The organism is Pseudomonas sp. H11T01, from assembly GCF_048515765.1.
GTDB lineage: Bacteria > Pseudomonadota > Gammaproteobacteria > Pseudomonadales > Pseudomonadaceae > Aquipseudomonas.
Window position 1 is genome coordinate 56,981 of sequence record NZ_JBLYED010000001.1, and the last position, 454,375, is coordinate 511,355.

Consider the following 454,375-nt stretch of genomic DNA (forward strand, 5'->3'; position numbering starts at 1 on the left):
CTTCAAGCTGCTGGAGCGCTGGTTGCGCGTCGATGCCTGTCAGGGACGCTGATCTGCCGCCGGTGCTTACGGGCGCGCAACTGCTCGCCCGTTTCAAGGCACTGGATGCGTTTCTGATCGAGCATCAGGCGTTGTGGCGACCGCGTCCTTTCACCCATTGGCAACTGCCGTGGGAAGCGCACTATCCCGAGTTGGCCCAGTGGCTACGGCAACGTTCACTGGACGACGCTGAAGCGAATCACAACCATCCGCAACGCCTTCACGCCCCCGCACCGTTTTCAGAGCTGGCAGCCACGTCCACAGCTCTCAGCGCTGTCGGCGAACTGCCCAGCCATCCGCTTGAGCCTGCCGCTCGACGCTTGAACGTCGATGTCCCCGGACGCAAATGGCAACAGATCGAGGCTTTCGCCGGCTGCCTGGAATTTGCCGAAGATCCCAGACATTGGCTCGACTGGTGCTCGGGTAAAGGTCATTTAGGACGTCGCCTGCTCCAGGCAGGGCAGCAATTGACCTGCCTCGAGTACGACCCTGCGCTGATCAATGCAGGTGAACAACTCAGCCAGCGTCATCAGCTACCCGTGACCCATGTCCAACAAGACGTCCTGGCCGCAGGCGCTGCTGCTCGTCTGACCACCGAACACACTCCGGTCGCCCTGCACGCCTGCGGCGATCTGCACGTGCGCCTGATTCAACTGGCCAGCGCAACGGGCTGCAAGCAACTGGCAATCGCGCCTTGCTGCTACAACCGCATCCAGAGCAGCGAGTACCAAGCACTTTCCGTCGCGGCCAAGGTATCCGACCTACAGCTATCGCTCGATGATCTGGCACTCCCTCTCAGCGAAACCGTCACCGCTGGCGCCCGTGTCCGACGCCAGCGCGATACATCGATGGCCAGGCGCCTGGCTTTCGATCTGCTGCAACGGCAACTGCGCGGGCGCGACGAATACCTGCCGACCCCTTCACTGCCCAGCGCCTGGCTGGACAAGCCGTTTGCCGACTATTGCCGTGATCTCGCCGCACTCAAAGACTTATCCACAGACGAGCAGGATTGGTCGGCACTGGAAGCTGCTGGCTGGAAAAGACTGGCACACGTACGCAATCTGGAGCTGGTGCGCGGCCTGTTTCGTCGTCCGCTGGAACTTTGGCTGGTACTTGATCGCGCGCTTTTTCTCGAAGAACAAGGCTACGACGTGCGCCTCGGATTATTCTGCGAAACCCCGCTGACACCCCGCAACTTGATGCTCCTGGCCGAACGCAATTAGCCATCCTTTTAACGCCACCGCCTGTGGATAACTCTGTTGATGAAACTTGCGCGGATCCAATCCCAACGCTGTTTCAGAGCTGAAACAGCAACTGTTCAATTTTCGTTCACTCAATAAAAAATCGAAAAAACAGTCAGTTGCGGAGTGATGAGATTGGATCCAAAAAATCACTTATTAATCACCAATGGGTCTAGCCCATTGTGCATAAGCATTCAAGCCAAAGAACATAAACGGTCCCGAAAAAGCTGAGCTATTGTCTTCAAACGCCAGAATGGTCTGGCGCAAGGACAGCAAGGAGCTGGAACACCATGAGCACAGTGAACAGTGCACAGGAAGCTGTAGATGCCGTTGCCGACCAAGCCATTCTCGCCGCCATTCAGCAAACCTTCGCTGTCGGCGGCGCCATCATCAATAACGCGACCGGCGAAGTCATCGTCGCGATGCACAACAACGTACTGATGCCCTTCCTGGGCAACACCACCACCTACTTCTTACCTCACGACCCGACTGCCCACGGCGAGCGACAGCTGGTCGACTGGTATTACGAGAACGTAGCGGCGCTGAACCTTCCTACACCCAGCCAACTGACCGTCGTCACCACCCTGGACCCTTGCGCCATGTGCGCAGGCTCCCTGCTCACCGCCGGTTTCAACGTTGCCGTCAGCGCGATCGATACCTATGCCGGGATCAACTACAACAGCCAGTTCAATTTCCCGTCCCTGCCGCCACAGATTCGTCAGCAGGCGCAAAACACCTGGGCCTATTACGCCATCGCAGCTCCCGTCAGCCGTCCTTATCAGGGCTCAATGAGACCGGTATTTGGCGGCCAGGGCATCGACTCATCGGCCTACTACCTCACCGCTTCGATCTTCGACGCCAGCGTCAATACGGTGCGCGAAGCGAGCAACAACAGTGGCCTGGACCCGTCGCAGCTGAAGAACCCTGCAACACTCCCGGCCAACAGCCCGGTGCGCAAGGCACTCACCAAGCTGAGCCCGTACGCCCTGACCGTCTGCTCGCCCAACCCGCGAGACCCGGGTGCGGAGCTGGCTCCGCCTCTGCTGCAGACCGCGCAGAAAGCCGCGCAGAAGACCGAGGTTTTCAACTCCGTGGCCTTGCTCGACCCCTTTGGCAACCTGCTGGTGTGTCTGGGCGGAGTGGAGAACGAATCACCGATCAAAACCGCCTTCATGGAAACCACCCGTGGCTATGCGGTGATGCGTTGGACCTTGATGAACGACCCGGACCCAGCCGTTCGTGCACAAGCCGAGCAATACCTGACGCACCCAAAATACGGCACCTTCGTGTTCCTCTACGCCCCCGACCCGACCACCCCGCAAGCCGTGATGACCTTCGGCGCCTACGGCTCGACCATGGAAGGCCCGGTTCCGCAGAGTTACCCGTCGAACCTGCAATATGTGCTGCTGCCGGGTAACACCACGCCTCAGACGCTGTCGACACTGGCCCAGAACCTGCCACCCTTCTATACCCAAAGCGTCCAGGTAGCTCCGGCTCAAGTCCTGAGCCAGGACCTGATCAACGCGGTCAAGAAAGGCGTGTAGCCCACCGAAGTAACCTGAAAGGCCAGGCCCGTTGAATGATCAACGGGCCTGCTGCTCCGCCCCCGTATTTGGCCGCTACGCCACCACACTTTGTGCCAGAAGCTAGCTAAACTCCGACATCGGGCCTGCAAGACAGGCACTGAAGTGATCGGCGTGCGCGCCACCTTCCCAACGCTGTTCGGACTATCAGGAAAAGACTGTGACGTTCATTTCTTACGCACAAAATTTCGAAGATATAAGGCTGTGGCGCGCGCTGAAGTACTTCGAAAACGGCTTCTACATCGACGTCGGCGCCAATGATCCAACCTCGGATTCGGTCACCCGGGCCTTCTACGACCGCGGCTGGAACGGCATCAACATCGAGCCAATCCAGAACTACTATGACGCCCTGTGCCAGCAACGGCCCAAGGACATAAACCTGCAATGCGTGGCCGGGGAATCCGCCCAAGACCTCACCTTCTATGCAATCGCCGGCACTGGGCTGTCGACCCTGGATACAAACCTCGCCCAGCAACACAAAGACGCCGGCATGGACGTGCGCAGCCAAACCGTCCAGTCGCGGACCCTGGCCTCAATCTGCGAAGAACACGTCAAAGGCCCGATCCACTTTCTGAAAATCGACGTCGAAGGCCATGAAGAAACAGTCCTGAACGGCATGGACTTCAGCAAATGGCGGCCCTGGATCATCCTCATCGAAACCCCATGGAACCGCGACCAGACCTGGGAAAAAATCGTCACCGACGCCGGCTACCACCCCGTGCAGTTCGACGGCATCAACACCTTCTACCTGGCCGAAGAACACCTGGACCTCAAACCGGCTTTCGACATCCCGCCGTGCAACCTGGATGAATTCCAGTTCTGCTACGGCCATAAATTCAGCCACCCCGTTTCCAACGTCGAAAAGGAGCTGATCGCCGCACAGCAACGAGCCGACCAGGCCGAGGCAGAACTGCGCGCCATGAGGAACAGCCGATCATGGCGAGCCATTCAAAAACTCAAGAATGTGCTGGTTCGCAGCCGAGCTTGAGCCTTACGTCGCAATCCGTTGTGCATAAGTCCTGAAGCGAAAGGGCATAACGACCATTCAGAGACGACGCCTTGGGCTGCGCTCTTCCAGTCTCATTGAGTGGTCGTAGACAGAACCGATCACGTCGCTTTGGTGCAGATGAATCAAAGGCAGCGTGGCAAGCTGCATGTTATGCCCTGAAGAGGTGCGGCAAAGACCGCACCGGGCCCAACAAGATACCCGCCCAGGGTGCCTGGCCAACGGCCTGAAAATGCCACGATACCGTGACGTGGTGTGAGTGCCGCAGCCGACACTTTCGGACAACCGACAACCGCCTGGTTTGTCCGTGACCGTGAGGAATGCCGTATGCCTGATGAGATGTTGCACCTGCCTATGGTCAACAGCCTGCTGGAGCGCCATAAGGGCTCCCCCGGCGCACTGTTGCCGATCCTTCATGAGATTCAGGAGGGCATCGGCTACATCCCCGATGCCGCCATCCCCGAGATTGCCCACGCCCTCAACCTGAGTCAGGCCGAGGTTCGCGGGGTGATCAGCTTCTACCATGACTTCCGCACCGCGCCTCCGGCCCGGCATATCCTGCGTCTGTGCCGGGCCGAGTCCTGCCAGAGCCGCGGCGCCGAGCAGCTCGCAGCGCAGTTGCGTGAACGCCTGCAACTGGACGACCACGGCAGCAGCGCCGACGGCAACATCAGTCTGCGCCCGGTGTATTGCCTCGGCGCCTGCGCTTGCTCGCCAGCCCTGGAGCTGGATGGCCAGGTGCATGCGCGGCTCAGCGCCGAGCGCCTGGATGCCCTGCTTGACGCTTGCCAGGAGGACGCATGATGCCGAGCCTCTATTTGCCCTGTGATTCTCTTGCCCGTGCCGTGGGCGCCGATGAGGTGGCCGTGGCCCTTGCCACGGGGGCACAGGAACGCAATCTACCGCTGGACCTGCAACGCACCAGCTCTCGCGGCCTGTACTGGCTGGAACCGCTGCTGGAAGTGGACAGCCCGCAAGGCCGAATCGGTTTCGGCCCGCTGACCGCTGCCGATGTGCCGTCCGTGCTCGATGCGCTGCAAGGCGAGCCGTCCGCCCATCCACTGGCCTTGGGCTTGGTTGCGCAGTTGCCTTATCTAAAGACTCAACAACGCCTGCTGTTCGCCCGCGCCGGCATTACCCGGCCGCTGTCCCTGGAGGATTACCGGGCTCACGGCGGCTTCGAGGGCTTGACCCAGGCCATCGCTTTGGGCGGCGAACAGACCGCGACCGCCGTGTTCGATTCGGGTTTGCGTGGCCGTGGCGGCGCGGCCTTCCCGGCCGGGATCAAATGGCGCACGGTGCGCGGCACCCAGGCTGCGCAGAAATACATTGTGTGCAACGCCGACGAAGGCGACTCCGGCACCTTCGCCGACCGCATGTTGATGGAAGGCGACCCCTTCCTGCTGATCGAAGGCATGGCCATTGCCGGTCTCACCGTCGGGGCCAGCTACGGCTACATCTATGTACGCTCGGAATATCCACAGGCCGTGGCCACACTGCGCGAGGCGCTGGAAATCGCCCGGTCCGCCGGTTACCTCGGCGCCAATGTCGGCGGCAGCGGCCAGGCCTTCGATATGGAAGTGCGAGTCGGTGCCGGCGCTTACATCTGCGGTGAGGAAACCGCACTGCTGGACTCTCTTGAAGGCAAGCGCGGGATCGTCCGCGCCAAGCCACCCATCCCCGCCTTGCAGGGCCTGTTCGGCCTGCCGACCCTGGTGCACAACGTGCTGACCCTGGCTTCGGTGCCGCTGATTCTGGCCAAGGGTGCGCAGTTCTATCGCGATTACGGCATGGGTCGCTCCCTGGGCACCATGCCCTTCCAGTTGGCGGGCAATATTCGTCACGGCGGCCTGGTGGAACGGGCCTTTGGCCTGACCCTGCGCGAACTGGTGGAAGACTACGGCGGTGGTACCGCCAGTGGCCGGCCGCTGAAGGCCGCCCAGGTTGGCGGCCCCCTCGGCGCCTGGGTGCCACCAGAGCAATTCGACACGCCGCTGGATTACGAAGCCTTCGCTGCTATCGGCGCCATGCTCGGTCACGGTGGTGTGGTGGTGGCTGACGACAGCCTGGACATGGCCCGCATGGCGCGCTTCGCCCTGCAGTTCTGCGCCGAGGAATCCTGTGGCAAATGCACCCCATGCCGCATCGGCTCGACCCGGGGCGTGGAGGTGATCGACCGCCTGCTGGCTGCGCCTGACCAGAGCGGTCGTGATGAACAGGTGATCATCCTCAAGGACCTGTGCGACACCCTGCAATACGGTTCGCTGTGCGCATTGGGCGGCATGGTCTCCTATCCGGTAGCCAGCGCCCTCAAGCACTTCCCCGCCGACTTCGGTCTGCAGCCCTCGGAGGCCGACCAATGATCACTCTCTTCGACCCGAACACCGATATCGACCTCGGCACCCCGGCCCGCGACAGCCAGGTGCAGGTCACCCTGAACATCGACGGCCGCAGCATCAGCGTGCCCGAAGGTACCTCGGTGATGCGCGCCGCCGCGCTGCTGGGCACCACCATTCCCAAACTGTGTGCCACCGACAGCCTGGAAGCCTTCGGCTCCTGCCGCATGTGCCTGGTGGAGATCGACGGCATGCGCGGCTACCCGGCGTCCTGCACCACGCCGGTCAGCGAAGGCATGAGCGTGCACACCCAGACGCCGAAGCTCGCGACCCTGCGCCGCAACGTCATGGAACTGTACATCTCCGATCACCCGCTGGACTGCCTGACCTGCTCGGCCAATGGCAACTGCGAGCTGCAAACCGTCGCCGGCCAGGTCGGCCTGCGGGAGGTGCGTTACGGCTATGAAGGTGACAACCATCTGGCCGACCTGAAGGACACCTCCAACCCTTACTTCGACTACGACCCGAGCAAGTGCATCGTTTGCAACCGCTGCGTGCGCGCCTGCGAAGAAACCCAGGGCACCTTTGCCCTGACCATTACCGGGCGCGGTTTCGAATCCCGGGTCGCGGCCGCCGGTGGCGAGAACTTCCTCGACTCGGAATGCGTGTCCTGCGGCGCCTGTGTACAAGCCTGCCCCACCGCGACCCTGATGGAAAAAAGCGTGGTCGAACTGGGTCAGCCCGAACGCAGCGTGATCACCACCTGTGCCTATTGCGGCGTGGGCTGCTCGTTCCGCGCCGAGATGAAAGGCGACCAGCTGGTGCGCATGGTTCCAGACAAAAACGGCCAGGCCAACCACGGCCACTCCTGCGTCAAAGGGCGCTTTGCCTGGGGCTACGCCACCCACCCGGATCGCATCACCAAGCCGATGATCCGCCAGCACATCAACGACCCTTGGCAGGAAGTCAGCTGGGATGAAGCGGTGACCTACGCCGCCAGCGAATTCCGCCGGCTGCAGCAAAAATACGGCCGCGACTCCATTGGTGGCATCACCTCCAGCCGCTGCACCAACGAAGAAACCTACCTGGTGCAAAAACTGGTGCGCGCCGCCTTCGGCAACAACAACGTCGACACCTGTGCGCGGGTCTGCCACTCGCCGACCGGCTATGGCCTGAAACAAACCCTGGGCGAGTCCGCCGGCACCCAGAGTTTCGACTCGGTGATGCAGGCCGACGTGATCCTCGTGATGGGCGCCAACCCCAGCGACGCCCACCCGGTGTTCGCCTCCCAGCTCAAACGCCGCCTGCGCGAAGGCGCGCGGCTGATCGTCATCGATCCACGCCGCATTGATCTGGTGGACTCGGTGCATGCCCGCGCCGAAGTGCACCTGGCCCTGCGCCCGGGCACCAACGTCGCCATGCTCAACGCCCTGGCCCACGTCATCGTCACCGAAGGCCTGCTCAACCAGGCCTTTATCGACGCCCGTTGCGAGGCCAGCGATTTCGCCCACTGGAGCGAATTCGTCAGCCGCGCGGAAAACTCGCCGGAAGTCCTTGGCGCCATCTGCGGTGTAGCCGCTGCCGACATCCGTGCCGCCGCCCGTCTGTATGCCACCGGCGGCAATGCGGCGATCTACTACGGCCTGGGCGTCACCGAACACAGCCAGGGCAGCACCTCGGTCATGGGCATCGCCAACCTGGCCATGGCCACCGGCAACATCGGCCGCGAAGGCGTGGGCGTGAATCCGCTGCGTGGGCAGAACAACGTTCAGGGCTCCTGCGACATGGGCTCCTTCCCCCACGAGCTGCCCGGCTATCGGCACATCTCCAACGAGGTGGTACGGGCGCAATTCGAACAGGCCTGGAACGTCACCCTGCAACCCGACCCGGGCCTGCGCATTCCCAACATGTTCGAGGCAGCCCTGGGCGGCAGCTTCAAGGGCCTGTATTGCCAGGGCGAAGACATCGCCCAGAGCGACCCCAATACCCAGCACGTCACCGCGGCGCTGTCGGCCATGGAATGCATAGTGGTGCAGGACATTTTCCTCAACGAAACCGCCAAGTTCGCCCACGTGTTCCTGCCGGGCTGCTCGTTCCTGGAAAAAGACGGCACCTTCACCAACGCCGAGCGGCGCATCTCCCGGGTGCGCAAGGTCATGGAGCCTCTGGGCGGCAAGGCCGACTGGGAAGGCACAGTGGCCTTGGCCAACGCCCTGGGTTACCCCATGAACTACCAGCACCCGTCAGAAATCATGGATGAAATCGCCAGCCTGACGCCGACCTTCACCAACGTCAGCTACGCCTCACTGGATCGCCACGGCAGCCTGCAATGGCCGTGCAACGCTGCGGCACCGGACGGCACGCCAACCATGCACATCGAGGAATTCGTGCGCGGCAAGGGACGCTTCATGCTCACCGGCTACGTGCCCACCGAGGAAAAGGTCAACAATCGCTATCCCCTTCTGCTGACCACCGGGCGCATCCTCAGCCAGTACAACGTCGGCGCCCAGACCCGGCGTACCGACAACGTCGCCTGGCACGACGAAGACCGCCTGGAAATCCACCCGACCGACGCCGAGAGCCGTGGCATCAACGAAGGTGACTGGGTCGGCATCGGCAGCCGCGCCGGACAGACCGTACTGCGTGCGCGGGTCTCCGATCGGGTAGCCCCGGGAGTGGTGTACACCACCTTCCACTTCCCTGAATCGGGGGCCAACGTCATCACCACCGACAACTCCGACTGGGCCACCAACTGTCCGGAGTACAAGGTCACCGCCGTGGAAGTCAGCCGCGTCTACCACCCTTCCGAATGGCAAAAACGCTACCAGGAGTTCAGCGACGAACAACAACGCCTGCTCGACGAACGCCGCCAGGCACGCACCGCTGGAACAAAAGCCGAGGTACGCCGATGAGCACTGAAAATCTGATCAAAATGGCCAACCAGATTGCCCAGTACTTCGCCGGCGAACCGGACCAGCAACAGGCCGTGCTCGGCGTGCGTAATCACCTACAGATGTACTGGACGCCCGGCATGCGCAAGGAGTTGCTGGCCTGGCAGTCGGAGCATCAGGGGGCGGACTTGCACCCACTGGCGCAGGCGGCGGTCAGTGGGGCGGGCTGGGAGGCTTAGAATCCCTTGGGATTGTCCTTGGCCTGTGAAGACAGGCCAAGGGGCGTTCCAGAGGCTTTTAAAGTCGACCAATCGAGGCCGCGCAGACCCTATACACACCCAAGCGCAAAGCGTCAGCACGCTCCACGCAAAAATAGTCTGTTTTCAGGGGTTTACAGAACCAAACCAATCGCTATAATCGTCGCCCAACACGCCGGTATAGCTCAGTTGGTAGAGCAACTGACTTGTAATCAGTAGGTCCCGGGTTCGACTCCTGGTGCCGGCACCACATTAGGCTCCATTGCATTCCACCGAATGCTCTGGAAGCCCCGAAAACCCGCCCTTTGGCGGGTTTTTTCGTTCCAGGACCCTCTGTCGGGATCCAACAAAATCCCCCTTCCCCGAGGGTATGTTAGGGGTACTGCGATTTCCCGGTCAGGAGCGCGTACCCCTATGCCACGTCTGGCGATCCCCCTCAGCGACCTGCAATGCCGCACGGCCAAAACCCGCGAACGCGCCTACAAACTGTTCGACGGCGGCGGCATGTACCTTTTCGTCAAACCCAATGGCGTGAAGACCTGGCGCTTGAAGTACACCAAGCCCAACGGCAAGGAAGGTACGCTCATCATCGGCAATTACCCCATAGTTACCCTTTCAGTCGCACGGCGTAAGCGAGACGAAGCCAAGGCATTACTGCTCGACAACCTCGACCCAATGGAAGAAAAGAAGAAGGCCAAGATCGTAGCCCAGCGGGCGGCACTGCTTTTCGAAACCGTTGCCCTGGAGTGGCACGCTGATATGTCCCGCCGCTGGACCGAAGGCCACGCAAAAACCGTAATGAGCCGACTGCGCACCCACGTCTTCCCGCTGATCGGCCAACGACCCATCGCTGAACTCGATACCCATGACCTGCTAGAGATCACCCAGCGCATCAAGGAACGCGGCACCATGGATGTGGCGTTAAGGGTACAGAACTACTTATCCACCATCATGCGCGGAGCCAAAAGGGCTCGGCAGATCACCATGAATCCTGCACTAGATCTGGCAGGCTCGATTCACGCGCCGCGCACAGTCCATCGCCCGGCTCTCTCCCTCAACCGCCTACCCGAACTGCTACACCGTATCGACAACTACAACGGCCGCGAACTGACGCGCCTTGCCGTCCTGCTCACGCTGCATGTATTCGTCCGCTCCAGCGAACTGCGCTTCGCGCGATGGAGTGAGTTCGACCTCCAACGCGCCATGTGGGAAATCCCCGATACCCGCGCGTCGATTGAAGGGGTACGCAACTCCACACGCGGGACCAAGATGAACGGCGACATTCAAATGGTTCCGTTATCGCCGCAGGTCATCGAAATACTGGAGCGCCTGCGCAGCCTCAGTCGCTTTTCAGAGTTGGTGCTACCGGGCGACCACAAGTACTGGAAGCCCATGTCCGAGAACACGGTGAACACCATGCTCCGCAACGTCGGCTATGACACCAGCAAGCAGGTGTGCGGCCACGGCTTCAGGACCATGGCCTGTAGCGCCCTACTGGAGTCCGGGTTATGGACCGACGCAGCCATCGAAAGACAAATGAGCCATAAGGAACGCAACCGCGTGCGCGCCGCATATATCCACAAAGCTGAATTTCTGGAACAGCGCCGGCTGATCATGGCGTGGTGGAGCAACTACATCGATGCCAACCGTAGCGGACATGTAACGCCTCACGAATTCGCTCACCCGGTCGGCGACAACATTACCGCCCTACAAAATAGCCGTGGCGCATCCAAACGTGGGTAAGCCAATAAGATCACCGCAGTCCGCCCTTCCACGCGGGTCCATCCAAGCGGGGCTGCAAAGCCGCCCTGCTTGGATGGACCTCATTTAAAAAATCTAAAGCCCACGCAAATTGTCTGTGGAAAACCATAGATTTCCACCGGTGGATAATTTCATCCACAGCCGCAGAACTCCGGAAAATTCGAGCCTTGACCCGAATTATCCACAGGCGTAGAAAAGATCGGGCAAAGCGCTGTCGTTGACAGCAACCCAGGTAGCCAGAACCTTTAAGGCTACGCCACACCGTGGTGGTTCTCCCAAAGTGCGATTAGCGTCCGGCGGCTCGCACGGTCACTCACCGAGTGATGGATGCCTACTTCAGATCGTTGCCATTGCGGCAAATACATACCCCTACCCAGCTGCCCTGCAGCAACCTTTCCGCTTGGCCATTTCACTGCGCCAACCTGCGCCCGTCTCTTTCTCCCGGAAAGAGACGGGCGCTCCTACCGCTGCTGCAGCCCAACTCGTACAAGGCTTTGCGGCATTTCCCCTCGTGATAATCGGCGGGACAAACACCGAAGTCACCAGCAACAGCGATGCAGATGATGGTGCCGCAGCCCAAGGAATGGACTGCACCTGACTGACAGTCAGGCATGCCCCGGTCATCGCATTACTGCCTTCACGTGACTCAGGATCTCGCGGTGCCGGTCTCGTCAACCGGCGCAGCCTCCACCCGCCCACTTCTTTGGAAGTGTCCAGGAGGCCAGATCATGAGGTGCCCAAGCTCCCGGTCGTAAAGAGCCGCCAGTCCCGCGTTAGTGGACAACCCTCACAGGCCGCAGGGGCCTTGATCCCTGATAACACTCAACATTCGTGGCGGGATGACGTGAGGAAAGTTTCAAAAGTTTTGGCTTCGAGAGGAGTTTGATCATGGCATTGGTAGGTAGGCGGGATGGGCGCAATTTTGGCTATGGCCGGCAATTGAGCTATGCCGGGCCGCAGGCATTGCGCGATCTATTTGGCGGCGGGCATTACGGCACCGTCAAGGCACACAGTGATCGCTGGCAGGCGTTTGTACGCTGGTGTCGCTCGGAAGATGGGCCGGGGTTTAACGATGCCCGGCAAATTGATCGGCAGACCTTGTTGGACTACGCCGGACATCTGCGGCAGCAAGTTGAGCAAGGCGAGCTCGCCATCTCCACCGCGCAAAACCGACTGTCCAGCGTGAACCGAACCATGGCCGCGCTTCGCGGTGATCAGTATGTGAAAGTGCCGAGTCCGAGCAGGGCGCTGGGAATGCGGCGCACCAGTGTTCGTCGCTCGGTGCCACAAGGCCAAGACCGCGAACACGTGAAACGGATCGTCGACGCCCTCTGCGGACATCAGCAGCCACGTGCCGCCGCCATCGCGCAGTTGGCGCGAGCTACCGGGATGCGCCTGCGCGAGGCTATTTTGGCCGATCTACCAAGGCTGCAGCGTGAAGCCAATCAGCTCGGAAAGATGAACATTCAGGACGGAACGAAGGGTGGTCGCTCAGGGGCAACAGCCCCGCGCTGGATCACCGTGAATGATCAGATACGTGCCGCGCTAAAATTCGCCCAAGGCGTATCACCCAATGGAAGCCACAACCTTCTCGCTCTGGAGGAGAATTATGTCGACTTTTTACGCGAGGTCGTACGGCCAACTCGAGACGTTCTACATGAGCATGGACTGAAAGGCTTTCACGAACTGCGCGCGGCATATGCCTGTGAGCGCTATGAGCAGATTACTGGCCACTCGGCGCCAATCAACAGTGGCGATTACTACCGACAGGATCGCAGACTCGATCAGGATGCCCGTCAGCAGGTTAGCCATGAGCTCGGGCATGGCCGGATTGATGTCGTCTCGGCCTACATTGGGGGAAGAGCATGAGCCCCCCCTTCGATATGGACCTCTTTTTAACCGGTTGCCTGAGCGGCTCCCCGGCAACCAGGCGTCGACACCTCAAACAAGCGAGAATTATGCTCACGGCCATCATGAGTCGCTGGCAGTGTGATACGCCCTGGTGCTGGCAGCGTAAGCACGTTGCCTGGTTTCTAAACTATTACCTGCGGGGCCATGCTCGTACGACTCGATACTACTATTGGCTCACGGCACGCCTAATTTTTGAGCGTATTGGGAGAAGCTTAGGTATTGTGGTTTCGCCTACGGGCCTTATACGGCACTCCTGAGACTGCTTTTACAATTCGGAGTGACCAAATACCGCCCACCGGGAAGCGCATAGCTAGCGCTAGCGGAAAGATTTACACGATGCATGGGAAAGGGCCGAACGTCTGTCGCTACCAAGCCCCCAAAATGAGGCAGAGTCGTGGTGAGATTTTCTAGCGACGACAAAGCCGAGCAAATATACTCTGCCAAATGTTTCCTGACCAATCAGTAAAGGGATTTTTATGGTTATGCAAGTCGACGCCAACCCAGCAAAGCGCTTCTTTGTAGAGATGCTGACGAAAGATATTGATCTGAAAGATTCAATATTAGACTTGCTGGACAATTGTGTGGACGGAGTGATGCGGGAACGGCAAGCTGATTTAAATACAGATCAGCCATACAAGGGCTATCAAGCTCATATAAATTTTTGCAAAGATTTCTTTGAAATATCAGACAACTGCGGCGGCATCCCGCGCGAAGTCGCGCTCGAGCGTGCTTTCCGAATGGGACGTCCAGACAAAACCATTGACAAAGATCTACCGACTGTTGGCGTGTACGGCATAGGCATGAAGCGCGCTATATTTAAAATGGGACAAAATTCAGTAGTCGAATCTCATGCAAAAGACGCTTCGTATGAGGTAAAGATAACTACTGATTGGCTGGAAGATGATAAAAACTGGATGTTACCCATAGCTGAGGTCGAACCCAAAAGCGAGCGAGGCACGAAAATTTTAGTTGAAGATTTATATCCTGGCATCGCTCGCCTTTTTTCAGATGCGACCGGTTTCGTATCCGACCTAACCAGGTCAATTTCCGCCTATTATGGAAACATCATCCTTAAAGGATTTGAAGTATTCGTCAACGGCAACAAAATACCTCCTTTGAGTTCCTCTTTCATCTTAAGTAAAAGCTCCTTAGAATCCGGGCAAGGTGTAGCACCCTACGTTTATACGGGTGTTTTCCAAGGCGTAACCATTGAGTTAGCGGTAGGGCTTTACCGAAACCTACCTACTGATGAGGAGCAGGAAGAATCTTTAGCTGGCCGGCCGTCCACAGAAAAAGCCGGATGGACGATAATCTGTAATGATCGTGTTGTCCTATATGCGGACAAAACAAAAGTTACGGGCTGGGGCGAAGCCGGGGTTCCTCAATATCACACACAATTTGTATCAGTAGCAGGGGTGGTAAACTTCAAATCAAACGACGCCTCCCTTCTCCCCGTAACAACAACAAAAAGAGGAATAGACGGCAACTCCGACTTGTATCTTTCTGTTAAAGAATTTATGCGTGAAGGCATGAAATTATTCACAGATTATACTAACAAATGGAAAGGCCAAGAAAGACCAGAACTAGAGGAAAGTGCCACATCAGTATCGCCTAAAGATATTGCCGCGATGATCCCTAGTGATAACTGGTCTCAAGATCGTAAAAGTGTTATTCAAGGTAGCAAATTTAAGCCCTCCCTCCCAATGCCAGAACGCTCCAAAGAGTTCAGATTTCTCAGATTCTCAAGACCACTGGGAGATATCAAAAAGCTCGGAGAGCATTTCTTTGATAATCCAGATTATGCCCCCGGTGAGATCGGAGGTTTGTGTTTTGACGAAATCCTCAAGGGGATAAAATAATGAGTGCAGGAGGAAATATTCCGTATCACCTGCGCCAGAACAAAGCAATCGAACGAAACTTATTCGTAGATATGCTCACCAGAGTAGGACGCTACTGCAATATATCGGATTTTAGATACATTGGGTTTGGCGGACCATTCCTAGAGGACTTTAAACATCTCCATTCAGCACTTCGAATTTCAGATATGATCTCGCTGGAAATGGACACCAATGTATATCGCCGCCAGCAATTCAACCGCCCGATTTCGTGTATTGAATTGAGAAACGAATCCAGCGACGAATTTTTGAGCAACTATGAGTTCGACTCAAACAAAAATGCAATCGTATGGTTCGACTATGCAACAACCCAAATTGGCTCTCAGCTAGCAGAGCTTCAACAATTAGTCGAAAAGCTTGCGCACGGTGACATCTTTAAAATAACGGTGAATGCATCTCCCGTAAGTTTAGGCTGCTCAAACGCAGGAGCGAAAATACTGGAGCAAAGGGCAGCGGTAGCAGTAAACCGGTTCGGAGAATATGGCCCAGGCGATATTTTACCCGACGATGTTTCCACTAAAAAATATCCGTCGCTTTTGCTGAGGGCTCTAATAAATTCAGCTAAGAAAGGTCTGTCCGGTGACTCGGGTGTGGTTTTGTATCCCCTATCGGCGTTCTCATATAGCGACGGACAACAAATGCTAACTTTTTCTGGAATTCTGCTCCATGAAGATGAGATCGGAGTATTCGAAGATCAGACTAGACTTCGATCATGGCCTTTTTTCAATGAGTGCAATGAAGATCCAAAGTCAATAAGCGTACCTGCTCTTTCCGCCAAAGAACGCGTATATGTAGAGTCTTTACTTCCAGGGGCTACAGCTGACCAAATTCTTCATGACCTTGATTATTATGTTGGGGCAGATCAAAACGTGGCCAAGGCCGAAATGAGTAATTTCATTAGTTTTTACAGACTTTTCCCATGGTACTCGCGGATCGTACTCTAGCAAGCACGGCCATAGGCCTAAAATGCTAGGGGCTCCATTAGCCCGATGCGAAAAGGGGCTAGAGATGCTAAGCTCCCGGCCCCTTGCGACCCCCAAGGCCTTCCTGGCTTGGTGTAGCTTATTTTGCTCAATGGTTTTCCGATGCCAACACTACTTGACCTCTTCAGCGGTTGCGGAGGCCTGACACTGGGCTCCCACAATGCCGGCTACACAACGGCGCTGGCGGTTGACGTCGACCCTATACTTTCGAGCTCCTTTGGTCTGAATTTCCCTTCTACACCTTTCCTTAACGCAGACGTGACATCGCTGAAGCAACCTATCCTTAAAAGCTTGCTTCCGGACAGCGTAGATGGCGTGGTTGGCGGTCCACCATGCCAAGGATTTAGCGGTATGGGAAAAAGTCTGCCTGACGATCCTCGTCGAACGTTGCTCGGCGAATTTTTCCGTATCGTATCAATTGTAAAACCCGCATTCTTTGTTATGGAAAACGTCCCTGGTCTAATGTTTCCTAACAATAAGCATGTCCTAGACGCTGCTATATTATCTCTTGGTAGTCGGTGGGAAATTGTTGGCCCTATAATTTTAGATGCCTCGGATTTTGGTGCTCCCACTAAACGACGCCGAGTTTTTGTCTTTGGCTTCGATAAAAGGAAAATGCGAGTTCCTACACTTAAAGATGTAATAGCTTGTGACGCTACTTCAGTATCGGTGCACGATGCAATTGGGGACCTGAAAACGACTTTCCGAAACAGCGATGATATAGACCGTTGGCATTACGGGCCATCCTCAAGTATCTCTGAGTATGCATCCAAGCTTAGAACACCCTCTGGAGTTTTTACGGGGAACCAGCTCACAGAGCATCGCCCAGAAACCATTACCCGCTTTGCTTCTGTCCCTCAAGGAGGCGTAGATCCTGTTGGAAAATACAAACGATTGAGCTGGGATGGACTGTGTCCAACATTGAGAGCTGGCACCGGTAGCGATAAAGGCTCCTATCAAGCGGTTAGGCCACTGCATCCAGTAGAGAATCGCGTGATCACTCCTCGTGAAGCCGCACGACTACAGGGGTTCCCTGATAGTTTTGTATTTCACTCCACTGTATGGCATAGCTGCCGAATGATTGGAAATAGCGTGTCCCCTATCATCGCTGAGAAATTGCTTTCCAACATCCGCAATTTTTTGTAGTGAAATACACGCCAAACCAGAAGATACCCAAGAGCTAATCTCAGATAGATATTTAATAATTTTTATCTGAGAGAAAACTCTTAATTTTTTCGATCAGTAACTCAGGTGCTCGAATCTCGCACTGCCATATTATTGAAACTTGCCAACCCTGCGCTTCAAGAGCTGCGACATTTCTCTTATCCCTCTCTCTATTTCTTATAAATTTATCACTCCAAAATTCAATATTTGTCTTAGGGAGCTTCGCATAGCGACAATTTAAATGTCCATGCCAATAACACCCATTAACAAATATCACCTTCTTTTTACCAGAAAATACTATATCAGGGCAACCAGGCAACTTTTTTACATGCAGACGATAACGATAGCCCAATGCATATATTAGCTGCCGGACTTTTATTTCAGGCTTGGTGTTTTTTGCTTTAATCCGACTCATTAGCCAGCTACGACGCGCGGGTGCCAGCGTATCCATAATCAATCACCTACCTGCAACATATTGTGATGCTGAAGCTGTTTTCGCCAATTTATAATAGACAATTATGCGACAAAGAAATTCAATCTCCATCGGTTGAACTTGGTATCGTCGGGAAGCCAAAGCGCAATCTTTGTGGTCCCCGCAATCGAACGAGATTATTTTATTTAAACAACACCGACAATCGGGCCAGTCATTTTTCGTACGCTCAGAGTTAAAAAATCGCCTCCCCCATTATTCAATAGACTATCTAGTTTCGCCAAAAGCTCCCGCTCGTTTGGCACCGCGCAATATAGCTAGAGCAATAAAGCCACAACATCATTTTAGTTTCTTACACAAACTGCATAGCCCAGCAGTTAGCCCAACCATATAGAAAGCCAAAATAATTGACAAAATAGAAACAAAACAATAGGCAGTCCGCACTGCATCATAAGAGTACGTATCACGAGTATCGGCAGAGCTAAGAGACACAAACGATTCAATCGTAATTCTTATTGCATCTGGAAGAAATATTAAAGCAATTAAAGCTGCCATTACTGCAACCGGCAAAGCCTTGCCATATAAAACATTTTTAACAAGCCTATAATTACTTACATTATCCTCCTTAAATTTGGCGGGTAGTACATCAAGAGCCTTTGATATTTCGGAATACCAAAGACTAAATAGAATGGCGGCTATTGCCAACAACAGACTGGAGGCGGATAGTAGATCGCTCATTGGTTAGGTTGAACCGATAATCTTGTGCAAAGCCTGGTATACGAAGACGCCGTCATCTCATATGTAGAAACGCTGCCTTTCTTCTTGGTCACAGGCGTAAGGCCACCATCGATCTCACCCAGAATTTTATTCAACTCATTTATAACATTTTGGCTATTTATTGGAACATAGTATGGCCCTACTCCACTGTCTCTAGAAGCAGATATCAACACAGACTGAAGAGTTGCTTCAATATAATTCTTAAGCTGATACTGATACTTTGAAATAACAGAGCGTATCAAAGATCGGCTTTCAGTTAGGCTTGTCTGAAATAGACTACTAACGGTGTTTTCATCAGGAATGCGCCCTCCGAAGGTAGACTCAATTAAAAGAAACAGTCGATATTCAAGCATATCAGTACCTCGCTTGAAAACCTTTTGCCCACGAATCATGGTCAAATACTCTTTAATTGAAGCAGCCAAGCATTGATTTAACCGCATATTTAAGTCGCCAACTGAGCAACCTAAAATCGCGGCAACTTCCATTTCGTCATCAGCATCAAAGTTTACTGTGGTAGTAAGCTGCATTTTATATCTCCATAAATGATAGCCAGATCCGCTTCGGTTTCAGCCACACAGTATTGCCCATAGACTTTCTCTCAGATCGCCTCGACGACGTTAGCATTATGCCATCACAGCCGTCTACCAGATGGATTTGCGCTGGTATCGCCACTATCGAATACAACTTGGGCTTGATAAGCAGCGTTCAGACACTCTAGGTAAGGTGCCTAACTCCGCTCTGAAGGACTTCCGGGTTCGATTCCACTTAGAGCTATAACTAGCTAATTTATTTATAGTTATTGGTGGGGGTACGCCAAATTTTCCACCGCTTTCCAGACCCGCAGAAAACCTAGCTCCGCAGAAAGCTACCGTTCGTCTGGTGCCCGATCCACCGAAAGCTCTGGAAGCCCCAAAAATTCGCCCTTTGGCGGTTTTTTTTCAGACCCCTCCTTCGGGGTCCAACAAAATCCTCTTCCCCGAGGGTATGTTAGGCGTATTGCGATTTTCCAGGCAGGAGCTCGTCCCCCTATGCCACGTCTATCAATCCCCTCACCGACCTGCAATGCCGCACGGCCAAACTCTGCGAACGCGCCTATAAACTTTTCGATGACAGCGGCATGTACCTTTTCGTCAAACCCAACGGCGTGAAGACCTGGCACTTGAAGTACTGCATGCCCAACGGCACGGAAGGCACGCTCATTATTGGCAACGAGTCCATGCCATCGAGTCAATATTTCTGAGTCTGCACTCCATAGGGAGCGCCCCGATAAGGGCTATGTGGTGATTTAATTTAGATGAATCACTACGACCCCTTTAGCCGGATTTTCCGCGGATACCGGAGGCGGTATGAAAATGTTATTTCTCATTCGCCATGCCAAGTCGAGTTGGGATGACGTTGCGCAGCCCGACAAAGACCGCCCATTGAACGATCGCGGCAGACGCGACGCGCCCAAGATCGGTGAGCGTTTGGCCAATCGCGATCTGAAGCCTGATCTGATCCTGTCGAGCCCGGCCGTGCGTGCGCTCGAGACAGCGAAGATCATCGCCAGGAAGCTCGATTACCGACGCAAGGACATAGTCGTGGACGATCGGCTGTATGCCGCTGAGGCGAATGACCTGCTCGAGGTCATCCGCACGCTGGGCGACCGGCTGAAGTCAGTGATGATCTTTGGCCATAACCCCGCGTTGGTCGAACTCGCGCAGCGGCTCTCCAGCGAGATCACCGACATGCCAACGTGCGCCGTCGCCGAGTTCAGGTTCGATGCGAAGTCTTGGTCAGAAATCGGCGAGATCGAGCCCGCACACGTGGCGCTCGACTATCCAAAAAAATCCTAGGGAAATTCTGGAAAAGTCCACTTCTCAGAGGTTTTCTCAGAGGTCATTGTTCCCGGATGCCGCTCCCGCCTGGGGCTCTTTGCCGAGAAAGGGGGCAGTTTCCACTTCCAGCATCAGCAACACCATTTCCGTCAACTCGGCGTCGGACTTCTGTCCCGCATAGATGTCATGGAGTGCTTTGGCGAAGGGAATGCGCAGGTCTTGGTTTTCTTCGCGGGCGGTATCGCTGTATTGCATGAGTTCGCTGATGGTTCGCAGCACAGCCGCTTGCCACCGAGCGGTGGTCCTCGGACCATCGCTGGTGATTGCAATCAACTTATCCTTCGTCAGCTGGCGAAGGGCAGGTTCGCGCAACGGCTTAAGCGGCTTTGGGTTGCGAGTGATCTTTGACATACCGGACGATACTCAGCGTTTCCTGCCGGAACTGCTCGTAGTCGATCTGCTGGGCGTTAATGAAGGTACTGCCCATCATGGTCAGCGCGCCCATAAAGCTGGCTTCGGAAATTTCCTCGTCGCTCGCGCCAAACAAGCGCGCGGCTTCGGTATGGAACAGGGCGCAATACTTACAACGGGTCGCCCCGGACACCGCCAGACCTATCAACTCCTTGTACTTATTAGGAATCTTGGTATCCGCCAGCCAGAAGTCCCGGGCCACGCCCCAGAATCCGCTTGCTCCGCCTTCCGGCATCTGCTTAATCCACTCCGGTACCAAGCCTAGAGTCTGTTCAATTTCTCGATAGGTATCTTGAATTGCCATTTGACACCTCCTTGCCTCTTTGGAGACATCTGCTTCAGACACACAACTAGTTTAGTTCGCTGGCGGCCATACCAGAGCCGGCAGCAGGACGACTCCAGCAATGAATTCTTAAACACCGTAGAAACAACAGGATGGATTTAGATTTTTTTGGCGCAATGACGTACCACTAGGTACCTGGAGTTATCAAACTTGGCGAGTTGGCTTAGAGACAATACAGGAAGCCCGGCACTTGGCCGGGCTCAGAGAGAACGCAATGGGCAGCACGTTGCATCGATCAGTTGGCGAAATTCTCGATCTTTACCTGACCATCAGGAAAGGTCGCGATTATCTCCAGCTCGCCGCCCATGGCGCGGATGTAGTTGCGCAAGGTGCTGATGTACATGTCCGTGCGCCGCTCCATCTTGGAGATCGCCGCTTGGTTGACATGCAGCGCTTTGGCCAACGTGTCTTGGCTCAGCTCCTGCGCCTGACGTAGTTCGTGCAGCGGCATTTCGGCACGCAACTTTTGATAGATGGCATCGACACGCTCGAGAGACTCAGGCGAGCGGCGCGCCATCAGGTCAGTGAATTTTTTAGCCATTGTCGTAGCCCTCTTTCTTCAAGGTTTCCAAGTGTTCGCCATACAGGCATGGCAGTGGCTTGCACCGAGTCCTACTCAGCTCACTGAGGCAATCCCACCGGTCTCTAAAATCGTCGGTGTATTCGATTGTCCATCTTACGGGCAAAATATTCCATAGAAGGAATATAACCCCCAAGGAATACTTTCATGAACTTCAGTGGCCCCACCGGGGCATAGCTACGAGGCATCAACGTGTCGCTGTTTTTAACTTTTTGCGACACGTCTTGAGAACATGTCGCTGCCGACGACACGTTGGCAATACGTGTTCCCGAAATCGAATTTTTGCGACATATCACCGCAACCAGCACTTCGCCACACTTGCGGCCCCGCCCCCCCACACGCTAACCTTCGGGCGTCGCTGCCAAATCAGCGATCGGGCGTAGGAACCCGAGTAAATCAAGGCGCAACAGCGCCCAATAAACTATTGCAGGCGCTTTTTTTGTGCTCGCGATAACGTTTTATGGTGGCTGTGCGCGGGACACCTTCGGGTGTGCCGGGTGCCTTGATTCCCGGTATTCCTACCCTGCGTACAGCCGCCACCCAATCCCGTAGGAAGGACGGCAGCGGCTCCCCAAGTCAAGGAGCTAGACCATGCACACCATAAATCCGTCCGAAATCTGCATCACCCTCATCCGCTATCTCCCATCCCCCGGAGATGCCCAATGACCAATCCCCAAGACCTCAAAACCATCGGCCTCACGCCTTTCTCCATCCATTCGGACCAAGCCCTGTTCCGCGTCAACAGCGGTGTACCGATTCGAGAAGCCCTGTCCCATGTGTCCGATTTGCTCCACATCGCGAAGATGCTGGCAGAGGATGCAGCGATGGAGCGGCGTTCGGACCGTTATGCCTGGGCGTCGCATTATTTGCAGGAGATGAGTAAGGCGGTGATTGATGATGTGGTGAAGGTGCTCAGTGCTCCGCACAACGCAGGTTGAACAGCGTGTAGCGTCTCTACTGATCGCAAACAACAAAGGCCCGCAGCAATGCGGGCCTTTGTTGTTTGCGGGTTTAAACCGGAAATCCCCGCCATCGGCGCCAACCACCGTATGCCCCGCCGCCAGCGCCGCTTGCGAAAAGGCCAGACCCAAGCCTGAACTGACGCCGGTGATCAGGAAAACCTTGTGTACGTGAGTGTTCATGTTGCGCGCCCCAATACTGCAGCGCCGTCGACGTTGATCGATGACGCTGCGCACAGGTCTTAGTGACCGGCGCTCTGACCGCCATCGACGTGCAGGATTTCGCCAGTGACGAACCCGGCAGAGTCCAGATACACAACGGCCTGGGCGATGTCGCTGATCTCACCCATGTGCCCGACCGGGTGCAAATTCCCCAGCGCTTCATGGGTTTCTTCGCCGTGCATCGGAGTTTTGATGATGCCGGGGCTGACCGCGTTCACACGGATACCACGCTTGGCGTATTCGATGGCCAGGGATTTGGTCGCCGCGTTGAGGCCCCCTTTGGTCAACGACGCCAGTACCGAAGGCACGCCGTCGATGGCGTGGTCCACCAGGCTGGTGGTGATGCTGACGACGTGGCCGCTGCCTTGTTTTTCCATCTCGGCGATGGCGAGTTGGGTGATGTAGAAGAAACCATTCAGGTTCACCGACAGCACAGCGGCGTAGTCGTCGTGGGTATAGGCGGTGAACGGCTTGGCGACGAAGATCCCGGCGTTGTTGACCAGGGTGTCGACACGGCCAAAACGTGCGATCGCTTCACGAATCACGCGCTCGGCAATCGCCGGGTCGCCGATGTCGCCCGCCACGGTGAGGATGTCCGGGTCGGTGGACGGTTTGATCGAACGCGAGGTGGCAACCACCTGGTAATCGAGATCACGGAAGGCCTTGACCATACCTGCGCCGAGACCTTGGGATGCGCCCGTAATAACAATAACTTTTTTCGAATTGCTCATGATGAACCTCTACTAAATTTTGGGGTTTGAAAAGTGATCAATCAGGCTTCGGCAGGTGCCTGCACCATTTGCCTCAGCATCTGTTCGTAGTACTCGACCGATTGCGAACCGGACACCAGCTGACGACCGTTGAGGATCATGGCCGGTACCGAATTGATGCCGCGCTCGCGGTAAAAAACTTCAAGCTCACGCACCTCGTTGGCGAACGCTCCGGACGCCAGCACCTCTCGCGCACGGGCCGCATCCAGCCCCGCTTCCACCGCCAGACGCACCAGCGTCTCGCGATCGCTCGGGTTCTGACCGTCGGTGAAGTAAGCGCGCAGCAAGACTTTCTTGAGTGCGATCTGCCGCCCTTCCTGCGACGCCCAGAACAACAGTCGGTGAGCATCAAAGGTGTTGTAGAAGTGGCTGCGTTTTTCCAGATCGAACTTGAAACCGATGGCTTGACCGCGAGCGATCTGCATCGCTTTGCCTGCGGCGATTTCCTCGGCGCTGCGCCCGTATTTGCGCATCAAGTGCTTGACCGCGTTCTCGCCTTCAGCCGGCATGTCCGGGTTCAACTCGAAGGGCTTGAAAGTCAGCTCAACCGAGACTTCATCGGCCAGGTTTTCGATCGCTTGCTCCAGTGCCGTCGCGCCCAAGGCGCACCACGGGCACACCACATCGGAGATGAAATCGATGGTGACGGACAGAGTCATGACTGCCCCTCCCCCTCAGCCAGCTGCTTTCGGTACTGGGTGGTGGTCATCCCGGCATAGCCCCAGTTATCGGTGTCGACTTCTTCGATCACGATGTGGGTCAGGTCCGGGCGTTTGTTGAGGACGCGTTCCAGGGTTTCAGTGATTTCGGCGATCACCTGAGCTTTCTGCTCTGAGGTAACGCCATCGCGGGTGATGCGTACGCTGACAAAAGGCATGACAACTCTCCTGTGACCTCCCCCTCGACATGATGGGTAGGTAAGTGGAGGTCACTGTAGGACGTTGGTCTGGAGGGATAAAGATAGGTAAAAGCACATCATTTGTGACGTGATGTAATGAGTTCGACCGGTTCAACCGATCCGGTTTAGCGAGGAAAACACCCTGCCGTTAAAAAGCAGGGTGGGTAGGCTTTGGATCTTGACGCAGGACCGGCTAACGGGTGTCCCTTGTTCTCAGTTCGCGCCGAACAGCATCGTCCAATAGACGCCCTCGTCGCTACGCGAGTTCGCGGCATAGGCCGCGCCAACCTGGGTAAACATCGGGTTCATCAGGTTGGCGCAATGCCCGGGGCTGGCCAGCCAGCCCTCCATAGCCTTGCCCGGCGAACTCTGTCCGGCGGCGATGTTCTCGCCGATCTGCCGGCCACGGTAGCCGGCGGCTCTCGCCCGGTCCGCCGGCATATCACCGTCGGGGTCCTGATGCGCGAAATAATTGTCGTTAGCCATCGCCCGGCTGTGCCCCTGCGCCGCGGCCCCCAGGGCGGCATTCCAGGTCAGCGGGCGTGCTGCGGCGAAGCGCTGGCGACCACACAGGCGCGGCCTCGCCCGTGCCGCGTTGACCTGTGCCAGCAACGTCTTGCCTGCCACTCGCGGATCGTCCAGATGCCCATCGAGCAAGGGCCGCGCCAGCACCACCTGCCATTCACTGTCGGCGCGACGCACGCCGATATCGGCGTACTGGGTATCGAGCAGGGCCCCGCAATAGCGGCTCTGGAGCATGTCAAAGGCCTCCTCGGCATCTTGCGCGCCGACCAGACGGATAGTGCGCACCGACACCGCCCGATAACCGGAATCCTTCAAGGTCTCCCGCGAAACGCCGCCATAGCCGATCGGCAAGCCCAGGCTCGATTTCAGAGCCAGCGGCGTCAAGGCTCGGACCGTGCGCCCCGCGCAGCGCTGCGGCTGGGCGCGGTAGTCGTTGATGTCCTCAACCAATTGCCTTTCCCCGCCGGCATGGGCGGGAGTGGCGAGCAGGGGGAGCAAAGGAATAAGGCAGAGCGAGAAAACGCGGGAGGAGCGGACGGTCTGGCGCATTAGGCGAGCAGCTCTGGGATGACGACGGGCGATAGTGGGGCTGAGGAATGACCGCGGAGCGCTTAGCTGTATTCGCTCGCAAGTGGATTCCAAGGCTGGGCTAAGACTGCGGGCCTCAACACAAGTTTCACGAGCAAAGGGGGGGAATTTATTGTTGTCGCGGATGAGTAGCTACATCAGTTTCGGAAGGTTTTACCGATGCACGCCTGCTCGCAGAAGAACGGCGGCAAGATGGCAGGCGTTTCCACTCAGTAGCATCCGCGCTGAACTGCGCACAGCTTCTCTGACGACCGCGAATACAAAGGTTCGCAGCAATGCGGGCCTTTGTTGTTTCCTTGCTGACCGTAAATTTAAAACGGATTACAATCTTTTACAAAGTGCTCAGCCCTGAAGGGACGATGCTGTGACATGCCCTCAAGACAAATAATAATTCAAACCATCTGCGCGTAATCAGGTCGGTATGACGAGGAAATGGGGACCAACAATGGACTCAACACCCGAAACAGCCGTTCGCGCCCAATCACCCTGCATCATCAGCGGCTTTGAGAAATGCAGAAACATTGAGCACGGCGCAGTATTCATTATCGCGTCCGGCAACTCCGCCAAGAACTTCCCGATTGAACAGTTCGCCGACATTCCCATGATCACGGTGAACGGTGCTATCTCAATGTTCATCGGGACTGACATTAAACCTTTCTTCTATACCTGCACCGACACCAGCTTTTCCAAACAACAGCCTGAGCTTTTTTCCTACGCAATGCGCAATAGTCAACGAGTCGCCTTGTGGAGCAGTCATGCCCGGCAAATGGACGTTGACCCGCCGAGTGAGCTTTTTTTGCTGCAAAAAGCACCGAAGCAGACCTTGGTGGAATGGGTGTTCAGTAGAAACAAGGACTTGATTCGTAGTCGTGTTATTTGGGGGAGCCGAAACCGAAGCATTGGCTTCAGCAAAAACCTGGCGCATGGATTTTTTGATGCGCGCACCGTCGCGTATTTGGCGCTACAAATTGCCTACCATGTGGGTTTCACACAGGTATTTTTAGTCGGGGTGGACCTGGATCCATCCGCTGGACGCTTCTACGAAACCAATGAGTCCTCTATTTCCCCGTGCGGGCTCGACCAACATTTCCAGTCAAGAATACTTCCATCGTTAAAACTCATGTCTGAAGAGGTCGTCGGCAGTGAGTTTTCTGTTTACAACCTCTCTACTTCCTCACGAATCCCACCCAGTGTTATTCCCACCGCAACGATCGATGAGATTAAAGCGTTAATCAAAAGCGCTTAAATGCAGCCGCTGGGTTTACGCCCGCCTGTGCACAACCATCCAGACCACAGGCCTGAATGCTCGATGAAGACTCGACCGTCGCAGTGCCGACCGACTCGCTCAGCCAAGTGACGAAGGCTTCAGGTTTGCCGAGCCAAGGGCCGATGTCGATCAGCGTGAACTGGCCTTCCTGCTCCAACACCAGCGTTGGAAAACCCTGGCCGCCGACCTGCGCCAACAGTGCGCGACTTTCTTTAATATGGTTCTGGGTTGCGCTGTTAGCGGCCGCCTCAAACGCTTCATTGAAGCCTTGAGGTTCGAGACCGATCGTCCCGGCGAGTTCCAGCAATACATTTTTATCGGCGATGCGTCGGCCTTCCACGTAATGCGCCGTTTGCAAACGCCCCAACAACTCAAGACCACGCCCCGCCAGTTGCTCGGCAGCAAGAATGGCCGCAATCGGCGGTGCCGAATCGAAGACCGCCGAGTGATCGCGCAGCAAGCCTTCAAAATACGCCTCACCGAACGGCTGTCCGGTGTATTCGGCGATCCGTCGGTCATGGGGCATCACGTAATCGCGCAGCTGTGGCGAAACGCTCTGACGATTATTGCCGGTCATCATGCCGCCGCCATGGGCGATGACTGGCAGAACAGCCTGCGCCGCTTGCACCAGGGGTTTGGCGCCATAGCACCAGCCGCACAGAGGATCGTAGATGTAGTGAAGGGTCGCAACGGACATGGTGGGCTCCAGCAAAAGTCGTGAAAATTCGATGTCGGCAGCCTAATCCTCTGCTCGCCAGTGAAAAACGCTGGAATGACTTTTAGTCTGTTTCGCGAATCGGTCGAATGCTGGCGAAGGGGCAAACCCTAATGTCCAAAAATTAAGGCGCAGGACCTGTGTGAGCGCGGCTTGCCCGCGAAGAACGATGACGCGCAATGCCTGAAAGAACGCAGTGTTCGCTTCGCGGGCAAGTCGGATCGCCGCACCGCCGCTCCCACAGGTTTATTGGTTTCTAAAACACCAAGCAAAAAAAAAGCGCTGCCATCCGGGCAGCGCTTTTACCAATCCTTTGCTTTCTTATCCTTCCATCACATCCCACAACGCTTCCAGTTCTGCCTCGCTGAATAAACCAGCGGGGTAGCGCTCGATCATCGTCCGGCGCGGATCAGTGTCTCTGATCTGACGCGTTCCATTGGACTTCAACCAGTGCGCCAGAACCTGGAGCGATTCGCTATTCATTGCCAAGGGATGTGATGCCCGCTCGCTGACCATGTTCATTTCGGCGTTCATTTCAGCGCTCTCTCCCGGTTCGTGAGCGGCTAACTTATCCAAGGTTTATGACAGAACATCGCAGTTCTACACGTCCGTGAATTACACCCAAACAGATACAAGAGCTGTGCCAATGTGTTCGATTGTTTGAACGCAGGTACAAAAAAGCCCGCAGTCCTGACGGGCTGCGGGCTTGAGGCGAATCTTGCGACTGGATAAATCGCTGATGTCGTCTATAAAGCGACACCAGCTGTTACAACCTCACTCAACCTTTGTGCGGCGCAGGCTGTTGTTGGGTAAGGCAATGGATATTGCCGCCGCCCAGTAACAGTTCCCGGCCAGGCACCATCACCACTTCGTGCTGTGGGAACAGGCTCTGGAGAATCTCCTTGGCCTGGTTATCCAGCGGATCGTCGAAACTCGGCGCAATGATGCCGCCGTTGACGATCAGGAAGTTGACGTAGGAACCCGCCAGGCGTACCGAAGGATTGCGCTCTTGAGTGCCGTCTACTGGATCGACGCCGGCGCACTCTTCTTCGGTCGCGTAGAGCGGCCCCGGAATCGGCATTTTGTGCACCGTAAAGGTGCGCCCTTTGGCGTCGCGGCTACTTTCCAGCACCTTCATCGCCGCCTGGCAACGCGGGTAGTTCGGGTCTTGTGGATCATCAGTCCAGGCCAACAGCACTTCGCCCGGGCGCACGTAGCAACAAAAGTTATCCACATGGCCGTCGGTTTCGTCGTTGTACAAACCGTCCGGCAGCCAGATGATTTTATCCACAGCCAACTGCTCGCTGAGTACCGCTTCGATCTCGGCACGGTTCATGTGCGAGTTACGATTGCGGTTGAGCAGGCATTCTTCCGTGGTGATCAGCGTGCCTTCGCCGTCGACGTGAATCGAACCGCCTTCGAGCACGAAGCCTTCGGTGCAGTAACGCGGGCAGCGCTCGATCTCCAGGATTTTGCCGGCAACCTGCTCGTCACGGTTCCACGGCGAATACAGACCACCGTCGAAACCGCCCCAAGAGTTGAAACCCCAGTCGACACCACGGACTTCACCGATGTTGTTGATGACAAAGGTCGGGCCCGTATCACGGACCCAAGCGTCGTCGCTGGACATCTCTACCAAGCGAATATTCGGCACATCCAGACGTGCGCGAGCGTTTTCGTACTGCGCAGCGGACACCGCCACGGTAACGGGTTCGAAACGCGCGATGGCCTTGGCTACGGCCGCATGTGCGGCCTGCGCCGGCTTGCCACCCAGGCGCCAATTGTCCGGGCGCTCGGGCCAGATCATCCAGGTCTGGGTCTGCGGTGCCCACTCGGCCGGCATGTAAAAGCCATCGGCGCGAGGCGTGCTGTGCAAAGTGGTCATGGCGATCAGGACTCCAGCGAACCGTCGAGGGTCTTGATCGCGCCGTACAGGTTCGGGCGACGGTCACGGAACGAACCCCAGGCACTGCGGGTGTGCTCCAGTTCGTCGAGGTCGAAGCTGTGGACCAACACGCCTTCTTCGGTTTCGTTGAGTTCCTGGACTTTCTCGCCGAACTGGTTAGCGATGAACGACGAGCCGTAGAAGGTGATGTCGTAGCCGTCTTGCTCTTCGTTGCCGATGCGGTTGCTGGCGATCAGCGGCATCAGGTTGGCGCCGGCATGGCCTTGCTGCACGCGCTGCCAGTGGTCGCGGGACGAGATAGTCTTGTCGTGCGGCTCGCTGCCGATGGCGGTCGGGTAGAACAGGATTTCCGCGCCTTGCAACGCCATGCTGCGGGCGCATTCCGGGAACCACTGGTCCCAGCAGATGCCGACACCGATCTTCGCGTAACGGGTGTTCCAGACTTTGAAGCCGGTATCGCCCGGGTTGAAGTAGTACTTTTCGTGGTAGCCAGGGCCATCCGGGATGTGGCTTTTACGATAAGTCCCGAGGTTGCTGCCATCGGCATCAATGATCGCGATGCTGTTGAAGCGTGCACGGCCAGCCAGTTCGAAGAAGCTGATGGGCAGAACAACTTGCAGCTCTTTGGCGACTTTCTGGAAGTGTGCGATGGCGACGTTGGTCTCGACCGGAGTGGCCAACTGCAGGTAATCCGGATTCGGCTTCTGGCAGAAATATGGGCTTTCGAACAATTCCTGGATCAGGATGATCTGCGCGCCCTTGGCAGCGGCCTCACGGACCAGCTTCTCAGCGGTCTCGATGTTGGCTTCAAGGTCCCAGGAACAGGCCATCTGGGTAGCGGCGACAGTAACGATACGGCTCATGAATCATCTCCTGGGCGAGTACAAAGGGTCGATATTGGCATCGACCGATGACAGAAATGGGAACGGCAAGGCGCGGGTTGTCCACGCTTTGGGTTATGGCGACTTTATAGCCGATAAAAATCGGCTTTAAAAGCATTTACATCTCCACCCATCGAAAATATTTCAGTTAAACCCGATAACAATCGAATTTAACGTCGAGTTATCGTTGATCGTTCCCACGCTCTGCGTGGGAATGCAGCCCGTGACGCTCCGCGTCACAAAAGCGGACGCAGAGCGTCCATAGAGGCATTCCCACGCGGGAGCGTGGGAACGATCTTTCGTGCTTGATTCAGCGTTTAAAGCCCCTCATCCAACACTTTCGACAAGGTATCGACAAAGAAATCCACACTTTGCCGCGTGGTGCACATCGGCGGTTTGATCTTGAGGATGTTCAGGTAGTCGCCGGTCGGCTGCATGAAGATTCCCAGTTCGCGCAAGCGATCGCACAGCGCGGTGGTTTCTTCGGTGGCCGGTTCCAGGGTTTCACGGTTGCGGATCAGTTCCACCCCTAGGTAGAACCCGGAGCCGTGGACAGCACCGACCAGCGGATGACGGTCGATCAGCGCTTCAAGGCGTTCCTTGAAATGCCCGCCAACAATCTGCGCGTTTTCCCATAGCTTCTCTTCTTCCATCACGTCCAGCACCGCCATGCCGATCCGGCAACTGACCGGGCTGCCGCCAGCCGACGAGAAGAAGTAACCCTCGGCCTCCAGCGCTTCAGCGATTTCCCGGCGAGTGATCACCGCGCCCAACGGCTGACCGTTGCCCATGCCTTTGGCCATGGTGATGATGTCCGGCACCACGCCCTGCTCTTCGAAACCCCAGAAGAATTTGCCCATCCGGCCATAACCGACCTGCACTTCGTCGGCGATGCACACACCGCCCTGCGCGCGAACCCGTGCGTACACCTGTTGCAAATAGCCCGGCGGCAGCGAAATACCACCGGCATTGCCGTACACCGGCTCGCAGATAAAACCGGCCAGTTGGCGATTCTGCTCGACCAGTTTGGCCAGATTGTGCTCGACGCTGCGCACGTAATCCGGTGCGCTGTCCAGGCCACGGAACTCACCGCGATAGGTGTTCGGCGCGGTTACCGGATGCACCCAGTCCGGACGGGTACTTAGGGCTTTCGGGTTGTCGGCGATCGAGGTGGAAATCGCATCGGTGGCCACCGACCAGCCGTGATAAGCCTCGAGCACGCTGAGCACGTCACGCCCGCCGCTGTAGGCCCAGGCCAGACGGATAGCCAGGTCATTGGCCTCGGTGCCGCTGTTGACCAGGAACACCCGGTCCATGGAGTCCGGCGCCAGCGCCAGCAAACGTTCGGAGAACTCGGCAATCGCCGCGTAGTGGAAACGCGAGTTGGTGTTAAGCAGCGACCACTGCCGGCTGGCCTCAGCGGCCATGCGCGGATGACCGTGACCGAGCACCGCGACATTGTTGAGCATGTCCAGATAGGAGCGGCCCTGCATGTCGATCAAGTGATTGCGCCAGCCACGCTCGATACGCGGCGGGTCGACGTAATAGTGTTTTTGCGAACGGGCGAAACTGGCGTCGCGACGGGCCAGCAGGGTTTTTGGGTCGAGTTCCGGCTCAGCATCGCAAGCAAGCCCCAACAGCGCCGCCGGTGACGGGCACAACGCCTGCCAGGCGGGCGCTTGTGAAGGCGTGCAGAACAACGGAGGGTTGAGTTCCAGACCTCGGCACAACTGCACCCGCAACGCACCGTCGACCTCGCCCAACACCTGGCCTTTGACCAGAGCAGCGCCCGCATGCAGCGAAGGGCTGACACCCCACAGGCGAACGCTCAACTGCGCGCTGTCCAGCCGTAAGGCCCCATCGGCCGCCACGTGCAAAACACCGGCAAACGGTGCCTCCACTGTAGTGCCTCGCGGTACCTGCAATTGCACATGCAACGGGCAGGTGTCCGGCTCAGTGGCACTGTCCGGACGCGTCCTGGACAATCGGTATTGCCCATAACGACTGGCCGCCAAATGATGGGCTGAGGCAGCTTGGGCCAGCAAGCGCTCGTCGATACCCTCCTGCTCCCAGTTGCCAGCCTCGAAATGCGGGCTGAGCACACCGAGATCAATCAGCGCAAACTGACGCCCCACCAGGCCCGGCAGCAACGGTGCAAAGCCTTCGCTGGCAATCGGCGGCAGCGAATGCCCCACCGCAGTGAGGATCGCCGCTTCCATCAGTTCGAACGGCACCGAGGTGGCGACTCGGAAAATTTCCCACTCGTGGGTAAGGTTGTCGCGACTGTACTGATTCTGCGGATCGATGCTGACCTGCTGCTCCCCGCTGAGTACCAGCACCGCCGCACGCGCGACAATCAGCGGCCAGAGCGCCAGTAACTCTTCGTGCTGCAACGGATTGACTGCGTGATAAGCCTGGATCGCCGGAAGAATGCAGAACGGATCACCGTCGGCATGGTGCAGCAGCGCAGCGCACGTCACCGACAGATCGGTAATGCGCCAGGTGCGAATCAGGTCGCCGAAATCGATAACGCCCTGTAACTGCCATTGGCGCTGCTGATCCCGCATCCAGACCACGTTGTCATCGGTGATGTCCATGTGGATCGCCTGTACCGGCAGCTTCGCCACCAGCGGTTGCAAACGGCGTTCAGCGTGCAGCGCGGCGTTGGCAATCAACGCTCGCTGGCGTTCATCGGTGATCACCGGCAAGAGATGGCTGATCAGCGCGTTGGCGTGTCGGGCATCCCATTGCAGCGCGCGTTCCAGTCCTGGGTGCTGGAAGTTGGCGAGGGCCAGGTCCATCTCTCCACAGAGTCGTCCCAAGCCGGCCACCAGCTCATGGCCCAGGTGCTTGAGGTGGGTCAGCGACTGGCCTTCGATGTAATCGAGCAACCGCACGTGCACCGCCTGTCCGGCCACTTCCAGGGAGAGCAGGTCTTCACCGTTGTTTGCCGCAATCACCCGTGGCACGTGCAACTCGGGGTGCGCGTCCAGATGATTGAGGGCCGCGTGCTGGGCCTCAAGCTCAATCCCCGCGTAGTCGCCGCGACAGATTTTCAGGACGAAACAGCCCTGGTCGCTGTCTAGCCGGTAGTTGAGATCCTGCTGGCTGCCCAGCGAGTGCAGTGTTCCGCTCAGGCCGTAATGCGCTTGCAGCAGCTCTAGCGCTTGCTGCGCATTGACCTGCGGACCCGGCAAACTGGCGCGATGAATCAACGTGGCGAGCGACATACAACGACCTCTGTAATTTTTATCAGGCGTCTATATCGCCACTGCGACCGCCGATGCGCAACCCCCTTGATGCAGGCCGGTCATCGGCGACAGATGAGTGTTTAAACGCAACAGCGTTTCAAAGACCTTTCCTACGCAATGCGTCGAGTGGCAGGAATGTTCGGCTTTTATCCCTGCCCATAGGCTGACTTCCTCGGACAGGGAAGCCAGTCACTCATGCCAGAACGCTCATACCCACTGACCTACAAAGATCAACTGCGCCGCCGCATCCTGACGCCGCAGCCGTCGCCAAACCTATATCCGCCCATCGCTGACGTCTTCGAAAAAACGCCCTCTGAGCCTCAGCCCGTAACGCCACTGGGCTGCGTCTTCGCCAAGTCCTGCAAGCTGCCGGACGGCATCATCAACTACGCCAATCCTTCCGGATTCGTCCCGCTGGATTCGTTGAAGGATTACGGAAACTTCGCATTACTGGGCGGGCGAGAGGCCGACAGCTCCGGCGCCGTCCCACTCAAGAAAATCAGTGGCAGTGCATTGCCCTTGGGGTTGGGTGGCCTCGCTCTTGGCGGATCATCGGTCAGCGGTGTCACAGCAGCAGCCGGCGGCACCGTCGCCGCCGGCCTGCTGACCGGTCTGGTCGCCCTGCTCTGGCCCTCCGAACTCGACGACAGCGCTCTCTATAGCGAAGAACAGCTGCGCTCGCTCAAGCGAGCCAATTCCCGGGTGCGCCTGCGCGTCGAGCAACAAGCCGATGGCACGCTCAAGGGCTACGGCTTCTACACCGGCAAAAACGCTGACTGGCAAATGATCGACGTCATCCAGTTCCAGCCTCGCGGCAGCCAACAAGTAGCGGTGTTCGGCGACGGCCTGGAACTGATCTGGACCCCAGCCCTCAACCCCGCCGACACCCTCGGCATCCCGGCCCTCGAAGCCGCACCGCAAGCACCGACCATCTGGGTCTATCCTCCAACCGAGGCCAGCAACGACATATTGGTCAACCCGATCTACCCGCCGGAATATCAGGATTTCATCCTGGTGTTTCCGGCGGATTCGGGGGTTAGGCCGCTTTATGTGGTGGTAAGTGGACAGTGGAAGGGTCGTCAAAACCCTGACCACGATTACTTTTCAGCACCACGAACCAGTGAAATAACCGGTTTCCCTGGCCTGATCGAGCAAAAGAGAAAGACCCCAAGACAGGGTGGAGGTGGATTGCGTGAGCGCTGGAAGGACGCCAAAGGCAGAACACTTTACGAATGGGACTCCAAAAAAGCAGAGTTAGAAGCCTATAGGGAAAGCGACCTTAGCCATCTCGGCGCTTTTGACCCCTACACCGGCGAGCGACGAGGGCCGCCGAAAAAAAATCGACGTATTAATAGATGATATTGAGGGAACCAACATGGGTATAAAAGTAAGGCTGGAGTGGTATGACAAAAGAACTGAAGCATTAAACGCAGATGAGTACTCAATAGATTTTGGCGACGACGACGGCATCCTTCACGCCCTTGGGTTGATGGATGAATTCCAGATATTTGATGGCGGATATAACGTTCTTCCAACGTGGATACCGATCCTTCAGAAATACTTCGAGCATCAGATCGATCCAACTCTTTACGACTACCAAGTATCTTTTCGTTACCGTGACCATTGGTAATTCTCAAGATAGAGAAGTCCTACTCACTCATAGGACCCAAGGGGTTAGAACCCTTGCTAATCAGTTACAACTGATCACGACCAATTTACTCACTTAATAAGCCCTACTTATGCGCCGACTTGAACTCCGAGAAAAAAAGCTTCGTAACATCCCTAGACGGTTAAGAGCGTTGACTCGATGGGCCACAGAGTTTGATGGTTTTTTTCCAGATGAAGAATCTTTGCGTCGTGGCTATTACAACGACAAAATCCCTGTACACGAATCTCTAGTGGAAGGTAAACAAGCCAGCTTGACGATTCGAAGTGAATGCGCCCAACAACTGATCAACGCAGCCCACAACCTGCTCCAAGCCAGACCCAAAGACACCATCAACTGCCGAATAGTCGCCTCAATCTTCACCCCCGACATGTTCTCCAGTGAAATCTGTATTTACACCGACATGAGCCGCTATCGCGGCCACGTATTGCCGTTCGACTACGAATATTTCTGTCAGACCCGCATCACCGACAAAAGCCTCGCCGCAGACTGGGGTTTAACCCTTCCTGCCGGAATGAATGAAGTAGGGTTCCACTTTGTTCATGAGGATGAGGACGGGCAACGGTTTGAATCCGAGCACTGGTACTTTGGCGAGGTCGATGAAGCCGATGATGGCTCCGAGGAAGAGCGCTGGAGATTCAAAACCTTCAAGACTTTTCGCGCAGAAAATCCAACGCTCTTCAGCTAACACAGCAAATCAAAGAATGGTGGTGGCTATTCCGCCCTCTTCGCGGGCAAACCTCGCTCCCACAAGGGCGGCAGAGTACCTGTGGGAGCGGGCTTGCCCGCGAAAGCGTCCTCCCTAACGACCTCAATCCCGGATCATTTCCAAAATCTGACCAACGCCCCTATTGCACCGCCCCTCACCTGCCGACAAGCTACTATCCATTCGCTTTACGCTCGTCTTAGGAAGAAGGCTACCAACATGCGCATTCTCATTACCGGCGGCGCCGGTTTCATTGGTTCGGCCCTGATCCGCCATCTGATTCAGCACACCGAACACGAAGTGCTCAACCTGGACAAGCTGACCTACGCCGGCAATCTGGAGTCGCTGACCAGCATCGCGACCGATACCCGCTATGAGTTCGTGCAGGCCGATATCGTCGATCAAGCCACCGTCAGCGCAGTGCTCGCGCGGTTCCAGCCCCATGCCATCATGCATTTGGCGGCGGAGTCCCATGTCGACCGCTCCATCGACGGCCCGTCGGATTTCATCCAGACCAACATCGTCGGCACTTATAGCCTGCTGGAGGCCGCTCGCGCCTATTGGCAGACGTTGGCCGAGCCCGAGAAAAGCGCCTTCCGTTTTCACCATATCTCCACCGACGAGGTCTACGGCGACCTGCATGGCGTCGATGACCTGTTCACCGAAACCACGCCTTACGCACCGAGTTCTCCGTATTCGGCCAGTAAAGCCGCGTCCGACCACCTGGTTCGCGCCTGGCAGCGCACCTACGGTCTGCCTGTGTTGCTGACTAACTGCTCGAACAACTACGGGCCGTTCCATTTCCCCGAGAAGCTGATTCCACTGGTGATCCTCAACGCGCTGGCCGGGAAACCGCTGCCGGTGTATGGCAACGGTCTACAAGTACGCGACTGGCTGTTCGTCGAAGACCACGCCCGCGCGCTGCTCAAAGTGGTAACCGAAGGTGTGGTTGGCGAGACCTACAACATCGGCGGCCACAACGAGCAGAAGAACATCGACGTAGTGCGCGGCATTTGCAACCTGCTGGAAGAGTTGGCGCCGCAGCGCCCGGCCGGTGTTGCGAAATTTGCCGACCTGATCACCTTCGTCAAGGACCGCCCGGGCCACGACCTGCGGTACGCTATCGATGCCAGTAAGATCGAGCGCGAACTCGGCTGGGTTCCCGAGGAAACCTTTGAAACCGGCCTGCGCAAAACCGTGCAGTGGTATCTGGATAACCTGGAGTGGTGCCAACGGGTCCAGGACGGCAGCTATCAAGGCGAACGCCTGGGCAACAGTGACTTCAAGGATCTAATCGCATGATGAAGGGCGCAAACGTCTACAGGAGGCCGATCTGTTCCCATGAGCGCTCCACTGAGAATTCTCATCAGCGGTCAGCACGGGCAGGTTTCCCGTGAGTTGCAACTGCGCCTCAAAGGGCTCGGTGAGCTGATCGTGCTGGGGCGCGACCAGCTCGATCTGACCCGGCCCGAGCAGATTCGCCAGCAGGTACGCAGCGCCTGCTGCAAGAAAAACCTGAACTGCGCATCTTCGCCGACCAGATCGGCGCACCGACCTGGGCCGGGACTATCGCCAACAGTACCCGCGCGCTGATCGAACGCTGGCAAGCGGGGCAGGCCCGCTCACTGAACTCGCGTCTGGATTGCACTCGCCTGCAACAGCAATGGAGCATCACTCAGCCGGACTGGCACACCGCTTTACGCGAGTGTCTTGCGCAGCAAGGCTAGGCATAATGCGCCTGTACCCACAGGCGCCTGACACCCATGACTCCAACCCTTCCCCGCAGACCTCGCTGGCGCAGCCTGGCGCTGCTCGCCTTGTGTCTGGCGCCGTTGCTGTGGCCGCTGGAGCACCTGGCCGAACGTTACTACGGCAGCGAATTGGTAGGGCAGAACCGACAGACCCTCGATCTGTACGTCGCCAACCTGCTGGGCACGCTGCATCGCTACGAAGTGCTGCCGCAAATCCTCGGTGATCTGCCGGCCCTGCGTGCCGCCCTCGCTGCGCCAGGCCAGAGCGTCAGCCAGGACAACGCCAACCGTCTGCTCAAAAACATCTGCGCCCAGACCGGTGCCGAAGTCATGTACCTGATGGACTCCACCGGCAAAACCCTGGCGGCGTCCAACTGGGACAAGAAAGACAGTTTCGTCGGCCGTAATTTTTCTTTCCGGCCGTATTTCAGCGAAGCCATGGCAGGGCGTCAGGGGCGCTTTTTCGGCTTGGGTACGACATCAGCCAAACGCGGTTATTTCTTTGCTGGCGCCGTACGCGATGGCGAGAAAATCATCGGCGTGCTGGTGGTCAAGGTCGACCTCGATCTCACCGAAAGCCTGTGGGGTAAAACCCCCGAACAATTGCTGGTGACCGACCATAACGGCGTGGTGATTCTCACCTCGCGACCAGAATGGCGCTTTCGCGCGACCCGCCCGCAGACCGACGAAGAGCGCAAGGCGATTAGCGCGGTTCAGCCCTACCCGACCCTTGATCCGCAGCCGCTGGAGCTCAATCCCAACGCCTGGTTGACCCAGACCCGGCAAATCGAGGAAACCGGCTGGAGCGTCAGTATCCTCGCCCCGCGTACCCTGATCGACCGCCCGGTGCGCACCGTGGAGGCTATCGGCGGCGCGACGCTGTTGGTGTTGATGCTGCTGCTCGGCCTGATGATGCAGCGCCGACGCCATTATCTGGACCGCATCGCCTTCGAAGCCAAGGCCCGGCGTGAGCTGGAGATGCGCGTTGTCGAACGCACCAGCGACCTCGAAGGCCTCAACCGTCGCCTCAAACAGGAAGTGCTGGAGCGCGAGCATGCCCAGCAAGAGCTGGTCCGCGCTCAGGATGATCTGGTGCAGGCCGGCAAACTGTCGGCGCTGGGCACCATGTCGGCGAGCATCAGCCATGAACTCAATCAACCGCTGGCGGCGATTCGCAGCTACGCGGAAAACGCCGAAGTGCTGCTTGATCACCAACGCACCGACGACGCTCGTGGCAACCTGAAACTGATCAGCGAACTGACCGAGCGCATGGCCTCGATCATCGCCCACCTGCGGGCCTTTGCCCGCCGCGACCGTCACGCGCCGGAAAGCGTCGCCCTGCAACCAGCACTGGACGACGCGCTGGCCCTGCTGGCCAAGCGCAGGCGCGCCATGGAAGTCGAATTGATCCGCGATCTGCCGGCCGCCACCCTGTGGGTCGAGGCCGGAGAAACCCGCCTGCGCCAGGTGCTCGGCAACCTGCTGGCCAACGCCCTCGACGCGCTGACCGAAAAAGGCCCACCGCGCAAACTCTGGCTGAGTGCCGAATCCACCGCCGAGGGCGTCAATCTGTACATTCGCGACAACGGCCCGGGGTTTTGCATGGAAGCCCTTGGCCGCGCCAGCGAGCCTTTCTACACAACCAAGACCCGTACCCAGGGGCTCGGGCTGGGATTGGCGATCTGCGACACCCTGATGCGCGCCTTCGGTGGTGAACTGTCGTTCGCCAACCACCGCGATGGCGGCGCCCTGCTAACCCTGCGACTGCGCGCCGGTGCGCCAGGAGTCAATCTGCAACCCTCCGAGGACCGTAGCGCATGAGCAACGCAATCGACAACCGCATCCAGGTGGTGTTGATCGACGACGATCCCCATTTGCGTCAGGCCCTGAGCCAGACCCTTGACCTCGCCGGGCTGAAAATCCTGCCGCTGGCTGAGGCAAAAGGCCTGGCCGGGCGTCTTGAACGTGACTGGCCGGGGGTGGTGGTTAGTGACATCCGTATGCCCGGCATGGATGGCCTCGAACTGCTGACCGAGCTGCACGAGCAAGACCCGGAGCTACCGGTGCTGCTGATCACCGGTCACGGCGACGTGCCGCTGGCGGTGCAAGCGATGCGCGCCGGGGCCTATGACTTTTTGGAGAAGCCCTTCGCCAGCGACGCCCTGCTCGACAGCGTACGCCGTGCCCTGGCCTTGCGCCGACTGGTGCTGGACAACCGCAGCCTGCGCCTGGCCCTGAGCGACCGTAACGAACTCAGCACGCGGCTGGTGGGACAGTCCGCGCCGATGCTGCGCTTGCGCGAACAAATCGGCGCTCTGGCAGCGACCAAAGCCGATGTGCTGATCCTCGGCGAGACCGGTGCCGGCAAGGAAGTGGTGGCCCGCGCGCTGCACGACCTTTCGAACCGTCGCAACGGGCCGTTTGTTGCGATCAATGCTGGCGCCCTGGCGGAATCGGTGGTGGAAAGCGAGCTGTTTGGCCACGAACCGGGCGCCTTCACCGGTGCGCAAAAACGTCGCATCGGCAAGTTCGAATTCGCCAACGGTGGCACGCTGTTCCTCGATGAAATAGAAAGCATGAGCCTGGATGTGCAGGTCAAACTGCTGCGCTTGCTGCAAGAACGGGTAGTCGAGCGCCTGGGCGGCAATCAACAGATCCCACTGGATATCCGCATCATCGCCGCGACCAAGGAAGACCTGCGTCAAGCGGCGGATCAGGGCCGCTTTCGCGCTGACTTGTATTACCGCCTGAACGTCGCACCGCTGCGCATCCCACCGCTGCGCGAACGCGGCGAAGATGCGTTGATGCTGTTCCAGCACTACGCCGACGAAGCCAGCGCCCGCCACGGCCTGCCACCCCACGAACTGCAACCGGGGCAACGGGCATTGCTGTTGCGCCATAACTGGCCGGGTAATGTACGCGAACTGCAGAACGCCGCTGAACGCTTTGCCCTCGGACTGGAACTGGCCCTGGACAACAGCACCCCGGATGGCAGCTCCGCACCCATCACCGCAAACATCAGCGGTGGCTTGAGCGAGCAAGTGGAAAACTTCGAGAAAACCTTGATCGCCGCCGAGCTGGCACGCTCCCACAGCTCGCTGCGCAGCCTCGCTGAAGCCCTGGGCATTCCACGCAAAACCCTGCATGACAAACTGCGCAAACACGGTCTGAGCTTTGCCGATGGCGGCACTCACAGCAGCGCCGACGAACTCGATTGAGCCACGCCGACCAATCTTCGAAATAGCATTCTGAAATAAGAGGCCCGTGCATGAACCGCGACAGTCGTCACCTGGAATCAATCCTCCATCACGACATCCCCCTCACGCGGGACATGGGCCTCAAAGTGCTTGGCTGGCAGGCCCATCAGCTGTGTCTGCATCTGCCGCTGGAAGCCAACGTCAATCACAAAAGCACCATGTTTGGCGGCAGCCTGTACTGCGGTGCAGTATTGGCCGGCTGGGGCTGGCTGCATTTGCGATTGCGTGAAGAAGGTATCGAAGACGGGCACATCGTGATTCAGGAGGGGCACATCATCTATCCGTTGCCCGTCACCACCGATGCGGTGGCGATTTGCGATGCGCCGAGTGCGGCAGTATGGAAGAAGTTTCTGGCGGTGTACCAGCGTTACGGACGGGGCCGGCTGACGCTGCATTCACGCATCGTCAATACCGGCAGTGATGAGGATGCAGTGCGGTTTACCGGGCAGTATGTGTTGCACCGGTAGGCCCGAAAAGATCGCAGGCTACGCCAGCTCCTACGCCGACCGCGTCACCTGTAGCTGCCGCAGCCTGCGATCTTTTGATCTTCAGGACCGCGCCAACACCAACAACTTCTCCCGCCACGCGGCGTTGGCCGGCAATGCCAGGAAGAATGTGTTCAGCAGAGATTCGCGCGCCGGATAACTGAATGGCTCGCCGTTCAAATTCAGCACCTCGCCACCCGCCCCTTCCAGCACGCCTTGCGCGGCGGCGGTGTCCCATTGGGATGTCGGCGCCAGGCGTGGATAACAATCGGCAGCCCCTTCCGCCAACAGACAGAACTTCAATGAGCTGCCGATATTCGCCAACTGCAGCTCACCCAGACTGTCACTCAGCCCGGCCAGTAACCGCTCTTGCTCAGGACTCGAATGCCGACGGCTAGCGACTACAGTGAATGCCTCCCCAGCGGCCGGAGTTTCACGCACATGGATTGGCGTGGGTTCGGCGTTTCTGTCCGCACGCCAGGCACCCAGGCCAGCACCGCCGAAATAGCAGCGGCCGTTGGTCGGCATCGATACCACACCGAACACTACGCGACCTTGTTCGATCAGCGCGATGTTGACGGTGAATTCCTCACTGCCGGAAATGAATTCCTTCGTCCCATCCAGCGGATCCACCAGCCACCACCGCTGCCAACCGGCACGCACACTCAGCGGGATGTCGGCGTCTTCTTCCGAGAGCACCGGAATGCTTGGGTCCAACGCCGTCAGGCCCGCAAGGATCAGATGATGGGCCGCCATGTCAGCCGCGGTCACCGGCGAATCGTCGAGTTTAGCGGTGACTGCTACACCGGAGCGCCAGAACGGCAAAATGGCTTCACCGGCCTGAAGTGCCAGTTCGATGACCGGGGCCAATAACGGATGGGGAAAATTCATGGAAGGCACACTCATGGTTGAAACACCCCGCGCTCGGTCAGCAGATCACGGGCCAGGTACAACGCCGCCAAGGCACGACCTTCGGTGAATTGCGGGTTCTGCGCCAAAGCAGACAATTCCCGCAGGTTGACGCGATCCACGCGCATCGGCTCGGGCTCGTCGCCCTCAAGTCGTTCTTCGTAAAGGTCGGTCGCCAAAACCACTTGAATCTTCTGGCTCATGTAACCGGGCGATAACGACAACTCCGTCAGATGCTCAAGCTGACGTGCGCCAAATCCGGCCTCTTCCTTGAGCTCTCGCTCGGCCGCCGCCAACACATCTTCGCCCGGCTCGATCAAGCCCTTGGGCAAAGACAGTTCGTATTCGCCAGTGCCGCCGCAATACTCTTCGATCAATACCGCATGGTCGTCATCAACCATTGCCACGATCATCACTGCACCATAACCGGCACCCTTGCTGACCAATCGCTCATAGGTGCGTTCGACGCCATTGGAAAAGCGCAACTGCAACGCTTCGACGCAGAACAAACGGCTGGTGGCGACGATCTCGCGGGCGAGTATGGTGGGTTTTTGGCGCATGACAGGCTCCTTGGCGATAGCGGGTTACTATACCGTGGCTTTCTTGATTGTTTATGTCGGATATCTTTTTACCGCTGGAGAACCTTTCAATGCCCCTACTGCCCTGGTGCGACATCGATACCGTTCTGCTGGACATGGACGGCACGCTGCTGGACCTGCATTACGACAACCATTTCTGGATGGAGCACCTGCCCCAGCGCTACGCCGAGTTGCATGGCGTAAGCCGGGCCATGGCCGAGCTTGAGTTGCAGCCGCTGTTCGAGCGCAATGCTGGTCAGTTGCAGTGGTATTGCCTGGACTTCTGGAGTGCGGAACTGAAGCTGCCGGTGCGCGAATTGAAACTGGAAACCGCTCATCTAATCGCCCTGCGCCCGGACGCTGATACCTTTCTGGAAGCGATCAAACAGGCCGGCAAGCGTGTGGTGCTGATCACCAACGCCCACCGCGATTCGCTGTCATTGAAGCTGGAGAAAGTCGAACTGGCGCCGTATTTCGAGCGTTTGATCAGCTCCCACGATTACGGCTTCGCCAAGGAAAATCCGCAATTCTGGGATGCCTTGCAAGCCGATATCGGCTTCGACCCGGCCCGTAGTCTGTTTATCGACGATACCTTGCCGATCCTGCGTAGCGCCCGCGACTTCGGGGTTGCTCATCTGCTGGCAGTCAGCCAGCCGGACAGTCGAAAAGAACCGAAAGACACCGCCGAGTTTGCGGCAGTGGGGGATTATCGGGAGTTGATTGAAGGGCTCTGACGTAGGGCCTCACGTTATTTGGGAATACGCAGCGACTGCCCCGGGTAAATTCTGTTCACATCCTTGAGCAGCGGCTTGTTGGCCTCAAAGATCTTTTGATACTTGTTGGCGTCGCCATACTCAATTTTGGCAATCGCACTGAGGGTGTCGCCCTTCTTCACGACGACGAAACGCGCCGCGCGTTAGAATCCCCAGCCTGACAGCGCCCTGGAGCGAAGATGGACATTAAACAGCTGAAATTTCTCATCGCTCTCGACGAAACCCGTCACTTCGGTCAGGCCGCTGCGCGCTGTCACATCACCCAGCCGACCTTGTCCATGCGCCTGCGCAGTCTCGAAGAAGAGCTCGAGCTGCAGTTGGTCAATCGCGGTCAGCGTTTCGAAAGTTTTACCGCCCCTGGCGAGCGTGTGCTGGCCTGGGCTCGCACCGTGCTGGCGGCCTACGACGGTCTGCAAGCCGAGGCTGCAGCCTGTCGCGGCAACCTGGTCGGGACCTTGCGTCTGGGCGTGGTGCCGCTCTCGAGCTTCGACCCACTGCCGCTGATGCAACGCCTGCACAAAGAACACCCAAGCTTGCGCTTCGAACTCTCGGCACTGAGTTCCGAAGAGATTCTTGAGCAACTGGCGAGCAATCGCCTCGACCTCGGCGTTTCGTACCTGGAACGTCTGGACAACGAACGCTTCGACTCGCTGGCGTTTAGCGAAACCCGCATGGGTCTGCTCTACGACCATCGCTTCTTCAGCTTCGGCGAAAAACCCTTGAGCTGGGAGGCGCTGATCGAGCTGCCGCTGGGTATGCTCACCAGCGGCATGCACTTTCGCCAATCCATCGACCACAACTTCCACAGCCGTGGCCTCAACCCGCAACCACTGCTGCAAACCGACGCGGTCCATCAGCTTGTGCAAATGGTTCACGGCGGCTTGTGCTGTGCTGTGATGCCTCTGGAAGGAGGCCTTGAAACGATGACCGACGACCTGCGCCTGCAACCGATTGAAAACGCCCGAACCCTCGCCCGCCTAGGCCTTATCATGCGCCGCAGTGCGCCACGCTCAGCCTTGGCCGAGGTCTGTTTTGCGCTGTATCAGAAATCGCTGGCAGAGTCTTGATCGACACCATCTATCGGCAGATCAGTATTAGCGATTAGACGCGACACTTTGACGCGCTTAGTCTTATCAGTAGTCAATACGACCTGAAACTGCCGGTAATACTCATGAACGCCAAGCGCCCGACCCGCGCGGCGCCTGCCCTTGAAACGCCCGCGCCCGCCGCCAGTCAAAACTACCGCTACTGCAACCTTGAGCAAACCGAATCGGCCAGCACAGCGCTCGCTGAGGAAGTTGCATTGGCGATTGCCTACAACGGCATCAGCCAGGCGGTGATGCTGGTCACCCCGAGCGACCTTGAAGACTTCATCGTCGGCTTTAGCCTGGGCAGCGGCATCATTACCGACGTCGCCGAGATCTACGACCTGCAACTCAGCGGATCCGGCTCGGCGCAGTACGCGCAAGTGCAGATCGCCAGCCGCGCGTTCTGGAACCTCAAACAGCAACGCCGCCAACTGGCCGGCACCAGCGGTTGCGGGCTCTGCGGCGTAGAAGCGGTTGAACAGGCATTGCCCGAACTGAACGTATTGCCCGGCGCGCCTTTGCCGCCGGCCGAGTGGCTCGACGGGTTGCGTGAGCGCATCAGTGCTTTCCAGCCATTGGGTCAGTACAGCGGCGCGGTGCATGCGGCGGTGTTTATGAACAACCAGGGTGAATTGCTGTTGGGCCGCGAAGACATTGGTCGGCACAACGCCCTCGACAAGCTGATCGGCGCGCTGATCAGGCAAAACATCCCCACTGCGGGCGGCCTGGCCATTGTCACCAGCCGTTGCAGTCTGGAATTGATCCAGAAGGTCTTGCGCGCAGGCATCCAGACCCTCGTCAGCCTGTCGTCGCCCACCGGCCTGGCGCTGCAATGGGCGCGCCGGCACAACCTCAATCTCATTCACCTGCCGCAAAAAAGTGCGCCGCGGGTCTATAGCCCTGCGATGGAGAATCAAGCGTGAGCCCTCAGCATCAAGCCGACCAAAAGCCAACCCCGCGCTACAAGCGCTACAAGCCCTACAAAGGCGCGGCCGGCGGTTGGGGCGCACTGATCAGCGTCGCTCAAGCCTGGTTGACCAGCGACAACGCACTGAAAAACATCCGCATGATGCTCAAGACCAACCAGAACGGCGGCTTTGACTGCCCAGGTTGCGCTTGGGGCGACTCGCCGGAAAGCGGCATGGTCAAGTTCTGCGAAAACGGTGCCAAAGCGGTCAACTGGGAAGCCACCAAGCGCCGTGTCGACGGCGCCTTCTTCGCCAAGCACAGCGTCAGCTCGCTGCTGGAACAGAGCGACTACTGGCTCGAATACCAGGGCCGTCTGACCGAGCCAATGAGCTACGACGCTGAAACCGACCGCTACACCCCCATCAGCTGGGAAGCGGCGTTCGCGCTGATCGGCAAACACCTGCTTAACCTCAACAGCCCCAATCAGGCCGAGTTCTACACCTCCGGGCGGGCCAGCAACGAAGCGGCGTACCTCTATCAGCTGTTCGTGCGCGCCTTTGGTACCAACAACTTCCCCGACTGCTCGAACATGTGCCATGAGGCCAGTGGTGTGGCCATGGCGCAAAGCGTCGGTGTGGGCAAAGGCACGGTGACCTTCGACGATTTCGAACACGCCGATGCGATTTTTGTTTTGGGGCAGAACCCTGGCACCAACCACCCGCGGATGCTCGAACCCCTGCGCGAAGCCGTAAAACGCGGCGCTCAAGTGGTGTGCGTCAACCCACTCAAAGAGCGCGGGCTGGAACGCTTCCAACACCCGCAACACCCTATAGAGATGCTCACCAACGGTGACCGGCCGACCAACACCGCCTATTTCCGACCCGCACTGGGTGGCGACATGGCGTTGCTGCGAGGCATGGCCAAGTTCCTGCTTCAATGGGAGCGCGAAGCGCAACTGACGTATGAGCCGGCGGTGTTTGACCACGACTTCCTCAACGAACACACCGATGGTGTGCTCGATTACCTGGCCGCCGTCGACGAAACCCCATGGGAACAGATCGTCGAGCAGTCCGGGCTACCCCTGAGCGATATCGAACAAGCAGCACGCATGTATGCCAAGGCGAAGAACGTGATCATGTGCTGGGCGATGGGCATCACCCAGCATCGCCATTCTGTACCGACCATCCAGGAAATCGCCAACCTGATGCTGCTGCGCGGCAACCTCGGCCGGCCGGGTGCAGGCCTGTGTCCGGTGCGTGGCCACAGTAATGTGCAGGGCGACCGCACCATGGGCATCAACGAGCGCCCACCGGCGTTCTTCCTTGATGCACTGGAACAGCGCTTCCAGTTCAAAGTACCGCGCGAAAACGGTCACAACGTCGTCGAGGCCATCCACGCGATGCTCGACGGACGCTCGAAAGTCTTTATCGGCCTGGGCGGCAACTTCGCCCAAGCCACCCCGGACAGCCCGCGGACTTTCCAGGCGCTGAGCAACTGTGACCTCACCGTGCAAATCAGCACCAAGCTCAACCGCAGCCATCTGGCCCACGGTAAAGAAGCGTTGATCCTGCCGTGCCTGGGCCGTACCGACATCGACGTGCAAACCGAAGGCCCGCAAGCGGTGACCGTGGAAGACTCGTTCAGCATGGTCCACGCCTCTAACGGCCAGTTGCAGCCACTGTCGAAACAGATGCGTTCAGAGCCGTCAGTCATTGCCGGCATCGCCGCCGCGACATTGGGCACACACCCGGTGGACTGGAACTGGATGGTGGCCGACTACCGCCGCATCCGCGACCTGATCGCCGACACCATTCCTGGCTTCGATGACTTCAACCAGCGGCTGGAGCATCCGGGGGGGTTCTACCTGGGTAACGCTGCCGGTGCACGGCGCTGGGACACCCCGTCAGGCCGCGCAAACTTTCGCGCGAACATCCTGCCGCTCGATCTGGTGCACGAGCGCACCCGCGCCACTGGCGTGCTGCCAGACCTGATCATGCAATCGATGCGTTCCCACGATCAGTACAACACCACCATTTATGGCCTCGATGACCGTTATCGCGGCGTGAAGGGTCAGCGTGATGTGCTGTTCGTCAACGAAGCCGACATCATTCGCCTGGGCTTCAAGCCAGGGCAGAAGGCTGACATCGTGTCGATCTGGGACGATGGTCGCGAACGTCGGGTCAAAGGCTTCACCTTGCTGGCATTCGATATCCCGGCCGGACAAGCTGCCGCTTACTACCCTGAAGTGAATCCTCTGGTGCCGCTGGAAAGCACTGGGGACGGTAGCCATACGCCGACCTCGAAGTTCGTCGCGATCCGGTTGGAAGCAGCGAGTGACAACGGGTTGATTATGGCGAAGTCGGCGTAAAGCAAGATCGCGTCGCCGCTGATCAAAACTTTCCAAACGCCCACAAAAAAGGCCGCTTTCCCATGAAAGCGGCCTTTTACCAGTAGCAAAAGACCGGCGAAAAACACTTAAGTTCCGCCCAAAAAACAGTAACTTATAGAATTGTGCACAAGTCGTGTTACTCGTCGGATTTCGATTGTAAGCATATCTACACAGCCTCAGGATCGCGCCGTCATCCCCTTGAGGTTCCTCTAATGAAGTACTCCTCGATTCTCTTGTTGTCCCTTAGCCTCGTCAGCGGCATTGCTTCTGCCGGCGGCACCGCCGAAGCAGGCGTGGGCGGCGCATTGGGCGGGGTTCTAGGCTCGGTCGTCGGTCAGTCGTTAGGCGGCAGCACCGGTTCTACCATTGGCGCAGCCCTGGGCGGCGCAGGCGGTAGTGCGGTCGGTGCGGACAGGCACAGCCGTGGCCAAGCGGCCATTGGCGGTGCACTGGGTGCCGCAGGCGGCAACGTGGTTGGTCGCAGCATGGGCGGCACCTCCGGCAGCCTGATCGGCTCAGCAGCCGGCGGCGGCTTGGGCGGTGCGCTGGGTAACCATATGGGCAACAGCAGCTATGACGACGACCGTGGCCGCGACGGGCGCGGGCGCGGTGATCGCCGCTACTACCGTGATGACGATGACCACGACCGCGGCCATCACTATGGGCATCGCAAGCATCACCGGCACTGGCGCGACTAGCTAGCAGCAGCGCGCTCCCGTAGCCGCTGCCGAAGACTGCGATCGTTCGGCTAACGGTCACAGTCTTAAGACTTGAATCCCCTGCAGGCTTTATCGCAGCCTGCAGAAGCGGCTAAAGAGAGATCATCTTTATAGTCACGGGCCTCACACCAACAACCGCTCCAACGCCCCGCGTAATTCGGCAGGAATCGCCACCGGCTGATTCGAGGCCCGATCCACAAACACATGCACGAACCGCCCCGCCGCACAGGCGTCTTCTTCCCCCGCCTTAAACACTGCCAATTCGTACTGCACCGAACTGTTGCCCAGTTTGCCCACCCGCAAGCCGATCTCAATGCGCTCGGGGAAAGCAATCGAGGCGAAGTAATCGCAGGCCGAACTCACCACAAAACCCACCACCTCGCCGTCATGAATATCCAGTCCACCGACTTCGATCAGGTAGGTGTTCACCGCCGTGTCGAAAAAACTGTAGTAGGTGACGTTGTTCACATGGCCGTAGACATCGTTGTCGTGCCACCGGGTGGTGATCGGCTGGAAGTGACAGTAATCAGCGCGAAGCGGCATGCGGTCGGTCATTGAGTGATCTCTAAGAGAATGAGCAAGCAGTGTAATGCTGTAATCGCTGCAGTCAGGCGCGACTGCAATTCATTCGCGGACAAACCCGTGAAGCCTTGGCTTAAAGATTCGCCTCAGCCCACTCCCTCACCTCGGCATACGGGTAATCCTCCAACGCCGCAAACCCCGGAATCCCCCGGGCCTTGAGCTTGGTGAACAGCGGCACGCTGATTCCGCACAAAAACCGTGTAAGCCGCTCCGCGCCCGGCAGGCTGCCGCTGTACTGCTCATGCCTGTGGATAAAGTCGCCGCACAGTGCCTGAAAATTTTTATTCACAAGTGCCGGCAAAACCGGAGGCTCAGGCAAACGGGCGACCTGGCCATGGCACACCGAACAATGCCCGCACTGCTGCGGCGCGTTTTCATCGCCAAAGTACTGCGCCAGTCGATAGCCGAGGCAATGCTCGGTGGCGAACAAATCCAGCATCGCGTGGATTCGTGCGATCTCGGTGCGTTCATGCTGTGTGAAATACCCATGTAATTCGGCGCTCAGTGTCTGCGCATCGAAATCCGTCATCAGCAGGCTGTAGACCTCGGTCATCTGCTTGCTCTCAAGCTCGACCCAGCCCTTCTCCTGGAAATAATCCAGCGCCTTCACCACGCGGTTTCGTTCGGCTTGATGCTGTAGATAAAGCGCGTCGAAATTCACCGTGGCCCAGGTTCGGGCGCGGCTGGAGGTCTGGATAATCGCCGAGACAAAGTCCCGCCGCTCGCCCTCGAAACGCGCCAGCAAGGCTTCGGGCTCGACCAAAAACTTGAAGCGGTATTCGGCAAAATAGGCATAACGCGGTGCGATCAAGCCACGCAGTTCCAGCTGCACCAATAAGGTCTTGAGCGGCAACTGGCGAATATTGCTCTGATCCGCCAACGGCCCTAGAAGAAACTCCCACTGCCCATCCGGGCTGGCCGCTTGCAGTTCGTCCAACACACAGCGAATGCCGTCCAGCTCCGGCGTGTCGCCGTATACGAAATTTTCCAGCACATTCAGGCTGTCGCGGTTGGCCAGCACCAGGCAGTCGGACGGCTGCCCATCACGCCCGGCGCGGCCGATTTCCTGGCTGTAGTTTTCGATGGATTTCGGCAAATCGAAATGCACCACATTGCGGATGTCGCTCTTGTCGATCCCCATGCCAAACGCGATGGTGGCGACGATGCAATTGGACTGTCCGCCCATGAACCGCCGCTGAATCGCTTCGCGTTGCTCATGGGGCAAACCGGCGTGATAAGCCTCAGCCTGAATGCCGTGCTGACTCAAATGCTGAGCAATCTGTTCGGCAGTTTTCTGCAAGGTGACGTAGACGATGCTCGGCTGCCCGGCGCGCTGCCCCATCCACTCCACCAAACGCCGACGCTTGTCCTGGCCGCGTACTGGCTCCACCAGCAAATTGAGGTTGGGTCGATAGAAACCGGTGGTCACCACATCATCCGGTGCAATAGCGAATTTCGCCTGCATATCGGCGATCACCTTCGGCGTCGCAGTGGCGGTCAGCAGCAACGCCAAGGGAATGTTGAACTGGCGCTGATAGGCCGGTAGTTTCAAATAGTCCGGACGGAAGTTATGCCCCCACTCCGAAATACAGTGCGCCTCATCCACCACCAGCAACGAAATCGGCACCTGCTGCAAAAAGTTACGGAAGCGCTCGTTCTTCAGGCGCTCCACAGAGATCATCAAAATCTTCAATTCGCCGGAGCGGGCGCGCGCCATCACCTCATTGGCGTCATCGCGGCTCTGTGCCGAATCGATGCTCGCCGCCGCAATGCCATGACGCTGCAAGAACCCCAACTGGTCCTGCATCAACGCCAGCAACGGCGACACCACCAACGTCAGGTGCGGCAGCAACAATGCTGACAATTGATAACACAACGATTTGCCGGACCCTGTGGGGAAAATCGCCGCCGCTGACCGCCCGGCCAACACCGCACTGACCGCCGCCTCCTGGCCGGGTCGAAACTGTGGATAACCAAAGACCTGTTCAAGGGTGTTGTGCATAAGCTGTCACTCCGTTGACCGCTGAGATGCCTGAAGCCTAGCCGGCATATTCAGCGGTTCGAGAAAAGGTCGGGCGCAAAAAGGATACGCGATGATACAGGCTGAACCGCGAGGCCCAAGGATCTCTTGCAGCCGCAAGCATCTCAAGAACTGACCCTCGTCCCAGAGACGGCCGGCCCCGATCGGTTGAACTACAATGGGGTCTTGCACGGTGAGGCAAATGTGATGAGTAAACTGACGTTTGAGCAAAAGCAGAATCATTACGACAAGATCCGCCGGTCAAACTATTTGGCGAGTCTGCGTCTGGAAGGCTTTGGCACAACACCTGCCGACGCCGATAAGTCGCTCCCCTCCCGGGAAGCCGTACTGCGCAAATACCTCAAGAGCCCAAGCTAATGCCGGGTAAATATGGGGGCGGCCAGGATCCCTATCGCTATCCAGATAGCGGAGTCCTGCGCAACCTTCTCAATATTCACGACGAAAACCTCCTTCAGGAAGCTGAACGAGAACTCTCCGAAATCGCCGCTTGCACACTTCGTCTACTCCCACCGCCCTATGACCTGAGCTTTTTTCAGCTGATTCATAAAACGCTATTTTCGGATGTCTACGAATGGGCCGGAGAGCTGAGAACCGTCAATATCCAGAAGGACGATACCCTGTTCTGCACCGCCGAACGGATCGTCCCGGAGGCCGAGAAAATATTTCGCGTCATGGAAAAAGCCTCCTGGTTCACCGGTGTATCTAAAGCCGATCTGGTTGTTAACATTGCCGAAGCTTACGGCGATCTCAATGTCATTCACCCTTTCCGGGATGGCAACGGTCGAGCCCAACGCATCCTGTTCGAGCACATCATCATCAATGCCGGTTTTTCCGTCGATTGGTGGCTGGTCGACATTGCCGATTGGGTTCCGGCCAACATAGACGCCGTAGCCTGCGACTACCGGGGGCTGGAGGCCATATTTAGACGGTGTATCGGCAAACCGTCGCGCTAGATGATGATCGTTTAGCTTTACACTCCCGTCAGCTCCCGCAATCCCCAACCGGACTGTTAACCATGAAACTCGCCATCGGCTTCCCCGACGATCAAGCGATGCGACTCCTCATGCAGCTGTTGCACGAAGAACTCGGCCTGCCTGAACGCAAAACCATCAGTTTGCAAACCTCGATCAACTTCGACCTCGGCTGCGACGGCGCAGACGCGGAGCACTTGATGGAGGCGCTGAACGAGCAATTCACCATCGACTTCATCGACTACGATGCCTACCGCTACTTCCAGCCCGAAGGTTACGACGTGTTCCTCAAACGCAGAGCCAAGGGTCGCGGCGACAAAGTCCCGCTGACCCTCGGCATGCTCTACCAGGCCATCAAGGCCCAACGCTGGGACACTCAGGCGCTGGAAGAGCTTTAGGGTTTCAAGGTGTATCTATAAGGTCATAGCGTGGACATATTGATGGGCAGCTGAAGCTCCCAATTCATAACGCACAAAAAAGCCGCCCTCAAAGGGCGGCTTTTTCTTTACCTCAAACCACTACCCGATAATTACAACTTCGGACCAGCAGCCTTGATCGCGTCGCTCACGTCGAACTTCTTGAAGTTCTCAACGAACAAGCTGGCCAATGCTTTGGCAGCTTCGTCGTAAGCAGCTTTGTCAGCCCAGGTGTTGCGTGGGTTCAACAGGCCAGTCTCAACGCCCGGTACGGCCAGTGGCACGTCGAGGTTGACGGTGTCGAGGTGTTCGGTTTCTACACCGATCAGCGCGCCGCTCTGGATGGCTGCGATGACGCCACGGGTGGTCGGGATATTGAAGCGTTTGCCGACGCCGTAGCCACCACCGGTCCAGCCAGTGTTGACCAGGTAGACCTTGGAGCCGAAGCCGCGGATGCGTTTGATCAGCAGTTCAGCGTATTCGCCAGCCGGACGCGGGAAGAACGGTGCGCCGAAGCAGGTGGAGAAGGTCGATTTGATGCCGCTGCCGGAACCCATTTCGGTCGAGCCCACCAGAGCGGTGTAGCCGGACAGGAAGTGGTAGGCCGCTTGTTCTTCGCTGAGGATCGAGACTGGTGGCAGTACGCCGGTCAGGTCGCAGGTCAGGAAGATCACAGCGTTTGGCTCGCCGCCGAGGTTTTTCGGAGCGCGTTTTTCGATCAGTTCGCGCGGGTAAGCGGCGCGGCTGTTCTGGGTCAGGCTGTCGTCGGCGTAGTCGGCTTTCTTGGTGACTGGGTCGAGTACGACGTTTTCCAGTACGGCGCCGTGCTGGATGGCTTTCCAGATAACAGGCTCGTTCTTCTCGGAGAGGTCGATGCACTTGGCATAGCAACCGCCTTCGATGTTGAACACTACGCCAACGCCCCAGCCGTGTTCGTCGTCGCCGATCAGGTAGCGGCTTTCGTCAGCGGACAGGGTGGTTTTACCCGTGCCGGACAGGCCGAAGAACAATGTTACGTCGCCCTCTTCGCCCATGTTGGCCGCGCAGTGCATCGGCAGAACGTCGACTGCTGGTAGCAGGAAGTTTTGTACCGAGAACAGGGCTTTTTTCATTTCGCCGGCGTAACGCATGCCAGCGATCAGGACTTTTTTGGCCGCGAAGTTGATGATCACGGTGCCGTCGGAGTTGGTGCCGTCACGCTCAGGTTCGCAGACGAACGCTGGGGCGTTGAGGATCTGCCACTCGGTTTTCTCGGCTGGGTTGTACTGTTCAGGGTTGATGAACAGGCAACGGCCGAACAGGTTGTGCCAGGCAGTCTCGGTGGTCATTTTGACGGCGAGGTAGTGCGCAGGATCAGAACCTACGTGGACGTGGGAAACAAAACGCTCGCGCTCGCCCAGGTAGGCTTCAACGCGGTTCCACAGGGCATCGAACTTGTCGGCCGGAAACTTGCGGTTGATCGGGCCCCAGGCAATTGCGTCCTGGGTGGAAGGCTCTTCAACGATGAAACGGTCGACTGGCGAGCGGCCGGTGCGGTGACCGGTTCGCACTACCAGAGCGCCGGTATCGGACAGCTCGCCTTCACCGCGGTTCAGGGCTTCTTTAACCAGATCGTCAACACTCAGATCGGTGTACACGGCGTTATTGGCTTGCGTCATGAGGTTCCCCGTCGGCCAGTGGCCGAGTGCTCCAAACGTTTTGTAGTAGAAAGTTGTGCACTACTACCGCGAAAAAAGTGGGCCGGATTATGCCAGAAAAGACCAAAAAAAGTAGGGCCCTCCTGTCAGACCGGCGTTAATCTGACGTTCGCTAGGTGATTTACCTGCACTGAATCGTTTTAGTGACGAGTATCTGACGGGGCATCAACACCTGCTCCGGCGAACAATTGAGCCACATCGGCGGCATCGAACAGGTAGCGCTCGTTGCAGAACTGGCAGTCGATCTCGACGCTGCCACCGTTTTCGATGACCAGTTGTTCAGCGTCTTCCTGGCCCAGGCTCACCAGTGCGTTGCCCGAGCGATCGCGCGAGCAGCTGCAGCGAAAGCGTAGTGACTGAATGTCAAACATGCGTACCGCCTCATCATGGTAGAGGCGGTGCAGCACGGTTTCGTTGTCCAGACTTAGCAGTTCATCAGCGGTCAGGGTGCTGGCCAGGGTAGTGATGTGCTGCCAGCTGGCGGCGCGTTCTTCGTCGTCCTTGATGCGATCGGCCGGCAATTGCTGCAGCAGCAGACCACGGGCGCGGCGACCATCGGCGTTGAGCCAAAAACGCGTGCCGACTTGCTGGGACATGACGAAATAGTTGGTGAAGCATTCCGACAGATCGGCGCCGTCGAGGTCGACAATGCCCTGGTAACGCTGACCATGGGTTGGGTCGACGGTCAGCGCCAGGACACCTGCGGGCATCAAGTCGGCGAGGGTGGCGTCAGGGGCGATCTGCTCCGCGTGATAACGAGCCAGGCCACGGATTTCACGCTTGCTGGAACACTCGATCATCAACAAAGGCACCGGGCCCTCAGAACGAGCCTGGAGGATCAGCAAGCCATCGAATTTCAAGGTGCCAACCAGCAACGCCGCCGCTGCCATCAGTTCGCCGAGCAGCTGCGCGACCGGCTCCGGGTAAGGGTGTTTAGCGAGGACTTCGGCGTAACTACGCTCCAACGCAACCAGCTCGCCGCGGGCGTCGCTCTCATCGAAGATGAAGCGTTGGGTGTAGTCGTTATCCGGTAGATCGGTCATAGGTCTGGGTATCTGAAGTGATAACAAAAGGGTTACAGGGGTTGAAACTTGCGCCTTGGCACCATTTTGGTGCGCGACTATTCAGCCATGGAAATCATTTTATGAACAATCCCGGGTTGTTCCAAGCAAGGCGGAACCCTGGCGGGTTGGCTGTGTGTAATTTACTCCCTCTCGCACGGCAGCCCTACTCCCCATCATTCCCACCATGAAACTTGAACAGATCGCGCCGCTGTTTCTTGGTCGGCTTGCCGTCGGTGCTGACGCCCAGGGCGCCGGCCTTTCGCATGGCTGCAGCATTTTCGCGTTTAGCGATGCTGGCTTCAGTTTCGGCGTACAGGGCCTGGGCTTCCGGCGCGCCCCGCCGCACGGCCGATAACGCCAGGACCGTCACGGTGCGCTCATCGAAACCGGCACGGATCTGAAACTCATCACCTATTCTCGGCTCTTTGCCTGGCTTGCAACGTTCGCCCCGGCAATGCACTTTGCCGCTTTCAATCGCCGCTTTGGCCAGCGCGCGGGTTTTATAAAAACGCGCGGCCCATAACCACTTATCCAGACGGACTTTATCGTCCTCTTCGGTTTTTTGTGCCATGGGATTTCCTCATCCTGAAATATTTCTGAACTGTACTACCGTTTCTGTTGTGCCATGAATTACACCGGCTCAGTTTAGAATGCGCGCCTCTCCAGAGCCTCGTTCGAGGGCTGGAAATCCGGGCCGTAGATATCTGTCGCCTTTTACCCATTATTCTGCGTGAATACCGCGAATTCGGCCGCTTGCGGCGCGAGCAGGTTTCTCACCGGTTGAGCACATTTGAAGACTTTTGACCATTTGACCGTTGTCGGTCTACGCGAGTGGGTGGCGCTTCCAGACTTGGGAGTGGCAGGCCTGCGGGCGAAGATCGACACCGGCGCCAGCACCTCCAGCCTGCATGCCACCGAGATCGAGCCGTTCGAGCGCGACGGGGAAAAGTGGGTGCGCTTCAATGCCCACCTGGGCACGGTTGTGCAGCTGCGCCATCGGCACTGTGAAGCGCCGCTGGTGGCGATGAAAACCATTAAAAGCTCCAACGGCCAAGCACAGGTGCGTTACGTGATTAGAACCACCCTTGCACTGGGCGATCGGGTCTGGCGGGTGGAATTCACTCTGGCCTGCCGCAAGGCGATGCGTTATCGCTTGTTACTCGGTTCCAAAGCCCTGATCGACGGCCAGTTGGTGGTCAATCCGGGGATTAAATACGTTCAAGACAAGCCGGCATTCCCGGCATCCACTACCTCTGCCACAGGTGTTGCATGAAGATCGCTGTGCTGTCGCGTAACCCGCGTCTGTATTCCACTCGTCGTCTGGTTGAGGCCGGCACCGAGCGTGGCCATGAAATGGTGGTGATCGATACCCTGCGCGCCTATATGAACATTGCCAGTCATAAGCCGCAGATCCACTATCGCGGCAAACCACTTGAAGGCTTCGATGCGGTGATCCCGCGGATCGGCGCTTCGGTGACGTTTTATGGCTGCGCAGTGTTGCGCCAGTTTGAAATGATGGGTGTGTTCCCGCTCAACGAGTCGGTGGCGATCGCCCGCTCGCGAGATAAATTGCGTTCACTGCAATTGCTTTCGCGACGCGGTATCGGCTTGCCGGTGACCGGTTTTGCCCACTCACCGGACGATATTCCCGACCTGATCGAGATGGTCAACGGCGCGCCGTTGGTGATCAAGGTGCTGGAAGGTACCCAGGGTATCGGCGTGGTGATGTGTGAAACGGCGACGGCAGCGGAGTCGGTGATCGAGGCGTTCATGGGCCTCAAGCAGAACATCATGGTCCAGGAGTACATCAAAGAAGCCGGTGGTGCAGATATCCGCTGCTTCGTGGTGGGCGACAAGGTGATCGCGGCAATGAAGCGTCAGGCCAAGCCCGGCGAGTTCCGCTCCAACCTGCACCGTGGCGGCAGCGCCAGCCTGATCAAGATCACCCCCGAAGAGCGCATGACCGCTCTGCGCGCGGCCAAGGTCATGGGTTTGAGCGTGGCGGGTGTGGATATCTTGCGTTCCAACCACGGGCCGCTGGTGATGGAGGTTAATTCCTCGCCAGGGCTGGAAGGAATTGAAACCACCACCTGCAAGGATGTGGCGGGGATTATCATTGAGCATCTGGAGAAGAATAGCGGACCGAATTTGACGCGGACCAAAGGGAAAGGCTAAGGCTCTGTTCGGATCCATTGTGGCGAGGCAGCTTGCTCCCGCTGGGGCGCGCAGCGGCCCCAAAACCGGAAACCGCATTGCGTCAGGGAAAACGCATCTGCTGGATTTACGACCGCTGCGCGGCCGAGCGGGAGCAAGCTCCCTCGCCACAGGGGACCGCGTCCACCTGCTACACCGCATCCCTGGGCAACATCAGCCCTAACGGCAAGCGCACTCGCGCTTCCAGCCCGCCGCCTGCGCGGTTGCGCAGTTCTACGTTGCCACCGTGCATGGAGGCGATTCGTTTGACGATGGCCAGACCTAGCCCGGTGCCTTTGCCGCCACGGGCGCGGTCACCGCGAGTGAAGGGGTTGAAGATCGCTTCCAGCTCCGATTGATCGATACCGGCCCCGCGATCCATCACACTCAACACCACGTAAGGTGCACTGGTGTCACCTGACACATACGCAGCCACTTCGACCCCGGTGCCGGCGTGATGCAAGGCGTTACCAATCAGGTTGTTCAACAGACGCTTCATCGAAACCCGGCGCAACGGAAACGGCTGGATCGGCTCCAGACGCAGGCGAACCCGCTCCTCGTTCTGGTTGTAAGGCGCCGCGACTTCACGCACCAGATCGCTGAGGTCGACCTCTTCGACCGTCTCATCACGTCCATCGCGAATGAACGCCAGGAACTGGTCGAGAATTGCGTCCATGTCTTCAATGTCACGCACCATGTCATCGGTCAGGTCGCTGTGGTCGCCCATCAGCTCCAGGGACAGCCGCAAGCGGGTCAACGGCGTGCGCAGGTCATGGGACACACCGGCCAGCATCAGCTCACGCTCACGTCCGGCCTGTTCGACATCCTCGGCCATCTGGTTGAAGGCGCGATACACCTCGGCCATTTCACTTGGGGTGTCGCTGATCGGTAGACGCACGCTACGCCCCTGACCTAATTGGCGCGCGGCATACACGAGACGCTTGAGGGGTTGGTTGAGCTGGCTAACAAAGATCCACGCCGAGGCTGTGGATAACAAACCTATCGCCAGGAACCAACCCAGCACGCTCCAGATTTTCTGGCCACGTAGCGGGTGTGGGTACAACGGCACTTTCAGCCAGCCATCACCCAGGCTCGGTGCACGCACCCAAAGGGCGGGGGGCGCGTGCATGCGCAAGCGCACTTCGGTGTCGGCGCCCAGTTCGGCCTGCATTTGTCGTTGGTAGATTTCGCTGTACGGCCAGTGCTGTTCACCTTCTGGTACACCCGCCCCGACCACGCGAATCAGAGTGGCGGCTTCAGCGATTTTTTCGCGATTCGCTTCGTCCGCAGCCCAATAAGACCGCAAAGTCAGTGCGACGCCGTGGCTGTATTGGCGGTCCACCAGCACATCCTCGTTCATCAACAGATAAACCAGGGTCAGCGCTTTGGAGAACAGCACCACGATCAGCACCAGCCAGAGGGTGCGGGAGAAGAAACTTTGGGGGAACCACACGGGGGTTTTCATAAACAGCAACTACACACTTTGCAGGAGCGAGCGGCGCTCGCAGAATTGCGGATTGCGAGCCGCCCGAGTCGCTGTCATGTGACAAAGCGCCCGAGAAACCCGCTCCTACAAATCACCGATCACTTGGTCGCGGTGCCGTCCGGTACAAACACATAACCCACGCCCCAGACTGTCTGGATATAGCGCGGCTTGGACGGGTCGGGTTCGATCATCCGGCGCAGGCGGGAGATCTGGACGTCGATGGAACGCTCCAGGGCATCCCACTCGCGGCCACGGGCCAGGTTCATCAGCTTGTCGCGGGTCAACGGCTGACGAGCATTCATTACCAGCGCCTTGAGCACGGCGAATTCACCGGTGGTGAGCATGTGTACTTCGTCGCCACGCTTGAGTTCGCGGGTGGCCAGGGACAGTTCGTAGTCGCCGAAGGTCACGCTTTCGTCTTCGCTGCCCGGAGCACCCGGCACCGGTGCCGATTGACGACGCAGGACCGCTTTGACGCGGGCCATCAATTCGTCCGGGTTGAACGGTTTGGCCAGGTAATCATCGGCGCCCAGTTCGAGGCCGTTGATGCGGCTCAGTTCGTCGCCCTTGGCGGTGAGCATGATGATCGGGATCTGGTTCTTCGCCATGCGCAGGCGCTTGAGGGCGCTCAGGCCGTCTTCGCCGGGCATCATCAGATCGAGCACCACCAGGTGGAAAACCTCACGGCCCAGCAGACGGTCCATTTGTTCGGTGTTCGGCACCGCGCGGGCGCGGTAGCCCTTGCTGACGAAAAAACGTTCCAGCAGGCTGCTGAGCCCCGGATCGTCATCAACGATGAGAATTTTTTCGCCTTCAGCAATTTGTGCAGTGCTGCTCATTGGATGCTCCTTTGATCTCGGCGCGCATTATGGCGTAGCCATCGTTATACGCACCGTGTGCATTGTTAGCAGATTTTTCCTCGACTGCCAGAAAACCCGCCATTGTGCCTGCATGGCACGATGCCCCGAAGGACCGAACGCTGGTTATAATGCGCCGCCTTTTGTGTAGGGCAACGTCTGATTGTTACTGTGAGTGGCCGCTCATTATTTTTCATGGCCGCGCAGTAATTTTTCGATTTCACGGGTCAACAGGCTGCCTTTTGATCCAGGTAGCGGCGCCGGCCAGGCCGCTCAACCAGACTCGCCAAGCCTTCTAAACAGAGCCTGCGAGCCTGCTTTCACAATTTGTCAGGTGGTTTTATGGACAGCATCAACAGCCGCATCGCCGAGGAACTCGGTGTACGCCCGCAACAGGTCGAAGCGGCCGTCGCTCTACTGGATGAAGGCTCCACGGTGCCCTTCATCGCCCGTTACCGGAAAGAAGTGACCGGCAGCCTCGATGATATCCAGTTGCGTCACCTGGAGGAGCGCCTGCGCTACCTGCGAGAACTCGACGAACGGCGCCTCAGCATCCTCGCCAGCATCGAAGAGCAAGGCAAGCTGACCCCGGAGTTGGCCCGCGACATCAAACTCGCCGACACCAAGACCCGCCTCGAAGATTTGTACCTGCCCTACAAACAAAAGCGCCGCACCAAGGGCCAGATCGCCCTGGAAGCCGGCCTCGGCGAGCTGGCCGACGGCCTGTTCAACGACCCGACGCTGACCCCGGACACCGAAGCCGTGCGCTTTATTAACGCCGAAAAAGGCGTTGCCGATGTCAAATCGGCCCTCGAAGGTGCCAAATACATCCTCATGGAGCGCTTCGCCGAAGACGCCAACCTGCTGGAAAAGCTGCGCAGCTACCTCAAGCAGGAAGCCACTCTCAGCGCCCGCGTAATCGCCGGCAAAGAAGAGGAAGGCGCCAAGTTCCGCGACTATTTCGAACACGACGAACCCCTGAAAAGCATGCCGTCGCACCGTGCGCTGGCAATTTTCCGTGGCCGCAATGAAGGCATTCTCAGCTCCTCCCTGAAAGTCGGCGAAGAGCTGCCGGGCGCCATGCACCCGTGCGAAATCATGATTGGTGAGCGTTTCGGTGTGCAAAACCAGAATCGCCCAGCCGATAAGTGGCTGAGCGAAGTGGTGCGCTGGACGTGGAAGGTCAAGCTCTACACCCACCTGGAAACCGACTTGCTGGGCGAGCTGCGCGACGGCGCGGAAACCGAGGCGATCAACGTGTTCGCCCACAACCTGCACGACTTGCTGCTGGCCGCACCGGCCGGCCCCCGCGCGACCCTGGGCCTCGACCCGGGCCTGCGTACCGGTTGCAAAGTCGCGGTGGTCGATGCCACCGGCAAGCTGCTGGACTACGCCACCGTTTACCCCCACGTGCCGAAAAATCAGTGGGACCAGACCATCGCGGTGCTGGCCGCCCTGTGCGCCAAGCACTCGGTGGACCTGATCGCCATCGGTAACGGCACTGCCAGCAGGGAAACCGACAAGCTGGCCGCTGAACTGATCAAAAAATACCCAGCCATGAAAATGACCAAGGTCATGGTCTCCGAGGCTGGCGCTTCGGTGTACTCGGCGTCGGAACTGGCTTCCAAGGAATTCCCGGACCTCGACGTGTCGATCCGCGGCGCAGTGTCGATTGCCCGCCGCTTGCAGGATCCGCTGGCTGAACTGGTGAAAATCGATCCGAAATCCATCGGTGTCGGCCAGTACCAGCACGACGTGTCGCAGCTGAAACTGGCGCGCGGCCTGGACGCGGTGGTTGAGGACTGCGTGAACGCCGTTGGCGTCGACGTGAACACCGCCTCGGTGGCGCTGCTGGCGCGGATTTCCGGCCTCAACGCGACACTGGCGCAGAACATCGTGAATCATCGTGATGAAAACGGCGCGTTCAAGACTCGCGCTGCGCTGAAGAAAGTCGCTCGTCTGGGCGAAAAAACCTTCGAGCAGGCCGCAGGCTTCCTGCGCGTGATGAACGGCGACAATCCACTGGACTCGTCCGCGGTTCACCCGGAAGCCTATCCGTTGGTACAGCGCATCGCCGCTGAAACCGACCGCGATATCCGCTCGCTGATCGGTGACGCGAGCTTCCTCAAGCGCCTCGATCCGAAGAAGTACACCGACGAAACCTTCGGCCTGCCGACAGTGACCGACATTCTTCAAGAGCTGGAAAAGCCAGGTCGCGACCCGCGTCCCGAGTTCAAGACTGCCGAGTTTCAGGACGGCGTCGAAGACCTCAAGGACCTCGAACTGGGGATGATCCTCGAAGGCGTAGTCACCAACGTGACCAACTTCGGTGCTTTCGTCGATATTGGTGTGCATCAGGACGGCTTGGTGCACATTTCCGCCTTGTCGGAGAAATTCATCAAGGATCCGCGTGAAGCGGTGAAAGCCGGTGATGTGGTCAAGGTGAAGGTCATGGAAGTCGACATCCCGCGCAAACGCGTCGGCCTGTCGATGCGCATGAGCGACACCCCGGGCGAGAAGATCGATGGTGCCCGTGGCGCCCGCCCTGGCTCGGCTCCACGCCAGTCGCAAAATACTGCACCGCGTAAAGAAACCACGGCGCCAGCTCCGAGCAATAACGCCATGGCTTCGCTGTTCGCCAACGCCAAGCAGTTGAAGAAACGTTGATGGAAATCCCCGCTGGCCTCACTCAGAGTGCTTTCAGCGAGTTGATCGGCTGCCGCTTGCAGCGTCTGGACATCGGCATTGCCGAAGTTGCCCTGACGCTGACGCCGCCGCTGCGCAACCGCAGTGGCAAGCTGCACGGCGGGGCGTTGTTCAGTCTGGTGGATATTGCCATGGGGCTGGCCTGTTCCAGCTCCCATGGTTTCGATCAGCAGAGCGCGACCATCGAGTGCAAGATCAACTACATGCGTGCCGTTTCTGACGGCGACGTGGTGTGCGTCGCCAAGGTGATCCACCCTGGCCGGCGCACGCTGGTGGTCGAAGCGGATGTGATGCAAGGCGACAAACTCGTCGCAAAAGCACAAGGCACGTTCGCTGTCCTATAGCTCCCTGCCATCAATTTGAGTTAATTTCGGCGCTGCGAATCCTGTGGGAGCGAGCTTGCTCGCGATGGCGGCGTGTCAGACGACATTAATGTTGACTGACCCCCCCTCATCGCGAGCAAGCTCGCTCCTACAAAACCAGGCGACCACGCCAGTTTTCACTTCACCCTTGTAGACCGTCTTGCCCACCCCCATATTGGGGCGACTGACGCGTGAAGGAATCTAACTTGAGCGAACTTCTCAACCGCCGCCTGGCTTTGCTTGGCGAGCGCGCTAACCTCTCTCTGCTTGAGCAGTGCCTGCATGGCATCGAGCGCGAATGCCTGCGCGTCACGGATGTTGGCCGTCTGGCGCAGACGCCGCATCCCGAAGAGCTGGGATCTGCACTGACCAACGAACTGATCACCACCGACTATTCCGAGTCGCTGCTGGAGTTCATCACTCCGGCCCTGCCTGACCCGGCGGATACGTTGAGCAGCCTCGACAAGATCCATCGCTTTGCCTACAGCAAACTCGGCAACGAGTACCTGTGGAGTCCATCGATGCCGTGCCCGTTGCCGGCCGAGGAAGATATCCCGATCGCCTATTACGGCACCTCCAACATCGGTAAGCTCAAGTATGTGTACCGCAAGGGCCTGGCCCTGCGTTACGGCAAGACCATGCAATGCATTGCCGGGATTCACTACAACTTCTCCCTGCCGGAAAAACTCTGGCCGCTGCTCAAGCAGGCCGAAGGTTTTGTCGGCACCGACCGCGACTATCAGTCGGTAGCCTATATCGCGCTTATCCGTAACTTCCGTCGCTATAGCTGGCTGCTGATGTACTTGTTCGGCGCTTCGCCGGCACTGGATGCTGGTTTCCTGCGCGGTCGCTCACATCAGCTGGAGCAACTGGATCCCGACACGCTGTACCTGCCTTACGCCACCAGCCTGCGCATGAGCGATCTGGGTTACCAGAGTAACGCTCAGGCCGGGCTGACGCCGTGCTACAACGATCTGGACAGCTATACCAACAGCCTGCGCAAGGCGGTGGCCACACCTTATGCACCGTACGTCGAGATCGGCACCCATCAGGACGGTGAGTGGGTTCAGCTCAACACCAACATCCTGCAGATCGAAAACGAGTACTACTCCAACATCCGCCCAAAACGCGTGACCTACACTGGTGAACGACCGATCCAGGCGCTGGTGGCCCGTGGCATTCAGTACGTCGAAGCGCGTTGCCTGGACATCAACCCGTTCCTGCCGATGGGTATCGATCTGCAAGAGTCGCGTTTCCTCGACGCTTTCCTGCTGTATTGCGCACTGAATGAAAGCCCGCTGCTTGAAAACATCGAATGCGGCAACTGCACCTCGAACTTTCTCACCGTGGTCAAGGAAGGTCGTCGCCCGGGCCTGCAATTGCAGCGCAACGGTCAGCCGGTGGACTTGAAAGAGTGGGCCAGCGAGTTGCTGGAGAAGATTGCGCCATTGGCCGCGCTGCTCGATCAAAGTCACGGCGGCGATGCCCACGGCAAAGCCCTGGACGCGCAACGGGCAAAGGTCAAGGATCCGTCCCTAACCCCGTCCGCTCAGGTGCTGGCGGCCATGCATGAGCATAAGGAGAGCTTCACCCAGTTCTCCCTGCGTCAGAGCCAGGCTCACGCGGAGTATTTCCGTAGCGAACCGCTGAGTGGCGAAGACCAGGCTCGTTTCGAAGAACTGGCGCGAAATTCGTTGGCGCAACAGGCTGAGCTGGAGCAGAACGAAGTCGGCGATTTCGATGTGTTTGTCGGGTCGTATCAGGCGAGTATTTTGGCAATCAGTAATTAAATCTGAAGGTCCTTCGGACCTTATCGCGAGCAGGCTCGCTCCCACATACAGGTGATCCATGTGGGAGCAGCCGGTCGACGCTCGACTGCTCGCGATGACCGCGCAGCGGTCGGTCTTAGAATTTTCCGCTCATATGCTAATTCTAAAAAGTTATTTATTTTCTAATTCTTAGATCATTTAGTCTCCTTGTCAGCCGACCCTCGGCCGTCTGACAAGGAGCTTCTCAATGAAAACGTATTTTCCCCTTCGCCTCCTGGCGGCCGCGTCTCTGGCTGCAGCGAGCTTCTTTGCCCAGGCGGCTGACCTTACCGTCGCCTACCAGACCACCGTTGACCCAGCGAAAGTCGCCCAGGCCGACGGCGCTTATGAAAAGGCCACTAACGCCAAAATCGACTGGCGCAAATTCGATAACGGTGCCGACATCATTGCCGCGATCGCTTCGGGCGATGTGCAGATTGGCTACCTCGGCTCCAGCCCGTTGACGGCGGCGATTACCCGCAAAGTCCCGGTGCAAACCTTCCTTATCGCGACCCAGATCGGCGCTGCCGAAGCCCTGGTAGCCCGCGACGGTTCCGGGATCAAAACCCCGCAGGACCTGATCGGCAAGAAAGTAGCCGTGCCCTTCGTTTCCACCGGCCACTACAGCCTGTTGGCAGCGCTGAAGCACTGGAAGATCGACCCGTCGAAAGTACAGATTCTCAACCTCGCGCCACCAGCGATCGTTGCTGCATGGAAACGCGGTGATATCGACGCGACTTACGTTTGGGACCCGGCACTGGGTGTGGCCAAGGAAAACGGCAAAGTGCTGATCACCTCGGGCGAACTGGCCAAGTTCGGTGCGCCGACCTTCGACGCCTGGATCGTGCGTAAAGACTTTGCCGAGAAGCACCCGGAAATCGTCACCGCCTTCGCCAAAGTCACCCTGGACGCCTACGCCAATTACCGCAAAGACCCACAAGCCTGGCTGGCAGACAAAGGCAACGTCGACAAACTGGTGAAACTCTCCGGGGCCAAGGCCAGCGACATTCCATTGCTGCTGCAAGGCAACGTTTACCCGCTGGCGGCTGATCAAGTGATCACCCTCGGCGCGCCGACCACCAAGGCCATCACCGACACCGCCGCGTTCCTCAAGGAACAAGGCAAGGTCGAAGCCGTACTGCCGGACTACGCACCGTACGTCAGCGCCAAGTTCATTACTAACTGATCGGGAGCAACAGCGATGGCCTTGTTAGAACTGGAGCGCGTCAGCGCACAGTACCCCGGCGCGGCCGAGCCGGTGCTGGCGGATATTTCCCTGAGCCTTGGGCCACAGCAACTGCTGGTCGCCCTCGGTCCTTCCGGCAGTGGCAAGACCTCGCTGTTGAACCTGATTGCCGGCTTTGTTGAACCCAGCGCCGGGCGCATCACCCTCGATGGTGTCCCGGTCAAAGGCCCGAGCGCCGAGCGCGGCGTAGTGTTTCAGGATGACGCGCTGCTGCCGTGGCAGGACGTGTTGGCCAACGTCGGTTTCGGTCTGGAACTGGCGGGTACTCCCAAGCCGCAACGGGAAATCCATGCCCGGGAAATGCTCGCGCTGGTGGACCTGGCCGGCTTCGATCAGCGCCGCATTTGGCAACTGTCTGGTGGCCAGAAGCAGCGCGTCGGCCTGGCCCGCGCCCTCGCCGCCAACCCGCGCGTGTTGCTGATGGACGAACCCTTCGGCGCCCTCGACGCCTTCACCCGCGAGCAGATGCAGGAACTGCTGCTGCAAGTCTGGAAGCGTACCGCCAAACCGGTGTTCCTGATTACCCACGATATTGAAGAGGCGGTGTTCCTCGCCACGGACCTGATTCTGTTGGCACCGAACCCTGGGCAAATAGTCGAGCGTCTGAGCCTGGACTTCGGCCAGCGTTACGCCGCCGGGGAATCGGCCCGGGCGATCAAGTCCGACCCGCGTTTTATCGAAACCCGCGAACACGTGCTAGCCCGAGTGTTCTCCCAACGCAGCGCCGTCCAGCGCCAGGAGCACGCATGAGCAGCTACGGATTACCGGCCACAGCCACTAAACCTGCCGCCAGCCAATCGGCGGTGATTGCTGTTCGTCGTAGCCTGAGCACTCGCTGGATCAGCGTGCTGACCTTGATCACGCTGCTTGCCATCTGGTGGGCTGTGACCGCCAGTGGATTGATTGATCCACTGTTCCTGCCGCCACCCTCGGCGGTGCTGCAAAAAGGCTGGTTGCTGGCGACCACCGGCTATATGGATTCGACGCTGTGGCAGCATCTGGGCGCCAGCCTCAGTCGCATCGGGCTGGGTCTGGGTTTTGCCGTGTTGACCGCTGTCCCGGTCGGTATTGCCATCGGTCATAACCGCATCGCTCGCGGCATTCTCGACCCGCTGATCGAGTTCTACCGCCCTATTCCACCACTGGCTTACCTGCCGCTGATCGTCATCTGGTGCGGCATTGGTGAGCTGTCCAAAGTCTTGCTGATTTACCTGGCGATCTTCGCCCCGATTGCCATCGCCACCGCCACCGGCGTGCGTACCGTCGACCCGGCCAAACTGCGCGCTGCACAATCGTTGGGTGCGACCCGGGCACAGCTGATTCGCCATGTGATTGTGCCCAGCGCCTTACCGGACATTCTCACCGGTGTGCGTATTGGGCTGGGGGTCGGTTGGTCGACCCTGGTTGCCGCTGAATTGATCGCTGCCACCAGTGGCTTGGGCTTTATGGTCCAGTCGGCCGCGCAATTTCTGGTCACTGATGTGGTGGTGCTGGGGATTCTGGTGATCGCGCTGATCGCCTTCGTCATGGAAATGGGCCTGCGCGCCCTGCAACGCAAGCTAGTGCCGTGGCACGGCCAGGCGCATTGAGACCCACTGAAACACTGACTACGCCGACATTTCGGCGCCGAATTCGAGAAGAATCATGAGCCTGACCATCACTCCCCTCAGCTGCGCACTCGGCGCCCAGATCAGTGGCGTCGACATCACCCAGCCGCTGAATGTCGAACAGCGCGACGCCATCGAGCAGGCGCTGTTAAAACATCAGGTACTGTTCTTCCGCGAACAGCCGTTGAACCCCCAACAACAGGCGCGTTTCGCCGCCAATTTCGGCGACCTGCATATCCACCCGATCTACCCGAATGTACCGGAGCAGCCTGAAGTGCTGATCCTCGACACCGCCGTGACCGACGTCCGTGATAACGCCGTCTGGCACACCGATGTGACCTTTCTGCCGACTCCGGCGCTGGGCGCGGTACTCAGCGCCAAGCTGTTGCCAGCGTTTGGTGGCGATACCTTATGGGCCAGCGGCATCGCGGCGTATGAGGCGTTGTCGGCACCGATGCAAACCCTGCTGCAAGGACTGACCGCAACCCACGACTTCACCAAATCGTTCCCGCTGGAACGCTTCGGCACCACAGCCGAAGACCTGGCGCGCTGGGAAGAAGCCCGCAAGAAAAACCCGCCGCTGTCGCACCCGGTAATCCGCACCCACCCGGTGAGTGGGCGCAAGTCGCTGTTCGTCAACGACGGCTTCACCACCCACATCAACGAGCTGGAACCGGCGGAAAGCGAAGCCATCCTCAAATTGCTGTTCGCCCACGCCATCCGCCCGGATTTCACCATTCGCTGGCGCTGGCAGGAAAACGACGTGGCCTTCTGGGACAATCGCGTGACGCAACATTACGCGGTGGATGACTATCGCCCGCAGCGGCGCGTTATGCACCGGGCGACGATAGTGGGGGATGTGCCGTTTTAACAGACCAATGATTGTTCCCGGAGTGTTGGAACGATCAAATCTAAATCCCTGCGACGCGACTCAAACCATCGCCGAAAAACTCGCCCGAAACTGCTGTGGCGTCACCCCAAGTCTGCGGTTGAACACGCTGCGCATGTGCTGGGCATCGCGAAACCCGCATTGGTAGGCGACGGTCTTGAGCGGCGCGCTGCCGCTTTCCAGCATCACCCTTGCGGCATCCACCCTCGCCTGTTCGACGAATTCGGCCGGGGTGATTTTTGCTTCTTTGGCAAACACCCGGGAGAAATTCCGCGCACTCATATTGGCGGCTTTGGCCAGGTCAGCAATGGTCAGATCGCCCGTCAGGTTGGCCAACACGTAGTGCTGAACCATCGCCACCGGCGAGGTCGCTTCGGCGTGGGGTGTGAGGAACGGACTGAACTGCGATTGCCCGCCCGAGCGCTGCGTGAACACCACCAGCCTTTTGGCCACGCTCAATGCGACTTCCGACCCATGGTCCCTGGCCAGCAGGTACAACGACAAGTCGATCCCCGCCGTCACCCCCGCCGAGGTGTAGAGCTCGCCATCCTGCACGTAGAGCCGATCTGCCTCGACCTGAGTCGATGGGCACAGCGCCGCCAGCGCAGCGGCATCGCTCCAGTGAGTAGTGACAGTACGCCCCTCGAGCAGCCCGGCGCGGGCCAGCATGAATGCGCCATTACAGATCGAACCGAAGCGCTTCGAGCGAGTGCTCGCCTCCCGCAGCCATGTATGAAACCCCACACCGAAATCCAGATACGGCAACTGTGGTCCGCCAGCGACCAGCAGCAAGTCATAGGCCTGGAGTGCTTCGCTGAAATGCCGATGGGCCTGCAGCGCCAGGCCGTTCGAGCAGGGCATCACCCCGCGCTCCACGCCGATCACTTCCAACCGATAATGGTCTTCGGCTGCAAGAAAGCGGTTGGCTTCGGAAAACACATCCATGGGCCCCGTGACATCCAGCGATTGAACCCCGGAAAAAACCACGATGGCAACGGTTCTGCTCATGGGGCGATTTACCTTCTATGGCCATCAGGAGTCGAGGAAACAGCAGGCTAACCCTAGCGAAACACCGACCAAGAATCGAATTGGCGTGATATGCGCGCTGATTGGCCGGGATCGCAGCCTCGTGTCGATTGTCCGCTCCCAGGCGTGGGAACAGACTGAATTCATCAGCGCCGCCACGGCGTTCCCCACGAGACAACTGCCATGAGTAGCACCATCGCCGGTATCAAAATCCCTGACAGCGCCCTTGCCAGAGCGACCACAGAATACATTCGGGATATCGAGTCCGACCTGCTGTATCACCACTCGCGCCGGGTGTTTCTGTTCGGCGCCTTGAGCGGTGAACGTCAGCAACTGGCTTATAACCCGGAGCTGCTGTACGTCGGCGCGATGTTCCATGACCTGGGTCTGGTGGAAGGTCATCGCAGCGATGACGAGCGCTTCGAAGTGGATGGCGCGAATGCAGCCAAGGCCTTCCTCAAACCTTACGGGTTGAGCGATGACGATATCGAACAGGTCTGGCTGTCCATCGCCCTGCATACGACACCGGGTGTGCCCAAGCACTTGCGTCCGACCGTGGCGCTGGTAACCGCCGGGGTGGAAATGGATGTGCTGGGGATGGATTACGCAGCATTTTCCACCGTGCAGCGTGAAGCGGTGGTGCATGCACATCCACGGAGTGATGGCTTCAAGGAGTGCATCATCTGCGCGTTTGCCAATGGCTTGCGGCATCGCCCGCAGACCACCTTCGGCAATGTGAAAACCGATGTGCTGGTGGATCAGGAACCGGGGTTCAAACCGATGAATTTTGTGGAGGTCATCCGTCAATCGCCCTGGGTGGCATGAGACCACAGATCGTTCCCACGCTCTGCGTGGGAATGCAGCCAGTGACGCTCCGCGTCACATATAGAGCGGACGCAGAGCGTCCAGTGAGGCATTCCTTTGCTGCGCGTGGGAACGATCATCATCTAGCGTTTAAGCCGCTTCCGGTGCCTGGGCGCGGCGTATGTCAGGTTGTTTCCACGAGTCGGCAGCGCTTTCGTCGATGGCAAGCTGAATGGCGCGTTTGCGGAGTTCTTCAGCACGACGGCTGAAGTACCAGACCAGGAAGGTCACCAGCGACACCACCAGCAGGATCAGGCTGGCCACGGCGTTGATCTCGGGTTTCACGCCCAGACGTACCGCCGAGAAGACTTCCATCGGCAACGTGGTCGAACCTGGACCCGACACGAAGCTGGCCAACACCAGGTCATCCAGCGACAGGGCGAAGGACATCATGCCGCCGGCGCCCAGCGATGGCGCGATCATCGGGATGGTGATCAGGAAGAACACCTTCCACGGCCGCGCACCGAGGTCCATGGCCGCTTCTTCGATGGACAGATCCAGCTCACGCAAGCGCGCCGAAACCACCACCGCCACATAGGCCGCACAGAACGTCGTGTGAGCGATCCAGATGGTGACGAGGCCACGTTCCTGAGGCCAGCCGATCATCTGCGCCATGGCCACGAATAGCAGCAACAGCGACAGACCGGTAATCACTTCGGGCATCACCAACGGCGCGGTGACCAGGCCACCGAACAGCGTGCGGCCCTTGAAGCGAGTGATGCGGGTCAGGACGAACGCTGCCAGGGTGCCGAGCACCACCGCCGCAATGGCGGTGTAGCAAGCGATCTCCAGCGAGCGCACCACCGAGCCCATCAGCTGCGTGTTATCCAGTAAGCCCACGTACCACTTGATCGACCAGCCACCCCATACCGTCACCAGTTTCGAGGCGTTGAACGAGTAGATCACCAGGATCAGCATCGGCGCGTAGATGAACACCAGCCCGAATATCAGCATCAGGCTTGAAAAACCGAAGCGCTTCATTCTTTGCCCTCCATTTCTTTAGCCTGACTACGGTTGAAGAGGATGATTGGCACAATCAGGATCGCCAGCATCACCACGGCCAAAGCAGACGCCACCGGCCAGTCACGGTTGTTGAAGAACTCTTGCCAGAGCACTTTACCGATCATCAGGGTTTCCGGACCACCCAGCAGTTCCGGAATAACGAACTCACCCACCACCGGAATAAACACCAGCATGCAGCCGGCGATGATGCCGTTCTTGGACAGCGGCACGGTGATTTTCCAGAAGCTGTTGAAGGTGCTCGAACCCAAGTCCGACGCGGCTTCCAGCAGACTGTTGTCGTGCTTCACGAGGTTGGCGTAGAGCGGCAGAATCATGAACGGCAAATACGAGTACACAACCCCTATATAGACCGCCAGGTTGGTGTTGAGGATCTGCAGCGGTTCGTTGATCCAGCCCATCGACATCAGGAAGCCGTTGAGCAGCCCGTTGTTGCTGAGAATACCCATCCACGCGTAAACGCGGATCAGAATCGCCGTCCAGGTCGGCATCATGATCAGCAGGATCAGCACGGTTTGCATTTCCTTGCGTGCACTGGCGATGGCATAGGCCATCGGATACCCGATCAGCAGGCAGAGGATGGTGCTGAAAAACGCCATCTTCAGCGAGCCGAGGTAAGCGGCGATGTACAACTCGTCGTCGCCCAGCATCGCGTAGTTGCCGAGGTTGAGCAGCAATTGCACCTTCTGCTCGACGTAGCTGTAGATCTCGGTATAAGGCGGAATAGCCACGTCGGCTTCAGCGAAGCTGATCTTCAGAACGATGAAGAACGGCAGCATGAAGAACATGAACAGCCAAAGGAACGGTACTCCGATGACCAATTGACGGCCACCGGGTGTTATTCGCTGTAGCTGGCGCTTGAGTTTTTTTATGTTCATGAGCGAAGTACCACGCCGCTGTCGTCTTCCCACCAGACGTAAACCTGGTCGCCCCAGGTCGGCCGTGCGCCACGGCGTTCGGCGTTGGCCACGAACGACTGGACCAGTTTTCCGTTTGGCAATTCGACGTAGAACACCGAGTGACCACCCAGGTAGGCGATGTCATGCACTTTGCCGCTCGACCAGTTGTATTCGCAGGTCGGCATCTCGGAGGTGACCAGCAGTTTTTCCGGGCGAATCGCGTAAGTGATGGACTTGTCCTGAACCGAGGTGCTGACGCCGTGACCCACGTAAATGTTGCGATCCAGGTCCTTGCAGGTAATGAGCGCATGGCCCTCGGCGTCGTCCACCACTTCACCTTCGAAGATGTTGACGTTACCGATGAATTCGCAGACCAGACGGCTGGTCGGAGTTTCGTAAATGTCGATCGGGCTGCCGATCTGAGCGATCCAGCCCAGGTGCATGATCGCAATGCGTTCAGCCATAGTCATGGCTTCTTCCTGGTCGTGGGTCACCATCACGCAGGTCACGCCGACCCGCTCGATGATCTCGACCAGCTCAAGCTGCATTTGCGAGCGCAGCTTTTTATCCAGCGCACCCATCGGTTCGTCGAGCAGCAACAGCTTCGGCCGTTTGGCCAGGGAGCGCGCCAGCGCCACCCGCTGACGCTGCCCACCGGACAGTTGATGCGGCTTGCGCTTGGCGTACTGGCTCATCTGCACCAGCTTGAGCATTTCAGCCACGCGGGCATCGACTTCAGAGGAGGGAATCTTGTCCTGCTTGAGGCCGAAGGCGATGTTCTGCGCAACCGTCATGTGCGGGAACAAGGCGTACGACTGGAACATCATGTTGATCGGCCGCTCGTACGGCGGCATTTCGGTGATATCCACACCATCGAGAAAAATGCGCCCCTCCGTTGGCCGCTCGAAGCCTGCGAGCATCCGCAGCAAGGTGGATTTGCCCGATCCCGAGCCGCCGAGCAAAGCGAAAATCTCGCCTTTCTTGATTTCCAGGGACACATCGTCCACCGCAATCGTCTCGTCGAACTTCTTCGTGACCCGGTCGATTTTGACCAACACCTGTTTAGGTGATTGGTCGCCCTCGAGGGCTTTCTTATAGGCGCCGGAGGCAACAGCCATTTACGAAACTCCCAACAAAATTTGCAGTTCGCCCAAAACAGTCGAACCTTGGATAGTTTGAGCCTTTGAAGCTATTTACCCGACTTGACCTTGGTCCAGCTGCGGGTCATTAAACGTTGAATGTTCGGTGGTAGCTCGATAGACACGTAGGTCTTGTCGAGGACTGCTTGCGGTGGATAAACCGCTTCGTCGGTGCGTATGGACTGTTCCATCAGTGTGTCCGACCCAGGGTTAGGGTTGGCGTAGCCGACGTGATCACTGACCTGAGCGATCACTTCAGGTTTCAGCAAATAGTTGATGAAGGCATGGGCTTCCTTGACGTTGGCCGAATCCTTCGGAATCGCCAGCATGTCGAACCAGAGTGCGCCGCCCTCTTTCGGAATCGCGTAGGCGATATTCACACCTTTACCGGCTTCGCCCGCACGGGCCTTGGCCTGGAAGATGTCGCCGGAGAAACCGACCGCGACGCAGATATCGCCATTGGCCAGATCCGAGATGTACTTGGAAGAGTGGAAGTAAGTTACATAAGGCCGCACCGCCAGCAACTTGGCTTCAGCCTTTTTGTAATCTTCAGGGTTGGTGCTGTTGGCGTTCAGGCCCATGTAGTTGAGGACCGTAGGCATCATTTCATCGGCGGAGTCGAGGAACGCTACGCCACAGCTGTGGAGCTTCTTGATGTTCTCAGGCTCGAACAGCATGGCCCAGGAGTCGATCTTGTCGACACCGAGCACAGCCTTGACCTTGTCGACGTTGTAACCGATGCCGTTGGTGCCCCACAGATACGGCACGGCGTACTGATTACCCGGGTCATTCATTTCCAGGCGTTTGAGCAATACCGGATCGAGGTTCGAATAGTTCGGCAGCTTCGACTTGTCGATTTTCTGAAACGCCCCGGCCTTGATCTGCTTGCCCAGGAAGTGGTTGGACGGCACGACCACGTCATAACCGGTACGCCCGGCCAGCAACTTGCCTTCCAGGGTTTCATTGGAATCGAAGACGTCATACACCGGCTTGATGCCAGTGGTTTTTTCAAAGTCAGCCAGGGTCGTCTGACCGATATAGTCCGACCAGTTATAAATATGCACAGTGGGTGCCGCTTGAGCGCTGACTGCCAGCGTCAGGCAAGTACCCACCAGCATGGCGTTGCGAAAAAAAGAAATAAACAAGTGGAGGTCCTCTCAAATAGTTGGGCCGCAGTTGTGCCCGCGTCACATGACAGCCATGGCTGCCCGGCAACAAAACCGGCGCGCAACTTACCCTCGATAAACCGATCCAGCAAAACTTTCTGTCATTTAGTTGTTCCTGTTGCCGCCAACCAGGCGCCGGCGGCAACAGGCCGTTGCTTCAAATCGGCTTATTTACCGGATTTGATCTTGGTCCAGCTGCGGGTCAGCTCACGCTGGGTGGCGGCTGGCAAATCGGCGATCGCATAAAGCTTGGCCTGCACGTCGGCTGGCGGGTAGATGCCCGGATCCGAAGTGATTTCTTTGTTCACGTACTGAGTTGCTTCAGCATTACCGTTAGGGAAACGTACGCTGTTGGTGATTTCAGCCATCACTTTCGGCTGCAACAGGTAGTTCATGAACTTGTAGGCACCCTCGACGTTTTCCGCATCTTTAGGGATAGCGACCATGTCGTAGAAGCTGCCGGCACCTTCTTTCGGAATGGCGTAGCTGACTTTCACCTTGTCACCGGCTTCGGCGGCACGGGATTTGGCCTGCTGGACGTCACCCGAATAGCCGATGGCTACGCAGATGTTGCCGTTGGCCAGGTCCGAGATGTACTTGGACGAGTGGAAGTAGGTGATCGAAGGACGGACTTTCAGGAACAGCTCTTCCGCTTTCTTCAGATCTTCCTTTTTCTGGCTGTCGGTCGGCAGACCCAGGTAATGCAGGGCTACCGGAAGCATCTCGGTAGGCGAGTCGAGGACACTCACGCCACAACCCTTGAGCTTGGCAATGTTCTCTGGCTTGAGCAGGATATCCCAGGAGTCGATTTTGTCGACGCCCAGCGCGGCCTTGACCTTCTCGGGGTTATATCCGATGCCGATCGAGCCCCACATGTAAGGGAAGGCGTGTTTGTTATCCGGGTCGCTGACGGAAACCGCTTTGAGCAGCGACGGGTTGAGATTCTTGTAGTTGGACAGCTTGGACTTGTCCAACTCCTGGTAAACGCCGGCCTTGATCTGCTTGGCCAGGAAGTTGTTGGACGGTACGACAATGTCATAACCGGACTTGCCTGCCAGCAACTTGGCTTCCAGGGTTTCGTTGCTGTCAAAAACGTCATACACCACCTTGATCCCGGACTCTTTCTCGAAGTTCGCGATGGTGTCCGGTGCGATGTAATCGGACCAGTTGTACACGTGCAGTACCTTGTCATCGGCCTGGGCTGCGCCAGCTATCACACCCATCAGAGACAAGGCGAGGAGGGTCTTGCCGGCTTTATTGAAACCTGATGCCTTCATGCGTAATGCTCCAATTATTCTTTTTGATCACATGTTCAGTGGCCGATTCCCGGGCGACTGGAACAGCGGGTAGTCTGGCAAGATCCAACACGGGCTTTCAAGGAAAGACCCATCCTTTGTTTGCACCGAGCGGAGTACCAAACTTGGCACCCCGCTCAGAGCCTAGCACTCAGCCTTGCAACGCACTCAATGTCAGGTCCAGACACTTGCGAGCTTTAGTAACCAGTTCGTCGATCTCGGCATGGCTGATCACCAGTGGCGGAGCAATGATCATGGTGTCGCCCACGGCGCGCATGATCAGGCCGTTGTCGAAGCAGAATTGCCGGCAGATCATGCCGACGCCTTTCCCGACATACCGCGCACGGGTGGCCTTGTCTTTGACCAACTCAACGGCCCCCAACAGACCGACACCCCGAACCTCTCCCACCAACGGATGATCGTTCAGTTCCCGTAGACGCTTTTGCAAATAAGGTGCCGTTTCTGCGTGAACGCGCTCGATAATTTTCTCGTCGCGCAGGATGCGGATGTTTTCCAGTGCGACCGCAGCCGCTACCGGGTGCCCGGAGTAAGTGAATCCGTGGTTGAAATCGCCACCTTCGTTAAGCACCTCAACCACTTCGTCACGCACGATCAGCCCACCCATTGGGATGTAGCCGGAGGTCAGGCCCTTGGCGATGGTCATCATGTCCGGCTTGAGGCCGTAGAAATCGCTACCGAACCACTCACCGGTACGGCCGAACCCACAGATCACTTCGTCGGCAACGAACAAGATGTCGTACTTGGCGAGGATTTCCTTGATGCGCGGCCAGTAGCTGTCTGGCGGCACGATCACGCCGCCTGCGCCCTGGATCGGCTCGGCAATAAAGGCACCGACATTGTCGACGCCGATTTCGAGAATCTTTTTCTCCAACTGATCGGCAGCCCAGATACCGAATTCTGCAGGCGTCATGTCGCCGCCTTCACCGAACCAGTACGGTTGCGGGATGTGCACGATGCCCGGAATCGGCAAATCGCCCTGTTCGTGCATATACGTCATGCCGCCCAGGCTCGCGCCGGCCACGGTCGAACCGTGGTAGCCATTGATGCGGCTGATGATGACTTTCTTCTTCGGCTGGCCTTTGATCGCCCAGTAGTGGCGGACCATACGCAGCATGGTGTCGTTGCCTTCAGAGCCGGAACCGGTGAAGAACACGTGGTTCATGCCTTCAGGCGCGATGTCGGCGATAGCCTTGGCCAGTTCCAGCACCGGCGGGTGAGCGGTCTGGAAGAACAGGTTGTAATAAGGCAGTTCGCGCATTTGTTTGCTGGCGGCATCGGCCAGTTCATCACGACCGTAACCGATAGCCACACACCAGAGGCCGGCCATACCGTCGAGGATCTTGTTGCCTTCGCTGTCCCAGAGGTAAACGCCTTTGGCGTTAGTGATGATCCGCGGGCCTTTCACTTTCAGCTGTTTAAAGTCGCTGAAAGGGGCCAGGTGGTGATCATTGCTCAGGGCTTGCCATTCACGGGTTTGCGGGTTGTTGCTGGTCATGCGAATTCTCCTAAGATTTCAGTGAGGGCGTCGCCTGGAGCAGCGGCGCCCGGCGCATCAGACGGCGAAGAGCAGGAATTCCCGCTCCCACGAACTGATCACGCGCTTGAAGTTTTCATGCTCGGCCCGCTTTACCGCGACGTAGCCAGTAATGAATTTCTTGCCCAGGTATTTCTCGATGGTGGCGCTGTGTTCCATTCGCTCCAGTGCATCTTCGATGGTCAGCGGCAGACGCAGATTGCGTCGTTCATAACCACGTCCGACCACGGGCGCACTCGGGTTGAGAGCCTCGACCATGCCGATGAACCCGCAGAGCAGGCTCGCGGCGATGGCCAGGTACGGGTTGGCGTCAGCACCCGGCAGGCGGTTTTCCACCCGACGGTTTTGCGGACCCGCATCCGGCACGCGCAAGCCGACGGTGCGGTTCTCTTCGCCCCACTCCACGTTCACCGGCGCCGAAGTGTCCGGCAGGAAGCGGCGGAATGAGTTGACGTTCGGTGCAAACAACGGCAACAGCTCGGGGATGAACTTCTGCAAGCCACCGATGTGATGCAGGAACAGCTCGCTCATGGTCCCGTCTTCATTGGAAAAGACGTTTTTACCGGTCTCGATGTCGATGATGCTCTGGTGCAAGTGCATGGCACTGCCCGGCTCACCGGTCATCGGCTTGGCCATGAAGGTCGCGGCCACGTTGTGCTTGAGCGCCGCTTCGCGCATGGTCCGTTTGAACACCAGAATCTGGTCGGCCAGGGACAGGGCATCACCGTGACGGAAGTTGATTTCCATCTGCGCCGTGCCGTCTTCGTGGATCAGCGTGTCGAGATCCAGCTCCTGCAGTTCGCACCAGTCGTACACATCTTCGAACAACGGGTCGAATTCGTTGGCCGCTTCTATAGAGAAGGACTGGCGACCAGTTTCCGGGCGCCCGGAGCGGCCAATCGGTGGCTGCAACGGGAAATCCGGATCTTCGCAGCGCTTGGTCAGGTAAAACTCCATTTCTGGCGCCACGATCGGCTGCCAGCCTCTATCGGAATAGAGTTTCAGGACCTTCTTGAGCACGTTGCGCGGCGACAACTCGATCGGGTTGCCCTGCTTGTCGTAGGTGTCGTGAATCACCTGGGCCGTAGGCTCGATGGCCCAGGGCACGAGAAATACCGCGTTCTGATCGGGACGGCAGATCATGTCGATGTCTGCCGGATCGAGGAGTTCGTAATAGATGTCGTCTTCGACATAGTCGCCCGTCACTGTTTGCAACAGCACACTCTCGGGCAGGCGCATGCCTTTCTCGGCGATGAACTTGTTGGTCGGCGAAATCTTGCCACGGGTAATCCCGGTAAGATCGCCAATCATGCATTCGACTTCTGTGATCTTGTGGTCTTTCAACCAATCGGTGAGCTGGTCGAGGTTGTTACTCATAAATGCCTCTAGGCTGAGTTTCCTGACTTTTATAAGTCAGGCGTTAGTTGACGCATCCGCGTCGCGTTGTATTGCCCGCTTTCGGCAGGCATCGCCAAATGCCTGGAAGATGGCAAGGTAATGGGGATTGGAGCTGACTTGCCATTCAGGGTGCCACTGCACACCTAAAGCAAAAGCCTTGCCTCCCTCGATTCCGCCCTTCTCGACAGACAGGGCTTCAATCAACCCATCCGGAGCCCTGGCCTCAACGCGCAGGCCCGGCGCCAGACGTTCAACGCCCTGACCATGAATCGAATTGACGGAAATTTCGCTCGGCAGGCCCAGGCCCGCCAGTACGCCACCCGGTTCAATGTGCATCGGATGGCTGGGCGCGTATTGCACCTCAAGCGGGTCGTTGTCGTCCTCACGGTGGTCCATGAATATGCCAACCTCATGAACCTTCTGATGCAGACTGCCGCCGAACGCCACGTTCATTTCCTGGAAACCGCGACAAATCCCAAGCACCGGAACGCCCGCCGCAACAGCGGCACGAATCAACGGGAGGGTGGTGCGATCGCGTGCAGGATCATGAGCAGTCCCCGGCGCGCTGGCAGGTCCGCTATAGTGAAAGGGTTCGACGTTGGAAGGAGAGCCGGTAAAAAGAATGCCGTCCAGACCGTCAAGAATATCGGTCGGATCGAGCAGTTCCGCCAGGGACGGAAGAATCAATGGCAGGCCCTTGGCAGCAACAGCGACTGCGCGGACGTACTTATCGCCACTGATGTGATAAGCATGCAAACCGATCTGCTTAGAGCAGGCGGTGACGCCGATTAACGGCAGGCGTGACATGAAGCACCCCGGTATTATTGCTGTTATGGGTTTGAATCGAGCTTAGCCTTGTTCATTTTTTTACACAACACCCCCGTAAAAAATACAACACGGCCCGCTCAAGCCTGCGGACGCCAAAGACCCCGAAGGCATAAAAACGCCCTAAATTGCCCCAAAAGTGCCCTTCGAGCGCTTTTTGAGGGCAAAAAAGGCCTCGCTTGACTTCGGCATGCCGTTCGGGTTGACTGAATCCCGAAGAGATCAATGATTGATATTTTTAACAACAAAGGTGTTGCATCATGTCGGTACCCCCGCGTGCCGTTCAGCTTAACGAAGCGAACGCGTTCCTTAAGGAACATCCTGAGGTTCTGTACGTTGACCTTCTGATTGCGGATATGAATGGTGTGGTGCGCGGTAAGCGCATTGAACGCACCAGTCTCCACAAGGTTTACGAGAAAGGCATCAACCTGCCGGCCTCTCTATTTGCTCTGGATATCAATGGCTCGACGGTGGAAAGCACCGGTCTGGGTCTGGACATCGGTGATGCTGACCGAATCTGTTATCCAATCCCCGACACCCTGTGCAATGAACCCTGGCAGAAGCGCCCGACCGCGCAACTGTTAATGACCATGCACGAAATCGAAGGTGAACCTTTCTTCGCCGATCCTCGCGAAGTCCTGCGCCAGGTCGTCAGCAAGTTCGACGACATGGGTTTGACCATCTGCGCCGCATTCGAGCTGGAGTTCTACCTGATTGACCAGGAGAACGTGAATGGCCGGCCACAACCTCCTCGCTCGCCGATCTCCGGCAAGCGCCCGCATTCGACACAGGTCTACCTGATCGACGACCTCGACGAATACGTCGACTGCCTCCAGGACATTCTGGAAGGTGCGAAAGAGCAAGGCATCCCGGCCGACGCCATCGTCAAGGAAAGTGCTCCGGCGCAGTTCGAAGTGAACCTGCACCACGTGGCCGACCCGATCAAAGCCTGCGATTACGCGGTACTGCTCAAACGTCTGATCAAAAACATTGCCTACGACCATGAGATGGACACCACCTTCATGGCCAAGCCTTACCCGGGCCAGGCAGGTAACGGTCTGCACGTACACATTTCGATCCTTGATAAAGAAGGCAAGAACATCTTTGCCAGTGAGGATCCCGAGCAGAACGCCGCACTGCGTCACGCGATCGGCGGTGTGCTCGAGACCCTACCGGCGCAGATGGCCTTCCTCTGCCCGAACGTCAACTCGTACCGTCGTTTCGGCGCACAGTTCTACGTGCCGAACTCGCCGTGCTGGGGCCTGGATAACCGTACCGTTGCATTGCGCGTACCGACCGGTTCCGCCGATGCGGTACGTCTGGAGCACCGCGTTGCCGGCGCCGACGCCAACCCGTATCTGTTGATGGCTTCGGTTCTGGCAGGCGTGCACCACGGTCTGACCAACAAAATCGAACCTGGCGCTCCGGTCGAAGGTAACTCCTACGAGCAGAACGAGCAGAGCCTGCCGAACAACTTGCGTGATGCACTGCGCGAGCTGGACGACAGCGAAGTCATGGCCCGTTATATCGACCCGAAATACATCGATATCTTCGTCGCCTGTAAAGAGAGCGAGCTGGAGGAGTTCGAACACTCCATCTCCGACCTCGAGTACAACTGGTACCTGCATACCGTGTAAGCGGTTGCAGTAAAAACAACGCCGCCGGCCGAAAAGCCTGCGGCGTTTTTTTGTGGATTCATTCAGTTGGACCGAGGTGGATTCATCGCGAGCAGGCTCGCTCCCACATTGACCAGTGTGGAACTCAGATTTTCTATACGCAGGAGATCCCCTGTGGGAGCGAGCCTGCTCGCGATGGCGCCCGACAAGACAACATCGAACCCTGCTCGTACAATGCCCGCTGCCCTGCAGGAGACTCAAATGATGCGCCCCGCCACTATCCGCAAACCCCGCGCACGCAGCCAGGCCCGGATCGATTCGATACTCGACGCCGCCCGCACGCTGCTTGCCGCCGAGGGCGTGGCCAGCCTGTCGATCTATAGCGTGGCTGCCGGTGCACAGATTCCGCCGTCGTCGGTCTATCACTTCTTCGCCAGCGTCCCTGCCCTGCTCGAAGCCTTGACCGCCGATGTCCACGCGGCCTTTCGCGCCTGCCTGCAAGCGCCCATCGATCATGGCTCCCTCAGTGGCTGGCGCGACCTGTCGCGACTGATGGAACAGCGCATGCTGAGCATCTACAGCGAAGATGCCGCCGCCCGCCAACTGATCCTCGCCCAGCACGGCCTGACCGAAGTCACCCAGGCCGACCGCCAGCACGACATTGAGCTTGGCGATCTGATGCACAAACTGTTCGATCACCATTTCGAACTGCCGGTACTGCCCAAAGATGTCGACGTCTTCGCCCTGGCCATGGAGCTGGGCGACCGCGTCTACGCCCGTTCGGTGCAACAGCACGGCCAAATCACCCCGCGCATGGCCGAAGAAGGCATGCGAGTATTCGATGCCTATCTGGGGTTGTATCTGCCGCCCTATTTGCCCAAACGCGGCGCGTAACACAGGGAGTCTCAAATGCAGCAGGTTCCGCAGAGTTATCTTGGCGTATGGCAGCGGCGCTTGATCCAGCACAGCTCGGGGCGTTCGGACAGCGAAACGGCTGTGTATTGGCTACAAACTCCGCGACTGTTTGCCGACCTGCGAATCCCGCCCAACTCGCTTCCAGGTCTGGCGCTCGAAGCACTCAGCCATGCTCAACGTCTGGCGTTGTGCGAACAGAAAGGCTTCGCCGGGGTGACCCAGGTCGACGCGGACATTTGCCAATGGCATCGCAAAATGGACTATCAGCCGGTCAGCGGCGAAGAAGACATTGGTCGCATGCAGTTTGAAACCAGCGAACGCCTGCTCGAGACCGCTCTGGACGATAGTTACTACGAAATATGGGAGCGCTTGCCCGATTCCCTCGGCGTGTGTCGTGGCCAATGGTTGCAAGCCATGGATGACCCATCGCGTCAGGGCTGTCTGCTACTGGCCGGGGATTATTTCCTGTTCGCCGCCAGTCGCCCTACACCGCTGACACCCGGCGGTCATTTGCGCGAAAAGATCAGCCCCCAAAACTCAACCGCCCTCTTGGCCTGTGAACTGTCTTTCGGCCGGCATCACGCCGGAAGAGCCCCGTGGCAAATCGAGTGTTCAACCCTGCCCGCCAACGCCGGCCAATGTCTGTTGCCCTCATCGATAGACCCGTTTGCCGCAGACCTTTTCGCCGATGAAACCGTCATGCCTTCACTCGGGAGTGTTGCTCCCGCTCAAGGTTGGCGCTGCATGCCTGATCCCCGACAACAAACCTGAAAAACCCCGAAGGGCTGAAACCATTCGGGGTTGTCGTTGCGCACTGATTACAACTTGGCGATCGATACCTCGGTGGATTTCACGAAGGCAATCACTTCACTGCCGACCACCAGTTCCAACTCTTTGACCGAACGTGTGGTGATCACCGAAGTGACCACGCCGGAAGCGGTCTGCACGTCAATTTCCGACAGAACATCCCCTTCGACGATTTCCTTGATGGTGCCTTTGAACTGGTTACGGACGTTGATGGCTTTAATAGTCATGAGCGGTATTCCTGTTTGGGTAAGAGATTTTTTGCAGTTGAGTTACTGGGCCCAACGCAATTGCGTGGGCAAGGGTGAAACGGGTTCCGGCTCAGGTGGCGAACCGGGGAGCGACAACACGCGGTTAAGAACTTCGGTTTCCAGCGCTGCAAGCCGATGGGAACCACGAACCCGAGGACGCGGCAGTTCCACCTGCAGGTCGAGGCCGATTTCGCCCTCTTCGATCAGGATCACCCGATCAGCAATTGCCACGGCTTCACTGACATCGTGGGTCACCAGCAGCACGGTGAATCCGTGCTTCTGCCACAGGCGTTCGATCAATTGCTGCATCTCGATTCGAGTCAGGGCATCCAGTGCGCCCAGCGGTTCGTCGAGCAACAGCAACCGAGGTTGATGAATCAAGGCGCGGGCCAGTGCGACACGCTGCTTCTGCCCACCGGACAATGCTGCGGGCCATTCATTGGCGCGATCCGCCAGGCCGACGGCTTCTAGCGCATCCAGTGCTTGCGGCCGCCAGTTGCCCTTGAGCCCGAGCCCAACGTTGTCGATAACCTTTTTCCAGGGCAGCAAACGCGCTTCCTGAAACATTAAACGGGTGTCTTCTATCGCTTCACTCAGCGGCGCTGAACCGGCGAGCAATTCACCACCCGTGGGTTTATCGAGACCGGCGAGCAAGCGCAGCAAGGTGCTTTTGCCGCAACCGCTGCGACCGACCACGGCAACGAACTGGCCGGCAGGAATATGCAGATCGATCTCACGCAGCACCTGGCGTTGACCAAACGTTTTTCGCAGCTTGCGCACCGCCAGCGGAATCCCGCGCAGCAGGCGAGGTGGTTGTTGAGCCGTCATACGGCACCGCCTTTAGCCACTTGATAGGCCGGGTGCCAGCGCAACCAGACACGTTCCAGACCACGGGCCGCGAGGTCGGCCAATTTGCCGAGCACCGCGTACAACAGGATCGCCAACACCACCACATCAGTCTGCAAAAACTCCCGGGCATTCATCGCCAGATAGCCGATGCCCGAGCTGGCGGAGATGGTTTCGGCGACGATCAAGGTCAGCCACATAAAGCCCAGCGCGAAGCGCACACCCACCAGAATCGAAGGCAGCGCTCCCGGCAGAATCACCTGACGGAACAAACCGAAACCGGACAAACCATAACTGCGGGACATTTCCACCAGCGCCGGGTCAACGTTGCGAATGCCGTGATAGGTGTTGAGATAGATCGGGAACACAGTGCCCAACGCCACCAGAAAAACCTTCGCCGACTCATCGATGCCGAACCACAGAATCACCAACGGAATCAGTGCCAGATGCGGCACGTTGCGGATCATCTGCACCGAAGTGTCGAGGAGACGTTCGCCCCATTTCGACAACCCGGTGATAAAGCCCAGGGCCAGACCGATGCTGCCACCGATCAAAAAACCGACTGCCGCACGCCAGCCGCTGATTGCCAGATGAGTCCAGATTTCGCCGCTACGGACCAGGCTCACACCGGCCTCGATCACCGCGCTCGGTGCCGGCAGAATCCGTGTCGACAACCAGCCCGCCGATACGGACAACTGCCACACCGCGAGCAACAACACCGGCAAGGCCCACGGCGAGAGGCTGTGGATAATTTTGTGGGTCTTCATGGTCGCGCCTCAGCTCTGGGACGCAGCTTTAGGAAGAATGGGCAGGAACCAGAAAATAGCGAGGCTCATGGAGTTGTCTCCTAAGGAATTCGAATTACGGCGCATTGGCAACGGTCGCAGGTGGCGTCCAGATCACGTCTTTGATGCTCAGTGGTTTCGGGATCAGTTTGAGTTGGTAAAAGCTGTCGGCGATCTTTTGCTGAGCGGCGACCACTTTCGGGGTAAGAAACAGTGCGCCGTAGCCCTGACGTTTCACTGAGGTGAGGGTGATGTCCGCGGGCAGACCGAGCAGTGGCGAAACCTGTTTGGTCACATCTTCGGGATTGGCCTTGGACCACTCGCCGACTGCGCGCACTTCTTCCACCAGCGCCTTGATCACTTGCGGGTGTTTTTCGGCGTAGGGCTTGGTTGCCAGATAGAACTGATGGTTGTCGACGATGCCGCTGCCATCACGCAGGGTGCGCGCTTGCAGTTGCTGTTCGGCGGCGGCCTGGTACGGGTCCCAGATCACCCAGGCGTCGACGCTGCCGCGTTCGAACGCAGCACGGGCATCGGCCGGAGGCAGGAATACGGTCTGGATGTCGGTGTATTTGAGGCCGGCGTCTTCGAGGGCACGGACCAGCAGGTAATGAACGTTGGAGCCTTTGTTGAGGACGACCTTCTTGCCCTTGAGGTCCTTCACCGATTTGATCGGCGAGTCTTTCGGGACGAGGATCGCTTCGCTGGTCGGCGCTGGTGGCTCATAAGCCACGTAGAGCAAATCGGCACCGGCCGCCTGAGCGAACACCGGAGGCGTTTCGCCGGTCACACCAAAGTCAATGGAACCGACGTTCAGCCCTTCAAGCAGCTGCGGGCCGCCAGGGAACTCAGTCCATTGCACGTCGACACCTTGAGCGGCGAGACGTTTTTCCAGCGAGCCTTTGGCCTTGAGCAGCACCAGAGTGCCGTATTTCTGATAGCCGATGCGCAAGCTCTCGGCTTGGGCTTGAGTAATAACGCCGAAGGACACAGCCGCAGCAAACAGAGCGACCAGACCACGACGCAAAATGACAGTGCGCATAGCGCTCTCCTTTTTGCTGTTGGGTTTTGGCTGCACCTGCTTGCCCGTTAGCGGGCGAGTAAGGCGAGTACATCAAATTCCGGCAGGGCTTAAATGCTCCAGCGAGCACTCAATAAACGTTCGTTCAACAGATTCGGATCAATCGGCTTGGGCCGCCGCGCCATCGCGCTGTAGAACTGCTCCAATGCCTCGTCCAAGCGTCGCTCCAGTATCGGCACCAACTGCGCCTGGGCGCTGCCTTCGCCATAAGCGATCTGGCTGTCTTCGGCGAAAATCCCATGGAGCATTTCCTGAGCCTTCAATGCCGACAACACCGGTTTGAGCGCGTAATCCACTGCCAGCATGTGAGCGATGCTGCCGCCGGTGGCCATGGGCAATACCACCTTGTGGCTCAGTGCACGCTCCGGCAGCAGATCGAGCACGGTCTTCAGTGCGCCGGAGAACGACGCTTTGTAAACCGGCGTGGCGATCAGCAGGCCATCGGCGTTTTCAATCTGTTGCAGCAGGTTAAGCACCATGGGGCTGTCGAAGCGTGCGTGAAGCAAGTCTTCGGCCGGGAAGTCCCGTACCTGAAAACTCACCACCTCCACGCCTTGCTGCTGTAACCAGCGTTTGGAATGGTCCAGCAACACCCCGGAACGGGAGCGCTGGCTGGGACTTCCACCAAGTGAGACGACCAGCATGCAAATAATTCCTTAGGCGGTTGTTGGCGATTCGCTCACTGCGATCTCGCTAAGATGAACAGACCATAACAGGTGATTTATATATCCATAAATCTTATTTATTCATTTGTTTATTCCCTAAACGAATATGCGAAAGAGATTTCTCCAGACAAAAAAACAGGCCGTCGAAACGGCCTGAAACCCTTGCTTTGTGGATACCCTTTTGACGTTAACGATTAGGCTGCGGTGTCAATCGCAGATACGGTTTCACCGCGCGGTAGCCTTTCGGGAAGCGTTTCTTGATCTCGTCTTCATCCTTGAGCGATGGAACGATCACCACCTCGTCACCGTCCTGCCAGTTGGCCGGCGTGGCCACTTTGTAGTGGTCGGTAAGTTGCAGCGAATCAATCACCCGCAAAATTTCATGGAAGTTACGCCCGGTACTGGCCGGATAAGTAATGGTCAGACGCACCTTTTTGTTCGGATCGATAACGAACAGCGAACGCACGGTCAGGGTGTCGTTGGCATTGGGATGAATGAGGTCGTAGAGGTCACAGACTTTGCGATCAGCGTCCGCGAGGATCGGGAAATTGACGAGGGTGCTTTGGGTTTCGTTGATGTCTTCGATCCACCTGTGGTGCGAGTCCACCGGGTCGACCGACAAGGCAATGGCCTTGACGCCGCGCTTGGCGAATTCGTCTTTGAGCTTGGCGGTGAAACCGAGCTCCGTGGTGCACACTGGGGTGAAGTCCGCCGGATGGGAAAACAGCACGCCCCAGCTATCGCCAAGCCACTCGTGAAAACGAATCGTGCCGGCGCTGGAGTCCTGTTCGAAATCGGGGGCGATGTCGCGAAGTCTGAGGCTCATGATGCTGCTCCTTGTGAGTGCTTATTGAGCCCACTCTGCCTGCATCGATTATTATTTAAAAAGAATAAATACTGATCTATTTAGATCAAAAATGAATATTAAACAACTCTTCATTGGACGCACAGGCACGCGAAGACCACCCTGCTCGCCGAGGTTCGAGAAGGCCTTGAGGAGCTGTAAAAAGGGATTCGATGATGGCTTGCGAGGGGTAAGCCTGACTTGAAAAAACACCCGGCCCGGCGTTGCGCCGGGCGGGGTTTTTCATGCGTGAATTACAACAACGGGATCGAGTAGCTGACGATCAGACGGTTTTCGTCCTGATCGCGCTGACCCGGGATGTCGTTGCGCCACATGGCGTTTTTCCAGGTCACACCGACGTTTTTCAGCGGGCCTTCCGGTACAACGTAGGCTAAAGCAATGTCGCGTTCCCACTCGCTGGTGCCAGTGCCCAGCGTAGAGGTTTGGGCAGCGCCGACTTTACCGACGGTATCAATGCTGTCACCACGCAGATAAATGATACCGGCGGTCAGGCCTGGCAGGCCAACCTTGGCGAAGTCATAGGCGTAGCGAGCTTGCCAAGTACGTTCGCCGGCATGGGCGAACTTCTGGATCTGCATGTCGGTGATGGTGTAGTTGGACGAGCCATCACCCTGGTTCAGCCAAGGGAAATCACTGTCGCCACTGCTGAGCTGGTAGCCGCCACCGAAGGTGTGACCGGCAACCGAGTACAGGAACAGGCCGCTGTACAGGTTGTTGTCGACTCTGCCTTTAGTAGTTGTACCGCCGTAGTAGCCGGAAGTGAAGAAGCCCGCATCATGGCCATTGGCGCCATCGTCTTTGCTGTTGAAGTAACGGAAATCAGACTTCAGTACGCCCGGGCCGATTGACCAGTTGTGAACCAGACCCAGGAAGTGCTGCTTGTAGAAGTCTTCCAGGTTGCCGTAGTAGTACGAGGCCGTCAGATCTTTGGTGAGCTTGTAGTCGGCACCTGCGTAGTAGAACTTGTTGCTGAGCTTGGCTTTGGAGTAGTCGGAACCGCCGTTGGCACCTGCAATGGACAGGCCCTTTTCGTCGGTGGAGTTACGCCCTTTGGCGTGCTCGAGCTGACCTGCGGTCAGGGTCAGGTCCTTGATATCGTTCGACTGGATCTGGCCGCCCTGGAACGTCTGAGTGACCAGACGACTGTCGTTGGTCACGACCACAGGGTTTTTAGGCGTCAAGGTGCCGAGGCGCAGTTCGGTTTGCGCAACCTTGGCTTTGGCGGTCAGGCCCAGGCTGGAGAAATCGTCAACCGCTTCGTTACCTTGGGTTGGGAAGACGTTGCCGCCAGAGAGAGCACCCGTCGGGTTGCCGTGCTTGGCTTCACTGGAATCCAGCTTGACGCCCAACAGGCCGATGGCGTCAACGCCGAAACCAACGGTGCCCTGGGTGAAGCCGGACGTGAATCGCAGGTCGAAGCCTTGGCCCCACTCGGATTGGTAGTTCTGTGCTTTTGCGGCCTTGGTGTCCGAATCGCGGTTATCGTTGTTGATGTAGAAGTTGCGCAGCCCCAGGGTGGCCTTGCTGTCTTCGATGAAACCTGCGGCGCCTGCCTGCTGCGCCAAAACCCCTACGGCCACAGCCAGGGCCAACGTGGACTTGTTCATTATTTCGCTCCTCTCGTTCTAATTTCTAATTCTTGTGTTCTTTGGTCCTGGGTCTAACGCCCTGGATCCGCAGTAGCGCGATTAGCACCGTACCGTGACTGACAAGTCAATCGTAACCATGCGTGTCTACGACCATGGTCTAACCGCCGTAATTTGGTCCGTGCAGGGTAATGACTTTTCCATAAACCCAAAAAGAATTATTTCATTCTTTTTCATGCTATTCAGGAATAACGCTTTGTGTGACTCACTGAACCGAGCCAGAAGGCATCGGTTCACAAGCTAATTCCTGAATGGTGTTTTTTTGCCGCTATTTAGATCGTTTAGCTCTGATGTATTCATCAAACGTCAACCACGATCAAAAAGGCGACGCCATAATGGCCAAACGCGCATCATCCAGTCAAATTGTTACAGTTTGTATATCGCTCGAATTTCTTCCAGCCCGCAGAAATAGCCGCGGCCTGGAAGCGAGGTGTTGAGACGGTGCGGGTGGATTATGATGAGTACTTACAAGGTTTTTTCGAAGATCTTCGAATTACGCTGGTAGTTGTACAGCGAGGCCCGAGCCGAGGGCAGGCGCTCGACGCTGCTTGGCACGAAGCCACGCTCACGGAACCAGTGAGCGGTACGCGTGGTCAGCACGAACAAGGTTTTGAGCCCCTGATCGCGAGCACGGGTTTCGATCCGTTCCAGCAATTCATCACCACGACCGCCATGGCGATATTCCGGGTTCACCGCCAGGCAAGCCAACTCCCCTGCATCAGAATCGGCAATCTGATACAGCGCCGCACAGGCGATGATCATACCTTCGCGCTCGACCACGCTGAACTGTTCGATCTCACGCTCCAGCACCTCGCGGGAACGGCGAACCAGGATGCCCTGCTCTTCCAGCGGACTGATCAAATCCAGCAAACCGCCGACGTCTTCAATGGCCGCTTCACGGACCAATTCGAACTGCTCTTGCGCGACCAGCGTACCGCCACCGTCGCGGGTGAAGAGTTCGGTCAGCAACGCGCCGTTTTCTACATAACTGACGATATGGCTACGACCTACACCGCCTCGACAGGCTTCAGCCGCCGCATCCAGCAATTCCGCCTGGTAGTTACCGCCCAGACGCTGCAAATGCGCCGGCACCTGTTGCGGACGCAACTCGCGCACTAGCCTGCCGTTTTCGTCGATCAGGCCGAGGTCGGCACCAAACAGCAGCAGTTTGTCGGCACCCAGGTCGATGGCGGCGCGGGTCGCGACGTCTTCGCAGGCCAGGTTGAAGATTTCCCCGGTCGGCGAGTAGCCCAACGGCGAGAGCAGAACGATCGAACGTTCATCCAGCAGACGGTTGATGCCTTTGCGGTCGACCCGGCGCACTTCACCGGTGTGGTGATAGTCGACACCTTCAAGCACGCCAATCGGCCGTGCAGTCACCAGATTGCCGCCCGCCACCCGCAGGCGCGAACCCTGCATCGGCGAGGAGGCCATGTCCATGGACAGGCGCGCTTCGATGGCAATCCGCAGTTGGCCCACCGCGTCGATCACGCATTCCAGCGTCGCCGCATCGGTGATGCGCATGCCATGGTGGTAATGCGGGGTCAGGCCTCGAGCAGCGAGACGGGTTTCAATTTGCGGACGGGAACCATGAACCAGCACCAGTCGCACGCCCAGGCTGTGCAACAGCACCAGGTCGTGGACGATATTGCCGAAGTTTGGGTGCTCGATCCCGTCGCCAGGAAGCATGACGACAAAGGTGCAATCGCGGTGGGCATTGATGTAGGGAGAAGCGTGACGAAGCCAATTGACGTATTCGGGCATAAAACCAGCGCCTGTAATAAAAAGCAGCCGAAAAAAGGACGAAACAGAAAACGCACAGCGGGCTGTTGGTTATCGTCGGAACAGGCTTGGCGACACGCGAGCTCTCCTTATAGATACGGGCTTGATCATCGGCGATTTAACTGAGGTCAGGCCGGCGTCAGGCAATAATGTTCGATCAATTGACGTAGTAGATGCACGGTAGGCTGCAAACGTGACATTTCGAGGTATTCCCCCGGTTGGTGAGCGCAGGCAATGTCGCCCGGGCCGAGCACCAGTGTCTCGCAGCCGAGGCGCTGAAGATAAGGCGCTTCAGTGCCAAACGCTACTGCTTCGGCGAGATGGCCGGTGAGTCTTTCCGCGAGCCGGACCAATTCGCAGTCTTCAGCCTGCTCGAAGGGCGGTACTTCGGGGAACAACGGCGCGTAATCAATCTTCACCTTATGCCACTCGGCTATAGGCTCAAGCTTCTGCCGGATCGCTGCGCGCAAGACGCTCGGGTCCATGCCCGGCAAGGGACGCAGGTCGAATTCCAGCGAGCACTGGCCGCAGATCCGGTTCGGGTTGTCGCCACCGTGGATGCAGCCAAAATTCAGGGTCGGTTGCGGCACGCTGAACTGCGGATTGCGGTACTCACGCTGCCACGCCAGACGCAACCCGCGCAGTTCGCCGATGGCATCGTGCATGGCTTCGAGGGCGCTGTGGCCCAGACGCGGGTCCGATGAGTGGCCGCTTTGTCCGAGAATATCGATGCGCTCCATCATCACGCCTTTGTGCAGACGAATCGGCTTGAGCCCGGTCGGCTCGCCGATCACCGCGGCACGTCCCAGTGGCCGACCGGCTGCGGCCAGCGCACGGGCACCCGCCATGGAGCTTTCTTCGTCGCAGGTGGCGAGAATCAGTAACGGCTGTTTGAACGGCTTGTCCAGCAGCGGCAGGACGGCTTCGATGGCCAGCGCAAAAAAGCCCTTCATGTCGCAACTGCCGAGGCCAACCCAACGACCGTCGACTTCGGTCAATTTCAACGGATCGGTCTGCCACAGCGCACCGTCGAACGGCACCGTATCGCTGTGTCCGGCCAGCACCAGGCCACCGGGGCCAGAGCCGAAGCTGGCGAGCAGGTTGAACTTGCCGGGGCTGACTTGCTGGATGTCGCAGGCGAAACCCAGATCGCCGAGCCAGGTCGCCAGCAGGTCGATCACCGCACGATTGGATTGATCCAGACTCGGCTGGGTACAGCTGACCGACGGCGCAGCAATCAGCGCAGCGAACTGATCTTTCATGGATGGCAAAGGCATGCGCTGACTCCTGACTCCCTAGAAGAGCTTCATCATAGGGCCTTCTGTGTCATGGAATAAACCGCCGCGGCACGTCGAGTCGGCGAGTCCTGTACACTGCACGGCCTTGGCAGCCACACATTCCCCCGGCTGCGCTCCCGATCCTGGATTTTCCGGCCATGCAGAAAGAAACCGAAATCAAACTCCGCGTCAGCCGCGAAACCCTCGCCGCCCTGCGCGAGCATCCGTTACTGAAAAAACGCAACAAAAGTGGCTGGGAACGCCGTGAACTGATGAACCAGTACTTCGACACGCCGGAGCGCGACTTGGCCAAGGCCAAGGTTGCCCTGCGCCTGCGCCGTGATGGCGAAGAAGTGATCCAGACCCTCAAGACCCGTGGTCAAAGCATCGCCGGTCTGTCCGAGCGTAACGAGTACGACTGGAACCTGCCCAAAGCCAAGCTCGACGTGAAAAAGCTCGACGGCGAATGCTGGCCGGAGCAACTGGCCGAGCTGGACAAAAAGACCCTCAAGCCGATCTTCACCACCGATTTCGTCCGCGAACGCGCCGAAATCGCCTGGGGCCGTGGCAAGGCCAAAGTGGTCATCGAAGCCGCGCTGGACCTGGGCCATGTGATCGTTGGCAAGCAGAAAGAAGAAATCTGCGAACTGGAACTGGAATTGCGCGAAGGCGAACCAGCTGCCCTGCTGGAGCTCGCCGCTGAACTGGCCGCCACTTTGGCGCTGATGCCATGCGACATCAGCAAGGCCGAGCGTGGCTATCGCCTGTTCGATGCCAACAGCTATTCGTTGAGCCTGCCCGCTCCGCAGATAACTGCTGAACTGCCGCTGGACGACGCGTTCGCTGCATTGAGCTGGCACTTGCTGAGTAGCAGCCAGCGTCTGGCCGAACAATACCGTTTCAATGGTCACTGGCGTCTGCTGCAGGATTGGGTAGAGAACCTCGCCGAACTACGCGCGCTGATCGGCAGCCTCGGCCAGGCCGCGCCGCGCCAATCGACCCACGACCTGCGGGCCTCGCTCGATGCGTTGCTGGAAGACTGGCGTCCACTGGTGCAAGCCGGTCAGGACGACGAAGACGTGCGCAAAGCCGCGCCGGAACAGTTCGCTGAAGAACTGGAAGACGTGCGCTGGGGCCTGTTCTCGTTGAACACCTCGCGCTGGTTGCTGGCCCGCACCTGGGCAGCCGACCGCAATACCCGTGGCAATCGCCAGGGCGCTGCGCAATTGGGCAACTGGTTGCCGCGTCTGTTGGCTGACGAAGCCGTCGCCCTGCAACTGCAGCGCTACCAGCAACAACCGGAAGACCTGGCCGAGCAACTGCCGCGCATCGAACGCATCCTGGCTTGGTTGCATCACGCCCGTGGCGTGCTGGAGATCCCGGAAACGGATCGCCTCTACGGTGAGCTGAAACAGCTGCAGCAACTGGCCAACGAGCCGATCACCGACGAAGCGCTCGATGCCCGCAAGCAGCAGGCGATTGCGGTCTACCAGAACCGTGCCTGGAAGACTTTGCTGCGTCTGTAAGATCGCTTTCGCGGGCAAGCCCACTCCCACAGGGTCACCACCAAACCTGTGGGAGCCGGGCTTGCCCGCGAAGACGTCAGACGATTCAACGCAAGACTTACTGCTACACCGGCAAACTCGTCGTGGATTTGATTTCGGACAAAGCCACGATCGAGTTGACCTCCTGAATCCCCGGCACCATCGACAGCTTCTCGAAGAAAAACCGTTCGTAGGCCTCGATATCCGCCGTCACGATGCGCAGTAAAAAGTCCACTGAACCCATCAGCACATAACACTCCAGCACTTCTGGAAAGCCGCGAATCGCCTCGGTGAATTCAGTGAAGTTGGAGCGACCGTGAGCGTTGAGTTTGATCTCGGCAAAGATCTGCGTGTTGAGACCGATCTTCTTGCGATCCAGCAACGTCACTTGCCCGCGAATCACACCCTCTTCCTTGAGACGTTGAATCCGTCGCCAGCACGGCGACTGCGAGAGCCCGACCTGCTCGGCGATCTGCGCACTGGAGAGCGAGGCGTCCTCTTGGAGGAGTGCCAGAATTCGTCGATCGTAAGCGTCCAGCTCGCTATGCATAAAAAATCCCTAAAATACTGTTATGGCGAATTAATTAATTCAATTTATGTTCAATTAGTTCAATCATAGATAAGAAATACCCGCAGCAGCATGTAAAAATTTCTCCAGTGATTTTGGAGAACGAGCATGCCCCCTCTCGAAACTGTCAGCACCACCCCAACCCGCGCCGATGTCTGGAACGTCAACAACACCCATTGCCGCGTGCGCTATCAGTTGCTCGCCGAAGCTGAACCGGATCTGCTGTGTCGGGTGCTTAACCATTTCGCTTTGCAATTTCTGATTCCACAGCAGGTCAACGTGCTGCAACAGGACGATTTGCTGTCGATCGATGTGGTGCTCGACGGGCTGAGCTGGCACCGCGCCCAAGTGATCACTGAAAAACTCCGTAACTTGATCAGTGTTTGCTCAGTGGACTTGCAGCCGGCTGATGCTTCATGGGCTCAGCCCGCACAAGCAACCGGCTGAGGCCCGTCAGCAAAAACTCGCAATGCTTGGTTTGGCAATGGCCGAACGGTCGGCTCATCCGCGGACTATTCTTGGCAATCTGTGGTCAGAGACGCACACGTCTAAACCGCTAGTTACAGGATTGTTCAAAAGGAGCCCGCATGTCCGTTTCCCTCCTCACTCAGGACCGCTGGCTGGATCTCAATGATCTGCTGCGTGAACTGGTCGCCCAAGGCTTTATCAGCCAGGATTCGGCCGAACACGCGCTGAGCACACGACGCAATGCCACCAATAGTCAGCTCCACCCGCTGGAGTTCCTCGCCAGCCAAAACCTCGATGACCTCAGCCGCCCAGGCAAACGGCTCGACCTGGAGAGCCTGACCCTATGGCTCGCGCAGCAGGCCGGTCAGCCTTATTTGCGCATCGACCCACTGAAAATCAACGTCGCGGGTATTACCCCGCTGATGTCCTATGCCTTCGCCCAGCGCCATAAAATCCTCGCGGTTTCGATCGACCGCGATGCGGTGACCGTGGCCAGCGCGCAACCCTACGTCACCGCTTGGGAAGCCGACCTGACCCACGTCCTGAAGCTGCCGATCAAACGCGTGGTGGCCAACCCGGCGGACATCCAGCGCTTTACCGTGGAGTTTTTCCGGCTGGCCAAGTCGGTCAGCGGCGCCAACAACTCTGATCAAAAAATGAACACTCTGGGCAACTTCGAGCAGTTGCTCAACCTCGGCGCCAGTGATCAGGAGCCGGATGCCAACGACGCGCACATCGTCAATATTGTCGACTGGCTGTTCCAGTACGCCTTCCAGCAGCGCGCCAGTGATATCCACATCGAACCCCGTCGCGAGCAAGGCACCGTGCGTTTTCGCATCGACGGCGTGCTGCACAACGTCTACCAATTCCCACCCCAGGTGACCATGGCGATTGTCAGTCGCCTGAAAAGCCTGGGCCGGATGAATGTCGCGGAAAAGCGCAAACCCCAGGACGGTCGGGTCAAGACCAAAACCCCGGACGGTGGCGAAGTCGAGTTGCGGCTGTCGACGTTACCGACGGCCTTTGGCGAAAAAATGGTCATGCGGATTTTCGACCCGGAAGTGCTGCTCAAGGATTTCGACCAGCTGGGTTTCTCTGCCGAAGACCTGCGCCGCTGGCAAGACATGACCCGCCAGCCCAACGGCATCATTCTGGTCACCGGCCCCACCGGTTCGGGCAAAACCACCACGCTCTACACCACGCTGAAGAAACTGGCGACGCCCGAGGTCAACCTCTGCACCATCGAAGACCCGATCGAGATGGTCGAACCGGCGTTCAACCAGATGCAGGTCCAGCACAACATCGACCTGACCTTTGCCAGCGGCGTGCGGGCGCTGATGCGGCAAGACCCGGACATCATCATGATCGGCGAAATACGTGATCTGGAAACCGCGGAAATGGCGATCCAGGCCGCACTGACCGGACACTTGGTCCTGTCGACGTTGCACACCAACGACGCCCCCAGCGCCATCAGCCGGCTGCTGGAACTCGGCGTGCCGCATTACCTGATCAAGGCCACCGTACTCGGCGTTATGGCCCAACGCCTGGTGCGCACCCTTTGCCCACACTGCAAAGCGCCACTGAGTCTAAGTGAAGACGACTGGCAGACCCTGACCAAGCCCTGGCAAGCGCCATTACCGACCAACGCCCAACGGGCAATCGGCTGCCTGGAATGCCGCGATACAGGTTATCGAGGACGGGCCGGGGTCTACGAAATCATGTTGCTGAGCGACAACGTCAAAGCGCTTATCCACCCTGACACCGATCTGCTGGCCGTGCGTCACCAGGCGTTCAAGGAAGGCATGCGCAGCTTGCGACTATCGGGTGCGCAGAAAGTCGCCGCCGGATTGACCACGATTGAGGAGGTGCTGCGCGTAACACCGCAGAGTGAGCAGAAGTAACGGCGGGGTTTCCAGCCGGACACAACAGTCGGCTCGCGTGTTCGGGTGATCGCCCAGGAAGGGGTCATCATCCAGGTAGAACGTATCGATTGAGGGTCACGGAACTCAGTAGGGCTATTAGCATCAAAGGCGCCAGATAACCCAAAGTCGGAGTCACCCATGCGTCTCAAATTAGCTGTCGCCACCCTGGCCTTGCTGTCCTTTCCTGTCGGCTCGGCAATGGCGGAGGACACCTTCTGGCGTAACGTCCTTACCTCAGGTGCAACCACTGGTTCCACCTACCTGACCTCCAGGGATCACAAGCTGGTCATCGCCGCTCAAGACGACGCCAGCAGCTTCGTTGCCAGCGATGGCGGTATTCGCGGCCCGTATCTGGAAGCCGCGATGCAGAAAGTCCGCGCCGACAACCCGGGTTTGCAGGCCACCGATATGGAACTGGCTAACGCAATTCTCGCGAAGAATGCCGTTGCACAGCAGTGATCTGCCGCTCTGTTGAATAAAAAATGCCGCTCCCGGGAGCGGCATTTTTTTGCCCTGTACACCCATAGGTTCAGCGATAGGCATCCACCGGCACGCAGGCACAGAAAAGATTTCGATCGCCATAGACATTATCGACGCGGTTCACCGTCGGCCAGTACTTATGGGCCTTGGTGTGAGCCGTGGGCGTCACCGCCTGATCGATGCTGTATGGCCGTTCCCAGACGCCGGTGATATCCGCCAGCGTATGGGGCGAGCGTTTCAACGGGTTGTCTTCGCCGGGCCATGTGCCGTTCTGCACCAGGGATATTTCGGCGCGGATGCTCAGCATCGCTTCGATGAAACGATCCAGCTCAGCCTTGGACTCGCTTTCAGTCGGCTCGACCATCAGCGTGCCCGGCACCGGAAACGACATGGTCGGCGCATGGAAGCCGTAGTCCATCAAGCGCTTGGCGACATCTTCCTCACTGATTCCGGTTAGCGCCTTGAGCGGCCGCAAATCGAGGATGCATTCGTGGGCCACCCGGCCGTTTCGCCCGGTGTAGAGCACTGGGAAGGCGCCGCTCAAATGCTCGGCCAGGTAGTTCGCCGCGAGGATAGCCACTTCGCTGGCATCGGCCAGTTGCGGCCCCATCAGCGCGATGTACATCCAACTGATCGGCAGAATACTCGCACTGCCCCAAGGCGCCGCACTGACCGCGCCGTTCTCTGGCTGCGGACCTTCGATCGGCACCACCGGGTGATTGGCAACGAACGGCGCCAGGTGCGCCCGCACGCCGATTGGCCCCATGCCGGGGCCACCACCGCCATGGGGAATGCAGAACGTCTTGTGCAAATTCATGTGGGAAACGTCGGCGCCGATATCCGCCGGCCGCGCCAGCCCAACCTGAGCGTTGAGGTTAGCCCCGTCCATGTACACCTGGCCGCCGTGGCTGTGGATAACTTCACAGATCTCGCTGATGCCCTCTTCGTACACGCCATGGGTCGACGGATAGGTCGCCATCAGGCACGACAACTTGTCGTCTGCAGCCTGGGCCTTGGCTTTCAGGTCGTCCAGATCGACGTTGCCGGCATCGTCGCACTCGACGATCACTACCTGCATCCCTGCCATCTGTGCTGAAGCAGGGTTGGTCCCGTGGGCGGAAGCAGGAATCAGGCAGATGTTGCGCGCGCCCTGATGGCGACTTTCATGGTATTTGCGGATTGCCAGCAATCCGGCGTATTCGCCTTGAGCGCCAGAGTTGGGTTGCATGCAAATGGCGTCGAAACCGGTGATTGCGCAGAGCCAGCTCTCCAGCTCGCTGATCATCAGTGAATAGCCAACCGCCTGCTCTTTCGGTGCGAACGGATGCAGATTGGCGAAACCCGGCCAAGTAATCGGGATCATCTCGCTGCTGGCATTGAGTTTCATGGTGCAGGAACCCAAGGGGATCATCGACTGGTTGAGTGCCAGGTCCTTGTTCTCCAGCTGTTTGAGGTAGCGCAGCATCTCGGTTTCGCTGTGATGGGCACTGAATACCGGATGGCTCAGATAAGGGGAGCTGCGCAGCAATTCATTCGGAATGCCGGAGGCCAATGCCTCGGCATCCAGCTGAGCGACATCCAGACCGTGATCGGCACCGAGGAAGACATCGAACAAACGCGCCACGGTGGTCTCATCACAGGTTTCGTCGAGGCTCAGGCCCAACTGCCCACGCCCAAGGATTCGCAGATTGATTTGCGCGTCCTTGGCACTTTCGATGATCGCCGTCTGGCTGCCGCCGACCTCCAGTGTCAGGGTGTCGAAGAACTGCTTGTTGAGGCGGGTAATGCCGTTGCGCTCCAGACCGGCTGCCAGAATGCAGGTCAGTCGGTGAACCCGTTGGGCAATGCGTTTGAGCCCCTCCGGGCCGTGATAAACCGCATAGAAGCTGGCGATATTGGCCAGCAAAACCTGGGCTGTGCAGATGTTCGAATTGGCCTTCTCGCGGCGGATATGCTGCTCGCGAGTTTGCAGCGCCATACGCAGGGCCACATTGCCACGTGCGTCTTTCGAGACGCCGATGATCCGCCCGGGAATCGCCCGTTTGTATTCATCGCGACTGGCAAAAAACGCCGCGTGGGGACCGCCATACCCCATGGGTACGCCAAAACGCTGGGACGAGCCGAACACCACATCGGCGCCCAACTCTCCTGGCGGGGTCAACAGCAACAGGCTCAGCAGATCAGCAGATACGCAGGCCAGTGCCTGTTGCGCGTGCAGATGGTCGATAAGCGGGCGCAAATTGCGGATGTCACCGTGGGTGTCCGGGTACTGCAGCAGCGCGCCGAACACCTGATGCCTGGCGAGGTTGTCCACAGCATCAATGATCAGTTCAAAGCCGAACCCTTCGGCCCGGGTCTGCACCACTGAAATGGTCTGTGGGTGGCAGTTTTCGTCGACGAAGAACAGATTGCTTCTGGATTTGGCCACGCGCTTGGCCAAGGCCATGGCTTCTGCTGCGGCCGTGGCTTCATCCAGCAGCGAAGCGTTGGCCAGTTCCAGGCCCGTGAGATCGATGGTCAGTTGCTGGAAATTCAGCAACGCTTCGAGCCGACCTTGGGCAATCTCAGGCTGATAGGGCGTGTAGGCGGTGTACCAGCCTGGATTTTCCAGCACGTTACGCAAGATCACCGCAGGCAGAAGGGTGCCGTGATAGCCCATGCCAATCAGGCTGGTCCAGACCTGGTTCTGCTCGGCATATCCTTTGAGTTTGGCCAGTGCTGCCTCTTCGTCGAGTGCCGGAGGCAAGTCCAGAATCCGGTTGAAGCGAATCCCTGGCGGCACCGTCTGCTCGATCAACTCGACCCGACTGCCGAGCCCGAGGCTGTCGAGCATGGCCTGCTGCTCGCTGGCATCAGGCCCCAGATGGCGCCGCAGGAAGGCATTGGGGTCTCGCAACTGGCTCAAGGACGGCAACTGGGACATGACGGGCTCTCTCTTGAATGGCGCTCGGCGTCTATGCAACACGGTCACAGCAGCATAGCAGTCGATTCTGAGGGTCGACGGCATGGCATCTTTGAGCAATCGGTACCATCATGTTCAGCCTCAGGGAGAGCCCTGATCTACGTTTTTACCGTCCGCTTAACGGGTACCAATATCGTCATGAGCCAACTACCTTTTCTACCGTTTTCAAAACCCACCATCGATGAAGCCACGATTGCCTCAGTTGGTGATGTTCTGCGCTCGGGCTGGATCACCAGCGGCCCCAAGGTGCAGGCCTTCGAAGCCCAACTGTCGGAATATTTTGGCGGCCGTCCGGTGCGCACTTTCAATTCCGGTACCTGCACCATGGAGATCGCTTTGCGCATCGCCGGGATCGGCGCTGGCGATGAAGTCATTACCACGCCCATCTCCTGGGTTGCCACGGCCAATGTGATTCTTGAGGTCGGCGCCACACCCGTGTTCGCTGACATCGACCCGGTCACCCGCAATATCGATCTGGCGCAGGTCGAAGCTGCCATCACCCCACGCACCAAAGCGATCCTCCCAGTGTTCCTGGCAGGTTTGCCGGTGGACATGGAGCGCTTGTACGCGCTAGCCAAGAAACATGGCCTGCGAGTGCTGGAAGATGCCGCGCAAGCCTTGGGCTCCAGCTGGAACGGCCAACGCATCGGCGCGACAGGTGATTTTGTTTCGTTCAGTTTTCAGGCGAACAAGAACGTCACCTCTTCGGAAGGCGGCTGCCTGGTGCTGAACACTGCCGAAGAAGTACGTCTGGCAGAGAAGTACCGGCTTCAGGGCGTCACCCGCAACGGTTTCGACGGTCTGGATGTCGATGTGTTGGGCGGCAAATTCAACATGACCGATGTTGCGGCCGCCATTGGCCTTGGGCAGTTTGCGCACATTGACGCGATCACCGCCCATCGCCGTGAATTGGCCAAGCATTACTTTGCCTGTTTCGGCAGCGACTTCGAAGCGCAATACGGAGCTCAGCTACCACCTGCCGACTTCACGAACAGCAACTGGCACTTGTTCCAACTGGTGTTACCGGAGCGTAAGGACGGAAAACCGGCGCGCGCCACGTTCATGGAGCAAATGCAGGAACAGGGTATCGGTATCGGCTATCACTACCCGCCGATCCATCTGCTGAGCTTGTACCGCGAACGCGGCTTCAAGGAAGGCATGTTCCCGGTCGCGGAACGTGTGGGTCGTTTGATCGTTTCACTGCCGATGTTCTCAGCCATGAGCAAAAGCGATGTCGAGCGCTCGGTGGCTGCAGTTAAGGCTGTGCTGCAAAACGCTTAACGCCCGCCCATGAAAAAGCCTCGACAAGTCGAGGCTTTTTCAATTGCGTAACGAGTTACTCGCCGATAGCAGCCTTGTAGGCGGCAGCGTCGAGCAACTTGTCCAGTTCAGAGGTATCGCTTGGCTCGAGTTTGAAGAACCAGCTGTCGTATGGCGCGCTGTTGACCAGTTCCGGGTTGTTGGCCAACTCTTCGTTAATAGCGATGACTGTACCGGAGACCGGCGAGTAGATATCCGAAGCGGCCTTGACCGACTCGACCACACCCGCGGCCTCACCGGCGGCGAACACCTTGCCGATTTCCGGCAACTCGACGAACACTACATCACCCAAGGCTTCCTGAGCATGGTCTGAAATACCCACTTTCACACCACCATCCTCATCCAGACGGGCCCATTCGTGACTTTCGGCAAAACGCAGGTCGACAGGGATTTCGCTCATATTCTGTGTCCTCAAGAAGAAATGTCAGCGGTTGATTGCCCGCCAGAAAAAGTTAGATCAAGGCTTTGCCATGACGCACAAAGGTCGGTTTTACCACCCGAACCGGGTACCACTTGCCACGGATTTCCACTTCTGCACGGTCAGCGGTTGCCATGGGCACCCGCGCCAGTGCGATCGACTTGCTAAGCGTAGGAGAGAAACTACCACTGGTGATCTCTCCTTCGCCAATATCGGCGATGCGAACCACTTGATGAGCGCGCAAAACACCACGCTCTTCCAGCACCAGACCGACCAGTTTTTGCTTCACTCCGCCTGCCCGCTCGGCTTCCAGAGCAGCCCGACCGATGAAGTCGCGAGTCGCAGGCGCCCAGGCAATACTCCAGGCCATATTGGCGGCCAGCGGTGAGACATCCTGATGAATGTCCTGTCCATAGAGATTCATGCCGGCTTCAAGGCGCAAGGTATCGCGGGCGCCAAGGCCGATCGGGGAAATGCCCGCGCCGACCAGATCGTTGAAGAACGCCGGTGCCTGATCGGCCGGCAGGACGATTTCCAGTCCATCTTCGCCGGTGTATCCGGTGCGCGCGATGAACCAGTCACCTTCGGCCTGACCTTCAAAGGGTTTTAGCTGCCGGATCAGCGTGCCGCGGGCCTGGGTAACCAGTTCGGCAATCTTGTCCCGGGCCTGCGGGCCTTGAATCGCCAGCATCGCCAACTCTGGGCGCTCATGCAGTTGCACCTCAAAGTTGCGGAGCTGAGCCTGCATCCAGGCCATGTCCTGATCACGAGTGGCGGCATTCACCACCAGACGGTAACCGGCCTCGGTGCGGTAGACGATCATGTCGTCGACCACCCCGCCGCGCTCATTGAGCATGGCGCTGTACAGGGCACGGCCGGTACTGTGCAGACGTTCGACATCATTGGCCAGCAAATGCTGAAGCCAGGCCTCGGCCTGAGGGCCGCTGACGTCGATCACGGTCATGTGGGATACATCAAAAACCCCGCAATCGCGTCGCACCTGATGGTGCTCTTCGACTTGCGAGCCGTAATGCAAAGGCATATCCCAACCGCCAAAATCGACCATCTTCGCGCCGAGAGCGAGATGAAGGTCATACAGAGGCGTACGCTGTCCCATGGGTTTCTCCTTCCGGGCGTGGCGAAGGTGCGGACAGGCACTGGGCTGGCTGAAAGCCTTTGACAATGCGGCTTTCAGCAGTTCTCAGTGACCCGACCCGAAGGGTGGACCGCACCGAATGCCGCGCATTGTAGCCGCAAGGTGTAGGACTGGCACCTACCCGATTCGATGAGCGGAACGCCGGATCAATCCGATGACCGGTAACAGCCCAACCAAAACCAGTGTCAGCGCCGGCAGGGACGCCCGCGACCACTCGCCTTCGCTGGTCATCTCGAAGATGCGAACGGCCAGCGTGTCCCAGCCGAACGGACGCATCAGCAAGGTGGCGGGCATTTCCTTGAGCACATCGACGAACACCAGCAGCGCGGCGCTCAAGCTGCCTGGCAGCAACAGCGGCAGATACACTTTGAAAAACAGTCGTGGCCCACTGACGCCCAAACTTCGTCCTGCTTCGGGTAACGAAGGCCGGATCCGCGCCAGGCTACTTTCCAGCGGCCCATAGGCCACCGCAATGAAACGCACCAGATACGCCAGCAACAACGCCGACAGGCTGCCAAGCAACAAGGGTTTACCCGCGCCGCCCAGCCAGGACGACAGCGGAATCACCAGCTCGCGGTCCAGATAGCTGAAAGCGAGCATGATCGACACCGCGAGCACCGAACCCGGCAAGGCGTAACCCAGATTGGCCAGACTGACACTGGAACGAATTGCCCGGGTCGGCGCCAGTCGTCGGGCAAATGCCAGCAGTAAGGCCACGCTCACCGTGATCAACGCCGCCATGGCACCCAGATAGAGCGTGTGCACGATCAGCCCGGCATAACGCTCATCGAGGTCGAACCGTCCGCGCTGCCAGAACCAGACCACCAGTTGCAGGATGGGGATCACAAACGCACAGGCGAACACCAGACTGCACCAGCCACTCGCGGCCAAGGCCTTGAACCCGTGCAGATGATAGAGCGCCTTGCTTCGGGGTCGTTCGTTTCCCGCTCGATTGGCACCCCGAGCCCGGCGTTCGCCGTACAACACCAACATCACTGCCAGCAGCAACAGGCTGGCCAGTTGCGCCGCGCTGGAGAGGCTGAAAAAACCGTACCAGGTCTTGTAGATGGCCGTGGTGAAGGTATCGAAGTTGAACACAGACACCGCGCCAAAATCCGCCAGCGTCTCCATCAGCGCCAATGCCACACCAGCACCAATGGCCGGACGCGCCATGGGCAGCGCCACGCGCCAGAAGGCTTGCCACGGTGATTGACCGAGCACCCGCGCCGCTTCCATCAAGCCTTTGCCCTGAGCGAGAAAGGCAGTGCGCGCCAACAGGTACACATACGGATAGAACACCAGCACCAGAACCAGGATCACGCCACCCGTGGAACGCACCCGAGGTAGGCGCAGGCCCGTGCCAAACCATTCGCGTAACAGGGTTTGCACCGGGCCGGAAAAATCCAGCAGTCCGACGAAGACGAACGCCAGCACATAGGCCGGAATCGCAAACGGTAGCATCAGCGCCCAATCCAGCCAGCGCCGGCCAGGAAACTCGCAGAGGCTGGTCAGCCAGGCCAGGCTGACGCCCAGCAGCGTTACGCCCACTCCAACACCCAGCACCAGTGTCAGCGTGTTGCCGAGCAAGCGCGGCATCTGGGTTTCCCACAGGTGCGACCAGATCTGCTGGTCGATCGATTGCCACGACAGCAGCAACACGCTCAGCGGCAACAGAACCAACGCGGCAACGACAAAGACCAGCGGATACCAACGACGTTGGGCGGGATGGGCCACGAAAAGCTCTCTATCAATTGATTGTGCCCACGCTCTGCGTGGGGACACGACCTGTGACGCTCCGAGTCACCTCTGAAGCGGACGCAGAGCGTCCATGGCTGCATTCCCACGCAGAGCGTGGGAACGATCAAACGTGTCATGAAGATCAAGGGCCGCTTCGCAGCCCAGCGGGAGCAAACGGAACGCCGCCCGGCCCCTCGCCACAACTCAGTTCCAGCCAGCACGGTCCATCAAGCGAATGGCTTCGGCCTGACGCTTGCCAGCCACTTCCACCGGCAGGGTGTCGGGAACGAACTTGCCCCAGCTTGCCACTTCGGCAGACGGCGGCACGCTCGGGTTGGCCGGGAATTCCTGGTTGATGTCGGCGAAGATTTTCTGCGCTTCCGGCGTGGTCATCCACTCCACCAGCGCCTTGGCCGCTTCCGGGTGCGGTGCGTATTTGGTCAGGCCGATGCCGGACAGATTGACGTGCACACCGCGATCGCCCTGGTTCGGCCAGAACAGTTTCACCGCAAGGGCAGGCTTCTGTTTGTGCAGACGGCCGTAGTAGTAGGTGTTGACGATACCGACATCGCACTGCCCGGCGTTAATCGCCTCAAGCACGGCGATGTCATCGGAGAACACGTCGGTGGACAGGTTGTTGACCCAGCCTTTGACGATTTCTTCGGTCTTTTCTGCACCATGAGTTTCGATCAAGGTCGCAGTCAGCGACTGGTTGTAGACCTTCTTCGCTGTGCGCAGGCACAAACGGCCTTCCCACTGCTTGCCGGCCAAGGCTTCGTAGGTGCTCAGGTCAGCCGGTTTTACCCGTTCAGTGGAATAGGCGAGGGTCCGCGCCCGCAGGCTCAAACCGGTCCACTGATGGGCGGACGAACGGTATTGAAGCGGAATATTGGCGTCGATTACTTTGGAGGTAAACGGCTGAAGAATGCCCATCTGCTCTGCCTGCCAGAGGTTACCGGCATCGACTGTGAGCAGCAGGTCGGCGGTGGCGTTCTCGCCTTCGGCCTTGATCCGCTGCATCAGCGGCGCTTCCTTGTCGGTGATGAACTTCACCTGGACGCCGGTTTTCTTGGTATAGGCATCGAACACCGGCTTGATCAGCTCGTCGATCCGCGAGGAGTAGACCACCACTTCATCGGCCGCGTGAGCGGTGCTGCCGATCAGTGTGAGTGCCAGGGCGGTCAGTAGACGCTTCGGTGCCAACATAGGAGCGGTCTCTCGAAATCAAATTGAGGCGAAATGATAGTGACTCACATTTAGCATCTCAACCGAACACTCCCCGGAGGAGTTACGAGATGTTGCACGACTGAAAAATCGCTTTCGCGGGCAAGCCCGCTCCCACAGGAAAAATGCGATACCCGTGGGAGCGTGGCTTGCCCGCGAAGGGGCCATCAGCGACACCGAAGATTCAGGCCTTCGCCAACTCTGGCAAATCCCCGGTCAGGCCAAGCGCCTGGCGCACAAACAACGCCTTGGCCTCAGGCATTTGATCGATCATCTTCAAACCGGTATTACGCAACCAGCGCAGCGGCAAAGGATCGGCCTGGAACAATCGCTCGAAGCCTTCCATTGCCGCCATCAGCGCCAGGTTGTGAGGCATGCGCCGACGCTCGTAACGGCTGAGCACTTTCACGTCCGCCAGGCGCTCGCCGCGACTGGCCGCCTGCAACAGCACCTCAGCCAGCACAGCGGCGTCGAGGAAACCGAGATTGACGCCCTGCCCGGCCAACGGGTGAATGGTGTGGGCGGCGTCGCCGATCAGCGCCAGGCCTTCAGCTACATAGCGCTTGGCATGCCGCTGACGCAGCGGTACGCAGAGTCGCGGGTCAGCGCTCAGTACCGTGCCCAGACGTCCTTCGAAGGCTCGTTCCAGCTCACGACAGAAGGCTTCGTCGTCCAGTGCCATGAGGTGTTCAGCCTCACTCGGAGTGGTCGACCAGACGATTGAGCACCAGTCCTGCTGACCGTCCCGCTCCAGCGGCAAAAAGGCCAGCGGACCGTTGTCGGTAAAACGCTGCCAAGCGGTCATTTGATGGGGTTTTGCACTGCGTACGCTGGTGACGATGGCTGAATGCAGATAATCCCACTCGCGAGTCGCACAACCGGTCAGGCGGCGCACCGCCGAGTTGGCACCGTCCGCCGCGATCACCAAAGGCGCACGTAGTACGCGGCCATCGGCCAGGGTCAGCAACCAGTCATCGCCGGAGCGGCGCATCTGCTCCAGACGCGCATTGGCCAGCAGCCCCATATCGCAGTCGTGCAAGCGCTCGAGCAACGCATCCTGAACCACGCGGTTCTCGACGATATGCCCCAGCGCATCGGCGTGCACACTGGCTGCCGAGAAGTGGATCTGCCCGGTACCGCTGCCGTCCCAGACCTGCATTTCGGCGTAGGGGCTGGTGCGTCGGTTGACGATGCCCTCCCAGACGCCCAGACGCTCAAGAATTCGCTGGCTGGCCGCCGACAAGGCACTCACACGAGGTTCGAACGGCGCCTGCGAATCGAAGGGTTTGACGCTCAACGGGCTGCCGTCGAGCAGCAAAACCTCCAGCCCGCTGTCCTGTAACGCCAGCGCCAAAGCGCTCCCGACCATTCCGGCCCCGACAATCAGCAGATCTGCGCGCATTTCCATGCTTTAAGCCTGTCTCGCTTGCGGCTTGAGCCGCACGTAAAGGGGGTTATCGACCCGCGCCACCGGCGTGCCGCTGCCGTCATGAGTCTCGAAACGTTGGGTCATTCGGGACGCGTGCCCAGACCCATGGCCTGCCTGGCGAACCAACGCTTGGCCGGCGGTAGCAGATCGAGGCCAAGCAGGCCGATGTTGCGACCCAGCGAGACCAACGGCTGGGTGCTGCCAAACAAACGGGTGACCTGATCGGAGAAGCCGACGGTCAGTTGCTGATCCAGTCGTTGCCGTTCCTGATAGGCCTGCAAGGTGGCGAAATCGCCCGGCACGCTCTCGCTGGCCAGCAACGCATCGGCCAGCGCCTGTGCATCGCGCAGGGACAGGTTGAAACCCTGGCCGGCAATCGGATGCAGGCTGTGGGCTGCATTACCCAACACGGTCAGATGGGGACGAACCTGTTCTTCGGCCTCCACCAACGTCAGCGGATAAAGATGCCGCGCGCCGACTTGCTTGAGGGCGCCGAGGCGATAACCGAAGACGCCCTGCAACTCGCTGAGAAAACTGCGCTCATCGAGGCTCGCCAGACGCTGAGCATCCATGCCCAGGCGGGTCCAGACCAGCGCGCAGCGGTTATCCGGCAGCGGCAGCAAGGCCATTGGACCGTCATCGGTAAAGCGTTCGAAGGCCATACCGTTATGGGCTTCGCTCGGGGTGATGTTGGCGATCAGTGCGCTCTGGTTGTACGGACGCTTTTTGACGCCGATACCCAATTGCTCGCGCAGGCCGGAACGACCGCCATCGGCCAGCACCGCCAAGTCGCACTCCAGGGTGGTTTCATCGTTGAGCGTCAGGAGATAGCCGTCTTCAAGCGGCTCCATGCGCGTAACTTCGGCCGGACAGCGCCAACTGATTACGTCCTTGTCCAGTCCTTGCCAGAGGCATTGACCGAGCCAGGCGTTTTCCACCACATAACCGAGCGCCGGAACGCCCTCTTCCATGGCCGACAATCGCGCGGTGGAAAACCGCCCGCGATCGGAAACATGGATCTGCTTGATCGGCTCGGCGCGACGGGAAATCTCCTGCCACACACCCAACCGCTGATAAATTTGCCGGGCGCCGAAGGACAGCGCCGAGGAGCGGGCGTCATAACTCGGTTGATAGGTGTCGCCGGGGGCGAAAGGCTCGATCAGCACGATCTTCCAGCCGCGAGCCTTGGCCCCCGCCTGCAAGGCCAACGCCAGACTGGCGCCCACCAGACCGCCACCAATGATTGCCAGATTGACGCGGCTCATGCCGCTTGAGTCCGGGCAGCCGCCATCAGCGCCTCGATCTCGGCCACCGTTTTCGGTGCGCCGTTGGTCAGAATTTCACAACCCTGCTTGGTCACTACCACGTCATCCTCGATGCGCACGCCAATGCCGCGCCATTTCTTCGCCACGTTCTGATTGTCCGGTGCGATGTAGATGCCCGGCTCGACCGTCAGCGCCATGCCGACCTCCAGCACCCGCCATTCGCCGCCAACCTTGTACTCGCCGACGTCATGCACATCCATCCCGAGCCAGTGACCGGCGCGATGCATGTAAAAAGCTTTGTAGGCTTCGCTGGCGATCAGTTCATTGACGTTGCCCTGCAACAAGCCAAGCTCTACCAACCCCGCGGTGATTACCCGAACCGTAGCTTCGTGCGCCTGGTTCCAGTGCTTGTTCGGCGCAATTTGGGCAAACGCCGCTTCCTGAGAAGCCAGCACCAACTCATAGATAGCCTTCTGTTCAGGGGAGAACTTGCCGCTGACCGGCCAGGTCCGGGTGATGTCGCTGGCGTAGCAGTCAATCTCGCAACCCGCATCAATCAGCACCAGATCACCGTCCTTGAGCACCGCGTCATTCTGCTGGTAATGCAGGATGCAGCTGTTGCGCCCAGAGGCGACGATCGAGCCGTAAGCTGGCATTTTCGCCCCGCCTTTACGGAACTCGTAATCCAGCTCCGCCTCCAGGCTGAACTCATGCAAACCGGCACGGCTGGCCTGCATGGCGCGAACATGGGCCTGCGAGGAAATTCGCGCGGCTTCGCGCATCACTTTTACTTCTGCCGCCGATTTATACAGGCGCATGTCGTGCAGCAGATGATCCAGAGCAACGAATTCGTTCGGTGGCTGGGCGCCGAGGTGCGCTTTAGAGCGGATCACATTGATCCAGTCCATCAGGTGACGGTCGAATTCCGGGTTGCTGCCCATGGCCGAATAGACCCGGTCGCGACCTTCGATCAGGCCCGGCAGGATGTCGTCGATGTCAGTGATCGGGAAGGCATCATCGGCGCCAAAGTCGCGGATCGCGCCTTCTTGCCCGGCGCGCAAACCGTCCCACAATTCCCGCTCGGCGTTGCGTTCACGGCAGAACAGTACATATTCGCCATGCTCACGACCGGGCATCAGGACCAGCACCGCCTGGGGCTCGGGAAAACCGCTGAGGTACTGAAAATCGCTGTCCTGACGGTAGACGTGCTCGACATCACGATTGCGGATCGCCACGGCGGCGGCAGGCAGAATCGCGATGCTGTTGGGTTCCATCTGCGCCATCAGCGCCTTGCGGCGACGGGTGTATTCCGATTTCGGGATATGAATCATGGGCAGATGGATTTCCCTATCAAACAATTAATGCAGCGAAGGCTTTGCAGCAGGTTCAGCCGGTTTTTTGGTCTCGGTGAACAGCAGCAATGGCGCGACCCGCAGGTACTCCATGACTTCCATGTAGTCATTTTCGCCATCGTCGGACTCTTCCAGGGCATCTTGCACCTGGGCAATGGCCGCGAGGTCTTGCAGGACTTCGGTGGCTTCAGCGCTCAGAGCGTTGTCGCGGTAGGTCAGACCGAAGCCGGCGAGGAAACCCTGGCACCACTGGCCCAAGGCCTCGGCACGCTCGGTCAGCGGCGCATCATCGGACGGCAACAGCAGGACAACGGTCATGTCGTCACTGGTCAGTTCGCCTTTGACCATTTCCTGCAGGCCGATCAAGGCATTGCGGACGTTGTCTTCAGCAGGGCTGCCAAGCAGTTCGGCAGCATCAACCAACCAGCTGTCGGCTTCGAAACCGGCGCCGGCGCAACTGCGCCCCAGCAACAGGCCATGCAGTTCGGCAGGCGAGACAGGATGGCCGCTGGTATTGAGCAGGGTGGCGAACGCGTGATACGGAGAATTCTGAATGGGCATGGGCTGCTAGGCGCCAAGCGGCGCAATGTCTAGAATGAAGGCCTTGTATCGTAGCATCGGCAGACGCGCCAAGACTATCGAGGCCGCCAACTCGTTTGCCCAGCCAGTGCCATTCATCAGACAAATCCAGTGGAACCCAATGGAAGACACCGACCTGCAAGCACTGATGGCCAGACTCGAACTGCTAATTACCAGGGTCGAGCAACTAAAGAGCCAAAATGGACTCTTATTAGCTCAGGAAAAAACCTGGCGCGAAGAACGCGCGCACCTCATTGAAAAGAACGAAATAGCCCGGCGTAAGGTCGAATCCATGATTTCGCGCCTGAAGGCCCTGGAGCAAGACTCATGAGTTCAAGCAATAGCGTTACCGTGCAGATCCTCGACAAAGAATATTCGATCATCTGCCCCCAGGAAGAGCGCAGCAACCTGGTGAGTGCCGCCCGCTACCTGGACGGCAAGATGCGCGAAATCCGCAGCAGCGGCAAAGTCATTGGTGCTGATCGCATTGCCGTGATGGCCGCGCTGAACATCACCCATGACATGTTGCATAACCAGCAGCGCCCTGAAGTGCAGGCCAGCGGCTCGACCCGTGAGCAGGTTCGCGATCTGCTCGATCGCGTCGATCTGGTGCTCGCCACCGATCCGGATGTCAGCAAGGGCTGATTCCTGAAGGTGGTTGCGGTATACTCGCGCCACTCCCTGGGGTGCTTGCCAGTTGGCGATGTCCCTGAGCCGATTCGCACTACCCTGGAGGTTGCACGTTGGGCCGGTGTGCATGTCCGCTAGACGGAAAGCCTTAAGGCCTACTGCATCTTCCACCTTGAACTTTCGGGTTCAAGGGCTAAGTCGACAGCGGTTCATCCGGGGAGCCTGAATTCCAGTCCAAAGCCAGTTTTTTCAAGCTGGCTTTGGCTTTTTATGAGTACGCCATCCTGCCGCGCTCAATCCTGATCAGCCATAATCCATGATCGAACCTGCGCCGCTATCCCGCCCGCAACTTCGACGCATGCTGCGCAAAGCCCGCCGCGCACTCACTCCCGCTGAGCAACGCGAGGCGGCCCGCGGACTTTATCGGCAACTGGCACAGCACCCGCTGTTTCGCCGGGCAAAACATATCTCTCTTTATCTACCCACCGACGGTGAAATCGATCCGAGCTTGCTGCTGCGTGCCGCTCAGCGTCGGGGCAAGGTCACCTATCTGCCGGTACTCAGCGCCTGGCCGCGAACCAAGATGGTGTTCCAGCGCATTCGCCCAGGGGAAAAGTTGCAGCCCAATCGTTTCCGCATTCTCGAGCCACAGGTCAACGCGGCCCGACAACGCAAGGTCTGGGCGCTGGATCTGGTGTTGTTACCACTGGTGGGCTTTGATGAATTCGGTGGGCGTCTGGGGATGGGCGGCGGCTTCTATGACCGCAGCCTCGCGTATCTGGCACGCCGCAAAACCTGGCGCAAGCCGACATTGCTGGGGCTGGCCCATGAATGTCAGAAGGTCGAAAGACTGGCTCAGGCGAGCTGGGATGTGCCGATGCAAGGAACGGTCACGGACAAGAAGTGGTACTTCACCGAATAGACGCCACTTGAGTCAGCAGCGCCTGATGAATATTTTCAGCGTTTGAAGGGTTTCGGCTGTGCAGTGACTTCAATCGGTGCATCGTTATTGTTCGCCCACAGACTCTGCGCGTAGCCCGTGGTAACGACGCCCAAACCGAACAAAATAACCAAAATCCATAATAAATCCGGTTTGCGTTTCATCAATTGCCCCCCTTCAGGCAAATCACACACGATGACAGCAGCGGTATCCGTTATAGGCCGTGCAGCAGCGTCAAGCTTCGAAGGCCGGCATTCTGCGGTAACGCGAACCGACACGCAAACGCCGGCGTCAACCGACTGTCGGTTAGTCATAAAATTGACCACTAAATTGACCACTCCCTTTCCTGGAGCAAAAACGATGGCCTATTGGTTAATGAAATCCGAGCCGGAAGAACTCTCGATAAAAGGGTTGGAGACGCTCGGTAAAGCGCGCTGGGACGGTGTGCGCAATTACCAGGCGCGTAACTTTCTGCGGGCTATGGCGGCGGGCGATGAGTTTTTCTTCTATCACTCCAGCTGCCCTGAGCCCGGAATTGCCGGGATCGGGCGAATTGCCGAAGCGGCGTACCCGGACCCGACCGCGCTGGAGCCGGAAAGCGTGTATTACGACCCTAAAGCCAGCACCGAGAAAAATCCGTGGAGCGCGATAAACGTCGCTCATGTCGAAACCTTCCCCAAAGTCTTGGGTCTGGGTTACCTGAAACAACAAGCTGCACTGGCGCAATTGCCGCTGGTGCAGAAAGGCAGTCGGCTGTCGGTGATGCCGGTGACAGCCGAGCAATGGGCGGCGGTGTTGGCGTTGCGCTAGCTGAGTACTTAGTTGCTTGCACTGGCCTGCTCGCGAAGAGGCCCGCCCAGACACCGAAAATCCTATTGAATAATCAAATTGTTGAACAACAGGTCATCAACCATCGGCTTGCCGGTTTCGTCGTTCATCACTTGCTGCGTCTGCTTCAAGGCTTCCTGACGAAGCTTTTCCTTGGCTTCGACGTTACTCATGGCCTCGGTGGTTTGCTGGGAAAACAGCGCCACCAACTGATTGCGGATCAACGGCTCATTGGCCTTCACCGCTTGTGCCGCTTCATCTCCCGTCACACGCAAGGCCACGTCGGCTTTGAATACCTTGAGTTTCGGGCTGCCATCCAGACCATAGTTGCCAACGAATGGCGGAGTCAGACTGATGTAGCTGACTTTCGGGGCTGCACCCTCTTTGGCTTCTTCGGCCATCGCTGCCATTGGCAGAGACAGGGCCAGCATCAACATGATCCACGCTTTCACAGTTCGCTCCTTATCCGGTTTGCGGCCTAGTGGCCAGTATGGCCACTAGCATACGGACCCACCTGTCGGAGCCCAAGCGCAAAGCTTATGGCTGACTATCAGGGCGGGGCATGCTCGTTGACCGCTTGACTCACACACCTACACTTATCGGCCACCACTCCCAAAGGAATAGCCCTGATGAAAGCCGTGCTGTGCAAAGCCTTCGGCCCTGCCGAAACGCTGGTGCTGGAAGAAGTCGCCAGTCCTCAAGCGAAGAAGAACGAGATCCTGCTGGACGTGCACGCCGCCGGGGTAAATTTCCCGGACACGCTGATCATCGAGGGCAAATACCAGTTCAAGCCGCCCTTCCCGTTTTCCCCCGGTGGAGAAGCGGCCGGCGTGGTCAGCGTTGTGGGTGAAAAGGTCAGTCATCTCAAGGTCGGCGACCGGGTCATGGCGCTGACAGGCTGGGGCAGCTTCGCCGAGCAGGTCGCAGTGCCTGGCTACAACGTACTGCCGATTCCAGCGACCATGGACTTCAACACCGCCGCCGCGTTCAGCATGACCTACGGCACCTCGATGCACGCGCTGAAACAACGCGCCAACCTGCAACCCGGCGAAACCCTGCTGGTGCTCGGTGCTTCCGGCGGCGTCGGCCTCGCGGCGGTGGAAATCGGCAAAGCCATGGGCGCCCGGGTCATCGCCGCCGCCAGCAGCGCCGAGAAACTCGCCGTCGCCAAGACCGCCGGGGCCGATGAGCTCATCAACTACACCGAATCCAATCTGAAAGACGAAATCAAACGCCTGACCGACGGTCAGGGCGCCGACGTCATCTACGACCCGGTCGGCGGCGACCTGTTCGACCAAGCCATCCGCGCCATCGCCTGGAACGGCCGCCTGCTGGTAGTCGGCTTCGCCAGCGGGCGCATTCCTGAACTGCCGGTGAACCTTGCTCTGCTTAAAGGCGCCGCTGTGATCGGAGTGTTCTGGGGCTCGTTCGCCCAACGCCAACCGCAGGACAACGCAGCGAACTTCCAGCAATTGTTTGGATGGTTTGCAGAGGGAAAGTTGAAGCCATTGGTGTCGCAGGTTTATCCATTGGCACAAGCGGCGAATGCCATCAATGATCTCGGCCAGCGCAAGGCGGTTGGGAAAGTGGTTGTACAGGTTCGTTAAATAAAGACATCAGCCCGAATCACCCTAAAAAGTAGATTGGGCTGTTGAGCTCAGGACGCCAACTAAAACAACTGCTTAATGCGAGCCTGAATGGCAGCGCTTGAGTCGCGCCTCCAGATTCCGGTCTGGCATGGCGTGGCTACGCAGGGCGTGGACGGTCTGCTCGACATAATCGCGAGTCGTGCCGTAGCGCCCGCAAGCGCTGGCGAATACCTGGCTCAGCACGCTGTCTGGCAAGTTGCCGGCGTAACTGGGCAGGTGCCGCTCCAGGACAAACCCCAATGCCTGAACCTGACTTCCGTCTTCAAGACGGCAGCTGAGCCAGTGCGGGCGATAAGAGGGGTAGGGCATTTCCCGCTGCCAAAGGGCATACAAAGAGGCTTCCAACTGTTCTTCCGGCAGCCGATAGGCAAAGCCGCTGCACGACCCGCCACGATCCAGTCCGAACACCAATCCCGGCATTTCCGGCGTGCCACGATGCTCGTGAGACCACAGGTACAAGCCTCGATGGTAGCCATGCACTCGCCCGCGTACCCGCTCGACCGCCGAGCATTCCGGGCGCCAGATCAACGAGCCATAAGCAAACAGCCAGACTGGCCCGCCCTTGTGCCGGGCCATGGTGGCCTGCATCGAGCTGAGTAGTTGTTCGTGAGTCAGCTGCGCGCCCAGATCGAGCCGCGGAGGGTAAGCCAGATTCAACAAAGTAGATTCAATGGCTGTCATGGTGAATGGTGTTCGGCCCCACAGGTATTACAGAATGTAAGTAACATGAGCGTAATAGAACATATAGCAGTAACCGTAAAACGAAAAGTGCTAAAGGACGTATGACCCGGATACTTCATAACCGAGGCTGCAATGAGCGCTAAAGGTCCTTGGATATAGCCTAATACACTTTAATATTTATCTTAAATACCAGAATGAAATATGCATAAGCACTGCGCCCTTCTAGGATAAAGGGCCATGAAGTAGGATATTTCCCACGTATCGCTCGGATATCCCGCCTATCCCTTGCTGCGGACGCCCGCGTATAACGGCCATCCACAGGCGCAAGCCAAACAGCCAGACCGGGGCCGCACAATGAAAAACTTATGGATTTACGGCCTGCTGTTAATGGCTCAGGCCTCCCATGCACTGGCACTGGAAGGCGCGCAACAAGAGGACAAAGGTTTCTGGTACGTGCAGACCAGCGTCTACACCAAACACTATTCGCCAAACCCCGATCACAATAACAACCAGGACCTGATCGGCCTTGAACGCAATGAAGCGTCCGGCTGGGTATTTGGCGCGGCGACGTTTCGCAACTCGTTCAGCCAACGGTCAAACTACGCCTATGCAGGCAAGCGTTACGATAGCGCCAGCTACCCGGTATATATCAAACTGACTGGCGGGCTACTCGAAGGCTACAGCGGTAAGTATCAGGACAAGATTCCCCTCAACCGCTTCGGCGTGGCACCGGTGATTATTCCGTCGCTGGGTGCCCACTATGGCCCATTGGCTGCCGAGCTGGTATTGCTCGGCGCCAATGCCGTCATGATCACCACAGGTATACGTTTCTAGGCACCTTCTCCCGACTCAAGGCCGGGGGGCGTAGGCAAATACATCGGCGCGCATCTGGTGCGCGTCCATGCCCGCGCTGACCAGTGCATCGAGGGTCGCATAGATCATTGCTGGCGAGCCGCTGGCATACACATGTACCGAGGACAAATCGGTAATGTCTTCGCACACCGCTTCATGCAGCATGCCGCAACGCCCTTCCCAACCACAGAGATCGCTGACCACTTTGTGCAGATAAAGATTGGGCAGTTGCTTCCATTCATCCCAGTGCTCTATCTCATAGAAGTCGTCCGGCTGGCGCACGCCCCAATACAGATGTACCGGGTGCTTGAAGCCTTTGGCCCGGCAATGCTCGATCAGGCTGTGCATCTGCGCCATACCGGTACCGGCGGCGATGAGCACCAATGGGCCGTCCGGCAGTTCAGACAAGTGGGTGTCGCCGAACGGCATCTCGATCCGCGCCATGCGGTTGCGTTGTAGTTGCTCGAGCAGGTTTTGTGCACTGGCTTCGCGCACCAGCACATGCAACTCCAGATCACGCCCGGCGTGGGGTGCCGAAGCCAGCGAGAATGCGGATTTCTCGCCGTTCTCGCGCTCGAGCATCAGGTACTGGCCGGCGTGATAGCGCGGCGGTTTGCCCGCTGGCGCCCGCAGCCGTACCCGCCAGACATCGCCGCCGACTTCAACACACTCACTCACCTGACACGACAGGCTGCGCACCGGCAGTTCTCCCAGCGCAAGGACGCCATCCCACAGCACGATGCAGTCTTCCAGCGGCTGTGCAATGCAAGTGTAGAACTCGCCGTGGTCACGGACATCACCGGCCTGTTCGACACGACCTTCGACCAGCAGCGCGCCACACACGTGGCAATTGCCATTGCGACAGCTCTGCGGGCATTCGTAGCCCAGGCGCCGAGCCCCATCGAGAATCCGCTCGCCGGGCAATATCTCAAGCACTGCTCCGGACGGCTGCAAGGTTACACGCATCAATCTATTCCTAACTGATTCCAGATGGCATCGACCCGGCGGGTGACCGCCTCATCCTTGACGATAACCCGGCCCCACTCGCGCGTGGTTTCACCGGGCCATTTATGCGTGGCATCGAGCCCCATCTTCGACCCCAGGCCGGAAACCGGCGAGGCGAAGTCGAGGTAGTCGATTGGCGTGTTGTCGATCATCACCGTGTCGCGCTTGGGGTCCATGCGCGTGGTGATGGCCCAAATCACGTCGTTCCAGTCGCGTGCGTTGATATCGTCGTCAGTGACGATAACGAACTTGGTATACATGAACTGTCGCAAAAACGACCAGACACCGAGCATTACCCGCTTCGCATGACCGGGATACTGCTTCTTCATGGTCACAATGGCCATGCGGTACGAGCAACCTTCGGGCGGCAAGTAGAAGTCGGTGATCTCGGGAAACTGTTTTTGCAGGATCGGCACGAACACTTCGTTCAGCGCTACGCCGAGAATCGCCGGCTCATCCGGTGGACGACCGGTGTAGGTGCTGTGGTAGATCGGTTTGATGCGATGGGTAATGCGCTCGACGGTGAACACCGGAAAGCTGTCGACTTCGTTGTAGTAGCCGGTGTGGTCGCCATAAGGACCTTCATCGGCCATTTCGCCCGGGTGGATCACGCCTTCAAGGATGATTTCCGCGGTCGCCGGGACCTGCAGATCGTTGCCACGGCACTTCACAAGCTCAGTACGGTTGCCGCGCAACAGACCTGCGAAGGCGTACTCGGAGAGGCTGTCCGGCACCGGCGTGACCGCACCGAGAATGGTCGCAGGATCCGCACCCAGCGCCACGGAAACCGGGAACGGTTGACCCGGATGCTTCTCGCACCACTCACGGTAGTCCAGCGCGCCGCCACGATGGCTCAACCAGCGCATGATGACTTTGTTGCGACCGATAACCTGCTGGCGATAAATGCCCAGGTTCTGCCGGTCTTTGTTCGGACCTTTGGTAACGGTCAGACCCCAGGTGATCAGTGGACCAACATCGCCAGGCCAGCAGGTCTGCACCGGCAACATGGCCAGATCGACGTCATCACCTTCGATGACCACTTCCTGACAGACCGCGTCTTTAACGACTTTCGGCGCCATGGCGATGATCTTGCGGAAGATCGGCAGCTTCGACCAGGCGTCCTTCAAACCTTTTGGCGGCTCTGGCTCTTTCAGGAAAGCCAGCAGTTTGCCGATTTCCCGCAGCTCGCTGACTGCTTCGGCGCCCATGCCCAAGGCAACGCGCTCCGGTGTGCCAAACAGGTTGCCGAGCACTGGAATGTCATAACCCGTCGGGTTTTCAAAGAGCAGGGCCGGGCCTTTGGCGCGCAAAGTGCGGTCGCAGACTTCGGTCATTTCCAGCACTGGGGACACAGGAACCTGGATGCGCTTGAGTTCGCCGCGTTTTTCCAGGCCGCTGATAAAGTCGCGCAAGTCGCGATACTGCATGCATAAGCCTCGTTTTGGCCGTGGCGTTCGGGGGCATGAGTTTAGCGCCGAACCCACCTGTTCAGAATAGTGACCTGCAGATCATCAATGATCAGATAGCAAAAAGCCGGGTTTCCCCGGCTTTTGCTGACCTGCTCGATTTACTTGCGCTTCATCGACAGGAAGAACTCATCGTTGGTCTTGGTCTGTTTCAACTTGTCGACCAGGAACTCGATGGCTGCGACTTCATCCATCGGGTGCAGCAGCTTGCGCAGGATCCACATGCGCTGCAACTCGTCGTCAGCGGTCAGCAACTCTTCACGGCGAGTGCCGGAACGGTTGATGTTGATCGCAGGGAAGACACGTTTTTCCGCGATCTTGCGATCCAGAGGCAGTTCCATGTTGCCGGTGCCTTTGAATTCTTCGTAGATCACTTCATCCATCTTCGAGCCGGTTTCAACCAGCGCGGTAGCGATGATGGTCAGCGAACCGCCTTCTTCGATGTTTCGCGCAGCGCCGAAGAAACGTTTCGGTTTCTCCAGGGCGTGAGCATCGACACCACCGGTGAGGACCTTGCCGGAGCTCGGGATCACGGTGTTGTAGGCGCGAGCCAGACGAGTGATGGAGTCGAGCAGGATCACCACGTCTTTCTTGTGTTCGACCAGGCGCTTGGCCTTCTCGATCACCATTTCGGCAACCTGCACGTGGCGGGTTGGCGGCTCGTCGAACGTCGAGGCAACCACTTCGCCGCGTACGGTACGCTGCATTTCGGTTACTTCTTCCGGACGCTCGTCGATCAGCAGAACGATCAGATGAACTTCCGGGTTGTTACGGGCGATGTTCGCTGCGATGTTTTGCAGCATGATCGTTTTACCGGCTTTCGGCGGAGCGACGATCAGGCCGCGCTGGCCTTTACCGATCGGCGCACACAGGTCGATCACACGGCCGGTGAGGTCTTCAGTGGAACCGTTACCGGCTTCCATCTTCATCCGCACGGTCGGGAACAGCGGGGTCAGGTTCTCGAAGAGAATCTTGTTTTTCGCGTTCTCTGGACGATCGTAGTTGATCGTGTCGACCTTCAGCAGGGCGAAATAACGCTCGCCTTCCTTCGGAGGGCGGATCTTGCCAACGATGGTGTCACCGGTGCGCAAGTTGAAGCGACGGATCTGGCTCGGCGAGACGTAGATATCGTCTGGGCCGGCGAGATAGGACGCGTCAGCAGAGCGGAGGAAGCCGAAGCCGTCCTGGAGAATCTCCAGCACGCCATCACCGGAGATTTCCTCGCCGCTTTTAGCGTGCTTTTTGAGCAGGGAGAAAATCACGTCCTGCTTGCGCGAACGGGCCATATTTTCTATGCCCATCTGTTCGGCCAATTCGAGCAGTTCGGTAATCGGCTTTTGCTTGAGTTCAGTCAGATTCATATAGGAATGACGTAATCATTTATGGAGGGGGGAAATTAAGCTTTTGGCTTAATGAGGCCGCGCCGCAGAGAAGGCGACAGGATCGCGTACTAATCGAAAAGGAGAGCGTCGGCGACGGCTAGCAGGGGGCATTGGAGAAACCAGTGCGGGGCCGAATGTACCACTTGAGTTTCAGAGCGTCTAGCCCTCTTTCATGAAAAAGCCCCGCAATTTGCGGGGCTTTTTCATGACTCACAACAACGACGCTTAGATGTTGGCGTCGAGGAATGCAGCGAGTTGCGACTTCGACAGCGCGCCGACCTTGGTGGCTTCGACGTTGCCGTTCTTGAACAGCATCAGTGTCGGGATACCACGCACGCCATGCTTGGCCGGGGTTTCCTGGTTTTCGTCGATGTTCAGCTTGGCGACGGTCAGTTTGCCAGCGTAGGTGCCAGCGATTTCGTCCAGAACCGGGGCGATCATTTTGCAAGGGCCGCACCACTCAGCCCAGTAGTCAACGAGCACAGGGCCAGCAGCCTGCAGGACTTCTGCTTCGAAGGTAGCGTCGGTGACGTGCTTGATAAGATCGCTGCTCATGGATGTCTCCGGGGTTGTAAGCAAAAAAAAACGTTGCCCATCATAGCCGCCCTTCCCCCGTTCAGGAAGCCGCAGGTGATTGACTCTCACTATGGCGGCGCATGAGTTTGGGTATAGCTCAACTCAAGACGTCGTGGGAGTCACGATGGCAATCCCGGTGCGCAGGGCTGCGTTACGCACGTGTTCGTGCATAGCCTTTTGCGCGGCGCCGGATGCACGGCGAGCCAATGCACGCAGGATTTTTCGGTGTTCCTGCCAGGTTTCCATGGCGCGTTCGGGCCGGATGAACGGTAATTTCTGACTTTCCAGAAATATCTCGGCGCTGGTACTGAGAATGCTCAACATCGCCTGATTGCCGCTGGCCAGCAGGATTCGCTGGTGAAACTCGAAATCCAGCCGCGCCGCGGCGTCGAACTCTTCGGCACGCAGTTCGTTGCGCATCGCCTCGACATTGTCCTCCAGAGCATCCAGTTCATCCGCCGTCAGCGTCACCGCCGCCAAACCTGCCGCAAAACCTTCCAGGGCATAGCGCAACTGGAAGATATCCACAGGCGATGCCTGAGCCGCGAAGGGCCAGGACAAACCCGACTCGCTGCGAGGCAAGTCAATGAGCGACTGCACGAAGACGCCTTTTCCCGGCTGCACACTAATCACCCCCAACGCGCTCAAGGACGACAACGCCTCACGCAACGAGGCCCGGCTAACACCCAGTTGCAACGCCAAATCCCGCTGCGAGGGCAGCATATCCCCCGGCCCGAAGCCTTGTTCGACGATCAGTTTTCGAATGGCTTGCAGGGCCACTTCGGGTACGGCGAGGGAGATCGAATTCATGTTTTTTTTCAGAGGGATCAGGCCAGTGACCGGCTAGTTGTAAAGCTATTGGCGCCTTACGGCAAGTCACGCCCCATGCGGGTTCAGGCCTGCCGGACGACGCTCGATAACGGGGCAGAAAGCGCCTCAACTGTTCAGACCAGTAAGACCGATAGACCCCAGACAAACCCGGCTCCCCAGCGCATTTCGAGGCGGCTGGCATGGGCTGTGCAACGTCCGAACGCAGAAATCACTTCCCTGGATTCGGAGAGTTACCATGACCAAGCGTTGCAGCGCCCTGCTCACTGCCCTGTTTGCCAGCCTGATGCTGAGTCAGGTGCCCGCCCATGCCGACGGCCTGGAAGATGTCGTCAAACGCGGCACCCTCAAGGTTGCCGTGCCGCAGGACTTCCCGCCCTTCGGCTCGGTCGGGCCGGACATGAAGCCCCGCGGCCTGGACATCGACACCGCTGCGCTGCTGGCCGAGCAGCTCAAGGTCAAACTCGAACTGACCCCGGTCAACAGCACCAACCGGATTCCGTTCCTGACGACCGGTAAGGTCGACCTGGTAATTTCCAGCCTCGGCAAAAACCCTGAGCGCGAAAAAGTCATCGACTTCTCCCACGCCTACGCGCCCTTCTATCTTGCGGTGTTTGGTCCGCCCGATGCGACCATCAGCACCCTGGACGATCTGAAAGGCAAAACCATCAGCGTCACCCGTGGCGCCATCGAAGACATCGAGCTGACAGCCGTGGCCCCGCAAGGTGTGACCATCAAGCGCTTCGAAGACAACAACTCGACCATCGCCGCCTACCTGGCCGGCCAGGTTGACCTGATTGCCAGCGGCAACGTGGTGATGGTCACCATCAGCGAACGCAACCCGAAGCGTATTCCCGCCCTGAAGGTGAAACTCAAGGACTCGCCGGTCTACGTCGGCGTGAACAAGAACGAGCCGGCGCTGCTGGAGAAGGTGAATCAGATTCTGGCCACAGCGAAAACCGACGGCAGCCTGGAAAAAAATTCTCAGCGGTGGCTCAAGCAGCCGCTGCCAGCTGATCTCTGATCACTGTCACGGAGGTTAGCCATGGCTTATCAGTTCGACTTTTTACCGGTACTGGAAAACACCGGGCTGCTGCTGCGCGGAGCGCTGTTCACCCTTGAGCTGACAGCCATCGGCGCGGTGCTTGGGGTCAGCCTGGGGATCGTTGGTGCGGTGGTTCGGGCCTGGCAGATCAAACCGTTCGCGGCGATATTCGGGGTGTATGTCGAGTTGATCCGCAACACGCCGTTTCTGGTGCAGCTGTTTTTCATCTTCTTTGGTCTGCCGTCACTCGGCGTGCAGATTTCCGAATGGCAGGCCGCCGTGCTGGCGATGGTGATTAACCTCGGCGCCTACTCCACAGAAATCATTCGCGCGGGCATTCAAGCGATCCCGCGCGGCCAGCTTGAAGCATCGGCAGCTCTGGCGATGACGCGTTTCGAGGCCTTTCGTCACGTAGTGCTACTACCGGCGCTGGGCAAGGTCTGGCCGGCGCTGAGCAGCCAAATCATCATCGTCATGCTCGGCTCGGCGGTGTGTTCGCAGATCGCCACCGAAGAACTGAGCTTCGCCGCCAACTTCATTCAATCGCGCAACTTCCGCGCCTTCGAAACCTACGCCCTAACCACGCTGGTTTACCTGTGCATGGCCCTGATGATCCGCCAATTGCTGAACTGGATCGGCCGCCGGTATATAGCAAGGAGCAGCCAATGAGCGATTTCACGTTCCTGGACATCGTGCGCAACCTGCTCACTGGCCTGCAGTGGACCCTGGCACTGTCACTGGTGGCATTCATCGGCGGCGGACTGATCGGTTTGCTAGTCATGACGCTGCGAATTTCCGACAAGGCGTTCCCCAGTGCATTCGCCCGCACGTACATCGAACTGTTCCAGGGCACGCCGCTGTTGATGCAGCTGTTTCTGGTGTTCTTCGGCGTGGCACTGCTGGGAGTGGATATCTCGCCTTGGCTGGCGGCAGCGATTGCCCTGACGCTGTTCACCAGTGCCTACCTGGCGGAGATCTGGCGCGGCTGCGTCGAATCGATTCCCCATGGCCAGTGGGAAGCTTCGTCGAGCCTGGCGCTGACACCGCTTGAACAACTGCGCTACGTGATTCTGCCGCAAGCCTTGCGTATTACCGTGGCGCCGACCGTGGGCTTTTCGGTGCAAGTGGTCAAAGGCACTGCGGTGACGTCGATCATCGGCTTCACCGAACTGACCAAGACCGGCGGCATGCTCGCCAACGCGACCTTTGAGCCCTTCATGGTCTACGGCCTGGTGGCGCTCGGTTACTTCCTGCTCTGTTACCCCTTGTCCCTCAGTGCGCGCTATCTGGAAAGGAGACTGCATGCCTCTGCTTAGAATTTCCGCCCTGCATAAATATTACGGCGACCACCATGTGCTCAAAGGCATCGACCTCAGTATCGAGGAAGGTCAGGTCGTCGCGATCATCGGCCGTAGCGGCTCGGGCAAAAGTACCCTGCTGCGAACCTTGAACGGCCTGGAGTCGATCAACGACGGGGTGATTGAGGTCGATGGCGAATACCTGGACGCCGCTCGCGCCGATTTGCGCAGCTTGCGACAGAAGGTCGGGATGGTGTTTCAGCAGTTCAACCTGTTCCCGCACCTGACCGTTGGCGAAAACGTGATGCTCGCGCCGCAGGTGGTGCAGAAAGTGCCGAAGGCCAAGGCTGCCGACCTCGCGCGACAGATGCTAGAACGGGTCGGCCTCGGAGAAAAATTCGATGCGTTTCCAGATCGCCTGTCTGGCGGTCAGCAACAGCGCGTGGCGATTGCCCGAGCACTGGCCATGTCACCCAAGGTGTTGCTCTGCGACGAGATCACCTCGGCTCTGGACCCGGAACTGGTCAACGAAGTGCTCAGCGTGGTCCGACAACTGGCCAAGGATGGCATGACGCTGATCATGGTCACCCACGAAATGCGCTTCGCCCGTGAGGTGGGTGACAAGCTGGTGTTCATGCACCAGGGCAAGGTGCATGAGGTTGGGGATCCGAAGATTTTGTTCGCCAATCCGCAGACGGCGGAACTGGCGAATTTTATCGGGACGCAAGCAGCGGTCTGAAGGATCGCCAGCGCCTTCGAGACCGCAATCGCGAGCAATCGAGCGTCGACCGGCTGCTCCCACACTGATTCTGCGTCGTATGCGGGATTAGAGGCGACATAGAACCCCTGTGGGAGCGAGCTTGCTCGCGATTGACCGCGCAGTGGTCACCGGCATTGCTGCGTTGGATCAATGCTTTGATATCTGCGCGTTGGCGGCGGCGGTTGATCGTGGCAGGATGACAAGGTTATCGACCGAGACCCTTTAACCATGCCGCAATCCCAAGCCATTAATCTTTCTCTGATCGCCGCTATCGACCTGGGCTCCAACAGCTTCCATATGGTCGTGGCCAAAGCCCAGAACGGTGAAATTCGCATTCTGGAGCGGCTCGGCGAGAAGGTTCAGCTGGCCGCCGGGATCGATGAAGAGCGTCAGCTCTCCGAAGAATCCATGCAGCGCGGGCTCGACTGCCTGAAACGTTTCGCTCAACTGATCAGCGGTATGCCCACGGGCGCTGTGCGGATCGTTGGCACCAACGCCCTGCGCGAGGCGCGTAACCGTGGCGAATTTATCCGCCGCGCCGAAGAAATCCTCGGCCATCCGGTAGAAGTCATCTCCGGCCGTGAAGAAGCGCGCCTGATCTACCTCGGCGTCTCCCACACCCTCGCGGACACTCCGGGCAAGCGCCTGGTGACCGATATCGGCGGCGGCAGTACCGAGTTCATCATCGGCCAGCGTTTCGAACCGCTGCTACGTGAAAGCCTGCAAATGGGTTGCGTCAGCTATACCCAGCGCTATTTCCGTGACGGCAAGATCACTCCGGCCCGTTACGCCCAGGCTTACACGGCGGCGCGGCTGGAGATCATGAGCATCGAACACGCCCTGCATCGCCTGACTTGGGATGAAGCCATCGGCTCCTCGGGCACCATCCGCGCCATCGGTCTGGCCCTCAAGGCTGGCGGTCACGGTACCGGCGAGGTCAACGCCGAAGGGCTGGCCTGGCTCAAGCGCAAGCTTTTCAAGCTCGGCGACGTCGAGAAAATTGACTTCGAGGGCATCAAACCCGATCGCCGGGCGATTTTTCCAGCAGGCCTGGCGATTCTCGAGGCGATTTTCGATGCCCTCGAACTGCAACGCATGGACCACTGTGAAGGCGCCCTGCGCGAAGGCGTGCTCTATGACCTACTGGGCCGTCATCACCACGAAGACGTCCGTGAACGCACCCTCAGCTCGCTGATGGACCGTTATCACGTCGATCTGGAACAAGCGGCACGGGTCGAGCGAAAGGCACTGCATGCCTTCGATCAGGTGGCGACGGATTGGGATCTGGATGACGGCGTCTGGCGCGAACTGCTGGGTTGGGCGGCCAAGGTCCATGAAGTCGGGCTGGACATCGCCCACTACCAATACCACAAGCACGGCGCCTACCTGATCGAGCACTCCGATCTGGCCGGCTTCTCCCGCGAAGACCAGCAAATGCTGGCCCTACTGGTGCGCGGCCATCGGCGCAATATTCCCAAGGACAAGTTCGCCGACTTCGGCGATGAAGGCATCAAGCTGATTCGCCTGTGCGTGTTGCTACGCTTTGCGATTTTGTTCCATCACATCCGCGGCACCCAAGAGATGCCACAAGTCACGCTGCTCGCCCACGGCGACAGCCTGGATGTGTTGTTCCCGGAGAACTGGCTGGATGAAAACCAGCTGACTCAGGCCGACTTCGCGCTGGAAGCGGAGTGGCTGACCCGAGTCGGCTTCGTGCTTAACGTACGCTAAGCACCGGATTGCTCAGGCGCTCGAGCAGAGTGGCCTGGGCACTGCGCGGGTTCTGGTTACCGGTCGGCGTGTTGCGAATGTAACGGCCGTCCGACTGCAGGCTCCAGCTGTGAGTGTTATCGGTGAGATAAAGCTCCAGCTCTTTCTTGACCCGCATAATCAGCTTCTTGCCCTCGACCGGGAAACACGTCTCGACGCGCTTGTCGAGATTGCGTTCCATCCAGTCGGCGCTGGACAGGAACATCTGCTCTTCACCACCGTTAAGGAAGTAGAACACCCGCGTGTGCTCAAGGAAGCGACCGATGATCGAGCGCACATGAATGTTATGCGAGACCCCGGCGATACCCGGCCGCAGGCAGCACATGCCACGTATCACCAGATCGATACGCACCCCGGACTGACTGGCCTTGTACAGCGCGCGGATGATCTTCGGGTCGGTCAGCGAGTTGAACTTGGCGATGATGTGCGCCGGTTTGCCGTCGAGGGCAAACTGGGTTTCCCGGGCAATCATGTCGAGCATGCCTTTCTTCAGGGTGAACGGCGCGTGCAGGAGTTTTTTCATGCGCAGCGTCTTGCCCATGCCGATCAACTGACTAAACAGCTTACCGACGTCTTCGCACAGCGCATCATCGGAAGTCAGCAGGCTGTAGTCGGTGTACAGACGGGCGTTGGCCGCGTGGTAGTTGCCGGTACCCAAGTGGGCGTAACGGACGATCTCCCCGGCTTCACGACGCAGGATCAGCATCATCTTGGCGTGGGTCTTGAAGCCGACCACGCCGTAGATCACCACCGCACCGGCCGCTTGCAGACGGCTAGCCAGTTGCAGGTTGGACTCTTCGTCGAAACGCGCACGCAATTCGATCACCGCGGTGACCTCTTTGCCGTTACGCGCCGCATCGACTAACGCGTCAACGATTTCCGAGTTCGCGCCGCTGCGGTACAGCGTCTGGCGGACCGCCAATACATGGGGATCCTTGGCCGCCTGACGCAGCAGATCGACCACCGGCGTAAAGGATTCGAACGGGTGTAGCAGCAGGATGTCCTGCTTGCTGATCACGCTGAAAATGTTCTCGCTGTTCTGCAACAGCTTGGGGATTTGTGGCGTGAACGGCGTGTATTGCAGTTCCCGCTGGCTGTCCAGGCCGGTGATACTGAACAGGCGCGTCAGGTTGACCGGGCCATTGACCTGGTACAACTCGGACTCTTGCAGGTTGAACTGCTTGAGCAGGTAGTCGGACAGCTGTTTTGGGCAAGTGTCGGCCACTTCCAGACGCACCGCATCGCCATAGCGACGGGAGAACAGCTCGCCGCGCAGGGCGCGCGCCAGGTCTTCTACATCTTCGGTATCGACAGACAGGTCGGCGTTTCGAGTCAAGCGGAACTGGTAGCAGCCCTTGACCTTCATGCCCTGGAACAGGTCATCGGCGTGCGCATGGATCATCGACGACAGGAACACATAGTTGTCGCCCGTGCCGCCAACCTCTTCCGGCAACTTGATGACCCGCGGCAGCAGACGCGGCGCCGGGATGATCGCCAGACCGGAATCGCGACCAAAGGCGTCAATACCTTCGAGCTCGACGATGAAGTTCAGGCTTTTGTTTACCAGCAACGGGAACGGGTGCGTCGGGTCGAGGCCGATCGGGGTGATGATCGGCGCGATCTCGTCTCGGAAATAGCGGCGTACCCAGGTTTTGATCTTGGTGTTCCAGTGGCGCCGACGGATGAAGCGGACCTGATGTTTCTCCAGTTCCGGCAACAGAATGTCGTTGAGGATCGCGTACTGGCGGTCGACGTGACCGTGTACCAGTTCGCTGATGCGTGCCAGCGCCTGATGCGGTTGCAGACCATCGGCACCGGCCTGTTCACGGGCGAAGGTGATCTGCTTCTTCAGGCCGGCAACACGAATCTCGAAGAACTCGTCCAGGTTACTGGAGAAGATCAGCAGAAATTTCAGCCGTTCCAGTAATGGATAAGACTCATCCAGCGCCTGTTCCAGCACGCGGATGTTGAACTGCAGTTGCGACAGCTCGCGATGGATGTACAGGCTGCTGTCATCCAGACCGGGAAGCGCAATCGCCGGTGCCGCGGGCTGCGGCTCGACCGCTGCCGGCGGCGGGGTTTCCAGCTCCGGTGGGGTTTCGACGACTTGCTCGACCACAGGTTGAGCATCCTTTACTGCAACTTCAGTGAGTCCTTCGGTATTCATCGCGTGTTCCTGGGAGGGCTATTTTTGCTCTCGTAACAATTGAGCAGCACGAACGGCAAAGTACGTCAGGATGCCATCAGCACCTGCACGTTTGAAAGCGGTCAGGGACTCAAGAATAACCCCTTCACTCAACCAGCCATTCTGGATCGCCGCCATGTGCATGGCGTATTCACCGCTGACCTGATAGACAAAGGTCGGCACTTTAAATTCTTCTTTGACCCGATAAAGGATGTCCAGGTACGGCATGCCGGGTTTGACCATGACCATATCTGCGCCTTCCGACAAGTCAGCGGCCACTTCATGCAGGGCTTCGTTGCTGTTGGCAGGGTCCATTTGATAGGAGGCCTTGTTGGCCTTGCCCAGGTTCAGCGCGGAACCGACGGCATCGCGGAACGGGCCGTAATAGGCACTGGCGTACTTCGCCGAATAGGCCATGATCCGCACATTGACGTGATCGGTCAGTTCAAGGGCTTCGCGGATCGCCTGGATCCGACCGTCCATCATGTCCGATGGCGCGACCACCTGAGCACCCGCGGCAGCGTGGGACAGGGCTTGTTTGACCAGCGCATCGACGGTGATGTCGTTCTGCACATAGCCTTCTTCATCGAGGATACCGTCCTGCCCGTGGGTGGTGAACGGGTCCAGCGCCACGTCGGTGATCACACCCAACTCAGGGAAGCGTGCACGCAGCGCGCGGGTCGCACGCTGGGCGATGCCGTCCGGGTTCCAGGCTTCGGCGGCGTCGAGGGATTTGAGCTCGGGCGGCGTCACCGGAAACAGTGCCAACGCAGGAATTCCCAGCTCGACCCACTTGGCAACTTCTTCGAGCAGCAAATCGATGGTCAGGCGTTCGACCCCTGGCATCGAAGCCACCGACTCGCGACGGTTTTCGCCGTCCAGCACAAAAACCGGGAGGATAAGATCGTCGACGGTCAGGACGTTTTCACGAACCAGACGACGCGAGAAATCATCACGACGGTTGCGACGCAGACGGGTAGCAGGAAACAAACGGTTGGCAGGGGTGAAGCTCACGGCAGACTCCTGAGCCCGCGCAGGCAGGCGAGCGTGACAGTTATAAGCGACCATTATGACCAAGTCATGACAGTCGTGCTTACCCCCATGACCGGTAGTCGCACCCATTGTCCTTGTAGGAAATGTTCACGTCGAGACACATTTCGATACTTTCCTGAATGTGTCTGAAGGGTTAGGCTGCGCGTTCATTTCGCCAGCATCCAGACAATGCTCCAACAATTTCTTCAGGATTTCGGCTACTTCGCCCTTTTTCTCGGCACGTTCTTCGAAGGCGAAACCATTCTGGTTCTCGCAGGCTTCCTTGCGTTCCGCGGATACATGGATATCAACCTGGTGGTGGTCGTGGCCTTCTTCGGTAGCTATGCCGGTGATCAGCTGTGGTACTTCCTGGGGCGCAAGCACGGCCGCAAATTGCTGGCGCGCAAACCGCGCTGGCAAATGATGGGCGATCGGGCGCTGGAACATATCCGCAAGCATCCGGACATCTGGGTGCTGAGCTTTCGCTTCGTTTATGGCCTTCGCACAGTGATGCCGGTGGCGATTGGCCTGTCCGGTTATCCGCCGGGACGTTATCTGCTGCTCAACGGGATTGGCGCCGCTGTCTGGGCCGCCGCCCTGGCTGCTGCTGCCTACCATTTTGGCGCGGTGCTTGAAGGCATGCTGGGCAGCGTCAAGAAATACGAGCTGTGGGTACTGGGCGGGCTGTTGCTGCTCGGCTTCGTCCTATGGCTGCGTCGGCGCTTCAAGAATGCCCGCCTCGCCAAAAAAATCTACGAAGATGAACTGATCAAAAAGGCCGAACACGCCGAAACCAACAAGCCTACGACGCCAGTCGAGTGAGTCGGTTTCTACAGCAGTAGAGGCCGATGCCACTGAGCAGGCTGTAACTGAGCAGGCCGACCCAGCCCACTGCGCTGGCCGGCCACAGCCCCAGGATCGGTGCCAGCCACACCAACGGCACGTTCAGTGCCAGACGCAACAACTCCAGCTTGAACGCCCACGGGCGATTCTCCAGGGCTACGCCCAGCACAAACAGACCGAACGCCACAGCGCTCCAGCCCAAGGCCAGTGCGGCAGTCGGCAAACTGTCGGCCAGGTTCATCAGGTAGCTGCCTAGCGCGATATATACCGTGAACTGCAGCGCGACATACAGCTGCTGTCGCCCGTCCAGCGGCACCTCGAACTTGCGGAACTGGCTCAAGTCCGGCTTGGCCATCGGATACTTCGCGGTCACATCCGCCGGCCGCCAGCCGGTACGCATGAACCAGATCCGCAGCTTGTCCCACCTGCTTTCGGTGCGCCGCGCATCGCTCAGCAGCTGCGCGTAAAACTGCAGATTGGCCCACAACGGATTCCAGCTCGCCAACGGCGTGGTCACGCCGAAAATCACCGGCTCGTTGTCGTCCTCTTCCTGGAATGAACCAAACAAGCGGTCCCAAATAATGAACACCCCACCGTAGTTGCGATCCATGTAGAGAGCATTCTGCGCATGGTGGGCACGATGGTTGGACGGCGTGACGAAAAACCACTCGAACCAACCAAGCTTGGGTATGTGCCGGGTATGTACCCAGAATTGATAGAGCAGATTGAGCGCCGCAACGCTGACGAACACCAGCAGCGGCACGCCGAGCACCGCCAGCGGCAAGTAGAAAATCCAGCTCAGCAGAAATCCGGTACTGGTCTGGCGCAGCGCCGTGGACAGGTTGTAGTCCTCGCTTTGGTGGTGCACCGAATGCGCCGCCCAGAGGATATTGCGCTCATGGCCCAAGCGGTGCAGCCAGTAGTAGCAGAAGTCATAGAAGACGAAGGCAAACACCCAAACCCAGACGCTTTCGGCCGACAGCTCGGTCACGGCCAGATGCTTCAAGGCAAAGGCGTAGGTGATTAGCCCGACGCCTTTGGTCAAAAGACCCGTCGTGGTCGACAGCACGCCGGTACTAAGGCTGTTGATCGCGTCCGCCACGCGATAATTACTCACCCCACGCCAGCGGTCAGCCAACAGCTCGACGGCTATCAGCACAAAGAAGAACGGCACTGCATAAAGGATGAAGTTCATGACGCGACCTGACCGGAATCGTTAGCCGAAGATTAGGTGTAGCCGCGAAATAACCCTATGGCAACGAGTGACAAATTAGTGGACATTTAACGCCATGAATCTGGAGAAAAACCCATGAGCAAAAAAGTTGCATTGATTCTTTCCGGCTGTGGCGTCTATGACGGCGCCGAGATCCAAGAAAGCGTGATTACGCTGCTGCGCCTGGATCAGCGCGGTGCGCAGGTGCAGTGCTTCGCACCCAATATCGCCCAATTGCATGTGATCAACCACCTGACCGGCGACGTCATGCCCGAGTCGCGCAACGTGCTGATCGAATCAGCGCGCATTGCCCGTGGTCAGGTAAAGGATATTCGCGAAGCCAATGCCGAAGACTTCGATGCGTTGATCGTGCCCGGCGGATTCGGCGCGGCAAAAAACCTCTCCAACTTCGCCATCGCAGGCGTCGGCTGCAGCGTCCAGGCAGAAGTACTGGCCTTGGCTGAAGCCTTTGCCGAAGCCGGCAAACCGGTCGGCCTGATCTGCATCTCGCCAGCCTTGGCCGCCAAGATCTATGGCCCAGGTGTGACGTGCACCATCGGCAACGATGCCGATACAGCCGCTGCAATGACGAAGATGGGCGCCACCCATGAAGAGTGCACCGTTAGCGAAATCATCGAAGACAAGGCACGCAAACTGGTCAGCACCCCGGCTTACATGCTCGCACAGTCCATCAGCGAAGCGGCTTCGGGGATTAACAAACTGGTTGACCGGGTGCTGGAGCTGACTCACGAGAATGATGTTTAAACAGCACGGCTATGTGGTGTCGGGCTTGTTGTGGCGAGGGAGCTTGCTCCTGCTGGGGCGCGGAGCGGCCCTAAAACAGGCCGCCGCGGTTTGCCTGTAAGAACTCGTCAGCCGATTTACGACTGCTGCGCAGCCGAGCGGGAGCAAGCTCCCTCGCCACAGGGGTGTGCCTGACTCAAGCTTTTCGCATCAACCGCGTCAGGATCCGGTCCAGAGCATTGGCGAACGCCTGCTTCTCGCGTTCGCCATGGGGTGGTGGGCCGCCGCCCATCTGGCCCTGATCGCGCAGGTCCGTAAACAAGTTGCGTACCGCAAGTCGATCGCCCATGTTCTGCGGGTCGAATTCCTTGCCACGCGGATCGAGAGCAGCGACGCCCTTTTTGATCAAACGATCAGCCAGCGGCACATCGCTGCAAATGACCAGTTCGCCAGGCACGGCGTGTTCGACCAGATAATCATCGGCCGCATCCGGGCCGCTGGGCACCACGATCAGCTTTACGCAGGCATAGCTCGGTTTGATCTGGCTCTGCCCCGCCACCAGCACCACTTCGAACTGGCGCTTCAAGGCAAACTTGATTACTTGATCCTTCGCCGCCTTGGGGCAGGCGTCGGCATCGATCCAGACACGCATGTTGTGTTGTCCCTCTAAAAGCTTCGCGGGCAAGCGAACGTCGCCCGGCCCTTCCCACAAGTATTGCATCGTCCTTGTGGGAGCGTGGCTTGCCCGCGAAATGAGCGCAGCGAATGCTTTAAGAAGCCGGCACCCGCCGCTTCTCCGACATGCGACTACGACTGTAAAGCACGATGATCGCCAGAATCGCCACGGCCTGAGCACTCAGCGAATACGCATCAGCGTGGATCCCCAGCCAGTCGAAGTCAAAGAACGGAACCGGCCGGGTGCCGAAAACTCCGGCCTCCTGCAAGGCCTTGACGCCATGCCCGGCAAACACCACCGATAGCGCGCACAGCAGACCGGCATTGATCCCGAAGAACAGCGCCAGCGGCAACTTCGCCGAGCCGCGTAGAATCACCCAGGCCAGACCGATCAACAGCACAAACGCCGTCGCACCGCCCGCCAGCACGGCGTTGTGTCCAGCTTGGCCTGCCTGCAGCCAAAGGGTTTCGTAGAACAGGATCACTTCGAACAGCTCGCGATAAACCGAGAAGAACGCCAGCATCGCAAAGCCGAACCGCCCACCGCCACTGACCAGACTGCTCTTGATGTAATCCTGCCAGGCTGCTGCGTGGCGGCGGTCGTGCATCCATACGCCGAGCCAGAGCACCATGACGCTGGCGAACAACGCCGTCGCACCTTCGAGCAATTCACGCTGGGCACCGCTCACATCGATCAGGTAAGCCGCCACCGCCCAGGTCGCCAGACCGGCCACCAGCGCCAACCCCCAACCGATGTTGACGCTGCGCACCGCCGATTGCTGGCCAGTGTTACGCAGGAACGCCAGAACCGCAGCCAGCACCAGAATCGCTTCCAGTCCTTCGCGCAGCAGGATCAGCAGACCAGAGATGTAGCTCAAGGACCAGCTCAAACCATTGCCGCCCAACAGGCCGGCTGACTGCTTCAACTTGGCTTTCGCCGTGTCCATGCGCTGCTCGGCCTGAGCCACCGGCAAGCCGTCCTGCAACGACTGACGATAAGCCATCAGGGATTTTTCAGTGTCTTTGCGCACGTTGGTGTCGACGTTGTCCAGGGAGCTCTCGACCAGCTCGAAACCTTCCAGATACGCTGCTACCGACAAGTCATAGGCCTGTTCGTGATCGCCAGCGCGGTAGGCTGCGAGGCTCTTGTCCAGGGTCGCTGCAGTGTAGTCGAGCAACTGCGCCGGGCCACGTTTGACCTGCGGCGGCTGAGCACGCTGGGCACGGAAAGTCGCCGCAGCCTCAGGGCCTTCGGCGGCCAGCACCTCTCCCGGGGTCTGACGGGCCAGATCCGCGAGGTTGAAGCGCTTCTCGCTTTTCACCACAGCCGGGTCAACGCTGAAGCTGGCAATGTAGGTCGCCAGATCCCAGCGCTGGCGGTCGTCCAGTTGATCGGCGAAAGACGGCATGTCCGTCCCTTCAATACCCAGACCGAGGGTGTTGTAGATCGCATAGAGGCTCAAGCGATCCTGGCGTGCGGCATCACGCAGATCGGTCGGTGGTGGCATCAGACCCACGCCTGCCGGACCGTCGCCAGCACCGGTGTCGCCATGGCACACCGAGCAATGCTGGGCATACAGCGGCGCTCCGCGAGTCGGGTCCGGTGTGATGATCGGTGCCTGGCTGACCTCATAGGCCACCGCCAGTCTGGCACCCAATTGCCGCGCCTGACGGGCAACGCCTGCGCCGTCCTGACGCTGAGTGACCGCGCTGCGCAGACTGATGACGCCCTGTTCCAGCTCGACCCGTTCTGGTTTGGCCGGCAACGCAGTGATCAGCCCTTTCAGAGCACTCAACAACTCAAGCTGCTTGCGATACTCGGGCTCTTCAATGACCTTGCCCCCCTCGACTGTGGCCGGGTAATCCGCGCCAATGTAGTCGAGCAAATGCAGGGCCTGGGGCGCGCCTTCCACGGTGTCGGCCAGCAGATTGAAACTGCAAAGCGCAAACACCGGGAGCACCAGCCAGGCCAGAAAACGGGACGAGGCAGTCATGAATGAGTCTCAATTGGAAATAAGAAGTAACACATTGTTCACTTCGAATGAGTTTCACTCAAGCTTTCTCGTCCTTTTATGTCTATCGACGGAACGCTGAGAGCCCCCCCCTTTCAGACACTCAAATAGTGGCACTTCTAGAAATAATGGAATTAAAAAGCCATTACATTGCCATCTTCGAAGCCTATAATGCCGCGCCCTTGTTATTCCTAAATGGCATTTAAGCTCCTCGATTAATGAGGAATTGGCAGGGCAGCTCTCTTCCCCCACCGATTGGTTCATCCAGCCCGACCAGCACGCTCGGCTACTTACGCTCAGGGAAGAAGTATTCCACATGGCATCCCGCGCCCTCACCTCGCTCGCGCTCAGCGCAGTCACTTTGCTTGCCGGTTGTTCGGCATTTCGCAGTTACGACTCCGAGCTTCAGGAAACCAACCAGCAGTTGAGCGCCGGCAACGTCGATGCCGCGCTGACCCTACTGGAGAAAAACAACCGCCGTGAAGACAAAGACCTGCTCTATTACTTCGAGAAAGGTGAACTGTTGCGCGCCAAAGGCGATTTGGTCGGTAGCCAAACTGCGTGGAAAAGCGCCGATAAGGTAGTGGGCGCCTGGGAAGATTCGGTCAAGTTCGATACCGACAAGTACCTGTCCCAGTTCGGCAGCTTTCTGGTCAACGATAAGGTCCGTCGCTACGAAGGTTATGACTACGAAAAAGTCATGCTGACCACCCAGATGGCGCTGAATCTGCTGGCCGTCAACGACTTCGATGGCGCCCGCACCGAAATCAAGAAGACCCACGAACGTGAGGCGGTCATCGCCGAGCTACGCGACAAGGAATACCTCAAGCGCGAAGACGAAGCCGAGAAGCAAGGGGTCAAGACCGAGTACAAAGACCTCAAGGGTTATCCGGTGGAGAGCCTTGATGCTCCTGACGTCGTCAATCTGAAGAACAGCTACCAGAGTGCTTTCAGCCATTACCTGGCCGGTTTCGTCTATGAAGCGCTGGGTGAAAAAGACCTCGCCGCGCCGGGGTACCGCAAAGCCGCAGAATTGCGCCCCAACACCCCGTTGCTTGAACAAGCGCTGCTGAATCTCGACAAGCCGACTGGCAAGACCGAAGAAAGCGACATTCTGATCGTCGTGCAAAGCGGCCTGGCCCCTGCCCGCGATTCCATCCGCATTCCGCTGCCACTGCCGATCAGCGGCAATCTGGTGATCACGCCGCTGTCGTTCCCGGTGATTAAGCCGGACAACGCGACCGCAACCTTCACCCAGATCGGCGTGGACGGTCAGCAACAGAACCTGACCCAACTCAACAGCACCACCGCCATGTCCCGCCGTGCCCTGCGTGATGACATGCCGGGGATCATTCTGCGCACCACCGTGCGTGCCATTACCCGCGGCGTTGCGCAAAAGCAGTTGAACGATGTCAACCCGCTGGCTGGTCTGGCCTTGGGCATCACGTCAACCGTGATGGAAGGTGCTGACACCCGTACCTGGCGCACCCTGCCTGACGCGACTCAAGTCGTACGCCTGCGCCTCAAGCAAGGCGAGCACCAGGTGAGTTTGCCCAATGCCTTGGGCGGCTCTCAGGTGATGGTCAAGGTCGATCAACGCTTTCAAGTCATCACCCTGCGCGTGGTAGGCAATCAAGTGTTCACCAGTGGCATCGCCGTCCATGTGACGCCGCCAAGAGCCCATTCGCAGGCCGTGGCCAGCCTTCAACAACCTTAAGCAGAGACTCTTTCATGCGCTTCAACATCATTGCCGTCGTCGCACTGGCCCTCTTGGCCGGTTGCGCCACCCCACCGCCTGCGGAGCCCGGCAGCGCGGCGAGCAAAGTCGTGAGCATGGGCAAACTGAACAACATCGTGGTCGGTGCCATGCGTGTCGCTCGCGAAAACGGTTTCCTGACCGTCAACGTTCAGCTGAGCAACACCAGCTTCAACAACAAGACCCTGTACTACCGCTTTGCCTGGCTGGGCCCGGAGGGCTTCCCGGTCGGTGAAGAAGAAACCTGGAAAAGCCTGACCCTGTACGGCACGCAAACCAGTTTCCTGCCGGCCATTGCCCCTTTGGCAAGCGCCGTGGATTTCCGTCTGGAAATCAAAACACCTTAAGTCATCCACCCGTTTCGTTCAGTTCTAGAGAGTACTCCCATGTTTGCACGCTTTTCACTCCTCGCCGTGGTTGCCCTTCTGGCCAGCGGCTGCGCTAACAATTCGCCAGTTCTGGGCGGTAAAAACATCGCTTACGGCGACAGCAAGGCTGTGGAACTGGTGACCAACGAGTTCGGCTCCACCGACCTGCAGATGATCGCTGAAACCATGACCCGCTCCCTGGCCCAGTCCGGGATCCTGCAGGGTCGTCCGGTGGTGCAGGTTTACGACGTGAAGAACAAGACCAGCGAGTACATCGATACTCGCGAAATCACCACCAGCATCAAGACTCAGCTGATGAAGTCCGGCACCGCCCGCTTCGCCAGCGACAACACCGCCATGCAGAGCCAGGTTGACCAGCTCAAGCTGCAAAACCAGAGCGGTCTGTACAAGAAAGGCACCGTGGCCAAGACCGGCAACATGATCGCCGCCAAATACCGTCTTGAAGGTTCGATCAGCTCGATCGTCAAGCGCAGCAGCGATTACAAAGACGTCTTCTACAAATTCAGCCTGCAATTGATCGACGTCGAAAGCGGTCTGGCCGAGTGGATGGACGAGAAAGAGATCCGCAAAACCACGGAGCGTTAAGCAATGCGTGCATGGATTGGCATCATAGGCCTGGCCTGCGCGTTTGGCGCTCAGGCGGCCCCGAGAATCGCGGTCACCGACCTCGCGTATCAGGAGCGTGTGGAGGAGTACATCCACATCGTTTCGGCGCAAAGCAACTACCAGGCGGGCATCTATCACGCCAGCGGCTCATCGAGCTATAACGAGATCGAGTCCAGCAGCAGCTACATCGAGCAAGGCGAGTTGCACAAATTCAGCGGCGACATCAAGGGCGAGATTCTCAAGTCCGGGATGTTCCAACTGGTGCAAGGCACGCCCTATACCGCCAAGTCCAAGGAAGACGTCTTTGATGTCATCAAGCGGATCAAGGCCGGCAATTACAAGGGCGCCGACTACGTGTTGTTCGGCACCCTGTCGGATATCGACTTCACCCGCGACATCACCGCGTTGGCTAATACCGACAGCTATTCGGCGATTCTCGGTCTGAGCCTGGTCGCCGACTTTAGTCTTATCAACACCCGGACCTTCGAAATCACCTCGGCGTTTACCGCCATCGGTGATGGGCAAGACACCAAACTGGTGAACAGTCAGGACGTCAAAGTCTCACTGAACCGCCCTCGGGTGGTTCGCGAAGTGTCCAGGTCGCTGGGCGAAGATGTGGCCCGTCAGTTGAGCGAACAACTCGGCGGCACCGGTGATGAGCACCCGGGGCCAGCTGCGCTGCGCAACAACCTGCCACGGGATACGGCGCCAGTCATTCTGCGCTAAGCCCTTAAGCGAAAAAGGCGACCTCTTGAGGTCGCCTTTTTGGTGGGCGAAGCTTTTACACCGCTGCGCGGCGAATGGTCGCCAGCAACCCGGCTGCGCCGATAAACAAACCGGCGAAGGTGCGGTTCATGCGGCGCTGCTGCTTGGGTGTGCGCAACAAGCGCAGCACCTTTGAAGCAAGACCGGTGTAACCGGCCATCACGATCAAATCGACAATGATCATGGTCACACCGAGGATCAGGTACTGCGCCACCAGCGGCGCGTGCGGGTCGATGAACTGCGGCAACACCGCGAGCATGAACACCAGCGCCTTGGGGTTGCTGACGTTCACCAGAAAACCACGGAATACCAACGCCAGCGGTTTGCCGATCGGCCGAATCGCCGCGTCATCACTCATATCGCTCGGCAAGGCGCGCCATTGCTTGACCGCCAGATAGACCAAATAGACCACACCAAACCATTTGATCGCGTAGAACGCTGTAGCCGAAGCCGCGAGGATTGCGCCAACACCGGCCGCGACAATCGCAATCTGCATCGCCAGGCCTAGTTGCAGGCCCAAGGCGTTCCAGTAGCCGCGCCAGAAGCCGTATTGCAAACCGCAGGACATCGACGCAATGGCGCCGGCACCGGGAGACAGACTGATCACCCAGCAGGCGGCAAAAAACGCCAGCCATGTTTCAAGCACCATCGCACACCTCACTCAGACTCGTTATAGGTGTCTAAGCTAATGCGCCTTCTGGCGAATGACTACCGATTTTTTGTGGAGCGGGCGCTCTGCCGACCAGCGTTATCGGCTACCCGGCAGCTTTTCGCTGGCACTCAACGCAAACACATCACTGCCGCGCCAGCGGCGCACGGAGCGCTGGAAGAACAGACTGTTGGGGACTTGCACCATAGCGCTGCCGGTACCGAGCTCTTCGGCTTCGATCAGCGTGGTGTAAAGCAGATTGATCGCCACTACCCGGCCTTTGACGCCTGGCTTGTCGGTGGTGTCCACCAGTTCGACCACATCGCCCAGGCGAAACGGCCCGACGGTGAAGATCAAAATCGCGCAGAGCAGGTTGGAAAGCACACTCCACATGGCGAAGAACGCCACCGCAGCCACCGCGACAAACCCCGACAATGCCGTCCAGAGCACCGTCGCCGAGACGCCCAGGCGCTCTAGCACAAAGATCAGCGCGCTACCCATGATCAGCCAGCGCAAACCTCCGCGCAGCGGCATCAGCAATTGCGGTGGTAACGGATAACGCTGGCCCAGACGAGTCAAGCATTTGGCAACGAAACGCTGGGCTAGATAGCCGGCCAGCAGGATCAGCAGAATTTGCCCGACGAGCAACAGCGGCTCGATCCACACAGCAGACAACGGCAGCTTGAGCGCGTCCATCAGGACAGCGCCTCCAGCTCCGCCTGCATGCTTTCCAACAGTTCCAGTGCTTCCATCCAGGTCTCTTCCAGCTCGGCTTCGCGAACCTTCAGCTTGGCCTGTTCAGCCAGCAGATCGCGCAGCTCGTCCTTGCGCGAGGCCTCGTAGACCGCACTATCGCCCAGGCTGGCTTCTATCTTGGCGAGCTTCTCGTGGAGCTTGCCCAGCTCGGCTTCGAGCTTGTCAGCTTCACGTTTGTGCGGTGCCAACTGCTGACGCAACGCGGCGGCGGCCTGGCGCTGGGCTTTCTTGTCGGTTTTGTCTGCATTGACCGGCGAGTTGTTGACCGGCGCATTGCGCAGACGATAGTCAACCAGCCAGCGAGCGTAGTCTTCCAGGTCGCCGTCGAACTCCTGAACCTTGCCGTCGGCAACCAACAGGAACTCATCGGTGGTGCTTTTCAGCAAATGCCGATCGTGGGAGACCACCAATACCGCACCACTGAACTCCTGCAAGGCCATGGTCAGTGCCAGGCGCATTTCCAGGTCGAGGTGGTTGGTCGGTTCGTCGAGCAGCAACAGGTTAGGCCGGCCCCAGGCGATCAACGCCAGCGCCAGACGGGCCTTCTCGCCGCCGGAGAAATTCAGCACCGGCTCATCGATGCGCGCACCACGGAAGTCGAAACCGCCGAGAAAGTCGCGCAGGGTCTGCTCACGCTCGGTCGGCGCCAGCCGCTGCATATGCAGCAGCGGGCTGGCCTTGGAGTCGAGCGAGTCCAGCTGATGTTGGGCAAAATAGCCCACCACCAGGTTCTCGCCACGCACCAAACGACCGGCCAAAGGTTCCAGTTCACCCGAAAGGTTTTTGATCAGTGTCGACTTGCCCGCGCCGTTCGGGCCGAGCAGGCCGATCCGGGCGCCGGGGGTCAGCTGCAGTTTGACCTTTTCCAGTACGGTCTTCTCGCCATAACCCAAACGGGCGTCGGAAAGATCGAGCAACGGGCTGGAGATTTTCACCGACTCGCGGAAAACGAAATCGAAGGGTGAATCAACGTGGGCGGCGGACAATTCTTCCATGCGCTCCAGGGCCTTGATCCGGCTCTGGGCCTGACGGGCCTTGGTGGCCTGGGCCTTGAATCGCGCGATGTAGCTTTCCATGTGCGCACGCTGCGCCTGCTGCTTCTCGTAGGCTTGCTGCTGCTGAGCCAGACGTTCGGCACGGGCACGTTCGAAAGCGCTGTAACCACCGCGATAGAGGGTGATCTTGCGCTGATCGACGTGGGCCACATGGTCGACCACGGCATCGAGAAAATCCCGGTCGTGGGAAATCAGCAGCAACGTGCCGGGGTAGCTTTTGAGCCAGTCTTCGAGCCACAGAATGGCGTCGAGGTCCAAGTGGTTGGTCGGTTCGTCGAGCAGCAGCAGGTCCGACGGACACATCAGTGCCTGCGCCAGGTTCAGGCGCATCCGCCAGCCACCGGAGAAATCACCGACCTGGCGATCCATCTGCTCGTTGGTGAACCCCAGACCTGCGAGCAGCTTGCGCGCCCGGGCGTCTGCGGTGTAACCGTCGGCGCTGTCCAGTTCAGCATGCAGGCGCGCCTGAGCGGCACCGTCATGGGCCGCCTCGGCGTCCGCCAGCTCTCGCTGCACCTGTCGCAAGCGCAGGTCGCCATCGAGCACGTAGTCGACCGCCACCCGTTCAAGGGTATCGACCTCCTGGCGCATATGGGCGATACGCCAGTCCGCCGGCAGGAAGCAGTCGCCTGAATCAGGGGTCAGTTCACCCTGAAGCAACGCGAACAGGCTGGATTTACCGGCGCCATTGGCACCGATCAGGCCGGCTTTATGGCCGGCGTGCAGGGTCAGCTCGGCGTCTTCTAGAAGACGTTGCGGACCACGCTGTAATGTTAGGCTTTGAAGTCGAATCATAATGGCGGCGGAGTCTACCAGCTTCGCTCGCAACTGGCGCGAGTAGGAATATGTCCTCTGACCTGTGGAGCTCCACCCTCACCACCTACGCCCTGCCCGGCGTCGAAGGCGCATGCCTGGAATTGCAAGCGGCGGGTGCCAATGTCTGCCTGCTGCTGTGCGCGGTCTGGCTTGGTCAGCGTGGTGTGATGTGCAATGCACAACGCTTGCAGCAACTGCATCAGCTGGCCGGACCTTGGCATGACGATGTCGTGCAACCACTCCGGCAATTGCGTACGCAATGGCGAGCGCCGGCCCTTCAGGATGTGGAATTGAATATTTTGCGCGAACAAGTCAAAGCGCTGGAGCTCGAAGCGGAGCGGCAACTGTTGTTGCGTCTGGAGACGACGGCGCGAGATTGGTCAGAGTATGAAGCGAAGGATTTACCAGCCTGGCTGGAAGGATTGGCGGCGCAAGCCGCCAACCTGAACCGCGACGCGCTGAATAAACTGCGCGTCGCGGTAACCGTGGCTTAAGAAGCGCTGGTTGGGGTGGTACTTGCGGAGGCTGCTTGCGCTGCCGCAGGAGTGGCTGCTGGAGTGCTCGCAGTTGGGGCTGACGATGCGACAGGAGCGGGTGCTGGAGTCGCTGGCTTGGCCACAGCTGGAGCCGTTGCCGGTTTAGCGGCGGCGACCGGCTTTTTCACTGCCGGTTTTGCAGCAGGTTTGGCGGCTGCTTTTGCAGCAGCTGGTTTGGCTGCGGATGCAGGTTTCGCTGCAGCGGGTTTAGCAGCTGGTTTTACCGCCGCTTTAGCAGGCGCTTTTGCAGCAGCTGGTTTGGCTGCGGCCGGTTTGGCAGCCGGTTTGGCAGCGGCGGTTTTAGCAGCAGCCGGTTTTGCTGCAGGCTTGGCAGCCGCAGGTTTCGCCGCAGCCGTTTTGGCTGCTGGTTTTGCAGCGGTCGCTTTCGCGGCAGCGGGTTTGGCGGCAGCAGTTTTTGTAGCTACCGGTTTGGCAGCGGCAGGTTTCGCAGCAGTCGATTTAGCCGCTGGTTTGGCAGCGCTGGCAGCGACCGGTTTTTTCACCGCAGGTTTTGCAGCGGGTTTGCTCGCAGCTGTAGCTGGCGCCTTGGCGGCAGGTTTGGTTGCAGCTTTTACAGGTGCCTTGGCCGGTGCTTTAGCTGCCACCGGTTTGGTCGCTGGCTTCTTCGCCGGGGCAGCGGCAGGTTTGGCGGAGCGAAGGGTCAGCGCCTTAGCGACTGCTTCTTTCACACGACCAACGCCTTGGGCCAGTTTCAGGCTTTCCTGGGCATCACGCTTGAGTTGAAGAATGTAGGCACGGGTTTCGGATTGACGATCCTTGAGCGCATCAAGCAGGTCTTCAAGTTCCTTCACTGCGTCCTTGGCTTTAGCTTGTGCCTTGGCCTTACCGGCCGACGCGGCATCCTGCAGTTTGGTACGAGAGTTGTGCAGTTTTTCCTGAGCTTTTCCACGTTGCTTTTCCAGCTTGGCGAGCAGTTTTTCAGCATCAGCCAAGGCTTGGGAACAAGCGTTTTCCAAATGTTCGAGCAGGCTGCCCGAGAGCTGTTGGAGTAAGTGCAACGGAGTATTTACAGGCTTCTTATTGGCCGACATGGTTTACCTCCTGGCTGAAGTGTCTGCGGCTCATACTAGACCTCTGCTGCTACCGCCGCTAGGGCATGTTGACCGTATCGAATGCGCTACGTTGCAGCGAATTGAAAATGTTCTTCACGCCCTTGAAAGTTGCTCCGCCGTCAGCGCGCTCACGCTGGCATAATCCCTCGCATCTCAGGCCGGAGAGTGTCCATGTCGCGTTACCTTTTTTTATCGTTGTGCGTGTTTTTTTCCGTGGTCCAGGCCGCAGAAAAAACCAAGGAAAATGACGCTCACGATCTCGCTTACAGTCTAGGCGCGAGCCTCGGCGAACGCCTGCGTCAAGAGGTTCCCGATCTTGAAATTCAAGCATTGGTGGACGGGTTGCAACAGGCCTACCAAGGCAAGCCGTTGGCACTCAAAGACGAGCGGATTCAACAGATCCTTGCCAAGCACGAAGCTGAGGTCACAGAGAAATCGACTCGACCTCAAAGCGAAGTTGCCCTCGAAACGGAGCGTCGTTTTCTTACAGCTGAAAAAGCCAAGCCAGGCGTTCGCGAATTGGCGGATGGAATTCTGTTGACCGAGTTGACACCTGGCAACGGTCCAAAGGCGGGACCCAACGGCAGCGTCCAGGTTCGCTATATCGGTCGCCTGCCCGACGGTACGGTGTTCGATCAGAACAATCAGCCGCAGTGGTTTCGCCTAGACAGTGTGATCAACGGATGGCGCAGCGCATTGCAGCAAATGCCCACCGGCGCGAAGTGGCGCTTGGTCATTCCATCAGCCCAGGCATACGGTGCCGACGGAGCAGGCGACCTGATTGCGCCCTTCACACCGCTGGTTTTCGAAATTGAATTGCTCGGCGCCACTGGCTGAGCGATAGCGCACCAACGAAAAACGGCGCGCATAGCGCACCGTTTCGATGATCTTTTTCGCGAAAGCGAATACTCAGGCCTGGGCTGGAGCCTCTTCTTTGTGAGCCGTGTGCAGCACTTCGATCAGGCAATCTTCCAGTTCGAAGCGCTCATGCAACAGCCCGCCCAACTCTTTGAATTTTTCCGCAACGCACTTTCCAGCGTCACAGAGATCGTTGAACGCCAACAGCTTCTCGGTGATCACATCGATGCGCGGGTAAATCGTTTCGGCCAACTCCAGTCCACGCTTGTCACCAAACGCTTTGGCTTCACCGGTCAGCTGTTCGTAAATCTCGAAATGCCCGGCAGAAACGTAATCGACCAGAATTCCGCAGAATTCGCGCAACGGTTTTCGGTTCTCGCCCAGAGCTTCTGGCTCGGCGCCGAGAGCATCATAGGCCCGCACCAGTTCGTGACGCTCCTGCAACCAACGGTCAATCAGCAGATGCACTCCACCCCAGCGTTCCTGAGCATTCTGACAACTTTCGAGCATGGTCTCTCTTCCCTTATGGGTCGTGCCGTTCTACACCCGCCGCAAGACTTGAATGATCAAGATTCGGCCAAGCAGAACGCCACTGAACAACATAATTCCAATAACACGTGCGGGCCAGATTATGCCCGCACGACAACTGCTTCAAGGTACGCAGGAGATAAAGTTCATACAAGCGTTTAATCCTGAACCTTATCTCAGAGCGACGACCGTCACCTGGCGGCCATCCCGTATGTGGAGCGCAGGAAGTTCAGAAGCTGAAAAATGCCCAGGATCAACATCCCGGCAAAGAACAACAGGCTCCATTCGGGGATACTCATATCGAACAGCGTCCATGAAACGTCTGCGCAATCTGCCGCCCCCTGGAAGGTTTTCTTCAACGCACATAGCCAAGACATGTTCCCAAGCATGTACTCGAGGCTGGGCGAACACGTCGACCACTGTTCCGGTGGTGCACTCTGGCGCAACACATGGCGCCATGCGGTGACCATTCCGCCCAGACAACTGAGCACGCTCAATAACCAATACACGTAACAACCCGAACGTTTGGGCCCATGCACGACTGCCATCAGGCAAATGGCCGTGAACACGATCAGAAAGAACCGCTGCACGATACACAGCGAGCAAGGTTCGAGCCCGGCGGCATATTCCAGGTAGAGCGAAGCGGCCAAGGCCAGAGCACCTGCGATGAACGCCATAAAGAATAAGGAGCGTGAGCGGGCCAAAAGCATGGCTTATCCGTAACAGAAGAGACAGGTCGTTACGGTAGAGGAAAGCGCTCAACCCTTTCAAGGCGGACCGTAGAGGACACTTCCTCCAGACTGTAAGGAATTCCCGACAGAAAAGAGGGGATCAGGTGTAGTCCCCTGTAAGACGCTGCCATTGTGGACAGTCATGCGCAGAATAATCTGCCATTTCGGAACGGCTGACCCCACCTTGGCGGGAGAGCCAGCCATCCGTGGCGTGCTTTACACGTGAGCCGGTACCGGCAGAGGTGACGCCAGCAAGCGTTCGTCCAAAAGAACCAGTCCTTCCTGAAAGAGCTGATTGCTGCGCTCGGTATCACCCAATTGAGCCAGCAACCGTGCGAGCTCGGCACAGGCCTCTGGATTACGCTGCACACGCAAGCTGCTCTCCAGATAATCACGCGCCTTGCCCCACAGACTGCTCTGCAGACACAGACGACCAAGGGTCAGCAGCAGGCTTGGATCCTGAGGGTGATCTTTCAACCAACCCTCGGCGACTTGCAATTGCCGCGCAGGGTCACTGCCTCGCAGCAACCCGTAAAGTCGGGCAAGATGGCTGTCATATTTGCGTTTGAGGGCAGCACGCAGAATCTCCTCGGCCTCGACTTCCGCGTCCAATTGGCGCAGCTGTTCGGCATAGGCAAGCACCAGTTGCGGCTCCTGGCGCTGAGCGGAAGTGAGTTGCTCCCACGCACGATTGAGCGACTGCAAACCGACCGTCCCATCTTCTTCCCGCCGAGCGGCCAAGGTGAGATTTTCACCCCAGGCTCTGCGCTCCAGTTCAGCCAGCTCGCTGGGTGGCAGAGCCTTGTCTTTACGCAGCTCCGGCAACAGACGGATTACCGCCGACCAATCGCCCCTCTGCTGATGCAGACGCTGCAACTGACGCAGGACTTGAATGCTATGCGGATGGCGCTCATGCATGGCTTGCAGTGTAACGAGCGCGCCGTCCGTATCATTGCGGTCGGTCTGCAGCTGTGCGTGACTCAAAGCAATCGCCAACTCGGCCTGAGGCTGGCGCTCAAGGGCTCGCTCAAGCAGGCTGTCGCTTTCGTCATAAAGGCCCTGCTCGTTCGCCGCTCGCGCAGCACCGAGGTAGTACAGCAACGGTTGACGTTCGGCTTCGGCAGCGCGGTGCAAATGCCGTTGAGCGCTCGCCCAACGGCCCTCAGCGAGGTCCATCTGGCCGTGCTCGATCGCTATTTGCACACGGCGACTGCGGTTGCGTCGCGACCATGGATTGACCACTCCACCGGACGTCGTCAGCAGCTCGATCAGCACCTTCACCCCCCAAGCCACCAGCCAGATGACCGCCAACAGAGCGAGGGTCGCCCACAGGCTCGACTCATAGCGAAAGTTCTTGTACGCGATCAGGACATAGCCTGCGTGCTCGGCGATCGCCAGCCCCAGCAACGCCGCAGCAGCGATGACCACAAACAGAATCACATAGAAGCGTTTCATGGGCTGGTCTCCTGCGCAGTGTTCGCCGCAGGCTTGGCGGGAGTTTTCACCGATTCCTCGGCACTCACATTTCGACGCTCCAGGTAGGCCTGGACCGTGCTCAAGGTCGTCGTCAGATCAGGGGTAATGACCGTAACCGGCTGCTTGCTCAGCTCAACGACACGCTCGAACATCACTTTGCTTTGCGGGTTGTCCTGGTTGAAGTTGTTTTTGAGAACATCACGGGCCTCGGCCAACGCCTGGGTGTAAACCGGTGCCTGGCCGTTCAGCGCAGCCCATTGCGCCTGCTCGAGCGCCAGGCTGAGCGCCAGCCGCACCTGAGTCAGGCCTTGGCCCGCCAGCAGCGGTCGAATGTTTTTGTCGGCGTTGAAGTCGATGCGGATATATCGCGAGATTTCAGCCCACCACTGCGACCAGCGACTGGCACCATCACCATCGGCAGTCAGACCCAGCAGCGACTCGCCACGATCCTGATACTCAGGTGCCAACGCACTGAGTTCGATCACTTGATCACGCAAGGCCCCCAGTTGCAGGAACAGCCCGGTACGGTCCGGCTGTTCAGTACTGCGAAGCGCGGCAAGGCTCTTTGCCAACTGCTCACGGGCAGCAAAGGAGGCGGGATCATTCTGTTCGCGAAGGATCTCGTCGGCACCTTGCACCAACGCCCGGGCACTGCTGATGTCTTGCAATGCCGACAGGCGCAGGCTGGCCAGACGCAGCAAGTGCTCGGCTTCGGCCAGACGCCAGTCCTTGCGGCTGGCACCCAAAACGGATTCAAGTCGCTGACCCAGGCGCTGCTGATCGCCTTGCAGTTGCGCCAACAGACGTCGCCGACTTTCCAGCTCCTCAGCAGCGGGCAATTGCTCCAGCTGAGCCGTCAGACGCTGCTCGCTGAGCTTGAGGGTTTGAGCCTGATCGCCAAGCGCCTGCAACTGTCCGAGCTGCTGCTGGGTATTAGCTTGCAGGCTGCGAACCTGCCAAATCCCCCAACCGCCAGCTGCGATACCCGCAGCCCCCAACAACAAGGCCAGAATCACCAAGCCATTGCCTCGGCGTTGCGGGGCAATGGTTGCAGGCTCAATCGGCTCGTCGAGCACTGGCTGGACTTCATCTTTAGGCAAGGTTGTTTCGCTCACGTATCCATCCTTTGCGTTAGAGAACGGGCACGGGGTGCTCCCGTAACGCCGTTAGCAGAGCCACGGCGCTGGCGCCGCGACAATCCACAACTTTTTGGGCCCCGGCAGCACGCGCCATATCCGCGACCCGAGGGCTTGGAACAAACAACGGCAACCGCGCCAACTCGGGCCAGGCTGTGCCTGCCAATTGGTGCAGGTGCGAAAAACCCTGCCCACTGCTGACCACCAGGCCGTTGAGGCGTTCCGCGGCAATCCGCTGTGGCAGGGCCGCGGCTCCATACTGCGGCAGGCCGCGACGATAGAGCTCCAGATAATCGACACTAGCACCTTGCTCGTGCAAACGCTCCGCCAGTAGCTCGCGCCCGCCCTCGCCACGCATGATCAAAACGCGTGCGTCGGGCCGCGCGATAGCCTCTCGCAACTGCGGCAGTTCAAGCAAGGCCTCGCTGTCGTCACCCTCCTGAGGAGCGCTCACATCAAGACCGTAGTCGGACAAAATTTGCGCAGTGGCCGCGCCCACGCTGAACCAGCGCTGGATGGGTCGCTGCGGCCAGTACTGGTCGAGCAGATCCATACCCAGCCGGGCAGCGGGCTTACTGACTACAATCACCGCACAGTAAAGATCCAGGTCGAGAATCATGGCGCGCTGTGCGCCAGAGACTGGCAGCGCCTCGATTTCCAGCAACGGCAAGCTGCTGCTGAAAACGCCGTGCTCATTCAGAACCGCGGCCAGCGCCGCGGACTCATCCGTCGGCCGGGTCAGCAGCAGACGCCAGCCCTTCACTCTTCGCCGGCCTCGCCGTAGACCGCTTGCAGAATGGCGTCCGCCCCTTGGGCCAACAGGTCTTCAGCCACTTGAACACCCAGTGCCGCCGCCGCACTTTGCGGACCACGGGCCTCGGCGCTGAGCAGCAGACCACCGGCCGGATCTCCGACCAGGCCGCGCAACCAGATCTGCTCGCCTTCGAGCACGGCGTAGCAGGCAATCGGCACTTGGCAGCCACCATTCAGGCGTTTGTTAAGAGCACGTTCAGCGGTGACCCGAGTGGCGGTGTCCTGGTGATGCAGAGGCGCGAGCAAGGCATGAATTTCGGTATCGACGCTGCGGCATTCGATGCCGACGGCACCCTGCCCGCCCGCCGGCAAACTGTCGTCGACACTGATCGAGGAACTGATGCGATCTTCGAAGCCCAAGCGAATCAAGCCGGCGGCCGCCAGAATGATTGCGTCGTACTCACCCGCATCCAGTTTGGCCAGACGCGTATTGACGTTACCGCGCAGGAAGCGGATTTGCAGATCAGGTCGACGCGTCAGCAACTGAGCCTGGCGGCGCAGGCTGGAGGTACCGACCACGCTGGCGTGGGGCAAGTCATCGAGGCTGGAGTAAGTATTGGAGACGAATGCATCGCGCGGGTCTTCGCGCTCGCAGATGCAAAACAGACCGAGCCCTTCAGGGAAGTCCATCGGCACGTCTTTCATCGAGTGCACGGCGATGTCGGCTTCGTGTGCGAGCAGAGCAGTTTCCAGTTCTTTGACGAACAGGCCCTTGCCGCCGATTTTCGACAGCGGTGAGTCGAGCAGCTTGTCGCCGCGACTGACCATGGGTACCAGCGTCACGACCAGACCAGGATGAGCTTCTTCCAGACGGGCTTTGACGTATTCGGCCTGCCACAAGGCCAAGGCACTTTTGCGGGTAGCGATGCGGATTTCGCGAGAGGACATGGATCAATCAATCCGTACTGAATAGATACGGCAGATAATAACAGCTCAGCCAAATCAGCTTTGACTTGAATCAGAAACTGCGCGGCCTCCATGGTCTCGCCTGGCCTGTGACGAGGTTTGAGATCCGCGCGCAGGCGCCGGACTAAAGCTGCTGCATCATCTTGCGCACGCCGGCCACATGACGTCGACTGACGATCAGAGCATCGCCATTGAGGCCTTTGAGAAAAAGCTGAAAATGCCCAAGAGGTGTGCGCTGCAAGCGCTCGATCCGCTCGCGGGCCACCAGCGCATTGCGATGGATCCGTACAAAGCGGTCACCAAACTCGTCTTCGAGAGCCTTCAGCGGTTCGTCCAGCAGAACCTCACCACCTTCATGGCGCAGGGTCACGTATTTGTGGTCTGCAATGAAATAGACAACCTGATCCAAGGGAATCAGCTCGATACCTTTTCGGGTTCGCGCACTGATATGGCTGCGCGGACCGCTGCCGCTTTCTGCTGCCGGACGGGTCAGGGCAGCAAGCTGGACGCGGTTGGGTCGCTCGGCTTTTTTCAATGCTTCAAGCAGGAGCTCGGAGCGTACGGGTTTGATCAGATAGCCCATTTCACTGACCTGGAAAGCCTCCAGGGCAAATTCGTCATTGGCCGTGCAAAACACCAGCGCTGGTGGCGTCTCGCGCTCGCACAGCCTGGCCGCTACTTGCAAGCCATCAAGGCCGGGCATGCGGATATCGAGCAACACGACATCCGGCTTCAGGCTGTCAATCAAGGCCAGTGCTTCTTCGCCATTGGTGGCGCTCGGCTCCAGGACACTGTAACCCTCGAGTTCGCTGACCATACGGCTCAGTCTCTCGCGGGCCAGGGGTTCGTCATCAACGATCAGGACATTCATATTGCGCTGGATTCCTGCGTGAGTCTCGCACAAGGATAGCGTAGACAGGTGACGTGACATCCGTCACGGCGATCCACGCTAAGACTAGCGCGAGGGCCAAAAAGTGCCCCGAGTCGGGAACCTATATTTACCAGTGCCCGCTGATTACCGTTCGAAGCACGCTCTGACGTGGCATCGTCGTAGGGATTGTTGATACACAATACAAACACCCCTCTTTTTATAGCTGGCTTCTCTGCTGACCACATCGCCGTCGATTCGCGGCGCGGCTTGATGGATCAAAGTGTTCTCTAACAACGGTTGCAAGGTCAGTTGCGCAACAGGCAAATCATCTGCATTTATGCTGTTCCTCTAGTCCAACTGTAGACGCTCGCCAAGACGATATTGCTCTATCGATAAATATCGTTTCGCCAACGTCAGCTCATCACGCCAAAACCGCAGGTTTGCGAGCTTGCCAAGCTTGCCCGGAACAGGTCGTAAAAGCCACGCATCACCTGCTCGGCCAGACATGGATTGATCACCAGAGCTGGCAATACGCCACGATCCCAGTGTCCGCGCACACGGGTTCGACGGCAAGGCGCCAAGTGTCCCTCGGAGAAATAAAAAACGTACCGACCAGTGTCAACGACAGGATTGGCAACCCTGTTATTATCCGCGGCAGCTTTTCACGCCATTTTCCTTCAGCAGATCACGAGCGAATTCATGAGCACTGACAAGACCAATCAGTCCTGGGGCGGCCGCTTCAGTGAACCCGTCGACGCCTTCGTTGCCCGCTTCACCGCCTCCGTCACCTTCGACCAGCGCCTCTATCGCCACGACATCATGGGTTCGATTGCCCACGCCACGATGCTGGCCAAAGTCGGCGTTTTGACCGATGTCGAGCGCGACACCATCATCGATGGCCTGAAGACCATCCAGAGCGAAATCGAAACCGGTACGTTCGACTGGCGCATCGACCTTGAAGATGTGCACATGAACATCGAAGCCCGTCTGACTGACCGCATCGGCGTCACCGGCAAGAAGCTGCACACCGGCCGTAGCCGTAACGACCAAGTGGCGACCGATATCCGCCTGTGGCTGCGTGACGAAATCGACCTGATCCTGGGCGAAATCACCCGCCTGCAAAAAGGTCTGCTGGAACAGGCAGAGCGCGAATCAGGCACCATCATGCCCGGCTTCACCCACCTGCAAACCGCACAGCCCGTGACCTTCGGTCATCACATGCTGGCTTGGTTCGAAATGCTCAGCCGCGACTACGAGCGTCTGGTGGACTGCCGCAAGCGCACCAACCGCATGCCATTGGGCAGCGCCGCGCTGGCCGGTACCACTTACCCGATCGACCGCGAGCTGACTGCCCAATTGCTGGGCTTCGACGCTGTTGGCGGCAACTCGCTGGACAACGTCTCGGATCGCGACTTCGCCATCGAATTCTGCTCGGCCGCAAGCATCGCAATGATGCACCTGTCGCGCTTCTCCGAAGAGCTGGTGCTGTGGACCAGCGCGCAATTCCAGTTCATCGATTTGCCTGATCGCTTCTGCACCGGCAGCTCGATCATGCCGCAAAAGAAAAACCCTGATGTACCTGAACTGGTTCGCGGCAAGAGTGGCCGGGTGTTCGGCGCGCTGATGGGTCTGCTGACTTTGATGAAGGGCCAACCATTGGCCTACAACAAGGACAACCAGGAAGACAAGGAACCGCTGTTCGATGCCGCCGATACGCTACGCGATTCGCTGCGGGCCTTTGCCGACATGATCCCGGCGATCAAGCCCAAGCACGCCATCATGCGTGAAGCGGCGCTGCGCGGTTTCTCCACTGCCACCGACCTTGCCGACTATCTGGTGCGCCGCGGCCTGCCCTTCCGCGACTGCCACGAAATCGTCGGCCATGCTGTGAAGTATGGTGTGGAAAGCGGTAAGGACCTGGCGGAAATGAGCCTGGAAGAATTGCGCAAGTTCAGCGACCAGATCGAGCAGGATGTGTTTGCCGTGCTGACCCTGGAAGGCTCGGTCAATGCTCGCGATCATATCGGCGGTACCGCGCCCAATCAGGTGAAGGCTGCAGTGGTTCGCGGGCAAGCGTTGCTCGCCAGCCGCTAAAAGCATCGCGAGCAAGCCCGCTCCCACAAGATTTTCGGCTGGCCACAAATTTGTGATCAGCGTAGATCCAGTGTGGGAGCGGCGGTGCGGCGATCCGACTTGCTCGCGATGGCTGTCTTGGAATCGCTACAAATCTACTTCTTGGAAGCGATCATCGCCAGGAACCCCGGCATTGCCGCATCCTTGTCTGCTGCGATCCGCTGTGCATGCGGTGTCTGCTCCAGACGTTCAAGCAGTGCTTTGGCTGCCGGCAACCCGGCCAGAAAATCCAGATCGAACAGCTTTTTGCCGACTGCACAGGCCAGGCTGACGCTGTAGAGAAAGTACAGATCCGCCACGCTCAAACTGTCGCCCGCCACATACGGCGCGAACTTGCCATGTCGACCCAGTGAAGCAAATCCCAGCAACAGTTCCGCCCTGGATTTTTCCTTGATTGCCTCAGGCACTGGCATGCCAAAGAACGCCTCGGCAAAACACGCGCGGGCCGGCAACTCGATGTACAGCTCGATTTCCTTGGCCAGTGCCAGCACCTCAGCCCGCTGAAAGGGGTCACTGGGCAGCAGTGCCGGGCCTGGCTGGGTTTGTTCGATGTACTCGAGGATCACGCTGGTTTCATTGATGAAACCTTGCTCGACACCCAGCACCGGGACTTTTCCGCGCGGGCTGATGGCGAGTGTTTCCGGGCTTTGATCGGGATAAAACGGCACTTCTTCAAACGGCAGTCCCTTCTCCAGCAACGCCAGCTTGACCATGTTGTAGTAGTTGCTGACTGAAAATCCATAAAGCTTGAGCATCACAAAGCCTCCAGGCCGTGTAGGGGTTGGCAGCACACGTTATAGAACCTCAACTGAAGTCTGACCAGCAGCATCAAATCGCTGAATGCAGTTAAACTGGCCGTCTTTCCTTGAGGAGCCTGCCATGAGCGAGCCAACCCCCGGCACCAACCAAAACGACGACAACGACGAAGAAGATTTCACCGAAACCACTTTGATCGAAGCGATCGAGAACCAAATTGAAAGCGACAACCCGCCAGCAGCCAAAGCGACGCTCAACAAACTGACCCTGGTCGGTTACGAGCGCGAAGAAATCCTGCAACTGATGGCCCATGTGCTTGCCGTCGAGATCGATGCGATCCTTGAAGAAGACCGTGCGTTCAATACCGAATGGTACGAGGCTGCGCTGCGAGCATTGCCGGAGTTGCCGCCAGAGAAGAAATAACACCCCGCAGAACCAGGCTCCTACACAAAATCCCCCGTAGGAGCTGCCGCAGGTTCGGGCCGAGTTCGGACGATCTCTTGATCTTCGCGCCCACCATAAATGCCACTGGCCGCGAAAAGATCGCAGCCTGCGGCAGCTCCTACGTCACCTGCACGACACAAAAACGTTGTGACCCAACACTGGACAGCCCGTCGAAGTGCGTTCACCTTATGAGGCGCTATCGTCTAATTCCTAGAAAGTCTGGAGTCCTTATGTCGCTTACCCCTGAGTTGGTTGCCGAACTGGAAATCCTTGCACTCTTCAACCTGGACAGTTCCCAGGAAGGTCTGAAAATTCATCAGACCGCCGCCCCGAAAGCCATCGCTGCTGCACAACGGCTGTTCGAAAAAGAACTGATCACCCAAACCGATGGTGGTTATCTGACCAGCCTGGGTCGGGACGCCGCTCAGCATGTGCAAACATTGCTGACTATTCTGACCGTTCAAGAAACCGCATAAAGACCAGCGCATTGCCCACGGGATCCTCCCTAACGGATTCCGCGGGCACACTGTTGCCACGCGATAAAACCCTGACGTCAAAAAATAAAATTCAGCTTAAAGGCCGAAGCCTCGAGGCTGTAAACTGCTCGCCGTCCTGAGGCCTCCCACGTTCGAGCTCCGCGAGCCGGTTTGAGTTTGAAATGACCCGCACCCATGAAATCCGCCCCGATCTGGACGAGGGAATCGATCGCAAGGTTCTCAGCCAGCTGCGCGCGCGATTTCTGAAACTCAACGAGGGCCGCATGGCCCGCGCGATGGAAGGGTTGTCACCACGCCAGCAAGTGGTTTTGACCTTGTTGCCGCTGTTCTTTCACGTCAACCACCCCTTATTACCGGGTTACGTTTCTGGCAGCACACCGGCCGGGCTGTCGAATTTCGAGCCCGACCCGCAGGCCCTCGTCGAAGCCCAGCGCCTTACCCGCTCCTTCTCTTACAAAGCTCGCCACAGCAATTCACCGCAGCCGATCCATGGTCTGTTTTTGATGGGCAGCCTGGGCACATTGGCTCAGGCCGACCAAAGCGACATGGACGTATGGGTTTGCCATGCACCGAACCTGAGCGAGAACGAACTCGCCGAGTTGCGCAAGAAATGCCAGCTGCTGGAAACCTGGGCTACCAGCCAAGGCGCCGAGGCACACTTCTTCCTGATCGACCCCAGCCGCTTCGCGCACGGCGAACGCGATACTCAATTGAGCTCAGAGGACTGCGGCACTACTCAGCACTATTTGCTGCTGGACGAGTTCTACCGCACTGCCATCTGGCTGGCCGGGCGTACACCGTTGTGGTGGTTGGTGCCGGTGTACGAAGAGCCACGCTATGACCAATACACCCATACGCTGCTGTCGAAACGCTTTATTCGCGCCGATGAAACCCTTGATCTTGGCCACTTGGCGTACATTCCGCCCGGCGAGTTCATTGGCGCGGGGCTCTGGCAGTTGTACAAGGGCATCGAGTCACCCTACAAGTCGGTGCTCAAGCTATTGCTGACCGAGGTCTACGCCAGCGAACACCCGAAAGTCGAATGCCTGAGCCTTCGCTTCAAGCAAGCCGTGTTCGCCAATCACCTCGACCTGGATGAGCTGGACCCCTATATCGTGGTCTATCGTCGCATCGAGGAATACCTCAAGGCTCGCGGCGAACCGGAACGCCTGGAACTGGTACGCCGCAGCCTGTACCTGAAGGTCAACCGCAAGCTCACCGGCACCACCGCTCAGCGCAACAAAACCTGGCAGCGTCTGTTACTTGAGCGCCTGGCCCGTGAATGGGGCTGGGATCAACGCCAACTGGCGATGCTCGACAGTCGCAGTCAGTGGAAAGTCCGCCAGGTCAGCGCCGAACGCCGGGCACTGGTTAACGAGCTGAACTACAGCTATCGCTTCCTGACCCAGTTCGCCCGCACCGAACAAACCGTCAGCCTGATCAATAAACGTGACCTCATGATTCTTGGCCGGCGACTGTACGCAGCCTTCGAACGCAAGGCCGACAAGATCGAGTTCATCAACCCTGGCATTGCTCCGGATCTGGCCGAAGACACGTTGACCCTGGTGCAATCACCCAACCGCAAAGAACCCGGACAAACTCACTGGAGCTTGTACAACGGCAGCCTGAAAGCCCTCGAGTGGGAGCATTTCGCGCCGATCAAGCGCAATCGCGGGCTGTTGGAATTGTTGACCTGGTGTCATCGCAACGGCGTGATCGACAGCAGCACCCGCCTCGCGCTGCACCCCGGCAGCAGTGACTTGAGCGAGTTCGAGCTGTTCAACCTGCTGGGCAGCCTGCAACAGAGCATCGTTTTACCGCTGACGGGCGTCAGCGAAGAACAGTTGCTGCAGGCCAGTGTGCCGAGCGAAGTGCTGATTCTGGTGAATGTCGCCATTGACCCGCTCAAGCATCATCGCGAGCTGAATATCCTGATGACCACCGAGCGTACGGACTCACTGAGTTACGCTGGAGTCAGGGAGAATCTGGTGCTGACCCTCGATCAGGTCACACTCAACAGCTGGAACGAGGTGCTGGTCAGCCGCTACGACGGCGCACACGCGCTGCTCGACTGTCTGGGCAACTACCTCAACAACCTGCCGAGCGAATCTCGGCAGCCTCGCTTGCGGGTTCGTTGCTTTTGCCATAACCGTGCCCGGTTCATCGCCCGGCGAGTCGAAGAAATCTTCGACACCGCGCAGAACCTGCTGCTCAGCAAGCTCAATCATCGTTACCTGATTCAGGTGCAGCAGCACTATCACGTGCTGGAGCTGGTCCCCGGCAAGGTCAATCATGTCGACCTGACCAGCCTGCCAGCGCTGCTCGATTACCTCGCAAAAGAACAGGCGCACTACAGCCCGCTGCACCTGGACCCAATGGCGCTGGAAGAACACGATCTGGCGCTGATCCTGCCCATGGGGCAGCCCGAATGCATTCAGGTGTTCTACCGGATCAATGAGTCCCAGGCCGAGCTGTATGTGCTGGATGAGTTCAACGCTCTGTGGCAGCAGCGTGCGCCGTATCACGATGAGCAAAGTCTCCTGGTGCCGCTGCAACGCTTCCTGCAATCGATTCTGTATCGTCGCGATGCGCTGTTGCCGCTGAACGCAGCCCGGCCCATGGCGAGCCTGGAAACCCTGTATTACCAGCTGCTGCCATCCGGCATCGGGCGCGCTCGACGCGTCGAGCCGCGACCGGCGCCGCAGACGCCGGTGAACAAGCCGTTCTATGACGTCCAGGCGATTATTGGCAAAGCCGCACGCGGGCAGGTGCAGGTCACCCTGTATTGCAATCAGCGAGAGTTTTGCGAACTGGAATACGGCGACCAGCTGTTTACCGTAGTCGCCCAGGAAATCGTCGGGCAGCGCCGCGAGGCGGAGCGCTACCGCTGCTACATCACCGATCTGGACCTGTCCGGTCTGCTCGGTGATGTTCAGAGCCCAAGCAATCTTTACTTGCGGTACAAGGCTGATCTGGAACGAGCGCTCAATGACGCGCTCGAACAGGTCTGAGGCGAATCAGAACTTACATTCACCGCCATCTTTGGGTTGGAACTCAACCTCGAGCAACTTCAGCTTCAGGGTTTTGCCACCCGGAGCCGGCCAGTCGATGTGCTGGCCAGCCTGCAAACCGAGCAGCGCGCTACCGACCGGCGCGAGAATCGAAATCTTGCCCTCGTCAGCATTCGCGTCCTGTGGATAAACCAGGGTCAGGTGGTAGTCCTTGCCGCTGCTTTCTTCACGGCAGTGCACACGCGAATTCATGGTCACGACACCGGCGGGCACTTCCTCGTGACCAACCACGGTATCGGCGCGATCCAGCTCGGCTTGCAGCGCGACGACGCCCGGCAGCGTGTCATCCAGGCTGTCGATCAGGCGTTCGAGACGTTGAACGTCCAGGCGGGTGAGTATGATGGAAGGTGCGGTGCTCATGATTCAGGCAGACTCCTTTTTTCTGCACGATAAAAGCAAAACCCCGCCAAAAAAGGCGGGGTTTTCACGTGCCTCGATCAGGTGAGGCGTACCCGGACACTATCACAGCTCAATAAATATACAAGCCAGTGCGACGCAGCCCCCTCGCCACAATGATTCGTCAGACTGAGGGTTTGCGCTGTTGGGCCTGCTCGCAAATCACCCGCCGGCGCTCGTCGTCTGCCGAGCGCCACTCGCGGATGTCTTCGACATGGCGAAAGCACCCGAGACAGACTTTCTGCTCATCCAGCCGGCACAAACTGATGCACGGTGAGGGCACGGCCGGGCTGACGTTGCTGTACAGCGGTTTGGCGGGACGCACTGGAGCCGATTGCGCCACGGTTTCAGAGACCTTCGAAGTCGAGTTTCGCATCGGCCTGCTCAAGAACGATGCGCTCCAGCATTTCGCCAAGCTGCTCTTCGCTCTTGTCGCACATCCAGCGCTCGCTTTCTTCGTCGTAGTCGAAGTGGAAACCACCGGAACGCGCAGCCAGCCACAGCTGACGCAAAGGCTCCTGTCGGCTGAAGATCACCTGGCTGCCATTTTCGAACTCAACAGTGAGCACACCGGCCGAGCTCTCCAGATCAACATCCAGTTCGCTCTCATCGAAAATATCTTCCAGCGTCTGTTGGGTAGCATCGACCAGATCGTGGAAGCGGGCTTCAGTCAAACTCATTGCAGGAACCTCAAAAAGTGTCTACTCACGCTCAAGCGCCGCAAGATACGGGCGCGTCCAGGCGAATGCAAAGGATACCGATCAAGCGCTCGGCAGTGGCATAAATTATCCGTCCAAGCACGTCAAACCCCCGCCAGACGGCCAGCGGCCCGCATAGGCAAGCTGTCGGGTGGCCGGTATACTCCGGCGCAATTAACGCATTTTCAAGGATTTCGCCATGAAGCGCCTGATCTCTTCCCTTGCTGCGCTCGTCGCGGTTGCCTGCCTTGTTGCTGCCTGTGGTCAAAAAGGCCCGCTGTATCTTCCCGATGACAGCAAATCTCCTGAAGACCAAGCAAAGTCGCAATCAAAATCGCACAAGCACGACACCTACTAAGGGAACACCATGGACGCTTTTAACTACCGTGACGGCGAGCTGTTCGCGGAAGGTGTAGCCCTGTCCGCCATCGCTGAGCGCTTTGGTACACCGACCTACGTCTACTCCCGCGCGCACATCGAAGCGCAATACCTGGCTTTCGCCGATGCCCTGAGCGGCATGCCGCATCTGGTCTGCTTCGCGGTCAAGGCCAACTCCAACCTGGGTGTACTGAATGTCCTGGCGCGTTTGGGCGCTGGTTTTGACATCGTCTCCCGTGGCGAGCTGGAACGTGTTCTGGCCGCTGGCGGTCAGGCTGACAAGATCGTCTTCTCCGGCGTCGGCAAGACCCGTGACGACATGCGTCGCGCTCTGGAAGTCGGCGTGCACTGCTTCAACGTCGAGTCCACCGACGAGCTTGAACGCCTGCAAGTGGTGGCCGCCGAGCTGGGCGTTCGCGCGCCGATCTCGCTGCGGGTCAACCCGGACGTCGATGCCGGCACCCACCCGTACATTTCTACCGGTTTGAAAGAAAACAAATTCGGCATCGCCATTGCCGACGCCGAAGACGTGTACGTCCGCGCCGCGCAATTGCCCAACCTGGAAGTGGTCGGCGTCGATTGCCATATCGGTTCGCAACTGACCAGCCTGCCGCCATTCCTCGACGCCCTCGACCGCCTTCTGGCCTTGGTCGATCGTCTTGGCGATTGCGGAATCTACCTGCGCCACATCGATCTCGGTGGCGGCCTCGGCGTACGTTATCGCGATGAAGAGCCGCCGCTGGCCGGGGATTACATCAAAGCCGTGCGCGAACGCCTGGAAGGTCGCGAACTGGCACTGGTGTTTGAACCGGGCCGCTTCATTGTGGCCAACGCCGGCGTTCTGCTGACTCAGGTCGAATACCTCAAGCACACTGAACACAAAGACTTCGCCATTGTCGACGCAGCCATGAACGACCTGATCCGCCCGGCGCTGTATCAAGCCTGGATGGACGTCACGGCGGTGCGCCCTCGCGATACTCAGGCTCGTGCCTACGACATCGTCGGGCCGATCTGCGAAACCGGCGACTTCCTGGCCAAGGATCGTCAACTGGCGCTGGAAGAAGGCGACTTGCTCGCCGTGCATTCGGCGGGTGCCTACGGGTTTGTCATGAGCTCCAACTACAACACCCGCGGCCGTACCGCCGAAGTGCTCGTAGATGGTGATCAGGCTTTTGAAGTGCGTCGCCGCGAGACGGTAGCCGAGTTGTTTGCTGGCGAAAGCCTGCTGCCGGAGTAAAACCATGCTGCTGCGCTTTACCAAGATGCACGGCCTGGGCAATGACTTCATGGTTCTCGACCTGGTCAGCCAGCACGCGCACATTTTGCCCAAGCACGCCAAGCAATGGGGCGACCGGCACACCGGCGTCGGCTTTGATCAACTGCTGATCGTCGAAGCACCGAGCAATCCGGACGTGGATTTCCGTTATCGGATCTTCAACGCTGACGGTTCCGAAGTGGAACAGTGCGGCAACGGTGCGCGCTGCTTCGCCCGTTTCGTTCTCGATAAACGCCTGACCGCAAAACGGCAGCTGCGGGTCGAGACCAAAAGCGGCATTATCGAACTGGATATCCGTAGCGACGGTCAAATCGGCGTCAATATGGGCCCGCCGCGCCTGGTTCCGGCAGACATTCCATTTCAAGCCGAGGCTCAGGCCTCGAGCTATCCGGTCGAAGTGGACGGCAAGACCGTCGAGCTGGCCGCGGTGTCCATGGGTAACCCGCATGCGGTGTTGCGCGTGAGCGATATCAACAACGCGCCGGTGCATGAACTGGGACCGAAAATCGAAAACCACCCGCGCTTTCCGGCACGGGTCAACGTCGGTTTTCTCCAGGTCATCGACCGCCAACGGGCGCAGTTGCGCGTCTGGGAACGCGGCACTGGGGAAACCCAGGCTTGCGGGACCGGTGCCTGCGCAGCAGCAGTGGCCGCGATCAGCCAGGGGTGGATGGATTCGCCACTATTGATCGACCTGCCCGGCGGGCGCCTGTCCATTGAATGGGCCGGCCCCGGTCAACCGGTGATGATGACCGGCCCGGCAGTGCGCGTATACGAAGGACAGGTGCGTCTATGAGTGAGCGAAATCCATGACCGATAAGCCCCAGGTTCCAGCCCGACAGCCCGACGAATCCCCTTCCGAAAGCCTTGAGGCGTTGGCAGTTGCCGCGTACCTGGAGGCTCATCCGGATTTCTTCGTCGACCACGAAGAACTGCTTCCGGCATTACGCATTCCCCATCAGCGCGGCGACACTATTTCCCTGGTCGAGCGCCAGTTGAAACTGCTGCGCGAACGCAATATCGAGATGCGTCATCGCCTCTCGCAATTGATGGACGTCGCTCGCGACAATGATCGGCTTTTCGAAAAGACCCGCCGGCTGATTCTCGCGCTCATGGACGCCAGCAGCCTGGAAGACGTCGTCATTTCAGTCGAAGACAGTCTGCGCCAGGACTTTCAGGTGCCTTTTGTCAGCCTGATTCTGTTCAGTGACACCGCCCTCCCGGTCGGTCGCTGGGTCACCAGCGCCGAAGCGCAACAAGCCATCGGCGGCCTGCTGTCGGAAGGCAAAACCGTCAGCGGCAGTTTGCGTGAGCACGAGTTGGACTTCCTGTTCGGCGAAGAACAGCGTAAGCAAATTGGCTCCACGGCCGTCGTCGCCCTCAGCCACCAAGGCCTGCACGGCGTACTGGCCATCGCCAGCCGCGATCCACAGCATTACAAAAGCTCGGTTGGCACGCTGTTCCTGAGCTACATCGCCGAAGTCATGGGCCGCGTGCTGCCGCGCATCCACAACTCCTTACGCTCGGTACGCTGACCATGGAACGACAACTGGACGCCTATTGCGCTCACCTGCGCAGTGAGCGCCAAGTGTCACCCCATACCCTGGAAGCCTACCGCCGCGACCTGAACAAAGTGCTGGCGTACTGCGAGAAACAGCAGATTTCCAGCTGGTCCACCCTGGATATCCAGCGCCTGCGCAGCCTGATCGCCCGCCTGCATTCACAAGGCCAGTCTTCTCGTAGCCTGGCGCGCCTGCTTTCGGCGGTTCGCGGTCTCTACCACTACCTGAACCGCGAAGGCCTCTGCGATCACGATCCGGCCAACGGACTGACGCCGCCCAAAGGTGAACGTCGGCTACCCAAGACCCTCGATACCGATCGCGCGCTGCAACTGCTTGATGGCGCGGTCGAGGATGACTTTCTGGCTCATCGTGATCAGGCGATTCTGGAGCTGTTCTACTCCTCCGGCCTGCGCCTCTCGGAACTGACCGGGCTCAATCTCGATCAGCTTGATTTAGCAGATGGGCTGGTTCAAGTTCTCGGCAAAGGCAGTAAGACACGGGTTCTTCCAGTCGGCAAGAAGGCTCGGGAAGCCTTGCAGCTGTGGTTGCCGCTCCGCGCCCTGACCAACCCGGCAGACGACGCGGTATTTGTCAGCCAGCAAGGCCGACGTTTAGGCCCGCGGGCGATTCAGTTGCGAGTGAAAGCCGCCGGTGAGCGCGAGCTGGGGCAGAATCTTCATCCGCACATGCTTCGGCACTCATTCGCCAGTCACTTGCTGGAGTCCTCCCAAGACTTGCGCGCGGTACAGGAGTTGCTCGGCCACTCGGACATCAAGACCACGCAGATTTACACTCATCTGGATTTCCAGCATCTGGCGTCGGTCTACGACAGCGCCCATCCTCGGGCCAAACGCAACAAAGGCGGTGAGCAATGACGATCAAACTGATCACTTTCGACCTCGACGACACCCTGTGGGACACCGCCCCGGTCATCGTCAGCGCGGAAGCGGTGCTGCGAGAGTGGCTGGCGCAACAGGCGCCGGACCTCGGCGGCGTGCCTGTCGAACACCTCTGGGCGATCCGTGAACGGGTCCTGAGCAACGAGCCCGGCCTCAAGCACCGGATCAGCGCCTTGCGGCGCAAAGTGTTGTTCCATGCACTGGAGGAAGCCGGTTACGCTCATCAGCAAGCGTTGGAGCTGGCCGATCAGGGTTTTGAAGTGTTTCTGCATGCGCGGCATCAACTCGAGATCTTTCCCGAGGTGCAGCCGACCCTTGAAGCCCTCGCCAGGCACTACACGCTGGGGGTGGTCACCAACGGCAATGCCGATGTTCGCCGACTGGGTCTTGCGGACTACTTCAAGTTTGCCCTTTGCGCGGAAGACATTGGCATTGCCAAGCCGGATTCGCGGCTGTTCCACGAAGCCTTGCAGCGTGGTGAGGCGACAGCGCAAACCGCCGTGCACATCGGCGACCATCCTGGGGATGACATAGCCGGCGCCCAGCAGGCCGGGCTGCGGGCGATCTGGTTCAACCCGGCGGGTAAAGTGTGGGAAGCTGAGAAGGCGCCGGATGCGGAGATTCGCAGTTTGACTGAATTGCCTGAGTTGCTGGCACGGTGGAGCGCCCAACACTGAACCTGAATATCACACACCCCCCGTGGGAGCGAGCTTGCTCGCGATAGCGGAGTGTCAACCAACATCAACTCCGAATGTTATGCCCTCATCGCGAGCAATCGAGCGTCGACCGGCTGCTCCCACAAGGTATCGCGCCAAGCCCAAGACCTTTTCCTCACCCATGAAAAAGCCCGCAGCGACGGCGGGCTTTTTCAGCAAGCAAGTAACAGGCGCTTAGATAGGCCGGCTGCCGTACTTGTTGTCAGGCTTCTTTGGTGGATCAGCCACCACGTTGGCCTCGACTTCCTGCACTTTGCCGCCTTTGGAGAGAAATTCCTCCATAGCGCGCGCCAGAGCATCACGCTCTTTGTTCTTGGCTTCGACACTCGGCAGCTCATCGACTGAAATAGCAGCCTTGGCCTTACCTTTAGCGGTCGGAGCAGGTACATCGCTGCCGTCGTCGTCAGCGACGTCTTCGGCCGCCGCTTCAAGACCTTCTTCGGTCTCGTCTTCGTCACCTACTTCGAGGTCGTCGTTTTCCAGATCATCGTCGCTCATGTTCTACCTCATGACTTGCGAAAAGCAGATTAGTTATAGCCCAGCTTTGCCAACTGTCGAAGGCCGCCGGGAAAAAATCAACATCCGCTGGTAACCAGCGGCTTATGCCCCATCACCGTGCAAGGTGGCGAGGACTTTACGAGCACCGCCATGATCACGATGCTCGCCCAGATAAACACCTTGCCAGCTCCCCAGCGCCAGTCGGCCCGCCGTGACCGGCAAACTCAGCTGACAGCCCAGCAAGCTGGCCTTGAAGTGCGCCGCAAGGTCATCCGCGCCTTCGTCGTCATGTTCATACCCGGCCGTACCTTGTGGCACCAGCCCGTTGAAAAAACGCTCGAAGTCACGGCGAACCGCCGGATCGGCATTCTCGTTGATGGTCAACGAGGCCGAGGTATGCTGCAGCCACAAATGCAACAGACCGACCCGACAGGCCCTCAATTCAGGCAGGCCGGCGAGTAACTCGTCCGTTACCAGATGAAAGCCCCGAGGCCTTGCCCGCAGGGTAATCAAAGTCTGTTGCCACATACAGTTCTCCGCACGCTCGGCGCGCATTCTAGCGCGCTCAGGAAAAAAACAAAGCGCCTAATATTCCTGCATTGCTGTAAGCCATTGGCCCAGTAAAAATAGCCGTCATGAACACGCCGGGAAGTGGCAGAAAAAAACCTTTCAGCTGTTCCATTACTGACAAAAGCCAGACAAAAAAATGCCCGACGGGGTCGGGCATTTTTTCTCGCGTTTCTTTCTCGAGAGCTTACACGTTGTAGGCGCGCTCGTTGTGTTGCGCCAGATCGAGGCCGACCGACTCTTCCTCTTCGGTGATACGCAGCCCCATGACGGCGTCCAGCACCTTGAGAATGATAAAGGTCGCGATCGCGGTGTAGATCACCGTAAAGCCAACACCTTTGCACTGAATCCAGACTTGTGCCGCGATATCAGTCACGGTGCCGAAACCGCCCAGCGAGGGAGCCGCGAACACACCGGTGAGGATCGCGCCAAGGATACCGCCGATACCGTGCACGCCGAAGGCGTCCAGGGAGTCGTCATAACCCAGTTTGCGTTTGAGGGTGGTAGCGCAGAAGAAGCACACCACACCCGCCGCCAGACCGATAATCAGCGAACCCATCGGACCGACCGTACCGGCCGCCGGGGTAATCGCCACCAGACCGGCAACCACACCCGAAGCGATACCCAGTGCGCTAGGTTTGCCGTGAGTCAGCCACTCGGCGAACATCCAGCCCAGGGCCGCAGCAGCGGTAGCGATCTGAGTCACCAGCATCGCCATGCCGGCAGTGCCGTTGGCCGCAGCGGCGGAACCGGCGTTAAAGCCGAACCAGCCGACCCACAGCATGGCGGCGCCCATCAGGGTGTAACCAAGGTTGTGCGGCGCCATCGGTGTGGTCGGGAAGCCTTTACGCTTGCCCAGCACCAGACAGGCCACCAGCCCGGCGATACCGGCGTTGATATGCACCACGGTGCCGCCAGCAAAGTCGAGCACGCCCCAGTCACCCAGCAGCGAACCCGGACCACTCCAGACCATGTGCGCAATCGGTGCGTAAACCAGGGTGAACCACAAACCCATAAAGACCAGCATCGCGGAGAACTTCATCCGCTCGGCAAAGGCACCGACAATCAGCGCCGGGGTAATGATCGCGAAGGTCATCTGATAGGTGACGAACACCGCCTCAGGAAACAGCGCCGTAGGACCGGTAATACTGGCGGGCGTGATGCCAGCGAGGAAAGCCTTGGCGAAGCTGCCGACAAAGGAATTGAAGTTGACGACGTTTACTTCCATGCCAGTCGTGTCAAACGCCATGCTGTAGCCATAAAGGAACCACAGGATGGTGACCAGACCGGTAATGGCGAAGCACTGCATCATCACCGAAAGAATGTTTTTCGACCGAACCATGCCGCCGTAGAACAGCGCAAGGCCGGGAATCGTCATAAACAGCACAAGCGCTGTCGAGGTCATCATCCAGGCGGTATCGCCGGAATTGAGGACTGGAGCCGCCACTGGGTCTGCCGCCATAGCCAGGCTGGGCATTACGAGGGACAACAGGGCTCCTAGCCCTGCGAATTTACGCAGAGTCATATTGTTTTCTCCTGGGGCGTTGGGTTTGGCGGCTTAGATTGCGTCGGTATCGGTTTCGCCGGTACGGATGCGAATTGCCTGTTCCAGATTGACCACAAAGATCTTGCCGTCACCAATCTTGCCGGTGTTGGCCGCCTTGGTTATCGCCTCGATAACCCGATCAAGATCCTTGTCGTCAATGGCGACATCAATCTTCACCTTGGGCAGGAAATCGACCACATACTCCGCGCCGCGATACAGCTCGGTGTGCCCCTTCTGCCGACCGAAGCCTTTGACCTCAGTAACGGTAATGCCCTGCACGCCGATCTCGGACAGTGACTCGCGTACGTCGTCCAGTTTGAACGGCTTGATGATGGCAGTGACTAGCTTCATGAAAACTCTCTCCCGAATTAGTGGACTTGCCCCAGGAAAACAAACCCGGCTCAAGTCTAAGCGCAGTGCCTGGCTTTGTAACGCATCGTCGGCCTGACACAGCCATCCCGACGCCCGCTAACCGCTCCTGACGAAACACTTCCCCGTTCCGCCCGGCGCACCGCATTCGTCACAGCGACTGCATCAGTGCATGGGTCACCAACCACTAAGCAGAAAGCTTGCCATCTCGTCAAAACCCACTGATTTCAACCCCTTGGTTGCTGCCGCCGGTGCCTCTTCACAACTGGCGCAGCAAATACGCACAACAACAGTGCGTGAGTGCCCGCCAACATGCGCGAAAAGCGTGCATCCCTGCCTGCGCAATTGACTATAGACACTGCGTGATACACTGCGACCATCAGTTTTCAGGACATTCCCATGCTCGCGCCCAAAGACCTCCTCGACGCCCTGAGCGGCCACGCTTCCCGCCTGTTCAGCGGCGAAACCCCACTGCCACGCAACGAAATCGAAAGCCAGTTCAAAGCCCTGCTGCAAAGCGGCTTCAGCAAACTTGATCTGGTGAGCCGAGAAGAATTCGACAGCCAGATGGTGGTGCTGGCACGCACCCGCGCTCGGTTGGAGAGTCTTGAGGCGAAGGTGGCGGAGCTTGAGGCGAAACTGAGTCCGCCTGCTGAGTAACGCTCATCCCTGTGGGAGCGTGGCTTGCCCGCGATAAGGTCGGAACGACCTTCCGGCAATCTTGAACCCCGCCCTACATCCAGGCTGATTCCTACAAAAACCACCACCGATTTCCGATTGCGCTGCTAGACCCGGGTCTCTACGCTCATCCCCTGCTGAACATTCAGCACTGGGTTTGGCGACCCGGGAAGCTTAAGGCGCACGACGCCCACCATGCGACAGCGGGCGTTTTTTATGTCCGTCGACTCGTGTCATGGCGGCTGTGCGTGGGAGACCCTAGGGTCTGCCGGGTTCCTTTTGCTCCGGTTCGCCAACCCGCGTACAGCTGCCACCCAATCGTTTGGCGACGATTGCTGACAGCCCCGCCCCATAAGCAAAAGGAGCTGTATCAATGAATAGCAACGAAGCTTATCTAGTCCCCCAAGTCTTCACCCGCCACAAACTCAACCTCCACGCACTCCTGCTGGAAAACCAGGCATGGTTCAGCGCCCGAGATCTTGGGCGTTTGCTTCGGCTTTTTCTGGATGAACGCGCGTTGCGCAAACTTGATTCCGATCAGCGCCAGACCATGCGACTGCTTTGTCACGGCAAGGTAGAGCACACGCTACTGATCAGCGAATCAGGCGTGTATGCGTTGCTGGTCTATCACTACTGCCCGGAGTACCGGAGTTTGCGGGAATGGCTGACCCATGACGTGGTCCCCGCGCTGAGAGATGCCCAAGCGACTTCAAGCGAACGCCCGATACTGAGCCTGCTGGATTGGCCGGAAATGTCCCTGAGCTTGCTGCATTGGAATAACCAGCCATGGATTCGATTGCAGGATGTTCCACACATGCTGCCGGAGGGAGAGCGGCCACGTAGCGCAATCAACGCACCTTGGTGGAAAAAGGCCTCGCGGTTGCTTCAATCGTTCTGAACCCCTGCGCTCGGGCGAAGCAGTCGTAAAAGCGGCAGATGGGTTCTATCTGAAAAAACCGTGGTGGCTGGTTTCAGACAGGTAATAAAACCGATCATTGATACGTCTTGTAAACGTCTATCTCTGCTTTTACGCCGCCACCTCATCACGCCTCAACTACCCTTCCAAAGCCGCAGGACGCGGCTTTCGCACCTTCAAGGAATGATCTATGTCTCTGGCCATCGTCCACAGCCGCGCTCAGGTGGGTGTGGAAGCGCCTGCAGTTACCGTCGAAGTTCATCTGGCCAACGGCTTACCGTCGCTGACGATGGTGGGCTTACCCGAGGCGGCGGTGAAGGAAAGCAAGGATAGGGTGCGCAGTGCGATCATCAATTCCGGACTGCAATTTCCGGCTCGCCGAATCACGTTGAATCTTGCTCCGGCCGATCTGCCAAAGGACGGCGGACGCTTTGATCTGGCGATTGCCTTGGGAATTCTTGCGGCCAGCATGCAGGTTCCGACATTGACGCTGGACGATGTGGAGTGTCTCGGGGAATTGGCGTTGTCTGGCGCTGTGCGACCGGTGCGAGGAGTGCTGCCGGCGGCACTGGCCGCCCGCAATGCCGGGCGCACTCTGGTGGTGCCGCGCGCCAATGCCGAAGAGGCTTGCCTGGCTTCGGGGCTAAAAGTGATCGCGGTCGATCATCTGCTGGAGGCGGTCTCGCACTTCAACGGCCACACGCCCATCGTGCCATTTGTTTCCAACGGTTTGCTGCATGCAAACAAGCCTTATCCCGACTTGAGTGAAGTTCAGGGTCAGCTCGCGGCCAAGCGAGCCTTGCTGATCGCCGCAGCCGGTGCACATAACTTGCTGTTTAGTGGCCCCCCAGGTACTGGAAAAACGCTTCTGGCCAGTCGCTTGCCCGGTTTGCTTCCACCTCTGGACGAACATGAAGCGCTGGAGGTCGCAGCGATTCAGTCAGTCGCCAGCCATGTACCGTTAAGCCACTGGCCGCAACGACCATTTCGCCAACCCCATCATTCGGCATCCGGTCCGGCGCTGGTGGGCGGCGGCTCGAAACCGCAGCCGGGGGAAATCACCCTCGCCCACCATGGTGTGTTGTTTCTCGATGAGTTGCCGGAGTTTGATCGCAAGGTTTTGGAGGTTTTAAGAGAGCCTCTGGAATCCGGCGAGATCGTCATTGCCCGAGCCCGAGACCGGGTACGTTTCCCGGCACGTTTCCAATTGGTCGCGGCAATGAACCCCTGCCCATGCGGCTATCTCGGCGAACCCAGCGGTCGATGCCGCTGCACACCAGAGCAAATTCAGCGCTACCGCAACAAGCTCTCCGGCCCGCTGCTGGATCGTATCGACCTGCACCTGACCGTCGCCCGCGAAGCCACTGCACTCAACCCCACGCAACAACCCGGCGATGACACCGCCAGTGCCGCTCTATTGGTCGCCAATGCTCGCGAACGGCAGCAACGACGTCAGGGTTGTGCGAATGCCTTCCTCGACCTACCGGGCCTGCGCCGACACTGCACGTTATCCACAATCGACGAGAATTGGCTGGAGACGGCGTGCGAGCGATTGACCCTGTCGTTGCGAGCAGCTCATCGACTGCTCAAGGTAGCGCGCACTTTGGCGGATCTTGAGCAGGTCGACTTGATCAGCCGGGCACATCTGGCTGAGGCGTTGCAGTATCGGCCGACAGGTCAGTAGGCCGCGTTTGTAATCATTTTTTTAAGAAAACCCTCATTTCTAATCGTTTTTCTCAACGAATAATCGATTTTTCAGGTTTTCCCCTCTCTCACTCCTTGCTCAGATCCACCAACGGCGTCTGTCTTACTTCAGTCTCACGCCCGTTCTGAATCTCACTGACCCGCTTCAGCGCTTTATCCACAGCCGGTTTGTCCGCCAGCAAGCTATAGCTGATCTGGAACTGCTTCTGCTGTTTCGCGCCGATGGTCGGCACCAGGTTCAGTGGCCGTTGATAGCGACGGTTGTAGGAGAAACTCGTACCCGGCTCCAGACCGGTGACGTAGCCCTGGCCTTGGGTATCAGTGTTTTTCCACAAGGAAAACACCGGTAATTGCTCGGTGTTGAAACCGACCGCTACGCCCAGACTGCCCGCCTTGTTGTGCAGAACGGTGAGCGTGTCGCCCTTATCATCGGCGTACGGCACCACGTTGTAGACGGTTTCGTCGTAGTCCTTGGTCGGAGCTCGGTAGGTTTGCCAATCGGACAGATCCACTTTGGCCTTGTCGTTAAACGGTGAGACTTGTTTCACCGGCGCTGCGAAACGCGCACCTTGCTCCAGGAATGGCGTGCTGAAGTTACTGTGATAGAGCGCCTGATACTCCTTTGGATAGTCGCCGTTGTTGGTCAGCGTGTCGTTGAGCGCAAAGCGCACGCTGCCGGGCTCGGTAACCAGTTCGGTCGCCACCGAAAAATCGACTTTTTTGAAGGCCTGCTCTTTCAGCTCACCGCGCAGACTAATGGCATAGGGCGGCTTTTCGTCGATATGCAGGGTGACCTTGCTCGCCGGAATATTCGCAGCGCGACCATGCAGCGTCAGCAGCTCGCCATTGTCCATGCCCGGGTGGCCGACCCATTCGTAGCCACAACGGGCGACCAGTTCGTTGAAACCCTCCAGCCAGCCCAATCCGCCACGACCATTGAGTTCGATAAACGAAGGATTGACCACATCCTTGACTGGGGAATCCCAGCCCATGCGCACATCGCCCACCGACGCCTGCAGGACGTTCATTCCACGAGTCGGCACCACGGACAGCTTCATTGCACCGTTGTCGATGTCGACGATGCTGACACCCTCCTGACGACCACCATGCAGCGTACGCAGGGTCACGGAGAATGGCTTGCCGGTTTTCACCCCCAACTGTTCGCTGGTGATCTGAATGTTTTGCGCGGCTTTGTCGGTATCGAGCAACACATAGTCCCAAGCCATGGCTTGAGACGCAGCAGTCAATGCGCTGAGGGCAACGATCAATTTGAGCGGGGTCATGGGAAAGCCTTTCTTGGAGTTGTGCCATTTTTATAGCGCTGAAGAAACGATTCAGCAAGCATAAAAAGCACATTTTGACGCCAAGATGGGCGAATCATCATTTTTTGAAGGCCACTATTGCCAGGGCGTCATCGTTTCAGCTCAGGCGCTCGACGTCGGGTAACTCCATGGCCTGGACTTCGCTCTGGAGAAAGTCGCTGAGCCTGCGCAAACGCTCACCGCCGGGGCGGGTTTTCGGCCAGACCAGGTAATAGTTCTCGCCACTGGCGACGGCCGTCGGCCACGGCAAACTCAGCCGTCCTTGCGCGACGTCCTCGGCCACCATCAGCAAGTCCCCCATGGAAACCCCGTAACCCCGGGCAGCAGCGATCATGCCCAACTCCAGCGTGTCGAAAACCTGGCCCCCCTTGAGCGACACCTGTGCGGACAAGCCCATGCGCTCCAGCCAGTTGCGCCAATCGCGGCGATCCGGGGTCGGGTGCAGCAGTTCGGCGCGGGCCAACCGCTCGGCATCCCATGGCTGATCACTCAACAGGTTCGGTGCGCCTACCGGGATCAGCAACTCGGGGAACAGGTAGCTGGCCTCCCAATCGGGTGGAAAGTGCCCGTTGCTGAGCAGCACCGCGCAATCGAAGGGTTCCTGATTGAAGTCCACCGAGTCGACGTCCATCCAGGCGCTGGTCAGTTGCACCTCGTTACCCGGCTGCAAATGGCGGAAACGGCTGAGGCGCGCCAGCAGCCAGCGCATGGTTAAGGTCGACGGGGCCTTCATCCGCAGGATGTCGTCTTCGGCGCGCAAGGTATTGCAGGCACGCTCCGATGCCGAGAAGCCTTCACGTATACCGGGCAGCAACAGGCGCGCGGCTTCGGTCAGTTGCAAGTTTCGACCGCTGCGCAGGAACAGGCGGCAGGCGAAGTGATCCTCCAGCGTGCGAATGTGTCGGCTGACCGCACTCTGGGTGATCGACAGCTCTTCAGCCGCACGAGTAAACGAACTATGCCGCGACGCCGCTTCAAAAGCGCGCAAGGCGTAAAGAGGAGGAAGACGACGGGACATTGGGAACGTTCCTATAGCGCGATGGCAAAACCCTACCAGAAACTCAATAGCATGAGTTTTAATCATGCGAGCAATCGTTTTTATCCCTTTGTGCAGATGCCTGAGAGCGCCGAGAATCAACCCTTCCATTCACTTTGAATAATTGAGCGTGATGACCATGCAGCATCCAGCACGTATCGAACTCTGGGCCATCCTGCGGCTGGCCGGGCCGCTGATCGCCTCGCAGTTGGCGCACATGCTGATGGTGCTCACTGACACCCTGATGATGGCCAAACTGAGCCCGGAAGCCCTCGCGGGTGGCGGTTTGGGCGCGGCCAGCTATACGTTTGTGTCTATCTTCTGCATCGGTGTCATTGCCGCGGTGGGTACCCTGGTCGCTATTCGCCAGGGCTCAGGCGACATCGAAGGCGCCACACGGCTGACCCAGGCCGGACTCTGGCTGGCCTGGTTGATGGCGCTGGTGGCCGGCTTACTGCTGTGGAACCTCAAGCCGGTTCTGTTGCTGTTCGGCCAGACTGAAACCAACGTTCACGCGGCCGGACAGTTCCTGCTGATCCTGCCGTTCGCCCTGCCCGGCTATCTGACTTTCATGGCCTTGCGTGGGTTTACCAGTGCCATCGGCCGCGCAACCCCGGTAATGGTCATCAGCCTTGGCGGCACCGTGGCCAATTTCCTGCTCAACTATGCGTTGATTACCGGCATGTTCGGTCTGCCGAAGCTGGGATTGATCGGGATCGGCCTGGTCACGGCGATCGTTGCCAACTGCATGGCGCTGGCGCTGGCCTGGCATATCCGTCGACATCCGGCCTACGACGCTTATCCGTTGCGTCAGGGACTGTCGCGACCAAACCGCCAGTACCTGCGCGAACTGTGGCGTCTGGGGTTGCCTATCGGTGGCACCTATGCGGTGGAAGTCGGCCTGTTTGCGTTCGCCGCGCTGTGCATGGGCACCATGGGCAGCACGCAACTGGGAGCGCATCAGATCGCCCTGCAGATCGTCTCGGTGGCGTTCATGGTTCCGGCGGGTATTTCCTACGCGATCACCATGCGCATAGGTCAGCATTACGGCGCCGGACAGCTGCTCGACGCACGTCTGGCCGGTCGGGTCGGGATCGCCTTCGGTGGAGCCTCGATGCTCGGTTTCGCCATGGTGTTCTGGCTGCTGCCAAACCAGTTGGTCGGGTTGTTCCTCGACCAGAATGACCCGGCCTTTCGCGAAGTGATCAAGCTGGCGGTGAGCTTGCTGGCGGTGGCGGCCTGGTTCGAGCTGTTCGACGGCACGCAAACCATCGCCATGGGCGCGATTCGTGGGCTCAAGGATGCCAAGACCACGTTCCTGGTGGGGCTGGGCTGTTACTGGCTGATCGGCGCACCCGCCGCATGGTGGATGGCCTTTACCCTCGGCTGGGGGCCGACTGGCGTCTGGTGGGGACTGGCGTTGGGGCTGGCCTGTGCGGCGGTGAGCCTGACGCTGGCGTTCGAATGGAAGATGAAGCGGATGATCAAAAGCGAGCCGCCAGAGCAGGAGCTTCAATTTCGGGCGGCGCAGCCGGATTAGATTGCATTGAGTTCGCAGGCGGTCGTTGTGGGAAGGGCCGGGCGACGTTCGCTTGCCCGCGAAAGCGATGGTCGCTCAGCGCATTCATCGCCTGAGATGACGTCTTCGCGGGCAAGCCCGCTCCCACACTCTTTATGCTTGGGTCACGGCCTGCTGGCTGGTGCCGAACGTCAAGTACTCGACCAACTCAACCAACGGCAGCGGCTTGCTGATCAGGTAACCCTGAACCTGATCGCAGCCAAAGCCGCGCAGTAATGCAAGCTGCTCCGGTGTTTCAACGCCTTCAGCCACCACTTCCAGGTTGAGGTTGTGGGCCAGGTTGATCATCGCATGCACCAGTTTGCGGTTCTCTTCGCGCAGCTCCATGCCGCCGACAAAGCTTTTGTCGATCTTCAGCAGCGCAATCGGCAGGCTGTTGAGGTGGACGAACGAAGAGAAACCGGTGCCGAAGTCGTCCAGAGAGAAACGCACACCCAAACGACCCAGCGCATCCATGGTCTGCTTGACCAGATCACTGCGGCGCATCACCGCGGTTTCCGTCAGCTCAAACTCCAGCCATTGCGCCTCGACGCCACGCTCGGCAATCAGTCGGCTCAAGGTCGAGAGCAATTGACTGTCCTGAAACTGCCGGAACGACAGGTTGATCGCCATGTGCAACGGCGCCAGACCGCGTTCGCGCAAGGCCTGCATATCCCGCAGGGCGCGGGAAATCACCCAATAACCGAGCGGCACGATCAAACCGCTTTGCTCGGCCAGCGGCACGAACTCGCTGGGCGGCAACAGTCCGCGCTCGCCATGTCGCCAGCGCACCAAAGCCTCGAGGCCAACAATCTGCCCGTCTTCAAGATTCAGCCGCGGCTGGTAATGCAGTTCCAGCTCATCGCGACGCAACGCACGACGCAGTTCACCTTCCAGATCGGCGAGGCTGCGGGCGTTGCGATTGATACGTTCATTGAAGATGTGAAAGGTGCAGCCCTGAGTGCTTTTGGCCTGTTGCATGGCGATATGCGCGTGCCACATCAGCGGGTCGGCACCGGCCTGAGCGCGGGCATGGGCAATGCCCAGACTGCAGCCGATCAGCAAGCTTTCGCCATCGACCCAATAGGGCTCGGACATGGCTTCGATAATGCACTCAGCCATCCACTCGGCACGCTGCGGTGCGCGGCGGGTGTCGATCAGCAAGGCAAACTCATCACTGCCCAGACGCGCCAGTTGATCGCCGGCCTCCAGCTGGCTTTTGAGCCGCGAGACCACTTGCAGGATCAGCCGGTCTCCGGCCTGGTGACCGAGGGCATCGTTGGCGTGACGAAAGTTGTCGAGGTCCAGGTGGCCCAGTGCAAGGCCACGCCCTTCATTGTCGGCAAGACGAGCCGCCAGCAACGTCTGAAAACCCTGACGATTGGCAATGCCGGTCAACGGGTCCTGCTCAGCCAGGCGTTGCAGGGTGTGTTCCAGTACACCGCGCTCGCGAACGTGGCGCAGGCAGCGGCGCAAGGTCGCGATATCCAGCGCATCACGGACCAACCAGTCGCTGACACCGTCCGGTGCAACAACCGGCTCATGCTCCAACAGCAATACCGTTGGCAAGCTGCAGCGACCCGGAGCGGGTTGCAGGGCTGGAGTCGTCAACAACACCGCAGTGCGGTCGTTATCGAACAAACTACTGACCGACTCCCAGGTCGGTGCACTGATCAGCACAGCCGAGCTCCCCATCGGAGCCAGACACTCGCGCAACAACGCTGCCCACGCTGGCTCTTGGGCCAGTAGCAGCAAACGCAAGGGTTCGACAGGCGTAGACAAGCTAGCTCCCTAGACTCTGCAAAAGATCTTGGCGACGGGGATTATGACGGGCGGATAAACAACGACAAATGCTATTGATTATCAAACACGCCGTTGTACCGCTCAAACACGAACATTAGACGCAATTTCATCGCGCATCCTGCGGGAAAGTAACAAAACCGGCAAATTTAGATCGAGTGCTACGTCACAAGTCGCAGAGGTTAAGCAGAATCTGTCCAGCCTGTTAAAATGCCCGCCCATTTCGCAAGCGACCTCCTTCTTCGTCATGTCCCGACTCAATCCCCGGCAGCAAGAAGCCGTGAACTACGTCGGCGGCCCTCTTTTGGTGCTCGCTGGCGCTGGCTCCGGCAAGACCAGCGTGATCACCCGTAAAATCGCCCATCTGATCCAGAGCTGTGGCATCCGCGCCCAGTACATCGTCGCCATGACCTTTACCAACAAGGCCGCGCGGGAGATGAAAGAACGGGTCGGCACCCTGCTGCGCGGCGGCGAAGGACGTGGCCTGACGGTGTGTACGTTCCACAATCTTGGATTGAACATCATCCGCAAAGAGCATGCGCGGCTGGGCTACAAGCCAGGTTTCTCGATTTTCGATGAGACCGACGTCAAAGCCCTGATGACCGACATCATGCAGAAGGAATACTCGGGCGACGACGGCGTCGACGAAATCAAGAACATGATCGGCTCGTGGAAAAACGACCTGATCCTGCCGCCCGAAGCCCTGGAAAATGCGCGCAACCCGAAGGAACAGACCGCCGCCATCGTCTACACCCACTATCAGCGCACGCTCAAAGCCTTCAACGCGGTGGACTTCGACGATTTGATCCTGCTGCCGGTGAAGCTGTTCCAAGAGCACGATGACATCCTGGAAAAATGGCAGAACAAGGTCCGCTACCTGCTGGTGGACGAATACCAGGACACCAACGCCAGTCAGTATTTGCTGGTGAAACTGCTGATCGGCAAGCGCAATCAGTTCACCGTGGTGGGCGATGATGACCAGTCGATCTACGCCTGGCGTGGCGCCCGCCCGGAAAACCTGATGCTGCTCAAGGACGACTATCCGTCCCTGAAAGTGGTGATGCTCGAGCAGAACTACCGCTCCACCAGCCGCATCCTGCGCTGCGCCAACGTGCTGATCTCGAACAATCCCCACGAGTTTGAAAAACAACTGTGGAGCGACATGGGTCACGGCGACGAAATCCGCGTGATTCGCTGCAGAAACGAAGACGCCGAAGCCGAGCGCGTAGCCGTGGAACTGCTCACCCTGCACCTGCGCACCGACCGGCCCTACAGCGACTTCGCCATTCTTTATCGCGGTAACTACCAGGCCAAACTCATTGAGCTGAAGCTTCAGCATCACCAGATTCCTTATCGCCTGTCCGGCGGCAACAGCTTTTTCGGACGTCAGGAAGTGAAAGACCTGATGGCCTACTTCCGCCTGCTGGTAAACCCGGACGACGACAACGCCTTCCTGCGCGTGATCAACGTCCCACGCCGGGAAATCGGTTCGACCACCCTGGAAAAGCTCGGCAACTACGCCACAGGGCGCAAAATCTCGATGTACGCCGCCACCGACGAAATCGGCCTTGGCGAGCATCTGGACAACCGTTTCACCGACCGTCTGGCGCGTTTCAAGCGCTTCATGGACCGCGTGCGTGAGCAGTGCGCCGGAGAGGACCCGATTTCCGCCCTGCGCAGCATGGTCATGGACATCGATTACGAGAACTGGCTGCGCACCAACAGCTCCAGCGACAAAGCCGCGGACTACCGCATGGGCAACGTCTGGTTCCTGATCGAGGCGCTGAAGAACACCCTGGAAAAAGACGAAGATGGCGAAATGACCATCGAAGACGCCATCGGCAAACTGGTCTTGCGCGACATGCTCGAACGTCAGCAGGAAGAGGAAGACGGTGCCGAGGGCGTACAGATGATGACCTTGCACGCCTCCAAGGGTCTGGAGTTCCCCTACGTGTTCATCATGGGCATGGAGGAAGAAATTCTCCCTCACCGCTCCAGCATCGAAGCCGACACCATCGAAGAAGAACGCCGCCTGGCCTACGTCGGGATTACCCGCGCCCGTCAGACCCTGGCCTTCACCTTCGCCGCCAAGCGTAAGCAATACGGCGAAATCATCGACTGCGCGCCCAGCCGTTTCCTTGATGAGTTACCGCCGGACGACCTGGCCTGGGAAGGCAACGACGACACCCCGACCGAAGTCAAAGCCGTTCGCGGCAATACCGCATTAGCGGATATACGCGCGATGTTAAAGCGCTAGAATTGACTACTTTTTGACCGAACACTTTTTATCAGCGCTTAGGCGCACAAGGCGCTAAGAGAGGAAGTTCCGTGGAAGCCCTGCACAAGAAAATTCGCGAAGAAGGCATCGTGCTTTCCGATCAAGTCCTGAAAGTCGACGCCTTTCTGAACCACCAGATCGACCCGCAATTGATGAAGCTGATCGGCGACGAATTCGCCACGCTGTTCGCAGACTCCGGCATCACCAAGATCGTCACCATCGAAGCCTCGGGCATTGCTCCAGCGATCATGACTGGCCTGAACCTTGGCGTGCCGGTGATTTTCGCCCGCAAGCATCAGTCCCTGACCCTGACTGAAAACCTGCTGTCGGCGACCGTGTACTCGTTCACCAAGCAGACCGAAAGCACTGTGGCGATTTCTCCACGACACCTGACCAGCAGCGACCGCGTGCTGATCATCGATGACTTCCTGGCCAACGGTAAGGCCTCGCAAGCGCTGATCTCGATCATTAAACAAGCCGGCGCCACCGTGGCGGGCCTGGGTATCGTGATCGAGAAGTCGTTCCAGGGCGGCCGTGCGGAGCTGGACTCGCAGGGTTACCGCGTCGAATCCCTGGCCCGGGTGAAATCCTTGGCGGGCGGCGTTGTGACCTTTATCGACTAACCCGACTGCAAAGACTCTCTGTGGGAGCGGGCTTGCCCGCGAAGGTGCCATCAGGGCCGCCAAAAGCTTCGCGGGCAAGCCCGCTCCCACAGGGCTCACTTACTTGATCGTTATTGCGCGGTGGCCTTCAGGCCAGTGAGCAACAACCGCTGAAACAAATCTTCCTTCAGCCCCTCGGGCTTCGTCAGCTGCATTCGTTCCAGATGCTGGGGAAACTCCGAAGGCTCCGGCGCATCCAGTGCGGCCTTGCCCAGCTCAAGAATCTCGGTGAGTTTGAATTTGCTCTTCAACCAGTTGAGCGCCCGCAACAGATCACGTTCCTCGCTACTGAAATCGCTGCCCAACGGATACTCCGGAAACAGCTGCGGATGCCGTGCAGCAATCGCCTGCAAACGCTGTGGGCTGTTGTCGGCGAAGCGTGGGTCAAGACGGAAGTCCTTGGGCAACTTGCCGACTTTTTGCGCCTGCTCGATCAAGCCCTGCTGGAAGCGTGAATCGCTGATATTCAGCAAAGCCTCGATCACCGTAGCGTCGGTCTTGCCGCGCAGATCGGCAATGCCGTACTCGGTCACTACGATGTCACGCAGATGCCGTGGGATCGTGCAGTGGCCGTACTCCCAGACAATGTTCGAGCTCACATCACCACCAGACTCGCGCCAACTGCGCAGAATCAGAATCGAACGCGCGCCCTCCAGCGCATGGCCCTGAGCAACAAAGTTGTATTGGCCGCCAACACCGCTGAGTACCCGCCCGTCTTCCAGTTGATCCGCCACCCCGGCACCGAGCAGGGTCATGGTGAAGGCACTGTTGATGAAACGTGCATCCTGGCGCTGCAAACGCTTGAGCTGTTCGTTGCCGTACAACTCATTGATGTAGCTGATGGCGGTCATGTTGAACTCGACCAGCTTGTTCAGCGGCAACTCGCGTAAGCGCTGATAGAAGCTGCGCGGCCCAAGGAAAAACCCACCATGCACCGAGATACCGCCAGGCTCGGCCGCTGCATCCAGCATTCCGGCATTCGCCTGCTCTTGCAGCGCGACTTCCGAGTAAACCTTGCGCCGCACGATTCCGGCGTCGACCAGAACCAATAGCCCGTTGACGAACATTTCGCTACAACCGTAAAGCCCTTTGGCGAAGGACTCGACGCCCCCTTCGCGCTCGATCAGGCGCTGCCAGTGAGTGACGTTGATATCCGCCAACAGTGCTCGATAACCGTCGTTATCTGCCTGCCGCGCCAGCAATGCGGCGGTCAGCGCATCGCCCATGGCGCCGATGCCGATCTGCAAGGTGCCGCCATCGCGCACCAACGTACTGGCATGCAGCCCAATGAAATGGTCCTGGAAGCTCACGGGCATATTCGGCGTGGAAAACAGCGTTGTGCGGTCCTCCTCGTCGATCAGCAAATCGAAAGCCTCAGTGCCGACTTCCGCATCGCCCGGCATGTAGGGCAGGTCGCGATGAACCTGGCCGAGCAACAGAATCGTTTCTCCCGCCGCGCGGCGCTTGGCGATCATCGGCAGCAAGTCGAGTGTGATGTCCGGGTTGCAGCTCAAGCTCAGGCGATCCGATTGCAATGAATCACGAGCGACCAGTTGTGCAACAAGGTTCAAGCCAGCGGCATTGATGTCCCGTGCAGCATGGCTGTAATTGCTGCTGACGTAGTCCTGTTGAGCAGACGGGCTATTGAGCAAACTGCCCGGCTGCAAGAAGAACTGCTCAATGCGGATGTTGGCGGGCAGGCTGTCGCGGTGCAGATCAGCGAGAAAATCCAGCTCTGGATAATCACCGAATACCCGTTTGACAAAGGGTTCGAGAAAGCGCCGCTGCAAGCCATCGCCCAAGGTTGGGCGGCCCAGGCTTAAGGCGGTGTAGATCGTCAGTTGGCGCTCGGGCAGTTGTGCAATGCGTTGGTACAGCGCGTTAACAAAAACATTGGGTTTGCCCAGACCCAGCGGTAGGCCCATATGAATATGCGTCGGCAAACGCGCGAGGACTTCATCGACCGCATGCTCGATTGAACAGGACTGCACCATCTGACCCTCCCGAACCTTCCTTGAATTGAGGTTAGTCCGAGCTTGCAGGGTCTTTGCTGCATTGAACAGTGTAAGGGCCAAATCTCAGGCACAAAAAAGCCGCTCGCAAGCGGCTTTTTCACGGAAGATGAAGCTTATTTCAAGCCAGACATCTTCGAGATAGCGCCTTTGAGCTCGGTATCGGAGCAATCAGCGCAAGTGCCTTTTGGCGGCATCGAGTTGATACCGGTAATGGCTTTGGCCAACAGGCCGTCAAGACCGCCTTGTTCTTTGGCGCGCTTGCCCCAGTCGGCAGCATCGCCGATTTTTGGCGAGCCCAGCAGGCCGGTGCCGTGGCAAGCATTGCAATGCTTGGCAATCACGTCGTCAGGGGTTTTCGCACCGCCGCCGCCAGCCGAAGCTGCGACTTCCATCCCCTTGCACTCTTGACCTTGCACACAGACCTGGCCGACTGGTTCAAGGCGTTTGGCGATATCGTCAGTAGTCGCAGCTTGAGCGCTGACTGCCCAAAGGGCCAATACGGTTGCTGGTGCAGCCAGCATTTTCATAATTAGGTTCACGCGTACACCCTCAATGGTGGCTAGTCACGCCCACGGCCACGGTTCGCAGGCGGGCGCAAGTATAACGGTTAGCCCGCCACACTGAAACAACCCTAAAGTCGAAGGGGTATTAGTCGTGAGGGGAAACTAACCAGGGCGCCGCTGAAAGTCCTGCAGGGCGCCTTTTTTCTTAGAAGTTCGCTGGCGTGGCTGCGCTGATTAGTCGCGCTGGCGCGTCGAACGGATTACGGAAACGGTGTGGCTTGGTGCTTTCGAAATAGTAGCTGTCACCAGCTTCGAGCACGAATGTCTCTTGCCCGACTACCAACTCCAGTCGACCTTCCAGGAGAATCCCGGTCTCCTCACCCTCGTGGGTGAGCATTTCGCCGCCGGTATCGGCGCCTGGCGGGTAAATCTCGTTGAGAAAAGCGATCGCCCGGCTCGGATGAGCCCTGCCAACCAGCTTCATGGTCACTGCGCCATCAGAAATGTCGATCAGCTCATGGGCTTTGTAGACAATCTGAGTCGGTTTTTCCTCGAGGATTTCTTCGGAAAAGAACTCGACCATAGACATGGGGATACCGCCAAGAACCTTCCTCAGCGAACTGATCGAGGGGCTGACGCTGTTTTTCTCGATCATCGAAATGGTGCTGTTGGTGACGCCCGCACGCTTGGCGAGTTCACGCTGGGAAAGACCTTTCAGTTTACGGATGGATTGCAGTCGTTCACCGACGTCCAATGCATTAGCCTCCCAGGATTCAGGTTGTATGGATATTGAGCGTTATCATGGCGACAGCGTTCAGTATTTACAACACTTGGGCCTGAATCCTGTTCAGGAAGGCGACTTCCGGTAGGGCATGGTGCCCATTAGCTCCCGGAATAGAGCAGTGGCACGCGGCGCAGGTTGCAGAAAATCTGATAAGGAATGGTGTCGGCGGCCATCGCCACGTCGCTTGCGAGGATGTTTTTGCCCCACAACTCGACGGTCGAACCAAGACCGGCCTGCGGCACATCGGTCAGATCGATGCACAGCATGTCCATCGATACCCGCCCGAGCAGTTGACTGCGCTGACCAGCAACCAGGACCGGCGTGCCGGTTGGCGCCTGACGCGGATAGCCATCGGCATAGCCCATGGCAACCACGCCGATACGCATCGGCTTCTGGGTGATGAACTTCGCGCCGTAGCCCACCGGCTCGCCGGCTGGCAGTTCACGCACGCAGATCACTTTCGATTCCAGGGTCATCACCGGCTGCAGACGCGCGGCCAGCGGGTTGGCTTCTTCGAACGGTGTCGCGCCGTAAAGCATGATGCCCGGACGCACCCAATCACTGGGAATGCTCGGCCAACCGAGAACGGCCGGCGAGTTGCGCAGGCTGACCTGAGCCGACAACCCCTGGCGAGCTGCTTCGAAAATCGCGACCTGCTCGGTACTGCGGGTGCAACCGAGCTCGTCAGCGCGGGCGAAGTGGCTCATCAGAACGATCTTCGCCACTTTGCCGCTGGCCAACAGTCGTTGATAAGCCGCCTGATAGTCCGCCGGATGCAGACCGACGCGGTGCATGCCCGAGTCGAGCTTGAGCCAGACGGTCAGTGGCTTGGTCAGTGCAGCCTTCTCGATCGCCTCGAGCTGCCACAGTGAATGCACCACACACCAGAAATCATGCTCGACGATCAGCGACAGTTCATCGGCTTCGAAGAAGCCTTCGAGCAACAGCACCGGTGCACGAATACCGGCCGCACGCAGCTCCAGCGCTTCTTCGATGCAGGCTACGGCAAAGCCGTCGGCCTCAGCTTCCAGAGCCTGAGCGCAACGCACCGCGCCATGGCCATAAGCATCGGCCTTGATCACGGCGAGAGCCTTGGCTCCCGACACTTCGCGGGCCAGTTGGTAGTTGTGACGCAGGGCTTGAAGATCAATCAGGGCACGGGCAGGACGCATGGCGGCAGACTTCTAGGCGGTCTTGAGGGAAGAAAAAACCGGCGCTGGCTGACAGCGTGAACCACCAACAGCACCGGGAGAGGGATCGTTGTTACATAAGGCCTTACTTAAGGCAGAGCGGCCACAACGGACAGCTCAACCAGAATTTCCGGCTCGCACAGTTTGGCTTCGACGGTTGCACGGGCAGGTGCAACGCCTTTTGGCAGCCACTTGTCCCAGACGGCGTTCATACCAGCGAAATCAGCATCGATGTCTTTCAGGTAGATCGTCACCGACAGCAAACGGTTCTTGTCGGTACCGGCCAGATCCAGCAAACGCTCGATATTGGCGAGGGTTTCACGGGTCTGCTGTTCAATCCCGGCGTTCATATCGTCGCCGACTTGCCCTGCCAGATAGACGGTACTGCCATGAACAACGATCTGGCTCATGCGCTCATTGGTGAGCTGGCGCTGGATTGACATGTTTAGCTGACTCCTTGGGATTACTACCGTAACGAGAAATATCGAGGCCTTCGGCGCTGATCTGCGGCGTTTTCTTCGCCATCAGGTCAGCCAGCAAGCGACCAGAGCCACAGGCCATGGTCCAGCCGAGCGTGCCGTGACCCGTATTCAAAAACAGATTGCGGAACGGCGTGGCACCGACAATCGGTGTGCCGTCCGGCGTCGTCGGACGCAGGCCGGTCCAAAAACTGGCCTTGGCCAGATCGCCGCCCTGAGGATAGAGGTCGTTGACGATCATCTCCAGGGTTTCGCGCCGACGTGGATTGAGCGACAGGTCAAAACCGGCGATTTCGGCCATACCACCGACACGAATGCGGTTGTCGAAACGGGTGATCGCGACCTTATAGGTCTCGTCGAGAATAGTCGAAGTCGGAGCCATCGCCGGGTTGGTGATCGGTACGGTCAAGGAGTAACCCTTGAGCGGGTACACCGGCGCCTTGATGCCCAGCGGCTTGAGCAACTGCGGCGAGTAGCTGCCGAGCGCCATCACGTAGCGGTCAGCGGTTTCCAGCTTGCCGTCGATCCACACGCCATTGACGCGCTCACCGGCGTAGTCGAGGCGCTGAATGTCCTGACCGTAGCGGAATTCAACACCCAGTTTCACAGCCATTTCGGCCAGGCGGGTGGTGAACATCTGGCAATCGCCAGTTTGGTCGTTCGGCAGGCGCAAGGCGCCGGCGAGGATGTCGGTGACACTGGCCAGCGCAGGTTCGACGCGGGCAATGCCGGCGCGGTCGAGCAGTTCAAAAGGTACGCCCGACTCTTTGAGTACCGAGATGTCTTTCGCCGCACCGTCGAGTTGCGCTTGAGTGCGGAACAGCTGGGTCGTCCCCAGGCTACGGCCTTCGTAGGCAATGCCGGTTTCGGCACGCAGTTCGTCGAGGCAGTCACGGCTGTACTCGGACAGGCGAACCATGCGCTCTTTGTTCACTGCGTAGCGGCTGGCGGTACAGTTGCGCAGCATCTGCGCCATCCACAGGTATTGGTCGATGTCGGCGGTGGCCTTGATCGCCAGCGGCGCGTGGCGCTGCAACAGCCACTTGATGGCCTTGAGCGGAACACCCGGCGCAGCCCACGGCGAGGCATAACCCGGTGAGACCTGGCCTGCGTTGGCGAAGCTGGTTTCCATGGCGGCGGCCGGCTGACGGTCGACCACAACCACTTCAAACCCGGCCCGAGCCAGGTAGTAAGCACTGGCGGTACCGATGACGCCGCTACCCAAGACCAGAACGCGCATTTTCATATCCCTCATCGCGGCTTACCGCTGACGTTTGTTGTTCAGTGCGAAGTTGTGCGCAGTGTAAAAAACATTTGCCAGTGCTTTTCACTATATAAGTGCCTATATTTGGCGACAATTCTCGGCAAAAACCCTTTTCACGGAGGCGCATCCCCTATGCGTACCAACACCCAGACCAAACGTGAGCTGGACAAGATCGACCGCAACATCTTGCGCATCCTGCAGGCGGACGGGCGTATTTCCTTCACCGAGCTGGGGGAAAAGGTCGGCCTGTCGACCACGCCCTGCACCGAGCGGGTACGTCGTCTGGAGCGCGAAGGGATCATCATGGGCTACAACGCCCGGCTCAACCCCCAGCAATTGAAGGCCAACCTGCTGGTGTTCGTCGAGATCAGCCTCGACTACAAATCCGGCGATACCTTCGAAGAGTTCCGACGCGCCGTGCTGAAGCTACCCCATGTGCTGGAGTGCCATCTGGTGTCCGGCGACTTCGATTACCTGGTGAAAGCGCGGATTTCCGAGATGGCCTCGTACCGCAAACTGCTGGGCGACATCCTGCTCAAGCTGCCCCATGTACGGGAGTCCAAGAGCTATATCGTGATGGAAGAGGTGAAAGAGAGTTTGAATCTGCCGATTCCGGATTGAGATCGCCAGCAAGGATTGTGTGGGAAAACCCTGTGGGAGCGGGCTTGCCCGCGAAGAAACCGCCGCGGTGCTTCAGACAAACCGCGTTATCGTTCTTCGCGGGCAAGCCCACTCCCACAGGTACTGCAGCGTTTTCTAGACCAACACTTGCCGCGTGCTGGCCATGTACTCATGAATCTGCTTTTCGACACGCGGATGAATCATCTCCACCGGGCGTCGACCGTTGGGGCACGGTAAGGTCGGCGTGGTGCCGAATAGACGACAGATCAACGGACGCTCGTCGTACACCGTGCAACCATTAGGCCCCAAGTGTACGCAGTTCAACTCGTCCATCGCCGCTTCTTGCTCAGCCGCCGTCTTGCGCGGTAAACGGGACATTTCTTCGGTCGAAGTGGTCACCGGACCACAGCAGTCATGGCAGCCGGGTACACACTCGAACGAGGGGATCTGCTGCCGGAGCGTGCGAATTTTCTGGCTGTTGCAGCTCATCGAAGCGGTTACCGGGAAAGTGTATGGAGTGGGATTCTGCCTTAAAAGCCACGTTCCAGACAGCGCCAGCCGACCAGTGTTGCCGCGCCGGAAAGGTCCGGCTTATGCTCCGTAAAGTTTTCAAAACACAATAATCAGGATTACGCACATGAACGCCCGTGCTCAGCAACCTGTCCCGAGCAACCAGCACACCGCTTCTTACTACGCCGCCAGCAGCCTGCCGCAGCCCGACCACCCGGTGCTCACAGGCGAGTTGCAGGCTGACGTCTGTGTGGTCGGTGGCGGTTTCTCAGGCTTGAACACGGCGATCGAGCTGGCCGAATGCGGCCTCAGCGTGGTGCTGCTGGAAGCACGCAAAATCGGCTGGGGCGCCAGCGGGCGCAACGGTGGGCAACTGATTCGCGGTGTCGGCCATGGCCTCGATCAGTTCGCCAACGTGATCGGCGCGGACGGCGTGCGCCAGATGAAACAGATGGGCCTGGAAGCGGTAGAGATCGTCCGTCAGCGAGTCGAGCGTTTTCAGATCCCGTGCGACCTGACCTGGGGTTATTGCGATCTCGCCAACAAACCCCGCGATCTTGAAGGATTCGCCGAGGACGCCGAAGAACTGCGCAGCCTCGGATATCGCTACGAAACCCGCCTGCTGCAAGCCCATGAAATGCACACCGTGGTGGGCTCCGACCGTTATGTCGGCGGCTTGATCGATATGGGCTCGGGGCATTTGCATCCGTTGAATCTGGTGCTGGGCGAAGCCCTCGCCGCACAGCAACTGGGCGTGAAGCTATTCGAGCAATCGGCTGTCACCCGCATTGATTACGGCCCTGAAGTCCATGTACACACCGCGCAGGGTTCAGTTCGGGCCAAGACGCTAGTGCTGGGCTGTAACGCCTACCTCAACGGACTCAACCCTGAACTCAGCGGTAAAGTACTGCCGGCCGGCAGCTATATCATCGCCACCGAACCTTTGAGCGAGGCCCAGGCCCATGCGTTGTTGCCACAGAACATGGCGGTCTGCGATCAACGGGTAGCGCTGGATTACTACCGTCTCTCGGCGGACCGGCGCTTGTTGTTCGGCGGCGCTTGTCACTATTCCGGGCGCGACCCGCAGGACATCGCCGGTTATATGCGGCCGAAGATGCTGGAAGTGTTCCCGCAACTGGCCGGGGTGAAGATCGATTATCAATGGGGCGGGATGATCGGCATCGGTGCTAACCGCTTGCCACAGATCGGCCGGCTCAAGGACCAGCTGAATGTGTATTACGCCCAGGCCTACTCAGGTCACGGCGTGAACGCCACGCACCTGGCTGGCAAGCTGCTCGCCGAAGCCATCAGCGGTCAGCAGAGCGGCGGCTTCGATCTGTTCGCAAAGGTGCCGCACATCACCTTCCCCGGCGGCAAATACCTGCGTTCGCCGCTGCTGGCGTTGGGGATGCTGTGGCATCGGCTGAAGGAGTTGGTCTGAAAGACTTTCGGCGACCGTGCCGTCGCCTTCGCGGGCAAGCCCGCTCCCACAAGGGATCATCTGTGAACACACCTCTTGTGAACAACAGAGATCAAATGTGGGAGCGGCGGTGCGGCGATCCGACTTGCCCGCGAATGGATCGAAAGAGCACCACAGCACTCAAATCCGCCAGAACGGTTTCACCCCCTCCTCCCGCGCCTGTTCCCGGCTCAAGCCTATATCGCGCAACTGCTCGGTCGTCAGATCGAGCAGGGCTTTGCGGGTGCGCAGGCGATGCCAGAACAAGCCCCAACGGCCCAGGCCGGATGGGGCGTTGCGCATAGTCGCCGCACGTGACCCTTTCTCCTGCCCTGCCACTAGCTCCTGACTGTGTAATGTGAGCCGCACATCGCTCAAGCCGTTCATTTTTTCTGCTCCTGTTTACTTGGGTAGCCATGAGCAGACATGATGCGCGGGTGCCAAAAACCATTACAGATTCAAAATGGCTGTATTATCCCCATACAGAATTTCCAATTGCAGCACTGAATCCTGTATTTTTGCCCCATCTGTACTGGTTATCCGAATCGATCCTATCGAGGCCCCGCCATGACCCTTTACGTCAATCTCGCCGAACTGCTCGGCACGCGTATCGAACAAGGCTTCTATCGCCCTGGTGATCGGTTGCCTTCAGTGCGGGCATTGAGCGTCGAGCACGGGGTCAGCTTGAGCACCGTGCAGCAGGCGTATCGGATGCTGGAAGACAGTGGGCTGGCCACGCCGAAACCCAAATCAGGCTACTTCGTCCCGGTCGGCCGCGAGTTACCGGCGCTGCCCGCAGTCGGGCGCCCTGCCCAGCGACCGGTGGAAATTTCCCAGTGGGATCAGGTACTCGAATTGATCCGCGCCGTGCCGCGCAAGGACGTCGTCCAATTGGGCCGCGGCATGCCGGACATCACAACGCCGACCATGAAGCCGCTGCTACGTGGCCTGGCCCGGATCAGCCGCCGGCAGGACATGCCCGGTCTGTATTACGACAACATCTACGGCACCTTGGAGTTGCGTGAACAGCTTGCTCGATTGTTGCTCGACTCCGGTTGCCAGCTAGGTGCCAGCGATCTGGTGATCACCACCGGCTGCCATGAGGCGCTGTCCACCAGCATTCGCGCCACTTGCGAGCAAGGCGACATCGTCGCCGTGGACTCGCCGAGCTTTCACGGCGCCATGCAAACCCTCAAGGGCCTGGGCATGAAAGCCTTGGAAATCCCTACCGATCCGCTCACCGGGATCAGCCTCGAGGCCCTTGAGCTGGCGTTGGAGCAATGGCCGATCAAGGCCATACAGTTGACCCCCAACTGCAACAATCCGCTGGGCTATATCATGCCGGAGTCGCGCAAGCGGGCCTTGCTGACCCTGGCCCAGCGCTTCGACGTAGCAATCATCGAGGACGATGTGTATGGCGAATTGGCCTACACCTACCCGCGCCCACGCACCATCAAATCTTTCGACGAAGACGGTCGCGTCCTGCTCTGTAGTTCGTTTTCCAAGACCCTCGCGCCGGGCCTGCGCATTGGTTGGGTAGCGCCGGGTCGTTACCTGGAGCGGGTGCTGCACATGAAATACATCAGTACCGGCTCCACAGCGCCGCAGCCACAGATCGCCATTGCCGAATTTCTCAAAGCCGGGCATTTCGAGCCGCATTTGCGGCGCATGCGCACTCAATACCAGCGTAACCGCGACTTGATGATCGACTGGGTCAGCCGTTATTTCCCTGCCGGCACCCGCGCCAGCCGCCCACAAGGCAGCTTCATGCTGTGGGTCGAACTGCCCGACGGCTTCGACACCTTGAAACTGAATCGCGTCTTGCTCGAACAAGGCGTACAGATTGCCGTCGGCAGTATCTTTTCGGCATCAGGCAAATACCGCAATTGCCTGCGGATGAACTACGCCGCCAAGCCGACGGCACAGATTGAAGAGGCTGTGCGCAAGGTCGGGGCTGCAGCGATCAAACTGCTGGCCGAATCTGATAGCGCCATTGACTAACCTTTAACCGCAAGCCAGCGTCCATATGACGACAACCGCCGCCAATCGGGACGATCCGACTTGAGATCCAGACGAGCACTGCCCTTTCTTCTGCTGTTCGTCCTGACCTTGGGCGGTTGCGCCACGTTCGACGTGCCGCGCGAGCCCAGTCAGGCCTTGCCTGCGGCGAACTCAGCGTTCGGCCGTTCGATCCAGGCCCAAGCGGCGCCCTACCAGGGTCAGTCCGGTTTCCGTTTGCTATCCAACAGCGGCGAAGCCTTCATGGCCCGCGCCGAGCTGATCCGCAATGCCCAGAGCAGCCTCGACTTGCAGTACTACATCGTCCATGACGGCCTTAGTACGCGGATGCTGGCGGAAGAGCTGCTCAAGGCGGCTGATCGCGGTGTGCGCGTGCGCATCCTGCTGGATGACACCACCAGCGATGGCCTGGATCAGATCATCGCCACCCTCGCCGCCCACCCACACATCCAGATTCGTCTGTTCAACCCGCTGCACCTTGGGCGCAGTACCGGTGTGACCCGGACCATGGGCCGGTTGTTCAACCTGTCGCAGCAACACCGGCGCATGCACAACAAGTTGTGGCTGGCGGACAACAGCGTGGCCATCGTCGGAGGGCGCAATTTAGGCGACGAGTATTTCGATGCCGAACCTAATCTGAATTTCACCGATATCGACATGCTCAGTGTCGGCCCGGTCGCCGAGCAGCTCGGGCACAGCTTCGACCAATACTGGAACAGTGCTCTGAGCAAACCGATTGATGAGTTTCTCTCGAGCAAACCGTCGGCCAAGGACCTGGCCAACACCCGACTGCGACTGGAAGAATCCCTGGTCGAAGCCCAGCAACAGAACCAAACGCTGTATCAGCGACTGATGACTTATCGGACCAAACCACGCATGGATATCTGGCGCAAAGAGTTAATCTGGGCCTGGAATCAGGCGCTGTGGGATGCGCCGAGCAAGGTCCTGGCCAAAGGCGAGCCAGACCCACAGTTGCTGCTAACCACCCAACTGGCCCCGGAGCTCCAGGGCGTCAGCAAAGAACTGATCATGATCTCGGCCTACTTCGTTCCTGGTCAGCCGGGGTTGGTGTATCTGACCGGGCGCGCTGACGCTGGCGTCTCGGTGAGCTTACTGACCAACTCACTGGAAGCCACCGATGTGCCAGCGGTACATGGCGGTTACGCACCCTATCGCAAAGCCTTGCTGGAACATGGCGTGCAGCTGTTCGAACTGCGGCGCCAACCTGGAGAGGGTGGCGGCAGCGCGCCACATCTACTCCAAAGCGGCTCGTACCGCGGTTCTGACTCCAGCCTGCACAGCAAAGCGATGATCTTCGACCGACAGAAGTCCTTCATCGGCTCGTTCAATTTCGACCCGCGCTCGGTACTGTGGAACACCGAAGTCGGCGTGATGGTCGACAGCCCTGAACTGGCCGAACATGTCTGCGCGCTGGCCCTGCAAGGTATGGCGCCGGCCCTGAGTTATCAGGCCTGGCTGGAGAATGGCCAAGTGGTCTGGGTCACTGAAGACAACCAGCAACTGCATACCCTGACCCGTGAACCCGGGAGCTGGTGGCGGCACTTCACCGCCTGGCTCAGCACCACCGTTGGCCTTGAGCGGATGCTTTAAATCGCCTCGGTCACCGTACCGAAAGCTCCCTGCCGCGACACAATAATCACCAATCCAAAAGCACCGGCCGCCATCAACAGCGGCAAGGCATGCCCGCTGATCCATTGGCCACCCGCCCCTGCCGTCAGCGGCCCGATCAGGCAACCAATGCCCCACAGCTGTGCGATGTGGGCGTTGGCGCGGACCAGAGCATCATCACGGTAGCGCTCGCCGATCAGAATCAACGACAAGGTAAACAACCCACCGGCACTGGCACCGAACAGCACCCATAGCGGCCAGATCAGCAACGTGTCGATCAGCAGCGCAATCGCCAGGCTCGACAGCAGCAAGACCATTGCGCAACCGGTAAACAGCGTACGACGCGACAGCCGATCCGCCAGCGCGCCAATCGGCAGCTGCAGCAAGGCATCGCCGACCACCACGGTGCTGACCATCGCCAAGGCAATTTCTGCGGTGAAGCCCTGGCGCAAGCAATAGACCGGCAGCAATGTCAGGATCATCGCTTCAAACGCGGCAAACAGCGCCACCGCCCAGGCAATCGCCGGCAAACCACGACAAAAGCCCAACAAGTCGCTCAACGTCACGCTGAGCGCTTCGCTGGTTGGCGCTCCACTGCGGCCCAGCAATAGGAGCGGCGAGACCACCAACAGACCAACGCCGACCCAGAAACCAAAATCACTTTCGGTTCCCAGAGCCCCCAGCAGCAACGGCCCAGACAGTTGGCTCAGGGCATAACTGCTGCCGTACAGCGCCACCAACCGTCCGCGCCATTGCTCCACGACCAACTGGTTGATCCAGCTTTCGCCGAGGATGAAAACAATCGTCAGGATGACCCCGATCATCAGGCGCAGCACCAGCCAGATCGGGTAGCTCGGCAACAACGCCACCAGGCCGATTGAGATCGCTCCTGCCCACAGGCACAAACGCATCAAGGCCGCCGTACCGAAACGTGCCGCCAGGCGACTGGAGATTTTGGCGCCCAGGAGCACCCCCATCGCCGGCATCGCCGCCATGACACCAATGGCGAACGAACCATAGCCCCAACTTTCCAGCCGCAACGACACCAGCGGCATGCTGACGCCCAGTGCCAGGCCGACACTCAGGACAGACGCCAATACGGCGAAATAAGTCGCCCAACGCATTTCCACGCTCCTGTGGATTATTGTTTTCGAGAAGCTGATGCAACACAGCCGGGCTTCCCTTGAGGAAAGCCCGGCTGCGAGATAGATCAATGCAGGCTCAACGAGCCTGCATCCAGTATTACAACTTGATCCAGGTCGCCTTCAACTCGGTGTACTTGTCGAACGCGTGCAAAGACTTGTCACGGCCGTTGCCCGATTGCTTGAAGCCACCAAACGGTGCGGTCATGTCGCCGCCATCGTACTGGTTGATCCAGACACTACCGGCACGCAACGCTTTGGCAGTCAGGTGAGCCTTGGAAATGTTGGCCGTCCACACCGCTGCAGCCAGGCCATACGGCGTGTCGTTGGCGATTTGAATGGCTTCTTCCACGGTGTCGAAAGCGATGACCGACAGCACCGGACCAAAGATTTCTTCCTGAGCGATTTTCATCGCGTTGCTGACGCCGTCGAAAATCGTCGGCTCGACGTAGGTGCCGCCGGTTTCCTGCAGGATGCGCTTGCCGCCGGCTACCAGCTTGGCGCCACCGGTGTGACCGGCTTCGATGTAGGACAGCACGGTGTTCATCTGCTGAGTATCCACCAGCGCACCGACGTTGGTCGCCGGGTCCAGCGGATTACCAGGTTTCCAGCCTTTGAGGGCTTCGATCACCAATGGCAGGAAGCTGTCCTTGATCGAACGCTCGACCAGCAGACGCGAACCGGCGGTGCAAACTTCGCCCTGGTTGAAGGCGATGGCACCGGCCGCGGCTTCGGCGGCTGCTTGCAGGTTTGGAGCATCGGCAAACACGATGTTCGGGCTCTTGCCGCCGGCTTCGAGCCAAACGCGCTTCATGTTCGATTCGCCGGAGTAGATCAGCAACTGCTTGGCGATCTTGGTCGAACCGGTGAACACCAGCGTGTCGACGTCCATGTGCAACGCGAGCGCCTTGCCGACGGTGTGACCGTAGCCAGGCAGTACGTTCAACACGCCAGCCGGGATGCCGGCTTCAACGGCCAGTGCCGCGATGCGAATGGCGGTCAGCGGCGATTTTTCGGACGGCTTGAGAATCACCGAGTTCCCCGTGGACAGCGCCGGGCCGAGCTTCCAGCAGGCCATCATCAACGGGAAGTTCCACGGCACGATGGCCGCGACAACGCCTACTGGCTCACGGGTCACCAGACCCAGCTGATCGTGCGGCGTGGCAGCGACTTCATCGTAGATTTTGTCGATGGCTTCGCCACTCCAGCTCAGCGCCTGCGCTGCACCTGGAACGTCGATACCCAGGGAGTCACTGATCGGCTTGCCCATGTCGAGGGTTTCAAGCAGCGCCAGCTCCTCGGCGTGCTTTTTCAGCAAGCCGGCAAAGCGAATCATGGTGGATTTGCGTTTGCTCGGCGCCAGACGCGACCAGACACCAGAATTGAACGTAGCGCGGGCATTCTCTACTGCGCGCTGGGCGTCGGCGGCGTCACAGCTGGCGATCTTGCCCAGCAGACGGCCATCGACCGGGCTGATGCACTCGAACGTCTCGCTGGAGACCGCATCGGTGTATTCGCCATTGATATAAGCACGGCCTTCGATCTTCAGATCGCGAGCGCGTTGTTCCCAGTCAGCACGAGTCAGGGTGGTCATACGAGTGTCCTCCTCTTATTGAATACAAGCGCCACGCGTTCTACGCAGGCACCCTCAAGAATTCTGCCCGGCCAGCCTACACTTCGGCCCAAGGCACTTGCCACCCTAAACCAGCGGCACCTCAAGTTTCAATATATTTGACAAAACGCCGTCAAACGGCCTTGCGATGTTCATTTTAATAAACATAGACTTTGGGCTTTCCAGCCACTCGCGCCGAAATCACGGGGAATAAAAACAATGAGCATCCAGGACATCGTCGACTTCAACCAGGCCAGCACCCAAGCGGAGCGCTTTCGCCCAATCCAGGAAAAAATCCTCAAAGGCGACCCCGAGCAAACTATCTACAACCACTACAACAGCCCTTGCGGCCAGATGAGTGCAGGTGTGTGGGAAGGCGCCGTGGGTCAGTGGCTGGTGAACTACACCGAACACGAATACTGCGAAATCGTACAGGGCGTTTCCGTACTACGAGACAGAGAAGGCAACGCCAAGACGCTCCGCGTGGGCGATCGTTTTGTCATCCCCGCAGGCTTCAGAGGCACCTGGGAAGTGCTGGAGCCCTGCCGCAAGATCTATGTGGTGTTTGAACAGAAGGCCTGAATCCCAGGCACAAAAAAACCCGCCAGAAGGCGGGTTTTTTTGTCAGAAGCAAAACCAATTACTTGATTTTGGCTTCTTTGTAGATCACGTGCTTGCGAACCCGCGGATCGAATTTTTTGATTTCGATTTTATCCGGAGTGGTGCGCTTGTTCTTATCGGTGGTGTAGAAGTGGCCAGTACCGGCACTCGACACCAAACGGATCAATTCACGCATGATTCTCTCCCTTAGACCTTAGCGCCATTGCGGCGAATTTCGAGAAGCACGACATCAATGCCACGCTTGTCGATGATACGCATGCCTTTGGCAGATACGCGCAGACGCACAAAACGCTTCTCGGACTCGACCCAGAAGCGGTGATGCTGCAGGTTCGGCAGGAAACGACGACGGGTTTTGTTATTTGCGTGGGAAATGTTATTCCCAGTCACCGGACCCTTACCGGTAACTTGACATACTCTCGACATGCCTCAGCCCTCTAAAACCACATGCCCAACCCGGCATGGGTTGGCCGCTTAATCTCTCAGTCATTTGGCGCCAGGCGCCGCGTTTCTTTAAGGGTCTTACCGGCTACACCTACAAGCGAAGGAACCGGGCCCCTAGAAAAGAGCGCTGCTTTATACCAGAAAGACCCGATAGCAACAACAAGCGATGTAATCTACCTTTCGTAAAGTGCCGTTTTTCTTGCTCCGGACGCCCAAACCAAAGGCTGACGAAGGTAGTTACCGCTCGTCGCTGAGGTTGAGCTTTGTTGCCGCCACACGCGATTCCAGCACAAAGAATAGCCCTGAATTACCCCAATCAAAGGCTGACAAAGGCCATATTTTTCCGAAAAAAAGGCTCTGATTTCGTCAGAGCAACCGGTTATCTGGCAATTTACCGCTTAATAAACGACAAACCCGAGAAACGACAATCTGAAAAATTGGATAGTTATTTTCAAAAGAGGCCACTAGGGTAAGCCTTTTCCAGACTGCACTCGCAGATGGGCCTTCGATTTGCAAAGGAAACCGAATATGCGCCTCGCTGCCCTACCGCTACTGCTCGCCCCCCTTCTGAGCCCGCTGGCCCATGCCGCCGCCCTGAGCGTCTGCACTGAGGCCAGTCCGGAAGGTTTCGACGTGGTGCAATACAACTCGCTGAGCACCACCAATGCCTCCGCCGACGTGCTGATGAATCGCCTGGTGGACTTCGATACCGCCAGCGGCAAAGTGGTACCCAGCCTCGCCGACAGCTGGGAAGTTTCCATCGACGGTCTGACGTACATCTTCAAACTGCATCCGCAGGTGAAATTCCATCACACCGATTACTTCAGCCCGAACCGCGACCTGACTGCAGAGGATGTGAAGTTCAGCTTCGACCGGATGCTTGACCCTGCCAACCCATGGCACCAAATCGCTCAGAGCGGCTTCCCGCATGCGCAATCGATGCAATTGCCAGCCCTGATCAAAAAAATCGACGCGCTCGACCCGCTGACCGTGCGATTCACCCTCGATCACCCAGACTCGACATTCCTTGCGACCCTGACCATGGGCTTCGCGTCGATTTATTCGGCTGAATATGCCGACCAGTTGCTTAAGGCCGGAACCCCGGAAAAACTCAACAGCCAACCGATCGGCAGCGGTCCGTTCATTTTCGGACGCTTCCAGAAAGACGCTTCAATCCGCTACAAGGCCAACCGCGACTACTTCGGCGGCAAGCCTTCGGTGGACTCACTGGTATTCGCCATCACACCGGACGCGAACGTGCGCCTGCAAAAGCTGCGGCGTAACGAGTGCCAGATTGCCCTTTCGCCTAAACCGCTGGATGTGCAGGCTGCCAGTCAGGAGCCGGCACTGAAAGTTGAGAGAACGCCGGCGTTCATGACCGCTTTCGTCGCCATCAACAGCCAACACCCGCCGCTGGACAAGCCTGAAGTACGTCAGGCCATCAACCTCGCCTTTGATAAAACCAGCTACCTCAAAGCCGTCTTCGAAGACACCGCCGAACCCGCCGGCGGGCCGTACCCGCCCAACACATGGAGCTATGCCAAGGAGCTGCCGGGCTACTCCCATGACATTGTTAAAGCGCGACAATTGCTGGCCACGGCCGGCCTTAAAGACGGCTTCAAGACCACCATCTGGACCCGCCCCTCAGGCAGCCTGCTCAACCCGAACCCAAGCCTGGGTGCGCAGCTATTGCAGGCAGATCTGGCCGAAGTCGGCATTCAGGCCGAGATTCGGGTGATCGAATGGGGCGAGCTGATCCGCCGCGCGAAAGCCGGTGAGCACGATCTGCTGTTCATGGGATGGGCTGGCGACAACGGTGATCCGGATAATTTCCTCACGCCGCAGTTCTCGTGCGCAGCGGTGAAATCCGGCACCAATTTCGCCCGCTACTGCGACCCAGGGCTGGACAAGCTGATCAGTGCAGGCAAAACCACCGGCGAGCAAGGTGTGCGCAGCAAGCTGTACGAACAGGCCCAGGCGCAAATCCAGCAACAGGCGCTCTGGCTGCCCCTGGCGCACCCGACCGCCTTCGCCCTGACGCGCAAGGAGGTGCATGGCTACCAGGTCAGCCCATTCGGCCGCCAGGACTTTTCAAAGGTCAGCATCAAGCCCTGAGTCGTTGTGGAGGCTACATCCAGCCGTACTCGGACATCGACAGGGGATCGCCTTCACCGATGATGAAATGGTCAAGCACTGTCACATCGATCAGATCCAGCGCCTTCTGAAGGCGCTTGGTCAGTGCACGATCAGCCTGACTCGGCTCGGCGACACCCGAAGGGTGGTTGTGACACAGAATCAGCGCCGCTGCGTTGTGTGCCAGAGCACGTTTGACCACCTGGCGAGGATGGACGCTGGTGGTGTCAATCGAGCCCCTGAACAGCGCCTCGAATGCCAGCACACGATGTTTGGCATCCAGAAACAGGCAGCCAAATACTTCGTGCGGCTCATGACGCAACAGCGCTTTGAGGTAGTCACGTACGACTAACGGGCTGTCCAGGACGGACTCTCGCCGTAACCTCTCAGCCAAGTGACGCCGGGCCATCTCCAGCACTGCCTGCAACTGAGCGAATTTTGCCGGACCCAGCCCCAACTGACGGCTGAAGGTCTGCTGATCCGCCTCCATCAGTGCCCGCAGACTGCCAAATTGAAGCAGCAGGTGTCGCGCAAGGTCGACAGCACTTTTGCCGCTCACGCCGGTTCGCAGAAAGATTGCCAGCAACTCGGCATCGGAAAGGCTCGCCGAGCCTTGATCAAGAAGTTTTTCCCGCGGGCGTTCTGCCGCAGGCCAATCGCGAATGCTCATAGCACCTCCATGTGTGAGTGGGCGCCGCTGTTCCGTAGCGGTCGCTGTGCTATCTTAGCCCATCTTTTTTGCGTGCGATTTCACCTGGGGAGGGGGGCATCGCAACCGCAACGTAGTCATCACTGAACGGAAAGGCAGGCCTATGCAGCGGCTGTATCGGAAACGCATTGTTCTCGGCGTCGGCGGCGGCATCGCCGCCTATAAGAGCGCCGAGCTGGTTCGCCGACTCCTCGACCAAGGCGCGGAAGTGCGCGTGGTCATGACCCGTGGCGGCAGCGAGTTCATCACTCCGCTGACCATGCAGGCCCTGTCCGGGCACCCGGTCCATATGGACTTGCTCGACCCGGCGGCCGAAGCTGCGATGGGCCATATCGAGCTGGCGAAGTGGGCCGACCTGGTGTTGATCGCCCCCGCCACCGCAGACCTTATCGCCCGTCTGGCCCAAGGTATTGCCGATGACCTGCTGACCACCCTGGTGCTGGCCACCGACGCCACCGTCGCCATTGCGCCGGCTATGAACCAGGCCATGTGGCGCGACCCGGCTACCCAAGCCAACACCCAATTGCTCGAAAGCCGTGGCCTGCGGGTGTTCGGTCCGGCCTCTGGCAGCCAGGCCTGCGGTGACGTCGGCATGGGTCGCATGCTCGAAGCCAATGACCTCGCGCTCTGCGCTGCCGACTGTTTCCAGCACCAGTCACTGACCGGCAAACACGTGTTGATCACTGCCGGTCCGACCCAGGAAAACATTGATCCGGTGCGCTACATCACCAATCACAGTTCCGGAAAAATGGGGTTCGCACTGGCCGAAGCGGCTGTCGAAGCCGGCGCTCGCGTCACCTTGATCACCGGCCCCGTGCATTTGCCGACGCCAGACCGAGTGACGCGAATCGACGTGGTCAGTGCCCGGGACATGCTCGCCGCTTGCGAAGCCGCAATCCCCTGCGACCTGTTTATCGCCTCTGCGGCGGTCGCCGACTACCGCCCCGAAGTCGTTGCCCCACAGAAACTCAAGAAAGACCCTACGAACGGCGACGGCTTACTGCTGCAGATGGTGCGCAACCCTGACATTCTGGCCACCATCGCCACCCGTCCCGACCGTCCGTTCAGTGTCGGCTTCGCTGCCGAAACCGAACACCTGCTCGACTACGCTGCACGCAAGCTGAAAGACAAAAACCTCGATCTGATCGTCGCCAACGACGTCGCCAACCCGAGCATTGGCTTCAACAGTGAGGAAAACGCTTGCAGCGTGATTGACCGGGACTTGCACGCAACGCTCTTTGCCCAGACCAGCAAGGGCAAGATTGCCCGCCAGCTGATCACTTTTATCGCCGAACGTCTGAACCAGGTTTAATTCGCATGCACGCTTTACAAGCCAAGATCCTCGACCCACGCATCGGCACTGAATTCCCGCTGCCGCAGTACGCCACGCCAGGCTCCGCCGGCCTCGACCTGCGCGCCATGCTGGAAAAAGACACTGTCATCAAGCCAGGCGAAACCCTGCTGATCCCTACCGGCCTGTCGGTGTACATCGGCGATCCGGGTTTGGCGGCGCTGATTCTGCCGCGCTCAGGCCTGGGCCATAAGCACGGCATCGTGCTGGGCAATCTGGTCGGCCTGATCGACTCCGATTACCAGGGCCCGCTGATGGTGTCGTGCTGGAACCGTGGCCAGACCGATTTCAACATCGTGGTTGGCGAACGCCTGGCCCAGCTGGTGCTGGTGCCCGTGGTTCAAGCGCACTTCGAGCTGGTCGAAGAGTTCGATGAAACCCAGCGCGGCACCGGCGGCTTCGGACACTCCGGCAGCCACTGATCACAGAAAGGCCGGGCCCCTGCCCGGCCTGAAACCCACATTTTATGTTTCAGGGACGAAAAAATTGCTTAGACCTCATCTGGAACGTTTACCGCCGGAAATCAAGGCATTGACCGGCCATTCGGTCGCGGACGCTGGTGACATGGCCTTTGCCCACCACGAACTCTCTGCCGAAAACGCCGTCATACCCTTCAGTTTGAGCCTGTCGACGAGTTTTGCGCAGGCAGGTCCAGCCACTTTCGAGATGGAGCATTTCCAGAAATGAGCACCCCAGCCCAAGTCGCACCGAAGTTCCCCGACAGCATTTTCCGCGCTTACGACATTCGCGGCACTGTCCCGGAAACCCTGACCGCTGAAACCGCTTATTGGATCGGTCGCGCTATCGGCTCCCAGAGCCTGGCTCAGGACGAACCAAACGTTTCCGTTGGCCGCGACGGCCGCCTGTCCGGTCCGCAGCTGGTGGAACAACTGATCCAGGGCCTGGCCGACAGCGGTTGCCACGTCAGCGATGTCGGCCTGGTGCCAACGCCTGCGCTGTATTACGCCGCTAACGTACTGGCCGGCAAATCCGGTGTGATGCTTACCGGTAGCCACAACCCGTCGAACTACAACGGCTTCAAGATCGTCATTGCCGGCGACACCCTGGCGAACGAACAGATCCAGGCCCTGCACGAACGCCTCAAGACCAACAACCTGAGCAGCGGCAAGGGCAGCATCACCAAGGTCGAGATCCTCGATCGCTACAACACCGAAATCGTCCAGGACATCAAGTTGGCTCGCCGCCTGAAAGTGGTGGTCGATTGCGGTAACGGCGCCGCCGGCGTGATCGCCCCGCAACTGATCGAAGCCCTGAACTGTGAAGTCATCCCACTGTTCTGCGAAGTCGATGGCAACTTCCCGAACCACCACCCGGACCCGGGCAAGCCTGAAAATCTCGTCGACCTGATCGCCAAGGTCAAGGAAACCAAGGCCGACCTGGGCCTGGCCTTCGACGGCGACGGCGACCGTGTTGGGGTTGTGACCAACACCGGCAGCATCGTCTTCCCGGACCGCCTGCTGATGCTGTTCGCCCGCGACGTCGTGGCGCGCAACCCGGATGCGGAAATCATCTTCGACGTCAAATGCACCCGCCGCCTGACGCCATTGATCAAGGAATACGGCGGTCGACCGCTAATGTGGAAGACCGGTCATTCGTTGATCAAAAAGAAAATGAAGCAAACGGGCGCCCTGTTGGCCGGTGAAATGAGCGGGCATATCTTCTTCAAGGAACGCTGGTTCGGTTTCGACGACGGCATTTATAGCGCCGCGCGGCTGCTGGAAATCCTCAGCAAGGAAAAATCCACTGCGGAAGAGTTGTTTGCGACCTTCCCTAACGATATTTCTACGCCAGAAATCAATATCCATGTGACCGAAGAGAGCAAATTCAGCATCATTGATGCACTGCACGACGCGCAGTGGGGCGAAGGCGCCGACCTGACCACCATTGACGGCGTGAGAGTCGACTATGCCGAAGGCTGGGGTCTGGTTCGCGCCTCTAACACCACACCGGTGTTGGTGCTGCGCTTCGAGGCCGATACCGAGGCCGAGCTGCAACGCATCAAGGACGTGTTCCATGTCCAGCTGAAACGCGTTGCACCTGATCTCCAATTACCGTTCTGATTGACTAGATAGTTTCACCGGAGCCCTGAATGACCCTCGAACGCGATGCCGCCGCCAACACCGCCAAGGTTCTATCCGAAGCGCTGCCTTATATTCGCCGCTACGTTGGCAAGACGCTGGTGATCAAATATGGCGGCAACGCTATGGAAAGCGACGAGCTGAAAACCGGCTTTGCTCGCGATATCGTGCTGATGAAGGCCGTGGGTATTAACCCGGTGGTCGTTCACGGCGGCGGCCCGCAGATCGGTGATCTGCTCAAGCGGCTGTCGATCGAGAGCCATTTTGTCGATGGCATGCGCGTCACTGATGCGCAAACCATGGACGTCGTGGAAATGGTCCTCGGCGGCCAGGTGAACAAAGACATCGTCAACCTGATCAACCGCCACGGCGGTAGCGCCATCGGTCTGACCGGCAAGGACGCTGAGCTGATTCGCGCGAAAAAGCTCACGGTCACCCGTCAAACACCAGAAATGACCACTCCGGAAATCATCGATATCGGCCATGTAGGCGAAGTGGTCGGGATCAATACCGACTTGCTGAACCTGCTGGTCAAAGGTGATTTCATCCCGGTCATCGCACCTATCGGTGTCGGCGCCGATGGCGAGTCGTACAACATCAACGCCGATCTGGTGGCTGGCAAGGTAGCTGAGGCCCTCAAAGCCGAGAAACTGATGCTGCTGACCAACATTGCCGGCTTGATGGACAAGCAAGGCAAAGTCCTGACCGGCCTGACCACCGAGCAGGTCAATGAGTTGATCGCAGACGGGACCATCTACGGCGGCATGCTGCCGAAGATCCGTTGCGCACTGGAAGCGGTGCAAGGCGGTGTGACCACCTCGCACATCATCGACGGTCGCGTACCTAACGCGGTGCTGCTGGAAATCTTCACCGATACCGGCGTAGGCACACTGATCAGCAATCGCAAGCGTCACTAAGCGATGAAAACAAAAGGCCCCGCTCAGCATGCTGAGCGGGGCCTTTTTTATTGCGGTTCAAATCCTGGCGAAGATCAGATCCCGTACTGCGCGCGGTAGGCTTCGACCGCTGGCAGATGCTGCTTGAGCTGCGGATCATCAGCCAGGAACTGCAGAACCTGGGTCAAGGACACGATGCTGACCACCGGAATACCGAAGTCACGCTCCACTTCCTGGATCGCCGACAACTCACCGTTGCCGCGCTCCTGGCGGTTCAGAGCGATCAGTACACCGGCAGCTTTGGCACCCTGAGCCTGAATGATCTGCATCACTTCGCGAATCGCAGTACCGGCAGTGATGACGTCGTCGATGATCAGCACATCACCCGCCAGTGGAGCGCCAACCAGGCTGCCGCCTTCGCCATGAGCCTTGGCTTCTTTGCGGTTGAAACACCACGGCAGATCGAGCTGATGATGTTCCGCCAACGCCACGGCCGTCGTGGCCGCCAAAGGAATCCCTTTGTAGGCCGGACCGAACAGCACGTCGAAGGAAATGCCGCTTTCGACGATGGCTGCAGCATAAAAACGCCCGAGCTGAGCCAGGGCCGAACCGCTGTTGAACAGGCCGGCATTGAAGAAGTAAGGACTGGTACGCCCGGACTTCAGGGTGAACTCACCGAAGCGCAAAACGCCGCGATCGATGGCAAAACGAATGAAATCGCGCTGATACGCCTGCATGAAAAAAGCCCCAATATCACGGATTTAGCTAATTAGGTAGACCTCGGGTATCATACACGCACGTGATTTTTGGGGCCATTTATGCGGATCATCAGTGTGAACGTCAATGGTATTCAGGCTGCAGTCGAGCGTGGTTTGCTCAGTTGGCTGCAAGCACAGAACGCCGACGTCATCTGCCTGCAGGACACCCGCGCCTCCGCCTTTGAACTGGACGACCCAGCCTTCCAACTGGATGGCTACTTCCTTTATGCCTGCGAAGCTGAAGTCCCTGCCCAAGGTGGCGTGGCTTTGTATTCGCGGCTGCAACCGAAGGCTGTCATCAGCGGTCTTGGTTTCGAGACGGCAGACCGCTACGGGCGCTACCTGCAAGCCGATTTCGACAAGGTCAGCATCGCGACCTTGCTGCTTCCATCAGGGCAGAACGGCGATGAAGACTTGAACCAGAAGTTCAAGCTTATGGACGACTTCGCTCGTTACCTGGATAAACAGCGGCGCAAACGTCGCGAGTACATTTATTGTGGCTCGCTCTACGTGGCGCAACAGAAGCTGGATATCAAAAACTGGCGCGACAGCCAGCAATCTCCAGGTTTCCTGGCGCCTGAACGGGCCTGGATGGACGAGATTGTCGGCAACATGGGTTATGTCGATGCCCTGCGTGAAGTCAGTCGTGAAGGCGATCAGTACAGCTGGTGGCCGGACAACGAACAGGCCGAGATGCTCAACCTGGGCTGGCGCTTCGATTACCAGCTGCTGACACCGGGCCTGCGTCGCTTCGTACGTAGTGCACGCCTGCCACGTCAGCCACGCTTCTCGCAGCACGCACCCTTGATCGTGGATTACGACTGGACGCTGACCATCTAAGCGTCTTTTCGCAGCCACAAAAAAGCCGACAGCAATGTCGGCTTTTTTGTGGGCGTCAATTTTACTTGATCAGGCGCCAAGTGAAGGGATAGCGATACGGCACCCCTTCATTGGCCTTGATGCCGCCGATAATCGCCAGCACCAAGGCACCAATCGCTACCAGCCCGAACAGGAAGAACCCGATTATCAGCACCATCAACAAAAAGCAGATGGCCGATGCGATGGCGACGGTGATCTGAAAATTCAGTGCTTCCTTGCCCTGCGCATCGATGAACGGGTCCATCTCGCGCTTCATCTGCCAGAGAATCAGCGGCCCAATCAGCGTACCGAAAGGAATCCAGATCCCCAGCAAGGCGGACAAGTGACAAAACATCGCCCATTGGCGAACCTCCTGGCTCGGCATAGGCAGTGGAAGTTGTTCGTCACTCATGGCGCTCTCCTTGCTGGATGTCGGGGCAATCAGTCAGCCAGTGCAGCTTTTTGCAGCTCGAAAATCTCGTTCATGCCTTTCTTCGCCAATGCCAGCATCGCGTTCAGTTCTTCAGGCTGGAACGGCGCGCCTTCGGCAGTACCCTGAACTTCAATGAAGCCGCCGGTGCTGGTCATCACGACGTTGAGATCAGTCTCGGCAGCCGAGTCTTCCAGGTAGTCAAGATCGAGCACCGGCACGCCTTGGTACATACCCACCGAAACAGCAGCGATCATTTGCTTGAGCGGGTCACCGCCTTTCAGGCCGCCACGCTTCTTGATCACTTTCAAGGCATCGATCAGTGCAACCATGGCCCCGGTGATCGACGCGGTGCGAGTGCCGCCATCGGCCTGGATCACATCGCAATCGACGAACAAGGTGACATCGCCCAGCTTGGACATGTCCAGCGCAGCGCGCAGGGAACGACCGATCAAACGCTGGATCTCGAGCGTACGACCGCCTTGTTTGCCACGGCTCGCCTCACGCTGGTTACGCTCGCCAGTGGCGCGCGGCAGCATGCCGTACTCAGCCGTCAACCAACCCTGGCCCTGGCCTTTCAGGAAACGCGGTACGCCGTTTTCGACGCTGACCGTACAAATCACTTTGGTATCACCAAATTCGACCAGTACAGATCCCTCGGCGTGTTTGGTGTAGTTGCGGGTGATGCGGATCGAGCGGAGCTGATCGGCGGCGCGACCACTTGGACGTTTCATAGGGGAACACCTGTACGGGGACGGAAATCTGCCGAGCATTATAGAGCCCGCAGCACCGACTGGGCACTTCTAAAAAACCTGCGCCGCGACCGATGGCTCTGAACAAGGCTCTGGCGCCGACCGCCGACCAGCTGCAGCCCTTTGTCACACGCACAGTTTGGGAGCATTCGCTGCACTGCGTTACAATCCTGCGCCTTTGCAGCCTGTCGGCTTTAATTTATCCATCAGACCCGCTGAAACCCCTTGGGTTTGCAGCAGGTCCGAATCGCGAGGTACCTCCATGGTGCACAGCATGACCGCCTTCGCCCGCGTCGAAAAAGCCGGCGCCCAAGGCACCCTGAGCTGGGAGTTGCGCTCGGTCAACAGCCGCTACCTGGAACCGCACCTGCGTCTGCCAGAGTCTTTTCGCGACCTCGAAGGCGCTGTACGCGAAGCACTGCGTCAGGGCTTATCCCGCGGAAAACTCGAATGCACCCTGCGTTTCACCGAAGAAACCACGGGCAAGCCGTTGCAGGTTGATCGCGAACGCGCAGCCCAGCTTGTCGCTGCGGCAGAGACCGTGGCCAGCCTGATCAAACACCCTGCTGCCCTGAACCCACTGGAAGTACTGGCCTGGCCGGGCGTGTTGGTGGCCGACGCGACCGACCCGCAAGCACTGAACGCCGAAGCCCTGACCCTATTCAACCAGGGCTTGAAAGAGCTCAAGAGCGGCCGCGAGCGCGAAGGCGCGGAGCTGGCCCGCCTGATCAATGAGCGTCTGAGTTCTATAGAAGAAGATGTGGTGACCCTGCGTGAGCTGGTCCCGCAAATGCTCGCGACCCAGCGTCAGAAAGTCCTCGACCGCTTCGCCGATATGAAGGCCGAGCTGGACCCGCAGCGCCTGGAACAGGAAATGGTCATGCTCGCGCAAAAGAGCGATGTGGCTGAAGAACTGGATCGGCTGAGCACCCACATCATCGAAGTTCGCCGCGTACTCAAATCCGGCGGCGCCGCCGGTCGGCGCCTGGACTTCCTGATGCAAGAGCTCAACCGCGAAGCCAATACACTAGGCTCCAAAGCCTTCGACCCGCGTAGCACTCAGGCTGCGGTCAACCTCAAGGTGTTGATCGAGCAGATGCGCGAACAAGTGCAGAATATTGAGTAAGGCTCCCCTGACATGACCCACAGCACTGGCACCCTCTACATCATTTCCGCCCCCTCAGGCGCGGGCAAGACCAGCCTGGTCAAGGCCCTGATCGACGCGCAGCCGCAAATTCGCGTGTCGGTTTCCCACACCACCCGCGCCATGCGTCCAGGTGAAGTCGACGGGGTGAACTACAACTTTGTCGACCGCGCCGAGTTCGTGCGGATGATCGAGCATGGTGATTTCCTTGAGCGAGCCGAAGTGTTCGGCAACCTCTATGGCACTTCGCAGAGCCATTTGCAGCAAACCCTGGATGAAGGCCATGACCTGATTCTGGAAATCGACTGGCAAGGTGCGGAGCAAGTGCGCAAGTTGATGCCCCAGGCTCGCTCGATCTTCATTTTGCCGCCGTCCCAGCAGGCCTTGCGTCAACGCCTGACCAACCGTGGGCAGGACAGCGATGAAATCATCGAGGGCCGGATGCGCGAAGCAGTCAGCGAGATGAGTCATTACGTCGATTACGACTACCTGATCATCAACGATGATTTCGCTACTGCCTTGGACGATCTGAAAGCGATTTTCCGGGCCAACCAGCTCCATCAAAAGCGTCAGCAGCAACGTTTCGGCAAATTACTGGCTGAACTGTTGGGCTAAAGAGCACTTCCCAAAACCGTTGCAAGGGCTTTACATTGGCACTTGTAGCGCGCCGGAGAGCTTGGCGGAAAATCAGCGCTTCCCTAAACGCTGGTGATTTTTTAAACTGTTGAGTCCGCTCGCCCATCCGGGCAGCGCGCATATTGCATTTGCTACGAGGAATACCATGGCCCGCGTAACCGTTGAAGACTGCCTAGATCACGTGGCTAACCGCTTTGAGCTGGTCATGCTCTCTACCAAACGTGCTCGTCAATTGGCGACCGGCGGCAAAGAGCCAAAGCTGGCCTGGGAAAATGACAAACCTACAGTTATGGCGTTGCGCGAAATCGCAGCAGGCCTGATGAGCTATGAAGTCATCGCTGAAGCAGAAATCGTTGAAGACGAACCGCTGTTCGCGGCGTTCGAGGACGAGTCCAACGAGGCCGTCTAAGCCTATGCCTGGTCGACGTAGCACGGCGCAGGGTCACAGCCATCGGCAGGAGTCATCATGCCGAGCATAGACGCCCTCGCCGATCGCTTATCGACCTATCTCGGCACGGACCAGGTCAACCTGGTTCGCCGAGCGTACTTCTACGCCGAACAAGCCCACGACGGCCAACGCCGCCGTAGCGGCGAGGCGTACGTCACGCACCCTTTAGCGGTCGCGAATATTCTTGCCGACATGCATATGGACCATCAGAGCCTGATGGCGGCCATGCTGCATGACGTGATTGAAGACACCGGTATTGCCAAGGAAGCGCTCTCGGCGCAGTTCGGTGAAACCGTGGCCGAACTGGTCGATGGGGTCAGCAAACTGACCCAGATGAACTTCGAGACCAAAGCCGAAGCCCAAGCCGAAAACTTCCAGAAAATGGCCATGGCCATGGCCCGCGACATTCGCGTGATCCTGGTCAAGCTGGCCGACCGCCTGCACAACATGCGGACCCTGGAAGTGCTGTCCGGCGAAAAACGCCGGCGGATTGCCAAGGAAACTCTGGAAATCTATGCACCCATCGCCAACCGCCTGGGCATGCACAGCATCCGCATAGAGTTCGAAGATCTCGGCTTCAAGGCCATGCACCCGATGCGTTCCGCGCGGATCTACCAGGCGGTCAAACGCGCCCGGGGCAATCGCAAGGAAATCGTCAACAAGATCGAAGAATCCCTCAGCCACTGCCTGGCCATCGACGGCATTCAGGGCGAGGTCAGCGGTCGGCAGAAACACATCTACGGCATCTACCAGAAGATGCGCGGCAAGCGTCGGGCCTTCAACGAGATCATGGACGTCTACGCGTTCCGCATCATCGTCGACAAGGTCGATACCTGCTACCGAGTGCTCGGCGCTGTACATAATTTGTACAAACCGCTGCCGGGGCGCTTCAAGGATTACATCGCGATCCCTAAAGCCAACGGCTATCAGTCGTTGCATACCACGCTGTTCGGCATGCACGGCGTACCGATCGAGATCCAGATCCGCACCCGTGAAATGGAAGAGATGGCCAACAACGGCATTGCCGCCCACTGGCTGTACAAATCCACTGGCGACGAGCAGCCAAAAGGCACTCATGCTCGCGCTAGGCAATGGGTCAAGGGCGTGCTGGAAATGCAGCAACGCGCCGGCAACTCCCTCGAGTTTATTGAAAGCGTGAAGATCGACCTGTTCCCGGACGAGGTCTACGTCTTCACGCCCAAAGGCCGGATCATGGAGCTGCCCAAAGGCTCCACCGCAGTCGACTTCGCCTATGCGGTACACACTGACGTCGGCAACAGCTGCATCGCCTGCCGGATCAACCGTCGCCTGGCGCCACTGTCCGAACCCCTGCAAAGCGGCTCTACCGTGGAGATCGTCAGTGCTCCGGGCGCGCGACCAAACCCGGCCTGGCTCAATTTCGTGGTCACCGGCAAGGCCCGCACGCATATTCGTCACGCACTGAAACTGCAACGCCGTTCCGAATCCATCAGCCTCGGCGAACGCCTGCTGAACAAGGTGCTCAACGGTTTCGACAGCTCGCTGGAAAAAGTCCCGGCCGAGCGCATCCAGTTGATGCTCCACGAGTACCGCCTCGAGGTGATCGAAGACCTGCTGGAAGACATCGGCCTGGGCAATCGCATGGCCTACGTCGTCGCCCGCCGCCTGATCGGTGAAGGCGAGCAGCTACCGAGCAGCGAAGGTCCGCTGGCGATTCGCGGCACCGAAGGCCTGGTCCTCAGTTACGCCAAATGCTGCACGCCGATCCCTGGCGACCCGATTGTCGGCCACCTGTCCGCAGGCAAAGGGATGGTGGTGCACCTGGACAACTGCCGCAATATCAGCGAAATCCGCCACAACCCGGAAAAATGCATCCAGCTCTCCTGGGCCAAGGATGTCACCGGCGAATTCAACGTCGAACTGCGTGTCGAGCTGGAACACCAGCGCGGCCTGATTGCCCTGCTGGCCAGCAGCGTCAACGCGGCCGACGGCAATATCGAAAAAATCAGCATGGATGAGCGCGATGGTCGTATCAGCGTGGTCCAACTGGTGGTCAGCGTGCACGACCGAGTGCATCTGGCCCGCGTGATCAAAAAACTGCGCGCCCTGACCGGGGTCACCCGCATCACCCGTATGCGTGCATAGCTCGCCCAAATAGCCCAACCCATTACAAGGAGTCATAAATGACCAAGACTGTTATCACCAGCGATAAAGCACCTGCCGCCATCGGTACTTATTCCCAGGCGATCAAGGCTGGCAACACTGTCTACATGTCCGGTCAAATCCCTCTGGACCCAAAAACCATGGAACTGGTCGAAGGCTTCGAAGCCCAGACCGTTCAGGTTTTCGAGAACCTCAAAGCCGTGGCTGAAGCTGCCGGTGGTTCGTTCAAAGACATCGTCAAACTGAACATCTTCCTCACCGACCTGAGCCACTTCGCAAAGGTCAACGAGATCATGGGCAAGTATTTCGACCAGCCTTACCCTGCCCGCGCCGCCATCGGTGTCGCTGCACTGCCAAAAGGCTCGCAGGTTGAGATGGACGCCATTCTCGTCATCGAGTAACTGGTACACGTCCTGGCGCAGCCGCCGCGCTGCGCCAATTCCGTTTTGAAAGGATTCCGTCATGCGCAAAGCGCTTGCTCTCTCTTTGCTTGCCATTTTTCTCGGCGGCTGTGCCAGCAATCCCGCCGACCGCGACATCAGTGGCACCTGGATCAACCAGGTAGCAATCGATGCCGCTGCCAAAGGCGGCCCCTTGCGTGAAGCCCTCCAGGCCTACGGTCCAAACCTGGAATGGGACATCAATACCAAAGCCGGTCAGGCGCGATACACCAATGGTTTTGAAAATGTCGACGGCAAGCTGCTGGGTGAAAAATCCGGCGCCTGGAAGATCGACTTTTATGGCGGTTCCGCCAGCGAGCTGAGTCGTGACGGCAAGCGACTGCTGCAGGTGGCGAACGACTCCGAACCGGAACAGGTTTTCCATCCAGCCCAAGGCACGGTTCCCGAAGGCGCACCGATTGGCGCCAGCTTCGAGCGAGCCTTGTACTCCGCTTATATGGGTGGCAGCTGGAAAGTCGTCAACGGCCCGGGTGAAGGCAATACTGTTCAGTTCCAGGCCGATGGCCAGGTGAGCGGGCTGCCGGGCAGCGACCGCTACGCCCTTTGTCTTGCCGGCGACTGCGCCTCCATGAGTGGCGGCAACGACAACATCTGGCTGCAACAGAATGGCCAGGGCAATACCTGGATTTTCGCGCGCAAGGGCAAACAGCTGGAAATATTCCAAACGATCAACACTGCTCAGGCGGACGAGATGCCTTCGTTCACGCCGGGCAATCGTCAGTGGCTGCTCGAGAAGCAGTGATCCAACCCTGATATCAACACAATCCAAATGTGTGTGTGGCGATTGACCTTCAGCAGCGCCCTTCAAGAATCGCCACATACCCTTCACGAAAGCTCGTATAACGCGGCTCCCAACCCAACGCCCGCGCCCGGGCATTGCTGCAACGCTTACTGCCGTTGCGGCGGACGCTGGCATCGGCCGCCCACTCCGTGACACCCAGATACTCGTGCAACCAACCGACCACTTCCGCCAGCGGCGCAGGCGTATCGTCGACACCGATGTAGCAGTCCTGCAGCACTTCGCCCCGATGATCCGCCTGTAGCAGGAACGCCAGCAGACCTGCCGCATCGTCGACGTGAATCCGGTTGCCATACAGCGGTGGATCGATAGCGACACGATAGCCCTGACGCACCTGAGTCAGCAGGCGCTCACGGCCTGGGCCATAGATACCCGTCAAGCGCACCAGACTGGCCGGTATGCCGCTGTGCAAGGCCACTTGCTCGGCTTCCAGCATCAAACGTCCGGAATAACCGCTGGCCTCGGTCGGCGAACTTTCGTCGACCCATTCGCCCGTCTGCTGGCCATACACGCTACTGCTGGAGACAAACAGCAAACGCTTTGGCTGCTGGCCACACTGCTTCAACCAGCCCAGCACATGCTGCAGGCCTTCGACGTAGGCCGCGCGATAACCAGCCTCGTCGTGTTCAGTGGCAGCAGCGCAATACACCAGGTAATCCACTTTCGCAGTCGGCCAGTCGGCCGGGCATTGCTCATTGAACAGATCGCCTGTTACCCCCACGACACCGACCGGCAAGCGCGAAATGTTCCGCCGCAGCCCATAAACCAACCAATTCCCGGCCAGTAGTTGAGTGGCCAAACGGCTACCGACGTCACCGCAGCCGGCGATCAAAACAGAAGGGGTGGACATCACAAAACTCCTTTCAGAAAAGCCCAGCCTAGCGTCGACAATGGACGATCAGCTAATAATCAAATAAAAAAGAGACTCTATTACTTTTGTTAACAAGAATTAATTGCAATAATGCACGCCACTTTGTTCTCGGCCCTGCGAGGCCTGGAAGGACATTTACCGTTTTCCCTCTTAGGTCCGGTCAGCATGACAAGCAATCAACTCCCCGCTTTGCCTACCACGCTTCCTAGCCCACCGCGCGCCTGGCGCATGGTAACAGCGCTGCTGTTCAGCCTGCTGCTGGCACCGACCGCCGCGTTTGCCGAAGAGCCTGTGCATGCCACCGCATCCGCTGATCATGCCGCTGCGGTTGTGACCCCGGTCGCTGCCGACCCGGCTCCGGCTGCCGACGGCGCAACCCTGGAAGGCCAACCTGAAGTACTCGAGGCGGACAACTCGCTGGGCATGGCTCACGACTTGTCGCCTTGGGGCATGTACCAGAACGCCGACATTATCGTAAAAATCGTGATGATCGGTCTGGCCATCGCCTCGATCATCACCTGGACCATCTGGATCGCCAAGGGCTTTGAACTGCTGGGCGCCAAGCGTCGCCTGCGCAGTGAAATCGCCCACCTGAAAAAAGCCACCACCCTTAAAGAAGCCAGCGCAACCGCCACCCAGTCAGGCACCCTCGCCAACCTGCTGGTCCACGACGCTCTGGAAGAAATGCGCCTGTCGGCCAACAGCCGTGAAAAAGAAGGTATCAAAGAGCGTGTCGCCTTCCGCCTTGAGCGTCTGGTTGCGGCCTGTGGCCGCAACATGAGCAGTGGCACCGGCGTGCTGGCAACCATCGGTTCTACTGCGCCCTTCGTCGGCCTGTTCGGTACCGTGTGGGGCATCATGAACAGCTTCATCGGCATCGCAAAAACACAAACCACCAACCTCGCTGTCGTGGCTCCCGGTATCGCCGAAGCCCTGCTGGCGACTGCTTTGGGTCTGGTGGCAGCGATCCCGGCGGTGGTGATCTACAACGTCTTCGCCCGCTCCATCGCCGGCTACAAGGCGCAGGTTTCCGATGCGTCGGCAGAAGTCCTGCTGCTGGTCAGCCGCGACCTCGACCACCTGCCGCCCGAGCGCAGCTCGCAACCGCACATGGTGAAAGTGGGGTAATCGGCCATGGGCCTGCATTTGAAAGAAGGCGCTGACGACGATCTCGCCGAGAACCACGAAATCAACGTCACGCCGTTTATCGACGTGATGCTGGTGCTGCTGATCATCTTCATGGTGGCAGCACCGCTGGCGACTGTGGACATTAAAGTCGACCTGCCTGCCTCGAGCGCCAAACCGGCACCGCGGCCAGAGAAGCCAGTGTTCCTCAGCGTCAAGGCCGATCAGCGACTGTTCCTTGGTGAAGACGAAGTGAAGGCTGAAAGCCTTGGCGCCACCCTTGATGCCAAGACTCAAGGCAAGAAGGACACGACGATCTTCTTCCAGGCCGATAAAGGCGTGGACTACGGCGACTTGATGAGTGTGATGGATGCTCTGAGGGCAGCCGGATACCTGAAAGTCGGCCTGGTCGGACTTGAGACGGCAGCCAAGAAATGATCACGACGCGCCAAAAGCTGACGCGTTACAGCGGTAGCCTGGCAGTGGTGCTGGGCGTCCACGCGGCCGCGATTCTCCTCGCGCTCAACTGGTCGTCGTCACCGCCGGTCGAACTGCCACCGATGGCGATGATGGTCGAGTTGGCGCCGGTTCCGGCACCGCCACCACCGGCACCGCCGAAAGTTGTGACGCCGCCGCAGCCACCGACCCCGGTCGAAGAACTGCCGTTGCCAAAACTCGCGGAGGCGCCGAAACCGACCATCTCCGTGCCCAAGCCGGTCAAACCCAAGCCAAAGCCGCAACCGCCCAAGCCCGTAGAGAAAAAGCCGGAGACGCCGAAGGAAAAACCTTCCGAGGAAAAGCCTAGCGACGCACCGCCGACGCCTGCACAGACGAACAAGTCCGCGCAGCCGACACCCGGCCCTACCGCAGCGCAAACTGCTGCCAAGGAAAGCTGGCAAGGCACGCTGCTCGCGCATCTGGCGAAGTACAAGAAGTACCCGCCCGGCGCTCAATCGCGCGGCAAGGAAGGTATGAACCGACTGCGCTTCGTGGTCGACGCTGAAGGCAACGTGCTGTCCTACGAATTGGTAGGGCGTTCGGGTAATGCCGATCTGGACCGGGCCACCCTGGAAATGATCCGCCGTGCCCAACCGCTGCCCAAGCCGCCGGCCGACATGCTGAACAATGGCGCGATCGAAATCGTTGCGCCGTTCGTTTACAACATCGAAAAACGCCACCGCTGAAGATCAAAAGGCACCGAAAGGTGCCTTTTGCATATCCGCCACCGCCAAACATGCATTACCCAGTGTCGCATTCCTCACCCAGTCTGATAACGTGCGTCTATCGATTGCAGCCGGTATGCTTGGCCCGCAACCTCATGGACGCCGCTATGACTCTCACAGAATTACGCTACATCGTCACCCTCGCCCAAGAGCAACACTTCGGCCATGCGGCCGAGCGTTGCCACGTCAGCCAGCCGACGCTTTCGGTAGGTGTGAAGAAGCTTGAAGACGAGCTCGGTGTGCTGATTTTCGAGCGCAGCAAAAGCGCGGTGCGCCTGACGCCCGTCGGCGAAGGCATCGTCGCCCAGGCCCAGAAGGTTCTCGAACAAGCCCAAGGCATACGCGAACTGGCCCAGGCCGGCAAGAACCAGCTGACTGCCCCACTGAAAGTCGGCGCGATCTACACGGTCGGCCCGTACCTGTTCCCGCACCTGATTCCACAACTGCACCGGGTCGCCCCGCAGATGCCGTTGTACATCGAAGAAAATTTCACCCACGTCCTGCGCGACAAACTGCGCAACGGCGAGCTGGATGCGATCATCATCGCCCTGCCGTTCAACGAAGCCGACGTGCTGACCCTGCAGCTTTACGACGAGCCGTTCTACGTGCTGATGCCCAGCTCGCACCCATGGACCGAGAAGAAAACCATCGACGCCAGCCTGCTCAACGACAAGAGCCTGCTGCTACTCGGCGAAGGTCACTGCTTCCGCGATCAGGTACTCGAGGCCTGCCCGACCCTAAAGGGCAGCGACGGCGCCAAGCACACCACGGTCGAGTCCAGCTCCCTGGAAACCATTCGGCACATGGTCGCTTCCGGCCTCGGCATCTCGATCCTGCCGCTCTCGGCGGTGGACAGCCATCACTACGCCCCCGGCGTAATCGAAGTACGTCCGCTGAGCCCACCCGTGCCGTTCCGCACCGTGGCGATCGCCTGGCGCGCCAGCTTTCCACGCCCAAAAGCGATTGAGATCCTCGCTGATTCGATCCGTCTGTGCTCGGTGGCCAAGCCGCCAGCAGCGAGCTAAGTAACCACAATGACTGAGCTGTCGAAGGTGTCGGTCACGGCGCTCAAGGGCGTCGGTGAAGCCATGGCCGAGAAACTGGCCAAGGTCGGACTGGAGAATCTCCAGGACGTCCTGTTTCACCTGCCAATGCGCTATCAGGACCGCACCCGCGTGGTGCCGATCGGCCAACTGCGGCCGGGTCAGGATGCGGTGATCGAAGGGACCGTCAGCGGCGCCGACGTGGTCATGGGCAAGCGTCGCAGCTTGCTGGTGCGCCTGCAGGACGGTACCGGCGGGCTCAGTCTGCGCTTCTACCATTTCAGCAACGCGCAGAAAGAAGGCCTCAAACGCGGCACCCGTGTGCGCTGTTATGGCGAGGCCCGGCCCGGCGCGTCGGGGCTGGAAATCTATCACCCGGAATACCGCGCCATCAACGGCGACGAACCACCGCCGGTGGATCAAACCCTGACGCCGATCTACCCGCTCACCGAAGGCCTGACCCAGCAGCGCCTGCGCCAACTCTGTCAGCAAAGCCTGGCCCTGCTCGGCCCGAGCAGCCTGCCCGACTGGCTGCCGGAAGAACTGGCGCGCGACTATCAGCTGGCGCCGCTGGACGATGCCATTCGTTACCTGCACCACCCACCGGCGGATGCCGATGTCGATGAGCTCGCATTGGGTCATCACTGGGCGCAGCACCGTCTGGCGTTTGAAGAACTGCTGACCCATCAACTGTCTCAGCAGCGCCTGCGTGAGAGTCTGCGCTCCCAGCGTGCACCGGCCTTGCCAAAAGCCAAAGTGCTGCCAGCGAAATACCTGGCCAACCTGGGCTTCCCGCCGACCGGCGCGCAGCAACGGGTCGGCAATGAAATCGCCTACGACCTCAGTCAGCCCGAACCGATGCTGCGGCTGATTCAGGGCGATGTCGGCGCCGGCAAAACCGTGGTCGCCGCCCTCGCCGCCTTGCAGGCGCTGGAGGCTGGCTATCAGGTCGCCTTGATGGCACCGACCGAAATTCTCGCTGAGCAACACTTCATCAACTTCACGCGCTGGCTTCAGCCGCTGGGCATCGAAACTGCCTGGCTGGCCGGCAAGCTCAAAGGCAAAAACCGCGTAGCGGCACTGGAGCAGATCGCCAACGGCGCTCCAATGGTGGTCGGCACCCATGCGCTGTTCCAGGACGAAGTGCAGTTCAAGAACCTGGCGCTGGTGATCATCGACGAGCAGCACCGCTTCGGCGTACAGCAGCGTCTGGCCCTGCGTCAGAAAGGCGTGGGCGGCCGGATGTGTCCACACCAGTTGATCATGACGGCCACGCCAATTCCGCGCACGCTGGCCATGAGCGCTTACGCTGACCTCGACACCTCGATCCTCGACGAACTGCCGCCCGGCCGGACGCCGGTGAACACGGTGCTGATCACAGATACCCGGCGTATCGAAGTCATCGAACGCGTGCGCGCTGCCTGCGCCGAGGGTCGTCAGGCCTATTGGGTGTGCACGCTGATTGAAGAGTCCGAAGAGCTGACGTGCCAGGCCGCCGAAACCACCTACGAAGACCTGACCAGTGCCCTTGGCGAGTTACGGGTCGGACTGATTCACGGGCGGATGAAGCCCGCCGAGAAGGCCGCGGTCATGGCCGAGTTCAAGGCCGGCGCCTTGCAATTGTTGGTGGCGACCACGGTGATCGAAGTCGGTGTCGACGTGCCCAACGCCAGCCTGATGATCATCGAAAACCCTGAGCGCCTGGGTCTTGCGCAACTGCACCAATTGCGCGGCCGGGTTGGCCGGGGCAGCGCCGCCAGCCACTGTGTGCTGCTCTACCATCCGCCGCTGTCACAAATCGGCCGTCAGCGTCTGGGCATCATGCGCGAGACCAACGACGGCTTCATCATCGCCGAAAAGGACCTCGAACTGCGCGGCCCCGGCGAGATGCTCGGCACCCGGCAAACCGGCCTGCTGCAATTCAAGGTTGCCGACCTGATGCGCGACGCCGATCTGCTGCCCGCCGTACGCGATGCCGCCCAAGCCTTGCTCGAACGCTGGCCGCAACATGTCAGCCCGCTCCTGGAGCGCTGGCTACGTCATGGGCAGCAATACGGCCAAGTGTGAGCAGTGTGTCAGTTAATGGGCCAGCACCTTAAACAAGCTGGTTATACTGGTTGAATTGTAAAAAAACGGATACAGACCATGACCGAAGTTGCCCTCGCTACCGAAGCACCGCACGCTCCGTCTGTTATCCGGATGCTGCTTGGCAAGCTGGCCATCAGCTATAACGAAGTGCTTGAGCACCCCGGCCTTCCTGCCGCGCGCAAGGTTCAGGCCGTTCTGCTGGACGACGCCGTCGGCGCGCTCATGGTGCTGTTTCCACAGAGCCAGTTGCTGGACCTCAACCGCCTCGCCGAGTTGACCGGTCGACGCCTGACCGCAGTGCCCCTCGATCGCCTGGAGCGCATGCTCGGCAAACACAACCTGAGCCTGCTGCCCGGCCTGCCTGCCCTCACCACTTCACCCTGCCTCTATGAAGAAAGCCTGCTGCGCGAACCGAGTCTACTGATCAACTCGGGCGAGCCGGGCGTGCTGCTGGAAGTCTCCAGCGAAGCCTTCAAAAGCATGCTGACCAAAGCCAGCGCCGCGAACTTCGGCGAAGCCCTGAACACGATCCGCCCCAACCTCGACCGCCCCCACGATGACCGCGAGGAAATCACCCAGGCAGTGCAGGCCTTCACCGCCCGAAGGATTCAGCAGCGACTGGAAGAGACCATCGAGATTCCACCGCTGGCCGAGACGGCGCAGAAGATCATCAAACTGCGGGTCGACCCCAACGCCACCATCGACGACATCACCGGCGTGGTAGAGACCGATCCGGCCCTGGCCGCGCAAGTGGTGAGCTGGGCGGGGTCACCGTACTACGCCTCGCCGGGCAAGATTCGTTCAGTGGAAGACGCGATCGTTCGCGTGCTCGGTTTCGATCTGGTGATCAACCTGGCGCTGGGCCTGGCCCTGGGTAAAACCCTAAGCCTGCCCAAAGACCATCCGCAACACACCACGCCTTACTGGCAACAGTCGATCTACACCGCAGCGGTCATCGAAGGCCTGACCCGCGCCATGCCTCGCGCCCAGCGCCCGGAAGCCGGCCTGACCTACCTTGCAGGCTTGCTGCACAACTTTGGCTATCTGCTGCTGGCCCACGTCTTCCCGCCGCACTTCTCGCTGATCTGCCGCCATCTGGAGGTCAACCCGCACCTGTGCCACAGCTATGTCGAGCAACACCTGCTGGGCATCAGCCGCGAACAGATCGGCGCCTGGCTGATGCGCTACTGGGACATGCCGGAAGAACTGTCCACCGCCCTGCGCTTTCAGCATGACCCCGGCTACGACGGCGACCATGCCGAATACCCGAACCTGGTGTGCCTTGCCGTACGCTTGCTGCGCAGCCACGGCATCGGCTCCGGCCCCGACGAAGAAATCCCCGACGCCTTGCTCGAACGCCTGGGCCTGACCCGCGACAAAGCCGAAGACGTCGTCACCAAAGTCCTCGAAGCCGAAGCCTTGTTGCGCGAGCTGGCTTCACAGTTCACCCAGGGTTGATGCGGCGCCTGTAATACTGCTATCGCGAGCAAGCTCGCTCCCACACTGGAACTGCGTCAGATCACACTCTTGTGATCGACGCAAAACCTTGTGGGAGCGAGCTTGCTCGCGATGAATCCAACTCGGTCTAACAGACCAGTCTCAAGCCTTGGCCTTCCTCGGCTTCAAATACTTGGTCAACCCCTGGAACCAGATCACCAGCGCCGGGTTGCCCTTGATCTGAATCGACTTGTCCTGAATTCCTGTCATGAACGCCAGTTGCTTGTTTTTCGCCTGCATCGTGGCAAAGCCGTACGCGGCGTCTTTAAAGGCAATGGCAAATGCCGGCGTCGGGTAAACACCCGAACTGCTGGTAATACGCTGGTCTTTGACAAAGAAGTGACGGGCAACTTTGCCGTCGAGGGTCTGCAACTGGAACACCAGTTCTTTGTCGCCCAACTGCTGCTGAAACGCCGGGTTATTACGACTGGCTTTGCCCATTAACAGGCCCAGCATCCAGAGAAGAAAACGAAATTTCATGCACACGGCCTCAGTGGAGTTATTGGATGGCCGTGGGAGTTTAACGATTTAACGGTAGAACGCCACCGATCTCCTTCGTTAGAAGGAGATCGGCCGGCTTTTACCGCTTATAGCTACAAATTACTACAAAACAACGGATGCCTAGACATTCGGGCAAGGGGCTGGCGCCCAATCACCTGCTCTGACGTTTGCGGATCGGGAAAGCGAAAACTGTCCTACAGTCTATTGGCTGTCGGCTACCTGACACGACTCTCCCCGACCTTAAAACAAGAGAATCGACTCATGACATTCGAACCCTTTGCCAAATCGCTTATTGCGTCGGCACTCGCCCTTGGTTTCACCTGCGCGCAGGCGGCTTCGCAAGCCCCGGTCGCTGCCGAAAACGGCATGGTGGTCACGGCCCAACATCTGGCCACCCGCATCGGCGTCGACGTGCTCAAGGACGGCGGCAACGCAGTCGATGCCGCAGTGGCGGTCGGCTATGCGATGGCGGTGGTCTACCCCGCTGCGGGCAACATTGGCGGCGGCGGGTTCATGACGATTCAGCTGGCCGATGGCCGCAAGACCTTCCTCGACTTCCGCGAAAAGGCGCCCCTGGCCGCCACCGCGAACATGTACCTCGATAAGGATGGCAATGTCGTCCCGGACCTGAGCACCAAGGGACACCTGGCCGTCGGCGTCCCAGGAACCGTGTCCGGCATGGAGCTGGCGCTGAAGAAATACGGCACGATGAAGCGTGCCGACGTCATCGCGCCGGCCATCAAGTACGCCGAGGACGGCTTCGTGCTTGAACAGGGCGATGTCGATCTGCTCGGAACCGCGACGGACGTCTTCAAGAAAGACATGCACGACTCGGGCTCGATCTTCCTGAGCAAAGGCGAGCCGATGCAGGTCGGCCAGAAGCTGGTGCAAAAAGACCTGGCCACGACCCTACGGGAAATTTCCAGTAAAGGCGCCGACGGCTTCTACAAGGGTTGGGTTGCCCAGGCCATCGTCGACTCAAGCAAGGCCGGCAAGGGCCTCATCACGCAAGCCGACCTCGACAAATATCAGACCCGCGAACTCGCGCCGATCGAGTGCGACTACCGTGGCTACCACGTCGTCTCTGCGCCGCCACCGAGCTCGGGCGGGGTGATTATTTGCGAGATCATGAACATCCTCGAAGGCTATCCGATGCAAAGCCTGGGCTATCACTCGGCTCAGGGACTGCACTATCAGATCGAAGCCATGCGCCACGCCTATGTCGACCGCAACAGCTATCTGGGCGACCCCGACTTCGTCAAAAACCCAATAGCGCATCTGCTGGACAAGGATTACGCAACGAAGCTGCGCGCCGCAATCGATCCGCAAAAAGCTGGTATTTCCCGCGATATCAAACCTGGGGTCGCGCCGCACGAAGGCAGCAACACCACGCACTACTCGATCGTCGACAAATGGGGTAACGCAGTCTCGGTGACCTACACCCTCAACGATTGGTTTGGTGCAGGCGTCATGGCCAGCAAGACCGGCATCATCCTCAACGACGAAATGGACGACTTCACGTCCAAAGTGGGCGTGCCCAACATGTACGGCCTTGTGCAAGGGGAAGCGAACGCTATCGCCCCAGGCAAAGCACCGCTGTCCTCAATGAGCCCGACCATCGTCACCAAAGACGGCAAAACTGTCATGGTCGTCGGCACGCCAGGCGGCAGCCGGATCATCACCGCGACCTTGCTGACGATCCTCAACGTCATCGACTACAAGATGAACATTCAGGAAGCCGTCGATGCGCCACGGTTCCATCAGCAGTGGTTGCCGGAAGAGACCAACCTCGAAGCGTTCGCCGTCAGCCCTGACACCCAGAAAATCCTCGAAAGCTGGGGACAAAAATTCAAGGGCCCGCAGGACGCCAACCATGTCGCGGCGATTTTGGTTGGAGCGCCTTCACTCGATGGCACACCGGTCGGCAAAAACCGCTTCTACGGCGCGAACGATCCGCGGCGTGGCACGGGCCTGTCACTGGGGTATTGAGTGAGGTGAAGCCCTGATTCAGGGCTTCGTTGAATTAAAAACCTATCTCTACGGTTTGGAGGGTGAATCAGCTAATTTTGGAGCAGAGATAGCTGATTCACTCTCACTAAAAGCGCTTTGATCAAGAACTTTATCGAGCACGCTCTGTGGGCTGCCATGACCTTCAACCGTGTGTGTCCAATAGTTGAAGTCGAGGTCGATCCATCCTTGTAGTTGGGTTTCGTAACTGTCCGGGTACTGCGCCTGCTCGATACTGGGCAACGTTTTATAATGATCAAGTACCGCAGTAAAGAAGTGGGTAAGCTTTCCGGTGCTGTTGTATTCAGCCATTGCCCTGGCTACGACCATTTGCCCCCATGCTGACTCTTGGTCAAACGCTTCACTCCATGCCGCTCTTCTTTCATTAATCGTGAAGGTTCCACTGTCATCATAGGTAATCAACGCAAGCTGATCTCGTGACAGGCCAGCGAAAGGATTTGTTCCGCCCCCGCTTACGTGCTGTGTCGCTTTCTTGGCACGAGCTAGAAGTTCAGGGTTTTCTGTATTCGGAATCTCAGCGTCGTTTTTGGCCTTGTTAGCGAAGTAGCGGTCCCCCGTGATTTGGCTGAACAACTCGGTAGCCTTCGCGCCGAGTGCCCTCCTACTCAGACTGGCATCGCGCGCTTCTGCACGTGTTGCACTTTCGCTTAACTGCTGCGCAAGCGATGAAAGCGTGCTGGTACCTCTTGTATCTTCTGTGACACGAGCTGTTGCACTGGTATTGGATACTGCGACAGTTTGAGTTGAGGGTATGGAGATACTGGGAGTCTGGTTATTAGAGAGCAGAGTTGAGCTTACTAAAATTACCATTATGGCTTTTTCTCCTTGACATTAAACTTTCATATAAAAGTCTTTAGCAGCCTTATATTTATCAGCTCCTTCAAAACTTTATTCTTTGGGTGCACAACCCGATTAAAGTACCCACATCAAGATACGGCCGCGCAGAAAGTTCGCCACAAGACCTGACCCTGTATCATTTCATCGTAAATTCAACTGACCAAGCGTAAGTTGTTGCGTTCATCGCAGTAGACTTCGCCGTGCAGGTTGCTCCGCCACTAGGGGTGGCTGTATTTCTCCACTTGGGAATTTTCGAGCCCAGCGGCCCTGGCGCAGCGACAAATGTTGCAAGAAAGGTACAAGTTTTACCACCCATCGTGTAGCGCAAGCTAGCGTAATTGGCATCTGGGGAAATAGTGCTTTGCACAATATAAGTATTAACGCCTCCACTTTTGACGGCGACAAAAGGCTTTGGCTTTGCGTTGGCATTAGTAGAGGCTTCATTGCTTGTTACGATTTTGTAAGTCGCCTCAGTGCTTCCAACGTTCTTGAATGTCACTGTAACTGGGGGACCAGCCAGTGCCGAACCTGTAACAGTGAGTGCTGTAATTGTCAGCGCTACGAAAAGTGCCTTGGATACTTTCATATACGTTACTCCCTGGATTTAAATTATCATTCCGTTGTAGATATTTGAACCAATCTCATGATAAGCGATAGATGTTAAACGTGCATCTGATAACCCTGTAGGTTGTTTCTGTTTGTAACGAAGGTTACTTCAGACACTTTCAGCAAAGCGTAGGAAAAAAGAAAAATTGACGCCTACACTAGAAACCCTAACCACGGCAGACAGATAAAAAACAACACAGCGCCCCCTCAAATTAATTAAAGCGAGCGAGCAGTATTTATCGAGGCGTAAGCCGCCGGCGATATAACAATAAAATATTGTTCACACAAAAAAGCACAAAGGAAGGGACAGACTTATCTACCGCAAATAAACCCGTCCCCTTTTTCCACATTCACTCAAAGCTTGTAGCCAATCTGTCGCAACAAATTCTTGCGCCATAGAATGTCTTCGTCGCCTTCAAGCTCAGTGGCACACAAGCCATCCACCACGCCCAGGACCGCTCGCCCCTGCTGCGTCTCAGAGACAATCACTTCAGTTGGATTGGCGGTTGCGCAAAAAATGCGGCAGACCTCTGGCACCATCTTGACGGTGTTCAACACGTTCACCGGATAGAAACCGTCCCCGAGGAAAATGATGAAGCTATGGCCGGCGGCAATGGCTTTTGCATTCTTCTGGGCCAGTTCGATCATGGCGGTATCGGTGCCAGACCATCGCACCAGGCATTTGCCAGAGGCTTCGCAAAAGGCCACCCCAAACTTGATACCGGGCACGACACCTACCAACGCTTCATGGATGTCCTCGACGGACTTGATGAAGTGTGTCTGACCAAAAATGAAGTTCGTCTCTTGCGGCTTATCGATTTTCACAGTGATGAGTTGCATCTCAACCTCTCCCTCAAAAAAAGGGGACAGATCCATTCAGCAAACATGTATCCGTCCCTTTTTTTGCCCGCGCTCTTTCGGGCGCAGACTATTGCTTGCCGATCGCGGCTGCCAGTAACGGAGCGGCCTGTTCATCGGTCAGCGCTGGGTGAATTTCCATGCTTATAAGGTCGCTCCACTCAAGCACCCATTTCTGTATCAGCGTGACATCACTGGCCTCTGCGATGCCAAAGCCGGTCATGCGTCCTACGGCATGCCAGCGTCCCAGCATCTTCACGCCTGCTGGTGGCGCTCCACCTGTTTTAAGAAAACGCTCAATCGCACTGTTACGACGTTCGGGACTGATGGACCAATTGACGATGAATAGCATTTGCCACCTCCTGATAAGGATTGGCACCTGTGCTTCTCTTCGCGCACCCGGCTGGCGCCGCGGCCACGGCCACGCGTCTGTTCCCGGCCCGCACTCTGGCCGGACTGAAACGACTGCTCCCATGGGAAGGCATAGCAGCCTCCCGAAGCCTGCGTATGACCGCTGATCCTGTTTTCTTACCGCAGAAAAAGATCTGGAGCGCGGTCGTCTCGCCCAATGGTGCTTCTGGTGGAAGGAACGAATAGTAGAGGGGTACGGGGCGAGGCTCTGTTGGGATCAATGGAGTCGGTCAGTGAGTCCGGACAGGATGCGCTGCTGGCACAAGCTGGCACTGGCAAATTTTTCCTCAGCATCTACCTTGAGCCGCTCGAGCTCCTCCGTCGATGCACTGGGGAGCGCTTCGTGGTATCGACGCAAAGCATCAATAGCTTGTTGCATAACCTCATCGGCGGCGCTGATGTCCCCATCCAGATCTCTTGAAGTCATTGCCCTGTAGCGTGCTTGAAGATCTTCATCCATGACCGGCTACCTAAAAGGTGGGAAGCGTGACGTATAGAAGCCCAAGGTTAAGGCTGCTGGCGCGGAATTGCATCGCACCTGACCAGCGCTTGCATTAGCTTTGACCATTGCTTCTGGATCGATGAAGGGTGGACCAAATCGAGCTTGGTGCTGACAGGCCGTAATCGACCCAAACCGGTCGGTCGTGGCGGGCAGAAATTGGCCGATAGCTAGTCCTCAACGCCATTGGTTGACCTCAATCGGCTTGAGGTCAAAATGCGTAATCGAAGGTTCATAATCGAGATATTGATCCAAGGAGAATGTGTATCTGCCTGGCGGAATATTTCGAGTGCTTGCAGGCCAAGCCTCGCTGGTGGCAACTGGCGAACCTGATTTGTCGTATGCAGTAATTTGAACTTGAACACCAACGGGCTCGGCGCAACTATTTTCCAACACCGCCACCCCCTGCATGTAGAAACACTCTGAGCTACTGCATTTATTAATAAACTTGGCGTTCATCGACGATATTGTTATATCCGACAACGAACAGGCTGCACCTGCAAAATTCGTCACTGTAATCAAGGCTAGTGCTACAACGTACTTCATTTATTCACCTTAAGATTGAACGTTAATGCACAGATGATTTTTCCGTACTCAGAAAGGAAGCACAGACTTCGATGAGCATTTACAGTCCTGTTCGTAGCCTGGCCAGGTGTTCTTTCCGTTCAGGGTGAGCCCATCAGCAATATTAAATTTCTGTCCGTTAGCAAGGCGATGGGCTTCATCTCGGCTTTTGGACTCTCCGTCACTCGGGTTAGCCATGCATGGCGCCCCTGAATAGACCCAGATGGCTTCCGTAAGCCCAAGCTTGATTCGCTCGTCGCGAGATATCAGTGACTCGGCTCTTCTCGGCAACCACCTACAAAGCTCTGTCGCCCGCTGTTTCTGTATCCCCAAACTCTTCAACGCCTCAGCCATTTCATAAAGGTTGCCACTCACTGCTGTGCGCAGGGCAACTTCATAAACGAATTCTGCCGATTCGGCTGGGATGTCCTCGGTCTGGACGATGGCTTGCCATAAGTCAGCCTTGACTGCCTCTGTAACCCGAGAGAAATCCCCCTTCACCACCGGGATGCTGGACTTAGACGCTTGCGGTGGCTGCTCTGCCGTGGCTCCCGATTCCGACTTGCCCTTTAAAAAGCGTCCAAACAATGACATGGCCTAATCCTTTTTTCCGTTGTTCGTGGAGCTGGTGGTGAATAGGGTGACTTGTCGCGCTGGGAGTCACCACGCGTGCTGGTTCGAGAGACGATCATGGAAAGTATGAGTGCGGTTGGCGTCCAGCCTGACTTCTGTCAACACAGACTAGGGATGCACTCGCTCAAGCCCCTCAGAGAGGCTAGCATCGAGCTAGGAACACTGCACAGTGGGGGATCGAGATGAGTATTGAAGGAGTACGGCTCGAAGAGTTCCTGCTAATCGAGGCGGGGATAGCCGGCGCAGCACACGACCCTTTGCAGACATGACCGTAAAGTTTTAGCAGGCGCCATGCCGAATGTAATGCGTTCCTAGAACACCGACGCGAACAATTACTTCAAGCGCTGGAAAGCTACACGCCAACAATTCGGATATCTGGCGCTGATATGTCTCGTAGTGGTCCAGCGTAAAATCATCAAAGTGGACTATTACGTACACCAAGCCAGACGGTGCAAGAGACTTAATCTGCGCCACCGCAGCCTGAATGGTTAAATCAAACTTATTAAGGAACTGGGGGGTTAATTCATAGTAAATGGAGCAATCAAATGACTCTCCGGCAACCGTTTTATCTATTTCATCCTGAGACACATTGATGGTTTTCACTTCGCAGTAGCACGGCACACCATTAGCTTCGTACGAAATATCCGGGGACTTTTGATTTTTCACGGTTCGCAACAAGCGAATATTGCATAGTTCCTGCGAAACAAGGTACTCGTATGCCAATGCTTCATTCAGTAGATCAAAAAACTGATGCTTTCCCCGAAGTTCTCGTGACCCAGGGAATACCTTCTGTGCTTTTTCAGAAAGGACCAACCAAGAATCTGAATCCAGTATGCGGAGTGCATTTTCGTAGACATGCACCTGAGGAAAGGAGTCAGGAAACAAAGACTCTGTTTCACGCCTACTCTTTATCCACCAGTCATTTGGATGTTTCTTTTCTATCTCTTCAATCAGATCATTAAATCCGGGCATGTCATAGCGCCTATTGGGCGACATTACTGTCGTATAACGTTCCTTGTCGTCCTGTCAGCCCTTAACCCATCTATCGACGGGAAACGTGATTGGGGTGCCGGCAAGCCCGATTACGGTAAAGAGGCTAGCAGGACATCACCTATTTGCCACTGGTCTGTCGGCTCGTAGCCCAGCACGGCGGAATCTGCACCCCGACGGATGCCGACCGGCGTATCCCCGAGTAGCCCCGACCCGAAACGCCAAGGGCCTGCATCCTCCCCTCGGCGACCGGGCGCACACGACCCTGAGTTGCCGTAGCCAGATTTTGAAAGCAGTCGTTCTGAACGTAGAGGTAACCGGCGCGGAGCCGGCCTTAGGCCCGCACGTCAACGGGACGATGTCCGCCCTAGCCGGTTGTCAACGAATTTACGATGGTCCGCGGTTCTCCCGAAAACGAAGCGCTCGGCGAGCCTGGCCACCTCATCATTGACCGACTTCACTACCTCGGTCTTGTTCCGGCTATTGATGTTGTGTTCGGCTTTTCGATCATGCGTCGCGATGAACAATTTTGTCGGCGTCAGCGGAAACAGAATCGTGCATCGGGGGTCTTTCAGACCGTAGTACCGCAGATGCGGCATGTCACCGGTCAGCAACTCGTGCTGACTCGCCGACATGTCGAGCACTGACCACTGCATGTTGATGATGATGTTGACGATGCCGTCGTTCTCGATCACCCTGACGACCATCACCTTCGCGGCATCGCCGATCAGGTACGGGTGAAGCTCTTGCTTGTCAGACTCGTTTTGCGAGTCCGCAAGTAGGTCTTTTCGGAGCGTGCTCTTGAAGGTCTCGCCGATCTCGGCGACCGCCGCCGGCCGGCGATGCAGACTCGCAATCATGAATCGCGTCCAGTCTCCCCGCTGCTCCGCGGTCAGCCCGCTAGTACCGGTGTCCAGCAGCACCTTGAGCGCTTTCGCCGCAGGGTCGTCCACCGTCGAGGCCATATAATCCTTTTCGATAATTTGCTTCCGATCGTCGGGGAGCCCCTCCATCGTATAAAGGAAATGCTCATACCCGGTTGCCTTCGGATAGACGGGTTTGGCGATCACGCTCTTGTGTGAACGCGAATATGCGATCAACTGGCCGGTCGTGCTGTCGCACCAACCCTTCAAGTAGAAGACGGGCGAAAAGTGGTGTTTTTTCGGTTCGGTCATTATGCCTCCGCGATGTGGCGCTTTCTTGAGAGACCGCTCCTGGCCGAATTGAGCCGGTCACGATTGGCACTTGATGACCCTAAACCTCCCTGTGTCATCTATGGCTCCAGAGATTAGATCTGCCCCCCATTCTAAAAACCCGCATTGCTGCGGGCTTTCTTTAGTTCAGGTCGCGAGCACACGATCTCAGTTTTTCTCCATCCCTCGCATCTCAATTACCCCAAACACATCAGTGATGTCCTGAACCATCAGCCGGGCGACGTTGGCGACGGTGTTGATATCGCGTTCGGCGTAGTCGGGCAGGCTGGTGCAGGCCATCAAGGTCAGGTAGTTGAGGACGGTGTGCAGGCGTTCGCTGACGCAGGCGTGCAGGTCTCGTAGCGAGGCTTGGCTGTCGATCATCAGGACGGGTTCGTCGGTGACGGTATTGGTGAAGGGGATGAAGCGGTCAGACGGATTTTTGATAGTCATAGGTGGAAGCTCATTTCGAATTAAAGAAATGCCACCTTTCGCTGCGAAACAAAGGGGTGGCAGCTGTACGCGGGTTCGCAGACCGAGGAAATGAATAAACCCGGCAGACCCGAAGGTCTCCCACGCACAGCCGCCATAAAACGAAACGCAGGCGACATTTGCCCATGTTGTCTTTTGACGGTGCAGGTAAAACATTTCTGTACGGGCTGCGAAACCCAACCGCTGACCGGAGTCAGCAGATGGGGCGAACTATAAGCGGCGGGCTTGTTGGGGTGCAACCCGATCGCTGAATGATACGCGGGCCTTGTAGGAACCAGGCTGGCCCGCGATCGAATGTGAAGCGCTCGCAATATGGCTGATTCATTGGGTCAGGCAGGTCGAGGTCGGAGGTTTTACGACTGCTTCGCAGCCGAGCGGGAGCAAGCTCCCTCGCCATCCCCGATATCCAAAAAAACTTCCACCCATAAAAAATGAGCACCCAACCCAGTTGGCGTGCCCATCTTAAATACCGTTCTCCCCACTACTCGGGGAGTACGCATCCGTTACGGATTGACGCTGTCTTTCAGCGATTTGCCCGGTTTGAAGGCAACGGTGTTGCTTGCCTTGATTTTCACAGGCTCGCCGGTTTGCGGGTTTTTGCCGGTGCGGGCGCCACGGTGGCGTTGCAGGAAGGTGCCGAAACCCACCAGGGTGACGCTGTCTTTACGGTGCAGAGCGCCAGTGATTTCTTCAAGAACGGCGTTGAGAACGCGATTGGCCTGTTCTTTGGTGAGATCAGCTTTTTCAGCAATGGCGGCTGCGAGATCTGGTTTACGCATGAGTGAAGCCTCTTTGACGGTTTTTTGTTGTTATGTCCGTGCTGTTCTTCCGGAACAGCGCCCAAGGCGCCGCAGGCTCTACTCTGCGGCAGACGGGAGTGAGGATGGCACGGTGACAGGAGTGGCGCCAGTCTCCCCGCGACCTTTGTAGGGGCAAAACTGTGGTGATTCCGACAGAACGACCAGCATTTACGCCAGAAGGGCTGGAAGCTCCCTGTTTAGAGCGAGTTTTTCCATGACGGCGCTGCCGGTCAGGGCATAACCCAGCAGTTTGCCGCTGGCGTCGCGGCACAGCGCCTTAATATTGGCGCCCTCGCCTTCGACCGTCCAAATGCCCTCCGAACCCCGTGGCGGTGGGGAGACGACCAAGGGGCAGACCGGCGTTTTCACGGTTATCGGCATCGGGCCATAGTTGACGACGGTCGGGTTGCCGGCCAGGGTCTGGGCCAGTGCGCGGGCGCAGCTCATCAGCGGCATGACGTACAACAGGTTCAGCCCGTCGACTTCGGCGCAGTCGCCCAGGGCGTAGATGTTGGCGTGAGAGGTCTTCAGATGGCGATCAACCACTATGCCGCGATTGACGACTAAACCGGCCGCTGCCGCCAGATCGATGCGCGGGCGCAGGCCAATGGCTGAAACGACGACATCGCAAGGGATGACCTGACCATCGGAAAGGTGAGCCTCAAGCCCGTCCGCCGTGCGCTGCAATCGGTTGAGCACCGGCCCTAGGTGGAAACGCGCGCCCAGGCTTTCCAGCCCGGCCTGAACAGCAGCAGCGGCGGCCGGATGCAGTAAGGTCGGCATCACTTGCTCGCACGGCGCCACCAGTTGCACTTCATAGCCGCCGAGGATCAGGTCGTTGGCGAACTCACAGCCGATCAGGCCGGCGCCGAGCAGCAGCACCCGGCGTTTGCCGGCGGCCGCTGCGCGAAACCGTGCGTAATCTTCGAGGTCGTTGATCGGGAAGATCGCCTCCGGGGCATCGCCTTCCACGGGTACCCGCACGGTTTCCGCGCCCCAGGCCAGGATCAGGTCGCGATACACCACGGCTTCTTCGCCGATCCACAGGCGCTTGTGGCCCGGATCAATGCCGCTGATACGGGTATGGGTGCGTATTTCGGCCTTGAGTTGCTCGGCCATGGCGCCGGGCTCAGCCATGCTCAGGCCGTCGGCGTCTTTGTTTTTACCGAAGCCGGTGGATAGCATCGGCTTGGAGTAGGAACGTCCGTCATCTGCGGTAATCAGCAGCAGCGGGGTTTCGCCATCGAGTTTGCGAAACTCCCGGGCCAGGTTGTAGCCAGCCAGCCCAGTGCCGACGATCACGACAGGTGCGTTCATCCCTTTCTCCTCTTCAATTCATAAAAAAGCTGCGATCAAGCAGCGATTTCGATCATCTCGAAATCCATTTTGCCCACGCCACAGTCCGGGCATAGCCAGTCTTCCGGTACATCTTCCCAGCGAGTGCCAGGCAAAATACCGTCATCCGGCCAGCCGTCGGCTTCGTTATAGATCAGGCCGCAGACCACACATTGCCACTTCTTCATTACTTGTTTCCTCAGATTCCAGACTTTTTCTGGCACGCACAGTCTATAGATAACGCCTCGCGGTGCGGCTCAGGGCGTTTTGTACTGATCGGGATCGACAGATGCAAGCACGTTCGATACGCGGGCCGGAGCCGATCAGGCTAAATCGCAGGCCAACATGGTAAGCTCGCCGCCTCATTTGCTGCCAATAATGACTCACTGTGCCGCACTCAACGCCCCCTACCCTTGCCCCCGCCTGGCTGCCCCACAGCCGGCTGATGCCCCTCCCCGACGCGCAAACCCTCGACTGGCTGTTCGATGAAGGCTCGCTGACGCGCCGCCTGACCCGGCTGTCCAATGACGGCTTCAGTGTCACGCCGCTGTTCGAAGGCTGGCAAACCTTGCGCGACGACGAATGCGCCGCGCTGGAGCTGCCCGCAGAGAGTCAGGGCTGGGTTCGTGAGGTGTATTTGCGCGGCCACGGCCAGCCGTGGGTCTTTGCCCGCAGCGTGGCGGCGCGCAGTGCCTTGCAAGATGGCGGACTGAATATGGATGAACTGGGCAGTCGCTCACTGGGCGAGCTGTTGTTCTGCGATCAGGCATTCCAGCGCCGCGCCATTGAGGTTTGCCACTATCCCCTCGAATGGCTGCCTGCCGAGTCCCGGGCTCCGGAGCTTTGGGGCCGTCGCTCGCGTTTCGACCGGGGTGCATTGAGCGTGCTGGTCGCGGAAATATTCCTCCCGTCCCTTTGGCTCGCCGCGAGCGCCCATCCGGAGAACTGTTGATGTACCTGAGCCTGCTCAAATCGCTGAATCGGCTGAACCCGCGTGCCTGGGACTTCATTCAGCTGACCCGCATGGACAAGCCGATCGGCATTTATCTGCTGTTGTGGCCAACCCTCTGGGCATTGTGGATTGCCGGCAAGGGCTCGCCGTCGCTGAGCAACCTGGTGATTTTCGTCCTGGGCGTGGTGCTGACCCGTGCTGGCGGCTGCGTGATCAATGATTGGGCCGATCGTAAAGTCGACGGCCATGTGAAGCGCACCGAGCAGCGGCCCCTGGTCAGCGGAAAAATCCGCTCCAAAGAGGCGCTGGTGTTCTTTGCCGTGCTGATGAGCCTGAGTTTTTTGCTGGTGCTGTGCACCAATTCGACGACCATCTGGCTGTCGTTCGGCGGACTGGCGCTGGCGTCCAGCTACCCCTTTATGAAGCGCTACACCTATTACCCGCAAGTGGTGCTGGGCGCTGCGTTTTCCTGGGGTATGCCGATGGCGTTCACTGCCGAGACCGGTAACCTGCCGGCCGCTGCATGGCTGCTCTATATCGCCAACCTGTTGTGGACTGTGGGTTACGACACTTATTACGCCATGACTGACCGCGACGATGACCTGAAGATCGGCGTGAAATCCACGGCGATCCTGTTTGGCGATGCCGATCGGGTGATCATTCTCACCCTGCAAGGGCTGGCACTGGGTTGCCTGTTGCTGGCGGGAGCGCGTTTCGAGCTGGGAGGCTGGTTCCACCTGGGGCTTGTCGCGGCGGCGGCGTGCTTTGTCTGGGAGTTCTGGTACACCCGCGGGAAAGATCCGCAGCGCTGCTTCAAGGCGTTTTTGCACAACCATTGGGCGGGATTGGCGATTTTTGTGGGGATCGTGCTGGATTACGCAATGCGCTGAGAGCGTCACATGAATTAGCTTGGGATGTGAGATGCCCAGGCTGTCGCCTTCGCGGGCAAGTACGCTCCTACCCGTAGGAGCGTGCTTGCCCGCGATCGGGGTTGTGCCTATCTCAAGTCATTAATGCTTGGCGACATGCCACATATCCATTTTGCCGTCGCCCATTTTGTCCCCTGGTTTCTTGTCCATCTTGAAGTTATACAGCGGCTTACCGTCATAAGCCCATTGCATCTTGCCGTCGTCGCGCTTGATCACCGTCCACGCGCCCTCGGCTTTGGCACCCGCCGGGGCCATCATTGGCGGCCAATTATCGGCGCACGTGCCATTGCACATCGATTTGCCACCGGCGTCCTTGTCATACGTGTAAACGGCCATGCCCTTATGATCGACCATCATGCCGTCTTTCATCATCGCGGGTTCTGCGGCAAACGCCAGCCCGGGCAGGGCCAGTGCAGCAGTCACCAACAGGGCTTTCCAGGAAACAGTGCGGTGTGTCATAGAAACCTTCCTTTTGTGGTTGTCAGGATCCGGAATTAGAGCTTAGTTCAGGATTGCGCTGATCGCCGTAGCACTAAAATACGGTCAAACGACTGCTATCTAGTGCGGCGCAAGACCGTTAAATGACAAGAGGATTAAGCAGGATTGGCAGGAGCATTCTGATTGTTGACGACATCGCGCAGCGGCCGGCGGGAGCAAGCTCCCTCGCCACATGGAAAGAGCTCGACCAGAGAGTTTGCGGTGTTGGGGCTGACGCTTCGCGGGCAAGCCTCGCGCCTACAAGAACTATGTTATTCCTGCAGGAGCGGGCTTGCGGGGGATCGACCTCAGGACTAACTCGAACTATTCAGGTTTGGCAACGTGCCAGGCGCCGTCCATTTTCCCTTCACCAGTCATGTCACCCGCCTTCTTGTCCATGACGAAGGTGTACAGCGGCTTGCCGTAGTAGGCCCATTGCATCTTGCCGTCATCGCGTTTGATCACTGTCCAGTCGCCCTTGGACTTGTCGGCACTGGCGGCCATCAGCGGCGGCCAGTTGGCGGCGCACTTGTCATTGCACATGGACTTGCCAGCAGCATCTTTGTTAAAGGTGTACAAGGTCATGCCCTTAGAGTCGACAAGCATTCCGTCCTTTGTCATCGCCGGATCGGCAGCGAACGCCAGCCCCGGCAGGGCCAGTACTGCAGACATCAACAGGGCTTTCCAGGAAACAGTACTGTACGTCATAGAAACCTTCCTTTTGTGGTTGTCAGGGTTCGGACTTAAAGCTTAGTTCAGGAACGTGCTGATCGCCGTGGTACTAAAATACTGTCACACGACTGCAATAATTCCGTTATCTAATGCGGCGCAAGACAGTTAAATGACAAGAGGATTAAGCATGGTTGGCAGGAGCATTCTGATTGTTGACGACGAAGCGCCCATTCGCGAGATGATCGCCGTTGCGTTGGAAATGGCCGGCTACGACTGCCTGGAGGCGGAAAACTCCCAGCAGGCCCATGCCATCATCGTCGACCGCAAACCCGATCTGATTCTGCTCGACTGGATGCTGCCAGGCACTTCGGGCATCGAGTTGGCCCGACGCCTCAAGCGCGATGAGCTGACCGGGGATATCCCGATCATCATGCTCACCGCCAAGGGCGAAGAGGACAACAAGATCCAAGGCCTGGAAGTCGGTGCCGATGACTACATCACCAAACCCTTTTCCCCACGTGAGCTGGTTGCCCGTCTGAAGGCCGTGCTGCGCCGTGCCGGCCCGACCGATGGCGAAGCGCCAATCGAAGTCGGTGGCCTGCTGCTCGACCCGATCAGCCACCGCGTGACCATCGACGGTACACCCGCCGAGATGGGCCCCACCGAATACCGCTTGCTGCAATTTTTCATGACTCACCAGGAACGCGCCTACACCCGTGGGCAACTGCTGGATCAGGTCTGGGGCGGCAACGTGTATGTCGAGGAGCGCACCGTCGACGTGCACATCCGTCGCCTGCGCAAAGCCCTCGGCGAGGCTTATGAGAATCTGGTACAAACCGTGCGCGGCACCGGCTACCGCTTTTCCACCAAAAGCTGAGCCGGCCCTACCCGCCAGACAAGCTGACAAGGACGCGTTTTAAGTGAAGCAAAACTGGCATGGCACCCTGATCCGCCACATGCTGCTCCTGGTCACCGGCTGTTTGCTGATCGGTTTGATCAGCGGTTATTACGGCTGGAGCCTGGCCATTGGGCTGGCGGTCTATCTGACCTGGACCCTCAAGCAGCTATTGCGTCTGCACGAATGGCTGCGCCTGCAAAAACCCGAAGAAGCCCCGCCCGATGGCTACGGCCTGTGGGGCGAAGTGTTCGACAGCATTTATCACCTGCAACGCCGCGACCAACGGGTGCGCGGGCGGCTGCAAGCTGTGATCGACCGGGTTCAGGAGTCCACTGCCGCGCTCAAGGACGCGGTGATCATGCTCGACAGCGACGGCAATCTGGAGTGGTGGAACCGCGCGGCAGAAACCTTGCTCGGTCTCAAAACTCCGCAAGACAGCGGCCAGCCGGTGACCAACTTGGTGCGCCACCCGCGCTTCAAAGAGTATTTCGAGCAAGACACCTACGCCGAACCGCTGGAAATCCCCTCGCCGACCAACGATCGCCTGCGCATTCAGCTGTACATCACCCGTTACGGTAACAACGAACACTTGATGCTGGTGCGCGATGTCACCCGCATTCATCAGCTCGAACAGATGCGCAAAGACTTCATCGCCAATGTGTCCCACGAGTTGCGTACACCGCTGACGGTGATTTGCGGTTACCTGGAAACCTTGCTCGACAACGTCGAAGAAGTGAACCCGCGCTGGACCCGAGCTTTGCAGCAAATGCAGCAGCAAGGTGGACGCATGCAGACCCTGCTCAATGACCTGCTGCTACTGGCCAAGCTGGAAGCCACCGATTACCCGTCGGACAACCAGCCAGTGGCGATAGACAGCCTGCTGCAGTCGATCAAGAACGATGCTCAGGCGTTGTCCGCACAGCGCAATCAACACATCACCCTGGAAGCCGACCCTTCGATTCTGCTCAAGGGCAGCGAGGCCGAGTTGCGCAGCGCATTCTCCAATCTGGTGTTCAACGCGGTGAAATACACCCCGGCCGAAGGCAACATCCGCATTCGCTGGTGGGGTGATGAGCAAGGCGCGCACCTCAGCGTGCAGGACTCCGGCATCGGCATCGACAGCAAACACCTGCCACGTCTGACCGAACGCTTCTACCGCGTCGATTCAAGCCGCAACTCCAACACTGGCGGCACCGGCCTGGGCCTGGCCATCGTCAAACACGTATTGCTGCGCCACCGCGCGCGGATGGAGATCAGCAGCGTGCTGGGCCATGGCAGCACCTTCACCTGCCATTTCGTGCCCGCCCAAGTCACGAGATCCAGGGCCGGCAGCCTGACCGACTAGCACCCACAGTGACTCGCCACTAGGCAATCGCCCTGTCAGCCGCTACATTGGCTGACTTGGGCCTGCCTTTCAGGCACAGCAATCCTCTTTCTTTTCGAATATACGGAACCCGCAAAACTCCACCATGGACCCTTCCCCTAGTATCACCCTCGCGACAATCTTCGCCGACTTCGGCATGATCCTTTTTGCATTTATCCTGGTTTTGCTCAACGGCTTTTTCGTTGCGGCCGAATTCGCCATGGTCAAACTGCGCTCGACCCGAGTCGAGACCATCGCCCATAAAAACGGCTGGCGCGGACAGATCCTGCGCACCGTACACAGCAAGCTCGACGCCTACCTGTCAGCCTGCCAATTGGGTATCACCCTTGCCTCTCTGGGCCTGGGTTGGGTCGGTGAACCGGCGTTCGCGCACTTGCTGGAGCCGGTGCTCAGTGCGGTGGGCGTTGAGTCCGCTGAAGTGGTCAAAGGCGTGTCGTTCTTTACCGCCTTCTTCATCATTTCCTACCTGCACATTGTGGTCGGCGAACTGGCCCCAAAATCCTGGGCAATTCGCAAACCCGAGCTACTGTCACTGTGGACCGCGGTGCCGCTGTACCTGTTCTACTGGGCGATGTACCCGGCCATTTACTTGCTCAACGCCAGCGCCAACACCATCCTGCGGATCGCCGGCCAGGGCGAACCCGGCCCGCATCACGAACACCATTACAGCCGTGAAGAACTGAAACTGATCCTGCACTCCAGCCGTGGCCAGGATCCTAGTGATCAGGGCATGCGGGTACTGGCCTCGGCCGTGGAAATGGGTGAACTGGAAGTGGTCGACTGGGCCAACTCCCGTGAAGACCTGGTGTCGATCGAGTTCAACGCGCCGCTCAAGGAAATCCTTGCGCAGTTCCGTCGCCACAAATTCAGCCGCTACCCGGTCTACGACACCGAGCACAATGAGTTCGTCGGTCTGCTGCACATCAAGGATCTGCTGCTGGAACTGGCCGCGCTGGACCATATTCCCGAGTCGTTCAACCTCGCCGAACTGACCCGGCCGCTGGAGCGCGTGTCCCGGCATATGCCGCTGTCGCACTTGCTGGAGCAGTTCCGCAAGGGCGGTTCGCACTTCGCACTGGTTGAAGAAGCTGACGGCAACATCATCGGCTACCTGACCATGGAAGACGTGCTGGAAGTGCTGGTTGGCGATATCCAGGACGAACACCGCAAGGCCGAACGCGGCATCCTTGCTTACCAGCCAGGCAAACTGCTGGTGCGCGGCGATACGCCGTTGTTCAAGGTCGAACGCCTGCTGGGCATCGATCTGGACCACATCGAAGCCGAAACCCTCGCCGGGCTGATCTACGAAACCTTGAAACGGGTGCCGGAAGAGGAAGAAGTGCTGGAAGTCGACGGTTTGCGGATCATCATCAAAAAGATGAAAGGCCCGAAAATCGTTCTGGCCAAGGTGTTGATGCTGGATTGATCAGATCGGATGCGATCATTGCTTGCCGAGCGCAAAGTTCGGCAGGTTGCCCACCGGCTGATTGAACTGGTACGGAATCGACACCAGCCCTAACCCGGTATTGCGCTGCACCACGAAGTGCAAATGCGGCCCGCTGCTGTTGCCGGTATTGCCTGACAGCGCCAGCGCGCTGCCCACCGCCACCCGTTGCCCCTCCCGAACATTCACCGAACCTTGCTTGAGGTGCAGATAGACGCCCATGGTGCCGTCGTCGTGCAGCACCCGGACAAAGTTGCCGGAGGGGTCGGTACCACGGCCGGTCTGGGCATTTTCGGTCTTCACCACCACCCCGCCACGGGCCGCGATGATCGGCGTGCCTTCAGGCATGGCGATATCCATGGCGTAGCGATTCTTGACCCCGAAGTGGCTGTATTGCCCATTGGCGCCCTGAGTCAGGCGAAACGGCCCGCCACGCCAAGGCAGCGGATAACGATAGGCCTGCGCCGCCCCTGAAGGGTCTCCCAGTGAATAACGGAACTTTGGGGTATAGGTGAGCGGCGTACCGGCCCGCGTCGCCGTGAGCAGCGCCAGGCGTGAGTTGCTGCGCGCCGGCAAGACCCGACGAATTGACTGTTGCGGGGCGCCGCTGACGTTCTTCAGATCGGCGAAGCTCAGTTCGATCTCTACCGGCGCATACAAATCGTTGCGTACGAAGACGCTGTCCACGCCCTTCTGCTTCTTGATATCGAGGTACACCTGACGCTCGAGGTGCTCGACCATCCGGTCGCGAAACACAAACACCTGCGAGCCCTGGGTCGGTCGGTCGCTGTAGGAGACCACGCCGTTGGCACCGGTGGACTTGTAGATTGTCACGGCCACAGCCGATGTGGCGGCCATGAGAAGACCACAGAAAAGCAGCAATCGCGCGAGCATGGGCAAGGATCTGTCGAGTAAGGCGTGGGAATCAGCCTAGCAGCTGCAATGGACCCGCGTAGTCGTCAGATGTTTCAGAACAGTGCATTCATTCAGGGGGAGTTGTGTTGAATTCAAGGCCGTCATCGCGAGCAAGCCCGCTCCCACACTGGTTCTGTATCGATCACCTAACAGTGGTCCAACACATATCTAAGGTGGGAGCGGGCTTGCTCGCGATGACTTTCTGGCAGTCAATGAAGGTTCCGAGCCAGACCAAAAACGCTTACGCACCGGGCACAAAATGCTTCTGCGCTGTACCGCGGGCGATCAGGCGGGAGATGTAGTCGAGTTTCTGTGCGTCCTGATCGACGAAGCGAAAGGTCAGTTGCAACCAGTCGCTGTCCGGTTTCGGCTCGTGGGCGACGATCGCATGCAGGTAGCCGTTCAGACGCGCTACTTCGGCGCTGTCGCCCTGCTCAAGGTCAAGTACCGCGCTATCGAGTACCTGTGGCAGGGTTTCAGTGCGCCGGACCACCAGCAGCGCTTCCTTGAGGCTCAGGGCTTTGATCACGCACTGCTGCGTGCCACTGGGCAGACGCAGTTGGCCTTGGCCACGACCGCCAGCCGACGCAGCAGAGGCTGCTGGCGCCTGGACCGGTGGGCTGTTGAGCAGACCGCGAGCCGGAGCAGCGGCTGCAGGCTTGGCAAACGGATTAACCGGGGCAGCCGCCGACGGGACCACTGCAGCCTTGCCGCCGGTCAGGGCGCTGAGGGAATCGTTGCCGAACGCCGAGTTCATTTTGGTCGGGGCGCTGGCCAGCAAGGTGTCGAGTTTGCCGACTTTGTTCAGGGCCTGTTTGACCTTGGTCAGCAACTGCTCGTTGGTGAAGGGCTTGCTGACGTAGCCGGAAACGCCGGCCTGAATCGCCTGAACTACGTTCTCTTTATCGCCACGGCTGGTGACCATGACGAACGGCATGGTCTTGAGGTTGTCTTGCTCGCGGCACCAGGTCAGCAGTTCGAGGCCGGACATCTCCGGCATTTCCCAGTCGCACAGGACCAGGTCAAACGCTTCACGTGCGAGTATGGCCTGGGCTTTCTTGCCGTTGACGGCGTCTTCAATCCTGATACCGGGAAAGTAGTTGCGCAGGCACTTCTTCACCAGGTCACGAATGAACGAAGCATCATCCACCACCAACACACTTACCTTACTCATCAACCACCCCTTTAAAAAATCCCGGCAAGCATATCGCTTAGCTGATGGCAATTTGCCAAAACTCTTCAGTCACGCCGGTACTTTTTTCGTTCGCGGGTGCTATGAATTCGAAAACCACAAACAAAAACGCCCGACCAAAAGGCCGGGCGCTTTTCTTGGGCAATCTTACTTATCGTCAGGTTTGCCCGGAACATTAGCGTTTTCAGCGCTTGTGCCTTCAACTTCTTCCTTCATGCGCTTGAGTCCCAGGTGACGCACGTCAGTGCCGCGCACCAGGTAGATCACCAATTCCGAGATATTGCGTGCATGGTCGCCGATCCGCTCCAGCGAACGCAGGACCCAGATGATGCTCAAGACCCGTGAGATAGAGCGCGGGTCTTCCATCATGTAGGTGGCCAGCTCACGCAGTGCGGTCTTGTATTCGCGGTCGATGATCTTGTCGTACTGCGCCACTGACAGCGCCAGGTCGGCGTCGAAGCGGGCGAAGGCGTCCAGCGCATCGCGGACCATGTTGCGCACCTGATCGCCGATGTGCCGGACCTCGACGTAACCACGCGGCGCTTCGCCTTCTTCGCACAACTGGATAGCACGGCGGGCGATCTTGGTCGCTTCATCACCAATACGCTCCAGGTCGATCACCGATTTGGAGATGCTGATGATCAAGCGTAAGTCGGACGCCGCCGGCTGACGACGGGCCAGAATGCGCAGGCACTCTTCGTCGATGTTGCGCTCCATCTGGTTGATCTGGTCGTCGATTTCACGCACTTGCTGGGCCAGACCCGAGTCGGCCTCGATCAGCGCGGTCACCGCGTCGTTGACCTGTTTCTCGACCAGACCACCCATCGCCAGGAGGTGGCTGCGCACCTCCTCGAGTTCGGCATTGAACTGCTGGGAGATGTGATGCGTGAGGCTGTCTTTACTAATCATGGTTGGCGTCCTTGGAGCGTCCGGTAAGGTGCGGTCGACCGCAGCATTGGTTCAGTGAGCCACGAAGGCTTCCTAGCCGTAACGACCAGTGATGTAGTCTTCGGTCTGCTTCTTCGCCGGATTGGTGAACAGGGTGTCGGTGTCGCCGAACTCCACCAGTTTGCCCATGTACATGAACGCTGTGTAGTCGGAAACCCGAGCGGCCTGTTGCATGTTGTGGGTCACGATGACGATGGTGAATTTGGATTTCAGTTCGTAGATCAGCTCTTCGACTTTCAGCGTCGAGATCGGATCGAGTGCCGAGCATGGCTCATCGAGCAGCAGGACTTCCGGCTCCACGGCGATGGTGCGGGCAATCACCAGACGTTGTTGCTGACCGCCGGACAGGCCGAGTGCCGATTCGTGTAGGCGGTCCTTGACCTCCTCCCACAGCGCCGCACCCTTGAGTGCCCACTCGACCGCTTCGTCGAGCACGCGTTTTTTGTTGATGCCTTGAATACGCAGGCCGTAGACCACGTTCTCATAGATGGTTTTCGGGAACGGGTTAGGCTTCTGGAACACCATCCCGACCCGGCGACGCAGCTCGGCGACGTCTTCGCCCTTGCGGTAGATGTTGTTGCCGTACAGGTTGATTTCGCCTTCCACGCGGCAGCCATCGACCAGATCGTTCATCCGGTTGAAAGTGCGCAGCAGGGTCGACTTGCCGCAACCGGACGGGCCGATGAAGGCAGTCACGCGCTGCTTGGGGATGTTCATGCTGACGTCGAACAGCGCTTGTTTGTCGCCGTAGTACAGGCTCAGGGCCGGGACTTCGATCGCGACGGTTTCTTGCGCCAGGCTCAGGCTTTGCTTGTCGCGGCCCAGGGCGGACATGTTGATGCCGTGGCTATGTGCTTCGTGCTGCATGGGAGGCTCCCTGTGCTAACAAATTCGTTTCGGTTGTGTGGGAGCGAGCCTGCTCGCGATTCAGGCGACGCGGTTTTAATCTGAAACCACGTTGATGCCATCGCGAGCAGGCTCGCTCCCACAAAAAATCAGTGCTGCATAAAATCAGCTATCCAGCGCTTTGTATTTCTCGCGCAGGTGGTTACGAATCCACACCGCCGACAGGTTAAGCGTGGCGATCACCAGTACCAGCAGCAGCGCTGTGGCGTACACCAACGGCCGTGCGGCTTCGACGTTCGGGCTCTGGAAGCCGACGTCATAGATATGGAAGCCCAAGTGCATGATTTTCTGGTCGAGGTGCAGGTACGGGTAGTTGCCATCCACCGGCAGCGACGGCGCCAGTTTCACTACACCCACCAGCATCAGCGGCGCCACTTCACCCGCGGCACGGGCCACGGCGAGGATCATGCCGGTCATCATCGCCGGGCTGGCCATTGGCAGGACGATCTTCCACAGCGTTTCCGCCTTGGTCGCGCCGAGCGCCAACGAACCTTCACGGACGGTACGAGGAATTCGCGCCAGACCTTCTTCAGTGGCGACAATTACCACCGGCACCGCCAGCAGCGCCAAGGTCAGCGAGGCCCAGAGCAGACCCGGCGTACCGAAGGTCGGCGCCGGCAAGGCTTCAGGGAAGAACAAACGGTCGACCGAACCGCCCAGTACGTAGACGAAGAAGCCCAGACCAAACACACCGTAAACGATGGCCGGTACACCCGCCAGGTTGTTCACGGCAATGCGGATGAGTCGAGTCATTGGGCCTTGGCGCGCATATTCACGCAGGTAGACCGCCGCCAGCACGCCGAACGGGGTAACGATCATGGCCATGATCAGGGTCATCATCACCGTGCCGAAAATCGCCGGGAAGATCCCGCCTTCGGTGTTGGCTTCACGTGGGTCGTCGCTGAGGAATTCCCAGACCTTGCTGAAGTAGAAGCCGACTTTGGTCAGCGTGCTCATGGCGTTCGGCTGGTAGGCGTGAACCACTTTGCCGATACCGATTTCCACTTCTTTGCCGTTGGCATCGCGGGCCGTGAGGCTGTCGCGATTGAACTGCGCGTGCAGGTCACTGAGTTGCGCTTCGACAGCCTGGTAGCGATTGTTTAGTTCGGCGCGCTCGCCATCCATGTCAGCCTGAGCGGCGGCATCGAGTGTGCCGGCCAGTTCCAGCTTGCGGGCATGCAGACGCAGACGTTCGAGGCCAGAGTTGATGGCGCCGATGTCGGTTTTTTCCAGGCTTTTGAGTTGCGCGGCGAGCTTGTTGACGCGCTCGACACGTGCTTGCAGCTCAGGCCAGGCAGCCTCGCCTTCAGCAATGACCTTGCCGTCCTGTTTGACGTTGACCAGGTAACCGTAGAAGTTGCCCCACTCGCGACGCTCGATGGTCATCAGTTCCGCAGGTGTGGTCTGGTTGGTCAGCCACTCGCCGACGGTCCAGGTGAAGTCGTTGCCATTCAAGTCACGGTTGCCGACCTTGATCAGCTCGCGGGTCATGAACTCCGGGCCTTGATCAGGGACTGGCAGGCCAGCACTTTTCAGGCGCTCACGGGGCACTTCTTCTTTCTGTACCACTTCGCCGATGACGATGTGATTGGCCTGCTCCGGCACGTTGTAACTGGCATGCACCAGGTCCGCCGGCCAGAAGTGGCCCAGACCGCGCACGGCAATCACTGCCAGCAAACCGATAGTCATGATGACCGCGATGGAGACCGCACCACCGCTGATCCAGACGCCTGGGGCGCCGCTCTTGAACCAGCCTTTTAGGGAGTTCTGTTTCACAGACTTCTACCTTTCTTAAAGCGACGAGTATTTCTTGCGCAGACGCTGACGGATCAGCTCGGCGAGGGTGTTCATGACGAAGGTGAACAACAGCAGCACCAGCGCCGAGAGGAACAGCACGCGGTAGTGGCTGCCGCCGACTTCCGATTCGGGCATTTCCACCGCAACGTTGGCGGCCAGGGTGCGCAGGCCTTCGAACAGGTTCATTTCCATGACCGGGGTGTTACCTGTGGCCATCAGCACGATCATGGTTTCACCGACCGCACGACCCATGCCGATCATCAAAGCAGAGAAGATGCCCGGGCTGGCGGTGAGGATCACCACGCGGGTCATGGTCTGCCATGGCGTAGCGCCGAGTGCCAGCGAACCCAAGGTCAGGCCACGCGGCACGCTGAACACGGCATCTTCGGCGATCGAGTAGATGTTCGGGATCACCGCAAAGCCCATGGCCAGACCGACTACCAGAGCGTTGCGCTGATCGTAGGTAATGCCCAGGTCGTGGGAAATCCACATGCGCATGTCGCCGCCGAAGAACCAGGTCTCCATGTACGGGCTCATGTACAGCGAGAGCCAGCCGACGAACAGGATCACCGGAATCAGGATCGCGCTTTCCCAGCCATCCGGCACTCGCAGGCGCAGCGATTCAGGCAAGCGACTGAAAGTGAAACCGGCGACCAGAATGCCGACCGGCATCAACAACAGCAGACTGAAAATCCCCGGCAGATGCCCTTCGACATACGGTGCCAGGAACAAGCCGGCAAAGAAGCCGAGGATCACCGTCGGCATCGCTTCCATCAACTCGATCACCGGTTTGACCTTGCGGCGCATGCCCGGAGCCATGAAGTAAGCGGTGTAGATCGCTGCGGCAACGGCCAATGGAGCGGCCAGCAGCATGGCGTAGAACGCCGCTTTCAGCGTACCGAAGGTCAGCGGCGAAAGGCTCAGCTTGGGTTCGAAGTCGGTGTTGGCGGCGGTCGATTGCCAGACGTATTTAGGCTCGTCGTAGTTCTCGTACCAGACTTTGCTCCACAACGCGCTCCAGGAGACTTCCGGGTGCGGGTTGTCGAGTAGCAGCGGTTGCAGCTTGCCACCCTGTTCGACGATGACACGGTTGGCCCGTGGCGACAGACCGAAAATGCCGGCGCCGTCGACCACTTGATCAACCAGCAAGGTGCGGTGGGCGGTGCTGTGGAACACGCCGAGCTTGCCCGAAGCGTCCAGTGCAATGAAGCCTTTGCGACGTTCTTCGGCAGTGATTTCGACGATTGGCGTGGTGCCCATCTGGAAGGTGCGGATCTGTTTCAGGCGCTGTTCGCCATCCGGGTCGCGGGCCATAAACCACTGGGCCAGACCGCCCTTGGAATCACCGACGATCAGCGAGATACCGCCCACCAATTGGGTACTGGCAGTCACTTCGGCATTGCCGTCTTCGAGCAGCTTGTAGCGACCGTTGAGGCTCTTGTCGCGCAGGCTGAACACGTCGGCCTGGGCACGACCGTTAACCACGTACAACCATTGCTGGCGCGGGTCGATGAAGATCGCTTTGACCGTCTCGGTCATTTGCGGCAGTTCGATGCGCACCTGAGCACTGGTGACTTCACCGGTCATCATGTTTTCTTCGCGGGTCAGCGACAGCACATTCAACTGCGGACCCGTAGCACCGGCAACCACCAGGGCAGAATCAGTGGCGTTGAGGCTGACGTGCTCAAGGGCACCGCCCTGCTCGTTCAGCGCAATCGGTGTTTCACCGTACGGGTATTCGATGGCCGGCGAGATGGTCTTTTTGCCATCCGGGTAGCTGACCTTATAGGTATGGCGGAACACCAAAGCCTGACCGTTGGACAAGCCGACCACCACCAATGGGTGCCCTGGCTGGTCTTCACCGATGGACGTCACGCTGACGCCGGCCGGAATCGGCAGGTTAACGCGGCTAAATTCGGCACCGCTGTCGATGTCGAAGAACAGCGCCTGACCTTTGTCGGAAACCCGCATCGCGACCTGGTTCTGCTCTTCAAGGGAGATCATCAACGGCTTGCCGGCGTCTTGCATCCAGGCAGGGGTGATGGATTCCTTGGCGGTCAGGCTAGCCCCTTGGAATAGCGGCATCACGACGTAACCGAGGAAAAAGAAGATCAAGGTGATTGCACCGAGGACGGCGAGGCCGCCTACCAGCACGTACCAGCGGGTCAGACGGTCTTTAAGCGCGCGGATGCGGCGCTTGCGTTGCAGCTCAGGCGTATTGAAGTCAATTCGCTTGGGGGGATTGGTAGTCATGGTGGAATTGGCCAGATCATTCATGCGCTCACCCTAGCGATCCTTTATGACAAAAACATGACAATGCAGTGACGCAACAAATCCGCCGCGAAGCAGAGCCGGCAGCGGATCGAAAATGAGTGGCAGGGTCCAGGTCGAACAGACCCCGCCGAGGTGATGCAGCCTGGGTCAGACCCAGGCTAAGGTGCTACTTTTTTGCGACTTCAGAGCCGCCTTCTTGCAGACCCAGGTCAGCCAGTGCTTTTGCAGCAACCTTGGCTGGCAGAGGGATGTAGCCGTCTTTCACAACCACTTCCTGGCCCTGTTTGGACAGAACCAGTTTCACGAACTCAGCTTCCAGCGGGGCCAGAGGCTTGTTCGGGGCTTTGTTGACATACACGTAGAGGAAACGCGACAGAGGGTATTTACCGTTCAGGGCGTTTTCTTCGCTGTCTTCGATGAATTCAGTGGTGCCTTTCTTGGCCAGAGCCACGGTCTTCACGCTAGCGGTTTTGTAGCCGATGCCCGAGTAACCAATACCGTTCAGCGAGCTGCTGATCGATTGCACGACCGAAGCCGAACCTGGTTGTTCGTTGACGTTTGGCTTGTAGTCGCCTTTGCACAGGGCTTCTTCTTTGAAGTAGCCGTAGGTGCCGGATACCGAGTTACGACCGAACAGTTGAACTGGCTTGTTGGCCAAGTCACCGGTCACACCCAGGTCACCCCAGGTTTTCACTTCAGTTTTGGCGCCGCACAGACGAGTCGAGGAGAAGATCGCGTCGACTTGTTCCATGGTCAGGTGCTGGATCGGGTTGTCCTTGTGCACGAACACGGCCAGGGCATCCACAGCGACCGGGATGGCGGTCGGCTTGTAACCGTACTTCTGCTCGAAAGCAGCTAGTTCGGTGTCCTTCATTTTGCGGCTCATCGGGCCCAGGTTCGAGGTGCCTTCAGTCAGCGCAGGTGGCGCAGTGGCGGAGCCAGCGGCCTGAATCTGGATGTTTACGTTCGGGTATTCTTTCTTGTAGTTCTCGGCCCACAAGGTCATCAGGTTCGCCAGGGTATCGGAACCGACGCTGGACAGGTTGCCCGACACACCAGTGGTCTTGGTGTAGCTCGGGATAGCAGGGTCAACAGCGGCGAACGCATTGGCAGTCGCAACGCCAGCAGCGACAAAAGTCATTGCCGCCATCAAACGCTTCAGTTTCATGCCTTACTCCTAGCAGATAGGGTGTGTTAAGTCGGGGCCAAGTATCTGTAGGCCGCGTGAACACTCTATGACTGGAATATGACAATTAGATGAAAGGCCAGCATTCGATTAGAAGGCTGGCCTTTTGAGTGAAGGCCAGAGATTTGTGGGCGCGGTGAAAATCGCCAAGATCGTCCGAACGCGCCCGAACCTTCGGCAGCTACATCAACGTCCCTTCTTCCACAGATAGAGACCCACCAACAAACCCATGCTGCAAATTATTGCAACATAATAGGCTGGCCCCATCGGGCTTTCCTTGAGCAGTAAGGTCACGACCATCGGAGTCAAACCGCCGAAGATCGCGTAGGCCAGGTTGTAGGAGAACGACAAACCGCTGAAGCGGACAACTGCCGGGAAGGCGTTGACCATCACAAACGGCACCGCACCGATGGTGCCGACGAACAAACCAGTCAGCGCGTACAGCGGGAACAGCCAGTCGGGGTGGTTGAACAGGCCGTGGTAGAAAGTCCAGGAGGTCAGCAGCAGCGCGCCGCTGCCAAACACGAACACCCGGCCCGCGCCGAAACGGTCAGCCAGCGCTCCGGCAGCTACACAACCCAGGCTCAGAAAGACGATTGCCAGGCTGTTGGCCTGTAGCGCGGTGGTCGGTGAGAAGTGATAGACGGTCTGCAGGACGGTTGGGGTCATCAAGATGACCACGATGACCCCGGCGGAGAGCAACCAGGTCAGCAACATCGAGATCACGATCGCCCCGCGATGGTCGCGCAGTACGGCGCGCAACGGCACTTCGTCAGCCAGGGCTTTGCGCAGTTGTAGCTCGGAGAATACCGGTGTTTCGTGCAGCCAGCGACGCAGGTACACCGAAAACAGACCGAAGACCCCGCCCAGCAGGAACGGGATACGCCAGGCGTAATCGGAGACTTCGGTCGGGGTATAAATGCTGTTGATCGCCGTGGCGACCAGCGAGCCGAGCAGGATCCCGGCGGTCAGGCCGCACGTCAACGTGCCGCAGGCGTAACCGACATGCCGTTGTGGCACGTGCTCGGAAACGAACACCCAGGCGCCCGGCACTTCACCGCCGATGGCCGCGCCTTGAATCACCCGCATCAACAGCAAGAGGATCGGCGCCCACAGGCCAATCTGCGCGTAGGTCGGCAGCAGGCCCATGATCAGCGTCGGCACGGCCATCATGAAGATGCTCAGGGTGAACATTTTCTTGCGTCCCAGCAGGTCGCCGAAGTGTGCCATGACGATCCCGCCCAAAGGCCGGGCCAGATAACCTGCAGCGAAAATCCCGAAGGTCTGCATCAGACGCAGCCATTCCGGCATGTCCGCCGGGAAGAACAGTTTGCCGACCACCGTGGCGAAGAACACAAAGATAATGAAATCGTAAAACTCCAGCGCCCCACCCAAGGCAGAAAGCGACAAAGTCTTATAGTCGTTGCGGGTCAACGGACGTGCGGGTTGCGCAGGCTGCGCAATGCTCGAGGGCACACTGGTCATGGCAAGGGCTTCTCTTATAGTCAGATCTGGAAGCCGCAACAGCGCTGGTTGGGGCCTGGCAGGTTCGGCACGATAGCAAATTGTTCGAAAAAGCACATAGATGAGCGCAATTGGCGGTCAAAATGAGAACCGGACGGTCGTCGCGAGGTCTACCGACCGATATACTCGCAACCTGTAACGACCTGAAAGGGTTGCTGTGCGAAAACGCCGTTGGGACCCGCCAGCCGGTTTCGCAGAGTTTCCCTTTAGTACGCCTTACGAAAAACGCGACGAACGTAGTATGTTCGGGCTGAATCGTTTTTCCCAAGACGGCTATTCACCTGAAATACCAAAGAGAGTCACGGGTCAGAGGCACCCCCGGCATGATAGAGCTCGAACAAGAAGATCCAATTCCGCAAGGCGATCTGGCCCTGCAAATCACCGCGCTTCCTCGCGAAACCAACGGTTTTGGCGATATTTTCGGCGGTTGGCTGGTCTCGCAAATGGACCTCGCTGGCACGGCAATGGCCAGTAAAGTCGCGGGCGGACGCGTCGCAACGGTGGCGATTGATCGTATGGCATTTCTGGTGCCGGTCGCGGTTGGCGCGCAACTGTCTTTCTATACCCAGGCGCTGGAAATCGGCCGCAGCTCGATTCAAATGATGGTCGAGGTCTGGAGCGACGATCCACTGTCCAGTGAATGGCGTAAAGTGACCGAAGCCGTGTTTGTCTTCGTCGCCATCGATGGCAGCGGCCGCACCCGCTCGGTGCCGCCACGGCGTTAAACTCATGGGCCCTTCGCGGGTCCATTGCAGTCATTGTTCCTGAGTGAGATCTGCAACATGCCTACGCCCAACGTTGAAGCCGTGAAACTGGATGAACTGAACTGCTGGCGCATTCGCCACGGTCAGGCCGAATTGCTGGTGGCCCAGCAAGGCGCGCACATTCTCAGCTATCAGCTGGCCGGACAACCACCGCTGATCTGGCTCAACGATGAGGCCGTGTTCAAAACCGGCAAGAGCATTCGTGCCGGGGTACCGGTGTGCTGGCCGTGGTTCGGCAATCTGGCGCGCAACCCGCAAAGTGTTCAGGACATGCGCCAGAGCGCTGAACCCGCTACCGCCCATGGTTTGGTACGGGCGATAGACTGGGAGCTGGGCGAGATCGAAGCCGAAGGTGAAAATCTGAAAGTCGAATTCGTCTTGCCGCAGCCCGAAGACGGCTTGCCGGGTTGGCCGCACCAGGTTGAGTTGAAGATGAACATTCGCCTGGATGAGCAACTCCACATCAGCCTCACCAGCTACAACCTGGGCACCGAAAGCGTGAGCATCAGCCAAGCGCTGCACAGCTACTTCGCGGTCAGCGACGTGCGCAACGTATACGTCGAAGGGCTGGACGGGCTGAGCTATATCGAAACCCTGGACGACTGGAAAACCTGTATTCAGGCCGGTGATTTGCGCTTTACCGGTGAAACCGACCGCATCTATCTGGATACGCCTGAACAGCTGAACATTGTTGACCCGACCTGGGAACGGCGCATTCAGCTGACCAGCCGCGGCTCGCGCTCGGCGGTGATCTGGAATCCCTGGATCGAACGCGCCAAACAGTTCAGCGATATGGCCGACGATGGCTGGCAGCGCATGCTGTGCATCGAGACGGCGAATGTGATGGATGACGTGGTGACCCTGGCGCCGGGGGCGAAGCATACGTTGGGTGTGAGTGTGGTTAGCAAGTCCCTTTAAGATCAAAAGATCGCAGCCTGCGGCAACTCCTACGCAGGCTGCGATCTTTTCGCGGTATCCCCGATTACAAATCCGATTCCTTCACCGCCCGCACTTTCGCCGCATCCAGCGCATACGCCGCATCAGCCAGGTCATTGTTGACCTTCTCGACTTTCAGCGTGCCTGTCACCCACAGCGGCGTGTAGATGTCGTTCAGCTTCAAACCCTTCGGATAACGCACCAGCACCAGTTGATTGGGGGGCGGTGGCGGCACATGGATGCAGGCGCCCGGGTATGGCACCAGGAAGAACAGCGTGCTGCGACCTTTGGCATCCGTTTCCAGCGGCACTGGATAACCACCAATACGGATGTTTTTGTCATTCATCGCCGCTACGGTTTTGGTCGAATACATCACCGCGGGCAGGCCTTTGCTCTGCTTCAAGCCACCCTTGTCGGTAAAGGTGCCGTTGGCTTCGGGCGAGTTATGGTCGATTTCCGGCATTTGTTCGAGGGCTTTCTGGTCCGACTTGGGCATCAGTTCGAGCCAGTCGGTTTCCGGCAGTTCGCCGGCATGGGCCAGGCCACTGCCCAGCAAGAGGAGAGTCAACAGAAGACGGCGCATAACAGGCTCGGTAAAAGGAGGGGACGATAAGTCGCCGAATATTCTAGCCCTCTCCGCGCGCAGCACAGAGAGGGCTTTGTCGCTTAAATCAGTTCTTTTTGATCATGCCGTAGATCACCAGCAACACGATCGCGCCTACCAGCGCACCGATGAAGCCTGCGCCCTGGCCCGCCTGATAGATGCCCAGCGCCTGACCACCATAGGTCGCCGCCAGCGAACCGCCGATACCGAGCAGAATGGTCATGATCCAACCCATACTGTCATCGCCAGGTTTCAGGAAGCGTGCCAGCAGACCAACGATCAAGCCGATAAAGATGGTTCCGATAATACCCATGACATTTCCCTCTGTATGAATTGGATACGCCAAAGCCTAGACAGACTTTGGCATCCTGCCATCAGAGAACGGCGAAGAACGAAGGTTCCCGCCAGCCATAAGGAAAGTTATTCGGCGATCAGTGCTTCGACTTTGAGAATCTGCTGCGCAAGCGTGGCCTTGTCAGCGCATCGCAGGCTGGCGTGACCGACCTTGCGACCGACCTTGAACGCCTTGCCATAGTGGTGCAAATGGCAATCGGCGATGGCCAAAACCTTCTCGGTCTCCGGCACCTTGCCGATGAAGTTGAGCATCGCGCTCTCACCGACCTTGGCCGTCGAGCCCAGCGGCAGACCGGCAACGGCCCGCAGGTGGTTTTCGAACTGGCTGCACTCGGAGCCTTCAGTGGTCCAGTGCCCAGAGTTGTGCACACGCGGGGCGATTTCGTTGGCCTTGAGGCCACCGTCGACTTCAAAGAACTCGAACGCCATCACGCCGACGTATTCCAGCTGCTTGAGCACACGGCTCGAATACTCTTCAGCCAGCGCTTGCAGTGGATGATCGGTGCTGACCACCGACAGACGCAAAATGCCGTTGTCGTGGGTGTTGTGGACCAGTGGGTAGAACTTCGTTTCGCCATCACGGGCACGCACAGCGATCAACGAGACTTCGCCAGTGAAAGGCACGAAACCCTCCAGCAGACAGGCAACGCTGCCCAGCTCGGCGAAAGTGCCCACCACATCGGCAGCGGTGCGCAGAACTTTCTGTCCTTTGCCGTCGTAACCCAGGGTGCGGGTTTTCAACACAGCCGGCAGACCAATGCTGACCACGGCCGCATCCAAATCAGCTTGCGACTGGATGTCGGCGAACGCCGGGGTTGGAATTCCGAGGTCCTTGAACATGCTTTTTTCGAACCAGCGATCCCGGGCGATGCGCAAGGCTTCGGCGCTCGGGTAGACCGGCACGAACTGCGACAGGAAGGCCACGGTTTCAGCCGGGACGCTTTCGAACTCGAAGGTCACCAGATCCACTTCATCGGCCAGCTGGCGCAAGTGGTCCTGATCGCCGTAATCAGCCCGCAGGTGCTCGCCCAACGCCGCTGCGCAGGCATCCGGCGCCGGGTCCAGAAAAGCGAAGTTCATCCCCAGCGGTGTACCCGCCAAAGCCAACATGCGGCCCAACTGGCCGCCACCGATTACACCGATCTTCATCGTCAAAAACCTCAGGCGATGCGTGGGTCTGGATTTTCCAGGACGCTGTCTGTCTGCTCAGCGCGGAATTTTTTCAGCACGGAATGGAATTGCGGGTGTTTGGCGCCCAGGATGCTCGCGGACAATAGCGCGGCATTGATTGCGCCTGCCTTGCCGATCGCCAGCGTCGCCACCGGAATGCCCGCAGGCATCTGCACGATGGACAGCAGCGAATCGACGCCCGATAGCATCGACGACTGCACTGGCACGCCGAGCACCGGCAGGTGCGTCTTGGCCGCACACATGCCAGGCAAGTGGGCAGCGCCACCGGCGCCAGCGATGATCACCTCGATGCCACGTGCTTCGGCCTCTTCGGCGTACTGGAACAGCAGGTCCGGGGTGCGGTGGGCAGAGACCACTTTCACCTCGTAAGGGATGCCGAGCTTTTCCAGCATATCGGCGGTGTGGCTAAGGGTGGACCAATCGGACTTGGAGCCCATGATCACGCCAACCAGTGCACTCATCGTCGTGCCTCTTCTCTCTGGGCGCCCGCAGGCGCGTCAAAAAACAACAAGCCACGCGGGAAGACCGGCGTGGCTTGTTATACGAATTAAGGCCGGATTGGACCGGCCGAAGGCCGCGCAGTATACCGCAAAGAGGCAGATAAACAGCCCCCGGTTCGACCATCTGTCATATGGCGCAAAGTCCCAGCTTTATTGACTTCAGGGTCAGTCAAATACAACACAAATCCCCTGTGGGAGCGGGCTTGCTCGCGAAAGCGGTGTGTCAGGCAACATTGATGTCGACTGACACTCCCTCTTCGCGAGCAAGCTCGCTCCCACATGGATTTTTGTTGGGTTCAGGTTCCTGTGGTGCCTTGGGCTGCGCCGCCTTCCAGCTTGCGCCACAACAACCGCACATTCGCTTTGCGCACCAATGCACAGCGGTACAGCCGAATTTCCAGCGGCACATGCCATTGCGGGCCGCCGCAGACCACCAGCTCGCCGCGCGCCAGCTCGGCGCGTACGCTGAGTTGCGGTACCCAGGCAATCCCTAAGCCTTCCAGCGCCATGCTTTTCAGGCTGTCGGCCATGGCGGTTTCATAGATGGTGGTGAAACGCAGGGCGCGCTGACGCAGAAGCATGTTCACCGAACGCCCGAGAAAGGCACCGGCGCTGTAAGCCAGCAGCGGCACGCTGGCTTCGCCTTCCAGATCGAACAGCGGCTTGCCCTCGGCATCGGCCGCACAGACCGGGAGCATTTCGGTGTGTCCCAGATGCAGCGAAGGGAAGATTTCCGGGTCCATCTGCATCGCCGCATCCGGATCATAGAACGCCAGCATCAGGTCACAACCGCCTTCACGCAACGCATGCACGGCGTCGCCGACGTTGGTCGCTACCAGCCGTGTCGCGATGTTCAAACCTTCATTGCGCAACTGCGCGATCCAGCGTGGGAAGAAGCCCAGCGCCAGGGAGTGGGCAGCAGCGACTTGCATCACTTCACCCTGCCCGCCTTCCAGATGGTGGAGGTGGCGCAGTACTTCGCCGAGCTGTTCAACCACCGTGCGCGCGGTCACCAGAAACAGCTGCCCCGCCGCCGTCAGTTCGATCGGCGTGCGCGAGCGGTTGACCAGGGTCAGGCCCAGCGCGGATTCGAGACTGCGGATCCGCCGACTGAACGCCGGCTGAGTGACGAAGCGTCGCTCGGCAGCCTGGGAGAAGCTGCGGGTGGCGGCCAGAGCACTAAAGTCCTCGAGCCATTTGCTTTCCAGATTCATCACGTCCTCCCGGACACGCACCATTTTAGGTCACACGTTCGCCGCGTACGCGGCGTCACACTGGCATTATGCCGAATGTGCATAGGCCAGTGTTTAACAGCATTGGCCCAAAATTCTCCACAAGCCTAGCATTCACAGCGTTCCGGCACAGACCGTGTCCATATCGAGATGATTTCTATCATGTCCTCCGCTGCATCATTCCGCACAGAAAAAGACCTGCTTGGCGTACTCGAAGTACCGGCTCAAGCGTATTACGGCATCCAGACCCTGCGAGCGGTGAATAACTTCCGTCTCTCCGGCGTTCCGATCTCGCATTACCCGAAGCTGGTCGTCGGTCTGGCAATGGTCAAACAGGCCGCCGCAGACGCCAACCGTGAATTGGGTCACCTCAGTGAAGCCAAGCACGCTGCCATCAGCGAAGCCTGTGCCCGTCTGATCCGCGGCGATTTCCACGAAGAGTTCGTGGTGGACATGATTCAGGGCGGCGCTGGCACTTCAACCAACATGAATGCCAACGAAGTCATCGCCAACATCGCGCTGGAGGCCATGGGCCACCAGAAGGGCGAATATCAGTACCTGCACCCGAACAACGACGTGAACATGGCGCAGTCGACCAACGACGCCTACCCGACGGCGATCCGTCTGGGTCTGTTGCTCGGTCACGACGCCCTGCTCGCCAGCCTCGACAGCCTGATCCAGTCGTTCGCTGCCAAAGGTCAAGAATTCAGCCACGTTCTGAAGATGGGTCGTACCCAACTGCAAGACGCCGTGCCGATGACCCTGGGTCAAGAATTCCGCGCCTTCGCCACCACGTTGAGCGAAGACCTGGCGCGCCTGAAAACCCTCGCACCTGAGCTGCTGACCGAAGTGAACCTGGGCGGCACCGCGATTGGCACCGGCATCAACGCCGACCCGCGTTACCAGCACCTGGCCGTATCGCGCCTGGCGATCATCAGCGGTCAACCGCTGGTACCGGCCGCCGACCTGATCGAAGCCACGTCCGACATGGGCGCCTTCGTACTGTTCTCCGGCATGCTCAAGCGCACCGCGGTCAAGCTGTCGAAGATCTGCAACGACCTGCGCCTGCTATCCAGCGGCCCACGCACCGGCATCAACGAAATCAACCTGCCAGCGCGTCAGCCTGGCAGCTCGATCATGCCCGGCAAGGTCAACCCGGTTATCCCGGAAGCGGTCAACCAGGTGGCATTCCAGATCATCGGCAACGACCTGGCACTGACCATCGCGGCCGAAGGCGGCCAGCTGCAACTGAACGTGATGGAGCCGCTGATCGCCTTCAAGATCTTCGACTCGATCCGCCTGTTGCAACGCGCCATGGACATGCTGCGCGAGCACTGCATCGTCGGTATCACTGCCAACGAAGCCCGCTGCCGCGAACTGGTCGAACACTCGATCGGCCTGGTCACCGCGCTGAACCCGTACATCGGCTATGAAAACGCCACCCGCATCGCCCGTATTGCCCTTGAAAGCGGCCGCGGCGTGCTGGAACTGGTGCGCGAAGAAGGCTTGCTCGACGACGCCATGCTCGCCGACATCCTGCGCCCGGAAAACATGATTGCTCCGCGGTTGGTGCCTCTGAAGGCCTGACCAACGCTGGCTCTCAAGGCATAGCACCGCTCACCAGGATGAGGGACTAGACACCTCTCACCTTTTGAGGGCTTGGAGATTACTCTCCGGGCCCTTTTTTTTAACTTTTTTGCGGACTGAACCTAACGTGATTTGCGTGCCAAACGCCGCCAAGATCGCAGCCTTCGGCAGCTCCAGCGGGTGTACGTCAATCCGGGCAGGAGCTGCCGAAGGCTGCGATCTTTTGATCCAGAAGGTCTTTGTTTCATAGCTGGTACCACAACCGTGCAGACGGACGGCACACTCGTAGGTATAGTGCCGCCCCTCTTCGCGTGAGCGGTCGTCAGTAACGAGGCCTACACCCATGCGAAACCCGACCTAATAACAACCCGCGATATGGATCCGGGACGTACCTTCGCCCCACCTGTTGTGCTTGGTGTAACGCGATGTGTCGGACCGACCAGCATTTGCCTACACAAAAAATAGCGAGGAATACTCCATGCTCGAAGTCATCAACGACTTCCTCTCAGGGAAAGTACTGATCGTGCTCATTGTCGGGCTCGGTAGCTACTTCACGATCCGCTCGCGTTTCGTTCAATTGAGACACTTCTTCCACATGTTCGCGGTGTTCCGTGACAGCCTGCGCAGCAGCGCCGGTCAACTCAGCTCCTTCCAGGCCCTGATGCTCAGCCTCGCTGGCCGGGTAGGTGCAGGTAACATCGCTGGTGTCGGCATTGCCGTGACCCTGGGTGGCCCAGGTGCGGTGTTCTGGATGTGGGTGACCGCGCTGGTCGGCATGTCCAGCAGCTTCTTCGAATGCTCCCTTGGCCAGCTCTACAAGCGCTGCGACTCCGAAGGTCAGTACCGTGGCGGCCCGTCCTATTACATCCAGCACGGCCTGCAAAAACGCTGGTTGGGCATGATCATGGCCTTCCTGTTGCTGGTGACCTTCGGTTTCGCCTTCAATGGCCTGCAATCCCACGCCGTGACCCACTCGCTGAATAACGCTTTCGGCCTGAACACCACTTACACCGGGCTGGGCCTGGCGGTGCTGTTGGGCCTGGTATTCGTCGGCGGGATCAAGCGTATCGCCAAGGTCGCTGACCTGCTGGTTCCGGTGAAGACCCTGGTGTACATCGGTGTGACCCTCTACGTGATCGTGCTGCAGTTCGACCACGTGCCGGCCATGCTGATGACCATCGTCAAAAGCGCCTTCGGTCTGGATCAAGCCTTCGGCGGCCTGGTCGGCAGCGCCATTATCATGGGCGTGAAGCGTGGCGTATTCGCCAACGAAGCCGGTTTGGGCAGTGCGCCGAACGTCGCTGCGGTGGCCTCGGTCGAGCACCCGGTCGCGCAAGGTGTGGTGCAGGCATTCAGTGTGTTCCTCGATACCTTCGTGATCTGCACCTGTACTGCTTTGCTGATTCTGCTGTCGGGCTTCTACACCCCGGGTTTCGAAGGCGACGGCATTGCCCTGACCCAGAACTCCCTGGCTGCGGTAGTCGGTGACTGGGGCCGGATGTTCATCAGCGTCGCGCTGGCGTTGTTCGTGTTCACCTCGATCCTCTACAACTACTATCTGGGCGAGAGCAACCTGCGCTTCTTGATCGGTGACAACCGCAAGGCACTGATCGGCTACCGCGCACTGGTACTGGTGTTGATCTTCTGGGGTGCGATCGAGAACCTTGGCACGGTGTTCGCCTTCGCCGACATCACCATGACCCTGCTGGCCTTCGTTAACCTGATCGCGCTGTTCCTGCTGTTCAAGGTTGGCATGCGCATTCTGCGCGACTACGACGACCAACGCGCGGCAGGCATCAAGACTCCGGTGTTCGATTCCAGCAAGTTCCCGGACCTGGATCTCGACCTGAAAGCCTGGCCAGCCAATCCGCCAGTACCGACCACTCAGGCCCAAGCAACACCTGCAGTCGCGAGCGCAGCGCAACGCTGATCGCCAAACCGGGCGCAATCCATTGCGTCCGACGTGACACACCGCACGGTCAGCGTCATGCTCGACCGTACGGTGTACTCGTCCAGGAGAATCCCATATGAACCCCGCAACTTATCCCGCCGCGCAACACGTCATGGTGCTCTATACCGGTGGCACTATTGGCATGCAGGCCAGTGCCCACGGCCTGGCTCCGGCGTCTGGTTTTGAAGCGCGGATGCGCGATTATTTCCACAGCCAGCCAGAGCTGGTGGTGCCCAACTGGCGCTTCCGTGAAATGGCCCCGCTGATCGACAGCGCCAACATGACGCCCGCTTACTGGCAACGTCTGCGTGAAGCTGTCATAGAAGCAGTCGACGTACAGGGCTGCGACAGCGTGCTGATCCTGCACGGCACTGACACCCTCGCTTACAGCGCCGCGGCCATGAGCTTCCAATTGCTCGGCCTGCATGCGCGCGTGGTGTTTACCGGCTCGATGCTGCCGGCCGGTGTGGCCGACAGCGATGCCTGGGAAAACCTCAGCGGCGCGTTGGTTGCACTGGGCCAAGGCTTGGCGCCGGGGGTGCATTTGTACTTCCACGGCGAGCTGTTGGCGCCGACCCGCTGCGCGAAAATTCGCAGCTCTGGTCGTCATCCGTTTGCCACGCTGAATCGTAACGGTGGCGTGGCCAAGGCACCGTCTGTTCCCGCCCAGCTGGAATACCATCAGAACAAGCAACTGGCCAAAGTCGGCGTGCTGCCGCTGTTCCCGGGCATTGGCGCTGAACAGCTGGATGGCCTGCTCAATAGCGGCATTCAAGGGTTGGTGCTCGAGTGCTTCGGCAGCGGCACCGGGCCGAGCGACAACCCAGAGTTCCTCGCCAGCCTGCAACGGGCGCAGGACAAGGGCATCGTGGTGGTGGCGATCACTCAATGCCATGAAGGTGGCGTGGCGCTGGACGTCTACGAAGCCGGCAGCCGGTTGCGCGGCGTTGGTGTGTTGTCGGGTGGCGGCATGACTCGCGAGGCGGCGTTTGGCAAGTTGCATGCGCTGTTAGGGACAGGGATTGAGATTGACGAGATTCGGCGGTTGGTTGAACTGGATCTTTGTGGCGAATTGAACTGACCTTCCACTGATCGTACTGATCGTTCCCACGCTCTGCGTGGGAATGCAGCCCGTGACGCTCCGCGTCACTGCCGAAGCGGACGCAGAGCGTCCAGTGAGGCATTCCCACGCGGGAGCGTGGGAACGATCCTCCAATTCTCCGCCAACTCCCGGCACACAACTTGCTCGATTCCAGCACCCCCACGCTGGAACCGAGCATGCTTCACTCCCATCTCACTACCCTCAACGCCGTCTCTTTGGTGCTCAGCGCCTTCAAGGCTGAAGGTCTGTCCAGCGAAGCGCTGTTGGCCGGCAGCGGCATCAGCGCGGCGGATCTGAGCCGTGCCGACACGCGGATTACCACCAATCAGGAAATGCAGGTCTGCGCCAATGCCGTGGCGCTCAAGCGCGAGATTGGCCTGGAGTTGGGCCGGCGCATGCACGTTTCCTCCTACGGCATGCTCGGCTATGCCCTGCTCACCAGTGCCACCTTAGGTGACGCTTTGCGTCTGGCGCTGCGTTATCCGGCGCTGTTGGGAACACTTTTCGAGTTGAGCCTTGAGGAAGATGGCGAGTGCATCTGGCTCACGGCAAGCGACTATCGGGAAAACCCGGCGCTGGCAGTGTTCAACACCGAGTTCTGCCTGGTCTCGATGAAAGTCATCTGCGACGACCTGCTCGGGCACCCGTTGCCATTGCTCGGCGCCCGCTTCGAATATCCCGCGCCGGACTACCAGACCCGTTACACCGAGCGCTTCGACTGCCCCTTGCAGTTCGATGCCATAGCCAATGCCTTCGCCTTCGACAAACGCTGGCTCGACCAACCATTGCCGCTGGCCGACACCATTACCCACCAGGCCATGGCCGAGCGCTGCCGCAAACAGAACACCGAGTTCACCGGACGCCAGGCTTGGCTCGGGCGAATCCGCCAACTGCTCGCCACGCAACTCAACGCTGCTCCGGGGCTTGAGGGCTTGGCTGAGCAAATGAACTGTTCGGCGCGCACCTTGCGGCGGCACCTCAAGGACCTCGGTTGCAGCTATCAGGAACTGCTCGACGAGCTGCGCTTTGAGCGGGCCAAGCAGATGCTGTGCGAGGATCAACGACCGGTTTACCAGATCGCCGAAGCCCTGGGCTTCAGCGAAACCGCCAGTTTCCGACATGCCTTTGTGCGCTGGAGTGGTGTAGCGCCCAGCCAGTTCAGGCCTTGAGGACTGCGGTGTTCTGAATTTCGCCATCGCGAGCAAGCTCGCTCCCACAGTGGATTGCCGTCGTACACAAATGCCGTGTTCACTGAAGATCAATGTGGGAGCGAGCTTGCTCGCGATGGCGTCCTGAAGAACACCAAAGGCATGGCTGACAAGCCCACGATCTGAGCTGGGGCACACTCGCATCATTCAGGGGCGAATTTCGGACAAACACTTTGGCCATATCGATCCCCTTTTGGCCGCTCCTGCCGTTCTCTCAAACACCGCGCGCCGCAAGACTGTGAGCAACCGAATCAGCCTGCGGAGAATAAGAAATGCTGACGATCTACTCGGATGATCACCACCTGCACCACGGCCGTTGTGAGCTGATGGACGGGCAATTGATGCCCTGCTTCGAAATGCCCTCACGCGCCGATCACGTTCTGCAGCGGGTTCAATACCGCGGTCTGGGCCCGGTGGAAGCGCCACAGGATTTCGGCCTTGGACCGATTCAGCGCATTCACAGCCGCGAGTACCTGGAGTTCTTCAAAGGCGCCTGGCAACGCTGGACCGAGTTCGGTCGCGAGGGCGACTTGCTGCCCTACACCTGGCCAGCTCGCACCTTGCGCAAGGTGATCCCGAAAAGTCTGCACGGCCAGTTGGGCTATTACAGCTTCGACGGCGGCGCGCCAATCACCGCCGGCACCTGGCAAGCAGCGTACAGCGCAGCGCAAGTCGCGCTCACCGCTCAGGCCGTTATCCAACGCGGCGCCCGCAGTGCCTTCGCCCTGTGTCGACCTCCGGGACACCACGCTGCCAGCGATTTGATGGGCGGTTATTGCTACCTGAACAACGCCGCCATTGCCGCTCAGGCGTTCCTCGATCAAGGCCATAAAAAAGTTGCGATCCTCGACGTCGACTACCACCACGGCAACGGCACTCAATCGATTTTCTACGAGCGCAGCGACGTGCTGTTCGCCTCGATCCACGGTCACCCGGAGGCCGAGTTTCCGTTCTTCCTGGGTTACGAAGATGAACGCGGCGAAGGCGCGGGGGAAGGTTTCAACTTCAACTACCCCCTGGCCGCAGGCTCAGGCTGGGACAGCTGGAGCGCCGCGCTGGAACTGGCCTGCAAGGAGATCGAAAGCTACGGCGCCGATGTCGTGGTGGTTTCCCTCGGTGTCGACACCTTCAAGGACGACCCAATTTCTCAATTCAAGCTCGACAGCCCCGATTACCTGCTCATGGGCGAACGCATCGGGCGCCTCGGCAAGCCGACCCTGTTCGTGATGGAAGGCGGTTACGCGGTAGAAGAAATCGGCATCAACGCCGTGAACGTTCTCGAAGGTTTCCAAAGCGCCCGTGAGGAATCAGAACAATGAACACACTCAAGCGTCTTATCGCTCCCGCCCTCTGCGCCACGGTGCTCAGCGGCGCCGTGCATGCCGAAGACCGCACCTTACGGGTCTACAACTGGTTCGACTACATCACACCCAAAACCCTCGAAGACTTCAAAACTGAAACCAAGGTTAAACTGATCTACGACATCTTCGACTCCAACGAAGCATTGGAAGCCAAGCTGCTCACCGGCAACTCCGGGTATGACGTGGTGGTGCCGTCCAACGTGTTCCTGGCCAAGCAGATCGAAGCCGGCGTGTTCCAGCCGCTGGACCGCAGCAAGCTGCCGAACTGGAACCACCTCGATCCCAAGCTGATGAAGCTGATCGAAGCCAACGACCCCGGCAACAAATACGCCGTGCCCTACATGTACGGCACGATCCTGATCGGCTTCAACCCGGACAAGGTCAAAGCCGCACTGGGCGACAATGCACCGGTGGACAGCTGGGACCTGATCTTCAAGGAAGAGAACATCAGCAAACTCAAGCAGTGCGGCGTCGCCCTGCTCGACTCACCGTCGGAGATTCTGCCGCTGGCCCTGCAACATCTCGGCCTGCCGCCCAACAGCACCAAGCCTGCGGACTACGCCAAGGCTGAAGCGTTGCTAATGAAGATCCGTCCGTACATCACCTATTTCCACTCCTCCAAATACATGGCCGATATCGCCAACGGCGACATCTGCGTCGCGGTCGGTTATTCCGGCAGCTTCTCCCAGGCCGCCAACCGCGCCAAGGAAGCCAAGAACGGTGTGATCGTCGATATGCGCCTGCCTAAAGAAGGCGCGCCTATCTGGTTCGACATGCTGTCGATCCCTAAAGGTGCGAAAGACCCAGAGGACGCCTACACCTTCATCAACTACCTGCTACAACCGAAAGTGATCGCACCGATCAGCGACTTCGTCGGCTACCCGAACCCCAACAAGGATGCCACCGAGATGGTCGACCCGGCGATCCGCAACAACCCCAACCTGTACCCGACCGAAGCGGCGATGGCCACGCTCTATACCCTGCAACCATTGCCACGGGAAGCCGAGCGGGCACGGACTCGGGCGTGGACCAAGATCAAATCCGGGACGTGAAACGGATGATTGCCCTTTGAAAAATAGAAGCGCCTAGCGCAAAACCTGTGGGAGCGAGCTTGCTCGCGATGGACGTTAACGATAACGCGTGTTTTCTGAGTAAACGCGCCGCCCTTGAGTCCATCGTCGGAACGCCGCCCGGACCAATCGAGCGTCGACCGGCTGCTCCTACAAGGTCTTTCACTTCCAGACGCCGCGTAATCGCACCAACGCGGCTTCAATGGCCACTTCCGGCACGGCCGCAAACCCGAGCACCAATCCCGTGCGCTGGTTCTGCGGGGTACTCGAGTCCGGTAGCCAGTAACTGCTCAAACCATTGATCTCCACATCGACACTCGCAGCTTGTTCGACCAGCTCGCACTCACGGGCCAGACTGTCCACCGGCACCGTCAGGTGCAGCCCGGCCGCCACGAGCGGCAGGCTACCAACGCCGGGGATATCCGCAGGCCAACCGGCCAACAATGCATTGCGTCGACTCAACGCCGCGCGGCGCATACGTCGGATATGCCGCTGAAAGTGCCCGGCCGCCATGAACTCGGCCATCACTGCCTGAGTGCTGACTTCCGAATGTCGCACATCCACCGCCCGACGCCGGGCGAAGGCCTCCACCAATCCTGGCGGCAACACCAGATAGCCCAGCCTTAGCGCTGGGAATGCAACTTTGCCGAACGTCCCGACATACAGCACCCGCCCCTGCCGATCCAGCGCCGCCAAAGGTGCCAGCGGCGCGCCGCTGTAACGGTATTCGCCGTCGTAGTCGTCCTCGACGATCCAGCCTTGGGTGCGCTCGGCCCAGGCCAGCAATTCCAGACGCCGTGCCAGGCTCATGATCACTCCGGTCGGGTACTGGTGGGACGGCGTGACATAGGCCAGCCGACAGTCGCTGAATGTCGCCAGCTCGGCGCAGTCCATGCCCTCGTTGTCCACCGCCACACCATGCAAACGTGCCCCCGCCACGGCAAAGGCATGCCCGGCAGCGCGATAGCCAGGGTTTTCCACAGCCACCCCATCGCCGGGCTCCACCAGCAGCTGTGCACAAAGGCTAATTCCCTGCTGCGCGCCACTGGTGATCACAATTTGCTCAGCGCTGCACTGCATGCCCCGCGAGCTGCGCAAATAGGCTGCGATCAGCCCGCGCAAGCGTGCGTCGCCCTCTGGCGCGCCATAACACAACTGCTGCAAATCCGGTTTTCGCCAGAAAGCCGCATTCAGCTTGGCCCAGACCTCGAACGGGAACAGATCGAAGGCCGGTATTCCAACCCGAAAAGCCCGCGGCGGACCACTGGGTGGCCTGGCCAAATGGTGCTTATCAACAAGCCCCAGCGCCCCGCTGTGGATAACTTCACTGGATGAAACCACAGGCAATTCAAGCCAATCTGTGGATAACCCTGTGGGTAAGCCTGTTGAAAACCCTGTGGATAGTTTTGTGGATAGTTTTTTTACCGGCAGCGCGGTTTCCGGTAACTGCGCCACATAAGTACCGTCCCCTACCCGCCCTTCGATAAACCCTTCGGCATACAACTGATCGTAGGCACGAACTACGCTGTTACGAGAGATCGACAGGGCCGCGGCCAAATCCCGACTGGCCGGCAAACGCATGCCACTGGCCAGTCGACCGTCAAGCACTCGCACCCGTAACGCCTGATAGAGCTGACGGCTCAAGCCCTGGCGGCGGTCGAGCTCAATACCCGCAGGATTGAACGACAAGGACAGCGGCGGATTACTCATCGCAATGGACCTATGGCAATGGACCTACGAAATTGGTCATTAATGGCTCTTACAACAGACCAATAGCCTGCCTAGGATGCAGGCATTCGCCAAGGAAAAACTTCCATGTACACACCCAGCTCATTTGCCGAAGAAGACGTGCTGCAACTGCACCAGCAGATCCTCAACACCCGGCTGGCGGTGTTGGTCACCCACGGCGCGCAAGGCTTGCAAGCCAGCCATTTGCCGTTGCTGCTAAGCGCCGAGCAGGGGCCCAATGGCACCCTCTATGGGCATCTGGCCAGGGCCAATCCGCAATGGCAGGAGCTGGAAGCAGGCGCCGAAGCGCTGGTGATCTTTGCCGGTGCGGATGCCTACGTCAGCCCGTCGTTTTACCCGAGCAAAACCGAGCACGGCAAAGTTGTGCCGACCTGGAACTACGTCGCCGTGCACGCCTATGGCAGGGCCGAAGTATTCAGCGATGCGCACCGCTTGCGCAATCTGGTCAGCGCCCTGACTGATCGCCACGAAGCCGGCCGCGCCAAGCCATGGAAAGTCGACGATGCGCCTGCCCATTACATCGACGGCATGCTCAAGGCCATCGTCGGCTTCGCCTTGCCAATCCAGCGCCTGGAAGGCAAACGCAAGCTCAGCCAGAACCGCAGTACCGCAGACATCGCCGGCGTGCGCGAAGGGCTGGCTGCCAGCCCGGACCTGCACGATCAGGCCCTCGCCCATTTGATGCGTTAAGGAATGACCATGAGCCAGATTGATATCCGCCGAGTCACCGCCAGCGACCACGCCGCCTGGTTGCCGTTGTGGCAAGCCTACCTGCGCTTCTACAACACCGAGTTGCCCGATGCTGTCACCCAAAGCACCTGGCAACGTTTTCTCGACCTGAGCGAGCCCACTCACGCGGCCCTCGCCTGGGACGGTGAAAAAGCCGTGGGCATGGTGCATTTCATCTACCACCGCTCCAACTGGAGCATCGAGAACTCCTGCTACCTGCAGGACCTGCTGGTCGTCCCGGAAACACGCGGAACCGGCGTCGGTCGGCAGCTGATCGAATTCGTCTATGACACCGCCCGCGCTGACGGTTGCGCCAAGGTCCATTGGCTGACCCACGAGACCAATGCCACGGCTATCCAGCTCTACGAGCGCATCGCCGAACGTCCTGGCTTCATCCAGTTTCGCAAAGGCCTTTAAGGTTTAGGGAGAACAACATGTCGATTTCACTTGCCGACTGGAAAGGCGTCCCGGCGCCCTCGGTCAAACTCATCGAAGGGCGTTTCATCCGCCTGGAAAAACTCGACCCGGCACGCCACGGCGATGGCCTGTGGCAAGCCCTTGAAGGCCCCAATGCCGACCCGAAACTCTGGGACTATCTGCCTTACGGCCCCTTCACCGAGCGCGGTGCGTTCGATGACTGGCTAAACAACAACGCGGCCAACAGCGACCCGTATTTCTTCAGCGTGATCGACCGTGTCAGCGGCGATGTCCAGGGCATTCTCAGTCTGATGTCGATCGTTCCTGCTCAGGGGCGGATCGAAATCGGCCACGTCACCTTCGGCGCGCCGATGCAGCGTTCACCAAAAAGTACCGAAGCGGTTTATCTACTGGCCAAAGAGTCTTTTGCCCTGGGATACCGTCGCCTGGAGTGGAAGTGCAACAACGGCAACGCCCGCTCCAAGTACGCGGCTGAGCGCCTGGGCTTCAGTTTTGAAGGGGTGTTCCGCCAGCACATGGTGGTCAAAGGCCAGAACCGTGACACGGCGTGGTACTCGATTCTGGATTCGGAGTGGCCAGCGATTGGAGCGGGGTTTGAGAAGTGGTTGAGCGAGGAAAATCAGAGCGGGTCTGGGCAGGTTAAGACGTTAGTGGAGTGTCGCGCCTGACGCGACCTCATGATCGTTCCCACGCGCCGCAAAGGAATGCAGCCCGTGACGCTCCGCGTCACATTCAAGAGCAGACGCAGAGCGTCCAGTGAGGCATTCCCACGCGGGAGCGTGGGAACGATCTTTACGCCAACTTCTGCGCCAACACCGCAATATGCTCCGGGCCGATCCCGCAGCAACCGCCGAGATGGGTGGCGCCGCGCTTCTGCCAATCGGCCGCCCAGTGCAGGTAACCCGGCGGATCGAGGTCTTCACGCAACGGGTCCAGACCATCATTGGCCGTGGCTTCTTTGGGTTGCGGCGGGAACGCGTTGGCGTAAGCGCCAATGTTGATCTTCACCCCCAAACGCTCGAAGGACTCACGGGCCGCATCGATCGCGGTGCCGATCACTTCCGGCTGGCTGCAGTTAAACAACAAGGTCTCAACGCCCAGTTCTACGGCGACAGCTGCGGCCTCGCTAACCGGCTCACCAGAGCGCAAACGCGGCACTTCATCGGTGTCTTCATCCTTCAACGTGAAGGACAACCAGAACGGTTTTCCACCCTTCGGCAGTCCAGCGTGGATCGCTCGTGCCTCGACGGTAGAACTCTGGGTTTCCGCCAGCCACACGTCCACGTACGGGGCCAAGCCTGTCACCAGCGGTGTCAGCAGCTCGGTCACCCGCGCAGCATCAAACAGATCCGGACGATAAGAACCAAACAGCGGCGGCAAAGAACCGGCCACCAGCACCGGCTGTTTAGCCGCGTCGGCCGCACGCCGTGCAAGCTCACCTGCCAAGGCGGCGAGCGCCTGACCTTCAGCCGCAAAACGCTCCTCACCGATATGAAACGGCACTACCGCGTAGCTGTTGCTGGTAATCACGTTTGCACCACTTTCGATATAAGCCGTATGAACGGCCTCCACCGCTTGTGGTGCTTCGCTCAAGGCCAGCGCGGACCACTCAGGCTGCCTGAACGGCGCGCCTCGGCGTTGCAGTTCGCGACCCATACCGCCATCCAGAATTACCGTGCTGCCTGTGCCCATATGCTTTTTACTCATATGCTTATGAAAATAACTCACTACCAGAGTGGTTCTTATAACTATTAAATACGCACCATTCAGTTAATAACAACTTCTTTTTTAGTCAGGAACTGCCCGTGAAACTTCAACCGCTGCTGGCCTTGGGCCTGACGATTCTCGCTGCCTCTTCCCAAGCCTTTGCTGGCGCCACGCTGGATCGCATCGAGCAAAAGAAAGAGCTGGTGGGCGTGCTGATGGAAAGTTATCCACCGTTCTCGTTCCTCAACGATCAGAATCAACTCGACGGTTTCGATGTCGACGTGGCCAAGGCCGTGGCGGACAAACTCGGCGTCAAACTGCGCTTGGAGACCCCGTCCTGGGACGTCATCGCTGCCGGTCGCTGGAGCGGTCGCTATGACATCTGCATCTGCTCCATGACCCCGAGCAAGGCCCGCGCCGAAGTCTTCGACTTCCCGGTGGAGTACTACGCCTCGCCGGCAGTAATCGTGGTCAATGCCAAAGACGACCGCATCCACAGCGCCAAAGACCTGAACGGCAAAAAAATCGGCCTCACCAGCGCGTCCAGCTACGAGAGCTACCTGAACAAAAACCTGGTGATCGAAGGCGCCGAAGACACTCAATTGCAGTACCCGTTCGAGGACGTGCAGATCGCCCCGTATGACACCGACAACGTCGCCTTCCAGGACCTGGGTCTGGGCGCTGGCGTACGACTGGACGCGATTCTCACTAACCTGGTGACTGCACAACCACGCCTGACCGAAGACAAGCGCTTCAAACTTGCCGGCGAGCCGCTGTACTCGGAACCTAACTCTGTGGCCATCGAAAAAGGTGATGCGCAGTGGGATGGCAAAGTGCGCGAAGTCTTCGCCCAACTGAAGCAGGACGGCACCCTGACCCGGCTGTCGCAAAAATGGATCGGCGCCGACATCAGCAAATGACTTCTTTCCCTCACCCTCCTCAGCCGCCACAACCGGTGGCTGAGTCATTGCTCAAACGCGTCTTTGGCTTTCGTACGCGCCTGTACCTGACCTGGGCGGCGATGCTGGGTTTGTTCGCGAGTTTCTTCCTGAGCTTCGACCTGAAGTTCTCGATCATCCTCGACAAACTGCCGAACCTGATCGGCCTGCATTTGGCGCCCAACGGTTTCTTGCAAGGCGCAGCGCTGACGCTGTTTTTGTGCCTGTGCTCGATCCTCGCCTCGTCACTGCTGGGCTTCATCACCGCCCTTGCGCGATTGTCGAAGAGCGCCGTGGCGTTCGGCATCGCGAGTTTTTACGCATCGTTTTTTCGCGGCACACCGCTGCTGATTCAGATCCTGCTGATCTACCTCGGCCTGCCGCAGCTGGGCATAGTCCCCGGCGCCATTGCAGCCGGGATCATCGCGTTGTCGCTGAATTACGGCGCGTACTTGAGCGAAATCTTCCGCGCCGGCATCGTGGGTGTCCCCCACGGCCAGCGCGAAGCGTCTCTGGCACTGGGCATGCGCGAAACGGTGATCTTCTGGCGAGTCACCCTGCCACAAGCCATGCGCACCATCATCCCGCCCACCACCAACCAATTCATCTCAATGCTCAAAGACTCGTCACTGATCTCGGTGATGGGCGTCTGGGAAGTGATGTTCCTGGCGCAGTCCTATGGCCGCTCCAGCTACCGCTACATCGAAATGCTGACCACGGCAGCGATCATTTACTGGCTGATGTCGATTGGGCTGGAGCTGATTCAGGCGCGGATGGAGCGCCATTACGGGAAGGCGTATCAGCAGCGCAGTTAGCGGTTCTCTTGAGCTTCCAGCCCAGCGCATCCAAGGCATCGCAGCCATCCTGAATCAGCAAATGCGCGGCATTGGCGAAGTGCTCCAGATCGTAGCCTTCGGCATCCTTGACGCTCAGACAGGTGACGCTGTTGAGCAAATTGCGCCCGGCCTTGATGCGCTGGATTGCGGTTTCGAAGAGATCGCAGGCGTCGGCATCGATGTTGAGGAACAGTGTGGGTACTACGCTGAGGTTGCTTTGGAGAGGGGTGTAGTTAGTCATATGTAACTCCATAATTATTTTTCGGAGCTACCACCGTTTGCAGATTAAGCAAAACTAGGGCGGCGCTTTAACGTCCACTCTGTTTTTCGACCGGCTAAGATCGGTCACCGTTTTGGCGATGACGGGCGAACTATAGGTGAGCGTCTGCAGGATGTAAAAGCCGGTCCCTACATCTCAATCTCAGACCGTTCCTACATTCAATCGAAGGAAGAGGCACCGAGCGCAGAATCTGTGGCGAGGGAGCTTGCTCCCGCTGGGGTGCGCAGCGACCCTAAAAGCCGGGCACCGCATTGTGTCAGGGAGATCGCATCTGCTGGATTTGCGACTGCTGCGCAGCCGAGCGGGAGCAAGCTCCCTCGCCACAATGCGTTACCACACACAGACCCCTTTCGCCTGTTCGCTCTGGCTTTGGCTTTAGATCTTGATCCACCCGCCCCTTCGGAAGGCCGAGCGAAGGTGTTCATCAGGGGACTGGCGCGCAGCGCCCCTCGGCGAAGCCGAGGACATCGCATGGAGGTCGTAGCGAAGCAGACCGGAGGGCGATGCCCCCTGATGGACACCGTAGCGAGGGAACACCGAGCCTCAGCGAGGGGCCGAACGCTCGGGGCGAAGACTTTTGGTTACTTTTTGGTGTCTGAAAAAGTGACCCGCTGTAAGAGCGGACCCCTAAGTGGCCGTTACCGCAGAAACGGATATGTACCCAGTCAACAAAACATAGGCCGGCTATAAGGCCGCCTTCGCGAGCAAGCTCGGCTCCTACAGGTATTGGGTACATCCGCAAAACGAAATGTCGCCAGATCAGACTCAGCTGATATTCCGCCGAACCCTCACCCCCCCATCTGCAACCCAAAGGGCCGAAACACGGCATTCAGCGATTTCAGGGTCTGGTTCCCTTCCCCATGCTCGATATGCACCAACGTGCGCACCGAGATTTTGCACATCTTGGCGAATTGGCTTTGATACAGACCCGTGACCTCCACCCGCAAGCGGCGGACGGCCCGCCCCCAATTCCGGCTGCGTAGTTCTTAAGTGTCGGATGTACATGAGCTGAACCTGCAATTTAATGCATTTTTGGAACGCTAAATGATTCGCCATGCGCAATAAAATGCATTTTTTATCTTTCAGATCGAAAATATACGCAATAAATTGCAGAGATAAGAAAGATCATTTCAACGGGTGGCCGCAGGCTATAGCGGCGAGATCGGCAGCAACGCCGCAATCACGGGTTAATAGGCCAGTGGCAGATGAACCTTTGAGATGCGCTGGATGGATGATCACCTGTCAACTCTGACAGTAGACGCTACTCATAAACTCGCCCTAGGCTAAGTCGTCAGAACCGGCCCTTAAGACAAGTGCAGGCTCTGAACCCAGTCAACACTTAAGGACGAGGTATCACAATGAGCGCTTCAGAAACTAAAACTCAAAACCTGCCCCCAGAAGTCAAGGTGGGAGAGGACCTTCATTTACTCAATGAAAAAACCCACTCACTGACCGGACTCTATGCCATCGCGTTCACAAATAAGCTCACAAACACCGTGGCAATCACACGCAGTGCCCCAGACAGAGTCTTCTTCAAGGTGCCACGCGTGGAGCCAGGAACCTATTCGGTCAGCGGAAAATATCCCCCTGGAAGCACTGTCATAGATCCAAGCCTCGGTACCACCAAAGTTATTGATTAGCTCAATCCAGAGGCTGGCAAAACCGGCAATAAAAAAAAGGGGAGCACATGCTCCCCCGAGGTTTAAAGCGTTGTAATCAAAGGCTGTGAAATCAGCCTTCGATCTCGATCAGGATTTCGCCCGGGTTGACCCGGTCGCCCTTAGCCACATGAATGGCGGTGACTTTGCCTGCAATGGCCGATTGAACTTCGGTTTCCATCTTCATCGCTTCAGTGATCAACACGGCCTGGCCAGCTTTGACCTCGTCGCCTTCCTTGACCAGCACATCAACGATGTTGCCCGGCATGGTGGTGCTGACGTGGCCCGGCGCAGTAGCTTGTTTGCGCTTGCTGCTACCGCCGCTGACGAACTCGTTGAGCGGTTCGAACACCACTTCTTCCGGCATGCCGTCGATGGACAGGTAGAAGTGACGCTTGCCTTCAGCCTTGACGCCCACACCGGTGATGTCGACGCGGTAGGTTTCGCCGTGAACGTCGATAACGAACTCGGTCGGCACACCTTCGCCACCCGCTGAAGTCACGCCGCCGGCTTCTGGAATCGGCAGCAGCACTTCTGGAGTCAGGGTGCCGGCTTCACGCTCTTCGAGGAATTTACGGCCGATGTCCGGGAACATGGCATAGGTCAGCACGTCTTCTTCGGACTTGGCCAACGCACCGATGTCGCCGCGCAGCTTGGTCATTTCCGGCTTGAGCAAATCGGCCGGACGTACGTCGATCACGTCTTCGCTGCCGATGGCCTGGCGACGCAGTTTCTCGTTCACCGTACCCGGCGCTTTGCCGTAGCCGCCTTGCAGGTAGAGCTTCACTTCGTTGGTGATGGTTTTGTAGCGCTCGCCGGCCAGCACGTTGAAGAACGCCTGAGTGCCGACGATCTGCGAGGTCGGAGTTACCAGCGGCGGGAAGCCGAGGTCTTCACGGACCCGTGGGATCTCCGCCAGCACTTCGCTCATGCGGTTCAGTGCGCCCTGCTCTTTCAACTGGTTGGCCAGGTTGGAAATCATCCCGCCCGGTACCTGGTTGACTTGCACACGGGTGTCGACGGCGGTGAATTCGCTTTCGAACTGGTGATATTTCTTACGCACGGCGTAGAAGTACAGCCCGATTTCCTGCAACAGCTCCAGGTTCAGACCGGTGTCGAATTCGCTGCCCTTGAGCGCGGCGACCATCGACTCGGTGCCCGGGTGGCTGGTGCCCCAGGCGAAGCTGGAGATCGCGGTGTCGATATGGTCGGCGCCGTTCTCGATGGCCTTGAGCTGGCACATGGCGGCCAGGCCGGCGGTGTCATGGGAGTGGATGAACACGGGCAGCGATTGCTCGGCTTTGAGAGCCTTGACCAACTCGCCAGTAGCGTACGGGGTCAGCAGGCCGGCCATGTCCTTGATCGCAACGGAGTCGCAACCCATGGCTTCCATTTGCTTGGCCTGGGCCACAAACGCCTCGATGGTGTGCACCGGGCTGGTGGTGTAGGCGATGGTGCCCTGAGCATGCTTGCCGGCAGCTTTCACCGCTTCGATGGCCACACGCAGGTTACGCACGTCGTTCATGGCGTCGAAGATGCGGAACACGTCGATGCCATTGACCGCGGCCTTGGCAACGAAAGCTCTGACCACGTCATCGCTGTAGTGGCGATATCCCAGCAGGTTCTGCCCGCGCAAAAGCATTTGCAGACGCGTGTTAGGCAACGCCGCACGCAGTTTACGCAGACGCTCCCACGGGTCTTCTTTCAGAAAACGTACGCAGGCGTCGAAAGTCGCACCGCCCCAGACTTCCAGCGACCAGTAGCCGACTTTGTCGAGCTTGTCGCAGATCGGCAGCATGTCGTCGGTGCGCATGCGGGTCGCGAGCAGCGATTGGTGGGCGTCGCGCAGGATTGTGTCAGTTACAAAGATCTTCTTGGACATTGTTATATTCCTCACAGGCCTGCGTGGGCGGCGATGGCGGCGGCGATGGCCAGGGCCAGCTCTTCGGGTTTGCGCTTGATCGAGTAGTTGGTCAGTTCCGGATGGCTTTCAACAAAACTGGTGTTGAACTGACCGCTACGGAATTCCGGGTTACGCAGGATTTCCTGGTAATAGGCGGCGGTGGTCTTGACCCCTTGCAGACGCATGTCGTCGAGGGCGCGCAAGCCACGGTCCATCGCTTCTTCCCAGGTCAACGCCCACACCACCAGTTTCAGGCACATGGAATCGTAGAACGGTGGAATGGTGTAGCCGGTGTAGATCGCCGTGTCGGTACGCACGCCGGGGCCGCCGGGCGCGTAGTAACGGGTGATCTTGCCGAAGCTCGGCAGGAAGTTGTTTTTCGGGTCTTCGGCGTTGATCCGGAATTGCAGCGCGAAACCGCGATGCTGAATGTCTTCCTGTTTCACCGAAAGCGGCAGACCGGAGGCGATGCGGATCTGCTCGCGAACGATGTCGATACCGGTGATTTCTTCGGTGATGGTGTGCTCCACCTGGACCCGGGTGTTCATCTCCATGAAGTACACCTCGCCCTCGGCGAGCAGGAACTCCACGGTGCCGGCGTTCTCGTAGCCCACGGCCTTGGCAGCGCGCACCGACAGGTCGCCGATGTAGGCGCGCTGTTCCGGGGTCAGTTGCGGGCTCGGGGCGATCTCGATCAGCTTCTGGTTGCGGCGCTGGATCGAGCAATCACGTTCGAACAAATGCACCACATTGCCAAAGCTGTCGCCGAGGATCTGCGCTTCGATGTGCTTGGGATTGACGATGCATTTTTCCAGGAAGACTTCCGCCGACCCAAACGCCTTGGTCGCTTCGGAAATCACCCGCGGGAAAGCTTGTTCCAGTTCTTCACGGCTGTTGCAGCGGCGAATACCGCGGCCGCCACCACCGGAAGTGGCTTTGAGCATCACCGGGTAACCGATGCGGTCGCCTTCGACCAGCGCTTCGGCGATGTCCGCGACGTTGCCTTCAGTGCCCGGAGTCACCGGCACGCCGGCCTTGATCATGCTGCGGCGCGCTTCGGTCTTGTCGCCCATGCGGCGAATCACTTCTGCCGACGGACCAATGAATTTGATGCCGCGCTCGGCGCAGATGTCTGCCAGTTCGGCGTTTTCCGACAGGAAACCGTAACCTGGGTGCAGTGCATCGCAACCGGTTTCCACGGCCAGGTTCACCAGCTTGCGCGGGTTCAGGTAACCGGCCAAAGGCTCGGAACCAATGCTATGGGCCTCATCCGCGCGTTTCACATGCAAGGCATGGCGATCGGCGTCAGAATAGATCGCGACCGAGCGAATGCCCATCTCGGCGCAGGCACGCACGATTCGTACGGCAATTTCCCCACGGTTGGCGATCAGGATCTTTTTTATCACTTGGAGGTTCCCTTGAGCCGATGGCACTGACGACCCGCTAGACCAGGTCGGCGCGTGACTAAATGTTTCAGTTCAGTCGCGTAGTCACACTAGCCCCATCAAGGGATTAACAAAAATCAATAATAATTGGGTCACTCATAAGTAAAGACTTATAGTTGACTGATCAGTCCCTGGACAGAGTCTTTAAAAATGCGTAAGTCTTTGATGCGTATGACATTGCGCCAACTTCAGATTTTCAATGAGGTCTGCGATTTACGGTCCTACAGCCGCGCGGCTGAGGAAATGTCTCTCACACAACCGGCCGTCAGCCTGCAAATTCGTCAGCTCGAAGAGCTGATTGGTCAGCCTTTGTTCGATTATGTCGGCAAAAAACTCTACATGACTGAGGCTGCCGAAGCCTTGCAACGGGCCAGCCGGGACATTTTCGGGCGCCTGGCAAACCTCGACATGCAGCTGTCGGACATGCAGGGCTCGTTGCAGGGGCAACTGAAGCTGGCGGTGGAATCCAGCGCCAAGTACTTTGTTCCGCACCTGTTCGCCGCCTTCAAGCGCCTGCATCCGGAGGTCAATCTGCAGCTGATGGTGATCAACCGGGCCCAGGCCATTCGACGTCTGTCGGACAACCGCGACGACCTGGTGATCATGTCCATGGTGCCGCAGGACATGGGCCTTGAGTTTCTGCCGTTCCTCAACAACCCGATCATCGCCGTGGCACCGCCCGATCATCCTCTGTGCCACATGGGGCCGCTGCGTTTGCAGGATCTGGAGCCTTATACCCTGCTGTTGCGTGAGCAAGGCTCGGGCACGCGATTGGCCTGTGAAGAGTATTTCAAGGAAAAGCGCGTGCACTTCTCGCAAACCCTGGAGGTCTCTTCGGCGGAAGCCCAGCGCGAGTGCGTGGTGGCGGGTCTGGGCGTAGCGCTGCTGACGCGCCACGCCCTGAACCTTGAGTTGGCCACCGGCACCCTCAAGGAGTTACCGGTGGAGGAGCTGCCGCTGTACCGCAGCTGGTGCGTGGTGCAAGCCAAGGCAAAACGCCTGTCACCGGTGGCGCATGCGTTCCTGGGGTTTATCCGCAGCGAACGGGTACTAATCAGCGGGCTGGTTGAGCGCTTCGACGGGAAGTTGCCGGCGCTGCCTGCCAGTAATTGAGCTCCGCAGAGTCAGGAAAATCGCCAATCTCGGCGAGCAACTGACGCTGCTCACAACGGCTCTCAATCGCGCGGCGAAATTCCATTCGGCGCTGATCTTCTTGCTGACGGCGGGTTTTGACAGCGCTGTTGCGTTCTTCGTAGGACTGGGCCATTTCGAGTCTCCCAAGACGAGTACGGGAGTTACACGATGAACGCCGGGGATGACGGTTTGGCTGCGTGGGGGTTACAGGGAGATGAAAATTTACAGTCCGACGCCGCACCCCTGTAGCGAGGGGCCGGGCGGCCCCTCGCCACAAAAAGCCCCGCTACTTCAGCGGCAGACTCAATCGTCCAGCGCTTTGACCGATTTGGGCGACAGCCGCAAGCTGCGGAGGCTGCGCTTGACGCTTTTGAGGTGGTTGACCAGGCTCGGACCACGGGCCATGGCCACACCCATCGCCAACACATCGATCACCACAAGGTGAGCAATACGCGAGGTCAGCGGCGTGTAGATTTCGGTGTCTTCATGCACATCGATCGCCAGGTTGACGGTCGACAACTCGGCCAGCGGCGTCTGGCTCGGACACAAAGTGATCAGCGTTGCGCCGCTTTCGCGGACCAGATTGGCAGTGATCAGCAAATCTTTAGAGCGCCCGGACTGGGAAATACAGATCGCCACGTCGGTAGGTTTCAGCGTCACTGCCGACATCGCCTGCATGTGCGGGTCGGAATAAGCCGCAGCGGTCAGCAGCAAACGGAAGAATTTGTGCTGAGCATCCGCCGCTACCGCGCCAGACGCACCAAAACCGTAGAACTCGACGCGCTGGGCCTGAGACATGGCGGTGACCGCACGTTGCAAGGCCACCGGGTCGAGCTTCTCACGCACTTCCATCAGCGTGTGCAAGGTGGTGTCGAAAATTTTCAGGCTGTAGTCGGCAACCGAATCGTCTTCATGGATCGCGAACTGTCCGAAGCTCGCGCCCGCCGCCAGGCTTTGCGCCAGTTTCAGTTTCAAATCCTGGAACCCCGAGCAACCGATGGCGCGGCAGAAGCGCACGATGGTCGGCTCGCTGATGCCAACGCTGTGGGCAAGATCGGCCATGGAACTGTGCATCACAGCCGCAGGGTCAAGCAGCACATGATCGGCGACCTTGAGCTCCGACTTGCGTAACAGATGGCGTGACTGGGCGATGTGCTGCAACAGATTCAAAGGGCTGGACTCGTTGTTATTGGCAGATGCCAGGGATGTAGCGCGCTTGTAGTTATACTACATGAATCGGCTTTTTGCCTGCTCAATACGTAACTGAATTGCCTTGCTGCCCCCTATTTTGGCTGGGTGCGCTGTATGTAGCAGCTGGCGCAGGCTGCGATCGACTGCCAAGCAGTCGTTGCTTTTTTAAGCCCCCGGAAGCCCCTTCGGGCTTATCGCAGGCTTCGCCAGCGGCAACAAAAGGTCTGTGTCGGCGTGAAGTAAAGCAGCCAGACCATCCGCCTCAACCGGCCGGCTGATAAGATAACCCTGCATCTCATTGCACTGCTCGGCCTTCAAAAGTTCAACTGCTGATTCTCCACCTACTCAACGAGCACTTTCAGCGCCAACTCGTGGACTATGGCGACGATTGCACGAGCGAACAAGTATTGGTTGAAATTTAAAGCTACAGAAAAATTATTGAAGGTGCTATTTCCACATGCAAATAACTATCTTTACGCCCATCATAATTAAGTAAAACACCATATTTCAGATCCGAAACTCTTCATCCAGAATAGACTATACAAATAGAGAGAAATCATCGAGACGCCCTACACAACGGTCAAGGAAGATCCTAATCATGCTTGCAAAAAAAATCATCGCTACCACTTTCTTATTATCAAACTTTACACATCTGCAATCATTAGCAGAAGAATACACATGGCAATTTGACGACACACTCTTTGATCCGAAGATACAAGGAAAACACTCATCGCCGGAATCAGCTTGTAGATGGGCTTTCGACTATGATTTCCAATACTATGCAGATTACCGACCCGCAAGACCTGCCACTCAAAAAGATAGCTACTGGATCGAGAATGAACCCCTCCCAAATGATCACACATGGGTATGCGTTGTCCACAATGACCCTAAAGTAGCAACCGATCAAGATCTCTATAAGGTCAAAAGAAAAGGCAGCTCTTGTCCCCCCGGAAAAGAATTCAACAAATTTATGGGGCAGTGTGAAGTCCAAGCTGTTGACGATAGCTGCCCTTCAAATATTACCGGAAATCCCATAAATTTTTTAACCGGGTACAAAATCCAATCAGAAACTGATTTCGTTTCTCCAAGAAAAAATTTCCGACCTAACCAGATTGAATTTTCAAGATTCTACAACAGCGTAAATGGAGTATGGACTCACAGCTATTCATCCCGAATGATTATTGAATCAAATCTCATCACTCTTATTCATTTCGACGGCAAAAAATCTAGTTTCGAAAAAACAGGCAACATTTACACTCCAAAACAACAAGAGCTTGGGATATTAACTAAACATCCAGATCACTGGAGCTATCATTCACCCGAAAATAATTTTTATGAGTTCGACAATCTTGGCAGACTTTCCAAAATCCTAAAGCACGGAGTATCGCAGCTTATAAGTTATACGAAAGAAAAAATTACGATTACCGATGCGTATGGTACGTCCATACAATTCTCAGAGGACTCCAAAAAACAACCCAAAAAACTTATCGCGAAAAATGTCCAGATTGACTATAGGTACAACAAGTACTGGCAATTAATATCCGCAACTCGCACATATCCTGATACTTTCGACAAAAGACAATATCTTTACGAGGATCCAAGAGACAGCAGGCTTTTAACTGCAATCATCGACGAGCGCGGTATGCTATTCGCCACGTGGGCTTACGATGAACAAGGGCGCGCCATCTCCAGTGAGCACGCCGATGGTGCAGAGAAGGTGCTGGTTAGCTACAACGCAGACGGGTCGACCACCGTAACAAATGAACTAGGTAAAAAAACCAACTACCAATTTAAATTCATTCAGGGTTCCAAGCGCATTACCGCAATTGACGGCGAACCCACTCCTAGTTGTCCAAGTAGCAATTCAACTTTTACTTACGATGAGCGTGGCCTACTCAAGACACAGATAGATAACAATGGAAATATTACGACATACGTCTACAACGATCGCAACCTGGAGTCTTCCCGTACACAAGCCAGCGGCACTCCTCAAGCGCGAACAACGTCCACAGAGTGGCACCCAACACTATTTCTGCCGGTTACCGTGACAGAGCCGGACCGGATGACCCAATACACTTACGACGACCAAGGAAGGCAACTCAACCAGTCCGTGACCCCACGCTAATTCAGAAGGATCTGATCATGAACAAACCTATATTTCGGGCCAGGCTGTTTGCGCTCGCCCTGGGCACCATTTTTGTCGCACCGTTTTCGCAAGCCGCAGAGCGCAGTTGGTCTTTCACCTACAACGCTAAAGGCCTGATCGAATCCTCGAATGGACCCCGAACCGATGTGAACGACATCACTCGCTACGAATACGACGCGAAAGGACAGCTAACACGCGTCATTAACGCGCTCGGGCACACCACTGGGCTTTCGAATTTCGACTTTATGGGCAATCCACAAACCCTTCTCGATCCCAATGGGGTCGCCGCCGCCCTGACCTATTCACCACAAGGCTGGCTGACATCAGTAAGCACTGCCGATAACACCGCGCGGTTCGAACACAATGCTGTAGGTGACATCACCAAACTGATTCGTGGTGACGGTAGCTGGTTGGCCTACACCTGGGACGACGCCAGGCGGCTCACTCGCATCACCAACGGCCTGGAGGAGCGGGTCGAATTTGATCTTGATCCAATGGGCAATCGCACCGCAACACGACTGAAAGACAGTGCGGACAATCTGACGAAACAGCATCGATGGGTGTATGACGAACTAGGCCGCCTATTGCACTCAGTGGGTGCTGCTGGCCAGACCAGTCACATGCAATACGACCTGAACGATAATCCCACCGCCACTACCAATCCTCGTAATTACAGCAATACCCGCTCGACCGGTTAGTGAAGAACACCGACCCGCTAAACGGCACCACCCATTTTGAGTACGACGCCCAAGATAACCTCACGCAAGTCAACGATCCACGCGGAGTGATCACTCGATATCAATATGACGGCCTCGGTAACCTGACTCATCTGGTCAGCCCAGATAGCGGCAATAGCACCTACGAGCACGACACCGCTGGCAACATCACACAAAAGATCGACGCCCGCGGTGTAGTAACATCTTTCACCTACGATGCCCTCAATCGTTTGACTGCTCGCCGTTATCCGGCCAAGCCGCAACTGGATACTCGACTCCACTACGACGCGATTGCCGAGGGTAACAAAGGCATCGGCCGACTGACTGCGGTAGAAGACATCAATAGCGTGCTGAGTTACACCTACGATGAGCAAGGCAACGTCACAGGACAACGACATGTTCTGAAAGCGTATGAAGCCACTTGGTCCGATATCCTCGGCTATGGGTACGACGGAGCTAATCGACTGAGTCGTATCGACTACCCGTCGGGCATCAGTATCGACTACCTGCGCAACTCCGCCGGGCAGGTCAGCCAGGTGCTAATGCGGGTTGGCGCAGATGAACCGATCAACTTCGCCCGCGACCTTGCTTATCTACCCTTCGGCCCGCTAAAAAGCTTGACCTGGAACAATGGCACCACGCTCCAACGTAGCTATGACCAGGACTATCGGTTGACCGCACAAACCGTCGCCGGCTGGAGCAACATTTATGACCGCGATGCCAACAGCAACACCCAGATACAAAGTAGTCGTCTTGGCGATCTGAACTACAGCTACGACGCGCTGGATCGTTTGACAGAGGAAACAAATGCCAGCCAACAGCAAACCTTCACCTATGACGCTGTGGGCAACCGCACCGACAAGACCCTTACACCTCTGATCGAAGGTCAGGTGCAAGACAGTGCTGTCACCATTACCGGTATGGCACCAGCAATAACCGTTTGACCCAAATCGACGACCAAGTGGTACTCGCTGATGCGGCGGGCAATCTGACCCAAGACCGCGCTGATCGACAATTGACCTATGACGAACAAAATCGCCTGAGCAGCGTGAAAAACGGCGACCTGACCCTGGCAGTGTTTCGCTACAACGCTCTGGGTCAGCGTACCCAGAAAATCACCCCCCAAGGTATTACCACGTTCCTTTACGGACCTGATGGGCAATTGCTGGGCGAAACTCTGTTCGACATCGAAGGCAAAAAACTCACGAGTCAATACTATGTCTGGCTCGATGGCCTGCCGTTGGGCGGTGTAAGCGTGAACCACGACGCCAAAGGCGCACTAGCCAACAGCACCCCGTTTTATCTCCATAGTGACCACCTCAACACACCGCGTATTGCCACCAACGCCAGTCAGCACACCGTGTGGCACTGGAAGGCCGATGCCTTCGGTGTCGGAGAAGCCAGCGGTAGCCTGACCTTGAACCTCCGCTTTCCTGGTCAGTATTACGATGTGGAAAGTGATCCGATTGGACTCGCGGGCGGATTGAATACTTTTGGATACGTGGAAGGGAACCCTTTAAGTTACTCAGACAATTATGGCTTGAAAGTTTTCTTTGATGACAGTGCCTATGGGATTGAGAACCTGAAGAGAGACTATGAGCGATTAAAGGGAACTCCTCATGGAGCAAAAACATGCAAACAACTGGAAGATCTTCCTGATACCTATACAATTACAACCGTCAACTCATTCAATTCAGCATGGTACGAGGGGAAAACTCGAACGATAAGAATTGATCCATCATTTAAACCAATAATTCAAACCACGTCGGGCCCTATGCCAGCAGACTCAACAACTATTCTGGGACATGAAATTGGTCATGCCGCGACCAAAACATGGGACAACGGCCCAGGAAACATGAATAACGTCAACGCGAACGAAAACCCGATTCGAAATCAGCTTGGACTACCCAGTCGCACTTCTTACCCATAGGGAAACCAATATGCCATCAAATTTTCTATTTCGCCTTATGCTAAGTTGGTTCGCGCTGACTTCAAGCATCCCAGTGATTGCCGAGGAGTGCGGCAATATCGCTTACATCCCTTTTGATGCCGAGCTGTACGCTCCCGAAAGTGAATCCTCCATACTGGAGCGAGCCTTTTATAAAAAGCAAATTAATAAAAAACTCCTAGAAAGCGCCTTAACAAAAATCTGGACAACCGATAGCAACCTTGGGTATGACAAAAAAAACACTAGGGCGCTCATTCAGTTTTCGGATGAAACCTATTACATCGACCGATACGGTGTCATTCGTAACGGGGAAAAATACTCAACAATAGACATATTAAAAATTGAAGAAAATCCAACTTCAACAAATAATGGGACAGATTTATTTCCTTGCGGCCGGAGCAACTAACTTTACAATTAATTATGAAAAACAAACTACTCTGGCTTCTACTTATATTTCCTTTATACATTACAGCATGCACGATTGCATCGGCGAGGAGCTCCAGTGCATTTGAAAAAATAAAAATTGGCGATGCACGCGAAATGGTAATCCATCAGTTCGGGGTGCCCTCTCATATTGGGCATTCGGGCGCACCTTTTGGACGCCACACATCACACTGTTGTGAAAACTCTGCATGGAGCGACTATGGTTCGAAAACAGATGGTCATTAGACACACAAGCTTGGTCAGTGGAGTTAGACAAAAATAATCGAGTCATTGAAAAGGCTAATTGGGTATCACCTTAAACTTATTCATTGATCACCAGCTCTCCCTTTCCCTCAGCAGCAATGCTCATACTCTTGCAGAAGGGAAATGGTCAAATGGCTCGCCCCATTTCGCAGCCACCCACTCACACCCAACAATAAAATCAAAAACACACCAACTCAGTTCCCGACACAACTAAAAAACTTACAATTTGAATAGATATACCGCTCCACAAAAAAACATTTCGCGTTAACAATGATCGTGCAGGAAGCAATTCAACTTTAATTTAGGGATTATTGAATATGAGCATTAAAAGCAGTGACTGGGTAGCGCAAATCAACCGCATGCCAGGCGACCTCTTCTTCCGCGTTTACGGAACCGTGACAGTGGCGCATCCCGGTATTGTACCGACATTGGTACTGAGCCCACTGCAAGACAAGTCCTTCGATCTGAGACTTGAATTGGAATTTAAAAATTCTGATGAAATTACCGCGCAGGTCGAAACGGAAAAAGCCGTCACCTATAAAAACCCAGGCAACTCAAATGTCAGCGGTGTCAGTATTTTTTTCGAAGGAAAACTTCTGCATCATATTAAAGAAGTAACGATTACTCACTAAGACAAAAAACACGAATCACTCCAGGGGTATTTCCCTGCCAGGCTAATCGCAAGACTTGGCAGGGGTTTTCCTGGCGTCGAAATTAAAACTCACTCTGGGCACTCGCCCCTTAACAAGCTTGCAAGCTTGATAGCCTCCACCGGCCGACTAATCAGATACCCCTGCACTTCATCACAACCCTCAGCCTTGAGAAACTCAAGCTGCTCCGGACGCTCCACGCCTTCGGCCACCACTTTGAGCGACAGCCCATGGGCCATGGCGATGATTGCCCGGGTGATCGCCGCATCCTCGCTGCCCTCGGCCAAACCGCGAATAAACGCCTGATCGATCTTCACGTAGTCCACCGGAATGCGCTTGAGGTAACTCAATGACGAATACCCGGTGCCGAAGTCATCAATCGCCAGTTTCACTCCCAGATCACGCAGTTGCTGGAAGGTCGCGATGATGTGTTCGACGCTGTCCAGCAGCTGGCTTTCGGTCAGTTCCAGCTCTAGATAGTGCGGAGCCAGCCCGGTTTCTTCCAGCACCTGGCGGACCAGGCTGACCAGCTTGCCCTGGCGCAATTGATGCACCGACAGATTGACCGAGACCCGGATCGGCTCCAGCCCCTGGCGTTGCCATTCGCAGGCTTGCCAGCAGGCCTGACGCAGCACGAATTCACCGATCGGGCCGATCAGACCGGTTTCCTCGGCGAGCCCGATAAAGTCGCTTGGCGGAACCCGGCCCATGGTCGGGTGATCCCAGCGCACCAACGCTTCGGCGGCATTCAAACGCCCCGTCGCCAGACACAGTTTCGGTTGATAGAACACCTTCAACTGGCGTTCTTCGATGGCCTTGCGCAATTGGTTCTCAAGCTGCAGATGCTCGAGAGTGCTGGCCTGCAGGCTCTCGGTGTAGAACTGGAAGTTGTTACCGCCCAAGTGTTTGGCATGCTGCATGGCCATGTTCGACTGACTGACCAGCGCCGAAATTTCCCGCGCGTTGTCCGGTAACATGCTGATGCCCATTGAGGCACTGACCACCAACTCATGCCCTTCCACCGTCAGCGGCAATCGCAGCTTGGTCGCCAATCGGGTTGCCACCCGCGCCAGGCTGGATAAGTTGCCGTAGGCGTCGAACAGCACCGCGAACTCATCGCCGGATAAACGGGCAATGGTGTCGGCCTCCGGCAACGCGTTGACCAGTCGGCGCGCCATTTTCTGCAACAACTGGTCGGCGACTTCATGGCCGAGACTGTCATTGAGCAACTTGAAGCGATCCAGATTGATGTGCAGCAACGCCAGGCTGCGGCCTCCCTGGCGCATCCGATGATGGGCCTCATTCAGCCGTTCGCGGAACAACGAGCGATTGGCCAGCCCGGTCAGCTCGTCATAATGGGTCAAGTAGCGCATGCGCTCTTCGGATTCGCGCCGGGCGGAGAGATCAGCGAAGAAGCCGACGATATGACTCACATTTCCCCGCACATCGCGCACGACATTGAGCTGTAGCCATTGCGGATAAAGCTCACCGTTCTTGCGCGCCTCGACCAGCTCACCCTGCCAACTGCCATGTTGCTCCAGCGCTTGATGGATCACCGAGTAATGCCGGCGCGCATCACGGCTGCATGGCAATTCGACGACGTTACGCCCGAGCATGTCTTCGATCTGGTAACCGGTCACCCGACTGAACGCCTGATTGACCGCGATCAACGCGTAATTCGGATCGAAAATCACGATGCCTTCGCTGGCCGCTTCGAACACCGTGGCCGCCAACCGACGCTGCTCTTCCAGCTCCTTGCTGGCGCTAATGTCACGCCGAGTGCCGACCATACGGATTACGCGACCGTTCTCCCCACGCTCCACGGCCCGCCCACGGTCCTCGATCCACACCCAATGGCCGTCGCCATGGCGCACGCGGTACTCGATCAAGTAATCCTCGGTGCGCCCCTTCAAATGCTCGACCAGTGCGCGCTTGAGCGGCAGCAGATCCTGCGGATGCAGACGCGGCTTGAGGTGACTGAGCATCGCAGTCACGAATTCCGGCTCCAGGCCAAACAGCTCCTTGAGCTGTGTGTGATGCACCTCGTCGGTTTGCAGGTTCCAGTCCCACAACCCCAATTCACTGGCCTTTAATGCCAATCCCAGACGCGCTTCGCTTTTGCTCAAGGCTTGATTTGCCGCGTCCAGCTCCTGACTGCGTTGCAAAACCCGGCTTTCCAGGCCGACCTGAGCCTCACGCAGTTGCTCTTCGGCACGGCGACGCTGTTCGACTTCCCGGGCAAGTTCCTGGTTAAGCTGTTCGCTGCGGCTTTGCGCCTGCTGTAAATGTTCGATCAGCGCCTGATTCTGGAAGCGCCGCTGCAAACCACGGTGGATCAACCGATTGACCTGCCAGGCGACGACGCTCAAGGAGCCGAGCAGAATCAGCCCCAGCCAGCCCCAGCCTTGCTGTTGCTCATCGCCGTTCCAGAATAAATAGCCAATCGCCGGCAACAGGCAGGGCAAGGTAAAGGACAGGAAGGCCGATAAACTGACGGCATAGGCAACGCTGGCCGAAAGCGTCGCCGCACCGATCAGGCCGAAGACCCAGGCCTGTTGCAGGAAGCTGTCGGTCGGCACCAGGGCGATACCGGCACAGGCCAGGGTCAATCCGCTCATTCCGGAACCGAGCAGAAACATTCGTCGCCAGATCGGCTGCGCCTGACGGCTCGGCATCGCAGAGTCGAAGGCCGCGACCTGGATCACCCGTAATGCGACCAGCGTCAGCAGCCAGACCAGCCAAATGCTGACCAGAAAATAGCGCTGCGGGCTCCAGAGCAACCAGGCGCAGACCAGACCATTGAGCAGCATGAATAATGTGGGCAGCAGCGAGCCTTGATAAAGCAGACGCGTGCGTTCGACCGCCATCTCCATGGCGTAATGCTTGCGTATAACCTGAGGCTCCACAGAGGGGCCCGACAGGCTAGTGCCGAGGGTCATAGGCAATGTTCTTGTTCTTATTATGGGGAGCTGGATTGAGCCCGAAACGTCGCAGGAGCATACACAAGCAATTGCCATGACCAAACTGCTCCAGATCATAAAAACAGCAAAACGAATGGCACCTGATCCCCTCTTCAGACCACTCGAGCGAGCTCTGCCAACGCCTGCAGCGAATGACTGACCGGTCGTCCCCGCGATTCTTTTTATCGGTTAAACCAAAGCTCGGTTTGCCCGGTGTGGCCCGGCACCCTAGAATGCTCCGATGCGCGATGATCTCTCCTTTCTGCTGAACTCCCTCAACGATGCCCAACGCCAGGCCGTAGCTGCCTCCGTGGGTCGTCAGTTGGTCCTGGCCGGTGCTGGTTCCGGTAAAACCCGTGTGCTGGTGCACCGTATCGCCTGGTTGATCCAGGTCGAGCAGGCCTCGTCACACTCGATCCTGTCGGTGACCTTCACCAACAAGGCCGCTGCCGAGATGCGCCATCGCATCGAGCAGTTGATGGGCATAAGCCCGGCCGGTATGTGGGTCGGCACCTTCCACGGCCTGGCGCACCGCCTGTTGCGGGCGCACTGGCAGGAAGCCGGGTTGAGCCAGACGTTCCAGATCCTCGACAGCGATGACCAGCAACGGCTGGTCAAGCGAGTGATCCGCGAGCTGGGGCTGGACGAGCAACGCTGGCCGGCACGGCAGGCACAGTGGTTCATCAACGGGCAGAAAGACGAGGGTCTGCGCCCGCAACACATTCAAGCCAGCGGCGACCTGTTCCTGGCCACCATGCGCAGCATCTATGAAGCCTACGAGGCCGCCTGCCTGCGCGCCGGGGTAATCGACTTCTCCGAGCTGCTGCTGCGCGCCCTCGATCTGTGGCGCGACCACCCGGGCTTGCTGGCGCACTATCAGAAACGCTTCCGCCATGTGCTGGTGGACGAGTTCCAGGACACCAACGCCGTGCAGTACGCCTGGTTGCGGCTGCTGGCCAAGGGCGGCGACAGCCTGATGGTGGTCGGCGACGACGACCAGTCGATCTACGGTTGGCGCGGCGCGAAAATCGAGAACATTTACCAATATTCCGAAGACTTCCCGGACGCTGAAACCATTCGTCTGGAACAGAACTACCGCTCCACCGCCGGGATCCTTAAGGCCGCCAACGCCTTGATCGCCAACAACACCGGGCGTTTGGGCAAAGAGTTGTGGACCGACGGTGGCGAAGGCGAAGCGATCAACCTTTACGCGGCCTTCAACGAACACGATGAAGCGCGCTACGTGGTGGAAACCATTGAAAGCGCCCTGAAAACCGGCTTGGCCCGCAGTGATATCGCCATTTTGTATCGCTCCAACGCCCAATCCCGGGTACTTGAAGAAGCGCTGCTGCGCGAACGGATCCCTTACCGGATCTACGGCGGCCAACGCTTCTTCGAACGCGCCGAAATCAAGAATGCCATGGCCTACCTGCGCTTGCTCGAAGGTCGCGGCAATGATGCCGCACTGGAACGGGTGATCAACATCCCGGCCCGTGGCATCGGCGAGAAAACCGTCGAAGCGATCCGCGAGCACGCCCGCCACAGTGATGTATCGATGTGGGAAGCGATGCGTCTGCTGGTCGCCAATAAAGGCCTGACCGGTCGTGCGGCTGGCGCCCTTGGGGTGTTCGTCGAGCTGATCGAGAACCTCGCGGCCAAAACCGTGGACATGCCATTGCACCTGATGACTCAAACGGTCATCGAACAGTCCGGTTTGATCGCCTACCACGAGGCGGAAAAAGGCGAGAAAGGCCAGGCTCGGGTAGAAAACCTTGAGGAACTGGTCAGTGCCGCACGCAACTTCGAGAACGCTGAAGAAGACGCCGAACTGTCGCCGCTGGCAGCCTTCCTGGGCCACGCGTCGCTGGAATCTGGCGACACTCAGGCCGACGAGCACGAAGACAGCATTCAGCTGATGACGCTGCACAGCGCCAAAGGCCTGGAATTCCCTTATGTGTTCCTGGTGGGCATGGAAGAAGGCCTGTTCCCGCACAAGATGAGCCTGGAAGAACCTGGCCGTCTGGAAGAGGAACGCCGTCTGGCCTACGTGGGCATCACCCGGGCGATGCAGAATCTGGTGATGACCTACGCTGAAACCCGCCGCCTGTACGGTAGTGAGACCTACAACAAGGTTTCACGCTTCGTACGCGAAGTGCCGAAAGGCCTGATCCAGGAAGTGCGGCTGTCCAACAGCGTCAGCCGACCGTTCGGCGGCGGCCAGAAGCAAAGTTCAAGCAGCCTGTTCAGTGGCACCGAGATCCCGGAAACCGCGTTCAGCCTCGGCCAGCAGGTGCGGCACTCGGTATTCGGCGACGGGGTGATCCTCAACTTCGAAGGCGCCGGCGCCCAGGCACGGGTCCAGGTGAACTTCAGCGAAGGCAGCAAGTGGCTGATGCTGGGCTACGCCAAACTGGAAGCAGTCTGACTGTATGAAGGCATAAAAACATGGGCTCAGGCTTTTTCTCTTCCTGGACATTCTGGGCCCTGCTTTCGGCGGCGTTCGCTGCCATGACGGCGATCTTCGCCAAAATCGGCATCGAAAACGTCAATTCCGACTTCGCCACCCTGCTGCGCACCGTGGTGGTATTGGTCAGCCTGGCCTTGATTTTGTACGCCACGGGCCAATATCAGTCATTAGGATCGATCTCGGCCAAGAGCTACCTGTTTCTGTTGCTGTCAGGACTTGCTACGGGCGCCTCATGGATTTGCTACTTCCGCGCACTGAAGCTCGGGCCCGCGTCGCTGGTAGCCCCGGTGGACAAGCTCAGCGTGGTGCTCGTGGCGGTGCTCGGGGTGATCCTGCTGGGTGAAAAGCTCGATCTGCGCCAATGGGGCGGGATCGGCCTGATCACGGCCGGAGTGGTCATGCTGGCGCTGCGACGTTAAGCAGCCCTCCTGCAGAACTTATCCATTCATCCTACAGACCAAAGTTAACAGGCCTTATTGCGCTGACTGAAGCTGAACGAAACCTGTCAGGCAAAAGCCCGAAACACTCTGCCGCTAGCCAGTAACACTTCAGCTGTGCAACATGGCGCGCGTGCCATCCACAATTGGGAATTCCCTATATGAAACGTTTTCTTAGCATCGCCATGGCGTTGTGCATCGGCCTGACGATGAGCCTCGACGCCAACGCCAAGCGCTTTGGTGGCGGCAAAAGCGTCGGCGCTGCGCCGACCCACCAGACTAGCCAGATGGCCCCGTCCTCTTCGGGCATGGGCGCTGCAACCGCTACCGCAGGGGCTGCCGGTGCCGCAGGCGCTGCCGCCAAGGCTGGCGGTGCTTCGCGCTGGCTCGGCCCTCTGGCCGGTATCGCTGCCGGTGGCCTGCTGGCCTCCATGTTCATGGGTGGCGGCTTCCAGGGCATGCAGATCTTCGACATCCTGATCATGGCGGTCATCGCCTTCCTGATCTTCCGCTTCATTGCCGCTCGTCGTCGCAAGCAACAAGAGCACATGGCTCCGGCTGGCCACGCACCGATGCAGCGCGAAGTGTTCGAGCAAAAACCGGCTTCGGGTTCGATCTTCGGTGGTTCGCCAGCACCTGCCGCCGTTCGTCCTGTGATCAACGCACCGGCCTGGTTCAACGAAGAGCGCTTCGTTGAAGCGGCGCGCAACCACTTCCAGTCCCTGCAACAGCACTGGGACGCTAACGAAATGGACAAGATTGCCGAGTTCGTGACCCCTCAGCTGCTGGAGTTCCTGAAAAAGGAACGTGCCGATCTGGGCGACGGTTTCCAGTCCACCTACATTGATAACCTCAATGTGCAACTGGACGGCGTGGATGATCGCGCCGACAAGACCGTCGCTACCCTGACCTTCAGCGGCGTGTCGAAAAACTCGCGTTTCGACCAGGGCGAAGTCTTCAGCGAAAGCTGGAACATGGAGCGTCCTCAGGGTGACAATCAGCCATGGCTGGTTGCAGGTATCCGCCAAAACGGCTGATCCCACGCTCTGCGTTGAGCATGTTGAAACAAAAACCCCAGCCTCGGCTGGGGTTTTCTATTTCACGGTTGCACTTATAGCGAGCTACTGTATAAACCGCCCCATATAAACCGCGCCATTGAGCAAGAGGATTGAGGTCGTGGAAGAAGTCATTGAAGAACTGCGTGAAAAAAATGAACCTGTGCCGGTCCCATTGGAACTGCCAGATGAAGATTTACTGGTGGAGATCGAAGAACAGCTGTTCATCGACATACCCTTTGTCTTCAAGGAATTCCTGCTGACCGTCAGCGATGTTGTCTATGGCAGCCTGGAGCCGGTAACCGTTACGGATCCACAGTCCCATACCTATCTACCTGAAGTAGCGGCCAACGCCTGGGACGCCGGTGTTCCCCGGGAGTTGATCCCGATCTGCCAGAACGGTGACGATTACTACTGCGTCGAAGAAGACGGCACCGTAGTGCTGTGGTCGGCCGAAGAAGAGCTGGTTACCGAAGAAACCTGGGAGTCTGTATGGCACTGGGCGCGGGACGTCTGGCTGGAAAGCTGATTCCGACCGCTTGAGCCCGCATCCAGCGCCAGTCTGGAGCGGGTCTCAATGTTCGGCAGAATCGTTGTGGTTATCCAGGGTTTCCAACAGGGCAACCTGCATCCGCGTATGCACGCGGATAAACCAGCGCCATAGCAGCGCCGCGACCGCAGCCGCAACGACGGCAATCAGGATCAACAGCTCGGTGGTCGGCAGAATGCTCGACGACAATGCCGCCAGCAGCAGGAAGATCACCAGCAACGACAGAATCGGTATCACCTCGGCGATCACCCGTCGCACGCGTTGCGTATGGCGCCCGGCCATTTTCGCTTTCACACCCATCTCCGCCAGCAACATCGACAGCGCCTTGAGCTTGCGGTACGCGGCGATCAAAAACGGCAACGACAACAGCAACGCCCCTCCCCAGATCAACGCCTTCTGCCATCCTGGATCGCTGATCCAGCCTTGAAGATAACTGCCAAGGCGCTCGGCGAAAAAACCGCCAGAGAAAAAGATCGCCATTACCAGCGCCAGATTGACCCCCACCTGTAACAAGATCCGCCGAATCATTTTCGCCAACAGCGCGCCTTCACCCTGGGGCTGGATGCTGCGCAGCCATTCACCGTACATCCCCAGCACGCGAGCCAGACGCTGCGGCATCACCGCAGCCAGCTTCAGTGACAACGGGTCGGCTGCCCGAATCAGGTACGGGGTCAGCAAGGTCGTAATCACCGATACGGCCACCGCGACCGGATAGAGGAAGTCGCTGGTGACCTGCAAAGTCATGCCCAAGGCAGCAATGATGAAAGAGAATTCGCCGATCTGCGAAAGCCCCATGCCGACACGCAGTGAGGTGCGTCCGTCGTTGCCGGCGATAAAGGCGCCCAGCCCGCAGGACAACATCTTGCCCAGCACCACGGCGACGGTGATCACCGCGATCGGCCAGGCATATTGCAGCAAAATCTGCGGATCGATCATCAGGCCGATGGCGACAAAGAAGATGGCGCTGAACATGTCGCGAACCGGTTCGATCAGTCGCTCGATTTTCAGTAATTGCCGGGACTCGGCCATGATCGCGCCGATCAGGAAGGCGCCCAGCACCATGCTGTATTCCAGCTTGACTACCAGCAGACAGAAGCCGAAACACAGGCCTAGCACCGTGATCAGCAGCATTTCATTGCTTTCGAATTTGGCCACATACGCCAGCAGCCGCGGCACCAGCAGAATACCGATCACCAGGGCAACGATCATGAACAACGAGAGCTTGCCGACTGTGGAAAATACCTCGCCGGAGCTGACAGTGCCGCTGACCGCGATACTCGACAACAGCGCGATGATGCCAATCCCGAGGATGTCTTCAACGATCAAAACACCGAAGATCAGCTGTGCAAAACGCTGGTTTTTCATCTTCAAGTCGTTGAGGGCTTTGACGATGATGGTGGTCGAGGAAATCGCCAGAATCGCACCGAGGAACAGCGAGTCCATGGTGTTCCAGTCAAACCAGCGACCGATTTCGTAGCCGATCCAGATCATCAACACGATTTCGAGAAACGCTGCGATAAAGGCCGTGGCGCCGACTTTGAATAACTTGCGCAGGCTGAATTCCAGGCCCAGGCAGAACATCAGAAAGATCACCCCCAGTTCCGCCAGGGTCTTGATGGTCTGCTCGTCGTGAATCAGGCCGAACGGTGGGGTGTACGGGCCGATGATGAACCCGGCGACGATATAGCCGAGCACCACCGGTTGTTTTAGCCTGTGAAAGAGAATGGTCACCACACCCGCGACCAGCATGATCACTGCCAGATCCTGAATAAAGCTGATGGCGTGCATGATGTGGGGCTCCTTGGGTGTGTGTTGACACGTTGCTCAACCACCAAGACGACAACAAAGGCCTGATTGAGCTGACTACAAATCTGTTTTCCACGTAGGAAATGCCCTTGAGTAGGGCTTTTGAAGGGTAACACCGCGACTTCCGACAGAAAGGCGGTGCAATATATGGAAACAGATCGATTCGGGCGTGACGGCCGCCACGAGCACAGCGTCCCGTTAACGATGGTTTTGAAAAAGTGACCAAGCGCCCGCAGAGGTGCTCCCGCAATCCCTGCCTAGAACTGTGAGTGTGCTATGGAACCCGGAAACGCCCAGCTGTCGATGACGGTATTGATGACCCCCGACATGGCCAACTTCTCTGGCAATGTCCACGGCGGCACCCTGCTCAAGTATCTCGACGAAGTCGCCTACGCCTGCGCCAGCCGTTACGCCGGACGCTATGTGGTCACCCTGTCAGTGGATCAGGTGATCTTCCGTGAGCCGATCCATGTCGGCGAACTGGTGACCTTTCTCGCGTCGGTCAACTACACCGGCAACACCTCGATGGAGGTGGGGATCAAGGTGGTAACGGAGAATATTCGTGAGCGCTCGGTGCGCCACACCAATAGCTGCTTTTTCACCATGGTCGCGGTCGACGACCAGCGAAAACCCACCGTAGTCCCACAGCTTCAGCCGCACAACAGCGAAGACAAACGCCGGTTCATCCAGGCCAAGCAACGCCGACAAATCCGCCAGGAGCTGGAAAAGCGTTATCAGGAAATCAAAGCGGATGCCTGAGGTCTACCGTCTGTCTGGCGTCGCTCTTTAGATAGTCTTCGCGGGCAAGGCCTAGTCCTTGCCCGCGATAGGTTTAAAGGCTGATCGCCGTCGCCTCAAACCGCACTCGCGGATGGGCAATACGGTCCTGGGCGCGCACCAGTTCCAACTCGTAGCTGGCGCAGGCCTGAGTTTCCAGTAGCACCTCATGCACCGCCGCAGCGGTGAACTCGAAGGCCGCCAGCAGGCTGTCCCCCAATAGTACGCGGGCCAGAAACAGGCCGGACGTCAGGTCGCCGACGCCTACCGGCTGGCGCGGGAAGGCCAACAACGGTCGACGCAGATGCCAACTGCCTTCAGCGGTTACCAGCAACATTTCGAAGCTGTCCGGCAGCTTGCCGGGATAATCCAGATGCTTGACCAGCACTGCCTTCGGGCCGCGGGCCAGCAGCGCCCGAGCCATGGCCAGGCAATCGAACAGCGACTGCGGCTTGCGCCTTGAAAAGCTGTCCAGTTCTAGCTGATTGGGGCACATGAAGTCAGCCATCGCCGCCGCTTCTTCCAGCAGGAAGTCGCTGACCTCGGCCGGAACGCTGCAACCCTTTTCCGGATGGCCCATCACTGGATCGCAGAGGTACAAGGCTTTTGGATTGATCTCCTTGATCCGCGCCACACCCGTGAGAATCGCTCGCCCTTGGGCTGCACTGCCGAGGTAGCCGGACAGCACCGCATCGCAGTTACCCAACTCGCCGATGGCGGCAATCCCCTCGATCAGCTCCGGAATCTGATGCGGTGCCAACACCTCTCCGGCCCACTGCCCATACTGAGTGTGATTGGAGAACTGTACGGTATTGAGCGGCCAGACATTCACCCCGACCCGCTGCATGGGAAAAACTGCAGCGCTGTTGCCGGCATGGCCGAAGACCACATGGGACTGGATGGCGAGCAAATGGGGTGTACGTTTCATGCGAGACTTCCGTAAACCGATTGAAATTCGAGCCGCGCAGTATGCGACTAAACGCAGCCTGTACGACAGACCGAAGACACAGTTAAGCTGACACTACTTTGTTGGAGTGTTCGTTCATGCTGACCCTGGGAAATATTTTCGTGCTGATGCTGCTGGCGACCGGCGCCGCCTGGCTGTGGCACAACCACGGCTTGCGTGAGCGGGCACTGGAAAGGGTCAAGCAGCATTGCGCCAAGCTCGACCTCGAACTGCTGGACGGCAACGTGGCGTTGAAGCGGATTGGCTTCGTCAAGGATGCCAATGGCCGGCGGCGCCTGGCCCGCATCTATAACTTCGAGTTCACGGTGACCGGCGAGACGCGCCATACAGGCACCATCACCCAGTTTGGCGCCCATAGCGCACAAATCGAACTGGCGCCCTATCCGTTCGAGGTCAAACCCCCGTTGCCGAGTGCCGATGTGATCGAACTGAGCCAATGGCGCCAGGAACACAACAAGTGGCGCAATTGACGCAACAGCAAAAGATCGCAGGCTGCGCCAGCGCCTACAGAGGTACGCGTTCGGACGATCTTTTAGTGTCTGGGGCTAAACCTGCGTAATGCAGCACCCAGCCAAGGCGTGTTGCAGCTCGGTCGCGTCCTGCGGCTCGCTGAAGATCAGCTCGATCCGTGAATCACGCCGCCATTCACTGGGTTGCCAATGCAGATCCGAGTTATCCACCGCGTTGGCAGAAACCCAGCCGTCTGAGCTGTGGATAACCAGCTTGGCCCGCCGCCAATCAAGGCTTTCAAGCCATTGCAGAACCTGCATCGCATCGAATCGCTGACTCGGATGCCAACGCCAACCAATGCTCCAGTCGCCTTCCTGCTGCTGGCTCAGGCATATCGGCTGCGTCGGATCAGTCCAAATCGCTGGCATCTGCGCCAAGCCTTTAGGCGCGCTGAAGTTATCCACACCCGCAATCGCCAGGGCCTGCACGCCGGGCAATTCGATCAGCGGCAAAGCGGCCTGCTGCGTCCAGTACACCGGGCAATCGGGCAACTGTTTGATGATCCGCTGGCGATCCGCGTCGCTGAGTTGCTCGTCCTTGTTCAGCAGCAACAAACCGGCGCTCGTCAACGCCTCCTGCTGCGCTTGTGGCAACGGTTTCCCGGCGGCCAGCGCCTGGGCATCGAGCACCAGCACGCACGGCTGAACGGCCAATACGCCTTGCCACGGCGCATCACGCAATTGCTTGAGCAACTGCGCCGGATGCCCCAGTCCGGAAGGTTCGATAAACAGCCGGTCCGGTCTTGCCTTACGCAACAAACGCCCAAGCCCTACCTGAAACGGCGCTCCATTCACGCAACACAAACAGCCGCCGGCGACTTCACCCAGTGCGATACCATCGGCGTCCTGAGTCAGTAACGCGGCATCCAGGCCGATCTGACCGAACTCATTGATCAGCACCGCCCAACGCTCATGGGCCGGCCGCTGCACCAGCAGGTGCTTGATGAGGCTGGTCTTGCCGGCTCCGAGTGGCCCGGCAATGACGTGGGTGGGAATGTTCTGCAGCATATCGACGGTTTCTAAGGAGGTGAATGATGCGGGTGATTTGGCTGCCACTGCTGTTGGCGCTCAGCTCAGGCGAGGCGCTGGCCCAAGCTTGCGTGGTCCACAGTCAGGCGGAACGGCTTGATGTCAAAGTCTGCCAGCAGAACCGCAACATCCCGGAAAAACTGTTCCACGATGGCTTCTGCCAGCCAAACCTGCCCGGTCAGAAAGTCGACGTGGAGTTCACAGAGCAATGCCCCGCCGGCGCCTTCGGCGTTTGCAGCAACGCCCAAGTGGCCAATATGCCTTACCGGCAGGATATTCACTATTACGGCGTGGCCACTGATGCAGCGTATTTGCAGCCGTTCTGCGAAAGCCAGAGCCAGGGTAAATGGCTGAAACCTTGAGTGCGCCTAGCTCAGCCAGTCGAGAGTCAGGATCAGCCGACGCTCGCCCGGTGCCGGTTGCGGCGAGCGATGGATCAGGCCGAAGCCTTCATTGCCGTGCCATTTCTCGCCCTTGAGCAAGGCCACTTCACCACAGGCGACTTGCTGAATCTTTGAGTCATCCTGCGGCTCGGCGTCGGTCTTGCCCAGCTGCCGACGATCCATCGCCCCTTCCCGCAACCATTGGCTGCCGATGCCTGCATAAGTGGTGATCAAGCGCACGGGCACATGATCGACGTGGAAACGCGGGCACATGGCCTTGTCCAGTACCCGCAGGCGCAGGCCGATGCGCTTGGCGCCCAGCAAACAGGCGAAGGCGCTGACCAGCCAGGAGATGTCGGCGATAAATCCTTCGTAGCCCTCCAGGTCGCTGAAGCCTGAGGCCAGGCCTTGCAGATTCGGTTCTGAATCATCATTGGCCAACTCCAGCGATAACGATTCCGCCAGTGGCTCACCCAAGGACAGCAGCAACGTGCCGAAATCGGCGACATGCACTGGCAGGTGGCGTTGCCAGACAGCCAGATTCACTCCGTCGTCCAGAATCTGAGTGAGCGCTTGCGGTGTCTCACCCCGGACCTGACGAATTATCGGACGCAGCTTCAGACTGGGCGCGAGCATCAAGCCGCCACCTCTTCATGCCAAGGGCCGAAAGGGTCGACCATCAGTCGCCAGCCTTCCGCGCCCACGGCCATTTCGTCGTCGGTCAGCAGGCAGCTATCAAGCTCGGCAGTGAGCTGGGCGAAGTCGATGTTCTGACCGATGAACACCAGTTCCTGACGACAATCACCGGTGACGGCGGTCCAGTTTTCCATGATCGCCGAGGTGCTTTCCTGGTCCTGTGGCCACTGCGGTTTCGGCACGAATCGCCACCAGCGTCCGGCAAAGCCATGACGCATCAAACCGCCAGCCTGGGACCAGCTTCCAGCATCCTGATGCTTACTGGCCAGCCAGAAAAACCCCTTGGAACGCAGCAGTTTGCCGTTCACCCAAGGGCGGTCGATGAAGCTGAAAAAACGCTGGGGATGGAAGGGACGTCGCGCCCGATAAGCCGTCGAGGCGATGCCGTATTCCTCGGTTTCCGGCACGTGCTCACCGCGTAACTCCTGCAACCAACCCGGTGCTTGAGCGGCACGTTCGAAGTCGAAACGCCTGGTGTTGAGGATCTTCTTCAGCGGTACTTCACCCATCACCATCGGGATGATTTCTGCCTGGGAGTTGAGCCGTTCGAGAATGGCGATCAGCTCCTGGCGGTCGCTGCGGCTGATCAGATCGATTTTGCTGATCAGAATCACGTCGGCGAACTCGATCTGCTCGATCAACAGATCCGTGATCGAACGCTCATCCTCCTCGCCCAGGGTTTCGCCACGGGAGGCGAGGCTTTCGGCCGCTTGATAATCGAGCAGGAAATTCAGGCCGTCGACCACCGTGACCATGGTGTCGAGTCGGGCAATGTCGGCCAGGCTCTGGCCTTCCTCATCACGGAAAGTGAAGGTTTCCGCCACTGGCAACGGCTCGGAAATACCGGTGGATTCGATCAGCAGGTAATCGAATCGACCTTCCTTGGCGAGCTTGCTGACCTCTTCCAGCAAGTCTTCACGCAAGGTGCAGCAAATGCAGCCGTTGCTCATCTCGACAAGTTTTTCTTCGGCACGATTCAGCGTGACATCGCGCTGAACCTCACTGCCGTCGATGTTGATCTCGCTCATGTCGTTGACGATGACGGCGACACGAAGGTTCTCGCGGTTGCGCAGAACGTAATTGAGCAGCGTACTTTTACCGGCTCCGAGAAAGCCGGACAGCACAGTAACGGGAAGGCGATTGGGCATCAAGGTGTCTCATCAGGGCGGGACTTATTTTGATGTTATAGTATAACAATGCAATTTAGCCAATCCCCTCTTGTTACCCGCGACGAAGGGCGCAATGCTTGCGCCAACCCGCCTCATGAGAACCCCCATGCGCAACACTCTGAAATGCACGCTGTTGGGCCTTACGCTGCTTGCCGCGAGCAACGCCTTCGCGCAACTGCCGAGCACGCTCGCCAACTGCACCCGCAGCGCCACCCTGCTGGCCTGCGTGGATGCCGATGGCAATGCCTACAGCGTCGCCACGGCCGGCAGCACCACGTATCTGCGGGGTTTCGAGGTAATCGGCAAACGTTACTGGGCGCAGACCAACAGTCGCTACGGGCAATTGACGTTCTTCACCGGCATCGCCTCCGACGGCGAAGCCTGGGTCGGCTACAGCCGCCGTGTTGGCTGGACCACCGTCAACCGGTTCTCCAGTTCCGGTGGCACCAGTGCCAAGTTCACTTGCAGCCGTATTAGCGGTTGTTAGACCTGGGCTTTTTTCTGATCCTGCTGCCAGGCCATGTAGCTATTGACCGGTGGATTCTTCTGGAAGTAGTGCTGCAACCCTTCGAACAAGCCGTCGGCCACCGCCTGCTGGTGCCGTGGGGTAACCAGTCGCTGACTGTCGCGGCTGTTGGAGATGAAGCCGGTTTCCACCAGGATTGAAGGCACGTCCGGCGATTTGAGCACCGCGAATCCAGCCTGTTCCACGCGCTTCTGATGCAGCGTGGTGATCCCTGCGAGGCTGCCGAGCACCGTGCCGCCCAACTGCAAACTGGCAGCGATGGTCGCGTTCATCGACATGTCGAGAATCACCCCAGCGAGCATTGGGTCCTTGTCCTTCAGATTGAGCAGGCTGGTGGCGCCCAACAAGTCAGCGCCGTTTTCCCGTTGTGCCATAAAGCGCGCCGTGGCGGAGGTCGCGCCGCCCTCTGACAAGGCATACACCGAAGCTCCAGACGCTGTAAGCCTTGGCGCGGCGTCGGCATGCACCGAGATAAACATGTCGGCGTTGTGCTTGCGGGCGATCTCCACGCGTTTGCGCAGCGGCACGAAAAAGTCATCGTTGCGCACCAGCTTCACGTCAAACCCCTTCTCCCGTTTCAGTCGCTTGGCCAACAGTTGCGCGATGGACAGCACCACATCTTTTTCGCGCTCACCCTTGGCGCCAACCGCGCCTGGATCCTTACCGCCATGGCCGGGGTCGACCACCACGATGATGTCGCGCTTGGGATGGGCTTTATCCTCGACCGATGTTTCACGCTGAATCAAAGGCGCAGCGGCAATTTGTATCGGCGCGTGGACACTGCTGGTGAGATCGAGCACCAGCCGATAACCCTGGCCGTCCTGCGGCGGCAACTGAAAGCTGTTGAGCTGCACCGGTCCGGTGAGGTCGAGCACGATCCGTGTATCGCCTTGCCCTAAGTGCCCTGAGCGGATCGAACGAATCACCGTGTTGGCCAGCGCCAACTGACTGAAGTCTCCACTCAGGCGCGCGCCACTCAAATCGATGATCAGCCGTTGCGGCGCGGTCAGCGAGAAGATCTTGTACTGCACCGGTCCGCTCAAATCGAGCACCAGCCGCAGCTTGTCATCCGAACGCCAGAGCCGGGCATTGCGGATTTGCGTGGCGGACACTCCCAGCGGTAAAGCGAAGGCCACACTGGCCAGAAGCAGGTTGAGCAATTGACGTCTGTGCATGACATGTACCGCTGATAAGGGAACGTCCGTACTCAACTTGACGTGATGGAAGGCCGTTCAGAAAAAAGACATCGTCGACTGTAAAGTTATAATATAACATGTCGAATCACTTCCAACGATGGACCTGCTTATGAACGCGCTGACTCTGCCGGATATCGCCGCGCAGTCCTCACGCCAAGCCTTGCCACTCGATTGGGTGGGCATGTGCGGCATTGCTCTACCGGTGTTGTTCGATGGCCAGCGAATCAGTGCAAAAACGGATGCCGGTGTCAGCCTCGACGATGGCGAGGCGCGCGGCATTCATATGTCACGTCTGTATCTGGCGCTGGAAATGCTCGAACAGGAAAACCTCACACCACTGCTTTTACGTCAGGTTCTGCAACGTTTTCTCGACAGCCATGAGGGTTTGTCCAACAGCGCCTACCTGCGGATTCACACTGATCTATTGCTCAAACGGCCAGCATTGGTCAGCCCGCTAGCCGGTTGGAAAACCTATCCGGTGAGCATCGAAGCGCGGCTTAACAACGCAATGTTCCACGTGGAACTAAAAATCAACGTTACTTATTCCTCAACCTGCCCCTGTTCAGCTGCGCTTTCGAGGCAGTTAATTCAGCAGCAATTTGTCGATGACTTTGCCAACAAAGCGCTGCTGCACGCCGACGTCCTTGCGTGGCTCGGATCGCCAAAGGGCATCGTCGCAACGCCTCACAGTCAGCGCAGCAGTGCGCACCTGCAACTGCGGTTGGACGACTACCTCGAAGGCCTGCCGTTGATCGCAGTGATCAACGACGCCGAAGCAGCTCTCGGCACTGCCGTTCAAACCGCGGTGAAACGTGCCGACGAACAAGCCTTCGCCTTGGCCAATGGTCAGAATTTGATGTTCTGCGAAGACGCCGCCCGACGCTTGAATCTGGCCTTGAAAAGATCTCCGGGCATCAACGCCTTCCACCTGCGAGTCATCCACGCCGAAAGCCTGCACGCCCACGACGCCGTGGCCGAAAGCCGTTGGAACTGGGAGGCCGCATGATCCGTTGCCAGGCTTTACGCTGGGGCGCAGCCGGCCAGCCTCTCACTCCCCCGGTAACCTTCGAACTGGTGAACGGCAGCCTGACCGCAGTAATTGGCGCCAACGGTTCGGGTAAAAGCAGCCTGTTGAAAGTTATCGCCGGGCTACAGCGACCGCTGGCTGGCAACGTCGAACTGGATGTTCCACGGCGCGGCAGTTTGTCTTTTCTGCCGCAACAACAGCATCTGGACCGACAGTTCCCCATCAGTCTGCAAGAGCTGGTCGCCGCTGGATTCTGGGGCAGTAAACAAACTCCCCACGTCCGTAACCAACGCCTGGGGGCAGTGCTGGAAGACTGGTATCTGAGTGGCCTGGAACATCGCCCATTGATGGCCTTGTCTGGCGGCGAACTGCAACGCGCCCTTCTCGCCCGATTGAGTCTCGCCGAAGCACCGGTGCTGTTGCTCGACGAACCCCACGCCGCGCTCGACGAACTCGGCCAGGCACTGCTCTGGAAACATATCCACGCCTGGCATGCCGAAGGCCGGACGCTGGTCGTCGTCTGCCATGATCTGGCCGCTGTGCGCCAACACATTCCTCAAGCCCTACTGATCAAAAGCAGCGGCTGCGTACTCGCGCCCAGTGTCGAACTGATCAAGCAACAACCTCAGACGCAGGTCGCTTGATATGGTCGTCGCCGCTCAACTTTGGCAACCATTCCATGAGTTCGTGTTCATGCGTCGAGCCTTGCTTGGCGGTCTGGTTTTGGCCTGTAGCACCGCTCCGCTCGGGGTGTTTTTGATTCTGCGGCGCATGAGCCTGATCGGCGATGCGGTGGCTCACGGGATTTTGCCGGGGGCTGCATTGGGCTTCTGGTTCGCCGGTTTGAGTCTGCCGGCGCTGACCATTGGTGGCCTCGGCGCCGGCCTGAGCATGGCCGGTCTCGCCGCGTGGATCACCCGTCGTACCGGCCTGCGGGAGGACGCCAGTCTCGCGGCGATCTATCCGATCTCTCTGGCCACTGGTGTGTTGATTCTCGGGATCGCCGGCAAACGTCTGGATCTCCTGCACCTGCTATTCGGCTCGGCGCTCGCGGTCGATGGACCGACCTTGACCGGCATGCTCTGGGTTTCGGGTTTCAGCTTGATTGCCATGGCGGCGATCTACAAACCACTGCTGCTGGACACCCTCGATCCTTTGTTCCTGCAAACCGTCAGCCGTCTCGGGCCTTTGGCTCATGGACTGTTTCTGACCCTGGTGGTGCTGAATCTGGTGATCGGTTTCCAGGCCATCGGCGCGTTGATGGTGGTCGGTTTGATGATGTTGCCGGCTGCGTCTTCGCGCTTCTGGAGTCGACGCTTGCCAGTGTTGATGGTCATCGCCGCGATGCTCGGTTGCCTCGCGGTATGGCTCGGTCTGTTGCTGTCGTTCTACTACTCGCTGCCCAGCGGCCCGGCCATCGTGCTGGTGGCTGGCGCTTTGTACTTGCTGTCTGTGGTGTTCGGTCCGGTGCACGGCTTGCTGCGCCGCCCGCCTTTGCTCACATCCCAATGAGGTGTTTCCCGATGCGCGCCCTACTCGTGCTGTTCAGTCTGCTGCTGCCGTTGTCGCTCTCGACAGCCTCGGCGGCAGAGAAACTTCAGGTGGTCACCAGCTTCAGCATCCTCGCCGACATGACCCATCAGGTCGGCGGCGAGCACATTCAGATCACTAACATGGTCGGTCCGGACGCCGACGCCCACACCTATGAGCCAACCCCAGACGACGCCAAAGCGCTGCTCAAGGCCAGGCTGATCATCAAGAATGGCCTGGGTTTCGAGCCATGGCTGGATCGCCTGGTCACTAGCACCGAGACCAAAACCTCGGTAATCACCGCCAGCCATGGCGTCATCCCACGGACGCTGAATGAAGACGGTGAAACCATTCCCGACCCGCACGCCTGGCACAATCTGGCAAACACCGAACTCTATGTGAGCAACATCACCAAGGCGCTGGTCGCGGCGGATCCGGCGAACAAAGCCGACTACGAGCGCAACAGCCAAACCTATCTGAAACAGATCTACCGCTTGCTGGCCGACGCCAAAACCAAGCTCGGCTCCCTGCCGCCGGGCAATCGCAAGATCGTCACCTCCCATGATGCTTTCGGCTATCTCGGTCAGGCCTACGGTATCGACTTCATTGCACCTCAAGGTCTGTCCACCGAGCGCGAACCGTCGGCCGCCGAAGTCGCGGCGCTGATCACCCAGATCCGCCAGGCCAAGGTCAAAGCGGTGTTCATGGAAAACATCAAGGACGCACGTCTGCTCAAGCAGATTGCAGAAGAGAGCGGAGCGCATATCGGCGGCACCTTGTACTCCGACGCCCTCGCCGCCGAAGGTCCAGCGAGCACCTTCGCCGGGCTGTTCGAATACAACCTCAACACTCTGTACGACGCCTTGAGCACACCATGATCCGTAAGAACCCGTCAGGCGATCTACCGGTGATCGCCGGGTCCGCCTATGTGGATAAGACCGCGATCATCTGCGGCAAAGTAGTGATTGGCGAGAACGTCTTCGTCGGCCCCTACGCAGTGATTCGCGCCGATGAAGTGGACGACGTGGGCGAGATGGAACCGATCACCATCGGCGCCAATTCGAACATCCAGGACGGGGTGGTTATTCACTCCAAATCCGGCGCGGCGGTAACCATCGGCGAGTACAGTTCCATCGCCCACCGCTCCATCGTTCACGGCCCGTGCACCGTCGGCAACCGGGTGTTCATCGGCTTCAATAGCGTGTTGTTCAACTGCGTGGTGGGCGATGGCTGCGTGGTGCGGCACAACTCGGTGGTCGATGGTCGGGACTTGCCCGAAGACTTTTACGTGCCGTCGACCGCCCGAATCGGGCCCAAGACCGACCTCACCCAGTTCCCGCCTGTCAGCGTCAGTGCTTCGGAATTCTCCGAAGATGTGGCGCGGACTAACGTCGATCTGGTTCGCGGTTACAAAGCCCTGCAGAACGAGTTTTGAACATGAGCAGTGTGCTGATTCGCAATGCCCGGTTGGTCAATGAAGGTCGTGAGTTCGACGGCGATCTGCTGGTGGACCACGGTCGCATCGTAAAGATTGCCAGCAGCATCGAGGGCGAAAACGCGGCAATGGAAATCGACGCCAAGGGCCAATGGCTGCTGCCAGGGATGATCGACGACCAGGTACATTTCCGTGATCCTGGCGCGCCAGACAAAGGCAGTTTCTACACCGAGTCGCGGGCCGCCGTGGCCGGTGGCATCACCAGTTTCATGGACATGCCCAATACCCGACCAGCGACCCTGACCCTCGCCGCACTGGCCGACAAGAAGCGCCGCGCAGCGATCAGTTCAGTGGCCAATTACGGCTTTCACTTCGGCGTCAGTAACGACAACCTCGATACCGTTGCAGCCCTCGATCCCTGTTCAGTGGCCGGGGTAAAAGTGTTTATGGGCGCCTCCACCGGCAACATGCTGGTGGACGACCCACGGATTCTCGAGCGCCTGTTCGCCGAAGTGCCGACCCTCCTGCTCGCCCATTGCGAGCACACACCCAGCATCAAGGCCAACGAAAGCAATCTGCGGGGACTGTTCGGCGATGCGGTTCCAGCGGGAGCCCATCCGCTGATCCGCAATGCCGAAGCCTGCTTTCGCTCTTCCTCGATGGCCGTGGATCTGGCCAAGCGTCACGGCACCCGACTGCACGTTTTGCACCTGACCACCGCACGCGAACTGGCTTTGTTCGAAGACAAACCGCTGGCCGAGAAACGCATCACCGCCGAAGTCTGCCTGCACCATTTGTTGTTCGATGATCGCGACTACCTGCGCCTTGGCAACCTGATCAAGTGCAATCCGGCGATCAAGACTCAGGCCGATCGCGATGCCCTGCGCCAAGCGCTGCTGTGCAACCGGCTGGACGTAATCGGTAGCGACCACGCGCCGCATACCTGGGCCGAGAAGCAACTGCCCTATCACCAGGCACCGTCCGGACTGCCGCTGGTGCAACATGCCCTCCCCGCGCTGATGGAACTGGTGGCAGATGAACTTCTGCCACTGACTACACTGGTGGAAAAAACCAGTCACCGGGTTGCCGACCTGTTCGCCATTCCCGACCGCGGATACCTGCGCGAAGGCTATTGGGCTGATCTGGTGCTGATCCAGCCCGAACCCGATGGAAAAGCCGTTGCCCAGCAACCGATCATCGCTCAATGCGGCTGGACGCCATTTGCCGAGCGGCGATTTCGTCACAGCGTCAGCACCACGTTGGTCTCGGGGCAAATTGCCTGGCACACCGATCGTCTTTATGACGGCTGCCAGGGTTTTCCGCTGCGGTTTATGCGTTAGCCACTGTTCGCTGAGTACGATGAAATTTGAGTACCGGGAGTGTTTAGATCGTTCCCACGCGTCGCAAAGGAATGCAGCCCGTGATGCTCCGCGTCACATTCAAGAACGATTGCTGCGCGTCCAGTGAGGCATTCCCACGCGGGAGCGTGGGAACGATCAAACGATCATCGTACGAATCAAGCCCTTGGTTTGACCGTTCCGCAATCCTGCCCCATCCACACCGCGCGGGTATCCATGCTGCCCTTCTGCTGGATACCGGTGGCATTGAAGGTGCCGTCGACCTTGGTGGTGAACTCTCGATCACTAACGAAAGTGGCGACACCGGTGCCCTGCGCTTTCGGGCAGCTGAAGCGAAATTTCCACTGATTGCCGGTGCGGTCGGTGATTTCCTGCTTGCAGCCTGATTGTGGATCCGTCAGCGGGATGTTGTCGGACTGCACTTGAGCCTGAGTCAGACACGCTCGAATACCTTTGCCGCCCATGGTGATGCCCTGCTGCTCCAGCGCGGCCCGTTGCTGTGGAGTCATCTGGCTCTGCAACTGGCCGAGGATCAACTGCAGATCCGGCAGATTCTGGTCATCGACTTTCATATTGCTCGAGGTTAATTCCCATAACCCTGGCTGCAGCATCTGCGCCTGAGCGGCCAGAGGAAGCGACAAGCCAACAGCCATGGCCAAACCCAGCAGACGAACGTTCATCGAGTAACTCCTAGAGGATAGTGGCCGTTAGACGTCAACAATCTACTTCGGTTGCATGGCGAATTAAATAGCGACATTCGCCGTGGAACATGGTCTGTTAAGCATTGAATTTTCAGGAGCAAGGCTGTCCCATGGATTACTTTGGCCCGCATATTTTCGGTTACCTGATCGCCACTATTCACTCGCTAGGCATGATCGCCGCCATCCATGCCGTATTCACCGTCAGGACTGCCCAAGGCGCCATTGCCTGGGCCCTGTCACTGTTGTTCATTCCTTATCTGACCCTTATCCCCTACCTGGTCTTTGGCCGCAGCACTTTCGACGCCTATATCAAGGCAAGGCGCCAGGCCAACGAGGAAATGCGCAAAGCCATCGCAGATCTGAACTGGCGTCCTTGGGTCGAAGAGGCGCTAACCGCCCGCGCCTCGAACGCCTACGCTTCGCTACGAGCCATGCCGAAACTGGGGCGCATGCCGTGCCTGGCGAGTAATCAGGTACGCCTGCTGATCAATGGCGAAGCCACTTTTACAGCCATTTTCGATGCCATACGTAACGCCCGCGAAGCTGTATTGATCCAGTTTTTCATCATTAATGACGACCAGCTGGGCCGCCGCATGCAGGCCCTGCTGATGGAAAAAGCCGCTGAAGGCGTCGCTATTTACGTGCTCTACGACCGAATCGGCAGCCATTCCCTGCCCAACAGCTACGTTCAACCGATGCGCGAGGCCGGTGTGCAGGTCAAAGCCTTCGCGACCCGCAGCGGCTGGCTCAATCGCTTCCAGATCAATTTTCGCAATCACCGCAAAATTGTCGTGGTCGACGGCCTGCTGGGCTTCGTCGGTGGGCACAACGTCGGCGACGAGTACATGGGTAAGAAACCGCCACTGGCGCCCTGGCGCGACACCCACGTCAAAGTCAGCGGCCCGGTGGTGGCCTGCATGCAGGAGTCGTTCGCTGAAGACTGGTTCTGGGCTTCGCGACAGCTACCGCCGTTGATCCTGCCCGACACCTACCCGGACGACGGCGTGCTCTGCCAGTTGATGGCCAGCGGCCCGGCAGACCCTTACGAAACCTGCTCGCTGTTTTTCGTCGAAGCCATCCATGCCGCGACTGAACGGGTGTGGATCACCAGCCCGTATTTCATTCCCGACGAAGCGGTATTCGCCGCGCTGCGCCTGGCGGTGTTGCGTGGTGTGGATGTGCGGATTCTGCTGCCGTCGCGACCGGACCACCGCGTTGTATACGCTGCGTCCAGTCTCTTCGCTTTCGAAGCGGTGCGGGCCGGGGTGCGGATGTTCCGTTATGGACCAGGTTTTCTGCATCAGAAAGTGGTGTTGATCGACAGCGAAATCAGCGCCATCGGCAGCGCGAATCTGGACAACCGTTCGTTCCGGCTCAACTTCGAAGTGATGCTGCTGACCGTCGACAGCCAATTCGCCGCCGAGGTGGAACTCATGCTCAACGACGACTTCGCCCTGGCTCACGAAATCGCCAAGGGAGAAGGCCGGGAGACCCACCGCCTGCAACAGCTTGGCATGCGGGTCGCCCGGCTTATATCGCCGATTCTTTAAGGGTTATAGATATCGTCGCGCGTCCATGGCAGCTCATGGCTACCGTCGGCATGGGTCTTGACCGCGAGGATCTGGTGCAGATTGATCCGGCCTTTGGCGAACGCATAAGCGCAACCGGCAAGGTACAACCGCCAGATGCGCAGGACCTGCTCCGGTACTTGTTTGGAAGCGGCTTCCAGGTTGTCCTCCAAACGCTCGCTCCAATGGTCCAGGGTACGAGCGTAATGCAGACGCAGGCTTTCGACGTCGACGATTTCCAGCCCCGCATCGCTGATCTCGGCCGAAATCATCGACAGATGCGGCAGCTCGCCGTTGGGGAACACATAGCGCTCGATAAACTCACCAGCGCCGCGCCCGACTGGCCGGCCGTCGATGTGCTTGGCGGTGATGCCATGGTTCATCACCAGCCCGCCCTCGCGTACCGCGCCGTATAGGGTCTTGCAGTACTGCGCCAGATTCGCATGGCCTACGTGCTCGAACATGCCGACACTCACCACCTTGTCGAAACGTCCGTCCTGCGGCAGGTCACGGTAATCGAGCAACTGAAGCTCGACCAGATCCTCCAGGCCCTCAGCAGCCACCCGCTCCCGAGCCAGCGCCAACTGTGCTTTGCTCAGGGTAATCCCGAACACCCTCGCCCCAAATTCCCGAGCGGCGTAGCGCGCCAGACCACCCCAGCCGCAACCGACATCCAGCAGGTATTCACCAGGCTGCAGGCGCAACTTACGACACAGATGCCGGAACTTGGCTTGTTGGGCTTGTTCAAGGGTCTCGCTGCCGGTCTCAAAATAGGCGCAGGAATACGCCATGTCGCTATCGAGCCAGAGCTGATAGAAGGCATTGGACAGGTCGTAATGGTAGGAAATGGCCGCCGCATCGGTGTCTTTGTCGTGGACGACGCGCACAGGTTGGTTGTCATCGCTCTCATCCAGCAGCGCCTGGCTCCACTCATCGCAGACCCGAATGACCTCATTGATCGAGCCTTCGAGTTCCAGTTTGCCTTCTACGAACGCGGCCCCCAACAGGTTCAGGTTGGGATGGGTGAATTGAGCAACCAATTGTGGGTCCTTGACCACAATGGTGACGCTGGGCGCGGGGCCCAGATTAATCTCATGGCCATCCCAGAGTCTGAGGCGTAACGGTAGCTGCAGATTCTGTAAGGCCGGTGGCAATTGCGCGAGCATGGAAAAACCCCCTTGTTTCAGACGTCTGATGTGAGGGTAGACCATCCATGAAAATTAGCAGGCTATCGAATTCATAGCCTTTATCTATGATCCGTGAGGCTGATCAAACCGCCCTAAACCCAGTGTTTCAGGCGGGTTACAGTTTGATTTGGTGCAGCCTCTTCACTAGAGACTGTCAACTTGCTGCACAGTTCGGAAGAGTCGATCACGACAGAATTGCGCGCTCGATCAGACGTCGTCCTTGAGCTTGAGCAATGGCTCCTGGAAACGCAGCAAACGACCTGCGTTGCCCAGTACCAGCAAGGTGCTGAGGTTATGCAGCACCGCAGCAATCATTGCTCCCGCCGCCCCGAGCCAGCCGAACGCGGCAAACGCGACGATTGCCAGGGTCCAGCCCAAACCGATGATCACGTTGACCTGCAGCGTTTGCCGACACTGGCGACTCAACCGTACGCAGGTGCCCAGGCGCCGCAAATCGCTACCAATCAGCACGATATCCGCCGAGGCCAAGGCGATATCCGCCCCACCCGCGCCCATGGCCACACCGACCACTCCGGCCTTGAGTGCGAGCGAATCGTTGATCCCGTCGCCCACCACCATCGGTCGAAAACCGCTGTCGATTTCTTGCAGCACGCGGTTGAGTTTGTCTTCAGGCAACGCCTGGGCTTCGACATCGCTGATTCCGACTTCATGGGCCAGGCTGTGGGCCACACTTTGGCGATCCCCAGTGAGCAGCAATTGCCGCCCCAGACCCAGTTCACGCAGCTCGCTCAGTGCATGGCGCGCTTCGGGTTTGACACTGTCTGCCAACAGCAGCCAACCGAGAAATTCTGCGTTCAGCGCCAACCCGGCGATTGGGCCGTCATGCTCGGGCACGGCGGACGTCGCAATGCCCAATTGGCTGAACAGCTCCGGACGACCGAGTGCCGCCTCGCCCTGCTCCGTTTGTGCCACCACCCCCAAGCCTTGGCGCTCGCGGATATCCGACAGCACCAAAAAATGTTCCTGTGTCACCAGACTGGCCAACGCACGGCTGACCGGATGGCTGCTGGCGGAGCCAAGGCTGGCGGCCAGTTTCAGCAATGGGCTGCGATCCTCGATCGGGCTGTCGATTGACTGCAAACGCAGGGTGCCAAACGTCAGGGTGCCGGTCTTGTCCACTACCAGCGAGGTCAGATCCGCCAGCTCTTCGAGGAACGCCGAGCTGCGAATCAGGATCCCGTGACGCGCCGCCACGGCGATCCCGGCAATCGCAGTGGCCGGCGCCGACAACACCAAGGCGCAAGGACAGGCCGCCACCAACACCGCCAACATCGCCTGCGCATCGTTGCTGATAAACCAGGTGACGGCCGCCAGCAGCAAGACCAGCACCATGTAGCTGCCGGCATAACGTTCGAGCAGACGAGTAATCGGCGGCTTCGAGCGCTCGGCGCTTTGCATCAGCGCAATGACTTTGCCCAAGGTCGATTCAGTGCCCGTGCGGGTGACTTCAATGCGCAGCAAGCCATCGAGGTTAATCGCCCCGCCGAACACCTGCATGCCGACACTCGCCTCCAACGGCACCGACTCGCCGGTGATCGGCGCGGTGTCGAGGCTGGCTTGTCCGGAAAGCACCAGACCATCGGCCGGTACCCGGTCACCGGCCCGCACTTCTACCAGATCACCAGTCTTGAGCAGGGTGTTGTCGACTTCGACAATGGTGCCGTCGGCCTGCACCCGCCGCGCATGGCTGCGCGTCAACTTGCCCAGGGCATGAATGGCTTCCTGGGAACCGATCACACTGCGCTCTTCCAGCACATGGCCGAAGATCATGATGATCGGCAGCAAGGCCGCGGTCAGCAAGTCGCCGGTGGCCCAAGCGCCCATCATCGCCAGGGCGATCAGCTGATCGGTGATGCCGTGCAAGCTTGGGTAACGCAAGCTGTACCAGGCCGAACGCATGACCGGCACAGCCACCAGCAACGAGGCAAACCCCAGCAGTAACTGGCTAACGCCGTTTTGCTCCGGCGCCAACCAACGCCAGACCAAGCCGAGCGCCAGCAAGCCGAGGGCGAGCATGGCCAGGGTCAATTGGCGCGCGGCGCTGCGTTGTTCGGTAGATGTCAGCATGCTCGCCGCAGGTTGTGCGGCAGCAGAGTGGGCAGTCATTGTTCGGCTCCCTGAATGATCAGGCGGGAATCGTCTTTAGGATCGACCGTGGTCACCGACCCGGCCTGGCCGAGGATTTTCGGCAGACGCTCGCGGTAGATCCGCAGGAGCATTTCCGGGTCGGTGCCCTTCTGCTGCGACTGGGCCAGGCTCTGTACCGTCGCTGTGTCAGCCGACGCTTTGGCCAAGCGTTCGCTGGCTCGGGCGTGAGCAACTTGCAGCGTACGGTCGGCTAGTTGGGTGGCGGTCTGGCTGAGTTTTTCGGCGTCGGTTCGCGCGTTCGCCACGGCTTTGTCGGCCTGTTGGCTGGCGGTCAACACCGCGTTAAACGCATTCACAGCAGGCCCCGGCAAACTCGATTGCACGTCAACACGCGCCACTTCGATCCCCAGCCCCTGCCCGGTCGCAGTCAGTTCGGCCAAGCGTTGATTGATGCCCTGCACCAGATCCCCGCGCAGCCGTTCGCGACGCTCGGCGGCCTGGTTATCAGCGCCAATCAATTCCGGGCGCGCCACCAGAATCGTGTCCAGATCTCGCGCGGCAGTCAGCGCCACCGCACTGCGGGTCACCAGACGATCCAATGCCGGCAGCACATGCTCGCCTTGCAGTACGAATGCATAGGGCTCGGTGACTTTGTAGAAGACCCGCACATCCAGTTGCACCACACCGGCATCACCGGTGAGTAAGTAACCGGAACCGGCCAATGCATCACTCAGCGGCGTGGCGAAACTCGCGACTCGATCGCCTTTTAGCGCCTCGTCGGAACGCAGCAGGTTCTCCACACGGCGCTCGATCACCCGGTCCGCCGCTGGCAACAAAACGACCTGTTCGAACGGACGCGGCCAAGCCAACAACAATCCGGCATTTTGAATGCGATCCAGCGCGCCGAAGTGCAACACCACTGCGCGATTTTGCGGATCGATCTGTCGCACGTTGGAGAATGCCCAAGCTACTGCCGCCAACACCGTCACCGCGTACAGTGCAAGAAAGGTCAAACGGCCAGCCTGAATCCACGGACTGCTGACGTCATGTGTTCCACGTGGAACGTTACTCATGGCTGCGACTCGGCCTTGGCACCGAGGCTCGGCGGACCATCAATCAACACCCGGAATGGCGCCGCATCGGTGCGCAATATCAACTTGGTGCCCGGCGTGACCACAGTGCCCAGGGTGTCCAGCGAACGCAGCAAGTTATACAGCTGCGGTGAACCGGCGTAAGCACGGCCATAAATCTGCGCGGCTTCGACCCGCGATTGGGCTTCGATATCGGCCGCTTTCACCGTGGCATCGGCCTGCACAATTCGCGCATCACGCTCGGCAGCCGAACGAATCTGTGCCGCTTCACGTTTGCCGATGGCAGTGCGTTCGGTGGCAATGGTTTCACGCTCGGCGCGCATGCGGTCGACGGTGGCGGTCAGGGTCACCGACGGCAGGGTCAAACGCTCGATGCCGACTTGCAGCACACGCACGCCATACGTGGTCAGCAACTGCTGATCGATCTGCTTGCGCAGCTGCGCTTCGAAGTCGGCGATGTGGACCTGGTTGGCGTCGGTGTTCACCAGATTGACCAGGTCAAAACTGCTGGCCGTGGTTTCCAGCGCCGAGCCAACAAAGGTTCGAATCTGCCTGGCCGCTTCGTCCGGCTGATTCTGTACTGCACGCATAAAGCGTTGCACGTTGTCCGGATCGCCCTGCACCTGCCACGCCACGTAGGCCTGAATAATGATCCGCAAACCATCGCGCGTACCGACATCCTGCAAACCGCTGGAAGTAGTGCGCAGACGCAAATCCACCGGGATCGCCGCTTCGAACGGTGCCGGCCAGCGCCAACCGAGACCCGGCTCCAGCAGCACCCGCGAGGGGTTACCGAAGCGAGTGATGACCGTGGCTTCGCCGGAACGCACTTGCACCAGGCTCGCGGTTGCGATGGCAACCACCACCAGCAACGCCGCCCAAGCCATACGCCGCCATGGAAACGGCCCCGCCTCTTGCGGGTCACCATGGTGATGATGGTGGTGGCCGTGATGATGCCCGCCATGGCCATGATCGTGGCCGGCGTGGTCTTGGTGATCATGCTGATCGTGGGAATGAGGCTGGCTCATTTAGCGGCTCCTGACTGAACGGCTTTACGCGGCGCCGCAGGGTCAACCGGTAACGTGAATGTGCGTAGATCGATGGTCGGCGCGTTGTTGCCGCCCAGACGATGATCGAGAATAAGCAGCTTGGCATTGGCCAGGCCCAGGGTCAGCTGACTGAAGTACTGCTCGAGCACAAAGGCTTGGCCGGCCGAGGCATAGGCTTTTTGCTCGGCGGCAAAACGCAGGTCGGCGGCCTGAGCGGCGGCGTTGACTTCACGGGCGGTGGCGAGCGCTTGATCGCGGGCGACACTGGCCTGCAATTGCGCCTCGTTGGTCTGCTCGCTGGCAGCCCCGCGCTCACGGGAGATCAATGCCTGGGCACCAATCTGCGCAGCTTGCACACCGTGGTAAGCGTTGGCCGCACCAGCCGGTGGGTGAATCGCTTCCACCACCGTGGCAAGAATTTCCACGCCGCTGTCGAGCTTCTGCAAGTCAGCCTGCACCGCGCGACCGATGTCGTCGGCAAGGGTGGTGCGATCCGCCCCCAGCAAACCGTCGAGGGTGCGCGAGGCGAAATCGTGAACCAGAATCCGGCTGGCGGTGCTGCGAATGAGCGTCGGTACATCCGCACTGTTATAAGTTGCCGCCAGTGCGGCCTGATCGGTCAGGCCGATACGATAGACAAAACGCACGTCCATGTTGACGATCTGGAAGCTCTGTTTGTCGGCACTGCTGCTGGCGATGACCTGGGATTTGTCGTTCACATGGCTGGCATCCCATAGCCGATTGGCAATCAACGGCGCGGGACCTTCCGCAGGCTCTGGCAATGTTGCGACAGTCGCTTCACCGACGCTGGTCGCCAACTCATGCACCACGCCGTTCTCGACGCTCAGCACGCGGCCCACAGGCCAGGGCAATCCAGCGTGCAGTCCCGGCCCGAAGACCTCGACTGGTTTGCCGAAACGCTCATAAATCCCCCGCCCTTGCAGAGGAATTTCGTGAATACCGGTGAGCAGCCAGCCAACCGCCAGCACCACCATCAGCACCGGCAGGAATGCGCGGCGCATATAGGTGAAAGCCCAAATCTGCCTGAGGTCGATGCCGAAGCGGTTGTGCAATTCGTGCTGCAGCGCCTGTAGGGGCTGCGGTGGCCAGCGCAACATGCCGGCGACAAAACTGTGCGCCAATAGCCGTGGTTCGAGCTGTTCACGGCGCGGACTGAACAGCGACAACAAGGCGCGCAGCAGCAATTCGATCGCCACCAAACCCGGCAGCAGGCCAATCAACACCGCGAGACGCGCGGGCCATACCGAGGTTTCACTGGCGAACAACAGGCAGAACGCGCTCAGCACCAGGCAGATGATCGCGACCCGAATCAATTGCCCAAGCTGCGCGGCTTCGGGCCACTCAGCGGGGTTTTCCTGGGCTAACTGACGTTCGAACACCAGTAAACCGAAGGCCAGCAATAACGAAAGCGCGGCGCCTACACTGGCCGACAGCCCCAACGACGCGCCTGGCAACGACAGGTTCCAGACCTGTTCGATGCTCAGCAGTGCCAACAGCGCCCAGCCACACAACCAGAAGGTCGGAGCGCCAATCTGCGCCAGCAGTCGCACCCAGCCATTGCCAATACGCGCCAGCAGTCGCTCATACCAGCCGAGCGCTTCAACCGGGAGATCCGCGACGGGCTCAGCGGGTGGCGCGACCGTAGCGCCCAGTGCTCGCCCTCGCCACTGCGTCACCCACCAAGCGGACTGCAGCCCGGCAACCACCACCAACAGGGCGCAGGCCTGGTTGACCAACAGTGCAGGCCACAGCGATTGCGGGGCGAAAAGCCCGACGAAAAACGCCAGCACCAGCCCCACCGCCGCCAAACCTGCCAGGCCGATGCCGACTCGTTTTAGCCGCCGCGCGTGAAATACCGCTTGTTGAAAACGCGGTAGCCCTTCTACATCCGCCCCATCCGCATCCAGATCGACTTGCATACCACCCCAGCGCTTGTCTTTGCTAACACTTTAGCCTGTGGATAAGTCCCAGGCCGTCGCAAGTGTCACGTTTCGTTACGATATAACGATGGTAATGAATTTTTCGTCGGACACCTATCCCTTTCGTCTTTGCAGCGGCGCCGCGCAAACCCCTCTCCCCGAAGGCATTTGACCACTTGACCAACGCCGTTCAGTCGCAACATATTACGAGCATAATTTTTAAGACCATCTACCGTCAAACGCGCCTTCCCTCATCGATTCCACTGCAGGAGTACAGCCATGAGTATCTACGACGTCGTGATTCTGGGCGGTGGCCCCGGCGGTTATAACGCCGCCATCCGCGCGGGCCAGCTGGGTTTGAGAGCAGTGTGTGTCGAAGGCCGCGCCACCCTCGGCGGGACCTGCCTGAATGTCGGCTGTATGCCTTCCAAGGCTCTGCTGCACGCCTCCGAGCTCTACGATGCAGCCATGGGAAGCGAATTCGCCAACCTGGGGATCGAGGTCAAACCTACCCTCAACCTTGCGCAGATGATGAAACAGAAAGACGAAAGCGTCGCCGGGCTGACCAAGGGTATCGAATTTCTCTTTCGCAAAAACAAAGTCCATTGGGTCAAGGGCTGGGGCCACATCGACGGCCCGGGCAAGGTCACCGTGACCGACAGCCAGGGCGGAAAAACCGAGCTGCTGACCAAAAACATCGTCATCGCCACCGGCTCCGAACCCACTCCATTGCCGGGTGTAGACATCGACAATAAACGCATTCTCGACTCCACCGGCGCGTTGTCGCTCAGTGAAGTGCCCAAGCATCTGGTGGTGATCGGCGCAGGCGTGATCGGCCTCGAATTGGGCTCGGTCTGGCGGCGGTTAGGCGCGCAGGTGACAGTGGTCGAGTACCTTGATCGCATCTGCCCGGGCGTGGACGGCGAGGCAGGCAAAACGTTGCAACGCTCACTGAGCAAGCAAGGCATCAGCTTCAAATTGAGCTCGAAAGTCACCCGCGCTACCCCTTCGGCCACGGGTGTGCAGCTCAGCATCGAGCCGGCGGCAGGCGGTGCCGCCGAGTTGCTGGAAGCGGACTACGTGCTGGTGGCCATTGGGCGTCGGCCTTACACCCAAGGGCTGGGTCTGGAAAACGTCGGCCTCACCACAGACAAGCGCGGCATGCTCAGCAACAAGCGCCACCGCACCGAGGCGCAGGGTGTTTGGGTGATCGGTGACGTCACGTCCGGGCCGATGCTTGCCCACAAAGCCGAAGAAGAAGCCATGGTCTGTATCGAACAGATCGTCGGCAAGGCCGGTGAGGTCAATTACGAGGTGATCCCCAACGTGATCTACACCAAACCGGAGCTGGCCAGCGTCGGTAAGACCGAAGAGCAGCTCAAGGCTGAAGGCCGAGCCTATAAGGTTGGCAAATTCCCGTTCACCGCCAACAGCCGGGCCAAGATCAACCACGAGACTGAAGGCTTTGCCAAAGTGCTGGCGGACGAAGTGACTGACGAGGTGCTGGGCGTGCATCTGGTGGGGCCGAGCGTCAGTGAAATGATTGGTGAATACTGCGTGGCCATGGAGTTTTCCGCCTCGGCCGAAGACATCGCCCTGACCTGCCACCCACATCCGACACGCTCTGAAGCGCTGCGTCAGGCGGCGATGAATGTGGAGGGGATGGCGACGCAGATTTAGGGTGGCATCGAGTCGAGAGCTGTGTGGGCAGTTCCACCGCTATCGCGAGCAATCGAGCGTCGACCGGCTGCTCCCACACTAGATCTGCTTTGGGCACACATTGCGTGCACACCGAAGATTCAATGTGGGAGCGGGCTTGCTCGCGATCGAGTGCGCAGCACTCGTAGTTTTCAAAGGGCCAGCAAGGCAAATCCCTTTAATTTGCAGGACGTTTCCTAGAGAATCCTTTGCGCCTTGTGCCTGCCAAATCTCACGACTAGTCTTCGCCCGTCACTGCAAATTCAGTGACCGGGCTTAGCGGTTCGTTTGTGATTAGGCGCAAAGCGCCCCCTTCAGCAAGGCGCTTTCTTTCGGCCCTCTGCTTTATGGTGGCCGTGCGCAGGGCACCCTTGGGTGCACCGGTTCCTAGTCACCGGCCCGCTAACCTGCGTACGGCTGCCACCCAATCGCTTAGCGGCGACGGTGACGGCTCCAGAACGACTTAGGAGCACCTCCATGGACAAAATAGTCCCCGATCCACCCGTCCCACCTGTCACCCCTTCAATGGATAACGCCTTCACCCGCGACCTGCTCAAGGACCGCGCTACGCTGTATCGCGCCCTGGATTATTACCTGCCTGATGCCAATCCCTCGTCGCCGGACGAACTGCGCTTTTACAACGTCAGCAAGGATGTGAGTTTCGAAGACTCGATGCTCTACACCGCCGACCTGCTGCGCTGTGCGTCAGTCACGGCTTACGAATGCGGGGATCACCTCAAAGGCGCCGAGCGCTCCATGGCCTTCGCTGTATGGCATCTGCTGGAAATCGCCAAAGCCATGGTTGATCAGTCCATCGAGCACTTGGGGCCACGCAGTAAGCCCACAACAATCTGAAATCTGCGGCGACTGTTCGGCCGCTATCGCGAGCAAGCCCGCTCCCACATTTGATCTTCAGCGAACACAGAGTTTGTGTACGACTGCGATCCAGTGTGGGAGCGGGCTTGCTCGCGATCGACTGCGAAGCAGACGCCATATGGCTGAGGCGTTCTGCCTGAAGAAACGCAAGCGCTTGAATCAATCCGGCAAATGCCCCAACGGTAACGGCCCTGGGGTTTTCACGGTGTGGATGGCGAAGTTGCTGCGGATGTCGCTTACGCCCGGCAGCTTGAGCAGGCTGCCGGTGAGGAAGCGTTCATAGCCGCGTAAATCCGGCACCACCACTTGCAGCAGAAAATCCGACTCACCCGACACCAGAAATGCTGAAATCACCTCGGGCAACGCCGTCACGGCCTGACGAAAAGCTTCAGCTTCGGCATCGTTGTGCCGCTCGACCTTGACCCCAACAAACACGGTCAAACCCAGGCCCACCTCATCGCGGTCGAGGTTGGCCTGATAGCCGCGAATCACCCCGGCCTCTTCCAGCAATCGAACCCGACGCAAGCAAGGCGAAGCCGAAAGACCGATCTCCTCGGCCAGTTGCACGTTACTCAGGCGACCGTCCCGTTGCAGCGCCGCGAGAATTCGGCGGTCGTAGGCATCCAGTTTCATGCTTGGCAGTTCCTGACTGTTTTTATTCATGGGTTGGCAGATTGTGCCAAGTCTAGCTGCTTTGGTGGCTGACTACGCAAGCACCTGCCCTGCCCTTCAGGCATAGACTTTGATCACCGAATCGATAACGAATGGGGTGGCGACGTGGCAGAGCTCTGGATGTTTTTTTTGGCCTTGGCCGTGGTGTATCTGCTGCCGGGCCCGGACATGATTCTGCTGCTGCAAACCGGCGCGCGTCAGGGCAAAGCCGCAGCGTTGGCCACGGCTGTAGGGCTGGCGATTGCCCGGGGCTGTCATGTGGCCTTGGCGGCGCTGGGCCTGGCGACGCTGTTCAAGGCCGCGCCCTGGACCTTTGAAGTGGTGCGCCTCGCGGGGGCCGCCTACCTGTTGTGGCTGGGGATTCAGTGCCTGCGCTCCAACCTGCTGCCGAGCCTGAACACAGCCGATGCGCCCTCCTCCACTTTGCAGTGGCGTGAAGCGATCCAGCGCGGGGTGCTGACCAATCTGCTCAACCCCAAGGCCTTGTTGTTCTGCTCGGTATTGCTGCCGCAGTTCATCGATCCGCACGCTGGCCCGGTGGCGGCGCAGTTCGCCACATTGGGCGTGGTGCTGGTGATCGTCGGATTGTTATTCGACAGCTGTTACGCACTGGTCGGGGCCGGGCTCGGACGATGGCTCGAGCGCAGCCCCTCGGCGCAGCGAGTACAGCAATGGCTGTTTGGCAGTCTGTTGATCGGTTTTGCCCTGCGCCTGACGTTTGTGCAGCAGGCGTAAGACCCTGCTCAGCCAGGCTTGCGGGCAATGATGACCTGACTTTTCGCCACGACCGCGTCCAGCGCCTGCTTGATCTGCGCGCCTCGTGGCGAAGACAGAAGCGCCTGCCAGGTGTCGGCCCAGTGATTGAGCAACGGATGATCAGGGTTACCGAAGTCGACCTTGGCTTCCCAGAACAGCAACATCCACATCGACCAGTAGAAACCGTACTGGCTATGGCTGATCACTTCCAGACCGGCATCGGCGACCATCTGTTTGAACTGATCTTCGCTGATGATTCGGATGTGGTTGGGCTTTTGGAAATACTCGGGCGCCGCGATGCCTTTTTGCAGGTCTTCGGAGCTCGGATGCGGAACGCTTAGCAAGTACAGGGCACCGGGTTTTCCGACCCGCACCAGCTCGGACAGAAACTGCGCCGGGTCGTCGACGTGTTCGATGACTTCTGTGGAAACAATCCGTGTCGCGGTGGCGTCAGCCAACGGCAGCGGGTTGCAGTCGCTGACCACGCACTGCACTTCCCGAGCCGGAGTGTCGCCAAGTCGCTGCCGTGTAGCTTCAACCTTGGCCGCATCGATATCAGCGATGATGATTTTCGCCCCACGCATGCCGCAAAAATGCACGTTGCCACCGTCACCGCAGCCGACGTCCAGGACGATATCGTCCGCACGAATCTCGAAGCCCTTGAACAATTCGTTGGTCTGCTGGTTGAACCAGCCGCTGAGTACCGCGTCTTGCAGGCCCAGCATGTAGGGATCGACCTTGGCCGGTGGTGGCATCTGAGGCTCTGGCTGTACAGGGGCGGAAGTACCCGAGGTGAGTTTCTTCAAAAGGCTCAGCATGAGGTAGCTCCAGAGGATGGGACGGTGGTTCGGCTGACGTTCAAGCGCTCGAGCAGTTTTGCACCCCGGTTGCGCATGGGTTTCTCAATGAATCGATAGTTGAGCTCGCTCAACAGGACGATCAGGGCAGCGGCGACGATCAGGGTCACAACAGGATGGCCGGCCGGGTTCGGCAGCCCCATCGCCTGTAATCGAAAACAGAGTTCGCGGACCAGGAAATAAGCCGGAATATGGATCAGGTAAATCCCATAGGAGCGGCTGCCGATCCAGGTGAGCAGGTTTTTCAACGGGCCGCGCGGGAACAGGTAGTCGCGGTTGTAAGAAGCGACCCAGACCAGTACGGCGCAGAGTACAGCCATTGCGCCAATGCGGTAGCTGGCAAACGTGTAGGGCTCAGTACCCAATACGCTCAGGATCAGCCCGACGCCGATGAGCAACGGCACGCCCAGCCAGGAATGCCGCAGTAGCGTGGGTTTCCATCGAGCATGGCTTGGGCGCCCGCTCCAGATCGCGAGCAAGATGCCGAGGGCCAGGGCATCGGTCCTGATCACCATCAGCCAAGGTGTGCGCAGGGTGAAGAGTTGCAGTGCGACCAACACCAGCAGTGCCCAGACCAGCCGTTTTCGAAACACCAGGACGAACAGCGGCAGCAGCATATAAAACTGCTCTTCCAACGACAGACTCCAGTACACAAAACTGGCCCCGTATTCGTAACGGAAGAAGCTGTCGGCAAAACGGAAATTGGCAAACTGCAGGAAGCCCGCCAGGGTCGCTTGAAGGTTCGCGTGCAGAGTGCCGAAGGCCCCGGACTGATTGAGGAACACGCTCGCCAGCAAAATCAGCACCAGCCACAACCAGGCTGAAGGCAGCAGCCGGAATACCCGACGAATCCAGAAGTTGCGGGCCTGCTGCCAGAACTCCTCGCGGGAGGTGCAGCCTTGCAACGCAGGGATCAGGCTACGGGCGATGACGAACCCGGAAATAGCAAAAAAAAGATCGACGCCCCACCACAGCTGAAAACGTGCGGTGATCGCCTCCAGAAACGGAACCGGCCCGGCAAACAAACTGTCTTGCAGGTGATGAAACAGCACGCAGAGGACGGCAATGGCGCGCAAGACCTCAATGTCCATGATCCGTTTGTCGTTCATCACAAGTGGCCTGCTCCTGAAGGGAATTGAGTCGTGCCTGGCTTGCGCGCAATGATCACCTGGCTTTTGGGCATGAACTGATCCAGTAACTGCTTGATCGCCAGTCCGTTGGGCTGCGCCAGTAGCTCTTGCCAGGTTCTCGCCCAGCCCTCCATCAATGGCGGATAAGGTGCGTGAACCCGGTCGCGCACCGCACCACCGAGATCGCGACCGGCGGCCCGCTCACTGGCCCAGAAGAAAATCATGCCCATGACCCAGAAGAAGCCACTGGCCTGGCGATGCTCGATGACCAGGCCGGCGTCTTCAACCAGCGCGGCAAAGCGTTCCTGAGAAAAAATCTGGATATGGTTGGGTGACTGGTAATAACTGGGTGGTGCGATGCCTTGCTGCAGATGTTCGCCCACTGCATGCGGAACGCTGAGCAGATACTGCGCACCGGGGCGGCCCATCCTCACCAGCTCGGCCATGAATTGCTCTGGCTGGTCGACATGTTCCAGCACTTCCATGCACACGATCTTGCTCGCACAGCCGTCGGCCAAGGGCAGCGGCAGACTGTTGCTGACCAGGCCCAGGGATGGCGCTTGAGTCTGGGCGCTCACCTGCCGGGCAAGGTCACGAACCTTATCGAATTCGCTGTCGGTGAAAATAACCGACGCGCCCTGACGCATCGCAAACAGCGTGGCGACGCCCTCCCCGCAACCCACATCAAGCAGCGTATCGTCAGCACCAATGGCAAAACCTTTGAGCAGTTCACCGCTGTCGTTTAGAAACCAGCCATCGAGTACGGCGTCGTGCAGACCGATATCCCGAGGTGACACAGCGACTGCTGGCACAGGCGCCAGCACCGGTTCGGCCTGGACGCCGCGAAGACGCCTCAGCAGTGAGCCGATCATGCTTGCGGGGTTTCCACTACAAGCGCCTTGCGGCTATCGAGCAGCTGCGCGAAAAAGGTTTTCAAGTGCTGTTCGGCACTGGCCTGGCTGCAGAATTTTTCCAGGCTGCGCACCGCATGCGTGGACATCCGGGCATAGCGCTCGACATCCTGTTTGGCCACCTCATAGCTGGCCTGATAAGCCGAGCACAACGAGTCCCAATTAGTGATGTAACGCAACGTGCGGTAGGCCGCGCGCGGATCGTGGGGCCAGGCAGTCAGCTCATCCGTCGAGTCGACGATAAAGGTGTTGTCGCTGTCCACGTAGTCGGCCATCGCCGTGTTGCAGGGTGCAACGGCGGGTTTGCCACAGGACATGAACTCCATCAGTGGCAGGCACTGACCCTCTCCATACGAACTGTTCACCACATAGCTGGTCGCTTCCACCAGCCGTTCATAGTCCGGGTCGGACAGATACCCGTGAATCAGCACGATACGGCAGCGGTACGACTGGTTTTTGTAGAGATGGTGCAGCATGTCGCTCAGGGCTTCTTCGATGTCATGGTGCGTCAGCTTCAACACCAGGGTCGCATCGGGCGTATCGCGGAACGTTGTGCAGAAGGCACTGAGCATGTCCTTCCAGTTCTTGCGGCCATCGTAGGGGTTCAAAACGGAGGTATAGACCACGCCGTCCAGCACCAACTGGCAGTCCTGCGCTGGCGCATCGAAGGCGATGCGCGTGCCTTCGCGCAAGGTTGGCGGCCCATAAGGACGCAGATCCAGTTCACGACTGTCGATCAGCAAACCACGCAAGTTGAGCTTCACCTGCTCGGCTTGCGGCTGTTTGGCAAGCTGCTGGCCCCGCATGGCGAAACGATCCCAGACCGGCGCCGGGATGGCGCAGATCGGGTAGTCCGGGCCCATGACATCATGCACGGCTTTTACCGTGAAGCTGGAGTGGGTGATCGCCGCACCCGACGCACCCAGCACCAGACGCCAGTCATGGCGAGGTTCGCCTTGCCAGCTTTCGGTGGGGATGGTGCTGAACTCCCAGGCGAACACCGGAATGGTCGGGCAGGCATAGTGGATCGGCGTGCGGTGCGGCGGAGAGAAGGACAGAAAAATGCATTCTTCACCGCGGCTCAGGCAGTCGAAGTACAGCCGGTCGACCAGTTCGTCAGGGTTGCTGACTTCGATGACCTGACCCAGCCGCTCAAGCACTGGGCGGTACTCCTTGAGCACGAAGTAGTAGCTGTACTCCGGCCGACCGAGGTTCTGCTGGATGGTGCTCTTGTTGGTTTCCGAATGGATGATGATCAGCATGATGCGTTGTCCGCCACAGCCACGGTCGGGGCAATCGCACCCCCAGTCATCGGGGCAAGCCCGAAAAAGTCCGCCATGCGCTTTTGCACGGGGGCGAAGGCGCAGTAGTCACGCATGCGTTCAGTGGCCGCGTCAGACATCGCCTGGTAGGTGTGCGGTTGTTCCTTGGCCATTCGGTAGCTGTCCTGATAGGCATCTCTCAACGACCCCCAGTCGGGTCTATGGCGCCGCGTACGGAAGAGGATGCGCGAATCCTGCGGCCAGATCGCCGGTTCCTGACTGGACTTGATGACAAAGGCCACGCGCTCGTCGATGTAGTCTTCCATGGCGGTATGAGCCGGTGCGAGTACCGGTTTTCCACAGGCCATGAACTCCATCAGCGGCAGGCAAAGCCCTTCGCAACGGGACGCATTGACATAGAAACTGGCGGCACCGTAGAGGCGAGCGTATTGCTCATCGTCCAAAAAGCCATGCATGACGACAACGCGGCAGGAAAATGGCGATAGCTGTGAAAGCAACGTGAGCATCTGTACGTAGTACAAGGACAAATCGTTCTGGGTCATCTTCAATACCAGCGTGGCATCTTCGACATCCCGCATGGCCCAGCAGAACGCAGTGATCAACTGGTGCCAGTTCTTGCGGCCATCAACCGGGTTGAACACGCTGACGTAGACCACCCCGTCGACCTGGGTTTCGACCAGTTCGGTGGTGTCCGGGAGCACGGCTTGCGGATGCTCGTGCGCAGACTCCGGTTCAGGCTCAGTGACCGGCAGCACCCGCGCACGCCTCAGGCTGGCGGCCGTCGCCTGGACCCGTTCGGGCACCAGGTCGTTGAGCGCTTCCCGGTACCACTGAACCAGGTAGTGCTTGCCAATGATCAGCCGCCGCCCCGAGGTGTCGCGCCACACTTCCAGACCGCACTGGCGCAGGTAGTGTTTGGTGATGAACAGGCGTCGCCGCCAAGTCAGGGGTGGGGCCTCGATCACGACGTCGTTTACTTCCGGCTCCACTTCTGCAATCACCGGCGCAATCAAGCCGTCAGCGCAAAGCCCGAGCCCGCGGCTGTCGATGATGCAGCCCTTGATGTGCAGGGTCGTTCCGAGATTGATCGCCGCACTGGGGTACTGACTACGGATACCGGCGAAGCTTTCCCACAACGGCGTGGGCAGCACCAGCACCGGGAAGTCTTCCCCAAGTGCCTTGTGCACGGCACGGGCGGTATGGGTGGATAGCGTGATGACCCGACCGTGGCGAGCCAGTGTGCGGCCCCAGTCCTGATGCGGGTCGTTATCCCAGTGTTCGTCCGGGATGGAGTCGAACTCCCAGGCCACCACACCTATCGTCGGGCAGGTAAGGTCGGTCGGGGCTTTGTGGGGAGGCGTGAACGAGAGAAACAGACTCTCCTCGCCCTCAAGCAGCAGTTGCCGATAGAGCGGATCGACGTCGGCGGTCGATTGCACCACATGAACCCGCCCAAGGCTCTCGAGTACCGCCCGGTAGGCCTTGAGCACGAAGTAGTAACTGTATTCGGGACGGCCGAGGCTCTGGCTGATCGAGCTGTCGTTGACGTCCGAGTAAAGAATGAAATTCATGGCATCCCACGATGAAGCCGCCGCAGGGCAACTTCACTCTATGACGGTGAGCCATTGACGAAGCCCTGTGTTGGCAGTGGCTTCGCCGATCGTCCTCATCCCCGTCTACGTTCTTGTTTTATTGGTCAGCTTTGCGTGGCCAAAAACAGCCATGCCGATCGCTGGGCGGTCGCGACGAGGGGCATTCTAAACACATCCGTAAGGCGTTCGTGAACAGCTTCGCGGGAATTTTCCGAAGCGCTTGAACGAGAACTGACCGGTCACACTAGGACTTGTTGAAATTGCTGGGCAATTGGCACAGATTGTCTCAAAACAACTACAACAAAAATTTCGCAACCAGAAAAATCCGAAAAATCCGTCAGAGTTTTCCGGTTTTCTAAGCAAGGCCTGGGGCGTTGCCGAAGTTTGCTGATTAGGGGGCTGCTGCTTGAAGAAGCGTCTGTTCGTTACGGGTCTGACTGGATTCGTAGGACGTCACATCCAATCTCGTCTGAGTGCTCCCGATTCGGTTTGGGATCTCCTGCCTGTCGCGTCCGGCTATGACCTTTCCCTGCCACACAGCCTGGAAGGCTTGTGGCCCGAAATGCCCGACGCCGTGATTCATCTGGCCGGCCAGACATTCGTACCCGAAGCGTTTCGCGATCCGGCCAGGACCTTGCAGATCAACTTGCTGGGAACGTTGAATCTGCTGCAGGCGCTCAAGGCACGCGGCTTCAACGGCACCTTCCTGTATGTCAGCTCCGGCGACGTTTATGGCCAAGTGAGCGAAACCGCCCTGCCTATCGACGAAAACCAGCCACCCTGCCCGCGCAACCCGTATGCCGTGAGCAAGCTCTCGGCGGAATTCTTGTGCCAGCAATGGGGCATGACCGAGGGCTGGCCGGTGATCGTCGCCCGCCCCTTCAACCACATCGGTACCGGGCAGAAAGACAGTTTTGTCATTGCCAGCGCCGCACGCCAGATGGCCAGGATCAAACAGGGCCTGCAAGCACCGCGACTGGAAGTGGGCGACATCGACGTGACCCGCGACTTTCTCGACGTGAGCGACGTGGTGGCTGCCTACCTGGCCATGTTGCAAAGCGGTTCACCCGGGCAGATCTATAACGTCTGCTCAGGCCAGGAGCAAAGCATCCGCAGCCTGATCGAACAGCTGGCGGATCTGGCACAGGTCAACATCGAATTGATTCAGGATCCTGCGCGTCTTCGCCGCGCAGAACAGCGTCGTGTCTGTGGTAGCCATGCCAGGCTGCAACACGCCACCGGATGGACGCCTGCAATAACTACACAACAATCCCTGCGGGCGATCCTGTCCGACTGGGAGTCACGAGTACAAGACGAATGACAAAAAACGCACTGATCACAGGGATCACCGGGCAAGACGGCGCCTATCTGGCCAAACTGCTGCTCGACAAGGGCTATCAGGTCTACGGCTTCGTGGCGCGTCGCAGCAGCGATGCGCGCTGGCGTTTGCGTGAGATGGGTATCGAGGGCGAGATTCGCTATCTGGATGGCGATATGACTGACGCCTGCTCAGTGCAGCGGGCGGTGATCAAGGCCGCGCCCGATGAAATCTACAACCTGGCGGCACAGAGCTTTGTCGCGGCCTCCTGGGACCAGCCGGTGGCCACCGGTGTCGTTGATGGGCTGGGCGTGACCCACCTGCTCGAGGCGATCCGCCAGTTCAGTCCGCACACGCGTTTCTACCAGGCCTCCACCAGCGAGATGTTCGGCCTGATCCAGGCTGAGCGACAAGACGAGAACACCCCGTTCTATCCGCGCAGTCCCTATGGCGTGGCCAAACTCTACGGTCACTGGATCACGGTGAACTACCGCGAGAGCTTCAACTTGCACGCCTCCAGCGGGATTTTGTTCAACCACGAGTCGCCCCTGCGCGGGATCGAGTTCGTGACGCGCAAAGTCACTGATGCTGCCGCTCGCATCAAGCAGGGCAAACAGCAGGAGCTGCGCCTGGGGAATATCGACAGCAAGCGTGACTGGGGTTTTGCCGGCGATTACGTCGAGGCCATGTGGCTGATGCTGCAGCAGGAAAAGGCCGACGACTATGTGGTGGCGACCGGCGTCACCACCACTGTCCGTGAGATGTGCCGCATCGCTTTCGATCACGTCGGCCTGGATTACCGGGATTTCGTGAAAATCGATCAGGCGTTCTTCCGCCCGGCCGAAGTTGACGTATTGCTCGGCAACCCGGCCAAAGCGCAACGCGTACTGGGTTGGAAGCCCAAGACCGGCCTGGAGAGTCTGATCTGCATGATGATGGATGCAGACATGAAACGCGTCGCCAAGGAGTAAGGCATGCTGATTCCTGTGATTCTTTCCGGTGGTGCCGGGACCCGGTTGTGGCCGGTTTCGCGCGAAGGTCAACCCAAGCCGTTCATGACCTTGCCCGATGGCCAGACCTTGCTCGGCAAGACCTACCGACGGGCGGCCGGACTCTTGGCGGCGGGCGGCCATATCGTCACGGTGACCAACCGTGAGTACTATTTTCAAAGCAAGGATCACTACCAGGCGGCCAGACTGGAACGCCACCGTGGGCACTTTCTCCTGGAGCCTGTAGGACGCAACACCGCGCCTGCGATTGCTGCCGCAGCACTGTCGTTGCAAGCCTTGCACGGCGACGATGTGATTCTGGTGGTGATGCCCGCCGACCATCTGATTCAGAACGAAGACGCCTTCCAGACGGCCGTCGAACACGCCGTACAACTGGCCAAGGCCGGACATCTGGTGACCTTCGGCATCACCCCGACCGCGCCGGAAACCGGTTTTGGTTATATCCAGACCGGTGAACAGCTGGATGAGCGAGGCGCGACCAGCGTGCAGCGCTTCGTCGAGAAACCCGACCTGAAAACCGCGACCCATTACCTGGAAAGCGGCAACTTCCTGTGGAATTCGGGCATGTTCTGCTTCTCGGCCGTGACCTTACTGGCGCAATTGCAGATCCACGCACCTGAACTCCTGGAGCTGGGCAAGGCTTGCCTGGCGGCCAGCGCCGCGGTCGAAACGGGCGGGTGCATCCAGCAGGAGTTGTCGGCACCGCATTTTGCCGACATGCCGGATATCTCCATCGACTATGCCTTGATGGAGCTGTCCGACAAAGTCGTGGTGGTCCCGGCCGAATTCGACTGGAGCGATATCGGCTCCTGGAGCGCAGTCGGCGCGCTGGTGCCGGCCGATGCGCAGAACAACCGCGCCAGCGGCGACGTCGTATTCATCGACAGCCACAACAACTTTGTCCAGAGCGAGGGCCGTCTGGTGGCGGCTGTGGGTGTGGATAATCTGATCATCATCGACACCGCCGATGCAGTGCTGGTGGCCCACGCTGATCGTGCCCAGGATGTGCGCAGGGTAGCCAAACAGCTCAAGGACAAAAAACACGACGCCTATCGCCTGCACCGCACAGTCAGTCGCCCCTGGGGCACTTACACCGTGCTGGAAGAAGGTCCGCGCTTCAAGATCAAGCGCATCGTGGTGAAGCCGGGAGCCTCCCTTTCCCTGCAAATGCACCACCATCGCAACGAACACTGGGTGGTGGTCGAAGGCATGGCCAAGGTCACCAATAACGGTGACGGCTCGCACTTTGTTGCCAAAAACGAGTCCACCTTTATTGCTGCCGGGCACAAGCATCGCCTGGAAAACCCGGGAGTGATCGATCTGGTCATCATTGAAGTTCAGAGCGGCGAGTACCTGGGAGAGGACGATATCGTTCGCTTCGAAGATAAATACGGAAGGACGGTCTGAATGCTGCTTAACCTGTACCGCTCGCTGTGGGGCTACCGGGGCTTCATTCTCGGTAGCGTCAAGCGTGAGTTCCAATCGCGGTATCGCAACTCGCTGTTCGGTGCTCTGTGGACGGTACTCAACCCACTGTCGATGATCGTCGTTTACACGGTGATCTTTTCTCAGGTTATGCGCGCCCGACTGCCCGGCGTGGATGACGGCCTGGCCTACAGCGTGTACCTCTGCGCAGGCTTGCTGACCTGGGGGCTGTTCTCCGAGATCGCCCTGCGCAGCCAGAACATGTTTCTGGAAAATGCCAATCTGTTGAAGAAGATCAGCTTTCCGCGCATCTGCCTGCCCGTGATCGTGTTGTTCAATGCCGGAATCAACTTCGCAATCATCCTCGGACTGTTTCTGGGCTTTCTGCTGATCACCGGGCGTCTGCCTGGCATGGCCTTGCTGGCGCTGGTGCCACTGCTGATATTGCAGGTCATTTTCTCGGCCGGCCTGGGGATGATCCTCGGCGTGTTGAACGTGTTCTTTCGCGATGTCGGACAGTTCTTCGGCATCTGCCTGCAGTTCTGGTTCTGGTTGACGCCGATTGTCTATCCCATGGCGATTCTCCCCGAGCCGATTCGGCGCCTGATCGGCCTCAACCCCATGACCGCGCTGATGCAGAGTTACCAAAACCTGTTCCTTTATGGTCAATGGCCGGTCTGGAGTTCGCTGATGCCCATGCTGGTCGTCGGTGTGCTGTTTTGTGTCATGGGGCTGCGGCTATTCCGCCAACGCGTCGGCGAAATGGTGGATGAACTCTAATGGGACAAATACGCGTTAGCGGCCTGGGCAAGGCCTACAAGCAGTATCCGAACCGCTGGAGCCGGCTGTTCGAATGGCTCATTCCCTTCTCCCCGATCCGGCATCACCTGCACTGGGTGTTGCAAGACGTGGAATTCGACATCGCCCCAGGCGAAGCGGTTGGGATCGTCGGGGTCAATGGCGCTGGCAAAAGCACATTGCTGAAGATGATTACCGGCACCACCCAACCCACGTGCGGACAAATCCAGTTACACGGGCGAGTCGCCGCGCTGTTGGAGCTGGGCATGGGCTTTCATCCCGACTTCACCGGGCGCCAAAACGCTGTCATGGCCGGCCAACTGCTGGGCCTGCAGGTCGAAGAAATCGAGGCGCTGATGCCGGAAATCGAAGGCTTCGCGGAGATTGGCGAAGCCATTGACCACCCGGTGCGCACCTACTCGAGCGGCATGCAGATGCGCCTGGCCTTCAGTGTCGCCACTGCACGTCGGCCTGACATTCTGATCGTCGATGAAGCGCTGTCAGTGGGTGACGCCTACTTCCAGCACAAGAGTTTCGAACGTATCCGCAGTTTCCGTAAGGCCGGTACCACCCTGCTGATCGTTTCCCATGATCGCTCGGCGATCCAGTCAATCTGCGACACCGCGATTCTCCTTGAGCAGGGCCGCATGGCCATGCGCGGCAAGCCCGAAGAGGTGATGGATTACTACAACGCGATGCTCGCCGAGCGCGAGGGCCAGACGGTTCGCCAGGAAATGCTCGCCAATGGTCAGGTGCAGACCATCTCCGGTACCGGTGAAGCCGGCATCTTGAGTGTGCGTTTGCTCGACGAGCGTCAGCGTTCGGTGGAAGTGGCCGAGGTCGGCCAGCCGATGGTGCTGGAGGTTCAGGTAGAAGTGCGCAAGGACATCGAGCGGCTGGTGCTGGGCTTCATGATCAAGGATCGCCTTGGCCAGCCCATGTATGGCATCAACACCCATCGACTGGAACAAGCGTTGACCGACTTGAGCGCCGGCGAACGGGTCACATTCCGCTTTGCCTTCCCCATGCGCCTGGGCAAGGGTAACTATTCCGTCGCTTTGAGCCTGTCGCGCCTGGACTCGCACCTGGACCGCAATTTCGAATGGCGCGACTACGGGCTGGTCTTCCATGTGATCAATAACCGTCAGGAAGACTTTGTCGGCTGCTCCTGGCTCGAAGCGCAAACCACTATCACCCGATCGACAGCGACACCTACCGAATCAATCGCCTCGCAGGCCGCACAATGACGCGCCTCTTGGTCGAATGCACCTATGTGTTCGAGCATCCGGACGCCAATTCGGGGATTCAGCGCGTGGTGCGCAATGTCATTCGTGAATTGCCCGACGCCAACGAGTCGCTGGAATGTATTCCGGTGGTCATGCTCCAGGGCAAGCTTTATCGGGTGCTCAGCTTGGCCCCCTTTAAAACACCGGCTCTGGATCTGATGGGCTTGCGCGTGCGTCTGGAGCAAATGGCCAACATCTTCTGGCTGCGCCATCGGACATTTGAGCGCCGCCGACCTTTTCGCAACTCACTCTTTGCGCGTCGGGTTTTGTATGTGGGTTGCCGATTGGCGGCGCTGGCCTGTTTCAGCATTCCGATGCGGATACTCGATCGTTGCGTGAACAAGGACGCGATCCCTGCCCGTTGCGCGCCACTGCAACACCAGCCGGGTGACCAGTTGGTGCTGCTGGATTCGTCCTGGCATGCCGACTTCTTTCCGCTGGCCGAGCAACTCAAGCGTGATGGCGTGGGTATCGTCTCGGTGATCTACGACTTGATCCCCCTGACTCACCCGCAATTCTGCGATGCCGGGCTGGTCAGGGTATTCAATGACTGGTTCGACTGGATCGCCCGCACAGCGGATGGCTATGTCGCCATTTCCACCACCATCCGCGATCAGGTTCGCGAAGAAATGCTGCGACGGGTCGGCGCCGAGCAAGTCAACCAACGCTGGTTCGACTATTTCCACCTTGGCTCGGAACTGGACCTGAACGACGATGCGTCCGTTGTGGAGCCGCGCCTCGTACGCCTGTTCGAAGGGCAAGACCCGGTCTTCCTCATGGTCAGTACCATTGAGCCGCGCAAGAACCATGGCTACCTGCTCGATGCCTTCGAGCGCGCCTGGGCTGCAGGCTCAAAGGCCAGGCTGTGCATTGCCGGTCGTATTGGCTGGAAGTGCGACGCCTTGATCGAGCGCATTCGCAAGCATCCCGAGCTGAACAAGCGCTTGTTCATGTTCAACACGCTCACCGATAAAAGTCTCGAGCATGCGTATTCAAACTCAACGGCGCTGGTGTTCCCTTCATATGTCGAAGGCTTTGGCTTGCCACTGGTCGAAGCCATGCAGCGTGGCTTGCCGGCGATGGGCAGCGACATTCCGGTCTTCCGTGAAATTGGTGGTGAGTTCATGGCCTATTTCGATCTGACCGACCCACAGAGCCTTGCCGATCTGGTTGCACGCATGGAAAGCACCGGCGAGTTTCCGGCAGACCGCACGGTCAGCGAGTGGCGCTGGCTGAGTTGGCGCGAGGCCAGTGCCCAGTTTGTCGAACGCATCCAACGCAACCTGAAGAAAGCACCGGTGCGGATAGAGAGGCAGCATGCGGATTGCCCTTAACGCACGGATTCTCCAGGCACCGCGCACCGGCATCGGCCACTACTTGGCCGAGCTGGTGGCAGCCCTGGTGGCAGAGCCGGACCTGGAGCTGTCACTGTTCCATGGCTGGGGCTGGAGTGGCGACCTGCCGGCCGCCGCCATGCCTGGCTATTCCCGGCTGACGCCCTGGTTGCGACGAGTGCCGGGAGCCTACCAGGCCCGTCGTTGGCTGGAGCAGCGGCGCTTCGATCAAGGACAGTCCCAGGCCATCGATCTCTATCACGAACCGAGCCTGTGGCCCTTGGCGTTCAAAGGCCCGACCATCATCACCCTGCATGACCTGACCCATCTGCACTATCCCTCGACCCAGCCTGCGGCGCGGTTGAAAGAGATAGAGCGCCGGCTTGGCCAGGGCGTGCAACAGGCACGGTTGATTCTGACCGACTCGCAGTACGTGGCCGATGAGGCCCAGCGCTACTTTGGCCTTTCCCGTGAACGCTTTGTCGTTGCGCCTCTGGGGGTAGCGGCGCGCTTCCATCCACGCTCGATCGAAGCGTTGCAAGAAACACTCAAGCCACAGGGCGTGCAACCGCACGCGTATTTCCTGTGTGTCGGTACGCTGGAGCCGCGTAAGAACCTGTCACTGGCGCTGCACGCTCATGCGCAACTGCCTGAGCCGATGCGTCAGCGTTTCCCTTTGCTGATTGTCGGAATGGCCGGCTGGGAGCATGGACAGTTCAGCGATGAGTTGCAAAAGGCCTTGGCCACCGGCCTGGTCCGCCTGCTGGGTTATCTGCCGGATGAACAGGTTGCACAGCTCGTGGCCGGTGCGAGGGCGTTGGTGTTTCCGTCTCTCTACGAGGGCTTCGGCCTTCCGGTCCTGGAAGCCATGGCCAGCGGTACCCCGGTGATAGTGACCCGACGTTCAGCGATGCCGGAGGTCGCAGGTGACGCGGGTAACTATATTGAACCTGACGATGTAGACGGCTTGCGCGACGCGATGAGCCGATTGATCGACGATCAAGCGCATTGGCTGGAATGCCGTGACGCGGGCTTGCAACAAGCAAAGCTTTTTTCCTGGGGGCGCTGCGCGAAGGTAACAGCACGCGCATACCGTCAGGCTATGGGGGGTTGAATGCGTGTTCTACATTTCTTCAAAACGTACCTGCCTGACTCGGTTGGCGGTATCGAGCAGGTCATCTTTCAGTTGTGCGAAAGTGGTGCCCGGCACGGCATTGAGAGCCAGGTTCTGACATTGAGCGCTGACCCCACTCCCGCGGTCGTCAAGATCGGTCAGCACGAGGTCCATCGAGCCAAACTCGATGTGCAGTTCGCTTCCACCGGTTTTTCCTACAGTGTCTTCAAACAGTTTCGGGAAATGGCTGCAGAGGCGGATGTGGTCAACTACCACTTCCCTTGGCCGTTCATGGATCTGGTGCATTTCTTCAGCGCCATGAACAAACCCTGCGTGGTGACTTACCACTCGGACATTGTTCGCCAGCAGCATTTGCTCAAAATGTACCGTCCCCTGATGAATCGCTTCCTCAATAGCGCCGACCGGATTGTCGCCGCCTCGCCCAACTACTTCCATACCAGCGATGTCCTGCAGGCCCACCGGGAAAAGACCCGGGTCATTCCCTATGGCTTGAACAAGTCAGGTTATCCACAGCCCGAACCCGAGCGCCTGGCCCATTGGCGCGAACGTCTGGGTGAGCGCTTCTTTCTATTCGTCGGCGTGATGCGTTACTACAAAGGGCTGCACATTCTGCTCGACGCGCTTAAAGACGTCGATTACCCGGTGGTGATCGTCGGCGCAGGCCCGCTTGAGGTGGAGTTGCATGCTCAGGCCACTGCCCTTGGCCTGCGTAATCTGCACTTTCTTGGACGTCTGGGTGAAGAGGATAAAGTGGCTCTGCTGCAATTGAGCTATGCAATCGTGTTCCCCTCGCATCTGCGTTCCGAAGCGTTCGGTATCTCATTGCTCGAAGGCGCGATGTACGGCAAACCGATGATCTCCAGTGAGATCGGCACCGGGACCAGTTACATCAATATCCACGGCGAGACCGGTTTAGTCGTTCCACCGAGTAATCCACAGGCCTTTCGTGAGGCGATGCGAACCCTGTGGGAAAACCCGCAGCTCGCGGCACACATGGGGCAGCGAGCCGAAGCCCGCTATCGTCAACTCTTCACCGCCGATGAAATGGGCCGCAAATGGATGGAGTTGTATCAGGAGCTGCTGGAGGAAAAAGCGCTTTCCTATGCATGAGATGGGTCTACAAATCGAGCACCAGCGGTTGCTGACCTTCGGCACCACGGGCCGGAACCGCACAGCAGATCAGTACTTCCCCAGCGTCGGGTAACTCAACCGGTGGCTGTGGATAATGCACCTGGCCACTGATCAAGCGCGTCTTGCAGGTCCCGCAGGAGCCACCCCGACAGCTGAACTCAGGCCTCAGGCCACGGCTCTCCGCCAACTCCAGCAGGCTTCCACCCGCAGGCTCCCAGCGGGCTTCCTTGGCGGAACGATGAAACAGTACCGGCACTGAGGTAGTAGCCGCCGGTGGTTGTTCAAAAGGTGCCGCTTCGGGGTCTGGCACCCGGCGCAAGGTTGAGGGTCCGAACGTCTCGGCATGAATTCGCTCATCGCGGATATCCAGCTCGCGCAAACCGTCGTACAGCCCTTGGGTAAAACGACTGGGCCCACACAAGAAAAAATCCACCTGGTCAAAGTCTTCAGCCAGCACCACAGCCTTGAGCAGTGCGATATCAATACGCCCGGTCAGGTCGAAATCCTCACCTTCGCGAGCCTGCGTTTCTGGCTGGGTGAGTAGACGCACCACCTGCACGGCGTCCCCCGTGAACTCCAGCAACTCGTCCAGCTCAGCACGAAACGGTTGCTCCGCCAGACTGCGTGAGCTCTGGATAAACCAGCTGGGCCGGGTACGGCGAGTACGCTGGCCCTGATAAACCACTTCGCGCAACATCGATAACAACGGCGTGACACCAACCCCGGCCGCCAACAGCACCAGTGGCCGACGCTCCTGCGACGCCACCGTGAAATGCCCTTGAGGTGCGCGAGCCTCCAGCAGATCACCGACCTGTATCTGTTCGTGCAAGTGAGAAGAAACAATGCCCTCGCGTTTCACACTGATTCGGAAAAACCCATCGGACGGTGCACTCGACAGGCTGTAGGTGCGGATATGCACTTGGCCATCAATCGTGAACCGCACGGGCAAATGCTGCCCGGCCTGAAACAGCGGCAGGCCCGCGCCATCTGCTGACTCCAGGTAGATCGAGCGGATGTTGCGGCTTTCCATTTCGACGCGTGTGACCCGCATTGGCCGCCAACTATTGCCCAGCGCCTCGGCTTGCAGACGTGCGGCGGCCTGCTCCCAGGTTCCAGTCATCCGACTGTTGGGCGAGAAACCCTCGAACCGCCAGCGCAAACCTAGTGCTGCGGGCCGACGCACCACCTGCTCCACCTGCAGTTTCCAGAGCCGCTCAGCACCCTGAAAGGCGTCGACCTGCGGCCCTTCGAGAATGATTTCGGTGCGCCCGCTGACTTGCAGCAAATCACCCGAATCGAAGTCAATGAACAGCAAGCCGGCGCGCGGATTGAGCAACAGGTTGCCCAAGGTATTGAAGAACAGGTTGCCGGCGAAATCGGGAATGGTCAGGCAATTACCCTCGACCTGAACAAAACCGCTTTGCCCGCCCCGATGAGAGACATCCACCGAGCGTTGGTTTTCAACGTCAACGTAGCTGGCGACAAAAAGGGTGTCGGCCTTACGAATCATTGCGCTCGCTGCGTCATCCAGTTGGTTCAGACGCTGCACTACACGCATCGATGGATCGGCGACGGGCACCGATTCGAACTGACGCAGCTGAATGTACTGAGGGCAATTACCGAAAGACTGTTCCACAGTGACGGTGAAACCGTTATCGGCCATAGCGCTGACCCGACCATTGATCCTGTTTCTACGCCGAGTGTGCAGCTCGATACCCAGCAGCCCGATCGCCGCGCCTGCCTGCAATTGGGCGGGATCGTCTTGCTTTGGCAGGCTGTCCAGTTGCAATAGAACAGGCTCGGGAGAGTGGGCGAAACCCGGTTGACCTTCGAGAATACTCGCCCAGGGATTACCGTCCGCATCCACTGCGCCGTACAGCATGAAGGGCAATTGCTGATAGAACTGCCGATGCTGATCAGGCAATTGATTGCGGATGACCTTGGGCCCGAACGCTTCCATGCGCTCAGCGACACCGACATGCGCCTGCAACTGCTTCTCGCCGGCATGCCAGGGTGATTGAAGGTTCATCGCGGTTTCTCCCCTGCGCCGAGGGCGCAGTCTGACCGGCCCAGCCTGGCTGGGCCGGGGTTCGCTCATATCAGGCAGTTTGCAAGCCGGCCACCGTGCGCGGCATACCGACAAAACCGGGCAAGGCTTCGATGCGCGCCAGCCAGGCCCGTACATTGGCATAGTCGGCCAGCGACACATTGCCTTCCGGTGCATGGGCGATATAGCTGTAGGCGGCGACATCAGCGATGGTCGGTTCATTGCCCGCCAGGTAAGGAGTGTGGGCCAATTCCTGATCGATCACTTTAAGCAGGCTATGGGAATTAGCGATGACCTCTTCAGCGTTATACGGCGCACCAAACACGGTGATCAGCCGAGCCCTGGCGGGCCCCGAAGCAATCTGCCCCGCCGCGACCGACAACCAGCGCTGGACCTTGGCAGCACCGACCGGGTCCGCCGGCAGCCAGCGGCCTTTGCCGTATTTCTGCGCCAGGTACACCAGAATCGCATTGGAGTCGGCCAGCACCACACCTTGATCATCGATGACCGGAACTTGACCAAATGAATTCAGGGCGAGGAAATCCGCCTGCTTGTGAGCGCCCTTGACCAGATCGACGAACACCAGTTCGGTGGGCAGTTCGAGCAGCGAGAGCATCAGCTCGACTCGGTGGGCATGACCGGAGCGCGGGAAGTTATAGAGTTTGATGGCGTGCTGGGACATGGTGGACTCCGCGGGGGTAATCGCGCAGTTCAGGAGAGATCCGCGCCGATGGGCGCTATCCTCCACTTTCGATGAAAACAACAGAATAGCCAGAAAACACAATCAATTATTTCATCAGGTGCAATAAAGCATCAGACCTGCAACGCTGGATGCTCGCGAAGCGCCTTCACTGCAAAATCCACGAAGCTGCGCACCCGCGCCGGCGCCTTGCGCCCACCCTGATACACCACATGAATCGGCAACGGCGGCAGTTCAAAATCCTGAAGAACGATTTCCAGCTCGCCTGCAGAAACCTTGCTGGCGACCTGATAAGACAGCACCCGGGTCAGCCCCCAACCCAGACAAGCAGCCGTGATTGCCGCTTGATTCGCGTTGACCACCAAACGCGGTTCCGGACGGACGCTCAGCGCTGTTCCGGCCTCTACAAACTGCCAGCTCCTGACCTGCCCGATGGACGAGGTAGCAACAATCCGTGCCTGACACAGGTCATCAGGATGCCGAGGTCGACCATGGCTTGCGAGGTAACCGGGAGACCCACAGATCACTCGTCGCACCTCACCCACCTGGATCGCGTGTTGGTTGCTGTCCGGCAATTCACCGATGCGCACAGCGACATCAATCCCCTCCTCGACCATGCTCACCACACGGTCGAGGAGCACAGCATTGATGCTGACCTCGGGGAATTGATCCAGATAACCGACCATCACCGGCGTCACGAACAACTCGCCGAACAACACCGGCGCAGTGACCGTCAGCTGCCCACGGGGCTGGGCATGGCTGCCAGCTGCCGAGGCTTCGGCCTCCTGGATTTCGGCCAGGATGCGCCGACAGTCTTCCAGATATCGCTGACCAGCCTCACTCAGGTGAACGCTACGGGTAGTGCGCGTCAGCAACTGTGTGCCGATGCGCTTTTCCAGTGCTGCGACCGCCCGTGTGACGCTCGCAGCCGACATGCTCAAACGCCGCGCCGCAGCAGAAAACCCCTGCTCTTGCGCCACGGCGAGGAACACCTGCATTTCCTGAAACCTGTCCATGGGCCAACCTTTATGATGCCGTTCAGTTAAGTATTGGGCCCCCTTTTGGGGGCATCCTGATGCTTAACTGACCGACATCAGGATACCCGCCTGTGGATAACTCACTCCACCGTTACAGATTTTGCCAGGTTGCGCGGCTGGTCGACGTCCGTGCCTTTGAGCACCGCGACGTAGTAGGACAGCAGTTGCAGCGGGATGGTGTAGAGGATTGGCGACAAGGTGTCGTGGATGTGCGGCATGTTGATAACGTGGGTGCCTTCGCCATTGGTCATGCCAGCCTGTACGTCGGCAAAGACAATCAGCTCACCACCGCGGGCGCGCACTTCTTGCAGGTTGGATTTGAGTTTCTCCAACAGCTCGTTGTTCGGCGCCACGGTAACCACCGGCATATCGTTGTCGACCAGCGCCAATGGGCCGTGCTTCAACTCACCAGCCGGATAGGCTTCGGCATGGATGTAAGAAATTTCCTTGAGCTTGAGGGCGCCTTCCATCGCCACCGGGAATTGTGCGCCACGGCCGAGGAACAGCGTGTGGTGCTTCTCGGCGAACAGCTCGGCGGTTTTCTCGATGATGCTGTCCATGGCCAAGGCTTCGCCCAAGCGGGTCGGCAAGCGACGCAGTTCTTCGACCAATTCGGCTTCCACGCCCTTGGCCAACGTACCGCGCACTTGGCCCAGGGACAGGGTCAGCAACAGCAGCCCAACCAACTGAGTGGTGAAGGCTTTGGTCGAGGCCACGCCAATTTCGCGACCGGCCTGGGTCAGCAGGGTCAGATCGGACTCACGCACCAACGAGCTGATGCCAACGTTGCAAATCGCCAGGCTGGCAAGGAAGCCCAACTCTTTGGCATTGCGCAACGCAGCCAGGGTGTCGGCAGTTTCGCCGGACTGCGAGATGGTCACGAACAGGGTGTCCGGCTGCACCACCACTTTGCGGTAGCGGAACTCACTGGCGACTTCGACCTGGCACGGAATCCCGGCCAGTTCTTCTAACCAGTAACGGGCAACCATGCCGGCGTGATAGCTGGTGCCACACGCAACGATCTGCACGTTGCGGACTTTGGCGAACAGTTCCGCCGCTTGTGGGCCGAAGGCCTGGACCAGCACCTGATTCTGGCTGAGGCGGCCTTCCAGAGTGCGCTGCACTACGGAAGGTTGCTCGTGGATTTCCTTGAGCATGAAGTGGCGAAACACACCCTTTTCGGCGGCTTCGGCACCATCACGGTATTGCACGGCTTCGCGTTCGACCGACTGACCGTTGATGTCCCAGATCTGCACGCTGTCGCGATGGATCTCGGCGATGTCGCCCTCCTCCAGGTACATGAAACGGTCGGTGACCTGACGCAACGCCAACTGATCGGAAGCCAGGAAATTCTCGCCCAGACCCAGGCCGATCACCAGCGGGCTGCCGCTACGTGCGGCTACCAAACGATCAGGTTGCTTGGCACTGACTACCGCCAGGCCATAAGCGCCGTGCAGTTCTTTAACGGTGGCTTTGAGTGCCGCGGTCAAATCACGAAGATCTTTGAGTTTGTGGTTGAGCAGGTGGGCGATGACTTCGGTGTCAGTGTCCGAGGTGAACACATAACCCAGCGCTTTCAATTGCTCACGCAGGGCTTCATGGTTCTCGATGATGCCGTTGTGCACCACCGCCAAATCACCGGAAAAATGCGGGTGAGCATTGCGTTCGCACGGCGCGCCGTGAGTCGCCCAGCGGGTGTGGGCAATACCGAGACGACCCGCCAGAGGCTCACCGGCCAGGGCTTGTTCCAGTTCGCTGACCTTGCCCGGGCGTCGAACGCGCTCAAGCTTGCCGGCATTACTGAAAACCGCCACACCCGCGCTGTCGTAGCCGCGATATTCCAGGCGCTTGAGGCCTTCGAGCAAAATGGCGGTGATATTCCGTTCAGCGACCGCGCCAACAATTCCACACATGCTATTTCTCCTGGCTGACTGCCGCGCAAATCAAGTTGATGCCGCGGGCCTGAATGTGTTCGCGTGCCTCGAACGGCAGGCGATCATCGGTAATAAGGGTATGGACGCTGCTCCATGGCAGTTCCAGATTGGGGATCTTGCGGCCGATCTTGTCGGCCTCGACCATCACGATCACTTCACGCGCCACTTCCGCCATCACCCGGCTGAGACCGAGCAGTTCGTTGAAGGTGGTGGTGCCGCGAATCAGATCAATGCCATCGGCACCGATGAACAGCTGGTCGAAATCATAAGAGCGTAGTACCTGCTCGGCGACCTGACCCTGGAAAGACTCTGAATGCGGATCCCAGGTTCCACCGGTCATCAACAGCACCGGTTCGTGCTCCAACTCGCTCAAGGCATTGGCAACGTGCAGGGAGTTGGTCATCACCACCAGACCTGGTTGTTGGCCGAGCTCAGGGATCATCGCGGCGGTGGTGCTGCCGCTGTCGATGATAATCCGCGCATGTTCGCGAATCCGCGTAACGGCGGCGCGAGCAATGGCCTGCTTGAACTTCGAGACGGGCTGGCCGATATCGCTGACCAACTCTTGGGGCATGGTGATCGCACCACCGTAGCGGCGCAGTAACAGACCATTGCTCTCGAGCGCGGCCAGATCCTTGCGAATCGTGACTTCCGAGGTTTCGAAACGTTTGGCCAACTCATCCACACTGACTTCGCCCTGTTCATTGAGCAACGCGAGGATGTTGTGGCGACGTTGTGGTGTATTTCGTTTCGACATGGGCTGATAAGTTTCGTTTCGAAAGATAACGAAGGCAATCAAAACCTATCTGAAGAAAATCGTCAAGTTTGTGGATAAAAAATATCTGTGGGTAACTCATAAAAAGATCGCAGCCTGCGGCAGCTCCTACGCGATTTTAGTTCACCCGAGAGTGTGGATAAATTCGGTCCGTGTAGGAGCTGCTGCAGGCTGCGATCTTTAGCGGCCTTCAGGCCTGTGGATAACTCAGTCCTTCTTGATTTTCACCGGACGCTTCCATCCGTCGACATTCCGCTGACGGCCACGGGCAATTGCTAGTTGAGACTTATCCACATTTTGATTGATGGTCGAGCCGGCAGCAGTCGTTGCACCATCAGAGATATCCACAGGCGCCACCAACGAGTTGTTGGAACCAATGAACACGTCTTCGCCCAACACAGTCTTCCACTTGTTGGCACCATCGTAGTTGCACGTGATGGTGCCAGCACCAATATTGGTGCGCGCGCCGATCTCTGCGTCACCCAGATAGGTCAAATGGCCAGCCTTCGCGCCTTCGCCAAGGTGGGCATTCTTCAGTTCGACAAAGTTACCCACATGGGCGCGGGCTTCCAGCACAGTCCCCGGACGCAGACGAGCAAACGGGCCGGCATCACTGCCCTCGCCCAAAACTGCACCTTCGATATGACTGTTGGCCTTGATCACCACACCTTTGCGCAAGGTGCTGTCCTTGATCACGCAGTTCGGACCGATGACCACGTCATCTTCAATGATCACCCGGCCTTCGAGAATCACGTTGATGTCGATCAGCACATCACGGCCGACACTGACCTCACCACGCACATCAAAGCGCGCCGGGTCACGCAAGGTCACGCCCAGCGCCATCAAGCGGCGGCCTTCACGCAATTGGTAGTGACGTTCCAGCTCAGCGAGCTGCTTGCGGTCATTGGCGCCCTGCACTTCCATGGCGTCGTGGGGTTGCTCGGTGGCGACGACCAGACCGTCCTTGACGGCCATCTCGATTACATCCGTCAGGTAGTACTCACCCTGGACGTTGTTGTTCGACAAGCGGCCCAGCCAATCGGCCAAACGTGCGCCAGGCACCGCAAGAATTCCGGTGTTGCCTTCACAGATGGCCTTCTCGGCATCAGAGGCATCCTTGTGTTCGACGATGGCAGCGACTTTACCGTCAGCATCGCGGACGATCCGACCATAACCGGTAGGGTCGGCCAGGGTTACGGTCAACAGACCGAGTTGTTCAGGGCTGACCTTCTTTAGTAGACGCTGGAGTGTTTCAACTTCAATCAGCGGCACATCACCGTAAAGGATCAGTACGTTTTCAGCGGTCAGAAACGGTAATGCCTGAGCCACGGCGTGACCCGTGCCGAGTTGCTTGTCCTGCAATACGAAATTCAGATCGTCTGCAGCCAGACGTTCACGCACCACTTCGGCCCCATGACCGATCACCACGTGAATGCGCTGTGGATCAAGTTTCCGGGCGCTGTGGATAACATGACCGAGCATGGAGTTGCCCGCGACCGGGTGAAGAACTTTCGGCAGTGCCGAACGCATGCGAGTGCCTTGACCTGCAGCGAGAATAACGATTTCAAGAGACATGACTGGCTACCAATCCTGGGTGGTCAGCGGCTGCGACCAAAAAGAGAATTGCGGAAAAAGAAAAAGGGTAGCCGAGGCTACCCTTTTTAATCAATCACACATAAAAGCTTGCGGCTTAACCGCCGAACTTCTTGCGGATCTGCTGGACGGTGCGCAGCTGAGCTGCAGCCTCGGCCAGACGTGCGGCAGCGGAACCGTAGTCGAACTCGGCGCCTCTTTCATGCAAGGCCTTCTCAGCAGCCTTGACGGCTTCCTGAGCGGAGGCTTCGTCCAGGTCGGCAGCACGTTGCACGGTGTCGGCAAGAACCTTGACCATGTTCGGCTGAACCTCGAGGTAACCACCGGAGATGTAAAACACCTCGGCTTCCCCACCCTGCTTGATCAAGCGGATCGGACCTGGCTTGAGTTCAGTAATCAGCGGAGCGTGACCTAGAGCGATACCAAGATCACCCAGGCTGCCGTGTGCGACCACCATCTCGACCAGACCGGAGAAGATTTCTCCTTCCGCGCTGACGATATCGCAATGGACTGTCATAGCCATCTGCTTGCCTCAACCTGATTAGCGCCTGTTTCCAGGCGCCTGGATTACAGTTTTTTGGCTTTCTCGATCGCTTCTTCGATGCTGCCGACCATGTAGAACGCTTGTTCTGGCAGGTGGTCGTAGTCACCGTTGAGGATGCCTTTGAAGCCAGCAATGGTGTCTTTCAGGGAAACGTATTTACCCGAAGCACCGGTGAAGACTTCAGCCACGAAGAACGGTTGCGACAAGAAGCGCTGGATCTTACGAGCACGGTTTACCAACTGCTTGTCGGCTTCCGACAGCTCGTCCATACCCAGGATCGCAATGATGTCCTTCAGCTCTTTGTAGCGCTGCAGCACGTACTGAACGCCGCGAGCGGTGTCGTAGTGCTCCTGGCCGATCACGTTCGGGTCCAGCTGGCGCGAAGTCGAGTCCAGTGGATCGACCGCTGGGTAGATACCCAGGGAGGCGATGTCACGGGACAGTACGACGGTGGCGTCCAAGTGGGCGAAGGTGGTCGCTGGCGACGGGTCGGTCAAGTCGTCCGCAGGTACGTATACCGCTTGGATCGAGGTGATCGAACCTTCCTTGGTAGAAGTGATGCGCTCTTGCAGCACGCCCATCTCTTCGGCCAGGGTCGGCTGGTAACCTACTGCCGAAGGCATACGGCCCAGCAGTGCGGATACTTCAGTACCGGCCAGGGTGTAACGATAGATGTTGTCGACGAACAGCAGAACGTCGTTACCTTCGTCACGGAACTTCTCGGCCATGGTCAGGCCAGTCAGTGCAACGCGCAGACGGTTACCCGGCGGCTCGTTCATCTGACCGTAAACCAGTGCCACTTTGTCCAGAACGTTGGAGTCCTTCATCTCGTGGTAGAAGTCGTTACCCTCACGGGTACGCTCACCCACACCGGCGAACACGGAATAACCGCTGTGCTCGATGGCGATGTTACGGATCAGTTCCATCATGTTTACGGTTTTGCCTACACCGGCACCACCGAACAGACCGACTTTACCGCCCTTGGCGAACGGGCAAACCAGGTCGATAACCTTGATACCGGTTTCCAGCAGGTCGTTGCCGCCAGCTTGTTCAGCGAAGGATGGCGCAGGACGGTGAATGCCCCAGCGCTCTTCGGTGTCAATCGGGCCCGCTTCGTCGATCGGGTTGCCCAGAACGTCCATGATCCGGCCCAGAGTCGCTTTACCGACCGGTACGGAGATGGCTGCGCCGGAGTCGATAACGTCCAGACCGCGCTTCAAGCCTTCGGTGGAACCCATCGCAATGGTACGAACTACGCCGTCGCCCAGCTGTTGCTGAACTTCCAGGGTAGTTTCCGCGCCTTGTACTTTCAGCGCGTTGTAGATGCTCGGTACGCTGTCGCGTGGAAATTCCACGTCGATAACGGCGCCGATGATTTGAACGATACGTCCGCTACTCATAGCTGGATCCTCTGAATATTTGAACCGTTAAACCGCGGCAGCGCCGCCGACGATTTCCGAGATCTCTTGGGTGATCGCAGCCTGACGCGCCTTGTTGTAGATCAGCTGCAAATCGCTGATCAAATCACCGGCGTTGTCGGTAGCGTTCTTCATCGCGATCATCCGCGCTGCTTGTTCAGCTGCGTTGTTCTCGACCACCGCCTGGTACACCTGCGACTCCACGTAACGAACCATCAAGCCGTCAAGCAGCTCTTTGGCGTCCGGTTCATAGAGATAGTCCCAGTGGTGCTTGAGTTCTTTGTCCGGGGTTGCCACCAGCGGAATCAACTGTTCCACCGTAGGCTGTTGCGTCATGGTGTTGATGAACTTGTTGGACACCACGGACAGGCGGTCAATACGGCCGTCCAGGTAGGCATCCAGCATCACTTTGACGCTGCCGATCAGATCATTGATCGACGGCTCTTCACCCAGGTGGCTGATAGCTGCTACGACGTTACCGCCGAAGTTGCGGAAGAAAGCCGCACCCTTGCTACCAACAACACACAGATCGATCTCGACGCCGTTTTCGCGGTTTACCGCCATGTCCTTGACCAGGGCCTTGAACAGGTTGGTGTTCAAGCCACCACACAGACCACGGTCACTGCTCACCACAACGTAACCGACGCGCTTGATTTCACGGTCGATCATGAATGGGTGGCGATATTCCGGGTTGGCGTTGGCCAGATGGCCAATAACCTGGCGGATGCGCTCCGCATAAGGACGGCTAGCAGCCATGCGCATTTGTGCCTTGCGCATTTTACTGACCGCCACTTTTTCCATGGCGCTGGTAATCTTTTGCGTGCTTTTGATGCTCGCAATCTTACTGCGAATCTCTTTTGCGCCTGCCATGTAACACCTATCAGGTTAGCAAGCGGGAGCCTTGCGGCTCCCGCTGCGGCTTACCAGGTTTGGGTGGCCTTGAACTTCTCGATACCGGCTTTCATGCCAGCGTCGATTTCGTCATTGAAGTCACCCTTCACGTTGATCTTCGCCATCAAATCGGCGTGATCGCGGTTGAAGAAAGCAATCAGCGCTTGTTCAAAGCTGCCGACCTTGGCGATTTCGACGTCAGTCAGGAACCCACGCTCAGCGGCATACAGCGACAACGCCATGTCAGCGATCGACATTGGGGCGTATTGCTTCTGCTTCATCAGCTCGGTAACGCGCTGACCATGCTCAAGTTGCTTACGGGTCGCTTCGTCCAGGTCAGACGCGAACTGAGCGAATGCCGCCAGTTCACGGTACTGAGCCAGAGCGGTACGGATACCACCGGAAAGCTTCTTGATGATCTTGGTCTGAGCGGCACCACCCACACGGGATACCGAAACACCGGCGTTCACAGCAGGACGGATCCCGGAGTTGAACATGGCCGATTCCAGGAAGATCTGACCGTCGGTGATGGAAATCACGTTGGTCGGAACGAACGCGGAAACGTCGCCAGCCTGGGTTTCAATGATTGGCAGAGCGGTCAAGGAACCGGTCTTGCCAGTCACGGCACCGTTGGTGAACTTCTCTACGTATTCTTCCGAAACGCGGGATGCGCGCTCCAGCAGACGGGAGTGGAGATAGAACACGTCGCCTGGGTAAGCTTCACGGCCTGGTGGACGGCGCAGCAGCAGGGAAATCTGGCGGTAGGCCACTGCTTGCTTGGACAGATCGTCATAAACGATCAGCGCGTCTTCACCGCGGTCGCGGAAGTATTCGCCCATGGTGCAACCGGAGTACGGTGCCAGGAATTGCAGCGCAGGAGATTCGGAAGCACTGGCAGCCACGATGATGGTGTTTGCCAGGGCGCCGTTTTCTTCCAGCTTGCGAACCACGTTGGCGATGGTCGATTGTTTCTGACCGATTGCTACGTAGACGCAGAAGATGCCGCTGTTTTTCTGGTTGATGATCGCGTCGATCGCCAGAGCGGTTTTACCGATCTGACGGTCACCGATGATCAGCTCACGCTGGCCACGGCCGACAGGGATCATGGCATCGACAGCCTTGTAGCCAGTCTGTACAGGCTGGTCTACCGACTTACGCCAGATCACGCCTGGAGCAACTTTCTCGACCGCATCGGTCTCGGTGTTGTTCAGCGGACCTTTGCCGTCAACTGGGTTACCCAGTGCGTCGACTACGCGACCCAGCAGTTCCTTACCGACCGGAACTTCGAGGATGCGGCCAGTGCACTTGGCGCTCATGCCTTCAGCCAGAGACTGATAGGAGCCCAATACAACGGCACCTACAGAGTCTTGCTCCAGGTTGAGGGCCATACCGAAGACGCCGCCCGGAAACTCGATCATCTCGCCGTACATGACGTCGGCCAGACCGTGAATCCGCACGATACCGTCAGATACGCTGACGACAGTGCCTTCGTTACGGGCTTGAGAGGTCACATCGAGCTTGTCGATGCGGCCCTTGATAATTTCACTTATTTCGGAAGGATTGAGTTGCTGCATTGCTCTGCTGCCCCTTCAAACTCAAGATTTCAATGCTTCGGCAAGGTTCGCGAGTTTGCCGCGAACCGAGCCATCGATAACCAGGTCGCCGGCGCGAATGACAATGCCCCCAATAAGGGATTTGTCTTCCGCAACTTGCAGGCGCACTTCCCGGTCGAGTCGTGCACTGAGAACCTTGGCGAGTTTGTCTTGCTGTTCTTGGTTCAATGCGAAAGCACTGGTGACTTCAACATCTACCGATTTCTCTTGTTCGGCCTTGTACAGGTCAAACAGAGCGGCGATCTCCGGCAGAAGCGGGAGACGGTCGTTTTCGGCAACGACGTGGATGAAGTTCTGCACTTTCACATCAAACTTGTCGCCGCACACGTCGATAAACGTGGCGGCCTTATTTGCGCTCGTCAGACGCGGGGCCTTGAGCACGCGCTGCATAGTGTCGTCTTGCGACACTGCTGCAGCCAGGCCGAGCATGGCTGACCAAGAGGCCAGCTGCTGGTGGGCCTGGGCGTGCTCGAAGGCTGCCTTAGCGTAAGGTCGGGCCAACGTGGTCAATTCTGCCATGATCGCCCTCGCTTAAATTTCAGCAGCCAGTTTATTAACCAGCTCCGCGTGCGCGTTTTGATCGATTGTGGAGCCCAGGATCTTCTCTGCGCCGCTGACTGCCAGGCGACCCAATTGGGCGCGCAGCGCGTCTTTGACGCCGTTCAGTTCCTGTTCGATCTCGGCCTGAGCCTGGACCTTCACACGGTCAGCGTCGATACGGGCTTTTTCAACAGCCTCTTCAACGATCTGGTTACCGCGTTTCTTGGCTTGCTCAATGATTTCGGCTGCCTGAGCTTTCGCATCGCGCAGTTGATGACCCGCTTTCTCTTGGGCCAACTCCAGGTCGCGAGCTGCTCGGCTGGCAGCGTCCAGTCCATCCGCGATCTTCTTCTGACGTTCGTGCAAAGCCGCGATGACCGGAGGCCACACGAACTTCATGCAAAACAGTACAAAAATGAAGAACGCAACGGACTGGCCAATCAGGGTTGCATTAATGTTCACGCCAACACCTCGCTCGTTCGTTGTCCATCACCCTAATCAACTCGAAAATTCGAGTGATTAGCCAGCGAGTTGACCAACGAAGGGGTTCGCGAAGGTGAAGAACAGAGCGATACCAACGCCGATCATGGTTACGGCGTCGAGCAGGCCGGCAACGATGAACATTTTGACTTGCAGCATTGGAACCATTTCTGGCTGACGCGCTGCGCCTTCCAGGAACTTGCCGCCCAACAGGCCGAAACCAATTGCGGTACCCAGTGCGCCCAGGCCGATCAACAGTGCAACAGCGATAGCGGTTAGACCAACTACAGTTTCCATCTTTCCTCCCGACTTTTACGTCGTATGGTTTAGGTTTTTTAGATTTTAAAGCGGTAAAACAAATCGTTTCATAGCCCTGTTCGGGCACCCTCTCGTTTGACCGAGAGGGACATCAGACTAGTCGAGACTGGTCTTAATGGTTCTCTTCGTGCGCCATCGACAGGTAGACAATGCTCAGCATCATGAAGATAAACGCTTGCAGGGTGATGATCAGGATGTGGAATACAGCCCACGCCCATTGCAGCACCACGCCCAGGCCGCTGAGCCAGAGCAGGCCGCTGCCGAACATTACAGCGATCAGGATGAACACCAGCTCGCCAGCGTACATGTTGCCGAACAGACGCAGTGCCAGAGAGATTGGTTTGGCAACCAGCGTCACGAATTCAAGCAGGAAGTTCACCGGAATCAGCAGGGCTTGAAGGAAAATATTCTTGCTGCCGAACGGGTGCAGGGTCAGTTCGCCGATAAAACCGCCAATGCCCTTGACCTTGATGCTATAGAAAATGATCAACGCAAACACCGACAGGGACATGCCCAGCGTCGCGTTCGGGTCAGTGGTTGCTACAGCGCGGAAGACCAGATGGTGGTCACCGGAAATCATTGCAGCCAGTTTAGGAATCCAGTCGACCGGTACCAGGTCGATAGCGTTCATCAGGAATACCCAGACAAAAATCGTCAGGGCCAATGGCGCGATCAACGGATTACGGCCGTGAAAGGTGTCTTTCACACTGCCGTCGACGAACTCGATCAGAACTTCAACGAAGTTTTGCAAAGCACCTGGCTGACCGGAAGTCGCCTTCTTCGCCGCCATGCGGAAAATCAGGACGAAAATCAGACCCAAAGCCACAGACCAGCCGAGAGTATCGACGTGGAATGCCCAGAAGCCCATTGCTTTGGCTTCTGCTGCGGTGTGGGCAAAGCCCCAGCCGCCAGTGGGTAATTGACCGAAGGTCAAGTTCTGCAAGTGGTGCTGGATATAGCCCGAAGCGGTTTCTGCTGCCATGGTTGCCTCAAACGCCCTAAGGTCTCGAAAGTCTTGTTTTCATAAGCAGGGGTGCGAACCAGCTGACCAGTTGGGTCAGCACGAAGACGCCAAATACAGCTAGCGGCGCCAATGGCTTCACACCTGCAAACGTCAGTGCAAACAGCACTGCCGTCAAAATCAGTTTGCCCGCCTCGCCGGCATAAAAAGACCGGACGATAGCTTGAGCTGCCCGGGCGCCGGAAAACCGAAATGCCCTGTGAGCGAAATACGCATTGGGCAGCAAGGCTATCAGTCCTCCGCAGAGTCCTGAGTATCCGGCTACGACTCCATGCCAGTACCAGAGCGCCAAAGCGGCCAGTACCAATACGATAAATTGAGCCAGTAACACAGGAAAAACTGCCAGGCGATGGAACGGCAAGCGGTTTGGCGTGCGGCTTTCCATCGTTATTGCTCCCCAATGATCGGCTGCCAGAACTCAGTAACTTGGCATAATTTGTGCCGACAAAATGCGCGCAGAGTATAGGGGCGGTTCTGCCCCTATTCAACTGCCAGGTAGTGATTTCTAACTACTGCTACATATGGAAGTGTTTCAGCGGATGTGTGCGAGAACGCCTTGCAACTCGTCGAGCGAGTTATAGCCAATGACCAACTGCCCTTTACCCTTCTTACCGTGGCGGATCTGCACCGCAGAGCCCAGGCGCTCGGCCAGACGCTGTTCGAGACGGGCGATATCCGGGTCTGGTTTGACCGGTTCAGCAGGCTCTTGTTTACCACTCAACCACTGGCGAACCAGTGCTTCAGTCTGGCGTACAGTCAGCCCCCGTGCGACAACGTGTCGCGCCCCTTCGACCTGTTGATTTTCTGGCAAACCGAGCAATGCACGAGCATGACCCATTTCCAGGTCACCGTGGGACAACATGGTCTTGATCACTTCAGGCAAAGCGATCAGGCGCAGCAAGTTGGCTACGGTCACGCGGGACTTACCCACCGCCTCGGCCACTTGTTGCTGAGTCAGCTGGAACTCCTGCTGCAAGCGCTGCAGGGCGACCGCTTCCTCGATAGGGTTAAGGTCTTCTCGCTGGATGTTCTCAATCAGTGCCATGGCGATGGCGGTTTCATCCGGCACATCGCGGACCATCGCCGGAATGGTTTCCTGGCCAGCTTGCTGGCTGGCACGCCAACGGCGTTCGCCGGCAATGATTTCAAAGCGACCACCACCGATGGGGCGAACCACAATCGGCTGCATCACGCCCTGGGCCTTGATCGACTGAGCCAGTTCTTCCAGCGCCTGAGGGTCCATGTCCCGACGCGGCTGGTACTTGCCACGTTGAATCAGGTCCAGCGGCAGGTGCTGAAGCTCACGCTGATCAACCTGCACCGCCAACTCTTCCAGCGAGCTGACAGTGGGACCACTCAGCAGTGCATCCAGTCCACGTCCGAGACCTCGTTTCTTGACGGCCATGGGGATTCCTTAAGTTGCCTGAGCAGCGGCGGTGCGTGAATTTTTGCGTTGACGACGAACCATCTCGCCCGCCAATGCCAGATAGGCAATAGCGCCCCGCGATGATTTGTCGTAAGCCAACGCCGGCATGCCATAACTTGGTGCTTCGGCCAGTCGGATGTTGCGCGGAATCACGGTGTCATACAGCTGCTCGCCGAAGTGTTCCTTGAGTTGCGCCGAAACGTCGTTCATTAGACTCAGCCGCGGGTCATACATGGTCCGCAGCAGGCCTTCGATTTTCAGGTTCGGGTTCAGCAGTTCGGCGATGCGCTTGATGTTATCCACAAGGTCACTCAGACCTTCGAGTGCAAAGTACTCGCATTGCATGGGGATAATTACACCATCTGCCGCAACCAACGCGTTGAGCGTGAGCATCGACAGCGACGGCGGGCAGTCGATCAAAATGTAATCATAATTTTCGCGGATCGGCGCCAAAGCGCTGCGCAGACGGCTTTCTTTCATCTGCATTTCCAGCAGAACGACTTCAGCCGCCGTCAGATCGCGGTTGGCCGGCAGCAACTGGTAACCACCGTGCTCGGAGAAATGCATGGCCTGGGCCAAATCGCATTCGCCGATCAACAGGTCGTAGACCGAATTTTCCAGGCCGTGTTTATCCACACCGCTACCCATGGTGGCGTTGCCCTGTGGATCGAGATCGATCAACAGCACCCGGCGCTTGGTAGCGACCAGCGATGCTGCGAGGTTGATACAGGTGGTGGTCTTGCCCACACCGCCCTTTTGGTTCGCTATCGCGAATACCTTAGCCATTCTTGCTTGTGTTCCCAATCATGCCGTGCGGCGCAGTATCAGCAGATGGCGTTGGCCTTGGCAACCGGGTACGGCCAAGGCGTGTTCGCTATCGAGGTGGAAGTCTGCCGGCAATGCTACCAGCTCATCAGCAGGATGAACGCCCTTCATTGCCAGCCAACGGGTATCGCGGTCGCCAAGGTGGCGGGTCCAGTTGCTGAAATTCTCCATGCTGCTGAATGCCCGGGACACAATCCCGTTGAATGGCTGCTCAGGCTGGAAGGCTTCGACGCGGCTGTGGATAACTTGCAGGTTGTCCAGTTTGAGTTCGAGTTTGACCTGGGTCAGGAAGCGGGTTTTCTTGCCGTTGCTGTCCAGAACCGTCACTTGCGAGTCGGGAAACAGGATCGCCAAAGGAATACCCGGCATGCCACCGCCACTGCCAACATCCAGCCACCGTCCATTCTCGATGAAGGACATGACACTCAAACTGTCAAGCAGATGCCGCGAGACCATTTCGTCTGGATCGCGCACTGCCGTGAGGTTGTAAGCCTTGTTCCATTTTATCAACAGAGCCAGATAAGCCAGCAATTGCGCATGCTGGCTTTCCGTCAGAGTGACACCGAGCTGGCGAGCACCTGTGGATAACTCTTCGGCGTGTTGCGAGGTGACCAACGAACTCAAGCGCTTTGCTCCAACTGACGGCCCGCGCCGCGTTTTTTCAAATGAATCATCAACAGAGAAATCGCTGCCGGGGTGACGCCGGGGATACGTGACGCCTGGCCCAAAGTTTCTGGACGGGTCGCACCGAGCTTGCTCTGAATCTCTTTCGAGAGTCCGGAGATGTTCGTGTAATCGATATCCACAGGCAATTTGGTGTCTTCACTGGCCCGCAGACGAGCAATCTCGTCCTGCTGACGATCGATGTAGCCGGCGTACTTGGTCTTGATCTCGACTTGTTCGGCGACTTGCGGATCTTCGGCGCCGTCGCCAGTGATCGCAATCAAACCAGCGTAGTCGATTTCCGGACGGGTCAGCAGGTTCAACAGGTTGTATTCGTGAGTCAGTGGCGTGCCGAATTTTTCAGCAATCGCGTCGCCCTGCTCGGTGCCGGGGCGAACCCAGGTACTTTTCAGGCGCTGTTCTTCCAGGTCAATGCTTTCGCGTTTTTTGCAGAAAGCCGCCCAACGCGTGTCATCCACCAGACCCAACTCGCGACCTTTTTCGGTCAAACGCAGGTCGGCGTTGTCTTCACGCAGGATCAGACGGTATTCGGCACGGGAAGTGAACATCCGGTACGGTTCTTGGGTACCTAGGGTAATCAGGTCGTCGACCAACACCCCGATGTACGCCTCATCCCGACGCGGACACCAGCTGTCTTTGCCTTGCGCACGCAATGCGGCGTTGGCTCCGGCCAGCAAACCCTGGGCTCCGGCTTCTTCGTAACCGGTGGTGCCGTTGATTTGTCCGGCAAAGAACAAGCCGCCAATCACCTTGGTTTCCAGGCTGTATTTCAGATCACGCGGATCGAAGTAATCGTATTCGATGGCATAGCCAGGACGAACGATGTGTGCGTTTTCCATCCCGCGAATCGACTGCACAATCTGGATTTGCACGTCGAACGGCAAGGATGTGGATATCCCGTTCGGGTACAGCTCGTGAGTCGTCAGGCCTTCCGGTTCGATGAAGACCTGATGGCTTTCCTTGTCGGCAAAGCGATGGATTTTGTCTTCGATCGACGGGCAATAACGCGGGCCGATGCCTTCGATTACCCCGGAATACATCGGCGAACGATCAAGGTTCGCGGCAATGATTTCGTGGGTTCGGGCATTGGTGTGGGTAATCCAGCAACTGACCTGAGGTGGGTGCTGTTCCTTGGAGCCAAGGAACGACATCACCGGAATCGGTGTATCGCCCGGTTGCTCGGTCATTACCGAGAAATCCACAGATCGCCCATCGATACGCGGTGGAGTACCGGTTTTCAGGCGACCAACCCGTAAAGGTAATTCGCGCAGACGCTGTGCCAGAGCAATCGAGGGTGGATCACCCGCACGGCCGCCGGAATAGTTCTGCATCCCAATGTGGATAAGTCCACCCAGGAAGGTCCCGGTGGTCAACACCACCGAGTCGGCAAGAATTCGCAGACCCATCTGAGTCACAACGCCGCGGACTTGATCCTGTTCAACGATCAGGTCATCGCAGGCTTGTTGAAATATCCACAGGTTGGGCTGGTTCTCGAGAATCTCGCGGACAGCCGCTTTGTATAAAACCCGGTCGGCCTGAGCACGCGTAGCGCGCACGGCTGGGCCTTTGCGGCTGTTCAATACGCGAAATTGAATACCACCTTTATCGGTAGCCATGGCCATCGCGCCGCCAAGGGCATCGATTTCTTTGACCAGATGGCTTTTACCAATCCCGCCAATCGCGGGGTTGCAGCTCATTTGCCCGAGGGTTTCCACGTTATGCGTAAGCAGCAGGGTTTTTGCCCCCATGCGTGCTGACGCAAGTGCAGCCTCGGTACCGGCATGACCGCCGCCGATGACGATCACTTCAAAACGGGAAGGGAAATCCACCACGCACCTCGTGCCTGCTTCTATGGGTTATTCGGATAGACCGGCAAGTATAGGGACTTCGACCTTCTTAAAGAACCCTTTGCACAAAATTTAACCAGCTGTGGATGAATCACAGATAATAGAAATTAAAAGAGAGAGATTTATTAAATCTTTGTTTTTATGTTTATTTCTACTGAGACTGTTTTCTGTGGATAGATTGATACAAGCCTTTATTTACAATGTGTACAGCGATTCAAAAGTCTGTGGTTAGGTGCCAAGGAGGCCCTTGGATAACCGGTGTAAGCCTGTGGGTAAAAGTGGTGGTTATCCACAAGGGCGGTTTTCCTCAGTTTTCAGGCCCTGTTATCAACTGAGCCTAAGGGCAGTTATTCACAGGGCTTAATCCACAGAAAAGAGGTTATCGAGACGAATCGCGCCCACGAAAAAGCCGCCGAAGAGGAAAAATTCCACTCAGCCGTTCAGAAAGGGGGTCAGTGAGAAGGACGACAGACAGGCGCCGATGGCCTGTCTGTGGAGAAAAGAGGCGTTATTTGCCGATGCAGAAGCTGGAAAAGATACGGCCAAGCAGATCATCGGAACTGAATGCACCGGTAATCTCCCCCAAAGACTGCTGCGCCTGACGCAAATCTTCGGCCAGCAGCTCACCAGCACCGGCAAGGGTCAATTGCGCGTGACCGTGCTCGAGTGAGGTACTCGCATGGCGCAGGGCTTCCAGGTGTCGTCTGCGAGCACTGAAGCTACTTTCCGAGGTCTGCTCATAGCCCATGCAGGCTTTGAGGTGATCACGCAGCAACTCCAGGCCTTCGCCGGCGGATTTTGCGCTTAGGCTGATAGTCACATGGCCATCCTCACTGACTTCCAGTGCAATCGCCTCACCGGTCAGGTCTGCCTTATTGCGGATCAAGGTTACTTTTGCCGGATCCGGGCGCTGCTCCAGGAACTCTGGCCACAGCGAGAACGGATCAAGGGCTTCAGGAGCCGTGGCGTCAACCACCAGCAAGATCCGATCAGCCTCACCAATAGCCTTGAGCGCTCGCTCGACGCCAATCTTCTCGACCTGATCATCGGTATCGCGCAACCCGGCGGTGTCGACCACATGCAGCGGCATGCCATCGATGTGGATATGTTCGCGGAGGATATCCCGTGTGGTCCCGGCAATTTCCGTGACAATCGCCGCTTCGCGCCCGGCCAGCGCATTGAGCAGGCTGGACTTGCCGGCATTTGGCCGACCGGCGATCACGACTGTCATACCATCACGAAGCAAAGCACCCTGCCCGGCTTCACGCAGCACAGTGGATAACTCGTCTCGCACGGTATCGAGCATTTTCAGTACATGGCCATCGGCGAGGAAGTCGATTTCCTCTTCCGGAAAGTCGATCGCCGCCTCGACGTAGATCCGCAGGCTAATGAGTTGCTCGGTCAGGCTATGCACACGCTGCGAAAACGCGCCTTGCAGCGAACGCAAAGCATTACGCGCCGCCTGTGTAGAACTGGCTTCAATCAGGTCAGCGATGGCTTCGGCCTGGGCCAGATCGAGTTTATCGTTGAGAAATGCTCGCTCGCTGAACTCCCCCGGACGCGCCAGCCGACAGCCTAATTGCAGGCAGCGCTGCAGCAGCATGTCGAGCACGATCGGACCACCGTGGCCCTGAAGTTCAAGCACGTCTTCGCCCGTAAATGAGTTCGGCCCCGGGAAATACAGAGCAATTCCCTCATCGAGGACTTCGTTTTGCTCACTGAGGAACGGGCCGTAATGCGCAAAACGCGGTTTCAGTTCTCGGCCGCTGAAAGCTTTCGCGGCGATGCTTGCGAGAGGCCCGGAGATGCGGACGATGCCCACACCACCACGACCCTGAGCGGTAGCGACGGCGGCGATGGTTTCACGAGGGACGCTCATAACCCAATATCCAGACAAAAGTGACAGATAGCAAAACGCCCCACTAGGGGGCGTTTTGAGTGGTTATCAACAGAGTAAGTTACGCAGCGGCTTTTTTGGTAGCAGCTTCGATCTTACGGGTGATGTACCACTGTTGCGTGATCGACAGGCAGTTGTTGACCACCCAGTACAGCACCAGACCAGCCGGGAACCACAGGAAGAAGAAGGTGAAGATGATAGGCATCAGCTTCATCACCTTGGCCTGCATCGGATCCGGAGGAGTCGGGTTCAACTGCTGCTGGATGAACATGGTTGCACCCATGATGATCGGCAGAATGAAGAACGGATCCTTGATCGACAGGTCAGTAATCCACAGCATGAATGGTGCCTGACGCATTTCCACGCTTTCCAGGAGAACCCAGTACAGCGAGAGGAAAACCGGCATTTGAACAAGAATCGGCAAGCATCCACCCAGAGGGTTGATCTTCTCTTTCTTGTACAACTCCATCATCGACTGCGACATTTTCTGCCGGTCATCGCCATGCTGCTCTTTCAGAGCCGCAAGTTTCGGCGCTACTGCACGCATGCGAGCCATAGATTTGTAACTGGCTGCCGACAGCGGGAAGAAGAGCCCTTTGATCAGCATGGTCAGGAAGATGATCGACCAGCCCCAGTTACCGACCAGCGCGTGGATATGTTGCAGCAACCAGAAAATCGGTTGAGCAATGAACCACAGAATGCCGTAGTCGACGGTCAGTTCCAGACCTGGGGACAACTCTTTCAGGACAGCCTGACTTTTCGGACCCGCGTACAGCGTAGCGGTCGTTTCAGCCTTGGCACCAGGCGCAACGGTCAACGCCGGGCCGGTGTAACCAATGATGTAGTTGCCTTTGCTGTCTTTACGGGTCTGGACGATATTGCTTTCGCCCTTCGCCGGAATCCACGCAGTCACGAAGTAGTGTTGCAACCAAGCAACCCAGCCACCTTGAACAGTTTCTTTCAGCGCAGCCTTGTCCATGTCCTTCATCGACACTTTCTTGTACGGCTCGGAACTTGTCCACAGGGCAGCGCCCAGGTAAGTCGCGGTGCCGGTAGCAGTGCTGGAAGAAGGATCGGAGCTGTTGTCACGTTTCAATTGCGCGAACATTGCACCGGACCAAGGCTGAGCGCTCTGGTTGTCGATGATGTACGAAACACCTACATCGTACAGACCACGCTTCAAGGTGAAGCGCTTGATGTAATTGACGCCGCCGGCGCTGTACTTCAGGTCGACGACCAGCTGGTCCTGACCATCAGCCAGTTGATAAGTCTTCTTCTCGGACGAGAATACCGGGCGACCCGATGGACTAGCGTCCGGACCGTTGGTGCCGATCAGACCGCTTTGCGCCAGATAGGTCCGCTCGCCGCCGTTATCGAACAGCTGGAACGGAATTTCCGGGTGATCCTGACGACGTGGATAAAGCGGCAGCTTCAGCTGGGCGATATCACCACCTTGTGGATCGATAGCCAGATCGAGCACATCCGTTTTGATCTGGATGAGATCTTTGCTTGCAGCCACTGGAGCTTCGGCTGGTGCACTGGTATCGCTTGCCGCGCGTGGAATGTCGTCACTGACGGAGGCGTTATTACCAGTCGCCGTTTCCGGTAGGCCCGGTGCGGTAGTACTGGCGGCAACATTCTGAGTCGGCAGGGCAGCCTGACCATAGTCCTGGTTCCATTTAAGAACCATAACGTAGGACACGATTGCCAGGGCGACGATCAGGATCGTGCGTTTAATATCCATGATTACTCGGCCATCGAAGAAGAACGGGAGGTAGGGATAGATGGAACCGGGTCATAACCACCGGGATTCCACGGATGACAGCGACCTAAACGACGAAAGGCCAGCCAGCCACCGCGCAGAAGGCCATGATTTTCTATGGCTTCATACGCGTAGCAGGAACAACTGGGGTAGAAACGACAGTGACTGGCCATCAGAGGACTAATGGCATAGCGGTAAAACTGGATCGGAACGAGCGCCAGTTTACGCATCGGGACTGTCTACCCCTACAGTTTCGGTTTTGACTGCTGGTACCGGCTTGCTACGTGCCAGACGCTTCCAGAGTTTGCCGAAATGCTGAATCAATTCGGGGTTTTCTACGTCACCCAAACCTTTGCGCGCGACGATAACGATGTCCCAACCGACCAGAGAATCCTGGTGGAGGCGAAACGATTCGCGCATCAGACGTTTGAGGCGATTGCGCTCAACGGAGAGCTTTACGCTCTTCTTGCCGATCACTAACCCCAGACGGGGGTGATCGAGATCGTTGTTACGTGCAAGGAGCAGGAGATTTTTCCCCGGAACCTTGCCGGTGGGGGAGTCAAAGACTGCCTTGAAATGCCGGGGTGTAAGCAGACGCTTTTCCCGACTGAAGTCCTGACTCACCACCAGTACCGGATTATCAAACTGCCAGACGCGCACGACCTTTGGCGCGGCGACGCGACAGGACTGCACGGCCGTTTTTGGTAGCCATGCGAGCACGGAAGCCGTGAGTACGGGCGCGTTTGATGGTGCTTGGTTGGAAAGTACGTTTCATGTCGTGTTACCTGGTTCGTCCACAACGGGCCGGAATGGCCCCCGTTTTAAGAGACCGGCGATTCTAGAGAAAGCAAGCCTCTAGGTCAATTTCCAACCAGCTTTTCCTTCAATTAGATATCTGAGGGGTTCTGCCGTCTGACAGAGGACGACTAGATATAAAAATAAAGAAGGGAATTATTTAAAGCTCTTCTGTAAAGCTTATAAAAGCTAGGGACACCATCTTCTGTGGATAAGTACCTTTAGCCCTTATACAACGTGATGTACAGAGAATGACAACCATGGTGAGAAACGGTGTTCTGCCTGTGCTGCGCTATCGGATAAGCTGTGTGTGAAATGACGTGTTATCCACAGGAAGGTTATCCACCGGGTTTACCCCCCACTTGTACAACGAGCTTAAGTGGGCTTATCCACAGAGCTTATCCACATACCATTGGTCGTGTTTTTTTAGGTTAAGGCGTTGATTCTTCATGCCCTGTCAGCAACCTACATGTGGATAAGTGTGCGTCTGGTCGCTACAATGGCGGCTGTTTTTGCCTCACCGGCTTTCAACTTAGGGGATATCCGTGTCAGTGGAACTTTGGCAGCAGTGCGTGGAGCTTCTGCGCGATGAGCTGCCTGCCCAGCAATTCAACACCTGGATCCGTCCACTACAGGTCGAAGCCGAAGGCGACGAGTTGCGTGTCTACGCACCGAATCGTTTTGTTCTCGATTGGGTCAACGAAAAGTATCTGGGTCGCGTGCTCGAATTGCTCGATGAGCATGGCAATGGCCTGGCGCCTGCGCTTTCCTTATTAATAGGAAGCAAACGCAGCTCGGCACCTCGTGCTGCACCTAATGCACCTTTGGCTGCTGCGGCTTCTCAAGCACAGGCCGCTGCGGCACCTGTGGCTGATGCCCCTGCGCCGACAGCGACCGCCAAACGGGCTACGCAAAAGGTTGTCCAGGTCAGCGAAGAACCTTCTCGTGACAGCTTCGACCCAATGGCCGGCGCCAGCTCGCAACAAGCCCCAGTACGCTCCGAACAGCGCACCGTGCAGGTTGAGGGCGCGCTCAAGCACACCAGTTACCTGAACCGCACCTTCACCTTCGAGAACTTCGTCGAAGGTAAGTCCAACCAATTGGCCCGGGCTGCGGCCTGGCAGGTTGCGGACAATCCCAAGCATGGGTACAACCCACTCTTCCTTTATGGTGGGGTTGGTCTGGGTAAAACTCACTTGATGCACGCTGTGGGTAACCATCTATTAAAGAAGAACCCGAATGCCAAGGTCGTGTACCTGCATTCCGAGCGCTTCGTCGCGGACATGGTTAAAGCGTTGCAGCTCAACGCGATCAACGAGTTCAAACGTTTCTACCGATCGGTCGATGCGCTGCTGATCGATGACATCCAGTTCTTCGCCCGCAAGGAACGTTCCCAGGAAGAGTTTTTCCACACGTTCAACGCACTGCTTGAAGGTGGCCAGCAGGTCATTCTCACCAGTGACCGGTACCCTAAAGAAATTGAAGGTCTTGAAGAGCGCTTGAAGTCGCGCTTCGGCTGGGGTCTGACGGTTGCCGTAGAGCCGCCGGAACTGGAAACCCGCGTTGCGATTCTGATGAAGAAAGCAGATCAGGCCAAAGTCGATCTGCCCCATGACGCTGCGTTCTTTATTGCCCAGCGTATTCGCTCCAACGTGCGTGAGCTGGAAGGTGCACTCAAACGTGTTATCGCCCACTCACACTTCATGGGCCGTGACATCACCATCGAGCTGATTCGCGAATCCCTGAAGGACTTGCTGGCGCTGCAAGATAAACTGGTCTCTGTGGATAACATTCAGCGCACGGTCGCCGAGTACTACAAGATCAAGATTTCCGACCTGTTGTCCAAGCGCCGTTCGCGCTCGGTCGCACGTCCACGCCAGGTAGCGATGGCATTGTCCAAAGAGCTGACCAACCACAGCCTGCCGGAAATCGGCGATGTGTTTGGCGGCCGAGATCACACTACGGTCTTGCACGCATGCCGCAAGATCAACGAGCTTAAGGAATCCGACGCGGACATCCGCGAGGACTACAAGAACCTGCTGCGTACACTGACCACTTGATGAACACCAGCGCAGCTTATTAAGGCAAGGGACTAGACCATGCATTTCACCATTCAACGCGAAGCCCTGTTGAAACCCCTGCAACTGGTCGCAGGCGTCGTCGAGCGCCGCCAGACCTTGCCGGTGCTTTCCAACGTGCTGTTGGTTGTCGAAGGCCAGCAATTGTCGCTGACCGGTACTGACCTGGAAGTCGAGCTGGTCGGTCGGGTGCAACTCGAAGAGCCTGCTGAGCCAGGCGAAATCACTGTCCCGGCGCGCAAGCTGATGGACATCTGCAAGAGTCTGCCAAACGACGCCCTGATCGATATCAAGGTCGACGAGCAGAAGCTTGTAGTGAAAGCAGGCCGTAGCCGCTTTACCTTGTCCACTTTACCGGCCAACGATTTCCCGACTGTCGAAGAAGGCCCCGGTTCGCTGACCTGCAGCCTGGAACAAAGCAAACTGCGTCGTTTGATCGAACGTACCAGCTTTGCCATGGCCCAGCAGGACGTGCGCTACTACCTCAATGGCATGCTGCTGGAAGTATCTGCCGGTATCATCCGCGCGGTAGCCACCGACGGTCACCGTCTGGCCATGTGCTCGATGCAAGCCGATATCGGCCAGCCGGATCGCCACCAGGTGATCGTGCCACGCAAAGGTATTCTGGAACTCGCACGCTTGCTGACTGAGCCGGACGGCCTTGTCAGCATCGTCTTGGGTCAGCATCACATCCGTGCAACCACCGGCGAGTTCACCTTCACCTCCAAGCTGGTCGACGGCAAGTTCCCTGACTACGAGCGCGTTCTGCCTAAAGGCGGTGACAAGCTGGTACTGGGCGATCGTCAGGCGCTGCGTGAAGCGTTCAGCCGTACTGCGATTCTTTCCAACGAGAAGTACCGTGGTATTCGTCTGCAACTGGCCAACGGCCAGCTGAAGATCCAGGCGAATAACCCGGAGCAGGAAGAAGCGGAAGAAGAAGTCGGCGTCGAATACAACGGCGGCTCACTGGAGATTGGCTTCAACGTAAGCTACCTGCTCGACGTGTTGGGCGTGATGACCACTGAACAAGTGCGCTTGATTCTGTCCGATTCCAACAGCAGTGCGTTGGTGCAAGAGTCCGACAACGATGACTCGGCTTACGTCGTTATGCCGATGCGCCTGTAACCATGTTCAGCAGAAGCTAGATGTCCCTCAGTCGCGTCTCGGTCACCGCGGTGCGCAATTTGCACCCGGTGACCTTCTCCCCTTCCCCTCGCATCAACATTCTTTACGGCGCCAACGGCAGTGGCAAAACCAGTGTTCTGGAAGCCATCCACTTGCTGGGGCTCGCCCGCTCGTTTCGCAGTGCCCGTTTGTTGCCGGTTATTCAATACGAGCAATTGGCGTGCACGGTATTTGGCCAGGTTGAATTGGCTCAGGGTGGGCACAGCGCCTTGGGGATTTCCCGTGACCGCCAAGGGGAGTTTCAAATTCGTATCGACGGGCAGAATGCTCGCAGTGCGGCGCAGCTGGCCGAAATACTGCCTCTGCAATTGATCAATCCTGACAGCTTCCGACTGCTGGAAGGTGCTCCAAAAATCCGTCGACAGTTTCTAGACTGGGGTGTGTTCCACGTGGAACCACGTTTCATGTCCACTTGGCAGCGGCTGCAGAAGGCCCTTCGGCAGCGGAACTCATGGCTGCGGCATGGTACACTTGACGCCGTTTCGCAAGCGGTTTGGGACAGAGAACTGTGCCAGGCCAGCGCTGAAATTGATGAGTACCGCCGCGCTTACATCAAAGCCTTGAAACCAGTCTTTGAACAGACCTTGAGTGAACTGGTTGAGCTCGAGGGCTTAACGCTTAGCTATTACCGAGGTTGGGATAAAGAGCGAGAGCTGAGCGCAGTGCTCGCCATGTCTCTTCACCGGGATCAGCAGATAGGGCATACCCAGGCCGGACCACAACGTGCTGATTTGCGTCTTAGATTGGGCGCACATAACGCCGCGGACATCTTGTCCCGTGGTCAGCAGAAGTTGGTGGTCTGTGCGTTGCGGATTGCCCAAGGGCATTTGGTCAGCCAAGCCCGGCGTGGCCAGTGTATTTATCTAGTGGATGACTTGCCGTCCGAGCTGGACGAGCAGCACCGCCGCGCACTTTGCCGCTTGTTGGAAGACTTACGCTGCCAGGTGTTTATCACCTGTGTAGACCACGAATTATTGAGGGAAGGCTGGCAGACGGAAACGCCAGTCGCTCTGTTCCACGTGGAACAGGGCCGTATCACCCAGACCCACGACCATCGGGAGTGAAGGCATGAGCGAAGAACATACGTACGACTCAACCAGCATTAAAGTGCTGAAAGGCCTAGATGCCGTACGCAAACGTCCCGGTATGTACATTGGTGACACCGACGATGGTAGCGGTCTGCACCATATGGTGTTCGAGGTGGTCGATAACTCGATCGACGAAGCTTTGGCCGGCCATTGCGACGACATCAGTATCATTATCCACCCGGATGAATCCATCACCGTGCGTGACAACGGTCGCGGCATTCCGGTAGACGTGCATAAAGAAGAAGGCGTTTCTGCAGCCGAGGTCATCATGACCGTACTGCACGCTGGCGGTAAGTTCGATGACAACTCTTACAAAGTATCTGGCGGTTTGCACGGTGTAGGTGTGTCGGTAGTGAACGCTCTTTCCGAGTTGCTGGTGCTGACGGTTCGTCGCAGCGGCAAGATCTGGGAACAGACCTACGTACACGGTGTTCCTCAAGAGCCGATGAAAATCGTTGGTGAGACCGAATCCACCGGTACCCAGATTCACTTTAAACCGTCCGATCTGACCTTCAAGAACATCCACTTCAGCTGGGACATTCTGGCCAAGCGGATTCGTGAACTGTCTTTCCTGAACTCCGGTGTGGGTATCGTCCTCAAGGATGAGCGCAGCGGTAAGGAAGAACTGTTCAAGTACGAAGGCGGTCTGCGCGCGTTCGTTGAATACCTGAACACCAACAAGACTCCGGTCAACCAGGTGTTCCACTTCAACGTCCAGCGTGAAGATGGCATCGGCGTAGAAGTTGCTCTGCAGTGGAACGACAGCTTCAACGAAAACCTGCTGTGCTTCACCAACAACATCCCGCAGCGCGATGGCGGTACTCACCTTGTGGGCTTCCGTTCGGCGCTGACGCGTAACCTGAACACCTACATCGAAGCGGAAGGTCTGGCGAAGAAGCACAAAGTCGCGACCACCGGTGACGATGCCCGTGAAGGTTTGACGGCGATTATTTCGGTCAAGGTGCCGGATCCGAAGTTCAGCTCCCAGACCAAAGACAAGCTGGTTTCTTCCGAAGTGAAGACTGCTGTCGAACAGGAAATGGGCAAGCACTTCTCCGACTTCCTGCTGGAAAACCCGAACGAAGCCAAGCTGGTTGTCGGCAAGATGATCGACGCTGCGCGCGCTCGTGAAGCGGCGCGTAAAGCCCGTGAGATGACCCGTCGTAAAGGTGCGCTGGATATCGCTGGCCTGCCGGGCAAACTGGCTGACTGCCAGGAAAAAGACCCTGCCCTCTCCGAACTGTACCTAGTGGAAGGTGACTCTGCTGGCGGTTCCGCCAAGCAGGGACGTAACCGCAGGACTCAAGCGATTCTACCGCTGAAAGGTAAAATTCTTAACGTTGAGAAAGCCCGCTTCGACAAGATGATTTCCTCGCAAGAGGTCGGCACCTTGATCACTGCGCTGGGCTGCGGCATCGGTCGCGACGAGTACAACATCGACAAGCTGCGCTATCACAACATCATCATCATGACCGATGCTGACGTCGACGGTTCGCACATCCGTACCTTGCTGCTGACCTTTTTCTTCCGTCAGTTGCCTGAACTGATCGAGCGTGGCTACATCTACATCGCTCAGCCACCGCTGTACAAAGTGAAGAAAGGCAAGCAAGAGCAATACATCAAAGACGACGACGCCATGGAAGAGTACATGACGCAGTCGGCCCTTGAAGATGCGAGCCTGCACCTGAACGAAGAAGCCCCGGGTATTTCCGGTGAAGCGCTTGAGCGTCTGGTGAATGACTTCCGCATGGTGATGAAGACCCTCAAGCGTTTGTCGCGCCTGTATCCACAGGAACTGACCGAGCACTTCATCTACCTGCCTGCGGTCAGCATGGAGCAGCTGTCCGATCACGCAGCGATGCAGGATTGGATGGCCCAGTACGAAGTTCGTCTGCGTACCGTAGAAAAGTCTGGCCTGGTTTACAAAGCCAGCCTGCGTGAAGACCGTGAACGTAACGTCTGGCTGCCAGAGGTCGAACTGATCTCCCACGGTCTGTCGAACTACATCACCTTCAACCGCGACTTCTTCGGTAGCAATGACTACAAGACGGTCGTCACCCTTGGCGCTCAGTTGAGCACCTTGCTGGACGACGGTGCTTATATTCAACGCGGCGAGCGCAAGAAAGCTGTCACCGAGTTCAAGGAAGCATTGGAATGGTTGATGGCCGAAAGCACCAAGCGTCACACCATCCAGCGCTACAAAGGTCTCGGTGAGATGAACCCGGACCAACTGTGGGAAACCACCATGGACCCAAGTGTGCGCCGTATGCTGAGAGTGACGATCGAAGATGCCATTGGTGCCGACCAGATCTTCAACACCCTGATGGGTGATGCGGTCGAGCCACGTCGTGACTTCATCGAAACCAACGCCTTGGCGGTGTCCAACCTGGACTTCTGATCAGGTGTGATCTGCTGAAATAAAAAAGGCCAACGCTTAGCGTTGGCCTTTTTTGTTTGGTCTGTGGAGAAATATGCGGTGTCTATGTATGCGCCAGGATCGCAGCCTGCGGCAGCTCCTAAAAGGGATTTGCATACACTCACAATATGGTGGGTGTACTTGGTCAGCGTAGGAGCTGCCGCAGGTTCGGGCCGCGTTCGGACGATCTTTTGATCTTTACTTGTTTGCTGTGGCGACGTTTTCCAGTCGATATCCCTGGCCATAAATGGTCAGTAGCTGCGAATCCAGAGCGTGTTCCCAACCTCTTCAACCTGCGTTCTGCAGGCAGAAAAAACCGGCTATAAAAGCCGGTTTTTTTATCGTCATAAAAAACTTATGCACGTTTTTCATCATTTTATGAGATTAAAAAATATGTATATAAATCATAAGCTTATTTAACGAATGGCGCTGTTTTGAACAAAATGGTACACAGGTTATCCACAGAATCTCAGACAGCCAGTTTTTCCGGCTCTGCGGTGAGAGGCGGCAGTGAGCCCATGTCTCGCTGAGTCTGCTCGTTCCAGGCTGAAACCCGGTCATTGAGTTCGGCAATGGCCCGCGGTCCAGTACCTTCGGCATACATCGGCGCGCCGATCACCACGGTGATGGTGCCAGCCTTTTTAGCCCAGCCAGTCTTTGGCCAGAACTTGCCGGCGTTGTGCGCAATTGGCAGAACCGGCAGCGCGGCATTGACCGCCAATGCGGTACCGCCACGGGAGAACTTGCCGAGTGTGCCGAATGGAACTCGTGTGCCTTCCGGAAAGATCAGCACCCAGACGCCATCCTTGAGCAGCTCGTCGCCCTTCTTCGCTACATGCTTGAGCGCAGCTTTTGGGTTGTCACGGTCGATAGCGATCGGACGCAACATGGCCATCGCCCAACCGAAGAACGGTACATAGAGCAGCTCGCGCTTGAGCACCTGACTCAATGGTTGGAAGTAGGCCGAGAGAAAGAACGTCTCCCAGGTGCTCTGGTGGTTCGACAGAATCACGCAGGGCTGTTCAGGCACGTTCTCGGCGCCTTTCACTTCAAAGCGGATACCGAGGAATACTTTGCTCAACCACAGCGCGCACCGGCACCAGTACACGTTGATAAAGCGATAACGTGCCTTGAACGGTAAAAAAGGCGCAATAAAAAAGCTGAGGCTGCACCACATCAACGAGGTGGTGCCCAGCAGCAGGTAAAAGAAAAAAGTTCTGATTGCCTGCAAGATCGACATAGCGGCATTTGCCTATTAAAAGCGCACTCCGGAGCTGTCCTTGGTCAGGATGTCAGAAGCGCTCTATTTGTGGATAAGTTCAGTCGCGCACAAGTTCAGCGGCAACTGCCGCCAGATCGTCAAAAATCAAGGTGCCCACCGGTAGGGTTTTGCTAAGCGTTTTTTCGCCTTTACCGGTTTTTACCAAAACTGGCTGAGAGTCGACGGCTTTTGCAGCTTCCAGGTCACCGAGAGTGTCGCCGACAAACCATAGGCTGGTCAGCTCCACGTTGTAATGAGCGGCGATGGCTTTCAGCATGCCGGGTTTTGGCTTGCGGCAATCGCAGCCATCATCCGGTCCGTGGGGGCAATAGACAATGAGCCCGACTTCTCCACCCTGCTCCGCTACCAGTGAGCGCAAGCGCTCGTGCATGGCGTCCAGGGTCGCGACATCGTAGTAACCGCGAGCAATACCGGACTGGTTGGTAGCAACGGCTACCGTCCAGCCGGCTTTGCTCAACTGCGCGATGGCTTCGATCGAGCCGGGAAGCGGAATCCACTCTTCCACCGATTTGATATAAGCGTCGGAGTCGTAATTGATCACCCCGTCCCGATCGAGAATCAGCAGTTTCAAACTCCGCCCCTTAAACAATTAGCCCAGCAGCGAAATATCGGCGACACCGAGGAACAGCCCACGCAGACGCGCCAGCAACGCATAACGGTTGGCACGTACTTTGGGGTCTTCAGCATTGACCATCACTGCCTCGAAGAACGCATCGACCGGCTCGCGCAACGCTGCCAGACGCGCCAGCGATTCACTGTACTGACGCGCCGCAGCCATTGGCTGGACCGCCTGATCAGCCTGCTGGATCGCCGAGTACAGCGAGAACTCGTTGGCGTTGTCGAAGTACTTGGCTTCGACGGTGCTCGGGATCGAGCCTTCAGCCTTGCTCAGCAGGTTCGATACGCGCTTGTTCACCGCCGCCAGAGCCGCCGCTTCCGGCAATTTGCGGAAAGCCTCAACGGCTTGCACGCGCTGATCGAAGTCCAGTGCCGAACCCGGTTTCAGGGCGCGCACCGATAGATAGGTGCCCACATCCACGCCTTCGTCTTCGTAGCGAGCACGCAGACGATCGAAGATGAACTCCAGCACCAGATCGGCCAGACCGGCCGCTTTGACCTTGGAGCCGAATGCATTGACGGCGAACGCCACCGCTTCGGTCAAATCGAGGTCAAGCTTCTTGTCGATCAGGATCCGCAACACGCCCAGAGCAGCGCGGCGCAGGGCATACGGGTCTTTGCTCCCGGTTGGCAGCATGCCAATACCGAAGATGCCGACCAGAGTGTCGAGCTTATCGGCGATCGCCACGGCTGCACCGGTAACGGTGGTCGGCAACTCAGCACCAGCACCGCGCGGCATGTATTGCTCGTTCAGCGCCAGGGCAACGTCTTGCGGCTCGCCGTCGTTAAGGGCGTAGTAGTAACCGGCGACACCTTGCATCTCCGGGAACTCACCGACCATCTCGGTCGACAGGTCGCACTTGGACAGCAGGCCGGCACGGGCAGCCCAGGATGCATTGCCGCCAATTCGTGCAGCAATGTAGGCCGCCAGTTTGGAAACACGTTCGGCCTTGTCGTAGACGCTGCCCAGTTTTTCCTGGAACACCACGTTCTGCAGGCGCAGGTTGAAGCTTTCGAGCTTCTGCTTCTTGTCTTGCTTGAAGAAGAACTCGGCGTCGGTCAGACGTGGGCGAACCACTTTCTCGTTACCCGAGATGATCTGCTGCGGGTCTTTGCTTTCGATGTTGGCCACAGTGATGAAGCGTGGCAGCAACTTGCCGTCGGCATCCAGCAGGCAGAAATACTTCTGGTTGTCCTGCATGGTGGTGATCAGTGCTTCCTGCGGTACGTCGAGGAAACGCTCTTCGAACGAGCACACCAGCGGCACCGGCCATTCAACCAGGGCGGTCACTTCGTCGAGCAGGTTCGGCGGAACGATCGCAGTACCTTCCTGCAAGGCGGCCAGCTCGGCAGTGCGCTTGCTGATCAGCTCGCGACGCTCGTTGGAATCCGCCAGTACGTAAGCACCGCGCAGGTCTTGCAGGTAGTTGGCCGGCGAAGTGATGCGCACGCTTTCCGGGTGATGGAAGCGGTGACCACGGGAATCGCGACCGGCTTTCTGGGCAAGGATGGTGCAATCGATGACCTGGTCACCGAGCAGCATGACCAGCCACTGAGTTGGGCGAACGAACTCTTCTTTGCGAGCGCCCCAGCGCATGCGCTTTGGAATCGGCAAGTCGTTCAGGGAATCTTCGACGATAGTCGGCAGCAGGCTGGCGGTGGCCTTGCCTTCGATGCGCTGGCTGTAGCGCAGTTTCGCGCCGCTCTGATCGATTTCGCTCAGGTCAACGCCGCACTTCTTGGCGAAGCCCAAGGCGGCCTGAGTCGGATTGCCTTCGGCATCGAACGCGGCCTGACGTGGCGGGCCGTCGAGGTTGATGCTGCGATCCGGTTGCTGGGTGGCCAGCGCCGTGATTAGCACGGCCAAACGACGCGGCGCGGCGAAGACCTGTTTAGCTTCGTAGTTCAGGCCCGCGGCTTGCAGGCCTTTGTCGATACCGGCAAGGAACGCCTCAGCCAGAGTATTCAGGGCTTTGGGTGGCAGTTCTTCGGTGCCCAGTTCAACCAGAAAATCTAGAGCACTCATTGTGCAGCCTCCAGCTTAGCCAACACTTCATCACGCAAATCCGGGGTCGCCATCGGGAAGCCCAGCTTGGCCCGGGCCAGCAGGTAGGCCTGCGCCACGGAACGAGCCAGGGTGCGCACACGCAGGATGTACTGTTGACGTGCGGTGACCGAAATCGCCCGACGAGCATCCAGCAGGTTGAAGGTGTGCGAGGCCTTGAGGACCATTTCGTAGCTTGGCAGCGGCAACGGCTGATCCAGTTCGATCAAACGCTTGGCTTCGCTTTCATAGAAGTCGAACAGCTCGAACAGCTTCTCGACGTTGGCGTGTTCGAAGTTGTAGGTCGACTGCTCCACTTCGTTCTGGTGGAACACGTCGCCATAGGTCACTTTGCCGAACGGACCGTCAGCCCAGACCAGGTCGTAGACCGAATCGACGCCTTGCAAGTACATGGCCAGACGTTCCAGGCCATAAGTGATTTCGCCGGTCACTGGGTAGCACTCAATGCCGCCTGCCTGCTGGAAGTACGTGAACTGAGTCACTTCCATGCCGTTGAGCCATACTTCCCAGCCCAGACCCCAGGCGCCCAGGGTCGGCGATTCCCAGTTGTCTTCGACGAAACGGATGTCGTGCACCAATGGGTCGAGGCCCACGTGCTTGAGCGAGCCCAGGTACAGTTCCTGGAAGTTATCCGGGTTTGGCTTCAATACCACCTGGAACTGGTAGTAGTGCTGCAAACGGTTCGGGTTTTCGCCGTAGCGGCCGTCAGTCGGACGACGACTGGGCTGCACATAAGCGGCGTTCCAGGTCTCCGGGCCAATGGCGCGAAGAAAGGTGGCGGTATGAAAAGTGCCGGCGCCTACTTCCATATCGTAGGGCTGAAGTACCACACAACCTTGCTCGGCCCAGTATTGCTGGAGTGCGAGGATCAAGTCTTGGAAGGTACGCACGGCTGGCGTAGGCTGGCTCACGAAATTCACCTGTTTCTTGGGCTGCGATTTAAAGAGCGGGAGTATACCCGATTCGTTTGCGCGCACGCCCCCTGGAGCCTTATGCCACGCTGCTTTTGGTGTTCTGAAGATCCGCTGTACATGGCTTATCACGATCAGGAGTGGGGCGTACCGCTACGCGATGCGCAGCGCTTGTTCGAGTTGCTTTTGCTCGAAGGGTTCCAGGCCGGGCTATCGTGGATCACTGTCCTGAGGAAACGTGAGCGTTATCGTGAGGTGTTGTTTGGCTTCGACATACAGCGCGTGGCGCAGATGAGCGATGCCGAAATCGACGATTTGATGCTCGATCCCGGGATTATCCGCAATCGCCTGAAACTCAACGCAGCACGCCGCAACGCCCAGGTCTGGCTGGCGCTGGAAGACCCGGTGGCGCTGCTTTGGTCGTTCGTCGGCGGTAAGCCCATGGTCAATCATTTCAAGGATCGCAGCGAGGTCCCAGCGGTGACGCCAGAGGCCGAAGCGATGAGCAAAGGCTTGAAAAAAGCCGGCTTCACCTTTGTCGGCCCAACCATCTGTTATGCCTTGATGCAGGCGTCCGGGATGGTCATGGATCACACCACCGATTGTGATCGCTACGCCATCTTGCGCAGTGGGCGGTTAGAATAGCCGGCTCGCGACATGGCCTAGAGTCGGTTTAGAAGATCAGGAGTGACCTGTGGATAAGTTTAAAGGCGCCTTGCTGGTAGGCGCTCTGCGGTTGTTTGCAATGCTGCCCTGGCGGGCGGTGCAAGCAGTAGGCACGGTGATTGGCTGGGTAATGTGGAAAACCCCCAACCGTTCCCGCGACGTGGTGCGGATCAACCTGGCGAAATGCTTCCCCGAGATGGATGCCGCCGAACGCGAGCGTCTGGTCGGGCAAAGTTTGATGGATATCGGTAAGTCGCTGACCGAAAGTGCCTGCGCCTGGATCTGGCCGGCCCAACGCTCCATCGACCTGGTGCGTGAAGTGGAAGGCCTCGACGTACTGAAAGACGCGCTGGCCTCCGGCAAGGGTGTGGTCGGTATCACTAGCCACCTCGGCAATTGGGAGGTGTTGAACCACTTCTATTGCAGCCAGTGCAAACCGATCATTTTCTATCGTCCGCCCAAGCTTAAGGCTGTGGACGACTTGCTGCGCAAACAGCGAGTGCAACTGGGCAACCGCGTCGCGGCGTCCACCAAGGAAGGCATCCTCAGCGTCATCAAGGAAGTGCGCAAAGGTGGTGCGGTGGGTATCCCGGCTGACCCGGAACCGGCCGAATCCGCCGGGATTTTTGTGCCGTTCTTCGCCACCAAGGCGCTGACCAGCAAATTCGTGCCGAACATGCTCGCGGGCGGTAAAGCGGTCGGTGTGTTTCTGCATGCCCTGCGTCTGCCTGACGGTTCAGGTTACAAAGTGATCCTCGAAGCCGCTCCTGAGGCCATGTACAGCACCGATACCGAGACCTCATGTGCGGCGATGAGCCAAGTCGTCGAGAAATACGTGCGGGCTTATCCGAGCCAGTACATGTGGAGCATGAAGCGCTTCAAGAAGCGTCCGGCGGGCGAGGCGCGCTGGTACTGAGTCTCCTGGCATGATCTGTGGATAACCCGTGTGTTATCCGCAGCAGTTTGAACAAGGGCGCAATAGATGTCCGAACACCGAAAATCCTTTCGCATCAAAATCCAGCACCCCAGTTTTGGCGAGTGCCTGGGCCAGACGCGCAATCTTTCAGCCAGCGGCGTGTACGTGAAACATCCGGCACTCTCGGCGTTGGCCAAGGGCGCGGTGGTCTACGGTCAGGTCCAAGACCTGCCGGTGACTGCGCCTCGGGTGCGCATGGAAGTGGTGCAGGTCGACGCCGAAGGCATCGGACTGCGTTACCTTTGAGCTGACTGTTTTTTGATCAGTGCGCCTGGCGCTCGAGTTTCTTCAGAAACACCATCATTTCCTTTTCCGCCTGTTTGTCGCCATGACCGCGCGCCGCTTCGAGTCCCTGTTCCCAGGCTTGGCGGGCGGCCGGGTAATCGGCCAGCGCCACATAGGCTTTACCGAGCAACTTCCAGGCAGCGGAATACTTCGGATCGAATTCGACGCAGCGCTGGAAATGCTCGGCCGCCTTGGCGTTCTCGCCCAGATCCAGATAACCCTTGCCCAGACCGAAGCGCAGCAATGAGTTATCCACACCCTTGGCCAGCATTTTTTCCAGGGATTCGATCATTTGTGGATTCCTTTCAGGGGGGTGATCGCGTGAAGGATTAGAAAAAGCTCAACCCCACATGAAACAGCTTCTCCACATCGCGGATATGTTTTTTATCCACAAGGAACAGAATCACATGGTCGCCGGTCTCGATGACCGTGTCATCGTGGGCAATGATGACTTCTTCGTCACGGATGATCGCACCGATCGTGGTGCCTGGCGGTAAACCGATATTTTCGATAGCGCGGCCGATCACTTTGCTCGACTTGGCATCGCCATGGGCAATCGCCTCGATGGCCTCCGCTGCTCCACGACGCAACGAGTGAACGCTGACGATATCGCCGCGGCGCACGTGGGCCAGCAAGGTGCCGATGGTCGCCAACTGTGGGCTGATGGCGATATCGATGTCACCTCCCTGAATCAGATCGACATAGGCCGGGTTGTTGATGATGGTCATCACCTTCTTCGCGCCCAGGCGTTTGGCCAGCAGCGAGGACATGATGTTGGCTTCGTCATCGTTGGTCAGTGCCAGGAAGATATCGGCGTCGGCGATGTTCTCTTCCAGCAGCAAGTCGCGGTCTGATGCGCTGCCCTGCAACACCACGGTGCTGTCGAGATTGTCCGAGAGATGGCGGCAACGTGCCGGGTTCATCTCGATGATCTTCACCTGATAGCGGCTTTCGATGGCCTCGGCCAAGCGCTCGCCGATCTGCCCGCCACCGGCAATCACGATGCGTTTGTAGCTTTCATCGAGGCGGCGCATTTCGCTCATCACTGCACGAATATTCGCTTTGGCGGCGATGAAAAATACTTCGTCGTCCGCTTCGATGACCGTATCGCCTTGGGGCAGTATCGGTCGGTCGCGACGGAAAATGGCTGCAACGCGGGTCTCGACATTGGGCATGTGCTCGCGCAGCTGCCGCAGTTGTTGACCCACCAACGGTCCGCCGTAGTAAGCCTTGACCGCCACCAGTTGCGCCTTGCCCTCAGCGAAGTCGATCACCTGCAAGGCCCCGGGATGTTCGATCAGGCGCTTGATGTAGTTGGTGACAACCTGTTCCGGGCTGATCAGCACGTCGACCGGAATCGCATCGTTGTCGAACAGCCCGGCGCGCGTCAGGTAAGCCGCTTCGCGTACACGGGCGATCTTGGTCGGAGTGTGGAACAGGGTGTGGGCGACTTGGCAGGCGATCATGTTGGTTTCGTCACTGCTGGTCACCGCCACCAGCATGTCGGCATCATCGGCGCCAGCCTGACGCAGCACCGTCGGGAACGAGCCGCGGCCTTGCACGGTACGGATATCGAGCCGATCGCCGAGATCACGCAGACGTTCGCCGTCGGTGTCGACCACCGTGATGTCATTGGCTTCGCTGGCCAAGTGTTCTGCCAGCGAACCGCCGACCTGCCCTGCGCCGAGGATGATGATTTTCATCCAGTCACTCCCTTGAAACCGGTTAACCGCGCGCGGCGGCGATCTTGATCAGCTTGGCGTAGTAGAAACCGTCGTGGCCGCCCTCTTGCGCCAGCAACTGTCGGCCGTGGGGCTGTTTGATGCCGGCGGCAGGCTGGCGCTCGCCCTTCTGGGTAAGTTGCCCGGCGATGTCCAACTCGCGAGCACCCGGGGTACGGGCAAGAAACGCCTCGATGACTTCGGTGTTCTCGGTCGGCAAAGTCGAGCAGGTGGCGTACAGCAGGATGCCGCCGACGTCGAGGGTTGGCCACATTGCGTCGAGCAGTTCGCCTTGCAGCATGGCCAGGGCGGCAATGTCATCCGGCTGACGGGTCAGTTTGATGTCCGGGTGACGGCGGATCACCCCGGTGGCCGAGCACGGCGCGTCCAGCAGAATCCGCTGGAACGGCTTGCCGTCCCACCATTTGGCGGTATCGCGACCATCGGCGGCAATCAGTTCGGCGCTGAGACCAAGCCGCTCGAGGTTTTCCTGCACCCGCACCAGACGCTTGGCTTCCAGATCCACCGCCACCACGCCGGCCAACGCAGGTTCGACTTCCATGATGTGGCAGGTCTTGCCGCCAGGTGCGCAGCAGGCGTCGAGCACCCGTTGGCCCGGCGCCAGATCCAGCAGGTCGGCGGCCAGTTGTGCGGCTTCGTCCTGCACGCTGATCCAGCCTTCGGCGAAGCCCGGCAGGTTGCGTACGTCGCCCGGCTCGTTGAGCACAATACCGTCCTGGCTGTAGACGCACGCTCTGCCGGCCACACCGGCGTCGCTCAGCAGCTTGAGGTAAGCATCGCGGGAATGGTGGCGGCGATTGACCCGCAGAATCATCGGCGGATGGGCGTTATTCGCTGCGCAGATGGCTTCCCACTGCTCAGGCCAGAAGGCTTTCAGGGATTTTTGCAGCCAGCGCGGGTGGGCGGTGCGCACCACCGGGTCGTGCTCAAGCTCGCTTAGCAGCGCTTCGCTTTCACGCTGAGCGCGGCGTAGTACGGCATTGAGCAAGGCTTTGGCCCAGGGCTTTTTCAGCTTCTCGGCGCAACCGACAGTTTCACCAATGGCGGCATGGGCCGGGACGCGGGTGTAGAGCAGTTGATAGAGACCGACCAACAGCAGCGCCTCGACATCGGCGTCGGCGGCTTTGAACGGTTTTTGCAACAGTTTTGCAGCCAAGGCCGACAAACGCGGCTGCCAGCGTGCAGTACCAAAGGCCAGATCCTGGGTGAAGCCGCGATCACGGATTTCAACCTTGTCCAGTTGCGTCGGCAAGGAACTGTTGAGCGAAGCTTTACCGTTGAGTACGGCGGTCAGGGCTTTGGCGGCGGCCAGACGCGGGTTCATTGGGCGTCTGCCACTTGGCCGAGCACGGTGCCGACGGCGAATTTCTCACGGCGGCTGTTGAACAAATCGCTGAAGTTCAGCGCCTTGCCACCGGGCAATTGCAGGCGGGTCAGACACAAGGCCTGCTCACCGCACGCGACGATCAGGCCGTCCTTGCTGGCGCTGAGCACTTCACCCGGGGCGCCCTGGCCATCGGCAAGGCTCGCGGCGAGGATTTTGAGGGCTTCACCATTGAGGGTGCTGTGGCAGATTGGCCATGGATTGAACGCGCGGACCAGTCGTTCCAGCTCGACGGCCGGGCGACTCCAGTCGATGCGCGCTTCGTCCTTGTTCAATTTGTGGGCGTAGGTGGCGAGGCTGTCGTCCTGTACTTCACCTTCGAGGGTTCCAGCAGCGAGACCGGCGATGGCCTGAATCACGGCCGGCGGACCCATCTCGGCGAGCCGGTCATGCAGGCTGCCGCCGGTGTCGTCGGCGCTGATCGGGGTGGTGACCTTGAGCAGCATCGGCCCGGTGTCCAGGCCCGCTTCCATGCGCATCACCGTCACACCGCTTTCAGTATCACCGGCTTCGACCGCGCGCTGAATCGGCGCCGCACCGCGCCAGCGCGGCAGCAACGACGCGTGGCTGTTGATGCAACCCAGACGCGGGATATCCAGCACCACTTGCGGCAGGATCAGGCCGTACGCCACTACCACCAGCAAGTCCGGCTTGAGGGCGGCCAGTTCGGCTTGGGCATCGGCATTGCGCAGGGTCGGCGGTTGCAGGACGACAATCCCGTTCTCCAGCGCGAGTTGCTTGACCGGGCTGGGCATCAGTTTTTGCCCACGGCCCGCCGGACGGTCTGGCTGGGTGTAGACCGCAACGATCTCATACGGGCTGTCGAGCAGGGCCTTGAGGTGTTCGGCGGCAAATTCGGGGGTGCCGGCAAAGACGATGCGCAGTGGCTCAGTCATGGGAATTCTCGGTTGAAAACACGCGAAAAAGAAAAAGGCTTGCCGCTGCAAGCCTTTGGAAGAAGGGAATCAAGCGTGCTGGCGATGCAGTTTTTCCAGCTTCTTCTTGATCCGGTCGCGTTTGAGCGTAGACAGGTAATCGACGAACAATTTGCCATTGAGGTGGTCGCATTCGTGTTGAATGCACACCGCCAGCAGGTCTTCGGCAATGATCTCGAAAGGCTGGCCGTCACGGTCCAGTGCGTTGATTTTCACGCGCTGCGGACGATCGACGTTTTCGTAGAAACCCGGTACCGAGAGGCAGCCTTCCTGATATTGGCCCATCTCGTCGGTCAGGACTTCAAACGTGGGGTTGATGAACACCCGTGGCTCGCTGCGGTCTTCGGACAGGTCCATGACCACAATGCGTTTGTGCACGTTGACCTGGGTCGCCGCCAGGCCGATGCCGGGAGCTTCATACATTGTTTCAAACATGTCATCGACCAACTGACGCACTTCGTCGTCCACTACGGCCACAGGTTTGGCGATAGTGCGCAGGCGCGGGTCAGGGAATTCGAGGATGTCTAAAATGGCCATAAGCGTAATTGCTGCACATGTGAGGTAAAGTCAAAGTCGATTGCCTGATGGGTCCGCAGACTCAGGCTACCGTTGTAAAACGCTCTCCAGGAGCGGAGCGAGCCACGGGGGCTCTGGCGTTTCACGCGAACGTACATAATAAAGGGATTCACTGCATGAGGAAATCACTACTCGCCCTGCTGCTGTTGGTCTCGACCGGTATCGCGCAGGCGCAAGTGCAACTCAAGGACGGTTTTCCACAGCATTACACCGTGGTGGCGGGCGACACACTCTGGGACATTTCCGGGAAATTTCTCCGCGAACCCTGGAAATGGCCGGAAATCTGGCAGGTTAACCCGCAAATCGAAAACCCCAACCTCATCTACCCCGGCGACTCGCTGTCACTGGTCTACGTTAACGGCCAGCCACGCTTGACCCTCAATCGTGGGGCTTCACGGGGCACCATCAAACTCTCTCCGCGAATCCGCAGTACGCCGGTGGCCGACGCCATTCCGAGTATTCCGCTGCAAGCGATCAACAGCTTCTTGCTGAGTAACCGCATCGTCGACAAGGTCGAGGACTTCAACAAAGCACCGTATATCGTCGCCGGTGATGCCGAGCGGGTGCTCAGTGGTACGGGTGACCGGATCTACGCACGCGGCAAATTCGACCCGGCTCAATCGGTCTACGGCATCTTCCGTCAGGGTAAGGTTTACACCGACCCACAGAACAAGGAGTTCCTGGGGATCAACGCCGACGATATCGGCGGTGGTGAAATCGTTGCCACTGAAGGCGATGTCGCCACGCTTGCCCTGCAACGCACCACCCAAGAGGTCCGCCTCGGCGACCGTTTGTTCAGCGGCGAAGAGCGGGCGATCAACTCGACCTTCATGCCCAGTTCGCCGCAAGGCGAGATCAACGGCCTGATCATCGATGTGCCACGCGGTGTGACGCAGATTGGCGTGCTCGATGTGGTGACGCTGAACAAGGGCCGTCGTGATGGCTTGGCCGAAGGCAACGTGCTGGCGGTGATGAAAACCGGCGAAACCGTCCGCGATCGTGTGACCGGAACGCAGGTAAAAATCCCTGATGAGCGCGCCGGGTTGCTGATGGTGTTCCGCACCTATGAAAAGCTCAGCTATGGCCTGGTGCTGAATGCATCGCGCTCTTTGGCGGTGATGGACAAGGTAAGAAATCCGTAAAAAAACGGAAACCCTCAACAAGTTACCAACAGACTTATCCACAGCTTGTTCCTGTTTCAGCAAGCCTTATAACGATCAAGGATGATCTATGTCGCTGTTTGCTATTACCACGGTTTCGCCTGCGGAATTGGAAGCCCGTTTGCGTTTGCACCGTCTGCCGGAACTCGGCCCCCGACGTTTTCAAAAGCTGCTCGAAGCCTTTGGTTCGGCCTCGGCAGCCATCAGCGCGCCGGCCAGCGCCTGGCGTGCATTGGGTCTGCCTGCCGGGTGCGCTGAGGCCCGACGCAGCCCCGAAATTCGGGATGGCGCCAGCCATGCATTGGCCTGGCTTGAGCGCCCGGGCCAGCATTTGCTGATGTGGGACCAGCCTGGCTACCCTGCTCTGCTGGCTGAACTGTGCGATGCCCCTCCGCTGTTATTCGTTGCTGGCGATCCGGGCATTCTGGAAAAACCGCAGCTGGCGATGGTCGGCAGTCGTCGGGCTTCCCGGCCAGGAATGGATACCGCCGCAGCGTTTTCTCGCAGCCTTGCCGGTGCCGGTTTTGTCATCACCAGCGGTCTGGCACTGGGCATTGACGGCGCCGCGCATCAGGCCGCTTTGGACGTGGGCGGGCAAACTATCGGTGTGTTGGGCACAGGGCTCGAAAATTTTTATCCACAGCGCAACCGCCAGCTGGCCGAGGCGATGATTGCCCAAGGCAGCGCGGTGGTTTCCGAGTTCCCGCTGGACGCCGGGCCGCACGCCAGCAACTTCCCTCGGCGCAATCGAATCATCAGTGGTTTGTCCCTGGGCGTGCTGGTGGTCGAAGCCAGTGTTGCCAGTGGTTCATTGATCACCGCACGACTGGCAGCCGAGCAAGGCCGCGAGGTGTATGCGATTCCAGGGTCCATCCACCATCCCGGCGCACGCGGTTGCCATCAGTTAATCCGCGATGGCGCGGTGCTGGTCGAGACCATCGAACATATCCTCGAAGCCTTGCGAGGCTGGCAAAATCTGGCACCATCCGAGGTGGCGCCAGCGAAGGCCGATCATCTGTTGTTGCGTTTGCTGCATGCCGCGCCGCATACCAGTGAAGCCTTGGCTGGCGCCAGCGGCTGGGCATTGCCCAAGGTCTTGGCAGCGCTGACGGAGCTGGAGATGGACGGCCGGGCTGTCTGCGAAAGCGGACGCTGGTTTGCGCGGGTAATTTAGGGTGCGCCCTTAGGTTTTATAAGGAAGATCGGTAAACTGCGCAAAGCCTTATTCCGGAGAGTTTTTCATGGTCAACAGTTGGCGTGTGCAACAAGCTGCGCGAGGCGTTCGCGCTGGGGCGGTGATTGCCTATCCAACCGAAGCGGTCTGGGGCCTGGGTTGCGACCCGTGGGACGAGGAAGCGGTGGAGCGCCTGTTGCTGATCAAGGGCCGCTCTGTGGACAAGGGCTTGATCCTGGTCGCCGATAACATTCGTCAGTTCGACTTCCTGTTCGAAGACTTCCCGGAGCTGTGGATGGACCGCATGGCCAGTACCTGGCCGGGGCCGAATACCTGGCTGGTGCCGCATCAAAATCTGTTGCCCCAGTGGATTACCGGCGTGCATGAAACGGTGGCGCTGCGGGTCAGTGATCACCCACAAGTTCGCGATTTGTGCTCACTGGTCGGGCCGCTGGTGTCGACCTCGGCCAATCCACAGGGCCGGCCGGCGGCGCGCACACGGATTCGCGTCGAGCAATACTTCCGTGGGCAAATCGACATGGTGCTGGGCGGTAATCTTGGCGGGCGCAAGAACCCGAGCCTGATTCGTGATCTGGCGACCGGCAGGATTGTGCGTCCGGCTTGAATCAGTGGTGAACCCGATCGCGAGCAAGCCCGCTCCCACACTAGATTTGTGTTGAGCCGCAAATGGATGGTTTAACGCAGAACCAATGTGGGAGCGGGCTTGCTCGCGATGGCGTCCTCACAGACACCTCATGTGTTCGGCCTTACGGCAAAAGGATTGTCGACCCGGTCGTACGTCGAGCCGACAACTCGGTCTGAGCCTTGGCCGCTTCTGCCAGTGGATAACGCTGGTTGATATCAACCTTGATCTTGCCGCTGATGATCATCCCGAACAGCTCATCGGCCATGGTTTGCAGGTTTTCGGCGTTGTTGGCGTAGGTCGCCAGCGTCGGACGGGTCACGTACAGCGAGCCCTTTGCCGACAGAATCCCCAGATTGACCCCATCGACCGCACCCGAGGCATTGCCGAAGCTCACCAACAGACCGCGCGGCGCTACGCAGTCCAGCGAGGTGAGCCAGGTGTCTTTGCCGACACCGTCGTAGACCACCGGGCACTTCTTGCCGTCAGTCAGTTCCAGCACACGCTGTGCGACGTTTTCCTTGCTGTAGTCGATGGTCTCCCAAGCGCCGAGGGATTTGGCGAGGGCGGCTTTTTCAGGCGAGCTGACCGTGCCGATCAACTTCACGCCCAGCGCCTTGGCCCATTGGCAGGCAAGCGAGCCGACACCACCAGCGGCGGCGTGGAACAGGATGGTTTCGCCACCTTTCAGCTCATAGGTCTGACGCAGCAGGTACTGCACGGTCAGGCCTTTGAGCATCACGCCCGCAGCTTGCTCGAAGCTGATGGCATCCGGCAAATGCACCAGATTGGCCGCTGGCAACACATGTACATCGCTGTAAGCGCCCAGCGGACCGCTGCCATAGGCCACGCGGTCGCCGACTTTGAATTGAGAGACTTCGCTGCCCACTGCCTCGACCACGCCCGCGCCTTCGGCACCCAGGCCCGAGGGCAGAGACGGCGGCGCATAGAGGCCGCTGCGGAAATAGGTGTCGATGAAATTCAGGCCGATGGCCTTATTGCTGACGCGCACCTGCTGTGGACCCGGTGCTGCCGGTTGGTAGTCCACATACTCGAGCACTTCGGGGCCGCCATGGGCACGGAACTGGATACGTTTGGCCATCTGCAATCTCCTTTTGTCTTTTCGCGAAAGGCCCCTATCGGACTCCTAAGCTTGATCCTCGTCAACTGCGGCGGAGCAAGTTGCGGTGTTATGCTACGCGCCCATTTGCGTCGGCCTCCCGCTCCGTTCGAAGTGCCGCGTAGCTTTGCCCGATTCAAGGTGATGCCATGACTACCCGCGCCGAGGCCGTAAAAGCCTACCTGCTTGACCTGCAAGACCGTATTTGTGCCGCTCTGGAAGCCGAGGACGGCGGTACTCGTTTCGTCGAAGACGCCTGGACCCGACCTGCCGGTGGTGGTGGCCGCACGCGGGTGATCGAGAACGGTCAGGTCATCGAAAAAGGCGGGGTCAACTTTTCCCACGTGTTCGGCAGCGGCTTACCACCGTCCGCCAGTGCCCATCGGCCTGAACTGGCCGGGCGCGGTTTTCAAGCCCTCGGCGTGTCATTGGTGATTCACCCACACAACCCTCATGTGCCGACGTCCCACGCCAACGTGCGATTTTTCATCGCTGAAAAAGAAGGCGAAGAGCCGGTCTGGTGGTTCGGCGGCGGCTTCGACCTGACACCGTATTACGGCGTCGAAGAAGATTGCGTGCACTGGCACCGGGTCGCCGAACAGGCGTGTGCGCCATTCGGGCCGAATGTTTACTCGCGCTACAAGGCCTGGTGCGACAGCTATTTCTACATCAAACACCGCAATGAGCCACGCGGTATCGGCGGCCTGTTCTTCGATGATTTGAATGAATGGGACTTCGACACCAGCTTCGCTTTCATGCGGGCCATCGGTGACGCCTATATCGACGCCTACCTGCCGATCGTTCAGCGTCGTAAAGCGGATGCGTACACCGAAAAGCAACGAGAATTCCAAGAGTTTCGCCGGGGTCGCTACGTCGAGTTCAACCTGGTTTACGACCGTGGCACGCTGTTTGGCCTGCAGTCGGGCGGGCGCACCGAGTCGATCCTGATGTCGCTGCCACCGCAAGTGCGCTGGAGCTACGATTGGAAGGCCGAGCCGGGTAGCGAAGAAGCGCGCCTGACCGAATACTTCCTGCAAGATCGCGATTGGTTGGCTTAACCCCTGAGGAATTCTGATGGACCGTTACGTCGTATTCGGTAACCCGATTGGCCACAGCAAATCGCCGATGATCCATCGTCTGTTTGCCGAGCAGACCGCTCAGAAACTGGACTACAGCACCTTGCTGGCGCCGCTCGACGACTTTTCCGGCTGCGCCCGGGCGTTTTTCCTTGAAGGCCGGGGGGCTAACGTCACGGTGCCGTTCAAGGAAGACGCCTATCGTCTGGCCAACAGCCTGACGGCACGGGCGCAGCGGGCCGGTGCGGTCAACACCTTGAGCAAACTCGCTGACGGCAGTTTGCTGGGGGATAACACCGACGGCGCGGGGTTGGTGCGGGATCTGACTGTTAATGCCGGGTTCAGTCTCAAGGGCAAACGCATTCTGCTGCTGGGTGCTGGAGGTGCGGTACGCGGTGCGCTGGAGCCGTTACTGGCTGAGCAACCGTCGTCGGTGGTCATCGCCAACCGCACGGTGGAAAAGGCCGAATTGCTGGCTGAGCTGTTCGCCGATCTCGGCCCGGTGTCCGCCAGCGGCTTCGACTGGCTACAAGAGCCGGTAGATCTGATCATCAACGCTACATCGGCCAGCCTGTCAGGCGATGTGCCGCCGATTGCCAGCAGCTTGATCGAGCCGGGCAAAACCGTTTGCTACGACATGATGTACAGCAAGGAGGCGACCGCCTTCTGCCGCTGGGCCAGTGAACACGGTGCTGCGGTGGCAATGGATGGTCTGGGGATGCTGGCGGAACAGGCTGCCGAAGCCTTCTACCTGTGGCGCGGTGTGCGCCCGGATACTGCGCCAGTGCTGGCCGAACTCCGTCGTCAACTGGCTCTTTAAGATCAAAAGATCGAAGCCTTCGGCAGCTCCTACAGGGAAATAACGATCGGCGTAGGAGCTGCCGTAGGCTGCGATCTTTTCAATCTTCAAACCGAATCGGGCATTTCTCTGCCCCTTCCAACTTCCTCAATTCCTCCACCACCTGCGGCCGTGCCCGTCGCAGGGTGAGGCTGCGATCCTGGCGCAGTAACCGCCGTGCTTCCTGGTGGAGCATTTCCACCCCGGAATAGTCGATGAAGTTGATCTGCTGCGCATCGATCACCACCCGCGGGCCATGGAGACGTTGCAGGCGCACTTGCAGGTAATGGCTGGCGCCGAAGAAGATCGAGCCGCCGACCCGCAGAACATCGTCGTCACCGTCGCGCCATTGCTGCACGCTGGGTTGTGAAGTGCGTTTGAGGTAGAAGAACAGCGAGGCGAGCACTCCGGCATAGATTGCTGTCTGCAATTCCAGCAACAGCGTGGCGACGCAGGTCAGCGCCATGACCAGGAACTCGGCACGGCTGACCCGGAACAACGACCGAATACCGCGATGATCCACTAACCCCCAACTGATCAATAAAATGCTCCCGGCCATGCTCGGGATCGGGATATGCGCGATCAACGCCGCGCCGGTGATGGCGAACAACGCCACCCATAACGCGGAAAACACCCCGGCCAGCGGCGAACAAGCGCCGGCTTCGTAGCTCAGACCAGAACGGGTGAAAGAGCCGGCTGACAGGGAACCCGAGAAAAACCCGCCGACGATGTTCGAAAGCCCTTGGGCGCGAATTTCCTGGTTAGCGTCGAGTAATTGCTGCGAACGTGCCGACAACGAGCGGGCAATCGACAGGCTGGTGACCAGGCCGAGCATCCCCACCGCTACGGCGCTGGGCAGCAGGCGCAGCACCAGGTCCAGATCCAGCGGGAGCGGGCTGAAGGGCGGCAGCTTGCCGACGAACGAACTCACCAACTTCACATGGCCGAACATCGCCGGCCATAACCAGACCAGCAGGCCGCTCAGCGCCAACGTGATCAACAGTGTCGGCCAGCGTGGGAGCAAGAATTTCAGGATGATGCCCAACACCAGAGTGCCGAGGCCCAGCACCAATGAAGGTTTTTCCAGATCGCCGATATGGCTGATCAGCGATATCAGACTGTTCAGCGCCGTGGCTTGATTGGGCAAATCGAGTCCCAGCAGGTTGGGCAATTGCCCAAGCGCGATGACCACTGCAGCGCCAAGGGTGAAGCCCAGCACTACTGAGTGGGAGACGAAATTCACCAGTGCGCCGAAGCGCAGCATGCCCAGCAGCCACTGGAAAACCCCGGCGAGGAAGGTCAGAAGCAGGATCAGCGTGACGTAGTCCTGCGAACCGGGTACAGCCAAAGGGCTGACACTGGCATACAGCACAATGGAAATCGCTGCCGTCGGGCCGCAGATCAGATGCCAGGACGAGCCCCAGAGGCAGGCGATCAGCACCGGAATGATGGCGGCGTACAAGCCATATTCCGGTGGCAGACCGGCGATCAGCGCGTAGGCAATGGATTGCGGCAACGCCAGAATCGCCCCGCTCAGGCCAACAATCAGGTCGCGGCCGACACTGGCGCGGGTTTGCCGTGGCAACCAGCTCAGGAAGGGGAAGAGTTTATGGCGATTGGGCCAGGCCATGGGTCCTCTCGGTCAGTGATGTGCAAAAGGCGTCAGGGTGAAGTTTCGATGGGTTGGATGCAAGGTTGAGTTCTTAAGACTGTGGTGTGTCATTAACATCCACCCCTCACCCTAGCCCTCTCCCCGGAGGGGAGAGGGAACTGACTGAGGTGTTTTTCGAGTTGCTGCGACCTGAAAGTCCGAGTCGAACACAAACTCTGAAAATAACAGAGATCGGCTCCCTTTCCCCCTCTCCCCCATGGGGAGAGGGCTGGGGTGAGGGGTGGATTTCAAACCAGACGCAAATCTCGAAAGCCCATCCAATAAACCATCAACTCAAAGCTTCGCCTTCACCGCCACCAACGCATCCTTCCCATCCACGGTCTTCACCCCGTCCAGCCATTTATCCAGCACTGCCGGGTTGGCCCTGATCCAGGCTTTGGCGGCATCGGCGTTAGTGACTTTCTTGTTCACCACCTCGGCCATGATGCTGTTCTCCATTTCCTGGGTGAAATTCAGGTTGGTCAGCAGTTTGCCGACGTTCGGGCAGGCCTGTGCATAACCTTTGCGGGTCAGGGTGTAGACGCTGCCGGTGTCGCCGAAGTACTTCTCGCCGCCTTTGAGGTAATGCATTTTCAGTTGCACGTTCATCGGGTGTGGGGTCCAGCCGAGGAAGGCCACGAAGCGCTGCTTTTTCACAGCACGGGACACTTCAGCCAGCATCGCCTGTTCGCTGGATTCGATCAGCTTCCACTGACCCAGTTCGAAATCGTTTTTCTTGATGATGTCTTGCAACGAGATGTTCGCCGGCGCGCCGGAGCCAATGCCATAGATCTTCTTGTCGAACTTATCCGCATATTTATTGAGGTCGGCAAAGTTATGCACACCCGCGTCCCAGACATAATCCGGTACCGCCAAGGTGAATTCGGTACCGTCCAGGTTCTTCGCCAGTTGGGTGACATCGCCATTGGCTACGAACTTGTCGTAGAAGCCCTGCTGAGCCGGCATCCAGTTGCCGAGAAACACGTCCACTTGACCATCCTTAAGCCCGCCAAAGGTTATCGGCACCGCCAGGGTATCGACCTTGGCCTTGTAGCCCATACCGTCCAACAGAAAACCGGTGATGGCGTTGGTCGCGGCAATGTCGCTCCAACCCGGGTCCGCCATCTTCACCGTGTCGCAACTCTGCTCGGCGTAGGCCGAAACACTGCTCAGAGCCAATAGCCCTGCGGTCAGTACTGTGGATAACCTTTGCATGCTCTTCCCCTTACGTTATTGGTTTTGGCAGGGTTGTGGATAACGTGCTTTACGCTCCAGATCGTCGAGGTCGATGTGGTTACGCATGTACTGCTGACTGGCGTCGACCAGCGGCTGGTGGTCCCAGCTCTTCAGCTTCCCGATGGTCAACGACTGGGCCACAAAGCGCCGGCGACGCTGGCTGGCGAGGACTTGTTGGTGGATTGTCGGGATATCCCATTTCGCCCGCGCTTCGGCAAGAAAATCGTCGAACAGCTGTCGATGTTGTGGCGAATGGCTGAGTTCTTCCTGTTCACGCGGGTCGTTGTGTACGTCGAAGAGTAGGCACGGGTCGTCTTCGCTGTAGATGAATTTCCAGGCGCCGCGACGGATCATCATCAACGGGCCGATGGTGCCTTCGGCCATGTATTCGCCAAAGACCTCGTCGTGGCCGGCTCGCCCTTGCAGGTGCGGGACCAGCGAGCGACCGTCCAGTGGCAAACCGGGTTCCAGCTCACCGCCGGCCAGCTCTACCAGGGTCGGCAGCAAATCGGCTGTGGAAACCGCAGCGCTGACTCGTCCGGCGGCGAATTGCCCCGGTGCACTGACCAGCAGCGGCACGCGGGCGGCCATTTCGAACCAGTGCATTTTGTACCAGAGCCCGCGCTCGCCGAGCATGTCGCCGTGGTCACCGGAGAAGACGATGATGGTGTCGTCGATCAGCCCGGTATCTTCGAGTGTTTGCAGGAGTTTGCCGACGTTGCTGTCGATATAGCTGCACGCACCGAAATAGGCACGGCGGGCGTCGCGGATTTTATCCACAGGCAGCGGCTTGTCCCACAGGTCGTAGACCTTGAGCAAACGCTGGGAATGCGGATCGAGATCGGTCTGCTCTGGCGTCTGTGGCAGCGGAATATCTTCGTCGCGGTACAAGTCCCAGAACGCTTTGGGAATGGTGTATGGGTCGTGGGGGTGAGTCATCGAGACGGTCAGGCAGAACGGCTGATCGCCATCCTCGCGGATGTGGTCGAACAAGTACTGCTGGGCCTTGAACACCACCTCTTCATCGAAATCCAGCTGATTGGTACGCACGCACGGGCCAGCCTGCAGCACCGAGGACATGTTGTGATACCAGCTTGGGCGTACATCCGGCTCGTCCCAGTTCACCGACCAGCCGTAATCGGCCGGGTAAATGTCGCTGGTCAGACGTTCTTCATAGCCGTGCAACTGATCCGGGCCGCAAAAGTGCATCTTGCCCGACAGCGCCGTGCGGTAGCCGAGGCGACGCAAGTAGTGGGCATAGGTCGGCACATCGGCCGGAAAATCGGCTGCGTTGTCGTAGGCGCCGATCTTGCTCGGTAACTGCCCGCTGACCAGGGTAAAGCGTGAAGGCGCGCAGAGCGGACTGTTGCAGTAGGCGGCGTCGAACACCACGCCTTGCGCGGCGAGGCGGCTCAGATTGGGCAATTTGATGGGCGATGGACCGTAGAACGGCAACATTGGCGCGGCCATTTGATCGGCCATGATAAAAAGAATGTTCTTGCGCTTCATGTGATCGCGGCATTCCATAGTGAATATTTATGCGAAAGTGCTGTGATCGAGAATGGAGCCCACGAAGCGGGTGGTAAAGCCCATGCACGGCAATGACTAGGATAAGCACAGCTTATGTATGAAGCCCTTGGTGATTTGTCCCTGGACCTGTTTCGCGCCTTCGAAGCCGCGGCCCGCCACCGTAGCTTTACCGCAGCGGCGGTGGAGCTCGGCACGACCCAACCGGCTGTCAGCCAGCAGATCAAACGGCTTGAGGAGCAACTGGGCACGCGCTTGTTCGACCGCATCTATCGCGGTATCGAACTGACCGAGGCCGGGACGATGCTGTTCGAACAGGTACAGGCGGGATTGCAGAGCATTGACGCCGGTTTGAGCGCAATCAGCGCCCAGCATCAGCATGAGGTGTTGCAGGTCGCTACCGACTTCGCCTTCGCCGCCTACTGGCTGATGCCGCGCCTGCAACGCTTCCATGAAGCCAACCCGCAGGTTGATGTCAGCCTGGTTACCAGCGAACGCAGCCACACCATGCTGCGCACGGATATCGATGTCGCCGTTTTGTTTGGCAATGGTCGTTTCAATCAAGGTGAAAGCCGTTGGCTGTTCAGTGAAGAAGTGTTCCCGGTGTGCAGCCCGCAGCTGTTGAAGGATCGTCCGACTCCCTTACCGGCTCATTCGCTGTTGGAGTTTCCACTGCTGCATTTGCGCGGTGAAAACAGCAGCCACTGGTTCGACTGGAGCGGTGTGTTCCGCGAGTTGGGCATTGCTTCGGCGCCGGGCCCGGGGCCATTGCGCTTCGACAACTACACGCTGTTGATTCAAGCCGCAATTGCCGGCCAAGGTGTGGCCATCGGCTGGCGGCACCTTGTGGATAACTTGTTGGAGCAGGGTTGGCTCTGTCGGCCAATCGCCGAGACGGCGATCTCAAGCTTTGGCTATTACGTGGTCCTGCCGCAGCGCAAACGCCGTGGGCCGCTGATTCAGACGTTCGTTGATTGGTTGATGGCCGAACAGGCCAGCAGTGCCGAATCGCTGATCGGCGTCGCCCTGCCGTCTATTGCGGTCTAGGGGTCGTCGCCACGAAGTTTACGTGTTGGCCGACGTGCAGATTCAGGCGCAGCTCATCGGCAATACCAACCGCGACGCGACTCAGTCGCTGAAGCACTGGCACCAGACCCGGCTCAAGGCTGCTGCTGACATGGCTGAAATGCTCGATGGTCAGCCCCGCCATACTTCGCGGCGCGTTCACCAGCGTCCAGTGCAAGGTGCTGGTTTGTAGGGCGTCGAGGATTTCTTCGGCGGCGTGTCGTTGTAGGTTGTCCTCTTCTTCCAGGTCATCCAGCACTGCAAAGTCGCCCACCAGGAACAGCCGTTGGATGCCCATCGCCTGCATCCCGTCGATCAACGCGTCGACGGCACGGACTTGCTCGACAGGTCCGGGAACGACGGTTTTTTCGACGTGTTCGTGGCTCATCGGCAGCCCCGGCGCATTCAGCAGGCAGATCACCGCTGAACAGCCGGCGACGCTCTGCTTGACCCGTTCGGCATCGAACAGATTGCCGCTTTTGGTGCGCAAACCCGGACGCGGAGCCAATGCCGTCAGGTCATCGAGAATGGCGATGACCTCATGTTGACGCCGCAGCATCTCGGCCATCAGCGCACTGCCGAGGCTACTCATGGCACCATAGAGCACCAGTTTGACCACCGGGGTTTCGGCGTTTTTCATGGCTGAGTTTCCTTCTTCCCTACCCATATGAGTTTTGACCTGTGGGCAACGAGAAGGGTTCGACGTCGTTTTGAGGGTTCCAGATGCAACGGATCAAGGGCTATCACGCCCATGTTTATTTTGACGCCAGCACGATTGACCAGGCGCGAGCCCTGTGTGAGCAGGCGGCGCAGTTGTTCCCGCTGAAAATGGGGCGTGTGCATGAACGGCCAGTGGGACCGCACCCGGACTGGAGCTGCCAATTGGCCTTTGCCCCCGAGTACCTCGGTGATGTATTGCCGTGGCTGGCGCTCAATCGCAAAGGCCTGGTGGTGTTTGTGCATCCGGATACTGGCGATGACCTGGTGGATCACACCGAGCATGCGATCTGGATGGGGGCGGTGAGGCCGTTGGATGTGTCTATTTTTTGAGCAGTCCGAGATTTTCGGTGATGGTGAGGGCCTCATCGCGAGCAAGCCCGCTCCCACACTAGATCTGTGTTGATCACACATTGCGCAACACCGAAGATCCAATGTGGGAGCGGGCTTGCTCGCGATGGCGTCAGATCAAACACCACTGCATGTGGCTTGGCCTCGGAGATTTCCTTCAACTCCTAGCGCCATGCATGAACTTGTGGAGCCTTGGGGCGGGGACTAATCTGCGTCCGTCACCGCAAAATCGGTGACACGGACGTGCAAGTCCGGATCGGAGCACAATCGTTTATGGCTATTCATCGAGCATTTTTTTATGCTCGCGAATCGTTATGGCGGCTGTGTGTGGGAGATCTTCGGGTCTGCCGGGTTCCGAGACCGGTCTTGCACACCTATACACAGCTGCCACCTCTTTCGAAGCAAGCGAAACGGTGTCGGCTCCTTAATCTCGGAATCACATCATGTTCAAGCCAACACCCAATCCCCCCGAAGCCCCCAGCGTCTCCCCCTACGACCCGCTCGACCCAACCAAGCTCAACGAAGCCGCCGAGCGCGCCCTTGATCATCACTTGGGCCCTAAACCGGGCACCCAACGCTTCGCCGACACCCGCCCCAGCACACTCTTTATTGTGTCCCCCGACGCCACCACCGAAACCCTGTTGGCTAACGCCTACGAGACGCTCGCCTCAGTCAATGTCATGGCCTGCGACCTGGCCTTCGAACTCGAAGGCTCACGCCGCCATTTCGCGCTGGCGATCCAGCAGATGGTCGAGTTGGGTCAGTTGTTGGTGAATCGGGCGTTGGACCTCGAAAACCCGGCGCACTGACGCACGGGTTTTGTCAGGTTGACCGCGTTATCGTTCATCGCGAGCAAGCCCGCTCCCACACTGGATCGCAGTCGTACACAAATTAAGTGTTCACTAAAGATCTAATGTGGGAGCGGGCTTGCTCGCGATGGCGTCGGGTCAGGCACCACAGGAAATGGGCTAACTCAATACAAAACCCCCTCCAGAATTTCGTAAACAATCCCCGTACCTATAGCGATCAGCACCACGTCGGCGCCCACGCGCCGCCATTCATAGCCTTCGTAATACGGCAGGCGGGACAGCGCTCGATTGTCGAGGCGTTCGCCGTAGTAGCCATGGGGTAACGGGCGACCTCTTTCTAAGCGGTAACCGTGCGGCGGTGGTGCGCCGCGGACGAACCAGCCGTGGTTATCGCGAATGACCTGGCGCACCGGGCCGAAGTCGTGGGGAGGAGGACCTCCTCGATGATTGTCCTGCTCGCCGCGATGCTCGCCGCCACGGTTGTCGCCGTGATTGTCACGCTGGTCATATTGCGGGCCGCCGTGGTCGTGATCATCGCGTTGGTCCGCCATCACCTGCACCAGCGGGCTGGCGCTCAGCATCAGCACACCCAGGCTTGCAATCAGACGTTTCGGCATTTTCATCAGGCATTCCTCACTGCACTAACAGCAAAAAGGGGTTCAGAACATGGTTCTGAACCCCTGGTCTTGCTATTTAGGCTGTGGCTTTGGGCTTTGATTCCTCTGTATCAGAAACTTTACCTTCAGCTGACCCGGGCTTTACGCACGCCTTCGGACAGTGCGGAACACAGGCTGAGAACACCGTCGACCGCCTGTTCGGAAGTGGTGGCATTGGCGATCTGGTCGATCAGCGCCGAACCCACTACCACACCGTCAGCCAGGCGAGCGATGGCCGCTGCCTGCTCCGGAGTACGGATGCCGAAACCGATGCTGATCGGCAGATCGGTGTGGCGACGCAACCGCGCAACTGCTTCTTCGACGTGCTCGAGGGTCGCAGAGCCGGCACCGGTCACACCGGCCACCGACACGTAGTAAACGAAGCCGGAGCTGCCATTGAGGACGGTCGGCAGGCGCACATCATCGGTGGTCGGCGTGGTCAGACGGATAAAGTCCAGGCCTGCGGCCTGGGCCGGGTCGCAGAGTTCGCCGTTATGCTCCGGCGGCAGATCGACCACGATCAAGCCATCAACGCCGGCCTCTTTAGCTTCAGCGATGAAGCGCGGGACGCCGTAATAGTGGATCGGGTTGAAGTAACCCATCAGCACCAGCGGAGTGTCGCTGTTGCCAGCGCGGAACTCGCGGACCATTTGCAGGGTTTTCGCCAGGTTCTGTTTGGCGCCCAGCGCACGGATGTTCGCCAGTTGAATCGCCGGGCCGTCGGCCATCGGATCGGTGAAGGGCATGCCCAGTTCGATCACGTCGGCGCCAGCCGCGGGCAAACCTTTGAGGATCGCCAGCGAGGTGTCATAGCTCGGGTCACCGGCAGTGACGAAGGTCACCAGGGCGGCACGGTTCTGTTCTTTGAGTTCGGCAAAGCGCGTTTGCAGGCGGCTCATCAGTGTTTCTCCTGCTGGGATTGCTCTTGTTGAGAGCGGTCCATGTGGTGCATTACGGTTTGCATGTCTTTGTCGCCACGGCCGGACAGGTTAACCACCATCAGGTGATCTTTTGGCAGGGTTGGCGCGCGTTTGAACACTTCGGCCAGGGCGTGGGCACTTTCCAGCGCCGGGATGATGCCTTCCAGACGGCAGCATTTGTGGAAGGCGTCGAGCGCTTCGTGATCGGTGACCGAGGTGTATTCGACGCGGCCGATGTCGTGCAACCAGGCGTGTTCAGGGCCGATGCCAGGGTAGTCGAGGCCGGCGGAAATCGAGTGGGCGTCGATGATCTGGCCGTCGTCGTCCTGCAGCAGGAAGGTCCGGTTGCCGTGCAGCACGCCCGGCAGGCCACCGTTCAGGCTGGCGGCGTGTTTGCCGGTTTCGATGCCGTGACCGGCCGCTTCAACGCCGATGATCTGCACGCTGGTGTCATCGAGGAACGGGTGGAACAGGCCCATGGCGTTGGAACCGCCACCGATGCACGCCACCAGGCTGTCGGGTAGACGGCCTTCTTGTGCCTGGAGCTGCTCGCGGGTTTCCTTGCCAATGACAGCCTGGAAGTCGCGAACCATGGCTGGATACGGATGCGGGCCGGCCACGGTGCCGATCAGGTAGAAGGTGCTGTCGACGTTGGTCACCCAGTCACGCAGGGCTTCGTTCATCGCGTCCTTCAGGGTGCCGGTGCCGGCGACCACTGGAATCACTTCAGCGCCCAGCAGCTTCATGCGGAACACGTTGGCTTGTTGGCGCTCAATGTCGGTGGTGCCCATGTAGATCACGCAATCGAGGCCGAAACGTGCGGCCACGGTGGCAGTGGCCACGCCGTGCATACCGGCGCCTGTCTCGGCGATGATGCGTTTTTTGCCCATGCGCCGGGCCAGCAGGATCTGGCCGATGCAGTTGTTGATCTTGTGCGCGCCGGTGTGGTTCAGCTCTTCACGCTTGAGGTAGATTTTGGCGCCGCCGCAGAATTCGGTCAGGCGCTCGGCGAAATACAGTGGGCTTGGGCGGCCGACGTAATCGCGCTGGAAGTAGGCCAATTCCTTGAGGAAGGCCGGATCTTCCTTGGCCGCTTCATATTCGCGAGCCAGGTCGAGGATCAGTGGCATCAGGGTTTCGGCTACGTAGCGGCCGCCGAAGGCGCCAAACAGGCCGTTGGCATCGGGGCCGTTGCGCAGATTGGATGGGGTCGTAGTCTGGGTCATGGGGCGCTCCAGCTGAATTCGTGGAAGGACAATGGCGTTCACTCTACCCCTGACGATCCGGGCTGAAAACCGATAAGATCGCCGTAACCTGTCAGGAAAACTCACAGATCCCATGAGCCACGACCTTCCCCCGCTAAACGCATTGCGCGCCTTTGAAGCCACTGCCAGGCTGAACAGTGTTAGCCAGGCTGCCGAACAACTGCACGTCACCCACGGTGCGGTGAGCCGCCAGTTGAAGGTGCTCGAAGAGCATCTCGGCGTCAGCCTTTTCATCAAGGACGGGCGCGGCCTGAAACTCACAGATGCGGGCGTGCGATTACGTGACGCCAGCAGCGACGCCTTTGAGCGCCTGCGCACGGTGTGCGCCGAATTGACTCAAGGCAGTGCTGACGCGCCGTTCGTGCTCGGCTGCTCGGGCAGTTTGCTGGCGCGCTGGTTTATCCCGCGTCTGGGGCGATTGAATGCTGATTTGCCGGACTTGCGCTTGCACTTGTCGGCCGGCGAAGGCGATCTCGATCCTCGACGGCCGGGGCTGGACGCTTTGCTGGTGTTCGCCGAGCCACCGTGGCCGGCGGACATGCAGGTGTATGAGCTTGCGAGCGAACGCATCGGCCCGGTCATGAGCCCGCGCTTTACCGGTTTTGAACGGTTACGCGAGGCTCCGGCCGAGGCGCTGCTGAGGGAGGCGTTATTGCACACCACTTCGCGGCCTCAAGCCTGGCCCAGTTGGGCACGGCAAAGCGGTATCGAGGCCGGGGGCTTGAAGTACGGTCAGGGTTTTGAGCATTTGTATTATTTGCTGGAAGCGGCGGTGGCCGGCCTTGGGGTGGCGATTGCGCCTGAACCATTGGTGGCCGAGGACTTGCGAGCCGGTCGCCTGGTTGCGCCATGGGGCTTTTGTGAAACCCCGGCGCAACTGGCGTTGTGGCTACCCAAACGCGCCGCGGATGGGCGCGCTCGACAGTTGGCGCAGTGGCTCAAGAACGAGCTGCGCCAAACGACTTAATCCCCGCGTCTGCACAGCAGGTAAGCGGCCAGCAGACCCAGAGCACCGACGGCGACACCGGCGGTGGTCCACGGGTGGTCTTGAGCGTAATCACGCGTGGCGATCCCGGTTTCACGGGTTTTGACTTTGACCTCGTCATACGCATCGCTGAGCAGATGGCGCGAGTGTTTCAGCGCGTTTTCGGCGTTGCTTTTCAGTGCTTTGAGGGTGATGCGCGACTCGTCCGAGGCGTCGTTCTTAAGGTTTTCCAGCGACTTGAGCAGACTCTCGATCTCGGCTTCCATGCTTTGCAATGAGGCTTTACGTAACGAGGTGGTGGCCATGGTGACTCTCCTGCATTGATGATGAGGGCGTGTGTTGGTTGGGACTCCAGGGGGGGTGGAAAGTGCAGTGAATCTGAATTTTCCCGAAGAAATAGTCGGCAGAAGTAATAAGAAAAATCACTGCTAGGCTGTATTTCACACCCTAAGGAGAACGCCATGACTGACCATCGCACGTATAAGAAAGTCGAACTGGTTGGCTCTTCCCCCACCAGTATCGAAGACGCCATCAACAACGCTCTGGCCGAGGCCAGTAAAAGCCTCAAGTTCCTGGAATGGTTCGAGGTGACCGAAACACGCGGGCATATCAAGGACGGCAAGGTGGCGCACTTCCAGGTCACCCTCAAAGTCGGATTTCGGATTGCCACTAGCTGAGATTGAGCTAGGCTTCTGAACTTGTGCGCTGGCTGATTGCCATAGGAATGGCAAAGCGCCACAGTCTTGGGTGCGTCAGCGTAGAACGTCGACGCCCCTTTTTTGATTCGACCAGGGGAATGTGACCGATGAAAAAACTCATGTTGGCTGTAGGTTTGTTGAGCATTGCAGGAACAGCCCTTGCTGCCGGCAAGCCGTGCGAAGAACTGAAAGCAGAAATCGCAGCGAAACTCGATGCCAAGAGCATTTCGGGTTACGCGTTGGAAATCGTCGATAAAGGCGCTGCAGCTGGCGGGAAAGTAGTCGGCACCTGTGATAAGGGCGCTAAGGTAATTGTCTACAAGAAAGGTTAATCCTGCCTGAATAGAAAAGCCGACGCGGTTGTGTCGGCTTTTCTGTTTCTGTAGCGGGCGTTAACCCTTCATCACTTGCGCCAGCAATTCGTAGGAATGCACCCGATCGGCATGTTCGTACAGGTCGCAGGTGAAAATCAGCTCATCGGCCCCCGTCTGTTCGATCAGCACTTGCAGCTTGGCGCGGATTTTTTCCGGACTGCCTACCATTGCCAGACCGAGGAAGCTGGCCACCGCTTCTTTCTCATGGGGCAACCACAGGCCGTCCATGGTTTTCACCGGTGCACGTTGCACCAGACTGTGGCCGCGCATCAGGGCGAGAATCCGTTGATAGACCGAGGTCGCCAGGTAATCGGCCTGCTCGTCGGTGTCCGCAGCCACCAGCGGCACACCGAGCATCACGTACGGCTTGTCGAGCGTCGCCGAAGGTTTGAAGTGATTGCGGTAGACACGAATCGCTTCGTGCATATAGCGCGGTGCAAAGTGTGAGGCGAAGGCGTAGGGCAAACCGCGCTCCCCGGCCAGTTGCGCACTGAACAGGCTGGAACCCAGCAGCCAGACCGGCACGTTGGTGCCGGTGCCCGGAACGGCGATCACTTTTTGATCAGGCGTGCGCGGGCCGAGGTATCTCATCAGTTCGGCCACATCTTCGGGGAAGTCGTCGGCGCTGCCGGAGCGTTCACGGCGCAGGGCGCGAGCGGTCATCTGATCTGAACCGGGTGCACGGCCCAAACCGAGGTCGATCCGGCCCGGATACAGGCTTTCCAGGGTGCCGAACTGCTCGGCGATCACCAGCGGCGCATGGTTGGGCAGCATCACACCGCCGGAACCGACGCGGATTGTCGAAGTGCCACCAGCCAGGTAGCCGAGCAAAACAGACGTCGCCGAGCTGGCGATGCCGTCCATGTTGTGGTGTTCGGCGACCCAGAAGCGGTGGTAGCCAAACTTCTCGACGTGTTGCGCCAGGTCCAGCGAGTTGCGCAGCGATTGCGCCGGGCTGCCGTTTTCACGCACGGGCACCAGGTCGAGGGTCGAGAACTTGATATCAGACAGTCGTTTCATAAACCTGCTTCTCCAATGGGTGCGCAGGCTTTTGCCACAAGCCAAAACCTGCCGATTTCTATAAGCCTGTCCTATGCAATGTGGGCATATACCCGAGTTTCAATAGCTGAGGTGAATTTGCCTACCAGATAAGCGGTTCGATCCGACAAGGTGAACTTTGCCACGCCTTCTATTCTCAGAACCCTAGTAACGGAAAACCATGAAGGCGCGATCCCTCGCGCCGGATCTTGAGGAGACAGAGATGAGTATCAAAAAGAAAGCGTCGGCTCATTGGATCGGTGATCTGAAAACCGGTCTTGGTTCTATCTCAACCGAAACCGGGGTTCTGAAAAATGCGCCTTATGGCTTCAAGGCGCGCTTTGAGGGTGGCCCGGGCACCAACCCGGAAGAGCTGATCGGCGCAGCTCACGCGGGTTGTTTCTCCATGGCCTTTTCGATGATTCTCGGCGAGGCCAACCTGAAAGCCACCAGCATCGATACCAATGCCGAGGTGACGCTGGACCAGGTGGACGGTGGCTTTGCAATTACCGCCGTGCATCTGACGCTCAAGGCGAAAATCCCCGGCGCCACTCAGCAGCAATTCGACGAACTGAGCAAAAAAGCCAAAGAAGGTTGCCCGGTGTCGAAGGTGTTGAATGCCAAGATCACGCTTGATGGGACGTTGGTGAGCTGATTCAAAGATCTAGTGCGCCGCTAAAGATCGTCCGAACGCGGCCCGAGCCATCGGCAGCTCCTACAGTTAGCGCACTCCCGAGAAATTAAGGGTATACGCGGTCAATGTAGGAGCTGCCGCAGGCTGCGATTTTGGGTGCCCCCGGATGTGCGCCAAGTCAGAACTCGCTTTGCGAAACTGTGGTCGAATGGGTGAGTGCGGTTTCTGCGTATGACAGTGCGCGCCGCATCAAGGGAGCTTTAACCATGAAACGTTTTGCTTTGGCGGTTATCTGTTGCGCGCTGGCCACATCGGCCCTGGCGGCGGCGAAATCCTGTGAAGAGCTCAAGGCTGAGATCGAAGCGAAGATCCAGGCCAATAAGGTGACCTCCTACACATTGGAGATTGTCAGCAATGACGAGGTGCATGATCAGAATATGGTGGTCGGTACCTGTGATGGCGGCACCAAGAAAATCATCTATCAAAAGAACGACAAATAGCGGCCCTTAACGAACACAGTTCACCAACCGGTCTTCTGCCACGATTTCGCGTTTGGCGTTGTACAGTCGGGCACTGGCGCGGAAGCCCAGCGAGCGAGCTTCCAGTTGATAACGCTGACCTGCCTCGAAGTGGTCATAGCGCACCGTCAGGTAACAGAGGCGTTCCTGAACGTCGTTCATCATGCTCATGCCACCCCCAAAAATCTCGAAGTCGAAGCGCACTTCCAGTTCATGGCTACCCGGAGTGACCTGGAAAAAACGCCCGTCACTTAGCCGCTGGTTGTCCAGACGCTCGGCCAGAATCAGTTTGCCGCCCGGGGTCGGGGTGGAGAGCTCGACCCAGGCTTGTTGCGGGTCGACGGCCGGCAGAGGGCTGACGCAGGCAGCAAGAGAACCGAGGGCGAGTAACAGCAGTGGCGTGCGCATGATGGACTCCGAGCGGTCACACTTTCAGCATAGCGCTGATCAGGTGCGCTGACAGCCTGCGGGTTGGCCCCGGCCAACCACGTTTCGCTGCTGGTCATAGAGCTTGGCCCACGGCCGGAAGCCGATATTCCCGGCGCGCAGTTGATAGCGTTGGCCCGCGTTGAAATCCTTGAATTTCACACTCAACTGGCAATCGCGCCAGAGCGGCTCGGTGTCCGGGCCGATATTGGTCGGCTCCACTGCGAATTGATAACGCACGGTCAGCTTATGGCTGCCGGGTTGAACTTCGAAATAGCGCTTGTCGATCGCGGGTTTTTCATCGACTTTCAGCGCTTGCAGCGCCGTGTTTTGATGAGCTTCGAGGTCGACCCAGGCTTGCGCTGGATCAGGGGCGGGCAGTCCAGCGCAGCCGGCTAATATCAGCAGGCCACCCGTTAGCATTAACGTGCGCATAGCGAAGCTCCGGGCAGGCGAGATAGTCTTGCAATCAGACGCTCACGGGATGATTCGATTGGATAGGCAACGTACTACAGGTTGCGTAAAAGCTACTGCAGGCTTCGCGCGAAATACTGCGTTGAAGACAGGCTCGGAATGCTCATTTACAACCCGTAAACTCCGCTTCCTCGCCTGTCTTCGCCTTGTCTTTCCTTCGCTCGCTACGCTTTTACGCAGCCTGAGAGGCCATGGGGTACTCGACCGTATTTTGCGCACTTTGTTTCCGACATTTGTGCTTTTGCTGCTGAACGGTTGTTCCAGTCTCAGTTATTACAGCCAGTTGGCTGATGGCCAATGGAAGTTGCTGCGGGCCCGCGAGCCCGTGGCCGAGGTGATTGCCGACCCCACTCGCGACCCGAAATTGCGTGAGCATTTGGTCCAGTCGCAGAAGGCCCGCGAATTCGCCAGCCAGCACTTGCACCTGCCGGACAACAAAAGTTATCGCCTGTACGCCGATATCGGGCGGCCGTTTGTGGTGTGGAACGTGTTCGCCACGGCCGAGTTTTCCCTGATGCCGCAAAATCATTGTTTCCCGATTGCCGGTTGCGTCGCCTATCGCGGCTTTTATAGTCAGGGCGCGGCGCGGGGTGAAGCGGCGTTGCAACGCCAGCAAGGTATGGACGTGTCGATTGGCGGCGTCGAGGCCTATTCGACCCTGGGCTGGTTCAACGATCCGATCATTAATTCGATGATGGGCTGGGGTGATGAGCGATTGGCAACGCTGATCTTCCATGAGCTGGCGCACCAGCGCTTCTATGTGAAAAACGACACGGAGTTCAACGAGTCATTCGCCACCTTCGTCGAGCAGGAAGGCACTCGCCAGTGGTGCGCGGCCCGCGGATTGCCTCCGGACAGTGGGGCTGATGTGCAGCAGCGGGATCAGTTTACCCAGCTGATTCTGGAGACCCGCACACGGCTTGAACGTTTGTATGCATTACCGCTGCCGACCGAGCAAATGCGACAGCGCAAAGCTGCGGAGTTCGAGCAGTTACGTCGCGACTATCGCCAGTTGCGTGACAATCAATGGGCCGGCGCAAATCGCTACGACGCCTGGATCAATGCGCCGATGAACAACGCCCGATTGCTGCCGTTTGGTCTCTATGACCAGTGGGTGCCGGCTTTTGCGGCGATGTTCAAGAAAACGGGTGGGGATTGGGTGGTGTTCTATGGCGAGGTGGAAAAATTGGGGGCTTTGCCGGTTGAACAGCGTAAGGCGGCGCTGAAAGCGTTGGCTGGCGTTAAGAGCTCTGATGTCTGACAGGGCCTCATCGCGAGCAAGCCCGCTCCCACATAGATCTGCATTGGACACAAATTGCATGCACACCGGAGATTCAATGTGGGAGCGGGCTTGCTCGCGATGGGATCTAACTAGCGCTGCAAAAACGCCTGGTGCAACTCGGCCAATGTCTCAAAGTGATACGCCGGCTGCTCAGCGCTTAACTCTTCATGGCTACCAAAACCATAACCCACTGCCGCCGCATCCAGCCCATTACTGCGGGCGCCGATCAGGTCGTGTTTGCGGTCGCCGATCATCAGGGTCTTAGTAGGATCAAGGCCTTCTTCGGCCATCAGATGGGCGATCAATTCGACTTTATTGGTACGGGTGCCGTCCAGTTCGCTGCCGTAGATCACTTTGAAGTGCCTGGCGAAGTCGAAGTGGCGGGCGATTTCCCGGGCGAAAACCCAAGGCTTCGAGGTGGCTATATACAGCTGCCGCCCTTGCCCGCTCAGGGTTTCCAGCAGCGGTGTGACACCCTCGAACACGCGGTTTTCATACAGCCCGGTAACTTTGAAACGCTCGCGGTAAAAATTCACCGCCTCCCAGGCGCGGGCCTCATCGAAATCGTAGAACTGCATGAAAGCTTGCAGCAACGGCGGGCCGATAAAGTGTTCAAGCTTGGTCAGGTCTGGCTCATCAATGCCCAGTTTGCTCAGCGCGAACTGGATCGAACGTGTGATGCCTTCGCGAGGGTCGGTCAAGGTGCCATCGAGGTCGAACAAAACGGTTTGGTAATGCATGGTTATTCCTGAGTAGTGGCCGCAGGCTGGTCGTAGCCTTCGGCCAGATGCAGATCCTTGAGCTTCACGTAATTCGCCGCGCTGTAGGTGAAAAAAGCGCGCTCCTTGTCAGTCAGTGGCCGCACTTGTTTGACCGGGCTGCCCACATAAAGAAAGCCGCTTTCCAGACGCTTGCCCGGCGGTACCAAGCTGCCGGCACCGATGATCACATCGTCCTCCACCACTGCGCCGTCCATGACGATGCTGCCCATGCCGATCAGGATCCGGCTACCGACGCTGCAGCCGTGCAGCATCACTTTGTGGGCGATGGTCACGTCATCGCCAATCAGCAGCGGGAAGCCGTCCGGGTTGAACGGCCCGGCGTGGGTGATGTGCAACACGCAGGCGTCCTGCACGCTGGTGCGTTCGCCGATGCGGATGCGGTGCATGTCGCCGCGGATCACCGTCAGCGGCCAGACGGAGCTGTCAGCACCGATTTCAACGTCGCCGATGACCACCGCCGAACGGTCGACAAAAGCCCGCTCGCCCAGTGTCGGCGTGTGGTTCTGGTAGGTGCGAATGGCCAAGTTGCGGTCCCTCTGTGACATTTATTAATGAGGTTGATAGCTGCGGTGAGCGTCGATTGTAATTAAGATGGCCCAATGTTTCTTCCAGCCAAGGTGCTAAACCGTGAGCGTGAACAACCCTCTTCTGCAGCCCTACGACCTGCCGCCGTTTTCGGCGATCCGTGCCGAGCATGTGCAACCGGCCATCGAGCAGATCCTCGCTGACAACCGCGCCGCCATTGTTGGCATCCTTGAAAACCAAGGCAAGCAGCCTACCTGGGCCGGTCTGGTGCTGGCCATGGATGAACTCAACGATCGCCTGGGCGCTGCCTGGAGCCCGGTCAGCCACCTGAACGCCGTGTGCAACAGTGCTGAACTGCGTGAAGCGTATGAGGCTTGCCTGCCTGCGTTGAGTGCATATTCCACGGAACTTGGCCAGAACCGCGAGCTGTTCCAGGCCTTCGAAGCCTTGGCCAGCAGCCCGGAATCCGCCAGTTTCGACGTGGGACAGAAAACCATCCTCGAACACTCCCTGCGCGATTTCCGCCTGTCGGGTGTCGACCTGCCTGAGGCGCAACAAAAGCGTTACGCCGAAGTGCAGAGCAAGCTGTCCGAGCTGGGCAGTCGCTTTTCCAATCAATTGCTCGATGCCACCCAAGCCTGGACCAAGCACGTCACCGACGAAGCGGCCCTGACCGGTCTGACCGACTCGGCCAAGGCGCAAATGGCCGCCGCTGCCGAGGCCAAAGGCCTGGAAGGTTGGCTGATCAGCCTGGAATTCCCAAGCTATTTTGCGGTGATGACCTACGCCCACGACCGTGCACTGCGCGAAGAAGTCTACGCCGCCTACTGCACCCGTGCGTCGGACCAAGGCCCAAATGCCGGCCAGAATGATAACGGCCCGGTGATGGAAGAGATCCTCGACCTGCGTCAGGAGCTTGCGAAACTATTGGGTTTCGCCAGCTTCTCCGAGCTGAGTCTGGCGACCAAAATGGCCGAGTCCAGCGATCAGGTGCTGAGCTTCCTGCGCGACCTGGCCAAACGCAGCAAGCCGTTCGCCGCGCTGGACCTGGAGCAGCTCAAGGCCTACGCCGCCGAACAAGGTTGCCCGGACCTGCAAAGCTGGGACAGCGGTTTCTACGGTGAAAAACTCCGCGAACAGCGTTACAGCGTGGCTCAGGAAACACTGCGTGCTTACTTCCCGATCGACAAGGTGTTGGGCGGCCTGTTCGCTATCGTCCAGCGTCTGTACGGCATCGAAATCGCCGAGCAGACAGGCTTCGACACCTGGCACCCGGATGTTCGCCTGTTTGAAATCAAGGAAAACGGCCAGCACATTGGGCGTTTCTTCTTCGATCTTTATGCCCGCGCCAACAAGCGTGGCGGCGCCTGGATGGACGGCGCTCGCGACCGTCGCCGTACAGCGCAAGGCGTGCTGCAAAGCCCTGTGGCGAACCTGGTGTGCAACTTCACTCCGGCTGTCGGCGGCAAGCCTGCGCTGCTGACCCACGATGAAGTCACCACCCTGTTCCACGAATTTGGCCACGGCCTGCATCACCTGTTGACCCGCATCGAGTACGCCGGCGCGTCCGGGATCAACGGCGTGGCATGGGATGCGGTGGAGTTGCCGAGCCAGTTCATGGAGAACTGGTGCTGGGAACCGGAAGGTCTGGCGCTGATTTCCGGTCACTACGAAACCGGCGAGCCGCTGCCTCAGGACCTGCTGGAAAAAATGCTCGCAGCGAAAAACTTCCAGTCCGGTCTGATGATGGTCCGCCAACTGGAATTCTCGTTGTTCGACTTCGAGCTGCACGCCACCCACGGCGATGGCCGCAGCGTGCTGCAAGTGCTCGAAGGTGTACGTGATGAGGTCTCGGTCATGCGTCCACCGGCTTACAACCGCTTTCCCAACAGCTTTGCACACATCTTCGCTGGCGGTTACGCGGCGGGTTACTACAGCTATAAATGGGCTGAGGTGCTGTCGGCTGATGCGTTCGCAAGGTTCGAGGAAGAGGGCGTGTTCAACGCCGACACTGGTCGTGCGTTCCGCGAAGCGATTCTGGCCCGTGGTGGTTCTCAGGAGCCGATGGTGCTGTTCGTCGATTTCCGCGGACGTGCGCCGTCGATTGACGCACTCTTGCGCCACAGCGGCCTGAATGAGGACGCAGCAGCATGAGTGAAGGGCCTGTGAGCAAAACCAAAAAACGCTTCATCGCCGGCGCAGTCTGCCCGGCGTGCAGCGAGCCGGACAAGTTGATGATGTGGAGCGAAGACGACGTGCCGCACCGCGAATGCGTGGCCTGCGGTTATTCCGACACGCTCAACGAGCAAGGTCTGTCAGTGCCCAAGGAATTGGGTACGCGGGTCAATGTCTCGGCGTTGAAGGTGCCGGATGCCAAGGTGCAAACCGTGCAGTTCTTCCCCAATCCGAAGTTGAAAAAAGACTGACGATCCCCTCAACCTGCCAGGCTCTCACGGAGCTTGGCGGGTTTTTCTTGCAGCGCGTTTATTCGGTGTCGACGGTTTTGAACCAGCTTTTGACCGAGCAGGTGGCGAACACACTGGTACTGCACGCACCGCTGGCCAGCGCAGCACGCAGTTTATCGACGTCGGCCTTCATCATGTAACGAATACCATTCTTGAAGTGGGTGCTATCCCCGAAACCGCCCCGGGTCATCTCGTTCAAGGCATCCTCTTTACTCCAGCCTTGCACCACCACGCGGTACATCGCGGCCATCAGACCGGTGCGATCCGAGTCATGTTTGCAGTGCATCAATACCGGGCCGTTGCTTTCAGCGGTCTGTATCGCCCGCAAGGCGGCCAGTACATCGGCGTCATCGACATGGTTGGTTCTGTAAGGCAGCGGCACCTGTTTGATTCCGGGTGTCGACAACCAGCTGGAGTCGGACTCTGGCAAGAAGTTGATCACTGTTCCCACCTTCAGCTTTTCCAGCAAGGGCACCGCTGCGCTATCGGGTAATGTGCTGCGGTAGAGCGTGGGAGACATCTGGTAGAGGTTGTACTGCGCGTCTATGGGTTGAGCCCATTCAGCGGGCCGGATCCACGGGGTGTCGTCTGCCTGAACCTGAGCCATCGCAAAGAGCGCCATAACGCAAAGGCACAGTGCGGGTAAGACGCGGATTTTCGACATGCGTGAGACGCCGTGTATGAGGGATGGGTGAATGCGGGCCTAGCGTGCGGTCGGATCAGTCAAAGGCCCGTGAGCCGCTTGTCAAAGAATCGTGAAACTTGTCGGGAAGGTTTGAGCATTTCGAAAGCGTTTCGATTTCTTTTAGCAGGTCGGTGATGAGCCTTTTCCGTAGTTGGGGAGAAAGGGATCTGAAGTCAAGCCAAGTGCAGTGCTGGATTATGTAAAGTGAAATGTAAGCGATGTCGGGTGACAAGCCGGAACAACGAATAATACATAATAAATATTGGCGCGGCCGATACAGTCTTGACCTGTGCGGAGAGATTCCGCACAGGGTTTAGTTGGCGCTATATTATATTAGCTAATGGTGTCGATATAAATAACGTGCATCGCTGGTTATCAAGGGTTGATGATTCTGGAATAAGCCGCCGCTAAAGCAAGAAGCTTGGCTTGATCATCGGCGTCAATATCACCGTCACGGTCTATATCCTTAGTGTTACGGAGGCTGAAGGTCCGGCCGCCATTGGTGGAGATGGCCGTCAGGTTGGTGGAGTCGACGAGGGTATGGGTTTCAACTCGGTTTTCTGCATCGTATCCAATTTCTTTTCGTGCGAACTGCATTGAAACCATTGTTTCCCCTGGATTCACAGGAGAAGGGGCGAGAAGTTGCAAGAAAATACCGCGCTGATTGAAAAATGACATGTCTATCTACCTGTATGTTTACTGTTAGTGATGTTACGTATGAGTAGAACTAACAGTAGTTGGTCCTGGCGATGAGGGGGGCTGCATATGTGTCATGGTTTTTCTATGTAAGGTGTCAACCGTGGCGAACATATAACTCTTGAGTATGTATTTAATCTGCAAAGCTTCTAAAGTGCCGAACGGCACTGTTCAGAACGCAGAGGCTCGGATACTGTATGTGCATACAGTTTTGAGGTCCGTTCGATGTCCACGCCCTTACCCCCTCGCGGACGCGGTACCGCAACCAATCCGCACAACCGCTTCGCGCCGAACCGTTCGGTCGCCGAGGACGACGGCTGGTATCAGGAAGCGCCGATGACCCAAGGCACCGAGGTGCGCATCGAGAAAGCGAAAACCATCATCACCCGCAACAACTCGCCAGATTTGCCTTTCGATCGCTCGATTAATCCCTACCGTGGCTGCGAGCATGGCTGTATTTACTGCTATGCGCGGCCCAGCCATGCCTATTGGGATTTGTCGCCGGGGCTGGATTTCGAGACCAAGCTGATCGCCAAGACCAATGCCGCCGACGTACTGGAAGAGCAGCTTTCGAAGCGCGGTTACAAATGCGCGCCCATCAACCTGGGGTCTAATACCGATCCTTATCAGCCCATCGAGCGCGAGCACAAAATCACTCGCCAAACCCTGGAAGTGTTGCTGCGCTACCGCCATCCGGTAACCATCATCACCAAAGGCTCGCTGATTCTTCGTGATCTGGACTTGCTCGCCGAGTTGGCGCAGCAGCGCTTGGTGGCGGTGATGATCAGCCTGACCACCCTCGATGATGAGCTCAAACGCATCCTGGAGCCGCGGGCCGCAGCCCCCAAGGCCCGATTACGGGCGATCAGGGTCATGCGTGAAGCCGGGATCCCGGTGGGCGTGCTGTGTTCACCGATGATTCCGATGATCAATGACAGCGAACTGGAAAGCCTGCTCAATGAAGCCCACGCCGCTGGCGCACAAAGCGCGGCCTACATGATGCTGCGTTTGCCGCTGGAGGTTGCGCCGTTGTTCGAGGAGTGGCTGGCCGCTCATTACCCTCAGCGTGCAGCTCACGTGCTGAGCCTGATTCGCCAAAGCCGTGGTGGGGAGTTGTATGACAGTCGCTTCGGTGCACGCATGCGCGGCGAAGGGCCCTTTGCGGATCTGCTGGCGCAACGTTTCGCCAAAGCCATCAAACGTCTGGGGCTGAATCGACGGGAGGGTTTCAATCTCGATTGCGAAGCTTTTTGCCCGCCAGGTGCTCAGATGTCGCTGCTTTAACGGTGAGTTGGCCTATCGTTGAATAGTGCCAATGGAGGGGGCCGTTATACTCTGGTCACTTTTTTAACGACGTGGAACCAGCGTCCTAGAGCGTTTGATTCAGTTTGAGTTAAGTTTCGACGGTTACCTTGTTCATCGAGTGACTGATGGGTCGCGGTCAGTGGGGTGGGTGTTTTTTAGCCAACCACTGGCCTCATACCGGATAAAACTGGAAAATTCCTTTAATCCGTCAAAGAGGATGAATCATGAGTGACAAGGATAAACAGCCGTTGGCTGCGTCGGCTTCAGCCTTCCCGGAGGCCGAAAGCGCCGATGCAGCGCTGCAGCATATCGTGGACGGCTTTTTGCATTTTCGTCACGAGATCTTTCCGCAGCAGGAAGAACTCTTCAAAAAACTCGCCACGGCCCAGCGGCCGAGAGCGATGTTCATCGCATGCGCCGATTCGCGCATCGTCCCGGAATTGATTACCCAAAGCGCCCCTGGCGATCTGTTCGTGACCCGCAACGTGGGTAATGTGGTGCCGCCTTACGGACAAATGAACGGTGGTGTCTCCACCGCCATCGAGTACGCGGTCCTGGCGCTGGGCGTGCAGCACATTATCATTTGTGGACACTCCGATTGCGGCGCGATGCGCGCGGTGCTCAATCCGCAAAGCCTGGAAAAAATGCCCACGGTCAAAGCCTGGCTACGCCATGCGGAAGTGGCCAAGACCATGGTGCAGGACAACTGCGATTGCGCTGACGAAAACGAAAGCATGCATGTGCTGACCGAAGAAAACGTCATCGCTCAGCTTCAGCACTTGCGTACTCACCCATCGGTGGCGTCGCGCATGGCCAACGGTCATCTGTTCATCCATGGCTGGGTCTACAACATTGAAACCAGCGAAATCAAAGCCTACGACGCGGATCAGGGTTGTTTCCTGCCGCTTGATGGTAGCCATCCGATTCCCGTTGCGACGCCCAAAGCGCGCTTCTAAATCTTCCTAATCCCTGTGTGGTTTAGCCGTGACTGCGGAGCAAGCGGTCGGGCTTTGCCACGCCTGAAGAAAGCCTCGGGAGAGTCTTCATGCGTGTTGCGCAATTAAAAGCTGTTCTGCCACGGGAGCTGCTGGCTTCGGTGGTCGTGTTTCTGGTCGCCCTACCCTTGTGCATGGGCATCGCCATTGCGTCCGGCATGCCGCCAGCCAAAGGTTTGATCACGGGGATTATCGGTGGCTTGGTGGTGGGTTGGCTGGCAGGTTCGCCGCTACAGGTCAGCGGCCCCGCAGCGGGCCTGGCGGTGCTGGTGTTTGAAGTGGTGCGTCAGCACGGAATCGCCATGCTCGGGCCGATTCTGCTGCTGGCCGGTTTTCTGCAATTGGTTGCCGGGCGTTTGCGTCTGGGATGCTGGTTCCGGGTCACGGCGCCGGCGGTGGTCTATGGGATGCTCGCCGGGATTGGCGTGTTGATCGTGTTATCGCAGGTCCATGTGATGCTCGACGGTGCACCCAAGCCGTCCGGGCTGGATAACCTGACGGGCTTCCCCGCCGCTCTGGCTCAGGCGTTGCCGACGCTGGGTGGCGGGCTCGGCTGGCAAGCTGGCCTGCTCGGCTTGTCGACGATTGTGGTGATGTGGTTGTGGGACAAATGGCGCCCGCAGTCGCTACGGTTTGTTCCTGGCGCTCTGCTCGGCGTCGGCCTGGCAACTGTTGCGAGCCTTGTCCTGGCGTTGCAAGTCAAACGCGTCGAAGTGCCGGCCAATCTGGCCGAGGCGATTGATTGGCTACGACCGTCCGACTTGCTCAATCTGGCTGATCCCAACCTGCTGATCGCGGCGTTCGCCGTGGCCTTTATCGCCAGTGCCGAAACGCTGTTGTCGGCAGCGGCGGTGGATCGCATGCACAACGGTCAGCGTTCGGATTTTGATCGGGAACTGTCGGCGCAGGGTGTCGGCAATATGCTCTGCGGTCTGCTCGGTGCGCTCCCGATGACCGGGGTGATTGTACGCAGCTCGGCGAATGTGCAGGCCGGCGCGACCACACGGTTTTCAACGATATTCCATGGCGCGTGGTTGTTGGCTTTTGTGATGCTGCTGTCCAGTGTGCTGCAAAGCATTCCGGTGGCGAGCCTGGCCGGGGTGTTGGTTTACACCGGTGTAAAACTGGTCGACCTAAAGGCCTTTCGCGGGCTGGGGCGCTATGGCCGGATGCCAATGCTGACCTATGCGGCGACAGCTCTGGCAATCATTTTTACCGACTTGCTGACGGGTGTGCTGATTGGTTTCGGTCTGACGTTGGCGAAACTGGCCTGGAAGGCATCGCGGCTGAAAATCAGCCTGATCGATCTGCCCCGTGAAGGAGAAATGGAGTTGCGGCTGATAGGCGCGGCGACCTTTCTCAAAGTGCCTGCATTGACCCAAGTGCTGGCGACCATTCCGGCGGGTGCCACGGTGCATGTGCCGTTAAATAACCTGAGTTACATCGACCATTCCTGCCTTGAGTTGCTGGAGGAGTGGGGCCGGGCCAACGCGGCCAAAGGCTCGAAGCTGGTGATCGAGGCGCGCGGATTGAAGCGCAGACTGGAAGGGCGATTGCGCACAACGGCCCGCATGGGCTCGGCTGGGGGTTGATATAGATCAGCGGGGGGATTCTGAGCCGGGTATAAAACTGTGGCGAGGGAGCAAGCTCCCTCGCCACAGGGTCCTGTGCTCGGCTTCCAATGCCTTGATGTCAGGCAGCCGGCGTATCCAGCTCCAACCCTACGCCCAGCTGGCGGGACAGGCACGGCCAGCGTTTCCACGCGGCTCCGGTGTCCGGGCTGTTGAGTTTTTCGCGGTAAGCCTCAACGGACTCCAGCGCGAAGCTCTTTTCATTGAGCATTTCGTCTACAGCGTGGTGCACGGCCTCATCCAGCTGGTTGGCGAAGTCTTCGCCGATCAATTGGTGTGCAATCAGGTTGGCGACGGTCATGTCCAGCGGGATTAATGGCTGAGCGAAATGCTTGATGTAGAGATCGTTGACCTCTTCGACCAGACGATGGGCCAGGTAGGCTTCGTCCAGCAGACTATCGAGCCCTTCATGGCCTTCCATGATCGCTGGTGGCTGGATGAAGAACTGCTCGGCGATTTTCAGAACAGGTTTGATCTGATCTTCGATGCCCGCTTCACGCGCCACTTCGTTGGCTGCGTCGAGCAGGTCCGGGACTTGTTCTATATAAGCGGTGACAAAACGCGTCAAAACGCCCTTGGCATCGGCATCCGGCAATTGGATGGCCGGGTGCAGGTGCGGCAATTGAGTTTCCAGCTGACGCGTCAAATGGCCGGTTTTGGCCTCATGTTGATGGGCACGTTGGATCTGCTCGCGCAATGCGGCGGTGTTCATGAAAACTCCAGGAAACAAGGCAATGAAATAGGGAAGACATAAGTTAGCTGGCTTAAAAAAACTGCTAAGACGTATTTGTCATAATTATTTCATGGTTATGCGCGTACGTTATATCCATTTGCCACCATTCGTCCGGTATCCCCATCCAATCGTGGTCTGTGGCGTAGAGCCACCCTGTCTCAGCTGATTTACGCCATCGCGTTGCGAGGTCGCAGTCGCTGTCTATACTCGGGTCTGTATGAAGTTAGCTGGGGACGTCCGACTGCATGTGCAGCCAAGGTGTGACGGTTTAAGTTCGTAGTCTAAGCAGCCGCTCCCTTGGCCGCAGGTGAAAGCCGGCGGGATAAAAAGAACGATAAGGGGAACCCGCAATGATGCGACATCCACAAGTCTGGATGGGCCTAGTGTTGTGGTCGATATTCAGTCAGGCGCAAGCCGCCTGGACCGTGAATATGGCACCAGGGGTCACTGAGGTGAGTCACGCGGTATTCGATCTGCACATGACCATTTTCTGGATCTGCGTGGTGATTGGCATCATTGTCTTCGGTGCCATGTTCTGGTCGATGATCGTCCACCGCCGTTCCACCGGCCAGGTAGCTGCCAAGTTTCATGAAAGTACGACGGTCGAATTTATGTGGACTGTGGTTCCGTTCGCGATTCTGGTGGCGATGGCCGTTCCCGCGACAATAACCATGATCAAAATGTACGACACCAGTGAGTCGGATGTGGACATCCAGATCACCGGCTATCAGTGGAAATGGCATTACAAATACCTCGGGCAGGACGTTGAGTTCTTCAGCAACCTGGCCACCCCCGCCGAACAGATTCATAACCAGGCCACCAAAGGCGAACACTATCTGCTGGAAGTCGATCAGCCGCTGGTACTGCCGGTTGGCGTCAAGGTGCGCTTTCTGGTGACCGCTGCCGACGTCATTCACTCTTGGTGGGTGCCGGCGTTCGCGGTGAAGCGTGACGCGATTCCGGGGTTCGTCAACGAAGCCTGGACCCGGGTCGACAAGCCCGGTATCTACCGTGGCCAGTGTTCGGAGTTGTGCGGCAAGGATCACGGCTTCATGCCGATTGTGGTCGAGGTCAAGAGCAAGGCTGATTACGACACTTGGCTGGCCGACCGCAAGGCCGAGAGCTCCAAGCTTAAAGAGCTGACCAGCAAAGAGTGGACGCTCGACGAACTGGTGGCTCGCGGCGACAAGGTCTATCACACCACCTGCGTCGCCTGTCACCAGGCTGAAGGCCAGGGCCTGCCGCCAATGTTCCCGGCGCTCAAGGGCTCGCCAATTGCCACCGGACCCAAAGAAGATCACCTGCACCGCGTCTACTTTGGCAAGCCCGGTACCGCCATGGCGGCGTTTGGTAAACAGCTTTCTGAAGTCGATATCGCCGCTGTTGTGACCTACGAGCGCAATGCCTGGGGCAACAAGAAAGGCGACATGGTCACGCCTAAGGATGTTCTGGCTCTTAAACAGGCGCAAAGCCAATGACCTGGTCTATTGCGTGTTCCAGAACCGCTCGGGGCTTGTTGCCCCGGATCGCCCAGTCCATTCGTTTGCAGGAGACAGGACATGAATGTTGTGACCGATGATCACGCTCATGCAGGCGTTGACCTCGCCCACGGCCCTGCCAAGGGTTTGATGCGCTGGGTGCTGACCACCAACCATAAAGACATCGGAACCCTGTACCTGTGGTTCAGTTTTTCCATGTTCTTGCTTGGCGGCTCGTTCGCCATGGTGATCCGCGCCGAGTTGTTCCAGCCGGGGCTGCAAATCGTCGAACCGGAGTTCTTCAACCAGATGACCACCATGCACGGTCTGGTCATGGTCTTCGGTGCGGTGATGCCAGCGTTCGTCGGCCTCGCCAACTGGATGATCCCGTTGATGATCGGCGCACCGGACATGGCCCTGCCTCGGATGAACAACTTCAGCTTCTGGCTGTTGCCAGCGGCGTTCATCCTGTTGGTGTCGACCCTGTTCACACCCGGCGGCGGACCGAACTTCGGCTGGACTTTCTACGCGCCGTTGTCGACCACCTACGCGCCGGAAAGCGTGACCTTTTTCATCTTCGCCATTCACCTGATGGGCATCAGCTCAATCATGGGCGCGATCAACGTGATCGCCACCATCCTCAACCTGCGTGCTCCGGGCATGACGTTGATGAAAATGCCGCTGTTCGTCTGGACCTGGCTGATTACTGCGTTCCTGTTGATCGCGGTGATGCCGGTGCTGGCCGGTTGCGTGACCATGATGCTGATGGACATCCACTTTGGCACCAGCTTCTTCAGTGCCGCCGGTGGTGGTGATCCGGTGTTGTTCCAGCACGTATTCTGGTTCTTCGGCCACCCTGAGGTGTACATCATGATCCTGCCGGCATTCGGTGCCGTCAGCTCGATCATCCCGACCTTCTCGCGCAAGCCGCTGTTTGGCTACACCTCGATGGTCTACGCGACGGCGAGTATTGCCTTCCTGTCGTTCATTGTCTGGGCGCACCACATGTTCGTAGTGGGCATTCCGTTGGTGGGCGAGCTGTTCTTCATGTATGCCACGCTGCTGATCGCGGTGCCGACCGGGGTCAAGGTGTTCAACTGGGTCACCACCATGTGGCGGGGCTCGTTGACCTTCGAGACACCGATGCTGTTTGCCGTGGCGTTCGTGATTCTGTTTTCCATTGGTGGTTTCTCAGGGCTGATGCTGGCCATTGCACCGGCGGACTTCCAGTACCAGGACACCTACTTCGTGGTCGCGCACTTCCACTACGTATTGGTGCCCGGTGCGATCTTCGGGATCTTCGCTTCCGCGTACTATTGGATGCCGAAATGGACCGGTCACATGTACGACGAAACCTTGGGCAAGCTGCATTTCTGGCTGTCGTTCATCGGCATGAACATGGCTTTCTTCCCAATGCACTTCGTGGGGCTTGCGGGGATGCCGCGGCGGGTTCCGGATTACAACCTGCAATTCGCCGACTTCAACATGGTGTCCTCGATCGGGGCTTTTACCTTCGGTGCGACGCAGATCTTCTTCCTGTTCATCGTGATCAAGACCATTCGCGGCGGTCCACCCGCTCCGGCCAAGCCTTGGGACGGCGCGCAAGGTCTGGAGTGGAGCATCCCGTCGCCGGCGCCGTATCACACCTTCACCACACCGCCGGAAGTGAAATGAACGTTCCAGCCTGCGAGGTTCGCGCCCATGGCTGACTCAATCTCCCTGAAAAAGCTGGTGACGCGGCTGTTGTTGGTGGTGGTGGCGATGTTTGTCTTCGGGTTTGCCCTGGTGCCGATCTACGACGTGATGTGCAAGGCGTTCGGCATCAACGGCAAAACCGCCGGGCAATACGAAGGTGAGCAGGTGGTCGACACCTCGCGGCAGATCCGCGTGCAGTTTCTGTCGACCAACGCGGTAGACATGGTCTGGGGCTTCTATCCCAAGGCCGATGAAATGATGATCAATCCAGGGGCGGTAAACGAAATGCTGTTTGTCGCCTATAACCCGACCGACCACCCTATGAGTGCCCAGGCGATTCCGAGTATTTCTCCAGGCGATGTGGCGGTGTACTTCCACAAGACCGAATGCTTCTGCTTTACCCAGCAAGTGCTGCAGCCCGGTCAACGGATCGAGATGCCGGTACGTTTCATCGTTGACCGTGACATGCCCAAGGATGTGAAGCACCTGACGCTGGCTTACACGCTGTTCGATATCACCGCGCGTCATCCACCGGTCGCTGTGAGCACAAACACCGGCGGATAAACGTTCAAGCGTGCCCGATAAGGAGAACAATAAATGGCGACTCATGAGCATTACTACGTTCCCGCCCAGAGCAAATGGCCGATCATTGCCACGTTTGGCATGTTGATCACCGTGTTTGGTCTGGGCACCTGGTTCAACGATCTCAAGGCTGCCAGACCGGAATCCCATGGCCCGCTGATCTTCTTCGTTGGCGGTTTGCTGTTGGCCTACATGCTGTTTGGCTGGTTCGGCACGGTGATCAAGGAAAGTCGCGCCGGGCTGTACAGCCCGCAGATGGATCGCTCGTTTCGCTGGGGCATGAGCTGGTTCATCTTTTCCGAGGTGATGTTCTTCATCGCCTTCTTCGGCGCTCTTTTTTACGTGCGTAACTTGTCCGGTCCATGGCTGGGTGGTGAGGGCAGTAAAGGCGTGGCGCACATGCTGTGGCCGAACTTCCAGTTTACCTGGCCTTTGCTGCATACCCCTGATCCGAAACTCTTCCCGCCACCCAAAGAGATCATCAGTCCCTGGGGCTTACCGCTGCTCAACACCGTCTTGTTGGTCAGCTCCAGCGTTACCGTGACCATCGCCCACCATGCTTTGAAGAAAGGCCATCGCGGCGCCCTGAAAATCTGGCTGGCGGTGACCGTGCTGCTGGGCTGTGGGTTCCTCAGTTTTCAAGCCAAGGAGTACATCCACGCCTATCACGAGCTGGGGCTGACGCTGGGATCGGGTGTCTACGGCGCGACCTTCTTCATGCTCACCGGTTTCCACGGTGCTCACGTGACCATCGGCACCATTATCTTGTTTGTGATGCTGATGCGGGTCATGCGTGGGCATTTCAGTGCCGAGCATCAGTTCGGCTTCGAAGCGGCCAGTTGGTATTGGCACTTCGTCGATGTGGTGTGGATCGGCTTGTTTGTCTTCGTTTACATACTCTGAGGGCTGCTACGCAAACGCTACCAGGGAGCGCTGGAGACTAATTGGCCGCTGAAGAAACCCCAGGCAATCAAGCCGACGGTGATGGCGGCCAGGCTGACACGAACTGTCAGGGCAATGACCAGGCGGTTGGAACTGCTTTCGTCCTTGACCAAAAAAAACAGGCCGCTGAACAGGCTGATGACCGTGGCTATCAGCATCAGGACGATTGCTGCTTTAAGCATGGTGATACTCCGGGGGAACGCGATGCGAGTCAGTATAGCTAGTCGAATTCCTACTTCTGCGGCGATGCCATGAAGTACTTTCGCCCGGGCGTTGCACCGACTCTTGTGGTCCTTGTGTTGCTGCCGCTGCTGGTTTTTCTCGGTTTCTGGCAACTGGGCCGGGGCGAACAGAAACGCCTGCTGCTCGAGAGTTACGCCGAGCGCCGGGCGGCAGAACCTGTTCCCCTCGCACAACTGCTGAATGCGCAAGACCCTGCGTTTCGGCGAGTGCGTCTGCACGGGCAGTTCGATGCCGAGCACAGTTTCCTGCTGGATAACCGCACCCGCGATGGCAAGGTTGGTGTCGAGCTGCTGCAACCCTTTTTCGACCAGACCAGCGGCCTTTGGTTGTTGCTCAATCGCGGCTGGCTGCCGTGGCCGGATCGGCGTACGCCACCGGTGTTCACTACCCCCGCACAAGCGCTGAACCTCGATGCTTGGGTCTATGCTGCCCCAGGTGCCACCTTCCAGTTGCATGCGGACCGAACGGGCGTGAACTGGCCACGGCTGGTGACGGCAGTGGACCCGGCCAGTCTCTGGACAGAGCTGGGGCGTAGCGGTTTTGCCTACGAATTACGCGAAGAAAGCGGTCCGGCTTCCTACCTGGCCGATTGGCCAGTGGTCGCCATGGGGCCGGAAAAACACCTCGGTTATGCCGTGCAGTGGTTCGCCATGGCGGTGGCACTGTTCGGCCTTTATCTCTATCTCGGTTGGTACAACGCAAGGGAGAAACACCATGGGAGCGGCCATGAATCCACCCAACATGTCTGAGGTGCAGGCGCCAAAGAGCCGCCGACGCGGACGTTTGCAGCTGATCCTTATTCTTCTCGGGGTGATCGGTCCAATGATCCTCGCCACCGGCATGTACAAGTTGCAGTTCTGGGTGCCGGAAAGTCGCAGTTATCACGGCGAATTGATCGGTAACGGGCAGAGCCGCGCCGATCTTGGCGTGGTGGCCGAAGAAGACCGCTGGCAGTTGCTGGTCAGCACACCGCAGGAGTGCTCGGTGGACTGTCAGCAACTGGTGTATTTAGCCCGGCAAATCCAGATCGGCCTGGGCCGCGACGCTTCCCGCGCCAGCCACGCGCTGGCCACTGCCCAGCCGCTGAACGCCGACTATGACGCCATGCTGCAACGCGAGTATCCGCAACTGCAGCGCTATTCCCTGGACTTGTCTACCTTTAATAAAGGCCCAGGAGGCAAAGCGGCACAAGGCGATGGCGCGGCCCAGCTGTGGATCATCGATCCTCACGGCAATCTGGTGCTGCGCTATGACGCCCGGGTCAAAGGAAAAGATCTGCTCAACGACCTGCGCCAACTGCTGAAACTGTCGAACATCGGATAAGGGCATCGTCATGGCCAAACCTGGATTTCGCCTCGCGCTGTTTGCCACCTTGCTGGCACTGATTGTGGTGTTGCTCGGCGCCTATACCCGGCTGACCCATGCCGGGCTTGGCTGCCCAGACTGGCCAGGCTGCTACGGCTTTATCAGTGTGCCGAAAAGCGAAGCCCAGCTGGCCCATGCCGAACTGCATTTTCCCGATGCGCCGGTTGTAGCCCATAAGGGCTGGAACGAGATGGTTCATCGTTATTCCGCCGGGACTCTGGGAGTGTTGATTGTGTTGCTGGCCGCCCGTGCCTGGACCCATCGTCATCATCCTGGGCATCCGCTGAAGTTGCCGTTGTTTTTACTGGCGGTGGTGTTCGCTCAAGCGGCGTTCGGCATGTGGACGGTCACCCTCAAGCTCTGGCCGCAGGTGGTCACGGCACATTTGCTCGGTGGCTTTGCGACCTTGAGCCTGTTGTTTCTGCTGACGCTGCGCTTGTCTGGCGTGTTGCCGGCGCTGACGGTGCCGCGACGTTTGCAGTACTGGGCGACTGCCGGGTTATTACTGGTGATCGGGCAAATCGCTCTCGGCGGCTGGGTCAGCTCCAATTATGCAGCAGTGGCCTGTATCGACTTTCCTACCTGTCATGGGCAGTGGTTGCCGGCCGCCGACTTTGCCAATGGCTTTCATCTGACCCAGCACATCGGCCCGAATTATCTCGGAGGCCAACTGGACAGTGATGCCCGCACCGCGATTCATCTGACTCATCGCATCGGCGCGCTATTGGTGACGCTGGTGCTGCTAGGGCTGGCCTGGCAACTGCGGGCGGTCGGCATGACCCGGCTGGCGGGGCTGGTGCTGGTGGCGTTGGCCGCGCAGATCAGTCTGGGTGTGAGCAATGTGCTGTTTCATCTGCCGCTGCCGGTTGCTGTCGCCCACAACGCGGGCGGAGCGGTACTGTTGCTGACGATGGTACTGGTCAATTACCACGCGCGAACCAGCCTGGTTCGGGTCAAGCATCATGTCCCTGTGCGTTGGCGGTTTAGCCCGCGTAAACACTCAGCCGGACCCATAACAATAAAGGGAGAGATGCCATGGCGACTTTGATCGGCGAACGTCACAGTCAGGCGATCTGGCGTGACTATCTGGAGCTGACCAAACCCAAGGTGGTGGTGTTGATGCTCATCACCTCACTGGTCGGGATGTTCCTCGCCACCCGCGCCGGGGTGCCGTGGACGGTGCTGGTGTTCGGCAATCTGGGGATCGCGATGTGCGCAGGGGGCGCGGCGGCGGTCAATCATGTGGTGGACCGGCGGATCGATGCCGTCATGGCCCGGACCCATAAAAGGCCACTGGCCGAAGGGCGGGTTTCACCGACTGCGGCGCTGACCTTCGCTTTTGCGTTGGCGCTGGCCGGCCAGGCGTTGCTGCTGACCTTCACCAATCCGCTGACCGCCTGGCTGACCCTGGCCTCGCTGCTGGGCTACGCGGTGATCTACACCGGTTTTCTCAAGCGCGCGACGCCGCAAAATATCGTTATCGGCGGGCTGGCCGGTGCGGCTCCACCGTTGCTCGGCTGGGTCGCCGCCACCGGGCATGTGAGCGCTGAACCGCTGCTGCTGGTGCTGATCATCTTCGCCTGGACGCCGCCACATTTCTGGGCGCTGGCGATTCACCGCAAAGAGGAATACGCCAAAGCCGATATCCCGATGCTGCCGGTGACCCATGGCGAGCACTACACCAAAATCCACATCGTGCTCTACACCTTCGTCCTGCTCGCGGTCAGCTTGCTACCGTTTGTGATCCACATGAGCGGCATGCTCTACCTGATTTGTGCCCTGGGCCTTGGCGCGAGGTTTCTGCAATGGGCCTTCGTGCTGTACCGTGGCACTCGGCCGCACGCGGCGATCAACACCTTCAAGTACTCTATTTACTACTTGTTCCTGCTGTTTATCGCGCTGCTCGTAGACCACTACTTATTGTTGAACCTATGACTCGAACTCAGAAAACCGTCTTTATTCTCGTTGCCTTGGTCGCATTGGTCTTGGGACTTACCATCAACAAGGTACTGACCAGCAAGGGTCAGGGTGATCCGACTGCGTTGATTGATGCGGGGATCATCCTGTTGCCGCAAAGTCGTAATCTTCCAAATGTGAAGATGATCGACCAGGACGGCCAGCCAGTGACGGTCAACGAGCTGAAAGACAAATGGAGCCTGCTGTTCTTCGGTTACACCTTTTGCCCGGACATCTGCCCGACCACCCTCGCCCAACTGCGGCAGATCAAGAGCGAGTTGCCCAAGGATGTGGTTGGCAAACTGCAGATCATTCTGGTCAGCGTCGACCCGGCCCGGGATAACCCCAAACAGCTCAAGCAGTACCTGGGCTACTTCGACCCGGACTTCAAAGGCCTGACCGGCGCCTCGGTAGAGGACGTGCAGAAACTCGCCAATGCCGTGAGCATTCCGTTCATCCCGGCTGATACCAGCAAACCCAACTACACCGTCGACCACAGCGGCAACCTGGCCGTGATTGGCCCGGACGGCACCCAGCGCGGCTTCATTCGCGCACCGCTGAACAACCAGAAACTGGTGGTTCAGTTGCCGGTGATGCTCAAGCGTCAATAACACTGCAAATCCTAATGTGGGAGCGAGCCTGCTCGCGATAGCGGGCTGACATTCAAGATCGATGTTGGCAGTGATGGCCCCATCGCGAGCAGGCTCGCTCCCACATGGGCAGTGTTCCAGGCATAAAAAATGGGGCGCAATCAATGCGCCCCGTTTTGTTTTGCCTCAGGAAATCAAAACGCTGGCAGTACCGCGCCTTTGTATTTTTCCAGAATGAATTGCTTCACTTCCGGGCTGTGCAAGGCGGCAACCAGTTTCTTCATGGCGTCAGAGTCTTTGTCGTCCGGGCGGGCAACCAGGATGTTCACGTAAGGCGAGTCTTTGCCTTCGATGACCAGCGCGTCCTTGGAAGGATCGAGCTTGGCTTCCAGCGCGTAGTTGGTGTTGATCAGCGCCAGATCGACCTGCGTCAGCACCCGCGGGATGGTGGCGGCTTCCAGTTCACGGAATTTCAGGTCTTTGGCGTTCTCGGTGATGTCTTTGACCGTCGAGAGGATGTTGTTCGAGTCCTTCAATTTGATCAGCCCGGCTTTTTCCAGCAGCAGCAAGGCGCGGCCGCCGTTGGTGGCGTCGTTCGGGATCACCACGTTGGCACCGCCGGGCAGTTCTGCGAGGGTTTTGTACTTGCTGGAGTAGGCGCCCAATGGCTCCAGGTGCACGCCGGCAACGCTGATCAGGTTAGTGCCCTTGGCCTTGTTGAACTCATCCAGGTACGGCTGGTGCTGGAAGAAGTTGGCGTCCAGACGCTTCTCGGCGACCTGGACGTTCGGCTGAATGTAGTCGGTGAAGACTTTGACCTTGAGGTCGACGCCTTCTTTGGCCAGCGCAGGTTTAACGAATTCGAGAATTTCCGCATGCGGAACCGGGGTAGCGGCCACGGTCAGGGTTTCTGCTGCCTGAGCGGAAAACGCTGCAACGGCAGCAAAAGCGACGAGTAGTTTTTTCATTCAGCAAACTCCTTGTTAGGCGCCTGTTTCAGGCGCCAGCCAGCCGTGGCCGGCGGTTACATTTATTTTCGAGAAAAGTGCACCACCAGCTTATCGCCGACGGTTTGCAGAACTTGTACCAGCACCAACAGCAAAACGACCGTGACTACCATGACGTCGGTCTGGAAGCGTTGGTAGCCGAAACGGATAGCCAAATCACCCAGACCGCCCGCGCCGACCACACCGGCCATCGCGGTGTAGGACACCAGTGTGATTGCCGTCACCGTGATCGCAGCGAAAATGCCAGGCCGCGCTTCTGGTAGCAGGGCATTGGTGATGATCTGCCGCGTGGTGGCGCCCATGGCCTGGGTCGCTTCGATAATGCCGCGATCCACTTCACGCAGCGCGGTTTCCACCAATCGCGCGAAGAATGGCGTCGCACCCACCACCAAGGGCGGAATCGCACCGGCCACACCCAGCGAGGTGCCGGTGATCAGTACGGTGAAGGGAATCATCACGATCAACAGGATGATGAATGGCAACGATCGCAGGATGTTCACCACCAGCGAGAGCAGTGCGTAGAGGCTTTTCTGCTCGAGCAACTGACGTGGGCTGCACAGGAACAGCAGCACACCCAGCGGCAGGCCGAGTAATACGGTGAACAGCAACGAACCTCCGAGCATCAGCAGGGTATCGCCGGTGGCCAGCCAGATTTCGAACCAGTCGATATTGGCGAAGAAAACGGTCAGGGCTTCCATTAGCGCAGCACCTCCATGTGGACGTCTGCCGCGGTGAAGTGGGCGAAAGCCGCCTCCATATCGCCGCCGGTGACGGCCAGGGTCAGCTGCCCGTAAGGGATGTCTTTGATGCGGTCGATACGACCGGCGAGGATGCTGTAGTCCACACCCGTTTCGCGGGCGACGGTGCCCAGCAATGGTGCGTAAGTCGCTTCACCCTGGAAGGTCAGACGCACGATGCGGCCAGGCACGTGGGCGAAGTCGTCGCGTTGTTCGCTTTCATCGATCTGCTCGTCTTCCTGGACGAAGCGTTTAGTGGTCGGGTGCTTGGGATGCAGGAACACCTCAGCCACCGAACCTTGCTCGACGATCACGCCAGCGTCCATCACCGCGACCTGATCACAGACCCGACGGATCACGTCCATCTCATGGGTGATCAGCACGATGGTCAGGTTCAGTTCACGATTGATCTCAGCCAGCAATTGCAGGACCGACGCTGTGGTTTGCGGGTCGAGGGCGCTGGTGGCTTCGTCGCAGAGCAGGATTTTCGGCTTGGTTGCCAGAGCGCGGGCGATGCCGACACGCTGCTTTTGACCGCCGGACAGCTGTGCCGGGTACTTTTTGGCGTGATCGGCCAGACCAACCCGTGCCAACAGTTGCGCCACACGCAGGTCGATCTCGCTGCGGGACAATTCGCCGGCGAGTGTCAGTGGCAGCGCGACGTTGTCGGCAACGGTCTTGGACGCCAGCAGATTGAAGTGCTGGAAGATCATCCCGACTTGCTGGCGAAAACGCCGCAGGCCGTTGGCGTCGAGTGCGGTGACTTCTTCGTCATCGACGATGATCTTGCCGCCGCTTGGGGCTTCCAGGCGGTTGATCAGACGCAGCAGGGTACTTTTACCCGCGCCAGAATGGCCGATCAGGCCGAATACCTGACCATCCTCGACACGCAGACTGGTCGGATGCAGGGCGGGAATATCCTTGCCGGCGACCCGGTAGGTTTTATGGACGTTTTGAAACTCGATCACGTAGCGAACCTTGTGGGCGCGTTAGAAAGGGTCAGCGGTTAGCCGGGGCGCGCATTTTAGCCTGTCCGTATAGAGGTTCTTAGCATTTATTTCGCATTCAACCAGTCATTTGGAAATAACCGGCTTAGTGGGCAAGCCCCAATGCCGGTCAGTTAACGAAATGAGGTCTCTCTGTAGGAGCAGCCGGTCGACGCTCCTACAGGGGCTTGCGCGGGCTCAACACCATCTGCGCCGGGATGTTGCGAAGGATCTGCCGTTCCAGCTTGAGATCGAACGCCGAATCAAGCTTCTTCACCCGATTGGTCAGCAGCGTGGCCAGCCAAGGATAGTCTTCGGTGCGCGGCGCCTGAATGCTCACATCGCATTGGTAATTCACCACGTCAGTGGCAATCGCATCCAGTTGCTTGCGCAGCTTGGTGATGTCGGTGAGGTTCAAGGCAATGGTGGTGCTTTCGGCGGCAGGGTCGATCACCTTGGCGACGGGTTTGGCTTCGGCGGCTTTCAAGGCTGCTTCGGCTTTATCCAGCTCGGCTTTACGGGCATGGGTGATGGCGCTGTTGACGCCGCCGGTCAGTGCCGGGGCTTTAGGCATCAGCGCACGGGCCCGGCTCAGGGCTGTGGCGGCGGCGTTGACATCACCTTTCTGCAGAACGATCTGGCTGCGTTGCAAATAGGCTTCGGCCAATTGCCGTTGATACTGTTCTAGCGATGGGTCGTTGGGCGACTGGGCCTGCAAGGTGCTCAATTGATCTTCAGCGGTGGCCAGCTCGCTGCTGGCGAGGCTTTGTTCCAGCTGCACGATGGCAGTGGCCCGGGCATCCTGGGCCTCTGTGGCCGCAGGCGACGTGCCTTGGCAGGCGCCCAGCAGGGAAAATGCGACAAGGAGCAGATAACGGGAGGCGAACGACTTCATTCCTGCGACTCTCTATTTGCGCAAAAAACGAGCAAGTCTACACCCCTCTTCGGGGCAGGACAAAACTCAGCAGAAACAGCGCGGCGGCTGTGACCACAATCGATGGGCCGGCCGGGGTGTCCTTGAACCAGGACAGCGCCAGACCGCCACACACCGCGAGCATCCCCAGCAGGCTCGCGCCCAGAGCCATCTGCTCCGGCGATCGAGCGTGACGCTGGGCCGCGGCCGCAGGAATGATCAGCAACGAAGTAATCAGCAATACGCCGACGATCTTCATTGCGACCGCAATCACCACGGCGATCAACAGCATTAAGGTCAGACGCAATGCCGCCACTGGCAAGCCTTCGACCGTGGCCAGTTCTTCGTGCACGGTGATTGCCAGCAGCGGCCGCCACAGCGCCACCAACAACAGCAGCACTGCCGTGCTGCCGCCGAGGATCCAGGCCAGGTCAGTTGGACTGATCGCCAGCAGGTCGCCAAACAGATAGGCCATCAGGTCGATCCGCACTTCATGCATGAAGCTTAGTACCACCAAACCCAGAGACAGGGTGCTTGGTGCGAGAATCCCCAACAGCGTGTCGGAAGCCAGCGGCTGGCGCTGCTGCAAGGTCACCAGTAACACCGCCAACAACAGGCAGCCTACGGTGACCGCAACAGTCGGACTGACATCCAGCAGAAACCCGAGCGCAACGCCGAGCAAGGCCGCATGGGAAAGGGTGTCGCCGAAATAGGCCATGCGCCGCCAGACCACGAACGAGCCCAACGGACCCGCTACCAGTGCCAGTGCCAGGCCTGCCAGCAAAGCGTAAAACAGAAAATCAGCCATGCTTGCAGCTATCTCCGTGAACATGGACATGGGCCGCCGGGGCCTCGCTGACTACGGCGCCATGCAGGTCATGGGCGTGATCGTGATGGTGGTGATAAATTGCCAGGCTTTGCGCATTCTTGCCGAACAGCTCGACGAATGCCGGATCGCCGCTGACCTGCTCAGGATGCCCGGAACAGCAGACATGGCGATTGAGGCAGACCACGTGGTCGGTGGTGCTCATGACCAAATGCAAATCATGGGAAACCATCAGCACGCCACAACCGTGGCGGTCGCGCAGGCGAGTGATCAGGCTGTAGAGCTCGGCCTGGCCAGCAACGTCGACGCCTTGCACCGGCTCATCGAGCACCAGCAGTTCCGGTTCGCGCAACAAGGCGCGGGCCAGCAATACGCGCTGCATTTCGCCGCCGGAGACGCTCTGGACCGGGCTGTCGATCACCTGTTCGGCACCGACTTCCTTGAGCGCGGCCAACGCCCTTGAACGATCAACACCCGGCACCAGACGCAAAAATCGCAGCACGGACAGGGGTAAGGTCGGATCGACGTGCAGCTTCTGTGGCATGTAACCGATCCGCAGTTTCGGCTTGCGCCAGACGCTGCCGCTGTCCGGCTTGAGCAGGCCAAGCACGGCACGCACCAGAGTGGTTTTGCCGGCGCCGTTGGGGCCGATCAGGGTGACGATCTGCCTCGGTTCGACGCTGAGCTGAATATTGTCCAGCACGCTCTGCCCGGCAAAAGTTACCGCTACCTGCTCGAGACGGATCAACGCAGTGCTCATCAAGCCCCCTGGCAACCCGAGCAGAGACCGACGACTTCGACGGTTTGCCCTTCGACGACAAAGCCGACATCGCGAGCGCTTGTGATGATCGCCTCGCTGATGGTTTTTTGCTCAAGCTCGATGGCGGCGTGGCATTCACGGCAGATCAGGAACTGACCCTGGTGGGCGTGTTCCGGGTGATTGCAGCCAACGAACGCGTTGAGGGACGAAATCCGATGCACCAATCCGTTTTCCAGCAGGAAATCCAGCGCGCGGTAAACGGTAGGCGGCGCGGCGCGGCGGCCATCCTGTTCGCTGAGCACCGCGAGGATGTCGTAGGCGCCAAGGGGTTTATGGCTTTGCCAGACCAGTTCCAGCACGCGTCGACGCAGTGCGGTCAGGCGCAAGCCTTGACGGGCACACAGGGCATCGGCTTCCGACAGCGCGCTGTGCACGCAGTGAGAGTGATCGTGGGGGCGACTGGCTAGCGGTGTTTTAGGCATGAGCGGCGACGACATTTGTGAGAGACGTTATTATGTTACCCGTTCTCGCCTCTTCGAGTGGTCATCGTGTCCCGACTTTTTGCCATTTATGTCGCTTTTGCTGCCAGTTTGTTCGTGATCAGCCCTGCTCACGCCGAAGTGAAGATACTGACCAGCATCAAACCCTTACAATTGATCGCCGCAGCGGTACAGGACGGTGTCGGTGTTCCCGAGGTATTGCTGCCGCCGGGTGCGTCCCCGCACAACTATGCCTTGCGACCTTCCGACGTACGGCGGGTGCAGTCGGTTGATTTGCTCTACTGGATTGGCCCGGACATGGAAGGTTTCCTGCCTCGCGTGCTCAAGGGGCGCAGCCTGCCGTCTATCGCGGTTCAGGGCTTGCCAGGGCTGAAACTGCGTCGTTTCGCCGAAGATAGCCACTCCCATGCTGAAGAAGCCGACGAGCATGATCACGATCATCGCCCCGGCAGCCTGGATGCACACCTCTGGCTGTCGCCGGTCAATGCGCGGGTGATTGCGGCGAAGATGGCAGCGGACCTGAGTGCTGCCGACCCAACCAATACGGCTCGCTATCAGAGCAACCTCAAGGCCTTCGATGAGCGCCTCGATGCACTGGACGCACGGCTGAAAGCCCGACTGGCTGGCATTGAAGGCAAGCCTTACTTTGTTTTCCACGAAGCGTTCGATTACTTCGAAGACGCCTACGGTCTCAAGCATGCCGGGGTGTTTAGCGTCGCAGCGGAAGTGCAACCAGGCGCTCAGCATGTGGCCGCGATGCGTAAGCGCTTGCAGGAAGTTGGCAAGACCTGCGTGTTCAGCGAGCCACCGCTGCGCCCACGGCTGGCGGAGACGCTGGTCGCCGGTTTGCCGGTGAAACTGGCGGAGCTGGATGCGTTAGGTGGCTACACACCCGCCACTGCCCAAGGTTATGAGCAGGTGCTGGAAAAGCTGGGGAATGATTTGGCGGGGTGTCTGGAGTCGTTGTAATCCGCTAAAAAATCGCAGCCTACTGCAGCTCCTGGGATTGGCGTACACCCACAATGCTGCGGGTTTATGCGGTCTATGTAGGAGCTGCCGCAGGCTGCGATCTTTTGACCTAAATGGCGAACGGCAGCGGTGTATTAACCTTCTGCCGTTGCATCAGGCGCTGCTGAAACTCCATCGGATCGTGAATCAACACGTCCTGTCCGGCAAACGACTCGGCGGCGATCAGTCGTGACAGCCAGAACCGCACACAGGCCACCCGCAACATCGTCGGCCACAGTTCGGCTTCGGCCGCGGTGAACGACCGCAACGCCGCATAAGCCCCCAGCAAGGCCCGTGCGCGCGGGCCGTCGATCAGCCCGGCATCATCCGAGCACCAATCATTCAAAGCGATTGCCACGTCGTAGAGCATCGGCCCGGAACAGGCGTTGTAGAAGTCGATCAGCCCGGTCAGGTGCGTGCCTTCGAACATCGCGTTATCGCGGAACAGATCGGCGTGGATGTTGGCCCGTGGCAGCGCCAGGATTTTTACCTTCTGTTGAGCGATCTCGTCGAGGGCCCGTTGCAGCAGATCGCTTTGTTCTGCATCCAGGTGAGAAAGCAGCTGCCCGCCCTCTTCCAGCATCCAGTCCAGGCCGCGATCCGTCTTGCGCTTGATCATATTCGCCTGGGTCGCCAGGTGCAGATGGCCCAACAGTTCGCCAACCTGAGCGCAATGCTGCGCATTGGCTTCTTTAATGTGCTTGCCGGCCAGCCGCGGTTGTAGCAGTGCGGGTTTGCCGGCGAGCTCGCGCAAGGCGATGCCGTCTGTCGTGCGCAGGGCGTAAGGTACCGGCAGATTGGCGTCATGCAGCACGTCGAGCAATTCAATGAAGAACGGCATTTCCTGAACCGGACCGCGTTCTACCAGGGTCAGAACAAACTCGCCCTGCTCCAGACTGATAAAGAAGTTGGTGTTTTCGCTACCAGCGGCAATCCCCTGGAAGTCAAGCAGGCGGCCGAGCCCGTAAGGGGCGAGAAAGGTTTCCAGCTCGGGCCGAGCCAGGGGGGTGAACACAGACATGGTTAAAACTGCCAGTACGGGCGCCGCTGTTCAGCCGGCGCCGATTAAAGTTAAGAAACTACTTCCACTCAAAAATCTTCCACGACGGGATCAGCATATCCGGTTGATCCGAGCGGATATAGTTTGCATCGGTCCCATCCGCGCGCACCAGGAAGTACGGTTTACCGCCCTTCGGGGTGATCTTGATGGCATACAGAAAACCGTTTTGCCGGTATTCCTGAATGGTCTTGTCGCCTTCCGTGCGAATGGTGACTTGCGGTTCCGCTGATGGCGCATCATCCGCCGCCATCACAGCCAATGGAGTGATTGCAAACAAGCTGGCCAGCAGCAAGCGATTTAGTGTGCGCATGATAACCTTGTCCCTTTGTCGTCAACGGTCCCGCTATTCTAGCGCCGGACCCGCCGAAAAGGTTGATCCTGCTCATGAGCCAAGCCCCCCTCGTCCTGGTGGACGGTTCTTCTTACCTGTACCGCGCCTTTCATGCACTGCCACCGCTGACTACGTCCAAAGGCCTGCCGACCGGCGCGGTCAAGGGCGTATTGAACATGCTCAAGAGTCTGCGCAAGCAGTACCCGGACAGCCCGTTCGCGGTGGTTTTCGACGCCAAGGGCGGGACATTTCGCGATGACATGTACGCCGAATACAAGGCCAACCGCCCGAGCATGCCCGACGATATGCGGGTGCAGATCGAGCCGTTGCATGCGAGCGTGATCGCGTTGGGCTTTCCTTTGCTGTGCGTAGAAGGTGTAGAGGCCGACGATGTGATCGGCACGCTGGCCCGCAGCAGCGCGGCAGCCGACCGTCCGGTGGTGATCTCCACGGGCGACAAAGATATGGCGCAACTGGTCGACGGGCACATTACCTTGGTCAATACCATGACCGGTAGCGCGCTGGATGTGGCTGGCGTGAAAGAGAAGTTTGGCGTCGCTCCCGAACAGATCATCGATTATCTGGCGCTGATGGGCGACTCTTCCGACAACATTCCGGGCGTTCCGGGCATCGGTCCAAAGACTGCTTCCGGCTTGCTGGTGGGCGTTAATGGCGGTCTGGTCGACTTGTATGCGCAGCTCGACATCGTCCCGACCCTACCGATTCGCGGCGCCAAGACCCTGCCAGCCAAGCTCGAAGAGCATAAGGAGATGGCTTTCCTCTCCTATCAACTGGCAACCATTAAGATCGACGTGCCGCTGGATATTGGGCTCGACGACCTGAAAATGGGTCCGCCGGATCACGACAAGCTCTCCGAACTCTATACCCTGCTGGAGTTCAAGAGCTGGTTCGAGGATAACCAGCGCGATGCCAAACGCACTGGCCAGGAAGTCGCCGCTCCGGTGGCTGAAGAAGCCGCCGCTGATTCCGAGCTCAAGTACACCACGATCCTCACCCAGGCGGATTTCGACCTCTGGCTGAAGAAACTCAACAGCGCCAAGCTGATTGCTTTCGACACCGAAACCACCGGAGTCGACGCGCAGCAAGCGCAACTGGTGGGGTTGTCCTTCGCCGTACAAGCCAACGAAGCAGCCTACATCCCGCTCACTCACTCTTATATGGGCGTACCTGAGCAGCTGGATCGCGATACCGTCCTGCGGGCATTGAAGCCCCTGCTGGAAGACCCGAACAAGCTCAAGGTCGGCCAACACGCCAAGTTCGATATGAACATACTGGCCAACTGCGCCATCGGTGGTGATCAGGCCTGTGGCATTTCGGTACAAGGTATTGCCTTCGACACCATGCTCGAATCCTACGTATTGGATTCGACGGCGACCCGTCACGACATGGACAGCCTGGCGTTCAAGTACCTGAATTACACCACCACCAGTTTCCAGGACATCGCTGGCAAAGGGGCCAAGCAATTGACCTTCGATCAGATATCCCTGGAGCAGGCGGGGCCTTATGCCGCGGAAGACGCGGACGTGACCTTGCGTTTGCATCAAGCCCTGCAGGAAAAGCTCACCGCCATTCCGAGCCTTTGCAAAGTGCTGAGCGAAATCGAGATGCCGCTGGTACCGGTACTGGCGCGGATCGAACGTCAGGGGGCGTTGGTCGACGCTAATCTGCTGGGCATTCAGAGCGTCGAACTGGGCGAAAAACTGGTCGCCCTTGAGCGCGAAGCCTTTGCCATTGCCGGCGAAGAATTCAACTTGGGTTCGCCCAAGCAACTGGGCGTGATTCTGTATGAGAAACTCGGCTTGCCGATTCTCAGCAAAACCGCCAAAGGCCAGGCCTCAACGGCTGAAGCTGTACTGGCAGAACTGGCCGAACAGGACTTTCCGCTGCCAAAGGTGCTGATGCAGTACCGTTCACTGAGCAAGTTGAAAAGCACCTATACCGACCGCTTGCCGGAGCAGATCAACCCGCGCACCGGGCGGATTCATACGTCCTACCATCAAGCCGTGGCGGCGACCGGACGTTTGTCTTCCAGCGATCCGAACTTGCAGAACATTCCGATCCGTACCGCCGAAGGTCGCCGGATTCGTCAGGCGTTTGTCGCGCCCCAAGGTTACAAACTGCTGGCGGCCGACTATTCGCAGATCGAACTGCGGATCATGGCGCACCTGGCCAAGGACGAAGGCTTGTTGCATGCCTTCCGCAACGATCTGGACGTGCACAAAGCAACCGCTGCCGAGGTGTTCGGCGTTGAGCTGGCAGAGGTCACCACTGATCAGCGTCGTAGCGCCAAGGCCATCAACTTCGGCCTGATTTACGGCATGAGCGCGTTTGGTCTGGCCAAGCAAATTGGTGTCGACCGTAAGCAATCACAAGCCTATATCGACCGCTATTTTGCTCGTTACCCAGGCGTGCTGGAGTATATGGAGCGCACCCGCGCCCAAGCTGCGGAGCAAGGTTTCGTCGAAACTATCTTCGGCCGTCGCTTGTACTTGCCCGATATCAACGCAAAAAATCCGGCCTTGCGCAAAGGCGCCGAACGCACTGCGATCAACGCACCGATGCAGGGCACGGCGGCGGACATCATCAAGAAAGCCATGATCACTGTGGATAACTGGCTGACGTCCTCAGGTCTGGACGCCAACGTTATCTTGCAGGTGCACGATGAACTGGTGCTTGAGGTTCGCGAGGACCTGGTGGATCAGGTTCGCAATGAAATTCGCGTCCATATGAGCGGCGCGGCGACGCTCGATGTGCCGCTTTTGGTCGAAGTAGGCGTTGGAAATAACTGGGATGAGGCTCATTAAGCTGTCTTGAAGGTGCATTTTGCTGCGGCATAGTGCCGCGGCCAAAGCTAGCGAAGGGCTATAGTTCAGAAATTTCTGGCAGTTATTACCAATGGTTTTTGAACTTTTCCGGAACTAAATCCGTGAACCACCACTCAGAGTTACTGAATGGGTGGTGAAGCCCTTCGATGCTCCTATGTTGTGTTAAGTGTTGGCAGATATCTGGACCCCGCCCTAGCGGTCCGGAACTTGGACCCCGAACTTCTCCTCCCCATACGAAGTCCGGGGTTTTTTTTGCCTGAAACTCCTTATTCAGCGGCCTCTGCGCCCTTATCAGCCAGTTCCATCCAACCCGCCAATACAGTGTAGGCGTCTTCCAGGCCCAGGCGTTTCGGTGCCGAGAACAGCTGGATGGTGATCGCATCACCCCAACCTTTACGAATGTCCGCCTGCACTTTGAGCAGGGTGTTTTTCGCTGCGCCGTAGGTCAGTTTGTCGGCCTTGGTCAGCAGAATGTGCATCGGCATGCCGCTGGCAACGGCCCAATCAAGCATCAGCAGGTCGAAATCGGTCATTGGATGACGGATGTCCATCATCAAAATCAGGCCTTTCAAACTTTCGCGACCGCCCAGATACGCTTCCAGGTGACGCTGCCAGTGCAGTTTCAACGGGATCGGCACCTTGGCGTAGCCGTAGCCAGGCAGGTCGACCAAACGGCGTTCATCGTCTAGCTTGAAGAAGTTCAGCAGCTGCGTGCGACCCGGAGTCTTCGAGGTTCGGGCCAGGCTGGCGTGAGTCAGGGTGTTCAGGGCGCTGGATTTGCCGGCGTTGGAACGCCCGGCAAAGGCAACTTCAAAGCCTTCGTCGTCGGGACATTGGTCGACTTTGGCCGCGCTGAGCATGAAGGTGGACTGTTGGCACAGGCCGAGAATGGGGTTCTTGAGTTGCATGGGATTTCCGATGTGGGCGGTGCCGAGAATGGACGCGGCGAGCAGTGTCGTTTCCGTTTCAGTAACGCCAGTATATAATGCCGCAGATTTTGTGTGCGCTTTGTCCCAGCGTAGGATGAAGTTCACGAGAGCGATTGATCGAAATTGCGCACTAGAACGCAGCTCGCTCTCAACCCTGAAAAGGTCGCTTTATGACGAAATGGCTGCTAGCTGCCGGTGTCTTGATGCCGCTTTACAGCGCTCAGGCTACACAGGATCCGGAAGCTGTGTACAACCGTGTTTGTGGAGCTTGTCATTCAGGCCAACTGCCAACGGCGCCTGAAAAGGGTGACCGACAAGCCTGGAAGCCAAGATTGGCACAAGGTATGGAGACGCTGGTGCAACACGTGACCCAGGGTTTCAAGGCGATGCCGCCGCGTGGTTTGTGCATGGACTGCAGTGCCGAGGATTACCAGGCAATCATCCAGTGGATGAGCGAGTGATCCCGGTCCATAACTCTTTAACCCTTAGCCGTAGTTGGATTAGCTGATGAACAAATTGATCGTGAGTCTGCTGTTGACCCTGGGGATCTCCGGCATTGCCCATGCTGCAGGCGATGCGACTGCTGGTCAGGCGAAAGCCGCAGTATGTGGCGCCTGTCATGGCCCGGATGGCAATAGCATGGCGCCAAACTTTCCAAAACTGGCGGGTCAGGGCGAACGCTACCTGAACAAGCAATTGCACGACATCAAGTCCGGCAAGCGCACCGTCCTGGAAATGACCGGCCTGCTGACCAACCTGAGCGATCAGGATCTGGCTGATCTCTCCGCCTACTTCGCCAGCCAGAAGGGCAGCGTCGGAGCAGCCGATCCCAAGCTCGTGGCTCGCGGTGAAGAACTGTTCCGTGGTGGCAATCTGGAAAAAGGCATGCCTTCGTGCACGGGCTGTCACTCGCCCAATGGCGTAGGCAACGCTGCAGCAGGCTTCCCGCACCTGGGCGGCCAACACGCTCAGTATGCTGCCAAGCAGTTGACCGACTTCCGTGAAGGCAACCGCACCAACGACGGCGACACCAAAATCATGCAAACCATCGCGTCCAAATTGAGCAACAAGGACATCGAAGCGGTGTCCAGCTATATTCAAGGCCTGCACTAAGGGTGGATCGATTGACGTTGTTCAAGGCTTACATCTTTTGCAACGTTAACGCTCGATTAATCCAGTGATGCAAGCATAAAAAGGGTGGCTTTGGCCGCCCTTTTTTGTGGCCGCTGCCGTTACACTAGAGAACTCAAGCCCGACTGGACCTGTCTGAGTGCAGGTCGCACGAGGCGACCTTATTTGTCCAGGAGTAAAGCATGCGTAATCTGATTCTCAGCGCCGCGCTCGTCACTGCCAGTCTGTTCGGCATGACCGCTCAAGCTGCCAGCGAGCCGCTTGAAGCCGGTAAACAATATGTCGAATTGAGCAGCGCCGTTCCGGTTGCTGTGCCTGGCAAGATCGAAGTGGTGGAGCTGTTCTGGTATGGCTGCCCGCATTGCTACGCGTTCGAGCCGACCATTAATCCCTGGGTTGAAAAACTTCCTGCTGATGTGAACTTCGTACGTATTCCGGCCATGTTCGGCGGTATCTGGAACGTTCACGGCCAGTTGTTTATTACCCTGGAAGCCATGGGTGTGGAGCACAAGGTTCACAAAGCCGTATTTGAAGCGATCCACGGCGGCAAGAAACTCGCTACTCCAGAAGAAATGGCTGAGTTCCTGGCAACCGAAGGCGTCGAGAAGGATAAATTCTTGAGCACCTACAATTCCTTCGCCGTTAAAGGCAAGGTTGAAGATGCCAAGAAGAAGGCTCAGGCCTATCAGATCTCCGGCGTACCCACCATGGTCGTCAACGGCAAGTACCGCTTTGACCTCGGCACCGCCGGCGGCCCTGAAGGCGCCTTGAGCGTGGCTGATCAGCTAATCGCCAAGGAGCGCGCCGCTAAGTAAGCGGCGCCTGCCATGCGCCGCTGGGGTACTGAGCGTGTCGTTGGCCTGCATGACCCGCAGGTCAACGCGCATCACCTGGAATCCACGGGCTTGCCCGCAGACAGTCGTCTGCGTTTGCTCAGTTTCAATATTCAGGTAGGCATCAGTACCGAGCGCTATCGGCATTACCTGACCCGTGGCTGGCAGCATCTGTTGCCACACACCGGGCGTGCCGACAATCTGCAAAAGATCGGCAATCTGCTGGGCGACTTCGATCTGGTCGCCTTGCAGGAAGCTGATGGCGGCAGCCTGCGGTCGGGCTACGTCAATCAAGTCGAACACCTGGCCCAACTCGGCGCCTTTCCCTACTGGTATCAACAACTCAATCGCAATCTCGGTCGCCTTGCTCAGCACAGCAATGGCGTGCTTAGCCGTTTGCGTCCGTGGGCTATCGAGGATCATCCATTGCCGGGTCCCAAAGGCCGCGGTGCGATTCTGGTGCGCTTCGGCGAAGGACCGGAGGCGTTGGTGGTGGTGATGATGCATCTGGCCCTGGGCGCCCGTACCCGAACCCGGCAACTGGCCTATATTCGCGAGTTGATTGGTGGGTACAAACACCAAGTGCTGATGGGCGACATGAACACTCATGCCAGCGACTTGCTGCAACACTCTCCATTGCGCGACCTCGGTTTGCTGGCGCCGCAACTGGAAGCGACGTTTCCCAGTTGGCGGCCACAACGTTGCCTGGACCATATTCTGCTCAGCTCCAGCCTGACCCTGGAGCGAGTACAGGTACTGGCCCAGCCCATTTCCGATCACCTGCCGGTCGCGGTAGAGATTCGTCTGCCGGGTTCGCTCACGGTCGATGCATTCCCCGCGTTGAGCCCTGCCCCTCGCGGATCCCTTGAATGAGCGACGAAGCACAGCGCTGGAAAGAAAAGTACCTCAAGAGCATCGAACAACAGGAGAAGCTCGAGCGCCGTTGGGATGCCCGCCTCGATTTACTTCGCCGTGGGTTGGTGCGCAGTACGCTGGCGGCGGAGGGTACTGATCGGGCCGTTGACCAGTGCATGAAGGAAATGCGTGAGGTCGTGCGCACGGACGATATGGACGCGGGCCTGGCGGCATTGCTGCCGCGTCTGGAAAAAGCCGTGCTCGATTCCGAGCAGCGCCGGGAAACTCGCGTGGGGCAAATCAGTTCTGCGCTGACTGCTCTGGTGACTCAGTTACAGACCTTGCCGCTGCCTCGAGAAGTGAGTCGGCCGCTCAAGAGTTTTGCCAAGCAACTGGACGGCCGTGTCAGCCAGGCCCGTGAAATTCCCTTGCTGCTAGGCGAACTGAGTGGCTTGCAAGGTCAGGCGTTGAGCTTGCTGGAGAGCCCGGCAGAGCCAGGTCGTCCCGGCTTGTTGCAACGCCTGTTTGGTGGGCGGGAAACCGCTGACCTTGCGCTCCAGACGCAAGCCGTCGAGACGCCGCTTGAACCTGGTCGCGACGCTTTCCAGTCTGCTCCTGCTTCTGTTGCGCCAAGCGCTGTGGCGATTGCACAGCAAGCGCCGGTATCTGTGGTTTCAGTGGTCGAGCCGGTTTCGAATCCAGAGCTGACTGAAAGAACGCCACAGATCGACACTTTTGTCCCGCCAGTGCTGGAGCTGGAAGCACCCGGCACTCCTCTGTCGCAGCCGGTTCAGGAACTGCCAGAAGTAGAAAAAACCGACACTGCGCCGCAACCCACCCAGGCGGCCAGTCTTGAAGCAATTCCCGCTCAGATTGATATCAATCCTGACGAACTGACCCACCCCGTATCCTCTGAAGCCGGGCATGAACCACCTACCATCCTCGACAGCCTGCCTTTGCCATCGGCTATGGCGCAGGTGTTGCCGGCTTTTGAGGCAGGGCTTTCTGAACAGGATGTTGCCTACGCCCTGCCTGATTCGACGGAGCCGTCCTACAGCTCAGTGGCCAGGCACATTGAAGAGACGCTGCTTGGCCTGCTCGACGACTTGTCCCTGCCCGAGCGCCACCGGCCTCAAGCCGAAGCCATGCGTGAACGATTGCAACACGGTCTGAACTGGTACGAGTTGCTAACGATCCTCGACGATCTGGCCGTTTTGATGCTGGCGATCACAGACAGTGGACAACATGAGTTTCAGGTGTATCTCAAGCAGCTCAATGAACGGCTTGAATCATTCCAAAGCAATCTGCAAGCGGCCAGCGACGGCCATGCTGACAGCCGTTCAGCTGCGCGTGAAATGGATACCCAGATTCGCGAACAGGTCGATGGTTTGCAGAGCAGTGTGCAAGACGCGGCGGATCTGGACAGCCTCAAGCATGTGCTGGAGAACCATCTTGAAGGCTTGCTCGGCACCATGGATCAGCACCAGAAGCAACGCGATCAGCGTGAGCAGGAAGTGGCTGGGCGTCTGCAAGGGCTGGCCGAGCGCGTGGCAAGTATGGAACAGGAGGCTCAGGGGTATCGCGAGCACCTTGAGGAGCAACGGCAAAAGGCCTTGATTGATCCGTTGACCGGCTTGCCGAACAGGGCGGCGTGGAGTGAGCGACTGGATCATGAAGTCGCTGAATGGCAGCAACACGGGAAAACGCTATTACTGGCAATGCTGGATCTGGACCACTTCAAACGCATCAATGATAACTATGGCCATCTGGCTGGCGACAAGGTTTTGAAGATCATTGCCGGTGTTCTGCGCAAGCGATTGCGCGGTTCGGATTTCATCGCCCGGTTCGGTGGTGAGGAGTTTGTCTTGCTGGTGCCTGATACCGCATTGCCTGTTGGCATGAATCTGGCGCAAACCTTGCGCGCAGCTATTGAGGCCTGCCCATTTCACTTCAAAGGTGAGCGGGTAACGATCACTGTCTCCATGGGTATGACGGCATTCAAACCGGGTGAGCGCAGCGAAATGGTACTTAAAAGAGCCGATCAGGCACTTTACCGCGCGAAAGATGCCGGACGAAACAGGGTGGAATTGGGCTGATCCCAATTGTTCCATTTTGTTTAATGTCGGGCTTTTGCCGATCATCTGGAAGGCAGTACGTTACACTGTTGCATTACAGTCCTCAGTGTAACGGTCTGCCATGAAATTTCTTTCCCTCGTCGTGTCGCTTCTTGTGTTGGCCGGCTGCTCCAGCGGGCCTCGAATCGACACCAGTCATCCTTCGGTCAATTACGATAACCGTGTTCAATTCGTGGTGATCCATTACACCAACGCTTCGCTGGAGCGCTCGCTGGCCTTGTTGACCCATGGCGAAGTCAGCAGCCATTACCTGATTGGCGATGATAATCCGCCGACTATCTATAAGTTAGTCGATGAACACCAGCGGGCCTGGCATGCCGGGGAAAGTGAATGGCAAGGCCGGACCTGGTTGAACTCCAGCTCCATCGGTATCGAAATCGTCAATCCGGGGTTCCGCGATACGCCGACCGGTCGCCTCTGGTATCCGTATACCGAGGGTCAGATCAAGGCGTTGATCGTTTTGCTCAAAGACATCAGCAAGCGTAACAATATTGATCCGCGCAATATCATCGGGCATAGCGACATCGCGCCGTTGCGTAAACTCGATCCGGGCCCACTGCTCCCCTGGAAGCGTCTGGCCGATGAAGGGTTGGTGATTTGGCCGGATGCTCAAGCCGTGGCGCGCGAGCAAGCGTTGTTTGCGGTTCAGCTACCGAGCATCATCTGGTTTCAGGTAGAGCTTGCTCGTCTGGGCTATGCCACACCGCAAACCGGTGAGCTGGATGTCTCGACGCGTCATGTAATGGCCGCGTTCCAGATGCACTATCGACCATCACGCTTCGACGGTACACCGGATGCGGAAAGCGCGGCTATTTTGCAGGTCTTGAATCAAACAAAATAATGACGCCGCCCGACGGTCCGGGCGATTTCTCAATCAGTTGCTATAACTCATTGGTAATCCTTTGGATATTCAATGATGCCTGCCGCTCGAGAGACGCTGCATAGTTGGTTCCATCGCCCTTGGTTTTTGGCGATGATGGCGGCTGTACTCAGCGCCACGTTGTTATTGCTGGGCAGCATGGGCTTAGCGCTGCATCAGGTACAACAACGCGAAAGCGAACAGATGAATGCTCAGGGCGAGCGCTTTCTCGAGCGACTGGAACAACTATTCGGCCAATTGCGCGAAGGCCTCGATGAGCTGGAAGCCCAGCCGGTGCGGGGTTGCAATGTCGACATGATTGCGACGTTGCAGCAGGTAAGCTTCAGTTACCGCTTTGTTTATGAAGCGACTTACATCGACTCCAACCAGTCCTGCTCAAACCGGCCACGCCAGGACAATCTTTCTTCCGTGGGCCCTCCAGACATCAAGGGGCCGACCTACAGTTACTGGTTGAACACCTCGACAGAACCTAATGAAAACCGTGCGGTGTTAATGCTCGGACGCGGTAACTTTCGTGTTGCGACTTCTCGTGGCCATCTGACCGATATGGTCGACCTGACACCCGGTAGCAGCTTGCTGGTGGTGCTCGACCATGGCGCGAGGGCAATCCCGGTACTGGGCGCGACTCAACCCTGGCCACCGATCGAGCCCTGGCCCCCAGTGAGCACTGATGCCCTTCTGGTAACACAACATCAGCTGATTTACCGAATGCCAACCAACAACCCGGAGTATCAGCTTGTACTCATGACCCCGCGTGCAAGTTTGCAGGTGGAAATGACGACGGCCTGGCGCTGGTTGCTACCGATAAGTTTGTTATTAGCGATTTTTATTGGGTGGCTGGTCTTGCAGTTGGCTCGCCAGCGTCAGTCGCTGGGTGGAGAGTTGCAGGGGGCGTTGCGTCGTAACGAGTTACAGGTCTTGTACCAACCGATTTTCGATCTCAATAGTCGTCAATGCGTTGGTGCTGAAGCACTGCTGCGTTGGCGGCGGCCGGACGGTACGTTGACCAGCCCGGATCTGTTTATCCCCATGGCGGAAAATACCGGGCAAATCCGTGAGATCACCGATTTCGTGTTGCAGCGTTTGCTTGAACAGTTAGGCCAGCTGTTACGCGCCAATCCGCACCTATACATTTCGGTCAACCTGGCGGCCTGCGATGTAATGGTGCCGCGCATTGGACAAGTTATGGCACGTTTGTTAGACCTGCATCGGGTTGCAGCGCGGCAGATTGCCTTTGAGGTGACCGAGCGTGGCCTGATCGACGTGGACGTTGCACGTGACAACCTGCAAGCGTTGCGCAGTGCCGGACATCAAGTGCTGATCGATGATTTTGGCACCGGCTATTGCAGCCTTGCCTACCTGCAAACCTTGCCCGTGGACTGCTTGAAAATCGATAAAGCCTTTATCGATGCCTTGGGGCACGATGCCGCCAGTAGCGGAGTGGCGCCGCATATCATTCGTATGGCGCATGCCTTGCAACTCAAGGTGATTGCCGAAGGGATCGAATATGAAGCCCAAGCCTCGCTGCTGAGCAGTGAGGGGGTGAATTATGGGCAGGGTTGGCTGTTTGCCCATGCCCTGAGCGCAGTGCAGTTCATTGAGCTGATTACCCGTGGTCGTCGGATGGCTACGCGGCGTCTGGACGATGAAGACTGATTGCACGCCGCGTGCCTATAACGGAAGCGCCATGTAGAACTGCGTGCCCTGCCCCGGCCGTGAGTAGACGCCCATCCGCCCGCCGTGCAATTGCACGATCTCCTTGCACAACGCCAGGCCCAGGCCAGCGCCACCCTTCTTGCGACCGACCTGAACGAAGGGCTCGAAAATTCGCCCCTGTTGGCCGTAAGCGATACCTTCGCCGTTGTCCTCGACGCTGATAATCACTCGCTCGCCATGTCGACGCGCCTGTAAACGGATCTGCCCGTCCCGGGCGGTATGGCGCAGCGCATTGCCGATCAGGTTATCCAGCACCCGTTCGAGTTGTGCCTGGTCGGCTTGAAGCCTGGGCAGTGGCAATTGCGCCTCTACCAGCAACTCGATGCCCTGCTCGTGGGCTTGCTCAGCGAAGCGAGCTTGAGCCTGTTCAAGCAGTTCATCGATGGTGCAGGGAGCAAGGGTGAGCTTTTGTAGGCCATTTTGATAGCGCGAGAAGTTCAGCAGGTCGTTGATCAACTGCATCAAACGCTGCATTTCTTCGTTGACGGTATTGAGCAGGTCGGCTTCGCGAGAGTCATGGGCAAAATGCACGCGCTCCTGGAGTAGACCAAAGGCCATGTGCATGCCGGTGACCGGTGTGCGCAATTCATGGGACGCACGTAACACGAACTCACTGCGCACCCGCTCGAACGCGCGCTGTTCGGTGACGTCGTGCAGCACCATGACCGCGCCGAGAATGTGCCCCTGGGTGTTATGGCTCACCGGTGTCAGGCTGTAGGTCAGCAGCCGCGACTCGCCATCAACCTCAATACTCAAATCCTCAGGTGCCCTTTCCAGAGTGCCACCACGCAGGACCAATTGCAGTTGCTCGTCGAGTTCCGCGCGCTCAAGTGCGGTACCCAGCCCCTGCCCCAGGCGATCCTCGTCCCAGCCCAATTGCCGTTGTGCCACGGGGTTGAGATGCTCCAGACGGCCTTGGCGGTCGATCATCAGCAAACCGTCATCGATGCTGTCGAGCACCGCTTGTAAGCGTTGCTGGCCAGCGAGCAACTCGTCGACATTGGTTGCCTGGTGCTGACGCAGAGCCTCGGCCATGATCCCGAAACGACGGGTCAGCAAATTCATTTCCACGGCCGAGGAGATCGGCAGTGTCACCTCGAAATTGCCCTGGCCGATGTTGTCCGCAGCCTTGGCCAGCGCCTCAATGGGGGCGCCAAAGCGCTGGGCGATGCCGTGGGCGGTGATGAAGCCGATGATCAGCACCGCCAGCCCCACCAACCCGAGTAACCCGCCGATCAACAACGCATGATCTCGCGCATGGCGTTGGGCTTCACTGATGTTATCCAGCGCCTGTTTTTGCTCGATGATCAGGCTGTTTTGCAGCACATTGAGTTTTTCGGTGAGGTCCTGGTTGCCGATCAGGCTACCCGACTGTTCCAGAGCGCGGCCGAATGCTTCGAGAAAGCTCAGATAGTCAGCTCGGGCCTTACTAAAGCCGTTCTGTTGACTTGCAGTGCTTTGTTGGAGCTGGATGCCTTGGTCGAGCAGCTCGATGTAATGCTGTCTGGATTCCTCCAACGCCGCCAGGTCAGGCTTTTCGTTGAGCACGATGATCAACTGATCGCCCAAGGTTTGTCGCAGCTTGAGGCCCAGCTCAAGGGTGATGAAATCGTTGCGGATGAGCGATTCCTGGGTATTGGCCATCTGTATGACACTGACGAGCCCGAGCAGAAGTCCGAGCAAGGCGACGGTGATCAGCGCGGAGATACTCAGGAATAGCCGAGTACGCAGTTTCATCGCGAGCTTCATGACGCGCCGCTCATAAGTTGTACTGTTTGCGTTTTCGGTACAGTGTCGAGGCATCGATGCCGAGGGTTTTGGCGGCTTGATCAAGGGTGTCGCTGGTGGCCAGCACCGCGCCGATATGGGCTTTCTCCAGCTCGTCCAGGCTCAATGCCGCACCGATTCGCGGAGCGTTGTTGGTCGGTTGTTCGGCCATGCCCAGATGGCTGATTTCTACCCGTTCCTGAGGGCAAATGATGCTCGCGCGTTCGATCACGTTGCGCAGTTCGCGGATGTTGCCCGGCCAGCGGTAGTTGAGCAGCGCTTCGCGCGCTTCATCGCTGAAGCCGCGAGCCGGTCGCGCATATTCTTTGACGAAGCGGGCCAGGAAGCGATCAGCCAGGGCCAGGATGTCTTCACTGCGCTCGCGCAGCGGCGGCAGGTGCAAGGTGATGACATTCAGCCGGTACAGCAGGTCCTCACGGAAACGTCCGTCGCGCACCATGTCTTCGAGATTGAGGTTGGTCGCGGCAAGGATGCGGACGTCGGCGCGACGAGTCACCGGGTCACCGACGCGTTCGTATTCCTTGTCCTGAATGAAGCGCAATAATTTTGGTTGCAAGGCCAACGGGAAGTCGCCGATTTCATCGAGGAACAGCGTCCCGCCATCGGCCTGATTGACCCGTCCGAGGGTGCTTTCGCTGGCGCCGGTAAAGGCCCCGCGGCTGTGGCCGAACATCTCGCTTTCCATCAGCTCGGCGCTCAGCGACGGACAGTTAATGGTGACGCAGGATTTTTTCGCGCGTTTGCTCCAGCCGTGAATGGCTTGGGACAGCTCGCCTTTACCGGTACCGGATTCGCCGAGAATGAGAATATTGGCATCGGTGCCAGCGACCTGGCGTGCGGTTTCCAGCACCACTTTCATCGCCGGGCTGTGAGAGTCCAGACCGTCCTTGGGTTTGCGCATTTCCCCTTCGAGTGCTTCCAGGCGCGCCGAGAGCTGGCGCACTTCCAGTTGCTTGGCGGTGGCGAGGCGCAATTGGTCAGGGCTGCAAGGTTTGACCAGGTAATCCGCAGCACCGGCCTGGATCGCATCGACTGCGGTATCCACGGCCGAGTGGGCGGTGACGATCACCACACGCATCCACGGAGCCTGGATGCGCATCTGCGCCAGCACATCGAGGCCGTTGTCTTCGCCCAACCGCAGGTCGAGGAAGCACAGGTCAAACACCTGACGTTGTAATAAGGCATCGGCTTGGGCCGCACTGTTGGCAGTGGCCACGGTATAGCCTTCGTCTTCCAGACAGTAACGGAAGGTGCGGAGGATGGCAGATTCATCATCCACCAGAAGAATACGGCCTTGATGCTCTGTGGCTGATTCCATTTCCCACGCTCCTTTAATGAATGATCATAATTTAGTCACGGAAAAATCGGGCAAGTTGCATGGTCGATTCTGATCGATTCCACTGTATGCAGGTTAGCTATCAATTCTTTAGATTACTAACAATCTGATTTATATAGTTTTTTAGCAAAGTCAGAGCACTCAACGCTCCTTGCCTCTCCCGTCTGACATCCGCAGATCTCTTCTGACTCCAAAAATTTTCAATTTTCTTACACATTGATCGTGCATTACGCACGACGCCTAGGGAGCAATCGTGCAAGTTGCGTTCGGAGGTGTTCCCATTCAATTCATAAATATTTGATATTTATAGGTTTATTTCTAATTAGAAGCTGGCATGCAGGCTGCAATAGTCTGATTAACCAAAGGCGTAATGACAGAAGCGCCTTTCTTCCGAATGACCACCCGTGTGGGAGGAGCTTCAGGATGAATCGCCGACGTCTCGCCCAGTTGCCTATTTCGCCTCTGTATCTGCAGCAGGGGCTGTTTGCAATCCTGGCGCTGCTTGTCACGCTGATGGGTGGTCAGCAGTTCCAACGTTGGGATCAGAGCCAGCAGCAAGTGGCGCCACACTTGATTCATCACGCCACGCAAACCCATTTCAGCGCGGTCAGCAGCCAGTTTGCCGATTCCGTACCGATGCACATGATGGATGTCGACCAGGCGCAACCCGTGGCTGAGTCCGTTCCTCAGGAGCGTTGGGTGTTTTAGGCATAAGACTTGGCGTGGGATAGCTGCGCCGGGAATCGCAACACCAGCAACACCTCTACCAGACGCGTAAGGAGAATCACCATGTTGAGCTGGGCAATCACATTCTTGATCATTGCCATTGTGGCCGCAGTATTGGGCTTCGGTGGTATCGCGGGCACCGCCACGGGTATCGCCAAGATTCTCTTTGTCGTGTTCCTGGTGATGTTCATTGCTTCCTTCTTCTTTGGCCGTCGCGGCCGAGGATGAACATGAGCGTTTCGTTAAAGACGCTGAGTTCTACTCTGGAAAGAAGCCCGAACCCTTTGCTTCTTTCCTTTTGCGCCACCCGAGGAAGGCAGGCGCATGACCAAGGGGCCGGGACGTTCTGATCGATGTGAGATCGGAGTGACCTAGGGGTACGTGGGGTGCCTCCGCAAGGGCCGGGTCAGGAAAAGCTGTGCCGCAAGTTCGCGAGTCGTTGAGGGCTTGGCGGGCTTGCGGCGTGCTTGAACACGCAAAGGCTTGTTCTAGAGCTATCCGCTGGATCCTCACGCTCTCAATCTCTAAAAAATCCTTTCTTTGTTTTTCTCAACCGTTTCGCGGTGTTCCATCGCGACCGTATATCGAGAAACCTGGGTCTGATTCGGCTCTGTTTTCACTCCTCGTTACCGGGTATTTCCAAAATTTTCGTCGTTATTCATGCCGCCAATAACTCCCGCATGTCGCCTGTAATGGCCGGTTCATGGCGCTTATGACCGCATGAGTGTCGTATTCGAACCGGTTGGGACGATGGTTTGGTTTGAGAAAACTCATGCCGACTCGGCATAGGGTAGGCGTTTACGGCATTAGACGCGCCCCTCTTGCATCGGAATAGTTGCGCCTTTTTTCGCCTGCAGAGAGCCGTAAATGCTCGCTCGCGGTGACCTTATACGGGGGCAGGTGCACAGACTTTTTCGCTCTTGAGTGTTCCAGTTTGCGCATCTTCCCGAGTCCACTTATAAGAAAGGGTAATGATATGAAGAAGGCAAAGCTTAGCCTCGCCTGGCAGATCCTCATCGGTCTGGTGCTGGGGATTGCAATTGGGGCGGTGCTCAACCATTTCAGTGCCGAAAAAGCCTGGTGGATCAGCAACGTCCTGCAACCAGCGGGCGATATCTTTATCCGTCTGATCAAGATGATCGTGATCCCGATTGTGATTTCGTCGCTGATCGTTGGTATTGCCGGTGTCGGTGACGCGAAAAAGCTCGGGCGTATTGGTCTCAAGACCATCCTTTACTTCGAAGTGGTCACCACCATCGCGATTCTGGTCGGTCTGGTACTGGCAAACGTATTCCATCCAGGTACCGGGATTGATATGAGCACCCTGGGCACTGTGGATATTTCCAAGTACCAGGCGACTGCCGCCGAGGTTCAGCATGAACACGCGTTCATCGAAACCATCCTCAACCTGATCCCGTCGAACATCTTTGCCGCCATGGCGCGTGGCGAGATGCTGCCGATCATTTTCTTCTCGGTGTTGTTCGGCCTCGGCTTGTCGAGCCTGAAGCCCGATCTGCGCGAACCGCTGGTGAAGATGTTCCAGGGCGTGTCGGAAAGCATGTTCAAAGTCACCCACATGATCATGAACTACGCCCCGATCGGCGTTTTTGCACTGATCGCGGTGACCGTCGCCAACTTTGGCTTCGCTTCCCTGGTCCCGCTGGCCAAACTGGTAATCCTGGTTTACGTGGCGATCGCGTTCTTCGCCTTCGTAGTGCTGGGCCTGATTGCTCGCCTGTTCGGCTTCTCGGTGATCAAGCTGATGCGCATCTTCAAGGATGAGCTGGTGCTCGCCTACTCCACCGCAAGCTCCGAGACCGTGCTGCCTCGCGTGATCGAGAAGATGGAAGCCTACGGTGCGCCGAAAGCCATCTGCAGTTTCGTGGTGCCGACTGGCTACTCCTTCAACCTTGATGGCTCGACTCTGTATCAAAGCATCGCGGCGATCTTCATCGCGCAGCTGTATGGCATCGACCTGTCCATCAGCCAGCAATTGCTGCTGGTGCTGACCCTGATGGTCACCTCCAAAGGTATCGCCGGTGTTCCAGGCGTCTCCTTTGTGGTGCTGCTGGCGACGCTGGGCAGCGTGGGTATTCCATTGGAAGGTCTGGCGTTCATCGCCGGTGTCGACCGCATCATGGACATGGCCCGTACCGCGCTGAACGTGATCGGCAACGCCCTCGCCGTGTTGGTCATCTCTCGTTGGGAAGGCATGTACGACGACGCCAAGGGCGAGCGCTACTGGAACTCCCTGCCGCACTGGCGCAGCAAAGAGCCGCTGCCAGCCGGCGAGACCTCTAACAACTAAGGTCCTTCAGACCGCCTACAACAAACCCCGGGAAACCGGGGTTTGTTGTTTCTGGCAACTGACCGCTATCATTCGTCGCATCTTCTGGGGGATTTAACTGATGCTCAATGGCCTATGGCTTGGCTTCTTCATCGTGGCTGCCGTTTCGGCACTGGCGCAGTGGCTGATTGGCGGCAATGCCGGGATCTTCGCGGCGATGGTGGAAAGTATCTTTGCCATGGCCAAGTTGTCGGTGGAGGTGATGGTCCTGCTGTTCGGCACTCTGACGCTCTGGCTGGGCTTTCTGCGGATCGCCGAAAAGGCCGGGATCGTTGACTGGCTGGCCAAGGCACTCGGTCCGCTGTTTTTGCGGCTGATGCCGGAAGTCCCCGCCGGTCACCCGGCCATTGGTTTGATCACCCTGAACTTCGCTGCTAACGGCCTGGGTCTGGACAATGCCGCCACGCCGATTGGTTTGAAAGCCATGCGTGCCTTGCAGGACCTTAATCCCAGCGCAACCACGGCGAGCAACGCGCAGATTCTGTTTCTGGTGTTGAACGCTTCATCACTGACCCTGCTGCCCGTGACGATCTTCATGTACCGCGCGCAGCAAGGCGCTCCTGACCCGACGCTGGTGTTCCTGCCGATCCTGTTGGCCACCAGCGCCTCGACCCTGACGGGTCTGCTCTCGGTGGCGTTCATGCAGCGCCTGCGGCTGTGGGACCCGGTGGTGCTGGCTTATCTGATTCCGGGTGCGTTGGCGTTGGGCGGCTTCATGGCGTTGCTGGCAACGCTTTCCTCCGCGGCGCTGGCCAGCCTCTCGTCGATTCTCGGTAACCTGACGCTATTCGGGTTGATCATGTTGTTTCTGGTGATCGGTGCGCTACGCAAGGTCAAGGTGTACGAAGCATTCGTCGAAGGCGCCAAGGAAGGTTTCGATGTCGCCAAGAATCTGCTGCCGTATCTGGTGGCGATGCTTTGCGCGGTGGGTGTATTGCGGGCGTCCGGGGCGCTGGATTTTGGTCTGGACGGGATTCGTCATCTGGTGGCATGGGCGGGTTGGGACACCCGTTTCGTTGACGCTTTGCCGACGGCGATGGTCAAACCCTTTTCCGGTAGTGCCGCTCGGGCAATGCTGATCGAAACCATGAAAACCCAGGGCGTGGACAGCTTTCCGGCACTGGCGGCGGCAGTCATTCAGGGCAGTACGGAAACCACCTTCTACGTGCTGGCGGTGTACTTCGGCGCCGTTGGCATTCAGCGCGCTCGCCATGCGGTGGGTTGCGCGCTGCTGGCCGAGTTTGCCGGCGTTGTGGCGGCGATTGGGGTTTGTTATTGGTTCTTTGGTTGAGGTGGCGCAGACCTCTGCTCCTGCTCCACCGCCCAACCAATCACCTGCCCCGTCAGCTTGTCGCTGGCCTGACCGAACCCTGCGACCACCGCCGGGACTTTCGGATCGTTCAGCGGCTGACGCACTTCAAAGCGGCGGCTGGCGATGATCCGTTGATCATTGCCGCGCACCAGTCGCGCATCCAGGCGAACCACCACTTCCACGGTATTGCCTTGATACTCGGTCTGGAACGCCTGCAATTCCCCGCCTAATTCGAAATCAGCCTGCAGATTGCTGTCATCGGTGCTGAGCAACTGCACCCGTCCGTCACGCTGAAAGCCATCGAACAGACGGTTGCGCAGCAGGGTTGGCGCCGGGTCGCTCCAGCGTGAAGCCTTGTAGCTGCTGATCAGATCACCTTGCGGTACGACGGCGATATTCGGGCTGTTCAAGGCTTCGCTGGCGCGTGGCTTGGCCAGGCGCAATGACCATGGCAGCGGACTGTCGCGGGGGGGCGGCGCGCTGTTCTGTGCCGTGGGCAACCGATAGATGTCGGCCGGCTCCGCCTTGGGCAGGATCGAGCAGGCGCTGGTCAGCACGAAGCTGGCGATCAGTGTGAGGTGGCCAACTACACGGTAGGTGAGCTTCATGGTGTGAACTCCTTGTTCTTGTCGCGGCCCAGCAGGTAACCGCTGGGGTTGGCTTCCAGACGGTTAGAGATGGCCCGCAGTGAACTCAGGGTATCGCGCAGTTCACGCACGGCAGGGGCCAGCCCGTTCAGCCCCTGCATGCCGCTGTTGAGCGAGTCTTGATTGTCCGTCAGCAGCTTGTTGAGGGTTGCGCTGCTTTGCTCCAGGGACTGCATGGCCTGCTCGGCACTGCCAAACACCTGCTTGCCCTGATCGCTGAGCAAGCCGTTGGCATTGCGCATTAGCGCGGTGGTTTGTTCCAGAGTGGCGCTGGCCTGTTTGCCAATTGACGCCAACTGCTGCATGGCCTGGCGGATGTCGCCACGCTGGTCGGCGATGGCTCCGGTGGTTTGCTCCAGGTGCTCGAGCGTGCTGCTGATGCGCTCAACGTTATCGGGCGACAACATTTGGTTGGCGTTGTTGAGTAGCAGGTTGACGCTGGTCATCAGGTCATCGCTATTGTTCAGCAGCCGGGCGATCGGCGATGGCGAGGCGACGATCACCGGCAGTTTGCCGTCGTGTCCCTTGAGTTCCGGGCTTTGCGGCGTACCTCCGCTGAGCTGGATGATCGAGGTTCCGGTGATCCCGGTCAGGGCCAGTTTGGCCTGGGTGTCTTCCTTGATCGGGGTCTCGCCGCTCAGGCGGATTCGCGCCAGCACCCGGCGCGGGTCGTTCGGGTCCAGGCGCAGCGAGACTACGTCCCCGACCTTGATCCCGCTGTACTGCACCGAGCTGCCCTTGGACAGGCCGCTGACCGCCTCGCTGAAGACTATTTCATAATCCTTGAACTCGGTGTCGACACTGGATTTGGCCAGCCACAGACCGAACAGTAAGGCGCTGACCACCACAATCACGGTGAACAGGCCGATCAATACATGATGGGCTCGGGTTTCCATGTCATACCTCGTTGAGCTGTGTAGCGGCTTGGAGTGCCGCGCGGCCGCGCGGGCCATGGAAGTATTCGTGAATCCAGGGGTCGTCGGTTTCCGCGACCTTGTCGATGGCGTCCGCCACCAGTACCTTCTTTTGCGCCAGCACTGCGACCCGGTCGGTGATGGTGTACAGGGTGTCGAGGTCGTGGGTGACGAGGAACACGCTCAGCCCCAAGGCATCGCGCAAGGTCAGGATCAATTGATCGAAAGCCGCGGCGCCAATCGGGTCGAGACCGGCAGTCGGCTCATCGAGAAACAGGATGTCCGGGTCCAGCGCCAAGGCACGGGCCAGTGCCGCGCGCTTGATCATGCCGCCGGACAGCGAGGCCGGGTATTTGTCAGCTGCCGACAGCGGCAGCCCAGCCAGTGCGAGCTTCACCGCGGCCAGGTGTTCGGCGTCGGGACGACTCAAGCCCGCATGTTCGATGAGTGGCAGCGCGACGTTTTCGGTCACTGTCAGCGAGGAAAACAATGCGCCCTTCTGGAACAGCACACCGAAGCGTCGCTCAACCAGCGATCGCTGGTGTGCCGACAGGTTCGGCAAGTCCTGGCCAAATACCCGCACCAAGCCTTCGCTGGGCCGGCGCAGACCAATGATGCTGCGCAACAGCACGGACTTGCCGCTGCCGGAACCGCCGACCACGGCGAGAATCTCGCCCTTGTACACATCCAGGTCGAGGTTTTCATGCACGCTCTGGCTGCCGAAGCGGTTGCACAGCCGGCGGACTTCGATCACCGCCTCAGCGGGCTCACGGGGTAAACGGCTCACCAGCCCATCTCCATAAAGAACAACGCGGCCACAGCGTCGAAAACGATCACCACGAAGATCGACTGCACCACGCTGGAGGTGGTGTGTGCGCCGACGGATTCGGCGCTACCGCTGACCTTGAAACCTTCCAGGCAACCGATCGCAGCAATCAGGAACGCGAAAATCGGTGCTTTCACCATTCCCACCAGAAGGTGCTGAACGCCGATATCCGATTGCAGCAGCGAAAGGAACATTGCCGGCGAGATATCCAGCGATACCGCGCAAACCACCCCGCCGCCGACAATGCCCGAGAGCATCGCCAGAAAGGTCAGCATCGGCAGCGCCACCAGCAGCGCCAGAACCCGTGGCAGCACCAGCAGTTCGACCGGATCGAGGCCCAAGGTACGAATCGCGTCGATTTCTTCGTTGGCCTTCATCGAGCCGATTTGCGCGGTGAACGCGCTGGCGGTGCGCCCGGCCATCAGAATCGCGGTCAGCAATACGCCGAACTCTCGTAGGAAAGAGAACGCGACCAAGTCCACGGTAAAGATGCTTGCGCCAAAGCTGGCCAGTACCGTGGCACCGAGAAAGGCCACCACCGCACCCACCAGGAAGGTCAGCAAGGCGACAATAGGCGCTGCGTCGAGGCCGGTTTGTTCAATATGCGCAACCATCGGTGTGACGCGCCAGCGCGAGGGCCGAAACAGCCCACGCATCAGGGTTTCGAGGATCAGACCGATAAAGCCCAGCAGTTGCAGGGTGTCCTGCCAGACCGCGTCGACAGCGCGACCGATTCGGGTCAGCAGTTGAATTCCAACGCTCACCTCAGGTTCTTTGACCGGTACACAGAAGTCGGTCAGCGAACAGTAAACGGTTTGCAGCAGCGCGCGGTCGGCTGCGCCCAGGCGGCAATCGGGATGTTCGGCCGACTTGCCGAGCCGCTCGGCGCCCAGCAGCTCCACCAGCAGAGATGCCCCAGCGGTGTCGAGGGCGCCGAGGCTATTAAGGTCGATGTGGGTTGTGTCGTCGTATTGGCCGTGAAGCTTTTCGGTCAGTCGCTTGAGATCGGCGTAATGGGCAAGCGTCCAGTCACCTGTGACCCGCAGCTGTGCAGGGGTGTTGGACGTATCCAGTTGGGCACTGCCGGCCATCATGCTGCTGGTCATAGGCTCCGTGCTTGTTCGGCTATTACACAGAGCTACGTAATAGCACGATCCCGATTACTTTGCCTCGCTCGGCGTCTCGGTGGTTTGACCTGCGTCGGTCACCGTGAAGCGCAACACACCGATCACCTGACCGTCTTCGGTCAGCACGCGAACCTGCCAGCGGCCGACCGGATTGTCCGGGAAGTTCTGCTTGTGGGTCCAGGCTCGGTAGCCTTCCTTGCGCCCGCCGTGGATATCCAGGGCGATGCGGTCGACCTCTTTGCCCTCAAACTGCCAGACGTGATAAATCCGCTCGTCGAGCCCTCGTGGCGCGTTGATCGCGGTGTAGGCGTACAGACCGCTGTTGCGCACTTGGCTTGCGCTGACTTCGTCGAGGTCGTCGCCGGGGGTTCTGTCCTGGAGTTCAGTGCTGATCGCCACCTCGGTCATCCACAGGGTCGCTGGTGGTACCCAGGAGCGCAACAGCCACCCGGCGCCGCCGATAGCCAACGTCATCCCCAGCAATATCAGCCCGCCGCGCCAGTTGCGGATCGGAAAGCTCGACGCCAGGCTGGGGAAAGACAAGAGCATGGCGATGCCCAGCGCCAGCTTGAAGCTTTGCGCGGTGGTCAGGTGCAGGATGATCGGCAATGCCGTCAGCAATACGGCAAACAAGGTCAGCGTGTGCAGCGCCAGAAACAGCCAGCGGCGTGGAGCCAGCCATTTGTAATACAGCGGGTCGGTGATTGAGACCAGTGCCGCCGCGCCGAGCAAGCCAGTGAAGACCAGTTGCCCGCTGTTCCAGGTGGTGGTGATAAAGAAGAACGGCAGGACGAAAAACAGGCTTTCCTGATGGATCATCTGCGTCGCGTAACGCAACAGCGGCTGCGGAATTTCGCGTTTGAAGACCTTGGTGAAGAGCTGGGTCAGGCTGTTTTCCAGCATCAGCCAGACCCAGCTCACCAGCATGATGGTCGCAATCCAGGTCGCCAGGCTTTGCTGACGATCGACCAGAATGAAACTGCCAACCCCGGAGATAAAACCGCCGAGCGCAATCACCCCTGGATAGCGCTTCATCAGTTCCAGGATGCGCTGTATGTAAAGAGTGCAGTTAGGCATTCGGTAGTTCGCAGTCTTAGGAGGAAAAAACCCCGACACAATACCGTTGGCGGGCCAGTGTGGCGAGGGAGCTTGCTCCCGCTCGGCTGCGAAGCAGTCGTAAAACCTGAGCATGCGGTTTGCCTGATCCACCGCGATTGCAAAATTTAGGGCCGCTTCGCTGCCCAGCGGGAGCAAGCTCCCTCTCCACAGGTTTGGCGTTCGCTGCAGTTATTGTTTTTTGCGATGAACACGCCAGCCCAGCCCAGCGAGCGCGATCAACCCCAGCAGACCGGCGCCCAGCCAACTCAGCGCGTCATAACTGAGCAAGGGCTTCTCGATCCGCAGGTAGCCGGGCTGGTTGAGCAACTGGCGCATGGCCTGATTGGCTTGCTCCAGACTTACTGCTTGCAGGCGCTTGGCCGGATCGGCAAAACGCCCATTGTCGTAATCACCAAGGGCGCTCCAGTAGTAATCCGCCAACGCGCTATCGCCTTGCACGGCCCATGCCTGACGGGCGACGGCGGCCTGCTGCAGGCGGGCGAAGGTGGCGGGATCGAGTCCGTCCTTGAGCAGATTGGCCTTCATGTCATTGAGCACTTGCTCGGCTTGCGGCAGGTCATCGCGCTCCAAGTCGGCGCTCAGACTGAGAAAACCGACGCCGCCGAACACTTCCCGTTCGCTCCAAGGGCCGTAGGACAGCCCATGCTCCAGGCGCAATTGGCGATACAGCGCCCAGTCCAGGTAGTCCTTGAGCAGGTCGTACGTTTCGTCATGTTGGTTGGCCAGTACCGGTTCGGGAAACAGCCAGTGCAGCTTGGCGCCGCCACCGACCCAGCCCAGGATCAGATCGCGCTTGGGGGCGGCTTTGGTCTGGATATCAGGCAGCGGCAAATGCTCGGTGGGGTCTTTCGGATCGAGCTCACCATAGGTGCGCTCAAGATACGCCGGCAACAGGCGGTCGAGCTCACCGACGACGATCAGTGTCATGTTGTTCGGTACGTACCAATTTTTGCGCACCTTCTCCAGTTGTTCGCGAGTCAGGTGGTCGACCTCGGCCCGCTCGGAGCATTTCAGGCCGAGCTCTACGGCCAGTTGATTACTGGCCTTATGGCCCAGATCCTGACGGTCCAGCCAGCGCTGCAAGTGCGAATAGTGACCGCCGTCTTCACGCTCGACGACTTGTTTGGCGGCACTGATTGCCGTGTTGTCGATCTCGGTTCGGGTCAACAGCGCCAGCAATAGTTCGAGGACTTTGCGCTGGTTCTTCGCCGGGGCTTCGATGACGAAGGTGGTGTCGGCGTTGCTGGTGTAGGCATTCCATTCGCCGCCCAGCGCCTGCATGCGTTCTTCCAGCCCACCCTCACCGCTGGCGTCGATGCCACTGAACAACAAATGCTCGAGCAGGTGCGGCAGTTCCTTGTCGGCACAGCTGAAATCATCCAGGCCAACGCCGACCACCAGACGAATCGCCACATGGCCGCGCTCACCGCCGGGTTTGAGCAGCACTTGCAGACCGTTGGGCAGCATGTAGCCCTCGACCTGAAAGCGATCCAGGGCAAACGAATAGGCTGAGCCGAGCAACAGAAAAGCGAACAACAGGCAACGCATAAAGGGCTCCTGGCAGGTAAAAACCGGACGCGATAGTTTGAATGAGCCGATTTTTGTGGCCACAGAGTTAACTTTCACCCGTTCTAACTGACTTCTACCAACGCCAGACGTTCAAGGCGAATGCGTGACGTCAGTGATATCGTCCACCACCAGCGCTCCAGTGTCGGCGGTTTCCAGCACCACATAGGCGCTGCTGCAGAACAGTGAATTGAGACGCTTCATATCGGCGATCAACTCCAGATGCAGCGAACTGGTCTCGATACTTTGCACGATCTTGCGTTGCAGGCGACTGACATGGGCGTGGGCCAAGCGCCGTTCCTGAGCGCGGAAGCGACGTTTTTCGCGCAGCAATTGTCGGGCACTTTCCGGGTCGGCGCTGAGGAACACCGACAAGCCCAGACGCAAGTTGGCGATCAACTGGCTGTGTAAGTCCGCCAGCTCTTCCAGGCCAACGTCGGAAAAGGAGCGGCGTTGCGAAGTCTTCTGCTGCTGAACCTTGCGCAACATGCGTTCGATCACATCCCCGGCGAGCTTCAGGTTGATTGCCAGCTCGATAATTTCGGCCCAGCGGCGGCTGTCCTGCTCGCTGAGGTCCTCGCGGGGCATCTGCGCCAGATACAGTTTGATCGCGCTGTAGAGCGCCTCGACGTCGTCGCTCAAACGGCGCATTTCCTGAGTAACGGCGGTTTGCTTGCCGCGCAGCACATCGAGCATCGCTTCCAGCATGTTGTCGATCAGGTCGCCAATACGCAGGGTCTCCCGCACCGCGTTGGCCAGCGCCAGGCTCGGTGTGGCCAGCGCGGTCGCGTCCAGGTGGCGCGGCCGCGCCAGCCCATTGGTTTCCGGGCGCTCGGGGAGCAACCAGGCACAGATCCGCGCCATTGGTCCGACGCTGGGCAGCAACAGCAGGCAACGGACCGTGTTGTAGAGCAGATGAAAACCGATCACCAGGCCTTGCGGACCGTAATCGAGGGTGTCCATCCACTTCACCAGCGGGTCGAGCACCGGGATGATCAGCAGCAGGCCAATCAGTTTGTACAGCAAGCTGCCCAGCGCTACCTGCCGGCCGGCGGCGTTTTGCATGCTGGTGCTGAGGAACGCCAGCACACCGCTGCCGATGTTCGCGCCGATCACCAGGCCGATGGCCACCGGCAGGCTGATTACGCCCGCGCTGGCCAGGGTTGCGGTGAGTAGGACGGCCGCCAGACTGGAGTAGGAAATCATCGCGAACAACGCGCCGACCAGGGCGTCGAGCAGGATATCGCCGGTCAACGAGGCAAACACCACCTTCACGCCTTGCGCATGGGTAATGGGGGCGGCGGCTTCGACGATCAGTTGCAGGGCGAGAATGATCAGCCCCAGGCCGATGCCGACTCGCCCGAGTTGCCCAGCGCGGGTCTGTTTGCGCGACAGAAAGAAAATCACCCCGAGAAAGATCAGTAGCGGTGACAACCAGGACAGGTCGAAAGTCAGCACCCGTGCCATCAGCGCAGTACCGACGTCGGCGCCCAGCATGGTTGCCAGTGCTGGCGTCAGTGCCATCAAGCCCTGGCCAACGAACGAAGTGACTAGCATGGCCGTGGCGTTGCTGCTCTGGACCATAGCGGTCACCAGAATCCCGGCGACGAATGCCAGAGGACGTTTGGACATGTTCTGGCCAATCATGTGGCGCAAATTCGAACCGTAGACCCGCAGGATGCCGGTACGGACGATGTGCGTGCCCCAAATCAATAGGGTCACGGCGGAAAGCAGATTGAGCAGGGTCAGCATGCTGGGCCCCCTGTGGTGAATAGCGCCCCAAAAGGGGCAAGTTGACGGTGCCTCGCGACGTTCTACGTTCTGTACTTAAGCTGTAGTTGGCTAACAGGCTGGGCGCCAGCATCGCACAGCTAAAGAGTCGATTGAAACAAAACTGTCATAAAATCAACTTTATGCAGACGTGAAAAAGGGGCTCGAAAGCCCCTTCTCTAACCGCGCGTTCTCAGGTTATTGACCCGGAATGTCTTTGCGCAGTTTCACTGGATCTTGTTGCCTGCGTTTTTTCGCGATGGCAGTGCGCATCTTGATGTTGATCGCTTCCACGGCCAGCGAGAACGCCATGGCAAAGTAGACGTAGCCTTTTGGTACGTGCACATCGAAGGCCTCGGCGATCAAAACGGTACCGACCACCAACAGGAACGACAGCGCGAGCATTTTCAGCGACGGGTGCTTGTCGATGAATTCGCTGATGGTGCCCGAAGCCAGCATCATCACCAGCACCGCAACGATGATCGCCGCGACCATGACCGGTACATGGGAAACCATGCCGACCGCAGTGAACACCGAATCCAGGGAGAACACGATGTCGATGATGGCGATCTGGATGATGGTGTAGAAAAAATTACCGCCCTTGCCGTTCATCTCGTCGCTGGTTTCGTCTTCACCTTCCAGCGCGTGGTACATCTCCTGGGAGCTTTTCCACAGCAGGAACAGACCACCGAAGAACAGAATCAGGTCGCGTCCGGAAATACCCTGGCCGAAGACCACGAACAGGTCGGCGGTGAGGCGCATGACCCAGGTGATCGACAGCAACAACAGAATCCGCGTGACCATGGCCAGCGCCAGACCGAAGATCCGTGTGCGCGCCTGCATGTGCTTGGGCATGCGGCTGACCAGGATCGAGATCATGATGATGTTGTCGATGCCCAGGACGATCTCCAGGGCGGTCAGCGTGAAGAAGGCAACCCAGATTTCCGGGTTGGTCAGCCATTCCATGTGTATTCCTTTGAGCGAGTGTTAAACCACGCCGGGGCCAGGCTTCGAAAAATCGAAGTCTAGACCCGTCGTGGTAGGTCTTGAGCTTATAGAGTGCTGAACAGCGGAAAAATCCCCATCAGCAAAGCGGCGAACATTATGCATAGGCAAACCAGCACTGCCCACTTGAGGGTGAAGCGCTGATGATCACCGAATTCGATCCCGGCCAATGCCACCAACAGATAGGTCGATGGCACCAGCGGGCTCAGCAAGTGGACGGGCTGACCGACGATCGAGGCACGTGCCATTTCCACAGCCGTGATGCCGTAGTGGCTGGCGGCTTCGGCCAAAACTGGTAACACGCCGTAATAAAAAGCATCATTGGACATGAAGAAAGTGAACGGCATGCTCGCCAGTGCAGTGATCACTGCCAGGTACGGGCCAAGCGCGTCCGGAATCACCGCCAGCAGGCTTTTCGACATGGCGTCGACCATACCGGTGCCAGAGAGAATGCCGGTGAAGATACCCGCAGCAAAAATCAGCCCGACCACCGCCAGCACGCTACCGGCGTGGGCCGCAACGCGGTCCTTCTGTTGTTGCAGGCACGGGTAGTTGACGATCATGGCGATACTGAAGGCGACCATGAACAGCACGGGCAGTGGCAGCAGACCTGCGACCAGTGTGCCCATCAGCACCAGAGTCAGCGCGCCGTTGAACCAGATCAGCTTCGGGCGACGGGCATCCGGGAACTGCGAAACGCTGATTTCGCTGTGGTCGATATCGTCACCTTGCAGGTGCAGCTCACCTAGACGTGCACGTTCGCGTTTGCCGTACATATAGGCAATCGCCAGGATCGCTACGACACCAGCGAGCATAGCGGGGATCATCGGAACGAAGATGTCCGACGGGTCGACATGCAAGGCGCTGGCTGCGCGAGCAGTCGGGCCGCCCCATGGGGTCATGTTCATCACACCGCCAGCGAGGATGATCAGACCGGCCATGATCCGCGGGCTCATGCCGATGCGGCTGTAGAGCGGCAGCATGGCGGCCACGCAGATCATGTAAGTGGTGGCACCATCACCGTCCATGGACACTATCAGCGCCAGTACTGCAGTACCGACCGAGACCTTCAACGGGTCGCCCTTGACCAGTTTGAGGATCTTGCGCACTGCCGGGTCGAACAGGCCGGAGTCGATCATCAAGGCAAAATAGAGAATGGCGAACATCAGCATCACCCCGGTCGGGGCGAGTTTGGTGATGCCTTCGAGCATCATCGGGCCGATTTTCGGCGCAAAACCACCGAACAATGCGAACAGGATCGGGATGATGATCAACGCGATCAGCGCAGACAGGCGCTTGGTCATGATCAGGAACATGAACGTGATGACCATGGCAAAGCCAAGGAAAGTCAGCATAGGAATACTCCAGGCGTAGCGCGGCTAGGGAATGGCGAACCGGTAAGGTCAGCGCAGAACGGAAAGCACGAGGCGTACGGGGGGAGTCGGGTCGAACGGGCGGGTAGCAGCAAACATCAGAATCACCATTGTTGTTGTTAATTGGGCCGCAAGAGGTCGAAACGCTTGCATTGGCCAACCGGTCTGTTGCCGGTAGTGGGGGCGATCCTAATCGCGGAAGCTTTCAGCCAGCTTTCGCTGATGAAACGACTGACGAGATGTATGTCGAATGTTTGTAGGACTTGTAGCAGCCTGGCGGCAGCTGCTACGGGGATTGTGCCGGACCTGAAATTCCTTAACTGACTGGCATTAGGGCAGCTCAAACCCACCTGCAGCCTTGTGCAGCGCCCGCAAATGCTCGCCCACTTGCTTCAGGTTGGCTTCATTCGCCGCCATCTCCGCCGCGCGACTGGGCTCAAGTAAGGCCCGCACCTCTTTATCCAGATCCCCGGTCAAGGATTGCAGCTGCTTCTGACGCAGGCTGCTCTCCGATTCCAGTCGTTGCCACTCACTGGGCTGAGGCAAACCATAACCTCCACTGCCAAGCAGTTCGGCCGGACGGCTGAGGAAGCCGCTGTTGACCAGGATCTGTTGCAAGGTCTTGTTGGCTTTATCCATACCGCCGTTTTTCAGTTCGCGGGCGCCGAGGTAACGCTGTTTGACTTCATCCTGAGCCAGCTGCAATTGCCGACGGAAACTCGCCTGTTCCAGCAGCAGTAAGGCAGCGCTAGTACGCAGATCGGCCTGTTCGAACCATTGGCGGCGTTCTGTTGCGCTCAACGATAACCAGTCTTCGACGGTGTCCTGCTTGATCGGCAGATGCTTCTTCAGCACCTCGAACATCGCCTGATAACGGTCACGAAACGAGTCGAAGCGATAGCCCAGACGCAAGGCCTCGCGTGGATCGTCCAGCACGCTGGTGTCCGCCAGCCCGCGGCCCTTGAGCACTTCCAGCAAGCCGTTGGGCATGATGCTGTCCA

At 58.4% G+C, this 454,375-nt stretch carries 442 protein-coding genes, 1 tRNA gene, 1 other RNA gene and 7 pseudogenes (2 of these 451 cut by a window edge); 213 read left to right on the top strand and 238 right to left on the bottom strand.

The window, feature by feature from the left end:
• The 14 genes from ACN1C3_RS00270 to ACN1C3_RS00335 form a co-directional block, all read left to right on the top strand.
• Positions 1–52, top strand: partial view of an ABC transporter permease gene (locus ACN1C3_RS00270; protein ID WP_419113789.1) — the final stretch only. Its footprint begins 638 nt before the window's first position; 52 of the gene's 690 nt are visible here — the last part of the coding sequence; its start codon lies beyond the left edge, outside the window; the stop codon is at positions 50–52.
• Positions 33–1,262 carry a methyltransferase gene (locus tag ACN1C3_RS00275; RefSeq protein WP_419113790.1) on the top strand — a complete coding sequence of 410 codons (1,230 nt, stop codon included), beginning with the start codon at positions 33–35 and terminating at the stop codon, positions 1,260–1,262. The genes ACN1C3_RS00270 and ACN1C3_RS00275 overlap by 20 nt, the downstream gene beginning before the upstream one ends.
• A 308-nt stretch (positions 1,263–1,570) precedes the next feature.
• The gene (locus ACN1C3_RS00280; protein ID WP_419113791.1) at positions 1,571–2,824 is read left to right on the top strand and encodes a nucleoside deaminase; all 1,254 of its coding nucleotides are present in this window, start codon (positions 1,571–1,573) and stop codon (positions 2,822–2,824) included.
• 199 nt (positions 2,825–3,023) lie between these two features.
• A complete protein-coding gene (locus ACN1C3_RS00285) occupies positions 3,024–3,851 on the top strand; it encodes an FkbM family methyltransferase (protein ID WP_419113792.1) in 828 nt (275 codons plus the stop codon).
• A gap of 345 nt (positions 3,852–4,196) precedes the next feature.
• A complete protein-coding gene (locus ACN1C3_RS00290; RefSeq protein WP_419113793.1) occupies positions 4,197–4,673 on the top strand; it encodes a formate dehydrogenase subunit gamma in 477 nt (158 codons plus the stop codon).
• On the top strand, positions 4,670–6,232 hold the full coding sequence (locus ACN1C3_RS00295; RefSeq protein WP_419113794.1) for a formate dehydrogenase beta subunit: 1,563 nt from the start codon (positions 4,670–4,672) through the stop codon (positions 6,230–6,232). The genes ACN1C3_RS00290 and ACN1C3_RS00295 overlap by 4 nt, the downstream gene beginning before the upstream one ends.
• Positions 6,229–9,117 carry a formate dehydrogenase subunit alpha gene (fdhF, locus tag ACN1C3_RS00300; protein ID WP_419113795.1) on the top strand — a complete coding sequence of 963 codons (2,889 nt, stop codon included), beginning with the start codon at positions 6,229–6,231 and terminating at the stop codon, positions 9,115–9,117. The genes ACN1C3_RS00295 and fdhF overlap by 4 nt, the downstream gene beginning before the upstream one ends.
• On the top strand, positions 9,114–9,335 hold the full coding sequence (locus tag ACN1C3_RS00305) for a formate dehydrogenase subunit delta (protein WP_419113796.1): 222 nt from the start codon (positions 9,114–9,116) through the stop codon (positions 9,333–9,335). Before fdhF ends, ACN1C3_RS00305 begins: the two co-directional genes overlap by 4 nt.
• Before the next feature lie 192 nt (positions 9,336–9,527).
• A tRNA-Thr gene (locus ACN1C3_RS00310) sits at positions 9,528–9,603 on the top strand.
• Between the two features lie 164 nt (positions 9,604–9,767).
• The gene (locus ACN1C3_RS00315; RefSeq protein WP_419113797.1) at positions 9,768–11,096 is read left to right on the top strand and encodes a tyrosine-type recombinase/integrase; all 1,329 of its coding nucleotides are present in this window, start codon (positions 9,768–9,770) and stop codon (positions 11,094–11,096) included.
• Positions 11,097–12,002: 906 nt separating this feature from the next.
• The gene (locus ACN1C3_RS00320; RefSeq protein ID WP_419113798.1) at positions 12,003–12,983 is read left to right on the top strand and encodes an integrase domain-containing protein; all 981 of its coding nucleotides are present in this window, start codon (positions 12,003–12,005) and stop codon (positions 12,981–12,983) included.
• Positions 12,984–13,507: 524 nt separating this feature from the next.
• A complete protein-coding gene (locus ACN1C3_RS00325) occupies positions 13,508–14,884 on the top strand; it encodes an ATP-binding protein (RefSeq protein ID WP_419113799.1) in 1,377 nt (458 codons plus the stop codon).
• Positions 14,884–15,864, top strand: a complete 981-nt coding sequence (locus ACN1C3_RS00330; protein ID WP_419113800.1) for an O-methyltransferase — start codon at positions 14,884–14,886, stop codon at positions 15,862–15,864. The genes ACN1C3_RS00325 and ACN1C3_RS00330 overlap by 1 nt, the downstream gene beginning before the upstream one ends.
• 141 nt (positions 15,865–16,005) lie before the next feature.
• Positions 16,006–17,049 carry a DNA cytosine methyltransferase gene (locus ACN1C3_RS00335; protein ID WP_419114215.1) on the top strand — a complete coding sequence of 348 codons (1,044 nt, stop codon included), beginning with the start codon at positions 16,006–16,008 and terminating at the stop codon, positions 17,047–17,049.
• 52 nt (positions 17,050–17,101) lie between these two features.
• On the opposite strand, the gene ACN1C3_RS00340 is transcribed toward ACN1C3_RS00335, so the two are convergent.
• The 3 genes from ACN1C3_RS00340 to ACN1C3_RS00350 form a co-directional block, all read right to left on the bottom strand.
• A complete protein-coding gene (locus tag ACN1C3_RS00340; protein WP_419113801.1) occupies positions 17,102–17,518 on the bottom strand; it encodes a very short patch repair endonuclease in 417 nt (138 codons plus the stop codon).
• Between the two features lie 318 nt (positions 17,519–17,836).
• On the bottom strand, positions 17,837–18,235 hold the full coding sequence (locus tag ACN1C3_RS00345; RefSeq protein WP_419113802.1) for a hypothetical protein: 399 nt from the start codon (positions 18,233–18,235) through the stop codon (positions 17,837–17,839).
• Positions 18,232–18,801, bottom strand: coding sequence for a hypothetical protein (locus ACN1C3_RS00350; RefSeq protein WP_419113803.1), 570 nt, complete (start codon positions 18,799–18,801; stop codon positions 18,232–18,234). The genes ACN1C3_RS00345 and ACN1C3_RS00350 overlap by 4 nt, the downstream gene beginning before the upstream one ends.
• 530 nt (positions 18,802–19,331) lie before the next feature.
• Between ACN1C3_RS00350 and ACN1C3_RS00355 the strand changes: the two genes are divergently transcribed.
• Together ACN1C3_RS00355 and ACN1C3_RS00360 are read left to right on the top strand one after the other, a co-directional pair.
• Positions 19,332–19,514, top strand: a complete 183-nt coding sequence (locus tag ACN1C3_RS00355; RefSeq protein ID WP_419114216.1) for an Arm DNA-binding domain-containing protein — start codon at positions 19,332–19,334, stop codon at positions 19,512–19,514.
• Positions 19,515–19,620: 106 nt separating this feature from the next.
• Positions 19,621–20,109, top strand: coding sequence for a SixA phosphatase family protein (locus ACN1C3_RS00360; RefSeq protein WP_419113804.1), 489 nt, complete (start codon positions 19,621–19,623; stop codon positions 20,107–20,109).
• Between the two features lie 36 nt (positions 20,110–20,145).
• Here ACN1C3_RS00360 and ACN1C3_RS00365 read toward each other — a convergent pair whose 3' ends face one another.
• The 3 genes from ACN1C3_RS00365 to ACN1C3_RS00375 all read right to left on the bottom strand — a co-directional run bounded on the left by ACN1C3_RS00365 (position 20,146) and on the right by ACN1C3_RS00375 (position 21,446).
• Positions 20,146–20,502, bottom strand: a complete 357-nt coding sequence (locus tag ACN1C3_RS00365; protein ID WP_419113805.1) for a hypothetical protein — start codon at positions 20,500–20,502, stop codon at positions 20,146–20,148.
• Positions 20,468–20,866, bottom strand: coding sequence for a carboxymuconolactone decarboxylase family protein (locus ACN1C3_RS00370; RefSeq protein WP_419113806.1), 399 nt, complete (start codon positions 20,864–20,866; stop codon positions 20,468–20,470). Before ACN1C3_RS00370 ends, ACN1C3_RS00365 begins: the two co-directional genes overlap by 35 nt.
• A 274-nt stretch (positions 20,867–21,140) precedes the next feature.
• Positions 21,141–21,446: an XRE family transcriptional regulator gene (locus ACN1C3_RS00375; protein WP_419113807.1), complete on the bottom strand. Its 306-nt coding sequence runs from the start codon at positions 21,444–21,446 to the stop codon at positions 21,141–21,143.
• Between the two features lie 701 nt (positions 21,447–22,147).
• Here ACN1C3_RS00375 and ACN1C3_RS00380 point away from each other — a divergent pair.
• Positions 22,148–22,423 carry a DUF3077 domain-containing protein gene (locus ACN1C3_RS00380; protein WP_419113808.1) on the top strand — a complete coding sequence of 92 codons (276 nt, stop codon included), beginning with the start codon at positions 22,148–22,150 and terminating at the stop codon, positions 22,421–22,423.
• Positions 22,424–22,686: 263 nt separating this feature from the next.
• On the opposite strand, the gene ACN1C3_RS00385 is transcribed toward ACN1C3_RS00380, so the two are convergent.
• The 4 genes from ACN1C3_RS00385 to ACN1C3_RS00400 all read right to left on the bottom strand — a co-directional run bounded on the left by ACN1C3_RS00385 (position 22,687) and on the right by ACN1C3_RS00400 (position 25,408).
• The gene (locus ACN1C3_RS00385; RefSeq protein WP_419113809.1) at positions 22,687–23,397 is read right to left on the bottom strand and encodes an SDR family NAD(P)-dependent oxidoreductase; all 711 of its coding nucleotides are present in this window, start codon (positions 23,395–23,397) and stop codon (positions 22,687–22,689) included.
• 41 nt (positions 23,398–23,438) lie between these two features.
• Positions 23,439–24,095 carry a DsbA family oxidoreductase gene (locus ACN1C3_RS00390; protein ID WP_419113810.1) on the bottom strand — a complete coding sequence of 219 codons (657 nt, stop codon included), beginning with the start codon at positions 24,093–24,095 and terminating at the stop codon, positions 23,439–23,441.
• Entirely contained in the window at positions 24,092–24,313 is a 222-nt protein-coding gene (locus tag ACN1C3_RS00395; protein ID WP_419113811.1) for a tautomerase family protein, read from the bottom strand. The genes ACN1C3_RS00390 and ACN1C3_RS00395 overlap by 4 nt, the downstream gene beginning before the upstream one ends.
• Before the next feature lie 234 nt (positions 24,314–24,547).
• Positions 24,548–25,408, bottom strand: a complete 861-nt coding sequence (locus ACN1C3_RS00400; protein WP_419113812.1) for a CAP domain-containing protein — start codon at positions 25,406–25,408, stop codon at positions 24,548–24,550.
• Between the two features lie 484 nt (positions 25,409–25,892).
• On the opposite strand from ACN1C3_RS00400, the gene ACN1C3_RS00405 reads away from it, so the two are divergent.
• Positions 25,893–26,693 (top strand): lipopolysaccharide biosynthesis protein, encoded by an 801-nt coding sequence (locus ACN1C3_RS00405; protein ID WP_419113813.1) that lies wholly within the window; start codon positions 25,893–25,895, stop codon positions 26,691–26,693.
• Here ACN1C3_RS00405 and ACN1C3_RS00410 read toward each other — a convergent pair.
• From ACN1C3_RS00410 to ACN1C3_RS00430, 5 genes are all read right to left on the bottom strand, one after another.
• The gene (locus ACN1C3_RS00410) at positions 26,680–27,411 is read right to left on the bottom strand and encodes a DsbA family protein (RefSeq protein ID WP_419113814.1); all 732 of its coding nucleotides are present in this window, start codon (positions 27,409–27,411) and stop codon (positions 26,680–26,682) included. The genes ACN1C3_RS00405 and ACN1C3_RS00410 overlap by 14 nt on opposite strands.
• A gap of 339 nt (positions 27,412–27,750) precedes the next feature.
• The gene (locus ACN1C3_RS00415; RefSeq protein WP_419113815.1) at positions 27,751–27,963 is read right to left on the bottom strand and encodes a hypothetical protein; all 213 of its coding nucleotides are present in this window, start codon (positions 27,961–27,963) and stop codon (positions 27,751–27,753) included.
• A 244-nt stretch (positions 27,964–28,207) separates the two neighbouring features.
• Complete coding sequence (gene aguA, locus ACN1C3_RS00420) at positions 28,208–29,314, bottom strand: agmatine deiminase (RefSeq protein ID WP_419113817.1); 1,107 nt, start codon at positions 29,312–29,314, stop codon at positions 28,208–28,210.
• 5 nt (positions 29,315–29,319) lie between these two features.
• Entirely contained in the window at positions 29,320–30,198 is an 879-nt protein-coding gene (gene aguB, locus ACN1C3_RS00425) for an N-carbamoylputrescine amidase (RefSeq protein ID WP_419113818.1), read from the bottom strand.
• A gap of 335 nt (positions 30,199–30,533) precedes the next feature.
• Positions 30,534–33,446, bottom strand: coding sequence for an aminotransferase (locus ACN1C3_RS00430; RefSeq protein ID WP_419113819.1), 2,913 nt, complete (start codon positions 33,444–33,446; stop codon positions 30,534–30,536).
• A 216-nt stretch (positions 33,447–33,662) separates the two neighbouring features.
• Between ACN1C3_RS00430 and ACN1C3_RS00435 the strand changes: the two genes are divergently transcribed.
• From ACN1C3_RS00435 to ACN1C3_RS00470, 8 genes and pseudogenes are all read left to right on the top strand, one after another.
• The gene (locus ACN1C3_RS00435) at positions 33,663–34,826 is read left to right on the top strand and encodes an S-type pyocin domain-containing protein (protein WP_419113820.1); all 1,164 of its coding nucleotides are present in this window, start codon (positions 33,663–33,665) and stop codon (positions 34,824–34,826) included.
• A gap of 16 nt (positions 34,827–34,842) precedes the next feature.
• Positions 34,843–35,097 (top strand): colicin E3-like toxin immunity protein, encoded by a 255-nt coding sequence (locus ACN1C3_RS00440; protein WP_419113821.1) that lies wholly within the window; start codon positions 34,843–34,845, stop codon positions 35,095–35,097.
• 109 nt (positions 35,098–35,206) lie between these two features.
• A complete protein-coding gene (locus ACN1C3_RS00445) occupies positions 35,207–35,821 on the top strand; it encodes a DUF3916 domain-containing protein (protein WP_419113822.1) in 615 nt (204 codons plus the stop codon).
• Between the two features lie 237 nt (positions 35,822–36,058).
• A complete protein-coding gene (gene rfbB / locus ACN1C3_RS00450; protein WP_419113823.1) occupies positions 36,059–37,141 on the top strand; it encodes a dTDP-glucose 4,6-dehydratase in 1,083 nt (360 codons plus the stop codon).
• 39 nt (positions 37,142–37,180) lie between these two features.
• A pseudogene (locus tag ACN1C3_RS00455) lies at positions 37,181–37,566 on the top strand (sugar nucleotide-binding protein).
• 36 nt (positions 37,567–37,602) lie between these two features.
• Positions 37,603–39,411 (top strand): sensor histidine kinase, encoded by a 1,809-nt coding sequence (locus ACN1C3_RS00460; protein WP_419113824.1) that lies wholly within the window; start codon positions 37,603–37,605, stop codon positions 39,409–39,411.
• Complete coding sequence (locus ACN1C3_RS00465; protein ID WP_419113825.1) at positions 39,408–40,808, top strand: sigma-54-dependent transcriptional regulator; 1,401 nt, start codon at positions 39,408–39,410, stop codon at positions 40,806–40,808. Before ACN1C3_RS00460 ends, ACN1C3_RS00465 begins: the two co-directional genes overlap by 4 nt.
• A 50-nt stretch (positions 40,809–40,858) precedes the next feature.
• Positions 40,859–41,314 (top strand): thioesterase domain-containing protein, encoded by a 456-nt coding sequence (locus ACN1C3_RS00470; RefSeq protein ID WP_419113826.1) that lies wholly within the window; start codon positions 40,859–40,861, stop codon positions 41,312–41,314.
• Positions 41,315–41,395: 81 nt separating this feature from the next.
• Here ACN1C3_RS00470 and cysQ read toward each other — a convergent pair whose 3' ends face one another.
• Both cysQ and nudE read right to left on the bottom strand, forming a co-directional pair.
• Positions 41,396–42,223 carry a 3'(2'),5'-bisphosphate nucleotidase CysQ gene (gene cysQ / locus ACN1C3_RS00475; protein WP_419114217.1) on the bottom strand — a complete coding sequence of 276 codons (828 nt, stop codon included), beginning with the start codon at positions 42,221–42,223 and terminating at the stop codon, positions 41,396–41,398.
• A gap of 11 nt (positions 42,224–42,234) precedes the next feature.
• Complete coding sequence (gene nudE, locus ACN1C3_RS00480) at positions 42,235–42,801, bottom strand: ADP compounds hydrolase NudE (protein ID WP_419113827.1); 567 nt, start codon at positions 42,799–42,801, stop codon at positions 42,235–42,237.
• Positions 42,802–42,890: 89 nt separating this feature from the next.
• On the opposite strand from nudE, the gene yrfG reads away from it, so the two are divergent.
• Positions 42,891–43,553: a GMP/IMP nucleotidase gene (gene yrfG, locus ACN1C3_RS00485; RefSeq protein WP_419113828.1), complete on the top strand. Its 663-nt coding sequence runs from the start codon at positions 42,891–42,893 to the stop codon at positions 43,551–43,553.
• 14 nt (positions 43,554–43,567) lie between these two features.
• Here the strand turns inward: yrfG and ACN1C3_RS00490 are convergent.
• Positions 43,568–43,729, bottom strand: a pseudogene (locus tag ACN1C3_RS00490) (LysM peptidoglycan-binding domain-containing protein); the annotation flags it as partial.
• Between the two features lie 42 nt (positions 43,730–43,771).
• Here ACN1C3_RS00490 and ACN1C3_RS00495 point away from each other — a divergent pair.
• The 4 genes from ACN1C3_RS00495 (at position 43,772) to ACN1C3_RS00510 (ending at position 48,676) form a co-directional block, all read left to right on the top strand.
• On the top strand, positions 43,772–44,659 hold the full coding sequence (locus tag ACN1C3_RS00495; protein ID WP_419113829.1) for a LysR family transcriptional regulator: 888 nt from the start codon (positions 43,772–43,774) through the stop codon (positions 44,657–44,659).
• A gap of 104 nt (positions 44,660–44,763) precedes the next feature.
• Complete coding sequence (gene fdhD / locus ACN1C3_RS00500) at positions 44,764–45,603, top strand: formate dehydrogenase accessory sulfurtransferase FdhD (protein ID WP_419113830.1); 840 nt, start codon at positions 44,764–44,766, stop codon at positions 45,601–45,603.
• Entirely contained in the window at positions 45,600–47,957 is a 2,358-nt protein-coding gene (locus tag ACN1C3_RS00505; protein ID WP_419113831.1) for an FdhF/YdeP family oxidoreductase, read from the top strand. The genes fdhD and ACN1C3_RS00505 overlap by 4 nt, the downstream gene beginning before the upstream one ends.
• A 233-nt stretch (positions 47,958–48,190) precedes the next feature.
• Positions 48,191–48,676, top strand: a complete 486-nt coding sequence (locus ACN1C3_RS00510) for a glycine zipper domain-containing protein (RefSeq protein ID WP_419113832.1) — start codon at positions 48,191–48,193, stop codon at positions 48,674–48,676.
• Positions 48,677–48,820: 144 nt separating this feature from the next.
• Here the strand turns inward: ACN1C3_RS00510 and ACN1C3_RS00515 are convergent, their stop codons facing one another.
• Positions 48,821–49,252: an acyl-CoA thioesterase gene (locus ACN1C3_RS00515; RefSeq protein ID WP_419113833.1), complete on the bottom strand. Its 432-nt coding sequence runs from the start codon at positions 49,250–49,252 to the stop codon at positions 48,821–48,823.
• A gap of 100 nt (positions 49,253–49,352) precedes the next feature.
• A complete protein-coding gene (locus ACN1C3_RS00520) occupies positions 49,353–51,281 on the bottom strand; it encodes a RecQ family ATP-dependent DNA helicase (RefSeq protein WP_419113834.1) in 1,929 nt (642 codons plus the stop codon).
• 225 nt (positions 51,282–51,506) lie between these two features.
• On the opposite strand from ACN1C3_RS00520, the gene ACN1C3_RS00525 reads away from it, so the two are divergent.
• From ACN1C3_RS00525 to ACN1C3_RS00535, 3 genes are all read left to right on the top strand, one after another.
• Positions 51,507–51,677, top strand: a complete 171-nt coding sequence (locus ACN1C3_RS00525) for a YhfG family protein (protein WP_419113835.1) — start codon at positions 51,507–51,509, stop codon at positions 51,675–51,677.
• On the top strand, positions 51,677–52,273 hold the full coding sequence (locus ACN1C3_RS00530) for a Fic/DOC family protein (RefSeq protein ID WP_419113836.1): 597 nt from the start codon (positions 51,677–51,679) through the stop codon (positions 52,271–52,273). Before ACN1C3_RS00525 ends, ACN1C3_RS00530 begins: the two co-directional genes overlap by 1 nt.
• A gap of 62 nt (positions 52,274–52,335) precedes the next feature.
• Positions 52,336–52,689 (top strand): DUF1493 family protein, encoded by a 354-nt coding sequence (locus ACN1C3_RS00535; protein WP_419113837.1) that lies wholly within the window; start codon positions 52,336–52,338, stop codon positions 52,687–52,689.
• 131 nt (positions 52,690–52,820) lie between these two features.
• On the opposite strand, the gene ACN1C3_RS00540 is transcribed toward ACN1C3_RS00535, so the two are convergent.
• From ACN1C3_RS00540 to ACN1C3_RS00550, 3 genes are all read right to left on the bottom strand, one after another.
• Positions 52,821–54,365, bottom strand: coding sequence for a phosphoenolpyruvate carboxykinase (locus tag ACN1C3_RS00540; RefSeq protein WP_419113838.1), 1,545 nt, complete (start codon positions 54,363–54,365; stop codon positions 52,821–52,823).
• Positions 54,366–54,544: 179 nt separating this feature from the next.
• Positions 54,545–55,447, bottom strand: a complete 903-nt coding sequence (gene hslO / locus ACN1C3_RS00545; protein WP_419113839.1) for an Hsp33 family molecular chaperone HslO — start codon at positions 55,445–55,447, stop codon at positions 54,545–54,547.
• A 184-nt stretch (positions 55,448–55,631) separates the two neighbouring features.
• Positions 55,632–56,039 carry an RNA-binding S4 domain-containing protein gene (locus tag ACN1C3_RS00550; protein ID WP_419113840.1) on the bottom strand — a complete coding sequence of 136 codons (408 nt, stop codon included), beginning with the start codon at positions 56,037–56,039 and terminating at the stop codon, positions 55,632–55,634.
• Between the two features lie 285 nt (positions 56,040–56,324).
• On the opposite strand from ACN1C3_RS00550, the gene ACN1C3_RS00555 reads away from it, so the two are divergent.
• Together ACN1C3_RS00555 and rimK are read left to right on the top strand one after the other, a co-directional pair.
• A complete protein-coding gene (locus tag ACN1C3_RS00555) occupies positions 56,325–56,741 on the top strand; it encodes an ATP-dependent zinc protease (RefSeq protein ID WP_419114218.1) in 417 nt (138 codons plus the stop codon).
• Entirely contained in the window at positions 56,738–57,643 is a 906-nt protein-coding gene (gene rimK / locus ACN1C3_RS00560) for a 30S ribosomal protein S6--L-glutamate ligase (protein WP_419113841.1), read from the top strand. The genes ACN1C3_RS00555 and rimK overlap by 4 nt, the downstream gene beginning before the upstream one ends.
• 169 nt (positions 57,644–57,812) lie before the next feature.
• Here the strand turns inward: rimK and ACN1C3_RS00565 are convergent, their stop codons facing one another.
• Together ACN1C3_RS00565 and ompR are read right to left on the bottom strand one after the other, a co-directional pair.
• Complete coding sequence (locus tag ACN1C3_RS00565; RefSeq protein WP_419113842.1) at positions 57,813–59,126, bottom strand: ATP-binding protein; 1,314 nt, start codon at positions 59,124–59,126, stop codon at positions 57,813–57,815.
• 119 nt (positions 59,127–59,245) lie between these two features.
• Positions 59,246–59,986, bottom strand: coding sequence for a two-component system response regulator OmpR (gene ompR / locus ACN1C3_RS00570; RefSeq protein ID WP_419113843.1), 741 nt, complete (start codon positions 59,984–59,986; stop codon positions 59,246–59,248).
• A gap of 360 nt (positions 59,987–60,346) precedes the next feature.
• Here ompR and ACN1C3_RS00575 point away from each other — a divergent pair, with 360 nt between their 5' ends.
• From ACN1C3_RS00575 to tauD, 7 genes are all read left to right on the top strand, one after another.
• A complete protein-coding gene (locus ACN1C3_RS00575; protein ID WP_419113844.1) occupies positions 60,347–62,671 on the top strand; it encodes a Tex family protein in 2,325 nt (774 codons plus the stop codon).
• Positions 62,671–63,054 (top strand): PaaI family thioesterase, encoded by a 384-nt coding sequence (locus tag ACN1C3_RS00580; protein WP_419113845.1) that lies wholly within the window; start codon positions 62,671–62,673, stop codon positions 63,052–63,054. The genes ACN1C3_RS00575 and ACN1C3_RS00580 overlap by 1 nt, the downstream gene beginning before the upstream one ends.
• A 224-nt stretch (positions 63,055–63,278) precedes the next feature.
• Positions 63,279–64,862 (top strand): glutamate--cysteine ligase, encoded by a 1,584-nt coding sequence (gene gshA, locus ACN1C3_RS00585; protein ID WP_419113846.1) that lies wholly within the window; start codon positions 63,279–63,281, stop codon positions 64,860–64,862.
• A 226-nt stretch (positions 64,863–65,088) separates the two neighbouring features.
• The gene (tauA, locus tag ACN1C3_RS00590) at positions 65,089–66,066 is read left to right on the top strand and encodes a taurine ABC transporter substrate-binding protein (protein WP_419113847.1); all 978 of its coding nucleotides are present in this window, start codon (positions 65,089–65,091) and stop codon (positions 66,064–66,066) included.
• Between the two features lie 15 nt (positions 66,067–66,081).
• The gene (gene tauB / locus ACN1C3_RS00595; protein ID WP_419113848.1) at positions 66,082–66,876 is read left to right on the top strand and encodes a taurine ABC transporter ATP-binding subunit; all 795 of its coding nucleotides are present in this window, start codon (positions 66,082–66,084) and stop codon (positions 66,874–66,876) included.
• Complete coding sequence (gene tauC / locus ACN1C3_RS00600; RefSeq protein WP_419113849.1) at positions 66,873–67,715, top strand: taurine ABC transporter permease TauC; 843 nt, start codon at positions 66,873–66,875, stop codon at positions 67,713–67,715. The genes tauB and tauC overlap by 4 nt, the downstream gene beginning before the upstream one ends.
• Positions 67,716–67,770: 55 nt before the next feature.
• Complete coding sequence (gene tauD, locus ACN1C3_RS00605; protein WP_419113850.1) at positions 67,771–68,604, top strand: taurine dioxygenase; 834 nt, start codon at positions 67,771–67,773, stop codon at positions 68,602–68,604.
• Positions 68,605–68,664: 60 nt separating this feature from the next.
• Here tauD and ACN1C3_RS00610 read toward each other — a convergent pair whose 3' ends face one another.
• Positions 68,665–69,630, bottom strand: a complete 966-nt coding sequence (locus ACN1C3_RS00610; RefSeq protein WP_419113851.1) for a GlxA family transcriptional regulator — start codon at positions 69,628–69,630, stop codon at positions 68,665–68,667.
• Positions 69,631–69,831: 201 nt separating this feature from the next.
• Here ACN1C3_RS00610 and ACN1C3_RS00615 point away from each other — a divergent pair, with 201 nt between their 5' ends.
• Positions 69,832–70,473, top strand: coding sequence for an HD domain-containing protein (locus ACN1C3_RS00615; protein ID WP_419113852.1), 642 nt, complete (start codon positions 69,832–69,834; stop codon positions 70,471–70,473).
• A gap of 129 nt (positions 70,474–70,602) precedes the next feature.
• Here ACN1C3_RS00615 and ACN1C3_RS00620 read toward each other — a convergent pair whose 3' ends face one another.
• The 8 genes from ACN1C3_RS00620 to ACN1C3_RS00655 all read right to left on the bottom strand — a co-directional run bounded on the left by ACN1C3_RS00620 (position 70,603) and on the right by ACN1C3_RS00655 (position 79,791).
• Complete coding sequence (locus ACN1C3_RS00620; protein ID WP_419113853.1) at positions 70,603–71,493, bottom strand: ABC transporter permease subunit; 891 nt, start codon at positions 71,491–71,493, stop codon at positions 70,603–70,605.
• Complete coding sequence (locus ACN1C3_RS00625; protein ID WP_419113854.1) at positions 71,490–72,410, bottom strand: ABC transporter permease subunit; 921 nt, start codon at positions 72,408–72,410, stop codon at positions 71,490–71,492. Before ACN1C3_RS00625 ends, ACN1C3_RS00620 begins: the two co-directional genes overlap by 4 nt.
• Positions 72,407–73,549 carry an ABC transporter ATP-binding protein gene (locus tag ACN1C3_RS00630; RefSeq protein WP_419113855.1) on the bottom strand — a complete coding sequence of 381 codons (1,143 nt, stop codon included), beginning with the start codon at positions 73,547–73,549 and terminating at the stop codon, positions 72,407–72,409. Before ACN1C3_RS00630 ends, ACN1C3_RS00625 begins: the two co-directional genes overlap by 4 nt.
• Positions 73,550–73,620: 71 nt before the next feature.
• Entirely contained in the window at positions 73,621–74,688 is a 1,068-nt protein-coding gene (locus ACN1C3_RS00635; RefSeq protein WP_419114219.1) for a polyamine ABC transporter substrate-binding protein, read from the bottom strand.
• Positions 74,689–74,903: 215 nt separating this feature from the next.
• Positions 74,904–76,013 carry a polyamine ABC transporter substrate-binding protein gene (locus tag ACN1C3_RS00640; protein ID WP_419113856.1) on the bottom strand — a complete coding sequence of 370 codons (1,110 nt, stop codon included), beginning with the start codon at positions 76,011–76,013 and terminating at the stop codon, positions 74,904–74,906.
• Positions 76,014–76,182: 169 nt separating this feature from the next.
• On the bottom strand, positions 76,183–77,547 hold the full coding sequence (locus ACN1C3_RS00645; RefSeq protein ID WP_419113857.1) for an aspartate aminotransferase family protein: 1,365 nt from the start codon (positions 77,545–77,547) through the stop codon (positions 76,183–76,185).
• A gap of 57 nt (positions 77,548–77,604) precedes the next feature.
• Entirely contained in the window at positions 77,605–78,963 is a 1,359-nt protein-coding gene (locus ACN1C3_RS00650) for a glutamine synthetase family protein (protein ID WP_419113858.1), read from the bottom strand.
• A gap of 36 nt (positions 78,964–78,999) precedes the next feature.
• Positions 79,000–79,791, bottom strand: coding sequence for a gamma-glutamyl-gamma-aminobutyrate hydrolase family protein (locus ACN1C3_RS00655; protein WP_419113859.1), 792 nt, complete (start codon positions 79,789–79,791; stop codon positions 79,000–79,002).
• A 278-nt stretch (positions 79,792–80,069) separates the two neighbouring features.
• Here ACN1C3_RS00655 and ACN1C3_RS00660 point away from each other — a divergent pair, with 278 nt between their 5' ends.
• From ACN1C3_RS00660 to ACN1C3_RS00670, 3 genes are all read left to right on the top strand, one after another.
• On the top strand, positions 80,070–81,446 hold the full coding sequence (locus ACN1C3_RS00660) for a glutamine synthetase family protein (RefSeq protein ID WP_419113860.1): 1,377 nt from the start codon (positions 80,070–80,072) through the stop codon (positions 81,444–81,446).
• Between the two features lie 240 nt (positions 81,447–81,686).
• The gene (locus tag ACN1C3_RS00665; RefSeq protein WP_419113861.1) at positions 81,687–82,319 is read left to right on the top strand and encodes a TetR/AcrR family transcriptional regulator; all 633 of its coding nucleotides are present in this window, start codon (positions 81,687–81,689) and stop codon (positions 82,317–82,319) included.
• Between the two features lie 15 nt (positions 82,320–82,334).
• Positions 82,335–83,111 (top strand): hypothetical protein, encoded by a 777-nt coding sequence (locus ACN1C3_RS00670; protein WP_419113862.1) that lies wholly within the window; start codon positions 82,335–82,337, stop codon positions 83,109–83,111.
• 47 nt (positions 83,112–83,158) lie between these two features.
• Here ACN1C3_RS00670 and ACN1C3_RS00675 read toward each other — a convergent pair whose 3' ends face one another.
• The 9 genes from ACN1C3_RS00675 to argE all read right to left on the bottom strand — a co-directional run bounded on the left by ACN1C3_RS00675 (position 83,159) and on the right by argE (position 92,342).
• Complete coding sequence (locus ACN1C3_RS00675; RefSeq protein WP_419113863.1) at positions 83,159–83,374, bottom strand: TOBE domain-containing protein; 216 nt, start codon at positions 83,372–83,374, stop codon at positions 83,159–83,161.
• A 42-nt stretch (positions 83,375–83,416) separates the two neighbouring features.
• Positions 83,417–84,223 carry an aliphatic sulfonates ABC transporter ATP-binding protein gene (ssuB, locus tag ACN1C3_RS00680; RefSeq protein ID WP_419113864.1) on the bottom strand — a complete coding sequence of 269 codons (807 nt, stop codon included), beginning with the start codon at positions 84,221–84,223 and terminating at the stop codon, positions 83,417–83,419.
• The gene (ssuC, locus tag ACN1C3_RS00685) at positions 84,220–85,008 is read right to left on the bottom strand and encodes an aliphatic sulfonate ABC transporter permease SsuC (RefSeq protein ID WP_419113865.1); all 789 of its coding nucleotides are present in this window, start codon (positions 85,006–85,008) and stop codon (positions 84,220–84,222) included. The genes ssuB and ssuC overlap by 4 nt, the downstream gene beginning before the upstream one ends.
• Before the next feature lie 94 nt (positions 85,009–85,102).
• Positions 85,103–86,068, bottom strand: coding sequence for a sulfonate ABC transporter substrate-binding protein (locus tag ACN1C3_RS00690; RefSeq protein ID WP_419113866.1), 966 nt, complete (start codon positions 86,066–86,068; stop codon positions 85,103–85,105).
• An 89-nt stretch (positions 86,069–86,157) separates the two neighbouring features.
• A complete protein-coding gene (gene ssuE, locus ACN1C3_RS00695) occupies positions 86,158–86,751 on the bottom strand; it encodes an NADPH-dependent FMN reductase (protein WP_419113867.1) in 594 nt (197 codons plus the stop codon).
• A 208-nt stretch (positions 86,752–86,959) separates the two neighbouring features.
• The gene (locus ACN1C3_RS00700) at positions 86,960–87,598 is read right to left on the bottom strand and encodes a peroxiredoxin (protein ID WP_419113868.1); all 639 of its coding nucleotides are present in this window, start codon (positions 87,596–87,598) and stop codon (positions 86,960–86,962) included.
• A 272-nt stretch (positions 87,599–87,870) separates the two neighbouring features.
• Complete coding sequence (locus tag ACN1C3_RS00705; RefSeq protein ID WP_419113869.1) at positions 87,871–89,244, bottom strand: OprD family porin; 1,374 nt, start codon at positions 89,242–89,244, stop codon at positions 87,871–87,873.
• 504 nt (positions 89,245–89,748) lie between these two features.
• Complete coding sequence (argA, locus tag ACN1C3_RS00710; RefSeq protein WP_419113870.1) at positions 89,749–91,047, bottom strand: amino-acid N-acetyltransferase; 1,299 nt, start codon at positions 91,045–91,047, stop codon at positions 89,749–89,751.
• A gap of 146 nt (positions 91,048–91,193) precedes the next feature.
• The gene (gene argE, locus ACN1C3_RS00715; protein WP_419113871.1) at positions 91,194–92,342 is read right to left on the bottom strand and encodes an acetylornithine deacetylase; all 1,149 of its coding nucleotides are present in this window, start codon (positions 92,340–92,342) and stop codon (positions 91,194–91,196) included.
• Positions 92,343–92,500: 158 nt separating this feature from the next.
• Between argE and ACN1C3_RS00720 the strand changes: the two genes are divergently transcribed.
• Entirely contained in the window at positions 92,501–93,868 is a 1,368-nt protein-coding gene (locus ACN1C3_RS00720; RefSeq protein ID WP_419113872.1) for an inorganic triphosphatase, read from the top strand.
• 103 nt (positions 93,869–93,971) lie between these two features.
• On the opposite strand, the gene ACN1C3_RS00725 is transcribed toward ACN1C3_RS00720, so the two are convergent.
• Positions 93,972–94,436, bottom strand: coding sequence for an Lrp/AsnC family transcriptional regulator (locus ACN1C3_RS00725; protein ID WP_150640660.1), 465 nt, complete (start codon positions 94,434–94,436; stop codon positions 93,972–93,974).
• A 126-nt stretch (positions 94,437–94,562) separates the two neighbouring features.
• Here ACN1C3_RS00725 and ACN1C3_RS00730 point away from each other — a divergent pair, with 126 nt between their 5' ends.
• The 3 genes from ACN1C3_RS00730 (at position 94,563) to ACN1C3_RS00740 (ending at position 97,303) form a co-directional block, all read left to right on the top strand.
• Positions 94,563–94,901, top strand: coding sequence for a hypothetical protein (locus ACN1C3_RS00730; protein WP_419113873.1), 339 nt, complete (start codon positions 94,563–94,565; stop codon positions 94,899–94,901).
• A 140-nt stretch (positions 94,902–95,041) separates the two neighbouring features.
• Positions 95,042–96,823 carry a GspE/PulE family protein gene (locus tag ACN1C3_RS00735; protein ID WP_419113874.1) on the top strand — a complete coding sequence of 594 codons (1,782 nt, stop codon included), beginning with the start codon at positions 95,042–95,044 and terminating at the stop codon, positions 96,821–96,823.
• Between the two features lie 159 nt (positions 96,824–96,982).
• On the top strand, positions 96,983–97,303 hold the full coding sequence (locus ACN1C3_RS00740; RefSeq protein WP_419113875.1) for a DUF2388 domain-containing protein: 321 nt from the start codon (positions 96,983–96,985) through the stop codon (positions 97,301–97,303).
• A gap of 70 nt (positions 97,304–97,373) precedes the next feature.
• On the opposite strand, the gene gcvP is transcribed toward ACN1C3_RS00740, so the two are convergent.
• Complete coding sequence (gene gcvP, locus ACN1C3_RS00745) at positions 97,374–100,247, bottom strand: aminomethyl-transferring glycine dehydrogenase (protein ID WP_419113876.1); 2,874 nt, start codon at positions 100,245–100,247, stop codon at positions 97,374–97,376.
• Positions 100,248–100,424: 177 nt separating this feature from the next.
• Here gcvP and ACN1C3_RS00750 point away from each other — a divergent pair, with 177 nt between their 5' ends.
• Complete coding sequence (locus ACN1C3_RS00750; RefSeq protein ID WP_419113877.1) at positions 100,425–101,567, top strand: DegT/DnrJ/EryC1/StrS family aminotransferase; 1,143 nt, start codon at positions 100,425–100,427, stop codon at positions 101,565–101,567.
• Between the two features lie 55 nt (positions 101,568–101,622).
• Here ACN1C3_RS00750 and gcvH read toward each other — a convergent pair whose 3' ends face one another.
• The 9 genes and pseudogenes from gcvH to ACN1C3_RS00795 all read right to left on the bottom strand — a co-directional run bounded on the left by gcvH (position 101,623) and on the right by ACN1C3_RS00795 (position 110,748).
• The gene (gene gcvH / locus ACN1C3_RS00755) at positions 101,623–102,006 is read right to left on the bottom strand and encodes a glycine cleavage system protein GcvH (RefSeq protein WP_419113878.1); all 384 of its coding nucleotides are present in this window, start codon (positions 102,004–102,006) and stop codon (positions 101,623–101,625) included.
• 52 nt (positions 102,007–102,058) lie between these two features.
• Positions 102,059–103,141 (bottom strand): glycine cleavage system aminomethyltransferase GcvT, encoded by a 1,083-nt coding sequence (gene gcvT, locus ACN1C3_RS00760; RefSeq protein ID WP_419113879.1) that lies wholly within the window; start codon positions 103,139–103,141, stop codon positions 102,059–102,061.
• Between the two features lie 156 nt (positions 103,142–103,297).
• Positions 103,298–104,914 (bottom strand): ABC transporter permease, encoded by a 1,617-nt coding sequence (locus tag ACN1C3_RS00765; RefSeq protein WP_419113880.1) that lies wholly within the window; start codon positions 104,912–104,914, stop codon positions 103,298–103,300.
• A gap of 207 nt (positions 104,915–105,121) precedes the next feature.
• Positions 105,122–106,123 (bottom strand): extracellular solute-binding protein, encoded by a 1,002-nt coding sequence (locus ACN1C3_RS00770; protein ID WP_419113881.1) that lies wholly within the window; start codon positions 106,121–106,123, stop codon positions 105,122–105,124.
• 202 nt (positions 106,124–106,325) lie between these two features.
• Positions 106,326–107,543, bottom strand: coding sequence for a 2-octaprenyl-3-methyl-6-methoxy-1,4-benzoquinol hydroxylase (locus ACN1C3_RS00775; RefSeq protein ID WP_419114220.1), 1,218 nt, complete (start codon positions 107,541–107,543; stop codon positions 106,326–106,328).
• A 9-nt stretch (positions 107,544–107,552) separates the two neighbouring features.
• Positions 107,553–107,639: pseudogene (locus ACN1C3_RS00780) on the bottom strand (tetrameric acyl-CoA thioesterase); the annotation flags it as partial.
• Positions 107,640–107,650: 11 nt separating this feature from the next.
• Entirely contained in the window at positions 107,651–108,835 is a 1,185-nt protein-coding gene (gene ubiH / locus ACN1C3_RS00785; RefSeq protein WP_419113882.1) for a 2-octaprenyl-6-methoxyphenyl hydroxylase, read from the bottom strand.
• Positions 108,832–110,166 carry a Xaa-Pro aminopeptidase gene (pepP, locus tag ACN1C3_RS00790; RefSeq protein ID WP_419113883.1) on the bottom strand — a complete coding sequence of 445 codons (1,335 nt, stop codon included), beginning with the start codon at positions 110,164–110,166 and terminating at the stop codon, positions 108,832–108,834. Before pepP ends, ubiH begins: the two co-directional genes overlap by 4 nt.
• Positions 110,167–110,193: 27 nt before the next feature.
• On the bottom strand, positions 110,194–110,748 hold the full coding sequence (locus ACN1C3_RS00795; protein WP_419113884.1) for a YecA family protein: 555 nt from the start codon (positions 110,746–110,748) through the stop codon (positions 110,194–110,196).
• Between the two features lie 139 nt (positions 110,749–110,887).
• On the opposite strand from ACN1C3_RS00795, the gene ACN1C3_RS00800 reads away from it, so the two are divergent.
• The 4 genes from ACN1C3_RS00800 to ACN1C3_RS00815 all read left to right on the top strand — a co-directional run bounded on the left by ACN1C3_RS00800 (position 110,888) and on the right by ACN1C3_RS00815 (position 112,318).
• On the top strand, positions 110,888–111,097 hold the full coding sequence (locus ACN1C3_RS00800; protein WP_007982902.1) for a TIGR02449 family protein: 210 nt from the start codon (positions 110,888–110,890) through the stop codon (positions 111,095–111,097).
• Positions 111,094–111,411, top strand: coding sequence for a cell division protein ZapA (locus ACN1C3_RS00805; RefSeq protein WP_419113885.1), 318 nt, complete (start codon positions 111,094–111,096; stop codon positions 111,409–111,411). Before ACN1C3_RS00800 ends, ACN1C3_RS00805 begins: the two co-directional genes overlap by 4 nt.
• A gap of 30 nt (positions 111,412–111,441) precedes the next feature.
• A non-coding RNA gene (gene ssrS, locus ACN1C3_RS00810) (6S RNA) lies at positions 111,442–111,620 on the top strand.
• Positions 111,621–111,712: 92 nt separating this feature from the next.
• Positions 111,713–112,318, top strand: a complete 606-nt coding sequence (locus ACN1C3_RS00815; RefSeq protein ID WP_419113886.1) for a 5-formyltetrahydrofolate cyclo-ligase — start codon at positions 111,713–111,715, stop codon at positions 112,316–112,318.
• 35 nt (positions 112,319–112,353) lie between these two features.
• Here ACN1C3_RS00815 and ACN1C3_RS00820 read toward each other — a convergent pair whose 3' ends face one another.
• Entirely contained in the window at positions 112,354–112,674 is a 321-nt protein-coding gene (locus ACN1C3_RS00820) for a hypothetical protein (protein WP_419114227.1), read from the bottom strand.
• A gap of 22 nt (positions 112,675–112,696) precedes the next feature.
• On the opposite strand from ACN1C3_RS00820, the gene ACN1C3_RS00825 reads away from it, so the two are divergent.
• Entirely contained in the window at positions 112,697–113,146 is a 450-nt protein-coding gene (locus ACN1C3_RS00825; protein WP_419113887.1) for an EVE domain-containing protein, read from the top strand.
• A 62-nt stretch (positions 113,147–113,208) separates the two neighbouring features.
• On the opposite strand, the gene ACN1C3_RS00830 is transcribed toward ACN1C3_RS00825, so the two are convergent.
• A complete protein-coding gene (locus ACN1C3_RS00830; RefSeq protein WP_419113888.1) occupies positions 113,209–113,616 on the bottom strand; it encodes a flagellar basal body-associated protein FliL in 408 nt (135 codons plus the stop codon).
• Positions 113,617–113,793: 177 nt separating this feature from the next.
• Between ACN1C3_RS00830 and ACN1C3_RS00835 the strand changes: the two genes are divergently transcribed.
• Positions 113,794–114,771 (top strand): NADPH:quinone oxidoreductase family protein, encoded by a 978-nt coding sequence (locus ACN1C3_RS00835; RefSeq protein ID WP_419113889.1) that lies wholly within the window; start codon positions 113,794–113,796, stop codon positions 114,769–114,771.
• A gap of 75 nt (positions 114,772–114,846) precedes the next feature.
• Here ACN1C3_RS00835 and ACN1C3_RS00840 read toward each other — a convergent pair whose 3' ends face one another.
• Positions 114,847–115,494, bottom strand: coding sequence for a gamma-glutamylcyclotransferase (locus ACN1C3_RS00840; protein WP_419113890.1), 648 nt, complete (start codon positions 115,492–115,494; stop codon positions 114,847–114,849).
• Between the two features lie 354 nt (positions 115,495–115,848).
• Here ACN1C3_RS00840 and ACN1C3_RS00845 point away from each other — a divergent pair, with 354 nt between their 5' ends.
• Positions 115,849–116,328: a sn-glycerol-3-phosphate transporter gene (locus ACN1C3_RS00845; RefSeq protein ID WP_419113891.1), complete on the top strand. Its 480-nt coding sequence runs from the start codon at positions 115,849–115,851 to the stop codon at positions 116,326–116,328.
• 15 nt (positions 116,329–116,343) lie between these two features.
• Here the strand turns inward: ACN1C3_RS00845 and ACN1C3_RS00850 are convergent, their stop codons facing one another.
• The 5 genes from ACN1C3_RS00850 to ACN1C3_RS00870 all read right to left on the bottom strand — a co-directional run bounded on the left by ACN1C3_RS00850 (position 116,344) and on the right by ACN1C3_RS00870 (position 121,585).
• Positions 116,344–117,312 carry a CDP-6-deoxy-delta-3,4-glucoseen reductase gene (locus tag ACN1C3_RS00850; RefSeq protein WP_419113892.1) on the bottom strand — a complete coding sequence of 323 codons (969 nt, stop codon included), beginning with the start codon at positions 117,310–117,312 and terminating at the stop codon, positions 116,344–116,346.
• Positions 117,312–118,778, bottom strand: coding sequence for a 4-hydroxy-3-polyprenylbenzoate decarboxylase (ubiD, locus tag ACN1C3_RS00855; protein WP_419113893.1), 1,467 nt, complete (start codon positions 118,776–118,778; stop codon positions 117,312–117,314). Before ubiD ends, ACN1C3_RS00850 begins: the two co-directional genes overlap by 1 nt.
• A gap of 140 nt (positions 118,779–118,918) precedes the next feature.
• Positions 118,919–120,178 (bottom strand): transcription termination factor Rho, encoded by a 1,260-nt coding sequence (gene rho / locus ACN1C3_RS00860; protein ID WP_019694195.1) that lies wholly within the window; start codon positions 120,176–120,178, stop codon positions 118,919–118,921.
• A 246-nt stretch (positions 120,179–120,424) separates the two neighbouring features.
• On the bottom strand, positions 120,425–120,754 hold the full coding sequence (gene trxA / locus ACN1C3_RS00865) for a thioredoxin TrxA (RefSeq protein ID WP_064680366.1): 330 nt from the start codon (positions 120,752–120,754) through the stop codon (positions 120,425–120,427).
• 123 nt (positions 120,755–120,877) lie between these two features.
• Entirely contained in the window at positions 120,878–121,585 is a 708-nt protein-coding gene (locus tag ACN1C3_RS00870) for a FadR/GntR family transcriptional regulator (protein WP_419113894.1), read from the bottom strand.
• A 256-nt stretch (positions 121,586–121,841) separates the two neighbouring features.
• Between ACN1C3_RS00870 and ACN1C3_RS00875 the strand changes: the two genes are divergently transcribed.
• From ACN1C3_RS00875 to ppx, 5 genes are all read left to right on the top strand, one after another.
• On the top strand, positions 121,842–122,627 hold the full coding sequence (locus ACN1C3_RS00875) for a transporter substrate-binding domain-containing protein (RefSeq protein ID WP_419113895.1): 786 nt from the start codon (positions 121,842–121,844) through the stop codon (positions 122,625–122,627).
• Between the two features lie 21 nt (positions 122,628–122,648).
• Positions 122,649–123,317: an amino acid ABC transporter permease gene (locus tag ACN1C3_RS00880; protein ID WP_419113896.1), complete on the top strand. Its 669-nt coding sequence runs from the start codon at positions 122,649–122,651 to the stop codon at positions 123,315–123,317.
• Positions 123,314–123,964 (top strand): amino acid ABC transporter permease, encoded by a 651-nt coding sequence (locus tag ACN1C3_RS00885; protein WP_419113897.1) that lies wholly within the window; start codon positions 123,314–123,316, stop codon positions 123,962–123,964. Before ACN1C3_RS00880 ends, ACN1C3_RS00885 begins: the two co-directional genes overlap by 4 nt.
• Positions 123,951–124,685 (top strand): amino acid ABC transporter ATP-binding protein, encoded by a 735-nt coding sequence (locus ACN1C3_RS00890; RefSeq protein ID WP_419113898.1) that lies wholly within the window; start codon positions 123,951–123,953, stop codon positions 124,683–124,685. Before ACN1C3_RS00885 ends, ACN1C3_RS00890 begins: the two co-directional genes overlap by 14 nt.
• 249 nt (positions 124,686–124,934) lie before the next feature.
• Positions 124,935–126,437, top strand: a complete 1,503-nt coding sequence (gene ppx, locus ACN1C3_RS00895; RefSeq protein ID WP_419113899.1) for an exopolyphosphatase — start codon at positions 124,935–124,937, stop codon at positions 126,435–126,437.
• On the opposite strand, the gene ppk1 is transcribed toward ppx, so the two are convergent.
• The gene (gene ppk1, locus ACN1C3_RS00900; RefSeq protein ID WP_419113900.1) at positions 126,424–128,643 is read right to left on the bottom strand and encodes a polyphosphate kinase 1; all 2,220 of its coding nucleotides are present in this window, start codon (positions 128,641–128,643) and stop codon (positions 126,424–126,426) included. The two genes, ppx and ppk1, sit on opposite strands and share 14 nt — an antisense overlap.
• 18 nt (positions 128,644–128,661) lie before the next feature.
• Entirely contained in the window at positions 128,662–129,675 is a 1,014-nt protein-coding gene (gene hemB, locus ACN1C3_RS00905) for a porphobilinogen synthase (RefSeq protein WP_419113901.1), read from the bottom strand.
• 207 nt (positions 129,676–129,882) lie between these two features.
• Between hemB and ACN1C3_RS00910 the strand changes: the two genes are divergently transcribed.
• Positions 129,883–130,515, top strand: coding sequence for a DedA family protein (locus ACN1C3_RS00910; protein ID WP_419113902.1), 633 nt, complete (start codon positions 129,883–129,885; stop codon positions 130,513–130,515).
• On the opposite strand, the gene ACN1C3_RS00915 is transcribed toward ACN1C3_RS00910, so the two are convergent.
• Positions 130,496–131,731, bottom strand: coding sequence for a sterol desaturase family protein (locus ACN1C3_RS00915; RefSeq protein WP_419113903.1), 1,236 nt, complete (start codon positions 131,729–131,731; stop codon positions 130,496–130,498). The genes ACN1C3_RS00910 and ACN1C3_RS00915 overlap by 20 nt on opposite strands.
• A gap of 114 nt (positions 131,732–131,845) precedes the next feature.
• Between ACN1C3_RS00915 and elbB the strand changes: the two genes are divergently transcribed.
• Positions 131,846–132,514, top strand: coding sequence for an isoprenoid biosynthesis glyoxalase ElbB (elbB, locus tag ACN1C3_RS00920; protein ID WP_419113904.1), 669 nt, complete (start codon positions 131,846–131,848; stop codon positions 132,512–132,514).
• Positions 132,515–132,689: 175 nt separating this feature from the next.
• On the opposite strand, the gene ACN1C3_RS00925 is transcribed toward elbB, so the two are convergent.
• Together ACN1C3_RS00925 and ACN1C3_RS00930 are read right to left on the bottom strand one after the other, a co-directional pair.
• Complete coding sequence (locus tag ACN1C3_RS00925) at positions 132,690–133,145, bottom strand: YaiI/YqxD family protein (protein WP_419113905.1); 456 nt, start codon at positions 133,143–133,145, stop codon at positions 132,690–132,692.
• Positions 133,146–133,263: 118 nt separating this feature from the next.
• A complete protein-coding gene (locus tag ACN1C3_RS00930; protein ID WP_419113906.1) occupies positions 133,264–135,162 on the bottom strand; it encodes an FTR1 family protein in 1,899 nt (632 codons plus the stop codon).
• A gap of 334 nt (positions 135,163–135,496) precedes the next feature.
• Here ACN1C3_RS00930 and ACN1C3_RS00935 point away from each other — a divergent pair, with 334 nt between their 5' ends.
• From ACN1C3_RS00935 to ACN1C3_RS00950, 4 genes are read left to right on the top strand one after another with little or no spacing between them, the layout of a single operon-like run.
• The gene (locus ACN1C3_RS00935; protein WP_419113907.1) at positions 135,497–136,897 is read left to right on the top strand and encodes a COG3014 family protein; all 1,401 of its coding nucleotides are present in this window, start codon (positions 135,497–135,499) and stop codon (positions 136,895–136,897) included.
• A 14-nt stretch (positions 136,898–136,911) separates the two neighbouring features.
• Positions 136,912–137,283 (top strand): DUF1425 domain-containing protein, encoded by a 372-nt coding sequence (locus ACN1C3_RS00940; RefSeq protein ID WP_419113908.1) that lies wholly within the window; start codon positions 136,912–136,914, stop codon positions 137,281–137,283.
• Positions 137,284–137,322: 39 nt separating this feature from the next.
• A complete protein-coding gene (gene lpoB, locus ACN1C3_RS00945; RefSeq protein WP_419113909.1) occupies positions 137,323–137,910 on the top strand; it encodes a penicillin-binding protein activator LpoB in 588 nt (195 codons plus the stop codon).
• Positions 137,911–137,913: 3 nt separating this feature from the next.
• Positions 137,914–138,657: a penicillin-binding protein activator LpoB gene (locus tag ACN1C3_RS00950; RefSeq protein WP_419113910.1), complete on the top strand. Its 744-nt coding sequence runs from the start codon at positions 137,914–137,916 to the stop codon at positions 138,655–138,657.
• Between the two features lie 55 nt (positions 138,658–138,712).
• Here the strand turns inward: ACN1C3_RS00950 and ACN1C3_RS00955 are convergent, their stop codons facing one another.
• The 3 genes from ACN1C3_RS00955 to abc-f form a co-directional block, all read right to left on the bottom strand.
• Positions 138,713–139,345 (bottom strand): LysE family transporter, encoded by a 633-nt coding sequence (locus tag ACN1C3_RS00955; RefSeq protein WP_419113911.1) that lies wholly within the window; start codon positions 139,343–139,345, stop codon positions 138,713–138,715.
• 99 nt (positions 139,346–139,444) lie between these two features.
• A complete protein-coding gene (locus ACN1C3_RS00960; RefSeq protein WP_419113912.1) occupies positions 139,445–140,041 on the bottom strand; it encodes a mechanosensitive ion channel domain-containing protein in 597 nt (198 codons plus the stop codon).
• Positions 140,041–141,951: a ribosomal protection-like ABC-F family protein gene (gene abc-f / locus ACN1C3_RS00965; RefSeq protein WP_419113913.1), complete on the bottom strand. Its 1,911-nt coding sequence runs from the start codon at positions 141,949–141,951 to the stop codon at positions 140,041–140,043. Before abc-f ends, ACN1C3_RS00960 begins: the two co-directional genes overlap by 1 nt.
• 50 nt (positions 141,952–142,001) lie before the next feature.
• Between abc-f and ACN1C3_RS00970 the strand changes: the two genes are divergently transcribed.
• A complete protein-coding gene (locus ACN1C3_RS00970; protein WP_419113914.1) occupies positions 142,002–142,466 on the top strand; it encodes a TIGR02444 family protein in 465 nt (154 codons plus the stop codon).
• On the opposite strand, the gene ACN1C3_RS00975 is transcribed toward ACN1C3_RS00970, so the two are convergent.
• Complete coding sequence (locus ACN1C3_RS00975) at positions 142,463–143,560, bottom strand: AlgP family protein (protein WP_419113915.1); 1,098 nt, start codon at positions 143,558–143,560, stop codon at positions 142,463–142,465. The two genes, ACN1C3_RS00970 and ACN1C3_RS00975, sit on opposite strands and share 4 nt — an antisense overlap.
• Positions 143,561–143,752: 192 nt before the next feature.
• Between ACN1C3_RS00975 and ACN1C3_RS00980 the strand changes: the two genes are divergently transcribed.
• Entirely contained in the window at positions 143,753–144,418 is a 666-nt protein-coding gene (locus ACN1C3_RS00980) for an FKBP-type peptidyl-prolyl cis-trans isomerase (RefSeq protein WP_419113916.1), read from the top strand.
• Between the two features lie 72 nt (positions 144,419–144,490).
• Here ACN1C3_RS00980 and rsd read toward each other — a convergent pair whose 3' ends face one another.
• From rsd to ACN1C3_RS01020, 8 genes and pseudogenes are all read right to left on the bottom strand, one after another.
• Positions 144,491–144,949, bottom strand: a complete 459-nt coding sequence (gene rsd, locus ACN1C3_RS00985) for a sigma D regulator (RefSeq protein ID WP_419113917.1) — start codon at positions 144,947–144,949, stop codon at positions 144,491–144,493.
• Positions 144,950–145,158: 209 nt separating this feature from the next.
• Positions 145,159–145,677 (bottom strand): disulfide bond formation protein B, encoded by a 519-nt coding sequence (locus ACN1C3_RS00990; RefSeq protein ID WP_419113918.1) that lies wholly within the window; start codon positions 145,675–145,677, stop codon positions 145,159–145,161.
• Positions 145,678–145,914: 237 nt separating this feature from the next.
• On the bottom strand, positions 145,915–147,153 hold the full coding sequence (locus tag ACN1C3_RS00995) for a heme biosynthesis protein HemY (RefSeq protein ID WP_419113919.1): 1,239 nt from the start codon (positions 147,151–147,153) through the stop codon (positions 145,915–145,917).
• Complete coding sequence (locus ACN1C3_RS01000; protein ID WP_419113920.1) at positions 147,150–148,289, bottom strand: uroporphyrinogen-III C-methyltransferase; 1,140 nt, start codon at positions 148,287–148,289, stop codon at positions 147,150–147,152. Before ACN1C3_RS01000 ends, ACN1C3_RS00995 begins: the two co-directional genes overlap by 4 nt.
• 16 nt (positions 148,290–148,305) lie before the next feature.
• Complete coding sequence (locus ACN1C3_RS01005; protein WP_419113921.1) at positions 148,306–149,073, bottom strand: uroporphyrinogen-III synthase; 768 nt, start codon at positions 149,071–149,073, stop codon at positions 148,306–148,308.
• Positions 149,070–150,011: a hydroxymethylbilane synthase gene (hemC, locus tag ACN1C3_RS01010; RefSeq protein ID WP_419113922.1), complete on the bottom strand. Its 942-nt coding sequence runs from the start codon at positions 150,009–150,011 to the stop codon at positions 149,070–149,072. Before hemC ends, ACN1C3_RS01005 begins: the two co-directional genes overlap by 4 nt.
• A 142-nt stretch (positions 150,012–150,153) precedes the next feature.
• A complete protein-coding gene (locus tag ACN1C3_RS01015) occupies positions 150,154–150,900 on the bottom strand; it encodes a LytR/AlgR family response regulator transcription factor (RefSeq protein ID WP_419113923.1) in 747 nt (248 codons plus the stop codon).
• Positions 150,897–151,466 (bottom strand): annotated as a pseudogene (locus tag ACN1C3_RS01020) (sensor histidine kinase); the annotation flags it as partial. The pseudogene ACN1C3_RS01020 and the gene ACN1C3_RS01015, both read right to left, overlap by 4 nt.
• Positions 151,467–151,599: 133 nt before the next feature.
• On the opposite strand from ACN1C3_RS01020, the gene argH reads away from it, so the two are divergent.
• Positions 151,600–152,994 (top strand): argininosuccinate lyase, encoded by a 1,395-nt coding sequence (gene argH / locus ACN1C3_RS01025; RefSeq protein ID WP_419113924.1) that lies wholly within the window; start codon positions 151,600–151,602, stop codon positions 152,992–152,994.
• Positions 152,995–153,128: 134 nt separating this feature from the next.
• On the opposite strand, the gene ACN1C3_RS01030 is transcribed toward argH, so the two are convergent.
• Positions 153,129–153,788 carry a glutathione S-transferase family protein gene (locus ACN1C3_RS01030; RefSeq protein WP_419113925.1) on the bottom strand — a complete coding sequence of 220 codons (660 nt, stop codon included), beginning with the start codon at positions 153,786–153,788 and terminating at the stop codon, positions 153,129–153,131.
• A gap of 124 nt (positions 153,789–153,912) precedes the next feature.
• On the opposite strand from ACN1C3_RS01030, the gene ACN1C3_RS01035 reads away from it, so the two are divergent.
• The 3 genes from ACN1C3_RS01035 to ACN1C3_RS01045 all read left to right on the top strand — a co-directional run bounded on the left by ACN1C3_RS01035 (position 153,913) and on the right by ACN1C3_RS01045 (position 157,741).
• Positions 153,913–154,212, top strand: coding sequence for a hypothetical protein (locus ACN1C3_RS01035; RefSeq protein ID WP_419113926.1), 300 nt, complete (start codon positions 153,913–153,915; stop codon positions 154,210–154,212).
• Between the two features lie 251 nt (positions 154,213–154,463).
• Positions 154,464–154,709 (top strand): TIGR02647 family protein, encoded by a 246-nt coding sequence (locus ACN1C3_RS01040; protein WP_419113927.1) that lies wholly within the window; start codon positions 154,464–154,466, stop codon positions 154,707–154,709.
• Positions 154,710–154,891: 182 nt separating this feature from the next.
• On the top strand, positions 154,892–157,741 hold the full coding sequence (locus ACN1C3_RS01045) for a class I adenylate cyclase (RefSeq protein WP_419113928.1): 2,850 nt from the start codon (positions 154,892–154,894) through the stop codon (positions 157,739–157,741).
• Positions 157,742–157,747: 6 nt separating this feature from the next.
• On the opposite strand, the gene rnk is transcribed toward ACN1C3_RS01045, so the two are convergent.
• From rnk to cyaY, 3 genes are all read right to left on the bottom strand, one after another.
• Complete coding sequence (gene rnk, locus ACN1C3_RS01050; protein WP_419113929.1) at positions 157,748–158,161, bottom strand: nucleoside diphosphate kinase regulator; 414 nt, start codon at positions 158,159–158,161, stop codon at positions 157,748–157,750.
• Positions 158,162–158,321: 160 nt separating this feature from the next.
• A complete protein-coding gene (locus ACN1C3_RS01055; protein ID WP_419114221.1) occupies positions 158,322–158,540 on the bottom strand; it encodes a DUF1289 domain-containing protein in 219 nt (72 codons plus the stop codon).
• A 4-nt stretch (positions 158,541–158,544) separates the two neighbouring features.
• Positions 158,545–158,877: an iron donor protein CyaY gene (cyaY, locus tag ACN1C3_RS01060; protein ID WP_419113930.1), complete on the bottom strand. Its 333-nt coding sequence runs from the start codon at positions 158,875–158,877 to the stop codon at positions 158,545–158,547.
• A 217-nt stretch (positions 158,878–159,094) separates the two neighbouring features.
• Here cyaY and lptM point away from each other — a divergent pair, with 217 nt between their 5' ends.
• From lptM to ACN1C3_RS01090, 6 genes are read left to right on the top strand one after another with little or no spacing between them, the layout of a single operon-like run.
• Positions 159,095–159,253: an LPS translocon maturation chaperone LptM gene (lptM, locus tag ACN1C3_RS01065; protein ID WP_419113931.1), complete on the top strand. Its 159-nt coding sequence runs from the start codon at positions 159,095–159,097 to the stop codon at positions 159,251–159,253.
• Positions 159,254–159,262: 9 nt separating this feature from the next.
• The gene (gene lysA / locus ACN1C3_RS01070; RefSeq protein ID WP_419113932.1) at positions 159,263–160,510 is read left to right on the top strand and encodes a diaminopimelate decarboxylase; all 1,248 of its coding nucleotides are present in this window, start codon (positions 159,263–159,265) and stop codon (positions 160,508–160,510) included.
• Positions 160,511–160,514: 4 nt separating this feature from the next.
• Complete coding sequence (gene dapF, locus ACN1C3_RS01075; protein ID WP_419113933.1) at positions 160,515–161,345, top strand: diaminopimelate epimerase; 831 nt, start codon at positions 160,515–160,517, stop codon at positions 161,343–161,345.
• Positions 161,346–161,358: 13 nt separating this feature from the next.
• Positions 161,359–162,084, top strand: coding sequence for a DUF484 family protein (locus ACN1C3_RS01080; protein ID WP_419113934.1), 726 nt, complete (start codon positions 161,359–161,361; stop codon positions 162,082–162,084).
• 2 nt (positions 162,085–162,086) lie between these two features.
• The gene (gene xerC, locus ACN1C3_RS01085; protein WP_419113935.1) at positions 162,087–162,986 is read left to right on the top strand and encodes a tyrosine recombinase XerC; all 900 of its coding nucleotides are present in this window, start codon (positions 162,087–162,089) and stop codon (positions 162,984–162,986) included.
• On the top strand, positions 162,983–163,687 hold the full coding sequence (locus ACN1C3_RS01090; protein ID WP_419113936.1) for an HAD family hydrolase: 705 nt from the start codon (positions 162,983–162,985) through the stop codon (positions 163,685–163,687). Before xerC ends, ACN1C3_RS01090 begins: the two co-directional genes overlap by 4 nt.
• Positions 163,688–163,900: 213 nt before the next feature.
• Here the strand turns inward: ACN1C3_RS01090 and sutA are convergent, their stop codons facing one another.
• The 5 genes from sutA to glnK all read right to left on the bottom strand — a co-directional run bounded on the left by sutA (position 163,901) and on the right by glnK (position 166,688).
• Entirely contained in the window at positions 163,901–164,224 is a 324-nt protein-coding gene (gene sutA / locus ACN1C3_RS01095) for a transcriptional regulator SutA (protein WP_419113937.1), read from the bottom strand.
• 102 nt (positions 164,225–164,326) lie between these two features.
• A complete protein-coding gene (locus tag ACN1C3_RS01100; protein WP_419113938.1) occupies positions 164,327–164,752 on the bottom strand; it encodes a secondary thiamine-phosphate synthase enzyme YjbQ in 426 nt (141 codons plus the stop codon).
• Between the two features lie 37 nt (positions 164,753–164,789).
• Entirely contained in the window at positions 164,790–164,951 is a 162-nt protein-coding gene (locus ACN1C3_RS01105; protein ID WP_419113939.1) for a hypothetical protein, read from the bottom strand.
• A gap of 27 nt (positions 164,952–164,978) precedes the next feature.
• Positions 164,979–166,316, bottom strand: coding sequence for an ammonium transporter (locus ACN1C3_RS01110; protein ID WP_419113940.1), 1,338 nt, complete (start codon positions 166,314–166,316; stop codon positions 164,979–164,981).
• A 33-nt stretch (positions 166,317–166,349) separates the two neighbouring features.
• Complete coding sequence (glnK, locus tag ACN1C3_RS01115) at positions 166,350–166,688, bottom strand: P-II family nitrogen regulator (RefSeq protein WP_002555808.1); 339 nt, start codon at positions 166,686–166,688, stop codon at positions 166,350–166,352.
• A 417-nt stretch (positions 166,689–167,105) separates the two neighbouring features.
• On the opposite strand from glnK, the gene ACN1C3_RS01120 reads away from it, so the two are divergent.
• The 3 genes from ACN1C3_RS01120 (at position 167,106) to ACN1C3_RS01130 (ending at position 169,984) form a co-directional block, all read left to right on the top strand.
• The gene (locus ACN1C3_RS01120; protein WP_419113941.1) at positions 167,106–167,366 is read left to right on the top strand and encodes an accessory factor UbiK family protein; all 261 of its coding nucleotides are present in this window, start codon (positions 167,106–167,108) and stop codon (positions 167,364–167,366) included.
• Between the two features lie 391 nt (positions 167,367–167,757).
• Positions 167,758–168,282 carry a Bro-N domain-containing protein gene (locus ACN1C3_RS01125; protein WP_419113942.1) on the top strand — a complete coding sequence of 175 codons (525 nt, stop codon included), beginning with the start codon at positions 167,758–167,760 and terminating at the stop codon, positions 168,280–168,282.
• A 208-nt stretch (positions 168,283–168,490) separates the two neighbouring features.
• Entirely contained in the window at positions 168,491–169,984 is a 1,494-nt protein-coding gene (locus ACN1C3_RS01130; protein WP_419113943.1) for a YifB family Mg chelatase-like AAA ATPase, read from the top strand.
• Positions 169,985–170,072: 88 nt separating this feature from the next.
• Here ACN1C3_RS01130 and ACN1C3_RS01135 read toward each other — a convergent pair whose 3' ends face one another.
• On the bottom strand, positions 170,073–171,287 hold the full coding sequence (locus ACN1C3_RS01135) for an aldose 1-epimerase family protein (RefSeq protein WP_419113944.1): 1,215 nt from the start codon (positions 171,285–171,287) through the stop codon (positions 170,073–170,075).
• Between the two features lie 136 nt (positions 171,288–171,423).
• Complete coding sequence (locus tag ACN1C3_RS01140; RefSeq protein ID WP_419113945.1) at positions 171,424–172,344, bottom strand: LysR substrate-binding domain-containing protein; 921 nt, start codon at positions 172,342–172,344, stop codon at positions 171,424–171,426.
• A gap of 157 nt (positions 172,345–172,501) precedes the next feature.
• Between ACN1C3_RS01140 and ACN1C3_RS01145 the strand changes: the two genes are divergently transcribed.
• The gene (locus ACN1C3_RS01145) at positions 172,502–173,902 is read left to right on the top strand and encodes a NorM family multidrug efflux MATE transporter (RefSeq protein WP_419113946.1); all 1,401 of its coding nucleotides are present in this window, start codon (positions 172,502–172,504) and stop codon (positions 173,900–173,902) included.
• A 132-nt stretch (positions 173,903–174,034) separates the two neighbouring features.
• Here the strand turns inward: ACN1C3_RS01145 and ACN1C3_RS01150 are convergent, their stop codons facing one another.
• A complete protein-coding gene (locus ACN1C3_RS01150; protein WP_419113947.1) occupies positions 174,035–175,702 on the bottom strand; it encodes a putative bifunctional diguanylate cyclase/phosphodiesterase in 1,668 nt (555 codons plus the stop codon).
• A 265-nt stretch (positions 175,703–175,967) separates the two neighbouring features.
• Between ACN1C3_RS01150 and rep the strand changes: the two genes are divergently transcribed.
• Both rep and ACN1C3_RS01160 read left to right on the top strand, forming a co-directional pair.
• The gene (gene rep, locus ACN1C3_RS01155; protein ID WP_419113948.1) at positions 175,968–177,977 is read left to right on the top strand and encodes a DNA helicase Rep; all 2,010 of its coding nucleotides are present in this window, start codon (positions 175,968–175,970) and stop codon (positions 177,975–177,977) included.
• A gap of 71 nt (positions 177,978–178,048) precedes the next feature.
• A complete protein-coding gene (locus ACN1C3_RS01160; protein ID WP_419113949.1) occupies positions 178,049–178,621 on the top strand; it encodes a xanthine phosphoribosyltransferase in 573 nt (190 codons plus the stop codon).
• Between the two features lie 110 nt (positions 178,622–178,731).
• Here ACN1C3_RS01160 and ACN1C3_RS01165 read toward each other — a convergent pair whose 3' ends face one another.
• From ACN1C3_RS01165 to dadA, 6 genes are all read right to left on the bottom strand, one after another.
• On the bottom strand, positions 178,732–180,654 hold the full coding sequence (locus ACN1C3_RS01165) for an acetyl-CoA hydrolase/transferase C-terminal domain-containing protein (protein ID WP_419113950.1): 1,923 nt from the start codon (positions 180,652–180,654) through the stop codon (positions 178,732–178,734).
• A gap of 134 nt (positions 180,655–180,788) precedes the next feature.
• Positions 180,789–181,214: a c-type cytochrome gene (locus ACN1C3_RS01170; protein WP_419113951.1), complete on the bottom strand. Its 426-nt coding sequence runs from the start codon at positions 181,212–181,214 to the stop codon at positions 180,789–180,791.
• A 169-nt stretch (positions 181,215–181,383) separates the two neighbouring features.
• A complete protein-coding gene (locus ACN1C3_RS01175) occupies positions 181,384–181,932 on the bottom strand; it encodes a cupin domain-containing protein (RefSeq protein ID WP_419113952.1) in 549 nt (182 codons plus the stop codon).
• A 128-nt stretch (positions 181,933–182,060) separates the two neighbouring features.
• Positions 182,061–183,134: an alanine racemase gene (gene alr / locus ACN1C3_RS01180; protein ID WP_419113953.1), complete on the bottom strand. Its 1,074-nt coding sequence runs from the start codon at positions 183,132–183,134 to the stop codon at positions 182,061–182,063.
• 107 nt (positions 183,135–183,241) lie between these two features.
• Positions 183,242–183,595, bottom strand: coding sequence for a RidA family protein (locus tag ACN1C3_RS01185; protein ID WP_419113954.1), 354 nt, complete (start codon positions 183,593–183,595; stop codon positions 183,242–183,244).
• Complete coding sequence (dadA, locus tag ACN1C3_RS01190) at positions 183,567–184,871, bottom strand: D-amino acid dehydrogenase (protein WP_419113955.1); 1,305 nt, start codon at positions 184,869–184,871, stop codon at positions 183,567–183,569. Before dadA ends, ACN1C3_RS01185 begins: the two co-directional genes overlap by 29 nt.
• 156 nt (positions 184,872–185,027) lie before the next feature.
• Between dadA and ACN1C3_RS01195 the strand changes: the two genes are divergently transcribed.
• Positions 185,028–185,516 (top strand): Lrp/AsnC ligand binding domain-containing protein, encoded by a 489-nt coding sequence (locus ACN1C3_RS01195; protein ID WP_419113956.1) that lies wholly within the window; start codon positions 185,028–185,030, stop codon positions 185,514–185,516.
• A 135-nt stretch (positions 185,517–185,651) separates the two neighbouring features.
• Here the strand turns inward: ACN1C3_RS01195 and ACN1C3_RS01200 are convergent, their stop codons facing one another.
• Positions 185,652–186,005: a YkgJ family cysteine cluster protein gene (locus tag ACN1C3_RS01200; protein WP_419113957.1), complete on the bottom strand. Its 354-nt coding sequence runs from the start codon at positions 186,003–186,005 to the stop codon at positions 185,652–185,654.
• A 148-nt stretch (positions 186,006–186,153) separates the two neighbouring features.
• Between ACN1C3_RS01200 and ACN1C3_RS01205 the strand changes: the two genes are divergently transcribed.
• Complete coding sequence (locus ACN1C3_RS01205) at positions 186,154–187,467, top strand: NAD(P)/FAD-dependent oxidoreductase (RefSeq protein WP_419113958.1); 1,314 nt, start codon at positions 186,154–186,156, stop codon at positions 187,465–187,467.
• 159 nt (positions 187,468–187,626) lie between these two features.
• Here the strand turns inward: ACN1C3_RS01205 and ACN1C3_RS01210 are convergent, their stop codons facing one another.
• Positions 187,627–187,872, bottom strand: a complete 246-nt coding sequence (locus tag ACN1C3_RS01210; protein ID WP_419113959.1) for a DUF1127 domain-containing protein — start codon at positions 187,870–187,872, stop codon at positions 187,627–187,629.
• 180 nt (positions 187,873–188,052) lie between these two features.
• On the opposite strand from ACN1C3_RS01210, the gene ACN1C3_RS01215 reads away from it, so the two are divergent.
• Positions 188,053–189,486 carry a PLP-dependent aminotransferase family protein gene (locus ACN1C3_RS01215; protein WP_419113960.1) on the top strand — a complete coding sequence of 478 codons (1,434 nt, stop codon included), beginning with the start codon at positions 188,053–188,055 and terminating at the stop codon, positions 189,484–189,486.
• A gap of 60 nt (positions 189,487–189,546) precedes the next feature.
• Positions 189,547–191,115, top strand: coding sequence for a phospholipase D family protein (locus ACN1C3_RS01220; RefSeq protein ID WP_419113961.1), 1,569 nt, complete (start codon positions 189,547–189,549; stop codon positions 191,113–191,115).
• Here ACN1C3_RS01220 and ACN1C3_RS01225 read toward each other — a convergent pair.
• Both ACN1C3_RS01225 and ACN1C3_RS01230 read right to left on the bottom strand, forming a co-directional pair.
• Positions 191,112–192,257: an MFS transporter gene (locus ACN1C3_RS01225; RefSeq protein ID WP_419113962.1), complete on the bottom strand. Its 1,146-nt coding sequence runs from the start codon at positions 192,255–192,257 to the stop codon at positions 191,112–191,114. The genes ACN1C3_RS01220 and ACN1C3_RS01225 overlap by 4 nt on opposite strands.
• A 118-nt stretch (positions 192,258–192,375) precedes the next feature.
• The gene (locus ACN1C3_RS01230) at positions 192,376–193,869 is read right to left on the bottom strand and encodes an aldehyde dehydrogenase (RefSeq protein ID WP_419113963.1); all 1,494 of its coding nucleotides are present in this window, start codon (positions 193,867–193,869) and stop codon (positions 192,376–192,378) included.
• Between the two features lie 237 nt (positions 193,870–194,106).
• Here ACN1C3_RS01230 and ACN1C3_RS01235 point away from each other — a divergent pair, with 237 nt between their 5' ends.
• Positions 194,107–194,469: a cupin domain-containing protein gene (locus ACN1C3_RS01235; RefSeq protein WP_419113964.1), complete on the top strand. Its 363-nt coding sequence runs from the start codon at positions 194,107–194,109 to the stop codon at positions 194,467–194,469.
• A gap of 58 nt (positions 194,470–194,527) precedes the next feature.
• On the opposite strand, the gene rpmG is transcribed toward ACN1C3_RS01235, so the two are convergent.
• Complete coding sequence (gene rpmG, locus ACN1C3_RS01240; RefSeq protein WP_003437824.1) at positions 194,528–194,683, bottom strand: 50S ribosomal protein L33; 156 nt, start codon at positions 194,681–194,683, stop codon at positions 194,528–194,530.
• A gap of 11 nt (positions 194,684–194,694) precedes the next feature.
• Positions 194,695–194,931 (bottom strand): 50S ribosomal protein L28, encoded by a 237-nt coding sequence (gene rpmB, locus ACN1C3_RS01245; protein WP_163944889.1) that lies wholly within the window; start codon positions 194,929–194,931, stop codon positions 194,695–194,697.
• A gap of 546 nt (positions 194,932–195,477) precedes the next feature.
• On the opposite strand from rpmB, the gene ACN1C3_RS01250 reads away from it, so the two are divergent.
• Positions 195,478–197,064 carry an ABC transporter substrate-binding protein gene (locus ACN1C3_RS01250; protein WP_419113965.1) on the top strand — a complete coding sequence of 529 codons (1,587 nt, stop codon included), beginning with the start codon at positions 195,478–195,480 and terminating at the stop codon, positions 197,062–197,064.
• Positions 197,065–197,077: 13 nt separating this feature from the next.
• Here ACN1C3_RS01250 and radC read toward each other — a convergent pair whose 3' ends face one another.
• Positions 197,078–197,752, bottom strand: a complete 675-nt coding sequence (radC, locus tag ACN1C3_RS01255; RefSeq protein WP_419113966.1) for a RadC family protein — start codon at positions 197,750–197,752, stop codon at positions 197,078–197,080.
• Between the two features lie 142 nt (positions 197,753–197,894).
• Here radC and coaBC point away from each other — a divergent pair, with 142 nt between their 5' ends.
• The 5 genes and pseudogenes from coaBC to argB all read left to right on the top strand — a co-directional run bounded on the left by coaBC (position 197,895) and on the right by argB (position 202,158).
• Positions 197,895–199,103 (top strand): bifunctional phosphopantothenoylcysteine decarboxylase/phosphopantothenate--cysteine ligase CoaBC, encoded by a 1,209-nt coding sequence (gene coaBC, locus ACN1C3_RS01260; RefSeq protein ID WP_419113967.1) that lies wholly within the window; start codon positions 197,895–197,897, stop codon positions 199,101–199,103.
• Positions 199,104–199,108: 5 nt separating this feature from the next.
• Entirely contained in the window at positions 199,109–199,564 is a 456-nt protein-coding gene (dut, locus tag ACN1C3_RS01265; protein WP_419113968.1) for a dUTP diphosphatase, read from the top strand.
• A gap of 64 nt (positions 199,565–199,628) precedes the next feature.
• Positions 199,629–199,829 (top strand): hypothetical protein, encoded by a 201-nt coding sequence (locus tag ACN1C3_RS01270; RefSeq protein ID WP_419113969.1) that lies wholly within the window; start codon positions 199,629–199,631, stop codon positions 199,827–199,829.
• Positions 199,820–201,223 (top strand): annotated as a pseudogene (locus tag ACN1C3_RS01275) (phosphomannomutase/phosphoglucomutase); the annotation flags it as partial. The gene ACN1C3_RS01270 and the pseudogene ACN1C3_RS01275, both read left to right, overlap by 10 nt.
• 29 nt (positions 201,224–201,252) lie before the next feature.
• Positions 201,253–202,158 (top strand): acetylglutamate kinase, encoded by a 906-nt coding sequence (gene argB, locus ACN1C3_RS01280; protein WP_419113970.1) that lies wholly within the window; start codon positions 201,253–201,255, stop codon positions 202,156–202,158.
• A gap of 74 nt (positions 202,159–202,232) precedes the next feature.
• Here argB and pyrE read toward each other — a convergent pair whose 3' ends face one another.
• Positions 202,233–202,874 carry an orotate phosphoribosyltransferase gene (gene pyrE / locus ACN1C3_RS01285; protein WP_419113971.1) on the bottom strand — a complete coding sequence of 214 codons (642 nt, stop codon included), beginning with the start codon at positions 202,872–202,874 and terminating at the stop codon, positions 202,233–202,235.
• Positions 202,875–202,955: 81 nt separating this feature from the next.
• Here pyrE and ACN1C3_RS01290 point away from each other — a divergent pair, with 81 nt between their 5' ends.
• Positions 202,956–203,735, top strand: a complete 780-nt coding sequence (locus ACN1C3_RS01290) for an exodeoxyribonuclease III (RefSeq protein ID WP_007934608.1) — start codon at positions 202,956–202,958, stop codon at positions 203,733–203,735.
• A gap of 61 nt (positions 203,736–203,796) precedes the next feature.
• Here the strand turns inward: ACN1C3_RS01290 and ACN1C3_RS01295 are convergent, their stop codons facing one another.
• Entirely contained in the window at positions 203,797–204,165 is a 369-nt protein-coding gene (locus ACN1C3_RS01295; protein ID WP_419113972.1) for a DUF4870 domain-containing protein, read from the bottom strand.
• Positions 204,166–204,194: 29 nt separating this feature from the next.
• Positions 204,195–204,917: a ribonuclease PH gene (gene rph, locus ACN1C3_RS01300; protein ID WP_419113973.1), complete on the bottom strand. Its 723-nt coding sequence runs from the start codon at positions 204,915–204,917 to the stop codon at positions 204,195–204,197.
• A 280-nt stretch (positions 204,918–205,197) separates the two neighbouring features.
• Here rph and ACN1C3_RS01305 point away from each other — a divergent pair, with 280 nt between their 5' ends.
• From ACN1C3_RS01305 to ACN1C3_RS01330, 6 genes are all read left to right on the top strand, one after another.
• Positions 205,198–206,061, top strand: a complete 864-nt coding sequence (locus ACN1C3_RS01305; protein ID WP_419113974.1) for a YicC/YloC family endoribonuclease — start codon at positions 205,198–205,200, stop codon at positions 206,059–206,061.
• A 12-nt stretch (positions 206,062–206,073) separates the two neighbouring features.
• Positions 206,074–206,694, top strand: a complete 621-nt coding sequence (gene gmk, locus ACN1C3_RS01310; protein WP_419113975.1) for a guanylate kinase — start codon at positions 206,074–206,076, stop codon at positions 206,692–206,694.
• Between the two features lie 166 nt (positions 206,695–206,860).
• A complete protein-coding gene (gene rpoZ, locus ACN1C3_RS01315) occupies positions 206,861–207,124 on the top strand; it encodes a DNA-directed RNA polymerase subunit omega (RefSeq protein ID WP_150640823.1) in 264 nt (87 codons plus the stop codon).
• A 57-nt stretch (positions 207,125–207,181) separates the two neighbouring features.
• A complete protein-coding gene (gene spoT, locus ACN1C3_RS01320; protein WP_419113976.1) occupies positions 207,182–209,287 on the top strand; it encodes a bifunctional GTP diphosphokinase/guanosine-3',5'-bis pyrophosphate 3'-pyrophosphohydrolase in 2,106 nt (701 codons plus the stop codon).
• A 38-nt stretch (positions 209,288–209,325) separates the two neighbouring features.
• Complete coding sequence (locus ACN1C3_RS01325) at positions 209,326–209,706, top strand: RidA family protein (protein ID WP_003229509.1); 381 nt, start codon at positions 209,326–209,328, stop codon at positions 209,704–209,706.
• A gap of 61 nt (positions 209,707–209,767) precedes the next feature.
• Complete coding sequence (locus tag ACN1C3_RS01330; RefSeq protein WP_419113977.1) at positions 209,768–210,508, top strand: hypothetical protein; 741 nt, start codon at positions 209,768–209,770, stop codon at positions 210,506–210,508.
• A gap of 49 nt (positions 210,509–210,557) precedes the next feature.
• Here ACN1C3_RS01330 and ACN1C3_RS01335 read toward each other — a convergent pair whose 3' ends face one another.
• Positions 210,558–211,415: an SDR family oxidoreductase gene (locus ACN1C3_RS01335; protein ID WP_419113978.1), complete on the bottom strand. Its 858-nt coding sequence runs from the start codon at positions 211,413–211,415 to the stop codon at positions 210,558–210,560.
• A 186-nt stretch (positions 211,416–211,601) separates the two neighbouring features.
• Between ACN1C3_RS01335 and exbB the strand changes: the two genes are divergently transcribed.
• From exbB to ACN1C3_RS01365, 6 genes are all read left to right on the top strand, one after another.
• The gene (exbB, locus tag ACN1C3_RS01340) at positions 211,602–212,564 is read left to right on the top strand and encodes a tonB-system energizer ExbB (protein WP_419113979.1); all 963 of its coding nucleotides are present in this window, start codon (positions 211,602–211,604) and stop codon (positions 212,562–212,564) included.
• 6 nt (positions 212,565–212,570) lie between these two features.
• Positions 212,571–212,999 carry a TonB system transport protein ExbD gene (gene exbD / locus ACN1C3_RS01345; protein ID WP_419113980.1) on the top strand — a complete coding sequence of 143 codons (429 nt, stop codon included), beginning with the start codon at positions 212,571–212,573 and terminating at the stop codon, positions 212,997–212,999.
• Complete coding sequence (locus ACN1C3_RS01350; RefSeq protein WP_419113981.1) at positions 212,996–213,745, top strand: TonB family protein; 750 nt, start codon at positions 212,996–212,998, stop codon at positions 213,743–213,745. The genes exbD and ACN1C3_RS01350 overlap by 4 nt, the downstream gene beginning before the upstream one ends.
• A 146-nt stretch (positions 213,746–213,891) precedes the next feature.
• The gene (locus ACN1C3_RS01355) at positions 213,892–214,809 is read left to right on the top strand and encodes a LysR substrate-binding domain-containing protein (RefSeq protein WP_419113982.1); all 918 of its coding nucleotides are present in this window, start codon (positions 213,892–213,894) and stop codon (positions 214,807–214,809) included.
• A 9-nt stretch (positions 214,810–214,818) separates the two neighbouring features.
• Positions 214,819–216,894 (top strand): ATP-dependent DNA helicase RecG, encoded by a 2,076-nt coding sequence (gene recG, locus ACN1C3_RS01360; RefSeq protein WP_419113983.1) that lies wholly within the window; start codon positions 214,819–214,821, stop codon positions 216,892–216,894.
• Between the two features lie 78 nt (positions 216,895–216,972).
• Positions 216,973–218,373: an aminoacyl-tRNA deacylase and HDOD domain-containing protein gene (locus ACN1C3_RS01365; protein WP_419113984.1), complete on the top strand. Its 1,401-nt coding sequence runs from the start codon at positions 216,973–216,975 to the stop codon at positions 218,371–218,373.
• A gap of 141 nt (positions 218,374–218,514) precedes the next feature.
• Here the strand turns inward: ACN1C3_RS01365 and ACN1C3_RS01370 are convergent, their stop codons facing one another.
• The gene (locus ACN1C3_RS01370) at positions 218,515–218,892 is read right to left on the bottom strand and encodes a helicase (RefSeq protein ID WP_419113985.1); all 378 of its coding nucleotides are present in this window, start codon (positions 218,890–218,892) and stop codon (positions 218,515–218,517) included.
• Positions 218,893–219,174: 282 nt separating this feature from the next.
• On the opposite strand from ACN1C3_RS01370, the gene ggt reads away from it, so the two are divergent.
• Positions 219,175–220,902, top strand: a complete 1,728-nt coding sequence (gene ggt, locus ACN1C3_RS01375) for a gamma-glutamyltransferase (RefSeq protein ID WP_419113986.1) — start codon at positions 219,175–219,177, stop codon at positions 220,900–220,902.
• Between the two features lie 48 nt (positions 220,903–220,950).
• On the opposite strand, the gene ACN1C3_RS01380 is transcribed toward ggt, so the two are convergent.
• The 13 genes from ACN1C3_RS01380 to ACN1C3_RS01440 all read right to left on the bottom strand — a co-directional run bounded on the left by ACN1C3_RS01380 (position 220,951) and on the right by ACN1C3_RS01440 (position 230,347).
• A complete protein-coding gene (locus ACN1C3_RS01380; RefSeq protein WP_419113987.1) occupies positions 220,951–221,751 on the bottom strand; it encodes a hypothetical protein in 801 nt (266 codons plus the stop codon).
• Between the two features lie 163 nt (positions 221,752–221,914).
• The gene (locus ACN1C3_RS01385) at positions 221,915–222,364 is read right to left on the bottom strand and encodes a hypothetical protein (protein WP_419113988.1); all 450 of its coding nucleotides are present in this window, start codon (positions 222,362–222,364) and stop codon (positions 221,915–221,917) included.
• Positions 222,365–222,738: 374 nt separating this feature from the next.
• Positions 222,739–223,224, bottom strand: coding sequence for an adenosine-specific kinase (locus ACN1C3_RS01390; protein ID WP_419114222.1), 486 nt, complete (start codon positions 223,222–223,224; stop codon positions 222,739–222,741).
• 88 nt (positions 223,225–223,312) lie between these two features.
• Positions 223,313–223,594 (bottom strand): DUF3303 domain-containing protein, encoded by a 282-nt coding sequence (locus ACN1C3_RS01395; RefSeq protein ID WP_419113989.1) that lies wholly within the window; start codon positions 223,592–223,594, stop codon positions 223,313–223,315.
• A 276-nt stretch (positions 223,595–223,870) separates the two neighbouring features.
• Positions 223,871–224,113: a hypothetical protein gene (locus tag ACN1C3_RS01400; protein ID WP_419113990.1), complete on the bottom strand. Its 243-nt coding sequence runs from the start codon at positions 224,111–224,113 to the stop codon at positions 223,871–223,873.
• A 216-nt stretch (positions 224,114–224,329) separates the two neighbouring features.
• Entirely contained in the window at positions 224,330–224,698 is a 369-nt protein-coding gene (locus tag ACN1C3_RS01405) for a hypothetical protein (protein ID WP_185818927.1), read from the bottom strand.
• A 48-nt stretch (positions 224,699–224,746) separates the two neighbouring features.
• A complete protein-coding gene (locus tag ACN1C3_RS01410; RefSeq protein WP_419113991.1) occupies positions 224,747–225,310 on the bottom strand; it encodes a hypothetical protein in 564 nt (187 codons plus the stop codon).
• Between the two features lie 318 nt (positions 225,311–225,628).
• Positions 225,629–226,321, bottom strand: a complete 693-nt coding sequence (locus tag ACN1C3_RS01415; protein WP_419113992.1) for a hypothetical protein — start codon at positions 226,319–226,321, stop codon at positions 225,629–225,631.
• Between the two features lie 365 nt (positions 226,322–226,686).
• Entirely contained in the window at positions 226,687–227,514 is an 828-nt protein-coding gene (locus tag ACN1C3_RS01420) for a DUF4238 domain-containing protein (RefSeq protein WP_419113993.1), read from the bottom strand.
• A gap of 186 nt (positions 227,515–227,700) precedes the next feature.
• Positions 227,701–227,985: a fructose-bisphosphate aldolase gene (locus tag ACN1C3_RS01425; protein ID WP_419113994.1), complete on the bottom strand. Its 285-nt coding sequence runs from the start codon at positions 227,983–227,985 to the stop codon at positions 227,701–227,703.
• Between the two features lie 542 nt (positions 227,986–228,527).
• Positions 228,528–228,803, bottom strand: coding sequence for an HU family DNA-binding protein (locus ACN1C3_RS01430; protein ID WP_003195589.1), 276 nt, complete (start codon positions 228,801–228,803; stop codon positions 228,528–228,530).
• 189 nt (positions 228,804–228,992) lie between these two features.
• The gene (locus ACN1C3_RS01435) at positions 228,993–230,141 is read right to left on the bottom strand and encodes an NAD(P)/FAD-dependent oxidoreductase (protein WP_419113995.1); all 1,149 of its coding nucleotides are present in this window, start codon (positions 230,139–230,141) and stop codon (positions 228,993–228,995) included.
• A 35-nt stretch (positions 230,142–230,176) separates the two neighbouring features.
• A complete protein-coding gene (locus ACN1C3_RS01440; RefSeq protein ID WP_419113996.1) occupies positions 230,177–230,347 on the bottom strand; it encodes a rubredoxin in 171 nt (56 codons plus the stop codon).
• Between the two features lie 200 nt (positions 230,348–230,547).
• Here ACN1C3_RS01440 and ACN1C3_RS01445 point away from each other — a divergent pair, with 200 nt between their 5' ends.
• Both ACN1C3_RS01445 and ubiA read left to right on the top strand, forming a co-directional pair.
• On the top strand, positions 230,548–231,111 hold the full coding sequence (locus ACN1C3_RS01445; protein ID WP_419113997.1) for a chorismate--pyruvate lyase family protein: 564 nt from the start codon (positions 230,548–230,550) through the stop codon (positions 231,109–231,111).
• Entirely contained in the window at positions 231,111–232,001 is an 891-nt protein-coding gene (gene ubiA, locus ACN1C3_RS01450; protein ID WP_419113998.1) for a 4-hydroxybenzoate octaprenyltransferase, read from the top strand. Before ACN1C3_RS01445 ends, ubiA begins: the two co-directional genes overlap by 1 nt.
• Positions 232,002–232,121: 120 nt before the next feature.
• Here the strand turns inward: ubiA and ACN1C3_RS01455 are convergent, their stop codons facing one another.
• Positions 232,122–232,499 (bottom strand): hypothetical protein, encoded by a 378-nt coding sequence (locus ACN1C3_RS01455; RefSeq protein ID WP_419113999.1) that lies wholly within the window; start codon positions 232,497–232,499, stop codon positions 232,122–232,124.
• A 342-nt stretch (positions 232,500–232,841) separates the two neighbouring features.
• Entirely contained in the window at positions 232,842–233,225 is a 384-nt protein-coding gene (locus tag ACN1C3_RS01460; protein WP_419114000.1) for a hypothetical protein, read from the bottom strand.
• Between the two features lie 151 nt (positions 233,226–233,376).
• On the opposite strand from ACN1C3_RS01460, the gene phoB reads away from it, so the two are divergent.
• From phoB to ACN1C3_RS01475, 3 genes are all read left to right on the top strand, one after another.
• Positions 233,377–234,066, top strand: coding sequence for a phosphate regulon transcriptional regulator PhoB (gene phoB, locus ACN1C3_RS01465; protein WP_419114001.1), 690 nt, complete (start codon positions 233,377–233,379; stop codon positions 234,064–234,066).
• 79 nt (positions 234,067–234,145) lie between these two features.
• Positions 234,146–235,432 (top strand): phosphate regulon sensor histidine kinase PhoR, encoded by a 1,287-nt coding sequence (gene phoR / locus ACN1C3_RS01470; RefSeq protein WP_419114223.1) that lies wholly within the window; start codon positions 234,146–234,148, stop codon positions 235,430–235,432.
• A gap of 124 nt (positions 235,433–235,556) precedes the next feature.
• Positions 235,557–236,897, top strand: coding sequence for a hemolysin family protein (locus tag ACN1C3_RS01475; protein ID WP_419114002.1), 1,341 nt, complete (start codon positions 235,557–235,559; stop codon positions 236,895–236,897).
• 15 nt (positions 236,898–236,912) lie between these two features.
• On the opposite strand, the gene ACN1C3_RS01480 is transcribed toward ACN1C3_RS01475, so the two are convergent.
• The 8 genes from ACN1C3_RS01480 to ACN1C3_RS01515 all read right to left on the bottom strand — a co-directional run bounded on the left by ACN1C3_RS01480 (position 236,913) and on the right by ACN1C3_RS01515 (position 247,618).
• The gene (locus ACN1C3_RS01480; RefSeq protein ID WP_419114003.1) at positions 236,913–237,809 is read right to left on the bottom strand and encodes a peptidoglycan DD-metalloendopeptidase family protein; all 897 of its coding nucleotides are present in this window, start codon (positions 237,807–237,809) and stop codon (positions 236,913–236,915) included.
• 262 nt (positions 237,810–238,071) lie between these two features.
• Positions 238,072–239,004, bottom strand: coding sequence for a response regulator (locus tag ACN1C3_RS01485; protein WP_419114004.1), 933 nt, complete (start codon positions 239,002–239,004; stop codon positions 238,072–238,074).
• A 165-nt stretch (positions 239,005–239,169) separates the two neighbouring features.
• Positions 239,170–239,931 carry a phosphate signaling complex protein PhoU gene (gene phoU / locus ACN1C3_RS01490; protein WP_419114005.1) on the bottom strand — a complete coding sequence of 254 codons (762 nt, stop codon included), beginning with the start codon at positions 239,929–239,931 and terminating at the stop codon, positions 239,170–239,172.
• Between the two features lie 72 nt (positions 239,932–240,003).
• On the bottom strand, positions 240,004–240,837 hold the full coding sequence (pstB, locus tag ACN1C3_RS01495; RefSeq protein WP_419114006.1) for a phosphate ABC transporter ATP-binding protein PstB: 834 nt from the start codon (positions 240,835–240,837) through the stop codon (positions 240,004–240,006).
• A gap of 144 nt (positions 240,838–240,981) precedes the next feature.
• Positions 240,982–242,652, bottom strand: coding sequence for a phosphate ABC transporter permease PstA (gene pstA / locus ACN1C3_RS01500; protein ID WP_419114007.1), 1,671 nt, complete (start codon positions 242,650–242,652; stop codon positions 240,982–240,984).
• A gap of 15 nt (positions 242,653–242,667) precedes the next feature.
• Positions 242,668–244,701, bottom strand: coding sequence for an ABC transporter permease subunit (locus tag ACN1C3_RS01505; RefSeq protein WP_419114224.1), 2,034 nt, complete (start codon positions 244,699–244,701; stop codon positions 242,668–242,670).
• Between the two features lie 412 nt (positions 244,702–245,113).
• On the bottom strand, positions 245,114–246,115 hold the full coding sequence (locus tag ACN1C3_RS01510) for a phosphate ABC transporter substrate-binding protein PstS (RefSeq protein ID WP_419114008.1): 1,002 nt from the start codon (positions 246,113–246,115) through the stop codon (positions 245,114–245,116).
• A gap of 204 nt (positions 246,116–246,319) precedes the next feature.
• Positions 246,320–247,618, bottom strand: a complete 1,299-nt coding sequence (locus ACN1C3_RS01515; protein ID WP_419114009.1) for an MFS transporter — start codon at positions 247,616–247,618, stop codon at positions 246,320–246,322.
• Between the two features lie 362 nt (positions 247,619–247,980).
• Between ACN1C3_RS01515 and ACN1C3_RS01520 the strand changes: the two genes are divergently transcribed.
• Positions 247,981–248,382 carry an acyl-CoA thioesterase gene (locus ACN1C3_RS01520; protein ID WP_048373769.1) on the top strand — a complete coding sequence of 134 codons (402 nt, stop codon included), beginning with the start codon at positions 247,981–247,983 and terminating at the stop codon, positions 248,380–248,382.
• A 57-nt stretch (positions 248,383–248,439) separates the two neighbouring features.
• Positions 248,440–249,339 (top strand): D-hexose-6-phosphate mutarotase, encoded by a 900-nt coding sequence (locus ACN1C3_RS01525; protein WP_419114010.1) that lies wholly within the window; start codon positions 248,440–248,442, stop codon positions 249,337–249,339.
• A gap of 64 nt (positions 249,340–249,403) precedes the next feature.
• Here ACN1C3_RS01525 and ACN1C3_RS01530 read toward each other — a convergent pair whose 3' ends face one another.
• The 5 genes from ACN1C3_RS01530 to ACN1C3_RS01550 form a co-directional block, all read right to left on the bottom strand.
• Complete coding sequence (locus ACN1C3_RS01530; protein ID WP_419114011.1) at positions 249,404–249,940, bottom strand: DUF3299 domain-containing protein; 537 nt, start codon at positions 249,938–249,940, stop codon at positions 249,404–249,406.
• A gap of 88 nt (positions 249,941–250,028) precedes the next feature.
• Positions 250,029–250,274 (bottom strand): GlsB/YeaQ/YmgE family stress response membrane protein, encoded by a 246-nt coding sequence (locus tag ACN1C3_RS01535; RefSeq protein ID WP_419114012.1) that lies wholly within the window; start codon positions 250,272–250,274, stop codon positions 250,029–250,031.
• Positions 250,275–250,381: 107 nt separating this feature from the next.
• Positions 250,382–251,464, bottom strand: coding sequence for a 5-(carboxyamino)imidazole ribonucleotide synthase (locus tag ACN1C3_RS01540; protein WP_419114013.1), 1,083 nt, complete (start codon positions 251,462–251,464; stop codon positions 250,382–250,384).
• 11 nt (positions 251,465–251,475) lie between these two features.
• Positions 251,476–251,967, bottom strand: a complete 492-nt coding sequence (gene purE, locus ACN1C3_RS01545) for a 5-(carboxyamino)imidazole ribonucleotide mutase (RefSeq protein WP_419114014.1) — start codon at positions 251,965–251,967, stop codon at positions 251,476–251,478.
• Positions 251,968–252,302: 335 nt separating this feature from the next.
• Positions 252,303–253,220 (bottom strand): LysR substrate-binding domain-containing protein, encoded by a 918-nt coding sequence (locus ACN1C3_RS01550; protein ID WP_419114015.1) that lies wholly within the window; start codon positions 253,218–253,220, stop codon positions 252,303–252,305.
• Between the two features lie 180 nt (positions 253,221–253,400).
• Between ACN1C3_RS01550 and aspA the strand changes: the two genes are divergently transcribed.
• The 6 genes from aspA to ACN1C3_RS01580 all read left to right on the top strand — a co-directional run bounded on the left by aspA (position 253,401) and on the right by ACN1C3_RS01580 (position 261,499).
• A complete protein-coding gene (gene aspA / locus ACN1C3_RS01555) occupies positions 253,401–254,825 on the top strand; it encodes an aspartate ammonia-lyase (protein WP_419114016.1) in 1,425 nt (474 codons plus the stop codon).
• Between the two features lie 478 nt (positions 254,826–255,303).
• The gene (locus ACN1C3_RS01560; protein ID WP_419114017.1) at positions 255,304–256,755 is read left to right on the top strand and encodes an alanine/glycine:cation symporter family protein; all 1,452 of its coding nucleotides are present in this window, start codon (positions 255,304–255,306) and stop codon (positions 256,753–256,755) included.
• A 97-nt stretch (positions 256,756–256,852) separates the two neighbouring features.
• Positions 256,853–257,857, top strand: coding sequence for an asparaginase (locus ACN1C3_RS01565; protein WP_419114018.1), 1,005 nt, complete (start codon positions 256,853–256,855; stop codon positions 257,855–257,857).
• Positions 257,858–258,054: 197 nt separating this feature from the next.
• A complete protein-coding gene (locus ACN1C3_RS01570; protein WP_419114019.1) occupies positions 258,055–259,047 on the top strand; it encodes an AraC family transcriptional regulator in 993 nt (330 codons plus the stop codon).
• Between the two features lie 311 nt (positions 259,048–259,358).
• Positions 259,359–260,405, top strand: a complete 1,047-nt coding sequence (locus tag ACN1C3_RS01575; RefSeq protein WP_419114020.1) for a histone deacetylase family protein — start codon at positions 259,359–259,361, stop codon at positions 260,403–260,405.
• The gene (locus tag ACN1C3_RS01580; RefSeq protein WP_419114021.1) at positions 260,402–261,499 is read left to right on the top strand and encodes a polyamine ABC transporter substrate-binding protein; all 1,098 of its coding nucleotides are present in this window, start codon (positions 260,402–260,404) and stop codon (positions 261,497–261,499) included. The genes ACN1C3_RS01575 and ACN1C3_RS01580 overlap by 4 nt, the downstream gene beginning before the upstream one ends.
• A 180-nt stretch (positions 261,500–261,679) precedes the next feature.
• Here the strand turns inward: ACN1C3_RS01580 and ACN1C3_RS01585 are convergent, their stop codons facing one another.
• Positions 261,680–263,227: a PLP-dependent aminotransferase family protein gene (locus tag ACN1C3_RS01585; protein ID WP_419114022.1), complete on the bottom strand. Its 1,548-nt coding sequence runs from the start codon at positions 263,225–263,227 to the stop codon at positions 261,680–261,682.
• A gap of 105 nt (positions 263,228–263,332) precedes the next feature.
• Between ACN1C3_RS01585 and ACN1C3_RS01590 the strand changes: the two genes are divergently transcribed.
• Genes ACN1C3_RS01590 through ACN1C3_RS01600 form a run of 3 tightly spaced genes read left to right on the top strand, consistent with a single transcriptional unit; the run spans position 263,333 to position 265,101 of the window.
• Entirely contained in the window at positions 263,333–263,956 is a 624-nt protein-coding gene (locus ACN1C3_RS01590) for an FMN-binding negative transcriptional regulator (RefSeq protein WP_419114023.1), read from the top strand.
• Between the two features lie 9 nt (positions 263,957–263,965).
• Positions 263,966–264,412: an N-acetyltransferase family protein gene (locus tag ACN1C3_RS01595; RefSeq protein ID WP_419114024.1), complete on the top strand. Its 447-nt coding sequence runs from the start codon at positions 263,966–263,968 to the stop codon at positions 264,410–264,412.
• Between the two features lie 17 nt (positions 264,413–264,429).
• The gene (locus ACN1C3_RS01600; protein ID WP_419114025.1) at positions 264,430–265,101 is read left to right on the top strand and encodes a GNAT family N-acetyltransferase; all 672 of its coding nucleotides are present in this window, start codon (positions 264,430–264,432) and stop codon (positions 265,099–265,101) included.
• Between the two features lie 124 nt (positions 265,102–265,225).
• Here the strand turns inward: ACN1C3_RS01600 and ACN1C3_RS01605 are convergent, their stop codons facing one another.
• Positions 265,226–266,125, bottom strand: coding sequence for a homocysteine S-methyltransferase family protein (locus ACN1C3_RS01605; protein WP_419114026.1), 900 nt, complete (start codon positions 266,123–266,125; stop codon positions 265,226–265,228).
• 113 nt (positions 266,126–266,238) lie between these two features.
• Here ACN1C3_RS01605 and ACN1C3_RS01610 point away from each other — a divergent pair, with 113 nt between their 5' ends.
• Together ACN1C3_RS01610 and ACN1C3_RS01615 are read left to right on the top strand one after the other, a co-directional pair.
• Positions 266,239–267,060 carry an ABC transporter substrate-binding protein gene (locus ACN1C3_RS01610; RefSeq protein WP_419114027.1) on the top strand — a complete coding sequence of 274 codons (822 nt, stop codon included), beginning with the start codon at positions 266,239–266,241 and terminating at the stop codon, positions 267,058–267,060.
• Entirely contained in the window at positions 267,057–267,893 is an 837-nt protein-coding gene (locus ACN1C3_RS01615; RefSeq protein WP_419114028.1) for an amino acid ABC transporter permease, read from the top strand. The genes ACN1C3_RS01610 and ACN1C3_RS01615 overlap by 4 nt, the downstream gene beginning before the upstream one ends.
• On the opposite strand, the gene ACN1C3_RS01620 is transcribed toward ACN1C3_RS01615, so the two are convergent.
• Positions 267,805–268,155, bottom strand: coding sequence for a hypothetical protein (locus tag ACN1C3_RS01620; RefSeq protein WP_419114029.1), 351 nt, complete (start codon positions 268,153–268,155; stop codon positions 267,805–267,807). The two genes, ACN1C3_RS01615 and ACN1C3_RS01620, sit on opposite strands and share 89 nt — an antisense overlap.
• An 804-nt stretch (positions 268,156–268,959) precedes the next feature.
• Positions 268,960–269,159 (bottom strand): annotated as a pseudogene (locus tag ACN1C3_RS01625) (transcriptional regulator); the annotation flags it as partial.
• A gap of 393 nt (positions 269,160–269,552) precedes the next feature.
• On the opposite strand from ACN1C3_RS01625, the gene ACN1C3_RS01630 reads away from it, so the two are divergent.
• Positions 269,553–269,834 (top strand): hypothetical protein, encoded by a 282-nt coding sequence (locus tag ACN1C3_RS01630; RefSeq protein WP_419114030.1) that lies wholly within the window; start codon positions 269,553–269,555, stop codon positions 269,832–269,834.
• A 91-nt stretch (positions 269,835–269,925) separates the two neighbouring features.
• Here the strand turns inward: ACN1C3_RS01630 and oadA are convergent, their stop codons facing one another.
• Positions 269,926–271,734, bottom strand: coding sequence for a sodium-extruding oxaloacetate decarboxylase subunit alpha (gene oadA / locus ACN1C3_RS01635; RefSeq protein WP_419114031.1), 1,809 nt, complete (start codon positions 271,732–271,734; stop codon positions 269,926–269,928).
• Positions 271,735–271,745: 11 nt separating this feature from the next.
• On the bottom strand, positions 271,746–273,161 hold the full coding sequence (locus ACN1C3_RS01640; RefSeq protein WP_419114032.1) for an acetyl-CoA carboxylase biotin carboxylase subunit: 1,416 nt from the start codon (positions 273,159–273,161) through the stop codon (positions 271,746–271,748).
• Between the two features lie 189 nt (positions 273,162–273,350).
• Between ACN1C3_RS01640 and ACN1C3_RS01645 the strand changes: the two genes are divergently transcribed.
• Complete coding sequence (locus ACN1C3_RS01645; protein WP_419114033.1) at positions 273,351–274,313, top strand: LysR family transcriptional regulator; 963 nt, start codon at positions 273,351–273,353, stop codon at positions 274,311–274,313.
• Here the strand turns inward: ACN1C3_RS01645 and ACN1C3_RS01650 are convergent.
• The 3 genes and pseudogenes from ACN1C3_RS01650 to ACN1C3_RS01660 form a co-directional block, all read right to left on the bottom strand.
• Positions 274,255–274,467, bottom strand: a complete 213-nt coding sequence (locus ACN1C3_RS01650; protein WP_419114034.1) for a PA3496 family putative envelope integrity protein — start codon at positions 274,465–274,467, stop codon at positions 274,255–274,257. The two genes, ACN1C3_RS01645 and ACN1C3_RS01650, sit on opposite strands and share 59 nt — an antisense overlap.
• 170 nt (positions 274,468–274,637) lie before the next feature.
• Complete coding sequence (gene hexR / locus ACN1C3_RS01655) at positions 274,638–275,504, bottom strand: transcriptional regulator HexR (protein WP_419114035.1); 867 nt, start codon at positions 275,502–275,504, stop codon at positions 274,638–274,640.
• 186 nt (positions 275,505–275,690) lie between these two features.
• Positions 275,691–275,920: pseudogene (locus tag ACN1C3_RS01660) on the bottom strand (hypothetical protein); the annotation flags it as partial.
• A gap of 203 nt (positions 275,921–276,123) precedes the next feature.
• Between ACN1C3_RS01660 and ACN1C3_RS01665 the strand changes: the two are divergent.
• The 6 genes from ACN1C3_RS01665 (at position 276,124) to ACN1C3_RS01690 (ending at position 281,654) form a co-directional block, all read left to right on the top strand.
• Entirely contained in the window at positions 276,124–277,650 is a 1,527-nt protein-coding gene (locus ACN1C3_RS01665) for a DUF6531 domain-containing protein (RefSeq protein WP_419114036.1), read from the top strand.
• 17 nt (positions 277,651–277,667) lie between these two features.
• Positions 277,668–278,369: a hypothetical protein gene (locus ACN1C3_RS01670; RefSeq protein ID WP_419114037.1), complete on the top strand. Its 702-nt coding sequence runs from the start codon at positions 277,668–277,670 to the stop codon at positions 278,367–278,369.
• Complete coding sequence (locus tag ACN1C3_RS01675) at positions 278,369–279,331, top strand: hypothetical protein (protein ID WP_419114038.1); 963 nt, start codon at positions 278,369–278,371, stop codon at positions 279,329–279,331. The genes ACN1C3_RS01670 and ACN1C3_RS01675 overlap by 1 nt, the downstream gene beginning before the upstream one ends.
• Positions 279,328–280,317: an RHS repeat domain-containing protein gene (locus ACN1C3_RS01680; protein WP_419114039.1), complete on the top strand. Its 990-nt coding sequence runs from the start codon at positions 279,328–279,330 to the stop codon at positions 280,315–280,317. The genes ACN1C3_RS01675 and ACN1C3_RS01680 overlap by 4 nt, the downstream gene beginning before the upstream one ends.
• 10 nt (positions 280,318–280,327) lie before the next feature.
• Positions 280,328–280,741 (top strand): hypothetical protein, encoded by a 414-nt coding sequence (locus tag ACN1C3_RS01685; protein WP_419114040.1) that lies wholly within the window; start codon positions 280,328–280,330, stop codon positions 280,739–280,741.
• Between the two features lie 598 nt (positions 280,742–281,339).
• Entirely contained in the window at positions 281,340–281,654 is a 315-nt protein-coding gene (locus ACN1C3_RS01690) for a hypothetical protein (RefSeq protein WP_419114041.1), read from the top strand.
• An 89-nt stretch (positions 281,655–281,743) separates the two neighbouring features.
• On the opposite strand, the gene ACN1C3_RS01695 is transcribed toward ACN1C3_RS01690, so the two are convergent.
• Positions 281,744–284,611, bottom strand: a complete 2,868-nt coding sequence (locus ACN1C3_RS01695; protein ID WP_419114042.1) for an EAL domain-containing protein — start codon at positions 284,609–284,611, stop codon at positions 281,744–281,746.
• A 262-nt stretch (positions 284,612–284,873) separates the two neighbouring features.
• On the opposite strand from ACN1C3_RS01695, the gene uvrD reads away from it, so the two are divergent.
• The 4 genes from uvrD to ACN1C3_RS01715 all read left to right on the top strand — a co-directional run bounded on the left by uvrD (position 284,874) and on the right by ACN1C3_RS01715 (position 289,120).
• Positions 284,874–287,057 (top strand): DNA helicase II, encoded by a 2,184-nt coding sequence (gene uvrD / locus ACN1C3_RS01700; protein ID WP_419114043.1) that lies wholly within the window; start codon positions 284,874–284,876, stop codon positions 287,055–287,057.
• Between the two features lie 20 nt (positions 287,058–287,077).
• Positions 287,078–287,518, top strand: coding sequence for an EamA family transporter (locus ACN1C3_RS01705; RefSeq protein ID WP_419114044.1), 441 nt, complete (start codon positions 287,078–287,080; stop codon positions 287,516–287,518).
• Between the two features lie 179 nt (positions 287,519–287,697).
• Positions 287,698–288,573, top strand: coding sequence for a Tim44 domain-containing protein (locus ACN1C3_RS01710; protein WP_419114045.1), 876 nt, complete (start codon positions 287,698–287,700; stop codon positions 288,571–288,573).
• A 139-nt stretch (positions 288,574–288,712) separates the two neighbouring features.
• The gene (locus tag ACN1C3_RS01715) at positions 288,713–289,120 is read left to right on the top strand and encodes an SMI1/KNR4 family protein (RefSeq protein ID WP_150642138.1); all 408 of its coding nucleotides are present in this window, start codon (positions 288,713–288,715) and stop codon (positions 289,118–289,120) included.
• Between the two features lie 45 nt (positions 289,121–289,165).
• On the opposite strand, the gene ACN1C3_RS01720 is transcribed toward ACN1C3_RS01715, so the two are convergent.
• On the bottom strand, positions 289,166–290,929 hold the full coding sequence (locus tag ACN1C3_RS01720) for a cation:proton antiporter (protein WP_419114046.1): 1,764 nt from the start codon (positions 290,927–290,929) through the stop codon (positions 289,166–289,168).
• A 294-nt stretch (positions 290,930–291,223) separates the two neighbouring features.
• On the opposite strand from ACN1C3_RS01720, the gene ACN1C3_RS01725 reads away from it, so the two are divergent.
• A complete protein-coding gene (locus ACN1C3_RS01725) occupies positions 291,224–291,706 on the top strand; it encodes an acyl-CoA thioesterase (RefSeq protein WP_419114047.1) in 483 nt (160 codons plus the stop codon).
• A 73-nt stretch (positions 291,707–291,779) separates the two neighbouring features.
• On the opposite strand, the gene pdxY is transcribed toward ACN1C3_RS01725, so the two are convergent.
• Positions 291,780–292,652 carry a pyridoxal kinase PdxY gene (pdxY, locus tag ACN1C3_RS01730; RefSeq protein WP_419114048.1) on the bottom strand — a complete coding sequence of 291 codons (873 nt, stop codon included), beginning with the start codon at positions 292,650–292,652 and terminating at the stop codon, positions 291,780–291,782.
• Between the two features lie 116 nt (positions 292,653–292,768).
• Here pdxY and ACN1C3_RS01735 point away from each other — a divergent pair, with 116 nt between their 5' ends.
• Positions 292,769–293,161: a DUF3301 domain-containing protein gene (locus ACN1C3_RS01735; RefSeq protein WP_419114049.1), complete on the top strand. Its 393-nt coding sequence runs from the start codon at positions 292,769–292,771 to the stop codon at positions 293,159–293,161.
• A gap of 75 nt (positions 293,162–293,236) precedes the next feature.
• On the opposite strand, the gene ACN1C3_RS01740 is transcribed toward ACN1C3_RS01735, so the two are convergent.
• Positions 293,237–294,208, bottom strand: a complete 972-nt coding sequence (locus ACN1C3_RS01740) for a CobW family GTP-binding protein (RefSeq protein ID WP_419114050.1) — start codon at positions 294,206–294,208, stop codon at positions 293,237–293,239.
• Between the two features lie 26 nt (positions 294,209–294,234).
• Between ACN1C3_RS01740 and ACN1C3_RS01745 the strand changes: the two genes are divergently transcribed.
• The gene (locus ACN1C3_RS01745; protein WP_419114225.1) at positions 294,235–294,591 is read left to right on the top strand and encodes an NADH:ubiquinone oxidoreductase; all 357 of its coding nucleotides are present in this window, start codon (positions 294,235–294,237) and stop codon (positions 294,589–294,591) included.
• 6 nt (positions 294,592–294,597) lie between these two features.
• Here the strand turns inward: ACN1C3_RS01745 and ACN1C3_RS01750 are convergent, their stop codons facing one another.
• Together ACN1C3_RS01750 and zigA are read right to left on the bottom strand one after the other, a co-directional pair.
• Complete coding sequence (locus ACN1C3_RS01750; RefSeq protein ID WP_419114051.1) at positions 294,598–295,248, bottom strand: DUF1826 domain-containing protein; 651 nt, start codon at positions 295,246–295,248, stop codon at positions 294,598–294,600.
• Positions 295,248–296,456 carry a zinc metallochaperone GTPase ZigA gene (gene zigA / locus ACN1C3_RS01755; protein ID WP_419114052.1) on the bottom strand — a complete coding sequence of 403 codons (1,209 nt, stop codon included), beginning with the start codon at positions 296,454–296,456 and terminating at the stop codon, positions 295,248–295,250. Before zigA ends, ACN1C3_RS01750 begins: the two co-directional genes overlap by 1 nt.
• Positions 296,457–296,583: 127 nt before the next feature.
• Between zigA and ACN1C3_RS01760 the strand changes: the two genes are divergently transcribed.
• Entirely contained in the window at positions 296,584–296,964 is a 381-nt protein-coding gene (locus tag ACN1C3_RS01760; protein WP_419114053.1) for a glutamine synthetase, read from the top strand.
• Here the strand turns inward: ACN1C3_RS01760 and ACN1C3_RS01765 are convergent.
• Positions 296,961–298,178 carry an N-acetylmuramoyl-L-alanine amidase gene (locus ACN1C3_RS01765; protein WP_419114054.1) on the bottom strand — a complete coding sequence of 406 codons (1,218 nt, stop codon included), beginning with the start codon at positions 298,176–298,178 and terminating at the stop codon, positions 296,961–296,963. The two genes, ACN1C3_RS01760 and ACN1C3_RS01765, sit on opposite strands and share 4 nt — an antisense overlap.
• Before the next feature lie 130 nt (positions 298,179–298,308).
• On the opposite strand from ACN1C3_RS01765, the gene folE2 reads away from it, so the two are divergent.
• Genes folE2 through ACN1C3_RS01795 form a run of 6 tightly spaced genes read left to right on the top strand, consistent with a single transcriptional unit; the run spans position 298,309 to position 303,531 of the window.
• Positions 298,309–299,205, top strand: coding sequence for a GTP cyclohydrolase FolE2 (gene folE2, locus ACN1C3_RS01770; protein WP_419114055.1), 897 nt, complete (start codon positions 298,309–298,311; stop codon positions 299,203–299,205).
• The gene (locus tag ACN1C3_RS01775) at positions 299,202–299,870 is read left to right on the top strand and encodes a metal ABC transporter ATP-binding protein (protein WP_419114056.1); all 669 of its coding nucleotides are present in this window, start codon (positions 299,202–299,204) and stop codon (positions 299,868–299,870) included. The genes folE2 and ACN1C3_RS01775 overlap by 4 nt, the downstream gene beginning before the upstream one ends.
• Position 299,871: 1 nt before the next feature.
• On the top strand, positions 299,872–300,738 hold the full coding sequence (locus tag ACN1C3_RS01780; RefSeq protein ID WP_419114057.1) for a metal ABC transporter permease: 867 nt from the start codon (positions 299,872–299,874) through the stop codon (positions 300,736–300,738).
• A gap of 11 nt (positions 300,739–300,749) precedes the next feature.
• Positions 300,750–301,634, top strand: a complete 885-nt coding sequence (locus ACN1C3_RS01785) for a metal ABC transporter substrate-binding protein (RefSeq protein ID WP_419114058.1) — start codon at positions 300,750–300,752, stop codon at positions 301,632–301,634.
• Positions 301,631–302,191: a carbonate dehydratase gene (locus tag ACN1C3_RS01790; RefSeq protein WP_419114059.1), complete on the top strand. Its 561-nt coding sequence runs from the start codon at positions 301,631–301,633 to the stop codon at positions 302,189–302,191. The genes ACN1C3_RS01785 and ACN1C3_RS01790 overlap by 4 nt, the downstream gene beginning before the upstream one ends.
• 2 nt (positions 302,192–302,193) lie before the next feature.
• A complete protein-coding gene (locus ACN1C3_RS01795) occupies positions 302,194–303,531 on the top strand; it encodes a dihydroorotase (protein WP_419114060.1) in 1,338 nt (445 codons plus the stop codon).
• Between the two features lie 176 nt (positions 303,532–303,707).
• Here ACN1C3_RS01795 and ACN1C3_RS01800 read toward each other — a convergent pair whose 3' ends face one another.
• Positions 303,708–304,229, bottom strand: a complete 522-nt coding sequence (locus ACN1C3_RS01800; RefSeq protein WP_419114061.1) for a DUF3617 domain-containing protein — start codon at positions 304,227–304,229, stop codon at positions 303,708–303,710.
• Between the two features lie 131 nt (positions 304,230–304,360).
• Here ACN1C3_RS01800 and cls point away from each other — a divergent pair, with 131 nt between their 5' ends.
• Positions 304,361–305,800, top strand: a complete 1,440-nt coding sequence (gene cls / locus ACN1C3_RS01805; RefSeq protein ID WP_419114062.1) for a cardiolipin synthase — start codon at positions 304,361–304,363, stop codon at positions 305,798–305,800.
• Here the strand turns inward: cls and cfaB are convergent.
• The 5 genes from cfaB to hflK (ACN1C3_RS01830) form a co-directional block, all read right to left on the bottom strand.
• Positions 305,797–306,984, bottom strand: coding sequence for a C17 cyclopropane fatty acid synthase CfaB (gene cfaB / locus ACN1C3_RS01810; protein ID WP_419114063.1), 1,188 nt, complete (start codon positions 306,982–306,984; stop codon positions 305,797–305,799). The two genes, cls and cfaB, sit on opposite strands and share 4 nt — an antisense overlap.
• Positions 306,985–307,212: 228 nt before the next feature.
• Positions 307,213–309,132, bottom strand: a complete 1,920-nt coding sequence (locus ACN1C3_RS01815; protein WP_419114064.1) for a cation-translocating P-type ATPase — start codon at positions 309,130–309,132, stop codon at positions 307,213–307,215.
• Positions 309,129–310,187, bottom strand: coding sequence for a protease modulator HflK (gene hflK / locus ACN1C3_RS01820; protein ID WP_419114065.1), 1,059 nt, complete (start codon positions 310,185–310,187; stop codon positions 309,129–309,131). Before hflK (ACN1C3_RS01820) ends, ACN1C3_RS01815 begins: the two co-directional genes overlap by 4 nt.
• Positions 310,184–311,233, bottom strand: coding sequence for a protease modulator HflC (hflC, locus tag ACN1C3_RS01825; protein ID WP_419114066.1), 1,050 nt, complete (start codon positions 311,231–311,233; stop codon positions 310,184–310,186). The genes hflK (ACN1C3_RS01820) and hflC overlap by 4 nt, the downstream gene beginning before the upstream one ends.
• Positions 311,230–313,194, bottom strand: a complete 1,965-nt coding sequence (gene hflK / locus ACN1C3_RS01830) for a protease modulator HflK (RefSeq protein ID WP_419114067.1) — start codon at positions 313,192–313,194, stop codon at positions 311,230–311,232. The genes hflC and hflK (ACN1C3_RS01830) overlap by 4 nt, the downstream gene beginning before the upstream one ends.
• Before the next feature lie 279 nt (positions 313,195–313,473).
• Here hflK (ACN1C3_RS01830) and lpdA point away from each other — a divergent pair, with 279 nt between their 5' ends.
• Both lpdA and ACN1C3_RS01840 read left to right on the top strand, forming a co-directional pair.
• Entirely contained in the window at positions 313,474–314,874 is a 1,401-nt protein-coding gene (lpdA, locus tag ACN1C3_RS01835) for a dihydrolipoyl dehydrogenase (RefSeq protein ID WP_419114068.1), read from the top strand.
• A gap of 495 nt (positions 314,875–315,369) precedes the next feature.
• Positions 315,370–315,747 (top strand): DUF6124 family protein, encoded by a 378-nt coding sequence (locus ACN1C3_RS01840; RefSeq protein WP_419114069.1) that lies wholly within the window; start codon positions 315,370–315,372, stop codon positions 315,745–315,747.
• Positions 315,748–315,927: 180 nt separating this feature from the next.
• On the opposite strand, the gene ACN1C3_RS01845 is transcribed toward ACN1C3_RS01840, so the two are convergent.
• A complete protein-coding gene (locus ACN1C3_RS01845; RefSeq protein ID WP_419114070.1) occupies positions 315,928–316,401 on the bottom strand; it encodes an Lrp/AsnC family transcriptional regulator in 474 nt (157 codons plus the stop codon).
• Between the two features lie 144 nt (positions 316,402–316,545).
• On the opposite strand from ACN1C3_RS01845, the gene ACN1C3_RS01850 reads away from it, so the two are divergent.
• Positions 316,546–317,175, top strand: coding sequence for a LysE family translocator (locus ACN1C3_RS01850; protein ID WP_419114071.1), 630 nt, complete (start codon positions 316,546–316,548; stop codon positions 317,173–317,175).
• Positions 317,176–317,183: 8 nt separating this feature from the next.
• Here the strand turns inward: ACN1C3_RS01850 and ACN1C3_RS01855 are convergent, their stop codons facing one another.
• From ACN1C3_RS01855 to ACN1C3_RS01875, 5 genes are read right to left on the bottom strand one after another with little or no spacing between them, the layout of a single operon-like run.
• Entirely contained in the window at positions 317,184–318,014 is an 831-nt protein-coding gene (locus tag ACN1C3_RS01855) for a class I SAM-dependent methyltransferase (protein ID WP_419114072.1), read from the bottom strand.
• On the bottom strand, positions 318,008–319,162 hold the full coding sequence (locus ACN1C3_RS01860) for an acyltransferase family protein (protein ID WP_419114073.1): 1,155 nt from the start codon (positions 319,160–319,162) through the stop codon (positions 318,008–318,010). Before ACN1C3_RS01860 ends, ACN1C3_RS01855 begins: the two co-directional genes overlap by 7 nt.
• A complete protein-coding gene (locus ACN1C3_RS01865) occupies positions 319,162–320,055 on the bottom strand; it encodes a methyltransferase domain-containing protein (protein WP_419114074.1) in 894 nt (297 codons plus the stop codon). Before ACN1C3_RS01865 ends, ACN1C3_RS01860 begins: the two co-directional genes overlap by 1 nt.
• Entirely contained in the window at positions 320,052–321,356 is a 1,305-nt protein-coding gene (locus ACN1C3_RS01870) for a glycosyltransferase (RefSeq protein WP_419114075.1), read from the bottom strand. The genes ACN1C3_RS01865 and ACN1C3_RS01870 overlap by 4 nt, the downstream gene beginning before the upstream one ends.
• Positions 321,350–322,948, bottom strand: coding sequence for a glycosyltransferase (locus ACN1C3_RS01875; protein WP_419114076.1), 1,599 nt, complete (start codon positions 322,946–322,948; stop codon positions 321,350–321,352). The genes ACN1C3_RS01870 and ACN1C3_RS01875 overlap by 7 nt, the downstream gene beginning before the upstream one ends.
• Before the next feature lie 427 nt (positions 322,949–323,375).
• Here ACN1C3_RS01875 and ACN1C3_RS01880 point away from each other — a divergent pair, with 427 nt between their 5' ends.
• Genes ACN1C3_RS01880 through ACN1C3_RS01915 form a run of 8 tightly spaced genes read left to right on the top strand, consistent with a single transcriptional unit; the run spans position 323,376 to position 332,385 of the window.
• A complete protein-coding gene (locus tag ACN1C3_RS01880) occupies positions 323,376–324,290 on the top strand; it encodes a GDP-mannose 4,6-dehydratase (protein ID WP_419114077.1) in 915 nt (304 codons plus the stop codon).
• On the top strand, positions 324,287–325,258 hold the full coding sequence (gene gmd, locus ACN1C3_RS01885) for a GDP-mannose 4,6-dehydratase (RefSeq protein WP_419114078.1): 972 nt from the start codon (positions 324,287–324,289) through the stop codon (positions 325,256–325,258). The genes ACN1C3_RS01880 and gmd overlap by 4 nt, the downstream gene beginning before the upstream one ends.
• A gap of 3 nt (positions 325,259–325,261) precedes the next feature.
• Positions 325,262–326,704 carry a mannose-1-phosphate guanylyltransferase/mannose-6-phosphate isomerase gene (locus ACN1C3_RS01890; RefSeq protein WP_419114079.1) on the top strand — a complete coding sequence of 481 codons (1,443 nt, stop codon included), beginning with the start codon at positions 325,262–325,264 and terminating at the stop codon, positions 326,702–326,704.
• Entirely contained in the window at positions 326,705–327,502 is a 798-nt protein-coding gene (locus ACN1C3_RS01895) for an ABC transporter permease (protein ID WP_419114080.1), read from the top strand. It begins immediately after the preceding gene.
• Positions 327,502–328,767 (top strand): ABC transporter ATP-binding protein, encoded by a 1,266-nt coding sequence (locus ACN1C3_RS01900; protein ID WP_419114081.1) that lies wholly within the window; start codon positions 327,502–327,504, stop codon positions 328,765–328,767. Before ACN1C3_RS01895 ends, ACN1C3_RS01900 begins: the two co-directional genes overlap by 1 nt.
• A complete protein-coding gene (locus tag ACN1C3_RS01905) occupies positions 328,764–330,140 on the top strand; it encodes a glycosyltransferase family 4 protein (protein WP_419114082.1) in 1,377 nt (458 codons plus the stop codon). The genes ACN1C3_RS01900 and ACN1C3_RS01905 overlap by 4 nt, the downstream gene beginning before the upstream one ends.
• The gene (locus ACN1C3_RS01910; RefSeq protein WP_419114083.1) at positions 330,124–331,254 is read left to right on the top strand and encodes a glycosyltransferase family 4 protein; all 1,131 of its coding nucleotides are present in this window, start codon (positions 330,124–330,126) and stop codon (positions 331,252–331,254) included. Before ACN1C3_RS01905 ends, ACN1C3_RS01910 begins: the two co-directional genes overlap by 17 nt.
• Positions 331,255–332,385, top strand: coding sequence for a glycosyltransferase family 4 protein (locus ACN1C3_RS01915; RefSeq protein ID WP_419114084.1), 1,131 nt, complete (start codon positions 331,255–331,257; stop codon positions 332,383–332,385). It abuts the gene before it with no gap.
• Positions 332,386–332,392: 7 nt separating this feature from the next.
• Here ACN1C3_RS01915 and ACN1C3_RS01920 read toward each other — a convergent pair whose 3' ends face one another.
• The 24 genes from ACN1C3_RS01920 to rpmH all read right to left on the bottom strand — a co-directional run bounded on the left by ACN1C3_RS01920 (position 332,393) and on the right by rpmH (position 356,533).
• The gene (locus tag ACN1C3_RS01920) at positions 332,393–334,435 is read right to left on the bottom strand and encodes a pyridoxamine 5'-phosphate oxidase family protein (protein ID WP_419114085.1); all 2,043 of its coding nucleotides are present in this window, start codon (positions 334,433–334,435) and stop codon (positions 332,393–332,395) included.
• 70 nt (positions 334,436–334,505) lie between these two features.
• Positions 334,506–335,135 carry a glutathione S-transferase family protein gene (locus ACN1C3_RS01925; RefSeq protein WP_419114086.1) on the bottom strand — a complete coding sequence of 210 codons (630 nt, stop codon included), beginning with the start codon at positions 335,133–335,135 and terminating at the stop codon, positions 334,506–334,508.
• 131 nt (positions 335,136–335,266) lie between these two features.
• A complete protein-coding gene (locus tag ACN1C3_RS01930) occupies positions 335,267–336,169 on the bottom strand; it encodes a LysR family transcriptional regulator (RefSeq protein ID WP_419114087.1) in 903 nt (300 codons plus the stop codon).
• Between the two features lie 101 nt (positions 336,170–336,270).
• Positions 336,271–338,103 (bottom strand): glutamine--fructose-6-phosphate transaminase (isomerizing), encoded by a 1,833-nt coding sequence (glmS, locus tag ACN1C3_RS01935; RefSeq protein WP_419114088.1) that lies wholly within the window; start codon positions 338,101–338,103, stop codon positions 336,271–336,273.
• A gap of 1 nt (position 338,104) precedes the next feature.
• A complete protein-coding gene (locus ACN1C3_RS01940) occupies positions 338,105–338,881 on the bottom strand; it encodes a DeoR/GlpR family DNA-binding transcription regulator (protein ID WP_419114089.1) in 777 nt (258 codons plus the stop codon).
• Positions 338,882–339,106: 225 nt separating this feature from the next.
• Positions 339,107–340,474: a bifunctional UDP-N-acetylglucosamine diphosphorylase/glucosamine-1-phosphate N-acetyltransferase GlmU gene (gene glmU, locus ACN1C3_RS01945; protein WP_419114090.1), complete on the bottom strand. Its 1,368-nt coding sequence runs from the start codon at positions 340,472–340,474 to the stop codon at positions 339,107–339,109.
• A 115-nt stretch (positions 340,475–340,589) separates the two neighbouring features.
• Entirely contained in the window at positions 340,590–341,015 is a 426-nt protein-coding gene (locus tag ACN1C3_RS01950) for a F0F1 ATP synthase subunit epsilon (protein ID WP_419114091.1), read from the bottom strand.
• Positions 341,016–341,059: 44 nt separating this feature from the next.
• The gene (atpD, locus tag ACN1C3_RS01955) at positions 341,060–342,436 is read right to left on the bottom strand and encodes a F0F1 ATP synthase subunit beta (protein ID WP_419114092.1); all 1,377 of its coding nucleotides are present in this window, start codon (positions 342,434–342,436) and stop codon (positions 341,060–341,062) included.
• A 27-nt stretch (positions 342,437–342,463) separates the two neighbouring features.
• A complete protein-coding gene (gene atpG / locus ACN1C3_RS01960) occupies positions 342,464–343,324 on the bottom strand; it encodes a F0F1 ATP synthase subunit gamma (protein WP_419114093.1) in 861 nt (286 codons plus the stop codon).
• A 50-nt stretch (positions 343,325–343,374) separates the two neighbouring features.
• Complete coding sequence (gene atpA / locus ACN1C3_RS01965; RefSeq protein WP_419114094.1) at positions 343,375–344,919, bottom strand: F0F1 ATP synthase subunit alpha; 1,545 nt, start codon at positions 344,917–344,919, stop codon at positions 343,375–343,377.
• A gap of 21 nt (positions 344,920–344,940) precedes the next feature.
• On the bottom strand, positions 344,941–345,477 hold the full coding sequence (locus tag ACN1C3_RS01970; RefSeq protein ID WP_419114095.1) for a F0F1 ATP synthase subunit delta: 537 nt from the start codon (positions 345,475–345,477) through the stop codon (positions 344,941–344,943).
• Between the two features lie 12 nt (positions 345,478–345,489).
• A complete protein-coding gene (locus ACN1C3_RS01975; RefSeq protein ID WP_419114096.1) occupies positions 345,490–345,960 on the bottom strand; it encodes a F0F1 ATP synthase subunit B in 471 nt (156 codons plus the stop codon).
• A gap of 57 nt (positions 345,961–346,017) precedes the next feature.
• On the bottom strand, positions 346,018–346,275 hold the full coding sequence (gene atpE / locus ACN1C3_RS01980) for a F0F1 ATP synthase subunit C (RefSeq protein WP_002555987.1): 258 nt from the start codon (positions 346,273–346,275) through the stop codon (positions 346,018–346,020).
• A gap of 133 nt (positions 346,276–346,408) precedes the next feature.
• Positions 346,409–347,278 carry a F0F1 ATP synthase subunit A gene (gene atpB, locus ACN1C3_RS01985; protein ID WP_419114097.1) on the bottom strand — a complete coding sequence of 290 codons (870 nt, stop codon included), beginning with the start codon at positions 347,276–347,278 and terminating at the stop codon, positions 346,409–346,411.
• Between the two features lie 16 nt (positions 347,279–347,294).
• Entirely contained in the window at positions 347,295–347,702 is a 408-nt protein-coding gene (locus ACN1C3_RS01990; RefSeq protein WP_419114098.1) for a F0F1 ATP synthase subunit I, read from the bottom strand.
• A 147-nt stretch (positions 347,703–347,849) separates the two neighbouring features.
• On the bottom strand, positions 347,850–348,722 hold the full coding sequence (locus tag ACN1C3_RS01995; RefSeq protein ID WP_419114099.1) for a ParB/RepB/Spo0J family partition protein: 873 nt from the start codon (positions 348,720–348,722) through the stop codon (positions 347,850–347,852).
• A 9-nt stretch (positions 348,723–348,731) separates the two neighbouring features.
• Complete coding sequence (locus ACN1C3_RS02000; protein WP_419114100.1) at positions 348,732–349,529, bottom strand: ParA family protein; 798 nt, start codon at positions 349,527–349,529, stop codon at positions 348,732–348,734.
• Between the two features lie 18 nt (positions 349,530–349,547).
• The gene (rsmG, locus tag ACN1C3_RS02005; RefSeq protein WP_419114101.1) at positions 349,548–350,192 is read right to left on the bottom strand and encodes a 16S rRNA (guanine(527)-N(7))-methyltransferase RsmG; all 645 of its coding nucleotides are present in this window, start codon (positions 350,190–350,192) and stop codon (positions 349,548–349,550) included.
• Complete coding sequence (gene mnmG, locus ACN1C3_RS02010; protein ID WP_419114102.1) at positions 350,189–352,081, bottom strand: tRNA uridine-5-carboxymethylaminomethyl(34) synthesis enzyme MnmG; 1,893 nt, start codon at positions 352,079–352,081, stop codon at positions 350,189–350,191. The genes rsmG and mnmG overlap by 4 nt, the downstream gene beginning before the upstream one ends.
• 526 nt (positions 352,082–352,607) lie before the next feature.
• Positions 352,608–353,978, bottom strand: coding sequence for a tRNA uridine-5-carboxymethylaminomethyl(34) synthesis GTPase MnmE (mnmE, locus tag ACN1C3_RS02015; RefSeq protein ID WP_419114103.1), 1,371 nt, complete (start codon positions 353,976–353,978; stop codon positions 352,608–352,610).
• Between the two features lie 79 nt (positions 353,979–354,057).
• Positions 354,058–355,740, bottom strand: coding sequence for a membrane protein insertase YidC (gene yidC, locus ACN1C3_RS02020; protein WP_419114104.1), 1,683 nt, complete (start codon positions 355,738–355,740; stop codon positions 354,058–354,060).
• 2 nt (positions 355,741–355,742) lie between these two features.
• Positions 355,743–355,988 carry a membrane protein insertion efficiency factor YidD gene (gene yidD / locus ACN1C3_RS02025; protein WP_074872215.1) on the bottom strand — a complete coding sequence of 82 codons (246 nt, stop codon included), beginning with the start codon at positions 355,986–355,988 and terminating at the stop codon, positions 355,743–355,745.
• Positions 355,981–356,382 carry a ribonuclease P protein component gene (gene rnpA / locus ACN1C3_RS02030; protein WP_208492426.1) on the bottom strand — a complete coding sequence of 134 codons (402 nt, stop codon included), beginning with the start codon at positions 356,380–356,382 and terminating at the stop codon, positions 355,981–355,983. Before rnpA ends, yidD begins: the two co-directional genes overlap by 8 nt.
• A gap of 16 nt (positions 356,383–356,398) precedes the next feature.
• Positions 356,399–356,533, bottom strand: a complete 135-nt coding sequence (rpmH, locus tag ACN1C3_RS02035) for a 50S ribosomal protein L34 (protein WP_003213577.1) — start codon at positions 356,531–356,533, stop codon at positions 356,399–356,401.
• Positions 356,534–357,098: 565 nt separating this feature from the next.
• On the opposite strand from rpmH, the gene dnaA reads away from it, so the two are divergent.
• From dnaA to gyrB, 4 genes are read left to right on the top strand one after another with little or no spacing between them, the layout of a single operon-like run.
• Positions 357,099–358,613, top strand: coding sequence for a chromosomal replication initiator protein DnaA (gene dnaA / locus ACN1C3_RS02040; RefSeq protein WP_419114105.1), 1,515 nt, complete (start codon positions 357,099–357,101; stop codon positions 358,611–358,613).
• A gap of 39 nt (positions 358,614–358,652) precedes the next feature.
• Positions 358,653–359,756 carry a DNA polymerase III subunit beta gene (gene dnaN, locus ACN1C3_RS02045; RefSeq protein WP_419114106.1) on the top strand — a complete coding sequence of 368 codons (1,104 nt, stop codon included), beginning with the start codon at positions 358,653–358,655 and terminating at the stop codon, positions 359,754–359,756.
• A 20-nt stretch (positions 359,757–359,776) separates the two neighbouring features.
• Positions 359,777–360,880 carry a DNA replication/repair protein RecF gene (gene recF, locus ACN1C3_RS02050; RefSeq protein WP_419114107.1) on the top strand — a complete coding sequence of 368 codons (1,104 nt, stop codon included), beginning with the start codon at positions 359,777–359,779 and terminating at the stop codon, positions 360,878–360,880.
• A gap of 4 nt (positions 360,881–360,884) precedes the next feature.
• Complete coding sequence (gyrB, locus tag ACN1C3_RS02055; RefSeq protein ID WP_419114108.1) at positions 360,885–363,302, top strand: DNA topoisomerase (ATP-hydrolyzing) subunit B; 2,418 nt, start codon at positions 360,885–360,887, stop codon at positions 363,300–363,302.
• A gap of 487 nt (positions 363,303–363,789) precedes the next feature.
• Here the strand turns inward: gyrB and ACN1C3_RS02060 are convergent, their stop codons facing one another.
• The 4 genes from ACN1C3_RS02060 to glyQ all read right to left on the bottom strand — a co-directional run bounded on the left by ACN1C3_RS02060 (position 363,790) and on the right by glyQ (position 368,196).
• A complete protein-coding gene (locus ACN1C3_RS02060) occupies positions 363,790–364,560 on the bottom strand; it encodes a lysophospholipid acyltransferase family protein (protein ID WP_419114109.1) in 771 nt (256 codons plus the stop codon).
• A gap of 79 nt (positions 364,561–364,639) precedes the next feature.
• Complete coding sequence (gene gmhB, locus ACN1C3_RS02065; protein ID WP_419114110.1) at positions 364,640–365,173, bottom strand: D-glycero-beta-D-manno-heptose 1,7-bisphosphate 7-phosphatase; 534 nt, start codon at positions 365,171–365,173, stop codon at positions 364,640–364,642.
• 18 nt (positions 365,174–365,191) lie between these two features.
• Positions 365,192–367,246 (bottom strand): glycine--tRNA ligase subunit beta, encoded by a 2,055-nt coding sequence (glyS, locus tag ACN1C3_RS02070; protein ID WP_419114111.1) that lies wholly within the window; start codon positions 367,244–367,246, stop codon positions 365,192–365,194.
• Positions 367,243–368,196, bottom strand: a complete 954-nt coding sequence (gene glyQ / locus ACN1C3_RS02075; protein WP_003213601.1) for a glycine--tRNA ligase subunit alpha — start codon at positions 368,194–368,196, stop codon at positions 367,243–367,245. The genes glyS and glyQ overlap by 4 nt, the downstream gene beginning before the upstream one ends.
• Before the next feature lie 81 nt (positions 368,197–368,277).
• Here glyQ and ACN1C3_RS02080 point away from each other — a divergent pair, with 81 nt between their 5' ends.
• The 3 genes from ACN1C3_RS02080 (at position 368,278) to ACN1C3_RS02090 (ending at position 370,084) form a co-directional block, all read left to right on the top strand.
• Complete coding sequence (locus ACN1C3_RS02080) at positions 368,278–368,841, top strand: DNA-3-methyladenine glycosylase I (RefSeq protein ID WP_419114112.1); 564 nt, start codon at positions 368,278–368,280, stop codon at positions 368,839–368,841.
• Positions 368,842–368,890: 49 nt separating this feature from the next.
• Positions 368,891–369,778 (top strand): lysophospholipid acyltransferase, encoded by an 888-nt coding sequence (locus ACN1C3_RS02085; protein WP_419114113.1) that lies wholly within the window; start codon positions 368,891–368,893, stop codon positions 369,776–369,778.
• Between the two features lie 66 nt (positions 369,779–369,844).
• Positions 369,845–370,084, top strand: a complete 240-nt coding sequence (locus tag ACN1C3_RS02090) for a PilZ domain-containing protein (protein WP_419114114.1) — start codon at positions 369,845–369,847, stop codon at positions 370,082–370,084.
• A 16-nt stretch (positions 370,085–370,100) separates the two neighbouring features.
• Here ACN1C3_RS02090 and ACN1C3_RS02095 read toward each other — a convergent pair whose 3' ends face one another.
• The 5 genes from ACN1C3_RS02095 to def form a co-directional block, all read right to left on the bottom strand.
• A complete protein-coding gene (locus tag ACN1C3_RS02095; RefSeq protein WP_419114115.1) occupies positions 370,101–370,415 on the bottom strand; it encodes a tetratricopeptide repeat protein in 315 nt (104 codons plus the stop codon).
• A gap of 37 nt (positions 370,416–370,452) precedes the next feature.
• The gene (trkA, locus tag ACN1C3_RS02100) at positions 370,453–371,826 is read right to left on the bottom strand and encodes a Trk system potassium transporter TrkA (protein ID WP_419114116.1); all 1,374 of its coding nucleotides are present in this window, start codon (positions 371,824–371,826) and stop codon (positions 370,453–370,455) included.
• Between the two features lie 22 nt (positions 371,827–371,848).
• Complete coding sequence (gene rsmB / locus ACN1C3_RS02105) at positions 371,849–373,189, bottom strand: 16S rRNA (cytosine(967)-C(5))-methyltransferase RsmB (protein ID WP_419114117.1); 1,341 nt, start codon at positions 373,187–373,189, stop codon at positions 371,849–371,851.
• Positions 373,186–374,145, bottom strand: a complete 960-nt coding sequence (fmt, locus tag ACN1C3_RS02110; RefSeq protein ID WP_419114118.1) for a methionyl-tRNA formyltransferase — start codon at positions 374,143–374,145, stop codon at positions 373,186–373,188. The genes rsmB and fmt overlap by 4 nt, the downstream gene beginning before the upstream one ends.
• A 69-nt stretch (positions 374,146–374,214) precedes the next feature.
• Positions 374,215–374,721, bottom strand: coding sequence for a peptide deformylase (gene def / locus ACN1C3_RS02115; protein WP_419114119.1), 507 nt, complete (start codon positions 374,719–374,721; stop codon positions 374,215–374,217).
• A 155-nt stretch (positions 374,722–374,876) separates the two neighbouring features.
• Between def and ACN1C3_RS02120 the strand changes: the two genes are divergently transcribed.
• The 3 genes from ACN1C3_RS02120 (at position 374,877) to ACN1C3_RS02130 (ending at position 377,719) form a co-directional block, all read left to right on the top strand.
• Positions 374,877–375,902 (top strand): LysM peptidoglycan-binding domain-containing protein, encoded by a 1,026-nt coding sequence (locus tag ACN1C3_RS02120; RefSeq protein ID WP_419114120.1) that lies wholly within the window; start codon positions 374,877–374,879, stop codon positions 375,900–375,902.
• Positions 375,903–375,990: 88 nt separating this feature from the next.
• Entirely contained in the window at positions 375,991–377,094 is a 1,104-nt protein-coding gene (dprA, locus tag ACN1C3_RS02125) for a DNA-processing protein DprA (RefSeq protein WP_419114121.1), read from the top strand.
• Positions 377,095–377,161: 67 nt separating this feature from the next.
• Entirely contained in the window at positions 377,162–377,719 is a 558-nt protein-coding gene (locus tag ACN1C3_RS02130) for an L-threonylcarbamoyladenylate synthase (RefSeq protein WP_419114122.1), read from the top strand.
• A gap of 142 nt (positions 377,720–377,861) precedes the next feature.
• Here ACN1C3_RS02130 and ACN1C3_RS02135 read toward each other — a convergent pair whose 3' ends face one another.
• Positions 377,862–378,839, bottom strand: a complete 978-nt coding sequence (locus ACN1C3_RS02135) for an NADPH:quinone reductase (protein WP_419114123.1) — start codon at positions 378,837–378,839, stop codon at positions 377,862–377,864.
• A 167-nt stretch (positions 378,840–379,006) separates the two neighbouring features.
• Here ACN1C3_RS02135 and hemF point away from each other — a divergent pair, with 167 nt between their 5' ends.
• On the top strand, positions 379,007–379,915 hold the full coding sequence (gene hemF, locus ACN1C3_RS02140) for an oxygen-dependent coproporphyrinogen oxidase (RefSeq protein ID WP_419114124.1): 909 nt from the start codon (positions 379,007–379,009) through the stop codon (positions 379,913–379,915).
• A gap of 16 nt (positions 379,916–379,931) precedes the next feature.
• Positions 379,932–380,753, top strand: a complete 822-nt coding sequence (gene aroE / locus ACN1C3_RS02145; protein ID WP_419114125.1) for a shikimate dehydrogenase — start codon at positions 379,932–379,934, stop codon at positions 380,751–380,753.
• A 79-nt stretch (positions 380,754–380,832) separates the two neighbouring features.
• On the opposite strand, the gene ACN1C3_RS02150 is transcribed toward aroE, so the two are convergent.
• The 3 genes from ACN1C3_RS02150 to betC all read right to left on the bottom strand — a co-directional run bounded on the left by ACN1C3_RS02150 (position 380,833) and on the right by betC (position 385,167).
• Positions 380,833–382,401: a SulP family inorganic anion transporter gene (locus tag ACN1C3_RS02150; RefSeq protein WP_419114126.1), complete on the bottom strand. Its 1,569-nt coding sequence runs from the start codon at positions 382,399–382,401 to the stop codon at positions 380,833–380,835.
• A gap of 315 nt (positions 382,402–382,716) precedes the next feature.
• Positions 382,717–383,637 carry a choline ABC transporter substrate-binding protein gene (gene choX, locus ACN1C3_RS02155; protein WP_419114127.1) on the bottom strand — a complete coding sequence of 307 codons (921 nt, stop codon included), beginning with the start codon at positions 383,635–383,637 and terminating at the stop codon, positions 382,717–382,719.
• 15 nt (positions 383,638–383,652) lie between these two features.
• Entirely contained in the window at positions 383,653–385,167 is a 1,515-nt protein-coding gene (betC, locus tag ACN1C3_RS02160) for a choline-sulfatase (RefSeq protein ID WP_419114128.1), read from the bottom strand.
• A gap of 114 nt (positions 385,168–385,281) precedes the next feature.
• Between betC and ACN1C3_RS02165 the strand changes: the two genes are divergently transcribed.
• On the top strand, positions 385,282–386,232 hold the full coding sequence (locus ACN1C3_RS02165; protein WP_419114129.1) for a choline sulfate utilization transcriptional regulator: 951 nt from the start codon (positions 385,282–385,284) through the stop codon (positions 386,230–386,232).
• Here ACN1C3_RS02165 and ACN1C3_RS02170 read toward each other — a convergent pair.
• Positions 386,219–386,890: an NAD(P)-dependent oxidoreductase gene (locus ACN1C3_RS02170; protein ID WP_419114130.1), complete on the bottom strand. Its 672-nt coding sequence runs from the start codon at positions 386,888–386,890 to the stop codon at positions 386,219–386,221. The genes ACN1C3_RS02165 and ACN1C3_RS02170 overlap by 14 nt on opposite strands.
• Before the next feature lie 83 nt (positions 386,891–386,973).
• On the opposite strand from ACN1C3_RS02170, the gene ACN1C3_RS02175 reads away from it, so the two are divergent.
• Together ACN1C3_RS02175 and ACN1C3_RS02180 are read left to right on the top strand one after the other, a co-directional pair.
• Positions 386,974–387,300 (top strand): DOPA 4,5-dioxygenase family protein, encoded by a 327-nt coding sequence (locus ACN1C3_RS02175; protein WP_419114131.1) that lies wholly within the window; start codon positions 386,974–386,976, stop codon positions 387,298–387,300.
• Positions 387,301–387,761: 461 nt separating this feature from the next.
• Positions 387,762–388,127, top strand: a complete 366-nt coding sequence (locus ACN1C3_RS02180) for a DUF6124 family protein (protein ID WP_419114132.1) — start codon at positions 387,762–387,764, stop codon at positions 388,125–388,127.
• Positions 388,128–388,291: 164 nt separating this feature from the next.
• On the opposite strand, the gene ACN1C3_RS02185 is transcribed toward ACN1C3_RS02180, so the two are convergent.
• The 3 genes from ACN1C3_RS02185 to trpB form a co-directional block, all read right to left on the bottom strand.
• Positions 388,292–388,750, bottom strand: a complete 459-nt coding sequence (locus ACN1C3_RS02185) for an anti-virulence regulator CigR family protein (protein WP_419114133.1) — start codon at positions 388,748–388,750, stop codon at positions 388,292–388,294.
• A 119-nt stretch (positions 388,751–388,869) separates the two neighbouring features.
• Entirely contained in the window at positions 388,870–389,682 is an 813-nt protein-coding gene (gene trpA / locus ACN1C3_RS02190) for a tryptophan synthase subunit alpha (protein WP_419114134.1), read from the bottom strand.
• Positions 389,682–390,929, bottom strand: a complete 1,248-nt coding sequence (gene trpB, locus ACN1C3_RS02195) for a tryptophan synthase subunit beta (protein WP_419114135.1) — start codon at positions 390,927–390,929, stop codon at positions 389,682–389,684. Before trpB ends, trpA begins: the two co-directional genes overlap by 1 nt.
• A 112-nt stretch (positions 390,930–391,041) precedes the next feature.
• Here trpB and ACN1C3_RS02200 point away from each other — a divergent pair, with 112 nt between their 5' ends.
• A complete protein-coding gene (locus ACN1C3_RS02200) occupies positions 391,042–391,935 on the top strand; it encodes a LysR family transcriptional regulator (protein WP_419114136.1) in 894 nt (297 codons plus the stop codon).
• On the opposite strand, the gene ACN1C3_RS02205 is transcribed toward ACN1C3_RS02200, so the two are convergent.
• Complete coding sequence (locus tag ACN1C3_RS02205; protein ID WP_419114137.1) at positions 391,932–392,258, bottom strand: DUF883 family protein; 327 nt, start codon at positions 392,256–392,258, stop codon at positions 391,932–391,934. The two genes, ACN1C3_RS02200 and ACN1C3_RS02205, sit on opposite strands and share 4 nt — an antisense overlap.
• A 156-nt stretch (positions 392,259–392,414) precedes the next feature.
• Here ACN1C3_RS02205 and ACN1C3_RS02210 point away from each other — a divergent pair, with 156 nt between their 5' ends.
• Together ACN1C3_RS02210 and ACN1C3_RS02215 are read left to right on the top strand one after the other, a co-directional pair.
• The gene (locus tag ACN1C3_RS02210) at positions 392,415–392,630 is read left to right on the top strand and encodes a dodecin (RefSeq protein ID WP_419114138.1); all 216 of its coding nucleotides are present in this window, start codon (positions 392,415–392,417) and stop codon (positions 392,628–392,630) included.
• A gap of 128 nt (positions 392,631–392,758) precedes the next feature.
• Positions 392,759–392,983 (top strand): DUF1161 domain-containing protein, encoded by a 225-nt coding sequence (locus ACN1C3_RS02215; protein WP_419114139.1) that lies wholly within the window; start codon positions 392,759–392,761, stop codon positions 392,981–392,983.
• Positions 392,984–393,043: 60 nt separating this feature from the next.
• Here ACN1C3_RS02215 and ACN1C3_RS02220 read toward each other — a convergent pair whose 3' ends face one another.
• Positions 393,044–394,045: an LLM class flavin-dependent oxidoreductase gene (locus ACN1C3_RS02220; protein WP_419114140.1), complete on the bottom strand. Its 1,002-nt coding sequence runs from the start codon at positions 394,043–394,045 to the stop codon at positions 393,044–393,046.
• A gap of 241 nt (positions 394,046–394,286) precedes the next feature.
• On the opposite strand from ACN1C3_RS02220, the gene ACN1C3_RS02225 reads away from it, so the two are divergent.
• Positions 394,287–394,718: an OsmC family protein gene (locus tag ACN1C3_RS02225; RefSeq protein ID WP_419114141.1), complete on the top strand. Its 432-nt coding sequence runs from the start codon at positions 394,287–394,289 to the stop codon at positions 394,716–394,718.
• Between the two features lie 245 nt (positions 394,719–394,963).
• On the top strand, positions 394,964–395,197 hold the full coding sequence (locus tag ACN1C3_RS02230; RefSeq protein ID WP_419114142.1) for a DUF1161 domain-containing protein: 234 nt from the start codon (positions 394,964–394,966) through the stop codon (positions 395,195–395,197).
• A 6-nt stretch (positions 395,198–395,203) separates the two neighbouring features.
• Here the strand turns inward: ACN1C3_RS02230 and ACN1C3_RS02235 are convergent, their stop codons facing one another.
• Entirely contained in the window at positions 395,204–395,623 is a 420-nt protein-coding gene (locus tag ACN1C3_RS02235; protein ID WP_419114143.1) for a hypothetical protein, read from the bottom strand.
• A gap of 39 nt (positions 395,624–395,662) precedes the next feature.
• A complete protein-coding gene (locus tag ACN1C3_RS02240; RefSeq protein ID WP_419114144.1) occupies positions 395,663–396,076 on the bottom strand; it encodes a hypothetical protein in 414 nt (137 codons plus the stop codon).
• A 250-nt stretch (positions 396,077–396,326) separates the two neighbouring features.
• On the opposite strand from ACN1C3_RS02240, the gene ACN1C3_RS02245 reads away from it, so the two are divergent.
• Entirely contained in the window at positions 396,327–397,376 is a 1,050-nt protein-coding gene (locus ACN1C3_RS02245) for an aminopeptidase (RefSeq protein WP_419114145.1), read from the top strand.
• Between the two features lie 110 nt (positions 397,377–397,486).
• On the opposite strand, the gene ACN1C3_RS02250 is transcribed toward ACN1C3_RS02245, so the two are convergent.
• Positions 397,487–398,137 carry an HAD family hydrolase gene (locus ACN1C3_RS02250; protein WP_419114146.1) on the bottom strand — a complete coding sequence of 217 codons (651 nt, stop codon included), beginning with the start codon at positions 398,135–398,137 and terminating at the stop codon, positions 397,487–397,489.
• 2 nt (positions 398,138–398,139) lie between these two features.
• Positions 398,140–398,703, bottom strand: coding sequence for a gamma carbonic anhydrase family protein (locus ACN1C3_RS02255; RefSeq protein WP_419114147.1), 564 nt, complete (start codon positions 398,701–398,703; stop codon positions 398,140–398,142).
• Between the two features lie 103 nt (positions 398,704–398,806).
• Here ACN1C3_RS02255 and prlC point away from each other — a divergent pair, with 103 nt between their 5' ends.
• Both prlC and ACN1C3_RS02265 read left to right on the top strand, forming a co-directional pair.
• Positions 398,807–400,858, top strand: coding sequence for an oligopeptidase A (gene prlC, locus ACN1C3_RS02260; protein ID WP_419114148.1), 2,052 nt, complete (start codon positions 398,807–398,809; stop codon positions 400,856–400,858).
• The gene (locus ACN1C3_RS02265) at positions 400,855–401,130 is read left to right on the top strand and encodes a YheV family putative zinc ribbon protein (RefSeq protein ID WP_419114149.1); all 276 of its coding nucleotides are present in this window, start codon (positions 400,855–400,857) and stop codon (positions 401,128–401,130) included. The genes prlC and ACN1C3_RS02265 overlap by 4 nt, the downstream gene beginning before the upstream one ends.
• 58 nt (positions 401,131–401,188) lie before the next feature.
• Here the strand turns inward: ACN1C3_RS02265 and ACN1C3_RS02270 are convergent, their stop codons facing one another.
• Together ACN1C3_RS02270 and ACN1C3_RS02275 are read right to left on the bottom strand one after the other, a co-directional pair.
• Positions 401,189–401,833 (bottom strand): protein tyrosine phosphatase, encoded by a 645-nt coding sequence (locus ACN1C3_RS02270; RefSeq protein ID WP_419114150.1) that lies wholly within the window; start codon positions 401,831–401,833, stop codon positions 401,189–401,191.
• A 396-nt stretch (positions 401,834–402,229) separates the two neighbouring features.
• The gene (locus ACN1C3_RS02275) at positions 402,230–402,532 is read right to left on the bottom strand and encodes a hypothetical protein (protein WP_419114151.1); all 303 of its coding nucleotides are present in this window, start codon (positions 402,530–402,532) and stop codon (positions 402,230–402,232) included.
• Between the two features lie 243 nt (positions 402,533–402,775).
• On the opposite strand from ACN1C3_RS02275, the gene ACN1C3_RS02280 reads away from it, so the two are divergent.
• The 3 genes from ACN1C3_RS02280 to ACN1C3_RS02290 all read left to right on the top strand — a co-directional run bounded on the left by ACN1C3_RS02280 (position 402,776) and on the right by ACN1C3_RS02290 (position 406,442).
• Positions 402,776–403,834, top strand: a complete 1,059-nt coding sequence (locus tag ACN1C3_RS02280) for a PA0069 family radical SAM protein (RefSeq protein WP_419114152.1) — start codon at positions 402,776–402,778, stop codon at positions 403,832–403,834.
• 245 nt (positions 403,835–404,079) lie between these two features.
• The gene (locus tag ACN1C3_RS02285) at positions 404,080–404,811 is read left to right on the top strand and encodes a carbonic anhydrase (protein WP_419114153.1); all 732 of its coding nucleotides are present in this window, start codon (positions 404,080–404,082) and stop codon (positions 404,809–404,811) included.
• An 89-nt stretch (positions 404,812–404,900) separates the two neighbouring features.
• The gene (locus ACN1C3_RS02290) at positions 404,901–406,442 is read left to right on the top strand and encodes a SulP family inorganic anion transporter (RefSeq protein ID WP_419114154.1); all 1,542 of its coding nucleotides are present in this window, start codon (positions 404,901–404,903) and stop codon (positions 406,440–406,442) included.
• Between the two features lie 100 nt (positions 406,443–406,542).
• On the opposite strand, the gene ACN1C3_RS02295 is transcribed toward ACN1C3_RS02290, so the two are convergent.
• Positions 406,543–407,193, bottom strand: coding sequence for a hypothetical protein (locus ACN1C3_RS02295; RefSeq protein ID WP_419114155.1), 651 nt, complete (start codon positions 407,191–407,193; stop codon positions 406,543–406,545).
• Between the two features lie 371 nt (positions 407,194–407,564).
• Between ACN1C3_RS02295 and coxB the strand changes: the two genes are divergently transcribed.
• From coxB to ACN1C3_RS02315, 4 genes are all read left to right on the top strand, one after another.
• Positions 407,565–408,692, top strand: a complete 1,128-nt coding sequence (coxB, locus tag ACN1C3_RS02300) for a cytochrome c oxidase subunit II (protein WP_419114156.1) — start codon at positions 407,565–407,567, stop codon at positions 408,690–408,692.
• Between the two features lie 81 nt (positions 408,693–408,773).
• On the top strand, positions 408,774–410,366 hold the full coding sequence (ctaD, locus tag ACN1C3_RS02305; protein ID WP_419114157.1) for a cytochrome c oxidase subunit I: 1,593 nt from the start codon (positions 408,774–408,776) through the stop codon (positions 410,364–410,366).
• Positions 410,367–410,393: 27 nt separating this feature from the next.
• Complete coding sequence (locus ACN1C3_RS02310) at positions 410,394–410,951, top strand: cytochrome c oxidase assembly protein (RefSeq protein WP_419114158.1); 558 nt, start codon at positions 410,394–410,396, stop codon at positions 410,949–410,951.
• A gap of 33 nt (positions 410,952–410,984) precedes the next feature.
• Positions 410,985–411,872 carry a cytochrome c oxidase subunit 3 gene (locus ACN1C3_RS02315; protein WP_419114159.1) on the top strand — a complete coding sequence of 296 codons (888 nt, stop codon included), beginning with the start codon at positions 410,985–410,987 and terminating at the stop codon, positions 411,870–411,872.
• Between the two features lie 17 nt (positions 411,873–411,889).
• Here the strand turns inward: ACN1C3_RS02315 and ACN1C3_RS02320 are convergent, their stop codons facing one another.
• Positions 411,890–412,093 (bottom strand): twin transmembrane helix small protein, encoded by a 204-nt coding sequence (locus ACN1C3_RS02320; RefSeq protein ID WP_419114160.1) that lies wholly within the window; start codon positions 412,091–412,093, stop codon positions 411,890–411,892.
• Positions 412,094–412,162: 69 nt separating this feature from the next.
• On the opposite strand from ACN1C3_RS02320, the gene ACN1C3_RS02325 reads away from it, so the two are divergent.
• The 5 genes from ACN1C3_RS02325 to ACN1C3_RS02345 are packed head-to-tail and all read left to right on the top strand — an operon-like array spanning position 412,163 to position 416,086.
• The gene (locus tag ACN1C3_RS02325) at positions 412,163–412,903 is read left to right on the top strand and encodes an SURF1 family protein (RefSeq protein ID WP_419114161.1); all 741 of its coding nucleotides are present in this window, start codon (positions 412,163–412,165) and stop codon (positions 412,901–412,903) included.
• Positions 412,869–413,477 (top strand): hypothetical protein, encoded by a 609-nt coding sequence (locus ACN1C3_RS02330; protein WP_419114162.1) that lies wholly within the window; start codon positions 412,869–412,871, stop codon positions 413,475–413,477. Before ACN1C3_RS02325 ends, ACN1C3_RS02330 begins: the two co-directional genes overlap by 35 nt.
• Before the next feature lie 10 nt (positions 413,478–413,487).
• Positions 413,488–414,567, top strand: coding sequence for a COX15/CtaA family protein (locus ACN1C3_RS02335; RefSeq protein ID WP_419114163.1), 1,080 nt, complete (start codon positions 413,488–413,490; stop codon positions 414,565–414,567).
• The gene (gene cyoE, locus ACN1C3_RS02340; protein WP_419114164.1) at positions 414,555–415,454 is read left to right on the top strand and encodes a heme o synthase; all 900 of its coding nucleotides are present in this window, start codon (positions 414,555–414,557) and stop codon (positions 415,452–415,454) included. The genes ACN1C3_RS02335 and cyoE overlap by 13 nt, the downstream gene beginning before the upstream one ends.
• Positions 415,451–416,086: an SCO family protein gene (locus tag ACN1C3_RS02345; protein ID WP_419114165.1), complete on the top strand. Its 636-nt coding sequence runs from the start codon at positions 415,451–415,453 to the stop codon at positions 416,084–416,086. The genes cyoE and ACN1C3_RS02345 overlap by 4 nt, the downstream gene beginning before the upstream one ends.
• Positions 416,087–416,259: 173 nt before the next feature.
• Here the strand turns inward: ACN1C3_RS02345 and ACN1C3_RS02350 are convergent, their stop codons facing one another.
• The 7 genes from ACN1C3_RS02350 to zur form a co-directional block, all read right to left on the bottom strand.
• Positions 416,260–417,033 carry a MetQ/NlpA family ABC transporter substrate-binding protein gene (locus ACN1C3_RS02350; RefSeq protein ID WP_419114166.1) on the bottom strand — a complete coding sequence of 258 codons (774 nt, stop codon included), beginning with the start codon at positions 417,031–417,033 and terminating at the stop codon, positions 416,260–416,262.
• 62 nt (positions 417,034–417,095) lie between these two features.
• Positions 417,096–417,770: a methionine ABC transporter permease gene (locus tag ACN1C3_RS02355; RefSeq protein WP_419114167.1), complete on the bottom strand. Its 675-nt coding sequence runs from the start codon at positions 417,768–417,770 to the stop codon at positions 417,096–417,098.
• The gene (locus ACN1C3_RS02360; RefSeq protein ID WP_419114168.1) at positions 417,770–418,777 is read right to left on the bottom strand and encodes a methionine ABC transporter ATP-binding protein; all 1,008 of its coding nucleotides are present in this window, start codon (positions 418,775–418,777) and stop codon (positions 417,770–417,772) included. The genes ACN1C3_RS02355 and ACN1C3_RS02360 overlap by 1 nt, the downstream gene beginning before the upstream one ends.
• 196 nt (positions 418,778–418,973) lie before the next feature.
• Positions 418,974–419,690 (bottom strand): PA5502 family lipoprotein, encoded by a 717-nt coding sequence (locus tag ACN1C3_RS02365; RefSeq protein WP_419114169.1) that lies wholly within the window; start codon positions 419,688–419,690, stop codon positions 418,974–418,976.
• A 37-nt stretch (positions 419,691–419,727) separates the two neighbouring features.
• Positions 419,728–420,516: a zinc ABC transporter permease subunit ZnuB gene (znuB, locus tag ACN1C3_RS02370; protein WP_419114170.1), complete on the bottom strand. Its 789-nt coding sequence runs from the start codon at positions 420,514–420,516 to the stop codon at positions 419,728–419,730.
• A complete protein-coding gene (gene znuC / locus ACN1C3_RS02375; protein ID WP_419114171.1) occupies positions 420,509–421,294 on the bottom strand; it encodes a zinc ABC transporter ATP-binding protein ZnuC in 786 nt (261 codons plus the stop codon). Before znuC ends, znuB begins: the two co-directional genes overlap by 8 nt.
• Complete coding sequence (zur, locus tag ACN1C3_RS02380) at positions 421,294–421,776, bottom strand: zinc uptake transcriptional repressor Zur (RefSeq protein ID WP_419114226.1); 483 nt, start codon at positions 421,774–421,776, stop codon at positions 421,294–421,296. The genes znuC and zur overlap by 1 nt, the downstream gene beginning before the upstream one ends.
• Positions 421,777–421,833: 57 nt before the next feature.
• On the opposite strand from zur, the gene ACN1C3_RS02385 reads away from it, so the two are divergent.
• Complete coding sequence (locus tag ACN1C3_RS02385) at positions 421,834–422,763, top strand: zinc ABC transporter substrate-binding protein (RefSeq protein WP_419114172.1); 930 nt, start codon at positions 421,834–421,836, stop codon at positions 422,761–422,763.
• Positions 422,764–422,872: 109 nt separating this feature from the next.
• Here ACN1C3_RS02385 and ACN1C3_RS02390 read toward each other — a convergent pair whose 3' ends face one another.
• Both ACN1C3_RS02390 and ACN1C3_RS02395 read right to left on the bottom strand, forming a co-directional pair.
• Positions 422,873–423,823, bottom strand: a complete 951-nt coding sequence (locus tag ACN1C3_RS02390; RefSeq protein WP_419114173.1) for a homoserine kinase — start codon at positions 423,821–423,823, stop codon at positions 422,873–422,875.
• 58 nt (positions 423,824–423,881) lie between these two features.
• Positions 423,882–424,172 carry a DUF2782 domain-containing protein gene (locus tag ACN1C3_RS02395; RefSeq protein WP_419114174.1) on the bottom strand — a complete coding sequence of 97 codons (291 nt, stop codon included), beginning with the start codon at positions 424,170–424,172 and terminating at the stop codon, positions 423,882–423,884.
• A 74-nt stretch (positions 424,173–424,246) separates the two neighbouring features.
• On the opposite strand from ACN1C3_RS02395, the gene polA reads away from it, so the two are divergent.
• The gene (gene polA, locus ACN1C3_RS02400; protein WP_419114175.1) at positions 424,247–427,018 is read left to right on the top strand and encodes a DNA polymerase I; all 2,772 of its coding nucleotides are present in this window, start codon (positions 424,247–424,249) and stop codon (positions 427,016–427,018) included.
• Between the two features lie 287 nt (positions 427,019–427,305).
• On the opposite strand, the gene yihA is transcribed toward polA, so the two are convergent.
• Positions 427,306–427,947 (bottom strand): ribosome biogenesis GTP-binding protein YihA/YsxC, encoded by a 642-nt coding sequence (yihA, locus tag ACN1C3_RS02405; RefSeq protein WP_419114176.1) that lies wholly within the window; start codon positions 427,945–427,947, stop codon positions 427,306–427,308.
• A gap of 191 nt (positions 427,948–428,138) precedes the next feature.
• On the opposite strand from yihA, the gene ACN1C3_RS02410 reads away from it, so the two are divergent.
• The 7 genes from ACN1C3_RS02410 to ACN1C3_RS02440 all read left to right on the top strand — a co-directional run bounded on the left by ACN1C3_RS02410 (position 428,139) and on the right by ACN1C3_RS02440 (position 435,458).
• Complete coding sequence (locus tag ACN1C3_RS02410; RefSeq protein ID WP_419114177.1) at positions 428,139–428,429, top strand: c-type cytochrome; 291 nt, start codon at positions 428,139–428,141, stop codon at positions 428,427–428,429.
• 46 nt (positions 428,430–428,475) lie between these two features.
• On the top strand, positions 428,476–429,081 hold the full coding sequence (locus ACN1C3_RS02415; protein ID WP_419114178.1) for a c-type cytochrome: 606 nt from the start codon (positions 428,476–428,478) through the stop codon (positions 429,079–429,081).
• A 200-nt stretch (positions 429,082–429,281) separates the two neighbouring features.
• Positions 429,282–429,914, top strand: a complete 633-nt coding sequence (locus tag ACN1C3_RS02420) for a thiol:disulfide interchange protein DsbA/DsbL (RefSeq protein ID WP_419114179.1) — start codon at positions 429,282–429,284, stop codon at positions 429,912–429,914.
• 12 nt (positions 429,915–429,926) lie between these two features.
• Positions 429,927–430,805, top strand: coding sequence for an endonuclease/exonuclease/phosphatase family protein (locus ACN1C3_RS02425; RefSeq protein ID WP_419114180.1), 879 nt, complete (start codon positions 429,927–429,929; stop codon positions 430,803–430,805).
• A complete protein-coding gene (locus ACN1C3_RS02430) occupies positions 430,802–432,883 on the top strand; it encodes a diguanylate cyclase (protein WP_419114181.1) in 2,082 nt (693 codons plus the stop codon). Before ACN1C3_RS02425 ends, ACN1C3_RS02430 begins: the two co-directional genes overlap by 4 nt.
• A 100-nt stretch (positions 432,884–432,983) precedes the next feature.
• Positions 432,984–433,763 carry an N-acetylmuramoyl-L-alanine amidase gene (locus ACN1C3_RS02435; RefSeq protein WP_419114182.1) on the top strand — a complete coding sequence of 260 codons (780 nt, stop codon included), beginning with the start codon at positions 432,984–432,986 and terminating at the stop codon, positions 433,761–433,763.
• Between the two features lie 72 nt (positions 433,764–433,835).
• Positions 433,836–435,458 carry an EAL domain-containing protein gene (locus tag ACN1C3_RS02440; RefSeq protein WP_419114183.1) on the top strand — a complete coding sequence of 541 codons (1,623 nt, stop codon included), beginning with the start codon at positions 433,836–433,838 and terminating at the stop codon, positions 435,456–435,458.
• Between the two features lie 15 nt (positions 435,459–435,473).
• On the opposite strand, the gene ACN1C3_RS02445 is transcribed toward ACN1C3_RS02440, so the two are convergent.
• Together ACN1C3_RS02445 and algB are read right to left on the bottom strand one after the other, a co-directional pair.
• On the bottom strand, positions 435,474–437,267 hold the full coding sequence (locus ACN1C3_RS02445) for an ATP-binding protein (RefSeq protein WP_419114184.1): 1,794 nt from the start codon (positions 437,265–437,267) through the stop codon (positions 435,474–435,476).
• A 10-nt stretch (positions 437,268–437,277) separates the two neighbouring features.
• Complete coding sequence (gene algB, locus ACN1C3_RS02450; RefSeq protein WP_419114185.1) at positions 437,278–438,624, bottom strand: sigma-54-dependent response regulator transcription factor AlgB; 1,347 nt, start codon at positions 438,622–438,624, stop codon at positions 437,278–437,280.
• A 441-nt stretch (positions 438,625–439,065) separates the two neighbouring features.
• Between algB and ACN1C3_RS02455 the strand changes: the two genes are divergently transcribed.
• The 4 genes from ACN1C3_RS02455 (at position 439,066) to ACN1C3_RS02470 (ending at position 443,006) form a co-directional block, all read left to right on the top strand.
• On the top strand, positions 439,066–439,350 hold the full coding sequence (locus tag ACN1C3_RS02455) for a hypothetical protein (RefSeq protein ID WP_419114186.1): 285 nt from the start codon (positions 439,066–439,068) through the stop codon (positions 439,348–439,350).
• 81 nt (positions 439,351–439,431) lie between these two features.
• Positions 439,432–439,596, top strand: a complete 165-nt coding sequence (locus ACN1C3_RS02460) for a DUF1328 domain-containing protein (RefSeq protein ID WP_003170804.1) — start codon at positions 439,432–439,434, stop codon at positions 439,594–439,596.
• 748 nt (positions 439,597–440,344) lie between these two features.
• On the top strand, positions 440,345–441,676 hold the full coding sequence (gene gltP, locus ACN1C3_RS02465) for a glutamate/aspartate:proton symporter GltP (protein WP_419114187.1): 1,332 nt from the start codon (positions 440,345–440,347) through the stop codon (positions 441,674–441,676).
• Between the two features lie 100 nt (positions 441,677–441,776).
• The gene (locus tag ACN1C3_RS02470) at positions 441,777–443,006 is read left to right on the top strand and encodes a nucleoside recognition domain-containing protein (protein WP_419114188.1); all 1,230 of its coding nucleotides are present in this window, start codon (positions 441,777–441,779) and stop codon (positions 443,004–443,006) included.
• On the opposite strand, the gene ACN1C3_RS02475 is transcribed toward ACN1C3_RS02470, so the two are convergent.
• The 10 genes from ACN1C3_RS02475 to ACN1C3_RS02520 form a co-directional block, all read right to left on the bottom strand.
• A complete protein-coding gene (locus ACN1C3_RS02475; protein ID WP_419114189.1) occupies positions 442,988–443,635 on the bottom strand; it encodes an ABC-type transport auxiliary lipoprotein family protein in 648 nt (215 codons plus the stop codon). The genes ACN1C3_RS02470 and ACN1C3_RS02475 overlap by 19 nt on opposite strands.
• Positions 443,632–444,570 carry an MlaD family protein gene (locus tag ACN1C3_RS02480; protein WP_419114190.1) on the bottom strand — a complete coding sequence of 313 codons (939 nt, stop codon included), beginning with the start codon at positions 444,568–444,570 and terminating at the stop codon, positions 443,632–443,634. The genes ACN1C3_RS02475 and ACN1C3_RS02480 overlap by 4 nt, the downstream gene beginning before the upstream one ends.
• Before the next feature lies 1 nt (position 444,571).
• Complete coding sequence (locus tag ACN1C3_RS02485) at positions 444,572–445,375, bottom strand: ABC transporter ATP-binding protein (RefSeq protein WP_419114191.1); 804 nt, start codon at positions 445,373–445,375, stop codon at positions 444,572–444,574.
• The gene (locus ACN1C3_RS02490) at positions 445,372–446,520 is read right to left on the bottom strand and encodes an MlaE family lipid ABC transporter permease subunit (protein ID WP_419114192.1); all 1,149 of its coding nucleotides are present in this window, start codon (positions 446,518–446,520) and stop codon (positions 445,372–445,374) included. The genes ACN1C3_RS02485 and ACN1C3_RS02490 overlap by 4 nt, the downstream gene beginning before the upstream one ends.
• A gap of 54 nt (positions 446,521–446,574) precedes the next feature.
• On the bottom strand, positions 446,575–447,618 hold the full coding sequence (locus tag ACN1C3_RS02495; protein ID WP_419114193.1) for a DUF5924 family protein: 1,044 nt from the start codon (positions 447,616–447,618) through the stop codon (positions 446,575–446,577).
• 210 nt (positions 447,619–447,828) lie between these two features.
• Positions 447,829–449,208 (bottom strand): M16 family metallopeptidase, encoded by a 1,380-nt coding sequence (locus tag ACN1C3_RS02500; RefSeq protein WP_419114194.1) that lies wholly within the window; start codon positions 449,206–449,208, stop codon positions 447,829–447,831.
• 111 nt (positions 449,209–449,319) lie between these two features.
• Positions 449,320–450,978, bottom strand: a complete 1,659-nt coding sequence (locus ACN1C3_RS02505) for a Na/Pi cotransporter family protein (protein WP_419114195.1) — start codon at positions 450,976–450,978, stop codon at positions 449,320–449,322.
• 216 nt (positions 450,979–451,194) lie between these two features.
• Positions 451,195–451,962: a TerC family protein gene (locus ACN1C3_RS02510; RefSeq protein ID WP_419114196.1), complete on the bottom strand. Its 768-nt coding sequence runs from the start codon at positions 451,960–451,962 to the stop codon at positions 451,195–451,197.
• Between the two features lie 86 nt (positions 451,963–452,048).
• The gene (locus tag ACN1C3_RS02515; protein ID WP_419114197.1) at positions 452,049–453,356 is read right to left on the bottom strand and encodes a CitMHS family transporter; all 1,308 of its coding nucleotides are present in this window, start codon (positions 453,354–453,356) and stop codon (positions 452,049–452,051) included.
• Between the two features lie 348 nt (positions 453,357–453,704).
• Positions 453,705–454,375: the end of a DUF4105 domain-containing protein gene (locus ACN1C3_RS02520; RefSeq protein ID WP_419114198.1), read on the bottom strand. 1,291 nt of this gene lie beyond the right edge of the window; only the last 671 of its 1,962 coding nucleotides appear in the window; its start codon lies beyond the right edge, outside the window; it ends in the stop codon at positions 453,705–453,707.

Coding starts and splice junctions, on each gene's coding strand:
- recF (WP_419114107.1), top strand. CDS start 359,777: ATGTCCCTCAGTCGCGTCTCGGTCACCGCGGTGCGCAATTTGCACCCG.
- ACN1C3_RS02220 (WP_419114140.1), bottom strand. CDS start 394,045: ATGAAACGACTGTCTGATATCAAGTTCTCGACCCTCGACCTGGTGCCC.
- rho (WP_019694195.1), bottom strand. CDS start 120,178: ATGAATCTGACTGAACTCAAGCAAAAGCCGATTACCGAACTGCTCGAA.
- hslO (WP_419113839.1), bottom strand. CDS start 55,447: ATGACCGATCTACCGGATAACGACTACACCCAACGCTTCATCTTCGAT.
- ACN1C3_RS01990 (WP_419114098.1), bottom strand. CDS start 347,702: ATGGAAAGCCGCACGCCAAACCGCTTGCCGTTCCATCGCCTGGCAGTT.
- ACN1C3_RS01410 (WP_419113991.1), bottom strand. CDS start 225,310: ATGTCATTGTTTGGACGCTTTTTAAAGGGCAAGTCGGAATCGGGAGCC.
- ACN1C3_RS01485 (WP_419114004.1), bottom strand. CDS start 239,004: ATGAGTAAGGTAAGTGTGTTGGTGGTGGATGATGCTTCGTTCATTCGT.
- ACN1C3_RS01030 (WP_419113925.1), bottom strand. CDS start 153,788: ATGCTCAAGCTTTATGGATTTTCAGTCAGCAACTACTACAACATGGTC.
- ACN1C3_RS00615 (WP_419113852.1), top strand. CDS start 69,832: ATGAGTAGCACCATCGCCGGTATCAAAATCCCTGACAGCGCCCTTGCC.
- atpG (WP_419114093.1), bottom strand. CDS start 343,324: ATGGCAGGCGCAAAAGAGATTCGCAGTAAGATTGCGAGCATCAAAAGC.
- ACN1C3_RS02490 (WP_419114192.1), bottom strand. CDS start 446,520: ATGACCAGCAGCATGATGGCCGGCAGTGCCCAACTGGATACGTCCAAC.
- ACN1C3_RS01760 (WP_419114053.1), top strand. CDS start 296,584: ATGCGCAACACTCTGAAATGCACGCTGTTGGGCCTTACGCTGCTTGCC.
- ACN1C3_RS00870 (WP_419113894.1), bottom strand. CDS start 121,585: ATGAATTCGATCTCCCTCGCCGTACCCGAAGTGGCCCTGCAAGCCATT.
- dnaN (WP_419114106.1), top strand. CDS start 358,653: ATGCATTTCACCATTCAACGCGAAGCCCTGTTGAAACCCCTGCAACTG.
- ACN1C3_RS00280 (WP_419113791.1), top strand. CDS start 1,571: ATGAGCACAGTGAACAGTGCACAGGAAGCTGTAGATGCCGTTGCCGAC.
- ACN1C3_RS00275 (WP_419113790.1), top strand. CDS start 33: ATGCCTGTCAGGGACGCTGATCTGCCGCCGGTGCTTACGGGCGCGCAA.
- ACN1C3_RS01870 (WP_419114075.1), bottom strand. CDS start 321,356: ATGCTGATCATCATCCATTCGGAAACCAACAAGAGCACCATCCAGCAG.
- ACN1C3_RS02460 (WP_003170804.1), top strand. CDS start 439,432: ATGTTGAGCTGGGCAATCACATTCTTGATCATTGCCATTGTGGCCGCA.
- argA (WP_419113870.1), bottom strand. CDS start 91,047: ATGCCCGAATACGTCAATTGGCTTCGTCACGCTTCTCCCTACATCAAT.
- ACN1C3_RS01040 (WP_419113927.1), top strand. CDS start 154,464: ATGTCGCTTACCCCTGAGTTGGTTGCCGAACTGGAAATCCTTGCACTC.
- ACN1C3_RS00725 (WP_150640660.1), bottom strand. CDS start 94,436: ATGCATAGCGAGCTGGACGCTTACGATCGACGAATTCTGGCACTCCTC.
- ACN1C3_RS00825 (WP_419113887.1), top strand. CDS start 112,697: ATGGCCTATTGGTTAATGAAATCCGAGCCGGAAGAACTCTCGATAAAA.
- ssuC (WP_419113865.1), bottom strand. CDS start 85,008: ATGAAGACCCACAAAATTATCCACAGCCTCTCGCCGTGGGCCTTGCCG.
- ACN1C3_RS01750 (WP_419114051.1), bottom strand. CDS start 295,248: ATGCTCGCGCCCAGTCTGAAGCTGCGTCCGATAATTCGTCAGGTCCGG.
- ACN1C3_RS01865 (WP_419114074.1), bottom strand. CDS start 320,055: ATGATCGGCTCACTGCTGAGGCGTCTTCGCGGCGTCCAGGCCGAACCG.
- ACN1C3_RS01970 (WP_419114095.1), bottom strand. CDS start 345,477: ATGGCAGAATTGACCACGTTGGCCCGACCTTACGCTAAGGCAGCCTTC.
- ACN1C3_RS02445 (WP_419114184.1), bottom strand. CDS start 437,267: ATGAAGCTCGCGATGAAACTGCGTACTCGGCTATTCCTGAGTATCTCC.
- coxB (WP_419114156.1), top strand. CDS start 407,565: ATGATGCGACATCCACAAGTCTGGATGGGCCTAGTGTTGTGGTCGATA.
- aspA (WP_419114016.1), top strand. CDS start 253,401: ATGTCCTCCGCTGCATCATTCCGCACAGAAAAAGACCTGCTTGGCGTA.
- ACN1C3_RS01330 (WP_419113977.1), top strand. CDS start 209,768: ATGCGCAAAGCGCTTGCTCTCTCTTTGCTTGCCATTTTTCTCGGCGGC.
- ACN1C3_RS02235 (WP_419114143.1), bottom strand. CDS start 395,623: ATGCGCACGCCACTGCTGTTACTCGCCCTCGGTTCTCTTGCTGCCTGC.
- ACN1C3_RS01895 (WP_419114080.1), top strand. CDS start 326,705: ATGCTGCTTAACCTGTACCGCTCGCTGTGGGGCTACCGGGGCTTCATT.
- oadA (WP_419114031.1), bottom strand. CDS start 271,734: ATGTCCAAGAAGATCTTTGTAACTGACACAATCCTGCGCGACGCCCAC.
- rsmB (WP_419114117.1), bottom strand. CDS start 373,189: ATGAACCCGCGTCTGGCCGCCGCCAAAGCCCTGACCGCCGTACTCAAC.
- ACN1C3_RS00400 (WP_419113812.1), bottom strand. CDS start 25,408: ATGCGCCAGACCGTCCGCTCCTCCCGCGTTTTCTCGCTCTGCCTTATT.
- ACN1C3_RS01595 (WP_419114024.1), top strand. CDS start 263,966: ATGAGCCAGATTGATATCCGCCGAGTCACCGCCAGCGACCACGCCGCC.
- gmk (WP_419113975.1), top strand. CDS start 206,074: ATGACCCACAGCACTGGCACCCTCTACATCATTTCCGCCCCCTCAGGC.
- ACN1C3_RS00955 (WP_419113911.1), bottom strand. CDS start 139,345: ATGGTGCTTGAAACATGGCTGGCGTTTTTTGCCGCCTGCTGGGTGATC.
- ACN1C3_RS02165 (WP_419114129.1), top strand. CDS start 385,282: ATGTATGAAGCCCTTGGTGATTTGTCCCTGGACCTGTTTCGCGCCTTC.
- rfbB (WP_419113823.1), top strand. CDS start 36,059: ATGCGCATTCTCATTACCGGCGGCGCCGGTTTCATTGGTTCGGCCCTG.
- ACN1C3_RS02295 (WP_419114155.1), bottom strand. CDS start 407,193: ATGAACACCGCCGCATTGCGCGAGCAGATCCAACGTGCCCATCAACAT.
- gcvH (WP_419113878.1), bottom strand. CDS start 102,006: ATGAGCGAAATCCCTGTCGACCTGCGTTTTGCCGAAAGTCACGAATGG.
- ACN1C3_RS00670 (WP_419113862.1), top strand. CDS start 82,335: ATGCAGCAGGTTCCGCAGAGTTATCTTGGCGTATGGCAGCGGCGCTTG.
- ACN1C3_RS01045 (WP_419113928.1), top strand. CDS start 154,892: ATGACCCGCACCCATGAAATCCGCCCCGATCTGGACGAGGGAATCGAT.
- ACN1C3_RS00375 (WP_419113807.1), bottom strand. CDS start 21,446: ATGGCTAAAAAATTCACTGACCTGATGGCGCGCCGCTCGCCTGAGTCT.
- ACN1C3_RS01505 (WP_419114224.1), bottom strand. CDS start 244,701: ATGCAAGACGCCGGCAAGCCGTTGATGATCTCCCTTGAAGAGCAGAAC.
- ppk1 (WP_419113900.1), bottom strand. CDS start 128,643: ATGAATACCGAAGGACTCACTGAAGTTGCAGTAAAGGATGCTCAACCT.
- ACN1C3_RS00620 (WP_419113853.1), bottom strand. CDS start 71,493: ATGAAGCGCTTCGGTTTTTCAAGCCTGATGCTGATATTCGGGCTGGTG.
- ubiH (WP_419113882.1), bottom strand. CDS start 108,835: ATGAGCCGCGTCAATCTGGCAATCATTGGTGGCGGTCTGGTGGGCGCC.
- ACN1C3_RS00435 (WP_419113820.1), top strand. CDS start 33,663: ATGCCAGAACGCTCATACCCACTGACCTACAAAGATCAACTGCGCCGC.
- ACN1C3_RS00675 (WP_419113863.1), bottom strand. CDS start 83,374: ATGACTATTAAAGCCATCAACGTCCGTAACCAGTTCAAAGGCACCATC.
- ACN1C3_RS00460 (WP_419113824.1), top strand. CDS start 37,603: ATGACTCCAACCCTTCCCCGCAGACCTCGCTGGCGCAGCCTGGCGCTG.
- ACN1C3_RS01230 (WP_419113963.1), bottom strand. CDS start 193,869: ATGACCACCCTGACTCGTGCTGACTGGGAACAACGCGCTCGCGATCTG.
- ACN1C3_RS01130 (WP_419113943.1), top strand. CDS start 168,491: ATGTCTCTGGCCATCGTCCACAGCCGCGCTCAGGTGGGTGTGGAAGCG.
- ACN1C3_RS01550 (WP_419114015.1), bottom strand. CDS start 253,220: ATGAATCTGGAAAGCAAATGGCTCGAGGACTTTAGTGCTCTGGCCGCC.
- ACN1C3_RS02395 (WP_419114174.1), bottom strand. CDS start 424,172: ATGCGCACACTAAATCGCTTGCTGCTGGCCAGCTTGTTTGCAATCACT.
- ACN1C3_RS02325 (WP_419114161.1), top strand. CDS start 412,163: ATGAAGTACTTTCGCCCGGGCGTTGCACCGACTCTTGTGGTCCTTGTG.
- ACN1C3_RS02205 (WP_419114137.1), bottom strand. CDS start 392,258: ATGGCCACCACCTCGTTACGTAAAGCCTCATTGCAAAGCATGGAAGCC.
- ACN1C3_RS01165 (WP_419113950.1), bottom strand. CDS start 180,654: ATGGTGCAGTCCTGTTCAATCGAGCATGCGGTCGATGAAGTCCTCGCG.
- tauC (WP_419113849.1), top strand. CDS start 66,873: ATGAGCAGCTACGGATTACCGGCCACAGCCACTAAACCTGCCGCCAGC.
- ACN1C3_RS00730 (WP_419113873.1), top strand. CDS start 94,563: ATGCCCCCTCTCGAAACTGTCAGCACCACCCCAACCCGCGCCGATGTC.
- ACN1C3_RS02500 (WP_419114194.1), bottom strand. CDS start 449,208: ATGCGTTGCCTGTTGTTCGCTTTTCTGTTGCTCGGCTCAGCCTATTCG.
- ACN1C3_RS01780 (WP_419114057.1), top strand. CDS start 299,872: ATGGTCGTCGCCGCTCAACTTTGGCAACCATTCCATGAGTTCGTGTTC.
- mnmE (WP_419114103.1), bottom strand. CDS start 353,978: ATGAGCGTCCCTCGTGAAACCATCGCCGCCGTCGCTACCGCTCAGGGT.
- ACN1C3_RS01210 (WP_419113959.1), bottom strand. CDS start 187,872: ATGAACGGCTTGAGCGATGTGCGGCTCACATTACACAGTCAGGAGCTA.
- ACN1C3_RS00740 (WP_419113875.1), top strand. CDS start 96,983: ATGCGTCTCAAATTAGCTGTCGCCACCCTGGCCTTGCTGTCCTTTCCT.
- ACN1C3_RS01580 (WP_419114021.1), top strand. CDS start 260,402: ATGAACACACTCAAGCGTCTTATCGCTCCCGCCCTCTGCGCCACGGTG.
- gcvT (WP_419113879.1), bottom strand. CDS start 103,141: ATGGGACAGCGTACGCCTCTGTATGACCTTCATCTCGCTCTCGGCGCG.
- ACN1C3_RS02510 (WP_419114196.1), bottom strand. CDS start 451,962: ATGGAATGGCTGACCAACCCGGAAATCTGGGTTGCCTTCTTCACGCTG.
- ACN1C3_RS00430 (WP_419113819.1), bottom strand. CDS start 33,446: ATGTCGCTCGCCACGTTGATTCATCGCGCCAGTTTGCCGGGTCCGCAG.
- ACN1C3_RS00890 (WP_419113898.1), top strand. CDS start 123,951: ATGCCTCTGCTTAGAATTTCCGCCCTGCATAAATATTACGGCGACCAC.
- rnk (WP_419113929.1), bottom strand. CDS start 158,161: ATGAGCACCGCACCTTCCATCATACTCACCCGCCTGGACGTTCAACGT.
- ACN1C3_RS01480 (WP_419114003.1), bottom strand. CDS start 237,809: ATGCTCGCGCGATTGCTGCTTTTCTGTGGTCTTCTCATGGCCGCCACA.
- rpoZ (WP_150640823.1), top strand. CDS start 206,861: ATGGCCCGCGTAACCGTTGAAGACTGCCTAGATCACGTGGCTAACCGC.
- ACN1C3_RS00690 (WP_419113866.1), bottom strand. CDS start 86,068: ATGCGCACTGTCATTTTGCGTCGTGGTCTGGTCGCTCTGTTTGCTGCG.
- ACN1C3_RS01530 (WP_419114011.1), bottom strand. CDS start 249,940: ATGCGCCGTCTTCTGTTGACTCTCCTCTTGCTGGGCAGTGGCCTGGCC.
- ACN1C3_RS01390 (WP_419114222.1), bottom strand. CDS start 223,224: ATGCAACTCATCACTGTGAAAATCGATAAGCCGCAAGAGACGAACTTC.
- ACN1C3_RS00700 (WP_419113868.1), bottom strand. CDS start 87,598: ATGAGCCTCAGACTTCGCGACATCGCCCCCGATTTCGAACAGGACTCC.
- ACN1C3_RS00910 (WP_419113902.1), top strand. CDS start 129,883: ATGCTCCAACAATTTCTTCAGGATTTCGGCTACTTCGCCCTTTTTCTC.
- aguA (WP_419113817.1), bottom strand. CDS start 29,314: ATGACCACTTTGCACAGCACGCCTCGCGCCGATGGCTTTTACATGCCG.
- ACN1C3_RS01645 (WP_419114033.1), top strand. CDS start 273,351: ATGCGTAAGTCTTTGATGCGTATGACATTGCGCCAACTTCAGATTTTC.
- ACN1C3_RS01105 (WP_419113939.1), bottom strand. CDS start 164,951: ATGCCCGACCCCGTCGGGCATTTTTTTGTCTGGCTTTTGTCAGTAATG.
- ACN1C3_RS00705 (WP_419113869.1), bottom strand. CDS start 89,244: ATGAACAAGTCCACGTTGGCCCTGGCTGTGGCCGTAGGGGTTTTGGCG.
- exbB (WP_419113979.1), top strand. CDS start 211,602: ATGACAAGCAATCAACTCCCCGCTTTGCCTACCACGCTTCCTAGCCCA.
- ACN1C3_RS00345 (WP_419113802.1), bottom strand. CDS start 18,235: ATGAGCGATCTACTATCCGCCTCCAGTCTGTTGTTGGCAATAGCCGCC.
- gyrB (WP_419114108.1), top strand. CDS start 360,885: ATGAGCGAAGAACATACGTACGACTCAACCAGCATTAAAGTGCTGAAA.
- ACN1C3_RS00530 (WP_419113836.1), top strand. CDS start 51,677: ATGCCGGGTAAATATGGGGGCGGCCAGGATCCCTATCGCTATCCAGAT.
- ACN1C3_RS00340 (WP_419113801.1), bottom strand. CDS start 17,518: ATGGATACGCTGGCACCCGCGCGTCGTAGCTGGCTAATGAGTCGGATT.
- ACN1C3_RS00750 (WP_419113877.1), top strand. CDS start 100,425: ATGAGCCAACTACCTTTTCTACCGTTTTCAAAACCCACCATCGATGAA.
- yidD (WP_074872215.1), bottom strand. CDS start 355,988: ATGCGTAAACTGGCGCTCGTTCCGATCCAGTTTTACCGCTATGCCATT.
- ACN1C3_RS00815 (WP_419113886.1), top strand. CDS start 111,713: ATGATCGAACCTGCGCCGCTATCCCGCCCGCAACTTCGACGCATGCTG.
- ACN1C3_RS01515 (WP_419114009.1), bottom strand. CDS start 247,618: ATGACCAGTGTGCCCTCGAGCATTGCGCAGCCTGCGCAACCCGCACGT.
- ACN1C3_RS01565 (WP_419114018.1), top strand. CDS start 256,853: ATGAACCCCGCAACTTATCCCGCCGCGCAACACGTCATGGTGCTCTAT.
- ACN1C3_RS00850 (WP_419113892.1), bottom strand. CDS start 117,312: ATGCGTGTAACCTTGCAGCCGTCCGGAGCAGTGCTTGAGATATTGCCC.
- atpD (WP_419114092.1), bottom strand. CDS start 342,436: ATGAGTAGCGGACGTATCGTTCAAATCATCGGCGCCGTTATCGACGTG.
- phoR (WP_419114223.1), top strand. CDS start 234,146: ATGCTGCTCCTGGTCACCGGCTGTTTGCTGATCGGTTTGATCAGCGGT.
- phoU (WP_419114005.1), bottom strand. CDS start 239,931: ATGATTAGTAAAGACAGCCTCACGCATCACATCTCCCAGCAGTTCAAT.
- ACN1C3_RS00290 (WP_419113793.1), top strand. CDS start 4,197: ATGCCTGATGAGATGTTGCACCTGCCTATGGTCAACAGCCTGCTGGAG.
- ACN1C3_RS01575 (WP_419114020.1), top strand. CDS start 259,359: ATGCTGACGATCTACTCGGATGATCACCACCTGCACCACGGCCGTTGT.
- hemF (WP_419114124.1), top strand. CDS start 379,007: ATGACTACCCGCGCCGAGGCCGTAAAAGCCTACCTGCTTGACCTGCAA.
- ACN1C3_RS02355 (WP_419114167.1), bottom strand. CDS start 417,770: ATGGAAGCCCTGACCGTTTTCTTCGCCAATATCGACTGGTTCGAAATC.
- ACN1C3_RS00320 (WP_419113798.1), top strand. CDS start 12,003: ATGGCATTGGTAGGTAGGCGGGATGGGCGCAATTTTGGCTATGGCCGG.
- ACN1C3_RS01035 (WP_419113926.1), top strand. CDS start 153,913: ATGAGCGAGCCAACCCCCGGCACCAACCAAAACGACGACAACGACGAA.
- ACN1C3_RS01915 (WP_419114084.1), top strand. CDS start 331,255: ATGCGTGTTCTACATTTCTTCAAAACGTACCTGCCTGACTCGGTTGGC.
- ACN1C3_RS02290 (WP_419114154.1), top strand. CDS start 404,901: ATGCGTGTTGCGCAATTAAAAGCTGTTCTGCCACGGGAGCTGCTGGCT.
- ACN1C3_RS01540 (WP_419114013.1), bottom strand. CDS start 251,464: ATGAAGATCGGTGTAATCGGTGGCGGCCAGTTGGGCCGCATGTTGGCT.
- ACN1C3_RS00655 (WP_419113859.1), bottom strand. CDS start 79,791: ATGTCACGCCTGCCGTTAATCGGCGTCACCGCCTGCTCTAAGCAGATC.
- ACN1C3_RS01940 (WP_419114089.1), bottom strand. CDS start 338,881: ATGTCGAAACGAAATACACCACAACGTCGCCACAACATCCTCGCGTTG.
- pyrE (WP_419113971.1), bottom strand. CDS start 202,874: ATGCAGGCGTATCAGCGCGATTTCATTCGTTTTGCCATCGATCGCGGC.
- ppx (WP_419113899.1), top strand. CDS start 124,935: ATGCCGCAATCCCAAGCCATTAATCTTTCTCTGATCGCCGCTATCGAC.
- ACN1C3_RS02150 (WP_419114126.1), bottom strand. CDS start 382,401: ATGGCCTGGCCCAATCGCCATAAACTCTTCCCCTTCCTGAGCTGGTTG.
- ACN1C3_RS01100 (WP_419113938.1), bottom strand. CDS start 164,752: ATGTGGCAACAGACTTTGATTACCCTGCGGGCAAGGCCTCGGGGCTTT.
- ggt (WP_419113986.1), top strand. CDS start 219,175: ATGACATTCGAACCCTTTGCCAAATCGCTTATTGCGTCGGCACTCGCC.
- glnK (WP_002555808.1), bottom strand. CDS start 166,688: ATGAAGCTAGTCACTGCCATCATCAAGCCGTTCAAACTGGACGACGTA.
- ubiA (WP_419113998.1), top strand. CDS start 231,111: ATGTACCTGAGCCTGCTCAAATCGCTGAATCGGCTGAACCCGCGTGCC.
- ACN1C3_RS01195 (WP_419113956.1), top strand. CDS start 185,028: ATGCGTACCAACACCCAGACCAAACGTGAGCTGGACAAGATCGACCGC.
- ACN1C3_RS02365 (WP_419114169.1), bottom strand. CDS start 419,690: ATGAAGTCGTTCGCCTCCCGTTATCTGCTCCTTGTCGCATTTTCCCTG.
- ACN1C3_RS01405 (WP_185818927.1), bottom strand. CDS start 224,698: ATGAAGTACGTTGTAGCACTAGCCTTGATTACAGTGACGAATTTTGCA.
- ssuE (WP_419113867.1), bottom strand. CDS start 86,751: ATGCTGGTCGTCTCACTTGGTGGAAGTCCCAGCCAGCGCTCCCGTTCC.
- ACN1C3_RS01535 (WP_419114012.1), bottom strand. CDS start 250,274: ATGGGTATTATCGGAACCATCTTTATCGGCTTGATCGTTGGTCTGCTG.
- ACN1C3_RS00580 (WP_419113845.1), top strand. CDS start 62,671: ATGGAAATCCCCGCTGGCCTCACTCAGAGTGCTTTCAGCGAGTTGATC.
- ACN1C3_RS00645 (WP_419113857.1), bottom strand. CDS start 77,547: ATGACCAGCAACAACCCGCAAACCCGTGAATGGCAAGCCCTGAGCAAT.
- gltP (WP_419114187.1), top strand. CDS start 440,345: ATGAAGAAGGCAAAGCTTAGCCTCGCCTGGCAGATCCTCATCGGTCTG.
- trkA (WP_419114116.1), bottom strand. CDS start 371,826: ATGAAAATCATCATCCTCGGCGCAGGGCAGGTCGGCGGTTCGCTGGCA.
- ctaD (WP_419114157.1), top strand. CDS start 408,774: ATGAATGTTGTGACCGATGATCACGCTCATGCAGGCGTTGACCTCGCC.
- ACN1C3_RS00410 (WP_419113814.1), bottom strand. CDS start 27,411: ATGTCCGTTGCGACCCTTCACTACATCTACGATCCTCTGTGCGGCTGG.
- ACN1C3_RS02425 (WP_419114180.1), top strand. CDS start 429,927: ATGCGCCGCTGGGGTACTGAGCGTGTCGTTGGCCTGCATGACCCGCAG.
- ACN1C3_RS02265 (WP_419114149.1), top strand. CDS start 400,855: ATGAGTGAAGGGCCTGTGAGCAAAACCAAAAAACGCTTCATCGCCGGC.
- ACN1C3_RS01695 (WP_419114042.1), bottom strand. CDS start 284,611: ATGACCCTCGGCACTAGCCTGTCGGGCCCCTCTGTGGAGCCTCAGGTT.
- yrfG (WP_419113828.1), top strand. CDS start 42,891: ATGCCCCTACTGCCCTGGTGCGACATCGATACCGTTCTGCTGGACATG.
- ACN1C3_RS00380 (WP_419113808.1), top strand. CDS start 22,148: ATGACCAATCCCCAAGACCTCAAAACCATCGGCCTCACGCCTTTCTCC.
- ACN1C3_RS01460 (WP_419114000.1), bottom strand. CDS start 233,225: ATGACGTACAGTACTGTTTCCTGGAAAGCCCTGTTGATGTCTGCAGTA.
- glmS (WP_419114088.1), bottom strand. CDS start 338,103: ATGTGTGGAATTGTTGGCGCGGTCGCTGAACGGAATATCACCGCCATT.
- ACN1C3_RS01740 (WP_419114050.1), bottom strand. CDS start 294,208: ATGCTGCAGAACATTCCCACCCACGTCATTGCCGGGCCACTCGGAGCC.
- ACN1C3_RS01435 (WP_419113995.1), bottom strand. CDS start 230,141: ATGAACGCACCTGTCGTGATCGTCGGCACTGGGCTGGCTGGCTACAAC.
- ACN1C3_RS02095 (WP_419114115.1), bottom strand. CDS start 370,415: ATGATCGAATCCCTGGAAAAAATGCTGGCCAAGGGTGTGGATAACTCA.
- lptM (WP_419113931.1), top strand. CDS start 159,095: ATGAAGCGCCTGATCTCTTCCCTTGCTGCGCTCGTCGCGGTTGCCTGC.
- ACN1C3_RS02275 (WP_419114151.1), bottom strand. CDS start 402,532: ATGTCATTTTTCAATCAGCGCGGTATTTTCTTGCAACTTCTCGCCCCT.
- rsd (WP_419113917.1), bottom strand. CDS start 144,949: ATGCTCGAAAGTTGTCAGAATGCTCAGGAACGCTGGGGTGGAGTGCAT.
- ACN1C3_RS01840 (WP_419114069.1), top strand. CDS start 315,370: ATGGACAAAATAGTCCCCGATCCACCCGTCCCACCTGTCACCCCTTCA.
- ACN1C3_RS00720 (WP_419113872.1), top strand. CDS start 92,501: ATGCAGAAAGAAACCGAAATCAAACTCCGCGTCAGCCGCGAAACCCTC.
- ACN1C3_RS01185 (WP_419113954.1), bottom strand. CDS start 183,595: ATGTCAATCCAGCGCCAGCTCACCAATGAGCGCATGAGCCAGATCGTT.
- rimK (WP_419113841.1), top strand. CDS start 56,738: ATGAAGATCGCTGTGCTGTCGCGTAACCCGCGTCTGTATTCCACTCGT.
- ACN1C3_RS01395 (WP_419113989.1), bottom strand. CDS start 223,594: ATGCTATTCATCGTCAATTGGTCCATCAGTCCCGAACGTCGTAACAGT.
- cls (WP_419114062.1), top strand. CDS start 304,361: ATGGATTACTTTGGCCCGCATATTTTCGGTTACCTGATCGCCACTATT.
- ACN1C3_RS02515 (WP_419114197.1), bottom strand. CDS start 453,356: ATGCTGACTTTCCTTGGCTTTGCCATGGTCATCACGTTCATGTTCCTG.
- rpmG (WP_003437824.1), bottom strand. CDS start 194,683: ATGCGTGAATTGATCCGTTTGGTGTCGAGTGCCGGTACTGGCCACTTC.
- ACN1C3_RS00880 (WP_419113896.1), top strand. CDS start 122,649: ATGGCTTATCAGTTCGACTTTTTACCGGTACTGGAAAACACCGGGCTG.
- ACN1C3_RS01380 (WP_419113987.1), bottom strand. CDS start 221,751: ATGGTAATTTTAGTAAGCTCAACTCTGCTCTCTAATAACCAGACTCCC.
- ACN1C3_RS02495 (WP_419114193.1), bottom strand. CDS start 447,618: ATGCCTAACTGCACTCTTTACATACAGCGCATCCTGGAACTGATGAAG.
- ACN1C3_RS01995 (WP_419114099.1), bottom strand. CDS start 348,722: ATGGCCGTCAAGAAACGAGGTCTCGGACGTGGACTGGATGCACTGCTG.
- spoT (WP_419113976.1), top strand. CDS start 207,182: ATGCCGAGCATAGACGCCCTCGCCGATCGCTTATCGACCTATCTCGGC.
- ACN1C3_RS01250 (WP_419113965.1), top strand. CDS start 195,478: ATGCGCCTCGCTGCCCTACCGCTACTGCTCGCCCCCCTTCTGAGCCCG.
- ACN1C3_RS00925 (WP_419113905.1), bottom strand. CDS start 133,145: ATGCGTGTCTGGATCGATGCCGACGCCTGCCCCAAGGCGGCGAAGGAT.
- ACN1C3_RS01650 (WP_419114034.1), bottom strand. CDS start 274,467: ATGGCCCAGTCCTACGAAGAACGCAACAGCGCTGTCAAAACCCGCCGT.
- glyS (WP_419114111.1), bottom strand. CDS start 367,246: ATGAGTGCTCTAGATTTTCTGGTTGAACTGGGCACCGAAGAACTGCCA.
- ACN1C3_RS01920 (WP_419114085.1), bottom strand. CDS start 334,435: ATGAACCTTCAATCACCCTGGCATGCCGGCGAGAAGCAGTTGCAGGCG.
- ACN1C3_RS01205 (WP_419113958.1), top strand. CDS start 186,154: ATGAACGCCCGTGCTCAGCAACCTGTCCCGAGCAACCAGCACACCGCT.
- rep (WP_419113948.1), top strand. CDS start 175,968: ATGTCCCGACTCAATCCCCGGCAGCAAGAAGCCGTGAACTACGTCGGC.
- ACN1C3_RS01560 (WP_419114017.1), top strand. CDS start 255,304: ATGCTCGAAGTCATCAACGACTTCCTCTCAGGGAAAGTACTGATCGTG.
- ACN1C3_RS01630 (WP_419114030.1), top strand. CDS start 269,553: ATGAGCGCTTCAGAAACTAAAACTCAAAACCTGCCCCCAGAAGTCAAG.
- ACN1C3_RS00960 (WP_419113912.1), bottom strand. CDS start 140,041: ATGGACGCGCTCAAGCTGCCGTTGTCTGCTGTGTGGATCGAGCCGCTG.
- argB (WP_419113970.1), top strand. CDS start 201,253: ATGACCCTCGAACGCGATGCCGCCGCCAACACCGCCAAGGTTCTATCC.
- ACN1C3_RS01090 (WP_419113936.1), top strand. CDS start 162,983: ATGACGATCAAACTGATCACTTTCGACCTCGACGACACCCTGTGGGAC.
- ompR (WP_419113843.1), bottom strand. CDS start 59,986: ATGAGCAGCACTGCACAAATTGCTGAAGGCGAAAAAATTCTCATCGTT.
- ACN1C3_RS00305 (WP_419113796.1), top strand. CDS start 9,114: ATGAGCACTGAAAATCTGATCAAAATGGCCAACCAGATTGCCCAGTAC.
- phoB (WP_419114001.1), top strand. CDS start 233,377: ATGGTTGGCAGGAGCATTCTGATTGTTGACGACGAAGCGCCCATTCGC.
- ACN1C3_RS02180 (WP_419114132.1), top strand. CDS start 387,762: ATGTTCAAGCCAACACCCAATCCCCCCGAAGCCCCCAGCGTCTCCCCC.
- ACN1C3_RS02060 (WP_419114109.1), bottom strand. CDS start 364,560: ATGTCGATCTTGCAGGCAATCAGAACTTTTTTCTTTTACCTGCTGCTG.
- ACN1C3_RS01855 (WP_419114072.1), bottom strand. CDS start 318,014: ATGCTGAGCCTTTTGAAGAAACTCACCTCGGGTACTTCCGCCCCTGTA.
- ACN1C3_RS01875 (WP_419114076.1), bottom strand. CDS start 322,948: ATGAATTTCATTCTTTACTCGGACGTCAACGACAGCTCGATCAGCCAG.
- ACN1C3_RS00840 (WP_419113890.1), bottom strand. CDS start 115,494: ATGACAGCCATTGAATCTACTTTGTTGAATCTGGCTTACCCTCCGCGG.
- zur (WP_419114226.1), bottom strand. CDS start 421,776: ATGCCTAAAACACCGCTAGCCAGTCGCCCCCACGATCACTCTCACTGC.
- ACN1C3_RS00885 (WP_419113897.1), top strand. CDS start 123,314: ATGAGCGATTTCACGTTCCTGGACATCGTGCGCAACCTGCTCACTGGC.
- ACN1C3_RS00335 (WP_419114215.1), top strand. CDS start 16,006: ATGCCAACACTACTTGACCTCTTCAGCGGTTGCGGAGGCCTGACACTG.
- ACN1C3_RS00770 (WP_419113881.1), bottom strand. CDS start 106,123: ATGTTGGCACCGAAGCGTCTACTGACCGCCCTGGCACTCACACTGATC.
- ACN1C3_RS01415 (WP_419113992.1), bottom strand. CDS start 226,321: ATGCCCGGATTTAATGATCTGATTGAAGAGATAGAAAAGAAACATCCA.
- ACN1C3_RS01785 (WP_419114058.1), top strand. CDS start 300,750: ATGCGCGCCCTACTCGTGCTGTTCAGTCTGCTGCTGCCGTTGTCGCTC.
- ACN1C3_RS02120 (WP_419114120.1), top strand. CDS start 374,877: ATGAGGAAATCACTACTCGCCCTGCTGCTGTTGGTCTCGACCGGTATC.
- ACN1C3_RS02345 (WP_419114165.1), top strand. CDS start 415,451: ATGACTCGAACTCAGAAAACCGTCTTTATTCTCGTTGCCTTGGTCGCA.
- ACN1C3_RS01525 (WP_419114010.1), top strand. CDS start 248,440: ATGCCTACGCCCAACGTTGAAGCCGTGAAACTGGATGAACTGAACTGC.
- ACN1C3_RS02410 (WP_419114177.1), top strand. CDS start 428,139: ATGACGAAATGGCTGCTAGCTGCCGGTGTCTTGATGCCGCTTTACAGC.
- ACN1C3_RS02090 (WP_419114114.1), top strand. CDS start 369,845: ATGTCCGAACACCGAAAATCCTTTCGCATCAAAATCCAGCACCCCAGT.
- ACN1C3_RS01305 (WP_419113974.1), top strand. CDS start 205,198: ATGGTGCACAGCATGACCGCCTTCGCCCGCGTCGAAAAAGCCGGCGCC.
- ACN1C3_RS01950 (WP_419114091.1), bottom strand. CDS start 341,015: ATGGCTATGACAGTCCATTGCGATATCGTCAGCGCGGAAGGAGAAATC.
- uvrD (WP_419114043.1), top strand. CDS start 284,874: ATGCGCGATGATCTCTCCTTTCTGCTGAACTCCCTCAACGATGCCCAA.
- rpmB (WP_163944889.1), bottom strand. CDS start 194,931: ATGTCGAGAGTATGTCAAGTTACCGGTAAGGGTCCGGTGACTGGGAAT.
- radC (WP_419113966.1), bottom strand. CDS start 197,752: ATGAGCATTCGCGATTGGCCTGCGGCAGAACGCCCGCGGGAAAAACTT.
- ACN1C3_RS00525 (WP_419113835.1), top strand. CDS start 51,507: ATGAGTAAACTGACGTTTGAGCAAAAGCAGAATCATTACGACAAGATC.
- ACN1C3_RS02320 (WP_419114160.1), bottom strand. CDS start 412,093: ATGCTTAAAGCAGCAATCGTCCTGATGCTGATAGCCACGGTCATCAGC.
- ACN1C3_RS01745 (WP_419114225.1), top strand. CDS start 294,235: ATGCGGGTGATTTGGCTGCCACTGCTGTTGGCGCTCAGCTCAGGCGAG.
- ACN1C3_RS02475 (WP_419114189.1), bottom strand. CDS start 443,635: ATGAAGCTCACCTACCGTGTAGTTGGCCACCTCACACTGATCGCCAGC.
- znuB (WP_419114170.1), bottom strand. CDS start 420,516: ATGGCTGATTTTCTGTTTTACGCTTTGCTGGCAGGCCTGGCACTGGCA.
- abc-f (WP_419113913.1), bottom strand. CDS start 141,951: ATGATTCGACTTCAAAGCCTAACATTACAGCGTGGTCCGCAACGTCTT.
- ACN1C3_RS01795 (WP_419114060.1), top strand. CDS start 302,194: ATGAGCAGTGTGCTGATTCGCAATGCCCGGTTGGTCAATGAAGGTCGT.
- ACN1C3_RS02505 (WP_419114195.1), bottom strand. CDS start 450,978: ATGCTGACCCTGCTCAATCTGCTTTCCGCCGTGACCCTATTGATTTGG.
- trpA (WP_419114134.1), bottom strand. CDS start 389,682: ATGAGCCGCCTGCAAACGCGCTTTGCCGAACTCAAAGAACAGAACCGT.
- ACN1C3_RS00640 (WP_419113856.1), bottom strand. CDS start 76,013: ATGAAGGCATCAGGTTTCAATAAAGCCGGCAAGACCCTCCTCGCCTTG.
- ACN1C3_RS00360 (WP_419113804.1), top strand. CDS start 19,621: ATGAAAATGTTATTTCTCATTCGCCATGCCAAGTCGAGTTGGGATGAC.
- ACN1C3_RS00625 (WP_419113854.1), bottom strand. CDS start 72,410: ATGAACATAAAAAAACTCAAGCGCCAGCTACAGCGAATAACACCCGGT.
- ACN1C3_RS02285 (WP_419114153.1), top strand. CDS start 404,080: ATGAGTGACAAGGATAAACAGCCGTTGGCTGCGTCGGCTTCAGCCTTC.
- ACN1C3_RS01690 (WP_419114041.1), top strand. CDS start 281,340: ATGAGCATTAAAAGCAGTGACTGGGTAGCGCAAATCAACCGCATGCCA.
- ACN1C3_RS00365 (WP_419113805.1), bottom strand. CDS start 20,502: ATGTCAAAGATCACTCGCAACCCAAAGCCGCTTAAGCCGTTGCGCGAA.
- hflK (WP_419114067.1), bottom strand. CDS start 313,194: ATGCAAGTCGATCTGGATGCGGATGGGGCGGATGTAGAAGGGCTACCG.
- ACN1C3_RS01430 (WP_003195589.1), bottom strand. CDS start 228,803: ATGCGTAAACCAGATCTCGCAGCCGCCATTGCTGAAAAAGCTGATCTC.
- ACN1C3_RS00875 (WP_419113895.1), top strand. CDS start 121,842: ATGACCAAGCGTTGCAGCGCCCTGCTCACTGCCCTGTTTGCCAGCCTG.
- ACN1C3_RS01605 (WP_419114026.1), bottom strand. CDS start 266,125: ATGGGCACAGGCAGCACGGTAATTCTGGATGGCGGTATGGGTCGCGAA.
- atpA (WP_419114094.1), bottom strand. CDS start 344,919: ATGCAGCAACTCAATCCTTCCGAAATAAGTGAAATTATCAAGGGCCGC.
- folE2 (WP_419114055.1), top strand. CDS start 298,309: ATGAACGCGCTGACTCTGCCGGATATCGCCGCGCAGTCCTCACGCCAA.
- ACN1C3_RS00930 (WP_419113906.1), bottom strand. CDS start 135,162: ATGACTGCCTCGTCCCGTTTTCTGGCCTGGCTGGTGCTCCCGGTGTTT.
- zigA (WP_419114052.1), bottom strand. CDS start 296,456: ATGCCCAATCGCCTTCCCGTTACTGTGCTGTCCGGCTTTCTCGGAGCC.
- ACN1C3_RS00610 (WP_419113851.1), bottom strand. CDS start 69,630: ATGAGCAGAACCGTTGCCATCGTGGTTTTTTCCGGGGTTCAATCGCTG.
- ACN1C3_RS01815 (WP_419114064.1), bottom strand. CDS start 309,132: ATGACTGCCCACTCTGCTGCCGCACAACCTGCGGCGAGCATGCTGACA.
- ACN1C3_RS01765 (WP_419114054.1), bottom strand. CDS start 298,178: ATGCACAGACGTCAATTGCTCAACCTGCTTCTGGCCAGTGTGGCCTTC.
- ACN1C3_RS01670 (WP_419114037.1), top strand. CDS start 277,668: ATGAACAAACCTATATTTCGGGCCAGGCTGTTTGCGCTCGCCCTGGGC.
- ACN1C3_RS01475 (WP_419114002.1), top strand. CDS start 235,557: ATGGACCCTTCCCCTAGTATCACCCTCGCGACAATCTTCGCCGACTTC.
- ACN1C3_RS00800 (WP_007982902.1), top strand. CDS start 110,888: ATGGAAGACACCGACCTGCAAGCACTGATGGCCAGACTCGAACTGCTA.
- ACN1C3_RS00470 (WP_419113826.1), top strand. CDS start 40,859: ATGAACCGCGACAGTCGTCACCTGGAATCAATCCTCCATCACGACATC.
- ACN1C3_RS02455 (WP_419114186.1), top strand. CDS start 439,066: ATGAATCGCCGACGTCTCGCCCAGTTGCCTATTTCGCCTCTGTATCTG.
- ACN1C3_RS01925 (WP_419114086.1), bottom strand. CDS start 335,135: ATGTCCCAGCACGCCATCAAACTCTATAACTTCCCGCGCTCCGGTCAT.
- ACN1C3_RS02210 (WP_419114138.1), top strand. CDS start 392,415: ATGACTGACCATCGCACGTATAAGAAAGTCGAACTGGTTGGCTCTTCC.
- ACN1C3_RS02215 (WP_419114139.1), top strand. CDS start 392,759: ATGAAAAAACTCATGTTGGCTGTAGGTTTGTTGAGCATTGCAGGAACA.
- ACN1C3_RS01080 (WP_419113934.1), top strand. CDS start 161,359: ATGACCGATAAGCCCCAGGTTCCAGCCCGACAGCCCGACGAATCCCCT.
- yihA (WP_419114176.1), bottom strand. CDS start 427,947: ATGCAACTCAAGAACCCCATTCTCGGCCTGTGCCAACAGTCCACCTTC.
- ACN1C3_RS01615 (WP_419114028.1), top strand. CDS start 267,057: ATGACTTCTTTCCCTCACCCTCCTCAGCCGCCACAACCGGTGGCTGAG.
- ACN1C3_RS00940 (WP_419113908.1), top strand. CDS start 136,912: ATGCGCTTCAACATCATTGCCGTCGTCGCACTGGCCCTCTTGGCCGGT.
- ACN1C3_RS00650 (WP_419113858.1), bottom strand. CDS start 78,963: ATGAGTAACAACCTCGACCAGCTCACCGATTGGTTGAAAGACCACAAG.
- ACN1C3_RS02480 (WP_419114190.1), bottom strand. CDS start 444,570: ATGGAAACCCGAGCCCATCATGTATTGATCGGCCTGTTCACCGTGATT.
- ACN1C3_RS00440 (WP_419113821.1), top strand. CDS start 34,843: ATGGGTATAAAAGTAAGGCTGGAGTGGTATGACAAAAGAACTGAAGCA.
- alr (WP_419113953.1), bottom strand. CDS start 183,134: ATGCGTCCTGCCCGTGCCCTGATTGATCTTCAAGCCCTGCGTCACAAC.
- ACN1C3_RS00395 (WP_419113811.1), bottom strand. CDS start 24,313: ATGCCTTTTGTCAGCGTACGCATCACCCGCGATGGCGTTACCTCAGAG.
- lpoB (WP_419113909.1), top strand. CDS start 137,323: ATGTTTGCACGCTTTTCACTCCTCGCCGTGGTTGCCCTTCTGGCCAGC.
- gmd (WP_419114078.1), top strand. CDS start 324,287: ATGACAAAAAACGCACTGATCACAGGGATCACCGGGCAAGACGGCGCC.
- ACN1C3_RS01235 (WP_419113964.1), top strand. CDS start 194,107: ATGAGCATCCAGGACATCGTCGACTTCAACCAGGCCAGCACCCAAGCG.
- ACN1C3_RS01720 (WP_419114046.1), bottom strand. CDS start 290,929: ATGCACGCCATCAGCTTTATTCAGGATCTGGCAGTGATCATGCTGGTC.
- ACN1C3_RS02250 (WP_419114146.1), bottom strand. CDS start 398,137: ATGCATTACCAAACCGTTTTGTTCGACCTCGATGGCACCTTGACCGAC.
- ACN1C3_RS00995 (WP_419113919.1), bottom strand. CDS start 147,153: ATGAAACGCTTCTATGTGATTCTGTTTGTGGTCATCGCTGCTGCGGCG.
- ACN1C3_RS01860 (WP_419114073.1), bottom strand. CDS start 319,162: ATGAACGACAAACGGATCATGGACATTGAGGTCTTGCGCGCCATTGCC.
- ACN1C3_RS02000 (WP_419114100.1), bottom strand. CDS start 349,529: ATGGCTAAGGTATTCGCGATAGCGAACCAAAAGGGCGGTGTGGGCAAG.
- ACN1C3_RS02175 (WP_419114131.1), top strand. CDS start 386,974: ATGCAACGGATCAAGGGCTATCACGCCCATGTTTATTTTGACGCCAGC.
- argH (WP_419113924.1), top strand. CDS start 151,600: ATGAGCACTGACAAGACCAATCAGTCCTGGGGCGGCCGCTTCAGTGAA.
- ACN1C3_RS00950 (WP_419113910.1), top strand. CDS start 137,914: ATGCGTGCATGGATTGGCATCATAGGCCTGGCCTGCGCGTTTGGCGCT.
- ACN1C3_RS02200 (WP_419114136.1), top strand. CDS start 391,042: ATGAGCCACGACCTTCCCCCGCTAAACGCATTGCGCGCCTTTGAAGCC.
- ACN1C3_RS00635 (WP_419114219.1), bottom strand. CDS start 74,688: ATGCTGGTGGGTACTTGCCTGACGCTGGCAGTCAGCGCTCAAGCGGCA.
- ACN1C3_RS01620 (WP_419114029.1), bottom strand. CDS start 268,155: ATGACTAACTACACCCCTCTCCAAAGCAACCTCAGCGTAGTACCCACA.
- ACN1C3_RS01015 (WP_419113923.1), bottom strand. CDS start 150,900: ATGAATGTCCTGATCGTTGATGACGAACCCCTGGCCCGCGAGAGACTG.
- ACN1C3_RS01930 (WP_419114087.1), bottom strand. CDS start 336,169: ATGGACAGGTTTCAGGAAATGCAGGTGTTCCTCGCCGTGGCGCAAGAG.
- ACN1C3_RS01790 (WP_419114059.1), top strand. CDS start 301,631: ATGATCCGTAAGAACCCGTCAGGCGATCTACCGGTGATCGCCGGGTCC.
- ACN1C3_RS01890 (WP_419114079.1), top strand. CDS start 325,262: ATGCTGATTCCTGTGATTCTTTCCGGTGGTGCCGGGACCCGGTTGTGG.
- ACN1C3_RS02310 (WP_419114158.1), top strand. CDS start 410,394: ATGGCTGACTCAATCTCCCTGAAAAAGCTGGTGACGCGGCTGTTGTTG.
- tauD (WP_419113850.1), top strand. CDS start 67,771: ATGAGCCTGACCATCACTCCCCTCAGCTGCGCACTCGGCGCCCAGATC.
- dut (WP_419113968.1), top strand. CDS start 199,109: ATGCACGCTTTACAAGCCAAGATCCTCGACCCACGCATCGGCACTGAA.
- ACN1C3_RS01200 (WP_419113957.1), bottom strand. CDS start 186,005: ATGAGCTGCAACAGCCAGAAAATTCGCACGCTCCGGCAGCAGATCCCC.
- ACN1C3_RS00325 (WP_419113799.1), top strand. CDS start 13,508: ATGCAAGTCGACGCCAACCCAGCAAAGCGCTTCTTTGTAGAGATGCTG.
- ACN1C3_RS02135 (WP_419114123.1), bottom strand. CDS start 378,839: ATGGCCAAACGTATCCAGTTCCGTGCCCATGGCGGCCCCGAAGTGCTC.
- hemC (WP_419113922.1), bottom strand. CDS start 150,011: ATGTCCTCTCGCGAAATCCGCATCGCTACCCGCAAAAGTGCCTTGGCC.
- ACN1C3_RS00535 (WP_419113837.1), top strand. CDS start 52,336: ATGAAACTCGCCATCGGCTTCCCCGACGATCAAGCGATGCGACTCCTC.
- pepP (WP_419113883.1), bottom strand. CDS start 110,166: ATGATTCATATCCCGAAATCGGAATACACCCGTCGCCGCAAGGCGCTG.
- rph (WP_419113973.1), bottom strand. CDS start 204,917: ATGAAACGTCCAAGTGGTCGCGCCGCCGATCAGCTCCGCTCGATCCGC.
- ACN1C3_RS01905 (WP_419114082.1), top strand. CDS start 328,764: ATGACGCGCCTCTTGGTCGAATGCACCTATGTGTTCGAGCATCCGGAC.
- algB (WP_419114185.1), bottom strand. CDS start 438,624: ATGGAATCAGCCACAGAGCATCAAGGCCGTATTCTTCTGGTGGATGAT.
- rpmH (WP_003213577.1), bottom strand. CDS start 356,533: ATGAAACGTACTTTCCAACCAAGCACCATCAAACGCGCCCGTACTCAC.
- ACN1C3_RS00370 (WP_419113806.1), bottom strand. CDS start 20,866: ATGGCAATTCAAGATACCTATCGAGAAATTGAACAGACTCTAGGCTTG.
- ACN1C3_RS00665 (WP_419113861.1), top strand. CDS start 81,687: ATGATGCGCCCCGCCACTATCCGCAAACCCCGCGCACGCAGCCAGGCC.
- tauB (WP_419113848.1), top strand. CDS start 66,082: ATGGCCTTGTTAGAACTGGAGCGCGTCAGCGCACAGTACCCCGGCGCG.
- ACN1C3_RS01685 (WP_419114040.1), top strand. CDS start 280,328: ATGCCATCAAATTTTCTATTTCGCCTTATGCTAAGTTGGTTCGCGCTG.
- ACN1C3_RS01570 (WP_419114019.1), top strand. CDS start 258,055: ATGCTTCACTCCCATCTCACTACCCTCAACGCCGTCTCTTTGGTGCTC.
- ACN1C3_RS02280 (WP_419114152.1), top strand. CDS start 402,776: ATGTCCACGCCCTTACCCCCTCGCGGACGCGGTACCGCAACCAATCCG.
- ACN1C3_RS01510 (WP_419114008.1), bottom strand. CDS start 246,115: ATGAAACTGAAGCGTTTGATGGCGGCAATGACTTTTGTCGCTGCTGGC.
- ACN1C3_RS00775 (WP_419114220.1), bottom strand. CDS start 107,543: ATGCGCGCAGATCTGCTGATTGTCGGGGCCGGAATGGTCGGGAGCGCT.
- ACN1C3_RS02080 (WP_419114112.1), top strand. CDS start 368,278: ATGCCACGCTGCTTTTGGTGTTCTGAAGATCCGCTGTACATGGCTTAT.
- ACN1C3_RS00990 (WP_419113918.1), bottom strand. CDS start 145,677: ATGCTTTTGGCCCGCTCACGCTCCTTATTCTTTATGGCGTTCATCGCA.
- ACN1C3_RS00540 (WP_419113838.1), bottom strand. CDS start 54,365: ATGACGCAAGCCAATAACGCCGTGTACACCGATCTGAGTGTTGACGAT.
- ACN1C3_RS01110 (WP_419113940.1), bottom strand. CDS start 166,316: ATGACTCTGCGTAAATTCGCAGGGCTAGGAGCCCTGTTGTCCCTCGTA.
- ACN1C3_RS00970 (WP_419113914.1), top strand. CDS start 142,002: ATGTCCTCTGACCTGTGGAGCTCCACCCTCACCACCTACGCCCTGCCC.
- trpB (WP_419114135.1), bottom strand. CDS start 390,929: ATGACCCAGACTACGACCCCATCCAATCTGCGCAACGGCCCCGATGCC.
- cyaY (WP_419113930.1), bottom strand. CDS start 158,877: ATGAGTTTGACTGAAGCCCGCTTCCACGATCTGGTCGATGCTACCCAA.
- ACN1C3_RS00445 (WP_419113822.1), top strand. CDS start 35,207: ATGCGCCGACTTGAACTCCGAGAAAAAAAGCTTCGTAACATCCCTAGA.
- ACN1C3_RS02330 (WP_419114162.1), top strand. CDS start 412,869: ATGGGAGCGGCCATGAATCCACCCAACATGTCTGAGGTGCAGGCGCCA.
- fdhF (WP_419113795.1), top strand. CDS start 6,229: ATGATCACTCTCTTCGACCCGAACACCGATATCGACCTCGGCACCCCG.
- ACN1C3_RS02435 (WP_419114182.1), top strand. CDS start 432,984: ATGAAATTTCTTTCCCTCGTCGTGTCGCTTCTTGTGTTGGCCGGCTGC.
- ACN1C3_RS02430 (WP_419114181.1), top strand. CDS start 430,802: ATGAGCGACGAAGCACAGCGCTGGAAAGAAAAGTACCTCAAGAGCATC.
- ubiD (WP_419113893.1), bottom strand. CDS start 118,778: ATGCAGTATCGCGACTTGCGCGACTTTATCAGCGGCCTGGAAAAACGC.
- ACN1C3_RS00295 (WP_419113794.1), top strand. CDS start 4,670: ATGATGCCGAGCCTCTATTTGCCCTGTGATTCTCTTGCCCGTGCCGTG.
- dapF (WP_419113933.1), top strand. CDS start 160,515: ATGCTGCTGCGCTTTACCAAGATGCACGGCCTGGGCAATGACTTCATG.
- ACN1C3_RS00575 (WP_419113844.1), top strand. CDS start 60,347: ATGGACAGCATCAACAGCCGCATCGCCGAGGAACTCGGTGTACGCCCG.
- ACN1C3_RS01145 (WP_419113946.1), top strand. CDS start 172,502: ATGCAGCATCCAGCACGTATCGAACTCTGGGCCATCCTGCGGCTGGCC.
- ACN1C3_RS00515 (WP_419113833.1), bottom strand. CDS start 49,252: ATGACCGACCGCATGCCGCTTCGCGCTGATTACTGTCACTTCCAGCCG.
- ACN1C3_RS01425 (WP_419113994.1), bottom strand. CDS start 227,985: ATGACTATCAAAAATCCGTCTGACCGCTTCATCCCCTTCACCAATACC.
- gcvP (WP_419113876.1), bottom strand. CDS start 100,247: ATGTCCCAGTTGCCGTCCTTGAGCCAGTTGCGAGACCCCAATGCCTTC.
- cfaB (WP_419114063.1), bottom strand. CDS start 306,984: ATGCTCGCGCAATTGCCACCGGCCTTACAGAATCTGCAGCTACCGTTA.
- dadA (WP_419113955.1), bottom strand. CDS start 184,871: ATGCGCGTTCTGGTCTTGGGTAGCGGCGTCATCGGTACCGCCAGTGCT.
- ACN1C3_RS01365 (WP_419113984.1), top strand. CDS start 216,973: ATGACCGAAGTTGCCCTCGCTACCGAAGCACCGCACGCTCCGTCTGTT.
- ACN1C3_RS02230 (WP_419114142.1), top strand. CDS start 394,964: ATGAAACGTTTTGCTTTGGCGGTTATCTGTTGCGCGCTGGCCACATCG.
- ACN1C3_RS00835 (WP_419113889.1), top strand. CDS start 113,794: ATGAAAGCCGTGCTGTGCAAAGCCTTCGGCCCTGCCGAAACGCTGGTG.
- ACN1C3_RS00315 (WP_419113797.1), top strand. CDS start 9,768: ATGCCACGTCTGGCGATCCCCCTCAGCGACCTGCAATGCCGCACGGCC.
- ACN1C3_RS00550 (WP_419113840.1), bottom strand. CDS start 56,039: ATGGCACAAAAAACCGAAGAGGACGATAAAGTCCGTCTGGATAAGTGG.
- aguB (WP_419113818.1), bottom strand. CDS start 30,198: ATGAGCCGTATCGTTACTGTCGCCGCTACCCAGATGGCCTGTTCCTGG.
- tauA (WP_419113847.1), top strand. CDS start 65,089: ATGAAAACGTATTTTCCCCTTCGCCTCCTGGCGGCCGCGTCTCTGGCT.
- ACN1C3_RS02225 (WP_419114141.1), top strand. CDS start 394,287: ATGAGTATCAAAAAGAAAGCGTCGGCTCATTGGATCGGTGATCTGAAA.
- atpE (WP_002555987.1), bottom strand. CDS start 346,275: ATGGAAACTGTAGTTGGTCTAACCGCTATCGCTGTTGCACTGTTGATC.
- ACN1C3_RS00845 (WP_419113891.1), top strand. CDS start 115,849: ATGAAAAACTTATGGATTTACGGCCTGCTGTTAATGGCTCAGGCCTCC.
- fdhD (WP_419113830.1), top strand. CDS start 44,764: ATGAACGCCAAGCGCCCGACCCGCGCGGCGCCTGCCCTTGAAACGCCC.
- hflC (WP_419114066.1), bottom strand. CDS start 311,233: ATGAGCCAGCCTCATTCCCACGATCAGCATGATCACCAAGACCACGCC.
- lpdA (WP_419114068.1), top strand. CDS start 313,474: ATGAGTATCTACGACGTCGTGATTCTGGGCGGTGGCCCCGGCGGTTAT.
- ACN1C3_RS00330 (WP_419113800.1), top strand. CDS start 14,884: ATGAGTGCAGGAGGAAATATTCCGTATCACCTGCGCCAGAACAAAGCA.
- ACN1C3_RS00735 (WP_419113874.1), top strand. CDS start 95,042: ATGTCCGTTTCCCTCCTCACTCAGGACCGCTGGCTGGATCTCAATGAT.
- atpB (WP_419114097.1), bottom strand. CDS start 347,278: ATGGCAGCAGAAACCGCTTCGGGCTATATCCAGCACCACTTGCAGAAC.
- ACN1C3_RS01400 (WP_419113990.1), bottom strand. CDS start 224,113: ATGGATGAAGATCTTCAAGCACGCTACAGGGCAATGACTTCAAGAGAT.
- dprA (WP_419114121.1), top strand. CDS start 375,991: ATGTCGCTGTTTGCTATTACCACGGTTTCGCCTGCGGAATTGGAAGCC.
- ACN1C3_RS00415 (WP_419113815.1), bottom strand. CDS start 27,963: ATGAACGCCGAAATGAACATGGTCAGCGAGCGGGCATCACATCCCTTG.
- ACN1C3_RS02470 (WP_419114188.1), top strand. CDS start 441,777: ATGCTCAATGGCCTATGGCTTGGCTTCTTCATCGTGGCTGCCGTTTCG.
- ACN1C3_RS02185 (WP_419114133.1), bottom strand. CDS start 388,750: ATGAAAATGCCGAAACGTCTGATTGCAAGCCTGGGTGTGCTGATGCTG.
- lysA (WP_419113932.1), top strand. CDS start 159,263: ATGGACGCTTTTAACTACCGTGACGGCGAGCTGTTCGCGGAAGGTGTA.
- ACN1C3_RS01325 (WP_003229509.1), top strand. CDS start 209,326: ATGACCAAGACTGTTATCACCAGCGATAAAGCACCTGCCGCCATCGGT.
- pstB (WP_419114006.1), bottom strand. CDS start 240,837: ATGCAGCACGAAGCACATAGCCACGGCATCAACATGTCCGCCCTGGGC.
- pdxY (WP_419114048.1), bottom strand. CDS start 292,652: ATGAAACGTACACCCCATTTGCTCGCCATCCAGTCCCATGTGGTCTTC.
- ACN1C3_RS00385 (WP_419113809.1), bottom strand. CDS start 23,397: ATGAGCAATTCGAAAAAAGTTATTGTTATTACGGGCGCATCCCAAGGT.
- ACN1C3_RS01440 (WP_419113996.1), bottom strand. CDS start 230,347: ATGAAGAAGTGGCAATGTGTGGTCTGCGGCCTGATCTATAACGAAGCC.
- ACN1C3_RS00980 (WP_419113916.1), top strand. CDS start 143,753: ATGTCGCGTTACCTTTTTTTATCGTTGTGCGTGTTTTTTTCCGTGGTC.
- ACN1C3_RS01800 (WP_419114061.1), bottom strand. CDS start 304,229: ATGAACGTTCGTCTGCTGGGTTTGGCCATGGCTGTTGGCTTGTCGCTT.
- ACN1C3_RS00465 (WP_419113825.1), top strand. CDS start 39,408: ATGAGCAACGCAATCGACAACCGCATCCAGGTGGTGTTGATCGACGAC.
- ACN1C3_RS01120 (WP_419113941.1), top strand. CDS start 167,106: ATGCTCGCGCCCAAAGACCTCCTCGACGCCCTGAGCGGCCACGCTTCC.
- ACN1C3_RS01135 (WP_419113944.1), bottom strand. CDS start 171,287: ATGACCCCGCTCAAATTGATCGTTGCCCTCAGCGCATTGACTGCTGCG.
- betC (WP_419114128.1), bottom strand. CDS start 385,167: ATGAAGCGCAAGAACATTCTTTTTATCATGGCCGATCAAATGGCCGCG.
- ACN1C3_RS01455 (WP_419113999.1), bottom strand. CDS start 232,499: ATGACACACCGCACTGTTTCCTGGAAAGCCCTGTTGGTGACTGCTGCA.
- ACN1C3_RS00975 (WP_419113915.1), bottom strand. CDS start 143,560: ATGTCGGCCAATAAGAAGCCTGTAAATACTCCGTTGCACTTACTCCAA.
- ACN1C3_RS00935 (WP_419113907.1), top strand. CDS start 135,497: ATGGCATCCCGCGCCCTCACCTCGCTCGCGCTCAGCGCAGTCACTTTG.
- ACN1C3_RS01520 (WP_048373769.1), top strand. CDS start 247,981: ATGATAGAGCTCGAACAAGAAGATCCAATTCCGCAAGGCGATCTGGCC.
- ACN1C3_RS01590 (WP_419114023.1), top strand. CDS start 263,333: ATGTACACACCCAGCTCATTTGCCGAAGAAGACGTGCTGCAACTGCAC.
- ssuB (WP_419113864.1), bottom strand. CDS start 84,223: ATGACGGCTCAACAACCACCTCGCCTGCTGCGCGGGATTCCGCTGGCG.
- argE (WP_419113871.1), bottom strand. CDS start 92,342: ATGCCTTTGCCATCCATGAAAGATCAGTTCGCTGCGCTGATTGCTGCG.
- def (WP_419114119.1), bottom strand. CDS start 374,721: ATGGCCATTTTAGACATCCTCGAATTCCCTGACCCGCGCCTGCGCACT.
- aroE (WP_419114125.1), top strand. CDS start 379,932: ATGGACCGTTACGTCGTATTCGGTAACCCGATTGGCCACAGCAAATCG.
- ACN1C3_RS02270 (WP_419114150.1), bottom strand. CDS start 401,833: ATGTCGAAAATCCGCGTCTTACCCGCACTGTGCCTTTGCGTTATGGCG.
- ACN1C3_RS01355 (WP_419113982.1), top strand. CDS start 213,892: ATGACTCTCACAGAATTACGCTACATCGTCACCCTCGCCCAAGAGCAA.
- ACN1C3_RS01370 (WP_419113985.1), bottom strand. CDS start 218,892: ATGAAATTTCGTTTTCTTCTCTGGATGCTGGGCCTGTTAATGGGCAAA.
- ACN1C3_RS00915 (WP_419113903.1), bottom strand. CDS start 131,731: ATGAACTTCATCCTTTATGCAGTGCCGTTCTTCTTTGTGCTGATAGCC.
- ACN1C3_RS00510 (WP_419113832.1), top strand. CDS start 48,191: ATGAAGTACTCCTCGATTCTCTTGTTGTCCCTTAGCCTCGTCAGCGGC.
- ACN1C3_RS00660 (WP_419113860.1), top strand. CDS start 80,070: ATGTCGGTACCCCCGCGTGCCGTTCAGCTTAACGAAGCGAACGCGTTC.
- ACN1C3_RS00630 (WP_419113855.1), bottom strand. CDS start 73,549: ATGGCTGTTGCCTCCGGCGCCTATAAGAAAGCCCTCGAGGGCGACCAA.
- ACN1C3_RS01705 (WP_419114044.1), top strand. CDS start 287,078: ATGGGCTCAGGCTTTTTCTCTTCCTGGACATTCTGGGCCCTGCTTTCG.
- hflK (WP_419114065.1), bottom strand. CDS start 310,187: ATGAGTAACGTTCCACGTGGAACACATGACGTCAGCAGTCCGTGGATT.
- yidC (WP_419114104.1), bottom strand. CDS start 355,740: ATGGATATTAAACGCACGATCCTGATCGTCGCCCTGGCAATCGTGTCC.
- ACN1C3_RS02170 (WP_419114130.1), bottom strand. CDS start 386,890: ATGAAAAACGCCGAAACCCCGGTGGTCAAACTGGTGCTCTATGGTGCC.
- nudE (WP_419113827.1), bottom strand. CDS start 42,801: ATGCGCCAAAAACCCACCATACTCGCCCGCGAGATCGTCGCCACCAGC.
- ACN1C3_RS01225 (WP_419113962.1), bottom strand. CDS start 192,257: ATGCGTTGGGCGACTTATTTCGCCGTATTGGCGTCTGTCCTGAGTGTC.
- znuC (WP_419114171.1), bottom strand. CDS start 421,294: ATGAGCACTGCGTTGATCCGTCTCGAGCAGGTAGCGGTAACTTTTGCC.
- ACN1C3_RS02335 (WP_419114163.1), top strand. CDS start 413,488: ATGGCCAAACCTGGATTTCGCCTCGCGCTGTTTGCCACCTTGCTGGCA.
- ACN1C3_RS01215 (WP_419113960.1), top strand. CDS start 188,053: ATGACCCTTTACGTCAATCTCGCCGAACTGCTCGGCACGCGTATCGAA.
- purE (WP_419114014.1), bottom strand. CDS start 251,967: ATGAGTGCACTGGTTGGCGTGATCATGGGCTCCAAGTCCGATTGGTCC.
- polA (WP_419114175.1), top strand. CDS start 424,247: ATGAGCCAAGCCCCCCTCGTCCTGGTGGACGGTTCTTCTTACCTGTAC.
- ACN1C3_RS01710 (WP_419114045.1), top strand. CDS start 287,698: ATGAAACGTTTTCTTAGCATCGCCATGGCGTTGTGCATCGGCCTGACG.
- cysQ (WP_419114217.1), bottom strand. CDS start 42,223: ATGAATTTTCCCCATCCGTTATTGGCCCCGGTCATCGAACTGGCACTT.
- ACN1C3_RS00520 (WP_419113834.1), bottom strand. CDS start 51,281: ATGCACAACACCCTTGAACAGGTCTTTGGTTATCCACAGTTTCGACCC.
- ACN1C3_RS01775 (WP_419114056.1), top strand. CDS start 299,202: ATGATCCGTTGCCAGGCTTTACGCTGGGGCGCAGCCGGCCAGCCTCTC.
- trxA (WP_064680366.1), bottom strand. CDS start 120,754: ATGAGCAGCGATCTTATCAAGCACGTCACCGACGCTACCTTCGAAGCA.
- ACN1C3_RS02240 (WP_419114144.1), bottom strand. CDS start 396,076: ATGCGCACGTTAATGCTAACGGGTGGCCTGCTGATATTAGCCGGCTGC.
- ACN1C3_RS01600 (WP_419114025.1), top strand. CDS start 264,430: ATGTCGATTTCACTTGCCGACTGGAAAGGCGTCCCGGCGCCCTCGGTC.
- ACN1C3_RS00390 (WP_419113810.1), bottom strand. CDS start 24,095: ATGACTCTGTCCGTCACCATCGATTTCATCTCCGATGTGGTGTGCCCG.
- recG (WP_419113983.1), top strand. CDS start 214,819: ATGACTGAGCTGTCGAAGGTGTCGGTCACGGCGCTCAAGGGCGTCGGT.
- ACN1C3_RS01290 (WP_007934608.1), top strand. CDS start 202,956: ATGCGGATCATCAGTGTGAACGTCAATGGTATTCAGGCTGCAGTCGAG.
- ACN1C3_RS02420 (WP_419114179.1), top strand. CDS start 429,282: ATGCGTAATCTGATTCTCAGCGCCGCGCTCGTCACTGCCAGTCTGTTC.
- ACN1C3_RS01420 (WP_419113993.1), bottom strand. CDS start 227,514: ATGACCGAACCGAAAAAACACCACTTTTCGCCCGTCTTCTACTTGAAG.
- ACN1C3_RS01350 (WP_419113981.1), top strand. CDS start 212,996: ATGATCACGACGCGCCAAAAGCTGACGCGTTACAGCGGTAGCCTGGCA.
- ACN1C3_RS01725 (WP_419114047.1), top strand. CDS start 291,224: ATGGAACCCGGAAACGCCCAGCTGTCGATGACGGTATTGATGACCCCC.
- ACN1C3_RS01335 (WP_419113978.1), bottom strand. CDS start 211,415: ATGTCCACCCCTTCTGTTTTGATCGCCGGCTGCGGTGACGTCGGTAGC.
- ACN1C3_RS00495 (WP_419113829.1), top strand. CDS start 43,772: ATGGACATTAAACAGCTGAAATTTCTCATCGCTCTCGACGAAACCCGT.
- sutA (WP_419113937.1), bottom strand. CDS start 164,224: ATGAGCGACGATGATCTGGAAAACGACGACCTCGAAGTAGGTGACGAA.
- ACN1C3_RS01140 (WP_419113945.1), bottom strand. CDS start 172,344: ATGTCCCGTCGTCTTCCTCCTCTTTACGCCTTGCGCGCTTTTGAAGCG.
- ACN1C3_RS02130 (WP_419114122.1), top strand. CDS start 377,162: ATGGTCAACAGTTGGCGTGTGCAACAAGCTGCGCGAGGCGTTCGCGCT.
- ACN1C3_RS00565 (WP_419113842.1), bottom strand. CDS start 59,126: ATGAAAACCCCCGTGTGGTTCCCCCAAAGTTTCTTCTCCCGCACCCTC.
- ACN1C3_RS00795 (WP_419113884.1), bottom strand. CDS start 110,748: ATGCCCATTCAGAATTCTCCGTATCACGCGTTCGCCACCCTGCTCAAT.
- ACN1C3_RS01845 (WP_419114070.1), bottom strand. CDS start 316,401: ATGAAACTGGATGCCTACGACCGCCGAATTCTCGCGGCGCTGCAACGG.
- ACN1C3_RS01385 (WP_419113988.1), bottom strand. CDS start 222,364: ATGAAAGTATCCAAGGCACTTTTCGTAGCGCTGACAATTACAGCACTC.
- ACN1C3_RS02350 (WP_419114166.1), bottom strand. CDS start 417,033: ATGAAAAAACTACTCGTCGCTTTTGCTGCCGTTGCAGCGTTTTCCGCT.
- exbD (WP_419113980.1), top strand. CDS start 212,571: ATGGGCCTGCATTTGAAAGAAGGCGCTGACGACGATCTCGCCGAGAAC.
- ACN1C3_RS00805 (WP_419113885.1), top strand. CDS start 111,094: ATGAGTTCAAGCAATAGCGTTACCGTGCAGATCCTCGACAAAGAATAT.
- ACN1C3_RS01900 (WP_419114081.1), top strand. CDS start 327,502: ATGGGACAAATACGCGTTAGCGGCCTGGGCAAGGCCTACAAGCAGTAT.
- elbB (WP_419113904.1), top strand. CDS start 131,846: ATGAGCAAAAAAGTTGCATTGATTCTTTCCGGCTGTGGCGTCTATGAC.
- coaBC (WP_419113967.1), top strand. CDS start 197,895: ATGCAGCGGCTGTATCGGAAACGCATTGTTCTCGGCGTCGGCGGCGGC.
- ACN1C3_RS01295 (WP_419113972.1), bottom strand. CDS start 204,165: ATGAGTGACGAACAACTTCCACTGCCTATGCCGAGCCAGGAGGTTCGC.
- choX (WP_419114127.1), bottom strand. CDS start 383,637: ATGCAAAGGTTATCCACAGTACTGACCGCAGGGCTATTGGCTCTGAGC.
- ACN1C3_RS01125 (WP_419113942.1), top strand. CDS start 167,758: ATGAATAGCAACGAAGCTTATCTAGTCCCCCAAGTCTTCACCCGCCAC.
- glmU (WP_419114090.1), bottom strand. CDS start 340,474: ATGTCTCTTGAAATCGTTATTCTCGCTGCAGGTCAAGGCACTCGCATG.
- ACN1C3_RS02440 (WP_419114183.1), top strand. CDS start 433,836: ATGATGCCTGCCGCTCGAGAGACGCTGCATAGTTGGTTCCATCGCCCT.
- cyoE (WP_419114164.1), top strand. CDS start 414,555: ATGGCGACTTTGATCGGCGAACGTCACAGTCAGGCGATCTGGCGTGAC.
- ACN1C3_RS01585 (WP_419114022.1), bottom strand. CDS start 263,227: ATGAGTAATCCGCCGCTGTCCTTGTCGTTCAATCCTGCGGGTATTGAG.
- ACN1C3_RS02390 (WP_419114173.1), bottom strand. CDS start 423,823: ATGTCTGTGTTCACCCCCCTGGCTCGGCCCGAGCTGGAAACCTTTCTC.
- ACN1C3_RS01665 (WP_419114036.1), top strand. CDS start 276,124: ATGCTTGCAAAAAAAATCATCGCTACCACTTTCTTATTATCAAACTTT.
- ACN1C3_RS01910 (WP_419114083.1), top strand. CDS start 330,124: ATGCGGATTGCCCTTAACGCACGGATTCTCCAGGCACCGCGCACCGGC.
- ACN1C3_RS02415 (WP_419114178.1), top strand. CDS start 428,476: ATGAACAAATTGATCGTGAGTCTGCTGTTGACCCTGGGGATCTCCGGC.
- ACN1C3_RS00350 (WP_419113803.1), bottom strand. CDS start 18,801: ATGCAGCTTACTACCACAGTAAACTTTGATGCTGATGACGAAATGGAA.
- fmt (WP_419114118.1), bottom strand. CDS start 374,145: ATGACTGAGCCACTGCGCATCGTCTTTGCCGGCACCCCCGAATTTGCC.
- ACN1C3_RS01735 (WP_419114049.1), top strand. CDS start 292,769: ATGCTGACCCTGGGAAATATTTTCGTGCTGATGCTGCTGGCGACCGGC.
- ACN1C3_RS02315 (WP_419114159.1), top strand. CDS start 410,985: ATGGCGACTCATGAGCATTACTACGTTCCCGCCCAGAGCAAATGGCCG.
- ACN1C3_RS00405 (WP_419113813.1), top strand. CDS start 25,893: ATGGACTCAACACCCGAAACAGCCGTTCGCGCCCAATCACCCTGCATC.
- xerC (WP_419113935.1), top strand. CDS start 162,087: ATGGAACGACAACTGGACGCCTATTGCGCTCACCTGCGCAGTGAGCGC.